This is a genomic window from Maridesulfovibrio sp. (assembly GCF_965230075.1).
GTDB lineage: Bacteria > Desulfobacterota > Desulfovibrionia > Desulfovibrionales > Desulfovibrionaceae > Maridesulfovibrio.
Window position 1 is genome coordinate 2014645 of sequence record NZ_OZ245945.1, and the last position, 461373, is coordinate 2476017.

At 46.9% G+C, this 461373-nt stretch carries 412 protein-coding genes, 13 tRNA genes, 1 other RNA gene, 2 pseudogenes and 1 riboswitch (2 of these 429 cut by a window edge); of the genes and pseudogenes, 197 read left to right on the top strand and 231 right to left on the bottom strand.

Features of this window, described 5'->3' with window-relative positions; translation table 11 throughout:
* Nucleotides 1–2190, top strand: the 3' portion of a protein-coding gene (locus ACO05Z_RS09120) for a DNA translocase FtsK (RefSeq protein ID WP_421904178.1). It extends 69 nt beyond the left edge of the window; the window shows 2190 of its 2259 coding nt (coding positions 70–2259); its start codon lies beyond the left edge, outside the window; it ends in the stop codon at nt 2188–2190.
* A gap of 158 nt (nt 2191–2348) precedes the next feature.
* On the opposite strand, the gene ACO05Z_RS09125 is transcribed toward ACO05Z_RS09120, so the two are convergent.
* Entirely contained in the window at nt 2349–2816 is a 468-nt protein-coding gene (locus tag ACO05Z_RS09125) for an L-2-amino-thiazoline-4-carboxylic acid hydrolase (protein ID WP_421901865.1), read from the bottom strand.
* Between the two features lie 60 nt (nt 2817–2876).
* Between ACO05Z_RS09125 and lolA the strand changes: the two genes are divergently transcribed.
* Nucleotides 2877–3518 (top strand): outer membrane lipoprotein chaperone LolA, encoded by a 642-nt coding sequence (gene lolA / locus ACO05Z_RS09130; RefSeq protein ID WP_421901866.1) that lies wholly within the window; start codon nt 2877–2879, stop codon nt 3516–3518.
* Between the two features lie 57 nt (nt 3519–3575).
* On the opposite strand, the gene ACO05Z_RS09135 is transcribed toward lolA, so the two are convergent.
* On the bottom strand, nt 3576–4331 hold the full coding sequence (locus ACO05Z_RS09135) for a pseudouridine synthase (protein WP_421901867.1): 756 nt from the start codon (nt 4329–4331) through the stop codon (nt 3576–3578).
* A gap of 10 nt (nt 4332–4341) precedes the next feature.
* Nucleotides 4342–4962, bottom strand: a complete 621-nt coding sequence (gene yedF, locus ACO05Z_RS09140) for a sulfurtransferase-like selenium metabolism protein YedF (RefSeq protein ID WP_421901868.1) — start codon at nt 4960–4962, stop codon at nt 4342–4344.
* A gap of 186 nt (nt 4963–5148) precedes the next feature.
* Here yedF and ACO05Z_RS09145 point away from each other — a divergent pair, with 186 nt between their 5' ends.
* Both ACO05Z_RS09145 and ACO05Z_RS09150 read left to right on the top strand, forming a co-directional pair.
* Nucleotides 5149–6912: an ABC transporter ATP-binding protein gene (locus tag ACO05Z_RS09145; protein WP_421901869.1), complete on the top strand. Its 1764-nt coding sequence runs from the start codon at nt 5149–5151 to the stop codon at nt 6910–6912.
* Between the two features lie 2 nt (nt 6913–6914).
* Nucleotides 6915–7559: a lysophospholipid acyltransferase family protein gene (locus ACO05Z_RS09150; protein WP_421901870.1), complete on the top strand. Its 645-nt coding sequence runs from the start codon at nt 6915–6917 to the stop codon at nt 7557–7559.
* An 81-nt stretch (nt 7560–7640) separates the two neighbouring features.
* On the opposite strand, the gene ACO05Z_RS09155 is transcribed toward ACO05Z_RS09150, so the two are convergent.
* The gene (locus tag ACO05Z_RS09155; protein ID WP_421901871.1) at nt 7641–10076 is read right to left on the bottom strand and encodes a methyl-accepting chemotaxis protein; all 2436 of its coding nucleotides are present in this window, start codon (nt 10074–10076) and stop codon (nt 7641–7643) included.
* A gap of 293 nt (nt 10077–10369) precedes the next feature.
* On the opposite strand from ACO05Z_RS09155, the gene ACO05Z_RS09160 reads away from it, so the two are divergent.
* Entirely contained in the window at nt 10370–11086 is a 717-nt protein-coding gene (locus tag ACO05Z_RS09160) for an HD-GYP domain-containing protein (protein ID WP_421901872.1), read from the top strand.
* On the opposite strand, the gene ACO05Z_RS09165 is transcribed toward ACO05Z_RS09160, so the two are convergent.
* From ACO05Z_RS09165 to ACO05Z_RS09180, 4 genes are all read right to left on the bottom strand, one after another.
* Nucleotides 11080–11793 carry an amino acid ABC transporter permease gene (locus ACO05Z_RS09165; protein ID WP_421901873.1) on the bottom strand — a complete coding sequence of 238 codons (714 nt, stop codon included), beginning with the start codon at nt 11791–11793 and terminating at the stop codon, nt 11080–11082. The genes ACO05Z_RS09160 and ACO05Z_RS09165 overlap by 7 nt on opposite strands.
* 188 nt (nt 11794–11981) lie before the next feature.
* Nucleotides 11982–12866 carry a transporter substrate-binding domain-containing protein gene (locus tag ACO05Z_RS09170; RefSeq protein ID WP_421901874.1) on the bottom strand — a complete coding sequence of 295 codons (885 nt, stop codon included), beginning with the start codon at nt 12864–12866 and terminating at the stop codon, nt 11982–11984.
* A gap of 251 nt (nt 12867–13117) precedes the next feature.
* Nucleotides 13118–13951 carry a transporter substrate-binding domain-containing protein gene (locus tag ACO05Z_RS09175; RefSeq protein WP_421901875.1) on the bottom strand — a complete coding sequence of 278 codons (834 nt, stop codon included), beginning with the start codon at nt 13949–13951 and terminating at the stop codon, nt 13118–13120.
* Nucleotides 13952–13980: 29 nt separating this feature from the next.
* Nucleotides 13981–14793: an amino acid ABC transporter permease gene (locus tag ACO05Z_RS09180; protein WP_421901876.1), complete on the bottom strand. Its 813-nt coding sequence runs from the start codon at nt 14791–14793 to the stop codon at nt 13981–13983.
* A gap of 225 nt (nt 14794–15018) precedes the next feature.
* Between ACO05Z_RS09180 and ACO05Z_RS09185 the strand changes: the two genes are divergently transcribed.
* Nucleotides 15019–15777, top strand: coding sequence for a peptidoglycan-binding domain-containing protein (locus tag ACO05Z_RS09185; RefSeq protein ID WP_421901877.1), 759 nt, complete (start codon nt 15019–15021; stop codon nt 15775–15777).
* Between the two features lie 63 nt (nt 15778–15840).
* Here ACO05Z_RS09185 and gap read toward each other — a convergent pair whose 3' ends face one another.
* From gap to surE, 3 genes are all read right to left on the bottom strand, one after another.
* Nucleotides 15841–16827, bottom strand: coding sequence for a type I glyceraldehyde-3-phosphate dehydrogenase (gene gap / locus ACO05Z_RS09190; protein WP_421901878.1), 987 nt, complete (start codon nt 16825–16827; stop codon nt 15841–15843).
* A gap of 233 nt (nt 16828–17060) precedes the next feature.
* Nucleotides 17061–17984, bottom strand: a complete 924-nt coding sequence (gene fba / locus ACO05Z_RS09195) for a class II fructose-1,6-bisphosphate aldolase (protein ID WP_421901879.1) — start codon at nt 17982–17984, stop codon at nt 17061–17063.
* 194 nt (nt 17985–18178) lie between these two features.
* Complete coding sequence (gene surE / locus ACO05Z_RS09200) at nt 18179–18934, bottom strand: 5'/3'-nucleotidase SurE (RefSeq protein ID WP_421901880.1); 756 nt, start codon at nt 18932–18934, stop codon at nt 18179–18181.
* Nucleotides 18935–19093: 159 nt separating this feature from the next.
* Between surE and ACO05Z_RS09205 the strand changes: the two genes are divergently transcribed.
* From ACO05Z_RS09205 to ACO05Z_RS09230, 6 genes are all read left to right on the top strand, one after another.
* Nucleotides 19094–20128, top strand: a complete 1035-nt coding sequence (locus ACO05Z_RS09205) for a 3'-5' exoribonuclease YhaM family protein (RefSeq protein ID WP_421901881.1) — start codon at nt 19094–19096, stop codon at nt 20126–20128.
* A complete protein-coding gene (gene tmk, locus ACO05Z_RS09210; protein ID WP_421901882.1) occupies nt 20104–20757 on the top strand; it encodes a dTMP kinase in 654 nt (217 codons plus the stop codon). Before ACO05Z_RS09205 ends, tmk begins: the two co-directional genes overlap by 25 nt.
* A gap of 484 nt (nt 20758–21241) precedes the next feature.
* Nucleotides 21242–22189: a hydrogenase small subunit gene (locus tag ACO05Z_RS09215; protein WP_421901883.1), complete on the top strand. Its 948-nt coding sequence runs from the start codon at nt 21242–21244 to the stop codon at nt 22187–22189.
* 57 nt (nt 22190–22246) lie between these two features.
* Nucleotides 22247–23956 carry a nickel-dependent hydrogenase large subunit gene (locus tag ACO05Z_RS09220; protein WP_421901884.1) on the top strand — a complete coding sequence of 570 codons (1710 nt, stop codon included), beginning with the start codon at nt 22247–22249 and terminating at the stop codon, nt 23954–23956.
* Nucleotides 23957–24090: 134 nt separating this feature from the next.
* Nucleotides 24091–24582 carry a HyaD/HybD family hydrogenase maturation endopeptidase gene (locus tag ACO05Z_RS09225; RefSeq protein WP_421904179.1) on the top strand — a complete coding sequence of 164 codons (492 nt, stop codon included), beginning with the start codon at nt 24091–24093 and terminating at the stop codon, nt 24580–24582.
* A 21-nt stretch (nt 24583–24603) separates the two neighbouring features.
* Nucleotides 24604–24861: a HypC/HybG/HupF family hydrogenase formation chaperone gene (locus tag ACO05Z_RS09230; protein ID WP_421901885.1), complete on the top strand. Its 258-nt coding sequence runs from the start codon at nt 24604–24606 to the stop codon at nt 24859–24861.
* Nucleotides 24862–24935: 74 nt separating this feature from the next.
* Here ACO05Z_RS09230 and ACO05Z_RS09235 read toward each other — a convergent pair whose 3' ends face one another.
* A complete protein-coding gene (locus ACO05Z_RS09235) occupies nt 24936–25469 on the bottom strand; it encodes a lectin-like protein (RefSeq protein ID WP_421901886.1) in 534 nt (177 codons plus the stop codon).
* Nucleotides 25470–25733: 264 nt separating this feature from the next.
* Between ACO05Z_RS09235 and ACO05Z_RS09240 the strand changes: the two genes are divergently transcribed.
* Entirely contained in the window at nt 25734–26840 is a 1107-nt protein-coding gene (locus tag ACO05Z_RS09240; protein WP_421901887.1) for a M20/M25/M40 family metallo-hydrolase, read from the top strand.
* Nucleotides 26841–26916: 76 nt separating this feature from the next.
* Nucleotides 26917–27420 carry a tRNA (N6-threonylcarbamoyladenosine(37)-N6)-methyltransferase TrmO gene (gene tsaA, locus ACO05Z_RS09245; RefSeq protein ID WP_421901888.1) on the top strand — a complete coding sequence of 168 codons (504 nt, stop codon included), beginning with the start codon at nt 26917–26919 and terminating at the stop codon, nt 27418–27420.
* A gap of 85 nt (nt 27421–27505) precedes the next feature.
* On the opposite strand, the gene ACO05Z_RS09250 is transcribed toward tsaA, so the two are convergent.
* The 7 genes from ACO05Z_RS09250 to ACO05Z_RS09280 form a co-directional block, all read right to left on the bottom strand.
* Nucleotides 27506–27925, bottom strand: a complete 420-nt coding sequence (locus ACO05Z_RS09250) for a cytochrome c3 family protein (protein ID WP_421901889.1) — start codon at nt 27923–27925, stop codon at nt 27506–27508.
* A 17-nt stretch (nt 27926–27942) separates the two neighbouring features.
* The gene (locus ACO05Z_RS09255) at nt 27943–28686 is read right to left on the bottom strand and encodes a 4Fe-4S dicluster domain-containing protein (protein WP_421901890.1); all 744 of its coding nucleotides are present in this window, start codon (nt 28684–28686) and stop codon (nt 27943–27945) included.
* Nucleotides 28686–31745: a formate dehydrogenase-N subunit alpha gene (gene fdnG, locus ACO05Z_RS09260; RefSeq protein ID WP_421901891.1), complete on the bottom strand. Its 3060-nt coding sequence runs from the start codon at nt 31743–31745 to the stop codon at nt 28686–28688. Before fdnG ends, ACO05Z_RS09255 begins: the two co-directional genes overlap by 1 nt.
* Before the next feature lie 411 nt (nt 31746–32156).
* On the bottom strand, nt 32157–32993 hold the full coding sequence (locus ACO05Z_RS09265) for a class I SAM-dependent methyltransferase (RefSeq protein WP_421901892.1): 837 nt from the start codon (nt 32991–32993) through the stop codon (nt 32157–32159).
* A gap of 160 nt (nt 32994–33153) precedes the next feature.
* Nucleotides 33154–33774, bottom strand: coding sequence for a BON domain-containing protein (locus ACO05Z_RS09270; RefSeq protein ID WP_421901893.1), 621 nt, complete (start codon nt 33772–33774; stop codon nt 33154–33156).
* Nucleotides 33775–33863: 89 nt separating this feature from the next.
* Nucleotides 33864–34925, bottom strand: a complete 1062-nt coding sequence (gene gcvT, locus ACO05Z_RS09275) for a glycine cleavage system aminomethyltransferase GcvT (protein ID WP_421901894.1) — start codon at nt 34923–34925, stop codon at nt 33864–33866.
* Between the two features lie 60 nt (nt 34926–34985).
* A complete protein-coding gene (locus ACO05Z_RS09280; protein ID WP_421901895.1) occupies nt 34986–36728 on the bottom strand; it encodes a hypothetical protein in 1743 nt (580 codons plus the stop codon).
* Nucleotides 36729–37098: 370 nt separating this feature from the next.
* Between ACO05Z_RS09280 and ACO05Z_RS09285 the strand changes: the two genes are divergently transcribed.
* From ACO05Z_RS09285 to ACO05Z_RS09300, 4 genes are read left to right on the top strand one after another with little or no spacing between them, the layout of a single operon-like run.
* Complete coding sequence (locus tag ACO05Z_RS09285) at nt 37099–37305, top strand: DUF6485 family protein (RefSeq protein ID WP_421901896.1); 207 nt, start codon at nt 37099–37101, stop codon at nt 37303–37305.
* A gap of 3 nt (nt 37306–37308) precedes the next feature.
* Nucleotides 37309–38334, top strand: a complete 1026-nt coding sequence (locus ACO05Z_RS09290; protein ID WP_421901897.1) for a GAF domain-containing protein — start codon at nt 37309–37311, stop codon at nt 38332–38334.
* 27 nt (nt 38335–38361) lie between these two features.
* The gene (locus ACO05Z_RS09295) at nt 38362–39387 is read left to right on the top strand and encodes a rod shape-determining protein (RefSeq protein ID WP_421901898.1); all 1026 of its coding nucleotides are present in this window, start codon (nt 38362–38364) and stop codon (nt 39385–39387) included.
* 1 nt (nt 39388) lies between these two features.
* Nucleotides 39389–40165: an inositol monophosphatase family protein gene (locus ACO05Z_RS09300; RefSeq protein WP_421901899.1), complete on the top strand. Its 777-nt coding sequence runs from the start codon at nt 39389–39391 to the stop codon at nt 40163–40165.
* A 1-nt stretch (nt 40166) separates the two neighbouring features.
* Here the strand turns inward: ACO05Z_RS09300 and ACO05Z_RS09305 are convergent, their stop codons facing one another.
* On the bottom strand, nt 40167–40682 hold the full coding sequence (locus ACO05Z_RS09305; protein WP_421901900.1) for an NUDIX hydrolase: 516 nt from the start codon (nt 40680–40682) through the stop codon (nt 40167–40169).
* A 131-nt stretch (nt 40683–40813) separates the two neighbouring features.
* Between ACO05Z_RS09305 and rimI the strand changes: the two genes are divergently transcribed.
* The 11 genes from rimI (at nt 40814) to ACO05Z_RS09360 (ending at nt 46379) form a co-directional block, all read left to right on the top strand.
* Nucleotides 40814–41278: a ribosomal protein S18-alanine N-acetyltransferase gene (gene rimI / locus ACO05Z_RS09310; protein ID WP_421901901.1), complete on the top strand. Its 465-nt coding sequence runs from the start codon at nt 40814–40816 to the stop codon at nt 41276–41278.
* Nucleotides 41279–41314: 36 nt separating this feature from the next.
* Nucleotides 41315–42505, top strand: a complete 1191-nt coding sequence (locus tag ACO05Z_RS09315) for a phosphoglycerate kinase (protein ID WP_421901902.1) — start codon at nt 41315–41317, stop codon at nt 42503–42505.
* Complete coding sequence (gene tpiA, locus ACO05Z_RS09320) at nt 42505–43260, top strand: triose-phosphate isomerase (RefSeq protein ID WP_421901903.1); 756 nt, start codon at nt 42505–42507, stop codon at nt 43258–43260. Before ACO05Z_RS09315 ends, tpiA begins: the two co-directional genes overlap by 1 nt.
* Before the next feature lie 43 nt (nt 43261–43303).
* Nucleotides 43304–43642, top strand: a complete 339-nt coding sequence (secG, locus tag ACO05Z_RS09325; protein ID WP_421901904.1) for a preprotein translocase subunit SecG — start codon at nt 43304–43306, stop codon at nt 43640–43642.
* 55 nt (nt 43643–43697) lie between these two features.
* Nucleotides 43698–43784: transfer RNA gene (locus ACO05Z_RS09330), tRNA-Leu, on the top strand.
* Between the two features lie 130 nt (nt 43785–43914).
* A tRNA-Leu gene (locus ACO05Z_RS09335) sits at nt 43915–44001 on the top strand.
* 99 nt (nt 44002–44100) lie between these two features.
* A complete protein-coding gene (locus tag ACO05Z_RS09340) occupies nt 44101–44568 on the top strand; it encodes a hypothetical protein (protein WP_421901905.1) in 468 nt (155 codons plus the stop codon).
* A 134-nt stretch (nt 44569–44702) separates the two neighbouring features.
* A tRNA-Leu gene (locus ACO05Z_RS09345) sits at nt 44703–44789 on the top strand.
* Nucleotides 44790–44848: 59 nt separating this feature from the next.
* Complete coding sequence (locus tag ACO05Z_RS09350; RefSeq protein ID WP_421901906.1) at nt 44849–45307, top strand: acetyltransferase; 459 nt, start codon at nt 44849–44851, stop codon at nt 45305–45307.
* A gap of 327 nt (nt 45308–45634) precedes the next feature.
* Nucleotides 45635–45721 (top strand) — tRNA-Leu (locus ACO05Z_RS09355).
* Nucleotides 45722–46292: 571 nt separating this feature from the next.
* Nucleotides 46293–46379 (top strand) — tRNA-Leu (locus ACO05Z_RS09360).
* Nucleotides 46380–46471: 92 nt separating this feature from the next.
* Here the strand turns inward: ACO05Z_RS09360 and ACO05Z_RS09365 are convergent.
* Both ACO05Z_RS09365 and ACO05Z_RS09370 read right to left on the bottom strand, forming a co-directional pair.
* The gene (locus tag ACO05Z_RS09365; RefSeq protein WP_421901907.1) at nt 46472–47161 is read right to left on the bottom strand and encodes a DNA alkylation repair protein; all 690 of its coding nucleotides are present in this window, start codon (nt 47159–47161) and stop codon (nt 46472–46474) included.
* Nucleotides 47162–48535, bottom strand: a complete 1374-nt coding sequence (locus ACO05Z_RS09370) for a bacteriohemerythrin (RefSeq protein WP_421901908.1) — start codon at nt 48533–48535, stop codon at nt 47162–47164.
* A 200-nt stretch (nt 48536–48735) separates the two neighbouring features.
* Here ACO05Z_RS09370 and ACO05Z_RS09375 point away from each other — a divergent pair, with 200 nt between their 5' ends.
* Both ACO05Z_RS09375 and ACO05Z_RS09380 read left to right on the top strand, forming a co-directional pair.
* Nucleotides 48736–48927, top strand: coding sequence for a hypothetical protein (locus tag ACO05Z_RS09375; RefSeq protein ID WP_421901910.1), 192 nt, complete (start codon nt 48736–48738; stop codon nt 48925–48927).
* A gap of 19 nt (nt 48928–48946) precedes the next feature.
* A complete protein-coding gene (locus ACO05Z_RS09380; RefSeq protein WP_421901911.1) occupies nt 48947–50200 on the top strand; it encodes a M20 metallopeptidase family protein in 1254 nt (417 codons plus the stop codon).
* Between the two features lie 225 nt (nt 50201–50425).
* Here the strand turns inward: ACO05Z_RS09380 and ACO05Z_RS09385 are convergent, their stop codons facing one another.
* From ACO05Z_RS09385 to ACO05Z_RS09405, 5 genes are all read right to left on the bottom strand, one after another.
* Nucleotides 50426–52513 (bottom strand): tetratricopeptide repeat protein, encoded by a 2088-nt coding sequence (locus ACO05Z_RS09385; RefSeq protein ID WP_421901912.1) that lies wholly within the window; start codon nt 52511–52513, stop codon nt 50426–50428.
* Nucleotides 52514–53105: 592 nt separating this feature from the next.
* Complete coding sequence (locus ACO05Z_RS09390) at nt 53106–53756, bottom strand: transaldolase family protein (protein ID WP_421901913.1); 651 nt, start codon at nt 53754–53756, stop codon at nt 53106–53108.
* Between the two features lie 28 nt (nt 53757–53784).
* Complete coding sequence (locus ACO05Z_RS09395) at nt 53785–54051, bottom strand: transcriptional regulator (RefSeq protein WP_421901914.1); 267 nt, start codon at nt 54049–54051, stop codon at nt 53785–53787.
* Nucleotides 54052–54104: 53 nt separating this feature from the next.
* Nucleotides 54105–54620 (bottom strand): 2-amino-4-hydroxy-6-hydroxymethyldihydropteridine diphosphokinase, encoded by a 516-nt coding sequence (gene folK / locus ACO05Z_RS09400; protein WP_421904180.1) that lies wholly within the window; start codon nt 54618–54620, stop codon nt 54105–54107.
* Complete coding sequence (locus ACO05Z_RS09405) at nt 54599–55765, bottom strand: LL-diaminopimelate aminotransferase (RefSeq protein ID WP_421901915.1); 1167 nt, start codon at nt 55763–55765, stop codon at nt 54599–54601. Before ACO05Z_RS09405 ends, folK begins: the two co-directional genes overlap by 22 nt.
* A gap of 115 nt (nt 55766–55880) precedes the next feature.
* On the opposite strand from ACO05Z_RS09405, the gene xerD reads away from it, so the two are divergent.
* From xerD to ACO05Z_RS09460, 11 genes are all read left to right on the top strand, one after another.
* Nucleotides 55881–56795 carry a site-specific tyrosine recombinase XerD gene (gene xerD, locus ACO05Z_RS09410; RefSeq protein WP_421901916.1) on the top strand — a complete coding sequence of 305 codons (915 nt, stop codon included), beginning with the start codon at nt 55881–55883 and terminating at the stop codon, nt 56793–56795.
* Nucleotides 56796–56805: 10 nt separating this feature from the next.
* A complete protein-coding gene (locus ACO05Z_RS09415; RefSeq protein ID WP_421901917.1) occupies nt 56806–59460 on the top strand; it encodes a CBS domain-containing protein in 2655 nt (884 codons plus the stop codon).
* A 330-nt stretch (nt 59461–59790) separates the two neighbouring features.
* Complete coding sequence (locus tag ACO05Z_RS09420; protein WP_421901918.1) at nt 59791–60279, top strand: HIT family protein; 489 nt, start codon at nt 59791–59793, stop codon at nt 60277–60279.
* Nucleotides 60280–60299: 20 nt separating this feature from the next.
* Nucleotides 60300–60656 (top strand): LapA family protein, encoded by a 357-nt coding sequence (locus ACO05Z_RS09425; RefSeq protein WP_015851832.1) that lies wholly within the window; start codon nt 60300–60302, stop codon nt 60654–60656.
* Nucleotides 60657–60748: 92 nt separating this feature from the next.
* Nucleotides 60749–61822, top strand: a complete 1074-nt coding sequence (locus ACO05Z_RS09430; RefSeq protein ID WP_421901920.1) for a tetratricopeptide repeat protein — start codon at nt 60749–60751, stop codon at nt 61820–61822.
* A 17-nt stretch (nt 61823–61839) separates the two neighbouring features.
* Nucleotides 61840–64500: a DNA mismatch repair protein MutS gene (gene mutS, locus ACO05Z_RS09435; protein WP_421901921.1), complete on the top strand. Its 2661-nt coding sequence runs from the start codon at nt 61840–61842 to the stop codon at nt 64498–64500.
* Complete coding sequence (locus ACO05Z_RS09440) at nt 64500–64952, top strand: hypothetical protein (protein ID WP_421901922.1); 453 nt, start codon at nt 64500–64502, stop codon at nt 64950–64952. The genes mutS and ACO05Z_RS09440 overlap by 1 nt, the downstream gene beginning before the upstream one ends.
* A gap of 25 nt (nt 64953–64977) precedes the next feature.
* Entirely contained in the window at nt 64978–66216 is a 1239-nt protein-coding gene (gene lysA, locus ACO05Z_RS09445) for a diaminopimelate decarboxylase (protein WP_421901923.1), read from the top strand.
* Nucleotides 66217–66383: 167 nt separating this feature from the next.
* The gene (locus ACO05Z_RS09450) at nt 66384–67103 is read left to right on the top strand and encodes a 16S rRNA (uracil(1498)-N(3))-methyltransferase (protein ID WP_421901924.1); all 720 of its coding nucleotides are present in this window, start codon (nt 66384–66386) and stop codon (nt 67101–67103) included.
* A gap of 86 nt (nt 67104–67189) precedes the next feature.
* Entirely contained in the window at nt 67190–68452 is a 1263-nt protein-coding gene (locus ACO05Z_RS09455) for a replication-associated recombination protein A (protein ID WP_421901926.1), read from the top strand.
* Nucleotides 68453–68639: 187 nt separating this feature from the next.
* Nucleotides 68640–69764, top strand: a complete 1125-nt coding sequence (locus tag ACO05Z_RS09460) for a two-component system sensor histidine kinase NtrB (RefSeq protein WP_421901928.1) — start codon at nt 68640–68642, stop codon at nt 69762–69764.
* On the opposite strand, the gene ACO05Z_RS09465 is transcribed toward ACO05Z_RS09460, so the two are convergent.
* From ACO05Z_RS09465 to ACO05Z_RS09480, 4 genes are all read right to left on the bottom strand, one after another.
* Complete coding sequence (locus ACO05Z_RS09465) at nt 69765–70982, bottom strand: HDOD domain-containing protein (protein WP_421901929.1); 1218 nt, start codon at nt 70980–70982, stop codon at nt 69765–69767.
* Nucleotides 70983–71012: 30 nt separating this feature from the next.
* Nucleotides 71013–71891 (bottom strand): CheR family methyltransferase, encoded by an 879-nt coding sequence (locus ACO05Z_RS09470; protein WP_421901930.1) that lies wholly within the window; start codon nt 71889–71891, stop codon nt 71013–71015.
* A gap of 100 nt (nt 71892–71991) precedes the next feature.
* A complete protein-coding gene (locus ACO05Z_RS09475) occupies nt 71992–73266 on the bottom strand; it encodes a CgeB family protein (protein ID WP_421901931.1) in 1275 nt (424 codons plus the stop codon).
* Nucleotides 73267–73282: 16 nt separating this feature from the next.
* Complete coding sequence (locus ACO05Z_RS09480) at nt 73283–74503, bottom strand: glycosyltransferase family 9 protein (protein WP_421901932.1); 1221 nt, start codon at nt 74501–74503, stop codon at nt 73283–73285.
* Nucleotides 74504–74607: 104 nt separating this feature from the next.
* Between ACO05Z_RS09480 and ACO05Z_RS09485 the strand changes: the two genes are divergently transcribed.
* The 6 genes from ACO05Z_RS09485 to ACO05Z_RS09510 all read left to right on the top strand — a co-directional run bounded on the left by ACO05Z_RS09485 (nt 74608) and on the right by ACO05Z_RS09510 (nt 79697).
* A complete protein-coding gene (locus ACO05Z_RS09485; protein WP_421901933.1) occupies nt 74608–75285 on the top strand; it encodes a precorrin-2 dehydrogenase/sirohydrochlorin ferrochelatase family protein in 678 nt (225 codons plus the stop codon).
* Nucleotides 75272–76099 carry a cytochrome C assembly family protein gene (locus ACO05Z_RS09490; RefSeq protein WP_421901934.1) on the top strand — a complete coding sequence of 276 codons (828 nt, stop codon included), beginning with the start codon at nt 75272–75274 and terminating at the stop codon, nt 76097–76099. The genes ACO05Z_RS09485 and ACO05Z_RS09490 overlap by 14 nt, the downstream gene beginning before the upstream one ends.
* A gap of 1 nt (nt 76100) precedes the next feature.
* On the top strand, nt 76101–77420 hold the full coding sequence (hemA, locus tag ACO05Z_RS09495) for a glutamyl-tRNA reductase (protein WP_421901935.1): 1320 nt from the start codon (nt 76101–76103) through the stop codon (nt 77418–77420).
* Nucleotides 77421–77432: 12 nt separating this feature from the next.
* On the top strand, nt 77433–77768 hold the full coding sequence (locus ACO05Z_RS09500) for a hypothetical protein (protein ID WP_421901936.1): 336 nt from the start codon (nt 77433–77435) through the stop codon (nt 77766–77768).
* Between the two features lie 159 nt (nt 77769–77927).
* Entirely contained in the window at nt 77928–78953 is a 1026-nt protein-coding gene (gene tilS / locus ACO05Z_RS09505; RefSeq protein ID WP_421901937.1) for a tRNA lysidine(34) synthetase TilS, read from the top strand.
* 72 nt (nt 78954–79025) lie between these two features.
* Nucleotides 79026–79697 carry an adenylate kinase gene (locus ACO05Z_RS09510; protein ID WP_421901938.1) on the top strand — a complete coding sequence of 224 codons (672 nt, stop codon included), beginning with the start codon at nt 79026–79028 and terminating at the stop codon, nt 79695–79697.
* 78 nt (nt 79698–79775) lie between these two features.
* On the opposite strand, the gene ACO05Z_RS09515 is transcribed toward ACO05Z_RS09510, so the two are convergent.
* Both ACO05Z_RS09515 and mgtE read right to left on the bottom strand, forming a co-directional pair.
* Entirely contained in the window at nt 79776–81200 is a 1425-nt protein-coding gene (locus tag ACO05Z_RS09515) for a transferase (RefSeq protein ID WP_421901939.1), read from the bottom strand.
* A gap of 233 nt (nt 81201–81433) precedes the next feature.
* The gene (gene mgtE, locus ACO05Z_RS09520) at nt 81434–82786 is read right to left on the bottom strand and encodes a magnesium transporter (protein WP_421901940.1); all 1353 of its coding nucleotides are present in this window, start codon (nt 82784–82786) and stop codon (nt 81434–81436) included.
* Between the two features lie 171 nt (nt 82787–82957).
* On the opposite strand from mgtE, the gene nadC reads away from it, so the two are divergent.
* The 3 genes from nadC (at nt 82958) to nadB (ending at nt 86523) form a co-directional block, all read left to right on the top strand.
* A complete protein-coding gene (gene nadC / locus ACO05Z_RS09525) occupies nt 82958–83833 on the top strand; it encodes a carboxylating nicotinate-nucleotide diphosphorylase (protein ID WP_421901941.1) in 876 nt (291 codons plus the stop codon).
* An 11-nt stretch (nt 83834–83844) separates the two neighbouring features.
* On the top strand, nt 83845–84867 hold the full coding sequence (gene nadA, locus ACO05Z_RS09530; RefSeq protein ID WP_421901942.1) for a quinolinate synthase NadA: 1023 nt from the start codon (nt 83845–83847) through the stop codon (nt 84865–84867).
* 75 nt (nt 84868–84942) lie between these two features.
* Nucleotides 84943–86523, top strand: a complete 1581-nt coding sequence (gene nadB / locus ACO05Z_RS09535) for an L-aspartate oxidase (protein WP_421901943.1) — start codon at nt 84943–84945, stop codon at nt 86521–86523.
* A gap of 36 nt (nt 86524–86559) precedes the next feature.
* Here nadB and ACO05Z_RS09540 read toward each other — a convergent pair whose 3' ends face one another.
* The 12 genes from ACO05Z_RS09540 to ACO05Z_RS09595 form a co-directional block, all read right to left on the bottom strand.
* Nucleotides 86560–87702: an FkbM family methyltransferase gene (locus ACO05Z_RS09540; RefSeq protein ID WP_421901944.1), complete on the bottom strand. Its 1143-nt coding sequence runs from the start codon at nt 87700–87702 to the stop codon at nt 86560–86562.
* Nucleotides 87703–87722: 20 nt separating this feature from the next.
* A complete protein-coding gene (locus ACO05Z_RS09545) occupies nt 87723–89177 on the bottom strand; it encodes a TrkH family potassium uptake protein (protein WP_421901945.1) in 1455 nt (484 codons plus the stop codon).
* On the bottom strand, nt 89177–90544 hold the full coding sequence (gene trkA, locus ACO05Z_RS09550) for a Trk system potassium transporter TrkA (protein ID WP_421901946.1): 1368 nt from the start codon (nt 90542–90544) through the stop codon (nt 89177–89179). Before trkA ends, ACO05Z_RS09545 begins: the two co-directional genes overlap by 1 nt.
* Nucleotides 90545–90730: 186 nt before the next feature.
* Nucleotides 90731–90994: a 30S ribosomal protein S20 gene (gene rpsT / locus ACO05Z_RS09555; RefSeq protein WP_421901947.1), complete on the bottom strand. Its 264-nt coding sequence runs from the start codon at nt 90992–90994 to the stop codon at nt 90731–90733.
* 179 nt (nt 90995–91173) lie between these two features.
* A complete protein-coding gene (glyS, locus tag ACO05Z_RS09560) occupies nt 91174–93267 on the bottom strand; it encodes a glycine--tRNA ligase subunit beta (protein WP_421901948.1) in 2094 nt (697 codons plus the stop codon).
* A gap of 16 nt (nt 93268–93283) precedes the next feature.
* Entirely contained in the window at nt 93284–94156 is an 873-nt protein-coding gene (gene glyQ, locus ACO05Z_RS09565; RefSeq protein WP_421901949.1) for a glycine--tRNA ligase subunit alpha, read from the bottom strand.
* Between the two features lie 151 nt (nt 94157–94307).
* The gene (gene recO / locus ACO05Z_RS09570; RefSeq protein ID WP_421901950.1) at nt 94308–95048 is read right to left on the bottom strand and encodes a DNA repair protein RecO; all 741 of its coding nucleotides are present in this window, start codon (nt 95046–95048) and stop codon (nt 94308–94310) included.
* 16 nt (nt 95049–95064) lie between these two features.
* Nucleotides 95065–95958, bottom strand: coding sequence for a RodZ domain-containing protein (locus ACO05Z_RS09575; RefSeq protein ID WP_421901951.1), 894 nt, complete (start codon nt 95956–95958; stop codon nt 95065–95067).
* A 105-nt stretch (nt 95959–96063) separates the two neighbouring features.
* Complete coding sequence (locus ACO05Z_RS09580; protein ID WP_421901952.1) at nt 96064–97002, bottom strand: SurA N-terminal domain-containing protein; 939 nt, start codon at nt 97000–97002, stop codon at nt 96064–96066.
* Nucleotides 97003–97132: 130 nt separating this feature from the next.
* Nucleotides 97133–98092, bottom strand: coding sequence for a SurA N-terminal domain-containing protein (locus tag ACO05Z_RS09585; RefSeq protein WP_421901953.1), 960 nt, complete (start codon nt 98090–98092; stop codon nt 97133–97135).
* A gap of 34 nt (nt 98093–98126) precedes the next feature.
* Nucleotides 98127–101576, bottom strand: coding sequence for a transcription-repair coupling factor (gene mfd / locus ACO05Z_RS09590; RefSeq protein WP_421901954.1), 3450 nt, complete (start codon nt 101574–101576; stop codon nt 98127–98129).
* 169 nt (nt 101577–101745) lie between these two features.
* Nucleotides 101746–102225 (bottom strand): chemotaxis protein CheW, encoded by a 480-nt coding sequence (locus ACO05Z_RS09595; RefSeq protein WP_419779619.1) that lies wholly within the window; start codon nt 102223–102225, stop codon nt 101746–101748.
* 246 nt (nt 102226–102471) lie between these two features.
* Between ACO05Z_RS09595 and ACO05Z_RS09600 the strand changes: the two genes are divergently transcribed.
* On the top strand, nt 102472–102687 hold the full coding sequence (locus ACO05Z_RS09600) for a hypothetical protein (protein ID WP_163295948.1): 216 nt from the start codon (nt 102472–102474) through the stop codon (nt 102685–102687).
* A 53-nt stretch (nt 102688–102740) separates the two neighbouring features.
* On the opposite strand, the gene ACO05Z_RS09605 is transcribed toward ACO05Z_RS09600, so the two are convergent.
* Complete coding sequence (locus ACO05Z_RS09605; protein WP_421901955.1) at nt 102741–104087, bottom strand: UDP-glucose dehydrogenase family protein; 1347 nt, start codon at nt 104085–104087, stop codon at nt 102741–102743.
* A 275-nt stretch (nt 104088–104362) separates the two neighbouring features.
* Between ACO05Z_RS09605 and ACO05Z_RS09610 the strand changes: the two genes are divergently transcribed.
* The 8 genes from ACO05Z_RS09610 to ACO05Z_RS09645 all read left to right on the top strand — a co-directional run bounded on the left by ACO05Z_RS09610 (nt 104363) and on the right by ACO05Z_RS09645 (nt 111740).
* Nucleotides 104363–105088 (top strand): pyridoxine 5'-phosphate synthase, encoded by a 726-nt coding sequence (locus ACO05Z_RS09610; RefSeq protein WP_421901957.1) that lies wholly within the window; start codon nt 104363–104365, stop codon nt 105086–105088.
* 3 nt (nt 105089–105091) lie between these two features.
* Entirely contained in the window at nt 105092–105466 is a 375-nt protein-coding gene (locus tag ACO05Z_RS09615) for a holo-[acyl-carrier-protein] synthase (protein WP_421901958.1), read from the top strand.
* A gap of 94 nt (nt 105467–105560) precedes the next feature.
* Nucleotides 105561–107096: an NAD(P)H-hydrate dehydratase gene (locus ACO05Z_RS09620; protein ID WP_421901959.1), complete on the top strand. Its 1536-nt coding sequence runs from the start codon at nt 105561–105563 to the stop codon at nt 107094–107096.
* Entirely contained in the window at nt 107090–107539 is a 450-nt protein-coding gene (locus tag ACO05Z_RS09625; protein ID WP_421901960.1) for a CBS domain-containing protein, read from the top strand. Before ACO05Z_RS09620 ends, ACO05Z_RS09625 begins: the two co-directional genes overlap by 7 nt.
* Nucleotides 107540–108034, top strand: a complete 495-nt coding sequence (gene tsaE, locus ACO05Z_RS09630) for a tRNA (adenosine(37)-N6)-threonylcarbamoyltransferase complex ATPase subunit type 1 TsaE (protein ID WP_421901961.1) — start codon at nt 107540–107542, stop codon at nt 108032–108034. It begins immediately after the preceding gene.
* Between the two features lie 38 nt (nt 108035–108072).
* Nucleotides 108073–109311, top strand: a complete 1239-nt coding sequence (locus tag ACO05Z_RS09635; RefSeq protein ID WP_421901963.1) for an aspartate kinase — start codon at nt 108073–108075, stop codon at nt 109309–109311.
* 3 nt (nt 109312–109314) lie between these two features.
* On the top strand, nt 109315–110916 hold the full coding sequence (gene cimA / locus ACO05Z_RS09640; protein WP_421901964.1) for a citramalate synthase: 1602 nt from the start codon (nt 109315–109317) through the stop codon (nt 110914–110916).
* Nucleotides 110901–111740, top strand: a complete 840-nt coding sequence (locus ACO05Z_RS09645) for an MBL fold metallo-hydrolase (RefSeq protein ID WP_421901965.1) — start codon at nt 110901–110903, stop codon at nt 111738–111740. The genes cimA and ACO05Z_RS09645 overlap by 16 nt, the downstream gene beginning before the upstream one ends.
* An 82-nt stretch (nt 111741–111822) precedes the next feature.
* Here ACO05Z_RS09645 and ACO05Z_RS09650 read toward each other — a convergent pair whose 3' ends face one another.
* From ACO05Z_RS09650 to ACO05Z_RS09660, 3 genes are all read right to left on the bottom strand, one after another.
* Nucleotides 111823–114054 carry a DUF3536 domain-containing protein gene (locus ACO05Z_RS09650; protein WP_421901966.1) on the bottom strand — a complete coding sequence of 744 codons (2232 nt, stop codon included), beginning with the start codon at nt 114052–114054 and terminating at the stop codon, nt 111823–111825.
* 156 nt (nt 114055–114210) lie between these two features.
* Complete coding sequence (locus tag ACO05Z_RS09655) at nt 114211–114756, bottom strand: hypothetical protein (protein ID WP_421901967.1); 546 nt, start codon at nt 114754–114756, stop codon at nt 114211–114213.
* A 210-nt stretch (nt 114757–114966) separates the two neighbouring features.
* Nucleotides 114967–115386: a hypothetical protein gene (locus tag ACO05Z_RS09660; RefSeq protein ID WP_421901968.1), complete on the bottom strand. Its 420-nt coding sequence runs from the start codon at nt 115384–115386 to the stop codon at nt 114967–114969.
* A 224-nt stretch (nt 115387–115610) separates the two neighbouring features.
* Here ACO05Z_RS09660 and ACO05Z_RS09665 point away from each other — a divergent pair, with 224 nt between their 5' ends.
* From ACO05Z_RS09665 to ACO05Z_RS09705, 9 genes are all read left to right on the top strand, one after another.
* Nucleotides 115611–115871 carry a DUF493 family protein gene (locus ACO05Z_RS09665; protein WP_421901969.1) on the top strand — a complete coding sequence of 87 codons (261 nt, stop codon included), beginning with the start codon at nt 115611–115613 and terminating at the stop codon, nt 115869–115871.
* Nucleotides 115872–116136: 265 nt separating this feature from the next.
* The gene (ileS, locus tag ACO05Z_RS09670) at nt 116137–118950 is read left to right on the top strand and encodes an isoleucine--tRNA ligase (protein WP_421901970.1); all 2814 of its coding nucleotides are present in this window, start codon (nt 116137–116139) and stop codon (nt 118948–118950) included.
* A 182-nt stretch (nt 118951–119132) separates the two neighbouring features.
* The gene (lspA, locus tag ACO05Z_RS09675) at nt 119133–119603 is read left to right on the top strand and encodes a signal peptidase II (RefSeq protein ID WP_421901971.1); all 471 of its coding nucleotides are present in this window, start codon (nt 119133–119135) and stop codon (nt 119601–119603) included.
* Nucleotides 119604–119605: 2 nt separating this feature from the next.
* Nucleotides 119606–120361: a prolipoprotein diacylglyceryl transferase gene (lgt, locus tag ACO05Z_RS09680; protein WP_421901972.1), complete on the top strand. Its 756-nt coding sequence runs from the start codon at nt 119606–119608 to the stop codon at nt 120359–120361.
* Nucleotides 120361–120597 (top strand): PLD nuclease N-terminal domain-containing protein, encoded by a 237-nt coding sequence (locus ACO05Z_RS09685; protein WP_421901973.1) that lies wholly within the window; start codon nt 120361–120363, stop codon nt 120595–120597. Before lgt ends, ACO05Z_RS09685 begins: the two co-directional genes overlap by 1 nt.
* The gene (gene ybgF, locus ACO05Z_RS09690; protein WP_421901974.1) at nt 120587–121510 is read left to right on the top strand and encodes a tol-pal system protein YbgF; all 924 of its coding nucleotides are present in this window, start codon (nt 120587–120589) and stop codon (nt 121508–121510) included. The genes ACO05Z_RS09685 and ybgF overlap by 11 nt, the downstream gene beginning before the upstream one ends.
* A 19-nt stretch (nt 121511–121529) precedes the next feature.
* Nucleotides 121530–121958 (top strand): NIL domain-containing protein, encoded by a 429-nt coding sequence (locus ACO05Z_RS09695; RefSeq protein WP_421901975.1) that lies wholly within the window; start codon nt 121530–121532, stop codon nt 121956–121958.
* A 27-nt stretch (nt 121959–121985) separates the two neighbouring features.
* On the top strand, nt 121986–122498 hold the full coding sequence (locus ACO05Z_RS09700; protein ID WP_421901976.1) for a hypothetical protein: 513 nt from the start codon (nt 121986–121988) through the stop codon (nt 122496–122498).
* Between the two features lie 42 nt (nt 122499–122540).
* A complete protein-coding gene (locus tag ACO05Z_RS09705; protein WP_421901977.1) occupies nt 122541–123281 on the top strand; it encodes a protein phosphatase CheZ in 741 nt (246 codons plus the stop codon).
* Nucleotides 123282–123367: 86 nt separating this feature from the next.
* Here ACO05Z_RS09705 and ACO05Z_RS09710 read toward each other — a convergent pair whose 3' ends face one another.
* The 3 genes from ACO05Z_RS09710 to purT all read right to left on the bottom strand — a co-directional run bounded on the left by ACO05Z_RS09710 (nt 123368) and on the right by purT (nt 127810).
* Complete coding sequence (locus ACO05Z_RS09710) at nt 123368–124843, bottom strand: tetratricopeptide repeat protein (protein WP_421901978.1); 1476 nt, start codon at nt 124841–124843, stop codon at nt 123368–123370.
* 176 nt (nt 124844–125019) lie between these two features.
* Nucleotides 125020–126324, bottom strand: a complete 1305-nt coding sequence (locus ACO05Z_RS09715) for a Na+/H+ antiporter NhaC family protein (RefSeq protein ID WP_421901979.1) — start codon at nt 126322–126324, stop codon at nt 125020–125022.
* A gap of 304 nt (nt 126325–126628) precedes the next feature.
* Nucleotides 126629–127810, bottom strand: coding sequence for a formate-dependent phosphoribosylglycinamide formyltransferase (gene purT, locus ACO05Z_RS09720; RefSeq protein WP_421901980.1), 1182 nt, complete (start codon nt 127808–127810; stop codon nt 126629–126631).
* A gap of 184 nt (nt 127811–127994) precedes the next feature.
* Here purT and ACO05Z_RS09725 point away from each other — a divergent pair, with 184 nt between their 5' ends.
* Entirely contained in the window at nt 127995–128573 is a 579-nt protein-coding gene (locus tag ACO05Z_RS09725; protein ID WP_421901981.1) for a UbiX family flavin prenyltransferase, read from the top strand.
* A 2-nt stretch (nt 128574–128575) separates the two neighbouring features.
* Nucleotides 128576–129259 carry a metal-dependent hydrolase gene (locus ACO05Z_RS09730; RefSeq protein ID WP_421901982.1) on the top strand — a complete coding sequence of 228 codons (684 nt, stop codon included), beginning with the start codon at nt 128576–128578 and terminating at the stop codon, nt 129257–129259.
* A 99-nt stretch (nt 129260–129358) separates the two neighbouring features.
* Here ACO05Z_RS09730 and uvrC read toward each other — a convergent pair whose 3' ends face one another.
* Nucleotides 129359–131167, bottom strand: a complete 1809-nt coding sequence (uvrC, locus tag ACO05Z_RS09735) for an excinuclease ABC subunit UvrC (RefSeq protein WP_421901983.1) — start codon at nt 131165–131167, stop codon at nt 129359–129361.
* A gap of 284 nt (nt 131168–131451) precedes the next feature.
* Here uvrC and ACO05Z_RS09740 point away from each other — a divergent pair, with 284 nt between their 5' ends.
* From ACO05Z_RS09740 to ACO05Z_RS09810, 15 genes are all read left to right on the top strand, one after another.
* Complete coding sequence (locus ACO05Z_RS09740; protein WP_421901984.1) at nt 131452–132828, top strand: outer membrane homotrimeric porin; 1377 nt, start codon at nt 131452–131454, stop codon at nt 132826–132828.
* Nucleotides 132829–133233: 405 nt separating this feature from the next.
* Complete coding sequence (locus ACO05Z_RS09745; RefSeq protein WP_421901985.1) at nt 133234–134637, top strand: outer membrane homotrimeric porin; 1404 nt, start codon at nt 133234–133236, stop codon at nt 134635–134637.
* A gap of 303 nt (nt 134638–134940) precedes the next feature.
* Nucleotides 134941–136317: an outer membrane homotrimeric porin gene (locus ACO05Z_RS09750; protein ID WP_421901987.1), complete on the top strand. Its 1377-nt coding sequence runs from the start codon at nt 134941–134943 to the stop codon at nt 136315–136317.
* A 192-nt stretch (nt 136318–136509) separates the two neighbouring features.
* A complete protein-coding gene (gene hisD / locus ACO05Z_RS09755; protein ID WP_421901988.1) occupies nt 136510–137814 on the top strand; it encodes a histidinol dehydrogenase in 1305 nt (434 codons plus the stop codon).
* 12 nt (nt 137815–137826) lie between these two features.
* Complete coding sequence (locus ACO05Z_RS09760) at nt 137827–138726, top strand: phosphoribosylaminoimidazolesuccinocarboxamide synthase (RefSeq protein WP_421901989.1); 900 nt, start codon at nt 137827–137829, stop codon at nt 138724–138726.
* A 37-nt stretch (nt 138727–138763) separates the two neighbouring features.
* On the top strand, nt 138764–139528 hold the full coding sequence (locus ACO05Z_RS09765; protein ID WP_421901990.1) for an enoyl-ACP reductase FabI: 765 nt from the start codon (nt 138764–138766) through the stop codon (nt 139526–139528).
* A 171-nt stretch (nt 139529–139699) separates the two neighbouring features.
* Nucleotides 139700–140011, top strand: a complete 312-nt coding sequence (gene rpsF, locus ACO05Z_RS09770) for a 30S ribosomal protein S6 (RefSeq protein ID WP_320175518.1) — start codon at nt 139700–139702, stop codon at nt 140009–140011.
* 2 nt (nt 140012–140013) lie between these two features.
* Complete coding sequence (gene rpsR, locus ACO05Z_RS09775; RefSeq protein ID WP_015851900.1) at nt 140014–140274, top strand: 30S ribosomal protein S18; 261 nt, start codon at nt 140014–140016, stop codon at nt 140272–140274.
* Nucleotides 140275–140283: 9 nt separating this feature from the next.
* Nucleotides 140284–140817, top strand: coding sequence for a 50S ribosomal protein L9 (rplI, locus tag ACO05Z_RS09780; RefSeq protein WP_421901991.1), 534 nt, complete (start codon nt 140284–140286; stop codon nt 140815–140817).
* Nucleotides 140792–142219 (top strand): replicative DNA helicase, encoded by a 1428-nt coding sequence (dnaB, locus tag ACO05Z_RS09785; RefSeq protein ID WP_421901992.1) that lies wholly within the window; start codon nt 140792–140794, stop codon nt 142217–142219. Before rplI ends, dnaB begins: the two co-directional genes overlap by 26 nt.
* A 53-nt stretch (nt 142220–142272) precedes the next feature.
* Nucleotides 142273–143568, top strand: a complete 1296-nt coding sequence (locus tag ACO05Z_RS09790; protein WP_421901993.1) for a phenylacetate--CoA ligase family protein — start codon at nt 142273–142275, stop codon at nt 143566–143568.
* A 3-nt stretch (nt 143569–143571) separates the two neighbouring features.
* Entirely contained in the window at nt 143572–144075 is a 504-nt protein-coding gene (locus tag ACO05Z_RS09795; protein WP_421901994.1) for a DUF456 domain-containing protein, read from the top strand.
* Between the two features lie 103 nt (nt 144076–144178).
* Nucleotides 144179–145630 carry a threonine synthase gene (gene thrC, locus ACO05Z_RS09800; RefSeq protein WP_421901995.1) on the top strand — a complete coding sequence of 484 codons (1452 nt, stop codon included), beginning with the start codon at nt 144179–144181 and terminating at the stop codon, nt 145628–145630.
* A complete protein-coding gene (locus ACO05Z_RS09805) occupies nt 145631–146374 on the top strand; it encodes a TlyA family RNA methyltransferase (RefSeq protein WP_421901996.1) in 744 nt (247 codons plus the stop codon).
* Nucleotides 146375–146837: 463 nt separating this feature from the next.
* The gene (locus tag ACO05Z_RS09810) at nt 146838–148133 is read left to right on the top strand and encodes an OmpP1/FadL family transporter (RefSeq protein ID WP_421901997.1); all 1296 of its coding nucleotides are present in this window, start codon (nt 146838–146840) and stop codon (nt 148131–148133) included.
* A gap of 78 nt (nt 148134–148211) precedes the next feature.
* Here the strand turns inward: ACO05Z_RS09810 and ACO05Z_RS09815 are convergent, their stop codons facing one another.
* Nucleotides 148212–149768, bottom strand: a complete 1557-nt coding sequence (locus ACO05Z_RS09815; RefSeq protein ID WP_421901998.1) for a DUF4139 domain-containing protein — start codon at nt 149766–149768, stop codon at nt 148212–148214.
* A gap of 214 nt (nt 149769–149982) precedes the next feature.
* Between ACO05Z_RS09815 and galE the strand changes: the two genes are divergently transcribed.
* Nucleotides 149983–150969, top strand: a complete 987-nt coding sequence (gene galE / locus ACO05Z_RS09820) for a UDP-glucose 4-epimerase GalE (RefSeq protein WP_421901999.1) — start codon at nt 149983–149985, stop codon at nt 150967–150969.
* An 84-nt stretch (nt 150970–151053) separates the two neighbouring features.
* Here galE and ACO05Z_RS09825 read toward each other — a convergent pair whose 3' ends face one another.
* The 8 genes from ACO05Z_RS09825 to ACO05Z_RS09860 form a co-directional block, all read right to left on the bottom strand.
* Nucleotides 151054–151701 (bottom strand): methyltransferase domain-containing protein, encoded by a 648-nt coding sequence (locus ACO05Z_RS09825; protein ID WP_421902001.1) that lies wholly within the window; start codon nt 151699–151701, stop codon nt 151054–151056.
* A gap of 97 nt (nt 151702–151798) precedes the next feature.
* Complete coding sequence (locus ACO05Z_RS09830; protein WP_421902002.1) at nt 151799–152623, bottom strand: DsbA family protein; 825 nt, start codon at nt 152621–152623, stop codon at nt 151799–151801.
* 93 nt (nt 152624–152716) lie between these two features.
* The gene (locus ACO05Z_RS09835; RefSeq protein ID WP_421902003.1) at nt 152717–153157 is read right to left on the bottom strand and encodes an exosortase system-associated protein, TIGR04073 family; all 441 of its coding nucleotides are present in this window, start codon (nt 153155–153157) and stop codon (nt 152717–152719) included.
* A gap of 154 nt (nt 153158–153311) precedes the next feature.
* Entirely contained in the window at nt 153312–156890 is a 3579-nt protein-coding gene (locus ACO05Z_RS09840) for a PEP/pyruvate-binding domain-containing protein (RefSeq protein WP_421902004.1), read from the bottom strand.
* A gap of 303 nt (nt 156891–157193) precedes the next feature.
* Nucleotides 157194–158117 carry a biotin--[acetyl-CoA-carboxylase] ligase gene (locus ACO05Z_RS09845; RefSeq protein ID WP_421902005.1) on the bottom strand — a complete coding sequence of 308 codons (924 nt, stop codon included), beginning with the start codon at nt 158115–158117 and terminating at the stop codon, nt 157194–157196.
* Nucleotides 158118–158222: 105 nt separating this feature from the next.
* On the bottom strand, nt 158223–159362 hold the full coding sequence (locus tag ACO05Z_RS09850; protein ID WP_421902006.1) for a cyclic nucleotide-binding domain-containing protein: 1140 nt from the start codon (nt 159360–159362) through the stop codon (nt 158223–158225).
* Between the two features lies 1 nt (nt 159363).
* Nucleotides 159364–160539 carry a Crp/Fnr family transcriptional regulator gene (locus ACO05Z_RS09855; protein ID WP_421902007.1) on the bottom strand — a complete coding sequence of 392 codons (1176 nt, stop codon included), beginning with the start codon at nt 160537–160539 and terminating at the stop codon, nt 159364–159366.
* Between the two features lie 39 nt (nt 160540–160578).
* A complete protein-coding gene (locus ACO05Z_RS09860) occupies nt 160579–161259 on the bottom strand; it encodes a TVP38/TMEM64 family protein (protein ID WP_421902008.1) in 681 nt (226 codons plus the stop codon).
* 89 nt (nt 161260–161348) lie between these two features.
* On the opposite strand from ACO05Z_RS09860, the gene ACO05Z_RS09865 reads away from it, so the two are divergent.
* A complete protein-coding gene (locus ACO05Z_RS09865; RefSeq protein ID WP_421902009.1) occupies nt 161349–162512 on the top strand; it encodes a polynucleotide adenylyltransferase in 1164 nt (387 codons plus the stop codon).
* Here the strand turns inward: ACO05Z_RS09865 and ACO05Z_RS09870 are convergent, their stop codons facing one another.
* Together ACO05Z_RS09870 and ACO05Z_RS09875 are read right to left on the bottom strand one after the other, a co-directional pair.
* Nucleotides 162513–163004: a hypothetical protein gene (locus tag ACO05Z_RS09870; protein WP_421902010.1), complete on the bottom strand. Its 492-nt coding sequence runs from the start codon at nt 163002–163004 to the stop codon at nt 162513–162515.
* A complete protein-coding gene (locus tag ACO05Z_RS09875; protein ID WP_421902011.1) occupies nt 163001–163786 on the bottom strand; it encodes a hypothetical protein in 786 nt (261 codons plus the stop codon). The genes ACO05Z_RS09870 and ACO05Z_RS09875 overlap by 4 nt, the downstream gene beginning before the upstream one ends.
* A gap of 264 nt (nt 163787–164050) precedes the next feature.
* Between ACO05Z_RS09875 and sucD the strand changes: the two genes are divergently transcribed.
* The 3 genes from sucD to ACO05Z_RS09890 all read left to right on the top strand — a co-directional run bounded on the left by sucD (nt 164051) and on the right by ACO05Z_RS09890 (nt 168095).
* Nucleotides 164051–166144, top strand: coding sequence for a succinate--CoA ligase subunit alpha (sucD, locus tag ACO05Z_RS09880; RefSeq protein ID WP_421902012.1), 2094 nt, complete (start codon nt 164051–164053; stop codon nt 166142–166144).
* Complete coding sequence (locus ACO05Z_RS09885) at nt 166137–167228, top strand: glycosyltransferase (protein WP_421902013.1); 1092 nt, start codon at nt 166137–166139, stop codon at nt 167226–167228. Before sucD ends, ACO05Z_RS09885 begins: the two co-directional genes overlap by 8 nt.
* Nucleotides 167229–167339: 111 nt before the next feature.
* Nucleotides 167340–168095, top strand: a complete 756-nt coding sequence (locus tag ACO05Z_RS09890) for a 4Fe-4S double cluster binding domain-containing protein (protein WP_421902014.1) — start codon at nt 167340–167342, stop codon at nt 168093–168095.
* On the opposite strand, the gene hysD is transcribed toward ACO05Z_RS09890, so the two are convergent.
* The 3 genes from hysD to hysB all read right to left on the bottom strand — a co-directional run bounded on the left by hysD (nt 168089) and on the right by hysB (nt 171295).
* Complete coding sequence (gene hysD, locus ACO05Z_RS09895) at nt 168089–168562, bottom strand: NiFeSe hydrogenase maturation protease (RefSeq protein WP_421902015.1); 474 nt, start codon at nt 168560–168562, stop codon at nt 168089–168091. The two genes, ACO05Z_RS09890 and hysD, sit on opposite strands and share 7 nt — an antisense overlap.
* 223 nt (nt 168563–168785) lie before the next feature.
* Nucleotides 168786–170324, bottom strand: a complete 1539-nt coding sequence (gene hysA, locus ACO05Z_RS09900) for a NiFeSe hydrogenase large subunit HysA (protein WP_421902016.1) — start codon at nt 170322–170324, stop codon at nt 168786–168788.
* Between the two features lie 23 nt (nt 170325–170347).
* Nucleotides 170348–171295 carry a NiFeSe hydrogenase small subunit gene (hysB, locus tag ACO05Z_RS09905; protein ID WP_421902017.1) on the bottom strand — a complete coding sequence of 316 codons (948 nt, stop codon included), beginning with the start codon at nt 171293–171295 and terminating at the stop codon, nt 170348–170350.
* 287 nt (nt 171296–171582) lie between these two features.
* Between hysB and ACO05Z_RS09910 the strand changes: the two genes are divergently transcribed.
* Nucleotides 171583–172899 (top strand): M23 family metallopeptidase, encoded by a 1317-nt coding sequence (locus ACO05Z_RS09910; protein WP_421902018.1) that lies wholly within the window; start codon nt 171583–171585, stop codon nt 172897–172899.
* An 81-nt stretch (nt 172900–172980) separates the two neighbouring features.
* Here the strand turns inward: ACO05Z_RS09910 and ACO05Z_RS09915 are convergent, their stop codons facing one another.
* From ACO05Z_RS09915 to ACO05Z_RS09940, 6 genes are all read right to left on the bottom strand, one after another.
* Nucleotides 172981–173391 (bottom strand): hypothetical protein, encoded by a 411-nt coding sequence (locus ACO05Z_RS09915; protein ID WP_421902019.1) that lies wholly within the window; start codon nt 173389–173391, stop codon nt 172981–172983.
* Between the two features lie 110 nt (nt 173392–173501).
* Entirely contained in the window at nt 173502–174638 is a 1137-nt protein-coding gene (locus ACO05Z_RS09920; protein WP_421902020.1) for a YibE/F family protein, read from the bottom strand.
* Between the two features lie 76 nt (nt 174639–174714).
* Nucleotides 174715–176268 carry an alkaline phosphatase gene (locus ACO05Z_RS09925; RefSeq protein ID WP_421902021.1) on the bottom strand — a complete coding sequence of 518 codons (1554 nt, stop codon included), beginning with the start codon at nt 176266–176268 and terminating at the stop codon, nt 174715–174717.
* 514 nt (nt 176269–176782) lie between these two features.
* Nucleotides 176783–177577: an ABC transporter ATP-binding protein gene (locus tag ACO05Z_RS09930; protein WP_421902022.1), complete on the bottom strand. Its 795-nt coding sequence runs from the start codon at nt 177575–177577 to the stop codon at nt 176783–176785.
* Nucleotides 177578–177582: 5 nt separating this feature from the next.
* Entirely contained in the window at nt 177583–178662 is a 1080-nt protein-coding gene (locus tag ACO05Z_RS09935) for a FecCD family ABC transporter permease (protein ID WP_421902023.1), read from the bottom strand.
* Between the two features lie 9 nt (nt 178663–178671).
* Nucleotides 178672–179838 carry an ABC transporter substrate-binding protein gene (locus tag ACO05Z_RS09940; RefSeq protein ID WP_421902024.1) on the bottom strand — a complete coding sequence of 389 codons (1167 nt, stop codon included), beginning with the start codon at nt 179836–179838 and terminating at the stop codon, nt 178672–178674.
* A 364-nt stretch (nt 179839–180202) separates the two neighbouring features.
* Here ACO05Z_RS09940 and ACO05Z_RS09945 point away from each other — a divergent pair, with 364 nt between their 5' ends.
* Nucleotides 180203–180493 (top strand): hypothetical protein, encoded by a 291-nt coding sequence (locus ACO05Z_RS09945; RefSeq protein WP_421902025.1) that lies wholly within the window; start codon nt 180203–180205, stop codon nt 180491–180493.
* Here ACO05Z_RS09945 and ACO05Z_RS09950 read toward each other — a convergent pair.
* From ACO05Z_RS09950 to ACO05Z_RS09985, 8 genes are all read right to left on the bottom strand, one after another.
* Nucleotides 180490–181572 carry a serine hydrolase domain-containing protein gene (locus ACO05Z_RS09950; protein ID WP_421902026.1) on the bottom strand — a complete coding sequence of 361 codons (1083 nt, stop codon included), beginning with the start codon at nt 181570–181572 and terminating at the stop codon, nt 180490–180492. The genes ACO05Z_RS09945 and ACO05Z_RS09950 overlap by 4 nt on opposite strands.
* A gap of 173 nt (nt 181573–181745) precedes the next feature.
* Complete coding sequence (gene lon / locus ACO05Z_RS09955; RefSeq protein WP_421902027.1) at nt 181746–184199, bottom strand: endopeptidase La; 2454 nt, start codon at nt 184197–184199, stop codon at nt 181746–181748.
* A 332-nt stretch (nt 184200–184531) separates the two neighbouring features.
* Entirely contained in the window at nt 184532–187210 is a 2679-nt protein-coding gene (locus ACO05Z_RS09960) for an ABC transporter substrate binding protein (RefSeq protein WP_421902028.1), read from the bottom strand.
* Between the two features lie 189 nt (nt 187211–187399).
* Nucleotides 187400–188653: an ATP-dependent Clp protease ATP-binding subunit ClpX gene (clpX, locus tag ACO05Z_RS09965; protein ID WP_421902029.1), complete on the bottom strand. Its 1254-nt coding sequence runs from the start codon at nt 188651–188653 to the stop codon at nt 187400–187402.
* Nucleotides 188654–188659: 6 nt separating this feature from the next.
* Nucleotides 188660–189268 (bottom strand): ATP-dependent Clp endopeptidase proteolytic subunit ClpP, encoded by a 609-nt coding sequence (gene clpP / locus ACO05Z_RS09970; RefSeq protein ID WP_421902030.1) that lies wholly within the window; start codon nt 189266–189268, stop codon nt 188660–188662.
* A gap of 254 nt (nt 189269–189522) precedes the next feature.
* Nucleotides 189523–190830: a trigger factor gene (gene tig, locus ACO05Z_RS09975; RefSeq protein WP_421902031.1), complete on the bottom strand. Its 1308-nt coding sequence runs from the start codon at nt 190828–190830 to the stop codon at nt 189523–189525.
* Nucleotides 190831–191134: 304 nt separating this feature from the next.
* Nucleotides 191135–191449: a tetratricopeptide repeat protein gene (locus ACO05Z_RS09980; RefSeq protein ID WP_421902032.1), complete on the bottom strand. Its 315-nt coding sequence runs from the start codon at nt 191447–191449 to the stop codon at nt 191135–191137.
* 182 nt (nt 191450–191631) lie between these two features.
* On the bottom strand, nt 191632–192648 hold the full coding sequence (locus tag ACO05Z_RS09985; RefSeq protein ID WP_421902033.1) for an arsenic resistance protein: 1017 nt from the start codon (nt 192646–192648) through the stop codon (nt 191632–191634).
* Between the two features lie 96 nt (nt 192649–192744).
* Here ACO05Z_RS09985 and ACO05Z_RS09990 point away from each other — a divergent pair, with 96 nt between their 5' ends.
* The 3 genes from ACO05Z_RS09990 (at nt 192745) to ACO05Z_RS10000 (ending at nt 194904) form a co-directional block, all read left to right on the top strand.
* Nucleotides 192745–193425 carry a Crp/Fnr family transcriptional regulator gene (locus ACO05Z_RS09990; RefSeq protein ID WP_421902035.1) on the top strand — a complete coding sequence of 227 codons (681 nt, stop codon included), beginning with the start codon at nt 192745–192747 and terminating at the stop codon, nt 193423–193425.
* A gap of 93 nt (nt 193426–193518) precedes the next feature.
* On the top strand, nt 193519–194106 hold the full coding sequence (locus tag ACO05Z_RS09995) for a LysE family translocator (RefSeq protein ID WP_421902036.1): 588 nt from the start codon (nt 193519–193521) through the stop codon (nt 194104–194106).
* A 12-nt stretch (nt 194107–194118) separates the two neighbouring features.
* The gene (locus tag ACO05Z_RS10000; protein ID WP_421902037.1) at nt 194119–194904 is read left to right on the top strand and encodes an AraC family ligand binding domain-containing protein; all 786 of its coding nucleotides are present in this window, start codon (nt 194119–194121) and stop codon (nt 194902–194904) included.
* Between the two features lies 1 nt (nt 194905).
* Here the strand turns inward: ACO05Z_RS10000 and ACO05Z_RS10005 are convergent, their stop codons facing one another.
* From ACO05Z_RS10005 to ACO05Z_RS10015, 3 genes are all read right to left on the bottom strand, one after another.
* Entirely contained in the window at nt 194906–195313 is a 408-nt protein-coding gene (locus ACO05Z_RS10005) for a hypothetical protein (protein ID WP_421902038.1), read from the bottom strand.
* Between the two features lie 135 nt (nt 195314–195448).
* Entirely contained in the window at nt 195449–195919 is a 471-nt protein-coding gene (locus ACO05Z_RS10010; RefSeq protein ID WP_421902039.1) for an Sbal_3080 family lipoprotein, read from the bottom strand.
* A gap of 134 nt (nt 195920–196053) precedes the next feature.
* Nucleotides 196054–197619 (bottom strand): methyl-accepting chemotaxis protein, encoded by a 1566-nt coding sequence (locus ACO05Z_RS10015; protein ID WP_421902040.1) that lies wholly within the window; start codon nt 197617–197619, stop codon nt 196054–196056.
* A 370-nt stretch (nt 197620–197989) separates the two neighbouring features.
* Between ACO05Z_RS10015 and ACO05Z_RS10020 the strand changes: the two genes are divergently transcribed.
* A tRNA-Arg gene (locus tag ACO05Z_RS10020) sits at nt 197990–198066 on the top strand.
* Between the two features lie 73 nt (nt 198067–198139).
* Here ACO05Z_RS10020 and ACO05Z_RS10025 read toward each other — a convergent pair.
* The gene (locus tag ACO05Z_RS10025) at nt 198140–199276 is read right to left on the bottom strand and encodes a tyrosine-type recombinase/integrase (protein ID WP_421902041.1); all 1137 of its coding nucleotides are present in this window, start codon (nt 199274–199276) and stop codon (nt 198140–198142) included.
* A 129-nt stretch (nt 199277–199405) separates the two neighbouring features.
* On the opposite strand from ACO05Z_RS10025, the gene ACO05Z_RS10030 reads away from it, so the two are divergent.
* From ACO05Z_RS10030 to ACO05Z_RS10040, 3 genes are read left to right on the top strand one after another with little or no spacing between them, the layout of a single operon-like run.
* The gene (locus ACO05Z_RS10030; RefSeq protein WP_421904181.1) at nt 199406–200638 is read left to right on the top strand and encodes a DNA topoisomerase; all 1233 of its coding nucleotides are present in this window, start codon (nt 199406–199408) and stop codon (nt 200636–200638) included.
* 22 nt (nt 200639–200660) lie between these two features.
* Nucleotides 200661–200870 carry a hypothetical protein gene (locus tag ACO05Z_RS10035; protein WP_421902042.1) on the top strand — a complete coding sequence of 70 codons (210 nt, stop codon included), beginning with the start codon at nt 200661–200663 and terminating at the stop codon, nt 200868–200870.
* A gap of 4 nt (nt 200871–200874) precedes the next feature.
* Nucleotides 200875–203175, top strand: a complete 2301-nt coding sequence (locus tag ACO05Z_RS10040) for a zincin-like metallopeptidase domain-containing protein (protein ID WP_421902043.1) — start codon at nt 200875–200877, stop codon at nt 203173–203175.
* 33 nt (nt 203176–203208) lie between these two features.
* Here the strand turns inward: ACO05Z_RS10040 and ACO05Z_RS10045 are convergent, their stop codons facing one another.
* The 4 genes from ACO05Z_RS10045 to ACO05Z_RS10060 form a co-directional block, all read right to left on the bottom strand.
* Nucleotides 203209–205053, bottom strand: coding sequence for a DUF4209 domain-containing protein (locus tag ACO05Z_RS10045; protein WP_421902044.1), 1845 nt, complete (start codon nt 205051–205053; stop codon nt 203209–203211).
* A gap of 266 nt (nt 205054–205319) precedes the next feature.
* A complete protein-coding gene (gene traI, locus ACO05Z_RS10050; RefSeq protein ID WP_421902045.1) occupies nt 205320–206945 on the bottom strand; it encodes a TraI/MobA(P) family conjugative relaxase in 1626 nt (541 codons plus the stop codon).
* Entirely contained in the window at nt 206942–207259 is a 318-nt protein-coding gene (locus ACO05Z_RS10055; protein WP_421902046.1) for a plasmid mobilization protein, read from the bottom strand. The genes traI and ACO05Z_RS10055 overlap by 4 nt, the downstream gene beginning before the upstream one ends.
* On the bottom strand, nt 207234–208049 hold the full coding sequence (locus ACO05Z_RS10060) for a Rha family transcriptional regulator (RefSeq protein ID WP_421902047.1): 816 nt from the start codon (nt 208047–208049) through the stop codon (nt 207234–207236). Before ACO05Z_RS10060 ends, ACO05Z_RS10055 begins: the two co-directional genes overlap by 26 nt.
* Before the next feature lie 515 nt (nt 208050–208564).
* On the opposite strand from ACO05Z_RS10060, the pseudogene ACO05Z_RS10065 reads away from it, so the two are divergent.
* A pseudogene (locus ACO05Z_RS10065) lies at nt 208565–209696 on the top strand (IS3 family transposase).
* Between the two features lie 188 nt (nt 209697–209884).
* Here the strand turns inward: ACO05Z_RS10065 and ACO05Z_RS10070 are convergent.
* The 6 genes from ACO05Z_RS10070 to ACO05Z_RS10095 all read right to left on the bottom strand — a co-directional run bounded on the left by ACO05Z_RS10070 (nt 209885) and on the right by ACO05Z_RS10095 (nt 216215).
* A complete protein-coding gene (locus ACO05Z_RS10070) occupies nt 209885–211831 on the bottom strand; it encodes a hypothetical protein (protein ID WP_421902048.1) in 1947 nt (648 codons plus the stop codon).
* A gap of 22 nt (nt 211832–211853) precedes the next feature.
* Nucleotides 211854–212666, bottom strand: coding sequence for a dienelactone hydrolase family protein (locus tag ACO05Z_RS10075; protein WP_421902049.1), 813 nt, complete (start codon nt 212664–212666; stop codon nt 211854–211856).
* A gap of 94 nt (nt 212667–212760) precedes the next feature.
* Entirely contained in the window at nt 212761–213135 is a 375-nt protein-coding gene (locus ACO05Z_RS10080) for a DUF2304 domain-containing protein (RefSeq protein ID WP_421902050.1), read from the bottom strand.
* Nucleotides 213122–213841, bottom strand: a complete 720-nt coding sequence (locus ACO05Z_RS10085; protein WP_421902051.1) for a glycosyltransferase family 2 protein — start codon at nt 213839–213841, stop codon at nt 213122–213124. The genes ACO05Z_RS10080 and ACO05Z_RS10085 overlap by 14 nt, the downstream gene beginning before the upstream one ends.
* A gap of 96 nt (nt 213842–213937) precedes the next feature.
* Complete coding sequence (locus ACO05Z_RS10090; protein ID WP_421902052.1) at nt 213938–214993, bottom strand: autotransporter outer membrane beta-barrel domain-containing protein; 1056 nt, start codon at nt 214991–214993, stop codon at nt 213938–213940.
* A 91-nt stretch (nt 214994–215084) separates the two neighbouring features.
* The gene (locus ACO05Z_RS10095) at nt 215085–216215 is read right to left on the bottom strand and encodes a glycosyltransferase family 4 protein (protein ID WP_421902053.1); all 1131 of its coding nucleotides are present in this window, start codon (nt 216213–216215) and stop codon (nt 215085–215087) included.
* A 71-nt stretch (nt 216216–216286) separates the two neighbouring features.
* On the opposite strand from ACO05Z_RS10095, the gene ACO05Z_RS10100 reads away from it, so the two are divergent.
* The 4 genes from ACO05Z_RS10100 (at nt 216287) to ACO05Z_RS10115 (ending at nt 224030) form a co-directional block, all read left to right on the top strand.
* Nucleotides 216287–217417, top strand: a complete 1131-nt coding sequence (locus ACO05Z_RS10100) for a glycosyltransferase (RefSeq protein ID WP_421902054.1) — start codon at nt 216287–216289, stop codon at nt 217415–217417.
* Nucleotides 217418–217640: 223 nt separating this feature from the next.
* Nucleotides 217641–219401: a hypothetical protein gene (locus ACO05Z_RS10105; RefSeq protein ID WP_421902055.1), complete on the top strand. Its 1761-nt coding sequence runs from the start codon at nt 217641–217643 to the stop codon at nt 219399–219401.
* A gap of 326 nt (nt 219402–219727) precedes the next feature.
* A complete protein-coding gene (locus ACO05Z_RS10110; RefSeq protein ID WP_421902056.1) occupies nt 219728–222304 on the top strand; it encodes a class I SAM-dependent methyltransferase in 2577 nt (858 codons plus the stop codon).
* Nucleotides 222297–224030, top strand: a complete 1734-nt coding sequence (locus tag ACO05Z_RS10115) for an ABC transporter ATP-binding protein (protein WP_421902057.1) — start codon at nt 222297–222299, stop codon at nt 224028–224030. The genes ACO05Z_RS10110 and ACO05Z_RS10115 overlap by 8 nt, the downstream gene beginning before the upstream one ends.
* A 75-nt stretch (nt 224031–224105) precedes the next feature.
* Here ACO05Z_RS10115 and ACO05Z_RS10120 read toward each other — a convergent pair whose 3' ends face one another.
* From ACO05Z_RS10120 to ACO05Z_RS10200, 17 genes are all read right to left on the bottom strand, one after another.
* Complete coding sequence (locus ACO05Z_RS10120; protein ID WP_421902058.1) at nt 224106–224963, bottom strand: glycosyltransferase family 2 protein; 858 nt, start codon at nt 224961–224963, stop codon at nt 224106–224108.
* A gap of 26 nt (nt 224964–224989) precedes the next feature.
* The gene (locus ACO05Z_RS10125) at nt 224990–226171 is read right to left on the bottom strand and encodes a glycosyltransferase family 4 protein (protein WP_421902059.1); all 1182 of its coding nucleotides are present in this window, start codon (nt 226169–226171) and stop codon (nt 224990–224992) included.
* A 2-nt stretch (nt 226172–226173) separates the two neighbouring features.
* Complete coding sequence (locus tag ACO05Z_RS10130; protein WP_421902060.1) at nt 226174–227370, bottom strand: class I SAM-dependent methyltransferase; 1197 nt, start codon at nt 227368–227370, stop codon at nt 226174–226176.
* Nucleotides 227367–229319, bottom strand: coding sequence for an asparagine synthetase B family protein (locus ACO05Z_RS10135; protein WP_421902061.1), 1953 nt, complete (start codon nt 229317–229319; stop codon nt 227367–227369). Before ACO05Z_RS10135 ends, ACO05Z_RS10130 begins: the two co-directional genes overlap by 4 nt.
* A gap of 11 nt (nt 229320–229330) precedes the next feature.
* Complete coding sequence (locus tag ACO05Z_RS10140) at nt 229331–230122, bottom strand: ABC transporter permease (protein ID WP_421902062.1); 792 nt, start codon at nt 230120–230122, stop codon at nt 229331–229333.
* Nucleotides 230123–230180: 58 nt separating this feature from the next.
* A complete protein-coding gene (locus tag ACO05Z_RS10145; protein WP_421902063.1) occupies nt 230181–232163 on the bottom strand; it encodes an SPASM domain-containing protein in 1983 nt (660 codons plus the stop codon).
* 17 nt (nt 232164–232180) lie between these two features.
* Nucleotides 232181–234031, bottom strand: coding sequence for a glycosyltransferase (locus ACO05Z_RS10150; RefSeq protein WP_421902064.1), 1851 nt, complete (start codon nt 234029–234031; stop codon nt 232181–232183).
* A complete protein-coding gene (locus tag ACO05Z_RS10155) occupies nt 234031–235020 on the bottom strand; it encodes a glycosyltransferase family 2 protein (protein WP_421902065.1) in 990 nt (329 codons plus the stop codon). The genes ACO05Z_RS10150 and ACO05Z_RS10155 overlap by 1 nt, the downstream gene beginning before the upstream one ends.
* Before the next feature lie 1222 nt (nt 235021–236242).
* Nucleotides 236243–237538: a (Fe-S)-binding protein gene (locus ACO05Z_RS10160; RefSeq protein ID WP_421902066.1), complete on the bottom strand. Its 1296-nt coding sequence runs from the start codon at nt 237536–237538 to the stop codon at nt 236243–236245.
* Between the two features lie 95 nt (nt 237539–237633).
* On the bottom strand, nt 237634–238536 hold the full coding sequence (locus tag ACO05Z_RS10165; protein WP_421902067.1) for a universal stress protein: 903 nt from the start codon (nt 238534–238536) through the stop codon (nt 237634–237636).
* Nucleotides 238529–239482, bottom strand: coding sequence for a CoB--CoM heterodisulfide reductase iron-sulfur subunit B family protein (locus ACO05Z_RS10170; protein WP_421902068.1), 954 nt, complete (start codon nt 239480–239482; stop codon nt 238529–238531). The genes ACO05Z_RS10165 and ACO05Z_RS10170 overlap by 8 nt, the downstream gene beginning before the upstream one ends.
* Nucleotides 239479–240045, bottom strand: coding sequence for a 4Fe-4S dicluster domain-containing protein (locus ACO05Z_RS10175; protein ID WP_421902069.1), 567 nt, complete (start codon nt 240043–240045; stop codon nt 239479–239481). The genes ACO05Z_RS10170 and ACO05Z_RS10175 overlap by 4 nt, the downstream gene beginning before the upstream one ends.
* A gap of 18 nt (nt 240046–240063) precedes the next feature.
* Nucleotides 240064–243501 (bottom strand): FAD-dependent oxidoreductase, encoded by a 3438-nt coding sequence (locus ACO05Z_RS10180; RefSeq protein ID WP_421902070.1) that lies wholly within the window; start codon nt 243499–243501, stop codon nt 240064–240066.
* A gap of 18 nt (nt 243502–243519) precedes the next feature.
* On the bottom strand, nt 243520–244653 hold the full coding sequence (locus ACO05Z_RS10185) for a Coenzyme F420 hydrogenase/dehydrogenase, beta subunit C-terminal domain (protein ID WP_421902071.1): 1134 nt from the start codon (nt 244651–244653) through the stop codon (nt 243520–243522).
* An 11-nt stretch (nt 244654–244664) separates the two neighbouring features.
* Nucleotides 244665–245090: a hydrogenase iron-sulfur subunit gene (locus ACO05Z_RS10190; RefSeq protein WP_421902073.1), complete on the bottom strand. Its 426-nt coding sequence runs from the start codon at nt 245088–245090 to the stop codon at nt 244665–244667.
* 23 nt (nt 245091–245113) lie between these two features.
* Nucleotides 245114–247123, bottom strand: coding sequence for an FAD-dependent oxidoreductase (locus ACO05Z_RS10195; protein WP_421902075.1), 2010 nt, complete (start codon nt 247121–247123; stop codon nt 245114–245116).
* Nucleotides 247124–247143: 20 nt separating this feature from the next.
* Nucleotides 247144–247413, bottom strand: coding sequence for a transposase (locus tag ACO05Z_RS10200; protein WP_421902077.1), 270 nt, complete (start codon nt 247411–247413; stop codon nt 247144–247146).
* A gap of 558 nt (nt 247414–247971) precedes the next feature.
* Between ACO05Z_RS10200 and ACO05Z_RS10205 the strand changes: the two genes are divergently transcribed.
* Entirely contained in the window at nt 247972–249387 is a 1416-nt protein-coding gene (locus tag ACO05Z_RS10205; protein ID WP_421902078.1) for a sigma-54-dependent transcriptional regulator, read from the top strand.
* A gap of 788 nt (nt 249388–250175) precedes the next feature.
* Here ACO05Z_RS10205 and ACO05Z_RS10210 read toward each other — a convergent pair.
* Nucleotides 250176–251204 (bottom strand): hypothetical protein, encoded by a 1029-nt coding sequence (locus tag ACO05Z_RS10210; RefSeq protein WP_421902080.1) that lies wholly within the window; start codon nt 251202–251204, stop codon nt 250176–250178.
* A gap of 343 nt (nt 251205–251547) precedes the next feature.
* Here ACO05Z_RS10210 and ACO05Z_RS10215 point away from each other — a divergent pair, with 343 nt between their 5' ends.
* A complete protein-coding gene (locus tag ACO05Z_RS10215; RefSeq protein ID WP_421902082.1) occupies nt 251548–252768 on the top strand; it encodes a tyrosine-type recombinase/integrase in 1221 nt (406 codons plus the stop codon).
* Between the two features lie 72 nt (nt 252769–252840).
* Here ACO05Z_RS10215 and ACO05Z_RS10220 read toward each other — a convergent pair whose 3' ends face one another.
* The gene (locus ACO05Z_RS10220) at nt 252841–253986 is read right to left on the bottom strand and encodes an IS4 family transposase (protein WP_421902083.1); all 1146 of its coding nucleotides are present in this window, start codon (nt 253984–253986) and stop codon (nt 252841–252843) included.
* Between the two features lie 155 nt (nt 253987–254141).
* Between ACO05Z_RS10220 and ACO05Z_RS10225 the strand changes: the two genes are divergently transcribed.
* From ACO05Z_RS10225 to ACO05Z_RS10245, 5 genes and pseudogenes are all read left to right on the top strand, one after another.
* A complete protein-coding gene (locus ACO05Z_RS10225) occupies nt 254142–254834 on the top strand; it encodes a hypothetical protein (RefSeq protein ID WP_421902084.1) in 693 nt (230 codons plus the stop codon).
* 675 nt (nt 254835–255509) lie between these two features.
* Complete coding sequence (locus ACO05Z_RS10230) at nt 255510–255725, top strand: helix-turn-helix transcriptional regulator (protein ID WP_421902085.1); 216 nt, start codon at nt 255510–255512, stop codon at nt 255723–255725.
* Nucleotides 255726–255836: 111 nt separating this feature from the next.
* On the top strand, nt 255837–257255 hold the full coding sequence (locus ACO05Z_RS10235; protein WP_421902086.1) for a DNA sulfur modification protein DndB: 1419 nt from the start codon (nt 255837–255839) through the stop codon (nt 257253–257255).
* Between the two features lie 438 nt (nt 257256–257693).
* Nucleotides 257694–257873, top strand: a pseudogene (locus tag ACO05Z_RS10240) (hypothetical protein); the annotation flags it as partial.
* A gap of 1002 nt (nt 257874–258875) precedes the next feature.
* The gene (locus tag ACO05Z_RS10245) at nt 258876–259433 is read left to right on the top strand and encodes a hypothetical protein (protein WP_421902087.1); all 558 of its coding nucleotides are present in this window, start codon (nt 258876–258878) and stop codon (nt 259431–259433) included.
* 1376 nt (nt 259434–260809) lie between these two features.
* Here the strand turns inward: ACO05Z_RS10245 and ACO05Z_RS10250 are convergent.
* A complete protein-coding gene (locus ACO05Z_RS10250; protein ID WP_421902088.1) occupies nt 260810–260947 on the bottom strand; it encodes a hypothetical protein in 138 nt (45 codons plus the stop codon).
* Between the two features lie 26 nt (nt 260948–260973).
* Nucleotides 260974–261165, bottom strand: a complete 192-nt coding sequence (locus ACO05Z_RS10255) for a hypothetical protein (RefSeq protein WP_421902089.1) — start codon at nt 261163–261165, stop codon at nt 260974–260976.
* A gap of 123 nt (nt 261166–261288) precedes the next feature.
* Between ACO05Z_RS10255 and ACO05Z_RS10260 the strand changes: the two genes are divergently transcribed.
* From ACO05Z_RS10260 to ACO05Z_RS10355, 20 genes are all read left to right on the top strand, one after another.
* The gene (locus ACO05Z_RS10260; RefSeq protein WP_421902090.1) at nt 261289–262833 is read left to right on the top strand and encodes a type I restriction-modification system subunit M; all 1545 of its coding nucleotides are present in this window, start codon (nt 261289–261291) and stop codon (nt 262831–262833) included.
* Nucleotides 262834–262946: 113 nt separating this feature from the next.
* Nucleotides 262947–263360, top strand: coding sequence for an HI0074 family nucleotidyltransferase substrate-binding subunit (locus tag ACO05Z_RS10265; RefSeq protein WP_421902091.1), 414 nt, complete (start codon nt 262947–262949; stop codon nt 263358–263360).
* Nucleotides 263360–264892 (top strand): restriction endonuclease subunit S, encoded by a 1533-nt coding sequence (locus tag ACO05Z_RS10270; RefSeq protein ID WP_421902092.1) that lies wholly within the window; start codon nt 263360–263362, stop codon nt 264890–264892. Before ACO05Z_RS10265 ends, ACO05Z_RS10270 begins: the two co-directional genes overlap by 1 nt.
* A complete protein-coding gene (locus tag ACO05Z_RS10275; RefSeq protein ID WP_421902093.1) occupies nt 264892–265569 on the top strand; it encodes an abortive infection family protein in 678 nt (225 codons plus the stop codon). The genes ACO05Z_RS10270 and ACO05Z_RS10275 overlap by 1 nt, the downstream gene beginning before the upstream one ends.
* A 1-nt stretch (nt 265570) precedes the next feature.
* The gene (locus ACO05Z_RS10280; protein ID WP_421902095.1) at nt 265571–266056 is read left to right on the top strand and encodes a hypothetical protein; all 486 of its coding nucleotides are present in this window, start codon (nt 265571–265573) and stop codon (nt 266054–266056) included.
* A 14-nt stretch (nt 266057–266070) separates the two neighbouring features.
* Nucleotides 266071–266226: a hypothetical protein gene (locus tag ACO05Z_RS10285; RefSeq protein WP_421902096.1), complete on the top strand. Its 156-nt coding sequence runs from the start codon at nt 266071–266073 to the stop codon at nt 266224–266226.
* 18 nt (nt 266227–266244) lie between these two features.
* Nucleotides 266245–269391 carry a type I restriction endonuclease subunit R gene (locus ACO05Z_RS10290; protein WP_421902097.1) on the top strand — a complete coding sequence of 1049 codons (3147 nt, stop codon included), beginning with the start codon at nt 266245–266247 and terminating at the stop codon, nt 269389–269391.
* Nucleotides 269392–269412: 21 nt separating this feature from the next.
* A complete protein-coding gene (locus ACO05Z_RS10295; protein ID WP_421902098.1) occupies nt 269413–270291 on the top strand; it encodes a GIY-YIG nuclease family protein in 879 nt (292 codons plus the stop codon).
* A gap of 475 nt (nt 270292–270766) precedes the next feature.
* Nucleotides 270767–271420, top strand: a complete 654-nt coding sequence (locus tag ACO05Z_RS10300; protein ID WP_421902099.1) for a hypothetical protein — start codon at nt 270767–270769, stop codon at nt 271418–271420.
* An 82-nt stretch (nt 271421–271502) separates the two neighbouring features.
* Complete coding sequence (locus tag ACO05Z_RS10305) at nt 271503–272978, top strand: oligosaccharide flippase family protein (RefSeq protein ID WP_421902100.1); 1476 nt, start codon at nt 271503–271505, stop codon at nt 272976–272978.
* Entirely contained in the window at nt 272978–274063 is a 1086-nt protein-coding gene (locus ACO05Z_RS10310) for a hypothetical protein (RefSeq protein WP_421902101.1), read from the top strand. Before ACO05Z_RS10305 ends, ACO05Z_RS10310 begins: the two co-directional genes overlap by 1 nt.
* 132 nt (nt 274064–274195) lie before the next feature.
* Nucleotides 274196–275128 (top strand): glycosyltransferase family 2 protein, encoded by a 933-nt coding sequence (locus ACO05Z_RS10315; RefSeq protein WP_421902102.1) that lies wholly within the window; start codon nt 274196–274198, stop codon nt 275126–275128.
* Nucleotides 275129–275143: 15 nt separating this feature from the next.
* The gene (locus ACO05Z_RS10320) at nt 275144–276322 is read left to right on the top strand and encodes a hypothetical protein (RefSeq protein ID WP_421902103.1); all 1179 of its coding nucleotides are present in this window, start codon (nt 275144–275146) and stop codon (nt 276320–276322) included.
* Nucleotides 276323–276499: 177 nt separating this feature from the next.
* Entirely contained in the window at nt 276500–278173 is a 1674-nt protein-coding gene (locus ACO05Z_RS10325; protein ID WP_421902104.1) for an AAA family ATPase, read from the top strand.
* Nucleotides 278160–279230, top strand: coding sequence for a polysaccharide biosynthesis/export family protein (locus ACO05Z_RS10330; RefSeq protein WP_421902105.1), 1071 nt, complete (start codon nt 278160–278162; stop codon nt 279228–279230). The genes ACO05Z_RS10325 and ACO05Z_RS10330 overlap by 14 nt, the downstream gene beginning before the upstream one ends.
* 12 nt (nt 279231–279242) lie before the next feature.
* Nucleotides 279243–280652 (top strand): GumC family protein, encoded by a 1410-nt coding sequence (locus ACO05Z_RS10335; protein WP_421902106.1) that lies wholly within the window; start codon nt 279243–279245, stop codon nt 280650–280652.
* Nucleotides 280649–281785 (top strand): sugar transferase, encoded by a 1137-nt coding sequence (locus ACO05Z_RS10340; RefSeq protein WP_421902107.1) that lies wholly within the window; start codon nt 280649–280651, stop codon nt 281783–281785. The genes ACO05Z_RS10335 and ACO05Z_RS10340 overlap by 4 nt, the downstream gene beginning before the upstream one ends.
* Before the next feature lie 15 nt (nt 281786–281800).
* Entirely contained in the window at nt 281801–283207 is a 1407-nt protein-coding gene (locus ACO05Z_RS10345) for an O-antigen ligase family protein (protein ID WP_421902108.1), read from the top strand.
* On the top strand, nt 283204–284364 hold the full coding sequence (locus ACO05Z_RS10350) for a glycosyltransferase (RefSeq protein ID WP_421902109.1): 1161 nt from the start codon (nt 283204–283206) through the stop codon (nt 284362–284364). The genes ACO05Z_RS10345 and ACO05Z_RS10350 overlap by 4 nt, the downstream gene beginning before the upstream one ends.
* Before the next feature lie 24 nt (nt 284365–284388).
* Nucleotides 284389–285642, top strand: a complete 1254-nt coding sequence (locus ACO05Z_RS10355; RefSeq protein ID WP_421902110.1) for a glycosyltransferase family 4 protein — start codon at nt 284389–284391, stop codon at nt 285640–285642.
* Nucleotides 285643–286221: 579 nt separating this feature from the next.
* Here ACO05Z_RS10355 and ACO05Z_RS10360 read toward each other — a convergent pair.
* The 4 genes from ACO05Z_RS10360 to ACO05Z_RS10375 are packed head-to-tail and all read right to left on the bottom strand — an operon-like array spanning nt 286222 to nt 291081.
* Entirely contained in the window at nt 286222–287778 is a 1557-nt protein-coding gene (locus tag ACO05Z_RS10360; protein ID WP_421902111.1) for an ABC transporter ATP-binding protein, read from the bottom strand.
* Nucleotides 287720–288553, bottom strand: coding sequence for an ABC transporter permease (locus tag ACO05Z_RS10365; protein WP_421902112.1), 834 nt, complete (start codon nt 288551–288553; stop codon nt 287720–287722). Before ACO05Z_RS10365 ends, ACO05Z_RS10360 begins: the two co-directional genes overlap by 59 nt.
* Nucleotides 288550–289518 (bottom strand): ABC transporter permease, encoded by a 969-nt coding sequence (locus ACO05Z_RS10370; RefSeq protein WP_421902113.1) that lies wholly within the window; start codon nt 289516–289518, stop codon nt 288550–288552. The genes ACO05Z_RS10365 and ACO05Z_RS10370 overlap by 4 nt, the downstream gene beginning before the upstream one ends.
* Nucleotides 289519–289530: 12 nt before the next feature.
* A complete protein-coding gene (locus ACO05Z_RS10375; protein ID WP_421902114.1) occupies nt 289531–291081 on the bottom strand; it encodes an ABC transporter substrate-binding protein in 1551 nt (516 codons plus the stop codon).
* A gap of 118 nt (nt 291082–291199) precedes the next feature.
* Between ACO05Z_RS10375 and ACO05Z_RS10380 the strand changes: the two genes are divergently transcribed.
* Complete coding sequence (locus ACO05Z_RS10380; RefSeq protein ID WP_421902115.1) at nt 291200–291865, top strand: ArsR/SmtB family transcription factor; 666 nt, start codon at nt 291200–291202, stop codon at nt 291863–291865.
* 41 nt (nt 291866–291906) lie between these two features.
* Here the strand turns inward: ACO05Z_RS10380 and ACO05Z_RS10385 are convergent, their stop codons facing one another.
* Nucleotides 291907–293259 (bottom strand): SLC13 family permease, encoded by a 1353-nt coding sequence (locus ACO05Z_RS10385; RefSeq protein ID WP_421902116.1) that lies wholly within the window; start codon nt 293257–293259, stop codon nt 291907–291909.
* Between the two features lie 342 nt (nt 293260–293601).
* On the opposite strand from ACO05Z_RS10385, the gene ACO05Z_RS10390 reads away from it, so the two are divergent.
* From ACO05Z_RS10390 to ACO05Z_RS10415, 6 genes are all read left to right on the top strand, one after another.
* Nucleotides 293602–294597 carry a helix-turn-helix transcriptional regulator gene (locus ACO05Z_RS10390; protein WP_421902117.1) on the top strand — a complete coding sequence of 332 codons (996 nt, stop codon included), beginning with the start codon at nt 293602–293604 and terminating at the stop codon, nt 294595–294597.
* A 64-nt stretch (nt 294598–294661) separates the two neighbouring features.
* Nucleotides 294662–296785, top strand: a complete 2124-nt coding sequence (locus ACO05Z_RS10395; protein ID WP_421902118.1) for a TonB-dependent receptor — start codon at nt 294662–294664, stop codon at nt 296783–296785.
* 1 nt (nt 296786) lies between these two features.
* The gene (locus ACO05Z_RS10400) at nt 296787–297824 is read left to right on the top strand and encodes a methyltransferase domain-containing protein (RefSeq protein ID WP_421902119.1); all 1038 of its coding nucleotides are present in this window, start codon (nt 296787–296789) and stop codon (nt 297822–297824) included.
* A gap of 4 nt (nt 297825–297828) precedes the next feature.
* Nucleotides 297829–298791, top strand: coding sequence for an ABC transporter substrate-binding protein (locus tag ACO05Z_RS10405; RefSeq protein ID WP_421902120.1), 963 nt, complete (start codon nt 297829–297831; stop codon nt 298789–298791).
* The gene (locus ACO05Z_RS10410; RefSeq protein ID WP_421902121.1) at nt 298788–299564 is read left to right on the top strand and encodes an ABC transporter permease; all 777 of its coding nucleotides are present in this window, start codon (nt 298788–298790) and stop codon (nt 299562–299564) included. Before ACO05Z_RS10405 ends, ACO05Z_RS10410 begins: the two co-directional genes overlap by 4 nt.
* Nucleotides 299552–300154, top strand: a complete 603-nt coding sequence (locus ACO05Z_RS10415; RefSeq protein ID WP_421902122.1) for an ABC transporter ATP-binding protein — start codon at nt 299552–299554, stop codon at nt 300152–300154. Before ACO05Z_RS10410 ends, ACO05Z_RS10415 begins: the two co-directional genes overlap by 13 nt.
* Nucleotides 300155–300423: 269 nt before the next feature.
* On the opposite strand, the gene ACO05Z_RS10420 is transcribed toward ACO05Z_RS10415, so the two are convergent.
* From ACO05Z_RS10420 to ACO05Z_RS10545, 26 genes are all read right to left on the bottom strand, one after another.
* Nucleotides 300424–300885 carry a hypothetical protein gene (locus ACO05Z_RS10420; protein ID WP_421902123.1) on the bottom strand — a complete coding sequence of 154 codons (462 nt, stop codon included), beginning with the start codon at nt 300883–300885 and terminating at the stop codon, nt 300424–300426.
* A 21-nt stretch (nt 300886–300906) separates the two neighbouring features.
* A complete protein-coding gene (locus ACO05Z_RS10425; protein WP_421902124.1) occupies nt 300907–301110 on the bottom strand; it encodes a hypothetical protein in 204 nt (67 codons plus the stop codon).
* An 11-nt stretch (nt 301111–301121) separates the two neighbouring features.
* On the bottom strand, nt 301122–302180 hold the full coding sequence (locus tag ACO05Z_RS10430) for an FAD:protein FMN transferase (RefSeq protein ID WP_421902125.1): 1059 nt from the start codon (nt 302178–302180) through the stop codon (nt 301122–301124).
* Complete coding sequence (gene nqrF / locus ACO05Z_RS10435) at nt 302161–303387, bottom strand: NADH:ubiquinone reductase (Na(+)-transporting) subunit F (protein WP_421902126.1); 1227 nt, start codon at nt 303385–303387, stop codon at nt 302161–302163. Before nqrF ends, ACO05Z_RS10430 begins: the two co-directional genes overlap by 20 nt.
* Before the next feature lie 60 nt (nt 303388–303447).
* Complete coding sequence (nqrE, locus tag ACO05Z_RS10440; RefSeq protein WP_419781156.1) at nt 303448–304056, bottom strand: NADH:ubiquinone reductase (Na(+)-transporting) subunit E; 609 nt, start codon at nt 304054–304056, stop codon at nt 303448–303450.
* A gap of 9 nt (nt 304057–304065) precedes the next feature.
* Nucleotides 304066–304683, bottom strand: a complete 618-nt coding sequence (locus ACO05Z_RS10445) for an NADH:ubiquinone reductase (Na(+)-transporting) subunit D (RefSeq protein ID WP_421902127.1) — start codon at nt 304681–304683, stop codon at nt 304066–304068.
* Nucleotides 304676–305455, bottom strand: a complete 780-nt coding sequence (locus tag ACO05Z_RS10450) for a Na(+)-translocating NADH-quinone reductase subunit C (protein ID WP_421902128.1) — start codon at nt 305453–305455, stop codon at nt 304676–304678. Before ACO05Z_RS10450 ends, ACO05Z_RS10445 begins: the two co-directional genes overlap by 8 nt.
* Nucleotides 305448–306647: an NADH:ubiquinone reductase (Na(+)-transporting) subunit B gene (locus tag ACO05Z_RS10455; protein WP_421902129.1), complete on the bottom strand. Its 1200-nt coding sequence runs from the start codon at nt 306645–306647 to the stop codon at nt 305448–305450. Before ACO05Z_RS10455 ends, ACO05Z_RS10450 begins: the two co-directional genes overlap by 8 nt.
* Nucleotides 306648–306651: 4 nt before the next feature.
* Nucleotides 306652–307995, bottom strand: a complete 1344-nt coding sequence (locus ACO05Z_RS10460; RefSeq protein ID WP_421902130.1) for a Na(+)-translocating NADH-quinone reductase subunit A — start codon at nt 307993–307995, stop codon at nt 306652–306654.
* Between the two features lie 281 nt (nt 307996–308276).
* Nucleotides 308277–309500 (bottom strand): MFS transporter, encoded by a 1224-nt coding sequence (locus ACO05Z_RS10465; RefSeq protein ID WP_421902131.1) that lies wholly within the window; start codon nt 309498–309500, stop codon nt 308277–308279.
* A 1003-nt stretch (nt 309501–310503) separates the two neighbouring features.
* Nucleotides 310504–312105 carry a PAS domain-containing sensor histidine kinase gene (locus ACO05Z_RS10470; RefSeq protein ID WP_421902132.1) on the bottom strand — a complete coding sequence of 534 codons (1602 nt, stop codon included), beginning with the start codon at nt 312103–312105 and terminating at the stop codon, nt 310504–310506.
* 10 nt (nt 312106–312115) lie between these two features.
* The gene (locus tag ACO05Z_RS10475; RefSeq protein ID WP_421902133.1) at nt 312116–313543 is read right to left on the bottom strand and encodes a sigma-54-dependent transcriptional regulator; all 1428 of its coding nucleotides are present in this window, start codon (nt 313541–313543) and stop codon (nt 312116–312118) included.
* 149 nt (nt 313544–313692) lie between these two features.
* On the bottom strand, nt 313693–314949 hold the full coding sequence (locus ACO05Z_RS10480; protein ID WP_421902134.1) for a phenylacetate--CoA ligase family protein: 1257 nt from the start codon (nt 314947–314949) through the stop codon (nt 313693–313695).
* A gap of 41 nt (nt 314950–314990) precedes the next feature.
* Nucleotides 314991–315788, bottom strand: a complete 798-nt coding sequence (locus ACO05Z_RS10485; protein ID WP_421902135.1) for an ABC transporter ATP-binding protein — start codon at nt 315786–315788, stop codon at nt 314991–314993.
* Between the two features lie 144 nt (nt 315789–315932).
* Nucleotides 315933–317096 (bottom strand): ABC transporter substrate-binding protein, encoded by a 1164-nt coding sequence (locus ACO05Z_RS10490; protein ID WP_421902136.1) that lies wholly within the window; start codon nt 317094–317096, stop codon nt 315933–315935.
* A 57-nt stretch (nt 317097–317153) separates the two neighbouring features.
* Entirely contained in the window at nt 317154–318197 is a 1044-nt protein-coding gene (locus ACO05Z_RS10495; protein ID WP_421902137.1) for a branched-chain amino acid ABC transporter permease, read from the bottom strand.
* Nucleotide 318198: 1 nt separating this feature from the next.
* Complete coding sequence (locus tag ACO05Z_RS10500) at nt 318199–319086, bottom strand: branched-chain amino acid ABC transporter permease (protein ID WP_163295739.1); 888 nt, start codon at nt 319084–319086, stop codon at nt 318199–318201.
* Complete coding sequence (locus ACO05Z_RS10505) at nt 319086–320987, bottom strand: AMP-binding protein (RefSeq protein ID WP_421902138.1); 1902 nt, start codon at nt 320985–320987, stop codon at nt 319086–319088. Before ACO05Z_RS10505 ends, ACO05Z_RS10500 begins: the two co-directional genes overlap by 1 nt.
* A 1-nt stretch (nt 320988) precedes the next feature.
* Nucleotides 320989–321825 (bottom strand): ABC transporter ATP-binding protein, encoded by an 837-nt coding sequence (locus ACO05Z_RS10510; protein ID WP_421902139.1) that lies wholly within the window; start codon nt 321823–321825, stop codon nt 320989–320991.
* Nucleotides 321812–322465, bottom strand: coding sequence for a CBS domain-containing protein (locus ACO05Z_RS10515; RefSeq protein WP_421902140.1), 654 nt, complete (start codon nt 322463–322465; stop codon nt 321812–321814). The genes ACO05Z_RS10510 and ACO05Z_RS10515 overlap by 14 nt, the downstream gene beginning before the upstream one ends.
* Nucleotides 322466–323117: 652 nt before the next feature.
* A complete protein-coding gene (locus tag ACO05Z_RS10520; RefSeq protein WP_421902141.1) occupies nt 323118–324068 on the bottom strand; it encodes a sirohydrochlorin cobaltochelatase in 951 nt (316 codons plus the stop codon).
* 57 nt (nt 324069–324125) lie between these two features.
* Nucleotides 324126–325070: an ABC transporter ATP-binding protein gene (locus tag ACO05Z_RS10525; protein WP_421902142.1), complete on the bottom strand. Its 945-nt coding sequence runs from the start codon at nt 325068–325070 to the stop codon at nt 324126–324128.
* Entirely contained in the window at nt 325052–326002 is a 951-nt protein-coding gene (locus ACO05Z_RS10530; RefSeq protein ID WP_421902143.1) for an ABC transporter ATP-binding protein, read from the bottom strand. The genes ACO05Z_RS10525 and ACO05Z_RS10530 overlap by 19 nt, the downstream gene beginning before the upstream one ends.
* A gap of 11 nt (nt 326003–326013) precedes the next feature.
* On the bottom strand, nt 326014–326859 hold the full coding sequence (locus tag ACO05Z_RS10535; protein ID WP_421902144.1) for an ABC transporter permease: 846 nt from the start codon (nt 326857–326859) through the stop codon (nt 326014–326016).
* Nucleotides 326849–327793, bottom strand: coding sequence for an ABC transporter permease (locus ACO05Z_RS10540; RefSeq protein ID WP_421902145.1), 945 nt, complete (start codon nt 327791–327793; stop codon nt 326849–326851). Before ACO05Z_RS10540 ends, ACO05Z_RS10535 begins: the two co-directional genes overlap by 11 nt.
* Before the next feature lie 8 nt (nt 327794–327801).
* Nucleotides 327802–329352 (bottom strand): ABC transporter substrate-binding protein, encoded by a 1551-nt coding sequence (locus ACO05Z_RS10545; protein ID WP_421902146.1) that lies wholly within the window; start codon nt 329350–329352, stop codon nt 327802–327804.
* Between the two features lie 126 nt (nt 329353–329478).
* Between ACO05Z_RS10545 and ACO05Z_RS10550 the strand changes: the two genes are divergently transcribed.
* Nucleotides 329479–330291, top strand: coding sequence for a class I SAM-dependent methyltransferase (locus tag ACO05Z_RS10550; RefSeq protein ID WP_421902147.1), 813 nt, complete (start codon nt 329479–329481; stop codon nt 330289–330291).
* A 17-nt stretch (nt 330292–330308) separates the two neighbouring features.
* On the top strand, nt 330309–331157 hold the full coding sequence (locus tag ACO05Z_RS10555) for a class I SAM-dependent methyltransferase (RefSeq protein WP_421902148.1): 849 nt from the start codon (nt 330309–330311) through the stop codon (nt 331155–331157).
* Between the two features lie 84 nt (nt 331158–331241).
* Here ACO05Z_RS10555 and ACO05Z_RS10560 read toward each other — a convergent pair whose 3' ends face one another.
* Both ACO05Z_RS10560 and ACO05Z_RS10565 read right to left on the bottom strand, forming a co-directional pair.
* Nucleotides 331242–332657, bottom strand: coding sequence for a sigma-54-dependent transcriptional regulator (locus tag ACO05Z_RS10560; protein ID WP_421902149.1), 1416 nt, complete (start codon nt 332655–332657; stop codon nt 331242–331244).
* The gene (locus tag ACO05Z_RS10565; RefSeq protein ID WP_421902150.1) at nt 332650–334614 is read right to left on the bottom strand and encodes a PocR ligand-binding domain-containing protein; all 1965 of its coding nucleotides are present in this window, start codon (nt 334612–334614) and stop codon (nt 332650–332652) included. The genes ACO05Z_RS10560 and ACO05Z_RS10565 overlap by 8 nt, the downstream gene beginning before the upstream one ends.
* Nucleotides 334615–334943: 329 nt before the next feature.
* Between ACO05Z_RS10565 and ACO05Z_RS10570 the strand changes: the two genes are divergently transcribed.
* The 4 genes from ACO05Z_RS10570 to ACO05Z_RS10585 all read left to right on the top strand — a co-directional run bounded on the left by ACO05Z_RS10570 (nt 334944) and on the right by ACO05Z_RS10585 (nt 340319).
* A complete protein-coding gene (locus ACO05Z_RS10570) occupies nt 334944–335342 on the top strand; it encodes a GlcG/HbpS family heme-binding protein (protein ID WP_421902151.1) in 399 nt (132 codons plus the stop codon).
* Nucleotides 335343–335369: 27 nt separating this feature from the next.
* Nucleotides 335370–337760 carry a glycyl radical protein gene (locus tag ACO05Z_RS10575; RefSeq protein ID WP_421902152.1) on the top strand — a complete coding sequence of 797 codons (2391 nt, stop codon included), beginning with the start codon at nt 335370–335372 and terminating at the stop codon, nt 337758–337760.
* A gap of 234 nt (nt 337761–337994) precedes the next feature.
* Nucleotides 337995–338957 (top strand): glycyl-radical enzyme activating protein, encoded by a 963-nt coding sequence (locus ACO05Z_RS10580; RefSeq protein ID WP_421902153.1) that lies wholly within the window; start codon nt 337995–337997, stop codon nt 338955–338957.
* Nucleotides 338958–339158: 201 nt separating this feature from the next.
* Complete coding sequence (locus ACO05Z_RS10585; protein ID WP_421902154.1) at nt 339159–340319, top strand: hypothetical protein; 1161 nt, start codon at nt 339159–339161, stop codon at nt 340317–340319.
* Nucleotides 340320–340459: 140 nt separating this feature from the next.
* On the opposite strand, the gene ACO05Z_RS10590 is transcribed toward ACO05Z_RS10585, so the two are convergent.
* From ACO05Z_RS10590 to ffs, 3 genes are all read right to left on the bottom strand, one after another.
* A complete protein-coding gene (locus ACO05Z_RS10590) occupies nt 340460–340873 on the bottom strand; it encodes a MauE/DoxX family redox-associated membrane protein (RefSeq protein ID WP_421902155.1) in 414 nt (137 codons plus the stop codon).
* Nucleotides 340873–341343 carry a rhodanese-like domain-containing protein gene (locus ACO05Z_RS10595; protein ID WP_421902156.1) on the bottom strand — a complete coding sequence of 157 codons (471 nt, stop codon included), beginning with the start codon at nt 341341–341343 and terminating at the stop codon, nt 340873–340875. Before ACO05Z_RS10595 ends, ACO05Z_RS10590 begins: the two co-directional genes overlap by 1 nt.
* A 146-nt stretch (nt 341344–341489) precedes the next feature.
* Nucleotides 341490–341585: signal recognition particle sRNA small type (gene ffs / locus ACO05Z_RS10600), an RNA gene on the bottom strand.
* A 231-nt stretch (nt 341586–341816) separates the two neighbouring features.
* On the opposite strand from ffs, the gene ACO05Z_RS10605 reads away from it, so the two are divergent.
* The gene (locus ACO05Z_RS10605) at nt 341817–342218 is read left to right on the top strand and encodes a cupin domain-containing protein (RefSeq protein WP_421902157.1); all 402 of its coding nucleotides are present in this window, start codon (nt 341817–341819) and stop codon (nt 342216–342218) included.
* Nucleotides 342219–342379: 161 nt separating this feature from the next.
* On the opposite strand, the gene ribB is transcribed toward ACO05Z_RS10605, so the two are convergent.
* The gene (ribB, locus tag ACO05Z_RS10610; protein ID WP_421902158.1) at nt 342380–343033 is read right to left on the bottom strand and encodes a 3,4-dihydroxy-2-butanone-4-phosphate synthase; all 654 of its coding nucleotides are present in this window, start codon (nt 343031–343033) and stop codon (nt 342380–342382) included.
* A gap of 105 nt (nt 343034–343138) precedes the next feature.
* Nucleotides 343139–343293, bottom strand: a riboswitch (FMN riboswitch).
* Between the two features lie 177 nt (nt 343294–343470).
* On the opposite strand from ribB, the gene ACO05Z_RS10615 reads away from it, so the two are divergent.
* Entirely contained in the window at nt 343471–345456 is a 1986-nt protein-coding gene (locus tag ACO05Z_RS10615) for a methyl-accepting chemotaxis protein (RefSeq protein ID WP_421902159.1), read from the top strand.
* A gap of 61 nt (nt 345457–345517) precedes the next feature.
* Here ACO05Z_RS10615 and ACO05Z_RS10620 read toward each other — a convergent pair whose 3' ends face one another.
* Nucleotides 345518–346069, bottom strand: a complete 552-nt coding sequence (locus tag ACO05Z_RS10620; protein WP_421902160.1) for a hypothetical protein — start codon at nt 346067–346069, stop codon at nt 345518–345520.
* 539 nt (nt 346070–346608) lie between these two features.
* Here ACO05Z_RS10620 and ACO05Z_RS10625 point away from each other — a divergent pair.
* On the top strand, nt 346609–346782 hold the full coding sequence (locus ACO05Z_RS10625) for a hypothetical protein (protein ID WP_421902161.1): 174 nt from the start codon (nt 346609–346611) through the stop codon (nt 346780–346782).
* 70 nt (nt 346783–346852) lie between these two features.
* Here the strand turns inward: ACO05Z_RS10625 and ACO05Z_RS10630 are convergent, their stop codons facing one another.
* Nucleotides 346853–348262 carry a hypothetical protein gene (locus tag ACO05Z_RS10630; protein ID WP_421902162.1) on the bottom strand — a complete coding sequence of 470 codons (1410 nt, stop codon included), beginning with the start codon at nt 348260–348262 and terminating at the stop codon, nt 346853–346855.
* Between the two features lie 201 nt (nt 348263–348463).
* Between ACO05Z_RS10630 and ACO05Z_RS10635 the strand changes: the two genes are divergently transcribed.
* Nucleotides 348464–348540: transfer RNA gene (locus ACO05Z_RS10635), tRNA-Pro, on the top strand.
* Nucleotides 348541–348653: 113 nt separating this feature from the next.
* Here the strand turns inward: ACO05Z_RS10635 and ACO05Z_RS10640 are convergent.
* Nucleotides 348654–348923, bottom strand: a complete 270-nt coding sequence (locus ACO05Z_RS10640) for a hypothetical protein (protein ID WP_420247341.1) — start codon at nt 348921–348923, stop codon at nt 348654–348656.
* A gap of 157 nt (nt 348924–349080) precedes the next feature.
* On the opposite strand from ACO05Z_RS10640, the gene ACO05Z_RS10645 reads away from it, so the two are divergent.
* Complete coding sequence (locus ACO05Z_RS10645) at nt 349081–349806, top strand: hypothetical protein (protein WP_421902163.1); 726 nt, start codon at nt 349081–349083, stop codon at nt 349804–349806.
* Between the two features lie 63 nt (nt 349807–349869).
* Here ACO05Z_RS10645 and ACO05Z_RS10650 read toward each other — a convergent pair.
* Nucleotides 349870–349959 (bottom strand) — tRNA-Ser (locus ACO05Z_RS10650).
* Nucleotides 349960–350143: 184 nt separating this feature from the next.
* Here ACO05Z_RS10650 and ACO05Z_RS10655 point away from each other — a divergent pair.
* On the top strand, nt 350144–350668 hold the full coding sequence (locus tag ACO05Z_RS10655; protein ID WP_421902164.1) for a hypothetical protein: 525 nt from the start codon (nt 350144–350146) through the stop codon (nt 350666–350668).
* A gap of 262 nt (nt 350669–350930) precedes the next feature.
* Here ACO05Z_RS10655 and mauJ read toward each other — a convergent pair whose 3' ends face one another.
* Nucleotides 350931–351623: a methylamine utilization protein MauJ gene (gene mauJ / locus ACO05Z_RS10660; RefSeq protein ID WP_421902165.1), complete on the bottom strand. Its 693-nt coding sequence runs from the start codon at nt 351621–351623 to the stop codon at nt 350931–350933.
* Between the two features lie 130 nt (nt 351624–351753).
* On the opposite strand from mauJ, the gene ACO05Z_RS10665 reads away from it, so the two are divergent.
* The 3 genes from ACO05Z_RS10665 to ACO05Z_RS10675 all read left to right on the top strand — a co-directional run bounded on the left by ACO05Z_RS10665 (nt 351754) and on the right by ACO05Z_RS10675 (nt 353146).
* Nucleotides 351754–351921, top strand: a complete 168-nt coding sequence (locus ACO05Z_RS10665; protein ID WP_421902166.1) for a ribbon-helix-helix protein — start codon at nt 351754–351756, stop codon at nt 351919–351921.
* A 78-nt stretch (nt 351922–351999) separates the two neighbouring features.
* Nucleotides 352000–352917, top strand: coding sequence for a Rha family transcriptional regulator (locus tag ACO05Z_RS10670; RefSeq protein ID WP_421902167.1), 918 nt, complete (start codon nt 352000–352002; stop codon nt 352915–352917).
* The gene (locus ACO05Z_RS10675) at nt 352910–353146 is read left to right on the top strand and encodes a hypothetical protein (RefSeq protein ID WP_421902168.1); all 237 of its coding nucleotides are present in this window, start codon (nt 352910–352912) and stop codon (nt 353144–353146) included. Before ACO05Z_RS10670 ends, ACO05Z_RS10675 begins: the two co-directional genes overlap by 8 nt.
* 57 nt (nt 353147–353203) lie before the next feature.
* Here the strand turns inward: ACO05Z_RS10675 and ACO05Z_RS10680 are convergent, their stop codons facing one another.
* The 25 genes from ACO05Z_RS10680 to ACO05Z_RS10800 all read right to left on the bottom strand — a co-directional run bounded on the left by ACO05Z_RS10680 (nt 353204) and on the right by ACO05Z_RS10800 (nt 371969).
* Nucleotides 353204–353407: a hypothetical protein gene (locus ACO05Z_RS10680; protein ID WP_421902169.1), complete on the bottom strand. Its 204-nt coding sequence runs from the start codon at nt 353405–353407 to the stop codon at nt 353204–353206.
* A gap of 266 nt (nt 353408–353673) precedes the next feature.
* Nucleotides 353674–354657, bottom strand: a complete 984-nt coding sequence (locus tag ACO05Z_RS10685; RefSeq protein WP_421902170.1) for a contractile injection system protein, VgrG/Pvc8 family — start codon at nt 354655–354657, stop codon at nt 353674–353676.
* Nucleotides 354648–354851, bottom strand: a complete 204-nt coding sequence (locus tag ACO05Z_RS10690) for a tail protein X (protein WP_421902171.1) — start codon at nt 354849–354851, stop codon at nt 354648–354650. Before ACO05Z_RS10690 ends, ACO05Z_RS10685 begins: the two co-directional genes overlap by 10 nt.
* A complete protein-coding gene (locus tag ACO05Z_RS10695; protein ID WP_015851989.1) occupies nt 354848–355228 on the bottom strand; it encodes a phage tail protein in 381 nt (126 codons plus the stop codon). Before ACO05Z_RS10695 ends, ACO05Z_RS10690 begins: the two co-directional genes overlap by 4 nt.
* An 11-nt stretch (nt 355229–355239) precedes the next feature.
* The gene (locus ACO05Z_RS10700; RefSeq protein WP_421902172.1) at nt 355240–357252 is read right to left on the bottom strand and encodes a phage tail tape measure protein; all 2013 of its coding nucleotides are present in this window, start codon (nt 357250–357252) and stop codon (nt 355240–355242) included.
* A 126-nt stretch (nt 357253–357378) separates the two neighbouring features.
* Nucleotides 357379–357618 (bottom strand): phage tail assembly protein, encoded by a 240-nt coding sequence (locus ACO05Z_RS10705; RefSeq protein ID WP_421902173.1) that lies wholly within the window; start codon nt 357616–357618, stop codon nt 357379–357381.
* Nucleotides 357619–357621: 3 nt separating this feature from the next.
* Nucleotides 357622–358131: a phage major tail tube protein gene (locus tag ACO05Z_RS10710; protein ID WP_421902174.1), complete on the bottom strand. Its 510-nt coding sequence runs from the start codon at nt 358129–358131 to the stop codon at nt 357622–357624.
* Nucleotides 358132–359322 (bottom strand): phage tail sheath C-terminal domain-containing protein, encoded by a 1191-nt coding sequence (locus ACO05Z_RS10715; protein ID WP_421902175.1) that lies wholly within the window; start codon nt 359320–359322, stop codon nt 358132–358134.
* Nucleotides 359323–359324: 2 nt separating this feature from the next.
* Nucleotides 359325–359603: a hypothetical protein gene (locus tag ACO05Z_RS10720; RefSeq protein ID WP_421902176.1), complete on the bottom strand. Its 279-nt coding sequence runs from the start codon at nt 359601–359603 to the stop codon at nt 359325–359327.
* 9 nt (nt 359604–359612) lie between these two features.
* Nucleotides 359613–362093 carry a hypothetical protein gene (locus ACO05Z_RS10725; protein ID WP_421902177.1) on the bottom strand — a complete coding sequence of 827 codons (2481 nt, stop codon included), beginning with the start codon at nt 362091–362093 and terminating at the stop codon, nt 359613–359615.
* Nucleotide 362094: 1 nt separating this feature from the next.
* Entirely contained in the window at nt 362095–362787 is a 693-nt protein-coding gene (locus ACO05Z_RS10730) for a phage tail protein I (protein WP_421902178.1), read from the bottom strand.
* On the bottom strand, nt 362787–363665 hold the full coding sequence (locus ACO05Z_RS10735; RefSeq protein WP_421902179.1) for a baseplate assembly protein: 879 nt from the start codon (nt 363663–363665) through the stop codon (nt 362787–362789). The genes ACO05Z_RS10730 and ACO05Z_RS10735 overlap by 1 nt, the downstream gene beginning before the upstream one ends.
* Nucleotides 363662–364003 carry a GPW/gp25 family protein gene (locus ACO05Z_RS10740; protein WP_015851998.1) on the bottom strand — a complete coding sequence of 114 codons (342 nt, stop codon included), beginning with the start codon at nt 364001–364003 and terminating at the stop codon, nt 363662–363664. Before ACO05Z_RS10740 ends, ACO05Z_RS10735 begins: the two co-directional genes overlap by 4 nt.
* Complete coding sequence (locus ACO05Z_RS10745) at nt 364000–364803, bottom strand: phage baseplate assembly protein V (RefSeq protein ID WP_421902180.1); 804 nt, start codon at nt 364801–364803, stop codon at nt 364000–364002. The genes ACO05Z_RS10740 and ACO05Z_RS10745 overlap by 4 nt, the downstream gene beginning before the upstream one ends.
* Nucleotides 364781–365350, bottom strand: a complete 570-nt coding sequence (locus tag ACO05Z_RS10750) for a hypothetical protein (RefSeq protein WP_421902181.1) — start codon at nt 365348–365350, stop codon at nt 364781–364783. Before ACO05Z_RS10750 ends, ACO05Z_RS10745 begins: the two co-directional genes overlap by 23 nt.
* Nucleotides 365332–365865 carry a hypothetical protein gene (locus tag ACO05Z_RS10755; protein WP_421902182.1) on the bottom strand — a complete coding sequence of 178 codons (534 nt, stop codon included), beginning with the start codon at nt 365863–365865 and terminating at the stop codon, nt 365332–365334. The genes ACO05Z_RS10750 and ACO05Z_RS10755 overlap by 19 nt, the downstream gene beginning before the upstream one ends.
* The gene (locus ACO05Z_RS10760) at nt 365866–366171 is read right to left on the bottom strand and encodes a head-tail joining protein (RefSeq protein WP_421902183.1); all 306 of its coding nucleotides are present in this window, start codon (nt 366169–366171) and stop codon (nt 365866–365868) included.
* On the bottom strand, nt 366168–366428 hold the full coding sequence (locus tag ACO05Z_RS10765; RefSeq protein ID WP_421902184.1) for a hypothetical protein: 261 nt from the start codon (nt 366426–366428) through the stop codon (nt 366168–366170). Before ACO05Z_RS10765 ends, ACO05Z_RS10760 begins: the two co-directional genes overlap by 4 nt.
* The gene (locus tag ACO05Z_RS10770; protein WP_421902185.1) at nt 366385–366870 is read right to left on the bottom strand and encodes a hypothetical protein; all 486 of its coding nucleotides are present in this window, start codon (nt 366868–366870) and stop codon (nt 366385–366387) included. Before ACO05Z_RS10770 ends, ACO05Z_RS10765 begins: the two co-directional genes overlap by 44 nt.
* A gap of 9 nt (nt 366871–366879) precedes the next feature.
* Complete coding sequence (locus ACO05Z_RS10775) at nt 366880–367257, bottom strand: D-Ala-D-Ala carboxypeptidase family metallohydrolase (RefSeq protein ID WP_421902186.1); 378 nt, start codon at nt 367255–367257, stop codon at nt 366880–366882.
* Nucleotides 367250–367816 carry a phage holin family protein gene (locus ACO05Z_RS10780; RefSeq protein ID WP_421902187.1) on the bottom strand — a complete coding sequence of 189 codons (567 nt, stop codon included), beginning with the start codon at nt 367814–367816 and terminating at the stop codon, nt 367250–367252. The genes ACO05Z_RS10775 and ACO05Z_RS10780 overlap by 8 nt, the downstream gene beginning before the upstream one ends.
* A 58-nt stretch (nt 367817–367874) precedes the next feature.
* Entirely contained in the window at nt 367875–368198 is a 324-nt protein-coding gene (locus tag ACO05Z_RS10785) for a DUF2190 family protein (RefSeq protein ID WP_421902188.1), read from the bottom strand.
* A gap of 12 nt (nt 368199–368210) precedes the next feature.
* The gene (locus tag ACO05Z_RS10790; RefSeq protein ID WP_421902189.1) at nt 368211–370313 is read right to left on the bottom strand and encodes a hypothetical protein; all 2103 of its coding nucleotides are present in this window, start codon (nt 370311–370313) and stop codon (nt 368211–368213) included.
* Entirely contained in the window at nt 370306–371769 is a 1464-nt protein-coding gene (locus ACO05Z_RS10795; protein WP_421902190.1) for a phage portal protein, read from the bottom strand. Before ACO05Z_RS10795 ends, ACO05Z_RS10790 begins: the two co-directional genes overlap by 8 nt.
* Nucleotides 371766–371969: a hypothetical protein gene (locus ACO05Z_RS10800; RefSeq protein WP_421902191.1), complete on the bottom strand. Its 204-nt coding sequence runs from the start codon at nt 371967–371969 to the stop codon at nt 371766–371768. The genes ACO05Z_RS10795 and ACO05Z_RS10800 overlap by 4 nt, the downstream gene beginning before the upstream one ends.
* A gap of 177 nt (nt 371970–372146) precedes the next feature.
* Here ACO05Z_RS10800 and ACO05Z_RS10805 point away from each other — a divergent pair, with 177 nt between their 5' ends.
* Nucleotides 372147–372665: a hypothetical protein gene (locus ACO05Z_RS10805; RefSeq protein WP_421902192.1), complete on the top strand. Its 519-nt coding sequence runs from the start codon at nt 372147–372149 to the stop codon at nt 372663–372665.
* 77 nt (nt 372666–372742) lie between these two features.
* On the opposite strand, the gene ACO05Z_RS10810 is transcribed toward ACO05Z_RS10805, so the two are convergent.
* The 13 genes from ACO05Z_RS10810 to ACO05Z_RS10870 form a co-directional block, all read right to left on the bottom strand.
* On the bottom strand, nt 372743–372982 hold the full coding sequence (locus ACO05Z_RS10810; protein ID WP_421902193.1) for a hypothetical protein: 240 nt from the start codon (nt 372980–372982) through the stop codon (nt 372743–372745).
* The gene (locus ACO05Z_RS10815) at nt 372975–373898 is read right to left on the bottom strand and encodes a BRO family protein (RefSeq protein WP_421902194.1); all 924 of its coding nucleotides are present in this window, start codon (nt 373896–373898) and stop codon (nt 372975–372977) included. The genes ACO05Z_RS10810 and ACO05Z_RS10815 overlap by 8 nt, the downstream gene beginning before the upstream one ends.
* 79 nt (nt 373899–373977) lie before the next feature.
* On the bottom strand, nt 373978–374142 hold the full coding sequence (locus ACO05Z_RS10820) for a hypothetical protein (protein ID WP_421902195.1): 165 nt from the start codon (nt 374140–374142) through the stop codon (nt 373978–373980).
* Nucleotides 374143–374263: 121 nt separating this feature from the next.
* Nucleotides 374264–375235, bottom strand: a complete 972-nt coding sequence (locus ACO05Z_RS10825) for a BsuBI/PstI family type II restriction endonuclease (protein WP_421902196.1) — start codon at nt 375233–375235, stop codon at nt 374264–374266.
* 17 nt (nt 375236–375252) lie between these two features.
* On the bottom strand, nt 375253–376731 hold the full coding sequence (locus ACO05Z_RS10830) for an Eco57I restriction-modification methylase domain-containing protein (RefSeq protein ID WP_421902197.1): 1479 nt from the start codon (nt 376729–376731) through the stop codon (nt 375253–375255).
* Between the two features lie 376 nt (nt 376732–377107).
* Nucleotides 377108–377380: a hypothetical protein gene (locus ACO05Z_RS10835; RefSeq protein ID WP_421902198.1), complete on the bottom strand. Its 273-nt coding sequence runs from the start codon at nt 377378–377380 to the stop codon at nt 377108–377110.
* Between the two features lie 103 nt (nt 377381–377483).
* The gene (locus tag ACO05Z_RS10840) at nt 377484–377708 is read right to left on the bottom strand and encodes a transcriptional regulator (protein ID WP_421902199.1); all 225 of its coding nucleotides are present in this window, start codon (nt 377706–377708) and stop codon (nt 377484–377486) included.
* Nucleotide 377709: 1 nt separating this feature from the next.
* Nucleotides 377710–379671, bottom strand: a complete 1962-nt coding sequence (locus tag ACO05Z_RS10845) for a terminase gpA endonuclease subunit (protein ID WP_421902200.1) — start codon at nt 379669–379671, stop codon at nt 377710–377712.
* Nucleotides 379661–380218 carry a hypothetical protein gene (locus ACO05Z_RS10850; RefSeq protein WP_421902201.1) on the bottom strand — a complete coding sequence of 186 codons (558 nt, stop codon included), beginning with the start codon at nt 380216–380218 and terminating at the stop codon, nt 379661–379663. Before ACO05Z_RS10850 ends, ACO05Z_RS10845 begins: the two co-directional genes overlap by 11 nt.
* A gap of 101 nt (nt 380219–380319) precedes the next feature.
* Nucleotides 380320–380754 (bottom strand): hypothetical protein, encoded by a 435-nt coding sequence (locus tag ACO05Z_RS10855; protein ID WP_421902202.1) that lies wholly within the window; start codon nt 380752–380754, stop codon nt 380320–380322.
* 414 nt (nt 380755–381168) lie between these two features.
* On the bottom strand, nt 381169–383535 hold the full coding sequence (locus ACO05Z_RS10860) for a phage/plasmid primase, P4 family (RefSeq protein ID WP_421902203.1): 2367 nt from the start codon (nt 383533–383535) through the stop codon (nt 381169–381171).
* Nucleotides 383536–383537: 2 nt separating this feature from the next.
* Nucleotides 383538–384005, bottom strand: a complete 468-nt coding sequence (locus ACO05Z_RS10865; RefSeq protein WP_421902204.1) for a phage regulatory CII family protein — start codon at nt 384003–384005, stop codon at nt 383538–383540.
* A gap of 343 nt (nt 384006–384348) precedes the next feature.
* Entirely contained in the window at nt 384349–384573 is a 225-nt protein-coding gene (locus ACO05Z_RS10870) for a hypothetical protein (protein ID WP_421902205.1), read from the bottom strand.
* Nucleotides 384574–385103: 530 nt separating this feature from the next.
* On the opposite strand from ACO05Z_RS10870, the gene ACO05Z_RS10875 reads away from it, so the two are divergent.
* From ACO05Z_RS10875 to ACO05Z_RS10885, 3 genes are all read left to right on the top strand, one after another.
* The gene (locus ACO05Z_RS10875; protein ID WP_421902206.1) at nt 385104–385409 is read left to right on the top strand and encodes a hypothetical protein; all 306 of its coding nucleotides are present in this window, start codon (nt 385104–385106) and stop codon (nt 385407–385409) included.
* Nucleotides 385410–385629: 220 nt separating this feature from the next.
* Complete coding sequence (gene tcmP, locus ACO05Z_RS10880; RefSeq protein WP_421902207.1) at nt 385630–386802, top strand: three-Cys-motif partner protein TcmP; 1173 nt, start codon at nt 385630–385632, stop codon at nt 386800–386802.
* A 3-nt stretch (nt 386803–386805) separates the two neighbouring features.
* Complete coding sequence (locus ACO05Z_RS10885; protein WP_421902208.1) at nt 386806–387525, top strand: DUF5131 family protein; 720 nt, start codon at nt 386806–386808, stop codon at nt 387523–387525.
* A gap of 398 nt (nt 387526–387923) precedes the next feature.
* Here the strand turns inward: ACO05Z_RS10885 and ACO05Z_RS10890 are convergent, their stop codons facing one another.
* Nucleotides 387924–388340 (bottom strand): hypothetical protein, encoded by a 417-nt coding sequence (locus ACO05Z_RS10890; protein ID WP_421902209.1) that lies wholly within the window; start codon nt 388338–388340, stop codon nt 387924–387926.
* Nucleotides 388341–388516: 176 nt separating this feature from the next.
* Between ACO05Z_RS10890 and ACO05Z_RS10895 the strand changes: the two genes are divergently transcribed.
* The 3 genes from ACO05Z_RS10895 (at nt 388517) to ACO05Z_RS10905 (ending at nt 390584) form a co-directional block, all read left to right on the top strand.
* Nucleotides 388517–389008, top strand: a complete 492-nt coding sequence (locus ACO05Z_RS10895) for a hypothetical protein (protein ID WP_421902210.1) — start codon at nt 388517–388519, stop codon at nt 389006–389008.
* Nucleotides 389009–389012: 4 nt separating this feature from the next.
* The gene (locus tag ACO05Z_RS10900) at nt 389013–389273 is read left to right on the top strand and encodes a hypothetical protein (protein ID WP_421902211.1); all 261 of its coding nucleotides are present in this window, start codon (nt 389013–389015) and stop codon (nt 389271–389273) included.
* Nucleotides 389274–389492: 219 nt separating this feature from the next.
* On the top strand, nt 389493–390584 hold the full coding sequence (locus tag ACO05Z_RS10905; RefSeq protein WP_421902212.1) for a tyrosine-type recombinase/integrase: 1092 nt from the start codon (nt 389493–389495) through the stop codon (nt 390582–390584).
* 418 nt (nt 390585–391002) lie between these two features.
* Here ACO05Z_RS10905 and ACO05Z_RS10910 read toward each other — a convergent pair.
* A tRNA-Ser gene (locus tag ACO05Z_RS10910) sits at nt 391003–391092 on the bottom strand.
* Between the two features lie 217 nt (nt 391093–391309).
* Between ACO05Z_RS10910 and ACO05Z_RS10915 the strand changes: the two genes are divergently transcribed.
* A complete protein-coding gene (locus tag ACO05Z_RS10915) occupies nt 391310–392668 on the top strand; it encodes a hypothetical protein (RefSeq protein WP_421902213.1) in 1359 nt (452 codons plus the stop codon).
* 50 nt (nt 392669–392718) lie between these two features.
* On the opposite strand, the gene ACO05Z_RS10920 is transcribed toward ACO05Z_RS10915, so the two are convergent.
* The 3 genes from ACO05Z_RS10920 to ACO05Z_RS10930 all read right to left on the bottom strand — a co-directional run bounded on the left by ACO05Z_RS10920 (nt 392719) and on the right by ACO05Z_RS10930 (nt 394619).
* A tRNA-Ser gene (locus tag ACO05Z_RS10920) sits at nt 392719–392808 on the bottom strand.
* Nucleotides 392809–392903: 95 nt separating this feature from the next.
* Entirely contained in the window at nt 392904–393821 is a 918-nt protein-coding gene (locus ACO05Z_RS10925) for a dihydroorotate dehydrogenase (RefSeq protein WP_421902214.1), read from the bottom strand.
* Between the two features lie 3 nt (nt 393822–393824).
* Nucleotides 393825–394619 (bottom strand): dihydroorotate dehydrogenase electron transfer subunit, encoded by a 795-nt coding sequence (locus ACO05Z_RS10930; RefSeq protein ID WP_421902215.1) that lies wholly within the window; start codon nt 394617–394619, stop codon nt 393825–393827.
* A 57-nt stretch (nt 394620–394676) separates the two neighbouring features.
* On the opposite strand from ACO05Z_RS10930, the gene ACO05Z_RS10935 reads away from it, so the two are divergent.
* Complete coding sequence (locus tag ACO05Z_RS10935) at nt 394677–396653, top strand: peptidase U32 family protein (protein ID WP_421902216.1); 1977 nt, start codon at nt 394677–394679, stop codon at nt 396651–396653.
* Nucleotides 396654–396691: 38 nt separating this feature from the next.
* On the opposite strand, the gene ACO05Z_RS10940 is transcribed toward ACO05Z_RS10935, so the two are convergent.
* On the bottom strand, nt 396692–397030 hold the full coding sequence (locus tag ACO05Z_RS10940) for a phenylpyruvate tautomerase MIF-related protein (protein WP_421902217.1): 339 nt from the start codon (nt 397028–397030) through the stop codon (nt 396692–396694).
* A 13-nt stretch (nt 397031–397043) separates the two neighbouring features.
* Nucleotides 397044–397928, bottom strand: coding sequence for a helix-turn-helix domain-containing protein (locus ACO05Z_RS10945; RefSeq protein WP_421902218.1), 885 nt, complete (start codon nt 397926–397928; stop codon nt 397044–397046).
* A 372-nt stretch (nt 397929–398300) separates the two neighbouring features.
* Between ACO05Z_RS10945 and ACO05Z_RS10950 the strand changes: the two genes are divergently transcribed.
* From ACO05Z_RS10950 to ACO05Z_RS10975, 6 genes are all read left to right on the top strand, one after another.
* Entirely contained in the window at nt 398301–399320 is a 1020-nt protein-coding gene (locus tag ACO05Z_RS10950; protein ID WP_421902219.1) for a TRAP transporter substrate-binding protein, read from the top strand.
* 134 nt (nt 399321–399454) lie between these two features.
* Nucleotides 399455–399973 (top strand): TRAP transporter small permease, encoded by a 519-nt coding sequence (locus ACO05Z_RS10955; RefSeq protein ID WP_421902220.1) that lies wholly within the window; start codon nt 399455–399457, stop codon nt 399971–399973.
* A 19-nt stretch (nt 399974–399992) separates the two neighbouring features.
* A complete protein-coding gene (locus tag ACO05Z_RS10960) occupies nt 399993–401270 on the top strand; it encodes a TRAP transporter large permease (RefSeq protein ID WP_421902221.1) in 1278 nt (425 codons plus the stop codon).
* Nucleotides 401271–401285: 15 nt separating this feature from the next.
* Nucleotides 401286–402620: a Zn-dependent hydrolase gene (locus ACO05Z_RS10965; protein ID WP_421902222.1), complete on the top strand. Its 1335-nt coding sequence runs from the start codon at nt 401286–401288 to the stop codon at nt 402618–402620.
* Nucleotides 402617–403660, top strand: a complete 1044-nt coding sequence (gene pyrC, locus ACO05Z_RS10970) for a dihydroorotase (protein WP_421902223.1) — start codon at nt 402617–402619, stop codon at nt 403658–403660. The genes ACO05Z_RS10965 and pyrC overlap by 4 nt, the downstream gene beginning before the upstream one ends.
* 67 nt (nt 403661–403727) lie before the next feature.
* Nucleotides 403728–404423 carry an orotate phosphoribosyltransferase gene (locus tag ACO05Z_RS10975; protein ID WP_421902224.1) on the top strand — a complete coding sequence of 232 codons (696 nt, stop codon included), beginning with the start codon at nt 403728–403730 and terminating at the stop codon, nt 404421–404423.
* A gap of 50 nt (nt 404424–404473) precedes the next feature.
* On the opposite strand, the gene ACO05Z_RS10980 is transcribed toward ACO05Z_RS10975, so the two are convergent.
* The 5 genes from ACO05Z_RS10980 to carB all read right to left on the bottom strand — a co-directional run bounded on the left by ACO05Z_RS10980 (nt 404474) and on the right by carB (nt 414596).
* Nucleotides 404474–406645 carry a methyl-accepting chemotaxis protein gene (locus ACO05Z_RS10980; protein ID WP_421902225.1) on the bottom strand — a complete coding sequence of 724 codons (2172 nt, stop codon included), beginning with the start codon at nt 406643–406645 and terminating at the stop codon, nt 404474–404476.
* A gap of 180 nt (nt 406646–406825) precedes the next feature.
* Nucleotides 406826–409237, bottom strand: coding sequence for a penicillin-binding protein 1A (locus ACO05Z_RS10985; protein ID WP_421902226.1), 2412 nt, complete (start codon nt 409235–409237; stop codon nt 406826–406828).
* Between the two features lie 12 nt (nt 409238–409249).
* Nucleotides 409250–409780, bottom strand: coding sequence for a YkgJ family cysteine cluster protein (locus tag ACO05Z_RS10990; RefSeq protein WP_421902227.1), 531 nt, complete (start codon nt 409778–409780; stop codon nt 409250–409252).
* Between the two features lie 24 nt (nt 409781–409804).
* The gene (purF, locus tag ACO05Z_RS10995; protein ID WP_421902228.1) at nt 409805–411196 is read right to left on the bottom strand and encodes an amidophosphoribosyltransferase; all 1392 of its coding nucleotides are present in this window, start codon (nt 411194–411196) and stop codon (nt 409805–409807) included.
* A gap of 166 nt (nt 411197–411362) precedes the next feature.
* Nucleotides 411363–414596 carry a carbamoyl-phosphate synthase large subunit gene (gene carB / locus ACO05Z_RS11000; RefSeq protein WP_421902229.1) on the bottom strand — a complete coding sequence of 1078 codons (3234 nt, stop codon included), beginning with the start codon at nt 414594–414596 and terminating at the stop codon, nt 411363–411365.
* Between the two features lie 180 nt (nt 414597–414776).
* On the opposite strand from carB, the gene ACO05Z_RS11005 reads away from it, so the two are divergent.
* Genes ACO05Z_RS11005 through ACO05Z_RS11020 form a run of 4 tightly spaced genes read left to right on the top strand, consistent with a single transcriptional unit; the run spans nt 414777 to nt 416636 of the window.
* Nucleotides 414777–415040 carry a FeoA family protein gene (locus tag ACO05Z_RS11005; protein ID WP_421902230.1) on the top strand — a complete coding sequence of 88 codons (264 nt, stop codon included), beginning with the start codon at nt 414777–414779 and terminating at the stop codon, nt 415038–415040.
* 48 nt (nt 415041–415088) lie between these two features.
* On the top strand, nt 415089–415355 hold the full coding sequence (locus ACO05Z_RS11010; protein ID WP_421902231.1) for a hypothetical protein: 267 nt from the start codon (nt 415089–415091) through the stop codon (nt 415353–415355).
* A gap of 56 nt (nt 415356–415411) precedes the next feature.
* Nucleotides 415412–415645 (top strand): SlyX family protein, encoded by a 234-nt coding sequence (locus ACO05Z_RS11015; RefSeq protein ID WP_421902232.1) that lies wholly within the window; start codon nt 415412–415414, stop codon nt 415643–415645.
* A 49-nt stretch (nt 415646–415694) separates the two neighbouring features.
* Complete coding sequence (locus tag ACO05Z_RS11020; protein ID WP_421902233.1) at nt 415695–416636, top strand: hypothetical protein; 942 nt, start codon at nt 415695–415697, stop codon at nt 416634–416636.
* A gap of 84 nt (nt 416637–416720) precedes the next feature.
* On the opposite strand, the gene metG is transcribed toward ACO05Z_RS11020, so the two are convergent.
* From metG to murA, 5 genes are all read right to left on the bottom strand, one after another.
* Nucleotides 416721–418661, bottom strand: coding sequence for a methionine--tRNA ligase (gene metG, locus ACO05Z_RS11025; protein ID WP_421902234.1), 1941 nt, complete (start codon nt 418659–418661; stop codon nt 416721–416723).
* 221 nt (nt 418662–418882) lie between these two features.
* Nucleotides 418883–420226 carry a regulatory iron-sulfur-containing complex subunit RicT gene (gene ricT, locus ACO05Z_RS11030; RefSeq protein ID WP_421902235.1) on the bottom strand — a complete coding sequence of 448 codons (1344 nt, stop codon included), beginning with the start codon at nt 420224–420226 and terminating at the stop codon, nt 418883–418885.
* 240 nt (nt 420227–420466) lie between these two features.
* Entirely contained in the window at nt 420467–420865 is a 399-nt protein-coding gene (locus ACO05Z_RS11035; RefSeq protein ID WP_015852052.1) for a response regulator, read from the bottom strand.
* Between the two features lie 124 nt (nt 420866–420989).
* On the bottom strand, nt 420990–423395 hold the full coding sequence (locus ACO05Z_RS11040; protein WP_421902236.1) for a DNA internalization-related competence protein ComEC/Rec2: 2406 nt from the start codon (nt 423393–423395) through the stop codon (nt 420990–420992).
* A 15-nt stretch (nt 423396–423410) separates the two neighbouring features.
* Complete coding sequence (gene murA / locus ACO05Z_RS11045) at nt 423411–424664, bottom strand: UDP-N-acetylglucosamine 1-carboxyvinyltransferase (RefSeq protein ID WP_421902237.1); 1254 nt, start codon at nt 424662–424664, stop codon at nt 423411–423413.
* Nucleotides 424665–424990: 326 nt separating this feature from the next.
* On the opposite strand from murA, the gene ACO05Z_RS11050 reads away from it, so the two are divergent.
* From ACO05Z_RS11050 to ACO05Z_RS11060, 3 genes are all read left to right on the top strand, one after another.
* A tRNA-His gene (locus ACO05Z_RS11050) sits at nt 424991–425066 on the top strand.
* Between the two features lie 44 nt (nt 425067–425110).
* Nucleotides 425111–425186: transfer RNA gene (locus tag ACO05Z_RS11055), tRNA-His, on the top strand.
* A 240-nt stretch (nt 425187–425426) separates the two neighbouring features.
* Nucleotides 425427–427151, top strand: coding sequence for a SulP family inorganic anion transporter (locus ACO05Z_RS11060; RefSeq protein WP_421902238.1), 1725 nt, complete (start codon nt 425427–425429; stop codon nt 427149–427151).
* A 37-nt stretch (nt 427152–427188) separates the two neighbouring features.
* Here ACO05Z_RS11060 and ACO05Z_RS11065 read toward each other — a convergent pair whose 3' ends face one another.
* From ACO05Z_RS11065 to ACO05Z_RS11085, 5 genes are all read right to left on the bottom strand, one after another.
* Nucleotides 427189–427725: a hypothetical protein gene (locus ACO05Z_RS11065; RefSeq protein ID WP_421902239.1), complete on the bottom strand. Its 537-nt coding sequence runs from the start codon at nt 427723–427725 to the stop codon at nt 427189–427191.
* Between the two features lie 137 nt (nt 427726–427862).
* Nucleotides 427863–429770: a selenocysteine-specific translation elongation factor gene (gene selB, locus ACO05Z_RS11070; protein WP_421904182.1), complete on the bottom strand. Its 1908-nt coding sequence runs from the start codon at nt 429768–429770 to the stop codon at nt 427863–427865.
* Between the two features lie 116 nt (nt 429771–429886).
* Nucleotides 429887–431275 carry an aminopeptidase gene (locus ACO05Z_RS11075; protein WP_421902240.1) on the bottom strand — a complete coding sequence of 463 codons (1389 nt, stop codon included), beginning with the start codon at nt 431273–431275 and terminating at the stop codon, nt 429887–429889.
* 70 nt (nt 431276–431345) lie between these two features.
* Complete coding sequence (selA, locus tag ACO05Z_RS11080; protein WP_421902241.1) at nt 431346–432743, bottom strand: L-seryl-tRNA(Sec) selenium transferase; 1398 nt, start codon at nt 432741–432743, stop codon at nt 431346–431348.
* A 33-nt stretch (nt 432744–432776) separates the two neighbouring features.
* Entirely contained in the window at nt 432777–433991 is a 1215-nt protein-coding gene (locus ACO05Z_RS11085) for a bifunctional folylpolyglutamate synthase/dihydrofolate synthase (protein WP_421902242.1), read from the bottom strand.
* A gap of 61 nt (nt 433992–434052) precedes the next feature.
* Between ACO05Z_RS11085 and ACO05Z_RS11090 the strand changes: the two genes are divergently transcribed.
* The 16 genes from ACO05Z_RS11090 to ACO05Z_RS11165 all read left to right on the top strand — a co-directional run bounded on the left by ACO05Z_RS11090 (nt 434053) and on the right by ACO05Z_RS11165 (nt 442491).
* A tRNA-Arg gene (locus tag ACO05Z_RS11090) sits at nt 434053–434129 on the top strand.
* A 183-nt stretch (nt 434130–434312) separates the two neighbouring features.
* A complete protein-coding gene (locus tag ACO05Z_RS11095) occupies nt 434313–435530 on the top strand; it encodes a tyrosine-type recombinase/integrase (RefSeq protein ID WP_421902243.1) in 1218 nt (405 codons plus the stop codon).
* 38 nt (nt 435531–435568) lie between these two features.
* Nucleotides 435569–435847: a type II toxin-antitoxin system RelE/ParE family toxin gene (locus ACO05Z_RS11100; protein WP_421902244.1), complete on the top strand. Its 279-nt coding sequence runs from the start codon at nt 435569–435571 to the stop codon at nt 435845–435847.
* A 13-nt stretch (nt 435848–435860) separates the two neighbouring features.
* On the top strand, nt 435861–436172 hold the full coding sequence (locus ACO05Z_RS11105) for a HigA family addiction module antitoxin (RefSeq protein ID WP_421902245.1): 312 nt from the start codon (nt 435861–435863) through the stop codon (nt 436170–436172).
* A gap of 361 nt (nt 436173–436533) precedes the next feature.
* Nucleotides 436534–436746 (top strand): helix-turn-helix transcriptional regulator, encoded by a 213-nt coding sequence (locus ACO05Z_RS11110; protein WP_421902246.1) that lies wholly within the window; start codon nt 436534–436536, stop codon nt 436744–436746.
* Nucleotides 436746–437723, top strand: a complete 978-nt coding sequence (locus ACO05Z_RS11115; RefSeq protein ID WP_421902247.1) for a hypothetical protein — start codon at nt 436746–436748, stop codon at nt 437721–437723. The genes ACO05Z_RS11110 and ACO05Z_RS11115 overlap by 1 nt, the downstream gene beginning before the upstream one ends.
* Nucleotides 437716–438219: a hypothetical protein gene (locus ACO05Z_RS11120; protein ID WP_421902248.1), complete on the top strand. Its 504-nt coding sequence runs from the start codon at nt 437716–437718 to the stop codon at nt 438217–438219. Before ACO05Z_RS11115 ends, ACO05Z_RS11120 begins: the two co-directional genes overlap by 8 nt.
* Before the next feature lie 39 nt (nt 438220–438258).
* The gene (locus ACO05Z_RS11125; protein ID WP_421902249.1) at nt 438259–438735 is read left to right on the top strand and encodes a hypothetical protein; all 477 of its coding nucleotides are present in this window, start codon (nt 438259–438261) and stop codon (nt 438733–438735) included.
* A gap of 91 nt (nt 438736–438826) precedes the next feature.
* On the top strand, nt 438827–439063 hold the full coding sequence (locus ACO05Z_RS11130) for a helix-turn-helix domain-containing protein (RefSeq protein ID WP_421902250.1): 237 nt from the start codon (nt 438827–438829) through the stop codon (nt 439061–439063).
* Nucleotides 439064–439687: 624 nt separating this feature from the next.
* A complete protein-coding gene (locus ACO05Z_RS11135) occupies nt 439688–440305 on the top strand; it encodes a hypothetical protein (RefSeq protein WP_421902251.1) in 618 nt (205 codons plus the stop codon).
* A gap of 29 nt (nt 440306–440334) precedes the next feature.
* Complete coding sequence (locus ACO05Z_RS11140; RefSeq protein ID WP_421902252.1) at nt 440335–440979, top strand: hypothetical protein; 645 nt, start codon at nt 440335–440337, stop codon at nt 440977–440979.
* A 280-nt stretch (nt 440980–441259) separates the two neighbouring features.
* On the top strand, nt 441260–441499 hold the full coding sequence (locus ACO05Z_RS11145; RefSeq protein ID WP_421902253.1) for a hypothetical protein: 240 nt from the start codon (nt 441260–441262) through the stop codon (nt 441497–441499).
* Nucleotides 441489–441698: a hypothetical protein gene (locus ACO05Z_RS11150; protein ID WP_421902254.1), complete on the top strand. Its 210-nt coding sequence runs from the start codon at nt 441489–441491 to the stop codon at nt 441696–441698. Before ACO05Z_RS11145 ends, ACO05Z_RS11150 begins: the two co-directional genes overlap by 11 nt.
* Nucleotides 441691–441891 (top strand): hypothetical protein, encoded by a 201-nt coding sequence (locus ACO05Z_RS11155; RefSeq protein ID WP_421902255.1) that lies wholly within the window; start codon nt 441691–441693, stop codon nt 441889–441891. The genes ACO05Z_RS11150 and ACO05Z_RS11155 overlap by 8 nt, the downstream gene beginning before the upstream one ends.
* Nucleotides 441888–442253 (top strand): hypothetical protein, encoded by a 366-nt coding sequence (locus ACO05Z_RS11160; RefSeq protein ID WP_421902256.1) that lies wholly within the window; start codon nt 441888–441890, stop codon nt 442251–442253. Before ACO05Z_RS11155 ends, ACO05Z_RS11160 begins: the two co-directional genes overlap by 4 nt.
* Nucleotides 442246–442491 carry a hypothetical protein gene (locus ACO05Z_RS11165; protein WP_421902257.1) on the top strand — a complete coding sequence of 82 codons (246 nt, stop codon included), beginning with the start codon at nt 442246–442248 and terminating at the stop codon, nt 442489–442491. Before ACO05Z_RS11160 ends, ACO05Z_RS11165 begins: the two co-directional genes overlap by 8 nt.
* A gap of 300 nt (nt 442492–442791) precedes the next feature.
* On the opposite strand, the gene ACO05Z_RS11170 is transcribed toward ACO05Z_RS11165, so the two are convergent.
* Nucleotides 442792–444351 (bottom strand): HAD-IC family P-type ATPase, encoded by a 1560-nt coding sequence (locus ACO05Z_RS11170; protein WP_421902258.1) that lies wholly within the window; start codon nt 444349–444351, stop codon nt 442792–442794.
* A complete protein-coding gene (locus ACO05Z_RS11175; protein WP_421902259.1) occupies nt 444303–445484 on the bottom strand; it encodes an HAD-IC family P-type ATPase in 1182 nt (393 codons plus the stop codon). The genes ACO05Z_RS11170 and ACO05Z_RS11175 overlap by 49 nt, the downstream gene beginning before the upstream one ends.
* 185 nt (nt 445485–445669) lie before the next feature.
* Between ACO05Z_RS11175 and ACO05Z_RS11180 the strand changes: the two genes are divergently transcribed.
* Nucleotides 445670–446806 (top strand): cobalamin B12-binding domain-containing protein, encoded by a 1137-nt coding sequence (locus tag ACO05Z_RS11180; RefSeq protein WP_421902260.1) that lies wholly within the window; start codon nt 445670–445672, stop codon nt 446804–446806.
* Between the two features lie 100 nt (nt 446807–446906).
* Nucleotides 446907–447881: a GGDEF domain-containing protein gene (locus tag ACO05Z_RS11185; RefSeq protein ID WP_421902261.1), complete on the top strand. Its 975-nt coding sequence runs from the start codon at nt 446907–446909 to the stop codon at nt 447879–447881.
* On the opposite strand, the gene ACO05Z_RS11190 is transcribed toward ACO05Z_RS11185, so the two are convergent.
* The 9 genes from ACO05Z_RS11190 to ACO05Z_RS11230 form a co-directional block, all read right to left on the bottom strand.
* Entirely contained in the window at nt 447878–450124 is a 2247-nt protein-coding gene (locus ACO05Z_RS11190) for a PAS domain S-box protein (protein ID WP_421902262.1), read from the bottom strand. The genes ACO05Z_RS11185 and ACO05Z_RS11190 overlap by 4 nt on opposite strands.
* A 392-nt stretch (nt 450125–450516) precedes the next feature.
* Nucleotides 450517–451593, bottom strand: coding sequence for an ACR3 family arsenite efflux transporter (arsB, locus tag ACO05Z_RS11195; protein ID WP_421902263.1), 1077 nt, complete (start codon nt 451591–451593; stop codon nt 450517–450519).
* A gap of 344 nt (nt 451594–451937) precedes the next feature.
* Nucleotides 451938–452282 carry an ArsR/SmtB family transcription factor gene (locus ACO05Z_RS11200; RefSeq protein WP_421902264.1) on the bottom strand — a complete coding sequence of 115 codons (345 nt, stop codon included), beginning with the start codon at nt 452280–452282 and terminating at the stop codon, nt 451938–451940.
* 69 nt (nt 452283–452351) lie between these two features.
* Entirely contained in the window at nt 452352–453050 is a 699-nt protein-coding gene (locus ACO05Z_RS11205) for a cytochrome c biogenesis CcdA family protein (RefSeq protein WP_421902265.1), read from the bottom strand.
* A 4-nt stretch (nt 453051–453054) separates the two neighbouring features.
* On the bottom strand, nt 453055–453480 hold the full coding sequence (locus ACO05Z_RS11210) for a thioredoxin family protein (protein WP_421902266.1): 426 nt from the start codon (nt 453478–453480) through the stop codon (nt 453055–453057).
* A gap of 19 nt (nt 453481–453499) precedes the next feature.
* A complete protein-coding gene (locus ACO05Z_RS11215) occupies nt 453500–453730 on the bottom strand; it encodes a thioredoxin family protein (protein WP_421902267.1) in 231 nt (76 codons plus the stop codon).
* Between the two features lie 349 nt (nt 453731–454079).
* A complete protein-coding gene (locus ACO05Z_RS11220; RefSeq protein WP_421904183.1) occupies nt 454080–454991 on the bottom strand; it encodes an L-dopachrome tautomerase-related protein in 912 nt (303 codons plus the stop codon).
* A gap of 402 nt (nt 454992–455393) precedes the next feature.
* Nucleotides 455394–455747 carry a hypothetical protein gene (locus ACO05Z_RS11225; RefSeq protein ID WP_421902268.1) on the bottom strand — a complete coding sequence of 118 codons (354 nt, stop codon included), beginning with the start codon at nt 455745–455747 and terminating at the stop codon, nt 455394–455396.
* A 118-nt stretch (nt 455748–455865) separates the two neighbouring features.
* Nucleotides 455866–456954 (bottom strand): NADH:flavin oxidoreductase, encoded by a 1089-nt coding sequence (locus tag ACO05Z_RS11230; protein ID WP_421902269.1) that lies wholly within the window; start codon nt 456952–456954, stop codon nt 455866–455868.
* A 140-nt stretch (nt 456955–457094) separates the two neighbouring features.
* Here ACO05Z_RS11230 and ACO05Z_RS11235 point away from each other — a divergent pair, with 140 nt between their 5' ends.
* Nucleotides 457095–458003 carry a LysR family transcriptional regulator gene (locus ACO05Z_RS11235; RefSeq protein ID WP_421902270.1) on the top strand — a complete coding sequence of 303 codons (909 nt, stop codon included), beginning with the start codon at nt 457095–457097 and terminating at the stop codon, nt 458001–458003.
* A 153-nt stretch (nt 458004–458156) separates the two neighbouring features.
* Nucleotides 458157–458483, top strand: coding sequence for a winged helix-turn-helix transcriptional regulator (locus ACO05Z_RS11240; RefSeq protein WP_421902271.1), 327 nt, complete (start codon nt 458157–458159; stop codon nt 458481–458483).
* A gap of 115 nt (nt 458484–458598) precedes the next feature.
* Here the strand turns inward: ACO05Z_RS11240 and ACO05Z_RS11245 are convergent, their stop codons facing one another.
* Both ACO05Z_RS11245 and ACO05Z_RS11250 read right to left on the bottom strand, forming a co-directional pair.
* On the bottom strand, nt 458599–459471 hold the full coding sequence (locus ACO05Z_RS11245) for a radical SAM protein (RefSeq protein ID WP_421902272.1): 873 nt from the start codon (nt 459469–459471) through the stop codon (nt 458599–458601).
* A gap of 15 nt (nt 459472–459486) precedes the next feature.
* On the bottom strand, nt 459487–460302 hold the full coding sequence (locus ACO05Z_RS11250) for an SDR family NAD(P)-dependent oxidoreductase (RefSeq protein ID WP_421902273.1): 816 nt from the start codon (nt 460300–460302) through the stop codon (nt 459487–459489).
* A gap of 312 nt (nt 460303–460614) precedes the next feature.
* Here ACO05Z_RS11250 and ACO05Z_RS11255 point away from each other — a divergent pair, with 312 nt between their 5' ends.
* Nucleotides 460615–461373 carry the 5' portion of a nitroreductase family protein gene (locus tag ACO05Z_RS11255; protein WP_421902274.1) on the top strand. Its footprint extends 78 nt past the window's final position, so only the first 759 of its 837 coding nucleotides appear in the window; the start codon lies at nt 460615–460617; its stop codon lies beyond the right edge, outside the window.

Consider the following 461373-nt stretch of genomic DNA (forward strand, 5'->3'; position numbering starts at 1 on the left):
TGGATTTTTTTAGCCGCATTTCTTTTTATAAGCATGTACTCGTACCATCCGGGGGACCCGACCCTCAATCAGGCTGTCAGCGGCAGCTGGAAGGTCAAAAACCTTATCGGCCCAGCCGGATCATATGCTGCCGGGATTCTGGTTGAAATGCTTGGTCTCGGCTCGTGGTTGATTCCATTTTATTTTCTTTTTCTCGGTATTACCTCATTTATTTCTGCTCTTCGTCAGCCTTGGTGGCGCTGGACCGGACTGGTCCTTCTTTATATTTGCCTGCTGGCATGGTCCTCCCATCCGTGGTTGGTTAAATTTCAGAAGACTCTCGTCATTCACGAGGGCGGATTCATTGGCGCACTTCTTTCCAAGTGGTCTTTCAAGTACCTCAAGCCTGTGGGGGCATTCCTTTTCTGGTTGTTCATGACCCTCGCCGGGATTCAGCTCACTCTGAACCTGAGCTGGGCTTCCATCTTTAAACGTATTCGTTCTTTGCTTACAGATTGCTGGCTCAAGAACAAAGAACGTGTGGGCCGTAAAGCCAAGCGTATGCAGGCTGAACAGAAGATTAAACGTGCTGAGCGCAAGAAGGCCAAGGCCGAAGCCAAAGCCCGTAAGGAAGCAGAGACTGAGCTTGCTGAAGATGTTGATGTGGAGGAAGAGGGTGATGTGCTCGTTCTCAAGCCTTTTAACGAAAAGCCTGCCAAGAAAGAAAAAGCCAAGGCCAAGCCCAAGAAGGCAAAGGCTAAGAAAATAGATACCAGCACGGATTTTCCGGCCCTTGATTTCCTCGCCGAACCTAAGGTTGCCGGGGTTCAATTTGATCCCAAAGATCTTGAAGAAAAGACCGAAGCTTTAAAGGTCTGCCTGAAGGATTTCAATATTGACGGTGAAGTTCAGAAAGTTATCCCCGGTCCGGTGGTAACCATGTTTGAATTTCGTCCCGCACCGGGCGTCAAGGTCAGCAAGATTGCCAACCTGACCGACGACCTAGCACTTGCTTTGAAAGCCACCGCAGTTCGTATTGAAGCCCCCATTCCGGGCAAAGATTCTGTTGGTATTGAAATTCCCAACGACAATCGTCAGACCGTTTATCTTCGTGAAATTTTCGAGCACAGCTGCTTTACCAAGTCCAAATCCCCGCTGACCATGGCTCTTGGTAAGGATATTCAGGGTGAGCCTGTTTCTGCAGACCTCGCCAAGATGCCGCACCTGCTGGTGGCCGGTGCTACCGGGGCTGGTAAAAGTGTCTGCTTGAACGGTTTGCTCATGTCCATGCTTTACAAGGCCGGACCTGAAGAACTCAAGCTGCTGCTCATTGACCCCAAACGCATTGAACTTGCTGTATATGCCAGTCTGCCGCATCTGGTGCATCCCGTGGTCACTGATATGGCTCTTGCCAAGTCCGCGCTTGAATGGGCTGTCTTTGAGATGGACAAGCGTTACGAGAACATGGCTCGACTCGGTGTGCGTAACATTGCCAGCTACAACGAAAAACTGGCCAAGTCCGGCGATGATCTGCCCGAAGAGTTTGAAGATCTCGAACCGATGCCGTATCTGGTCATCATTGTTGACGAGCTTGCAGACCTCATGCTCACCGCCGGTAAGGAAGTTGAGATCAGCATTGTGCGTCTGGCACAGTTGGCCCGAGCTGCCGGGATTCACATTATCCTCGCTACCCAGCGTCCGTCTGTCGATGTCGTAACCGGATTGATTAAGGCCAACTTCCCGACCCGTATTTCTTTTCAGGTGACCTCTAAGCACGATTCTCGCACCATTCTCGATATGGTCGGTGCAGAAAAACTGCTCGGACGCGGTGACATGCTTTTCAAACCCAGCGGCTCCAAGCTGCGCAGGTTGCATGGTGCTTTGGTAGAAGATGACGAGATCAAGGGCGTTGTAGATTTCTGGAAAAAGAAATATCCGCAGGATTTCGAACTCGATTTCAGTGACTGGAAAGATTCCGGTAATTCCGGACCCGGAGTAGGCTCCATGCCCGGAGAATCCGATGATCCGGTCTACAATGAGGCTGTAGAATTTGTAGTCGGGCAGGGTAAGGCTTCTATTTCACTGCTGCAGCGTCGATTCCGTATCGGCTTTAACAGAGCCGCACGTTTTATCGAACAGATGGAGCAGGACGGTATCCTCGGCCCACAGGACGGCAGCAAGCCTCGTATTGTGCTTGTTACTAAAGATTAGAATGCCTCCGGCGGCCCTTCGGGGACCAGAGAAACTTTTTGGAAAAAGTTTCTCTGGACTCTTCAAAAACTTTTGTTAGGGCTTCGCCGCTTCGCGAGATAATTTGTACGAAAGCAACAACCGCAATATCTTCCGGGATATTGCGGTTGTTTTATTGGTTAGCTCCAGATAAATTTGAAAGGGCAGCATTCTCCACCTTCAGCCAAAGTCGTTTCTCTAATCATGCTTAATTTATTGCTGTATCCTTTGGCGAAAGGCTTATCGCGGGAACAGGAGAGTACGGAGCATAGTTCGTCCGGTAAACCCATTTCGCGGTATGATTCCTGATAACGGCAGCGGGTTACTTTTACTGTCAATTCATTGCCGTTAATTGAGATGTCCGCTACTTCTATGGCGTTACCTTTTTTCCAGATTTCTACCACTGTGGAAAAATGTTTAAGATTAGGAGTGTTTACGGAAGCGGCGAAAGCCTGCCCGGCTTTGCGGGCTGATTTTTGCAAGTTTTTGGTTATGACTTGCAGAGCTTTTTTCTTGCCGAACTTCTCTATCATGGTTTCGTAAAGTTCGCCGTAAAGCTCGGCTTCGATCAAGCGGCGGGAAATTTGTGATACAGGTTGTACTTTCATAATCAATCCAAAAGGGTTAAAGACTGTTTTGTAGATGAACCCGAATTCACGAGGAGAATAATGCGATTCAGGATTTTTATATTTGTTGTCTCGGTTCTGCTTTCATTCAGCTCCATGGCTGTGGCTGATGAATTGACTACCGAGATTCAGAAAACATACGATTCTATTAAAACTTTCAGAGCTGATTTTACCCAGACTTTGACCAATGCTGCAAGTAAGGAACAAGACATCCGTTCCGGTAAGATTACATTCAAACAACCCTCATTGCTGCGTTGGGAATCTGTAAAGCCGGAACCTGAGCTGCTTATCGTCGGTGAGTCCATTGTTTGGGATTATTTTCCAGAAGATAAACTGGCTTTGAAATACCGCACCCAGCAGCTTTTTAATTCCAAGACCATGATTAAATTCATCTCAGGGCAGGCCAAGCTCGAAGAGGATTTCGTGGTTGAAAATCAGGGTGAAGATAACGGGCTGATCAAGCTTAAATTGCTGCCTCTTGAGCCAGAAACAGGAATGGTGCTAGCTTTTGCTTGGATTGATCCGGAAAAGAAAATGATGCGCAAGGTGCTGGTGGTCGATTTCTATGGCAACGGAAATGAAGTCTCCATGAGCAACATTGAAATCGATCCCAATGTGGATAACGCTCAGTTCCAATTCATTCCTCCGGAAGGAGTGGATGTGGAAGACAATACTCAGAATTAATAGTATAATTAGCGCAAAAAAAAGGCCCGGATTTGATTATCAAATCCGGGCCTTTTTTTACTTCATTTTCAAATCTTTTTTCAATAAACCCAGCTCCTTGCCACTCAGCTCGCGCCACTTACCGGGCTTGAGATTACCAAGCTCAATGCGGCCTTGGCGGACTCTTTTGAGGCGCAGGATGGTCTTTTCGAACTCACCGAACATACGCCTGATCTGGCGGTTGATGCCTTGGCGCAGTTCCATTTCATACTTGGTGGTTTCGCCCACTTCGGTAATTGCTTTGATTTTGACCGGGGCCAGTAGCTCACCTTTATCCTCAAGGTACATGCCGTTTTGCATGACGGATAGTTCTTTTTCAGAAAGCTTGCCGCGTATGGTCACATGGTAGATTTTTGGCAGATGCCACTTGGGGTGGGTCATGCGGTTGCAGAGTTCACCGTCAGTGGTCAGCAGGAGCATGCCTTCGGAATAGAAGTCCAGCCTGCCCACGGGAAAGACCCTGCGTTTGACGATTTCAGGCGGAAGCAGGTTAAGTACTGTTTTGCGTCCCTGAGGGTCTTTGGCAGTAGTTACGGTCTCGATGGTTTTGTGCAGCAGGATATAGAGATCCTTGGATTCCTTGTCGTGCTGTATCAGTTTGCCGTTGACTTCCACCTGGTCATTTTCAGGATCAACCTGAATACCGGGGGAGTCGGCAAGTTCACCATTGATTTTAACCTTGCCCTTCTGGACAAGTTCATCAGCCCCGCGCCGTGAGGCTATCCCGGCGGAGGCAATATATTTATTGAGTCTGATTGTTTGTTTATCGGTCATGGAGGCTTTCTTAAGCCTTAATGACCTTGCTGGCAAGCTGCATGCTGGTGACTACATCGAGCATGTTTGTGGTTTCGCCTACTTTCTTTTTATCGAGCAGGTCAAAATGATCGAGGCAGGTTCCGCAGACAAGGATGGATACGCCTGCTTTTTCAAGTTCCTGAAGCTTGTCAAGGCATTTGCTGCCTTCGGTGGCCAGCTTTACCGCACCGTTGACCATGATGATTCTCCAGAGTGAATCACCAAGCTCTGGCAGGGTGGAAATAAAGTTGAACATCAGGCCGGCACCCAGTTTATCGTCACCGCTGCCTAAAACTTCGCTGTTCAGGAAAACAAGTGTTTTGCTGCCGACATTTGAAAGTTCTTCGTCGCTCATAACTTCGCATACTTCGCATTCAGCGGAAGATTCAGCAGAAACGTCTTTTTTCCCTTTGACCACGAAGAAACCATCTTTATCTTTGATGCTTACTTCATAGCCTTTAGTCTTCATGAAGCGGGAGACATTTTCTTTTGCCGCTTCATTATCAACAATAATTTTGATTTTAGCGGGATTATCGGATTCAATGGCATTCTTACACTTAAGTACGGGCTGCGGACAGGGCAAACCCTTGCAATCTATTTTAACTGACATTTAAGTTCTCCTTCTATTTTTCTAAAGATAACAGCGACTATCTTGTGGTCAAATTGATTTATTAAATAGAAAGAGTGTAAAGCGATCAGCTAAATCTATCTTTGCGTAATAGACACTTGCGATTGCAGCCAATGAGAAGTAAGGAAAAAGCGCAATCGGCGTTTAGCCACAATAAAGGAGTTTAATTTGCCTAAAGGCGGAAAATACAGCTATCTGAAAAACAAACATCTCATCAAGAGATGTCTTTCATATTTCGGACCGTACAAGTTCAAGATTTTTGTTGCATTTGTTTCCATGGCAATCGTTGCAGCAGCAACTGCCGCAACCGCGTACCTGATCCAGCCCGCAATGGATGATATATTCATCAACAAGGACCGCGAGGCCTTGAAAATGGTGCCTATCGCTTTTGTTCTGGTTATGCTGATCAAGGGCATTTTCAGGTTCTTGCAGACCTATTTAATGAACAGCACCGGTCTGCTGGTGCTGGAGCGGCTCAGAAACGATCTTTTTAACAAGATCATCTGTCTGCCCATGGATTTCTTTGAAGAAAGTCAGGTGGGCATGCTTATGTCCCGTATCCTGAACGATGTTATTGAAATCCGGGCCAGCCTGCCTTCATTTATTATGATGATCCGCGAAGCCTGTACCATCATTTGTTTGATCGGTTTGGTCTTCTACCGTGATCCTTACCTAGCTGCTTTTGCGGTGCTTGTTCTGCCGCTGGCTATTTTCCCGTTTTTTTACTTTGGAAGAAAGCTGCGTAAGCTGGGCCGTAAGAACCAGAGCAAGATTTCTGACATCAATGCACTGTTGCAGGAAAGCTTTAGCGGAGTGAAGGTTATTAAGGCTTTTGCCAATGAAAAACGTGAGACCGGTAAATTTGAGCAGGAAAACGGGCGTCTGGTCAAAATTGCAATTAAAGAAGTCCTGAACAGTGAACTTTCTTCACGAATCATGGAGATTGTCGGGGCTGTCGGTATCGGTCTTGTTCTCTGGTACGGCGGTTCTCAGGTAATTGAAGGTCATTCCACTCCAGGTACTTTTTTCTCTTTCATCGCCGCATTGGTCATGCTTTATGAACCGATCAAGAAGATGAACACTTCCAACCACACCATCCAGCGCGCACTTGCGGGGGCGGAAAGGGTCTTTGAGATTCTTGATTCTCCCAAGATCAATGTTGAGCAGGGCGGTTCTGTTGAGTTGGAACAAGATTTTAAAAAGCTTGAAATCAAGGACCTTACCTTCAGCTATCCTTCTTCTGAACAGCCTGTACTGGACAATATCAACCTTGATGTTGAAGCAGGGCAGAAGATTGCCATTGTCGGTCCCAGCGGATCAGGCAAGACCACACTGGTTAACCTGATTCCTCGTTTCTACGATGCCACGGAAGGTTCTATTACAATTAATGACAGGGCTGTCAGTGATTATACTCTGAAATCTCTGCGTTTGAATATCGGTATGGTTTCGCAGGAAACTTTCCTTTTCAATGCAACGGTGCGTGATAACATTGCTTATGTAAGTCAGGATGCCTCTATTGAGAGTGTCCAGCAGAGCGCAAAGAATGCCTTTGCCCATGAGTTTGTTGAAAAGCTGCCCGAAGGTTATGAGACCATGGTCGGCGAACGTGGGGTAAGGCTTTCCGGCGGGCAGAAACAACGTCTGACCATTGCCCGTGCACTGCTCAAGAACCCGCCGCTGCTCATCCTCGATGAGGCCACCAGTGCCCTTGATACTGAGGCTGAGCGCATCGTACAGATGGCTCTTGAAAATCTCATGAGGGACAGGACCAGTATTGTTATCGCCCACAGGCTTTCAACAGTGCTTTCTGCTGATGTGATCGTGGTTATGGAAAAGGGCATGATTGTTTCTAAAGGCAGCCACAAGGAACTTCTGGAAAAATGTCCCTTGTACATCAAGCTTTACAACATGCAGTTTCAGGATAATGGCTAGCCATGAAAATCAAGATTGATCCGGTTCAATTTGCGCCGCAGGTTGCATTTCTTTATCGCTGGTGGGTGCGCTCCATGCGTTTTGATATCAGCGGATATGAAAATATCATTGAACCGCATAAGCAGGGTAAACCACTTATGCTGGCTTTGTGGCACAATGAATTGTTCAGCCTGATCGGTCTTGGCTTTCTGGAAAAACTGCCGTTAGTGACCATGGCCAGTGACAGTAAGGACGGCCAGATTATTACTGAGGTTCTTGAGCGTATCGGCTATGAGGTTGCGCGCGGATCTTCTACCCGTGGCGGATTAAAAGCCATGCTCGGAGTTGCCCGGGTTATGCGTAAGAAAGGTAAGATCGGTGCCATCACCATGGATGGTCCCAAGGGGCCGCGCCATGAAGTAAAGTCTGGTATTCTGGCAATTGCTCAGAAGACTGGGGCTTCCATCATTCCCATGCGGGCTTATCCTTCAAAGCCTATTGTGTTTGAAAAGTCATGGGACAGGTTTGAGCTACCCAAGCCATTTATGCCCTGCAAAGTTTTGCTGGGAGAACCTTTTGAGGTTACCGAACAAAAACTTGATGAAGATATCTTGGCTAGCGAAGCCCGACGCCTTGAAGCAATCATGGCAAGTATGACTCCGGATTAGAGTCAACAGTTATAGATAGTAAGAGCGGCCCTGTTCCTAAGTGGAGCAGGGCCGCTTTTGTTTGGAGTTCTGTTTGTGGATTTATATGCCGGCAGCATTGCTGAGCCGTTCAATGAGATTTTCCAATTCCTGTGCTGTTCTTGCCAGTGAGGTGATGGATGTGGCTGACTCCTGCATGTCGGATTTGGTGTCACCGGCCAGCATTTTGAGGTCTTCAACGCTCTTGTGAATCTGGTCGTGAGCTTCAGATTGCTGGTCTGTGGCTTGGGCGATTTTTTCGATTTCAGTAGCAGTATCAACAGACATCCCTGAAATTTCCTGAAATGCCTGCACTGATTTTTCTACCAGCCCGCTTGCATGCACAACCGCTTCAACTGTCTGGTCTGTGTTTTCGATGTTGGCTTGGGCGGAACCTTGAATGCCTTTAATTGCATCTTCAACTTCCCGTGTGGATTGCATGGTTTTCTCCGCCAGTTTACGGACCTCATCTGCGACAACAGCAAAACCTCTTCCGGCTTCACCTGCGCGGGCGGCCTCGATTGCTGCGTTCAAAGCCAACAGGTTGGTCTGGTCGGCAATATCGTTGATAACCCCAATGATTCCGCCAATGGACTGGCTCTGTTCGCCGAGGTGGTGCATATTTTCTTTTACTGTGTCGGACAGGGCCTGTAGCTGGTCGATTGCCACGCTGGTTTCGGTCATAGTCTGCATGCCGTCTTCAGCTCGTGCGCGGGTTTGCTTGGCTTGCTCTGCTGCATTCTCAGCGTTGGTGACTGAGTTGAGCAGGGTCTGGTTCATTTCAGTGATTGCCTGCGATGAATATTCAATACGGTCGAACTGTTTTTCTGTGTTTGAGGAAACCTGATCAACCTGTGTTTCAATTTCTGAGGCACCTTTTGTTAGGTACTGAGAAATTGACTGTGCCTTTTCGGTAATTTCCACCATGACTTTGTGTTGTTCGCTGATCTGTTCTTCTTTGGCTTTAATATCACTCAGGTCAACGATGACTGCGAATCCGCCGATAAGTTCATTATCCAGATCATAGAGCGGGGCCGCGTCGATACGGACATCTCGGTAGTTGTCTTTTTTGGTTTTCCAGCGTCGTTCAACATTAACGATCGGCTGTTTTTCATCAAGGCAGCGGGTCAGGATTCCTTTTTCTCCGGGAGGGGCCTGCAGAAGTTCTTTTACTGGACGCCCGATCCAGCTATCGCAGGATTTTCCGCTTTCCAGCAATTCGCAAAGCGGCTGGTTAAGATATGAAATTTTAGCATCAGTATCAGATATAAGGCAGGGTACCGTCATGCCGTCCAGCATACCCTGCGAAAAACCGAGCTTGTTCTTGAGCTCAGCGACCATGACCTGAATTCCATCGGCCAGATTCTTGATTTCACTTTTGAATTTACCCTCAAGTGTGGCTTTAAAGTCGCCACTGGCAATGGCGGTAACAAATTTCTCAATTCGCTCAAGCGGGCCAAGAATGGAACGGCGCAGGAATATAAGAGTTACCAGTACAACAATAACCGCAGTGATTCCTGAGATGATCAAAGCAAAAATCCTGAGGGTGCTTGCTGCTTCAAACGCTTCCTCTTTGTGAATCTCAGAGATAAGGGCCCAGCGGGTTTTACCGATATCAATGGGGGAGTATGCTATGAGCTGTTCGATGTTGTTAACACCAGTCATAAGGTCGGTGTCGCTTTTGCCTTCCAAGGCTAATTTGACTACTTCGGAGTCGATTCTACCCTTATGCTGGTTTCTGAATGAGTTATTTACACTGCGATCAGGATTGAGTTCAGAATCCGAGCGCATCAAAAAATCTGACCCGACAAGGTAGGACTCACCAGTTTCACCCATACCAGAGCGCAGGGTCATGATGGAATTGATCTCGTTGAGAGGAATCCGCAGGGCAACAACGCCTTGGATATCCCCGGCGTGTGAGTGCACAGGGGCACAGACAAAAGCAACCGGAGTTCCGCCCATGGGCGCATAGGGTTCGAAGTCTGCAAAGACTATTTCGCCTTTGACAGCCTTTTTGAAAGCCCGGGCAAGGTTGGTGTTATTATATTGGCCTTTTTTAAAGTCCGCACCGAGATCTTTTTCCTTTTTAATGGAAAAGAGAACCCGACCATAATCATTCATAAGAAGGGCATCATCGTAGCCGAGTGTTTTAACAAAAGGGATGAAGGGAGTGGCTGCGTATTGGTGTACTTCCTTATATTCTTCGGAAGTAACATCCATGGGTTTCCCCGGAATCTCATATTCTAATGCGTATTCACCTATCAAGCCTACAGCGTTGTATACTTCTTTGACGTTGGAGAAGAGCTTTACTTCTTGGAACCACTTGTTGACCAGGTCTTGCAGGTTCTTCTTCTTTGCGTCACGGACGGACTCAAGTTGTCCAAAAGCCTGTTCAGATAGAGCTTTTGAAGCCATATCGACACTTAAAGTTCCAACAACTATAAGTGGGATTAGGCCGATGACAACGCAAAATGTAATTAGCTTTAATTTCAGAGACATGTAGGACTCCTCCTCGACTTTGTTGAGGGCAACTTATGTCGTCAAAGAATATATTGCTATGTCCTGATAGTTACGGTTGTGTGAAAAAATGCATTATTCCATGTAGATGCCTGTATTCTCAGAGGAAGAGCGTAGGGATTTTCTCGATGCTTAACGAAATTTATAAATGAAATTTTTTCGATTATATTTTATTTTAAAAAGTTTAATTTGGATGCGATTGACAATCATTTTCGATTAAAATAGTCTGCTCTCAGTTCTGCAATTAATCATTTTGAATAAGTTAGTGGTGGTCCATGAGAAAGATAGTAAATTTTTTTAATAGAAAAAAAGAATACAATAATAATGTAGCAAGTATGACGGTTCATCAATTTGCAGAGTCTCTTGGTAATGCAATTGATGCCAAGGATCATTACACCTGTTCGCATTCAGAAGAAGTAGCTGTTGTAGCGCAAGCCTTGGGGGTTCAGCTTGGCTTGGATGACCGGGAATGTGAGTTGCTGCACATTGCAGGTCATTTGCATGATATAGGGAAAATTGGTCTTCCTGATTCAATTCTAAAAAAAGAAGGCCGATTAACTCTTGAAGAATATGAAACTGTAAAACAGCACCCATCCATAGGGGCTGAAATTGTAAAGCCGGTAGCCTCAGTTTCCGGATTAGACCGTATTACCGGGATAATTCTTCATCACCATGAAAGGTTTGATGGAGAAGGTTATCCTTACAGTCTAAAAGGAGAACGTATCCCCTTTGGCGCGCGAGTTATTGCTGTTGCAGACACTCTTTCAGCTATGGCCAGCAATCGCCCTTACCGTAAGGCTATAGAATTCAGCAAAATCATCAAGGAGATCAAAAGTTGTTCCGGGACTCAGTTTGATCCTGTTATAGTAGATGCATTCATGGGAATCACGGATAAGGTTGAAAAATATTTTCAGCAAGGGAATTCTTTTGGTGAAGAACATGATCCTCAAAAAATTCGCGTCCCTGAACATGCGGTTTTAGTTCATCAATGATGCGACCTTTTGTGGGGATTCATTCTTTTCTCAAGTTCACGGACGCCCAGTGAACAGGGGAAAGTCAGTATAAAATACATGATGATTACAAGAGACCAGATTTCGAAAGTCCTGTAGGTAGCTGACATAAGCTCTTGACCGGCAAAGGTAAGTTCCTGGATGGAAATTACCGAGACAATTGAAGAGTCTTTGATTGTTGAGATAAATTGCCCGGCCAGCGGCGGCAGAGAGCGCGAAAAAGCCTGTGGCAGGATGATATAAATCAACTGATTTCTTCGATTGAAGCCAAGTGCTGCTGAGGCTTCCCATTGTTCCTTATCAATTGATTCTATTCCAGACCGGACTATTTCAGTTATGTAAGCTCCTTCAAAAAGGGCCATGGTCAGTACACCGGACAGAAAGGCCGGAAGCTGTTCCACCGGGCCGAATAAAGTTGTGAGAATCGGAGAGGTGCTGTCATCAAGAGAATATGAAAGTTCGGTAATTCCGGTCGCCTGCATAATCTGATCGCCAAGGAAGAAATAAAAGATAAATATCAGTACCAAAGGCGGAATATTGCGAATCAGCCCAACATAGCTGCTGGAAATCATGCGAAGTAGAGGGCTTGGGCTGACCCGCCACATGCCCATGATTGTTCCGGCGAGAAGTGCCAGCAGGATGGACCAGAGCGAGAGCCGTAATGTTACCAGCAATCCCTGTGTGAGCATTCCAGCTCTCCAATTTCCTGAATTGCTGTCAAATCGAGCGATATAATCAGGAATTACGGACCAGTCCCAGTTATAGTTCAGCCCTTGCGCCAGATGGCGGAAAATTAAAATAACTCCTCCTATGATACATGCTAATAGCAGGATATCACGGGAGGAGATTTTGTTTTGTGAATCGAACATTTATATTGCTATTTTATCTGCGTCTTCCAAGGGTCGGTCTTGAACCAATGTTGGTAACGGGCTTTGAGCCAGCCATTGGAATTGCAGATCCTTATCCAGTTATTAAGGTAAGTTAAAAAGTCAGGATCGCCTTTCCGGACAGCAAATCCGCTCGGCTCACGGGCGAATCCGGATTTCATAGGCAGATACAGTTTCTTAGGATACTTTTGTGCAAGCATCCGCGGCAGAGGCTGAGACAACATGAGGCAGGAAACATCGCCGTTTAACAATGCTTCGATGGATTTTTCCTCATTTTCAAAAACAACAGCTTTTGCCTTGGGAGTATAATTTTTTACTGCATTCTCGGCAGTTGTGCCGAGGCGTACACCTATACGGATCTTGGGGCTATTAAAGTCTTCCAGAGCAAATAGATGCGCAGGGCCGCCAACTCTTGCGTTATTATAGTCTGCGCGGCTCATCTTGCCTGTTTCAACGTTTTTATTCGCGACAATGGACATTGAGTTGAATTCATATGGGTCGGAAAAATTAACCTTGAGAATTCGTTCAGGAGTCATATTCATGCCGCATATGATGATATCGAACTTGTGTGCCACCAGAGCGGGAATAATGGAATCCCAATCCGTGGGCACGAAGCTTAATTGCACCCCCATATCTAAAGCAAGCCTTTTGGCAACATCGACTTCAAAGCCAATATACTGACCATCTTGGTCTTTCATGACCCAGGGTTCAAAAATCGAGATTCCAACTTTGAGTGTTTTGCGTTGGAGAATTTTTTCAAGGGTACTGCCTTTAGAAAAATCTCGCCCAATGTCTTCAGCCATAACCGGGAAAGCCAGACTAATCGCTAGAATTGCAGCTGCAATACTTACACTGAGAGTTCTCCATAGTGTCATCGTAACCTCCGATGGTTTAAATACGCTTTGTCATTTTCGAGAGATATTGATGTCGACTTCGAAAAGAAAGCGTTATTTAGAATGGGTCATCTTCATTGTAAGCTATATTTAAAAATAGTGGAAGCAGGCTGTAAAAAAGACATAAGTGTCGCACTGAATCTAATGAAACAATGCAAAACACTTTAAAATAGCTCCTCTCACGACAGTTGTGTCATGAAAGGAGCTTGTCTTGGTTCTCTAAGAGATGTCTTTTATTCCACCTGAGACTTCCAGTCTTCTGTTTTAAACCAGTAGTTGTAGCGGGCTTCAAGCCAACCTTCAGAGTTGCAGACTCTGATCCAGTTGTTGAGGTAGTTCAAAAAGTCCGGATCGCCTTTACGGACTGCGAAACCAATGGGTTCGCTGGTGAAATCAGCCTGCAAGGGCAGGTAGAGCTTGCCGGGGTATTTATTTACAAGGGTTTCAGGCAGGGGATTGGAGGCTACAAGACAAGCGGCCTTGCCGTTGAGCAGTTCTTGAATAGATGCTGCCTCATCGTTGAATTTAAGGAGCTTAGCCTTGGGCAGGAAGTTTTTAGCTGCCTTTTCAGCTGTGGTGCCGAGGCGGACAGAAACACGGGTTTCAGCATTATTGAAATCAGCCAGTGACGATTTTCCGGCTGCCACATCTTTGTTCGCTACGATGGACATGCCGCTGAATTCATACGGATCGGAAAAATTGACCTTTAGGTTGCGTTTAGGGGTGATACCCATACCGCCGATAATGATGTCGAATTTACCGGTGAGCAGGGCAGGAATGATGCCGTCCCATTTGGTTGGGATAAAACGGATTTTCACACCCATATCTGATGCCAGACGTTTTGCTACATCGATTTCAAAACCGATAAATTCACCATTTTTGCCTTTCATGGCCCATGGCTTAAAGGTGGAAAAGCCTACTCTCAGGGTTTCTCGTTTAAGGACTTTTTCAAGTGTGCTGTCCTGGGAAAGATTCTGTCTTGCATCTCCAGCCCAAACGGCGGAAGAGAGGCCCATGATCAGAATCGCGGTAGTAATACCTACGCTGATAGTTCTCCATAAGGTCATTGTTTTCCTCCAGAGTGTTAGTACTTGATTTACCATTCGCTCTTGAACTTACGTGCTGCATTATCCAATACCCACGAGAGCAAAAGCGTGATTGAAAGATATATGGCTGCCACAGTAAACCATATCTCAAAAGTTAGAAAGGTTTCAGAGATAATTGATTGTCCCTGCATAGTAAGGTCGTAAATGGCGACAGTGCTGACCAATGCGGAATCCTTAACAAGAGCGATAGCCTGTCCTGCAAGGGGAGGGGCTATTCGTGGTACGGCCTGTGGAAGGATTACATTCATATATGCGAATTTTTTATCTCCACCCAAGCTGAAGGCAGCTTCCCATTGTCCTCTGTCGATAGAGGTTATTCCCGCTCTGAAAATTTCAGAAGCATAGGCACCTTCAAAAAGGCTGAGGGCAATGACTGATGCCCAGAATCCGTCGATGCCGACAATGGGGGCAACTACAAAGTAGATGAAGAAAAGCTGGATCAGTAAAGGGGTGTTGCGGATTATTTCCAGATAAATGCGGGCAAGAGCTTTCGCGGTAAATGAACCGGATAAACGCATGATTGCTGTTCCCAGCCCGATCACAAAGGTCAGCACAAAACTTAAACCTGTAATCTCAAGAGTCACTTTCAGCCCTTCAAGCAGGGGGCCGGGAATGAATTCCCCTTCATTAAAGCTGAAAAGGAAGCCCGGAACACGGAACCACTGCCAATTATAACCAAGCGATTCCGTACCCTTATATAAAAGGTAGCAGAAACAGGATACAATTATACTGAAGAGCAGGGAGTCAAAAAGGAATTTTTTTTTATTATCGGCCTTTAGGTGCTGGCCGTCAGAATCAAACATTCTACTTAAGTACTATGAAATTAAACACAAATCCAGAAAGTTGTTAAATCAGACTAGTCAATGACAATTTGGATGAAATGTTGGTACTTTTTTACTGTCATGCTGTGAATTTTCTTTGTGAATCTGTTTCCATTTATTTTTATTTTGTGTATAAGTGTGGTTCGTTTCCTGTTTTAATTCCAGCTGAAAACAACTTGCTTGGTTTATTAAAGTAATGGAGGAGAAATGAATAGGGAAATAGTCAGGTTTATACAAAACAGATTGAATGAAGAAGGATTCAACCTCGCCTGTGACGGTATTGCCGGCCCCAAGACCATGGAAGCTTTAAGGAGTTTGGCGGTAATTGGTGAACATTGGACAAGGCGTGAGTGTCTAGCCGGATATCTGCAGATGTTAATGGGCAAAATTTCGAATCCTGTAGTAATTAATGGACGCTGGACTGACGAAACCGATGCAATGTACCGCAAGTTAAAATTTCATTATGACTCCATTTCCGGCAATGCTTCAGGACCCCTTAAATGGCCTTCACAGAGCGAAGATGAATTGTATAAATTCTATGGCAAAGTTGGACAACATCAGGTCCGGCTTCATCTTCCGTATCCTCATGTTTTGGCTTGGAATCCCAAGAAAGTTGTGAATTCATACTCCTGCCATGAAAAAGTTCATGACAGCCTTGAACGTGTTTTGCACCGGGTGCTTGAACATTACGGATATGATAGAATTCAGGAATTGAATCTTGATAAGTGGGGCGGTTGCCTGAACGTACGTAGGGTTAGGCAGGGTAGCCGTTACTCAACACATAGCTGGGGGATTGCAGTGGATTACGATCCTTCACATAACCAACTCGATTGGGGCCGCGATAAGGCCGTATTTGCTCAGCCGGAGTATGATAAATGGTGGGAGATTTGGACTGATGAGGGTTGGACCAGTTTAGGTCTGGCCAAAAATTATGATTGGATGCACATACAAGCTGCTGCAATTTAGAAATAAAAAATCCCTCTCAATTCCTAAGAACTGAGAGGGATTTTTCATTGCGATGGGAATATCTTACATCATTCCGGATACTTTATCCATCAAACGCACGAGCTGGTTAGTGAAGCTGGCTTCGTTGTCGTACCAGATGATGAGTTTGAGCATTTTGCCGTCCATGACTTCGGTCAGCGGACCGTCAACAACACCGCCGTGGGTGTCGCCGAGATAGTCGGTGGAGACGAGGGGCTTTTCTGTGTAGCCCATGTGCTCATTCGCTGCCTTGGCAAGCACGGCGTTAACTTCTTCCTTGGTGGTTTCACGACCGAGATCGCAGGTAAGGTCCACAAGAGAGACGTTGGGTGTGGGAACACGGATAGACATACCGTCCAGCTTACCTTCCAGTTCCGGGATAACCATGGTTACAGCCTTGGCTGCGCCTGTGGTAGTGGGTACCATGTTCACTGCGCAGGCACGGGCACGGCGGATATCCTTGTGGGAACCGTCCAGAACCCTCTGGCTCATGGTGTAGGCATGAACAGTGGTCATCAGGCCGCGTTCAAGGCCGAATTCATCGTTAATGACTTTGGCAACGGGGGCAAGACAGTTAGTGGTGCAGGATGCGCCGGAAATAATGTTGTGCTCCGGTTTGATGTCTGCATCGTTAACACCCATTACGACAGTCAGGTCAGCATCAATTCCGGGGGAGCTGATGATAACTTTCTTCGCACCGCAGGCCATGTGCTTTTCACAGCTTGCACGGTCACGGAATTTACCTGTTGTTTCAACAACCATGTCGCAGCCGAGGTCTTTCCAAAGCCACTCGCCGGGAGCGCATCTGGTTACCTTGATCTGCTTGCCGTTGATGGTGAAGCCGTCATCGTTGGCTTCCACATCTGCATGGAAAGTTCCGTGTACGGAATCGTGCTTGAAAAGAAGAGCGAGGTCTTCATTTGATGCACGGGCGTTGATTGCAACAAGATCGAAATCCTTACTGTCGTGAATCAGGCGGACGAGGTAGCGCCCGATTCTGCCAAATCCATTAATACCTACTTTTACAGCCATTGCTTGTTTTCTCCTTATTCTGTCTAAGAAATCTCGAAAACCCGGGCAGCTTCCCTAGCTAATCCGGTTATATTCAAAATTTCAGGGGCTGAACACATCTGGGCCGCGATTTTCCCTGGTTGCGGCGCGTTCAATTGCCCTGAGACATTCTTCCCTTTGGCATCTATAAAGATGCGGGTCCCTGGTTTAGTAATACAGGCCGTTAATTCCCTAAAAAAACGGCCTGTAAAAAATTATGCGGTATTGGAGCAGCCCAGCACGTTGATAATCTTGTGGCGGACCATTTCCTTAACAGCCTTGCGGGATTCACCCAGATAGCCCCTCGGGTCGAAGACAGTGGGGTTCTCAGCCATGAATTTGCGGATGACTCCAGTCATTGCAAGGCGGATGTCAGTATCGATATTAATTTTGCAAACTGCTTTGGATGCAGCTTTGCGCAGGAGGTCTTCGGGGACGCCCTTTGCTCCGGCGATGTCACCGCCGAATTCATTTGCCATGGCAACGAATTCAGGAACAACGCTGGATGCACCGTGCAGAACGATGGGGTATTTGGGCAGCAAAGAAGCGATTTTATCAAGACGGTCAAAATCAAGTTTTGCTTCGCCGGTGAATTTGTATGCGCCGTGGCTGGTGCCGATGGCGATAGCGAGGGAGTCGCAGCCTGTGCGCTCTACGAATTCAACAGCTTCGTCAGGATCGGTGTAGATGGTCTTGTCGGAAACAACATCTTCTTCAACGCCTGCGAGACGTCCAAGCTCTGCTTCAACCCATACGCCTCTTTCGTGAGCGTATTCTACCACTTTCTTGGTTTCAGCGATGTTTTCCTCAAAAGGAAGATGTGAGCCGTCAATCATGACTGATGTGAATCCGCCGTCGATGACTTCTTTGCAGATCTCAAAGTTTGCGCCGTGGTCGAGATGAAGTACTACCGGCAGGTCAGTGTCGAGCAGTGCAGCTTCCATGAGTTTCATGATGTAGCCCAGACCGGCGTATTTTTTAGCACCGGCGGAAACCTGAAGAATGAGGGGAGCGTTCTCCTCGCTACCCGCTTCCATGATTCCCTGAATGATCTCCATGTTGTTCACGTTGAACGCGCCAATGGCATAGCCGCCGGCATAGGCTCCCTCGAACATTTCCTTGGGCGAAACTAGTGGCATGTAATCCTCCTTAGTGGATAACTATACTTAAATGATGACGCGGCATTTTCCCTGAAATTATTTCCTGGCAAACAATATATTTTGTTTGCCATACTTCCCTTATTCAGTTGCAGTTGCCGCAAATTAGTTCCAAATACACTCTATATATCCTATCAAGAAACAAAATGTCCATATACTCTTTAAAAAGACATGGACTATATACCGAAGCTTTGCTCCAGAGTTGCAATTGCCTCCCGATCGGTGAAATCAAAATGCAGTGGTGTCATGGTGATATGGCCCTTGGTCAGCAGATCCCTGTCTGTGCCGGGGCTGATTTTTTCTTTCGGCATAACACCGTTCAGCCAGTAATATTTATGTCCGCGCGGGTCTTCCCTTGCTTCATACCAGTCCTGCCATGAGACACGGGTATGGCGGCATATTTTAAGTTCTTCGGCATCCTTGACCGAAACAGCCGGGAAATTCAGGTTAACCACGGTTTTCTCACCTAGTTTATCCCAAGGGATTTTTCTGAGCAGCTCTGCGCAGTAATCCCCCTGATCTGTCAGTTCTTCCGGTTTGAAGCTGTCGTAAGAAACAGCCATGGCCGGGTAACCCATCAGCGCACCTTCGGTTGCAGCGGAAACTGTTCCCGAGTATAGAATATCAACGCCGACGTTGGCTCCGCTGTTAATGCCGGAAACCACGATGTCCGGTTTTGTCTCCAGCAGGGTGGTTAATCCGAGCTTGACGCAATCTACTGGAGTCCCGTAAACACCCAGCCCGGTAAAACCGTCTTCTTCAAATTTCTTGACTCGAAGGGGTGAAGAGAGCGATACGGCGTGTCCCACCGCGGATTGTTCCGCAACAGGGGCGACCACTTGAACATTCATTCCGGCCCGTTTCAGGCCGTGATAGAGGGCGCGCAGGCCCACTGCCTGAATGCCGTCATCGTTGGTCAGAAGTATATTCATCAGTTTTCTCCGGTGGACATTTCAAAAATAATTGGACAGTCTTCCCGTGGGTTGACTATGAATACAAATTCCGGGCAGTTATATAAAAACGCCGTTGACAAGTTTAAAAAAATCGTTGCCTGTTGGCGAGGTATCAAAGCAATTCAGGAATAGCAAGAAGTGTCACAAAAATATACATATATTAAAGATCTTATAAACGGGGAGAGAGTCAAGGATATCTTTCTCATCGGCGATGCCCAACTGCGTGAATCAAGGAATGGTCCGTTTTGGAATCTGCGTTTGCAGGACAATTCCGGAGCGGTTGAGGCGAAAATTTGGAGTCCGTTAAGTCAATCTTTTCCAGCACTTGAAGCCGGGATGTTTGTTGTTGCCGGGGGGATGGTCGGATCATTCAGGGATAAACCGCAATTGACTGTGGAAGTCCTTGATATTCTTAATCCTGAATATGCCGGACTGGATATCACTGATTTTCTTCCTTCGAGCAAAGAAAGGCCTGAAGATATGATGCAGGAACTGGACTATCTGATTGCAGAGCACATGGTCCATATCCCTTGGAAGAAATTTTGTCGTAAGGTGCTCAAAGATGAAACCGTGCATAACCGTCTTCTGACCGCCACCGGAGCCAAGGCCGTTCATCATGCATACGTAGGTGGTCTGTTGGAGCATACATTGGCTGTGGCCAAGCTGTGTATGTCCATTTGCGATAATTATCCTGAAGTTGACCGTCAGGTTGTTTTGGCAGCTGCTATATTCCATGATCTGGGTAAGGCGTGGGAACTTTCAGGCGGTTTGACCAATGATTACACCGATGAAGGGCGTCTGCTTGGACATATTCATATTGGGGTTGAAATCCTTGAACCTTTTTTACAGAAATCCAAGGACCTTGATCCAAAGTTAAAGCTTCACTTGAAGCATTTAATTCTTTCCCATCACGGTGAATATGAATTCGGCGCACCTAAACGCCCTAAAACGCCTGAAGCCTTTATTTTGCATTTTGCTGATAATATTGATGCAAAAATGAATACAATTTTCGCGGAATTAGGTAAGTTGGAAGGCTCAGAAAGTAACTGGACTCCGTATCAGCGGTTTCTGGACAGATATTTATACAAGGCGGAGAAATCTCCTGATAACCCGTCGAGCAAGTGTGAACTCAAAAAATCGGAGGCTCAATGTTCATTACCTTTGAAGGCATAGAAGGGACCGGCAAAACTACCCAGATCAAGATGCTTACAGCTTTTCTTGAAGAGTCCGGACATAGTGTTGAAGTTACCCTTGAGCCGGGAGGCAGCCGGATCGGTAAAGAGTTGCGTAAAATCCTGCTTAACATGGACAGTACTGATATTACCGGTGAGTGTGAGCTTTTTCTTTACCTTGCAGACCGCGCCCAGCACGTAGGGCAGGTGATTAAACCTGCCGTTGATGCCGGAAAGATTATTATTTCCGATCGGTTTGCGGATTCCACTATTGTTTACCAAGGATACGGACGGGGCCTTGACCCGAAGCTGCTGCGAGAATTGAATGATGTCGCAGTTTCAGGCAATTGGCCTGACCTGACCATTCTTTTGGATATTGACCCTGAGATAGGATTGAAACGAGCCATGACCCGCAACCTGCAGGAAAACAAGATGCAGGAAGAAGGACGTTTCGAAGCGGAGTCCCTTGAATTTCACAACCGGGTCCGGGAAGGGTATTTAACCTGGGCCGCACTTAACAATGAAAGGATCGTTGTAGTTAACGCTGACCAGACTCCGGATGAAATTTTTGCTGAAATTAAGGAAAAGGTAGTGGAGCGGATAAAAGGAAACTTCGTTACTAACGGTTAGCTTCCGGTTTTATACATTTTTTTGTAGAGCGCAGCCCATTGGGCTGCGCTTTTTTTTTGCAGTGTTATTATTTAGTAAAAGAGTGTGAAGTGCGTATTTGTTATTTTAAATCTCAGATTTTAGTTTTCAAGAACAACTAAATGCATAGTGATGTATCTTTGATGTATAACATTTTAAAATTGATATTACTTAGTGCAGTTTTTATCTATGAACCACCAAAATATGCATCAAAAACAATAATCTTCCATTTGGGGTTGACGCTATCATAGTTAAATGGTTTAAGAGTAATTAGATTTTTCAATACATTAGCATTCGTGTGAGAGTGGGTATCAAAGTGAGACTGATGCCGTATAGCCGGAGCTAATGGATAAAAGTTTAGTGTACATTGCGGCCTTTTTAGGCAGGAGCGTTTCCAGCCTTGAATTGAAGACTGCAATGTTAGGGGGTAAACCCTACTATCTTTAATTAGAGGATGGAGGTTTTTATGAAATTCTCTGTGGGACTCGGAAAAGATGGAGCGGAAGAACGCCTTGAGCAGAATGGCGTCTCCCGCCGCGATTTCATGAAGTTCTGCGCAACAACCGCCGCTGTTATGGGAATGGGACCCGCTTTTGCGCCAACCGTAGCGGAAGCCCTGACTCAGAAAAAGCGTCCTTCTGTTGTCTATCTGCATGCAGCTGAATGCACTGGCTGCTCAGAAGCTGTTCTTCGTACTGTTTCTCCTTACATCGATGCTCTTATTCTCGACACTATTTCCCTCGACTACCATGAAACCATCATGGCTGCCGCCGGTCATGCCGCGGAAGAAGCCCTGCATGAAGCAGTGCATTCTCCTGAAGGTTACATCTGTGTTGTTGAAGGTGGTATCCCCACTATCGAAGGTGGAGCATGGGGTAAAGTTGGTGGTAAAACCATGCTTGAAATCGTGCAGGAAATCGTTCCTCACGCAAAAGCAACTATCTGTATCGGTACCTGCGCCTGCTACGGCGGTGTGCAGGCTGCTGCACCCAACCCATCCCAAGCTAAAGGTGTTTCCGAAGCGCTTGGCGGCGTAACCACCGTAAACCTGCCCGGTTGCCCGACCAACCCGTTCAACTTCGTGGGTACTGTAGTTCATTATTTGACCAAGGGTATCCCCGAACTTGATGATGTTGGTCGTCCGACTCTCTTCTACGGTGAGTCCGTGCATGACAACTGCCCGAGACTCAAGCATTTTGATAATGATGAATTTGCACCTTCCTTTTCATCTGAAGAAGCTAAAAAAGGCTACTGCCTCTATGAGCTCGGATGTAAGGGGCCGGACACCTACAATAACTGTCCGAAAGTCAAGTTTAATCAGACCAACTGGCCTGTTGAGGCCGGTCACCCCTGCATCGGTTGCAGTGAGCCCGATTTCTGGGATGAAATGAGCCCGTTCTACGAGCAGGGCTAGTGCTGTCAACTACATAGAAGTTTAAAGCTAACTTTCTATTCATTTGGAGGATTGTATATGTCTGGTTGCAAGGCTAAATCGGGCCCCGCTGTAATGGCGACCCCTTTTGATAAGAATTACACCGGTCCGGTGATTGTCGACCCGCTTACCAGAATTGAGGGCCACCTCAAGATTGAAGTAGAGGTCGAAAACGGTAAAGTAAGTAATGTATGGAGTAGCTCCCAGCTCTTCCGCGGCCTGGAGATTATCCTGAAAGGCCGTGATCCCCGCGATGCTCAGCATTTCACCCAGCGTTCCTGCGGTGTATGTACTTATACTCACGCTCTGGCTTCTACACGTTGTGTAGATAATGCTGTTGGTGTTGATAAGAACCTGCCTGAAAATGCTCGTCTCATTCGTAACCTCGTACTGGGTGCTCAGTATCTGCATGACCACATCGTGCATTTCTATCATCTGCATGCCCTTGACTGGGTTGACGTAGTAAGCGCACTTCAGGCTGATCCTGTTAAGGCTGCCAAGATTGCAAACAGCCAGTCTACCCGCGTTACCAAGGCCGAAGACCTCAAGGCTGTTCAGGAAAAACTGAAGAAGTTTGTTGATTCCGGCCAGCTCGGTATCTTCACCAATGCATACTTTCTCGGTGGGCATGATGCCTACTACCTGCGTCCCGAAGAAAACCTCATTGCTACTGCCCACTATCTTGAAGGTCTGCATCTTCAGGTTAAGGCTGCACGTGCAATGGCTGTTTTCGGCGCAAAGAACCCGCACACCCAGTTCACCATCGTGGGCGGTGTAACATGCTACGATTCCTTGACTCCGAAACGTATTCAGGAATTCAAGGATCTTTATAATGAAACAATGGCATTTGTTAACGAATGCTACATTCCTGACCTGCTGATGGTCGCATCCTACTATAAAGATTGGGCCGGAATCGGTGGAACCACCAACTTCCTGACCTTCGGTGAATTCCCGGATGTTGAAGCAGACATCAACAGCCGCTTCCTCGAGCAGGGCGTAATCATGAACCGTGACCTCAGCAATGTCATGGATTTCAACCCTGACTCCATCAAGGAAGATATCAGCCATAGCTGGTATGACGGTGACTCTTCCCTGCATCCGTACGATGGCGAAACCGAACCCAAGTACACCAACTATGAAGACCGTGACCGTTACTCATGGATGAAAGCTCCCCGCTACAAAGGCGAATCCATGGAAGTTGGTCCGCTGGCACAGATGCTCGTATCCTATGCGCGCGGCAATAAGGACGTTGTTCCTGTTGTTAATCATGTTCTCAGCACCCTCGGTGTTGGTCCTGAAGCCCTGTTCTCTACTCTTGGTAGAACTGCAGCTCGTGGTATTGAGACTGTTGTTGCCGGTAACAAGATGACTGACTGGGTTAACAACCTCGAAGACAACGTTGCTTCCGGTAACACTGACCTCGCGGTTGAGTGGGAAATGCCTGATGAAGCAGAAGGCGTTGGCTTTGTTGGCGCACCTCGTGGTGGTCTGTCTCACTGGATCAAGATCAAGGGCGGCAAGATCGAAAACTTCCAGTTGGTTGTACCTTCCACCTGGAACCTCGGTCCCCGTTGTAACCAGAACAAGATGTCCGCAGTTGAAGAAGCTCTCATGGGAACACCTATTGCTGATCCCAAGCGCCCTGTTGAAATCCTGCGTACCGTTCACTCTTATGACCCCTGCATCGCTTGTGGCGTACACGTCATCGATGCTCACACCAACGAAGTTCACAAGTTCAAGATCCTCTAGTTGGGTCAAGCTTCATGTAAATATTGCGGGAGCCCGTACTGCGGGTTCCCGTTTTTTGATTTCAAGCGTAATATTTTGATTTTTTTATTGAATTTCTATTACGAATTAAGCTAAATATTTCTATAAGGATGGATATAGAAATGGATAAAAAAATTTTAGTTCTTGGTGTGGGAAACATACTTTTTACTGATGAAGGTATCGGCGTAAAGGTAGTAAATGAACTGATGAATCAGTACTCATTTTCCGACAACGTTGAAGTTATGGACGGTGGCACTCTTGGTACCAAGCTGATGGGCCCTATGATGGAATGCGATTTCCTGATCGTAGTGGATGCTGTTCTGGGGAATGACGAGCCCGGTTCGGTTTACCGCTTGACAGGAGAGGATTTGCGTAGGAGTCTGGCTTTTAAGGATTCAATGCATCAGACTGATCTGCTCGACACAATGGTCCTGTGTGATTTGTGTGACAGGCGTCCTGAATGTGTGGTTATCGGTGTGGAGCCGAAGGATTACCAGACCATGCATGACGAAGTTTCTGATGTAACGCTGGAGCGGCTTCCTTTCATGATGGAGAAGGTGCTTGAGGAAGTTTCTGCGGCCGGCGGCAGTTATGAAAAGATGGCCTAGTGCCGATAAGGGGTGTTTTCCATGTGTTTAGCTATTCCTGTTCAGATTGTGTCCATTGAAGATCAAGTTGCGAAATGTAAAGTGGGTGAAGGAGAGACCTACCTTGATGCTTCACTCATGCTCTTGGCCGATGAAGTTGAAATTGGTGACTACCTCATTGTCCATGCCGGATTTGCGCTGCGTAAGCTCGATCCTAAAGAAGCGGAAGAAACCCTGAAAATTTTACGCGACATGGTTGAATTGACTGAAGCTGAGAAGAATAAAGCGTGCAACGCTTAAAAGTTTTGTTTTTTCAATAAAAAATCCCGGCAACCTGAGGGGCTGCCGGGATTTTTTATTGTATATGAATTATTCTATTTTGCGAATTTTCTTTTAAGTCCCAAAAGTCCGACCAAGGATGCTCCGAGGAGCCATATTGCGCCGGGAATGGGGGTGGGGGCTGAAGGCTTTTCAACCACATATCCACTGATCATGGAGGAAACTGCTGATCCCTCGTCGTTCCATTGGTAGTTGAATCTTTGATCTGCACTCAAGTGAAACTCGTCAATTCGTGAGTTGTTGGGCTCTGCACTGTACCAGTCGGTATAATCCCATTCTTCACCAGTTACCCAGTGCCAATTGGAAGTAGGGTCTTGCCTGTTCTCATCTCCGGTCTGGTAGGCTCCAAGCCAATAAGCCTTATCCAATCCCTGAAAGACTGTGCTTTTAAGGAAATTGTTTTCGGCTTCGGAAGTAATTGTTACCAGATGTCCACCGGCAGCTTCTGCTGCAAGTTTAGCATCGTTCCAATTTATTCCACTTGATTGGACAACAGTATACTCTGAATTGCCAAAAGTAAAAGTCGAAGCAATTGCTGATCCGCCAGTAAATACAAAAAGTATTAACATTAGCGTTAATGCATTAAAATATTTCATCATGACCTCCCCCATAGTCCCCGTTATCCTTTTATTCGTAAAAAGAATATTAGGAAATCATGTATTGTGCAAGTATTACTTGGGGAAAGTGTGGCCTAAATCTGGGCTCTACATAAAAAATCAAGAAATAATAATATAGTACTGAGCAAAATTATTTGAAAGAAAATACCACTGTTCAAGCATGTGAATCAGTGATAATTATGCAAATCTAAATTTCAGCAACATTTTGGAGATATTATGATAAATCAAGAGCGAATTCTTGACCTTTTTTTTGACCTTGTTCAAATCGACAGCCCTTCATTGAAAGAGAAGGAAGTAGCTGCTTATCTACGTGAAAGAATGGACAAAAGAGGCTACACTGTTCAAGAAGATAAAGCAGGTGAGCTGAGTGGTGGAAACACCGGAAACCTCATCGTGCATGTGCCGGCTACCGGAAAAGGGGAGCCTGTTGCATTCTCAGCACACATGGACTGCGTTCAGCCCTGCATCGGTGTTGAGCCGATCATTGACGGAGATTTAGTCCGCAGTGCCGGGGAAACTGTTCTCGGTGGTGATGACAAGGCCGGGATTGCCATGGCTATTGAGGCTCTCAATCATCTGGAAGAGGAATCAATTCCTCATCCAGACATTTATTTTGTTTTCTCCATTTGTGAAGAGGCCGGTATGCACGGCGCAAAGAACCTGGACACAGATTTGCTTCCGGCCAAAGACATCGTCATTCTTGATTCAAGCGGAGATGTGGGAACCATAGTTGTTGCCGCACCAGCTAAGGCCGGAATTAATATTACTTTCACCGGTAAATCCGCTCATGCCGGAATCGCACCGGAAGAGGGCATTAGTGCAATCCAGATTGCAGCCGAAGCTGTTTCAAAGATGAATCTGCTGCGCATTGATGAAAGCACTACCGCAAACCTCGGCCGCATCGAGGGCGGTAGCGCGACTAATATTGTTTCTGAAACAGCAACTCTGACAGCTGAAGCTCGTTCCCTGCACGATGACTCACTTAACAAACAGCTTGAACACATGGAAGCTTGCTGTGTTGCAGCTGTTGAAAAAATCGGTGGCGAATATAAATTTGAATATGAAATTTCATATCCGGCCCTTAAAGTAGCTGATGACAGCAAGTTGCTGGCACGTGTTGAAGATGCCTGCAAAAATATCGGCGCTACTCCAAAAAGAGTTCCTACCGGTGGCGGCAGTGATGCTAATATCCTTTACGGTAAAGGTTTTAATGCTGTTACCTTGGGAATAGGCATGAGCAAGGTGCACACCACAGAAGAATTTATTAAAATCGAAAGTCTGACCAGTTGCGCGGAACTGGTGGCTGAGATTATGAAAAGCTAGATCGAATATTTTTCCCTGAAGTTGAAGTTTTACTTTAACTTCAGGGGAAGTAATTATCTGATTTCGGAGGATAAAAATGCCTTTACCCGAAAAAGACGCCATAATATTTCATCCCATTGGATACATCAGGTCTCCCCATAAAACCCTCGAAGGCATGCCTATACAGCCTTCTGGAGCCAAGGATGATGAAGGGACAATTGAGTTGCACGAAGCCTTGGAAGAGGGATTGCAGGACCTTGAAGGGTTTTCGCATATCATCCTGCTGTATCACTTCCATAAGAACGATGGTTACAAGCTCAAGGTAAAGCCGTTTATGGATACAGAGGAGAGGGGACTCTTTTCAACTCGTGCTCCGCGCAGGCCGAATATGATCGGAATGTCCACTGTTGAACTTCTTCGTATAGAAGGCAACATCCTTCATATCAAAGGTGTTGATGTACATGACGGAACTCCGTTGATTGACATCAAGCCTTATGTGAAAAAGTTTGATGCTGTTCCTGCGGACCGTTTCGGTTGGCTTGAGAAGAATGCTGAAAAGTCTGAGACTTTGAAGTCTGATGAGCGGTTTGTAGAAGATTAATATTTATTTCTTTTTCTGAAAAGCAAAAGCCCCTGTCTTTCGACAGGGGCTTTTTTTGAGGAATAGACTGTAGTTAATTAAGTTATTACCTGATTCCCTCAGGATGGCAGGCAGAGTTGACACAACCGGTCATTTCCTTGTCATTGCCGAATTCCTTTACGTGACAGCCGAGGCAGGAAGCGCGCTTAAGGTCTTTGCGCTTGTAGTGCATGGCTTTGAAGTAGGACTTGTAACCTTTCGCCGGAACAGGCTCAAAGTTGTCATGACAATCGGCACAACTGGTCGGTTCGCCTGTCTTTTTCATTTTGTGGTGGCAGTCAGCACATTCGTAGTTTTCATGGCTGGAATGGTTGAATACTACACCGTGATCTTTATCACTTTTGCCCTTGATGAAGTTGATGACCAGATCATCATCCGGTGCGGTCCAATCTTCCTGTGCGCCCGCGCCGATGGCGACGAACACAATGCCCATCAAACACAGGCATGCGATCAATAATTTTTTCATCTTATCTCTCCTGCCTGCTAGGCTTTATTTTTAAGAGCGGTGAGGAAGCCGCGTCTTGATGTTTTATTAGGACTTACCCCGGCCATGATTGTCTTGCGCTGGTCAGCGGAAGCAACGAGAGTTTCATGGTAGCTTTCCGGCTTGGTTTCGCAAAGGTAAATCACGCGCACATCTTCAGGGTCTGCAAGATATGCATTGGGGTTGGTCTTTTTAACTTCCGCAAGCCTTTCTTCTGCCAGTTTGAGCATGTCCGCACGGTCACCGAAGTTCATTGTTCCGGTGGGGCAGCTCTGCACACAGGCGGGGAGCATGCCCATTTCAACGCGGTCAATACACATGTCGCATTTGGAGAAAAGACCTGTTTTCGGGTCCTGACGGGGAACATTGTAAGGACACATTTCCCAGCCTTCCACTTTTCCCTTGGGCAGCACGGCCTTGTCGGTCATGATTACAGCACCTGTCTTTTCGTCCTGCACAACTGCTCCGGGTGCGTACATGTTTGCAATGTATTTGCAGGGAGGCTCGATGCAGTGACGACACTGTTCCGGGAAGAAGAGCCAGCGGAATTTACCGTCTTCGTCACGGGCTTCGCTGAAGCGCACCAGACGTATGGTTTTGGAAGACAGATCCTGCGGGTTCTGGTGGGAACCAACGTTGCGGGTATGTTCCGCAGGCAGGTCCTTCCACTGTTTACAGGCAACCTGACAACCACGGCAGGCGGTACAAAGGGAGAGATCTACAAAGAAGCTTTTACCGGACATTAGTTATCACCCTCCTTCCACTTGCGGATGTTGACCATGAAGGCCTTATATTCGGGGATACCGGTGTTCGGGTCACCCACGTTGGGGGTTACGATGTTTGCAGAATCACCGCCGTTGATGGGGGTTACCCAACCGTAATGCCAGGGCATACCGACCATATGTACGTCAGTTCCGTTGATGTTGTACGGCTGGATACGCTCAGTGACCATAGCGATGGCCCAGAGTGATCCACGGACACTTTCAACAGTTACTTTCTCGCCGTTTTCAATGCCACGCAGTTTAGCTAATTCGGGACTGATTTCCACGAACATCTGCGGCTCGGCTTCTACCAGCCATGACTGCCAGCGGGTCATGGAACCGGTCTGCCAGTGTTCGGTGATACGGTAGGTCGTACCAACGAAGGGGTAACGCGGATCGCAGACAGCCTTTTCCTCACCTGTGATCTGAACAGCCGTGGGGTTATGCAGGGTCTTGGAGAAAGGATGTGTTTTGACCGGACATTCCAGAGGTTCGTAGTATTCCGGCAGGGGACCGTCAGCACGGCCGGGGCCGAAGAGCTGTCCGAAACCGTTCTTACGCATGATGAACGGATGACGGGTGCCGGGTTTCCAGCCACCATCAGGCACGTCGCCGATCCACTTGGAACCGTTCCATTTAATAACCGCTTTCTTGGGTGCCCAAGGCTGTCCCTTTTCATCAACAGAAGCTCTGTTGTAGAGGATACGGCGGTTTACTGGCCAGCACCATGTCCAGTTGGGGAAGAGTCCGATATTGGCCTGTTCCTTGGTCTGGGTGGCATCGTGACGCATGGATTTGTTTTCAGTGTCAGAGACGGAATTACAGTACAGCCAGTTACCGGAGGTAGTGGAACCGTCTGCCTGCAGATAAGCAAAGCTGGGGACCTGCTGTCCTTTCTTGAACTTCTTGCCTTTTACTTCAACATCACGAGTGAACCAGCCGTTACAGAGTTTGGCGGTCTTACGGGCACTGAATTCCATGTGGCCGTGCTCGTTTTCCTCGCACATGTTATCGAAGCTTAGGTGGGTGATAGGTTCAGGGTATGCACCACCTTCTTTTTCGTAGAGGGCTTTGAGTTCTTCCCAGATTTCGTGGAAGTAGTGGCCGTCAGTCATTACCTCGTCGAAAGGTTCGGGACCTTTATAACGCCACTGCATCCAGCGTCCGGAGTTTGATACGGAACCTTCTTTTTCGATTGCAGAAGCACAGGGAATGAAGAAGGTTTCGGTTTTGATCTTCTTGGGATCCATATCCGGCCCCTTCCAAAAATCGCTTGTTTCGCACTGGAAGAGGTTGACGTTGACCATCCAGTCCAGTTTGCCGAGAGCCTTACGGGTCTTGACTGAGTCGGAGCTGGAACATGCCGGGTTCATACCCCAGATCAGACCGCCGCTGAACTTGCCTTCATACATGCGGTCGATGAGTGGAATCCAAGAGTAGACGCTGGCCTTGTGGTTATCAAGGCGGGGCAGGTACTGGTATCCCTGTTCCGGGGTGTCCTCGGAGTACATGGCCTTGATCAGGCTGGCCGAGTACTTGGGATAGTGCTGCCACCAGTTTGCGGACTCAGGATCGTTGCTCTTGGGAGTGTAAGTATTGTTGTACTGCTCAAGGGTGTCCTGTCCGGCCAGCGGAGTTTTCAGGTAGCCGGGGAGAATGTGGTAGAGCAGGGCATAGTCAGTGGACCCCTGTACGTTACATTCGCCGCGCAGAGCGTTAACACCACCGCCTGCAACACCGATGTTACCGAGCATGAGCTGAATCATGGCCATGGCACGGATGTTCTGCACACCTACAGTATGCTGGGTCCAGCCCATGGCGTACATGATGGTACCGGCTTTGTCTTTTTTACCGGTTGCGGTGTAGGTGCTGTAGAGCAGTTCAAGGTCTTTTGTGGATACACCGGAAATTGAGGATACTTTTTCCGGAGTATAACGCGCATAGTGTCTTTTCAGGATTTGGAAAACACAATTGGGGGCCTGCAGGGATTTGTCCTGCTTGGGGATACCCTTGTCGTCCAGCTCAAAAGCCCACTTGGATTTGTCGTAGGAATTGGTCTTGGAATCAAAGCCGGAGAACAGGCCGTCCTTGAAATCAAAGTCCTTGCCTACGATGAAAGAAGCGTTGGTGTAATCGACCATATATTTATGGAAGTAACGCTTGTTCTTGATGATGTAGTTGATCATCCCGCCCAGTACTGCGATATCAGTACCGGAACGCAGGGGGATGTATGCATCCGAGCGAGCGGAAGTTCTGGTGAAGCGCGGGTCCACATGAATAATCTTGGCACCGCGTTTCTGTGCTTTTACAGCCCATTTGAAAGAAATGGGATGGTTTTCGGCAGCGTTACTGCCCATTATCAAAATGCAATCACTGTTCTGAAGGTCATTCCAGTGGTTGGTCATCGCGCCGCGTCCGAACGACTCTACCAGAGCCGCAACAGTTGCGCTGTGTCAGATACGTGCCTGGTGCTCAACATAGACCAGGCCGAGTGCGCGCATGAAGCTGTGCATGGCATAACATTCTTCGTTATCCAGCGCAGCGGAACCGAGAGAGGCGATACCCATGGTGCGGTTAACCACCTGTCCCTTTGCATTTTTCTTTTCAAAGCTTTCGTCACGAGATTTCTTGATCAGCTGTGCGATGCGTTTTTTACAGAAATCCCAATCTTTTTCTTCCCATTCTCCGCTATAAGGAGCGCGGTAAAGGTATTTGCCGGGGCGCTTAGGGTTTTCGGTCATCTGGATGGATGCCGCACCCTTGGCGCAGAGGGCACCTTCGTTAATGGGGTGGTCGGGGTTACCTTCCACGTTAACCGCGCGTTTGGTCTCAAGGTCAGTATTGACCAGAAGTCCGCAACCCACGGAACAGAACGCACAGACAGATGTGGTCTGCTTGGTCCATTTGGGACTGAGCTGCTTTGCCCGTTCCTCGGCTGTATTGGCGAAAGCTTTGCCAAGCCCGCCGAACGCCGGAACAGCGGCAATACCCGCAGCTGCAGCAGTCGTCAGCTTTACAAAATCTCTACGATTAATGTTCATCATCGCTCCTGAAATTTGAGGGTGTTCCAATCATCTGGATAAGAACCTATCCGTCAATAGGATTGATGGAAAAAAAATGTTGCTTGGGGAGCGATTGACACAATTAGATATGTGTATTTTTTGATATAATTAGTTGTTCGTGAGTTAATGTGCTGAATTTTAAGAAATAATTTGAATATTAATTGAATGTTAAGAAATGGGATGAATTTAATTCAGCACTATTTGCAGAATAAAGAACATGAAAGGTTGGTAGTTCTCAATGTGCTTAAATAAAAGAACTTTGTATCATCGGGATAGTGCGTTTATAGGGCATGAAAGAAGTATTGTTACTAATCTGACATAATTGCCTCAAATTAGAAGAAAAATTGGGTCGTTTTATAAAAACAAAACGACCCAATGTAATATATTCAGCTACTTATGAGCGATGAGGGCAAATTCATTGCTCTCGTTTTGGTACTTAGATCCGGCTACATTACCAAGCAGTTCAACTTTATTGAACCCGCAAAGCGCGAATTCAGCTTCCAAATCTTCAGGACTGAAGTACTGCAGCCAGTTGTAGATTGTTCGGGTCCGGTCTTTTTCGATGATGGTATATTTGTCCAACATCACTTTTGGCTGCTCATATTTAAATGTGTTCATGAATCCGAAGTATTCTTCAGATGACCAGAAACCATTCATGAGCATAGGCTCAAATACATTCTTCTCACTAAGATTACTGAACGCACTCAGTGAATAAACATCCAGCAGAATTGAACCACCCAGTTTAAGCAGGGTATGGAACTTCTGGAGCATTACCTTGCGCTGTGCAGGGCTGAGCGCGCAGAAATCGCACATGATCATAGTGATGAGGTCAAAGCGTTTAGCTGTGCTGAAATCCAGATAGTTGGTGTTGATGTATTCAATATCGTGGCCATATAATTCAGCCTGTTTATGCGCATATGCAATGGAATTTGCGGAAAAATCGATTCCGGTTACATCTGCGCCTGATTGCGCAAAAGCAGTGGTGTACAGGCCGGGACCGCATCCAAAATCAGCTACTTTTTTATCATCGGCTAATCCAAAACGATCAATAATCCACTCAGATGATTCGGTTATGAATTTAGTATTACGAGAGGCAGCATCGATATCAGGATTCAAGTGATACTTGAGCATTTGCTTTGCAATGTGCTCATCGGCCCAGAGATCAGATGCAGTATAGAATTCAAAAGGCAGGGGACGTGAATTGATGTCCTTAAATTCTTTAAACATAACAAAACCTTAATATCCTTACATAGAATATTATTTAAACATGATGCCTTCTGCCTGAGAACGGGCAGGGCAACGCAAGAGCCAAAAGGTCTTTATATGATTAAAGTCTGGACATAATGATGAACACTTAGCTTGAGAAACTGAGAAAGTCCACTTCTAATTAGTCACTAAATAGATTCCGCAATGGACGAAATCTTCTTTCGATTCTTTTCTGCTGTTGAGGGGCTTGAATAAAATTTATGATTTTAGCTGTTCCAGATATATCCTGTACTGATTCACAAACAATTTGCTGTTCTTGAGGGCTTAGTACTCCCAGTATAACCACATTATCTTGCACCACTTTCACGGTAACTTTAGATGATGGATATTTAGGATCAATCATGCCCTTAAGTTTAATTTCAAGCTCTGATGAGGTGCTGTTATTAGAGTTCTTTTTTTGGGGCAGAAAATAGCTAATTCCATAGAGTCCTTTGACTTCTTTGGCTCTATTTATCAAGTCTTCTCGCTCGACTTCGTTCTCAACCTCTCCCACCAGAAAACCTTGACCTGCGAAGACATAACTTGAAACTTCAGTAATACTTGAGGGGCAATTAAGGATAATAGCTTTATGCAATTGCAGCTGAAGCCGGGTGTCTTGAGCCTGGGTTATATATGGTCGTTCGTCTTTAACTGCTTTAAAGATTCTCCCATACGGCATAAAACCAGCTTCGGCGTTAAGAGGGGGCAAGCTGATAATTGCCAGCACTAAGGACGTAAGATAAATTTTAGGGATATTGCGCATAGCTGAGTTGTAATGTGCCTTGAGCTAAAAAGAAACCCCGCCACTTTGATGTAAGTGGCGGGGTTAAATTAACTTTATAAAACTTAAGCTTAATCCAGCTTCTTACGGGCGGTACCTTCTTTGTAGAAGGGTAATTCGCTCTTCTTAGCTTCAAGCTCTTTGCGTGCAGTCTTGATGATGAAATCATCGGCTTCGGCAGCATCTGCGGCAACATATGCCAGAGCGATGGAGTAGCCGAGGGTGGGAGAGAAGGAACCGCTGGTTACCTTACCAACTTCCTTGCCGTCCAGCATTACGATGTCGTCATGACGGGCAGTACGGCGGCCTTCAATTGTCAGGGGGATGAGAAGTTCCTTAACGTCGGTGTAAGCATCTGCGGGGAGCAGGAAGCTGTAACCGCCTTCACGGGGATTGTGTTCGGTATCGAGATCCTGACCGTAGAGGGGGTATCCGCACTCAAGACGCAGGGTGTCGCGTGCGCCAAGTCCGATGGGTTCAACCCTTTCGTCAGCGACCAGTTTTTCCCACAGGGAAAGGGCCGTGTCGGCGGGCAGATAGAATTCGTAGCCCAGTTCACCTGTGTACCCGGTACGGCTGATGATCAGGTTGTAGCCGTCAAATTCGGTTTCTTCAAAGTTGAAGTACTTGAGATGTTTAAAATCACGTCCGAAAACAGATTCCAGTACGTCGAGAGCAAGAGGACCCTGCAAGTCGATTTTGGCGGTCTCGTAAGAAATATTTTCAAAGTTCAGACCTTCAGGAAGTCTGGAATCAATCCAGTTGAAGTCACCTTCTTCGCAAGCGCCGTTGACTACCAGCATGTAGGAATCTACAGCAAGGCAATAGATGATCAGGTCGTCAAGAACGCCGCCTTTATCGTTGGGCAGAAAACCGTAACGGCATTTCCCCGGTGCAAGGGTGTCCAGATTCTGGGTAACCAGCTTGTTCAGGCCGTCTTTTGCGCCTTTACCGCTGAGTTTGAATTCACCCATGTGGCTGATGTCAAAAATACCAACATTTTCACGGGTGTGTTTATGTTCAACGATAATGCCTTTGTACTGAACAGGCATTTCGAATCCGGCAAAGGGAACAAGTTTTGCGCCGTTTTCACGGTGCCACTCAGTCAGGGGGGTAGTGCGCAGTGCTGTCAATTTTTTACTCCGTATAAATTGAAAGCACCCGAATAATTCAAGGTGCTTTCAGAATTAAATTTAAACCAATCCGTTTACAGATCCTTCCTCGTATAGAGAACGGCTCTTACGGATCGACCTGAATTCATCAAGGACCATAACCATACGGCCATAATATTTTTTCACATCAAGGCCATAGGGTGTAAGTTCTTCTTCCGGACAGGAAATATATTTACGTATTAAATATGAATCATTAAGAACCCTGTCGCCGATCTTCAAAGCTGTCTCGACAAGCTTGTCAAAATAGTTGACGATTTCAAATTTGAGTTCATTCATGATTTCATGCATTACCTGCAGCATCTCAAGGTAGCTGATTTTTTTACCCCGATACTTTCTTTCTCTGAGGTCTTCAAGAACTTTGAGCTTGCGGGCCTGCTGGATGTAGCTGTATTTGGACCAGACCTCCTGATAAAGGTCAGTAAGCTCGTTGAACGGCTCATAGTTGTCCGGGGCCAGCAGGTAACTGTCTAGCACCTTTACTACGCCGGAATAGAATTCATCTGAATAGCCGATGATCCTGCGCTGGTGCTTTGAAAGCCATGCAAAAAGAAATTTCAAGCGCCGTTCATGGGTTTCTGTATCCTGAATCAGCTCATTGCGTTTGTAGACAATATTACCAGTATATTCACCGCGTACAATGTCGTTAAGCAGGATGGTCATGCTGGACGCATCCTTGATCACGTTAAAATGGGAAGCACATTCTCCGGTATAGGGGTGGATTACCTGCTGTTCATATACAGAAAGAGCACGGTCTTCACGGACGTTTTCCGGGTTGAATTTATGCTGACGGTATTTGACCTTCAGGATAACCACTCGTTTTTTTTCATCCACAAAGAACCCGCCTTTTTTCAATTCAGCAATGGTGTCTTTGTTGTCCTTGCTGACCTGAACCAAAGCAATTTTTTCCACTCGCGGGTAATGTTTGGCTTTTGGATGGGAAAAAAGCGAGGTAATGGTACGGTCGGACTGCCCCAGAACGCGGACCATGAATTTTTCACCCATCCTGTGCAAACGGCGGGCAAAAAGGGCGGATGAAGTGCGGCGTTCCGAAACAATGGGGAATCCGTGCAGCTCCATGAGAAAAGTGTACACGAACAAACGGTTGTACTCGTAGAGCAGGTTGTCGCCCGGTTTGAATTTGCCGATCCTGATGCCGAAACGCTTCAGTTCAGTATCAAGGTCAGATGGAAAAGAGCCAAACACCCCGGCAAGGTAGAACTTTCCGGTATTGTCCTGAGCCATAACCTGAGCTCTTTCAATCTCAAGTAGGTGAGGAAGGATCCGGTCATAATTTTCTATGGCAGAAATATCCGTATTGCCGAATTCGCTGAGAAATTCCTTGTGGGAACGCTTGGGCAGCCTGCTTTCGAAAGTTTCAATATTTGCTTTAAGAATTGATTCGAAGAGCGGACAGGCTTTTTCAGTGGTGGATTCATCTAAAAGCCGCGGGCTGTGCAGGATATCAAATTGAAAAATTTCCTGAAAAAAGTTCAGAGGACGCTCAAGGGCGACCATACTGAAACCGGGAAGTTTTTTGTACTCGTAGAGATCTACTTCGAAAGAAGGCAGCAATTCACGGTCGTCAACTAGTGGGTATTGATTGCGTTGTTCAAAGTAGGGACGGAGCAGGCAATTTTTGATGTGGACATGGTCCAGATGCAGACGCAAGCCATCCAAAGACTTCATATCGTAAACATCCTGAGATGTTACGTTGTCCGTGTCACAGGCTTCCCCTGTATATTTGGAAAAGGCTTCCTGCCACATATTAAAACCCTGCATGTTGCTGTAGGATTAAAATGGACTTGCCTGTTCGGGCGCTCATCAAGACAATCCTTATTTATATTAATGTATGAGTAGCCCGAACTGCAACTAATTACAACAGAATTTATCTAGAAAAATTGTAGAATTTAATATTTTTTTAAAAAGGGTGTCATTTTCTGTTTAATAGTGGCTTTTTGGGTGAAAAAATGACCTTTTTTGTAAAGTCCAGCCCCTTTGGGAGCCTCAAAAAGGGATGGTATTAAACCGGGTATCTGTTGACCGGGAAGGTTCTTTCAAATAAGAATGATACGGATTTGATTATATCATAAGATATCTGTCTTTTCTAATGACCATAATTTAAGGATGAAAATATATGAGTTTAGACGGTTGCTCCAATATCGAGAAGAATAAAATTGACTGTCCCTGTACCTACAGCGGCTGCCCCAGAGCCGGTGCCTGCTGCGAGTGTGTCAAATACCACCGCGCCAAGGATCAGCTGCCGGCCTGCTACTTTACACCGGAGCAGGAAAAAACTTATAATCGGAGCATTGATTATTTCATCGAGTGCAGGACCAAATAGAGCATGCCTAGAAACGAAATTTTAATTAATATTCTCAGCATCGTCTGTAATGTTTTTGAGGCACATAGTGTAGTGCTCTTTCTACCGGACGGGCAGCATGGGTTTTCTCTGTCCACATATTTCAGTCTCGGCGATGACATCTCGCCCAAGGGAACTCCTTTACAGAAGAAAAGCCTTGCCGGGATTGTAATCGGTAAGAATGAACCTCTTTTCATTAACAATATGGACCGCAAGGGTGCCACAACCCTCGGGTACTACGAGAACCGCGAGGATTCCAAGGTCAAAGCCTTTATGGGAACCCCTTTAGAGCAATCTCTCGGAGCCATATGCCTTGACAGCAAGCGTACTTATTCTTTCAGCACCAAGGATCTGAAGATTCTTTCCCAATTCGGAAAGATGATTACTTCCATGCTTTCCTGCATTCGCTCTGTTGATGCAGATGGCAGAAAAAATGAATATTTCATGACTCTTAAGCTGCTGCATGATTTGCGCAAAAGACAGCCTAAATGGAATTCTTTTTTGGATAACCTGCTGAATATGACTGCTGGAACAAGCGGATTTTCCCATTCATTCCTCACTGTTATCGATCAGAGAGGAACTTCTTTTTATATGGAAGGGGAAAACAAGCCTATCTTGCATAAGGGCGACCCAAAATCCATGGCTTTCCCTCTCGGAAGCGGTCTTGTGGGCTGGGTCTATAAAAATAATGAACCAATTTTCATAGAAGAGAATAATGCCGGACAGGCTGCTTCAAGTCTCCTTGGAGCAAGTGCAAGCACCGTGGATTTCATGAGTGTTATCTGCCTACCTCTTGTTTTTCAGCGTAAGACCCGGGGAGTTCTTGTGCTGGCAAATGAACAACCGAAACGAATTGATGAAGACTTGAAGGATTTCCTGTTTATGGTATCTGAATATCTTAACCAGTTCCTTGAAAATCTCTTTCTGAAAAGCAAGCTTGCGGAAGCTCGAACAGCCTTGCAGAAAGTAACCCCGTCCAAAACCGATCCGGTTTTGATCAACGACAATTAACCGCTTCATGCATGAGGCCTGATTTATATGTTGTGGGCTAAAATAATGAGTTTTTTCGGCAAGGACCTTGCCATGGACCTTGGAACGGCAAACACACTGCTTTACACCCCGAAGGATGGAATCATCCTTAATGAGCCGTCTGTCGTTGCCCTCGATGCCCGGGATGAATCTGTCATCGCCGTGGGAAAGGAAGCCAAGGAATATCTCGGGCGTACCCCGGATAAAATCAAAGCCATCCGTCCTATGAAAGACGGTGTTATCGCTGATTTTGAAGTGACAAAGAAAATGATCGCTTTCTTCATTAAAAAAGCGATCAAAGGCCGTAATCTGGTCAAACCCAAGATCATTATCTGCGTGCCCACCGGAATTACTCAGGTCGAGAAAAGGGCAGTTATTGAATCCGGCCAACAGGCCGGGGCGCGCGAGGTGCGACTCATTGAAGAACCTATGGCCGCAGCTATCGGTGCCGGACTGAACATCCATGAACCTGAAGGAAATATGGTTGTAGATATCGGCGGAGGTACTACCGAAGTTGCTGTTATCACCCTTTCTTCCGTGGCTCACAGTCAGTCCGTACGTGTTGCCGGTGATGAGATGAACCTCGCTATCATGCGCTACATGCAGGATGAATTTAAATTATTGGTCGGTGAAAATACTGCTGAGAGAGCCAAGATTCAGATTGGTTCTGCCATTGAACTGCCTGAGCCGTTGACCATGACTGTTTCCGGTCGAAATCTGTTGGACGGTAAACCCAAGTCTATTGAAATTACTGACGCTCAGATCAGGGAAGCCATTGCCGATCCTGTTGCCGCTATTGTCCATTCTGTAAGGGTTGCTCTTGAACGGACACAGGCGGAACTTGTGGCTGATATCGCAGATAACGGCTTGCTTCTGGCTGGTGGCGGGGCCCTTCTTAAGGGGTTGGATCAATTAATAAGCCGTGAGAGTTCCCTCAAGGTCATTATCGATGACGATCCGCTGACCACAGTTGTGCGCGGTACCGGACTAAGCTTCCAGAAAGATAAAGGCTTTGAAAAAGTTTATATCAATTAATATGCAATCACTACTTGAAAAAGCTACTGCGGCTGTCCTTGAAGCTGGTGAAATAATCAAGGAAAGCTACAATAAGCCTAAGAAAATTAAGCATAAAGGCCGCATTGATCTCGTCACTGAGACAGATTTGGCTGTTGAGAAATTTCTTAAAGCGAAGCTTGCAAAAATATTGCCGGAGTCGTCATTTCTGGCTGAAGAAACTTCCGGTGATGCCGAACTTGTGGACCGTACATGGATCATTGATCCTCTTGACGGGACTACTAATTTCGCCCATGGATTACCCATGGTTGCTACCTCTGTTGCCCTCTGGGAGAACGGACAGGTGGTACTCGGCATAGTTAATCTGCCTATTTTAAATGAAGTGTTCACTGCTGTGCGCGGCGGCGGGGCTTTTATGAACGGTGAACCGATTCATGTGTCGGATTGTGATTCCCTAGAAGAATCCCTAATTGCTACCGGATTTCCTTACGCCATCGAGGAACATGTTGATTTCATCACCGATGCGTTGAGCAGAGTACTGGTTAAAACGCAGGGTGTTCGCCGTCCCGGAGCGGCAGCCTTTGATCTGGCTTACACAGCTTGCGGCAGATATGAAGGGTACTATGAAAATTCCCTTAAACCATGGGATATGGCTGCCGGATGGTTGCTGGTGGAAGAAGCTGGTGGACGCGTTACCGAATACGGACTTGGCGAATTCAATTTATATTCACCCACGATTCTTGCTACTAACTCCCGGATTCACAAAAAGCTTGATGGGCTGATTCAGCCCAAAGAATAGCTTACTTGAATTTGAAGAGCAGCTCCCGGTCATTCAGAAAGACAAGGGATGGAACCAGCAGTTCGCGATATTCACGAATCAGCCAGTCAAGCTCGCTTTCAGAGTAAAAGTAGCCGGAATCAGCCTCTTCTTTCATTAACTCAGGATTTGTGTTCAGTTTATCCAATATGAAAAGGGAAATGAATTCGTAGCCTGTCTCTGACGATGCTTTGATTTCTTCGATCAACTTCAGGCTGGAGCTACGGATTCCAAGCGCGCTCTCAAGCTCTCGCAAGGCCGCTTTCTCATTGGATTCGCCGGTATACACATGCCCGCTTACTGAAACATCCCAGCGTCCTGCATACAATTTTTGTTGCGGGTTTCTTTTTTGAAGAAAAAGTTTTCCTTCATTGTCATAGACAAGTATAATCACCGAGCGATGCAGTAATGACTGCCGGTGGACTTCATTTATGTCCATACTTGTCAAAGGACGGTTGTTCTGGTCGACAACCTCGATCTGAACATGATTTTTTTTCACTTTTAAACAAATTCTTTTCGTTTTTGAACACAGACGTTCTTTCAATTCATAGAAATTGCGTGTATGAGGTTCATATTGACTTTGGTTGTGAACTCACACTTTCCACCAATGCACAGGTAGATAACCTATTTATGAAAAGCGCGGAAGTCATCTCTGGCACTCAAAAAATTTTCGATCTCGGTCCGGAACATCTCAGTCAACTCAGGGCTCTTGAGTCACTGTGTTTTGAATACTACTGGACCGAAGAACAGTTCCGCCTGGGGCTGGAAAAAAAGGCATTCTTTGTGCTCGGATACGAAGAGCAGGGGATGCTGGTAGGTTATCTGGCCTATTCAATAGTGCTGGATGAAATGGAAGTTCTCAATTTGGGAGTACACCCGGAGTTTAGAAGAAAGGGAATTGGCAAGGCACTTATGCTGGATCTTATGCAAAGGTGCCGGGAGATGAATGTGAAAAGAGGGCTTTTGGATGTTAAGGAATCCAATGCTCCCGCTATCGGGCTTTATGAAAGTCTCGGCTTTGTGCAGGTGGGAGTCAGGAAGAATTACTATCCGGATACAAGGGAAGATGCCCTCCTGTATGACTTGGATTTTTAGTCAGTAAACTCAAACCGATTTAACCACGGAGTGATCATGCGCTTCATTGACCAACTTGATATTGCAGGAAAAAAACTGCTGATGAGAGTTGATTTCAACGTCCCCCTGGATGGTGAAACCATCACTGACGACAACCGCATCAAAGCCGCTGTCCCTACATTTAAATATGCACTTGAAAAGGGCGCTTCGGTTATCGTCATGGCTCATTTGGGTAAGCCCAAAGGCAAAAAAGTCGATTCCCTGAGCCTTGCTCCCGCTGCCAAGCGTCTTGGCGAATACCTTGGAATGGAAGTTCCCCTTGCTCCTGATTGCATCGGTTCTGAGGTGGAAAAAATGGCTGCCGAGCTGAAACCAGGGCAGGTCATGATGCTCGAAAACCTGCGTTTTCACGCTGAAGAGCAGGCCAAGACTCCTGAAGAGCGCGGCGATTTCGGCAAACAGCTCGCCGCCCTTGCTGATATTTATGTAAACGACGCATTCGGCGTTGCCCACCGTGCCAACGCTTCCGTTGTTGATGTTCCTTATGCTGCAAAAGAGTGCTGCGCCGGTTTCCTGCTCAAGCTGGAATGGGAATACCTCGGAGAAGCACTCAAGAATGCCCGCAAGCCCTACATCGCTGTTTCCGGCGGTGCCAAGGTTTCCTCCAAGCTCGGCATCCTCAACAACCTGATCGGTAAAGTTGATGACTTCATCATCGGCGGCGCCATGGCCAACACCTTCCTGCTTGCACAGGGTAAGGCTGTCGGTAAATCCCTTGTTGAAGAATCCCTCGTGGATACCGCTAAGGAAATCATGGAAAAGGCTGCGTCCTCCGGCACAACCCTGCATCTGCCCACTGACTTTGTCTGGGGTAAAGACATCGATACCGCGCAGGGCGTTTGCGACGGCGATTCCGTTCCTGAGGACGGCATGCTGCTCGACATCGGTCCTGAATCTGCTAAGAAATTCTGCGAAGTAATCGAACGCTCCAAGACCATCGTTTGGAACGGTCCCATGGGCCTGTTTGAAAAAGAACCCTTTGCACATGGTTCCCTCAAGGTCTGTGAAGCTATGGCTAACCTTGAGGACGCAACCACCATTGTTGGCGGTGGTGATACCGACGCAGTAGTGCATCAGGCTAAACTTGAAGACAAGTTTACTTTCATTTCTACCGGAGGCGGCTCCTTCCTCGAGTTTCTCGAAGGTAAAGAACTTCCCGCATTCAAAGCACTTAAGGAGAACAGCTAATGAAAAAATTAATGGCAGCTAACTGGAAGATGTACAAGACCCGCGCAGAAGCAAAGGCAACTGCGGAAGGTCTTCTTGATAAAATTGAAGGTAAACTTCCCGCTGATCGTGAAGTTGTCATCGCTGCTCCTTATACCGCTCTGGAAACCGTAGGTTCCGTGCTGGCAGGAAACGCAGATTGCCATCTTTCCGCTGAAAACCTTTACCCCAAGGCTGAAGGTGCTTTTACCGGTGAGATTTCTCCTGCAATGCTCAAGGATGTTGGTTGCGTATACGCACTGGCAGGGCACTCCGAACGCCGTGCAATCATGGGAGAAACTGACGAGCTGGTAGGTGAGAAAGTTGCTTTCGGTCTCGAAAACGGCCTGTCCATGATCCTGTGCATCGGTGAAACTATCGATGAAAGAAAAGCCGGGGAAGTACAGAAGGTTATTGACGAACAGCTCGAAGCTGGTTTAAAGAATGTAGCTTCCGACTTCGCACCCGAAACCGTTGTTGTTGCCTATGAGCCTGTGTGGGCCATCGGTACCGGTGAAGTGGCCGGCGAAGGCGAAATCGTTGAAGCTCACGGTTTTGTCAGAGAAAAGCTGAAAAAACTTTTCCCTGAAAAAGCCAATGAAATCCGCATCTTGTACGGCGGAAGCGTTAAGCCTGCCAACTGCGCTCAGATCATTGCACTTGACAATGTGGACGGAGTCTTGGTAGGAGGCGCGAGCTTGGACGCGGAAAGTTTCAGCCAGATCGCACTGGCTTAAATATCTGCCTTATTCCAGGTGAAAAAATAAAGGAAAAAAAGCTTTGCAAACGCTCGTAATTACTGTACACATTATCGCCTGCGTCTTCCTGATCGTTTTCGTTCTTTTACAGAGCGGTAAAGAAGACATGGGCGTAATCTTCGGCGGAGGAAGTGGATCTGTTTTCGGTAGCACCGGAGCAGGTGGAGTTCTCGTAAAGATAACTGCATTTCTGGCAGCAATCTTTCTTGTAACCTCTCTCTCTTACAACTACCTCTCCGGCAACAGGATTGCTGATGAGTCTGTCATGCTTGAAGGTGACACCATCATCACTCCCGAAGTAGAAAAGCCTGCTGTCACTTTTGAAGAGCCCGCTAAGGCTCCTGCAGAAGAGACCAAATAGTAAGTTTTTAAAAACTTCACTGAAGTTCTTTAAAATATACAGCTCGTATTTCAGAGCCGAGGTGGTGGAATTGGTAGACACGCTGTCTTGAGGGGGCAGTGGAAGAGATTCCGTGGGGGTTCGAATCCCCCCCTCGGCACCATCTGAAAAGCAGGTGCTTCGAAAGAAAAAACCTAAATATTACGAGTAATTATTTGCAAAAACATCTTGCAAATATGTTTTGAGAGCGTTAAGTATTTCCTCAACAAGACGTTTTTAAAACGACACCTCATGCCGAGGTGGTGGAACTGGTAGACACGCTGTCTTGAGGGGGCAGTGGAAGAGATTCCGTGGGGGTTCGAATCCCCCCCTCGGCACCACGCAACTAAAAAGGGTTGAAGCAAAAGCTTCAATCCTTTTTTGCGTTTTGAAGACAGACAATGTAACGTGCTTATTTCATTCTAGCTTGGAGTTACATTATGCCTAACCACGACAAACCATTTCAGCGTAAAGGCTCTATTTCCAATTCACACGTCGGCAGGGAATTTGAGTTAGCAGCGCAGGCTTTTTGGCAATCTCAAGGTTTGAGACTCAAACATGGAATCAAGATGTCTATTGGTATTGATTTCAGAAAAACCAAAGAGCATGCATTTGATTTGGGATGTCGTGAGCAAAAAGTTATAGTTGAGTGTAAAACTCACAAATGGACTTCTGGTGGAAATGTTCCAAGTGCAAAGATGACTAAATGGAACGAAGCAATGTATTATTTTGTCGCAGCACCATCTGGACTGAGAAAGATAATGTTTGTGCTGCGAGATTTTTGTACGAAGCATAACTGCACCTTGGCTGAATATTATATTAAGACCAATTATCATCTTATCCCAGATGATGTTGAATTTTGGGAGTATGATGATGAAACGAAGACAGCACGCAAGCTTAAAACCTGATTCTTATGGTCTGATTTTATTGATAAAAGCCGAATTAAATTAATTTCAAATTATTGTTAAAAACATCTTGCCAAGGGTGCCAGATTTACGTAAACACTTCTTCACACGACGCGGTAACGCGTTGTACACCTCTTGCCGAGGTGGTGGAACTGGTAGACACGCTGTCTTGAGGGGGCAGTGGAAGAGATTCCGTGGGGGTTCGAATCCCCCCCTCGGCACCATGCAACAGAAGAAGGGTTGAAGCGAAAGCTTCAACCCTTTTTTCGTATCAGGAGCAAAAATGATTATTAGTGATGTAACCAAAAGTGACTATGCCGAGCTGATTGAACTCTGGGAAAGATCTGTTCGTGCAACTCATGACTTCCTTGTTGATAGCGACATTGAATATTTACGGCCGCTCATTCTGGAACAATACTTCGATGCTGTTTGCTTGAAGTGCGCTAAAGACTCCCAGGGAAAAATTCTCGGTTTTTCCGGCGTTGCTGAAGAAAACCTTGAAATGCTTTTTGTTGATCCGCAAAGCAGGGGGCAGGGCGTTGGTTCGGCTTTGTGTAAGCATGCTATCCAGGAATTGGGGGTCACCAAAGTTGATGTGAATGAACAGAATCCTCAGGCCTTGGGATTTTATGAGCACATCGGATTTTGTGTAGTCGGAAGGTCTGCTCTGGATGGGCAGGGGAAGCCATTTCCTCTCCTGCATATGGAACTGGCAGACAAAAACACTGCTGTTAAAGTATAATCGGCTCTTGAAAATATCACTTTCAGAATTAGCTCAGAATCGACTTTTAGACTATTTTGCATGTTCGTGTCTCGCTAAAAAGGTGGGTGCGGCAGAATTGAATTTTACGCCAAATCGGAATGGTGTAGAAAAGTAGATGTTTTTCGAGGTTAATTTGGCTTTTTTTTGCTATATTTGATTGACTAATCAAATGAATATATCTTGAATTTATTGATAAAAAGACAGTCTAAACTTTTTTTTGGAATTATTAAAAAAACATCTTGCCAAGGGTGCCGGATTTACGTAAACACTTCTTCACACGACGCGGCAACGCGTTGTACACCTCTTGCCGAGGTGGTGGAACTGGTAGACACGCTGTCTTGAGGGGGCAGTGGAAGAGATTCCGTGGGGGTTCGAATCCCCCCCTCGGCACCATGCAACAGAGAAAGGGTTGAAGCGAAAGCTTCAACCCTTTTTTCGTATCTGGACAAGTATGATTATTAGTGATGTAACCAAAGCCGATTATGAAGAGCAGGTATAATTCAGGAAAGATTTGTTCGTACATCTCATCACTTTTGTACTGAAAACGATATTGAAAATTTGAGACGCTTATTGTCCTGCAATAAATCGATGCAGTTAGCTTTAGAATTTTATGAACACATTGTTTTTTGTTGAAGGGGTGCTTTAGGCGGATCTGGTAACAATGACTCCGGCTTAAATGTATAATTGGTTGCTAAAAATATCACCTTCAGATTAGGCCCATAATCGTTTTTTGGGACCTTTTGTATGTATTGAGTTGCGCTGAAGGTCTGGGGGTAGCGAAATGGATTTTTGCGTTAAATTTGAGCTATGTGGAAAACTTGTAAATTTGATGTGATTTTGCAGCGTTTGCTTGAGACATTAAATGGTTTTATGTTGAAATTATTGATAAAAACATCTTGCCAAGGGTCTCGGATTTACGTAAACACTTCTTCACACGACGCGGTTAACGCGTTGTACACCTCTTGCCGAGGTGGTGGAACTGGTAGACACGCTGTCTTGAGGGGGCAGTGGAAGAGATTCCGTGGGGGTTCGAATCCCCCCCTCGGCACCATGCAACAGAGAAAGGGTTGAAGCGAAAGCTTCAACCCTTTTTTGCGTTTGTGCGGCAGCAATTCCTTCCAGCCAGATATATAGATAGAACGTCTACAAAAGCTTATGCATATTCTTCAAAGCCTCGCGCCTGCTCAAGCCCGAAAGCCTATCCGAATTTGCATCAACATAATCTTTCACAATCTGCGGATGAGTCCATGCATAATCCCGCAGGGCCCAGCCGATAGCTTTGCGCAGGAAGAATTCCTTAGATTCAATATTAGGCTCAATGCATTGCTGCAGAAAAGCGAAATCAAGTTCATCTTTGAAGTGAAGCTGACAGAGGATGGATGAACGCCGCTTCCACAGATGTTCATCTGTGGACCATTCAAGCATCAAAGCTTTCATACGTTTAGGTTCAGCACGCAGAATATTTCCCAACGGTCCGGTAAGGTCATCGCAATAGTCCCACCATGAGCCGGAAACAATCATCTCTTCCACCATGGGTAAAGTTTCCCAGGTATGGAATTTATGACAGGGCTTCCAATCGGCCAGCTCCAAAGCGGTATATCGCTCTTCACGGAATTCGGCTCCGCGCCAAAGATCAAGCACTGCCGCCTGCCATTTATCAAAATCCCAAGGCTCATTTTCTCTAAAAATCTGAATACATGGTTTGCGGCGCAAGGGAGCGCGGATGCCGTAGAAATCCATTTCGGATTTCATGTACTTCTTCATACCCGGTGCGCGTTCGGGATCAGCAAGGGCTTGCAGGGTTTTGCGGATGGTGGGGAGGAGGGTGGACATTTACCCATCCCCCTTCAAATACTTAACATACTTCCGGTCTGTGTTATTGATATGGTTGATAATCCAATCTTGCAGAAATGAATCAATGCTGTCCGGGAAGATGTATTTTTTGTCCCGGTTCAGGTCCATGACCTCACGGGTGATGCGGCGATGTTCTTCCATGTGCTTTTCAATTTCAGGGAAGCCGCGCTTTTGCATGAATGCTTCTTCGCGGGCAAAGTGACTGGAAGTGTATTCCAGCAGACGATCGAAAAGTCGAGCAATCGCTTCGTGATCCTGACCATCGCGAAGGGCGGTCTGGAAATCTTCAGCATAGCGGACCAATACCCGATGCTCGGCATCAATAGAAGGAATCCCGAGCAGCAGATCTTCGGACCATTTGATGTTGCTTTGCAATTCGCAACAGGCTCCATCTTTTTTGACCAGCTCTAATACGGAATCTCCGTAATTAAGTTCCATTTGATCGGCAGGATTTTCAATATCAGTTCCATCTGCCCGATGCAGAACCAACGCGTTGATGGCTCCAGTTTTTTCTTTTACTGCTGCTACTGTGATCGGGGTGCTGTCGTAATGAGGAAAAATGCGCAGGCTGTAACCCATTACTTCATGAGCAGCAGGTCCTTTAGTTTCCGGCTCGGCCACTCCTGCATGGCGGGCCAGGATATGTCCGATCTGTTCACCGCCGAGATCAAGCGGGTAGACCACAGTATTGGCTCCGGCGCGGAGCATGCGATATTCAATGGACGGATCAGTACCGCGCGCAACCACAAAAATGTCCGGATTAAGTTCCCGGGCGGCGAGTGATATATTAATGTTGCTGGCATCATCATTAATACAGAGCACGATAAAATCCGCTCGACGAATTCCGGCTGAAAGCAATACCCCGTCCACAGCTCCATCTCCGTGCAGAATTTTGTATCCGCGCTGTTCAGCCTCAGTTAATTGCTCCTCGTCATTATCCAGAACAACAAAATCCAAACCCAGTTCATAGAGCTTCAGGGAAATAGCCCGACCAATTTTGCCGTAACCACATACAATTGTGTGTTTTTTAAGTTTGTTAATTTTGTCGTTCATTTTCTTCTTCTCGTAAAGGTTTCTGATTCCTGACTGAACAATAACTTTAGCGACCTGAGCCACAAAAACAGCGGCAAGGCCAAGTCCTGCAAAGATCAGGACAATTGTGAAAATCCTTCCGGCAGGAGAAAGGTCATGTATTTCTCCGAACCCGATGGTGGTGATGGTAATCACAGTCATGTAGAGTGCATCGAGCACGGACCAGTTTTTCTCGAAGTATAGATAGCCCGCGGTCCCACCCAAAAGGACTGTGAAAAAAGCAACTAGTAGTTGAATATTTTGACGAATGTTAGATGACATCTTGCAGCTTATTTTCCAATGTGTTTATATGCGAAGTGATTGTTTTTAAATAAAATATGGGAACTTTACCGTTTTATCAACCAATTGGCTGCCAGTTAGCAACGGCAGATGCGATAATTTTCATAGACATCACAGATTACAGGCAATACAATTCAATCTGCCTGTAAATATAGAGAATTTCATTTAAAGGAGTTTCATAAATGAGTGATATCAAAAAAAGTGTAGATTACATCTTCCACGGTCTGGACGCTCTTGATGTTCTGCTCTGTTCAAAAGAAGCTGAAAATCTCAATGTCCGTAATATCGTTGGACTTCTTCATCCTATTCTCGATGATGCCAAACGCAGGGCACACACTGAAATGTCCGCTCGCAGCAGCAAAGACAAAGAATAATTGAGCGAAAGGAACTTAAATGGATTTGAATACACTGGTTCAAGCTGAACTGGATGATCTAGTTGGAATCTATAAGCATCTGCATGCCAACCCTGAACTTTCAAATGAGGAAGAAAAATCTTCCAAGTTGGTTGCTGATCAGTTGGAAGAATGCGGTATTTCCGTAACCCGTAATTTCGGCGGATACGGTGTAGTCGGTGTTCTGGAAAATGGAGATGGTCCGACCGTGATGGTCCGTGGTGACATGGATGCATTACCCATCACCGAAGAGACTGAGCTGGACTACGCCAGTTCTGTCAGGGGCAAAGACCCTTCCGGCAACGATACTGGTGTGATGCACGCCTGTGGTCACGATGTCCATATGACCACACTTATTGGGACTGCTCGAGTTCTTTCCAAATCCAAAGAAAGCTGGAACGGTAAAGTTCTTTTTGTCGGTCAGCCCGCAGAAGAATCCATGTCCGGTGCAAGGACAATGATTGAGCAGGGGCTTTTTACAAAATTCGGTGCTCCTGACTATTGCCTCGCTACCCACGTTATTCCCAAGCTTGAAGCCGGGAATATCATGGTCAAATCCGGTCCGATCATGGCCGGAACATACCAGCTGAAAATAACCGTTCGCGGAGTAGGGGGGCATGGTGCCATTCCTCAGGAATGTATTGACCCTGTGGTGCTGGCCGCTCGGATTGTGACTTCGTTACAGACCATTGTCAGCCGGGAATTCAGTCCGCTTGATCCGGCCGTTGTCACTGTAGGCTCCATTCATGGCGGAACTCGCGCCAACATTATTCCCGGCAAAGTGGTTATGGAAGTGACCGCACGATTCTGTAATGATGAAGGACATGACCGTATTTTTGAATCCGTGAAAAGAATTTGCAAATACGAAGCTCTGTCCATGGGATTGTCTGGAGATCTGCTGCCCATCGTTGAATTTGATAATGAAAGCGATCTGCCTGCCACAACCAATGACAGCAGGTTGGCTGACATTGTCCGCAAAGCTGCCGGGGAACATCTTGGGGCAGATAAAGTTCATGAAGCCGCAATGGTCATGGGCAGTGAGGATTTTTCCCTGTTTAGGACTGCTGGCAGCAAAGGAACTCCTTCATGTTTGTTCTTTACCGGGGCAACATCTGCTGAAGAAATGGCATTGTTCCATGAAAAAGGAATCAATCCGCCATCCATTCATAACAGTAAATTTTATCCACCGCCGGAACCGACTATCAAGACTGCCGTCACCACCATGGCGGGAAGTGTGTTAAGAATTTTGAGATAGTTTGCCTTCGGCGACCCTGCCGGGAGCCTTAAACCCTTTGTGTAAAAAGGGTTTAAAAATTCCAAAAACTTTTATTAAGCTTCGTTGTCACTTTTATTTAACAGCAAAGGCCCTGCTACAAATTTTAGCAGGGCCTTTGCGTTTTGTTGGCGAAGCACTATTGAAAGTTTTTGAAGAGTCCAGAGAAACTTTTTCCAAAATGTTTCTCTGGTCCCCGAAGTTTAATTAAAAAGGAAAACTAACCTCTTTTCCTGCTCCGACTTTGGCCAACTTGGTATCGATGGCATTGAGTCTTGCTTTTGCAGCTTCCTTCTGGGCTTTGCGGTCAGCGCGTTTGATGACTGTTTTCAAGAACCGTTTGGCAGTTTCGAACTGCCCCTTATGTTCATAAATCATGGAAGCACGATACATGGCGGTCACTGCCCAGATATTCTGTTCCGGGAATTCCCAAGCCAGTTCAAGATAATGCTTGAGAGCTTTTTCTTTTTTGCCGAGAGCGTGTTCACCTTCAGCAATCCAGAAAAGGACTTCCGCACGTAATTCATCATTTTCCAACTGATCACGGCCAGACCAGATTCTTTCAAGTATCGCTTGAGCTTTTTTTAGGTCGCCTTTTTGCTGAATCATCAGAGCCAACTTCAATTCTTTTTCTGCCGGGAGAGTTCCGCCGGACTGAAGAATTTCATTGTAGGCATTCATGGCCTTATCATCTTTCCCTGTCGCAAGATCGTAGGCCACTGCGGCGGTGAGCCATTTCAAACGAAGTTCCGGACCGAATTTGTCCTGATCAACCCGTTTCAAATAATAGGCGGAAAGTTTGAAATCCCTGGTCTGGGCTGCCAGATCAGCCAGATAAATAAAGCTTTCTGCTCCAAGCTTAGACTTGGGAAACAGAAATGCACAGCGGCGGGCAATCTTAGTGCTTTGCTTCTTATCAGCCTGTTTTGCCAAGTCTGCAAAGACGAGAAGTCTGTCCAAGGGGTTATTATTAATGAGCCCATTGAGCTTTTTGGATGAAGTGGCTTTCCAAAATGGTGTATTGATTTCTGAAAAATACTCGATCCCGGCAGCTTCACTGAGACCTGAAATTATGTAGAGGTGGTCATTTTTTCCGTAATCGGCAGTGCTAAGCACTCTGGCCAAAGGCAGTTTGAAAGCAATACCGCTGGCAATCCTGAGACTCATTGGCAGGGTGTCTTTATCCAGTCGCTTGAGAACATTCTCGGCAAGTTCCATATCTCCAGTCAAAAATGCAAAAGCTAAACGGTAATTTTGCAAAGCATTAACCAAATCACTGGAGAGCAGCAACGAACCGGTTTCGCGGTCAATGGTTTCCAGAGCTTCCTGCGGTTCCATTTCCATCAGTTTTTTGCGGAAGACATTCCATGCTGAAGATGTCGGAGCACCAAGCTGCCAAAGAGTAGGGGAGATTATTGCAGGTTCCAAAACCCCTGCCTTAATAAATGAAACCGGTCGGACCAGATTCTCTTCATTATATATAGAAACTGACTCGGGTATTTTTCCGGATTCAAGGTAATGGTTCACGGACTTCCAGAAAGTCTGGACAGTTGAATTGGATACCATATCCAGAGCGTGATTTGATTTTTCCCATTCGCCAATGCTTGCTGCGGCTAAAGACTGAGCGATATACATCCGGTTTTCACCACCTACAGCTGTTGAATTGCTCACAATCGGAAGGTTCTCTGAAGTGCTGTTCAAAGTACCAAGTTTGGATTTGCTGTTGATAACAAAATAGGTTGTGGGCCAGACTTTTTCAGCCTGCCCAAATGTTTGTTCGAGGAGCATTTTGCGAGATTCGCGAGCAGATTCAGGTGTAACCCGATAGCCCCAATAGAGGGAGCGCCAAACATCAAACCAGATGCTTTTGAGGTGTGAATCTTCTTTAAATTTAGCCACCATCACATTCTGATCCATCAAGCGAGCAGCCTGACTAAACCAGATCACTCCTTTAACAGGATCACCAAGGGCACGCTGACATTTACCGCCCAGCCAAAGACGGGTAATCTCCTGAGTTTTATCCGTGAAAGCCGGTGTGGATTGCAGAGCTTCCAGACAAGCTGAATAGCGGCCAAGATTAAATGCTGTTTCAGCTCTTTTCAAGATCAGCTCCGGAGTATCTCCAGTCTGAGAATAGTTTTGTTCCAGAATGTCCCATGCGCCATATTTTTCCAGCCAGGATTCAAATGAATCTTTTTTCACGGCTGAAGCGGCAAATACATTTCCTCCTGCGCCGAACAAAACAGACGCAGCCAGAAGGGAAGGTAATATCTTTTTCTTAAGTCTCGAATTCATGAAAACCTCATGGATTGAAATTTCAAATCAACGTGAATTGTTAGTTACCACTGAGATAAAGAAAAGCGTCCCAAGAGGCAAATTTAATCGGCAACAGAACCCAATTAATACGCAAGAAAGTGGCTTAGAGCTGCAATAGCGAATCAGCAACAGCAATCATGGTTATCAATAAGGATTAACTAGTTAGTTTTTAATATTTAATTGAATAAGAACTTATCGACTTGAATAAGGATAGGGTTGAAAACCATACACAGCATGTCGAGTTCACTTACTAAAGTTTACATAATTTACATTATGAGACTAGTGTATAAAGTATGTAATATCAGCAACTTACATGGCGCAGGACTCAAGTTGGTCCAATTGTGAGCCTAAAAATGTTTTTTGGGTTTTATGACCTGTCTTCTTGATTTGTTCTGGGGACTTGTTAGGTTTCAGCTTTGTATTATTGTCCCATGAAGCCTAGCTTAGAAAATTAATTTAAAATGCTTAGGAGCTAAATTTGGAGGTCAATTTTTTATCAATAAAAAAGCCTTGTTCGACACTCGGTCCAACAAAGCTTTCAAATAAAATTTATGCAATTGTCAACTTGACGCTAACTGTCGTTCTCCATAAATTTCATCAAAGTTTGAAAAGGAAGCTCAATGCCATTGATCCCCATTCGAGTCAGATCATTCAGGTCAATTGAGTCATCATAAACTTCAGCAAGAACCTTTGCTCGCAAACCATGGATTCCTACCAGACTTATTGTTTCACCAAGAATTGAATAGTCGCTACCTAATTGTTCCTGTACGGTATTCATATTGAAACTTACAAAATCAGCTCCGGACTTAGCTGCCATAATGGCCTTGGTGACGCTGCTCAGTCCGCCCATTTTTACAGAGACATCTTTTGACGCTAATAATTTACAGGCCTTAAAACCTTCAAGTGTAGCTTTAATGCTGATCACTGTGCTGGGACTAAGCCTCAATAACTGAAGTGATTCGTTAAGAATCTTCTCAGTACTATTACCACTAACCGGGACGAAGACAGGACCATTTATGCAACTGACTATTGATTTTGAATCATTGTCAGCAGCAACGCATTTCTCTTCTCCATCCTCAGGAAGCAAACTCAAACCATCGATGAGACTGTACTCAATTGCTTTTCTTACTTCATACAGAGAACAGGTTTTGAGGTAGATTTTCATGAAACTCCCCTGCCCTTTTTCAGGCGCAAAAAAAAGAACCCTTTCAACTATGGTCAAAAGGGTTCACCGAAATATTGCAAACTAGTTACTCGCCGCTGTCAGCCTCAATACGCTTGATGTACTTGTCGCGGCATTCGAATGAACAGAAACACTCGACCTTTTCACCGTTACGCACCCGGATGTCGCCATCTTTCGGCACATAAGCTCCGCAGATGGGATCTTTAACCATCTCGCCGGTCTTGACCTTCTTATTGAAGTCCTTGCTTTCTTTTTCCTGCTTTTTCTTCTGATCACCGCTGAAGAGCTTCCACATAATAAAAGCAGCAATAGCGATAACAATAAATTTCATCATAACTTCTATACCTCAATAAAAAGGCCGCACCTGTAGCAGATGCGGCCCAAGAATTAATCCTGATAAATCTTATTACCTTCGGTGCGGTAATCGATTTTCTTCAGAGCGTCGGCAACGGATGTTCCGTCGGGAAAGACGAGTTCCGAATCAATGTCGGTCATGGGCAAAAGCACGAATGCCCTGTCCAATGCCCGAGGATGGGGAACAGTAAGATAATTCCCGCTGTCAATAACCCGGTCTCCGAAAAGAATAATATCCAGATCTATAGTCCGGGGGCCGTTTTTAACTTCCCTAACCCGATCCATCTGCCCTTCTACTGCCTGAAGCGTAGAAAGGAAGCCTTCTGCGGACCAGAGTTCGGGGTCAACTTGAAAACGGACCACCTGATTTTTAAACCACGGCTGATCTTTCAATCCCTGAGGTTCGGTCTCATAAGTTTCAGACCAGACTTCAGGATCAATACCTTCATATTTTTCCAGCCTAGCAACAGCCTGATTCAAATTATCTTCAGAGTCTCCGAGATTTGAACCAAGACTGACGTAGACGTCTATAGTTTGGATATCCGTGATACTGCCTCCTTGAGCCTATCGGTATCAACAGTCAGCGAAATTCTGAAATACCCTTCACCGGATTCGCCGAAGCCGTTACCGGGAGTGACAACAACACCGGTTTCCTTCAGGAGCTTAGATACGAACTCGGAAGAAGTGTAGCCTTCGGGAGTTTTAGCCCATACGAAGATGGATGCATCAGGCACCTTGCAGGAAATATTGATCTTTTCTAGAGCTTCGATAACGCAGTCACGACGCTCTTTGTAGATCTTGCGGAATTCCTTAACGTAAGGTTCGCCTTCTTTAAGTGCAACAATTCCGGCTTCCTGTACAGCCTGAAAGATACCGGAGTCGACATTTTCTTTAATTTTTCCAAGTCCTGCCACGAGTGAGGCATTACCCACTGCCATACCGCAGCGCCAGCCGGTCATGTTGTAAGTTTTAGACAGGGAATGGAATTCGATGGCCACATCTTTAGCGCCGGGAGTTTCCAGAATGGAAATAGGCTTCTTGTCTTCATCGTAGTAAACTTCAGTGTAAGCCGCGTCAGCTGCGATGATAACGTTGTGCTTCTTGGCTTTAGCAACCAGCTCTGCGTAGAACTCGGGGGTTGCGGTGGCGGATGTGGGGTTGTTAGGGTAGTTTACGAAGAAAATCTTGCAGGCATCCCATTTTTCATCGCTAATTGCGTCAAGGTCAGGCAGGAAGTCGTTTTCTTCCAGAAGGGGAATCATTTCAACTTCACCACCGGCGAAACCGGAGGCTACCGGGTAAACCGGATAGTTGGGGGAAGCTACCAGTACGAGATCGCCGGGGTTAACAAAAGCCAGCGGGAAGTGAGCGATACCTTCTTTGGAACCGATCAGGGAAACAACTTCACTTGCTGCATCCAGTTCCACGTTAAATCTTTCTTTGTACCAGTCGGCAACTGCCTGACGGAAAGTCAGCAGACCTACATAAGAAGGATACTGATGGTTGACCGGATTTTTAGCCGCTTTATGCAGTGCTTCAATAATGAAATCGGGAGTCGGAAGGTCAGGATCGCCGATGCCGAGGCTGATGATATCTACTCCCTGAGCTGCTACTTCAGCTTTGAGTCTGTCAATTTCTGCAAAGAGATACGGGGGGAGTGTTGCGAGTCTGTCGGCAAGTTTAAATTCTGGCATTTCGATATGCTCCTGTCATTTTTGGTTAAATTATTATCAAAACGTATTAAATGTGCTTGTTTGCTCTGTCAATCATCTTGAGCAGTCGCGGTCATACGTGTAATGAGTATGGAATATGACCGAGAATCAAAACAATACATCCTGTAAACACCAATGGATCGACCGTTATCTGGAATACCTGCTCATTGAGCGTGGTCTTTCAGAGAATAGCCTTAATGGATATCTGAGTGATCTGGAGTCTTTTCAGTCTTTTCTGGAAAAAAGGTCCGCGAAAATTGAAGACGCCACAAGTCAGACATTGCTGCTCTACCTTACATATCTAAGGTCGAAAGCATTGAAATCAACCTCGCTGGCGAGGCATCTTTCGTCTTTGCGGGGATTTTTCGCGTTCTGCACGTCGCGGGGATTCATTAAAGAAGATCCTGCAACTCTGCTGGAAAACCCGAAGCTCCCCAGAAAAATTCCTGAGTTCCTTTCACCGGAAGAAATCGGTCGCATACTCGCCCTGCCCAAGCTGACCGAAAAACTAGGGTTTCGCGATCGTGCGATGCTTGAGCTGCTTTATGCAGCCGGAATGAGAGTCTCCGAACTGATCAACCTTAACATTGAAGACTTTGATCCTCAAACCGGAGTTCTCATTATTTTCGGCAAAGGTTCCAAGGAACGGCTGGTGCCGATTCACTATGTGGCGCAAAATTTCTTAAACCAATACATTAAGGATTGGCGTCCTGCTTTTAATCCTAAGGTCAAGAACATCTTCTTAAACAGATCAGGAAAAGGACTGACCAGACAGGGAGTCTGGAAACTGATCAAGAAGTTCGCACTGGAAGCAGGTATAAAACGTTCAATATCTCCACACACTTTTAGGCATTCGTTTGCCACCCACTTGCTGGATGGCGGTGCGGATCTGCGTACAGTCCAGTTGCTTCTCGGTCATTCAGACATTAATGCTACCGAAATATACACACATATTCAAGCCGGAAGATTGGTCCAGCTTCATAAACGCTTTCACCCCCGTTCTGTAATGTGAGATTTTAAGAATGTCAAAAAAATATGAATTAATAAAAGCTGAAACAATAATTACCGGCCACGTAAATGCGGATTTCGATTGTTTGGCCGCTATTGTAGCTGCTGGAAAATTGTATCCCGATGCCACCCTGATTTTTCCCGGAAGTCAGGAAAAGAACCTGCGTAATTTCTATATGGAGAGCGCAACTTATTTTTTTAATTTCAAGCACTTAAAAGAAATAGACAAAAGCGCGGTCAAACTTCTGGTTGTGGTCGACACTTCGCGTCGCAAAAGAATTATTCATGTTGATCCAATTCTCAAGAATCCGGGGTTACGAATTCATATATATGATCACCATATGAAATCCGAATGTGACCTTAATCCTGAATTCATCATTAAAAAGCCTTGGGGGTCGAGTGTTGCCATCCTTTCCCATGAGATTCGTGAACGAGGGATTGAAATCAATCAGGAAGAAGCAACCATCATGGGGCTCGGGCTTTATGAAGACACAGGCTCTTTCACATTCAACTCCACTACCGAGCATGATTTTGAGGCCGGAAAGTGGCTGCTTAAAAATGGTATGGAGCTGGATGTAATAACTGATCTGCTCAACCGTGATCTTTCTGCGCAGCAGATCACCCTACTTGGTCGACTACTCGAGGGCGCAACCACTCATACTATTAATGATCTGGATGTGGTCATTTCCGAGATTAGTACGTCTGAGTATGTGGTTGATTTTTCCGTGTTGGTTCACAAATTCATGGATGTTGAAAATATCAAGGTTCTTTTTGCGCTAGGACGCATGAACGATCGCATCCATCTCGTTGCCCGTTCACGGACACCGGATATAGATGTGGGTGCAATTTGTACTGCTTTCGGTGGCGGAGGCCATGTTTATGCCGCCTCGGCGACCATCAAAGATCGCACATTGGCGGAAGTTCGTGATGAACTTTTTGCCCTGCTTTATTCCAAGGTCACCCCGCGTATGAATGTTGAGTCCATCATGTCCAAACCCCCGGTGGCAATCCCTCGTGATATGACCATTTCCAAAGCTGTAGAACGGATGACTCAGTACAGCCTGAAAGGTGTTCCGGTTGTTGATACAATGGAAAATATGCGAGTTGTCGGACTTCTGGAACATAAAACCGCGGACAAAGCTCTTGCTCACGATCTGGGAGATGTTGAAGTTGAAATTTACATGCAGCACCCCTTCTCCTCCATCAAGATCGATTCCGGAATGCACCGGGTCATGGAAATCATCCTTGGCCAAAAACAAAGGCTGGTTCCGGTTGTGGAAAATGACCGGGTTGAGGCTGTGGTCACCCGGACCGACCTGATCAATATGCTGGTGCAGGACCCTGCGCGTATTCCTGAATCCCTTTTTCCGGACAAAAAACAGGAGCGCAACATCCGCAACATTATGCGCAACCGTCTGCCCAACAAGATTCTCGACATCCTTGAGACTGCCGGAGAAATGGCTGCGGAAATTGGTACCGAAGCATACGTAGTCGGTGGATTTGTACGTGACGTTTTGCTGACTAAAACCAATTTTGACCTTGATCTGGTTGTCGAAGGTGACGGGATCGCCTTTGCCAAGAAGTTGGCTCAAAAAATGGATGGCCGAGCAAAATACCATCGCAAATTCAAGACTGCGGTGGTTATCCTGCCCGACGGTCAGCGGGTGGATGTGGCAACTGCACGACTGGAATATTACGAATATCCAGCTGCCCTGCCAACTGTTGAACTCTCATCCATTAAGATGGATTTGTACCGCCGAGATTTCACCATCAACGCCTTGGCTGTGCACATTAATCCATCCAATTTCGGAAAACTGGTCGACTTCTTCGGTTCACAACGTGACTTGAAGGACAAAACTATTCGTGTATTGCACGCCCTAAGCTTTGTCGAAGACCCCACACGCATCATGCGGGCCATCAGGTTTGAACAGCGTTTTGATTTCAAAATAGGTGGCCAGACTCTTAACCTGATTAAGAACGCTCTCAAGTTGAATTTGATCAACAAGCTTTCCGGCTATCGCCTGACTCACGAAATGCGCATTATACTAAATGAAGCTAACGTGCTGCATAGCATCGAACGCATGAATGAGCTGGGTGTACTTGAGGCAATTCATCCCTTGATGGTGCTCAATTCAGCCCGATCACAGGTAATTGCTGAGCTTGAAAGACTTATGAGCTGGTACAGCTTGTTGTATCTGGAGCCGCCGCTTTCAATCTGGAAAACATATTTTCTAGCAATGTGTATGGGAATTTCCAAAGCCAAGATGGAGCAGATTTATGATCGGTTCAGCTTTTCCCCCAGTGAACGCAAGGAATTCGTCCATCTACGGGATACTGTGTTCTGGGCAGCCGGAAACATCATGAATATCAAAAAGGAAATGAAGCCTAGCGAAATTTATGAAACTCTCAAGCCTGTTCCGCTGGAAGGAGTACTTTTCATCATGGCCCGCACCAAACGGGAAATGATTAAAAAATACGTATCCCAGTATCTGACCAGCTTGAGGCTGAAAAGCATTGATGTAACGGGTGAGGATTTAAAAGAATTAGGTCTTGAACCAGGCCCTCTATATTCTGAATTCCTTAATCAGGTTAAACTTGCTTGTCTTGATGGAAAACTGAAGGGAAGGGATGAACAACTTCAATTCTTAAAGAATAAGATTAAAAATTGAAGCTTGGCAAATCACCAGTAAAACCTGCAACTGGCTGTTTATACATTATATCAATGTGATTTTTTTTTTGTTTCCCTTGCTCTTGCCGAGCAACATGTGTAGAACATGCGGACTTTTTCAATAAGCATGAAAAAAAGCCGCTCTTGAATGTTTTTTTGCGTTTAGGCTGTTTTTTCCATATTTATTGTTGATAATTAGCTGGTATTTAATTACTGGAAATTAATATTGTTTGATAAAAGACAATGCTAACAGTCCCTGCTTCCAGTTTAGCAGGAGAGTCGGACAATATCTTCACCGCCATGCGAAGGTATTGTAAAGGTTATTTTACAGATGGACGTATTATGGGCACCATGGCGGATGGACTATATTCTTGGTCCTAAGCCGGATGAATGTGTATTCTGTATTCCGGAACACACTGACGAGGATGAGGAAAGATTAATTCTGCACAGAGCTGAACACTGCTTTGTAATTATGAATAAATTTCCTTACAACAACTGTCATCTGATGGTTACGCCTTACCGTCATGTCAGTAAACTCACTGATCTTAAAGAAGCGGAAGCTTCGGAGATCATGAAATATATAACCATAAGCTGCGATATTCTGGAAAAGGCATGCAACCCTCAGGGGATAAATGTCGGCCTGAATATTGGGGAAGCAGCCGGAGCTGGGATCGCCGCCCATCTCCATTTTCAATTGGTGCCCCGTTGGAACGGGGACGCATCGTTTATGGCAGTGTTCGGAGAAACAAATGTAATTCCCGATCACTTGTCTTCAACTTATAAAAGGCTCAAGCCGTTATTTGACAGCTGCTGTCGTTAAGTAACACTAAGGAGGGTTTCATGCGTTACTTGAAGGTTTTGGCTCTGGTAGTTCTCTTTTTCCTTTCCATGGTATTTTTCATTCAGAATACCCCCGAACTTTCCAAGGAAGTTACTCTGTCCATCGAACTGTTCAATTACAAGTTCATGAGCCAGCCTCTTCCGTACTACCTGTTGATCCTGATTGCTTTTGCTGCAGGTTCCGTTCTTTGCCTGCTCTACTTCATGGCTGATAAGATTCGTCTTTCCGGACAGCTTCGTACCTGTCGTACCAGAATGGCTAACCTTGAGCAGGAAGTAAACTCTCTCCGCAACCTGCCCCTCGACGAGGGCAACTATCCCTCCGCTGAAGCAAGCGAAGAGAAGCCTGCTGAATAAAGTAAGCGCATAATTACGGAGTATACGTGTCCTTTTTAAGCGTATTTAAAAAGAAAAAAATGACGGCGTCCGATAATCGGGCGCCGTCATATTTGTCTGGAACCGGAAAAGGTAAGTCCGGACTTGCCGACACCCGTGCAGCCATTGATGAACTCAGCAAGGTTGTAAAGGATACTCCGGAAGCTGTTGAAATTTATCTCGCCCTCGGTAACCTCTACCGTTCTCAAGGGGAAATTGAACGTGCCGCCCAGATCAGGAACAGCCTGATTGTTCGCCCCGGTCTGGACCCGGCCATTAAAGCCCGCGCTCTCTATGAACTGGGACGCGATTTCAGCCGCGGCGGTTTTCTGGACCGCGCAGTGAGTGCCTTTGAAAAAGCCCGTGAGATTGCAGGAGACTCCCCTGAAATTCTCACCGAATTGGCCGAACTTGCTGCAGGCGGACGGGAATTTGAAAAAGCGGCCGCTTTTTATTCCATGCTTAACCAGCCTGTGCAGGAAGCCCATTATCTTGCCCGGTTGGCAGAAGATTACAATTCCGAAGGCGAATACGCTCTCGTTAACCGTACCCTGCGAAAAGCCATCGATATTTCACCAAGTTCAGTAGAGTCATGGCTACTGGTATTGACCAGAATGAAGCAGGAAGGCGCGCTGGATAAATTCAAAGCAAAATTTCATATCGCCCTTTCGCAGATTCCCAATAATCTACGATTTGTTCTTGTAGAAGGTATTCTGGCAGAGTCCCTTGTTTTCGGGGAAACTCCCATCAAGAAGAATGAGCTGGAGAACGATCGCAACTATCCATTTTATGAAGTGATGGTTGAAGAAATTTCCAAGTCCGACCCGGATGTGATCATGCACTATTACGGAGCGCGGCTTCTGCAACTCTGCGGCAAACAGGAAGAAGCCGGAGTATGGCTGGAAAAAACCCTAATGCTTAACCAGAGTTTCTGGCTGGCAAGACTGGAACTCTTCAACCTTGCGCAGGACCAGCAGGAACTTACTTCTTCTTTCAAAAACCAGCTCGACTTCTTTGTAAATATTGCGAGAAAAGTGCAAAGATTCACCTGTTCCAGTTGCGGTCTCAAGCGGGATAGAATATTTTTCAATTGCCCCAGATGCCGCAGTTGGCATTCAATTTCGTTCCGTAAAGAACTGAACCAGTAAGCCCCAGATATATTATTGTGAGCAAAAAGAAACTCACTCCCATGTTCGAGCAGTACATGCAGATCAAGGCCGAACACCCTGATTCTCTGCTGTTTTTCCGCATGGGAGACTTTTACGAACTTTTCTTTGAGGACGCTGAAATAGCAGCGCGCGAACTGCAGATTGCCCTGACCTGCCGTAATCCCAATTCAGAAGATAAAATTCCCATGTGCGGGGTTCCGCACCATGCCTCAAGGGCCTACCTCTCCCAACTGATTGAAAAGGGCTACACTGTCGCGCTTTGTGATCAGCTTGAAGATCCCAAGCAGACCAAGGGGCTGGTTAAACGCGGAGTTACAAGAGTTTATACTCCCGGTACCGTAGTCGAGGATGACACCCTTTCAGCCAAGGACAGTAACTATCTTGCAGCTCTGCTTTGGGATGATGCCAAGTCTGCAGGAGGTCTGGCCTGGATGGATTTTTCCACCGGCCAATGGTCCGGTATCCAGAGCAAAAATGAAAATGACCTCTGGCAATGGACCCTCAAGGTTAATCCCCGGGAGCTGATCCTTCCGCAGGGCAAGACTATCCCCGGACAATACGGTGACATGGATGCCCGCATCGCCCCTGCTCCTTCTGCCGGATATTTCAGTTACAAATCCGCCAAGGACAACGTGCTTGAAGCGCAGAACGTTGCAGACCTTGATTCGCTGGACCTTGAAGACAAGCCTCAGCTGACTCAGGCCTGCGGTGCTCTTATTTCCTACCTGCGCCAAACCCAGATGCAGGACTTTGATCATCTCGGGGAATTCAAGCCCCTGAATCTTACCAAATTCATGATTCTGGATGAGGTTACCGAGCGCAACCTTGAGCTATTCAAAAGACTGGATGGCAAAAAGGGCAAAGGCACCCTACTGAATGTACTGGATAAAACCATCACTCCCATGGGCGGGCGTCTCCTTGCTGTGCGTTTGAAACAGCCGTGGCGGGAGATTTCACCTATTGAGCACAACCAACGTGCGGTTACTTTTTTCCATGATTATGATTCCCTGCGCGCAAAAGTTCGTGAATTGCTTGATACGGTTTACGACCTTGAACGTCTTTCCACTCGTGTTGTGCTTGGGCGGGCTACACCCAAAGATTTTATTAGCCTGCGTCAGAGCTTGAAGACCCTGCCTCCGGTTCATTTCCTTTTACATGAGGCGGTCTCCGGTGCGGACGAAGAAAATCCGGTCACCCCGGCCTTAAAGGCTATCGTCAAAAAATGGGATTCCATGACCGATGTAGCCGAGCTTCTGGAGCACGCCCTTGTAGACTCTCCTCCCCCGGTGATCACCGAAGGCGGGCTGTTCAAGAGCGGATTCAACGATGAGTTGGATGAGCTTATCCAGCTGACCGAGCACGGGGAGTCCACTCTTGCCGAATTGCTGGAAAAGGAAAAGAGTGCCAATGAGCTGCCTAAACTCAAGCTGGGATTCAACAAGGTCTTCGGCTATTATTTTGAGATTTCCAAAGCCTTTAAGGGACAGATTCCGGACTATTTTGAACGGCGTCAGACCCTTGTAAATAGCGAACGCTACATCACTCCGGACCTAAAGGAGCTGGAAGAAAAACTCATTTCAGCCTCCGAGAAACGCAAGACACTGGAATACAATCTGTTCCAGAAGATACGCGAAAATGTCGCCGGAAACCGCAGTCGTTTCGTATTCATGGCAGATGCCATTGCCGCCATTGATTTCTGGCAGGGACTTGCTGAAGCCGCCCGGGCCAACCGCTGGTCCTGTCCGGAAATACATCCCGGCATGGAAGTGGTCATTGACGAAGGGCGTCACCCGGTAGTTGAAGCGGTTCAGGGAGCTGCGAACTATATCCCCAACAGCCTGACCATCGATGAAAAACGACGTATCCTACTCATTACCGGACCGAACATGGCCGGTAAATCAACCGTGCTCCGTCAGGTTGCGCTCATGGGTATCATGGCTCAGATCGGTTCTTACATCCCCGCAAGCAGCGGACGTATCGGACTGATGGATCGTGTTTTTTCCCGTGTCGGAGCCTCGGACAACCTCGCACAAGGCCAGTCCACCTTCATGGTTGAGATGATGGAGACAGCCCGCATCCTGCGTCAGGCTTCCAAGCGCAGTCTGGTCATCCTTGATGAAATCGGACGCGGAACCTCCACCTTTGACGGCCTTGCGCTGGCATGGGCGGTTGTTGAAGAGCTTTCCAAGCGTGCACGGGGCGGTATCCGCACCCTTTTTGCCACCCACTACCATGAGTTAACCTCCCTCGAGGGTGTGATTGACGGCTTGCGCAATTTCAACATTGCCGTGCGAGAATGGAAAGGAGATATTCTTTTCCTGCGTAGGTTGGTTCCCGGTCCGGCAGACAAAAGTTATGGTATCGAGGTGGCCAAGCTTGCAGGGGTACCCAAACCTGTAGTAGTCAGGGCAAGGGAAATCCTTGCGAATCTTGAAGAAAAATCGCAGGATGTGGACGGTCAGGCTGCACACCAGGCCCCGTCTGTGCAATCAATCCTGCCTGGAATGATCTGCACCGGAAATGAAAAGAAAAATGAAGCTCCGCCGGAAGATCACGCACTCATCAAAGAGTTGCGTAATCTTGATGTAAATGGACTTTCACCCATAGAAGCCCTTACCCTTCTGAATCAGTGGAAAAACTCGCTGGGAGAAAAATAATGAAATTTCATATCCTTAAAAAACAAATGCTGCTGGCCGTCCTTGCTTTTATGCTTCTGGCAACTGCCGGATGCGGCGTTAAAATGTGGCCTGCCCCTACGCAGAGCGAAGATCTTTACACCTTTGCTTCCGTGGAAGGCCGCCGCGTAGGTGGATGCCTTAAAGTTGTAGTAAAGGTTGACGGCGCATTTAAAAATGTGGACAATTTGAGTCTTCAATTTCAAGCCGATGGTTCCGGACCGGGCGAAGGCTGTCCTACATGTCCTTTCTTCCCGGCTATCAGGAAAGATTTTACCCCCGGTTCCGAAGGTATTCAATCTGACGGCTCCACTTTCGTGTTCAGCGAATGTGGACTTGATCCCGCTAAAAGCTATCGTTGGAGAGTCGTAGGACGCAATGTCTATGACGCACTTGGAGTAGTAATTTCCGACGTATACACTGCTTTACCCTAATCTTTATTAATGGAGTCCTTCCACAATGCATCATTTTGAAATCAAGAATAATGAACTGCATGCTGAAAACATCAGCATCACCGAACTTGCCAAAGAATACGGCACCCCGCTCTATATTTACTCCGCAGCAACTCTGCGCAGACATTTTGAAGCTTTCGATTCCGCTTTTACCGGTCTCGATCACATGACCTGCTACTCCGTTAAAGCAAACTCCAACCTGAGCGTGCTCAAGCTTTTGGCTGAAATGGGCGCAGGTATGGATATTGTCTCCGGCGGCGAACTTTACCGTGCTCTCAAGGCAGGTGTACCAGCCAACAAGATCGTATTTTCCGGCGTTGGTAAAAAAGCTTACGAAATTGCCGAAGCCCTCAAGGCTGACATTCTCATGTTCAACGTTGAGTCCGTGGGCGAAATGCACCGCATCAACGAAGTTGCCGAGTCCATGAACAAGACCGCGCGCATCAGCTTCCGTATCAACCCGGATGTTGATCCCAAGACCCATCCGTACATTTCCACCGGGATGAAAAAGAACAAGTTCGGTCTGGACATGGAAACCGCCAAGGAAGCTTACAAGACCGCAAAAGAACTTTCCAATATTTCTCCCATCGGAATGGACTGCCACATAGGTTCCCAGCTGACCACCATCGAGCCGTTCCTCGAAGCTCTCGACAAGCTCCTCGCCTTCCGCGACGAATTGGGCGAAATGGGTATTGAAATCGAACATCTCGACCTCGGCGGCGGACTCGGAATCACCTACGATGAAGAAGAACCGCCTCATCCCAAAGAATTTGGCGAAGCACTGAGCAAGGCTCTGGCAGGTAAAGGACTTAAAGTAGTACTTGAACCCGGTCGTGTAATTGCCGGTAACGCAGGTATTCTCGTCGGAGAAGTTATCTACACCAAGAAAACCCCGACCAAGGATTTTCTTATCGTTGATGCGGCAATGAACGATCTGGTACGCCCTTCCCTGTACCAGTCATATCACCGTATTTCTGAAGTGACCCAGAACAACCGTCCTGAAATCGATTACGATATCGTAGGTCCCATCTGCGAATCCGGTGACTTCCTTGCCAAGGATCGCCTTCTGCCCGAAATGAAACAGGGCGAGCTTATCGCAGTATACTCTGCTGGAGCATACGGTTTCACCATGTCTTCCAACTACAACTCCCGCCTGCGTGCAGCTGAAATCATCGTTGATGGCGATGACGTCATCATGGCCCGCCGTCGTGAGACTTACGAAGACCTGCTTAAACTGGAATCTTAATACAATTAGCCTCCGGCAGCCTTTCGGGGCCCCTGCCGGGGGCTAATTTTGATGCGCTACGCGCTTTTGGTTAATCTGATTTCGCCTCCGGCGGCCAAAGGAGCTAAGCCCCTTTGGAATCCCTATTAAGGGATTTTTTCTTTTTATGGGTATAAGGTCATAAAATTATGGCAAGACTTAATTCGTTTTATCTTTCTCCTGAAAATTGGAAGAAACCTTTCGTTCTCGAGAGTAGTGAAGCTAAACACCTTGGCAAAGTGCTGCGCACCCGCGTCGGCGATACTGTGCGGCTTTTCAACGGCTGCGGTAAAGAAGGACTCTTCACTGTCACTGAAATCACCAAGAGTAAGGTACAGCTTGAACTTAGCGAAGAAAAAACCTGCCCTGATCCGCGCAATATCACCCTTGCCATCGGTTGGAATAAAAGTTCCCGCCGAAACTGGATTCTGGAAAAATCCGTTGAACTGCAGACCCGCGGGCTGATCTTTTTTCAAAGTGAATTTAGCCAGGGCAAAGTTCCTGCTGAAATTAAAGAAAGCTGGAATGAAAAACTGGTCGCCGCAGCCAAACAGTGCGGCAATGCATGGCTGCCCGAACTTCAAACCGTACCCGGCTCAATTGAAAAATTGATCGAAATATCCACGTCCTACCACAACAAACTTTTCTTGTATGAAAAAGCGGATAACGATACGGTGCCGGATAATTCTGTCTTTGCCGCTGAATCGACACTGGCCGTGATTGGACCTGAAGGCGGATTCAGCCCGCGCGAAGCAGAATCATTAATTGAAAACGGATTCAAGCCCGTCAGCCTCGGCAGTTCAATCCTTCGCTGGGAAACAGCTGCCCTGCTCTGCATGGGAACAGCATATCTGGAAAAACAGAAGTAATTATATTTGAAACGGCGAAGCCTTATTAATAGGTTTTGGGATTCTTAAACCCTTTTGCAAAAGGGTTTAAGCCGCCGGAGGCAAACTTGAAATTAGAATTAACAGATAATCAGCCATTGGCTGACCGTATCCGGCCCAAGAAGATCGACGAATTTTTCGGGCAGAATCATATCCGCGAACGCGTTGAGGCATTCGAACGCTCTAAGCGACTTCCGAGCCTTTTACTTTTTGGTCCCCCGGGCTGTGGTAAATCAACCCTTGCCATGTTGCTGGCAAAATCAACTGGCAGACACTTCATGCGCATCAGTGCCCCGGAATCGGGCATTGCTGCTTTGCGCAAAAAACTGGCCGGTATGGATATCCTTATCCTTGACGAGCTGCACCGTTTTTCCAAGGCACAACAGGATTTCTTTCTGCCCATCTTGGAATCCGGTGAAATTACCCTGCTGGCAACCACTACCGAGAACCCTTCTTTCAGTGTCACCCGCCAACTGCTTTCAAGATTGCATGTCCTGCGACTCAGAGCACTGGGTAAGACCGATTTATTGGCAATTTGTAAAAGGGCCTGCGAAGAACTTGAATTTGAGCTTAGTGAAGACAGTTTGAATCTGATTACTTCCATGGCTGGCGGTGACGGTCGTAGCTTACTCAACCTGCTTGAGTATACTTCGCAACTTCCGGCTGAAAAACGCGAGGCTGAAAACCTGCGCAAAATCCTGCCTGAAACTGTCATTCGCGGCGACCGGGACGGAGATTCCCATTACGAACTAGCCTCGGCATTGATCAAATCCATTCGCGGCAGTGACCCGGATGCTGCTCTTTACTATCTGGGCTGCTTGATCGAAAGCGGTGAAGATCCCAAATTTATCACCCGTAGACTGATCATTTCCGCGGGTGAAGATATCGGCCTTGCTGATCCATATGCAATGACCATGGCCGTATCCTGTCAGCAGGCTGTTGAATTTATCGGCATGCCGGAAGGATTTATCCCTCTTTCTGAATGTGTGGTTTATCTGGCCCTTGCACCAAAGAGCAACAGCACTTACGCGGCCTACCATACCGTTAAGCAGGAGATTCGCCAGAACGGCATGCTTCCGGTTCCGTTGCATCTGCGCAATGCGACCACCAATCTGCAAAAAGAATGGGGCTATGGCCGTAATTACCTTTATCCACATTCTTATCCTAATTCTTATGTTGAGCAGGATTACCTGCCCCCGGAAATTGCGGACCGTATGTTCTACGATCCCAAAGATCAAGGTGAAGAACCGCGTCTTAATGCATGGCTGAAGGGACAGCGCCGACCGCGCCCGCAACGAAAGCGTCCTGAACCCAAAAAATGGGGCAAGTAATTTACTAGTAACTACCCGATGCAAAAGATTAAAAAGGTTGAAACGAAGCGTAGATATATATACGTACCGTTTCAGCCTTTTTTATATTCATGTTGTTGATGATGCATTATCAACAATCTAAAGCTATTTTGTTGCCTGCGTTCTTGTGGGAGTGTATGATAGTAAGCAAACCCATAAGGATACAAACATGCCCTCCTTTAATTCTATAATAGTAGAAAATATTATCGAAAGCCTTGATGTTGGAATAATGGTAATTTCCCACGAGGGAAAGATAGTTTTTCTGAATTCGGCTGCATGCTCTATCTTGAATTTGGACATGCAAAAACATCTTGGATTCGGTTGGGGAGAGCTTTTCATCACCGATGCTACCTCAAACGCCGAATTCAATCAGGTTATCCTTGATGTCATAAATGAGCGAAAGACCGGGCTTAAACACATCGTACCTTATCAGTTAAAAGATCAGGAATGCCCCAAAAAATTATCTATAACATCTTCATATTTAACTGAAAATGAAGAAGTAGTTGGACTTGTTTTTCTTTTTGAAGATGTCACGGAAATATATAATGCCGAAGAACGAGAAAGAAAAATTCTTTCCCGCAATGCTGAATTGCAAAATGAAAGGATAGAAGGGTTGGATTCTCTATCCCAGGCTGTAGCTCATCAGGTACTTAACCCCACAACTGTCATCGGCGGAATGACAAACCTTATTTCACGTAAATTACCGCAAGAAGATCCACTGCAGCGCGAGCTGAAAATAATTTCTGAAGAAGCCATGAAACTTGAAGGCTTGGTGGCTGCTGTTAAAACATATTCTAATATTCCAAAGCCCTACCCTTCAGAGATTAATCCCAAAGAATTATTTGAAGAGGCATTGCACAATGCGAATCTGATACTTGAACGTATCGGTGAGCGAATTGAGATGAAGCTGGATTGTTCTGTAGAAAAGATAACTGTCGGAAAAAAGTTATTCGAGGTTGCTGTTGTCGAATTACTGCTCAATGCCAGTAATTTTACGCCTGAAAAAATTACTGACGTCAGGATAGAGATTGAGAGAGTAAAACAGACCATCCAGATTAGAATAATTGATCATGGGATGGGCATTGAACCACATGTGATGAACCATGTGCTCGATCCTTTTTTCTCCACCAAGGCCAAGGGGGTGGGGATGGGACTCTCCAGGGTCAAAAAAATAATCTTCGAGCATCAGGGCAAACTGAATATCGAAAGCGAGGGATCAGGCAAAGGGACCACAGTAAGCATAGAACTTCCCTGCCCGGATGCTGATTGCTGTTCATCAAAAAAGAATCACTAATTAAAAGAAATTATTAAATAATTCTTTAATCTGATAATCGTAATTTTCTACGATTTCCTTTAAAATTTCAGTATCAATTCCTAAAATATCCCAGATCTCTTCGTCCACTCCGGGAAGCACGTACATTCCGCCATCAGCGATACCAACGGCTAGGGCAAGGTTGTCTGCAACTTGTAAAATCCCTGCCTCTTTCTGCTTTTTACTTTTACCCGGTGCGTGGTGGGAACTAATAATCTCAGTCAAGACAGGGGGAAAATTCCATTTTTTAAGCATGCAACGCGCCACTTCAGAATGATTAAATCCCAGAATCATGTCTTCTGCTTCAACCAGAGGGATAAAATTTTCACGGGCGAAAAGCATAGTCTGAACGGCACTGTAGGGCATCTTTTTGAAAAGAACCAACCTGCCTACATCATGCAAAAGTCCGGCAGTAAACATCATTTCCGGCACAACACCTTCAACTTTTTCCGCAATGACTTTACAAAAAACGCCGCAGGTCAATGAATGCATCCAAAATGAACGCATGTCGATGAGTTCTGGAGGAATGTCTTTGAAATAACCAATGGTGGAAAGACCCAGAGCTAGAGTGCAAAGCTCTTTCCCTCCAATTAAGGCCACTGCCCGGACGAGATTGTTGATCTCTGAAGGAAAACCGTAAAGGGGGCTGTTGACCAGTTTTAATAGCTGGGTTGAAAGTCCAACATCCAATCCGACAACTTCTGCAATATGTTCAGCTGTGCTATTGGAATCTTCAACCACTCCTTTAACTTTGAAGAAAATATCCGGAAATGATGCGACTTTAATTTCCGCTTCAACAATGTCTTCGATTGTTCCTTCGTCACGGAAAAACAAATCCCGCATCTCATCAAGGGCGGTTACGTGCTGTTCATCTTTGGTTGGAATCCGCCAACCTTCCATAATTCGAACTGCGGTCTTATAAACCGCTACATCAAAGAGCTGCATCACGACAGGATCATCATGATTGATGAACATGAAATAATCACGCGCATAGATAAATGCCTTATCAATGCTCTCTTCATCCGGCTCAGCAGCTTCTGATGCCACTATCTTCAATTCTTCAATTCCCTGATTTTTAAAAACAGAAATATTTTTGTTCGTGAGAACAGACCCGGAAGGCAAAAGCATTCTTCCTCCCTGCATCAGGTCTGCTGCTAACACCATACCCGGCTGGACGTCGTCAATGCTTACTGTCTGCATACCTCTCCTCGCATGTGTTGATTGGCAAAATCAAATCTTATGATACGTAATTGTTCCAGCGTGCTGCCTCGGTTTGAACATGTCATTCACTATATGTAATGATTCGGAGTGTCCCACATATAAGTGACCGTTATCAAGTAAATTATTATGAAAACCGCTGAGAACTTTCCTTTTCATCTCCTTATCAAAATAAATGATCACATTACGGCAGAAAACGATATTCGATCTTGGAATCATTTTTACTGAATGATTCTGGTTCAGATTAATTTTTCCAAATTTAATTAAACGCTTAACTTCCGGTTTAATTTGGTAAATATCATTCTCTTTTTCGGTAAAGTAATTGGAAACCACATGGGCAGGAGTGGTGCGCAAAGAATATCTTGTATAAATACCCTTCTCAGCCATTTTTAAAACATTTGTTGAAATATCATTGGCTGTTATACGTATTCGCCATTTTCGGATGTCATCCTTCAAGGCTTCATGCAGTATAATTGCAAGAGTATACGGTTCCTCACCTGAAGAACAACCGGCTGACCATATTTTGATCTCCCTGCGCCCACTCTTATTTCCGGCATCAATTAATTCTTTAAGTGTAAAATTCCTAAAAACTTTAAGCTGCGGATTGTCCCTGAAAAAACTTGTTTCATTAGTTGTTATCAGCTCAGTGAGCATATTCAACTCTTCAGACTTTCCTTTAGGATGTTTTTGTAGATACTCAATATAAGCAGAATAGCTCTTTAACTCTAATTCAGAAAGACGAGGAGCAAATCTATTTTCAACAAGAAAGCGTCTATTATCCTGCAAATAAATACCTGACAACTCATAGATGATATCCCTGAGCTGTAAAAATTCATTTTGGGTAATTTTTATATTACCGCTGAACCCCTTTCCCGAGAACAATTTACTCATACAATTCTACCATGATATAAATATAATTAAATTCAATTCACAACGAACCTAGTAATATTTACTTTCTTATTAGCAGAAATAAGCAGGAAATTCAAAAAAATTATCTGTTATATATTTTCTTCCACTCATCCAGAAAAAGAACGGCTGTATCTAAAGGACTCAACTGCCCCTGCTGCGCGCGAACTGCAGTTACTAAATCATCAAATCCCACATTCGCTGGCAGCCCGAGCTTTTCTATTAGCTTGACTATATCATTTTTCAATTCTTCAGGAAAATCATCATTGAAAAATGTTTCTGTCTTTCTTTCCACAGGCCAATCATTGAATCTCTCTGCAGTGAAATCAATCAAAGACTGCATCCTGACTTCATAAGTGTGATCTCTAAGAACCCTTGCCCGGGCTCTTTCTACGTAGCTATCACGTTCTTCAGGGTGAGCTAGAAAATGTCCGATCTTATGATCAAGGTCTTCAAGATTCTCAAAATGTGCCAATTCACCATCATCAAATGCTTCAGGCATAAGCGAACGCCTGTCCACAAGCTGAAAAGCTCCACAAGCAGCCAGCTCGAAAGTACGCGGATTGATAAAATCCCCGCCACTTACCAGCTCATCGGCATTGATTGAAGAATGAAGGTTGAGATTTATTTTGGTGCCGTTAAAAATTTTAACGCATTCATCAGAGGAAACTCGTCTCCCATCAAACTGTACATACGGCTCAAGTACGTGGTCCCCATCCCATTCGGTTCCCCAGATTTTCAAACCATGATGAATGAGTTTACGAAAGGCCAAGCGCCTGTTGGGATACCCTGCTCCCATGAACGAGACATCACCACCATATTTACGGGCATCAATGGAACTCAACTCTTCCGGCTTATGAAAATCAGGATGGGCAGCCAAAGGAAGGTAAAGAGCATTTTCCACCCCGATCTGCTTCAACTCACTGAAAAAAGGTTCCTTCTGAATAACTGCAAAAACATCATAAAAAGGGGCAAAAGACTGCCAGTAAGTGAACAGGCGGAAGTCTTCCACAAACCACATGGCGGTTTTCACATTATCCTTGCGCAACCTTTTTAGGGCTTGGTGGGTCAGCGGAGCCTGAGCCATGGCCAACACCATGTCCGGCTCAAAAGTTTCAACTTTGGCCAGCACAGCCTGCGAGAGCATATTCAAGTAACTATTGCGCAGATATTGGTGCCTGTCAGAGGTAACCTTCAAATCATCAAGAGCATTGTACGCTCCATAAAAATCCGGGGCTTCAAAAGTCTCAACCAAATGCCCCATCTTTTCCAACGCTGAAACGCAGAATCTGCCCACAGGCAAAGAACCACCATAGAGAGGAAGTACAACCAGAATTCTCAGCACCTTATTATTGTCCATGACTTTACCTTTATATTTAAGCTGTTATCCAGTCTTTATCTTTATAAAATTTTTCAGCCAGATCAGGGAACGGGCCATGCTCACCAATATCAAGCACTCCCAGATGGCAACCTATAAATTTACGTAATCTTTGCCTGCGTTCTCCGCTGGGATCGTTCCCGGCTTTAAGAGTGAATTGAGTACCTAGAAAATCACACCCGGATTCAAATACGGAAATCCCGGCAGGCAGATGTTCCGGCTTGCGCGTGGCAATGTAGCGTGCAGTTAATGGATCTTTAAACGGAGCCAGACATTTCATATCATGGTAACAAGGCTGGGCTTCCATGCATGGCGAACAATCTGTGTTAGCTTGAAGAATAGTGTGCCCCGCACCATAAGGACCGGTTTCAGTGCACCAAGCAGAAGACAAGAAAAATCCTAGAACAGGCACTCCCAAATGAGCAGCCAGATGCATAGTTCCGGTATCGGGGGTAATCAGCAAATCCAACCCTGCAACAGCATCTACCAGTCCCTGCCAGTCGGTTTCCCCGGCAAGGTTAGCTGTGCTTTGCGCGACAGCAGCCGGTAATTTGGAGAGAAGTTTGCGTCCGGCATCGCGTTCAGCCTTGCTGCCAAGCAGAAAAATCTCTTTATTCTTTATTTTTGAACGTGCTGACATAACCAGAGGAGCCAAAACCTCATAAGGCAAAGAGCGCCTGCTTTCACGTCCGGCCAGCACCACCCCGATTCCTTTACCTCCGGGTTCGGCAACGGGATTCACATCTTTAGCCGGAATCATATTCGGGCTGAGCGCGGCCCAGTAATCAACCAGATTTATATTGTTGCGCCGCTCTGAGGCTAAACGAAATCCCAACTCAAACCATGAATCTTTCATGGTTTGGCCTTTCACCCGTTTATGCCCCTTGACCTTTTTGGGATCAAACATTGCTGAAAGGGCATAGTTCATGGATGAAAAGTTAAGATTGTATATTTCGCTGAAATTTATTTCAGATAATTGTCTGAATCTTTCGTAGTTAACCGGTAGTACTGTATCTGTACCCTGCCCTTTTATCCCGCTGCCATGGGCAATGAGGGGATGGATTTCGCAGTCCGGGTATAATATCCGGGCCAGTTCTGCGAGAGATCGATCCAGGCAGAGATGAACTTTAAATCCGCGCCGTTGCAGCGTAAGTACAAGACGCTTGGTCTGGACCAGATCGCCAAATCTTGTCAATTGTATAACCAGAGCCCGTTTCATTAAATATCCGTATCCTTGCAAGGGTTTGATTTTTTGAATTATATCTTTTTATCAGCACTTTGTCATTTTACAATGCACCTACTCATTTGATATGCAGGACTTCTATGACTTACTACCCTATTTTTCTTAAAGTGAAAAACCGCAAGTGTTTGCTGGTCGGAGCCGGCTCTGTGGGGATGCGCAAACTCAAGTCCATACTTGTATGCGACCCTGAACAGGTTACTGTTCTCGATACAGCTGAACCAAGTTCGGAAATGCTTGAAATCAGCCGTGATCACCGCGTGATTTTCGAGCAACGTCCGTTTAAGGATGAAGATCTTGATGATATTTTTATCGCCTTTGCCTGTACCAACAACACAGAGCTCAATCGCCGAATGGCTGATCTTTGTACTGAAAAAAATATTCTCTGCAATATCGCTGACTTTCCCGAAGGAAGCAACTTTATTGTTCCCTCGGTGATCAGGCAGGGAGATTTAACATTGGCGGTATCTTCCGGGGGATGCACCCCGGCATTAACCAAGAAAATTCGCCGAGAATTACAGGATATTTTCGGACCGCACTACGCAGCTTTTATTACTTTAATGGGAAGAATAAGACCGCTGGTCCTTGACCTCGGCAAGGAAACAAGCCACAACACCGCTTTGTTCAGGCAGCTTGTTGCTTCTCCAATTTTAGATGAGCTGGAGGCTGGAGACATGGCTCGGGTGAAGGAAATTCTTACCCGAACCCTGCCCCAAGAACTTGTTCCCCGTATACCGGAGTTAATTGATGACCTTATTTGAATTATTCCAGTACGTGATTATCGCCCTTTATCTTACGGGCACTGTTTGCTTTTTCATCGGAAGTCTCAAAAACAATAAGGTATTGGGAAAACTGGGTAACCTTTCCGCTGTCGGCGGGTTTGCCCTGCACACCCTCGACCTGCTTCTCGCTGTCACCCTCTACCGAGGCACTGTTCTGAGCGGCGGGTATTTTTATTTCAGTCTGCTGGGCTGGAGTTGTATCTTCGTTTATTTCGGACTGTGGTGGAAACTGCGCTCCACATTTTTTGCGCTTACAGCCTCCCCGTTGGCACTGCTCCTTTTTCTTGTTTCCCTTGCTTCCCAGAGCCTGAAGGTTACCCTTCCTGCACATCTGGCCGGACTCTTCATCGGTCTCCACATCGGGACTATCTTTGTCAGCATCGCGCTCATGGCCATGGCTGCCGGGGCCGGGGTCGCTTTTATCTACCTGAACAACAAAATTAAAACCAAGGCAAACCTGACCGGTATAGAAAAGGAAATGCCTTCGCTTAATACTTTCGACAATGTAAACCATTGGTCGATTATCATCGGGTTCCCTCTTTACACTTTGAGTCTTGCTTCCGGTTTCCTCTGGGCACGGGCAGCTTTCTCCAAAATGTTCTCCTGGGACCCCAAAGAGATCGTTACTTTAGTAGTCTGGTTTCTTTTTGCATTCGTCTTTCATCAGCGCATCATGGTGGGCTGGAGAGGCAAGAAACCGGCAATTCTGGTGATCATCGTTTTTGTTATCACCATGATTTCCTTGTGGGGCATCAACTTTTTTGTTCCCACTCACCATAGCTTTAAAGTCTGATATGGACCATAATATTTACCTTATCGGCCTCAACCACCGCTCCGCCGGAGTGGATGTGCGTGAGCGTTACGCCCTGACCAACGTAGAGGAGTTCGAATCCGGACTGCTTGAAATTGGTGTGCGTGAAGTAATGGCCTTATCCACCTGCAACAGGGTTGAAATCCTTGTTGTCTGTGCTCCGGAAATCACCCAGACCAATATCCTTGAATATTGGGCAAAAAGATGCTGTGGTTCTGTTTACGAACTTGAACCCAATACCTATTGCCACGACGGGTTGAACGCGGTGAAACACCTCTTCCGGGTGGCATGCAGTCTTGATTCAATGATTGTCGGTGAGCCTCAGATTCTGGGTCAGCTCAAAGATTCATACCGAAAGGCCGTTGAAGCCGGGGCTGCAAGAGTCATCATCAACCGTATGCTGCACAAATCATTTTTTGTGGCTAAAAGGGTCCGCACTGAGACTTCCATCGCATCCAGCGCGGTTTCCATCAGTTATGCTGCGGTTGAGCTTGCCAAAAAGATTTTCGGTGAACTGGAAGGCCAGCGGGCCATGTTAATCGGAGCCGGGGAAATGGCAGAACTTGCCGCAACCCATCTCCTGAACAGTGGCGTAGAACAGATTTCCATCGCCAACCGCACCTATTCCCGTGCTGAAGATCTTGCAAAATGCATGGGAGGAAGCGCTGTTTCCTTTGAAAATCTTTACGACCATCTCGTGGAAACCGATATCATCATCAGTTCCACAGGAGCACCGCATGCGGTCATCTCTGCTAAAGAGATGAAAAAGGTCATTAAAAAACGCAAATACCGCCCCATGTTCTTCATCGATATTGCCGTACCCCGCGATATCGACCCGGATGTTAACGGTCTGGATAACGTCTATCTCTACGATATCGATGATCTCAAGGACGTTGTAGAGGAAAACAAATCCCAGCGCGAAGATGAGGCGGTAAAAGCCAACTCCATCGTTGAGTTCGAGACCCTTTCCTTTGGTAACTGGATCAACTCTCTTGACCTGCAGCCGACCATTGTGGATCTGTTCAACCGTAGTGAAAGCGTTGCCCAGCAAGAGCTTGCCAAGACTCTCAAGCGACTTGGTGATGTGGATGCCAAGACCCACAAGGCCCTCGAAACCATGGCTATGTCTATAGGTAAGAAACTTTTGCATGAGCCTGTTGCTTTCCTCAAACGCCGTACTGAGGAAGAAGGCAAGGCAGATGAATTTGTTGATCTTGCACGACGCATGTTCAATTTGGATAATGAGACTATTCCTGCGGATGCACATTGCGGCAGGAAGAAAAATCGGAACCTTGAGGACTAAAGGATTTCAGGAATGAGAAACTATCTGCTGGACGACATATACGAACAAGATATTAAAAAAATTTCCGATGCTCTGACTGAGCTTGAATTTCAAGGACCTATTGAAGGAATTTTCTATCTTCCGGTTCCTGAAGAGCTTCTCAATGACGAGCAGAAAGAACATATGGGCGAATGCGGACCGTTTTTCATGGCTCTTGAGGTTGAGGAAACATCCGTAAAGGTTGAGCTGCTTGTACGTGCACGCAACAAGATCCGCTGTTCCTGTGTGGCCTACGCTACTTCCGAGCAGCGTACTCACATGATGGAATACATCGACAAGTTCATCGCCGATTTAGAGATTTCTTATTAAGATGCCTCCGGCGGCGCTTTCAGCGGGACCAGCGCTGCTCTCTATATCCGTAAGACTCGAGCAAAAAGCTCTCGCCTAACGGCTATAGGTAAGAAACTTTTTAAAAAAAGTTGCTCTGGACTCTTCAAAAACTTTTATTAGGCTCCGCCGATTTAAATTATGAAATCTTTGCCAACTAAGATTCAGGAATTAAATCCAAAACAAGCAAAGCTTTGTTTAGATATTGAAAAGTTTGGCAAATTAAAATCCAGTGAGAACTTCGCCGCAAAAAACATGCTTGTCGGTGTTTCCGGCGGCATTGATTCTACAGCTTTATTGATCATTGCGACCCTGCTCGCCCATAAATCGGGGGGCAGGGTTTTTTGCGCCCATGTGGATCACGGTTTGCGTGATGAGTCAGCCGGGGACAGGGCTTTTGTTGAAGAATTGTGTGCGGAACTTGGTGTTCCGGTCGAGTCTCTCAAAGCTGATGTTGCAGGCTATGCCGAGCAAAATTCTATTGGTCTTGAAGAAGCCGGACGGATCATCCGTTATAATTTTTTCAAACAATGCTTGAAGAAATTTGAGGCGGATTATTTGTTACTGGCACATCATATTGGTGACTTGTCTGAAGATGTAATCATGCGGCTTATCCGGGGAACGGGCTGGCCAGCTCTTGCTGGAATGGATGCTTATGATCCGGCAAGAAAACTGCTGCGTCCCCTGCTCTCTACGAAAAAAGAAAAGCTTGAAGATTTTCTGCGATCCATCGACTGCTCATGGCGCGAAGACGAGACTAACAATAGTGATGACTACACTCGTAACCGGGTGCGGAACCGCATTATGCCTTTACTTTATCAAGAGAATCCCAGCCTTGGTGCGGGATTAGTCAGACTGAAAAGTCAGGCGGAGTTGGATGAATCCTTTTGGGATGAACAGGTAGCAGAAGCTCTTGAACATGCTCAAAAGACTATAGACGGCGGAATTTTACTACCTTGTTCAATTTTGAACAAATATCACTCCGCCTTAAGGTTGCGTATTTATAAAAAAATTTTGGATGATATTGGTCCGGGCCATGCCCTGTTTGATTCAATTTTACTATTGGATCAGAGCTTTTTAGCTCGAAAATCCGGTTCAACCTTCCAATTTCCCGGAAACAAGGTTGTGAAGGTTAATAAAGCAGGACTCTTATTCAATATTAATTAGGGCATTGACAGCGACGACAGCAAGGTTTAGAACTTTGTGAAATTTGTTACTAATTCTTTAGGAGGACAACAGATGAATATTCTTATTTTTGGACCCAACGGTAGTGGTAAAGGAACTCAGGGCGCTCTCGCTAAGAAAAAATACGACCTCGATCACATCGAATCCGGTGCTATTTTCCGTAAGCACATCGGTGGCGGTACCGAGCTCGGTATGAAAGCTAAAGAGTACATCGACAAAGGTGAACTCGTTCCCGATGATATCACCATTCCTATGGTTCTCGACGTTCTCCAGTCTTCCGGCGAAAACGGCTGGCTGCTCGACGGTTTCCCCCGCTCCATCGTACAGGCTGAAAAGCTCTGGGAAGCTCTCGAAAAAGACGGCGTAAAGCTCGACTTCGTTATCGAAATCCTGCTGCCCCGCGAAGTGGCTAAAAACCGCATCATGGGCCGTCGCCTCTGTGAAAACGATCCTAACCACCCCAACAACAAGTTCATCGACGCTATCAAACCCGACGGAGACAAATGTCGCGTATGCGGTGGTGCTCTCTCCGAGCGCGCTGATGACCAGGACGAAGATGCAATCAACAAGCGTCACGACATCTACTACGATGACAAGACCGGTACTGTTGCAGCTGCATACTTCTACAAAGATCTGGCTCCTAAAGCTGGCTTCAAATACATCGAACTCAATGGTGAAGGCACCATCGAAGAGATCAAAGATACCCTCATGGGTCAGCTCGTTTAGTTCGAAGTTTGCCGAATATAAAAGGCCCGCAGTCATTTTGACTGCGGGCCTTTTTTTGCGCGCTTGCGCATCAACTATTTAATCATCATCAACAGTAATGGTCGGAAACATCCCCTGCTTTTCTCCGCCCAGATAAGGCTGAAACAGGTTATAGGAAACATACTGTGTTCTCTGTGCATGTCCCCTGCTCTCTGCATTGCCATCGTAGCGAGCACCGTTTTCCACCAGAATATGTTCAATACGATTCTGGAAATCCCGGATAAATGCCGCTCCATCTCCATAAAATGACATATCGCCAATATTGAATGCCTTACCTTTAGAAAAGGCAGCTAAAGACATGGACTGTGTTTCAAGATCGCTCTGCTTGGTCACATAGCCCCAGATAATGGTTTCATCCGGAATTTCAATTGGCTCGGAAGCATGAATTATTGTGTGCGGCATAACAATTGAGCCAGCACCAACGGAAACCTGACTCTCCTCAGTTCCATGCAGGAAAGAGTTAAAGCCGATAAAGACCTTCTCTCCAATATTCGAATGAACCAGCTTACCGCCATGGGCCACAACAACCAGTCCGGCAAAACGGGTATCTACAATAAAACTGTTTTCCTGCGCATTGGACCCGGTTCCGAGTACTGAATTCTCAATATATGCCCGCTGGGCCACGAGGCAGTTCTCGCCGATCACGCAATCCCCTTTGACCACCGAATAGCGGCTTACGAAGGCGTTCTCAGGAACCCAGACCGGGAACTTATCTGCCAAAGAATCATATACAGGGAGGAAATCACTCCTGCGCCCTTTAAGAAAATCAGCGAATAAGCCAACTAACTCACCATCCTGATCCCATGAGATGTATCTTTCAAGGGTCGCCTGCGGATAGCGGTAATCAAATTCGTATTTACCTTCAGCCTTGATCCAGATACGGCCCGGATCAATGCAGGCCTTGGAAAGGTCTCCGGCCTGAACATAACAGTAGTTGCCGAGAATGCAGTTATGCAGCACGGAGAGGTCGGCAGTTGCAAATGCTCCAAGGTAGGCACCTTCAGTAGTGGTACCATGGATGTTTGCATAGTGCATGGAAACAGTGTTTTGGATACGGAAAAGTTCAGGAATTTCGGGATTACGGGAGTGGTTGTGGACGAGGGTTTTGAAGAGAAAGCTGTTTACAACAAGAATAATTTCATCACGGTAAAGCTCTGTTGTAACACCCCCGAAATCAACTTCTGTCCCAGCTGCCTTCAGCTCATCCCCGCGGATATCACTCCTAAGGACAATCGAACGGTCCACATCGCATTTACCAAGAAAATACGATCCACCGAGGTTACTTTCCCGGAAGCGGAAATAAATAGGATGGTCGATGGACAGTGCGTAATACGCATAGGCTTCAGTCAATTTCCCAATATCAATAGTAGAAGTAAGGGCCTGTTCAACATCCAGTCCCATAGGCCGGAGGTTTACATTCACCCTTGATATAATATGATTGATAAGCTTTTTGACTCTTTTCATGTCTACCTCTTATCTACCGGACACGCAGTCCGGCATAGCCGGGTAAGCCCCGGATTGTCTGCTTTGCAGTAAGATACAACTTGCAGTAATTGATTTTCAAGAAGATACCCTTTCCCCTGACGACCTTCAATAGAAAAAATGTCGTAATTTTATTAAGTTAAAATATAAAAAAGCCCCATCTGAGTATGTGTTTACTCAGATGGGGCAAATAATCATAATATCAACAATTGGCTCTAAAGCAGGAATATTCCGGCAAGGCCGAGAAGCGACAGAAATCCAAAACTGTCAGTTATTGTCGTCAGGAAAATTGAGGAAGCCTGTGCAGGATCACGTCCGAATTCCTTCAGAATAATCGGTATCGCTCCGCCGACCACAGCGCCAAGGACCATATCAATGAACAACGCTCCGGCCATAACCATCGCCAGTGCATAATTACTGGTCAGCATGAACACGGCCCCTAGGACCAGAAAGGAAACACAGATACCATTGGCAAGGCCAATTTTTAATTCACGAAAAACCGCTTCCCACGACTTCTTGCGATCAAACTTTTCCGTAGCAAACTGACGGATCATAACCGCAAGGGCCTGCTGCCCGGTATTACCGGCCTGGTTGGCCACAATAGGCATAAGTACTGCCAGCATGGCCATCTTGGCGATATTATCTTCAAAAAGATGGACCACCCAAGCGGAAACAGCAGAGTTAAGTACGTTGATAACCAGCCAAGGCAGACGTTTTTTTACCGAATACGCCCAAGGAGAATCAACGGTTTCGTCAGTACCCGCACCAACCATGGACTGCATATCCTCGCTGGCCTCTTCATTAATAATGTCAATGACATCATCAACAGTGACAACACCGAGGAAACGATGATCAAAGTCGGTAACGGGCATAGCCCCAAAGTTGTAGTGCGCGATAAGTCGGGCTACTTCCTCTTTATCCACGTTATAGTTGACGGAAATAAGGTGCTGGTTGCTGGTCAAGTCGGTAAGCATTTTGCCTGCACGGGAAATGAGTAGATCGCGCATGGAAACAACACCAACCAGCTGATTGCGGCGCCCGACCACATATGCATAGTAAGGGATACTCTTGTCTTCCGCTTCCTTGCGGATTTCAGCAATAGCTTGATCAACGGTCATATTGTCGCGGACAATGGCAACTTCGGTAGTCATAACACCACCGGCAGTATCAGGATCAAAGGTCAGCAGGGTTGAAATTTCTTCCCTGTCTTCAGCCTTGATCTGACGAAGTAAGGTTTCCCGAAGATCATCATCAAGTCCCTCGAGAATATCCGTCGCATCATCCGGAGACATAATCTCAAGGATACGGGCAGCCATGCCGACATTGAGTCGTTCAATAAGCTCCCGCTGATCGTATTCTTCCATCTCGGCAATGGAATTCGCGGCATCACGAATTGGCAACTGCTTGATGAACTTGACCTGTTCTTCAAGACCGAGTTCTTCAATATGATCAGCAGCATCCGCAGGGTGCATGGCATCAATAACACGCTGGTCGACTTCGCCAGCACGTCCTTTGCCGTGTTCCTGCCACCGCCTTAATGGTTCGGGTATACCTTTTGGATTAGCCATGGCGCATCAACTATACCAAATAGAGTCAAAGGTCAAAATTTATCACCCTGAAACTGCTGAAAAATAAGTTTGTGAAATCCTTCTCAGCCCTTGTGCTGCCTCATAAAACCGGATACCAAATTTCGTTACATGACCTCAAACACAATGTTACAAAATATTAACAGGAATCATATGACTGAAAACGCATTTAACGACTTCTTTCAGGCCGAAGCAAAAATGTTCCTTCTGGCCACTATAAGAATAGCTTTAAGCGAAGACGGCCCGGACCTGACCTCATTGGGCCTGTTTGAGCAGGAAGACATTGCCACTGCTCAGATCATCGCAAAAGAAGATACTGTAATTTCCGGATTGCCCCTTATCAACTTGATTCTTGAATTTGCAGATCAGGAAAACAAGTGCCAGGTGCACCTCAATGTGGATGAAGGCGATAAAATCTCCAAAGGAACCCTTATCGCTGCAATTCAGGGACCTGCCGGCCTGCTCCTCAAGGCTGAGCGTGTTATTCTGAACTTTATCTCCCACATGTCCGGAATCGCGACTGAAACCCGTAAATACGTGGACGCGCTGGATCATAGCGAGACTATCCTCCTCGATACCCGCAAGACCCTGCCCGGCCTGCGTTACCCTGAAAAGTACGCTGTCCTCTGCGGCGGAGCCAAAAACCATCGCCTTAATCTGGTGGAAATGCTCATGCTTAAGGACAACCACATTGACCGCGCCGGATCAATCACTGCCGCCGTGGAAAAACTGCGTACCAAATATGGTGAAGAATGCCCGCCCATTGAGGTGGAATGCCGCAATCAGGAAGAAGTGGACGAAGCCATAGCTACCAAAGTTGAGCGCATCATGCTCGACAACATGACCTTTGATGAAGCAAAGGCAGCTATCACCACTATTCCCGATGAAATTGAAACCGAGATCAGTGGAAACGTGACCCTTGAAACCATTGCCAAACTTGCAGAAGCAGGTCCGGATTACATATCCGTAGGCAGGATCACCCACTCCGCAAAATGCTCTGACATGAGCATGCAGATCATACCTATGTAGGTTCTACTTTGATGTATTCGGATATAATTGCTGAACAAAAGAAGAAATACGGCAAAAGACTGGCGATTCTGGGACACCATTACCAGTCCGATGAAATCATAAAACATACCGATCTCAAGGGCGATTCTCTGGAACTTGCCCGCCAGATCGAAAAGCTTGAAGCGGAATATATTGTATTCTGCGGTGTCCACTTCATGGCTGAATCCGCTGCAATCGTGCGCCGGGAAGAGCAGAAGGTTTACATTCCCGATGCAAATGCCGGCTGTGTCATGGCTAACATGGCCCCGGCATGGCTGGTGGATAAGGTGCTGACCAGACTGATCAATGAGACCGGAAGAAAGATTATTCCGCTCGCATACGTGAATACCCCTGCTGCGGTAAAAACAGTTTGCGGTAAACACGGAGGAACAGTCTGCACTTCCGCCAATGCTGAAAAAATGCTCCGCTGGGCACAGGAACAAGGTGACGCGGTTCTCTTTCTGCCGGACAGGAACCTCGCCCTCAACACTGCTGACACCCTCGGCATAGCTCCTGAAAAGCGCATGATCCTCAACATCCGTTCTTTAGGAACTCAGATTGATGTTGAAGAAACCATGGACAAGAAATTGCTGATCTGGCCCGGCCTCTGCGCCATCCACCAGCGCTTCAAACTGTCCCAGATTGAAGATTTTCGTGCGAAACATCCCGGCTGCAAGGTAATTGTACATCCCGAATGCCCCCCCGAACTGGTAAAGGCATCTGACGGTGCAGGATCGACTTCATATCTCATTAAATATGTTAATGAAGCTCCTGCGGGTACTACTATTGTAGTTGGTACGGAAACCAACCTCGTCAACAGGTTGAAGGATATGTTCCCGGAAAAGAAAATCCTTCCGCTGGGCATCAGCTTCTGCAGCAACATGGCTAAAATCACAGAAAAAAATCTTGCTGAACTTCTCCAGAATCTGGAAACAGCTCCTTATGAAGATGTTTCCGATAATATCCGGGAACCGGCAAGACTCGCTCTCGAAAGAATGCTCGACGTCTGCAAATAAAAACACTGACTCAACCTTTAGCCGGAACCTGAAAAGGCTGCCGTGAAATGAGATATAGGCATGCAGGAAAACCGAATGAAAACTGAGGTTTTGATTATCGGATCAGGTATCGCCGGATGTATATCAGCTCTGACGATAGCAGAAAAAGGTATAGAAGTTACACTATTAACCCCGGGAGATGATCTTTTTACCGGTAACACGAGACTGGCCCAAGGCGGTATCGTTTACACCGGTCCGGACGATTCTCCAAAAAAACTGGAAAAAGACATCTACACTGCCGGTTGGAATTACAACAACAGAAAGGCAGTACGGGCTATAGCCAAGCATGGCCCTGATGCCTTGAAAAAGTTGCTGCTGGAAAAATATCCTGTTGCTTTCCACAAAAATGATGACGGGGAATACAGCCTGACTAAAGAAGGTGGGCATGCTGTAAATCGTATTCTCTATTGTGCTGATCATACTGGAAAGTCGATTATGGATGTACTCATCCAGCATGTAATAGACCATCCCTACATTCAGGTCTGTACCAACAGAACCGCCATTGACCTGTTGACCAACCACCATCATGCCCGCGACAATGAGTTCAGATATTCACTGAGCAACAAATGTCTAGGTGCGTATGTTTATAATGAATCGCTGAATATGGTGGAGACTTTTCTGGCTGATTTCACCGTACTGGCAACAGGCGGACTCGGTCAGATTTATCTGCACACCACCAACACTCCCGGTTCCATCGGATCCGGCATTGCCATGGCAAACCGTGCCAAGGCAAGGGTGATCAACGCCGAGATGGTCCAGTTTCACCCCACTTCTTTCTTCCAACGGGTGCGCACAAGAGCCAGCCGCCGATTTCTGATTTCAGAAGCTGTCCGCGGTGAAGGTGCAAAGCTGATCAACTGCTACGGCGAGCCGTTCATGCACCGTTATGATCCCCGTGCTGATCTTGCCCCCCGTGACATAGTCACCCGCTCAATCCTCGAAGAAATGCTCAGGACGAAGGAAGAGTGTGTTTACCTTGATGCTGCCAATCATGTGAAGCAGGATCTACCAACAAGGTTCCCGACCATTTATGGCAAATGCCTTGATAATGGAATCGACATCAACAACCAGCCCATCCCCGTTGTCCCGGCTGCCCATTACTTCTGTGGCGGTGTGCTGGTGGATGAAAAAGGTAAGTCCACGCTGGATCGCCTCTATGCCATCGGCGAATGCTCCTGTACAGGAGTACACGGAGGAAACCGTTTGGCTAGCACGTCTTTACTGGAAGGTATGCTCTGGGGACACACTTCCGGGGAGGATATTGCCAGTCGTCTCGGGAAAAACTCAAGAATACCCAAAAAGCTGCTTAATGCTGTGCCGGACTGGGTAAATCCCGGTTCCAACGAGAATGAAGATCCGGCCCTCATTGCGCAGGACTGGGCTTTTATCCGTAACATTATGTGGAACTATGTGGGGATCACCCGCTCCACCGCACGCCTCAACCGAGCAATAGACGATCTGCAGAATCTGAATCGCAACCTGCATTCATTTTACAAGCGGACCCCGATCAGCAGGCCAATTATCGACCTGTTCCATGGGAGTCAGTCGGCCTTGATCGTTACGGTCGCTGCCCTACGCAACAAGAAAAGCGTGGGCTGCCACTATCGCATAGATTAGAATAAAGAAGGGGAAGCATTGAGCTTCCCCTTCTTTTTATCTATCATATTTTTCTTTTGGTATGGCGTAAAAAACAGTTTCGTCCAGCCCTTCAGAATAGTGCCCTATTTTAAACACATAATCTTTGAGTTGCTTCATCAGCATTAAAGGAACACCGATAAACTGTTCCTTTGAATGGTAAAAGCATATTGCCAATTGCGGACGGTCCCGCTTAATGAGTTTCATAGCCCCTTCCAACATAGGGATTTCTGAATTTTCAATGTCGGCAATTAGCAGGTCCAGTCGTGGCATGGCTAATCTTTCAGCTTCGTTATCCAAAGCATTGAGCTGAACAGTGTGTCCTTGCGCGTCAATCGAAACATTGCGCACAAAGCTGGCACTGCCGTCAAAAGCAAAGTCGGCTTTTGCTTCAGAATTCCAAAGCCCCTTTTCGATCAAATGAAATTTGCCTGACCCATTTAACTTCTGCAAAGTCTCTTTGCTGATTGCAGAACTGCCTTGTGGGTCAAATCCATAAATATTTTTAACATGTTGCTGCTCAACTAAAAAAAAAGCCTCGCTACCATCATAGACTCCGGCCTGCACAACATATTCAATTGCTGGAAAATTTATAAAATCAAAATAACTACAAGCAATGTGCTTAGGATAAGACTTAAGTTGTTGAGGTTCTTTAAAAACAAAATTTCCCATTGTTTCAGAGACATAAACAAGCTCAACTTTATCTGAACCAACAATCCGTGCTTCACATAGAAGTTTGAACAAGTTCCGATCACTGTCTGAATGCAGGTTGTCCAGAATAAAGCTTATGTCTTCCCCCATCTGGACAATATCTTCGGGCAGAAACTGGTAGCCATAAAACTTAGGCCATGAAAATCCTGCAACATTAGTGATTCCCAAAGAATCAAGGTTCGAGATAATTTCAGGATAGTAGCAGGAACAGACCAAAATCAGATCATATTCATTTTTACGCTCCACAAGAGTTTGCGGACTGAAAATTTCAAACCCTTTAAATGAACCAGACTGAAAAGTATCTGCAAAGCAGACAACTTCCACATCAGGACGTATCTGGCGCAGCAGTTTAAGTGATTCCACCCCGCCTTTTCCAATACCGTACAAACAAACTCTACTATTATCCGGTATGCCCGTATGGTCGATATATCTGATGTTGATCTCGCTCATAGCATTATGGACAAACTGTTCTATTTTCTCCAGAACTCGGGGACACAAAGTACAATCACAGTGTAAATTTCTAGACGGCCCAGCAACATACAAAAAATGAGTGCCCATTTACCAAGTTCAGGGATGTGGGCATAGTTCTCCGTAGGCCCTACACTGCCGATACCGGGACCAATGTTACCGATACAGGCCAGAGAAGCGGCAAAAGAGGAAACAACATCAACTCCGGTAGCAGCGACAATCAATCCGCAGATCACAAAAAGCAGCAGCCAGAGTACGAAAAATCCGAGGATGTCGTTCATGGTTTCAGGCTTGACCACAGTCTTGCCCAGCTTGACCCGGTTAACGGAACGGGGATGAATGATGCGAAAAACTTCCTGATAGGCCTGCTTCAGAAGCAGCATGATACGCAGATGTTTCATACCGCCACTGGTGGACCCGGCACAACCGCCGAGAAACATACAAAGTAGCAACAATCCCTGTGCAACAGCAGGCCAGATTTCATAATCTGCTGTTGCGTATCCGGTTGTACTGATAATGGAAGCTACCTGAAACGATGTATAGCGAAAGGATTCTTCAATAGATTCATAATTGGTGGCTGAGTATACCGAAATGGTAATGATAGCCATAATGACTAAGGTAATGACGCCGAAAAATCTGAACTCAGGATCTTTCCAGAGCAAAAGCGGACGTCCCTTGATCATCTGGTAATGGAGGCTGAAGTTCACCGCAGCAACGAGCATAAAAAATGTAATTACATAGTCAATGTAAGCGCTCTGAAAATAGGCCACAGAAGAGTTCTTGGTGGAAAATCCACCAGTAGCAAGGGTTCCGAAGGTATGACAAAGGGAGTCAAAAAGATCCATACCACCGAACATGAGCAGAGCCGCTTCAATAGCGGAAAAAAGAACGTAAACCTTCCAAAGAACCAGCGCAGTATCCTTGATACGCGGCTTAAGCTTATCCGGCACCGGACCGGGAACTTCCGCCTTGTAAAGCTGCATCCCCCCTACTCCGAGGAAAGGAAGAATAGCTAGCGAAAGCACGATGATTCCCATACCGCCCAGCCAGTGAGTCAGGCTGCGCCAGAAAAGAATGCCCTTGGCATTCTTCTCAATATCCATCATCACCGAGGCTCCGGTGGTGGTAAAACCGGAAAGGGATTCGAAAAAACAATCCACGTAACTGCTGAAGACATCACCGAAATAGAACGGTAGACTTCCAAAAAAGCCTGCGAAAACCCACCCCAGAGCAACAATAGCCATGCCTTCACGGTGACTTAAGCCCTTAGTTCCTTCACGATCCATGAAAATCAGGAACATGGCCAGACCACTGATGCAGGTCAGCCCGAAAGATTTAAGTAGCGGCAGGATTCCCGCATCCTGATAGTAAAGGGAAAATCCCAGCGGAAAAAGCATGGTCAGCCCAACGCAAAGCGTCAAGGCCCCAATTATATGCAGAACTATTTTCCAGCGCATTAATAAAGCTCCAGCTTGGTGGTGAGAGCCTTTTCAATCTTGGGAATATTATTGTGGGTGGAAATAATCAACAGGCGGTCATTAGGCTCGATCACAGTCAAACCTGTAGGAATGATAACATCATCGCCGCGCTGAAAGCAAAGGATCAAGGTTCCCTTGGGCAGATTCAATTCCATAATCGGCTTGCCCACAATATCAGACTTCTCCTGCGCAATGGCTTCAAGAGCTTCTGCCTCTTCACCCTTAATGGAGACAGCAGAAATAACCTTTCCCTGACGCACAAAATGAAGAATTGAGTTAATAGCAGAAAGTCGTGGACAAACCAGGTGATCAATGCCGATGGGCTGAATCAACGGAATATATGCAAATTTATTGATCCGGGTGATAGTCTTGCGCGCGCCGAGGTTCTTGGCCAGCAGACAGGAAAGGATGTTCATTTCCTCATCCCCGGTCACAGAAATAACCATATCCAGATCACCGACATTTTCCTCGTTAAGCAAATCCTGATCTGTGCCATCGCCATTAAGGACAATTACACGGTCAAGATTCTCAGACAGATCAGCGCAACGGTCCGCATCATTATCGATGAGGCGGGTATGATATTTTTTGTTGTCCAGAGCGCGAGCCAGCAGAGAGCCGACATTCCCGCCACCGACGATCAGAACTTTCTTGATGGGATCGGAAAGAATTCCGGCACGCTTGAGCAATTCATTCTGCTGATCACGCATGCAGGTAAAATAAACGATGTCACCCTTCTCAATGGTATCCAGGCCACCGGGAATAATAAGTTCATCATCCCTGACCAGAGCAGCGATAACAACATCAATATCTTCGCCAAGCTGCTCACGTACTTTCATAAGCTGGACGCCCTCAAGGGGGCTGTCATCAGGCAATTTGACTCCGATCAGACGCACCTTACCGCCCACGAAATCATTAATTTCCACTGATCCGGGTACACTCATAACCCTGAGGATGGATTCAACAACCTCTTCATCCGGGTTGATGATTGTGTCAATACGCAAATCACCTTCTGAAAACATGTCGGAATACTTGGTGTAATCCTCGTTCCTGATGCGGGCCAGCTTGATGATACCGGGCTTGAGCTTGTTGGCGAGAAAAGTTGCGATGAGGTTGATTTCATCCTTATCCGTCACAGCCAGAAAGATATCAGCTTCACGAACCCCGGCTTCTTCCAGAATTTCTGGACTGGAACCGGAACCTTGAATCGTCTGGACATCCAGCGAATCGGAAACCTTGCTAAGAGCTTTCGGATTCATGTCGATTACGACAACATCCTTGTTCTCGCCGGAAAGACGTCTGGCTACGTTAAAGCCGACTTCTCCGGCGCCTACTATGATAACTCTCAAAAGTTACTCCTTGCGCATTACATCTGGTATAGACAGAAAAGTACTGTTGAAATCAATAGTTGCTTATAACTTGATCGTTTAAATTCAGCAACAACAACTTTTTTCAAAGTGCAAAGAACGTAAAAAGCCCGTCGCACAAGGCGACGGGCTGAAATAGTCTTGTAAAGAATAGAATCTTTTAAGACACTAAGCCATTTTGTTAACGGCTGCGCTGAGGCGGGAAATCCTGCGTGCTGCTGCACGAGCGTGGATAACCTTTTTGGTAGCTGCCTTATCGAGGATAGAGGTAGCTTTGCGCAGTGCGGTTGCTGCGAGTTCGGTGTCGTTAGCTTCAACAGCAGAACGAACTTCTTTTACAACGTTTTTGATACGGGTACGTACCATGTTGTTACGCAGGTTACGCTTAATGGACTGACGGTGTCTTTTGAGTGCGGATTTATGGTTCGCCAAGGTATTTCTCCTTAAATTAAATTTCTATTTTTTAACCCGGCAAGCCGGGATTACGTTCAAACGAAGAGTGTCTTTAACCAATAACAGCAATAACTGTCAAGGCAGGAGAATATTTTTTTTAAAGAAAAAGTCTAGAAAAAAACATATTCACCCAAGCTATCTTCAAACCGGCCTGCAGATTAAACCTGCAATGCGCCGAAATCAGCCAGCCTGCTAAGCCTGTCAACCAAAGCTTTAAGCAGGTTGAGACGGTTCATCCTCAAACCCTTGTCTTCGCAGATAACCATTACGTTATCAAAGAAGTCGTCGACATAGGGACGCAGTTCGCCGAGGATTGCGAACAGCTTAGAGAACTCGTCATTTTCCCAGAGTTCCTCAAAACGGGCTGCGGTTTCATCAAGCTTGGCGGCAAGTTCTTTCTCCTGCGCTTCTTCCAACTTATCAGCTTCAAAGCCGCCGGTGAGCGACACACCCTGCTCACTGCCCTGCTTCTTGATGATGTTGGCTGCGCGTTTAAAAGTAAGCACGGCCTGCTCGAAACCTTCAGCCTTGGCGAATTCAGCCAACGCTTCGACTCTGGCCTTAAGAGCAGTAACGTCACGGTAGCCGGCGCCAAGTGCTGCATCAACAACCCTTGTTTCATAGCCTTTACCTGTGAAGTAGGCACGGAGTCTGTTGGAAATGAACTCACCAAGTTTCTCGAGGAGTTCAGACTTTTCAAGTTTCCACTTGATATCCTTGGAGTAACCTTCATAGGCCATATCCATGATTTCAAGGATGTCCACTCTCAAGTCATACTGTATAATCATGCGCACGATACCCAGAGCGGCGCGCCGCAGCGCGTAGGTATCGTTTGCGCCAGTGGGGATCTTATTAAGACCGAAGCAACCGACCAGAGTGTCGGCCTTATCGGACATGGAAACAATAACACCGCCGAGAGTGGAAGGCACGGGGCTTTCCGGCCCTGCAGGCAGGTATTGTTCGTACAGAGCTTTACATACTACGTCATCTTCGCCACATTTGGAAGCGTAGATGCCGCCCATTTTACCCTGAAGTTTATCAAACTCGTTAACCATCTCGGAAACGAGGTCGGCCTTGGCAAGACGTCCGGCGCGGGCCATCTCGGTCTGCAAAGAAGCATCGGTCTTGCCTGCGATCAGTGCGGCAAGGCGTTCCATCCTGCGAGACTTGTCACCCATGGAACCAAGGGGACCGAGGAATACGACGTTGTCCAGCTTGGCAAGCCAGGTATCGAAGTCAGTCTTGAGGTCATTCTTCCAGAAGAAACGTCCATCTTCCAGTCTGGCGCGCAGAACCTTTTCCCAGCCCTTGCGAACCAGTTCCACATCAGTGGGTACGAGGTTCAGGGTGCACAGGAAGTGCGGGAGCAACTCGCCATCTTCTTTCTGGATACCGAAACATTTCTGATGACTTTCCATGCTGGTCAACAGGACTTCCTTGGGAAGTTCGAGGAAAGACTCATCAAAGTTACCGATGATGGGCACGGGAAGTTCAACAAGGTTGCTGACTTCTTCCAGCAGGGAATCTTTCCAGACCACGGAGCCGTTCAGCTCGGAAGCAAGTCTGTCACCTTCGCTGCGAACCTGCTCTCCCCTTGCAATGGGGGAAATGATTACGGAAGATTTTTCCTTGATCACATCAAAGTAATCATCAGCAGAAGCTACTTCCCAAGGACCGGCACCCATTACGCGGTGACCGAAAGTCTGGCGACCGGAAGGCATGCCAGCCATTTCGAATTCAACCACGTCAGCACCGAACAGGCAAAGCAGCCAGCGCAGCGGACGTCCGAAAGCGAAATCAAGGTTGCCCCATTTCATTTTCTTGGGGAAGGAAAGTTTTTTAATCGCAGTTACGCAAAGCTCAGGCAGGATGGAGATGGTTTCGCCACCGCCGACAATCTTCTTGGCTGCAAGGTAATCACCTTTCTCAGTCTCGAGGGTGTAAACATCTTCAAGGGCGATTCCTTGAGATTTCACAAAGCCGGTCAGAGCTTTGGTGGGGTTACCGTCGGCATCGTAAGCAATGCGTGCCGGAGGACCGGAAACTTCTTCTTCAACCTTTTTCTGCACTGCTGCCATATCCTTAACAAATACGGTCAAACGGCGCGGAGTAGCAAAAGTTTCTACGCTTGCGTTATCAATCATGCTCTCTTCAAGAAGAGTGCTGAAAATATCTTTAATATCGATACCAAGCCGGGGAACAAAGCGGGCGGGCATCTCTTCAATTCCAATCTCGAGTATAAAATCGGCCATCTTAGCTTCCGTTTTTTTAATCGTTTTCAAGCATGGGGTAATTCAGATTCTCGCGTTCTTCAGCATACAGCTTGGCTGCTGCGGAGGCGAGATTACGAACTCTGCCGATGTAGGTTGCCCTTTCAGTAATGGAGATTGCTCCACGGGCATCAAGCATGTTGAAGGTATGGGAACACTTCAGACAGTATTCGTATGCCGGACGGGCCAGGCCTTCTGCACAGAGCTTTTTGCTTTCTGCTTCGTATTTATCGAAGAGATCCAGCAGCATGTTGGCATCGCTGAGCTCAAAGTTGTACTTGGACTGCTCCACTTCGTTCTGGTGGAAAATCTGTCCGTAGGTAACCTTGTCGTTCCATTTGAGATCGTAAACAGACTCTACGCCCTGCAGGTACATGCAGATACGCTCAAGGCCGTATGTGAGTTCAACGGAAACAGGCTTGAGGTCGATACCGCCAACCTGCTGGAAGTAAGTAAACTGGGTAACTTCCATGCCGTTGAGCCAAACTTCCCAGCCAAGGCCCCATGCGCCGAGTGTGGGAGACTCCCAGTCATCCTCGACAAAACGGATGTCATGCTCTTTAGCGTCAATGCCGAGAACTTCAAGACTCTTAAGGTAAAGGTCCTGAACATCGTCAGGAGAAGGTTTCAGAATAACCTGAAACTGGAAGTAATGCTGCAGTCTGTTGGGGTTTTCACCGTAACGTCCGTCAGTGGGACGGCGGGAAGGCTCAACATATGCTGTATTCCACGGCTCAGGTCCGATTACACGGAAAAAAGTTGAAGGGTTGAATGTGCCGGCGCCGACCTCAATATCAAGAGGCTGGACAATGCAGCATCCGTAATCAGACCAAAAGTCCTGAAGTTTGAGTATAACATCTTGAAAATTCATCAAATTCCTCTCATCTAGCAAACAAACATTTGTATTGATTCATTTCCGGCTCTGCGTTTTACGCAACCATGGAAATGTCCGGTTTACAAACAAAAAACACAGGATAGCTATAGAGCCATCCTGAACGACTGCCCAAATGGGCAGAGAAATATTATATCTTCCGGTAACCGTTGCCTTCCCAGATCACACCCATGTGGTAGGCCATGAAACGATCCATTACCGAAAAGCACTCCTGACGTATTTCCGCCGGAAGCTGCAGATTGATCCAGCTGGACGGTCCTGTATCCTGAATCCAAGCCAGTGTCCGTGCTGTTCCTGCGCTGATTGTCTCGCCCTGCCTGCCATCATTACAGTCCAGACAGCTGAGCTGGCCCTTTTCAATATTGAAGACCACAGGACGGGAACTGAACAAAGGTTTGCCGCATTGTGCGCAAATTGTAAAGTCTGGATTGTATCCTTGCTCAAATGCAACCTTTGCCCGGAAGAAAAGCGGAAAGAAATCGTCCGGCTCAGCCTCTTCGATAACATCCAATGTCTCGGTCAGCAGATCAAATACAGCCCGGTTTCCATCCCGCTCCAATACCGCAGATTCAATAAATTTAAAACAATTAGCTGCCAGCCCCATCTTGCGGAAATCAGAACGAATCCCGGGGTACCCTTTTACAAGGCTCCCCTCCTGCAGGACCTGATACGTTCCGGTCTTGTTGGTACCTGTTTTGAAAAGCACTTGTGAAAATGGCTCAAGGCATCCACCAAACCGTCTGCGGCTCCGGCTTCCTCCGAAGGCGAATGCATTCTGCACTCCCCGTGTGGCGGATAAAAAACGAACCCAAAGATCGTTTTCCTTAAATTTACCTGTTTTAAGAATTACTACTTTTTCAGTGAGTTCCATCTACGCTTTGCCGCAACTACTGAACAGCGGAAAATTCAAGTTTCTTGACCTTACCCTTAGGGGCATCAAATGAATACGGCTTGCCGTTGGAAGCAATCTCAACGCCACCACCGTTACCGAGCTTAATTTTCAGGCTGTCTTCATAAGGCAGTGAAAGAGTGTCACCTTCTTGAAGTACATATTCTTTTGCGTCACCGTCAACCACAGCTTCGAGCCAGCAGGCTTCACCGGGTTTGGCAGTAATAGCCACAATATTGCCTACAGGTTCAGCAACAACGGGTTTCTCTTCTGCTGCAGCCTGCTCCACAGGTTCAACAGCTTCCTCAACCTTAGTCTCAGCGGGGGCTTCGCTTACAGCAGACTGTTCAGCTTCTGCAGGAACAGTCTTAGCAGGCTCAGCCTTTTTTTCTTCAACGACCGGGGCTTCAGTTTGTGCTTCAGGAGCAGCAGGCTTTTCCTGAACCGCCTCCTCCGCAACAACTTCCGTCTGGGTTGTTTTCTGGGAACTGAAGAAAGAATTGTCATGCAGGTAATAAACCAATCCGCCAACAATACCGGCAAGAATCAAAACCAGAAAAATGGTTCCAACAGGACTTTTTTTAGTGCCCGCGCTGTAGTCAGGCTGGACAACCTCTACAATTTCTTCCGCAGATTCCGTTGCAGTTGTACCGGAACCCATGATCCGCGAAAATTCTTCACCTATTTCTTCAGCATCGAGTCCAAGAGCCTTGGCATAAGTTTTTATAAACCCTTTGGCATAGACTTCATGGGGAAATTCTTTACTGTTCCCGCTTTCAATAGCATTGATATTCACACGGCTGACTTTGGTAATCTCCATGATCTGCTCAATGGTCAGCCCCTGCCGTTCTCTTTCATCTTTTAACCGGGAACCAAGCTCTTTCAAATCCATACGACCCTCTCAATACAGTCTGGCAGTAATGTTTCAAAAACCAATTTGAAACTGTCGTTAAAGGCTGCCCAAAAAACAGCCAAGATCCGCTACAGTTCTCCCCGTTTATTTAAGCTCAATAACTGCTTTCTCCCTGAGCTTTTTAATAAAATCGGCAAATAACTCGTCTTGTTTCTGACGGTAAAGCCGTTGATAAATTTCCTGCTTGCTGTCTTCAAAAGAAGCTGCTTCGGTATTAACGTAAGAATCAAGCTTAAGTAGAGCCTTGAAACTCTGAACGTCAAAAGGCTTACTTACGCCACCGGGTTTCAAACCTTCAAGGGCTTCATGCCAAGTCTGGGCAAGATCATCCCATTCGAGGACGCCAAGATCCCCCCCACTTCCGGCACCAGGTCCAGTGGTATACTTGTCTGCAGCTTCTTCAAAAGTTGTTTCCCCTGCAATAATCTGCTCACGCACCTGATCTGCAGAAACATTTTCGGGAAAAAGAATCAATTTCAGATGTACGCTTTTGGCAACTTCACCCTGATCAGTACGGGTACTGTTCCATGCCGCCTTAATTTCATCATCAGTAACAACAACCTTGCTTTTTACCTTATAAGAAAGCAGACGATGTTTGCGGATATCTTTTCCGATTTTTTCTTTAAATTGAGTAAGATTTGTTTTCTGAAGTTCAAGCTGACGTTCAAATTCTTCGTCATTCAGGTTACTTTTTTCTTTAATTGCTTTTACTTCATTCTCAATATCCTGAGCAGAAACATCGACCTCAAGTCTTTTACTTTCCTGATCAATGATGATCTCGTTAATGAAACGGTCAAGAATCTGCTGACGGACTCTTTTTAATTGCTCCACTTCAACAGCGGAAAGTTCGTTTCCATCAAACTGTTTCATAATGGGAGCCATTTTTCTGTTCAGTTCATACATGGTCACGACTTCACCGTTCACAACGGCTACAATTCCATCAACAACTTTTTCATCAGCAGTGGCAAATGATACGGACCCTATAATCATGCTGGCCAGAAAACCGGCAATAATGCGTTTCAATTCAATTCTCCTGAATATGGATACCGGACCTCCGTCCGGTTTTATCGTCAAATTTATCGCGACCACCATAAAGTTGCCGCAACTTGGTTAATTCCTATGACTAACTAAACTCTTTCACTAAACTATGCAACTATTCAGCCTTTGTCGCTTTCTCGGAAACAATACCCTGCTCCATTTCCTCAACTTCAGGCATCAGTTCCTTGCTGATTTTAATCTTCGAGGTTGCCATTTTGTTTTTCAGCCAACCTTCAAATTTTTCCTTAAGCTTTCGTTCTAAGAGGACTTTTTCAACCATGGGATAAGCCTGCAAAGGGGTCAACAGGGTTGCATCCTTTTTCTCTTTGAGAATCAGGCAAAAAACTTCTTTTTTCTGGGTGATTACCGGTGTCGCTTTTCCGGGTTCCAGATCTTCTACAAAGGTCTTCCAGTTTGCAGGTATCTGTCCATTCCTGATCCAGATTTCGCGAACCGAAACCTTTCGGAGTTTTGCAGATATGGCAGCCGGGGTAAGTCCGTCACGATACAACTCCACACCCTTGAGAACCAAATCCTTGCTCATACCTTTAACCATTACGAATCGATATCCCGCAGGCATGTAAAAATCGGAAAGATGGGTTCGGTAATATTTTTCAGCTTCCTTGTAATCAATCTTGATTTCAGGACGCAGTATATCGTGAAAAAATTTATCCATAGCCAGCTGATATTTGAGCTGTGAACGCCATGCGTTGATATCTATATATTCTTCTATAAGAATCTGCTCAAAAGAATCATCAGGATAATCAGAACGAACTTCGTCTTCAGCTTCTTTCAACTCCTTATCAGAGACGGGAATTTCACGTTGTTCCAATTCTTGGGCAACCAACTCCTGAACAATCAAATCACCAAGAATCTGTCCATATTCAGCCCTGACCTGCTCAACAGAAGGGACAAATCCGCCTCCTGCTTCATGGGTAAGATCATATTTGTATTCTAGCTGGCTCAGATAAATAGGATTTCCATTTACCCTTGCAATAATGCCCGGTTCTTCACTTTTATTCTGACAGCCAAACAGGGAACAAGCCAGCAGAACACCGATCAATATTTTTTTCATACTCAGTTTCCGTATTAACCGTGTCACGGCAAAGTTAAAGTAACGGTTCAAGTTTTTTACAAATAGAATCAAGACCTTTGGAAATAGAAACACTTTGATCAAGGCGAACTTCAAGGGCTGCCGGAGGCTTGAGTTTTGCTTTATCACCCTGTTCTCCAATCCAGGCAATCAGTTTAGCCGGATCAACAGGGTTGTTGTTCTCTGCCCAAGTTAAGATAACCCTGGTCGGAAAAAGGTCTGCCCGGACAACTCCCAGACGAGCCAGGGTCCGCTTGAGGTAAAGCACGGAAAGGAAGTTTTCAACCTCTTCCGGAAAATGTCCGAAACGGTCTTTGATTTCAGCAGCAAGCTCTTCGATTCCAGCTTCACTGTCAGCAGATGAAAGAGCACGGTAGTAACGCAAACGTTCTCGCGCATCGGGAACAAAATCTTCCGGCAAATGAGCCTTGAACACAAAGTTCATTTCTGGATCACTTACTTGTGAGGAATCATCGCCCTTGATTCTGCGCACTTCTTCGTCCAGCATTTCAAGAAATAGATCAAGTCCGACCTTGGCCATCTGTCCGGACTGAACTTCGCCAAGAATATTACCGGCTCCGCGTAAGCGCAGGTCTTCCATGGCGACCTTGAATCCGGCACCAAGATAATCAAGCTGCAAAATAATCTGCATCCTGCGTTTAGCTTTCTCGGAAAGTGAATCCAGTGATGAAACAGCGAAATATGCATAGGCCTGCCGGGTGCTGCGTCCTACCCTGCCGCGAAGCTGGTAAAGCTGCCCAAGCCCGAACATCTGCGCCTGATCGACAATCAAGGTGTTTGCATTGGGGAAATCAAGCCCGGATTCAATAATTGCAGTAGCAACAAGGATATCCAGTTCCTTATGCCAGAATTTGTGAATTGTTTCTTCAAGATTCTTCTCAGTCATCTGGCCATGGGCCATGCCGATCTTGGCATCAGGGGCAAGCTTCTTAACGAACTCAACCACTCGTTCAAGCCCTTGAACACGGTTATGGACCCAGAAAACCTGTCCGCCACGTTCAAGCTCACGGGATACAACAGAGGCAAGCATGGCTTCATCACGTTCAATAAGTGCAGTCTCAACCGGCTTTCGGTCCACCGGAGGAGTTTCAATGGTACTCAGACTGCGCACACCGGAAAGAGAAAGCTGTAAAGTACGGGGGATAGGCGTTGCGGTCAGGGTCAGCGCATCGATGTTCTTACGCATTTCCTTGACCCGCTCCTTGTGGCGCACACCAAAACGCTGCTCTTCATCAAGGATAAGCAAGCCCAGGTTGGGTGCTTCCACGTCCTTGGAAAGTACGCGATGGGTCCCGATAAGAATATCAAGCTCCCCTGCCGCCATTTGCTCTAAAACACGCTTCTGGCGGGACTTGGGGACAAAACGGCTTAGCATACCAACGGTAACCGGAAATCCTTCCATACGCTGTACAAAGGTCTGATAATGCTGTTCTGCAAGCACTGTTGTGGGACAAAGCAAAACCACCTGCTTACCGTCCAGTACAGCTCTGAAAGCAGCACGCAAGGCAACCTCGGTCTTACCGAAGCCCACGTCACCGCAAACAAGGCGGTCCATGGGTTCCGGGCTTTCCATATCACGGAAAACATCCTGAATGGCTTTTTCCTGATCCGGGGTTTCCTCGAACCCGAAGGTGGATTCAAACTCCCAATACATTTCATCCAGTGGTCCGTAGGCATAACCTTTGGCAATCTTGCGGTAGGCATACATCTCTACAAGTTCACCGGCGATCTTCTCAATAGCCTTGCGAGCCTTTTCGCGAGTCTTGGCCCAGCGAGCACCGCCAAGCTTATCGAGAATCGGGCATGATCCTTCCGGACCTTTGTACTTCTGGACCAGATTCAGACGGTCGACCGGGACATAAAGCTTGTCTTCTGAATCAAAAAACAACAGCAGGTAATCATTAGCCACATCGCCAACATTCATGTGATGCAGCCCGCCAAAACGTGAAAGACCGTAATCTCGGTGGACCAGCAGGTCGTCAAGCAGCAGGTCTTCGTAACTGGTCATACCTTCGAAGGCTTTATCCCGGCTGCGGGTTCCCTTTGCTGCTTGAGGCTGGATTACATCTTCACCAAGGATTACAGTCTGGTTCCATTCCAGCTCCATCCCCTGCTTAAGCGGCGAAACAAGGGCATAAACACCTTTATTCAAAGGAGAATACTCTGTGGCAATGGTTAGTTGTTCCGGTTCAATAAGGGAAAGAAATTTCTTGCGTGAACGTTCGGTTCGAAAACTGAGCACTGTCTGAAAACGCTCGGTCTTCCACTCTTTCAAGGCAGCAACCAATGCCGCCCAAGGGCGCTTGATCTGCTCCGGCTTCCAAAAAATATCTGTGAATGCTGAGATGGATCGCTCGGAAAGGTCAATACCGTCCTTTTCCCTGCCGATAACAAGGTCTTCAAAGACTATTTGACGCTCATCACGCCACGTTCCACGGGCTTTTTCCTCATTCCAGCAGATTACATGCATAGGCCATTTGCAGCCATTGTGAACGGATTTATCCTGCAGAAATGACTTCCAACCATGCTCCTGATCCTGCAACTTAGTACGCAGGTTGGATGCAGAGGAAAGCACATAAACTGATTTTTGCGGAAAGAAAGCTTTGAGATCCACTGCTTCAGGATAAAAAAGCCCGGGCCAGATCATGCCGTCGGCATTTCCCGCTTTTTCAAGCAAACGGGTATATCCTTCTGATGAAATCTCTCCGGTCTTTTTGAGCTGAGTCCAGAGAGTTTCTGCTTCATCCACGTAATTCCCGGTCAACATGGCCGGAGCAACGGGCAAAAGAGTTACTTCGTCAAGGTCAGCCTTTGATCTCTGAGATGAAGGATCGAAAACACGGATTTCTTCGAGGGTGTCGCCGAAAAATTCAAGACGCACCGGCAAATCATATCCCGGTGCATAGATATCAAGAATGTCTCCGCGCATGGACATCTCACCATACCCGGAAACAAGCTTTGTTCTTGTATAGCCCCATGTAACCGCCTGCTCCATGAGCAGCTCGGGGTCCATCTCCTCACCCTTTGTGAGAACAATGTAGTTGCTCTCCAGAACATCCGGGGAAGGCCATTTGGGCAAAAGGTTATCAGCAGTCATGAGCACAGACTGCTTTCCGCCACGAGTCAATGCATGCAGTGCAGCCCAACGTTCAGCCCAGTCAGAGGCTGCTGGATTCTTACTAAGATGTGGTGGCAGAAAGACCCAATCCCGCTCCCACGAAGGAACAACCTTGCCCTTCTGGTCAAGCTCGTTGCGACTGAACAGAGTCAGCAAGGCCTTTAGTTCTGAATATTCGCGCGCACCCGGAGCAACAAGAACAACCGACTCACCCCGTGAATGAAGGTTGTGGGCTGTGAAGGCTTGTGTTCCGTGACCGCTTTTAAAAATACGTAAGTTATCACCACTTCCGGAAGCGAAAGCGGATAGTTGGGCTGGTAAGGACAAACTGACTCCAGAAATTTATCAAAATTAAAGTCGTCCCCTGCTCAAGCAGAGAACGACTTTTTTTTGCAGAGAAATGCTGCTGCTGTCCAGTTCTAAAACAATTATTAATAAACAATTGATCTAAAGAACTGCTGGAATGCAAAATTCTGCACTTATTTTTCAGCAGCGGCTAAACCTGTGCAAGCTGTTCCTGTTCTTCGTTGGACAGGAGCCTGTTCAGGTCAAGCAGGATAAGCAGTCTGTCTTCAAGCTTACCTACTCCACTGATGTATTCGGATTCGAGGCCGGAAACAACAGGCGGCGGCGGTTCAACGGTGGATGCGGGAATTCTCAAGACCTCGGAAACGGAGTCCACAACAAAACCTACGATCATGTCGTTGATTTCAATAACAATGATTCTGGTATGCTGATCGTGTTCACGAGTCTGCAGACCGAACTTGCTCCTGAGATCGATAATGGGAATAACTTTACCACGAAGGTTAATTACGCCCTCTACAAATTGCGGCGCTCTGGGAACCTTGGTAATCTCCATGGTTCTGATAATCTCTTGAACCTTGAGAATATCGACACCGAATTCTTCTTCACCGATACTGAAGGTAACCAGCTGAATCAATTCCGCGTCAAGCGTAATCTTCTTACCTTCTTCCATACTTGTCCCCCTGTTATATTTTTACAGTGGATGACCAAGGGATTTGATCAATTTTAATTTATAAGAAAACTCAAAAGTTCTAATTTAATACCATATTATTATTCATCTGGAACATTTGCAAGCTAATCCTGAAATTATAAAAGAATTACGCATTTTTTCTTAGCACAGAAATTGACTAGCTCCACTTTAATGACTATCAATAAAATCTGATAGCAAAAAGCGAAGCTCAGGAGGGTATGAACTCGCATGGCTCAGTTTTCCCCGACAGAAAATATTACTCTGGAAGATCAAATTAAATCATTAGCAAATGAAGAACTGCTCGACTTTTGGGAAGAAACACAATTTCTGGCCAAGATGCTTGAACAGGATAATCAAGAAGATATTCAATACAGCCCGGAGTACGAAAGGCTGATCCTGCAGGAACTGCAACTCAGGTCATCAATGAAGACTCTGGATCCTTAAAAAAGTAAGGCCCGCCGATGGCGGGCCTTTTTATTTGTCATTTCTATTAAGAGCTAATCTTCAGTTCCAACCGGACGACGGCCTACGCTGAAGTAAGCAAATCCGCTGCTTCCAAGATAAGCAGGATCATAAAGGTTCCTGCCGTCAAAGACCAAGGGGGCATGGAGAGACTCTTTCACTCTATCGAAATCGGGGTTCCTGAACTGGTTCCAGTCGGTAACAACAGCAAGAGCATCTGCGCCTTCAAGCACTTCATACTGGTTGTGGACAATCTCCACCAGATCATTATCACTCAAAATTTCTGCTGCTTTTTTATATGCAACAGGATCGAATGCTTTAATTTTCATTCCGGCGGAAGTCAGTTCTTCAATAATGGAAAGAGCGGAAGACTCACGCATATCATCAGTATTGGCTTTGAATGCAAGCCCCCACAATGCCAGGGTTTTACCCTTAACACCGCCCTGCGGCTCGAAGTAATCCAGAATCTTTCTGGAAAGCATTTTCTTCTGACGATTGTTGACGGAATCAACGGCCTCGATAAGTTCAGGCTGCGCTCCTACTTCTTTAGCGGTGTTGATCAGGGCTTTCACATCTTTAGGAAAGCAGGATCCGCCGTATCCTACACCGGGGTAGATAAAGTAGTAACCGATGCGGTGGTCAGAACCGATACCGAGGCGCACTTCACGTACGTTAGCACCTACCTTTTCGCAGATTCCGGCCATTTCGTTAATAAAGGATATTTTGGTTGCCAGCATGCAGTTTGCAGCATACTTGGTCATCTCCGCACTTCTGGTGCCCATGAAAATAAGTTTTTCACGGCTACGGGCATAAGGTGCGTAAAGGGTTTCGAACTGTTTGCGAGTTTCCTCATTTTCAGTACCCACAACAACCCGGTCAGGCTTCATGAAATCGCTGACAGCATCCCCTTCCTTAAGGAATTCAGGGTTAGAAGCCACATCAAATTCAATATCCAGACCGCGTTTATCCAGCTCTTCCTGAATAGTAGCGCGAACTTTATCGGCGGTTCCCACGGGAACGGTGGATTTATCGACAATAATTTTGGGTTCAGTCATGTTCTGACCGACCTGACGGGCTACAGTCTCAACATAACTAAGATCACAACTACCATCGGCACCGCAAGGAGTACCCACGCAGATGAAAACCATTTTTGCTTTTGCCAGCCCTTCTTGAAGGTCAGTGGTAAAGAAAAGTCTTTCGTCTTCGTAGTTACGCTTAACAAGGACATCAAGGCCGGGTTCAAAAATATGGATCTGACCCTGCTTGAGGGTTTCAACTACATCGGGGTTAACATCCACGCACCATACGTGGTTACCCATTTCAGCAAAACACGCCGCGCTGACCAGACCCACATATCCGGTCCCTACAATACAAATGTTCATTAGCTGTTCTCTCGTTTATTTATAGCGTTTGATTTTCTATAATTAGCTGGCAATATCTCAGGTGCCGGGCTGACGCTTAATTGATCCTAGTGCGGATAACGCCATTATGTTTTTAATGTCAACTCTAACCCGGTTACAAAGATATGACGGTTGCCATCAAAGTCCATTAACTATATTGTGCTGTTAGCAAGCCGGAAACCGCTTCCAGCTTCATTTTTAATATAATAAAAATTCGACTTTAAAATTAAGAAATAATTTTACCGGAGGATATAATCATGCCCTTCTTATGCGTCAATGTTGACCATGTTGCTACTATCAGGCAGGCACGCCTTGGAATCGAACCTGACCCCGTTACCGCAGCCGCCATGTGCGAGCTGGCCGGAGCAGTAGGCATCATTATGCACCTGCGCGAAGACCGTCGTCACGTTCAGGACCGAGATATTGATATGATCAGCAGAACCATCCAGACCGACTTTCATTTTGAAATGGCTGCTACCGAAGAAATGCAGCAGATTGCTCTGCGCATCGATCCTGCCACTGTTTGTCTCGTACCTGAAAAACGCGAAGAACTGACCACCGAAGGCGGACTGAACTGCATCGGACAGGAAAAGCGTCTTACCGAATATCTTGCCCCGCTGCACGAAAAAGGAATCGGCTCCAGCCTGTTCATCGATGCTGACGCTGACCAGATCAAAGCAGCCAAGGCAATCGGTGCTGAATACGTTGAAATCCACACCGGACATTTTGCCGATGCCCCCACTCGTTCAGAGCAGAAAGCGGAACTGGCCCGCATCATCGACGGCATCAAGATGTCTCAGGATCTTGGACTCAAGGTCAACCTTGGTCACGGCCTGAATTACGTGAATATTCTTGATTTCGCTGACGTTCCCGGAATCTGCGAATACTCCATCGGCCACTCCATCATGTCCCGTGCAATCTACGTGGGCATTGATCGCGCTGTCCGTGACATGGTTGAAATAATTAGAAACTTTGCTGATTAACCCATGATCATCGGACTTGGAATTGATATAACTGAACTTGACCGCATTAAGCGTTCGCTGGATAAATACGGCGAACGCTTTGCGGAAAAAATCCTCACTCCTGCGGAACAGGAACTGATTCCGGCTAAGAATCCAGTACCATACGTAGCAGCCCGCTTTGCCGCCAAAGAAGCAGCCGTAAAAGCACTGGGAACCGGATTTGCCGAGGGGATAACATTCCACACAATCGAAATAACCCGCATGGAATCAGGTGCGCCGCAGCTTAATTTTCTAGGCAAAGCCCTTGAAAGAAGCAAAATCATGGGCGTTGAAGGTGTCCATATTTCGATTACACATGGTCGAGATTCTGCCGCTGCTGTAGTTGTTTTAGAAAAATAGACGGCGAAGCCTTACTAAAAAGTTTGGGATTCTTAAACCCTTTCCAAAGGGTTTAAGGCCCCCGGCAGGGCCGCCGGAGGCAAAAGGAGTTCATATGCTCTCACCACTTCCTACTCCCGCAGAAATGTCCAACTGGGACAAAATCACCATCAATGAAATCGGCATTAGGGGCGAGATCCTAATGGAAAACGCTGGACGCGAGGCCGTATTCGCCCTGCTTAAGGGCTATGGAAATGTATCCGGTAAAAAGATCCTGATCATTGCCGGATCAGGCAATAACGGCGGTGACGGCTTTGTCATGGGCCGCATGCTGGCTGATCTGGGTGCGGAAGTTCTTATCCTGCACACGGCTTCCAAGAGTAAGTATAAAGGCGACGCAGCCTATATGCTTAAAGTTGCTGCACGGCTGGGCGTGAACATGAAATTTTTCCGGGCCACGGAAAAGGTCGTGCTGCCGGAAGCAGATATTATTATTGATGCCCTGCTGGGTACCGGATTTTCCGGGAAACTGCGTCCATTTGCCCGTGGAATTGTGAATGCGGTTAATTCAGCAAACAACAGCTTTATCTTTGCGGTCGATATTCCTTCAGGCTTGAACGGACTGACAGGACAACCCCAGCCTGTTGCTGTGCAGGCCCATCTGACCGTAACTTTTGAAGAAGCCAAAATTGGCCTTGCCTTGCCGCAGGCAGATGCCTACACTGGCACTTTAGTGGTCACTCACATAGGCATCCCCAACGGGGTTAAGTACAAATACCCGGTCGCCCATCAGCTGATCAGGGAAAATGCGCTTGAATTCATTCCTGCGCCCTCCCCGGCCATGCATAAGGGAAGTTCCGGACACGTATTGCTGGTAGGAGCTTCAAAAGGATTGACCGGAGCGCTGCATCTGGCAGGAATTTCCGCCCTGCGTGCCGGGGCCGGACTGGTCACCATGGCCTGCCCGGACGGCCTTGCTTCTGAAGTAAAAGCCGGCAAGCCGGAACTCATGACTAAAGGGCTTGGTTCCGGCGATCAATGGAATGATCAAATGATCGCCGAACTACTCCCGGAGCTTGAAAAATACGATGCCTTGGTCATTGGTCCAGGGCTGGGACGCGATAAGGGTGCGCTTGATCTAGTGGAAACTGTGGTCAGACACGGACATCCTCCGGCAATATTTGACGCAGATGCTCTATATGCATTTGCAGAACGGCCTGAACTGTTGGAACGGATAGCTGAAAATTCTATTCTCTCTCCGCATCCCGGTGAGATGGCCCGTATGGCAAACAGCACTATCCCCGAAGTTGAAGCGCAACGCATCAACACTGCTCGTGATTTTGCTCAAGCAAGCAAAACCCTGCTCGTACTAAAGGGAGCCGGGACAATTATCGGCTGCCCGGACGGACAGGTTATCGTGTCACCTCTTTCCGCACCCAACCTTGCTGCAGCAGGCTCCGGGGACATTCTGGCCGGAATGGTCGGAGCTTTGTTGGCAAAAGGAATTCCTGCTATGCAAAGCGCTTGTATCGCGGTATACTGGCATGGACTGGCCGGACAGTATCTGGCTGAAAATTTTCCGTATCGAGGAAACATAGCAACTGAAATCGCGGACGTGCTCCCCCAAGTGCTCAAGGAGGAATTATGCTGAAAGCCAAAGACATTATGACTTCCGGTGCTCTCACACTCGAACCTGATAATGACGTGGCAACTGCCGCCAAGCTGCTGCTTGAAAAACACCTTAACGGTCTGCCGGTTGTAGACCGCAGCGGAAAGCTGGTCGGGGTTATCTGCCAGAGTGACCTTGTGGCGCAGCAAAAAACCATTTCCATGCCTTCCCTGTTTACCATTCTGGATGGCTTCATCTCATTTTCTTCAAACGAAGAGCTTGAGCGTGAAGTGAATAAGATTGCGGCTACTAAGGTGGAACATGCCATGACCCCTGACCCCATAACCATCGAACCCGACACAAGTATTGAAAAAATAGCCGACCTCATGGTCGAAAGAAAGTTTTACACCCTGCCGGTTGTTGAAAACGGCAAGCTTGTCGGCGTTGTCGGTAAAGAAGACGTTTTAAAGGTTTTAGCTAAGTAAATGTGTAATGATAAACTGATAATCAATCTGCCGGATGTGGAGGCGACTTTAAAACTCGGCTCCACTCTGGCTTCTTTTTTTCTGGAAACTAAAAAACTGGTACCCATCTTCCTGAACGGGGATCTTGGAGCGGGAAAAACAACTTTTGTTCGCGCATTGGTAGAAAGTTTCCCCGGCGCGCAAAACGCAGAAGTAAGCAGCCCAAGTTTCAATATTCTTAATATTTACCCCACAAAACCTCAGGTTGCGCATTTTGACCTCTATAGACTTGAAGGTCAGACACCTGATGATGATTTCTTTGATCTGCTAAGTGATAAAAAAACTTTGACAGTTGTAGAGTGGATTCAGTATCTGAATATTGAATTCTGGCCTGAAAGCGCACTGCTCTTCACTTGGACCCCTGCCGCATCTGGCAGAACAATAGAATTGACCCTGCATGGTTCAGCGACCTCCCTCTATGAAGAGCTTGCCTCATTTCTCAAGTCATTCCAATAATATCCGTTGAACTCATGTGGTAAGGAGATAATGTTCAGATGAACATCGTAGTACAGAAATTCGGTGGAACCTCGGTCAGGAACCTCGAATGCATGAAGCAAGTACTGGAAAAAGTCATGGTGCCTTACGAAAAAGGCAACAAAGTTATCGTAGTCCTCTCCGCAATGTCCGGTGAAACAAACCGGTTGATTGATCTGGCCTATGAATGGTCCGATAACCCGGACCTCGCCGAAATGGACTCTTTGGTTTCCACCGGGGAACAGGTTTCCACAGCCCTGTTTTCCATGCTTCTCAAAGATCGCGGAATCAAAGCCCGCTCCCTGCTCGGGTTTCAGATCCCCATTAAAACAGACTCTGATTATTCCCGCGCACGTATCCTTGATATTGATCGCGATAAAATCGAAGAAATGTTGCAGGAAAATGATATACTGGTCATGGCCGGTTTTCAGGGCTGCGACGAAGGTAAACGAATTACCACCCTTGGCCGAGGCGGCTCCGACACATCCGCTGTAGCCATGGCCGCAGCTATTGAAGCTGATGTCTGTGAAATTTTTACTGATGTTCCGGGCGTATTCACTACGGACCCTAACATCTGTTCAATGGCCCGCAAGCTGGACCACGTCTCCTATGATGAGATGCTCGAAATGGCCAGCATGGGTGCGAAAGTACTACAGATTCGTTCAGTTGAATTTGCTAAAAAATATAATGTTAAAGTTCATGTCCGCTCTACTTTTAGCGATGAGATCGGAACATACGTCACTCAGGAGGATAAGAATATGGAATCAGTACTTGTTTCCGGAATTGCATATGACAAGGATCAGGCCCGTGTAACTCTATCCAAAGTTAAGGATGAACCGGGCGTATCCGCAGCACTGTTCACTCCTCTTGCTGAAGCAGGTATTCTGGTTGATATGATCGTCCAGAACCCCAGCCGTGACGGCCGCACTGACATGACTTTTACCATTCCCAGAGGTGATCTGAAAAAGACCCTTGAAATTATTGATGAGATTAAAGACCCCATGGGAGCTCAGGACGTTCTGTACGATCAGCATGTTTGCAAAGTTTCCGTTATCGGTGTCGGAATGCGTAACCATTCCGGTGTTGCATCCAAGGCATTTCAAGCACTGCGTGACGAGAACATCAACATTCTGATGATCAGCACATCCGAAATTAAAATTACCTGCCTAATTGAAGAAAAATACACTGAACTGGCCATAAGAACGCTCCACAACACGTTCGGGCTCGATAAATCGGGGTCCGATGAAAACTCACTTTAGCAAATGAAACAAATAAAAATATACGACACCACCCTGCGTGACGGCACACAATCCGAAGAAATAAACTTAAGCGTACAAGATAAAGTGCGCATCACCCGCAAGCTGGACGACCTCGGCGTACATTACGTCGAGGGCGGCTGGCCCGGGTCGAATGCCACAGATAAGGAATTCTTCCAGGAAATCCAAAACTACGCGCTCAAGAACTGCAAAATATCAGCCTTCGGTTCAACTCATATGAACCGCCTTACTCCCGAAAATGACCCTAACCTGAACGCCCTGATTGAATCAGGAGCCAAAGCTATGTCCATTTTCGGCAAAACATGGGACTTCCACGCCACCAGCGCGCTAGGTGTCACTCTCGAAAGAAATATCGAACTGATCAGCAACAGCATCGGCTACCTGCGTCCACATGTGGAAGAGCTGTTCTTTGATGCCGAGCACTTTTTTGACGGCTTCAAGGCCAACCCCGAATTCACCATCAGCTGCCTTAAAGCTGCACATGAAGCAGGTGCTGATGTGCTCGTACTTTGCGACACCAACGGTGGTTCAATGCCGGAAGAAGTCGCAGAAGCATGCAAGACCGTGCTGGAAAAAATCCCCGGTTGCAACATCGGCATCCATGCCCACAATGATTGCGACCTTGCGGTAGCCAACTCACTTGCAGCGGTCAAAAACGGCGCAATCCAGATTCAAGGAACTATGAACGGATATGGAGAGAGATGCGGTAACGCCAACCTTTGCTCCATCATCCCCAACCTTGAACTCAAGCTCGGTTATGAGACCATCGGCAAAGATAAACTGATCAAACTGAAGGAAACTTCCACCTACATCACTGAAATCGCCAACCTGCGCCCCTTTCTGCGCCAACCCTTTGTTGGACAGGCCGCATTCGCGCACAAAGGCGGTGTACATGTCAGTGCCGTGCTCAAAGATTCCACCAGCTACGAACACATTGATCCCCTGCTGGTCGGTAATGACCGCCGCGTGCTGCTCTCCGACCTTTCCGGTAAGAGTAACGTACTCTATAAAGCCAAGCAGTACGGTTACGACCTCGATAAAAATGATCCTGCAGTGCAGACCATTCTGGCCGACATCAAGGAACGTGAATCCATCGGATTTGAATATTCAGCAGCCGAGGCTTCCTTTGAACTGCTCTTCTTCAAAGCCATGGGCTGGTCCAAGCGCTACTTTGAGTTCATTAACTTCTTTGTAGTCGATGCCAAACGTAAAAACGATTCCGAGCCTTTTTCCGAGGCCACTGTTATCGTAAAAGTCCATGGACAGGAAAACCATACCGCAGCTTCAGGTGACGGTCCGGTTAACGCCCTTGACAAAGCACTGCGTAAGGCACTTGAGCCTTTCTATCCGTCATTAAAAGAAGTTCGTTTACAGGACTTTAAGGTAAGAGTATTGTCCGGAGCTGTACGTCAGGCAGCGGGAACGAGTTCCAACGTCCGTCTGCTTATTGAATCCACTGACGGCAAAAGCCAGTGGACCACCATGGGCGTCAGCCACAACATCATTGAAGCAAGCTGGCAGGCCCTTGTGGACTCCATCAACTATAAGCTCTTCAAGGATGATCCTCAAAAATGGCCATCAAGATAACAGGACAATACACCGAACCGTGCAGAATCTCCGTTCTTTGTGACAATGAATCCCTGAATGCAAACCTCGGTAAGGAATGGGGACTTTCCATGGCCCTTGAACTTCCGGGAAATGACCTCTGGCTCTGGGATTGCAGCGCAAGCGACCTTTTCCTAAAAAATGCCGACGCTATGAATATTGACGTCAGCAAGGCCAAGGGGCTGGCAATCAGCCATGGTCACTGGGATCATACCGGAGGCATGGACGCGCTCATGGAAGCTGATTTTATGGGACCTGTTTATGCCCATCCTGATTTTGCCAACAAGCGTTATTCAAAAGAAGATGACGGTTCCGCCAAGGATGCATCTTTCCATTGTGAGTATCCGGGAACAATCATTGTCCGCGATGATGTGGAGCTGGAAGACGGGCTGTTCATGATCACCGAAATTCCGCGTCGCGACGGTTTATTTGAAGCGACTAAGGATTTATTCATCGATCAGGAAATGACTCAGGTCGATCACGTCAATGATGACGCTTTTATGCTGCTCATGAGCAATTCCGGCCCGATCGTAGTGCTCGGCTGCTGTCACAGTGGTCTGGCTAACTCACTCTACCATATGCGGGACCTGACCGGGATTAATTCCGTACATGCCATTCTTGGCGGTCTTCACCTCTACTCTGCTGAGAAGGCAGAATACGAAAACACCGCCAAGGTCATTGAGGAGTTCAACCCCAAGATTGTCTCTCCCGGTCACTGTACTGGAAAAGACGGCTTCGAATTCCTGAAAAAAAGGCTTTCCTGCGAAGTGGTACCCATGGGTTCCGGTTCGATTTATGAATTCTGATTCTGCTAGCTAAATTAATCCATAAAAAAGGTCCGTTAAGTTAATCTCAACGGACCTTTTATTTTGTACTTTTCGAAAGAGCTTACAAATCAAACCCGATCATCTTTGCAAGTTCAGGATCATTTTCACCTATCAGGGCTTTATCCCAATAGCAGTTCTGGAGTTGCCAGAGATCAACCGGTAATTCAATCATACGAGCCCGTTCGATAACTCCACGAATGCTGTCCCATAAGGTAAGATCATTATGCAGCATCGTGCAGAGCTGCTTAGCCAACTGCTCAACAAAATAATCGAGATCAGGATGGTCCCGGCCGACTTTTTTAATAAAGTTCAGGGAATCTTCGCCGATATTATCACCGGAAAAGATATAATTCCATGCCAGCCCGGGCCATAACTTACGCCACTTTGGTGCCCAAGTCTGAGAAGTCTGGTAATCTTCAAAGTCATTGAATAAAACAGGTCCACACCCGGTGTTCAAAATCTGGCCTTCCCATGCCTTATGGGCAAATCTGTTAACCCATGTAAGCGCGAGGGACTGTTTTTTCTTCCATGAAATTTCCGTGAGCGGATAATGTTCAATCTGCCCTGCAGGCAGGGATATTTCAATTGATCCGGTAAGGACCCGCTCCCCTTTCTCCCATTTCCAGCTGTATTCTTTTACTTCCGACTCAAGTTGCCAACGGATTTCAGCCTCGCCACGAGCCACAACAAGGGAAGCATCGTTGACCCTGATAAGAACAGAAACACCGGGCCATTCAATGCGTCCTTCTTCTCCGGGCAAGGGGAAAACTCCTTCAACATATAGTCGAGCCAAGGCCTGCCCGATAAGGCTTCCCGGAGTTTCACTCTGAGGCTTGATCTTGCTGTTCCAGAGATCGATGGTTGAACCATAGCGCTCTTCATTGGATCTTGCTTCCCCGGCTATGGAAAGGAATTTCTCTTCCATGCCGATCAGTCCGGTTTCCTGAGCAATTTCGATAGCCCGTAAAGCAAATCCCATGTTATTAATTGGCTCTAAGCGCGCAAGATCATCAAAAAACCACCCACAACTTGCGAAAGAAGAAAGAGCCCATTTCTGCATGGACAGCAATTTCCAACCCATATCAGCTTCGGCACTTTCTTCAGAAACCTTAAAGTTCTGCTTGAAGAATTGTACTTCAGTAACCATACCGCTTAGAACAGTCCCATACTCCACCAAGGCCTTGCGGGAATTCTTGAAAATCTTATCACCATGGTTAAAATAGTGAGCGTTCATCAAAGTTTTGATTGCATCAAGCCCTTCCCGTAGAGGTCTTCTCCATTGCTGATTCCAGTCAGGATGCCCTCCGGTACAGCAGCCGCAGTCATTGCGCCAGCGCTCAATACCGTGATAGCAACTCCATGAAGAATCTTCACGAATCTTTACCTTACGGGTCGGTGGACGCTTTTCAAGATAAGCCCCGTAGTTTAGCAACGAAATTCCATCACGTTCTTCAATGGCTTGAGCCAATACATAAGCCAGCGCCATTTCGCCGAATTCCACATGATGTCCGTACGTCTCACCGTCAGTTCCGATAGAGAGGAGACCTTCTGCGGAAGCTCCTGAAAGCTTAGTCCAGAATTCATCTCCATTTTTGAGCAAACCTTCAAAAGCAATGGCCTGAGAAAGGCCGCCATCGTAAAAGAAGACAGAGATAGTCCGGCCTGAAGGCAATTCCACAAGATACGGTTCTTTTATGTTGAGAGAATATTCGTCCACTTCCTGCCAATCATCAGTCCCCAGTTCTGCAATTGCTTCCGCCTGCCGTGGGGCCAGCAATGTGAAGGCAATGCCATGATCTGCTAGGGTTTCAAGGGTATCGGTATTACAGGCGGTTTCAGAAAGCCACATACCTTCAGGTCTGCGTTTAAACCGGGATTCAAAATCCGCAATAGCCCATGCCACTTCGGCATCACGGTCAAGCTCTGAGGCAAGGGGCATGATTACGTGGTGGTAAATCTGAGCAATGGCATTACCATGCCCCCAGCGTTTGAGGCTTAAGGCATCACCTTCAAGGATCTTGGCGTAAAGGGCCGGTTCGGACCGTTCAATCCAGCGGAATAGGGTCGGTCCCACATTAAAACTCATCCATTCATAACAATTGATGATATCAAAAATGCCGTCACTGCCCATACGTCTGGCCCATGCAAGCGGTCCATAACTTTCACGGCAGATACGCTCATTCCAGTGTCGGAATGGAGCCGCACTTCCTTCAGGAAAAATCATATCCAGCCACGGATCTTCACGGGGAGGCTGATAAAAGTGACCATGAACGCACAAAAATTTACCCGACATATGTTCTCCTTACGGTTTGAGGCCAGTTTTGTGGATAGTAACTCAATGATTCTATTAAATCCAACAGAAAACATAATTGTGGCAACATATTAACAGCCAAAACCAAAAAGGCAGTGAGTTACCTCACTGCCTTGGAAAATCAAACCGTCAGAAAAACTATTTCACGTAACCAGCCTGTTTAAGCATACGCGAAGCCCGATCTGCCAGTACAAAGCCGCTCTCATATAATATTGCCGGACCTTTAAGAGAAATTTTATTAATGTACCCGACATCAAGCAAAACATTAAGAATATCGTCGGCAAAGGCTTCCAGCATGATACTTTTGGGAGCAATACCCCGAAAAAGTGAAATTCTTGAAAGATGGAAAATATCGATCAAAGCCCTAATATGAACCTTGTCCAAAATTTCATTGATTTCAACATCTATGCCGCAGAATGTCTCCCAATCTTTGTCCTTTACTTCCTCGCCGAGCCTGTCAAATTCCTTTTCAGCCTTGCGTGAAACCCTGTATCCCTCGAGATTATTCCCACAGGATGTACAGATACTGCCCTCATCTATTAAGCCGGACTCAAGAAGTTCATTAATTAGTTCCGGATCATATATATAGGCTTCCCGCTTAGGCAGAAGTCCGTGATACCTTTCAATTTTGGAATAACTCCTAATATGTTTCAAGAGTTGCATATGTCGTTCATTTAGAACCATGGGGCATAAATCTCCATTGTTTGCATGTATTATCCGAATACACTCGGCAAACACCCCTTAGTTGTTACTGAACAATTTTTCTACCACTTTTGTGTTACAGTTTTCCGCTAATGCCAATACTAAAGAAGGAAAATAGAAGCGGAGTTACTCACAAACTGAGCAACTCCGCTTCAAGGTGTATATTAAGGACTGAAAAATAAAGTGTTATTCTTAACTGAAAAGTCTCAGCAAAGGCTTTGACTTTTTTTTGGGCCTACTTTTGTGAATGAAACTGCCGGTAGGCATTTTAACGAACAGATTCTGGCAGGAATAACACTCCCAGTGCTTGGACCGTTCCTGAAGCCTGATCAGGACTCCATCTCGGTCGTAGCAAACCTGGCAATAAGGACCAGTTTTTTCATTATCCTCATCAATCCAATATTTTTGTCCGTCAAATTCCATGCACTCAGCAAGGTCAAGAATCTCGGCAACCTCTTTAATCTGAGATCGCAACTCTTTATTTTCCTCATACATGTTTAGATAGTCTTCCTGAATGATTCTCAAAAGACTTTCCGCATCGCGGTCACGCCCCTCATTGAATAATTCAAGAACTTTCCTGAAGTTGGTTGCGTGGAGATTTTTTTTACTCATTTTTCCGCCCTATCCTTACAGTATTTTTTGTGAACACCTGCTTACTGTATCGACAATGCAGTAATTTCCTTTAGGGACAAGGGAAAAAACTTTTTTTCATACCATTGACAGCACCATATCCGATCCATATATCAACATTGCCCGACAAGCGGTATAAACTTCATCCCGCTTGAGGATTATCAATATTAAAATAATATATTTCATTTAAATATAAGGAGATAAACATGGCACACTCCATAGAGCAATTCAAAGCAACTCTGGATGAACATCACGAATGGCCCTGCGACTACACCTTTAAGTTTATTGTACCCAGTAAATCTCTGGATGAACTCAAATCCATGATTGACGGATTCCCTTACACTGAAAAAGATTCCAAAACAGGCAAATACACCAGCGTAACCGTGATTATCCATGCCAACAGCTCTGATGTAATCCTGAACATCTATGAGAAAGCAGCAACCATTGAAGGCCTTATTTCACTGTAAATAATGAAGCAACTCCGGGTTGACTTCCATCACGCCTTGTTTAAAGATAATGCCGCTCATTTTTGAGCATTTTTTTATTTTCAAGTTTACGCCAAAATGGTTGTTTAATTTTCCACAGCGTACCGATTTTTGTTCATACCACTATTAATAAGCCGAAATATCTGCTTTTGTTTTGAACATAATCTCTGTCGTTAATGTGAGTGACTTAAACGGCTTTTAATCAAATATTATATCCTTAAGATAGTTCCGGAGGACTTTTCCAGTCATGAGCGATTATAAAAAGACCCTGTGTCTGCCCAAGACAAAATTTCCCATGAAGGCCAACCTCAAACAACGCGAGCCCGAAATGCTTAAGCGTTGGGAGGAAACCGGGGTGTACGAAAAAATGGTTGACGCCAACGCTGATGCCGAACAGTACGTCCTTCACGACGGCCCCCCGTATGCTAACGGTCACATTCACATGGGCACAGCCATGAACAAGGTCCTCAAGGACATTATCGTTAAGTCCCGCAACCTGCAGGGCATGAAAGCCGAATACGTTCCCGGTTGGGACTGCCACGGCCTGCCCATTGAGCATAAGGTTGAACAGGAACTCAAGAAAAAGAAAAAAGAACTGCCCACTACCGTTATCCGCCGTCTCTGCCGCGAATACGCAGAAAAATTCGTCGGCATCCAGCGCAAGGAATTCAAGCGCCTCGGCGTACTCGGTAACTGGGAAGATCCTTACCTGACCATGAAGCCCGAATACGAAGCAGCAACTGCCCGTGAACTTGGTCGTCTCATGGAAAAAGGCTCTGTTGTACGCGGTAAGAAGCCCATTCACTGGTGCTGCGACTGCCGTACCGCACTTGCTGAAGCGGAAGTTGAATACGAAGATCACACTTCTCCTTCCATCTACGTGCGCTTTCCCCTGAACGATGAAAAAGTTCTGAAAGCACTGCCCGAAGATGCTGCATCCAAAGTGGACCTTTCCCGCACCTACGTGTGCATCTGGACCACCACTCCCTGGACCATCCCCGACAACATGGCGGTAGCTGTTCATCCTGAATTTGAATACGTTGTTGCCGAAGTTAACGGCGACTACTACATCCTTGCTGAAAGACTGCTGCCCGTTTGTGCTGAGTCCTTCGGTTGGGAAAGCTGGAATGTACTGGCTACCGTTCCGGGCACCAAGCTCGAAGGCGCAGTTGCCAAGCATCCCATCTACAACCGCGAATCTCCCATCGTACTGGCAGATTACGTAACTCTTGATTCCGGTACCGGTTGTGTTCACACAGCTCCCGGTCACGGTCGTGAAGACTTTGAAACCGGTCTCAAGAACGGCCTTGAAATTTACTCCCCCATGAACAACAGTGGTGTGTTCCTCAATGAAGTGGAATTCTTTGCCGGTATGAATGTTTGGGAAGCCAACCCCAAAGTCATCGAAAAACTCGAAGAGCTGGGCAACCTTCTCGCACAGGAAAAAATCACCCACTCCTACCCTCACTGCTGGCGCTGTAAAGAGCCGGTCATCTTCCGCGCCACCACTCAGTGGTTCGTCGGTATGGACGAAAATGACCTGCGCGCCAAGGCACTCAAGGCCATTAAAGATGACGTTGAGTGGATTCCCGCATGGGGTGAAAACCGCATCTATAGCATGGTTGAAAACCGCCCTGACTGGTGTATCTCCCGTCAGCGTAACTGGGGTGTACCCATCATCGCACTGATCTGTGAAGACTGCGACGAAGTATACAACGATCCCGAATGGGTTTTCTCCGTAGTAGACGAATTCGAAAAACACGAACGCGGCTGTGACTACTGGTTTGAAAAATCCGTAGAAGAAATCGCTCCCGACGGTCTCAAATGCCCCAAATGCGGCGGCAACCACTGGGCCAAAGAAGACGATATCCTCGACGTATGGTTTGATTCCGGCACCAGTTACGCTGCTGTTGTTGAAAAACGCAAAGAACACCGCTTCCCCGCAGATCTGTACCTCGAAGGTTCCGACCAGCACCGCGGCTGGTTCCACAGCTCCCTACTCGCATCCGTTGGTACCCGCGACGTGCCTCCCTACAAAACCGTACTGACTCACGGCTATGTAGTTGATAAGAATGGTCGCAAGATGTCCAAGTCCATCGGTAACGTTATCGCACCTCAGGAAATCATCGACCAGCACGGTGCTGAAATCCTGCGTATGTGGGTTTCCGCAGTTAACTATCAGGAAGACGTTCGTATCTCCGACGAAATCCTGAGCCGCATGGTTGATACCTACCGCCGCGTACGTAACACCTGCCGCTACATTCTCGGTAACCTGAACGGTTTCAACCCCGAGACTGACGCTGTTGCACCTGCTGAAATGCTGCCCATCGACCATTTTGCACTTGATCTGGTCAACCGTCAGCACGAGGTCATCCAGAAGGCTTACGCAAACTTTGAATTCCACAAAGTTTACCATACCCTGCACAACCTCTGCACCACTGAGCTGTCTTCCTTCTACCTTGATATCATCAAGGACAGACTCTACGTGTCCGGCGAGAAGAGCCTTGAACGCCGCTCCGCCCAGACCGTACTCTGGCAGACCATGCTCATGCTGCTTAAAGATATGGCTCCGATCCTTTCCTTCACCGCTGAGGAAGCATACTCTCACATGCCTGAAGAAATGAAAGGTTCCGCTGAAACTGTCTTCGCTATCCGTCCCGAACTGCTCAAAGCAGAAATCGACGACGCTGAGCGCAAAAGATGGGAACTGCTCATGGAAGTTCGTACCGAAGCCACCAAGGCAATCGAACCCCTGCGCCGCGAAAAGGTCATCGGTCACTCTCTCGATACCAAGATCACCCTCTTCGCCAACGAAGACATTGCCAAGGCTCTGGAAGGCATTGAGCGCCGCGAATTCTTCATCGTATCCGGTGTCGAGATCAAACCGCAGGCCGAAGCTTCCGACGATGCAGTTAAGCCTGAAGAACTCGAAGGGCTCTCCATCAAGGTTGAAAAAGCACAGGGTGAGAAATGCAGCCGTTGCTGGAGATATGATACTCTCGGCACAAACGCTGAACACCCCGAGCTCTGCCCGCGCTGCGCAGCAGTTCTCGCCGGTTAATCTCTCGCTCTTTGTAAATTGAATATGAATGCCCCGCCCTTCCTTCGAAGGCCGGGGCATTTTTTAAAATGTCTCTGACGGCTAAGGAAGGAAAACTTTTGCAAAAGTTTTCCTTTCCTAGATCCCATCCTTTCAAAACCTTTTAGTATGCTTCGCAAATAACGCATTAAGGCGACCTTCGAATGAACAAGTATTTTTTAGCTGGGATCATTTCTGTTGTGACTTTGGTCTTGGATCAGGTCACTAAAATTGCGGTCCGCGAAAAGATGGTCCTTTGGACATCTGAAGTTGTCATTCCCGGATTCTTTAATCTGGTGCATGTGGTCAATAAAGGCGCGGCATTCGGATTCCTGAACCGTGCGGACATTACATGGCAACGCAACTTCTTTGTTGTGGTTACCATTATTGCACTTGGCGCAATCGCGATGTTGCTTAAATCTGTTGAGGAAAAAGACAAATTTCAAATTGTAGGACTTGGTCTTGTATTAGGCGGAGCCATCGGCAACCTGATTGATCGCATCCTTTACCACGAAGTGACCGACTTTCTGGACTTTTACTACGGATCACATCACTATCCAGCTTTCAACGTAGCGGACATAGCCATTTGCTTAGGCGCTTTTGCCATGATCATTTCATTCTATAAAAATAAATAACAATGAATCCGATCCTGTTCAGCATAGGTTCCATAAATATTTATGCCTACAGCGTATACCTGACTGCCGGGTGTCTGCTGGGGATGGGTTGGGCCATGCGCGCAGCAAGGCTTTGGGAGCTGGATTACAAACTTGCTCCGGTCACCGGAATAATCGCGGTAGTCAGCGGTATTATCGGCGCACGGGCACTTTATGTGGGCCTCTATCCGCAGGAATTTGCGGGGAGCCTGCTTAAAGTATTTTATATCTGGCAGGGCGGACTTGTTTTTTCCGGTGCAATTCTCTTCGGATCACTGGCTGGACTGCTCTACCTGCGCTCCAAACAACAGCCGATCATGGATTGGCTGGACTGCTTTGCACCGGGTATTGCATTGGGGCAGGCTGTTGGTCGTGTGGGCTGTTTCTTTGCCGGATGCTGTTATGGAAAACCGACAGACATGCCATGGGGTGTGACTTTCAGGAACACTGATTCTCTGGCACCGCTCTTTCAATCTCTACACCCGACCCAGCTTTACCATTCCCTTGCCGGATTAGTCACATTCCTGATTCTGGTCATAGCCGGAAACCATATCAAGACCGAAGGCCGCATTACCGGGCTATTCCTGATATTGTTTTCTGTGTTTAGATTTATTATTGAATTTTTCAGGGCGGATTACCGGGGCGAACTCGGTCCGCTGTCCATGACTCAGTTCATAACACTTGTCTTTTTCGCAATTGGTATATACCTGTTATCAATATACAAAAAAAGGAGCACCTAATGTTCTTCGGATCAATTCCCAATCTTCCCATGGAAACCTGGATCATCATCCTCGGCAGTGTCGGTCTTTTTGCAGCCTTGACACTTTTCGCTATATGGGATGCATTCAACAGGGAATTTCCGTCCAACATGGAAAAGGTCGGCTGGATACAGCTTTCTATCTTCATTCCATTTTTAGGCTGTCTGGCTTATTTTCTTCTCGGTAGAAAAAGGGGGAAAAAGTATAATGAAAAATAACATGAAGAATTCTCTTATTGCTGCCCTGATTGCCTTTCCTCTGGCTACCGGCGTAAGCGGCTGCGTAACCACATCCGATATGGATAAACTGCGCATGGAATTGCGCCAGACCAGATCCCAGCTCAACAAAAAAATCGACAACGTCGAGCAGCAGACAGCAGCCGACAACGTCACCCTGCGCGAAGAAATCAAAAAATCAAGTTCCCCGGTTCAGACCCAGCAGGCAAATATGTATGCTGAAGTAAACGCCCTGAAAATGCAGGTCGCCAAGCTTCAGGGTACAGTCATTACCATGTCCGAAGCCGTGAACAGACTTGATGCCGGAGACACCAACAGCACCGAATCTCTGGAAGAGCTTTCCCAGAAGGTCGAAAACATGCGTCTGGCCCTTGAAAGCCAGCTGGCTATCGATCTCGGACTGATCAAAGCACAGGCTCCCAAAGATAAAGCAACTCAGGCAGCCATTGCCAACGCCACTGAAGCCATGGGCGGAATTGCCGCTGTAGTAGCACCTGAGCCCCAAAAAGTTGAGCCCGCTGATCCCGCACAGGCCCTGTACGACAAGGGGCTTGCTCTGTTTAAGGAGCGTAAATACAAAGACGCTATCAGGGATATGGCTGAATTTACCAAGACTTTCCCTAAACATAAGCTTGTTCCCAACGCCATTTTCTGGGAAGGTGAATGTTACTACCAGCTCAAGGATTACGCCAATGCCGCCCTCAAATATCAGGTTGTCATTGCCAAGCACTCCAAGAGCAACAAATACAAATCCGCACTGCTTAAGCAGGGACTCTGCCTGATCAAACTGGGCAAAACCAAATCAGGACGCTATATTCTTGAAGACCTTATCAAGAAAGCCCCTGACTCCGCTGAAGCAAAGCGCGCCAAAAGCATCATCAAGAACTTAAAATAATCTAACCGGATATAATACGATGACCGAGAGCAAGAACTTTAACAAAATTATCCACCTGTCCTTCCCACCGAACACTTCCGGCCGTCCGGTCGTGTGCAATCTGGGCAAACTCTACAACCTCAGCTTCAACATTCTCAAAGCTGACATCAACCCCAGACTTGAAGGCAGCATGACCCTTGAGATCACCGGTCTTGAAGAAGATTACCACAAGGGAATTAACTACCTGAAAGAAAACGGCGTACGCCTAATTCCCGTTGCCCAGAAAATCGCAAGGGACGAAGAATCCTGTATGCATTGCGGCATGTGCCTCGCCATGTGCCCCACCGGAGCACTTTCTCTGGAACAAGAAACCCGTCTGGTAATCTTCGATCTGGAACAGTGTACTGCCTGCGGTCTGTGTACCAAGGTCTGTCCCGTACGGGCCATGGAAGTCGATCCGCAGGATTAGTTCAGCACAACAAACAAGGGAATCCAAATGGACCGGGACACTCCGCACTACGCAAGTGTAAAAACACGAATCAAAGGACACGGACGCATCTCTTCTTCTCTGGAGAGTCAACCCGTGTATCGGGGATTTACCGGGATGAAAAAACACCCGGCTGAAGAACTCGATGATTCAAAAGTTCCGGAGTGGCTTAGAGTCTATGTTACTGAACTCGACCGCAAGCTGGATCAGCTGCTGGGAATGCAGAGTAAGAAAGACCTTAAGCAGGATTTTCCCATAGATATTGAAATAATAAAAATTTCCGGCAACGGAATGACCTTTCGCTCAGATTCCGTCACAGCACCATGCATAATGGAGATTGTGGCGGAAATTGAGCAGATTCCTTTACGACTTGCCGGAGCAAAAGGTCGTGTTAAAGCTGGTAAAAAAGATAATTACTGGGTAATGAAATTTGAAAAAATCAGGGAACACGACCTTGAATCCATCATCCAGTTTGTTTTCAGCGAACAGCGTGAAATAATCAGGACTGAAAAGCTGGGTTAGCCCTGCAACGTTAATATAAAAGCCAACGCCAAGGAGAGCGCAGTGATTCATGATGATCAGATAGTGCGGGAGATGATGGAAAAGGTCTCCGAAGACCTGAGTAAAAGCCTCAAGGAAAGTATTGCCCAAGCAGTGCAGAAAGAAATTTCCAAGAGCATGTCTCAGACCCTTCTGGAAGGAGAATTTTACCGCCGCATCAACATTGACCTGCAGAACGGTCTCCGTGACATTTATCAGGAAGTAGCCAAGGCCAAGAAAGGCCCTGCCGGATCAGCAGAACCTGTTGTCTGTGTTGATTCCGATCCTGACCAGCTTTTCAACGAAGCATCCGACCAGCTCGACGCCATCATGCGCACCACCGAGAAAGCCACGCAGGACATCATGGATATTCTTGAGAAAACTCAGGAAACCCAATTCGCCCTTGCCAATATCATCAAGGCTTTTGAATCCGGCGGTGTAAAAAAAGAACAGCGCGTCGAATTGGCCAACATCAACGACACCTTAGGTCAGGATATCATGACCATCATGACCACCCTCTCCTTTCAGGACCTTACCGGACAGCGTATCAAGATCATCATCGAGACCATCAAGAGTGTTGAGAAGATCGTCCTTGATCTGTACATGTCCACCGGGCTGAAAATCAAAGCCCGTGAAGAAGCCCCGGAAAAATCCCTTGAGCAGCTCGATCAGGAAACTGAAAACAAAATGAGCGAACTCAAAGGCCCCACCGAAAAGGCCGATCAGGGTGATGTTGATGATTTGTTGGCGTCGCTTGGGTTGTAATTATTTTGGGACGCCTTTGGCGTAGTTTATTGATAGGAAAATTTAATAGCGGGAAGCCCCTTCTTTGGATGGGGCTTCCCGCTATTTTAGGTTAGAAAAAAAGGTAATTGGTCTTTAATATCTTTCAAATTGTCCAATAAGCCTTGCACCTTCTTAACACCTGAAACTATGCCAATTTCTTTATACAGAGCAAGTGATTCTCTCCAAATTTTCTCAGCACCTTCAAGATCAACCTGAGCTAGACGAACAACACCTATGTTGCTATATTGAATAGCAATAATTTCCTTACTTCCTAATTCTTGCCCAATCCTGAGTGCGTCATTATAAAATTTTTTAGCACCTTCAAGATCCTCCTGAGAAAAACGAAGGTTACCTAAATTGGCATATTGTACAGCCATCCTTTCCTTATTACCTAACTCCTCACCTATTTTGAGAGCCTTTATATAAAACTCTTCCGCACCTTCAAAGTCTCCCTGATCATATCGAATTAGGCCCAGATTACCATAATGAATAGCATTACGATCTTTCAAAGATAAGTATTTACCAATATATAAAGCTTCTTTAAGTAACTCTTCCGCTCCTTCAAGATCTCCCTTAATCTGACAAATTCTCCCCAGATTACCGTAGTTCGCTGAAATTCTTTCTAGAGAAGCTAATTTTTTATCAATCTTTAGAGCTTTATTATAAAACTGTTCCGCACTTTCAAGTTCCCCCTGAATTTCACGGATTAGACCAAGGTTGGAGTAAACAACAGCCATACCATCTTTACACCCCCGCTCTTCTTCAATAGTTAATGATTTCAAGTAATACTTCTCTGCACCACTAAGATCTCCCCGTATTTGACAAATGGTACCGAGATTAGAATAAGCTGCTGCAGCTGACTCTTTATCATTAATATTGATTTGCAATATTTTTTTATATGCTTTCTCTGCCTCTTCTAACTCACCAAGTGATTTGCGCAACAACCCCAGACTATTCCATCCCTCTGCACATTCTGGATCAAGTTCAACTGATTTTTGATATACCTTAACAGCCTCTCTAGGATTATCCATATAAGTCAAAGCCCCCATACGCCTATAGGCTTGAGCTGCCTTTATATATCTTTCTTTACCAGCCTCAACATTTTTCTTTGCTTCTTCAGCAAAAAATGCCTTAGCTAAGTCAGAATTACCTTTCGCAAGTTCGGCTTCTGCTTGTGCGGCATAATCATCATCTTCAGGACTATCCTGCGGCTCACGCAAACCATCAATAACATCCTTGAGCGCTTTAATTTCCTCGTCTTTAGACTGGAGGACTTGTTGAGTATCCTTCAAATCTTCATATAATTTTTCAGCCAAAATTTGTGATTCTTCACGAGCAGAAACTGTAACGTTTACCTCAACATTCTGGGCAGATATATCTTTCCCCTTGCGTTTAAATAGTCCAAAAAAATGAATACCTACAGGATAAGCAGCAAACCCAACACCTAAAACCGCAAGTTTTGTAGTAAGATTAAGGCCCCAAAACCAGGCAACACCCGGCATAGCCATAACAGCATCAACTATCTGAGTAGAATCAAACAAAAAAACTCCCCCTTATATCAAAAGCAAACCACCAATTATCACAATCCCATTTTCTAAAATGCTTAACGATACAAATACGATCCGTCAATACAGAATGACAATTTACACAACTCCATAAAAAATCCCCCGCAACCATCAGGCTGCGGGGGATTTCACAATTTATCAATCAGATATATTTATTTCTTAATCCGGGGAAATCCGGTCAGGATACTCAGCACTGCTACTACTGCAAGGATGAAACAGTAATGCATGTTGCCAATGATCTCGAGCGGGGAAAGTCCGGATATGGAGCCGGCCAGCAGGACCTGTGCGCCATAAGGAATGAGTCCCTGTACTACGCAGGAGAAGATATCCAGCAGACTTGCGCTGCGGCGGGGATCAACATTGTGGCTTTCGGCGATTTCCTTGGCCATGCCCCCGGTGAGGATGATGGCTACGGTGTTGTTCGCGGTGCAAAGGTCAGACATTACGGAAAGAGCACTGATGCTGAACTCACCGGCCTTGGTGGACTTGGTGCCCTTGGTCAGCTTGCCGATGAAGTTGATGATGTAGGTGATACCGCCGTGGAACTTGATCAGCTCACCAAGACCGCCCACCAGTAGGGAAAGCACGAGGATTTCCTGCATTCCGGTAAAACCTTTGTAGATGTCCTGAGAGAAAGTCAGCAGATTGAAGCTGTCTATGGAGGCAAAACCAACCAGCCCGGTGAAAACGATACCTGCGCCGAGAACGACGAATACGTTCACGCCAAGCACGGCCATAACCAGAATAGTGATGTAAGGCAGAACCTTAAGCAAGCTGTATCCGCCCTCGGCTACCACCTGACCGCCCTCACCCGCTACATAGAGAATCACGATGGTGACCAATGCGGCTGGTAAGGCTATGAGTAAGTTCATCTTGAACTTATCACTCATCTTACAGCCCTGAGTACGGGTTGCGGCGATGGTGGTATCGGAGATCATGGACAGGTTATCACCGAACATAGCTCCGCCAACAACAGCGCCCATTAGCACTGCAGAAGAAATATCAGTTTTTCCGGCAACCCCTACAGCGATAGGCGCGATAGCGGCGATGGTACCCATGGAAGTACCCATGGCAGTAGCAATGAAAGCAGCGATTACGAACAGTCCGGGCAAGACCATGGATGCAGGAACAATGGACAGACCGAGGTTAACAGTAGACTCAACACCGCCAATGGATTTTGCGACAGATGCAAATCCGCCCGCCAGCAGGTAGATCATACACATGGTAACAATACCCGGCTCACCTGCACCGCGCAGGAAGATATTGATCTTGTCGTTGAGCTTGTCCTTACCCATCCAGATTGCCCAAGCGATTGCAGGCAGAATGGCCACGGTGGCGGAGAGCTGGTAGAAAGCCATGCTGGTTCCGTTCATGGTCAGGAAAAATCCGGTTCCAATAAAAATCACCAAAAATAGAGCCAATGGCGCTAAGGCCAAACCGTTTGCTTCCTGTTTCATAGTACTATATTCCTATATAAAGAGTTAGACATATAGTTCGAGTAAAAAAGATCTCCGCATGGCGGAGCTATTGTTCGAACCACTTTAAGAAAATCAACGTAAGTAACTACTTATCTATTGAAAAAAGTAATTTTTGCGCTAAATTTTCATTATTTGCGCTACTGAGGAGCTATAAATGCTCACCTTTTGACGGTTATGTCAACAAAAACCCAACAGGTATCCTTAAAGCTTAACTTAAAGAAAAAGCTCCTTCCATACATATCCAATACGAAAGGAGCTTTTAAATCAGACTATATAAAATAAATTAGTACTCAATTTCTACTGCAGATGAAGCGCGGATAGCACGTTCTTTCGCGTCTTCGACATCATCACCGAGAGCAAGGGCAACGCCCAGACGGCGTACACCGTCACATTCGCCCTTTCCGAAGATGAGTACTTTAGTATCAGCTTCCTCGAGAGCCTTGTCCACATTGGCGAACGCCGGAGCTTCAGACTTGCCGTTGGAAAGGATTACGCTGGATGCAGCGGCCCCGTACTGGCGGATTGCCGGAATGGGCAGGCCGAGAATGGCGCGGACATGCAGTGCGAACTCGCTCAAATCCTGAGAAATCACGGTCACCAGTCCGGTATCGTGGGGACGGGGGGAAACTTCGCTGAAAATGACTTCCTCACCCTTGATGAACAGCTCCACGCCGAAAAGCCCTCTGCCGCCAAGGGCATCGGTGATTCTAAGTGCGTAGTCCTGAGCATTGGCAAGAGCTGCATCAGACATGGGCTGGGGCTGCCATGATTCACGGTAATCACCGTCATCCTGTCTGTGTCCTATGGGCGCGCAGTAGGAAGTACCACCTGCATGGCGTACAGTGAGCAAAGTAATCTCATAGTCGAAATCTACAAAGCTTTCTACGATGATGCGACCTTCACCTGTACGTCCTCCGGACTGGGAGTAATCCCAAGCGCGGTCGATATCTGCTTCGGATTTTACAGTGCTCTGCCCTTTACCGGAAGAACTCATAACCGGCTTGATTACACAAGGAATGCCGATTTCCTTTACTGCTTCAAGGTATTCTTCCTTGGTATCAGCAAATTTGTAGGGAGAAGTTTTCAAGCCCACTTCCTCTGCTGCCAAGCGGCGGATGCCTTCGCGGTCCATGGTCAGACGGGTGGCGCGGGCTGTGGGAACTACGTTGAAGCCTTCCTTTTCCAGCTCGAGAAGAGTCTCAGTGGCAATAGCTTCAATTTCCGGCACGATAAAATCAGGCTTTTCAGTTTCAACAACGCGGCGCAATTCTACTGCATCAAGCATGGAAATCACGTAGCTGCGGTGCGCGACCTGCATGGCCGGGGTATTTTCATACCTGTCCACGACAATGACCTCAACGCCGAGACGCTGAGCTTCAATGACAACCTCTTTACCAAGTTCACCACCGCCAAGCAGCATCATTTTGCGGGCGGAAGCAGTTCCGGCAGTTCCGAGAGTGACCATAGATTTTACTCCGTAAGATGTTTTGTCTTGTGGGAAATTTATTTCGTTTGGGTGTGCTTCTAGTCTCACAAGACAAGCAAAAATTCAAGGAATTAGATGCGCCCTTCTCCTTGTCATCGATATCCCCCTGTTGTATTTTGAGCATCTGAACTAAGCAGCCTTTAAAAGGAGTATCCTTATTAATATGGATAAGAAAAAAGCAATCCTCGCCGTAAGCGGTGCCAGCGGAACTATTTATGCGGTCAAGCTTGCTCAGCACCTCGGTTCAGCCGAGAACGTTGAGCTGCACCTGATCATTTCCGATGCCGCCCTGAAGGTGATGGAACTTGAAACTGAATTTAAACCAGAAGACCTGACCGGATGCGCAGATTTCGTATACCGACAGGAGAACATAGCCGCGCCTCCAGCCAGCGGATCATGGCAGCATGATGGAATGATCATCTGCCCCTGCTCCATGGCTACTCTTGCGGCAATTGCACAGGGGTTGGGTAACAACCTGCTCCACCGGGCCGCGGACGTCTGCCTCAAGGAACGACGCAAACTGGTTCTGGTTACACGCGAAACCCCGTTAAACCTGATCCATATCCGTAACATGGAAACCGCAACACTTGCCGGGGCAACGATTATGCCCGCATCACCGGGATTTTACCATGCTCCCAGAAGTCTGGAGGACATGGCCTCACATATGGCAGGACGAATTCTTGAACAAATGGGAATCCCCCATAACCTGTACCTCCGCTGGGGAGAGGAATCTTCGAGGTAAATATGAAACACGTATTCACATGGAACGGACATTCCAACTTCACAATCCAGTCTAACGACAAAACCGTAATCATCGATCCTTTCTTTGAAGGTAATCCTACAGCATCCGCAACATGGGAATCAATCAGCAAGGCAGATGCCGTGCTGGTAACCCACGACCATGGTGATCACATCGGGCAGGCAGTGGAAATATGCAAGGCCACCGGAGCCACACTGGTCTGTATTTTCGATCTGGTTGAAAAAATGGTCGGTCTGGGCATAGATCAGAACAATATAATCGGCATGAACATCGGCGGTACTGTTTCCGTAGCCGGAATCAAAATCAAAATGGTGCAGGCAATGCACTCCTCTGCCACCGGAGCACCTGCAGGATACATCCTCACTTACGAAGATGATTACTGCGTATACTTTGCCGGAGATACCGGGCTGTTCGCTTCGATGGAACTGTTCGGCAAGCTGCACGACATCGATGTAGCCCTGCTGCCCACCGGAGGCTGGTTCACAATGGACTCAAAAGACGCAGCCTACGCCTGCAAACTGCTGGGTTGCAAAACCGCAATTCCCATGCACTTCGGCACCTTCCCCATTCTGGAACAGGATGCCATTGACTTCAAAGAAGCATGTTCCGAACTGGCTCCAGAGTGTAAAGTGGTTGAACTGGAAATCGGAAAAGAACAAGAAGTTTAGTTGCCTCTTACCTAAATAAGTGAGAACGCGAAGCATATTAAAAGTTTTTGGGATTCTTAAACCCTTTTTACAAAAAGGGTTTAAGCCGCCGGAGGCATCTTAGACCTCCCTAAAAGCATCAAAAATCTGCTGGGCGCGCTTTTTGCCGATCCCCTGAACATTAGAGAGGTCTTCTACGGAGGCCTCTTTCATTTTCTGCACAGAACCGAACTCATCCCAAAGCAGACGTGCTGTCTTAGGACCGATACCGGGCAGGGAAAGGACCTCGCTCTGCAAAACCTTCTTCTTGCGCGACTTACGCTGCCTGCCGATGACAAAACGATGCGCTTCGTCACGAACGCGCTGCAAATATAAAAGTTCCGGACTCCCACCTTTAAGTGGCAGATGATTCTTACGCCCGGGCCTGAAAATACGGTCCTCAAGCTCGCCGGCCTTACGGGTCGGCCCTTTGGCAATGGAAGCCAAATGCGGGATAGGCTCGTCATACTTCCAGTTCTCAGCAAAAGCCTTTTCAACCGAAGCAAGCTGACCCTTACCACCATCTATTAATATAAGGTCCGCCCACGGCGGTCCGGAATCAATACGCTTGATCACCCAATGGAAAAGAGCCGCGTAGTCATCTGAGGAGTGCTCCAGTTCCGGAAAAGCATAGTTACGGTACTGCGATTTCTCCGGCTTGGCTTCTTCAAAAACGACCATACCTACACGCATGCCCTCCCCGCCAAGATGGGAGGCATCAATACATTCTATGCGCTGCGGCGGACCGGAAAGCTTTAACTTAGCGGCCAGAAGATCAAGAATATTATCGTTATTCTTTTCCTTCTCTTTCAGGCCAAGGGCTGCATTCTTACGAGCAATCTCCAGCAGCCTTTTCTCCTCAGTACTGTGCGGAGTTACAATGCGCACGGTGGACTTGCTACGCTCGCTGAGAAGCTCAGCAGTTCCTTGCATATCAAACTCATAAGGCACGAAAAGCTTGGGGGGAATAAATTTGGTTGAAGAATAGAACTGAGAAACAAAGCTGTTCAACACTTCCTCACCATCTTCAAGGCTAAGTCCCGGCCAAAAGAAATGCTTTTTATCAAGCAAACGCCCTTTCCTGATGAAAAGCAGTCCCAGCCCCACCCCCTGTGATGATTCCGCAAGCGCAATAACGTCGATATCCGAACGCTCACCGAGAACCACGGATTGTTTCTCCACGGTTTTCTGAATGGCTTTGATCTGATCACGATATTTGGCGGCATTTTCAAAATCCAATACTTCTGAAGCTTCCTCCATCTGCCGGCGCAAGGAACCGATCAGATCTCCAGCCTTGCCGGAAAGGAGCATCTCAACCTGATGAACCAATTCCATGTAGTCCTGCCGAGGCACCACGTTCACGCATGGCCCAAGACATTGCCCGATGTCATGATATAAACAAGGCCGCACGCGGTTGCGAAAAGCTGAGTCTGAACATTTACGCAGGGGAAAGACCTTACCCAGCACTTTCCAAGTTTCGCGGGCGAAATAACTGGAGGTGTAAGGACCAAAGTAGACAGAACCATCGCGAACAACCTTACGGGTCATGCGCAAACGAGGGTATTCAGATTTCTTATCCAGCTGAAAAAGGACATATTGCTTGTCATCACGGAGGACCACATTATAACGCGGCCTGTGTTTTTTGATCAGGCTGGCTTCAAGCAGCAGGGCTTCTTTCTCAGTCCCGGTAACAAGGGTATCAATAGAATTGATTTTGGATACCAGCACCCGGGTCTTGGGCGTATGCTTATGCATAGCCCGGAAATACGATGCCAATCTTTTGCGCAACTCCCGCGCCTTCCCTACATATATAATACGCCCTGATGAATCCTTCATCAGATATACACCGGGTAATGCCGGGAAATCCGCACTGTTAAACTCAAAAGCCATTAATCGTGCCACCTTTTTCATCTGCCATATGGTTAAAACCCAGACCTATATCCCTCCATACTCACTGTCAATAAAGGGACTTTAGCAATTTGACAGTTTGAATTAATTTTCATCCAAACTTTGATTTTGCCATATTTTTAATTTAATAGTCTTACAGCCCATTACTAAATGGATCAAATTATTTTGCTCTGCGGGTAGTTATGAAATCAAGCAGTAATTAAAACAGACCACAACAATATATGGCAGATGACTTTTAACATTTCATTCAGCAAAAGAAGGTTAACATGAAAAAAATTGCAATCCTTGCAGTCCTGACCACACTGGTTCTGGGCTTCGCAACAAGTTCATCAGCAGTTGACATTGAAGCCAAAGGCAAAATTCAATTTCAGATGAATGTTATCGACAATCAGAATTTCCTGTCTACAGAAGACGGTGGCACCAGCGAAGACGACCTAAACTTCTGGTTCCGTGCCCGTACTGAGTTTCGCTTTGTTGCCAACGAAAACCTCTGGGCAGTTCTGTACACAGAATACAAGAACCGCATAGGTAACGGTCATATTAACGAATCCGCCAGCGACAATGACGACGGCCTGTACGTTAAGCGTGCATACCTCCAGTACCGCTACCCCGGCACTGAAGTTTTAACCTCCGCCGGTATCCTCTCCGTCAACCTGCCCGGTGCAGCTGCAGGCAACATCGTTCTTGCTGACGCCGACCTCGGAACTTTCATGGTTGAAACTCCTATTACCGACCAAATCGCTATTGCCGGTGCTTTCATCCGTAACACTGACCGTTACGAAAACGATGGTGCTACCAACAAAAGAGACGAGCTGGACATCTTCTACGCAGCTCTGCCCATCACAATAGATGGTATGTCTGCCACCCCATACTTTGCATACTCCGTAATCGGCGACAAAGCAGTCAATGATGCAGGTGCAACCTTGCCGGGTCTTGCTGGTCCCGTTGGCTCCGCTCAAACCAAAAACGCTAATGCATGGTGGCTCGGTACTTCCTTCTCCATGGACATGTTCGACCCTATCGTCTTCGACGCTGACATCGTTTACGGTTCTGTAGATGCCGATGCTAAAGACAATGATCGCTCCGGTCTGTTTCTTGATGCATCTCTGGCCTACACAGCACTGGACTTCGTTCAGCCTAAAATTCTGTTCGCCTACTCCACTGGTGAAGATGACGATACCGCTAACGGTTCCGAACGTCTCCCCATTATCAGTAACGACTGGGCCTTCGGTACTACTTACTTCGGTGGCTCTGCTCTGACTGAAACAGACTTCGACAACGTAGAACAGCTCGGTTTCTGGACCGTAGGTGTCTCTCTCGAAAAAATTTCCTTCTTCGAGAAACTGAGCCACGACATTCATTTCCTGTACATTCAGGGTACTAACGATGCTGGTCTTATTAAAAATCACAGCGCAAACCTGGCCAACATCACCGATGACGGGAACTTCTTGACAGATGAAGACCACGCAATCGAAATCGACTTCAACACCAATTACCAGATCTATGACGAACTGGCAGCAATTGTTGAATTCGGTTACGTTGATGTCGATCTTGACAAAAACACTTGGGAAAACGTTTCCGCCCGTGGCGGTAAAACCGATCCCATGCTCAAATTAGCAGTTGGACTGGTTTACTCATTCTAAATAAATAGAAGTCAGCAACCATGATATTGTGGGCCGGAAGTATATGCTTCCGGCCCTTTTTGTTTCTAGTGCTGAAAAAATGACACCAGACCTGTCCCGTTTCGTACTGCTCATGAGTGTAAAATTTTTTGAACCACGCTTCAAAGAATACTATTTAATGCTCTGTAATGGAAAATTGGCTTAAATAAAGGATTTTGCCCTGAATTGAAAAAGTCTAGAAAATATCTATGCTTCAAAGGGGGCAACGCGAGTAAAATTTTTTATACGGTAAAATTTTTTTTACCCTTGTCAAAAAAATGTAATTTTTAGCTTGCCATGAAGTTCGTGAAGAGCTAGAACTGTCTCTGAAGGTAGGCGTCAGGCAATCGTGCTTAAACATTTATTTCAGCAAAAGGAATAATAAAAATGAAAAAACTTGCTATTCTTGCAGTACTGGCATGCATGGTCTTCGGCTTTGCTGCTTCTGCATCTGCAGTTGAACTGGACGCTAAAGGTCAGTTCCAGTTCCAGATGAACCTCATCGACAACGCTGACTTTCTCGGTGAGAAAGACGGTGGTAACAGCGACGACGACCTGAACTTCTGGTTCCGTGCTCGTACCGAATTCCGTTTCATCGCAAACGAAAACCTCTGGGCAGTTCTGTACACTGAGTACAAGAACCGCGTAGGTAACGGCCACACTAACGAATCCGCTTCCGATAACGACAGCGGTCTCTACGTTAAGCGTGCTTACCTCCAGTACCGTTTCCCCGGCACCGAAGTTCTGACTTCTGCTGGTATCCTCTCCGTTAACCTTCCCGGTGCTGTAACCGGTAACATGGTTCTCGGTGATGCTGACCTCGGTACTTTCATGGTTGAAACCCCCATCACTGACGAAATCGCTCTTGCTGGTGCTTTCATCCGCCACACCGACCGTCTCGAAGACGATGGTGCTAACAACCTCAGAGACGAACTGGACATCTTCTACGCAGCTGTTCCTGTTACCCTCGACGGTATCTCTGCAACTCCTTACTTTGCATACTCCGTAATCGGTGACCGCGCTGTTGCTACCGGTAGAACTGTACAGGGCTTCTCCGGTCCCGTAGGTTCCGTACAGACCAAAAATGCTAACGCATGGTGGCTCGGTACTTCCTTCTCCATGGACATGTTTGATCCCATCGTTTTCGCAGCTGACATCGTTTACGGTTCCGTAGACGCTGACGCTAAAGACAACGATCGTTCCGGTCTCCTCGTCGACGCTTCTGTTGCTTACACTGGCCTCGACTTCGTACAGCCTAAAGTTCTGTTCGCATACTCCACCGGTGAAGACGACAAAACCGACAACGGTTCTGAGCGTCTGCCCGTAGTATCCAACGACTGGGCTCTCGGTAACTCCTTCTACTTCGGTGGTACTGACCTGACCGGTACTGACGCTGACCTCGACAACGCTGAACAGCTCGGTTTCTGGGCTCTCGGCCTGTCTCTCGACGATATCTCCTTCTTCGAGAAACTTACCCACAGACTTACTTTCATGTACGTTCAGGGTACCAACGACAAAGACCTCATCAAAAACCAGGGTGCTGCTATTGCCGCAGGCAACAACTTCATCCAGGCTGATGGTAACTTCCTGACCACCGAAGACCACGTTTTCGCAATCGACTTCAACACCAACTACCAGATCTACGACGAACTGGCAGCTATCGCTGAATTCGGTTACGCTGACGTTGACCTCGACAAAGGCACCTGGGAAAACTCCGGTGTTAACGGCCGCCTGAAAACCAAGCAGGATCCCTGCCTGAAGTTCGCTGTTGGTCTCGTTTACAAGTTCTAAGAAATCTTAGAAATTTAGCATAGCCTTGACGCCGGGGGCCGGGAGTTTATACTCCCGGCCCCTTTTTTATTTGCTTACAAAAGCCGACACAAAGGCACACTCCACTCCCCATTTTCAAATTAGTCCTAATGCTAAACCATCAGCCCTTTATAAACGATATATATTTAAAATATTGGACAAAAGTACGAGAGTCTCCCAGACAAATGTCTAATGTTCTAACCCTGCAAGATCACTAGAGTCCCTGACGAGTGAAAAGGTAGGCGCCAGGCAATCGTGCTATTATTCAGCAATAGGATTAAATAAATGAAAAAACTTGTTATTCTTGCAGTACTCGCATGCATGGTCATGGGCTATGCAGCTTCTGCTTCCGCAGTTGATCTGGAAGCTAAAGGTCAAATCCAGTTCCAGATGAACCTCATCGACAACGCTGACTTTCTCGGTGAGAAAGACGGTGGTAACAGCGACGACGACCTGAACTTCTGGTTCCGTGCTCGTACTGAATTCCGTTTCGTCGCTAACGAAAATCTCTGGGCAGTTCTGTACACCGAGTACAAAAACCGCCTCGGTAATGGTCACATCAACGAATCCTCTTCCGACAACGATGATGGCCTCTACGTTAAGCGTGCATACCTGCAGTATCGTTTCCCCGGCACCGAAGTTCTAACGTCTGCCGGTATTCTTTCTGTCAACATGCCCGGCGCAGTTACCGGTTCTATGATCCTCGGTGACTCTGACCTCGGAACTTTCATGGTTGAAACTCCAATAACCGACCAGGTTGCTGTCGCTGGTGCTTTCATCCGTTACGCCGACGATCACATTCAGGATGGCGTCAACACCAACGAAAAGGACGAACTGGACATTTTCTATGCAGCAGCCCCCATCACCCTTGAGGGCATCTCTGCTACCCCTTACTTTATGTACTCCATCATAGGTAAAGACGTTGCAGCAATCCCTGCAGGTCTCCAGAGCGCAAAACAGGTGGGCATGGACAAGAACTCCTACGCTTGGTGGCTCGGTACTTCTTTTGAAATGGACATGTTCGATCCCATCGTTTTCGCCGCTGACATAGCTTACGGTTCCGTAGAAGCTGACGCTAAAGAAAATGATCGTTCCGGTCTCATGTTCGACGCTTCTCTCGCTTACACCGGCCTGAACTTCGTACAGCCCAAACTGAAATTCGCATACTCCACCGGTGAAGATGACAAAACCGATAACGGTTCTGAGCGCCTGCCCACCATCGCCAACGACTGGGATATGGGCAGCTATTACTTCGGCGCATCCGGATTGACCGGTACCGGAGTTGACCTCGACGATGCTCAGCAGGTTGGTCTGTGGACCGTCGGTCTTGCTTTTGAAAACATCTCCTTCTTCGAAAAACTGAGCCACACCATCAATATCATATACGCTCAGGGCACTAACGACGAAGACCTGATCAAGAACAACAACGCTCTCAACAATATCTCTGCTGACGGTAAGTTCCTGACCACCAAAGACCATGTTTTCGCTGTTGACTTCAACACCAACTACCAGATCTACGACGAACTGGCAGCTATCGTTGAATTCGGTTACGCAGTTGTAGATCTCGACGAAGACGTATGGCAGAACTACACCACTGGCAGCCTCCAGACCAAACAGGATCCCAACTTCAAGCTCGCTCTTGGTCTCGTTTACAAGTTCTAAGAAATCTTAGAGCTTCAGTATTGCCTTGACGCCGAGGGCCGGGAGTATGAACTCCCGGCCCTTTTTATTTTCCTACCTGCGGCAACCTATTCTTCTCGACTTTTGATGAGCATTACGTTAAGGGTCAACACATCTTAAAGACATCTCTTCGTAAGATACCATACTCACCAATCACATCCTAAGGACACTTCTATGCCTTGCAGAGATATTACCTATTCCGGACAGCAGGATTGGCCGGAAATCAAGAAATGGCTCGAACTCAGAGTCAACCCTGACAGCAAAGTAGACTCCATTGTCAAAGACATCCTCTCAAAAGTAAAAACCGAAGGTGACGCTGCCCTCGTTGATTACACCAAACAGTTCGACTGCCCGGATTTCACCCATTCCATGCTTAAGGTCAGCCGCGACCAGCGCGGCCTTGCCTATGCGGAGATTGAATCTCAAGATCTCGAAATCATCGAAGAAGCAATCCGCAATATCAGAAATTTCCACCGCAAACAGGTTGAAGAATCATGGTGGACCACCGGAGAAGACGGAACAATCCTCGGACAGCTGGTACGCCCGGTTGATCGCGTAGGCCTGTACGTTCCCGGCGGTCAGGGCGGGGAAACCCCGCTCATCTCCAGCATGATCATGAACGCTGTCCCCGCACAGGTTGCCGGGGTAAAAGAAATCGCGGTAATATCCCCTCCTCGTAAGGACGGGACCTTAAACCCCTACATCCTCGCCACCGCTCAGGAACTGGGAATCACCGAAATTTACGCTTCCGGTTCAGCATGGGCTATCGGAGCTCTTGCTTACGGAACCGATACTATTGCACCCTGTGATGTTATCGCAGGCCCGGGCAACATCTTTGTTGCCACTGCCAAGGGCCAGCTTGTCGGTGAAGTTGGTATCGACATGATTGCCGGCCCCAGTGAAGTTGCTATCCTTGCGGATGGTGATTCTGATCCGGCATGGATCGCCGCAGACCTGCTTTCTCAGGCTGAACACGACCCACTCGCTTCCTCCATCCTCGTCACCTGGGATGATGAGCTGGGCGTAAAAGTAAAATACGAACTCAAGAAACAGGCCGATCTTCTCCCCAGAGGCGAAATCGCCCTTAAATCCCTTGAAGACTGGGGCGCGATCGTCAAGGTTCCCGACCTCAAAACCGGTATTGATTTCGTCAACCGCATGGCTCCTGAACATTTGGAGCTTGCCTATGACGAACCATGGGCCACCCTCGGCCAGATCAAACATGCCGGAGCAATCTTCATGGGCCACTTCACCCCTGAACCCGTAGGCGACTATTTCGCCGGTCCCAACCACGTACTACCCACTGTTGGAACTGCAAGATTTTCTTCTGCACTTTCAGTGGAGACATTTACTAAGAAGACAAGTCTGATCTATACTGATCAGGATTATATCAACCGCCACGGCGGTAAAATTGCTAGGCTGGCAAGGCTCGAAGGACTCGAGGCGCACGCCCGTTCTGTTGAAACCAGATTAAAATAAGAGGATACGCGGATGTCCAAGCATGTTATTGAAACTGATATCAAGGAACTGAAACTTCTCTCCCGCGGAAAAGTCCGCGATATATACGAAGTGGATGATGACAAGCTTCTGCTGGTTACCACCGACAGAATTTCTGCTTACGACGTCATCATGCCCAACCCCATTGATGACAAGGGTAAGATCCTGAACCAGATCACCCTTTTCTGGATGGACATGTTCAAGGACATCGTTCCCAACCACCTGATCGCATCCAAAGTAGACGACTACCCTGAAGTTCTCCACAAATACCGAGACCAGCTGGAAGGACGTTCCGTACTGGTAAAAAAAGCCAAGCCCCTGCCCATCGAGTGCATTGTACGCGGTTACATCACCGGTTCCGGCTGGAAAGATTACCAGAACACCGGCGAAGTCTGCGGTCACAAGCTGCCCGAAGGACTCAAAGAATCCGAAATGCTGGAACAGCCTCTGTTCACCCCCTCCACCAAAGCGGAACTGGGTGAGCACGATGAAAACATTTCTGTAGAAAAAGCTACTGAAATGCTCGGCAAAGAACTCTTTGACAAGGTTCAGGAAGCAACCCTTTCCATCTACAAGCGCGGTCGTGACTACGCTCGTGAAAAGGGAATCATCATTGCTGACACCAAGTTTGAATTCGGTATCTATGACGGCGAACTGATCATCATTGATGAAGTCCTGACTCCGGACTCCTCCCGTTTCTGGCCTGTAGAAGGTTACGAAGCCGGAAAATCCCAGCCCAGCTTTGATAAGCAGTTCCTGCGCGACTGGCTTACTGAAATCAAATTCAACAAACAGCCTCCGGCTCCCGAAGTACCTGAAGAAATCGCAACAAAAACCCGCGATAAGTACATGGAAGCATTCAAGCTCTTGACTGAAAGCGAACTTGACGCTTAATAGCTTTTAAAAAGCAAGTATAAAAAAGGAGATATCAATGCTTCTGAAAGGTAAAAAAGCACTGATTTTCGGTGTTGCTAACAAAAAAAGCATTGCTTACGGCATCGCCAAGCAGTTTAAAGAACATGGTGCTGAACTGGCTTTCAGCTATGTTAACGATGCCATCAAAAAACGTGTTGAGCCCATCAGTGAAGAACTGGACGGCGCATTCACTTTCCAGTGTGATGTGCAGAGCGATGAAAGCATCGCCGCTTCTGTTGAAGAAGTAAAAAAACAGTGGGGAGACTTTGACATTCTCATCCACTCTGTAGCTTTCGCCAACCGTGACGATCTCAAAAACCGCTACATTGAAACTTCCCGCGACGGTTTCCACCTCGCCATGGATGTTTCCGCATACTCTCTGGTAAGCCTCTGCAACGCATACGAAGATATGATCAAGCCCGGCGGTTCCGTCATGGCCATGACCTATCTCGGATCAAGCAGAGTTATCACCAACTACAATGTAATGGGTGTTGCCAAAGCAACTCTCGAAGCTAGCGTCCGCTACCTTGCTGTTGACCTCGGCGAAAAAGATGTCCGCATCAATGCCATAAGCGCAGGTCCTATCAAGACCCTCGCTGCTTCCGGCATCTCCAGCTTCAAAGACATCTTCAGACACATTGAAGAGCGCGCTCCGCTCAAACGCAATGTAACCACTGAAGATGTAGGCAAGACTGCAGTTTACTATGCATCTGACCTTTCCGCCGGTGTTACCGGGGAAACCCACTTCGTGGATTGCGGTTACAACATTCTCGGAATTTAATTTCCGACCGGATCTCGAATCCCATGGCCGGAAGCTTTTTTAAGCTTCCGGCTTTTTTATTTTTAAGATATAGTCTCATTCCTGCTTGACAGGACTGAGTGAAGGGAATAAACATCCCTTTTGCCTTGCCCTTATATAGGAAAGGGCCATAGACCATAAGGAGGAGTTAATATGCTCAGAAAGTATGAAGTACTTTTGCTTTTGAGCCCCGAACTTGCGAGCGACAGCCGCAAAGAACTCGTTGAGGGACTCATCGCAATTATCGACCGCGAAGGCGGTAAAATGGATGAGATCGACGATTGGGGTTCCCGCCAGCTGGCTTACCCTGTCCAGAACCAGACCCGTGGATACTATGTCCGCCTCATTTTCGACGCACCCGGTCCGCTGGTTGCTGAACTCGAGCGCAACATCCGTATCACCGATGGTATCTTCAAGTTCGTAACTGTTAAACTTGATGAAACCGCTAAGGCAGAGGAGGCTTAATCATGGCATTCAAAAGAAAATTCACACCCAAAAGAAAGTTCTGCCGCTTCTGCGCGGATAAGAACCTTCCCCTCGATTATAAACGTCCTGACATTCTCAAGGACTTCGTAACCGAGCGCGGCAAAATTATTGCCCGCAGAATCACCGGTACCTGCGCTAAGCATCAGCGCCGTCTGACCACTGAAATCAAGCGTTCCAGACAGATGGCTCTCATGCACTACACTACTGTGCATAGCACCGATGTTAAGAAAAAGAGCATCTAGGGGGACGACATGAAACTTATTTTACGTGCCGATGTAGACGCTCTTGGTAGTCTTGGTGACATTGTTACCGTTAAAGCTGGTTATGGCCGCAACTACCTGATTCCTCAGGGACTGGCTATGCCCGCTTCCGAAGCTAACCTCAAGCAGTTCGAGCTTGAAAAAAGAAAGCTTCAGGAAATGGCTGACAATCTCCGCACTCAGGCAGAAGGTCTTCGTGACAAACTGGCTGAAGTTGAAGTTAACATTGAAGTTCGTGTCGGTGAAGGCGACAAACTGTACGGTTCCGTAACCGCAGTTAACATCGCTGACGCTCTCGCAGAAATGGATTTCGAAATCGACCGCAGAAAAATCCTGCTGTCCGATCCTATCCGTTCCCTCGGTGAGTACGACATCGAAATTAAACTCCACCCCGAAGTTCGTGGTGAAGTTAAACTGGTTGTAGCCAAAGTTGGCGGACCGGTTGAAGAAGAGCCCGCTGAAGAGGTTGAAGCTCCCGCTGAAACCGAAGTAGCTGAAGATGCAGAAGAAGCAACAGAAGCGTAAATCAGGCTCAGACTACAATTCGGGCGGAGCGTCTAACGACGCTTCGTCCGATCTTTTGCGTAAAGTCCCGCCGCACAACCTTGAAGCCGAACAGGCTGTTCTTGGCGGGGTTTTTCTTAGTAACACTATATTCAACGACCTCGTTGACATCGTCAAATCCGACGATTTCTACTCCCCTGCTCATCAGGAAATTTTTCGGGCCTTTGAGACCCTCTATACGCGCAACGCCCCCATCGACCTGATCACCGTCAGTGAATACCTCACTGCCGCAGACAAAATCGATTCCGTGGGCGGTCCTGTGTATCTTGCCGAGCTTGCAAACTCAGTTATCAGTTCTGCAAACGCTCTGCACCATGCTGAAATCGTAGCTGAAAAAAGCATCCAGCGCAGTCTGATCGATGCCGCCGCCAACATCATCAACGAAAGCTTCGATACTCAGAACGTCAAGGAATTGCTCGACCATTCCGAGCAGTCCATCTTCGACATTACTGACTCCAAGAAGAATACTACTATCAAGGGCAGTAAAGCGATCATTACTGAAGTTTTTCAGGACCTTGAACAAAGGGCTGACCAGACTTCGCTGATTACCGGTATCCCGACCACCTACCACAAATTTGATGAGATGACCGCGGGTCTGCAGAATTCTGACCTGATCATCATTGCAGGACGTCCAAGTATGGGTAAAACAGCGTTCGCCCTGAACGTTGCCATGCGCGCGGCCCTGCATTCCGGGGTTACCACTGCTGTATTCTCCCTTGAGATGGCTATGGGTCAGCTCATGACTCGTATGCTTGCTTGTCATGGTAAAGTAGATCTTTCCCGCCTCAGAACCGGTTCTCTTGACGACGAAGACTGGGCCAAGCTTTATGATGCTGCTCAGGACTTGACACAAGCGCCTATTTTTATTGATGATACACCTGCTATTTCCACCATGGAACTGCGCGCACGCTGTAGACGCCTAAAATCACAGCACAATCTCGGGCTGGTCATGATTGACTACCTGCAGTTGATGCGCTCCAGTGCGCGGACTGATTCCCGCGAACAGGAAATTTCTGACATTTCAAGAACCCTCAAAGCTCTGGCTAAAGAGTTAAACATACCTGTAATCGCCCTGTCACAGCTTAACCGTAAGGTTGAAGAACGTACCGACAAACGCCCCATGATGTCTGACTTGCGTGAATCCGGTGCTATTGAGCAGGATGCTGATATTATTCTCTTTCTCTATCGTGAAGACTTCTACAATAAGAAAGAAGATAAACCGCTGACAAACACTGCTGAAGTCATCATCGGTAAACAGCGTAACGGTCCGACAGGTATTTGCGAACTGGCCTTCCTGGGCCCGTATACCGCCTTTGAGAATCTTGCTGCCGAACCATATCCGTCTGAATACGACGATGAATAATCCGGTATTATTTATGACGTGATGCACTTAAAAACACCTACACGGAGAAAATTATGTATTTTCATGAAGCCGAGACCCTTGAAAGGGGTAAACTGGAAGAACTCCAAGTTCAAAGACTGAAGAAAACCATCGAGCTGGCTGCAAATTCTCCGTATTATAGTGAAGTTTTTAAGAAGAACAGCATCGATCCATCTATCGTCAAAACTGCTGATGATATAACAAAACTGCCTTTTACCACCAAAGATGACCTGCGTTCCCAGTATCCTTACGGACTGCTGACCCAATCGCTGGATAATTTTGTGCGTCTGCACGCTTCTTCCGGTACTACCGGAACACCTACCGCAGTTCTCTACACCCAAAAGGACCTCGATACATGGGCCGACCTTATGGCCCGTTCCATGTATGCAGTGGGTGTGCGCAAAAGTGATGTGCTCCAGAATATGTCCGGTTACGGTCTGTTCACCGGGGGCCTTGGTATCCATTACGGTTCTGAACGCCTCGGCTGCCTGACCGTTCCCGCAGGAGCAGGTAACACCAAACGTCAGATCAAGCTAATCCGTGACTTCAACGTCACTGCACTGCACATCATCCCATCTTTCGCTCTTTATTTCGCGCAAAAAGTACGTGACGAAGGTTACGATCCGGCAGAAATGCCTTGGAAAATTGCCCTTATCGGTGCGGAACCACATACCGAGCACACCCGTCGTAAGATTGAAGAACTCATGTGTATCAAAGCCTACAACTCCTACGGACTGTCCGAAATGAACGGTCCGGGTGTAGCCTTTGAATGTACCGAACAGGACGGCATGCACGTCTGGGAAGATTCCTATATCGCTGAGATCATCAATCCTGAGACAGGTGAACACGTTGCTGAAGGAGAAGTTGGTGAACTGGTCATGACTACCCTGACCCGTGAAGGCATGCCCATCATCCGCTACCGAACCCGTGACCTGACCCGCTTCATCCCCGGCCAGTGTAAGTGTGGCCGTACTTCACGCCGCATTGACCGCATTATGGGCCGTGCAGATGACATGCTCATCCTTAAGGGTGTAAATATCTATCCCATGCAGATCGAAAAGATTATCATGGGTATCCCCGAAGTGGGCCAGAACTACCTCATTGAACTGTTCAAGGAAGGTCTCATGGACCAGATCAGAGTCAAGGTAGAGATTAAAGAAGAATACTTCATTGAAGATATGCGCGCGCTGCAGGGCATCCAGAAGAAGATTGCCGGCATGCTGCGTGACGAAATCCTGATCACACCCAGAGTCGAGCTGGTACAGCACAACTCCATCCCTAAAGCGGAAGGAAAAGCCGTACGCGTTGTCGACCTCAGGGATGAGGAATAAAATATGATCACCGCATTGGCAGTTCTGGTTATTCTACTCATGCTGTGCTCGCTGGCACTGCATGTATTCGGGCTTCCGGCAAACTGGCTGGTACTGGCTCTTGTTGCCGGATGGAAATTTTACCAGCCCGAAACAATGACCTGGAACTTCATTATAATTCTCGGAGTCATCGCCCTTGTCGGCGAAATCCTTGAATTTGTAGCCCAGTATTTTGGCGGAAAAAAATACGGAGCAACCGGACGCGGCAACATCGGCGCGTTCATCGGCGCAATCGGCGGAGCAATCCTTGGAGCGCCCTTCTTTTTTGGGCTAGGTGCCCTGCCCGGAGCGCTGCTTGGCTCATTCGGCGGCTGTCTTGTACTTGAACTTACCCATGGCAGAAGCTTTGATGAAGCCAAACATTCCGCATGGGGCGCGTTCTGGGGTAAGGCATTCGGCATGGCTATCAAGATCAGCCTCGGCGTCTGGATGTTTGCCATGAGTATTCCCAAGATCTGGCCTGCTTAGAATTCTGATGCGCTTTGCGCTTGAATAAATTGATTTCGCCTCCGGCGGCCAAAGGGGATAATCCCTTTGGAATCCTTATTAGATTTTTTAGAGAGGACAAACGATGAGTCTTGCTAATAAGTTCCCTGAATATCGCGGTAAAATGGAATATCACTGTCTGGGATGTAATGCCCGCTATGACGTGAATGAATTGCACTACACCTGCCCTGAATGTGGTTCTGTATTCATCCTCGAAGACCTGAACTTCGAGGAACTGAAAAAGACCAGCGGCAAAGAGTGGCGCGAAATCTTTGATGCTCGCTGCGCAACTAAAAACGACAGCCTGCGTGGTATCTTCCGCTTCTACGAACTTTTTGCTCCGGTTATGGAAGAAGATGAGATTCTTTATCTCGGTGAAGGTAACACCCCTATTGTTGCTTCCAGCCCTGCTCTTAACGAAGTTACCGGAATCACGACTGCATACAAAAACGACGGCCAGAACCCCAGCGCATCTTTTAAAGACCGTGGCATGGCCTGCGCTTTCAGCTACATCAACGCCTTGATGAACAAAAACGATTGGGATGAAATCCTGACAGTTTGCGCATCTACCGGTGACACATCTGCAGCGGCAGCCCTCTACGCTTCCTACATGAAAGAAGGCGTAAAATCCGTAGTTATCCTGCCGCAGGGTAAAGTCACCCCGCAGCAGTTGGCCCAGCCTCTGGGTAGCGGCGCAAAGGTGCTGGAAGTTCCCGGCGTATTTGATGACTGCATGAAAGTTGTTGAAAACCTCGCGGACAACTACCGTGTTGCCCTGCTCAACTCCAAGAACTCCTGGCGTATTCTGGGACAGGAATCATACGCATTCGAAGTTGCCCAGTGGTACGATTGGGACCTCAAAGGCAAATGTATCTTTGTACCCATCGGAAACGCAGGTAACATCACCGCCATCATGGCCGGTTTCCTCAAGCTCTACGAGCTTGAAATCATTACCGAACTGCCCCGCGTATTTGGTGTACAGTCTGCTCATGCCGACCCGGTTTACCGCTACTACTCTGTTGAAGATACAAACGAACGCGAATACAAGCCTGTAAAAGTACAACCCTCTGTTGCTCAGGCTGCAATGATCGGAAACCCGGTTTCCTTCCCGCGCGTGAAACATTTTGCAGAAAAATTTGAAGCTATCGGCGGCAAAAAAGCATTTCAGGTTGTTCAGGTCAGCGAACAGATGATCATGGACTCCATGCTCCTTGCCAACTCCCACGGACACATTGCCTGTACTCAGGGCGGAGAATGCTTTGCCGGACTGATTCGGGCCAAAGAACTGGGGCTGATTAGCGAGAACGAAAGCGCAGTACTCGACTCTACTGCCCACCAGCTGAAATTTATTGGCTTTCAGGACATGTATTACCAGAACGACTTTCCTGCCGAATATAAAGTTACCCCGGACTCCACCCGCGCCAACAAGCCTGAGCTTGTAATCGAAGGCAGCGAGAAAGAAAAAATGTCTGAGGCTGACTACATTTCCAAGGCAGCAGAAAACGTTGTTTCCATGCTCGGTCTGGAGAAAAAATAAGTGGCAAAAAAGGAACGCGCAGATCAGATGCTTTTTGCTCAGGGACTCTCAGAAAGCCGCGAGCAGGCCAAGCGTATGATCATGGCCGGACAGGCTCACTACCTCAAGGACGGGCAGAAACTCCCGGTAACCAAACCGGGAATGCAGCTCGATCCTGACCTTGAAATCGTAGTTAAAGGCCGTGACCGCTTTGTTAGCCGCGGCGGTTATAAACTGCTAACCGCTATTGAAGAACTCGGCCTTAATCCTGAAGGTAAAGTCGCCCTAGATGCCGGAGCCTCCACCGGAGGATTTACCGACTGTATGCTCCAGTTCGGTGCTGTCCGTGTGTATGCTGCTGATGTAGGCTACGGACAGTTGCATTGGAAGCTGCAACAGGACGAGCGGGTCACCAACCTCGAACGCATCAACTTGCGTCATGCCGAGGAAGACCTGATACCGGAAAAAGTTGATCTGGTAGTTTGCGATGTATCCTTTATTTCTTTGACCAAGATACTTCCAGCACTAGTCCGATTCCTTAAAGAAAGTGGCGAAATTGTCTGTTTGATCAAACCGCAATTCGAAGTCGGCCCCGGCCAGACAGATAAAGGCATTGTCCGCGACAAAGAACTCAGGCAGCAAGCTGTAGATATGATTGTTAATTTTGCATCTACTGAGCTTGAACTCCATCTTAAGGGCTTAGTCCCTTCGAGTATTAAGGGACCGAAAGGGAATCAGGAATACTTAGCTTATTTTGTTCGTTGATCAATTAAATCTATAGAATAGCACAAAGGCAGTCACTGAAATGTGGCTGCTTTTTTTATGTTAATCAACATATTCCACATCTTCACAATCACAATTCAAGATACAAAAGACTCAAAACAATATTAAAAGCGTTTAAAACAACACTCATTCACTATTCTTTACAACGCTATTCAATTCAGCATCACTATTACTTGTGCGCAAAAGTCAGAGATTAGCATTGTAATTTTTAGTTCATACAAGAGCAGAAACTCAACAATACTCTTCACAACAAATAAACATACACACATGTATGCAAATTTATATCAATTTAACCCTGTATTATTTTCACAGTAATTTACAATCGCGTCAATTTTACTTTACTTAATTTAACATTCAAGATAGTCAGTATATGCATTTTCTTGAGGGGATGACTTTATCATAGCTAAGTCATTAAGCATTTTCAGCATTTTTTGAAGGAGTGTATATGAGGACCAGATTTACAGCATGTCTCAGCATGTTGATTATTTTAATGGGACTGGCAATAGTCCCCGGATTCAGCACTAAAGCTGAAGCAGCAGGCTTTGCCATCTACGAGTGGGGAGCTCGCGGCAACGCCCTTGGCGGTGCCATGGTAGCAAAAGCAGACGATCCGTCTGCTGTTGCATGGAACCCTGCCGGTATCACCCAGTTGAACGGAACTCACGTTCATGCAGGTGTGGCGATGATCTCTCCCATGATGGATCTGACCACCACCTACAATGGTGTTTCCACTAAATCCAGCATGACAAAGAACTCTTACTTCCCTCCCAACGCTTTCATTACCCATCAGATTAATGATAACGTATGGCTGGGAGTCGCTACTTTTACCCGCTTCGGCCTCGGTACTGAATTCGACGAGAATTGGGCTGGTAGATACGCTTCCTACAATACCGCAATTGAAAGTTACTCACTCAACACCAACCTTGCCTATAAATTCAACGAATTTTTCTCCATGGCGGTTGGTCTTGAATTCATGAAGGTCCGCGCCGACCTCAGAAAGAAACTTGATGCAACTCCCGGCAGCCCTAAAGACCCGACTACTTACGCCGCCGATATTGACCAGCGTATTATTGTAAACGGATTCACCCCCGGCATTAACGCAGGTATTCACATTACCCCTAACGATCAGTGGAAAGTTGGTCTGTCCTGGCGCAGCAAGATGAACCACAGAGCTTCCGGCTCCGCAAGCTACGAAGTTCCTACCGGGCTTGCAGTACCTGCTAACAGATTCAATGATACTGACATTTCCATGGACATGAACACCCCGCACATGATCTTCGGTGGTGTTGAATATAAGCCCATGAAAAACCTGAGCATCGAATTTGATGCGATTTTCTCCATGTGGAGCGATTACAGCGCCATTGATTACCACTTCGATAAAGACACCGCTATCGGTCTTAACGATGTCTCTGCCACCAAAAAATGGAATGACGTCTGGAGATTCGAAGTAGGTGTTGAATACCTGCCCATCGAAGACCTCGCTCTCAGAGTCGGTTACTTCTACGACCAGAGCCCCATCCCCGATAGCTACATCGACTACATGCTGCCTACCAGTGACCGCCAGAACGTTTCCCTGGGTCTCGGCTGGAAGTATGACAACTTCAAAATCGATGCAGCCTACAACTATCTTTGGATGAAGGACCGCACCATCGAAGCAAGGCCTGCTGAAGGCATTCTTGATACTGAAATCAGCAATTCCCGCACCCACATTGTCAGCCTTGACGTTGGATTCGAATTCTAATTTCAGAGATTACAAAGAATACAAAAAGGCCCGTTCCATTTGGAACGGGCCTTTTCTTTTTATACGGGCTAAAAAACTTTATCTGCCAATACCCAGATCAATATCCATATTATCCGGGGCCTTCATTTCAACACCGTAAGTTACAGTGTATTTACCGGCAGCAGGAACCTCTATCTTCCATTCAAAGTTATCATCCTTAATCTCAGCCTTTGGCTCGGTGACTATTTCCAACTTAATACGCTTATCTCCTGACACCGGAGAAGGCTCTTGTACCAATACCTTAACCGGAGTCTTGCGACTATTCTCAAGCTCAAGGCTATATTTCCAGCTATAGGTCTGCTTGGAGCTGAACATGCCCTGCTCACCGGATTTCTTCTCTACAGTCTTGCGCTCAGCCTTAAGCATTGGGTCAGAACCGAAAAACAACTTCTTTTCCTTACCGGAGAAAGAAAAACGTTTCTTACCAATCATGGTCCCTTCCATAAACATCAGGGCTATTCCGACGGGGTAATCCTTGGCTTCAGCCAGTAATGTTTTTGAAGAAACAAAAATATCAGAGGTCAGGGAAGGACGCGCAATAAATGAGAAGTCAGATTTCCATATCTCACTTTCAACTGCATACTTGCGGGTACCACCTGCCGGAATAGTTTTTTTGCCCATCTCCCACAAAGAATATGTTGCCTTGCTGACTCGCTTGGGAGCACGTTTGAGCCCCCTGCCCATGGCTGCGACCTTAGACATAGGGGCAGCCTCCATGGCCATATTCATCTGGTCCATGGCGTAACGTTCCATTTCCGGCTCAGATTCAGGTTTAGGCTCTATCACCCAGCGTCCAAGTTCAGGCGGTGAAATTCGGGAATGCTTCTTAACCGTTGCAAGTGCAACATCGCAATTCTTGAAGTCCATACCGCTGCCCTGACGAATTTCCGCTTCAAAGGTAAACGCGACCTTCCCGGCACCCGGAAATGCATCAAGCTTATACTTAGGAGTCCAACCGCAATTACGCAGCATATAGCCTATCTTAAAATCAGCACTTTTAGCTCCCTTGGCTACCACTGACACTTTAACATTCCAGACCAGCTTGCCGCCTCCGGACATTTCCTTCAACTGACGCTGCAAGTCATTGATAAGTTCCTGCAACTCATCAATCTTGACCGTTAGTTTTGCAGATTCGGTATAAAGCTTAGAAAGATTACTAACCACCTGTCCGGCAATATTTCCCAGATCGGATGGTTTGATCTGCTGCTCTTTCCCTCGTTCTTTCCAAAAGGCAATCCCGCCGTCCACTGCCTGCTTTTGGGAAATCACGGCATTCTTTTTAAATTTCAGCTGGTCGATTTTTTTACCCAGCTCAATTGCAGCAGGAGAACGAGAGAGGTCGCTCCGCACCCATGACACATCATTAATTGCCACCCCTTTGGTCAGGGATGCTATAGTGAATGTTTCCGGCACAGCCTGCCCGGAAAGGGTAAACATTACATAGTCACCGTTTACATCACGCTTCAAGTCAGCTTTAACTTTGCTGCTGAAATCAGCACCTGAGGGATAAAATACAACCCTCTCAGCAGAAGCAAAGGCCGAACCGCAAAGCAGAACAAACAAAACCAGAGCCATGCATATACATCTTTTACGCAAATCATTATCCTCGGTTAATAATCAAATTGAAACAGACCTTGATTACTCATCATAGCAGATATTAATAAGGTTCAACAACACTCAATAAGCACCTGCTCAAATAGATTGTTCACGTTTACCTCCTCAGTTCAGCATCCCCTCGACAAATGCTTGGTTTTGATAAATAGTCGGTACGTTTGATATTCAATTTATTCACTACAACCGGAGCAAAATAATGAGCAACAAACTCTCCCTGCTCGTCTGCGGCGGTGCAGGATATATCGGCTCCCACATGACCAGAATGATCGCCGAAGCCGGACATGATGTCACAGTCTTCGACAACCTCTCCACTGGGCATGCGGAAGCACTCAAATGGGGCAAATTCATAAAGGGCGACCTGCGCAACCCTGAAGACCTTGAAAAGCTTTTTGCTGAAAATTCTTTTGATGCTGTCTTCCACTTTTCCGGACTGATTGTGGTCAGTGAATCAGTGGAAAAACCTTTTGAATATTACGACAACAATGTAACTGGTACGCTCAATCTGTTGCAGGCTATGCGTAAGCACAATGTGAATAAGTTTGTATTCTCATCCACTGCTGCAGTTTACGGTGAACCGGTAATGGATATGATCACTGAAGAACATCCGCTAAAGCCTCTTAATCCCTACGGCAGGACAAAGCTTCAGGTTGAAGAGATTTTACAGGATTACGCAGTAGCCTACGGACTGGATTCAGTCTGTTTCAGATATTTTAATGCTGCCGGCGCACACCCGGACAGCACTATCGGCGAAGCACACTCCCCTGAAACCCACCTGATCCCCAACATCCTGCTCAGCTGCATTGACGAAGGGCGCAGACTGAAAATTTTTGGTAGCGACTACCCTACACCGGACGGAACTTGTGTACGCGACTACATCCACATTCTGGACCTCTGTGACGCACATCTCAAGGCTATCGGATTTATGTCCAACAACAAAGGCGCTAATTCCTTCAACCTTGGAAACGGCAAAGGATTCAGCATACTCGATGTAATCAAGTCTTCGAGTGAAGTAATCGGAAGAAATATTCAATTCGACTATGAACCTGCAAGGGCGGGAGACTCCCCACGACTGGTAGCAGACAGCTCAAAAGCTACTGAAATGCTCAAATGGACTCCGCAATACGCCGACCTGCGTGAGATCATTGAGACAGCCTACCGCTGGCATAAAAACCCGGCATTCTAAAATTCTGACTACACAAAAAAAGAAAAAGCTGGAGTTTGCGTTAACGCAGACTCCAGCTTTCTTTTTCAACATGAATAAAGGAACTTAACGGGTAACCAACAATATATCCTGATGATTATTTGCCTTACGCCCGCACCAGCCACCAAATAGAATTTCTTTAATCTTAAACCCTCGCTGCTCAAACATATTCAAAGCAAATTTTTCATCATAACCAACAGCGTCCATGGGATCTTTGGGATCTGCAGTATAAAAGATACCATACTTGAAAAAATCATGTGTGCTTTTACCTTGATTCATCAATGCATTGGATTCCTCATTAACCAGAAAGAAAGTCGCAAAGATACGCCCTTTATCAGTAAGAACTCTGTCCATCTCCTTGATGTAGTTCATGATGTCTTCCGGCATCATATGCGTAAACACGGAGTTGAGCATGATCAGATCAAAGCAGTCATCCTCATATGGAAAGACAAAATCAGCAGCTTTGGTCTGGGCGTAGGGGTTGTATGTTGAATTAAAAATATCAACAAGTTGAAACCTGAAATTAGGGAATTCCGGAGTAATATTCTCCGTGCACCATTTGATGCCTACAGGGAAAGTATCAAAACCTTCATAGCCCCCTTCTTCGGAAAGGTACTCAAGCAATGGGAAAGCGAGCCGCCCGATTCCGCAACCGATATCCAAAACATTTTCATCAGGTTGCAGGTTCAGCTTCTCCCGGCAAAAATCAATCATCTTATTCCCGACGGCACGAAAATCCCCACCGCCAAAACAAATGTGCAAATCAGCAGGCGGCTCAGCAATATTAGTAATATCCCTCATACAACACCATTTACATCTGGTTCAGGCAATCTTCGCAGACTTCACCTTCAGGTGTCTCCGCCGAAGCCATCTTGGCAGATTTTTCCATAATCATATCAACCATCTGCTCAAATCTATCCGCAGGAAGGTATCCACGAACAGAAACTCCGTTAACAAGGAATGTGGGGGTAGCATCAATTCTGAACTCACCGGCTTCTTTTTCATCAGCCAGCAAAAATTCCTGCAACTGAGGTGAATTAAGACTCTTCTGGAGCTGATCGGGGTTAACGCCTATTTCTTCCAGAATTTTACCTAAAACTACACCCTCTTTATCTTCATAAAGTTCCTTCTGGCGGTCAAAGGCAAGATCATGGAATTTATAGGCCTTACTCTTATTAAACTGTGCAATTGCCTCGAAGACAAGAGCAAGTTCACGGGAATTCTTATGCATAGGCAGATGTTTGAATACAAGCTTGTACTTCTCGGGCTGTTCATTCACGAGCCTGCTCACAACCTTGGCTCCCTTGCTGCAATACGGACAAAGAAAATCGGTGTATTCAACAATAGTTACCGGAGCGTCAGGGTTACCAAGCATAGGTCTTTCGGCCCAAATACGTGGCTGATACGGATTTTTAATCTCCGCTACCAGCATAGCTTCACGCTTAAGCTTTTCACGCTGGTCAATGCCCTGTTCCACGATTGCCAGCATATCCATGCTGTTCTCACGCATTGCATCAATTACAATCTGAGGGTTCTCACGTATAACTTCAGCAATCTGATCCTTAAGTATCTGCTTATTCACACAACCGGAAACCATCACAACAAAACAAAGCGCGAGTGCTATTCTCTTCAGCATAAAAATCCTCTTCAGCAGCAGTTCATTAAAAAACCTCCATGCGGCCTGACCGTGGAGGTTTTTGTAAAATTATAAGTTCAAACAGGTCTGGACCTACTCAGCTCCAAGCCCGGTGACATCCTTAAATGACTCATCCCTTTTTTCGACCTTTTCGCAATAATCAGAATGAATCAGGTCCGGATCCATGGTGGGGACAGCGGGGCCACCAAAGGGAGAAGTAATAATATCATAAACACCGGAGACAACACGTCCTCCAGCATATGCAAAACCTACAAACAAGCCTCCGACATATCCTGCGGCCTGTTCAGCAGGTTCGTCATTCTCAGCAGCAAGGTCGACAGCCTGATTGGGAATCTCTAACGGAGCACTCAGAATATTGGTCATGCCACGACCCAGTTTACGGGGCGCGCGCTCAGAATAACTTTCCTCATTTCCAACATAGTTTGCAGAATTGAGAGAGCAACCGCCGAGCAGCACTGAGGACAACGACACTGCTATGAGTAATATTTGTACAAATCTTTTGGATTTAATCATCTTATCTCCTGTTCTTAAATATATGCCCATGCTCCAGTTTCCTGTCAAGACTAGCCGCGTGTTTACTGGATTATTAAAGGGTTCTGAACAGAAGTATAACAAAAAAAAGCCGTTCCCGAAGGAACGGCTTTTCATGATTTGTTCTAAAGTGGGATTACCACTGTTTCTTGCGCTGCTCTTCAAGAGCTGCTTCCTGCTCTTCAAAAGTGGCAAAGCCAGCATGATGCATGGCATCTTCAACAGTCTGATTCCAATCCCATGCAGAGTAGATGACCGGCTTGTGAAAGGTACCGCGGAAGGTGTCCATTTCCTGCCTGATGAAGGACTCTCTGGGGGAATCCATGTTGTCACGGAGCTGTTCGTTAAGTCTTCTAATCTCACCTTCGTACCAATCCTCGAGATCTTCGGGGGTCTTGTACTTTTTGATGATGTGACTATAGCCGTTCTCTTCCATGAGCTTGGCAAGGCGTTCAAAGTGACGGGCCCTGATCCACTGTCCCAGCTCACTGACCTTGATGTTCTCGGCTTCAACAGCTGCCATATCAAGCTTGGTCTGGAGATAGGTATCGGGGACAACGGAAGCGGAAACGATCCCGGCAATGCAGACTACACCGCGCAGGATGACACTGTTGGAAACACCCTGACCGCAGAAACCGATCTTCTTACTAAACTTCTGTCCGGTGAAGATAGCAGAGAGAATTGCCCAGACAACGGCTGGATCTTCTTCATCATAGATATGCTGCAGGCTGGGGTTGTCACGGTCAGTACCGAGCACCAGCTGGGTCATATCGTTGGAACCGATGGAAAATCCGTCAACTTCCTTGATGAATTCCTTACTGAGAACAGCGTTACTGGGAATCTCAGCCATAAGGATCAGTTTCAAACCGTCCTTACCGGAATCAAGATTATGAACCTGTGAGAGATAACGCTTCATGCTGCGAGCTTCTTCGATGGTACGTACAAAGGGCAGCATGATGTGCAGATTCTTACCGCCAAATACACCACGTGCAAGCTTGAAGGCTTCCAGTTCCCAGTCATGGATATTTCTGGAAACACCGCGGTAACCAAGCATGGGGTTGTCTTCGTAATGTTCAAAGAGCAAACCGCCAAGCAGGTTGTGGTATTCGTTAGTCTTGAAGTCGGTGGTTCTGTAAACAATATCCTTGCCGTAGAAGGCCATGGCGAACAGAGCCAAGCCCTGAGACAGGGTCTGGATATAATTTTCCTTACCGGTTCTTAGACCGCGGGATTTAATAATATCAGTAATGCGCTGACGCAGGGTGGTGACTTCATCCATTTCGGACTTGAGTCCCATCTTGAGAGCCACTTCTTCACGCAGTGCTTTAATCTGTTCAATGTATTCGATAACCACAGGATTATCTTTAGCCTTAACGAGCATCTCCGGCAGTTCATCAAGAGATTCAGTTCGCTTGTAGATGAACTTGAAATCAGTATGCTCTGCGTCATGGATACCGAGAACGCCACGCAGATGTTCTTCAATATCAACGGAAGTCTTTAAGGTGTAGAGAGTTTCAGTGGCATGCTCGAGATAGTGGTCAAGCTTTTTGTCGAGCTCACGCAGCTTGCGGTGCATGGCCAGAACTTCTTCAGTACCGCGTGCGGTATTAGCGTTGGCCATGGAATCCATTTCTTCGGTCAGGCCGGTCAAAGCACCTACGTACTCCCTGAGATTAATATTCAGAGAAATAAGACCGGAATCAAGCTGGGTCTTCATAACTGTGGTAAGTTTTCCATCCAGCTCATCAAGCTTATCCTGAACCAGCTTATCAAGGGTTCCGTTATCATAAGCTTCAAGGGCCAGCGGATGCACACCCACGTTACCAAGCATAAACTCAGCACGCAGCAGACCGACTTCAAAATCAGGCACTTCTCTCAGACGGGAAAGGAACAGGGACTGTCCCACGTCAGCGAGAATCAGACCAACCTTGGTCTTGGTAGCCGGAAGTTCAGCCACATTGATGGTTCCGCCCACCTCAATGAGAGGCAGTGCGCCGCGGTAGACCTTACCACGGGAGCCGTCAACAGTGATTTCCTGCCCTTCAAGGGAACGCAGGACTTCAAGTCTCTGGATACCGATGATGGCCGGAATTCCCAGTTCACGAGAGGTAATAGCTGCATGACTGGTATCGCCGCCCACGTCAGCGAGGATACCGGAAGCAATACGCATACCCGGAACCATATCCGGGTCGGTACGTTCAGCCGCGAGGATGTCACCTTTGTGGATTTTGTTCAGCTCAAGAGCAGAACGGAGATACTTTACAGTACCCTGCCCTGCTCCGCGTGATGCGCCGTTACCTTCAAGCACGACTTCAGCTTCTTCAAGCTCCTTGGGGTCAACCTCGAGCCTGCGCATGAAGATGGAATCGGGATGCTGTTCGAATTCCTCGTTCCAGCGGGTTTCAGGACGGGCCTGAACAAACCAGAGACGGTCTGCCGCATCAAGGCAGAACTCGGTATCCATAATCATACCGCCGTATGCATCACTGATGGAACGGACGCCTTTGGCGACTTCTTCAGCCTGAGCAAGGGACAGAGCCCAGCGGTAGACTGCGCCAGGCTGAACCTTTTCAACCTTGGTGCCGCCCTTTTCACTGTAAACGATCTTCTTATCCTTGCTACCCATGTTACGGACAACAACTTCAGAGCCGTCATCACGCTGGAATACGTAAAATTTATCCGGGGTGACCATGCCGCCTACAACAGCCTCACCGAGACCATAACTGGCATCAATGGAAACAAGATCCTTACGATCTGTTCCCCGGCAACCGGTAGCGGTATCAGCACTGAATGCAGTACCGGAAATAACCGGGTTGATCATACGCATGATGCAGACGGAAAGGGAGGTATTCTCAATAGCCCACTCTTTCTTGGCATCTTCGGCAATGGATGCATCGCCGGTATTCTCAGCCAAGGTAACGGCATCAAGAATGGCCTCACGACGATAGGTCATACTGCGCAGGTTATAAGCGGATGCGCAGTCCCAATGATATGCTTCGGCGCACTGGTCTTCGCCGACAATATTAAGGTAGGTGTCCTGAAGTCCGGCAAAAGCCTTTTTACGGCTGTCTTCACCGGCTGCGGAGGAACGTACGGCCACAGGCTCATTCTCAAGCCCTGCATCCTTGCAGATTGAAAGATAAGCTTCCCTGACTGCGGCTTCAACATCCTTGGGCAGTACCACTGAAAGAATCGCACTCTGCACGAGTACGGATCTTTTGCGTAACTGGTCAATTCCTTCAGGAGAGGTTGCGAAACCTTCAACAACGTTATTAATAAAAGTACGCAGCTGAATCTGAGTTTCAGTATGCTTGCCCGCTTCTTCTTTAATTACAAGAGCTATAGAACGGACAAACTTCTGTAAAAATTCACTGTCACTGTTAACTTCTTCACTGCTCCAGTCCACTGCGTTGTATTCACTGTCAACTACAGCCCTGACAACACTCGCATTGACTTTGGTTTCATCCAGCAGTTTATGGAATGCAATAGATGAAACAGCCCTGAACTGGGGAGATCTGATGCCTTCAACCTGACTGATCAATGCGGTATTATAGTTCTTTCCGCCGACCAGAAGTTCTGCATCTTCACCGATTTTAACGATATCGGCACCGGTTAGAATCAGCTTCTTTTCAAGCTGTTTTTTAGCCTGGGACTTCTTGGGAGCTGCTGTTCCCGCACTTTTAGCGGAAACTGCTTCTTCCGTCTTACCAGCCATCACTTCCTCCTTACACATCTTTGAAGATATGCTCTTGGATTTTTTTCTTTAAAATCCGGGTAAATAAGATAATCAGTAATCGAAAAGAAATTAACAGAATATAAACAGATATAGCACCCTGCTTTGGCAAAAGACAAGGGCGCTGACAATAAATGATACTGATTCGGGCGCAGGCGGAAGAACTCCGCTGCATTCCGGGCATTGCCGTGATCGGGTGAAAAGCTTCCCTTCAGTTCACCCGGCAACAGAACACAAATTCCTCAGCAGAGCCCGTATGTCAAGCAAAAACAGTATCTATCTGCATTATAAAGGCATTACCGAGCCGGAATATATCTCGTGCTGCTCACCATTGTAATCAACCACGAGCCCACCATCAGAACGCAAACCGCAGATAACTCCGCGATCCACACCTTCAGGACCATCCACAATCTTGACTTCTTCACCGAACCAGACCAGACGGTCTTGAAGTTCATAAAGAAAATCATCAGTATTCTGCATGGAAATAATCTGCTCGAAATTACCTCTGAAATGCTTGATCAATTCAACCCATGTTTCCAGAGGTCCAAGCTGCATTGTATCGGTATTAAGCTTGCCGGCAGGAACAGCATGATCGGCACGGAGTAGCTCACGGGCCGGAGCATACGATAAATTCAAGCCGATACCGACCATGGTTGCATTTCCGCGCTCCTCAATGAGAATACCTCCAGCCTTCTTGCCATCGATCAGAATATCGTTAGGCCACTTAAGCTGGGCATCAACACCAAGATCACGCAAAGCATTACAAGTCAGATACCCGACAATAAGGGGGAGAATACGGTTCCAGACAGGACGAACTTCACCGGGCTTCGCTTCCGGCAGTGCAGGCCACTTGATGGTGCCGTACACATTTCCGGGAGGAGAAATCCATTCACGCCGAACCTGTCCACGTCCGGTGTTTTGTTCAACAGCCAGTACGCTTCCCCATTCCGAAAGGTCCTCAAGGGCATTCAAGCGCCAAGCAACATCGAGACTGGAGACACAGGAACCGCAAACCGCAACAGGCACCCCCGTCCGTGAACCGGATATCCATGTTGAGTAAGTCCTGTACTCAGCATCCTCGCTGTTCCAAGGGCCGAAGTTCTCAATGTCACGCGCCCATAATGGGTGGGCCTGAAAAAGATTTTCCGGGTTGGTCTTGGGGAGAGGACTGGGGTCCTTACCGCTGATAATAGTAATTCGAGTAATCATGCTGCACTATCCCATGTTCTAAGGCTGGTTGACAAGGTTAACCCTGTTTTTATTAATACTTTAGCTTAATTATATTATTAACCAAAGCCAGCGCGATGTGCAACATTATTCTTTTTTAGAAGACTTGATCTCCCTGATCATATCAATAAGTTCTTCTTCCACATCATCAGCTTCGCTCTGGTCAATAGCATCAGAAGACCTGGAATCGCGGGTAATGGCTGCAGCAATCTTGGTAGAAATGGCAGCCAGTATGCGCTTTTTGGCTTCATCTCCGGCAATTGCCAGCAGGATACCAAGCTTGTAGTAACCAAGTTGGCGAAAAACCAATTTTAAGGTTCCGATATCCACAAAGACGATATCTTCAACGCCCTCTAGCTCATCAATAGATTTACGCTTGCGTTTCACTTCCTTAAAGTATTGCGCGCCCTTCTTTTCAACCCATTTGGATGTTGCTTCCTTGTGCAACATGCAAATATCTTCCGGAAAATCTCCAACCCCGATCTTTTTGTAGATCATCTCCGGGTTGGAATCGACAATGGATGAAAAATCATAAATATCTACAAAGTCAGAAAGAAAAACCTTGCCGCTGAACTTATTGATATCTTCAGAAAGATTCTTGGCTATATCCAGAAAATCATCAGGATTGTTGATACTCAGGTAAGTCTGCGAAGCGATCCTATTGACTGAAATCATGTTAAAGCCGATTGCGGACTTAAGATGACGATCAATCTCATGCTGCGATCCATTTGTAATTTCAGAATATTCTCGAGACAAATCATCAAGGGTTATCCCGATGGGCGCTTCCTCACTTTTGGGAGCGGTCTCAAAAATACGGTGCTTCATATGCAGCAAGCGGCAAAAGGTAAGCCAGGAATTGTCGCTACGGCTTTCAGATACAGCTCGGTCAGCTCGGGCAAGGCGGGAAGCTAAGACTCTGGTCAAATGAAACACAGTGGGATGACTTCTCTTAAGCAACAAAAGAATCAGTCTAGCGGTCAGTTCCAACAGCACGCACTCTGAAGCAGCTTCAGCTCCTGCAACCCTTTCACATTTCGAAATGATGGCCATTTCGCCGAAAAGTTCACCCGGCCCCAAGGTAGCAAGGATTTGTCGTTTTCCTTTAATATTCTTAACAATATTAACGGAACCGGACTGGATCATGTATGCAACATGCCCCTTGTCCCCTTCCCGGAAAATCACATCACCCTTGAGGAAAGTTTTAGATTGCGGTCTGGCTGCTGCCATACTACTTTACTCCTTTCAGTTTCCGGACATTATCAAGGAGCTCATCACAACATTCAAGGACTTCCGGATCACTGGGATCACGATCGGTAGGAGGTTCTCGCAACAAAATCTGAGAAACCTTTTTGCCAACATTCCGCTTAAGCTTATCCCTACCCTGCTGATCCATTGCTGAATATAGGACCGAAATATTATAAAAATTAAATCCTTCAAGAGCCTTTTTAAGGGTCGGGTTATCAATAAAAATAATGTCTTCCACGGACTCAAGATCTTCAAGGGCTTTTCGTGGCCTGCGAAACTTCTTAAAGAAATTAGGATCCTTGCCCTTACCCCACTCAATTGCTTTTTCCCGGTTAAAAAAGAGTAGATTTTCAGGCATTTCTTCCTTGATGACTTTCTTGTAAATCAACTCCGGAGTACTACCGGTTCTTTGAGCTAAATCAGTAAAACTCATAAAAGTCATGCGCTGATCCACGTTAGCACCAAGTTCTCTCATCTGCTTATAAAGATTGCGCAAACTAGGCATGAACTGTTCAAAATTTTTAATGTTGATATACCGCTCAACAAATGCGCTCTTATCGCCCTTTTTGACACTTTTCATATCAATCAGCCGAAGCTTGAAAACGGTTTCCAGAAAAGATTCAATTTCAAGATTTGAAAAGGCGGCCAGACTTTTAACTGTATCAGTATAGGACTTCACCGAAAGTCCCATTTGATAATTTTCAATTTCACGCTGCTTATTACGTGGAATATAAGCAAACTCCCGGTAGGCAAGATCTAAAATAGTTGCCAGAGCAATGAAAGAATCGTTCTGGTCTGAGCTGGAAGCTTTCATGTCGGTAGCAGCAACCCTCTTAGCCAACAGCTCCAACATCTTACGCACGGTCTCGGGAGAAGCCCGAAGCAGCTTATTCATCATCTCTTCAGTCAGCACCACCAGTTCGCAAAAACTGGCGGCCTCTGCACTGGCCGTACGCTTCTGGTTAGCCAGCAAAGACATTTCACCAAAGATATCACCCCGGCGCAGGGTTCCCATGACCGTCTTTTTCTTATCGATAATTCTAAAAATATCGACAGTTCCGGACTTGATCATATAAGCAATCTTGCTTTCCTGTCCTTCGTTAAAAATAACCTTACCCTTGTGGTAGGTCCGAATACTTGGTGCTGTCCTGACAATCATCTTTAACCGTGCTTAATAAAAAATTAATTTCCCTAAATATTACACACTACGGCGCATTTTAACAAGCCCGACAACCTTCTTCACGACAAGTGGAAAGCCCCCCAGCAAGACAAAGGAAATCAATACTCCTGGCTGGACAATCCCAGACAGGGAATCAATCTGACCGAGTTCCTTTCCGGCATTCACATAAACCATAGTCCCGGGTAACATACCCAGCTGCGAAACCCAATAAAAGGTCCTTAACCTGATAGGTGTAAGCCCCATGACCAGATTGATAACCACAAAAGGAATAGCTGGAATGAGCCGCATGGTAAAAAGGTAAAACGCACCTTCTTCTTCAATCCCCTGATTCACTTTTTCCAGCCGATCCCCAAACTTGCGCTGCACGTAATCCCTGAACAGGTAACGCGAAAAGAAACAAGCCAATGTTGCTCCAATAGTACTGGCAAACGAAATAGTCAGCACGCCCACGGTAAAACCGAACAAAGCTCCACCGGCAAGTCCAAGCACCGTTGCCCCGGGAAGATTAACCCCCACAACCAGCACATAAACCAGAAAAAAAGAAAAAACAGTTAGAAATGGATTCTGATCATAAAAAAACTGAAATTCCTGTCGTGAATTTTTTAAATATTCAAGAGTCAGGAACCGATCTAAATCAAAGGCAAAAAAAAGCGCCACCACTGCAGCAAGAAACGTAATTATGAGTATTTTATTTTTCATTGATCATACGATACCATCAAACTTAAATTAATCAAGAATGCTGATCATTATAGATTTGTTATCGAGCATCGAAATAAAAAAAACTACAAATGACTGAAAATTACAATGAGTTAAAAATATTAATTGCCGGAGGGTCTGTACGTGACCTACTTCTCGGCAAAACTCCAAAAGATCTGGACTACCTTATTGCATCCGGTACAGCCGAAAAGTTTCGTGCTGTATTTCCAAAAGCTCGTCCGGTGGGCAAATCTTATGAAATTTTTTATCTGAAGGGTCTGGAATTTTCATTCCCAAGAGCTAGAGGCAACACAATAGAAGAAACCATCGACCTTGACCTCAAGGCACGCGACTTCACGGTAAACAGCTTCGCACTGGCCGAAGACGGAGAGCTATACGCCCACCCCAAGGGACTGGAAGACCTCCATAATCGAATTTTACGTCCTTCTTTTCCGGACAGCTTTAAAGAAGACCCTTTACGTATCTTCAGGGCAGCAACCTTCCTGGCCCGATTCCCAGAATTCAAGCCCCACCCGGAACTGATTGAAGAGATGAAACGCTGTTCATCAAGTGGTTGGCTTGCAGATATAGCCCCGGATAGGATCGGCGTAGAGCTACGTAAAGGCTTAAACGGCCCGAAGCCCGGAAACTTCCTGCGTCTGCTAATTCAGGGGGATTGCCTTGAACCATGGTTCACTGAATTTTCCGGAGCTGATGGGATTCCAGCCGGACCTCCTGAATATCACGACAAATCAGTTGTCGGACATACCGCTGAAATAATGGATAAAGTTGCGGGAGATCAACTAACCTGCTGGATGGCCATGTGCCATGATCTGGGCAAAATATTCACCCCGCCGGAGATGCTGCCTTCACATTACGGGCACGATAAAGCAGGGACAGCCCCGGCAAAAAATCTGGGCAGCAGACTTATGCTTCCGGTAAAATTCATTCGCGCCGGGGAAACCGCTGCAGAATTACACATGAAATCTGGTAATTATAATGAATTAAGGCCCGGAACCAAGGTAGACCTGCTGATGAAACTGCATGTTTCCGGACTACTGGAAAACATGATCAATCTTTGCCATGCAGACAGAGGGGAGGGAGTGCTTGAACATGCCCCCGCAGATCTGGCAGCAATACTTAAAGTTTCACTGCCAGCCCACGAAAGGAATCTTGGAAAAAAATCAGGAGAAAAACTGCGCAACATGCGGGCCATGAAAATTAAGACCTTCAGCGGCAGCAGAAAGAGAATTTAACTACTCAAACAAATATTTATATTCTCCGGCAACCTTGTCGGTCTTATTCATCAATCCAGCAGCGCTGTTCTCCACATTGCGGGAATTCACAAGCCCTAATTCCTGCTTGAGGTAAAACGGGACTACGTCTTCGCTTTCAGCAAAAGTCCAAACCACGGAATAAACCGAACCAATCTCGGGACGTTCATTAAATTCACTACGGGATTCAACAATCAGCCGCACGGATTTAGTGTCCTTCCCTGCCAAGGTGAAAAGAACCGACTTTCTAAAGTTCTCCTTTAACTTTAAAGCCAGAGTGCCACCCAACACATCATCTCCGTTGTGAATGACAGCCACGGGAATCCCTTGTTTTTCAGCAACCTGCTCGACCTTTTCAGCTGCAACAGGCTTGGCCTTGGAATCAGGCACAGCCTTTTTATCTTCAGCAAAGGCAGTTGTTCCCAAGCAGAGCACGAGCAGCAAAATCAGCACGGAACCGAACACTTTCTTCATGACAACTCCTTATTCACATTCTTTTTCAAATCTTCAATCAAAGCCCTGACCCGAACCTTATCGATGGTCCAGACTTGTGAACAGTACCCGGAAATATACGTTGCCACATCTTTACGGGCAGGCAGGTCCGGGAAGGCGGGAAAGTCAATATCCTTAATCGTTATCAGCCGGAAAGCCATTTCATCATCAATGACTTTACATTTAGGGCCGACGCATCCGGCAATACTTTCCTTCTTCACAGATTCGGGGTCAAGGGACTTGGTAAACTTAAGCACATCCGAAGCCGTGACATTCTTATTGACCTTTTCAATCTGGATATTGATTTCTTCAGCCATCTTGAAAAAATCCTCGCGATTCACGGTACGCATTTTACGTCCGTTCCCGTCATCCTTGATTGAACCGTGCATGTACTCATCAATACTTGCGGAAAGCATATCGTAAGCAATACCGAACCACTTGATATATTCCCCCCTGACAGTGAAAGCAAAAGGAGTTTTATCAATAATTGGAGCGCACTCCACCCCGGCGGGATAATAAAAACGGTTTCTGCTCATCCCGGACGAGACCCAAAAATCATTAAATCCCTCGGGACCAAGACAAATTTTTTCCATCAGCGCACAGGCCCGGAAAACCTGATAAAGTTTAACATGAAGCTTTTCCGAAACCTCATGAAACAACTCAATGGCATCGTCCACGTCCACACGGGCACCAAAGAACGAATCCGCCATATCACTGAGGACCTCATCCTTCAAAGCATCGGTTAAATCTTTAAAATCAGCCATAATATTTCCTTTAAGACTGCAGTTCAAAAACTTTATACGGATATTTTTTATTTCCGCCCTATCCTTTTGTTTTTAACGTTTCCCGGACTAAACAAGCATTCAAACCGCAAATGAAATCATTAATTAACCTTGAGAGTGCCATATAATTGAATTATACGCCATGGGTACGAGTATCATTCAAATGATGATTGTTCGATAAATCTCAACAGTTAAATTACCTGCTCAATTTAACTGAACATCTACATCAGACATACTGGAGGGAGTATGCTGCTCAACGAACATTTAAGTAAAATACTGCTCAAAGAGGCTGGACTTCCCGTACCAACCGGGGTGAAAATTTCCGAATCAGACCTTCCCGGTCTGCAACCCTACTTCCCCCTGCCGTGGATTTTGAAAGCACAGGTTCCGGTAGGCGGTCGCGGCAAGGCCGGAGGCATACAGAAGGTTGATTCTCAAGATGAATACGAAAAAACAGCCCGTCAGATCCTCAGCATGGAAATCAAGGGCAATAAGGTCCCCTTTCTGCGGGCCGAGCCTGCGGTGGACATCCGCAAGGAATTCTATCTTTCCCTGACCTTATCGCGCCAGCGCCGCAAGGTAATCATGACCGTAGGCCGCGAAGGTGGGGTAGAAATCGAAAACATGGGTCCTGAAAACCTGCTCATTCAGGAAATCAGCCTTCCCGGTGGATTGCAGCCTAACCAAATTCGCGCTGCATTCTTCCACATCGGCATTGCCAAAGAACTTTTCGCCGACTTCAGCAACATCGTTAAAAATCTCTATAATTCCATGATTGATAACGGCCTGCTACTGGCTGAGATCAACCCGCTGGCCCTGACCGGATACGGCAAGCTTCTCGCCCTCGACGGCAAAATCGAGATGGACGACAACATCGTCGACCTCAACCCCGCTTTTGAAAAGTTTTATCAGCCCGAACACTCCACTCCGGTCGAAAACATCGCCCGTGATGCCGGAATGAGCTTCGTCTCCCTCAAAGGCTGGGTAGGACTCATCGCCAACGGCGCAGGTCTGGCTATGGCCTCCATGGACGCGCTCAACTTCTCCGACCTCCCCGCAGCAAACTTCCTTGATCTCGGTGGCGCTGCGGATCAAAAACGTATTGAAACCGCCCTACGTCTGCTCTTTGATGATGATCAGGTCAAAGCTATCCTGATCAACCTCTTCGGCGGCATTCTTTCATGCGAACTGGTCGCCAAGGCCCTCGTGGCTGCGCTTGGCGGTAATGAGCCTGAAAAACCCATCGTGGTGCGTATGTCCGGTAACAGCGCGGAAGAAGGCCTTGAAGTTCTCAAACAGGTCAAAGGAGACAAGCTGCACCGAGCCAGAAACATGCAGGAAGCCCTCGACCTGCTGGCCAAGCTCAAGCCCGCTGACACACCCAAGATCGAATTCCCGGAACCTATTGCTGCCATGCCCGATTCCCGTCCACAGGACATCGGCTACAAGTCGCCGCACAATTTTGAAATCGACAAGGACACTCCCATCCTCGTGCAGGGTATCACCGGAGCTGAAGGCCGCTTGCATACCAAGCTCATGCTTGAATACGGCTCCAACATCGTTGCCGGGGTCACCCCCTTTAAAGGCGGTCAGGAAGTGCTCGGAGTTCCGGTTTACAACTCGATTAAGGAAGCACAGCGCCACCATGAAATCGGGGCCAGCATCATTTTTGTTCCGCCCAAGCTGGCAACTGATGCCATCCTTGAAGCAGCATCCTGCGAAATTCCATGGGTGGTCTGCATCACCGAAGGTATTGTTCAGTCAGCCATGCTCAACGTGCTGGAACAGGTTAAAGGCGGTAAATCAAGAATTGTCGGCCCCAACACCCCCGGCATGATCGTGCCCGGGCAGACCAAGATCGGTATCCTGCCCACAACCCCGTTCTCTCCCGGTCCGGTTGCGGTCCTTTCACGTTCCGGCACCCTGACTTACGAAGTAGCCGACCGCCTCAATCAGGTAGGCATCGGGCAGTCCCTGTCCATCGGTATCGGCGGTGACTCATACATCGGCACTACTTTTGCGGATGTTTTCGAGATGCTCAGAAACCACGATGAAACCAAGGCCGTAATGGTTCTCGGTGAGATCGGCGGTACTGCGGAACAGGATCTTGCAGACTACGTAATTGAAACAGGATTTGACAAACCCGTACTTTCCTTTATTGCTGGTCAGACCGCACCTCCGGGTAAACGTCTGGGCCACGCAGGTGCGATCCTTCAAGAAGGAACCGGGGTACAAGGCAAACTGGAAAAAATGCGCGAAGCAGGATTCACAGTCTGCCCCAGCCTTGAGTCGATCCCACAGCTGACAGCAGACGCACTTGGAATTAAGTTAAGTGAATAAAAACATATGCTTCTTTAATAGCAATAAAGCCTGGGGCGGCGGGGAAAAATGGAACCACCACTTTTCCCTGCTCCTCCGGGACCAAGGTTACAACGTCTTCGTGGTAACCAACCATAAATCCGAACTCAAAGCCCGCCTTGAAAACGAACCTGGCATCACCCTGCACAGCGAGCCGATCGGCAATCTTTCCTTCCTGAATCCCGTTTTAATGGGTCGCTTGAAATCTTTTTTCCAAGCCAACAATATCCAGACCTTGATAACCGCCCTACCTTCCGATCTCAAAAGCGGAGGCATAGCAGCCAAACGCGCCGGGGTTAACAGAGTAATTTACCGCCGAGGAATTGCCGTTCCGGTGAAGAATTCACTGCTCAACCGCTACATTTTCAAGAACGTTGTTGACCGCTTAATCGTCAATTCCCTTGAAACTAAACGCACCGTCTTAGCCAATAACTCTGAGTTGATTGATGAAAGCAAAATCCGCCAGATTTACAACGGCTTTGACGTAGCTGAATTCGATAAGCAAAAATTTTCCCCGCTCTATACTCCTGAAAACGGAGAGGTAGTGATCGGAAATGCAGCCCGCTTGACCGCTCAAAAAGGGCAAAAACACCTCATCGAGTGCGCAAAAATACTCAAAGATAAGGGCCTTAATTTCAAAATACTCATCGCCGGAAAAGGCGAAATGGAACAGGAATTAAAAGATTACGCCACAGCACTGGACGTAAACGATCGAGTTTCCTTCCTCGGCTTCATCAAAGACATGAAAAGCTTCCACGCTTCGCAGGATATTTTCTGCTTACCGTCACTCTGGGAAGGATTCGGCTATGCTCTAGTTGAAGCAATGACTTTGGAGAAACCTGTAGTAGGATTTAATATCAGCTCCAACCCTGAAGTTGTTGCTGACGGAGAAACTGGTATTCTTGTTCCGGTAGAAGATACCGAGAAGCTGGCAGTAGCTTTGGAAAAGATGATTCTGGATGTTGAATTACGCAAAAAGACGGGTGCTGCCGGACGTCAGCGGGTGTTGGAGAATTTTAATACTCCGCTAGTTTTGCGGAAGTTGGTTGAGGTAGTGGAGGAGTAAGGCGCCCGATTTGGAGCCATAATGTCAATTTCGTTCTATATTATATGATGCTTGAGCAAGCATAGTCAGCTATATTCATATCCACCATGTATAAGAAATGAAGGAATGAAAATGACTGACTTGAAAAACGAACTCTTTGCAAATGCCAAACAATGGGGCGCGGACCTGATCAAAGTTGCGGACACAGCCCGCATGAAATCCATGGAAACCCGTCCCGACGATCTGCTGAAGAATTTTCCGCGGGCAATATCAATTGCGATTCAGCTTGCTGACGGGATCATAGATACCATTGTAGATACTCCCACCGAAATATATTCTCAGCACTACCAACGCGTTAATGCCCTGCTCGACAACATCGCCTGCCGGGTGACCAGTTTCATACAAAACAATGGCGGCAAAGCCCTACCAATTCCGGCCAGTCAAATCCTCTGCGAAGAACGATTCGTTTCCTATATTTCCCACAAAGCAGTAGCCATAAATGCCGGACTCGGCTGGCAGGGCAAATCTTTACTGCTCGTCACCCCACAAGACGGACCGCGCATACGGCTGGTCACGATCCTCACCGATCTAGATATTCAGGCAGACAAACCGATCAAAAACCGTTGCGGTAAATGCACCCAATGCACCGACGCATGCCCTGCCGGAGCAATTAAAAACGTCAATACCGAGCTGCATTATTCATCACGAAATGAGGCGGTTGACTTGTCAGCCTGTGTGGATCATTTGAATAAGGTATCGGGGTACGGCAATTTGATGCCGTATATTTGTGGGGTTTGTGTGGCTAGTTGTCCGTGGGGAAAAAAAACGGCAGCCCCATCAAGGAACTGCCGTTTAACAAAATCTAAATCTAATCAACCGCCCTACTGACCAAACTCCTCAATAAAGCGCTTGATCTCCTGACGGGCACGGTCAACATAACCGGTAAATACCGCTTTGCAGGTATCGGTCATTTCCATGGACCAGTCAGTGTAGTTCTCAGGCTCCATGCCCAAGATGCGCATTTCCGGACGCTTGCCTACTGCTCCGGCCATATTCAGAGAATCAACCAGATCAATATCATGCAGGGACAAACGCTGCTTTTCGTTCTCTATGATATCTTTTTCTTCAAGATAATAGACTGTGCCTCCATCCTTCCCGCCATGAACGATGTCCAGCACTAGCAGGCCGTCGTAGCCTTCCAGAATATGAAAAATATCGTGGGTGAATGTTCCGCCGTCCACCAAGTGAACGTATTCGGGCCATTCTTCTTTCTTCAGTTCTTCTACAGCATGCACCCCGACGCCCTCATCGCCGAGGAGGATGTTACCAATCCCAAGTACCAACAGTTTCTTCATTATGAAATCCTTAGTTGATGCGCTTCGCGCCTTTGACGAAACATTTCGCCTCCGGCGGCCAAAGGGGATAATCCCCTTTGGAATCCTTAATAGTTTTAAATATAGCTATTAAAAATTCCGCCTCAAAATCATCATACGAATAAATCCTAATCGTATGAAAGGGAAACTCCCGGACACAGTAACCCTGCATCCGGGAGTTTATATACAGTGAAACGTCGTTACGCTAGCAACCTTCGCCTACGTGAACAACATGTTCTTCACCGGTCTCTGCGTGCAGCACGTGCACGGCACAACCCAGTCACGGGTCAAAGGATCGAATGATCCTTGAGATGTCAACAGGGTTTTTCGGATCAGGAACCGGGGTACCTACGAGGGCTTCCTCGATTGTACCACGATGACCTTTGTCATCACGAGGGGTGCTGTTCCAGAGGGTCGCGGGGATCATCTGGTAGTTCGCAGTTACGGAATCCTTGATGTTGATGTAGTGCAACAGGGAACCGCGGGGTGCTTCGGTAAGACCGAGACCTTCTGCGGACTCAGGAATTTCAGTCTTGACGTAAGTCTCTTCGCCGGGCTGAACTTCTTTGAGCCATGCATCCTGGATTGCGTTTGCAACCATGTAAGCTTCTTCTGCGCGTGCAACGTGCCGGCCCATAAGGGAGAATGCCATGTCTTCGCCCAGATCGCGGAACATCTTGGCTTCGATGCCGAAGAGATCCTTGAGCTGTTTTTTACCCATGGGGCTGAGCTCGGGGTTGTGAACCCACATACGTGCAAGGGGACCAACTTCAACAGCTTTGCCGTTGTAGCGGGAAGCCTTACAGAAGCTGTAAGCGTCCTTCTTGTGTACATCCGGGATGGTTTTACCTTCGCTGGGATGCAGGTCGGAACACTCATCGGTGTACCATGCGTACTTAGTGTATTCCTTGATGAGCTTCTGGTCGAAGCCTGCGTCTTTGCCGTCGATGTAAACACCGGGCTTGAGCAGGAATTCGGACTCAGCATCATCCATGGGGAATACGCCGTATGCCATAGCATTTTTGTAACCGCCACCGATCTTGAACAGATCTTTGTAAACGGAACCGATAAGGTAAACAGTAGGTACGTAGGTTTCTTCAATGAACTTCTGAACCTGCTTGAAACGGCTTGCGTACTCAGCGAGCTTTTCTTTGGTCGGAATTTCAGTTGCACCACCAACGACCTGACCGGAAACGTGAGGCATTTTACCACCGAACAGAGCTACCATTTCGTGGCAGATGCGGCGGATTTCAAGAGCCTTAACGTACTGGTCAACAGCTACCTTGTTGGTTTTTTCATCGAGACGCAGGTCAGGATGTTCGAAGCGGGGGACAAAGGGAGCTTTGCCGGGACCGCGTACGAAGTCCAGAGCTGCAAGATGATAGAAATGCAGAATGTGAGACTGCAGGTAGTTAGCACCGAAGATGAGGTTCTTGGTTACGCGACCGTTAGTGGTCAGCTTAACACCAAAAGCGTCATCAAGAGCGCGGGTAGAAGCAGTAGAGTGAGCTGTGGGGCAAACACCGCACAGACGCTGGGTCAGCTGAGCTGCATCGCGGGGATCACGTCCAACAAGGATGTTCTCGAAACCACGGTACATGCCGCCGGAGAGCCATGCATCAGTTACTTTACCGTCTTTAACTACGACCTCAGCCTTGAGGTGACCTTCGATTCGGGTTACCGGATCAATGGCAATCTTAATTTTCCCGTCTTTACCGGCGGGTGCATGAGATTTTGAAGACATAAGGATTTATACTCCTTTTCCGGTTAACCGGCTTCGTAGAAGGGAGACATTTCATCCGGGAATCCCGGTTCTACACAGCCAATACATACTGAGTTTTCAACACACCAGTTAACGCCGCCGTTCCACTTGCGTTTGAAGCAATCGGAGTTGGCATTGGGGCCTTTACAGCCCAGCTCGTAACGGCATTTAACAGGATCGGTGAAGATTTCAGCATATTCATCGTTGTCGAACGCCTCAAGATAGGGGCAGTTGTCATGGATGTTCTCACCGAAGAAAGGTGTGGGACGACCGTTTTCGTCAAGAATGGAGACGACATCGGCAAGACCGCCCTGCAGGCCTTTTTCTTCAATGGCATTGATAGCGACAACGAGGGTGCCAACCATCCAGTCAGGATGGGGAGGACAACCCGGAATGTTAACAACGGGAGTCTTCACGCCGTTTTCTGCGAGGAAATTGGTTACAGACATGGAGCCGGTAAGGTTTCCTTCAGCAGCGGGGATACCGCCGTATGCAGCGCAAGTACCAACGTTAACAACCACAGCAGCATTTTTAGCCATTTCGAGAGTGGCTTCAGTCATGGTGTATTCTTTGTGGTCTGCACCTGCACCAACGATACAGTAGTGGCCGTTCTCAGCTGTGGGAACGGAACCTTCAACAATAACGATGTACTTGCCCTTATTCTTTTCGGCCTGACTCATCATGAAATCCCAGGCTTCATGGCCTTCGGAACCCATAATGGTCGGGTGATAATCAAGGTTAATTACATCCAGAAGAACCTCTGCAATAGAGGGATGCACTGAGTTCAGAATGGAAACCGAACAACCGGTGCAGCCCTGTCCCTGCAGCCAGAAAACATTCGGTACAAACTTTTTCAGCGCATGCACGATACTGGGGTTGAACATCTGGGAAATCCCAAATCCAGCCACAGTTCCTGTGCACATTTTCACGAAATCTCGCCTGGTCAAACTCATCCCTACCTCCTTGGTGGTTGCCGGCGCAGTAAGGCACTGTCCTTACTAAGTAAAAAAAACCGCCACGGCGACGATATTTTTCAAATCCAAATACACGCTCCAACATTTTTCGTCAACAATATCTGATACAAAATTGATACATATATAGATATTTCCAATACCACATATAGACAGTTCCTTTTTTAACAATGTTGTCTGTTGAACCTTGCGCCCGTTTATGTTTATTGTCGTCCGGAGTACAAACGATGTACGACGCAAACGATTCAAACAAATTTTAAGGATATGTAATGGCTAAGAAAAAAAGTCGTATCGGACAAATTCTCCTACTGATTATTCTTGTTGCTGTGATCGGCACCGGGGCCTACCTGCTCTATAAAGATACCACTGCGCCTCAGGCGGCTTTGACACCGAATAAAGGATTCGTCACCTACAAGACTCCCATCAATGTAAATATCAGCGATACCCAATCCGGGCTTAAAGCAGTCAAAATCGTTCTTTCTCAAGGCGAGAAAAAAATTACTCTCACTGAAAAGAATCTTCCCAAGGGAAGCTTTGATTACAATGAAGATATTCTGATCAAGAAAAAACAGATCAAGGAAGGCCCGTTTGAACTGGCAGTATGGGCTGTGGATACTTCACTTGCCGGATTCGGAAGCGGTAATGCGGTCATCGCCAGAGGTAATTACACCCTCGATACCATCGCTCCCAAAATCACTGTCCAGACAACCACCCACAACTTTAATCAGGGCGGCTGCGGACTGCTGATCTACACGGTAAACGAAACTCCGGCCAAAACCGGCGTACAGGTAAACAAAGATTTCTTCCCCGGCCATAAACAGCCGGATGGCACCTATGCCTGCCTTTTCGCCATGCCCTACTACACCGCTAAAAAGGACTTTAACCCGGTGCTCGTTGCTGAAGACGCAGCCGGCAACGTGCGCAAAGGTTCATTCTGGTATCATGCCAATGGTAAAACCTACCGTCATGACCGAATCAACATTTCCGACCGTTTCCTGAACACCAAGATGCCTCAGTTTGAAGGCGATTTCCCCGGCCTGCCCAGTCAGGTTCAACTTTTCCTGAAAGTTAACCGCGAATTGCGTAAGAAGAACCGCGCAGAACTGCACCGTGTAGCGCAGGAAACCTCCCCGACTTTCCTTTTCGAAGGCAAGTTCAAGAGACTGCCCAATGCGGCTACCCGTGCCGGATTCGGTGATAAACGCAGCTATTACTATGCTGGCAAAGTCATCGACAAACAGACCCATCTGGGTATCGACCTTGCCAGCACCCGTCAGGCTCCAATTCCGGCAGCAAACAACGGACGGGTTATTCTTGCTGAATCTGATTTCGGTATCTACGGTAATGCTGTCATCATCGATCACGGCCTTGGTCTGCAGACCCTCTACTCTCACCTGAGCCAGATAGATGTTGAACCCGGCGATATGGTCGCAAAAGGACAAGTCATCGGTAAAACCGGAGCCACAGGCATGGCGGGCGGTGATCATCTGCACTACGGCGTCATCTGCGCCGGAATTCCGGTTAACCCAGTTGAATGGTGGGATGGACGCTGGATCAAAAACAATATTACCAGCAAATTAAAATAACTGGCAAAATTACAGAAATCAAAAGGCCCGCAATATCATTAACGATATTGCGGGCCTTTCTTAATTACCTGAAAGCTGAGACTAATTACCTAACCTGTTCTTCAAACAATTGGCATTCCATTCCCAATGACTACATGTATTAGAATATTTGAGGCAATAGTTTAAAACATTCAACTGAATAAAATCGCTTTTGCCAAAATGCTCCTGATAGTATGCATCCGCGTTATACCTGTTATCCCAAACATCATAACCAACTGACAAAGCCTGACTAACTTCCAGCTCGCAAAGGAATTGATAGATTCCGGAAGAATTCGTCCCCCCAGCAGCTTTAATTTTAGCTGCCAAGGCATCATTGGGCATTGCTCCTTGCAAAAAGTTTTCTACATATACCTTCAAGTCCCTGCCGGAAGGATCTACGTTGCCTGCCAATACTTGTGGCACACATATTACAGTCAACAAAAACACAACAGCAATTATCACAATTTTTTTCATATGATTCTCCCAAATATAAATATCTCTGACAAATAGACATTTCATCAAACTTAAAGTCAAAAATATTCACCGTGAAAGAACGTGAAAAATACAATCTATCGCAATTTAAGTCAGTTACTACAATCTTCTTTTTTAGATTTCTGAAAACCACACAGAATAAATCCTGCCAGTATCGCCGTAATGGGCGCCACCAGCACCAAACCGACACTTCCTACCAGAGTACGAAAAATCTCCGCAGCCACCAACTTGAAGTTAAGCATACGGGTAAAGGATGTTCCCTTGGTCACAAAAAGCATTAGCATGGTCAGATACCCGCCGGAATAAGCCAGCAACAAGGTTGTGGTCATGGTTCCGGTTACCATCCGCCCGACATTGAACCCGGACTTGATCAGCTCATTACGGGTGATATCCGGCTTTTTATCGAGCACTTCATTCATGGAAGCGGCAACATCCATGGCAATATCCATGGCCGCACCGGATGCCCCGAGAATGACAGACGCATAGAAAATATCCAACAGATCCAGAGTATAGTGGCCGGAGAAAATGAGCATGGTCGCAAATGGCGCTGTCATACCCGCCATCTTGAGCTTTTCACCGAAAAACAAGGTCAGGGTCAGGGCCAGCAACAAACCGCTCAGAGTTCCTAATGTAGCCACCACAGTCACCCGTGTTAATCCCGCAACGCAGGTAATGATCACCACAGTTAGCAAAGTTAGGGTAACTACAGTCAACAGGATCGGATTGCCGCCGCCAAGTAAACCAGGGATGAAAAATTTCCAGATGATGTAAAAACTAGTGATAAAGCTGAACAAAGCCTTAAGACCGATTGAACGGGCATAAATCAGCAGAATAACTACAAACAGGCCGAACAAGGCTAATTCCCAGCCCTGCCGGTACTGGTTGACGGCACGGGCTTCCACAGCTTTTCCGTCGTTAATCCTCACCGCCATGAGGATTGTGTCTCCGGGATGAAAAATTTCATCCATTTCCGGCTGACCGGTCAACTGATTGACCCCGGTAACAGTCTGGCCTTTGGCCTCCCCTTCCAACAAAATTGCAGTTACATGCTGGCCGCCGATACGGGCTGTTCCCATTTCCACCAAAGCGGCATTATCCACACTGGTTACAGTGGCGCGTAATTCATGCATCCCGGAATATGGATCAGGTCCGGCATGTTCATATTTCAAAAGTCCGATAATCCCGACGATCATCAGAATAAAAAATATCGGGGATATAAACCTTTTCATGGCTACCTCATAATATGGAAAAAGGCCCCCGCACAAGCGGGGACCTTATCAAAACAGATTCTATCAACTAATACGATTAGTTGTTGTAGGGAATCTTGGAGTACTTTTTCTGAGGACCGTAGGTATTACCCAGCAGAGCCTTGGAATCGGTGTGCTTGATGTCAGAAAGCTTAACTTCCATGACTTCAGCCATACGGTTGGGGATATCAGTGTTATCGATAAAGCCGTTGAATCTTTCAGCGCCTACACCAATAGCGGTTGCAGGAATGAATGTTCCGGTGTGAACAAAAGAGGTCCAGAACATACGTGCGCGCTGGGAGATCAGGTCGGTGACAGCACACATGGTCGGGGTGTAAGCGTAACCGTAGTTGGTCTGCTTATCCGCGGGCAGGTGCTGGTTCTTGTCCTGAACAACCATTGCGTCGGCAAGAATTTTATCTTCAGCAGGAGTACGATCGGTCAGGCCCCACTCTTTTTCAACGTAAGCGATGAAAGCAGCGTGACGCTTTTTAAGATCGGATTCTTTCTTACAGAGCTTGTTGTAGTATTTGTCAAGGTTGTCTTCTGCAGAAACTTGAACTTTTTCGAGTTCTTTAAGGTTGAGGAAGTAACCTTTGGAGTCCATGGAGATACCCAGAGCAACACCACCGGTTTCGTGGTCGGCAGCAGTTACGATAAGAGTGTCTTCAGGGTGCTTCTGGTAGAAGTCGTATGCGACTTTAACAGCTTCATCCATAGCGATGGTGTCAAGGATGGTGGACTTGGGATCATGAGCGTGAGCTGCATGGTCAATACGTCCGCCTTCAACCATCAGGAAGAAAGGCTTATCCTGAGCATCCAGAGACTTAACTGCTTTTTCGGTCAGTTCGCAAAGGGAAGGCAGTTTGTTTTCAGTCAGCTTGCTGTTACGACGCTCAACCTCGTAGGGAAGGTGGCTGTAAGTAAGAGCTGCGAAAACTTTTTCGCCTTTTTTAGGCTTGTAAGCACGAAAAGCATCACGGGTGGAATCACCAACGAAAGTCTTGTAGCCCTTGTCTGCAAACATTTTCACAACGTCTTTGTCGTCTTTACGCTTGGATTTCAGACCCTGAGCGTTGTCCTTTGCAACGAAGTGACGGTAGCCACCACCAGCGAAGAAATCAAAGCCGGAGTTAGCCTGATCAATAGCAATTTCGTTTGCTGCGTTACGATCAGGGTTGTGAGCGGAGAAAGAAGCAGGAGTTGCGTGGGTAAGACGGGTGGAGGTAACAATACCTACAGCGTAACCGTTATCCCTTGCTGCTTCAGCAATAGATTTTATGTCGGTACCATCGGGAAGTTTACCGATGTAACCGTTGGTGGTTTTGTAACCACATGCCAGCGCGGTTCCGCCAGCTGCGGAGTCGGTGATCAGGGTGTTGTCAGAATAGGTGGTAACCAGAGCAGACTGGGGAAAAGTGTTCATGACCAGCTTAGCTTCTGCATCATTCTTTTCCATTTTGTTGTACAGCTCGGCAGCCATACGCTGTGTGGGTCCAAGACCATCACCAATGAAGTAGAATACGTACTTAGGCGCACCTGCAAATGCGGTAGCCGCAACCATTGCCAAACAGACCGCCAGAACCAACGGGCGAACAATCCTTCTAAACATTTTCACATTCCTTACCGTTTAGAGTTATGCCTCATGCTGAAAAAACAGCACGAAGCTGCAATGCTCCCATCGCAACAATTCACCGCATCACTCCACGCAGCAAATCCACGAAGGTCACAACTCAACATTGCATATAGGTAATTGCGAAGTTTAGGCAGGATCAGCCCGCATTTTAATGATCCTCCGACTCCTATAAAGGAGACCTTCAAAACCCACAGCAACAACACAATATTTCTGCTTTTCGCAAGAAATTTAAGCCACTTTAGAGTGATTGAAGTTATTGTCAATAGGGGTTTCACGATAGAATAACGAGAAAAGATCGTAACACAACTGTAACAATGTGAAATCTCATTTTTATTTCCTGACAAAAAACTTTATAAAAATTCGAACTATTTTCTTGTTAATGCCAATTTAGACATCAAACGAGACTAATCTGTCCTTTTTCGAAAACTAATAGCAATCAAACTTATCCTTAAAATTCATTACCGAACCAAATTAGTTCGTATTTGAAAAACTAATTACTCACATACTCATCCGCTTTGCAGACATGCCGAGGTAAAACCATTCTGGTGGAACCAACTTCACGCACCCTGCACACATCTTCATAAATCTCATCAAGAATGCTGTCACAAAAGATTTCAGATGGCCTGCCCTGGGTGATAAGACGCTGCTTTCCCAAAACCACTACATTATCACAAAACCAAAGCACATGATTCGGATCATGTGTGCAGGCAACAATGGTTGTTCCATTGTCAGCTATCTGCCTGAGTATGTTTAAAATCTTCAACTGGTTGCTGAAATCCAAAGCAGAGGTAGGTTCATCAAGGAACAACAAAGGTGTTTCCTGCGCAACTGCCCGCGCTATCAACACCATCTGACGTTGCCCTCCGCTGAGTCTGCTGTATGGTTCATCAGCAAGGTCACTGACTCCGATCAGCTCCATTGCCTCTTGTGCCTTACGCTTATGGCTGTTTGAAACACCGAAAAAGCCGGAAATATGAGGAGTACGCCCCATAAGCACGACATCCTTAACCAGATATGGAAATGGCGGCTTATGTTCCTGAGGCACGTAAGAAACCATTTTAGCCATTGAACGTATGGACTCACGCGCGATATCTCGGCCATCAATGTGAATACTCCCGGAACCGCTTTTCAAAAATTTCAGGCAACACTTGAAAAGAGTTGTTTTTCCGCAGCCGTTTGGTCCGAAAAGGCCGCAAATCTGCCCTTTTGACACATTGAAATTAATGTCATCCAAAACCTTATAACCATTGCCATATTCAAAAGATAAATTCTCTACTTTCAGCATAATTATCATCCGAAGGCAGATTTGCCTTTACTTCTCAGCAAATAAATGAGGTATGGCGCTCCCAATATTGAAGCGATAATTCCAACCGGAATCTCTGAGGTAGTCAGGTTACGCGCCAAAGTATCACAGAAGACCAGATAAAGACTGCCCATGATCGCAGCAGCCGGGAGCATAAATCTATGATCCGGCCCAATCAGCATCCTTGCAGCATGGGGCATCATAAGTCCCACCCAGGCGATAATTCCAACTACGGAAACCGAAAGCGCGGTCATCAGCGTGGCAAGCAGGATGAAAATTGATTTGTACAATTCCGGATTGATCCCCAATGTACGGGCTTCTTCATCACCCATGGAGATAATGTTCAGCTTCCAGCTCATAGTTAACAGAATAAACGTTATGACCAGCACCACAGGCAGAACCAATTCAACATCCTTCCAGACAGCATAGTAAAAACCACCCATCAACCAGAAAACGATTTCCCGCAAAGCAGCATCAGCCGCGAGGTATTTTAAAATTGAAAGCATAGCCGAGAACAATGCCCCGACAATCACTCCGGCTAAAATCAAAGTTACGATGGGAGTTTCCCCACGCACCCGGGCCAGACCATATGCTCCGAAGACTGCGACTAATGAGAAGACAAAAGCCGAGAGTTGCAGTGAGAATAAAAAGGCAGGCAACACTATTGCCAAGGCTGCCCCGAAAGCTGCTCCCGAAGATGCCCCCAAAATATACGGCTCCACGAGTGGATTCTTAAAACAACCCTGAAAAACTCCCCCAGAAATAGCCAGAGCCGCCCCCACAGCAGTTGCGAGCAAAATCCGAGGCATTCGAATATCCCAGACCACGGTATTATGGAGCTTATTTATGGCTGATACATCACCACCGGGAATAAGATGCGCAGCAAGCACATCAAGGACATTTATGAATTTTAAACCAAACGGACCGACCACAGCTGAGCCTGCAATTGTCAACAACAAACAGCTAAAAAGCGCAATAAGAATAAGTCCCTTCCGCCCTTCCTTAAAATCACAGGCAGCGGGAGTTATCTCCGCGCTGCCTGCAACTGCTGAATACGAACTTGTCATACCGGCGACCTACCAATCCTCTTCCACGGTCCAGTCCAACCACTGGGTTGAACGTAATCCCCGGGCAGTGGCATCGTCGGCCCCATAAACATTCTTATAAAAATCAAGGACCCATTCGCTCATTTTGATATCCTTGAACAATTCAGGGTGACAGGCCTTTGCCATGATCATTATTTCAATCGGATACTCAATGCGTTTGGCACAATTGCAAGGAGTCCAAGGAAGGGCCACTACCCTGCGATTCTTCACTGCTTTCAAACCGGAAAGACGGGTATAATAAGGGGCCGTGTATAATTCCTTAGGCGGATGATAGCCCCATGCTGTGGGCAGGACGATAACATCAGGGTCCATAGCGAAAACCTGCTCGGTGTTGACGACAGAAAAACTGCCGCCACCTTCATAGGCATTTTTCGCTTTAACTATATTTTCAAGAAAATATGACTCGATTGTATCCTTGCCATGGGTGGTCCCTGCCCCGCCTTCACCACGGGCCTTGGGACTAAGTCCGAACAGGAGTACTGAAGGTCTTTGTTCATCAGTAACCGCAGCAGTCCTTTCGCACACCATATCAACAACACTTTCAAGATAACGAGATAATTTTAGCGCTTCTTTATTCTTATCAAAAACCTCACCTACAACACGGATCTCTTCACTAATATTCTTGATATCCTGGGAACAGAAGGCCGGAGGACCGTTAAGCACAACCAGCGGGATCCCAAGCGCTTCAATCATCTGAATATGCCTTTTCAAGGCCTCGCTCTTATTCTTGGACGTTTTTGAATAGCAGGAACCGACCCGCAAAAAAACCAAATCCGGCTGCAGCTTAGCCAACTCTTCAAAATTTATGGATTTGCCGTAAGTCGACATATAGGGAAGCTCCCGCAACCACGGGTTCAGGAAACTAACGGGATTGCTCCCGTTCATGTAGGTATATTTCTCACCGTCAACAGTGGGATACGAATACTTAAATATTTTCACCGGGCAGTGGGAGCCAAGCGCGACAATACGATCCTGAACCCCAAGAACCGTCATGACTCCGGCGCTGAATCCATCATCAAGAGTTATTACCCTTTGCGGTGATGCAGGAATTTCTACCAGCTTGCCACGCATGTCCGTGATCATTTTTGTTTTAGCCAAGCAGGTACTGGCAACGCCCGTGACCAGAACAAGACTCAAAAACAACCCTCGAAAACACTTCGTCATATACTTACTTTTATCAGCCCTCACAGCAAACCTCTTCATCTTTTGTTATCATTAAGTCTTATGAATCTGAAATATGTAACACTGCTAGCTTGCAGTAAATGAAGTGTCAATCTGTTTCGTCAAAATAAACGCTCACCCCGTACAATTATTGATTTCTGAATCAAGCCCTGTCCCATACAAGCCAAAAATCGATTATTTTTCCTAGTTGCCAGAAAAGGGCTTCACATTAGATTGCGGCATCCAGTTGAATTATTGAGTATACAACACAATGGTCCGTATTTTGTATAATTCCATACGACGAGGGGAGAAATTTCCGCAACTATAGGGAAGGTGGAAAATGTGGAAATCAATAGTAATCACGACAGCGCTGCTGCTCTTTGGTACTAACAATCTCTTTGCTGCTGATTTCGGGTATGTAGAGGAGACAAATACAAGCGAAAAAACAACCGTCTCAAGTATGGAAGAAGAATTCTCATTCACAGACTTTGTGACAGGATTAAATATAACTGATGACATGCAAACAGGATTGATCTTCGGCTTGGACAGCCACCCCACAGCTCCCCACGACGGTCCCGAAGCCCCTCCCAGTGCAATGGGTCTTGGGCTGGGATTCAGCTTCAGCTTCTAATTGAAAATTTTTGACCTCTCAACGATGCGCCAGAACACGGACTCTGCAGTTGCTTTACGATCTCCTCCCTCTGCCTGCCCATTGGTCAAGATAACGAAGTAATACCCTCTGTATTTGAAAGCCAGCGCTGTATATATCCCCGCAAAATTTCCATTGTGCCCCACGGCACTATACTTGTTCATGACCCCAAGGCCATAAGAAATGCCATCATAAGTTACCGGCCGGAAATCCATTTGTTCAGTCTTCAGCCCGGAATCAATGCCGAATCCGTTCAAATATGCCTTCAACCACTGCAACATATCCGAAGCAGTTGAAACACCGTTTCCAGAGCACCATGCCCATGAAGGATTAATCTTCAGGCTGAGATCCTTTATCTTTCCGGTTTGAGGATTGTAGTCATGACCTTTGGCAAAAGGCTCTGAAATATTAGCGCTTTTCACAGGGAATGTTGTAGACTTCAAGTTCAATGGCTTGAGTATGCGCTGATAAACCTGATGCTCAAAGCTGTCCCCGGTCACCTTCTCGACAATCAACCCCAGAAGCACATAATTGGAATTATTGTACTCAAACTCCAGACCGACCTTGCAACGATGTGTACTTCCAAATTGCAGCAAAAGCTCAGGAGTCCAATGCTTCCATGGTCTCTCCCTGAACAAAGTTAAGAACTCTTTATCAACAGTAAAATTCCCCAGACAACTGCGCATCTGTAATAAATTACGAATAGTAACGCGGTTAGTCTCAGGGATTACTTCCGGCAATATTTTATGGACGTGAGTATCAAGACTGATTTTACCCTCATGTACCAACATGAGTATTACGGAAGCTACAAAAGTCTTGGTGATGCTGCCGATACGGAATTTAAGATTATTCCCCATGGGCTTTCGGCTTCCAATTCTGCGCACCCCTGCCCTGTATGTCCAAACCTGCCCTTGCGGGGTCTCCACCATCATCACAGCACCGGGAATTTTCAATTCCTGAATAGATTCACGCAAAATCTTGTTGATATCATTATGACCGGAAGCTTCTGAACAGATGTAAATCGTCAACACAAAGATAGCTATAAATACAGCAGTTATCACGCGGCGAAACTTGCACGCGAACTCACATCCTTTATATATCCTGTACCGGTTTTCCATACTTAACCATAACATGAAATTCGGCTGATATGGAACCACCTCCCCCATCAAGCTGGCACAAAAAAAGGATGTCCCCGGAAGGGACATCCTTTCTGATATCGATTTCTATCTGAACTTTAATGCGGCTGAGCCTGATACTCTTCCTTGATCAAGTTAAGCGCAATGGGAGTGGCACTGTCACGCCCGCGGAACAACTCTTCAGCAGAAAGGTTATCCAAAGCGCAACTAAGCACTTCGTCCATATTCTCCACCGGAATAACTTCAAGGTCCTTAAGGATCGCATCAGGCACATCCTTGAGATCCTTCTTGTTATCAATGGGAATAAGCACAGTCTTGGAAAGTCCTCTGTGGGCAGCAAGCAGCTTTTCCCTCAAACCGCCAATGGGCAGGACACGGCCACGCAGTGTGATTTCCCCGGTCATTGCCAGATCGTGGCGCACCGGAACATTCAGGAACGCGGAAGCAATGGCTGTACACAGGGTAATACCGGCTGAAGGGCCATCCTTAGGAGTAGCGCCTTCAGGAACGTGCACGTGAATATCAATCTTCTCATGAAAATCCGGTTTCAGACCAAAAAGATCGGAACGGGACCGAATATATGAAAGTGCGGCCTGCGCAGATTCCTGCATGACTTCACCGAGCTTACCGGTGATGACCACTTTACCCTTACCGGGCATAAGCACGACTTCCACCATGAGCATTTCACCGCCTACCTGAGTGTAGGCCAGACCGGTGGCAACACCGACCAAAGATCTATCTTCACTGGCTCCGAAACGGAATTTATGGACCCCTAAAATCTTGTTCAGATTAGCGGTGGTCACATGAACACTCTTGCTCTTATCCTCGGATTCCACAATCTGCATGGCAGTCTTACGACAAACCTTGGCAAGCTCACGCTCAAGGTTACGCACTCCGGCCTCACGAGTGTAGGTACGGATGATGTCGATCATGGCGTTATCAGAAATAGCAAGGTTATCTTCCTTAAGACCATGTTCCTCAACCTGCTTGGGTAGCAGGAAGTCCTTGGCAATATGCATCTTCTCGGTTTCAAGGTAACCGGGGAGCTTAATTATCTCCATTCTGTCCTGCAGCGGCAGGGGAATGGAATGGAGATCGTTTGCAGTGGTGATGAAAAAGACCTTGGAGAGATCATAATCAAGATCAAGGTAATGATCGTTGAAAGTTCCGTTCTGCTCCGGATCAAGCACTTCCAGAAGCGCCGCAGAGGGGTCGCCCCTGAAATCGGTGCTCATCTTATCCACTTCATCAAGACAGATAACCGGGTTGCTGTATTCGCAACGTCTCATGGACTGGATAATCTTACCCGGAAGAGCACCAACGTAGGTACGACGGTGACCACGAATTTCAGCTTCGTCACGTACCCCACCAAGGGAGAGACGGACGAATTCACGGCCCATGGCCCGGGCAATTGAGCGGGCTATGGAGGTCTTACCTACACCGGGGGGACCGGCAAAACAGAGGATGGGGCCTTTGATGGTATCTACAAGAGACTGCACAGCCATGTACTCAAGGATGCGCTCTTTTGGCTTTTCCAGACCGTAATGGTCTTCATCCAGAATCTTACGTGCTTCAGCTATATCGAGCTTGGTCTTTTTATATTTGTTCCATGGAAGCTCCATAACCCAGTCCACATAGTTGCGGACAACGGTATACTCGGCTGAGGAAGGAGCCATCTGGCGCAATTTCTTAATTTCCTTGCGCACCCGCTCCCGGGACTCTTCTTCCATGTTCTTTTCATTAAGCTGCTCTTCAAGTTCATGGGCTTCTGCCTGAGGATCATCCTCACGCCCCATTTCCTTGTTGATAGCCTTGAGCTGCTCGTTGAGATAATACTCGCGCTGGTTCTTTTCCATCTGTCCTTTAACGCGGTTCTTGACCCGTTTTTCAATGGACACGATTTCAATTTCACCAAGCAGGAGTTCATAAACCGCTTCCAGCCTTTCAATGGGATCAACCATCTCAAGAATGCTCTGCTTCTTGAGAAACTCCACCTTGAGGTGGGGCATGATGGAATCTGCAAGTTTCCCGGCAGTACGGATGGTTGAAATGGCCAGAATGGTCTCAGGAGCAATCTTCTTGTTCACCTTGCCGAATTTTTCAAGGGCTTCGTGAACAGAACGCACCAGAGCCTCGGTTGTATGCTCTTCAGCCGGAAGATCATCAACCCGGTCAATATTTACCAGCGGGAAATTCTCACCAAAAACAACACTATCTGATTCAGGATTCCAGCTGGCGCGGTACATCCCTTCAAAGAGCACCTTAATGGTACCATCAGGAAGCCTGAGCATCTGCAGAATCTTACTGACAGTACCTACCCGGAAAAGATCTTCCGGTTCAGGCTTTTCTTTCTCAGGAAATTCCTGAGTGACCAGAAAAATCTTTTTATCATAATCGGAAATAGCTTCTTCAATTGCTTTGATTGAAGACTCCCGACCAACAAAAAGAGGCACAATGGAACGCGGGAACATTACTACTTCCCGCAGTGACATCATCGGAAGAATATTCTGTTCAGCGGATGTATTGCCACCTTCAAAAACTGTGGACGACATTTATCCTCCTGCTTTTAACCCGGAAACGTCTTTAAACCAAACGAGAACAAACACTACGTCCGTTCACAGGATGGACACCTTATCAGGTAAAAAAGTTATGTTGAAACGTCAGTTAAACAAATAACCGCAACGATTGATTTTCAAAAATTAAAACTTATAACCCTACAGAAACATGAAATAATACCTGCTCCCGTTTTGTCAAACCACAAACCGTTATTAATTACATTATACATAAAAATTAATAGCTGGCGACAAGGAAGAAAAAGCTTCATAGCCCAAAAGAGAACAGTGTATCCTCCCCAAATATAGCTTCAACCTTTATTTCCAAAAAATCAGGCAACTCCATTTTTGACTACAGGCAGGGAGACAACAAATTTTGTCCAGTTTCCCAGTGATGAATATACTTCCATCTTACCTTTATGCAGATCGGTTATAATAAAATATGAAATAGCCAGACCAAGACCGGTCCCCTCTCCTACTTTCTTGGTGGTGTAAAAAGGTTCAAAAATACGCTTACGAACGTTCTCATCCATACCTTGCCCGTTATCTTCAATTTCGATATTAACCCAGCCCTCGTTTTTATATGCCCGAAGTATAAACTTGGGGCCTCCATTTTCGTAGGCCTTAGAGGTCATGGATTGGGCACTGTTTTTCAAAAGATTCAAAAAGACCTGCTGAATCTCGCTGCCTTCGCAAAAAACAGTTGGAATACTACCTTCATACTCACGTACTATTTCGATTTTTTTGAAATCATATTTAGTCGAAAGGTTATATTCGTTGTCTGCAAGTTCAACTGTATTATTCAAAAGTTCAGACAGATCATGCTTTTTGAAATTATCCTGATTCTTACGGCTGAAGCTAAGCATATTCCTGACAATTTTCCCGGCCCGATCCACAGATGCTGTTATACCACTAATGATCTTGGGAATATCCCGGTCATGCATATACCCATGCAAATCATCAAGACTGATATTTCTGGCCTCGGCAACCCTCTTGTTTCCCGGCAGATCGCCTAATACACGTCTGGTGATATTCTGGGCCCCTTGTGCAATTACCCCAAGTGGATTGTTGATTTCGTGGGCCATGCCCGCAGCAAGACCTCCGACGGAAAGCATCTTCTCATTCTGGACCAGCATATCTTCGAGTCTGACCCGCTCACTAACATCTTCAATCTGAACGACAACACCATCCTGTTTACCAGCCGAAAGAGGATAAATCATGATATCATCGTAATAAATATCACCATCTTGCCTGCGTGCTACTCTTGGATCAGTCCAGACCTTTTTACTGCTCAGGGACTCCCTGACCTGTTCCATGTATGGTGAAAGCCGGGGAAAAACATCTTCAACATGTTTTCCCATTGCCTGCGCATCACTGATCCCAGAAACTTCCGCAGCTTTCCTGTTCCAGTGGGTGACCCGCCCTTCACTATTCATACCGACCAGAATGGCAGGCATAGAATCGATGATACTTTTCAATTGATTGCGTAAATACCTGTTCTCCTCAAGAGAATTTTTCAATTCAGTGATATCGGTATGGGTGCCAATCATACGAACGGCCTTCCCCGACTCTTCTCTTTCCACGGCATTACCGCGTCCGAGAATCCATAGCCATTTGCCATCTTTGGCCTGCATACGAAATTCGACTTCAAAATTTTCTATTTCATTATTGATACACTTACTATTCACACTGAAAGCACGCACACGATCTTCCTCATGAATAAGATCAATCCATGAATCAACATGTGAAGGCATCTCATTTTCGCCATATCCGAGCATAGCCTTGTATCCGGGGCTGTAATACACGTCATCTGTCTTGATATTCCAATCCCAGACGCCATCCTTGTTGGCAGCCATGGCAAGAGCAAAGCGTTCTCTACTTTGTCGAACCTGCTCTTTTGCATTGCGCAATTTCATATAAGCGATAGATAGAGCGATTGAAAAAACAAGCAACGCCGCAATAACAAAAAGCCCTGAAATAATCTCGAACTTATGGACTCCCCATACCGACTCTTTCTCATTCAAGATGAGGGAATCAGGGGGTAATATGGAATCTTTAACTTTAAACCGATCAAGCACAATACGGTCGAAAATATACCTGTTGGCATCCCCACCTTCCACAACAGGAATGTCTTTGACCGACTTGCCATTTAAAATATCAAGAGCGATACGTCCCGCGATAGCGCCCTGCTCATAGTGCGAAATGACCTTTCCACCAATAATCCCTTCCCCGATGCCATGCTCATAGAGATGAAAAACAGGGCGACTGCTGCTTGAAACAATCTCTTGCAATCCTTCCTCAAAAGATTTTGCAACCCCATCCTTATCCCTATATGCAGCGAGTAACAGGACAGCACTATTGGCAGAAAGTCTGCCAAGGACCTCTTTCATTTCCGCCCAGTTCATCCTGTTTAAGGGAATTTCAACAAGCTTGAAGTCGGAAAAGTCTTTACTCAAACTATTGGCTGAATGTAAATCGGCCTGCCCGCTTGGGGTTGCATCAACAATCAGATAAATAGTCTTAATTCCGGGAATTAAATCTACGATTGCCTGCAAATTTTCCCGCATGGAAACAGCCTCGATAACTCCGGTAACATTATCGTTATTATCCATGGAACGGGCCAGATCCTGATCATTCACGCCGCAAAAAACAATGGGGATCTGCGGGAAAAGTTCCTTTTTATTTTTCAATATAAAATTCAGAGCATTATCATCAGAAGTAACGACCACATTATACTTATCTAAAGAAGCGAGTTTCATCTTGAGCATGTTGCGAAAAGTGGAGAGACTCTTTTTATTCATGAATCGCTTGGAATCCATGAATTCAACATCAAGATGGACTCCTGCAGGGCCAAGCACCGACTTGAGACCATCAATCTGTTTAAAAAAAGTTGGAAATCCGGGGTGATAAGAGCTGACAAGTAAAACCTGAGGACTTACAGCTGAGGCAATTGGGCAAAAAGAGACAAGCGCAAAAAATGCGAATGCAACAATTAGTATGATCTTCTTCATGTACTCGCCGACCTGAAATAAAATTTGAGATTCACCAACTTCAATACTTCATTACTTAAATAAAGCCAATCCCCTAAAATTAAAAACATCCTTCCTCGTAATAATTCTTTGGCACTGAGCAAGTATAAAACAAAAAGCCCCCGATCCAGAAAGGATCGGGGGCTTCATAAAAGCTGATATAGATATTAGCTATGCACTTTTCACTTCATTATGGAAAAACAGAATGGGTTCCATTCCATTTTCAACAACACTCTTATTGATCACGCACTCTTTAACACCACTCATGGAGGGGAGTTTGTACATGATATCAAGCATGATGGATTCAAGCACATTGCGAAGACCGCGGGCACCGGTTTTACGCTCAACAGCTTTAGCTGCAATAGCTTTCAGCGCATTGGCAGTAAAAGTCAGGCGCACGCCGTCCAGTTCAAACATTTTCTTATACTGCTTTACCAGCGCGTTCTTGGGTTCCTGAAGAATTCGTACAAGATCTTCTTCGCTAAGCTCGGAAAGTGCTGTCTGAACCGGAATACGACCGACAAATTCGGGAATAAGACCGAATTTAACCAGATCCGCAGGTTCTGCCTTGGAGAAGAGCTCGCTGATGCCCTTATCGGACTTCTGCTCTACCTTGGCACCGAAACCGATACCGGAACCGGACATGCGCTGCTGCACGATGGTATCCAGACCGATAAATGCACCGCCGAGGATGAACAGGATATTGGAGGTATCGAGCCTGATGAACTCCTGCTGAGGATGCTTACGACCACCCTTGGGAGGAATGTTGGCTTCGGTTCCTTCAATGATCTTAAGCAGAGCCTGCTGCACACCTTCACCGGAAACATCACGGGTGATGGAAGGACTGTCACCCTTGCGGGAAATCTTGTCGATCTCATCAATGTAAATGATTCCACGGGATGCGGCGTCAATGTCATAGTCAGCGTTCTGCAGAAGCTGCACGAGAATGTTTTCAACATCCTCACCCACGTAACCTGCTTCGGTCAGTGTGGTGGCATCCGCAATGGCAAAGGGGACTTTAAGAACTCTTGCCAGAGTCTGAGCCAGCAGGGTCTTACCGGAACCGGTAGGTCCGATAAGCAGGATGTTGCTCTTATCGATTTCAACATCATCAGTGCCGCTGGACTGGGTGTAGTACACACGCTTATAGTGATTGTGAACAGCTACAGCCAGAATCTTCTTGGGATGTTCCTGACCGATTACATATTCATCAAGCAGTTCTTTGATTTCCTGTGGAGACAGGAGCTTACCTGCATCAAACTCCTCACCGACCGCTTCCTGAGCCATGATGTCGTTACAAAGCTGGACACACTCGTCGCAGATGTAAACATCAGGTCCGGCGATCAGACGCTGCACCTCATCCTGAGATTTGGAGCAAAAGGAGCAATGAAGGTCCTGTCCTGAACCTTGGTTTTCATTACTCATCAGGAATTAACCTTCCTTGGATTCAATATTTCCGCGATTCTCCAGAACCTTATCGATGAGGCCGTATTCAACAGCTTCCTCTGCGGACATGAAGTTATCGCGATCCGTATCCTTCTCAATCTCTTCTACAGTTCTGCCTGTGTTTTCGGCCATGATAGAGTTGAGGGATTTTCTAAGTCTTAAAATTTCACGGGCCTGAATATCAATGTCAGTAGCCTGACCCTGAGCACCGCCCAAAGGCTGGTGAATAAGGATGCGGCTGTGCGGCAGGGAGTAACGCTGCCCTTTCTCACCTGCGCTGAGCAGGAAAGCGCCCATGCTGGCAGCCTGACCCATACACAGGGTAGCCACCGGAGCGGAGATATACTGCATTGTATCGTAAATAGCCATACCGGCAGTAACTACACCGCCGGGAGAGTTGATATACATGTAGATTTCTTTGTCAGGATCTTCAGATTCCAGAAAAAGAAGCTGTGCGCATATAACACTGGCAACATGGTCATTAACTTCGCCGCTGAGCAGGATGATTCTATCCTTGAGAAGACGGGAATAAATATCGTAAGCGCGCTCTGTGCGCCCGGTAGTTTCAACAACAATAGGTATGGTTCCAGACATCTATATCTCCCGGAAATATTTATTTATAAAAGGGAATTGAAATTAATGAAAAACCGCCCGATCCGGTACGGATAATCACTTGATAATTCATCCTAATCATTTGAATGCTTGAGTACAAGCACAAATCCGGCGGGTCAAACTCTACAACTTGTTAACTGCATATAGAATTATTAACAACCCGTTTTCAAAAAAAATCAAAAGGCGGCGCGGTAAGAGAACCGCGCCGCCTTACATGCTTATTCAACCGGTCGAGATTACTCTTCATCCTTCTTAACAGGATCGATTTCAGTAACGTCGGCGTTTTCGTAGATGAACTCAGCTGCTTTGTCAGCAAGGAGACGGTCCTTGAGGGGAACAATGAGGTTGTTCTCTTCGTAGTAGGACTTAACGGAGCTGAGATCCTGCTGGGTCTGCTGTGCAATCTGGTAGAGAGCACCTTCAACTTCCTGAGGCTCTACAGTAAGCTCTTCACGCTTTGCAACGTTGAGCAGGAAGATTTCAGTACGTACAGACTCTTCAGCCATGGGGCGCTGCTCTTCAGTCAGTTCTTCCATGGATTTGCCGAGAGACTCAAAGCTCTTACCGGAGCGCTCTGCGCGGCCGATAACGTCAGCAACCATACGCTGCAGACGGTCTTCCATAAGAGAAGGAGGCAGCTCGAAGTTGAGTTCTTTAACGATGCCGCTGATCAGCTTGGTCTGGGCTGCAGACTTGTTGAGCTGCTTGCGGTTTGCAGTGTAAGACTGCTTAACGATTTCACGCATTTTTTCAACGGATTCAAAACCGCCGGCCTGCTTAACAACGTCGTCGGTCAGTTCAGGCATTTTGCGTTCTTTAACAGCATGAACAGTAACCTTCATGGTTGCGGTCTTGCCTGCGAGATCGGAGTTGATGAAATCTTCGGGGAAGGTGATGTCGGTTTCACCGGACTCACCAGCTTTCAGGGTCTTAACGAACTCTTCGAACTCTTCGAGGGAGTGACCTTCACCGATAGGCAGGTCGAAGTTGTCAGCCTGTACGCCGGGGATGGGCTCGCCGTCCATTTCTGCGGAGAAAGTTACGGAAGCGAGTTCGCCGTCCTTAGCGGGGCGGTCTTCTTCGATGGGAGCGATTTTAGCCATGGACTGCAGGAGTCTGGTTTCAACGTCTTTCAGTTCGTCGTCGGAAACTTCTGCGCGCTCTTCTTCAACGGGAAGACCAAGGTAACCGGGAGTATCGAATTCGGGAACGATTTCGAACTTGATTACGTAGTTGAAATCTTCACCGCGAACGAGTTCTTTGGCGTCAACGTCAATCTTGGAAACGGGAACGAAGGACTGGCCGTTGAGGATATCGTTGATCTGGTAGTTGATCAGGTCGGTGGTAGCTTCGCTGATGATCTGTTTTTTGTACTTGGACTGGATAACAGAAGCAGGAACTTTACCCTTTCTGAAACCTTTAACCGGGGTCTGTACTTTGTACAGGGCAACGGTTGCATCCAGAGCTGCACCAACTTCCTCAGCAGGTACGGAAACTTTAATCTCTCTTTCTACCGCTGAAACTTCTTCAATATTAAAATCCATCTTAGGCATCCTCCTAGAAAATATATCCGCCATGCGCAAACCGCTTTGGCAGTTGTGTACTTTGGCTTGTGTCGGCCAACGTGAAGTCTTTCACATTATTCCAACAAAAGAACTGGGATTATTTAGGCAGTTTCCCCACAAAGTCAACCCCCTGAAAGGAGTTGATTCACAAATAATGAGGATAAATTGAACTTTTATCCCAAAATTACCGCCAGATGCCCTCTTACACCTATCATTAATAAATAAGGCGGAACCCCGGATCGGAATTCCGCCAAGCAAGGAGGAGATGCGTATTGATTAAAATTTATGCTGCAAGCTTCTGCTTGAGAGCATCACGTTTGGATTCAATACGTTCAATCAGGGCCGCCTGCCCTTTGTGGCCCGGATTGAGAAAACCTATGGCAAGATCATATGCATGTACTGCTTCTTCTACTTTACCGGACATCTGCAAGACAACAGCAAGGTTATTATGCAGGGTTGCTCGATGAATTTTCTTGGACTTGCACTGGGACATCAGGATGGCGGATTTCAAGTTGTTTTCCGCCTTTTTAAAATCACCTTTGTTACAAGCCTGCATACCTTCCCTATTCAACTGCCATGCTTTTCCGAGTTTGCACATGTTGCTCTCCTAAATATATTTAAATTTGTTTAAAAACTTTATTTTCCCTCTTGGCTGACTCGAAGATATTGAAAACGATTTTCAATGTCAAACATTAATTTGAAAAAATAAGCCACATCAGATTCGATGCGACTTATTTCCTGCTTTGCCTGCACTTACCCGGTGCACTCTTCAGAAGATTATCAGCCCTGACAGGCAAACCGGGAAGGCTGATTAGCCCCAAAAATCCTATCTGTAAAACGCACATACCATGCCGCAGACTGAACCTGAATAATGTAGGCCAAGGCTATAACGAGCGCCGCATCAGAACCTTGCGAACCAAAGGCATTTATGGCAATTGCCAGCGCAATAGAGAGGTTACGCATTACCGAACCATAGACAAGAGCAATAGCGTCACCTCGCGGCAGAAAAATCTTACCGATTATAGTGCTCAGGGTAAAATTGAACAGATAGAGAACCAACAGCGGGACAAGGATACTCAGCAACACTTCTGGAGCTGATGCAATTGTCCGCGCCTTTAAAGCAAGGGCCACAAATACGATCCCCAGTACACCAAGCGTAGATAACGGAGGGAATCTCGGACCTACTGACTTCTGAAATTCAGCCTGACCATACCTGTTAACCAGAAAACGCTGGGTCAGAAAGCCGAGAACCATGGGCAGAAACACAATGAACACAATCTGCTTGAAGACAGCCATCAAGTTGATCTCGATAGAAGCCCCCATAAGCATCTTTACAAAAAAAGGTGTCAGTAATGACCCAGCAATCAACCCGACCACAGTCATCTTCACTGCAGCGGACATATTCCCTTTGGCAAACCCAGTCCACGAAATGGTCATTCCGCTGGTAGGAACCAACCCCGCCAGCAGTAATCCGAGAGCCATGTAGGGCTTATCCGCAAAAAAATACATACCGAATCCAAAGGCAACAAAGGGAACTATCCCGAAATTGATCAACTGGGTAAGCAACTGGGCCTTGCCGTCACCGCCTTCAAAAACCTTTTTAACTTTAAGGGTAACCATCATGGGATAGACCATCAAAAAGGTAAATGGAATGATCATGGATTTCAGCCATGCGGGATCAAAACTCAAGCCGTAGATAAATCCGGCAATCATCATCACCGGAATGGCCAGGATTAAATTCTTTGTAATTTTCTGCAAAATAGTCCACATATCTTTCTCCAATTCATTAAAGTTCATTTCATTGCCCTACCCCGCTCTCATGAGTTAAAAACTAGCTCATACGATTCATTCGAACATTGACCTCGATCAACAGAACCTATTTTTGGATAAACTATGAATAGAAAAGACATCGAACAGGAAATCAGCGAATTAACCCTTTTTGCCAAATTAAAGAAAGAGCAGCTGGAAAGGCTTTCCAGCCACGCAGTAATAAATGAAATCCCCAAGAAATCTGTTTTCTTCAGCGAGGACAAAACATCTAAAGGGCTGCATGTGCTGCTGAGCGGAAAAGTTAAGCTCTTCAAGATATCCGACGAAGGCAAGGAACAGACAATCTTCGTATTCGGCCCCGGGGAACCATTCTGCTTGTGTTCGGTATTTTCTGATGGCGTGCTTCCGGCCAATATGAGTGCACTGGAAGACAGTCGGGTTCTTTTCATTAATACTGATGAATATGAAAAACTGGTTCAGGAAGATCCCACCATCCTGATGCAGATGATGCGGGTTATGTCCAGACGGCTCAAGGACGCCATGGAGATGATCGACTCCCTATCACTCAAGCAAGTCCCTTCAAGGCTCGCCGCCTACTTTCTTAGCCGCGAGAAGGATGGCTTAGTAAGCATGGACATATCCTACCGCGAACTATCCAAGATCATCGGTATCACCCCGGAAGCGCTTTCCCGGACCATAAAAAAAATGAGTGCAAACGGTTTAATAAATGTAGATGGAACTGAAGTCAGAATCATCAACCATGAAGAACTCAGCCGTTGCCGGGAAGGAGGATGCTTGCGCTAAGGCAAATATAAGCGACTTGAGCAACTTTGTACTATCCGGAAAAAGCCGGCCTATGTCAGTTTCTACTCATACTGAAAATGAGGAGAAAATCTTATGAACATACTGGCATTTCTGGCCTACAGCATAGTGGTGACATTCACCCCCGGCCCCTCGAACATTGTAATCTTTTCCACGGCGCAGAACCACGGCTACAAAAAAGCACTTGAATTCGTGGCCGGAGCAACCATAGCTTTCGGCATATTGCTGACCCTTTCCGCTGCCCTGAACAGCTACCTGTTTGCCCTGATGCCGCAGGTCCAAACTGTCATGGCGATTATCGGGACAGCTTACATGCTCTATCTCGCATGGAAAATCCTGCACATGGATGACGGCGGTAATACCGACCAAAGCGGAGGATTCATGAGCGGGTTCACCATGCAGTTCATCAACCCCAAAGTAGTGCTCTTCACCCTGACTGTCATCGGCAGCTTTGTGATACCTGCCTTTTCCGATCCACTGGACATTGGCCTGTACGTACTTATACTTACTTTCATCGGCTTCTGCGCCTACAGCTCATGGGTTGTACTGGGAGCACTCTTCCGACGTTACCTGCGTCCTTATCAGAAACAGGCAAACATCATTCTCTCACTGACCATGATCTACTGCGCCTGGTCCATTTCCGGACTGCAAAACCTGCTCTAAAAAACACTAGCTATGCGGGAATTCAACTACACACATCACGAAGACCTGACCGTCCTTTCTGCCAGATTTGATGAGTTCAAATATAGGAAACACTCCCATGAAGAATACGCCATCGGGGTGACTCTGAAAGGAATTCAAAAATACTGGCTGGAAGGAGAAATGCTCTATTCAAAACCGGGAGGAATCATGCTTTTCAGCCCGGAACAATTGCATGACGGATGTTCCGGTGGGGAAACAGGCCTTGAGTATGTAATGACCTACATCCCCCGGAAACTGTTTGAGAAAGTGTCCGGCAAAAAGGATGTAATGAAATTCTCCGCCCCAATAATCAATGATCCAAAGCTGGCAGCAAACATAGTCAACCTGACCCGCTCCATTGAGTCAGGCAAAGGCGACCTGCTGACCAGCGAACTGATCATGGGCGTAATAGACCGGGCAGCAAACACAGAGGAAGAAAGGCGCACGCCCCGCAATTACAAAGCCGTACACCGTGCTGTAGAAATGATACATGACAATTTTGAAGCACCGCTGAAGCTGGATGAAATCTGCAAGGAAGTGCAGATGTCCAAATTCCATTTCATCCGCCAGTTCAAGGCCGTAAAGGGACTTTCGCCCTACCAGTTCTTCTTAAGTTGTAGAACCGAGCAAGCTAAAAAGCTCCTTGATAATGGCGAAGAATTATACTCAGTGATGGTCAATTGCGGTTTTTACGACCTCTCGCACTTCAACCGCCAATTCAAAAGCGTCTACGGGCTTACCGCAAACGCTTATGCTCAACTGCTTAACAAATCCGGCTAGATCAATCACTTATATCGAAATCACCGCCGGAATCGAAATCACCGGAATCAAAATCCGCATCAACATCCCCTGAATCCATGTCGTTGTCATCAGAGTCATGCATGGTGGATGCAATGTAATGTGCTTGGGCAAGCCCCATTCCCATAGCAACATCTTCGTCATCTTCCCGACGGCGCATATAAGCCGCCATACGCTTGCCCCGGCGATACATTTTGCGCATAGCCCACCAAATCAGCAACCCGCAGAATGTTAGTAACCCGCCCATAAAAAACATAGCCAGCGCATCATCCGAGCCCATATCCGGCTCCAGAAAACCCGCAACAATTAATAAGGCTCCCGGGAAAAACAAGATTGAACCGAGAAGAAAAAGAATAACAACCCTGATCCTTATTCCCCAACTGACTGCCATACGCACTCTCCTTGCTGAGATTATTAGGTCTCATTGCAAGGATAACACATTTCGGCTCCCAGCTCACGGATTATGGAAACAAAAAAACCGCTCCCTTGCTGAAGGAGCGGTTTTGTCTTGCAATCTTTTGCAGGTCTATTTCTTCATATCGCCCTGTTTCTTAGGCAGCTCGTAATGGTCAACCTTGCCGGAAAGCATATCCAGCAATTTATAAATACGTACTTTGCCCTTTTCCCATTTGTAGCCATCCCACTTTCCGATATCCAGCCAAGCCCGGCCAGCTTCAGAGCCGTCATGGTACGCGGTGAGCTTTGCATCAGCCAGGTACAAACCGACCATCCACGACCAGCGCCCCTCGTACTCAAGGGTCCATTCACAAATATCCACGGAAGTACCCTGTGGATAAACGTCCGGGGTAATCCCTTGTTCGCGCAGCCATTCCTTGATGGTTGTTTTAAAAGCTTCGCGGGTATCATCATGTTCAATGATGCAAACCTTCTCCGCCTGCAAAATTTCCGGGACAGGCTCATTCACAACATCAATTGAAGAGCACCCCGCCATAACAACAAGAAAAACAAGAACAAAATAAAACTTTAAATACTGCAAAATACCCCTCACTCATTTTTTAAGCCGGAATATAATGGTTACACTTTACGGTCAAGAGTATCTCCCAAAAAGTGAAACAGGTCGCACTGTATAAACAATGCGACCTGCTTCGGACAATGGAGTACGGGACTGTACTAGGAAGAAAGCTGTTTAATTAAAGTATTAAGTTCATCACTCATCCTGACAAGCTCGGAGCTGGCATCATTGGCGGCATGCATGCCTTCCGCTGTCTGGGCGGCGATAGAGTTAATGTCATCAACTGCCCGGTTAATCTCTTCACTGGTAGCTGACTGTTGCTCCGCCGCAGTTGCGATTGACTGGACCTGATCAGAAGTACCATTGACAATTTCCGCAATCCTTTCAAGCGTCTGTCCGGAGCTGTGCGCTATTTCAGTAGACTGATCCACGGCATCGCTTGCCAGCCGCACTCCTTCAATGGAACGCTGCGCACCATCCTGAATGGCCTTAATGGCAGTGCCCACCTCATCGGTAGCGGTCATGGTTTTTTCCGCAAGCTTGCGGACTTCATCAGCAACAACCGCAAATCCACGTCCGGCTTCACCGGCCCGGGCGGCCTCAATTGCTGCGTTCAGGGCCAACAGGTTTGTCTGATCGGCAATATCCTGAATAACTGTTATAACACTTCCCACGGAATCTGTCTGCTTTCCAAGATCACTCATGAATGTGCCCAGATTCGTGGCATGTGTGTTCATGGTTTCAATGGATTCAACCAGCTTGCGGCCTTCATTCTGGCCTTCATGGGCATTGTCAGCAGCGGCAGTAGCATTGTCCGCCGCATCAACAGCATTGCGGGCAACTTCAAGAGTTGTGCTGTTCATCTCTTCCATGGCCGAAGCGGTTTCAGTGATACGCTCAGACTGCAAAGCTGCCCCCTTGGCCGCTTCTTCAATCTGGGAAGCGATCACCCCGGCAGCGGAATTAACCTGCCCGGTGATATCAACCAACTCGGCTGCAACATTAGCAACCCTTTCGGAGTTTTCCTGAATTTCACGCTGTTGCTGCTTTACTTCTGTAAGATCAAAGTAAATGGTCAACGCACCGCATAAATTATCATCAAGGTCGTAAAAAGGCTCACCGGAAAACTGCAATTCGTGGAGTCCACCGTCCCCCTCAAAAGAAGTCTCACCTTCAATCCTGATGCCCTCGCTTACAACACGATCAGTCCTTGTTTTACGGGAGTTATCTCCATAAACATAACCTCCAGTGGTCAGGCCGTAATAGTCCTCAGGTTTGCCCTTTTTACCGGAAATTTTAAAAAGCCTGTTACCAACAAAATTAACTTTGGCCTCGGCATCACAGGTCATGAAAGGATACGCCTCGGCAATGGCATTAAGCACCCCTTCTGAAAAACCGATCCTTTTTTTCAATGCATCAATAGTAATACAGACCTGTTCGCCAAGCTGGCCGAGATCCCCTTCACAGGATTCAGGTCTATTAGAGTTGAAGTCTCCTTCTACAACTCCCTTCAAATACTTGGCAATGGCATCTGATTTTTTTGCAGCCCCTTTACTCACCATCTGGACAGTAAATATTCCTCCCAGCATGACAATCGCAAAAACAGATACAGCCGCAATCAGTAAAATTGATTTCAAATCAGTTCCGAATTCCGCAGCAGCATAAACTGACAACGCCCCCAGAACAGCACACACACCAACCCCAATCAGCAATTTGATCTTCATAACACCCTCTGCCTCAAAAGGTTCAAAAGAAAATAACCACCCCAATGGAATATATTTTTCAGATGAGCATTAATGAACAGCACCACCCGCTCAACACGCGATTCCGAAAAAGTTATTTTCGAAATTACTCAATCAAACCACTTGAGTCAATAAATTGTAACATTTTAACTGCACAAAATGTCACATTCAGAAAATTATTGAAGATTTCATAACGCTAAATACTACAACCATGCCCATGGAAAGGGGTCCACTAAATCGCAACTAACGCAAAACAATATAATTCTTCCCAAATTTCATAAAACATATCATGAAATAAAGGAGTTTTTCCTTGACAGATCAGCACAGTGATGGATAGTAAAACGTTCTGCGCGGGCAATTAGCTCAGTTGGATAGAGTGTCAGCCTCCGGAGCTGAAGGCCACAGGTTCGAATCCTGTATTGCCCGCCAATTATTTCAATAGGTTACAGTAAAAAAGTAATAGTTTGCTAAACTTTACTCACCTTTTTACTCACCTTTTTTTTCAAGCCTGCTCACCTGAGCAGGCTTTTTTCATGTCCTTTAACTGAATCACCTTGCCCGTTCCGAACACCTTATCCAGCTCCACCCGCGCGCCGCGAATTGAATGAACATAGTTCGCTGTCACGATTGGTGACTTATGGCGAAGGATGGCCTGAATATCTGCCATGGGAACCATTTTGCTATCTAATATAGATGCGGTCAGATGGCGGATGGCGTGGAAACCAAACGGCTTTACCCCTGCCCTTTCACACATTCTGTCCATCATCTTGTTGACGCTGGAATAAGGTTTCCCGGTCTTCGGGTTAACAAAGACATGTTCAGCGAACGGAAAGGATTGCTTTTGCCTCTCCAAGTGCGCTTGTAGCTCTTCACATAGAATCCCGGTCATTGGTATCCAATCATACTCTACCCCGCCCTCACGCTTTGCAGTCCATAAACGAATTTTACGCGCGCTGAAGTCAAGGTCTTCTTTCTTCAGGTTCAACACTTCGGATTTGCGGGCCGCAGTATGCAGGTAGGCTAGCAGGAGGGTCTTTCGATGCGGCTCGTACTGATAAACTCCGGTGACGTGCGTGGAACCATCCGGCACCTGATCCGCTATATCGTAGACTTCCCAAAAGTCGTCTTCTGGCGGAACGTACCGGGGCTTTCTGGTTTCCTTGTATCGCTCAACATCCCAAGGGCAGTCTCCGAAAACTAAGCCGGCCTTTTTACCCCACGCCCACATTCTTTTAATGTGACGAAGGTAGCGGTTAGCTCTTGCTCCGGTTTTCGTTTTCGAAATGCGATCAAGGAATTTTCGGACCGTTTCATGGTCCAGATTTGAGGCAGGTTTTAACGGCTGCACGCCGGGCGCGTTAAGCAGTTCTTTAAGCACCAGCTTTTTATCCTGAAACCAGCGTTTGCTGATTCCTTTAGCTTCCTGTGCTTCAAGGTGACGGATTGCTAGACTGTGCAATGAGATCGTAAGGGTCGGGGTCTTGCAGCACTCTTTCAGCTTCTGCCGCATCAAAGCTTCCCAATCCAAAGCTTCCTTCTTGTTCTTGCACTTCCGTTCTTTGCGCTTCCCGGTAGGCGTAGTGATCCGTCCGAACCACACCTGCTTCCCGGTCTTCTTGTTCTTTCGCTGTATTGGCATTGTCGTTTCCTCGGTTCTTGAGGCAGGCGACCATGTTATTTTCAAAGAACACCCATTCTTTTCCCATTTTGACGCCCCCAAGGGCTTCAGCGTTTCTATATGCCCAGTTTTTAGATTTATCAAACTCGGCTGCGTGACCAGCATAAAGCGGTCACCTATAACCGCAGTGATTGCCGTTACCTTAATGACGAGCGGCACGCTGAAGCTCCGGAGCTGTTGCAGGCTCTGACTCCGGCCTTCGGAGACATGGCCGAATACGCAGCTCCAAACCTCAAGTCCAAGGCTTTCAACTCCAAAAAAGTCACCGCGCACCATGCCATCATCCCGACCATGAATGTTCCGGAGCTGGGCAAGCTGACCGAAGACGAGCGGCGCATTTATGAGCTAATCGTGAAGCTTTATATTGCTCAGTTTTATCCTCCAGCAGAATTTGTGGCCACAAAAGTGGAACTGGAAATAGCCGGCCACAAATTCAAGGCTGAAGGCAGACTGAACAGCTCACCGGGCTGGCGGCTGCTGGATGAGCAATATCTCAAAGATTACGAAAAATCTGAGAAACAACCAGAGCTGCACAAACTCCAGCAGAATGATTCCGGCACCGTTGAATCCGCCGAATCAATGAAGTCTTTCACCAAGCCCCCGGCACGCTACACCATGAAAAGTCTGCTCAAGGATCTCACCTCGGTCGCTAAATATGTGACCGACCCGGAAATCAAGAAGCTGTTTATGGACAAGGACAGCGACAAGCAAGACGAATCCGGCGGAATTGGAACTCCGGCCACACGCGACTCGCATATTGAAACGCTCTTCAGGCGTGGCTTTGTGGCTGAAAAAAGCAAGAAGGTCATCAGCACCGAGCTGGGCCGTGAATTCCATGATGCCCTGCCGGAATTCGCAGTTAAACCGGACATGACCGCTCTATGGCACGAGAAGCAAAAGCAGATCGAAGCCGGCGAATTGAATTACCTCCAGCTCATCGAGGAGGTGGACGGTTCCGTTGCTCAGGAAATCGCGCGCGTCAAACGCGAAGGCATAAATATCAAGAGCAATGCTGTCCAATGCCCCAAATGCAAAACCGGATTCCTGAAGCCCCGCAAAGGACCGAAAGGTAAATTCTGGGGCTGCTCCGCATATCCCGATTGCAACGCAACCTTTCCCAATAAAGGCGGCAAGCCGGATCTCAAGACCAAGCCTGCCAATAAGCTGAAAGTATCCGAAGAACACAAATGCCCAGATTGCGGCAAAGGTCTGATCCGCAGGCCAGCCAAGCGCAAAGGCTTGTTCTGGTGGAGTTGCAGCGGCTTTCCTGAGTGTAGGTTCCGCTGCTTTGATGAGAAAGGGAAACCTAAACTAGAGAGCTAACCCTCAAACCCAAGGAGAACAAATGAGCCAAGACGAAATCAAAAAACACCTAAACGAACAGGCCGATCAGCTCGACCGGGAAATGACTGAAAATCCCGGCGCAGCCATCGAGGTTGATCCGGAACTGGCCGACCACATGGGAGCCTTCGAAGAAGATGCGATTACGCTTGAAGAAGCGGAAGACGCTTCTTTTGATCCCTTCGACTCTGAAGAAATTGAAACGGAGGAATGACAGCATGGCAAAAGCTAAGATACCATATTATCAGAAGTTTGCCGACGACATCATCGATAAACTGGAAAAAGGAACTGCGCCCTGGCAAAGGCCATGGAAAGCTGGTGAATTCCAGCCGGCTTTCAACCCTGTATCCGGAGCAATCTATCGGGGAATCAATCAGGTCATGCTCAGTTCAGACGGACTAAATGATCCTAGATTCATGACCTACAAGCAGGCTGAATCAAAAGGCTGGCAGGTTCGTAAGGGCTCAAAGTCTCAGACCATAGTCTTTTGGCAGATGTCTCAAGTCAGCGTTGTGAAGGACGAAGACGGCAAGCCGGAACGGGACGAAGATGGCAACGTAAAGGCCGAACGCATCCAACTTGAAAAACCGATCCTGCGTTTCTCCAATGTCTTCCACGCCAGCCAGATTGACGGAGTCCCTGAATGGGATGGCCGGGAAATATCGTGGAATCCCGACGAACGGGCTGAAGCTCTTCTGGAGAACTCCGGCGCAAGCATCACCCATGATCAACGCGACCGGGCATTCTACAGACCTTCGTCTGATGAAATCCACCTTCCCCCGCACGCGGCCTTTGATAGTCCCGACAAATACTACAGTACCGCTCTGCACGAGCTGGGACATTGGACCGGCCATGAATCACGGCTGGATCGTGAATTCGGTCCTTTCGGCTCGGAGATTTACGCCAAGGAAGAACTGCGTGCGGAAATAGCAAGCTGGATGACCAGTTCAGAACTCGGCATCAGCCATAATCCGGAACAACACGCCAGTTACGTGAAAAGCTGGGTCAAGGTTCTGAAGGAAGATCCTTATGAGATCGTCCGGGCCTGCCAGAGTGCTGAAAAGATCAAAGATTACACTTTAGGATTTGAGAAGGAACGCGGCAAGGAAGCAACCAAGGAGCAAGGCATGTCAGTTTCTGCCCCGGACAAGGCAAAGCTGGAACAACGCGAATCAAAATATGGAGTTCCGGAGAACGGCAAGACCTGGCTCAAAGTCCCCTTCTCTGAAAAAAATCAGGCAAAGCAACTCGGAGCCAAGTGGGATCAGACTCAAAAGATGTGGTTTGCCCCTGAAGGAGAAGACGTGCAAAAATTCGCTGCATGGCTACCGGAAAACAAAGCCGCAGCGCAGCAGAAAGAAAAACCGCAGGACCCCCGTCTTGCCACAGAAAAGACCTATCTCAATGCTCCCTATCGGGAAAAAGGACAGGCCAAGAAGCTCGGCGCACGCTGGGATAAATCCGAGAAGCTGTGGTTTGCTCCAACCGGAACAGACCTCAACCCCTTAGCCAATTGGCTGCCTAAGGAAAAGATCAACGCTCCGCAGACAAACGCCATGCAAGAATTTGCCAAAGCCCTGCAAGAAGCCGGACTTGATCTTCAGGGCCTGCAGCCGATCATGGACGGAACACTCCAGCGCATGCCGGTCATCGACGGCAAGCCCAATTCAAGGGACGGCGCATACAAGGGATTCCTTGATGCCCGCCCTGCAGGATTCATTCAGAATCACAAGACCGGCCTGAAAATGAATTGGAAAGCTGACGGCCTTGAACTTACCGCTGAAGAGAAATCCCAAATCAAGGCACAAGCTGCCCAGAAAAGGATTGAGCGTAAGAAAACCCTCGCCGAGCAGCGAGAAAAGGCTTCAAAGCGTTCCTTTGCCAAGTGGACCAACGCCAAGTGGGCCACCCAGCAGCAGGAAGACCTCACTAAAAAAGGTGTTTCGGGCTACGGGGTCAAGGTCAACGAGCGCGGGGATCTGCTTGTACCCGGTCGCGATGTGAACGGCCATATCCACACCCTGCAAACCATCACCCCGGAAGGCAAGCTCTTTGAAAAAGGCGGCCTGAAGGCGGGAATGTTCCACACAATTGATCCCGGCGAAAACATAGCCAAAGGCGGTCCAATCCTCGTTGCCGAGGGTTATGCCACTGCGGCCAGCGCGCACATGGCAAGCAACATGCCCACAGTTGTGGCTTTTGATGCTTCCAATCTTGAACCGGTCGCCAAGGCTCTAAAGGCCAAATATCCTAAAAGCTCAATAGTGCTGGTCAGTGACAACGACCATCACCTTGAAAAGAATGTCGGGGTTGAAAAAGCCGAAGCAGCAGCCAAAGCTGTAGGCGGTCTGATGGCAACCCCCAAGTTCAATGAAGCCGAAAAAGAGCAAGGCCTCTCCGACTTTAATGATCTGCACAAATCGCGCGGAATCGGCGAAGTGCAGAAACAAATGTCCCAGAGCATCAAAATGGCAAAATCCATGAAGGCAGGAGCACTGCCGCTGGCTATGGCAATGTAAATTAACAAGCGGGTCTGAGGGGGGCCGCTTAAATCACTTCTCCTGAGGTATGCTATGCATTTTATTCCAAAAAGGATTTAATACGAGCTTAAAGACAAGCCACCAAGCATAAATCCCATATTGTGAATTACAAAGCCTATGATCTAATAGGCCGTGCGCTACTTCATTTCTAAGATTTGCCCCTAGTGAACTACAAAAAAGAGCTTTTACTTCAAAAGCTAAATCATCCCCAAACACCTCACTCATTTCAGGCAACTCAACAAGGGTGCTTAATCCATTTTCATGTTCAATTCCTTGAGAATTCAAAGTGGTAGTCTTAGCCCCTGCATTCTTCAAATGAAAACGGACAATATTTTCAAGTTGAGGGCTTAACAGGTGAAGTGCAGTTGCAAAGTCATAATTATAACCTGCATTAAGTCCCTTAGCGACGAAATGTTCACGAAAAGGAGGTACAGCTGGAGATTGCTTTGCTAAACTAATAAAATCAGCTTCTTTAATTAGATGTTCAACATGTAATATACGAAGAGCAGGTACTAGATACCCACTAACAATCACCCCAACATTAATCCCATACTGCTGCATCATCGTCGAAAAAACAATTTCATCATCTACAGTTAAAGGAGTATCAATACTAGAGCTAGGAGTTCTAGCAATAACACGCCCTTCACGACTTACATGAGTCAAACCAAAGAATGAACTGAGTGGGTTATCCTCAATTTGTTTAATGGCAATATGAGAAATAGCAGAGAAACTCATCCACTCAGATAAGTTTGCGTAACATAAAAGAGCTTCGATAGCCTCTTTTCCTGAAACATGTTCTTCAGCACGCCTAGCTAAATCCGTAGCATTATAGCTAGGCCCTTGAAATGTTGTCATTTCACTTTCAACTTTTGATCCCGCTTCAGTCATTAGGGTATGAATTTCAGAGATCCTTTGGTCAACATTATACAAATCTCTTGATACACTCGGAATCATTCGCAGCGTATGGATTGCATTTTCATAAAAACCTGCAGCAACCAAATGACTCGGAGATTTACCTGCTTTGCGGGCATCAGCTTCATTAACCCATGTTTCAGCAATCATACAGATAAGCCGGTGTTTACCCTCTTTATCATCAAGACATTCATAACACCTTACAGCTGCTTCAAAAAAAGAACGTATTTTATGAAATTGTTGTGCTATGTAAGGAACTTGAGAAATTTCCTGAAGATGATCAACAATATCGCTATACTTACTGTTTCCTAATCTATTATCAAGCAACAAGTTTGTAAGCCATACGCCCAAAAAACCATCTTCAGCTGTAGAACTCAAAAGAGCAGTAATAATATCTTGTTCCACAAGCTCTAATCGATCTCCTGCTCCAGCTCTAAGCATTAAAATCAAATCAAGCATTCGATTCCAACACTCCTTTCCATCACGAACCCACTGTTCTTGAGTTAATGGTACGAGCTTGTATGCATCTATCGCCTTCAAAGCAAATTCAATCTTTCGCAGCCTTAGCCACGCGAGATCTGCAAGTCTCGCTTTAAGTAAATAAGATCCAACCTCATCAACTAAATCGGCAAAAAATAAAATCTCGTTTTGGGAAAAATCTTCTGGAATAGCAGAACGACGATCTCCAACAGAGATTAAGGGCTTGAATGGTTCAGCCCGATTTTCAGAATCTAACATCATTGAGCAAGCATCTGACAGCAACCAATATATCTTACCAAGCTTCTTGTTCCCTCTTTCAAGGGCCTCACTACTTGCCTCTGAAAATAACCGATACATAGCAGCATAGTTATTTTCTTGACATTTGCTGAGAATGGCCTCGCACTCATTTTTATCAAAATCTTGGCTTCTTAACTCAAGATCATCTAAAAACCTCTGAGTATCCATTACCCCCCCACACAGCAATACTGTTAATCAAAATAAGACATTGATACAGCCTATATATGGCAATGTAAATATCTTCAAATGAATTATAGAGTGTATCTGAGTCGTTGGATACTTTTCTGTTACAATCAGAAAAATTCGGTTGAGCTGGTCAAGAATAGATTGAGGACTGCTACGAGAGAAAGCTTACACTCTAAGAAACACCATACCGCAGTCTATACAGCTGCCGCAACACACCAGACGACACTATTGGAATTGAAAAACTTCATCTATCGACCAAGCCCCTTCACCACCTTGTTTTGCATCCGACAAACCTCATTGCCTTCCATCAAAACATTTCGCCCAAACATCATTCGCGCAAACCCTTGCGCTACCTGAGCCGCCCCAGGATCATTCACGCTGAAGAAAATCTTATCGCCATTATCTTTAACCATGGCTCCATTCTTCAGTGTGTAGAGCACATTTCCGGACGAATCGACGCGCCAGGTCATTTGATCCAGATTACGCTTTCTAGGATCATCAGTACGCTTGGCCTCCTCGGCCTGCAACTGGAGCATCTTGGAAATAGATAACAACCTGCGCTTATCCTTCCACGCCAAACTTGCGTCGGTTCTAAACTGACTCTGCTTAAGCTTCAGTTCAGAGACTTTTGATGCCGGGGAATCAAAAGCAGGAAAAGGATTGCTTTGGATCGGTTCCTTCTTCGACCGCAGAACCTTCAGGGCTATTTCATCACCGCTTTCAGCCTTCCATTTCAAAAAGTCATTCCAGCGGTTGAACGGAGTCTGCTCACGCAGCTCCGCACGCTTTCCGGACATTTCCTTTTTGAGGGCTTCGATAGCCTCTGTCTTTCTGCCGGCAGCGAGAGCAATTAGCCGGCTACGATCTTTGATTCTGAGTTTTTTGTCATTCTTAAGGGCCTTGATCTTGCCATCCCAATAGGAACTGGTCTGCTTCCAGCGACCATCCTGCTCTTCACGCAGATCCTCATAAGCCTTTTTCCTGCCAGCTACAGCAGCCCGATATTCGGCATACAGTTCACCGCGGTGCTTATGCAGCGGTCGGGCGACATACCTATCCTTCTCATTAACCACGATCCCCTTGGTCAGCAGATAGCGACCGAGCTGGGCCTCAAGTTTGGACTTGGTAAAATTTCGGTCAAGCCGACTTGCCTTAATAGCCGTCTTGGAATGGCGGTCTTTAATGCTGCAACCGTTTCCGCGCAATCGGACTTCGATCCCGATCTCAGCTAGAGACATATGGAATTGATGCCAGTCCTGCGCCTTATCCAACGACTTCAAGATAAAGTCCTTGCGTTCCTTCACATACGAATCAAAGGACTGCTGGCCGGAGTGAGCTTCATAAGTAGCTGCGCGGTCATTACTGCGATTAGGTTCCTGATCCTTTTGCCTGCCATTATCGAACTTCAGGCCGAACTTCTGCTCCAGCTCACGGTGTAGCCGGTCGCGCTTATAAAAATCCCGGTAAGGCTCATAACGTGACAGCTTCTCCGGATGGATCATATTATATGCGATGTGCATATGAATGTTGTTGGTATTCTTGTGAACGCCACAATGCCGCTGGTGCTCCTCAAAGCCCAAGGCCTTGGAAAACTCCTGCTCGATCTCTTTGAAATCCTTCTCCGTAAGAACGGATTCATCCTCCGGCCTGAAGGAAACTATTAAGTGATAGGTCTTTTCCTTGCGGGTTCGCTGATTCAGATCCTGAGTATCGAGGACCTCCTGAATCGCCAGTTCGTAATCCTCGCCAGCCCAGCAACCAGCGCACCAAGACATCAAGGTCTTTTCACCCTTGTGCTTGGCGTCGGCAATGTAATCGGCCAACCGCCGATAATTATCATTCTGAGGCTTGCAAGAAATCCTGCGACTAATCATATGGTTCGGACCTTCTGAACTATTTCTTTCTGAAGCTGGCGGAGATCTTCCAGCAAAGCTTCAACATCCGTGCGGTGCTTATCATCATCAAGAATCCACATCTTGAGCAGACCGCCAAGACGGCCCTGATCGGCATTGAGCTTCAGCAACTCCCGGCGAGCCTGCTGGTCAGTACGACTCTTGATTTCATGTCCCAGACAAACGGCTTTGGCAAAGGCAGACAGCGAAAGACTGCACTGCTGTGCAGTCCTGCTGATCTGCGCGTACTCCTCTCTGGAAACATAGGTTTTAATGACTTGCTTCTTTGAGGGCATTAGCTCTACCGGATTCGTTGTTAATACCTTCCCAAACAAGACTTACAGCATGGGGAAGATAGGATTTTGGCAGATCTTCCAGCGATTCAATGCACATTTTTCCGCATGTATCAGCAAGCAACTCTTCACGAGAGTACTGGCCGCAATAAGCCCAGTAATCAAGCAACCCATTAACCGGTGTCAGCTCCTCCGCCGAGCAGACATCCACGCCACGCATTTTTGGAGGAACGACACTTATGCAGGTGTTGAGATATGTCCATGCACTCTTCAAAGCCAGCCTATCCATTTCATAGATATCCGAGACTCTGATTGCCCCCTCGATCTGCCGTTTGCCCTGCTCCCAGCTAAAACCCTCAAGATAGCACCAGTAACGGGCCATACCCTCAAAGGACTTTACGGCTTCCGGTGTCGCCTTTTTATACTGAATCTTGCCCTCTACCGGCGGGACCGTCAGCTTGGCCTCCATGGCGTTGAACGCCTCAAGAAATTTGATTTTCCACTCCATAGCCTTCTTGCCGGTAAATCCCATGGCAAGCAGGGAAAACCCGTCACGAGTCATGTTGAAGGCAGGACGCTTTTCACCTTTAGCATCCGTATATTTAACGCCCTGAAAATTGAGGGCGTTAAAATCATTTGGAATTTCCAACTCATTTATGGATTGAAGAACGTTGTCGTGCCGCTTTTCAAACAATTCAGCCACAACCAAAGATGAGACCATTGACTGGTTATTCTCCATCACCAATTCAACAACACTTGATACTTGTCCGTTTTTATTAATTTTTTTATTCATCTCATATACTCCACTTAGTTTGCAGTTAATGTCAGTCCAAAATTGAGCCGTCCTCAATTTTGTCAGCAACTTGCGTTGAGTCGAAGGCGAATAAGCCAACCTCAGCCCTATGGCTGAGCAGGACGTAAGGTCGACCACTTTGAAAAAGTGGGCCTACCTTACCTGTCCTGCCTTCGGACTCCGGGAGATTATATGAGATTTTCGGTTATTTCGGAACCCATTTTGAAAAATATCCTATAATAACAGATAGTAACCAATAATAACCAAAAGTAACCTGTGAGAGACTAAAAACCGCTTTCAAACATCATAATGGAAGGAATGCAAGACACGAAAGCAGGCTCCAAAATTTAGGCAAAACCCTTACGTCAGCTGAAGATAAAATGTCAGTTAAGTTGATTACAGAATAAATCAATAAACAATGAATTCAGCGATAGTGACGTCTTCCCAATAAGCTGGACCAATTAAAAATAGAGATTTTTGGCAAACCAACCTATTGTCACAGTAAGGAGTTTGCCGTGAAGAAAAGTAAATTTACCGATGAACAAATAGCGTTTGCACTGCGTCAGGCCGAAACAGGCACAAAGGTCAGCGAAGTATGCCGTAAGATGGGGATATCCGAAGCGACTTTCTACAACTGGAAAAAGAAATACGGTGGTCTTGGCGTAAGTGAGTTGCGCCGCTTAAAACAGCTTGAAGAAGAAAACCGCCAATTAAAGAAACTGGTTGCCGATCTGAGTTTGGACAAGCAAATGCTTCAGGATGTTTTGACAAAAAAGCTTTGAAGCCTGCCCAGTTGATTAAATTTGCTGAATATTTGGAGCAGGATTACCGAGTCAGCATTCGCAGAAGATGTTCAGTTCTATGTCTTGGAAGATCGAGCTACTATTATAAGTCGGTACGGAAGGATGATACCCCCTTACGACTTCGTATCAGGGATATTGCTGAAAGCCGTGTTCGCTATGGTTGCCATAGAATTTATATCCTGTTGAGAAGAGAAGGCTGGTATGTGAACCACAAGAAGGTTCACCGAATATATTGCGAGGAAGGCTTGAACCTGCGCTCTAAACGGCCAAGACGACATATATCTGCAGCACGCCGAATGGATCGTCCAGAACTCTCCACTATTGATCAGTGCTGGTCGATGGATTTTGTGGCTGATAATCTATACAATGGCCGAAGAGTCAGAGCATTAACTGTGGTCGATAATTTTAGTCGTGAATGCTTGGATATTCACGTAGATTCCTCGATAAAAGGGGATAAAGTCGTTGCCAGATTGGAATGGCTACGTGTCATCTCAGGTAGGAAGCCAATACGCATCCAAGTGGATAATGGCAGTGAATTCATCTCTAAAGCACTTGATAAATGAGCTTATGAAAATGAAGTTGTTTTAGATTTTTCTAGGCCAGGAAAACCAACGGATAATCCGTTTATTGAATCTTTTAACGGAAGTTTTCGGGACGAGTGTTTGAATACCCACTGGTTTTTATCTGTTTCAGACGCTCGACCAAAATTGAAGCATGGCGCAAGGAGTATAATGAATTTCGTCCGCACTCCTCTTTGGGAGATCAGACGCCAAACGATTTTGCCCTCGCCCATAAAACACCGTCAGAAGGCCGAATTTCTCTATATTTGACCGGTACAGAATAAGGGAAGACGTCACTCCCCCCACTCTGGATGTAAACCTCTATTTCAACCCAATTTCAAAACTGCCGAAAACTACTTAAAACTACCAAGTTTTGTACGCAGATTTGCGTACACTTTGCGGACAAAATTCTATCGCCCCTCACAACAACTCAGCTTTGTGAAGATCACTATAAGAAACTTCAATTCATCACTTAACGCACCAGCCATAGCCCGCCAAAATTATAGTCGAAAAAAATCCTTGGAAAACGACCAGTATCATTTTCAAAAAATCCTAAAAGACGAAAAAGGACTGATTCAACCAGTAGTTTATCTGTCACGGCAATGAAATCAGTTTTATCTGAGTAGACCAGATAAGGATCGGCTAGCTTATCGAGCCATAAATCATCCAAACTTATATCCGAGGTATCAATCACAGCCCCAAAGCTGTCATAGCCTTTGGAAATCATTTCTTCAGGGATCTGTACAGTCTGTTTACCAGCATCATAAGCGAATCCTTTCTTGGGGAACAGATCAAGATGATTAAGGACTGGCGGGACTTTTTCGTCATAAATGTGCGCAAAAGAGTATAGATATCCAACAGTAGTGAACACTCTTTCTGGAAGGCACAATACAACTGGCCTTGATACTGTATTATCTTCAGTTGAACCAGCTTTCACAATATCACTTAAAATTTTCTCTAAATCATTACCTCTGACATACGCCTCTTTTTCCCAAATAGAGCCAGTTGAAAAAGATTTCATCCAACTGGAAGCAATATCCATATCCGTCTGAATCAATGGATACGCAGCTATAAAACACGTCGCCTCTGATTGTGACCCGCCGTCAAAAAGGACTTCCCGGTCAGTCAGAAACTTAAAGAAATACCCATAATCCCACCATGTCCAAATTAAACAATCCGAGGAAGTCTTTTCCCTGATCAGTTTTGCAAGAACAAAATCTTGCGGACTAAAGTAAGACTCAGGCTCACGGTCATAAGCTGTAAAGAGACTCAGCAGCAAAACACAAGTCCCACATAGAGCCAAAAAAGCATTACGCCCTTTCAATAAGGAAGGAAAATATGGATCAAGCCGTTCGCTGGCAGCAGAACAGAGAGCAACACCCCCGTAAGCCGCAAAAAAGGATGCTGCCGGGATAAAAAGAGGAATGAACCGTTGCGAAACACATGCGGCCCCACCAAAAAGAAAAGCGAACCCTAGAAAAAGGGCCCTAAACTTGAAGCTTCGCACGTATATGAGCAGACCGTATAAGGCCGGCAATATCAAAACAGGAAAACAATATGCTTTGCTAAGCATTTCCCATGGGCTTATCCTTTTCAACTCAACAATGGAGTCACTTATAAGTGAACCATCCAATCCACCAAAAGCCAATTTTGCATGCGCCGAGACATATGCCGCATATTTCGCAAACGGACTGACTCCTGCAAACGCCAGTCCCCCAATGACTAACAACGTTACCAGCAGCATATATTTTATACATGCATCAACACGATTCCGTCTGGGAGAAAGGATATACAGGGAAAGGAAACCAGTTGAAAGCATCGCGCCTGGCCGCCACCAAAACCAAAGAAAAAGAACGGTAACCCAATAAGCAAACACCCAACCCGTAATTCTTGATTTCAACGATGAAAACTTAAAAACGCAAAACAAGGCAAAATAACAAAGTCCGGGCACGAGAATGTCAGTATCGAGAAACCCCACCTGAGTTCGAGTTATCCAGTATGGTGCACATAGAGCAAGGAAGGATGAAATGACCATGATAGCAGGAGAGCGGCTTTGGATACCCCAAGGGAGAACAGCCATCAGCATGGATAATCCTAAAACCGGCCCGGCATAGCTCCCGATATTCATCATCAACAGTTTATCAGAGCCAGCTATAAACGAAAGCAGGTACGGCAGCATAATTGACTGCCTTGAGTCTGCAAAAAAATCCCTAAGCCCGGCCCCGTTTTCAACCAGCGAATAGGCCTGATCCAAAAAGTAGTAACTGTCATTGTTACATGGCAACGGAACTCCATCGAGGTGTAACCCTTTATCGATCAGGAACTGCAGATTGTACTTTGCCAGCATAAAACTCAAGGCAGCGGCACAGATGACAATCAGAATGGCAACAGGCCACAGATTTTTTTTCTCACTATCCATCAATACTAGCCCACAAGTTCAATTACGGAAGAAACCTTTTGACCACCGAACGCCAATCACCAGAATGCTCAATATCTTCAACTCTGATTACCTTAGCTCTGCTCCGGTCAGTCATTCGTGACAGATAGCTTTCACACACAGCCTCCGGGATTACTTCATCATCGGCACTGACTATGTGTATCTGTCTTATATGCTCAACTTTACCAGCCACATCAGCTGGATTCAGAGAATGACGCAAGGGAGAAACCTTATGAAAATCAGTCCAAAAGGAGTGATCAAGATTCCCGGCAACAGTCACTATTAAATCAACATCATCTCTGCGAGCCGCAAGCAGCACAGCCAAAGCCCCTCCTCCAGAGTACCCGACAAGCTCAAGTCTTTCAGTTCCTGAAGCAGATTTGGCCTCATCCAATGCTTTATTTAAATCATTAACTACGTATTCTGAAAATCGGGCAGAAGTCCAGAATGGGACAACACAATTCCGCCTGTTCTCATTTTCAACATATTGGCATGGACGGGCAAGATAGAGCACAGCAGGACTGCTGTCTTCTGCGGCCAGGTAGAAGGCCACAGGATTTTTCGGAGTGGGATCACTGGAGGGCCTGCGTCTTGAAAGCCAAGCCTTGCCGTCTCCTTCAATGTAGACACGCAAACGCTGGGACTTTCCACGCTGATACCCTTGAATACTAAAATTTTCTTCAGAAAAAACATGCCCTGAGAAACCGTGTATCTCAGCAAATGAGCGATGATCAAAAGAAGCGCAACCGGTAATAAAAACACACAATAAAAACACAAAAGCGAGTGAACTAAGGGGCTTTAAACGAACTTGTTTCATTGGTATCCCTGCACCAGAACTTTAAAAGAGTGAAAAGTTATGAATCACTTGAATCGGCTGCCCCCTTCTTGCACAGGCAGGGCAAAACGCGCTGCTAATTGGAATCGCCCCCTCTTTCTTCCAATGCTTCTTTTAAGCGTTGCAATTCCGTTTCCTGAACACCGATCTTCTGGATAAGTACCCGTATTTTTATTTCCTGTCGGGTTCGTTCAATATCCATTGTCAGCACCTTAACAAAGAGCATGCATATCGCCAAAATTACAGGCAATATTGGAGGATAATGAATTCCAAAGAAAAAACCAATTTTATCGGCGAGTGAAGGGAAAAGACCTAAGGCAAGAATGCTTAACGCGGAAAAAAGCCACCACGAAGTCTGAAATATCCCAAGACGCTGTCTCCTAATAAGAAAAAAAATGGTCAAAACAAATAAGACAGACAGTGCGGAGGGTATAAATTTAAATAGAGTCATAACCGCTCCTGCTCTTGGTACTATCTTCCGGTTTAGATAACCAGTCTGACAATACCCAGATAAACGTTTTGAACAGATATACAAAAACCGAAAGCCATGAATTAAAAATTCTAGAACGCCCGTTTTGTCTAGGCGGCATATGCATGGAAGTCTCGTAAAATTTACAGCCATGCCTTCTCAAAAGCAGCAGAGGGCCTAGATCTTGATAATCGAAAAGAACTGCTTTCGGGGATAAAAGGATCTCTACTGCCTGTCTGTCGTATAATTTAAACCCTGAAGTCATGTCACGTATTTTCAGACGTGTAAGTAAGTAAAAGACATGCCAGACAAGCCTTCTAGCTAGGCTTCCGCGTTGTATACAACTGCCGATTATAACATTAACTCCTAAACGATCATAATTTTCTAGCAACAAAGAAATAAATTGGGGCTGATGTTGGCCGTCAGCATCCATGGTCACGAACAGATCATATTTTTTTTTTCTGTACGCATAAAGCATTCCTGCTTGAATAGCAGCCCATGCACCTGATCTGCATGGAAGCTGTATGACCTCTGCTCCAGCCTCTCTAGCAACAACGAATGTAGAGTCCGTGCTACAATCATCAACTACCACTGTAGAATACCCAAAAGCAACGTTTTCCCTGACTATTGATCCAATACTTTCCGCCTCATTAAAAGCAGGAATTATAACTACTACAGAATCTAACATAGCACTCATTCTTTTATCAGTTCAAACGATAAAAAAAAGAAGTGGCCTCTATTAAATAAAGAGCCACTTCTTTTTATGACGGTATTAAAATCAATATTAGAATTCGAAACGGATAGTAGCCTGCCCCCTGTAGGATTCGTAATCGGCACGACCAACAGTTGCTCCACCTTCAAATCCAAGAATCCACTGGTCAGTTGCATACATGGTCAGACCGAGGATACTTTCGAATTCATCATAGTCAGATTTGACAGGACGGGTGGATACACCAAGGTCATAGTAATATCTGAGAGTTGCATACGGTTCGATCCAGCCCATCATTAAGTAGGCAGCTTTTGCTTCCAGACTCATCTGGCTCAAATAGCTATCCGGATTGGCAATATCCGTTGCTCCCCGTGAATATGAAGCAAGATCACCACTTACATACATGTATCCGAGTCGCCCACTAAAGGTCCAGTCATCCATCATAAAGTATTGGGAAACACCAAGGCTGGTAAGGTACCTGTCTGAGTCATACTTACCTGTATTAGTTCCATCGCTATCCTTGTAGCGAGAATTAGTATAAGCAAATGCGCCGTCAAAGATCGTTGTATCAGTAATATTATATGCCAGATATGGCATTACAGTCCATTCATAGTCAGTTTTCAGTGTGCCGGTATCTGCTCCGTTATCCCAATCTTTTTTATCCAGATCCAGAACACCATATCCACCTGCAACACCAAACAGAAAATCAGGAGTAATTTTATAGTCCGCACCTACAAGGAAATTATAGGTATCCGCGTCATATTTACCACCGGAAGCGGAACTTGCGAAGTAAGTGTAGGACCCCATTGCCCAAACTCCAAAATTATTTGCCTCGTCACCAGAAGCAAGACCAAGATCTTCCGCATTAAAGGAAAGGTTTACATTTCCGTTTCCATCAATAACATTATTGGAATCCAACTGAAGCTTAGCAGGAGCAGTCCCCCCCGGTTTAAGCCCGGAAGGCTTAGGGGCTGCAATTGTAGCAACACGTCCTTGGACCATGGTAGTCAAGGCCTGACTTGTTGTACGAACAACGTCGCTACTAGCCTGACTTTGACCATTAGTTTCAGCAAAAGCAAACGAACAGGAAAACAACACGAACATCAGGGAGAGAAAGATATTTTTTTTCATAAATTCTGCTCAGTAAATATTTATTTTATAACCCCAGTACTTCACATAGATATTTATCTAATACCCTAGTAAATAGACATGTCAAGACTTTTTATAAATTTTGTCCATATTTATCGTCAAGATACACTTTAGCTGTTCCGCGCGCGGTATCACACCAACTAAAGGAAGCTGCGCGCTTAAGCCCCAATCCGGATAATCGTATTTGCATACTGAGCGAACCCGCCAGATCATCGATGGCACAAGATAACAAGTTAGAATCATGAACATTTTCTACTTTAATAACAGCGTCTCCGCCCACTTCGACAAGGGCTGCGGCGCTCGAAATAACAACAGGACATCCGCAGGCCATAGCCTCCACCACCGGCAAACCGAACCCTTCATATTCACTGGGCATAACCAGCATTGTCGCCATACGGTATAACTGGGCTAACATCCGGTCAGAAACATACCCCATATTGATGATTGTTTTTTCGTGGCCGGAGCTCCATCCGCTCCACCCCACAGACACCAGAGGCAGCTGGCATTGAGTTTTCTCCACTGCATTAACCAGTGCATCAAAATTTTTACGGGGATCACCACTACCTACGAATAATATAAATTCCTCTGGAATGCCGGAAGACTCAAGGACTGCTTGTGCTTCTTCATCGTGCTCCGGATTAAAAACATCGGTATCGACCCCAAGGGGGGTCACTCTGATCAGTTCAGGGTTAATATCCAAATATTCAACCATTTCCCGCTTTGTGAACTCAGAAACAGCGCAAAAGGAATCAGCAAGACCAAGCCTGCGTTTAAAAAAAGTTCTCCAATATAAAACCCTTTCGCGCGGATGCCACTGCGGATATCTCAATAAGGACAGATCATGTATTGTGAATACAGTCGGCATTCGGGCAGCAGCCTTGAAAGGGAAATAAGCGGCCTCATGGTATATATGGTAATCCCGGCTTAAACTACGAAACCTTCTTTCGATAGGCAAATGACTTAGAAGTCTTGCCCCGAAGGCTACGGGATATGGCATGCGCCACAGCATGCGCCCCAGTGCTTCTTTCCATCCCGGTCCTTCTGAGTTAGGAATATTCCTGACAATGCTTTTCCCTGTAAAATAGCTGATCTCAAGCCGATCTGAAAACTCTTTTTCGAGAGTGACGTATAGACCGCGCAGATATCTTCCGACACCAGTGCCGACCACCGTCATGGGGATTGCATTAACCAATATTTTTTTCATAAATAGAAACAGGCAGCCGGACAGTACAGGCTTTATAATTAATTTGACCTAAACCAGAACACGCGGAACAGATGAAGATTCTTCATATCAGTAAATACGCTCACCCCGAAAGAGGGGGAATAGAAACTTTTGTAAGAGACCTTTCCTCTGCCCAAACTAAAAAAGGACATGATGTACGTATATTATGCCATAACCGAAAGTCTTCCAGTAAAACATCTGTTACCCGAACCAAAGATATTACAATTACCCGAGTCAAGGTTAATTGCAACATGGCATTCGCCCCTGTTTCGTTTTCCTTCGCCGACCACTTGAAAAAAGAGATCTCCACCTGCCCTCCTCAACTGATCCACCTGCACCTGCCCAACCCCGCAGTTCTTTTCTACAAGAGTATTCCAGATGACATCCCCTGTGTTATCCACTGGCATGCCGATGTTCAGGGAGCCCCAAATCCATACATCAGCTTACTCTACCCTTTCTACAGATTTTTCGAGCAGAGATGCCTTGCAAAGGCAAATCACATTATCGCGACCTCTCCTCCGTATCTTGAAGCAAGCCAATCTCTTGCCTCGTGGCGTCAAAAAAGTTCAATAGTTCCCCTAGGACTGGACATAGGAAGGTACCCTTCGGGGGCACAGAAAAAAAAGGACCCGCCCCTTGTACTTAGCGTCGGCAGGTTCGCATATTACAAAGGATTTGAATATCTAGTCAGGGCTGCAGCTATGCTCCCGGAAGTCGAGTTCGTGATCGCAGGCAACGGTCCGGAGCGTAAAAGAATAGAGGAGGAGGTCAAACAGCAAGGATTATCAGGACGCGTAATGCTGCCCGGTCAGATTATAGATCAGGAGCTACATTCATTGATGCAAGAGGCTTCTGTTTTTTGCCTTCCATCTATTGATCGAGGTGAAGCTTTCGGAATGGTATTGCTGGAAGCAATGAGATACGGGGTTCCGATTGTAAGTACGAACATTCCCGGATCTGGGACAGGCTGGGTAAATGAGCACGGCAGTACCGGCTTAGTTGTCCCACCTGCGGATCATCGGGCACTTGCTAATGCGATAAAAGCAGTCATTTCAGACCCGCAGAAAGCACAACAATATGGTCAGGCTAGCAGAACCAGACTCGAAGAGAACTTTAAAATTGATCAGGCAGCATCAAGAATCGACGATATATATCTATCGATTCTTGCAGGCGAGCATAGCTAATTACCAGTTCAGGGCAGTCTGTTGTCTCTACTCATAATATCATTCACGATAACCCCAGAATTAGGCCTTTTGGTTGAATTCGTGCTTTCAGATTTGGTTTTTGAATGGGCTGAACACCCTGCCATAATTAATATTAAAAATATTGGCATCAAGATTTTTCGCATACCATCTCCATCTATAGTTAATATTTAATGTAATTTTACCTTTATTGGGACCGAACTTTATGAAGTCGCTTAAAAATATCATAAAAAGCACCTACATTCACACTATTTCCAGCTTCTTTTTTTTCACAGGAAGCGCAATTCTTCTCTGCTGTATTCTTTGTACGCACTACGCCTTTCACTTTGATCTTAATCTTAAGCAATTTCATCATGTTAAAGACAATATGTACTCTGCTCCAGTTCCATTTCCTTTAAGCCTCATGTCTCACCCTGATGATCTTTCCTCTAGTACAAGCAAGACAATCCTGTTTGTAAATGGGATACGCCTCGACAGGCCACATTCATTGCATAAAGACATCATCACACTTGGGGGAGGACGATACTCTTATTGGGGGAACTCAGTCTTATTCTCCCTGCCTTCAAATGGAGATTTTTCAGATACCAGTGTTGTTTTGCTCCGTGCCTTTTTTAACCCGCCAAAAGTTGCATACTGGGCTCTCGGCTGTATTATGCTACTTAGCCTTTTATCTATGCTTTCATTTGGCATCTCGTTGAAAACATTAATTCACTCTGGCATGCTCCTTTGCTTGGCATTTATTGTTTTTAGTCTTTGCGGAACGCTAGGACTTATCCAAAAAACTGTCGTGATTAACAAATCCAATGCCTCACCGGGAATCGGGCATGAAATAATTGTTAACCCCTATTTTCGCGAACATGGAATCTTTTTTGACTCACCCAAATCAAAATGGCTGCTCTATGAAGAGGACGTTCCTCTGGGGCCTCGCACAACGGACACAAGGGTCGTTAAAAAATTTGGGAATGGCGCATATGAATTGGGACCTCTCCTCAAATTTTCCACTACCGCAAACAATGACTTTTTTAATAACAACAAAGAGTACACTCTCCGGATGCCAATTATCGCTAAATCCCGTACCTTAGTTATCTTTTCCCTTTTGTTCACGGGACTACTGTTCCTATCGGTATCTGTTCCCAAAGAAACACAGATCACGTTAAGAGATGGAATATTATATACATCTGGGCTAGCATTTGTTTTAGGCCTTTTGTTGCTTTTTGTTTCGAGTGTAGGCTTTTTATTATCGACCAAAGATGACGCACTGAGCTTGGTCAAATCCTATTCTCAATATGATGTAACACTATCACTTGAACATTTTACAGAGGACGTTGAACGGACGAAAAAAGAAACCGACAGCAAATATGCCACCCGTTTAACAAAAGAGTTGGAACAGGTGATGTCTGTCACTCCTCTGGTGAGGGTTCCTATTTGGGAAAATTACTTATTGTACGCAATGAGTTATATTGATGAGGCAAACTACTCACATTACCAATACTTTGATTATCAGCGAGGCTTGCGTCGAGGAGCAGGTGATTGTGGGCAGCATGTGATCATATTACTTGGCCTGCTTCAGGAAAACGGTATACAGGGAGATAGAGTGGGGCTTAACGGTCACATTGTGGCTCAAATCACAACAGAATCAGGGAACAAGCTATTGCTTGCCCCGCAGTTCGGTGTCATTCTGCCATTTGGCATTGACGAAGCGCCAAGTGAGAGGGAGACTATTGTTAAAGTATATCTAAAACGTCTCAAGCAACTCTTTCCGGACTCCAGTAGTATAGCCGAGAGTTTATTGAATGAAATTGTCGATTGGTATCTAACAGGAGATAACACCGTATATCCCATAGGGGATGATGAGTATATATCAGTTGGAAAAAAATTTGAAGACAGGCTCTACATAATCAAGTTCATCCTGCCAGTTTTGTTAATAGTACAATTTTTCTTTGTTAGACGGCTCTTGTCCCGCTAGAAGAGTTATCTGCCCTATTCTATATCCAATCACCACGGATCTTTCAGTCGCAACCAACCGCTAACTAATATCTTTACGAATTAAAATCGCGGACATTCGTCGTTGGACAAAAGAACTGCCGCTGAGGTATAGAAAGGCCGCTTGATTGCTCATTGATTTATGATTTTTGAAAGCACTACGTCGCGACACAAGGCTAATAATTATAGGTATTTATGATAAATAAAGACAGCAAAAAAAGTTACCTGAGACAGTATCAGTCAATCCTTGCCAGTCCCATAAAAATCTCTCCACGTTTTAACAGAACAATGGATGTGAAGGATTGTTTGATGCAATCAATTGCTAACAGTTTTTGGAGACTGTTGGACGCTAACATATTGATCTTAGGAACTCGAGATGACCTTGCAGTCGCAATGTTCTTTCTCTGTAATGGCGCTGGCTCCGTTACCTTAGTAGCCGATGACATCAAAGATTGGGATGACTCGGACGGCCCGCTTTACCAAACAATGCTGGTATGCACAGCTGACCCCATTGATCCTCTTCCGATAGTTACCGCACTTAATAATAAATCTCACAAGGGTCTGTTACAGACTATTGAGTCCACGATGTCAGATTTGAAGTCAATTGCACATAATCAATATAATTTTGTGTTCTCGACAGCAGAATTTGTCATGGATTCAGATCTAATTCCTCAGCTAGTTCAAATAACCAAGTTGGGTGGAGAACACCATCATTATGCCTCCAATGGCAATGACGAAATACCCTTGTCTGATAATCTATTCAGGTCTGCCGGAATGGCTCCACAGGCAGGAATTTTTAGCGAAAATCAAAAGTCCGGTCTTCATTTGGTTCGTCCGGACAACGAATATACCGAATGGCTGGACGAAAAGACTGCGGACATGACTAGCGTTAGCCATGTCAAGACTCGCTACAGCTCCATTTTGCCTTTTATAACGGACAAATCCGTAATTGATATTGGGTGCGGTTCTGGCATTGGCAGCAGGATGATGATTAAAGCCGGGGCCAAGGATTTGACTGGCATCGACTACTCCACTGCAGGTATTAAGTATGCCCGTAGCTCTACTCAGAACAAACAGGCCGCTTTTACTTATCATGATCTGGAGACGCCTTTACCGTATGCAGATGGCTCATTTGACGTGGCGGTATGCTTTGAGGTTCTTGAACATATTGTGAACCAACAGCAACTCGTTTCTGAAATTTTCCGAGTTCTCAAGGATGATGGGATATTCGTTATTTCTGTCCCGTCTCAGTCTCTAGAAGATTGGACTTCCCGCATTGACGGCTATGAGAACAGGTTCCACCTTCACGTCCCGACTTTTGAAGAGTTGAAGGCTCTTCTTGACGTTTTTCCCTTCGTCCAATGGTACGGGCAGCATGACATTGTCATGAGCGGCATTTATCCCATGTCTAACAAGATGACCCTTAAGGACAGTGTGCACATTGGGGAAACGCTACAAGCAACCGATACTTATGCAAATGCTCATATCGCCGTCTGCGGAAAATTCGAAAAACCGCCTTGTCTGGATACAACAAATCATTTTGCTCACTCCTCTTTCGCTAGAATATTAAACAGCTACAAAGAGGAAGCTGCCAATCACAAACTTGAATTCCAGATGACCAAGTATGCCAACTGGCAAGAAAGGACGAAAAACAGACTTTGGGGTATAGATCAATTGCTTGGAGAGGACGTTCCCGTTCATACCGCAGCCACGCTTGCCCTGAACCTTCCGTCAAAAAGCGTTGCGGCAAAACTGGAAACTTTTTTGCAAGCAACGTCTGGAATTGATCTCGATGTAATCTCCAGACTTATTGAAAACATGAAATGTACCGGAGGAGTGGAAAAATGGGCAAGCTTGCTCGACAACTCAACTAATATCTCCCCGGCTGTTGTAATGGATATGGTCGAACGTCTTCAGCATTCTTCTTTACATTTCGCTGACAGCGAGGATCTTCTTGGATGTATTGAAACGATCGGCAGAAGCCAAGACAAGCCAATTTGTGAAAGGGGGTTATTTTTCGAGGCACTTTCGACACTGATAGACCTGCACCAGAATGATACAACCAGACAGGGAGTGCTTAATCTACTGGACTTCTTGAAAAATAATGAAACTCTTACTGAAAAGTGGCAAACCATAGTGGAGCCCATCAGCAAAAGTGGAAGAGTTTTGGACTGGGTCATAATAGTCGAAGCCCTTTCCAAGATGGACATGGATGCTCTCCTGGCAATGACAGAAGGAGATGTAGACTCTTTGGCTGTCATCCTGCGATGCGTCGGACTCGGACTTGATCATCAGGAACTGCGGGCAATTGCAGAAAAGACCCCCCCCGATCCGAGACAACAGAAGTTTTTCAAACTTGCAAATAACGCCTTAGACATTTTTTGCGATAAAGAAGGAGAAAATAGCTTTCGGAAATTTGCCGATGTCATGGACGTTGCAAGGGGGGATCTCGAAGTCTGGCACGGCATTACCGAAGAAGTGAAACGTACAGGCAGAGCTGGTGATTGGGAAAAAATCATCAAGGCAATCGCCGGAATGGACATGGATGCTCTTCTGCGATTGATCGAAGGAGACATGGATCATTTGGCCGTTATCCTGAGGTGTGTCGGACTCGGACTTGATCCGTACACACTTTCCGACTTTGCAGAAAGCACCCCGTTGGACAAACAGAATATTATAAAGCAGGGAGTTGAACACCTTTCGACGGCACTATGCGAGGGAGATAGCAATGACAACGAAGCCGTACTGGAACTAATTAAAATTATGCGAAACAACCCTCAATTTTGGCATCAGATCGTCCTTTCAATTCTTGATGAGAGTCCCAGCAGTGTCGTCAAGGTGTATAGGTTACTACAACTCATAAAAGCTCAAAAAAATAATGCATAATGAAGTCATCAAAATAAATAAGTTATCAAAATGGTATGACATCTACGCCTCACCTAAAGATATACTGATTGAATTTATATCCAGAAAGAGTCGTCATACCAAATTTTGGGCGCTCAAGGACATATCCCTGTCTATTACAGAAGGCGAGATAGTCGGTATTATAGGAAAAAATGGAGCTGGCAAAAGTACACTGCTCAAGATTATCGCAGGTCTTCTGAGTCCAAGCGATGGGGAGTTGTCCATCAATCGTTCCTGCCGGGCAATAATGGAACTTGGCACCGGCTTTAATGATGAACAGACAGGAGTTGAAAACATTTATTTGGGTGGTATTTCTATAGGGCTTACGAAACGCCAGATAAAAGAAAGACTCCCTTGGATAATTGAGTTCTCCGGGTTGGACGATTTCCTTGAACGTCCGGTGAAAACGTATTCCTCGGGCATGCGTTCCCGCTTGGCATTTGCGGTCGCCTTTTGCGTCAGGCCCGAACTCCTGATTATAGACGAGGCGCTTTCTGTCGGAGACCAAGCCTTCGTAGCCAAGTGTACAAAGCATATATCAGATATGTGTCGCGAGGGGGGGACAGCCATAATTGTTTCACACAACATGTATTTCCTTCAAGAAAAATGCAGCAGGGTTATTTATATCAACAACGGGGTAATCGTTGCCGATGGAGCCCCACATGAAGTATGTAAGCAGCATGAGCTTGATATGGCTAGAGAATTCGTGAAGGAGAATAACAAAGCTGCCTCTACTACCGTAGAGCAACACCATCCCAATGACTATAATGAGCTTCCCGATTCCGCCGATCTATTATCACGGGAACATGGATGGGTATCGCTGGCTACTGAAAGTATTGGTGATGTTAAACTAACTCTGGATCAACCATTTTCCCACTACTCAGATAAGGCTTACAGCATCGAGTTGCCAGATCTTGCCAATTTTTCCGATAGCGAATTGAATCCCGAGGCATCTCCTCTTTTGTTATTTGAAGATGACAAACTGCTAGGTCCTGCACACTGTGAGCATGCGAACATTTCTCAGGTTGGAACTGGTAGCTACTCTCATTGGAAATCAAGCTTGTTATTTTCTGCCAGTGATAACAGTAACCCTAACACCAACAAGCGCCGATATCGCATAGAGCTTCATGACAAGCAGCTTGCGCTGCGCATGGAGGCTGAAGCCAATCTTCCCAGCAGATTGCGTAAAGCGCTCAAGAGCGGCTCAAATCTAAACAAAGATGATTTTGAGGGTATCAACTTTTTGCGCCCGCTTCAGCTTGCAACTCTGACTGGAGTAAGGGTCATTAATGCATACGGGGAACTAGTGGAAACCATTTCATGTGGTCAGTCTGTCACCATTCAAGCAATGGTGAACAGCCGTGTGCACTGGCCAAACACAATTTCTGGATTTCAGTTGTTTGATTCTGCAGGCAATATGATAGTTTCAAGCAACACGGCAGCTTTTATCGATGCTCAGTGTCAGCCATCGTCACTAGAATTCGACTTACTTCCAGGGAACACTGTTTTTTCTATGGATATACCCGCCATGATGCTTGGGGCAGGCATGTACACCCTTGCATTCGGTATGTCCGATATTACTCGCATCAACCACAATGACGAAAAGCTTATCTATGAAAGGCCTTGCCTGTATATGAGTGTAACAAGAGAGGACTTCATCCAAAACGTATCATATGAGCCTGCAGTGACCTGGAGTATCGAACACTGAGCGTTTGGAAGCAACTAGTTAGCCATGACTCAGGCTGTGCTGAGCATATAAGGCACTCATTGTTGAATAGAGCGGTTATAGCAACCGGTGCTTACAACACCCTCTGATGCCATCCCACAGCCCCCACAAGGAATAGCCCAGCTTCCGGAAACGATCCTTTTCGCAAAGCATGGTGACACCACCAAGCAATTCCTTAATAAACATCTGGAGGCACCATATGGACTCAGTTCTCCAGTATTCCTTGAGGAGGAATAGGAAATTACGTCTTTGATAGTACCGTCGCTCGGCGGAATGATTAGTCAACAATATATTCCACCTCCCGATCGGGATTAGTTCTACCCTTCCAATCATATGGCTGATGAGGCAAGCCTCAACAACAAGAACTTCATAGCCATGCGCCCTTGCCCGAAGGCAGAATTCATGGTCAACATGGTCTATAAAAAACTCATCCCTAAATGGGCCAATATTTTCATATGCTTCACAGTTGATAATGCTCCCCGAAGTAATCGCTGTCTGGTTTGCGAACAATAATTTTCCTGTCTGAGCATACCCGGTCAATTTGTTGTCGCCTATCTCTGTGGTATAATTGACCCCAAGAACGGCAACTGGCTTGAGACCGTGCCAAGTTGCATAGGCCATCTTTATATGCTCAAGGTAATCCTTTACAGGGATCGAATCCTGATCAAATAGAGCTACGTGTTTCAAACCAGCAGAGATGGCTTTATCCATTCCGAGATTGAGAGCTGTTGCTACTCCAGTGTTTTCCCGAAGATATTTGATTTGCACCCCTGGGATGTTCTCGCACAAGTCCAAAATTTTTGTATTGGATGATCCGTTGTCCACGATCAAGATGAATTGGGCAAAAAGAAGAACTCGCTCTATTAGCTTCAAAAGCGATTTGCGGGGGTTATAGGTTACAATAACGACCCCCAAATCTTCACGTAAGGGAAACAAGGAACTCATCGCAACCAAGACCAAAGTGGGGAAATTGCACGATATATTTTCGGATTTTGATCAAAGAATTTCGCTATGCGCTTCAGGGAAAGCCCACAAACATTCCATTGAAATGTTTCAGCTGCCTGTTGCATCTCCAGAAAATGACGACAGGAAGCAGCCAATTGCGCATAGGGGGCGGCCGCATGATCTGACAACTGTGTTACTACTTCAGCGAATTTTGACGATGATTCAGCCCAGCTGGGCCACTCGGAAGCTGTAATTATGGCTTCTTCTTTCATTCTTGCCAGAAGTGCGGAATCAGCGATCAGCATATTAAGGGAATTGAGCGCCCCAACCTTGTCGTTGGTATCTATAACAATTCCATTTTTCCCATTTACGATATATTCTTCAGCTCCTTCAACTTTGTATACGACAGCCGTACCGCCGCAACCGAACATTTCGAGTGGAGGGCCAAACATCCCTTCGACGAGTGATGTTTTGAGCAGGATATCACACGCACTATAGATTGAGGCTACCTCTTTGGCAGAAACATTAGAGAACACCCTGTCCGCGATCGAATGATCCGAAATATCGGCCAGAGTCAAAAGCCAAACTTCTTGGGCATTTGACTGCCGCGCTATGTCCAGAGCTTCCTGCACATTTTTATGCTGAGCATATATATCCCCCTCGATTAAAACTCTTACTCCGGAAACAGGAGGAGCAATCGGAGAGACTTCGGGGTAAAAAATATCATTGTCGAGACCGTTTAAAACAAGCGAGGCATCCCTTCCGTACTGCTGCTTTAAGTGCCGCTGAATCCAAGTTGCCTCTACTATCATGTGTACGGGTAGACAATAGGAGGCGTCGGCCATCAGTTTTTTGAGGATCTGGCTTTCCGGGTATAGCAAGGATTCGACGAGTTGTGAAAAATATGCGTACGTTCTGGCTTTGACCTTGGGCAAGTTGAAGGCGGTCTCCCACCAAGTGGCTATGGCTATATCGAATTCTTCACCTTCGCAGCTTTTGGTTGAAAGGACTTCAAGACTTTCAGCTTTGGGGAACCAATTATAGAAGTCCTTGGAGGGAGATGTGTCACATATTAGGACCACATAATTTCCCAATTCTTGCAAATACACTGCATGGCGCAAGACAACAAGGAGCCCTCCTGACTTTTGAAAAGAATCAATAAGAAACGCACATTTCATTTTTATCCAAATAGCCTCTTTATTTTTCCCAAGAAGCTTTTGTGCTCTGGCTTCAGTGCATTTTTTTTCTTGAGATACAAACGACCGGAGATAGAAGAGAGATCATTCTTATCCCAATCAGTATACCGAGAACGGCTTTTCCTCAAACGAGGCATGAACTCTTCAAGGTATTCATTCTCAGTATACATATTTGTCGAATAATTCAAAACAGTGAATCCGCATTCTTGAGCAATTTTCACCATTTCTTTCGGGCGAGTCCTGTTGCCACATTCTCCGCAACACCTGTTGAACAATCTCTTAAAGTCCTTATCGTTGAATAGCAAAAATTCCAAAGGACGATCAAAATCCTTGTGATCCCGGAAGTCAACCTGATGAAATCCTAGCCCACCTACCCGACTGGCTCGGTTGAGTTGTCTGAATGCCGTAACGGGATCAACAAGATGTTCAAAAACCGCGTTCGAAAAAATGATATCTATCGTATCGTCAGGAATGCCATCGAGTTGTTCAAGCTGTGTTTCGATCGGAGCTATCCGAGAAGATTTATATCCTCCCGTTTTTAATATCTGATCCAACGGCGTAAGATCAAACGACTCGGTGCAAGCCTGCATTTTATCCTTGAGTAAGTGGTAGAATGCAGGGTGGTACCCAGGGTTCCACTTGCTTAGAAATCGATCTGTAACGTAGATTAAATCTGCTCCAAGGCATGCCAGGATGGCCGCTGACCCGAAATTTATGCCAGGCCCGATCTCCATAAGAGTTTTCCCTTTAAGAGATGTAATGCCGGCCTCCTTCACGAGATCCCAATAGCCCAAACCTACAGATAGAGCATACTCGACATCTCCATCCAGATCTTCATGGCTGACTCTCTGCTGGCGGTAGTTAACGGGCTCAGCAGATATGCCGGTATTCCTAAGCGAATATTCCCGTCCATTCATACGGGGGTCTGAATTGTCAGAAGATGAAAATAATAGAGACCCGCACCAATGGGAATGTGCACCATTTCCAACGTTTCTGATAAGCTCATGCAGAGCGTTGACAGGCTGCAAGCCCTGATCTCCTTCGAAAAGTTGATAGGGCGATTCGGGGTTGGAGACGGAGCAGGCTACATCTTCAAGTTCCGGAAGATTTATAATGTAGCAATGCCCATTTTCCTTAGCTATCTTTTTGGGAGGGATTATTATCAATTCTGGGAAACTCATACATGAATTGCGGAAGATGCTCCGGCTTTGTTTGACGTCCACAGCGCAAGAATCAGCAGTGTCCACATCTGATACACCGAACACAGTGCCGGATCTTCCTGTTGTTTGAGATATTGATCCAAGGCGGTTCTATCCATCCAATCCAAGACAGGAGAATTAGGAGCCATGGTTACTTCGCGTGCAAATGCTACCAACTCTTTCGGTTTCCAGAAAGTCATCGGTAATCCGAACCCCATTTTTCTTCTCTCAAGCCACTCGTATGGAATATACTTGGCGGCTACAGCCTTAAGCAGATTTTTCCCAGATCCGTTCGAGTAGCATTCCTCAGGAGAAAGGGATTCCGCAAAATGAGCCAAGTCATAATCCAGTAAAGGGCTTCTTACTTCAAGTGAATGCTGCATAGACATTCTGTCGACTTTTGCCAGCACTGCCCCCGGCAAGTACGTAGCCGCGTCCAACGCTCTCATGCGATGCATTAAGGGCAAGGAGTTATTGTCAAGCCACGGGCTCCATGTTGAAAAATAATCCGAGGTCTCTTGTGGCAACCCTCCCATGAGCTTGGCAACCATTTCAGGAAGATATACAAAAATACGAAACGACATGTACGCCCGAGAAGGACTCCATGGAGCCAGTCCTTTCAGAACCGAAGTATGTTCTTCTTCCAATGTCTGGAAGTAGCGCGAGTAACCTCCGAACAGTTCGTCTCCACCATCTCCAGACAATGCAACTGTAACGTGATTTCTTGCAAATTCGGAAAGCAGCAGGGTTGGAAGGCAACTGGAATCTCCGTTGGGCTCATCCAATGCTTCTGCCACTTGCCTGACAGTAGAGAGGACATCTGGTTTCAGTATTTTTTCTCGGTGCCTAGTGCCAAGATGCTCTGCAACCATCTTGGCATACTGATGCTCCGTTTCATCTGTCCCGTCGAAGCCTATGGCAAAGGTTTCCGGTTTTAGGCCAAGTTCCTTTGTCATAATAGCCACAACAAGCGATGAATCCACACCACCGGAGAGAAAGGCGCCTAACGGGACATCACTCATCAAACGCTGCTCGGTTGCTTTAATAATTAGCTTCCTTAATTGCTCAACTCTCGCAGGGAGAAGGTTTGTCGCATTTTTTTCAGAATAGCGGCCTCTGATTCTTCGAAATTTATTCAGTAGTACTGCTGCAAGCCGAGATTGTGATGGAGTCTGGCGGCTATACATGGGCGGACCAAAGCCCAAAGCAGGGTCGCCACAAAAAAATTCAAAATCAGCATGACGTTCAATGAACGGCTCGATCCTGACTTTTTTGGAGTAGTCTAGCGTGAGGCTTGTTCCTGGGGGCAATTTTTTAGCCCCGTCATAAATAGAGTTTGGTGCTGGAATATATTGAAGTATCAGATACTTAGCGACATTATCGCGAGAAATTGTTGAGTCGAATCCCGGCAAAATAGTAAGCGGGGTTAACTCGGAGGAAAAGGCAAACCATCCTGGGCCTTGCGCATAATAAAGTGGTTTTTTCCCAAAATGATCTCGAGCGAGTAACAGTTTCCTTTCCTTTGTATCCCACGCAGCAAAGGCAAACATGCCTTTAAGGCTATTCACTCCCTCTGCATCCATTTTTTCTTCCATTAAATGGGCAATGCATTCTGAATCTGTACGGGTTTTGAAAATATGTCCTCGTGACTCCAGTTCCTTTCTGAGTTTCAAATGATTATATATTTCACCATTAAATGTAATAATTAGTTCTTCTGTTTCATTCCACATGGGCTGTCTGCCATCTGAACTCAAATCCATAACAGACAATCGCCTGTGAACAAGAACGCACTCTCCTGAGGGATCACACCAAACACCGGCGTCATCGGGACCCCGGTATTTCATCATGTCTCTCATGTTCAAAGCCAAACGTTTCAAGTCTTCAGCAGAAAGAGATCCATCTGTTCCTACTATCCCTGCAATTCCACACACAAAAACCTCACCTACAAAACATTAGCAAATAAATGCTCCATTCGAGCATAGACTGAATAACCGATAAGAAAAATGAATACAGAGCCACAGCCATAAATAACCCACGACCAAGGGTGCATGAAGGCTCCAAAAAAGAATACATCCTGATTGCACCAGATAACATGGCTAAATGGATTGAAAAGAAGAAGTTTTTCGGCAAATCCGGGAAGGGCTGTGGGTACGTATATCATGGGCATAGCAAAAAAATTAGCAGTACAGAAAACCTGAACGATATCCTTTAAGTCTCGAAAAAAAACACCCAATGCAGCGAGCAGGAAGGAAGTGCCGATCATTGCCATCGTCTGAAATAGCAGAACAACTGGGATAAGGCAGTAAGTCCACATAAGAAACTTAAATCTAATAAGTACATATGCCATTAAAAACAAAGTAGAAATCACCTGGCTAAATAGACATGCAAGAGCGGATTTAATAGGTAGCACAGATAGCGGAAATATAACCTGCTTAACTAATCCTGCGCTTGAAGTAACGGCGGTCGGTGCTTTATTTAAGGCTTCACTGAAAGTCAGCCAAGGGATGAGGCCGCATAAAAGAAACACAGAATAATCATAGGGTTCTTCTGCGGTGCCCCCGAGTTGACTGTTAAATACCAGTCCAAAAACAATCATGTACACCAGCATGAGAAAAATTGGATGGCCGACGGCCCAGAAGACTCCCAGGATTTGCCCGGCATACCGATCTGTTATCTCCCTTCGTGCCATCTCTATAAGGAGGTGGCGGTGAGTATACATTTTACTAATTAGCATAATTAAAATCTGTTGTACGGAACCTGATCAAGAAGACAAAGGGAAGAATTGCCCTTTGCTATAGCTTGACAAAATCTCGATAACGCAAATGCGATTGTTGAGAGTTTATATTCTGGACCACAGTCGAACGATCACCTTCCCCCTGAAGGCCGAATCCATGGGAGCGTTCATTTTCCATATAATCAATTACGCCCTGTGTTATCTGATTCTTATCGGTTACCCTCATAGAGATCCCATGAGAAATGGCTGATTTCAGGTTACTCTTTCTTTGAACAGCTTTAAACGGAGGCAATTCAAAACGGTAAAGCTTGGGCACACTTGTCCAACCTGTTTCGTAAAGTGCCCTGTTGTTGGAATCCACGACACAGTCACTGAGAATATGCTGCACATCCTCACAAATGTCGTGAAATATATACCATTCAAGATGATTGTTTCCTGTCAGTTCCTTTCGTGGAAGAGACAGGCTGTAACAAGAAACTCCTTCTTCAAGTAATGCATAGGACAAAGGCTTTCCCCAGTTTCCTTGAATCGAAAAGACTATGGCAGGCCTATTCATTTCTTTAAGGGAATCATGAGGGTCTTGAATTTCAACAGTAATATCAAAAGTGTCACTATAGCGTTCGGCTGCTTGATTATATAACTGCTCCAGTTCGATCAACATGCCTTCTGGGTCAATCCTTTCGAACGCCTTGCATTTGCAGGACTTACCCTTTGCAATAATGTCCTTGGTCTTTTCAAGTGCAACCTTCCATCCCTGAGTTTGTTCTTCAAAATTCTGAAATACGTCCAATCTTTGATGAATGGGATAAACGACAACTGGCGAAAGGTTAACGCCGATGTCATGAGCTACGGCATATTCCATATTTTCAGCTAATTCTGTAAAATTTTTTTTCAGCACAATCATTCCGACACTAAAAATCTTGTCTGGAGCCGAATAGACTTTCAACGCTTCATGGAGATTGGCAAGGCATTTTTCGAAGTTCGCCCCAGTTCGTATTAATTTGAAAGTAGACTCAAAAAAACTGTCAAAGGAGATACTCGCATTAATACGGGGAAAGGCTTCTAATTTTTTTAGGATATCTTTATTCAACATTGTTCCGTTGGTTGTAAAACCAAAGGTAAGATTCGGGTTATCTTTCTTTTTGAACTCCCTTATGAATTTTTGGAAATTCTTGATAACAAACGGTTCACCGCCATGCCAAATGAACTGGTGGAGGTATGGAACTAAGTTAAGAACATCGCCCTCTGTCTCTGGTCCATGTCCCAAACCCAAAAGTCTGACCTGATTCTGGCTGCATGAGGGGCAATCGATATTACAATCGGAAGTTGATATGAAAGTAAGCATCGTGGGCTTGCTCTTAAGCAGAGCGGCCTTTGACCTGAACTCCTGATAGGCGTTGAGTATATTCCTCCCCGATATGCTGTTCCTTACAATGCTGGGGAAAATATATGAGATGTTACCGCAAACGAGTTTGTATTCCCTAAAATTCAACATGGGGTCTGAATTGTCGCTGCTTGAAAAATACAACACACGTCCCCATGGGCAATACAATCCATTTCCAACTTCTCTGATTTTACCGTGCACAACTTCATCATGGAGTTCGATACCATCCTCCCAAAGAGTAATCGGTTCTCCAGTGTCATTCGCTTCATCTAAAATTGATTCAGGAATTTGTGCAGTATAACAAAACCCTTCTTCTTTCTTGTAGGCCAACGGCCACTCGAACGGGGGATAATTATTATTTGCCCACACGTACGCCAGACAATTAGCGCAGGGATGAGTCGCAGGGATATTACCTGAAGCTATGACTCTTCTCAGTTCTACATAGTTAGCGTTATTCCATATCTCCTCAATTGATTGCGTATTGATATTCCCCATAGGCTCGCCACTGTTACCATAGCCACTCCAGTAGCAACATGGGACAACTTCCCCCGTCAAATCGATAATAAGCTGCTGCCAAGGATATGCACAAGGAATACCCTGCAGAGCTTGTTTTCTTGCCCTCAATTTATTTACGGCACGACCTATAAAGGATATCATGATTCGCTTTTTCGTTATTATAACGACTGTTTACTTTTCTCGATCAATTCTTCGTATAGCGATTTTATACTTTTTAACATTCCATCCAAAGAATACTGTTCACTGACAAATGTATGGCCCGCGTGCCCCATAGACTTAGCAAGCTGATCATTTTTCAAGATGGTGACAACTGATTGAGCCATAGTATCTATGTCTCCAATATCACAAACAAAACCTGTTTTTTCATGAATCATCGCTTCCGGTGAACCTCCTGCCTTGGTAGCAACGACAGGCACCTTCAAATATTGCGCCTCCAAAAGGACATTAGGCGTTCCTTCAAACTTCGAAGTTAGTAAAAGCACATTCGAAGACATCATGATTCTATAGATATCTACCCTTCGTCCCAGCAACCGGACAGTGTCTCCCAACCCCATTCGGTCAACCTTTTTGGCAACTTCAGCGTCCATTTCCCCAACTCCGGCAATGCATGCCACTACGTCAGGAATTTCTTGTTTCACCTTGCGGATTGTTTCAAGGAAATCTAGCGGTCTTTTTTCATCGTCTAGACGAAAAGCACCAAGAACCATTGGAGCATCAACGGAAATACCTTCTTCGCTCCGAAACAATTCGGCAGCTTGCGTGTCTGCATGAATATGTTCGAAATCAACCCCATTTCGGATTACTCGGAATAATCCAGGGTCCACGTTGAGCCATTTTGCATAATCTAAAGCCCCGGCATTGGAATTAGCAAGCCATACAAATCGCTCACTTTGTGAAAAAACATTATACCACTCTTTAAAATAAGGTTCGTTAAACCTTGGAAACCATGATGGATTCAAATTTCTAGTGCTTAGTAATATGACAGGGACTTCAGCAAGGTAGCCAGCCAAGCCTCCCATAATATTGGGCTGGTCAAGCCAACAATGCAGAATCTGAGGCCTCCTCTCAATTAATTCGCCATACAGGGAATACACTTGAGAGGCTATTCGAGTCGGGACATGTGGAAGAAATATTGTTTTACCTACATTCCTATGAATAGACATCGACTCGGCTAGCCTTTTAAACGAACTATCTCCCGCCATACTTGAAGAGACGCCGCAACTGCTTAATAAATCGCAATAGTGAGCTGACCGACCATTCAATTCGTAAGTACAAAGAACATCAAGAGCAAGGCCCGTTTTTATGAGAGAGCGAGACACATTACATAGCTGGCGTTCAGCCCCTCCAGGCCCAAGGCCTCCTATATATTGAACTATTTTAATGTCCTTAAATTTGACATCCTCTCTGGCTACAGATTTATCATTGCTGGAAGCAATATCCTGAGCCAACGAAAGAGTTCCGTTTTTTTCTTTAGAAATTAAATCATCGTCAGGCAGCATTCTGCATGCATAGTTATATAGGGGCTTACCTATTTTGTTGTAGCAAAAGGAGTGTATGGGATACGGCAAGTTCTTAGTCAGAAAATGGAGTCCCAACGGAAGCTTTCTAATGAGTTCCTTAGCAACGTTGACTCTTTGCATCGTTTCAAAGTTTACGACAAAATATTGTCTGATTCCCTTGCGAAACCATGAAAGTAACGCTAGCCAATCTGGTTTTCCGGCATCTGGAAGGATATATATTTCACGTATTTTTTTTTCGTTTAGATATGCAGCAGCTCCCTGTGGGAGTAAGAAATTATGCTTTCTCAAACCAGTAGGGAACATCTGAATTTTTTGATCAGGAACTGTCGACACGTTTCCACAACAGGCGACACCTGCGCTGGAAAAATTATTAACGTGTTTATATAACCATTCCAGCGTGTCATCCCCCGTGTAAATGAATATATTTTTGCCCTTTAGATTGTGGGAGGTTGACAACTTCGAAAAAATAATCTGACTTGCCTTATTCATTAAACTTTTCTCACTTCATCACAAAAATAGTCGTAGCACGACCTAAAAAGAGGGCCAATCATAGAAGCTTTGCCCCTTGCTATAAATAAAAACGATTTTACAACTAGGCGGAGGGGGACAACAAAGAGAAAACAAAATGGATTATACTTCCCGGTAATAGTCAGGACTCCCCACATTTCATAGTATTCCCTTTGCGCCTCACTTATCTTTGATACTGTATGACCATGCCGATGATGGATCACGGCTTCTTGGCTCCATTTCAAATTGAATCCTTTACGGCGAGCCCGCAAACAAAAATCTATTTCCTCAAAATATAAGAATAAGTCTTCGTTGAAAAAACCGCACTTCCTGAAAACTTCAGCGCGGACCAGCATGCAGGCCCCATATATGTAGTCCATCCGTGGATCGACTCCAGAGCCAACCTCGTTAATATTTCTCCCCCCAAAACAAGGTTTCACGCGACTCAAAATAGGATTATATCTCCATCCCCCGGCACATTGAATCGTGTCCGGCGAATCAGCAAATACTATAGTCCCCCCAAAAATGCTATAGTCTGATTTTTCTGTAGCATCTTTTAATAAATAATAAAGGCTGTCCTGCTCCACGACAACGTCACTATTGAGAACGAGATAGTAATCAAAATCGGCGTGTTCCGACATTAACCTAAGGGCCACATTGTTCCCGGCGGCATATCCCTTATTACTACCATTTATCACAAGGACGAATCGTTTGGCGGCTATTGACTGTGGTTGTATCTGTTCTCCTTCTGCGACACTCAGCCATTCTTCAGATGCATAATTTTGATTAGCCCAACTCATAAAGTGGTGAATCGAATCATCTTCAGATCCGTTATCGCAAACACAAAGACATATATCGTGTCCTTTTTGTAAAAAACGAGAGTCTTTAGCCGCTGTATGCACTGACTCTAGACAGTCTAATGTTGCTGAATAAGTACAGTAATTCAAAACGATAACGCAAATTTTAGCCACGAACAATCCCAATAGAATGAAGACAAGTTATACGGTCTCTACAACATGACCATAGTTTTAAACATCCACCTACTCCAAAAGTTGAGTGTACACAACAAAGCACCCAAGCCATCCATACCCCCGCAAAGCCGGAGGCTCATCGGATTAAGCTTTTATCAAAAAATAGGCTTTATCCTTCAGAGTAGCTAAAATATCAAAGACTTACGTCCGTACAGACGTAAGCCTTTGATATTTATGGAGCCAATGAGGCGAATTAAACACCCAACCTGCTGGTTACGAATTATCTGACGCGAACTATTCTTAAATAGTATTACGCTCTATCTTAGCATCAATCCAAAATTATTTACTCTAAATATAGAGTATACATTGATTCACCAACTGTATAGCCACCTCCCCTACTCACCTTATACTCACCTTTCTACCCAAGAAAACCGTAGTAAAAGAGAAAAGAACGGGTGTTAACTACCTAAAATAACAGTAACCGAATACGATTCCGTAGCCTCCGGAGCTGAAGGCCACAGGTTCGAATCCTGTATTGCCCGCCAATTATTTCAATAGGTTACAGCAAAAAGGTGAGTAAAATTAACAAATTTTACTCACCTTTTTGCTTTCCTTATATTTCAAGCCTATTCGTGTGAACAGGCTTTTTTTATAATCTTTTAAGGATGTTAGTTTTTCTGCAGGAAATGAGAATGACGCAAAATAATAGACTTCTAGACTCTGCCGATGCTGAGGGTCATAGCTAAAGACCTCGGAAGATTTCAGCCTGAATATAACCGTATCCGTAGAACAAAACTCTCTCCCCCATGAAACATCCCAGCCCATAGACGTTTTCTGTTGAAGCAGCACCTAAATTTGCTATCGCCCACGTCTAAATGGAAGTTTTTTGTGGGGGGAATAACGAAGAAAATGGATAACTCAAAAAAGCCTCACAATGCACTAACGCACTGCGAAACTTGACTTTTTCATGGAGCCAACGATCGGAATTGAACCAACGGCCTGCTGGTTACGAATTGTCTAGCGGGAGATCAAATTTTCCGCCGGGGGTGCCCGTTATCCCTTGATTCATAAGAACCTCTCCCTATTTAAGTCCATTTCCAGAACTGCCGAAAACTAACTATTTCAGTATGCAGATTTGTGTACAGGAAATAAAAAGGAGTGCTCATGTGAAATTGTAGCCTGATTTTACATGAACACTCCCATTTAGTCCTAAATTTCCGGATCACAATCCCACATTCTTCAAATCATCTCCCAGGTATTCCCGTTCGTTTTCACCGAGAATGCCCAGTGAGAGACAAATCAAAGTCCAAAGGTGAACTACCGGAAATCCTGCTCCTGAATGTTCACTGAGATCATGGATCTGCGAATGACAATTATGGCAGGGGGCAATGCAGTAATCCGCCTTGGTGCGCAGAATCTGGTCCAACTTGCGCTTTCCGTAGGCCCTGCGCTGATCGGCAAAACCGGATTGCAGGAATCCGCCACCACCTCCGCAGCAGTAGTTGTTGGATTTGTTCGGCCACATGTCGATGAAATTTTCCTCACCCACAATCGAACGAACCACAAAGCGCAGGTCCTCGGCCACCGGATCACCCAGCGACTTACGCACCAGCTGGCAGGGATCCTGTACCGTGAAAGTTACTCCAAGGTCTTTATTCCAGTCGGAATTAACCGGGAGTTTGCCTTCCCGTATCCAACGGGCATAGAGCCTGATGATGCTTTCCATTTCAAAACTGTGCTCGACATTAAATTTTTCCAGTCCGGCCCGGACTGCGTAAAATTCGTGTCCTCACTCGGTGTTGAGCCAGATTTTGCAGCCCAGCTCCTCCACTGCCGTGGCCTTGTTGCGGACCACGTTTTCCCAGTCTTTATCCTCGGCCAGAAACATACAATAATTTTCAGCGGCCCAGCCTTTTGTGCTGTAGGTCCAATCCGCACCGACTAAATTAAGAATCTTCCACAGCGGGACCATTTCATCCGGTTCGGTGACCGGTTCGCGGGAATTCTGGTTCAGGAAATAGTAGGCACCCTTCTTGTCGATGGGCACTTTAATATCTTCAAATCCGGGCTGGGCTTCGCGGACTTCTTCGGCCACATCCTCGACCACGAACTTGAAATCTTCGCTGGAAGCACCCATGGCGCTGTTGCCCGGAGTCTTCAGGGCCTGTTCACATGAGCCGAGAATGCCTTTGGGGCGCTCCTCCCTTGGCCATGACTGGCGGCAATAATAGACCAGCTGCGGGATATCCACTTCCATGGGACAGGCATAGATACAACGTTTGCACATGGTACATAGCCAGACCCAATTTGTGGATCTAAGCTCCTCTTCCATTCCCATGAGGGCCATGCGCAGGAATTTACGGGGGTCCATGCCTTCCATTCCGGTTGCCGGACACCCGGCGGAACAGGCCCCGCAGGAAAGACACATATTCAGGTTGCCGCCCTCGGGCAGCAGTTCCCTGACCTTATCCACCAGTCCCGACTTTTTCGGTTCAATAAGAAGTGCTGCTTCACCCATGGCGAACTCCTTTTGTGAACTATTTCTATGCAGCTCCGGGAGGATTTCCTCCCGGAGCCATGTTTTAGCTGATACTTATTCAACTGCCTGAGCGGCTATGCATTGGCGGCAACCTTGGTCACCCCACCGCTCTGGTCGTACATCAGGCCGCAGCGCAAATCGAAGTGACGGTTCACACTCATGGCCGGACAAGGTGCATTCAGGGCCACCTGAGTCACAGTGGAACCGAGGAATGCCTTTTCAGGATCCCTTTCCTTGGAGTGGTGGGCCATAATGATCAGGTCTGCCCCTGATTCCTGACTCATGCGCAGGATTTCCATGGGTGCCTTTCCGCTACATACTTCAAAGCCGCTTTCGCCGATACCGTCGATGCGCTTTCCGTATGCCTCTTCCATGCGTGCAAGGGCTTCTTCCCGGCTACCCCCGTTTTCCAGCACATGCATGACCTTCAGGTTGGCCTTGTACTGGCGAGCCATCTGACCGCCGTAGGCAACGGCGCATTCAGCCTGTTCGGAGAAGTCGGTAGCTACAAGGATGTTGCTGAAGAGCGGCTCCGTGCAGACCACTTCCTTATGTACAATCATGACCGGGCAACGGGCCTTCTGGCTGACCCGCTCAAGGGTGCTTCCGGCCATGCCCCACATCTTGGAACGGGTTTCCTCGTATTCCTTGGTGTGCGGTCCCATGACCACGAGGTCGGTATTCTTCTTACGGGCCAAACGCAACAGTTCATTGTGCGGGATACCCGGCACAACCATGATCTGGGATTCAGGAATATCCTTCAGCATTTCACCATAGGCAGAAGTGATCTTTTCCTTGAGTTGGCCGGTTTCACCGGAAGGTTCAAGAGTTTCAATGGAACCCCAGCCCTGAGCCATGCCCGCAACGTGGACAAGGTAGAGATTGGATTCGAACTTACGGGCAAACTCGGCAGCAGCCTTAACTGCATAATCGTCAATTCCGGTCGGGGTTACGCCGACGATGATGTCCTTAAACATGACTCTCTCCCTTGTTGATGTTTTCCCTCGTTGCCTTTGACTCTTTTTCGCCTCCTAAAGCCTTTGCCAGTTTGGTCCAGGCCTTGTCGGCTATCTTCTTTCTGACCTTTGTCGTCACGGTCAGATTCTTTCCCAGTTGCACAGCCCTGTCCTCCAGACCGAAGGCCAGCCCCATAAGCTGGGTCAAATAAAGGACAGGGACAGGTTTGGCTCCCATTTTCTGTGCCTGTGACTGATATGCTTCAAGATTCATCTGGCACAGAGGGCAGACGGTCACGATGGCATCCGCGCCTTCGGCATCCGCAAGAATTTCCGCCACCGCAGGCAGGGCCACTTCCCGGTGTCCCATCATCAAGGATGCTCCGCAGCACTTGTTTCCGTGATCCCATTCATGGATTTCAGCCCCCAACTTATCCAGAATTCCGTTCATGGACGTAGGATTGCGCGGGTCATCAAAGACGGGGTAGGGACGCAGAATCTGGCAGCCGTAATAAGGAGCGACCTTCATCCCCTGAAGCCCATTGAAAACCCTTTGTCCGATTTTCTTTTTTCCAACATCGTTAATGAGCACATCCAATATATGGCGCACTGCAACTCCGCCCGCGTATGTCAATCCTGAAGCGGCCAGCACTTCATTGACTTTTCTGTGCAGACTGCGGTTGCCGATGACCTCCTTGTTGACCTTGAGCAAATTTAAATAGCAGGCCGAACAGGGGGCCAGTACATCAATTCCGCCCATTTCCTTTTCGGCAATAGCCAGATTGCGAGCCGGCAGGGCGTAATTCATCAGTTCGCTGACCGGTTCGGCGGCACTGGCTCCGCAGCAGGTCCAGTCCGGAATTTCCACCAGTTCAACATCCAGAACTTCCATAACCGCACGGGTGGAGATATCGAATTCAACCGCACTTTCAGTTAAAGAGCAGCCGGGATAATATGCGTATCTCATGATAATCCCTCCAATTCACGGGCCTTCTCGAACATGGGCCTTAGTATTGCGCCCTGCCCTCCTCCGGGCATATGCATTTTGCCCTTGCCCATCATCTTCATACCCAACGGAATGAACTGAAACGGCAGGGCCGGGTTGTCCATGCGCTTAAAGAAATAGTTACTCATCATGCCTACTTCCTGTACCCGGCCATGGGCTTCCACATTTTCCATGAAAGCCTTGTAGAAAGCCCCATCCTTCTTTCCCTTGCCGCTCAGCATGGCCAGACGCTTGAGGGAAGCCATGGACGAGGTCAGCGGCAGACCGCGCGGACAACGCAGGGTGCAGGTGTAACAGGCTGAGCACATCCAGTAGGTATGGCTGGCATAAATTTCATCCAGCATGCCGAACTGGACCATCCGCCACATGACCCGGGGGGTAACGTCCATGGCGAACCCGTTGGGGCAAGAGGCGGTACAGGTGCCGCACTGCATGCAGGCCCCCACCATTTCCTTCAAGCGGCCCAATTCAGCCGTGTATTCATGGCCTACCGGACTCCATGTTTCCTTTACAGCTTCGCTCATGACCTTATCTCCTTGTTTCTAGACAGGTTCCTCAAGTGCCGCATCAATCACCGAAAGCATGGGCCCGTCATGAAATCCTGTGAGCACTGTGGCGCTGTTGGGGCAAACCGCCGCGCAGGAACCGCAACCCTGACAAAGGATTTCATCAACCTTGATCTGTCCGAGTTCCAGATCAACCACCCGCGCTCCGTAAGGACAGGCCGCAACACAGGCCTGACAAAGTGAGCACAGGGAATGACGAACAGAGGCGACTATGGTTTCGCGGGCAATGGTTTCAGCGCTCAGTATGCGCAATGCCCGCTGGGCTGCAGCCTTGGACGAGGCCACGGTTTCACCCATACGCCGGGGACCCAGTCCGCATCCGCAGGCGTAGATTCCCTGCTTGAGGAAATCCAGCGGACGCCACTTGAAATCCGCTTCCTGATAAAAACCGTCTTCATTGACTTCCACGCCGAAAACTTCGAGCAGATCTTCCACATCGTTGGGTTCCATACCGCTGGACAGGGACAGAACATCGGCCCTGACAACTATCTTTTCACGAAGAACCGGATCATAAGCGGTGAGAACCGGCCTACCGTCCTCAAATTCCACCTGCGGAGGATCCTCGCGTTCATAGCGGATGAATATGGCTCCGGCCTTGCGGGCCTTGGTGTAGTAAGTCTCAAGGAATCCGGGCATCATGATGTCGCGGTAAAAGACATAGACCGGAAGGTCGGGATTGCGTTCCTTTAAGGCCAGCACATTCTTGACCATTTCCGGGCAGCAGACCTTGCTGCAATAGGTGCGGTCCTTACCCCGGTTGCGCCAGCATTGGATCATGGCAACTGCGGAAAGGGCTCCGGCATCGAGCTTACCCGTGGCAAGCTGTTCCTCAAGGGCCATATGGGTCACAACCGACTTGTGCACGCACATGCCGCTTTCATAGACCTTTCTTTCCTGTGCCCCGGTGGCGAGGATGGTCACCCCGTGCTCAAGAGGGAATACCCCTTGCGGGCTGGCAATGGCCGAGCGGAACCGTCCGGCACTGCCGCGCGAAAGAACAACCCGTGAATCCTTAAGCACCCTGATATTGGGATGCTTTTCCACCTGTTCAATCAACTTTTCCATGTAGTCGCGGGGATTGGAACCGTCGAGCTGGGTATGCAGCCGCATGGCCGTGCCGCCCAGTTCCTCTTCGCTTTCAACCATGCAGACCCCGTAGCCCTGATCGGCAATGGACATGGATGCGGTCATACCCGCCAGTCCGCCGCCCACCACAAGGGCGGAACGGACCACGTCCACCATGACCGGGGGTGAAGTCGGATCCACGCCCTGCAGCCTCGCCACAGCGGTCGCCATGGAAGCGTAAATTTCCTTTTCAGCGTTGGCGCTGTTGTTCTCCTGCACATTGAAAGTCGGGGTATAAATATCCACCACGTCCATAAGCGCGGGATTAAGCCCGATGGTCCGGCCCAGTTCCTTGAGCCGGGGGATGTAGACATAAGGCATGCAGGCACCGATAATGATCCGGTTGGGCTTGAATTCCCCGGCTTCTTTTTCAATGTCCTGCCAGCCCTGTGCGGTGCAGGCTCCGCCCACATTGACGACTTTGCAAACAGAATGGACCCGTTGCATGCGTTCGCTGACCTTTCCAATATCCACACCCTGTTCAAGGGTCGGACAGGAAGTGCACAGGGCAACCAGAGTACGCGGGGGTTCGCGTGAGACATCCGGGTATTCCGGTTCATCGCTGACTTCAATCCCGGCCAGCACATCGTAGGCCTTGATAATCCGGGCGGCGGACTGAGCGGCTGCCCCGGCATGGATAACCGATTCGGCAATATCCTTGGGTTCACCGCAGGCCCCGGCAGCAAAGATACCCACTGCGCTGGTCCGTTCCGGTGAATAGGGCTTGGTATCCACAAAGCCCCATTGGTTCAATTCCAGATCCATGGTCGAGGCCAGCTGCTCTGTACCTCTGGGAGGACGGGCGCCTACAGCCAGCACGACCATGTCGTATTCTTCGCTAAGCAGGTTGCCGTCATCGGCCAGATATTCCACGATGAGTCCCAAACCGTCTTCAGTGGGACAGAGGGTGTGCGGGCGGCTGCGCACAAAACGCACGCCCTTTTCGGCTTCCGCCTTAATGCGGTAACGCTGGTATTCCTTTCCTGAAGTGCGCATATCCATATAAAATATGCTGGTTTCCACTGCACCGCCGGTGACCTTCTTGGCCAGCAAAGCTTCTTTGATGGAGAACATGCAGCAGATTCCGGTACAGAAGTCTGCATTCTTTTTCACATCGCGGGACCCCACGCACTGGACCCAAGCGATCTTTTCAACAGCTTTGTTGTCTCCGGGCCGGAGCAGCCTGCCTCCGGTTGGGCCGGTGCCGCTTAAAAGTCTTTCAAATTCAACAGCGGTGAGCACGCCGGGATGGTCCAGATTCCAGATATCCCCGGATCCCTGTGGATCGTTCTTGGGATCGTAGCAGTCAAAGCCCCCGGCCAGCACCACGGCTCCCACTTGAATTTCTTCACTACTGTCGGACATAATGCGCATAAACAACTTATCCAGCCAGGGAATGAAGCTATTCGACTCAAGAGGAGTGCTAAAATATTCCCGTGCACCTTCCCGGACCAGTGCGTCAGCTTCTTCGCTTCGTTCCTCATCAGTAAGGATAACCACATCCATATCGGGCCGCAGTTCCCGACAACGGGTCAGCACGCGGTCGGCATCCATTTCATCCACATCCAGCCCCAGCAGCACCAGCCGAAATCTGTCCGATTCGGTGATCAGGTCCACAGCTTCGCGTCCGCTGGTGGTGAAAGTAAGGGAAAAATTCTCTTCGCCGAGGCTTTCCTGAATGGTCTGCATCACGCTTTCATCACGGTCCACCACGAGAATATGGAAGTCCTTACGTTCCTCGAACTTGAAATCAATGGCCCCGGTGGGACAGGCTTCATGGCACTTCCAGCAGCGCTGGCAGCTATCAAGGTCCAGCACATAATGGTTGGGAATAGCGTGCGGTACGGGCAGATAGATGGCCGCCCGCTTGGTCAGCCCGGCGTTGAATTCACTGTCCACCCGCACCGGGCAGACCTCGGAACACAGCCCGCAACTCACACACTTGTGCGGATCCACCAGCGGGGAGCGGCGCTTCAGGGTGGCAAAAAACTTACCGGGTTCGCCTTCCAGAGCTTCCACTTCGGTAGAAAGCATGATGTCGATATTATCATGAAAAAGTCCCTTGCGCAGGCAGTACTGGCTGGACGAATCACGGGACATGAGCGGAAGCATCCGGCACATGCCGCAGTGGTCGGTGGGGAACTGGTGATCCAACTGGGCCAGAATCCCGCCGTGATTCGGGCGGCGGTCAATAAGTGCGACCTTGTGACCGGTGACCGCGAGATCAAGCGCAGCCCGGATTCCGCCGATACCGGCTCCAACCACCATTGCTCCGTATTGCTTTCTCATCTTGTCCTCCGCATATATTTAAGCCATATGTGAAACCGTGTCCTGAAACTCGTTTTCCTTGAAGACCGAGAGTGGCGGTGATTCGTCCAGACTCCGGCCCGGCAGGTATTCAAAACTCTGCTGGGTTCGCGCAGCCACGGTGCGGAATAGTTTCATGACCGGAATATCATTGGGACAGGCGTTGGAACACTGGCCGCACCCCACGCAGGCTGTGGACATATGAACCATACGGGTCAGGTGAAAAAAGACCGTGTCCGTGGGCATCTTCAATCCGCCCTTGCTCTTGGCCCAGCCAAGGTACTGCCAGGGCTTGTGCTCGAAAACATCGGTATTGAACACGCATTCCTTGCAGTAGCAGACCGGACAGGCCACCCGGCAGTTGTAGCAGTTCACACAGCCTGAAAAATATCCGGCGAGGTCGGTGAGATTTCCGGTCTGGGCGGTGGTCTTTTCAAACATGGCATCGCGGTACTGAATGCGTTCAGCTATCAATTTTTCAAGAACCTGATTTCGTTCACCGAGAATCATGTCCGGCAAGCCCATGGTGTTCAGCAGGGCTTCGCCGCGCGCGCTGTCGGCCATTACCGGAATAGCCTGCTTCAGATCCGCCCCGGCAAGGGCTAGAATGATATCCGCGTTTTCAGGAGCCGGAAATTCGCAGGACTTGCAGGCGGAGGTCAGGTCCACACCGTTGACCGAGCCGTTTTCCTGTGCGTGGAAATCCATACTGGCTTCCATGGAATCCCGCTCACCCACAAAAGTTTTGTAATCGGTGTTGGAGTACGCTCCCTTGCAGTCCACGCCGACGATGATCACATCATCAAGGCTGCCCTGATTGAGCTTGACCAGCTCTACAAAAGCCCGGATTTCACAGGGCCGCAGCACCGCGACAATGCGTTCGCCCGGCCTGCCGCGGGTCAACCGCGAAAGCAGCTTGGCACTGTTCATGGCATAAGCCGGAGCCAACGGATCAGCACCGGAAAGCATATCCGGGGCAGTAACCAGCGTGGGCATGGGCAGCCCATTGCCGAATAAGTGGACCGGAACCAGAACCCCGCCCACGGATTCATCCTTCAGCAGTCCGCGCAAAAATTCCTGTACCGCCAGAACCGGATTATTATTTTCCACCTGTATCTTTGCGATGGTAGCCATTTTCAGACCTCCTAAACCACAGCCATAGACCGGGTTTCCATGGGACCGAGTTCTCTGATCTCGTTGATAAAATTATTCACCGTGGCCGCAAATTCATTACCTTCACTGGCTCCGACCCAGGTCAGTTTGACCCGTTCCTTTTCAATTCCGAACTGAGGCAGAATTTCATTGATTAGCCTGATCCTCCGCCGGGCCTTATAGTTGCCGCTTATGTAGTGGCAGTCGCCCGGATGGCAGCCGCTGACCAGCACCCCGTCCGCCCCGGCAAGCAGGGCCTTGACCACATATTTGGGGTCGACCATGCCGGTACACATGACCCGCACCAGCCGTAGATTGGGCTGCTGCACCATCCGGGAAGTCCCGGCCAGATCGGCAGCAGTGTAGGTGCACCAGTTACAGACAAAGGCCAGAATGGTCGGTTCAAATTCATTACTCATATTCATCTCCTGAATGTTGCCGGTTAAACTTCACTCTTTGCCTCAGCCTGTTCTCCACCTGCTTCAGGGGGCGGGGGATTAAGCAGCATGCCAAGCATGCCGTCAATTTCATTGAATACCTGTAGCTGCTTGAAATGTTTGATCTGGGCCGCTCCGCTGGGGCAGTATCCGGCGCAGCTTCCGCAACCCTTGCACATGGCCTCGTTGATAACCGAGATATTGCGGCGCTCATCGAACTCAATGGCTGAGTAAGGACAAAGATCAATGCAGACCTTGCAGCCGATACAAATATCCGGGTCAATGAAGGATGTGGTCGGTGAAATGGAAACCTTGCCCTTGGCCGCAAGGGCCAAAGCCTGCGCCGCGCCGCCCGAAGCATGGGAAACAGCATCGGGAATATCCTTGGGTCCCTGACAGGTCCCGGCGAGGAAGACCCCGTCCGTTGCCGTTGAAACCGGACCGAGCTTGGGATGTTCTTCAAGGAAGAAACCGTCCTGCCCCTGCGCAATTCCAAAGATGCGGGCCACTTCGGTTACATCCGGGCGCGGTTCCATGGCCGTGCAGAGGATGACCATGTCCACGGGAACACGCACGTTCACGCCGAGCAGGGTATCTTCACCCACGATGACCAGATTGCCGTCTTCCTCAACCACTTCAGCCGGACGCCCGCGAATGAAGTTCACGCCTTCTTCCTGAACGCGCTTGAAGAATTCTTCGTAACCCTTACCGAAGCAACGCATGTCGATGTAAAAATTATAGACCTTGGTATCGTGCCCGACCTTGTCCTTGATCAGATGGTCAAACTTGAGGGCGTACATGCAGCAGGTCCGCGAGCAGTACTCGTGGTAATTCTTGTCCCTGCTGCCGACACAATGGATGATACCCACGCTCTTGGGTGTTTCGCCGTTCTTGAGTACAATCTTACCTTCAGTGGGGCCGACCGCATTGTTGAGCCTTTCGAACTGAAGGGCGGTGTAGACATTGTCGAATCGTCCGAATCCGTATTCGCGCATGGGGGTCGGGTCCATGGCATCATACCCGGTGGCCAAAATGATGGACCCCACATGAAAGACCTCACGCCGTTCCTTCATGGTGTAATCAATGGCCCCGGTGGGACAGATCTTCTGGCAGATGCCGCACTTGTCCTTGGTGATCTTCTTGCAGACTGTGGCGTCGATAACCGGGGTGTTGGGAACTGCCTGCGGTGAATTGCGGTAAATGGCCTTACGCATGGAAAGGCCTTCGTTAAATTCGCTGATGGCCTTGGTGGGGCACTTCTCAAGGCAGGCTCCGCAGCCGGTACAAACATTTTCATTTATGTAGCGGGGCTTGCGCAGCACGGTGACTGTGTAGTTGCCCACAAAGCCGGACACCTCCTCGACCTCGCTCCAGGTCATGAGATTGATATTCGGCTCCTGGGAAACAGCCACCATCTTGGGGGTGGAAATACAGGCCGCACAATCCAGAGTGGGAAAAGTCTTGTCGAACTGAGCCATGTGCCCGCCGATGGAGGGACTCTTTTCAACCAGATGAACCTTGTGCCCGGACTTGGCAACGTCAAGGGCAGCCTGAATTCCGGCGATCCCCGCGCCAACGACCATGACATCGGGCAACACGTCCACTTCACGGGAAAAAAGCTCCTGATGCTCACCCACCCGGTCCACGGCGGCTTCAACTATATGCATGGCCTTCAAGGTCGCCGAACCCTTGTCCTCGGTAACCCAGGAACAATGCTCGCGGATGCAGGCATGCTGCATGAGATAGGGGTTAAGTCCGGCCCGTTCACAGGCCTTCTGAAAAGTCTTTTCATGCAGTCGGGGAGAACAGGAGGCAACCACTACCCGATTCAGTCCGAATTCACGGATATCCCGGATAACCATTTCCTGTCCCGGGTCGGAACACATGAACTGGTAATCACGCGCAACGACCACGTCCTTTAATTTCCCGGCATAACTGGCTACTTCCGCACAATCGACCTTGCCCGCGATATTCGATCCGCAATGACAGACATATACTCCGATCTTGTTGGCCATGGTGCATCCCTCCTTTGGGATCAAAGAATGCTGTTGCCGTTATTGAGCTTTAAAGTCAGCTCCCCCACCAGTTGCTTGAGCTTTTCGTTTTCCGCCGCCAGTTCCGGGTCGGCAGGAGGGCAAAGCGGTTTTTCAAAAGCCATGTGGCAATTCCTTAAAAATTGTTCCCGCCATTTGTAATACTGTCCGGGCCGAAGGTCGTGGGAGCGGCAGAGTTGGGTGACGCATCCGCCCATTAGTCCTTCCAGAACTATTTTGGCTTTTGTCTTCGGGTCCCATTTGCGTCTCATCCGCCAATACCTCCTTAGTCTCTTTCCCTGTCTCCAACCGGCCCGTTTTTTCCTTGGAGAGTAAGAGAGTGTTGACCCGGGCGAGTCGCTGTTCTTCCATCTTCTGCTGCCAGCAATTCCCCTGTTTCCGGGCACAAACGCGTTCTTAATTCTTTCTTGCTGTGAATGACCTCGTCACTTGCTTCCCTAACAAGATGCGTTCCGCCATGGAGAAACACTGATATTTCTGATTGATGATGTTTTTATCCTTTTTAATTTTCTATAAATTGAGTCCAAAACACCCTTAAAACTGTCTTGCGAGACAAGACAAATCCAACCCCGCAAGACACGGAGCCGGACACAGCGACAAGGTGCCATAGGTATCTATGTTCATTTACAGGAGAATTAATCTGCAAAACGAGCAGGCAAAAGAATCGGCCATGCAGTGGCAACGGTGGCTGTAAAGTTTAAACCGTGATATGATATCAGCGCTAAACCGAAAGTGGCGGCGGGTTGGCGGTCAGCGGCAGGTCTTTGAGTGACTAGGCGTAACCTATGTGATGAAAAGGAGATATTCACATGTCCGACATTCTCATCATTGACGGAAATAAAAATTTTACCCGCGGTCTTGAGAGGGCGTTAACTGCTCATGACCTGCCTTCCAACAGCTGCAACCAATTGTCTCAAGCCATGGGACTTTTGCATACCGGAGATTATAAAGCTGTTCTGCTTGGCGATGATCTGGCGGACAGACCCAGCTTTGAATACCTTTCAACCATCAGAGCCATCCCTTCATTCCCGGAAGTGATCATGGTCTCAAAAGACAGGGACCCGGATACTGGGGAAAAAGCCATTCAGAGCGGGGCATGGCATTACATTACCAAACCGCCGAATATCCAGCGGCTGGTGGTGCTCGTCAAAAGGGTTATTGAATACCATCGGAAGCGCTATGAGTGCGGGATGAGCTGTTCACTGGACCGGACCGGGATAATCGGCAGCAGTCGCCCGATGATGGCCTGCATGGACAGGCTGGCGCAGGCCGCCGGATCTGAAGCCAATGTGCTCATCACCGGGGAAACCGGAACCGGCAAAGAGCTTTTTGCACGGGCGATCCATAAGAACAGCGTACGGGCAAAGAAAAATTTTGTGGTTGTTGACTGTGCGGCGCTCCCGGATACATTGGCGGAAAACCTGCTTTTCGGTCATGAGCGGGGAGCTTTTACCAGCGCGGATGCCACTTCAATCGGAATGATTAAACAGGCTGATGGGGGCACCCTTTTTCTTGACGAAGTCGGGGAAATGCCCCTGAGCTTGCAAAAAGTTTTTTTGCGGGTTCTGGAAGGTCATAGTTTCCGTCCTGTGGGGAGTGGCAAGGAAAAGTTTAGTGATTTCAGATTGCTGTCAGCCACAAACCGAGATCTGGAAACCATGATTAAGCAAGATGAATTTCGCCGGGACCTTTTTTTCAGGCTACGCGGCATACGTTTGCAGCTTCCCCCGCTGCGTTTGATTACCGAAGATATTAATGAACTGGCCGAGTATTTCCTGGAGCAAAAAATCAAGAAGCTCGGAGTAGAATCCAAAACATTTTCCCCAGATTTTCTGGATGCCCTAATGACCTACAGCTGGCCCGGCAACATCCGCGAGCTTCAGCACGCCATTAAGCAGGCGGTGACCCGTTCCGACCGGGAAAATGTGCTTTACCCCCGCCACCTGTCCAGAGGGATTCGGGCGCAACTGACCCGGCTGTCACTGGAAGAAAGACAGCAGAAAGAATCACAGTATACGACAAGTGAACCAGCCTCGATCGAAGAATTTCCCACACTTAAAGAGTACCGGGCACTACAGATGGAGGTACTCGAAAAAAAATATCTCCACGACATGTTGGATATTAGCGGTGGAGATATAAAGGAATCCTGCAGGATTTCCGGGCTCTCACGGGCACGGCTGTATGCTCTGCTCAAGCAGTATAGGATTAGTAGGAATAGAGATTAAGGTCGGTATTTAGAGCTGGTTACCAGAATAGACAGCCCTGCTAGAACTCTGACCAATACCTTTTCCAGCCTGATGACAACAAACCAACAGCTCAACTTAACCAATACAGGTTGTATGAAATTATACCACTTCCCCCTACTCACCTTTTACTCACCTTTCCAGATGAGTTGAATAGGCTTCAATGAGTAAGAATGGGTGTTAACCACCTGAAATAACATACACCGGATATGATTCCGTAGCCTCCGGAGCTGAAGGCCACAGGTTCGAATCCTGTATTGCCCGCCAGAATATGAAATCATACAGTCCGATACTGTTTATTAAGCCCCTGAATTTCAGGGGCTTTTTTTGTTTTCATGGGTATTACTGTACGATGTAATCCAGCCCAATCCGGGACCACTTGTGTGTACTCTGGTGTGTACCGGGGATTTGGGTACACTTCGGTACACACTTGGTACACACGTTGGGTGATGGGATGCTTGGAGCTTGGGATGATGTGGGCAGAATACACACTGTGTATTTGGACTTGGTACACACAGCTGAGTTTATGGCAGCTCGAAAAAACAATGGTCATGTCGCTGCACTTCCTAACACACTTGATACACACATCGATACACACCGTGGGGGTAATGCGCTTGAGATTGGGATAATGGCGGTGAGTGTTGAGTCGCACAGGAGATTTTACGGAATATAATCCGAACAGCACAATGAGTAATAAAAATCATAAAAGGACAGCTAGTTACAAATAATCCAAACGCAATGTAAAATGCGTATCATAATTGATTGAAATGCTACAGATTATGGAAAAGTGCTAGCTTGTTTTTGTTGTAATATACCGATTGGGCTTTATGAGATGCGATTGGGGCTAATGCCATACCTGCACCAAGAGACACAAGAAGAGGGGTGTCGGCGACACAACCGAGCATAAATGAAGCAGGAGGAGTAATAATGTTGAGTATATTTGATAAGCTATTTAGTCTACTGGAAATTTTTTGGCACTTTTTACGTTTTTGCTCTAGTTTAGAATAAATCGCATCTCTATCTAAGTCCAACACTTCAAGTTGACTTTTAATCTTGCCTACTTCTTCTCTGAGTTCAGCAAACTCATCGCCACATCTTATTTTCCATCCTTCCATGTATATTTTTTTCTTCTCCCATGCCTCTCCACAATTTTTACACGAAACTATTCTTTTGCAAGCGAAGCATTGCAACTCTCCTATTGAAATAGTAGGAAAAAGTTGCGGAATATGCATTTTAAAATAAGCCGCAAAAGCATCATTTACTGCATTACTATTTATGTATTTTGGCTTATTAAGAAGTTCAAAATATCTATAAAAATCATTGTCAGCAGATAGAGTACAATTTAGATCATTACATACTTTTATAGCAGAGTAATATGATGCAATTTTTATATGACACCAGTTGCTATTATTGTAAGCAAAACCATTTGGGACGTTTTCTTCTTTTTTGATAGGCTTTTTAATTGATCTTAAGTCTTGATCTATCCTTTTTGAAATTTTTTCTGTAAATGGTTTTGTCTTTTCAGTATGTATGGTTAATTTTTTTAAATTATTATTACTTTCAACAATTTCCAACAGTGCCATTGCTGCACGTGCGTATGTAGTTAGTTTAGAATCGTCCTTTTTTTCGATCTCATTTAATGCTTTGCTAAACCCTTTGGAGACAATAAGATCTTCAGCCCAAGTTAAATTGAAAAAACTTTTGAAGAGTTCGGGATAATCATAGTTATTTAATTTGATTTCATGATCAGCAAGTTCATAAAAAAGATTAAGGCCACCTATGAATAATTGTACAGACATAATTTTTACTGGCTAGAGTTAATATAACATTATTGTCTATAAGATTTATAAGCACCGTAGTCAATATACATCTGAATACTATGAAATTAACGCAATTGCCACTGTTCCCCTTGTATTACTCCCCCACAAGTTCGAATCCCACACCTCAAATATTCTCCCCAAATAATACCGTCCAATACAATCCAGAACGGACCTGACCATCAGGTCCGTTTCGTCCATCTGCATCCAAATAGGTCCAAGCAAATCTCCTTGGACTCTCGTTGCTCCGTCTCCAGAATTGTGTGTACTGTTGGCTCATGCACCCAGCTCGGTACACACATTAATTTTGTTAAAGGAGACAGTTATGCTACTTACAGCAAGAAAGATTCAGACAGCGGCACCCAAGGACAAAAAGTACGACATGAAGGACGGAAACGCCCTTTTCCTCCGGGTAAGACCAAGCGGTGTAAAATCGTTTATATACCGCTACCGCCACCCTCAGACAGGCAAACCCAACATCTATACATATGGAGTGTTCCCGGACATTTCCTTGAAAGAAGCACGGGAAATGCACCGGGAAGCAAAAGGACTGGTGGCAAAAGGCATTGACCCAAATGAAAATAAAAAGCAGAATCGTATTCAGGATTCCGGTGAGAACTCATTTAAAAAAATTGCCGAGCAATGGCTTGAGAGAAACAAAGCTGACTGGAGTCAAAAAACTTACCAAACCAACGCAGGACGGCTGACAAACCATATTTTCCCGTACATCGGGCCAAAGGACATTACAGACATATCTGCCCAGAACATCCTCAACCTTATACATAGGATAGAAACCAAAGGTACCATTGAAACTGCGCGGCGGGTAACATCCCTCTGTTCACAGGTGTTCAGGTATGCAGTGTTTCTGGATAAGATCGAATATGATCCCGTGCAGAGGGTGAAAAACGCCCTCCCCCCGACCAGCAAGACCAAGAAGCACAGAGCGCACCTTAACAGCCCGAAGGAGATCGGATCCTTGGTACGAGCAATCGAAGGTTACACCGGACATTACACCGTAAAACAAGCCCTGCGCGTTGGCCTGTACACATTTACCCGCTCCATTGAGGTACGGGGCATGGAATGGGACGAAATTGATTTTGAAAACAAGGAATGGCGCATCCCCGCAGAACGTATGAAAATGAAGGAACCGCACATCGTGCCGCTCTCAAGGCAGGTTATGGACATCCTCACCGAAGTAAAAGCCCTGAATCACCCTTCAAAATACGTTTTCCCAAGCGTGATCAGCAAAGGCAATATCCTTTCCGAAAACACCTTGAATGTTGCCCTTCGCCGCTCTGGGTATACGAAGGAGCAGCTTTGCTTCCACGGATTCAGGGCAACATGCGCCACACGCCTTTATGAACAAGGCTGGGCTGGTGATGTAATCGAAAGGCAACTGGCCCACGTAGAGCGCAACGGGGTTAAGGCTTCCTACAACCACGCAGCCTACTTGGACGATCGCCGCAGAATGATGCAATGGCTCGCTGACGACTTCGACAGCCTGCGGGATAACCGGAAAGTGATTCCCTTCAAACAAAGTGCGTAGCAACGTGTTGAAATTGCATGGAAGAATGTTTATAAATTTCTCACATTTTCAAACCAAACCAATGCTGTCCGGTTAACACGCCATCTCCAATAATGGATAACCCACGTTAATCGTGGTCTTTTTTAATGGTGGATCAAACAGTTCTTCCAGGTTGGAACGCCTAAAAACGTTTAACTGAACAAGCTGGATCATCTGCTGCAAACTCCGTCCTATCTTGGAACGAAACTTCAGATAAGCCAGCAGCAAATGGACTATCATTGCCGTATAAATCTGGCTCAGGACGGCATTTTCGGATTTGCCGACAAAGGACTTAACCTTCAAGGTTTGCTTGATCAGCCGGAAAAAGATCTCGACTTGCCAACGCTCTTTATAAATTTCAGCAATTGTTTTTGCTGAAAGCGAGAAGTTGCTGGTTAAAAAACTGTAATGTTTGCCTGTTTCGCGGTCACGATATCCGATTCGTCGTAAATCCAATTTGCCCTTGCGCATTTTGACTCGGATAATTTGGTCAGAGGTGACTCCCTGTTTCCTCTTAACAGGATTACGTTTAACCACTTTAAATTTTGCGTTTTTCTTAAGGCGAGTGACGAAATGGACTCCAGATTCGATGAGAGCCGAGAACCATTGGTAATTGTTGTAGCCTTTGTCGAAAACAACGATTGATCCTTTGGGAAGCTTGAGTGTCTTGGCTACCTTGGATTCATGTTGCCGCGCATCGGTTACAACCGTCAGAGCAGGAATATATCCGTCATGGTCAAGCAAGGTGTGAAGTTTGATTCCTCCACGGTTCTTGCGAAAGGAAGCCCATGGAAATGCCTCCAGACAAAGCTTGATTGTGCTGGCATCAAGGCTGAACAGCTTGTGCTTGAAGCGAAATTTATGAACTGGCGAGATGGCTTCGCACCGCTTGTACATCTCTGCGAGTAAGGTCTGGAAGAAATCGGCAGAGCGTTTGTTGTTGGCATCAGAAAAGGTTGAGCGGGATACTGGCTTGATCCCGAGATGGTAGAATTGCTGGGAATTCGCATCCAGATTACGGATCCCGTCACGCATGGAAGGTCGCGCAGCCAAATGGATAAATGCAAGAGAAACAAACTGAGCCCAGCGGGTAAAAACACGAGCCTTTCTTGCACTCGGATGCTGCCGCTCCACGGCATCAAAAACATGTCTCGGTATCAGCTGTAGCAGTTGGGAAAGAATTGTGTTACTATGAGCCACGTCCAAATTCTCCTTTGTTATGTGTTGCTTAGACACCAATTACATAACATTTTTTGAGGAGATTTTGGACGTTTTTATTTCAGCTTAACCGGACAGGAATGAAACCAAACAGAAAAATACAACTAGACAATTTGTCATTAAAATTTGGGGACTAGATGATGAATAGCAAGGATAGCCAAAAAAACAATTCTACAATGATAAGCACACGCGACATATGGATTAATGCTGAGATTATTATAGATCAGCATGACATATCGAGAGGCGATTTTTTAGAGTTACTAAAGGAAAATACTTTTGTATTCGGTCACATAGAAACACAACACAATCGCTACGAACAGTATAAGGAAGACGATAATATCTGCTGGTCACTTCTGTTCGGCGACATGTATATTGAAGAAAAAAGCTACCACAAGTATTGTAAAGAAAAAAACTTTAACCCAATAAAAGATTCCAGCCTCGAAAAAAAAATTAAAAGGCTTGAAGCTGAAATAGTAAAACGCGATAAAATAATAAAAAAACTTAAATCTAAGTCCTCTATAGAAAAAACACCTGAAAGTCATACGCCAACAAATAAGACAGAGAAAGAAATGCAATATTTTGAGGATGTAAAAACAATTATATCTGGAGCCTTGAAGCTCATAAAACATTGGGAAGAGCTAAAAATGAAAAAGGATCATCAAAGCAAGCTCAAGGTTATAAATGGATTAAAGAAGAAAGAGATTATCGAGTATTCTGAGATTGAAAAACCAAGAAAAATGTACCGTGCAGTTAAGACAGCACTCGATAGTATGGGACTTATCAAGGCACATAAACGTGGTACTTCCTCTCAAACTTTGGAAACAGACTAAATAAAACAACTCAACTCGCACGCTTACAATTTAGTTGAAGTGTAAAATGCCGCACTGGGAACATTGTATTTCTCAAATGCAATGTTTCCCTTTTTAGCCGAAAATCACACTACATTCGCCTTCCCTCCTGCATTACACCCCACCAGCTCTCTACTGGTATTTATTCATCATTTTTAATGTTGATACTAAGAAAATTAGACATGCAGTGCTAGCGAGTAAGCTTAAGCTACCGATAAATGCTTTCTAAAGCAGATAGACTCATCACTGGGCAACCTAGTCTTTTACCTTTCGCCCCAGTCAAATAGATTATATATCAATAGTCACCTGTGCTATTTTCAACATCACACATTGTCCGCACATTAAATCGCCGCCAATCTATTAAATCGCCACGCTGAATTAATTCATTTTTTTTGAAAAAAAGAAAATCCGCTGCCCGGTGCAGCATATTGCCTCGCTCAGACCAAAACACTCACACAAAAAGCACAATTCAGGAAATCGCCGCCCTAGAATCATTCGTTTTTTTTGCAAAACCATATTTCAACACGGCGATTTAATTTCAAAAAAACGAACGGCGAATTTGAAATTTTGTCATTTTTTTCTAGGATGTTGTCTTACCCCAAAGCATGCATGCAGTTAAACAGGCTCAGGTAAAACTAACAAAAAAAAGAGAAAAATATGAACCAACACAAAAATACCCCGGACTACGGTTTTTACCGCCTTGATGATGTACTTCGCATAATCCCAGTATCCCGATCTACTTGGTGGGCAAATGTAAAAAAAGGCATTTACCCGCAACCATACAAGATTAGTGAAAGGGCTACAGCTTGGAAAGTCGGCGACATACGCAAATTCGCGGAAGAAATCGGACGCGATGAACAAAGCCCCAGCTAACCTTCAAGACAATGCTCACTGGAATAAAAATTGAGCATGACAAATGGGGTCTGAGACAGGCCCCATTTCAACCATCACAAACAAATAAACTACAGATAAAAAGGACTTATCATGAATAAAGAAATTGAAAACACTGACCACGGCAATATCCCTGCTACCGCAAATGAAAACGGCTTCCAGCTATCGGTACTTGCAGGCAACAACTTTGGGGCTTTGACCTATACCGCTACCATGCCGATGTATGACTTTATGCTCCACTCAGAAGTGCCAAACAAAGAAAGGCGCAACGAAGAAAACATCGCGCAACGCGAGTTGGACAGCAAACATGCTCGGCTTCTTGCCCAGTACGTACTAAAAGGGGTGGTGCGTGCAGCAGTGGCCCGACTTGAAGCTCAAGAGGAAGAAGTACCGCAAGAACTGCTTGAGGTGCAAAACAAGCTGGGAAATCAGCCATACATGGCTCTACAACCGTTTGTCGTTAATATACAAAGTACTGACATGGAGAACATAGAGAAAACCACTATTCCTACCGGAGGAAGCACTGAGCCAGTACTGTACAACATAACGCTGCCAGAGAATTGTTCTCTGTGGGTATCAGACGGCCAGCATCGGAGAAAAGCTATCGGCATGGTCTTTGAGTTTCTGGACAACGCTTGTGAAAACCAAAAATATTATAAAGGCAACAGGAGTCTTTACCCCCATGAAGGCAGTACCGAAGTATCGAACACTATGCAGGATGTGTGGGAAATCTGCCTCACTGCTGCAAAAGAAGTTTGTGATGTACAGGTTGAAATCCATGTTGGACTTGACGTTGAGCAGGAAAAGCAACTTTTCACAGATTTAAATATGTACTCCAAAAAGGTCAAAAAAGACCGTGCCTTAAGTTTTGATAATTCAAACCCGATCAACTTGTTCATGAAAAAGGAACTGTTCGAAAAGATCGAATTGAAGGTTTGTGAAGACAGCGAAGAAACTTGGGACAACGACACAGGCGCAATATCCCGTAAAAATATTGCCACTATCTGCGGTTTGCTCTTTATGAACAAACCCAACATTAATGGAGCCTTACCTTCAAAAGTAGCCTCGCAGGTAGCAGAGGCACGGCGTTTCTGGGAAGCAGTTTCCGCTGTTAATGGTTTCGGTGATGAAGAGGCCAAAAGCAAAACTGTAATCGCGCAACCCGTAGTTCTCAAAGCCCTTGCTAAACTGTTTTATCAATTTGCTTTCGGCAAAAAAAGGAACCTTGATATGCTCGACAAACTCTTGTCAGGTATCGATGAAATCGACTTTTCACATCAGAACCCCATCTGGAGTTTTTACGAACTCACTGATGCTGAAAAAGCTGAACATCAGGATGCCATTGGAGAACTGACCGAGTACCTGCCCAACGACCCAGAAGGAAAAGTTCGCAATATCGGGACATACAACCGCACTGAACAGATTATGAAGTTTGGTGGTCGTCATAACGATATTGCCCCCATCGTCAGCGACATGATTCGCTACCAGTGCGGCCTTCCTTCCCGTAACTAAAAAGCCTATTCCAGTGGTCCTTTCATCCATGGGAGGACCACTGAGATAAAAGCTTCTGCTTTGCCGTAAACTCTAGAGCAGACGACACTGGACAGTATTGTATGATGTCGGACAACATCGGACAAGCGACTAAAATAATTGAACTTTACTGTTGACCAGAAGCTAAAATCTGGTATTGTAACAGGCAAGTCACAAAAGCTGTTTCCGGGGCATTGCACTGAAAACAAAGCTTACGCGACTTCTTGGTATTGCTCCTTGAAGCAAGCCAGTATGCCTGAAAACGGCAATTTATCGGCATATGCACCGCAAAACTGCGGCTTAACCAACGGTATCTTTGGATACCATCCAACCTTTAACCTTCTGTAAAGGAGACCAAAATTGAAAGAATATACATGTACCATTGCTGGCAGCCAGTGAAATAACTTCGCTGGCTATGGGGCAATTATCGAATCAAGCTCAGACTCGGAACGTAAGCAACTTACAAATGTGGACAAAGCCACGAACAATCACATGGAATTGCAAGCGTTAATTGCCTGCTTAAATTCAACCCCCATGAACTTTGATTTAACGGTTTACTCTTCATCTCGATGGATCACTGACGCTTTTAACAAAGGCTGAATTCACGGTTGAAAACAACGAAACTTCAAGGGTGTAAAGAACCGTAAGCTTTGGATCGAAATCACAAAGCTAATTGAAGGTCGCAAAATATACTGGGAAGAGGCTACAGCCAAAGATATAGCAGATGCAAAAACTTTGGCTCGGAGAATAGCTAGGTGGGGTGACAAATCAAAGCTGATGGAGTCTTAGTATCCCAGCAGTTACGTAGACAAGAAGCGGGTTCCATATGCTCTACCCAACAATCGGTAGGCATATGGCCCGCTCTTAACAGCAACCTATAACACAGGGGAAAATCAGCCCCCCGTCAAAACAGGAAAAAGACATGGAAATGGAAGACGTATTCTTGAAAATATCCTCGCATATGTGAAACGAGCGCAATGGCGGCTACGGCATAGTATTTGAGTATCATAATCAAAAATATGAAATGGCAAAAGCATTCTCCAATACGGACGAACGGCGTTTGCTGCTTCGAGCGGCAATCGATGGTTTGAAAATGCTGCCTTCAAATACCTGTATCGCTGTTTGTAGCTCAGGGAAAGAATCAATAACTTTGCCAGACACGATTACCAAGGATAATTGGCGACCACATATGCCTGATGTTCACAAAAACTCTGAGCTTTGGGCTGAAATCTGAAAGCTTATTAAAGGCCGTGACATCTTCTGGCGCATAGTTCGTCGCGAGGAACTCAAAGACGCAAGGAAGTTAGCCCAAGGGGTTTCTGGAAGTATATTCCGTTACGATGATTATGATCAGATTGATCCCTTGATGATGGAGCTTCAATGTAAAAGTGCTGGCCCACGATTCGAAAACAACACATTAACCTATAACGACTTTAAAAGGGATTTATAATGAACTGAATGTATTCAAAGCCGATTAGTTTCGGCAAATGAACAACTGATGAAATCTTCGAACTCACTGTCAACGAACTTTATGAAGAACTGTTCAGCAACTGCCGTTTGGCACAACGGGAACGGAAAATTATAACCTCGACCAAGACCCATTTGAAGGTCTTCCTGCTGAACCTGTATGCCTGCTATGCGGAAGACCCTGCCCTGTGCATTGGTGTGTCTTTATCTAAAAACACTTACACTGGTTCCAGAATTAAATTCGACCACATCATAGCCAGATACACTCCGACGAAGCGAGTTTTTGATGCCTTAATTGCTGCTGGCTATGTCCATTTCAAAGCAGGATTTTGCAACCCCAAAACGGGTGCTGCACACACATCCAAGATTTGCTGGTCCTCAAAACTGGAAGACATCTTTGCCAGCTTAGATATGGACTTGTACACGGCATACACCCAACGCCCAGCAGTAATCCTTCGAGATACCGACAAAAAAGAAATTCCTTTTGCCGAAACACCTTCCACGGAAGCAATGAAAAAGCAGGTTGAAGAAATTAATGAAATGGTGGGTGCTTTGAGCTTGGATTTTCCACTTACTGCCGAGCAGAAAGAAAATCTTATCAGCCGTAAATGCTATCCCGATTTTTCACAGAACCGTTTGACCAGAATTTTCAATGTTGACTTTGACTCTGGTGGAAGATTCTATGGTCATTGAATAATCGGAATACCTAAGGAATATCGATCATTGCTGAAAATGAACGGAAATACCGTGGTAGAACTTGATTATTCAAATCTGCATCCACGTATGCTGTACGCCTTGAAGGGAATTGCTTTCAAAGGTGACTGCTACGACCTTGAAGGTTGAACGGGGAATTTTCGCCCTATTGTCAAGAAAACCATTAACACGCTCATCAACGCAAGGGATGATGATAAAGCACTACAATCTCTGCTGGATGGACGTAAAATGTCATCAGAAACGCGAGAACTGTTTCTGAGGGCAGGCATCCTCTATGTGAAGGATAAAAAGGTCAAACAGAATCGAGATTTGGTTCGAGAACTTTTCGCAAAAGTCAAAGCCAAGCATGCCCCAATCTCAGAGTATTTTGGAACAGGCGAAGGTGTAAAACTTCAAAAAATCGACTCTGACATGGCTGCTTGCATTGTACTTCGGTTATGACGGAAAGGAATCGGCTGCCTTTCTTTGCATGACAGCTTCATCGTAGAGGAGCAAAATGAACATGAGCTACTTTCCCAGATGGAACTAGCATATTACGAAAACTTCTCGTTACCACCAATGATCGATAAGAAGTATTAATGCAATGAAACCTCCATCAGTACAAATCTACTAGATTACAGTATAGCACTTGAATGGTATTAGGCATAGAGAGTGTATTGAATAATTATTCAATAATACTACAATAAATTAAATATTCATCTACAATTAACTAATAAGAGGACAAATAAGCTTCATTAGAGGTCTTTAACCAGAAAGCGAAGCTATATCTGGTTATGTCACTTAACAATAAGGGTGTAATCTCATTGGTTACACCTTTATTGTTTAACTTACCGTCATATGCCACACAGCCACCCAACCATCCCGTTCATGCTCGACTCTGCCTTCATCAGTAAACGCCAGACACAAGCAAACCTCGGCGCAATTCAAAGCCATTTAAGACAACACTACCGACACAAACAACATATGGAGCCAAAAAAGCCGTCCCATATCCCAGATACAGAACGGCTTTCTCAGCAGCTACCCTATTAAAATTTAAAACTATTGCCTTCCGGTTGTTTATCACACGCCACAAGTTTGTAATGGAAGTTATTATCTATCACAGGGTCTTTGGTTCCGGCGGCAACCTCTGCCTCTCACAGCTTGACCACAAGGGCTATATATCCAGATAACGAGTAATCAGACTCAATACTCCACTTGCGGATATTGGTATATGACCGCTTATCCAGATATACCATTAAGGATTTATCCCGTTTCATAAGCCTACCCTACTTGAGGTTTCTGTCTGCAAGGTTCTTGGTTAGTTTGATAATTTCCTGCCTGTGGACACTGCTTTTCACAGCTCCTAATGCAAAATATCAGGCAGCAACTGCTGCATATGCTGCTCTTACATCCTTATCCTGTTCATTAAGAACCTGCATGAACACATCCTTAGGGCTTAGGTGTTCACTTCCTTCGTTGGTAATCAGGTACTTTTCGCATAATGTCATGTCCATAATATTCTCCTATTAACTTATTGTATTTATTTATAATAAAAGTCTTTTTTCAAACACAATGAATGTGCTTTTTCTTCGGAAAAATTCATGCCGGAAGTAAAACACTTTCCATATAGGTTAATATTATAGTTCATATTGCCAGACCAGATAACGCGCATACCTGCACATAGCACCCAAGCCGTGATAATCCTTATGCCTATTGCCAATGCATCTGCCATGATGTAAACCGGATACCGGACTTTGATTATTTTTTTAACGAATGTCCCATCATATGAAATGGCGGGATGTTTTTTGCCTATCCCTGTGGATTCAGGGTATATTTTAAAGGAATGTTTACATAGATGTCAGCAGCTAAAGCGAATGAACCGTTAGGAATGGAAAAGGATTTGTGGGCCGCCGCCGATGCCATGCGTGGTGGTATGGATGCCTCAGAATACAAGCACGTAGCCCTTGGTCTTATTTTCCTGAAATATATTTCCGATGCCTTTGAAGCCAAACATACCGAGCTTAATGCTGATGAATACAGCGATGCGGAAGACCCGGAAGAATACCTTGCAGAAAACATCTTCTGGGTACCCAAAGAAGCCCGCTGGGAATCCCTGAAAGATAACGCCAAGCAGCCTACAATCGGTAAAATCATAGACGATGCGATGATTGCTATCGAAAAATCCAACGCACGACTGAAAGGTGTTCTGCCCAAGGACTACGCCCGCCCCTCTCTTAACAAACAGGTGCTGGGCAAGCTCATCGACCTGTTCAGTAACGTAGGCATGGGTGATGCCAAGTCCAAGTCGAAAGACGTACTCGGCAGGGTTTACGAATATTTCCTCGGACGTTTTGCCAGTGCCGAAGGTCGCGCTGGTGGTGAATTTTATACCCCCCGCTCGGTGGTTAACCTGCTGGTCAATATGATCGAACCCTTTAAAGGCCGTGTATATGACCCCTGTTGCGGGTCCGGCGGTATGTTCGTGCAGTCTGAAAAGTTCGTACAGCAGCATGGTGGACGCATTGGCGACATTGCCATTTACGGGCAGGAGATGAACCACACCACTTGGCGGCTGGCGAAAATGAATATGGCTGTGCGCGGCATTGATGCCGACATCAAGTGGAATGCCGAAGGAACTTTTTATAATGACGAACACAAGGGCATCAAGGTTGATTACGTACTTGCCAACCCGCCCTTCAACGTCAGTGATTGGGGTGGTGACAAGCTGGCTGAGGATGTGCGCTGGCAGTTCGGTACTCCCCCGGCAAGCAATGCCAACTATGCTTGGCTGTCCCACATCGTCCATCACCTGAAGCCTACAGGCACCGCAGGCGTTGTACTTGCCAACGGTTCCATGTCCACCAACCAGACAGCGGAAAAGGCTATCCGCAAGAACCTTGTCGATAAAGACCTGATCGATTGCATGGTAGCCATGCCCGGACAGCTGTTCTATTCCACCCAGATTCCCGTTTGCCTATGGTTTATGACCCGGAGCAAGAAGCCGAACGGTTTCCGTGGCAGACAAGGCGAAATCCTGTTCATTGATGCCCGTAAAATGGGATTCCTGGTCGACCGTGTACGCCGGGAGCTTACCGAGGACGACATTAAAAAGATTTCCGACACCTACCATGCATGGCGTGGCGAGAAGGAAGCCGGGGAATACGAAGACGTAGCCGGATTCTGCAAGGCCGTATCGCTCAATGAAGTGCAGGACAACGACTACGTGCTTACGCCGGGTCGCTACGTGGGAGCCGAGGAAATCAAGGATGACGGCATCCCCTTTGAAGAAAAAATGGCGGGATTGACCAAGACCCTTTACGCCCAGATGGAAGAAGGCCGCAAGCTGGATAAAGCGATTTGCGAGAACCTGAAAGGGTTGGGTTTTGGTGATGAAAAGTAATTTGGCAACAGGCTGTTGCCAAATTGCAGAAAGAATTCTCAGACGCATAAAAGTGGCACAGGCTGTGCCACAATTAAATTTTGCCACAGCTTGTGGCACTTTTGAGAGGTAGCATGGATTACAGCAAATTTAAAAAGGCACTGCAGCTTTTAGAAGAGCAAAATAATCGTTTAAATTCTATCTCAAATGATTATGAAGAGTGGGTAAATATTGCTTTAAAAGAATCAATAATACAACGGTTTGAAACATGCTGGGATTGTTTATGGAAGATTTTAAAGCGATATTTGGAACATGAAATTGGATTGGCAGAAGTGCCGAATGGACCTAAGCCGCTTTTACGTCTCGCTGATGAAAACTATCTGTTACCTAGCCCTATATCAAAATGGATAGAATACAATAGAGTTCGCATTTCAACATCGCATGACTATAGCGGAGAAAAAGCCGCAGATGCATTAGAGATAATAGATGATTTTGTACAAGATAGTATTGATTTATACAAAACTCTAAGCAAAGAAAATTGGGAATAATGGCTAAAGAATTGAAGCATATAGATATTAGCAGTGCAGAGAGAAAAATAATTCTTTCGCTTATTGAAACCCATCTGCCGAACACCACTGTCTGGGCATATGGTTCCCGCGCCACATGGTCTGCCCGTCCGAAGTCTGACTTGGACCTTGTGGCCTTTGCTTCTGCGGATCAGAAAAACGCTGTCTATGATCTTAAAGAAGCCTTTGAGGAAAGTGATTTACCTTTTCGGGTGGACTTTTTTGTTTGGGATAATGTGCCTGATGAGTTTCGGGGGAATATTGAGCGGGATCGGGTTGTTTTGGTGGAAGGAAAAACTGATTGGCCCGAAACTGCACTTGCTGATTTGGCTGAATACGTAACAGTTGGTTTTGTTGGATCAATGGCATCTGAGTATACCGAATCCGGCATCACATTTTTACGCTCCCAAAATGTTGTTCCATTCAATATTAAATTTGAAGATGTTAAATATATCTCCCCTGAATTTCATAAGAAAATCAGCAAATCATCTTTGCAACACGGGGATGTTGTAATTGTTAGAACCGGAAAACCGGGTGCATGTGCGGTTATCCCTGAGAACATTGGCGAATGCAACTGCTCAGACCTAGTAATTGTTCGGCCCAGTGATAGGCTGGATTCTAGATTTCTTTGTTACTATGTAAACTCTGTTACTGGTCAATACGTTAATGCACATCTTGTCGGCGCGGTTCAGCAGCATTTTAATGTTGGTTCAGCTAAAAAGATGAAGATTCCTCTTCCTCCCCTTAAAACCCAAAAAGCCATAGCACACATCCTCGGCACCCTTGACGACAAAATCGATCTCAACCGCCGCATGAATGAAACACTGGAAGCCATGGCACAGGCCATTTTCAAATCGTGGTTTGTGGATTTTGATGGGTGTACCGAGTTTGAGGATAGCGAGCTTGGGCGGGTGCCAAAGGGGTGGCGAGTAGCTAAAATTGGAGATGAAATTTCTGTCGTGGGTGGAGGAACTCCAGCAACGAAAAATAAAGATTTTTGGGAAGGTGGAACCATCCACTGGACTACACCTAAAGATTTATCCCAGTCCAAGGAGAAATTGCTCCTTACCACTGGCAGGAGAATTACCAGTAAAGGATTAGCAAAAATAAGCTCTGGTCTTTTGCCTGTAAACACAGTGTTGCTTTCTTCAAGGGCTCCGGTTGGATATTTGGCTCTGGCTAAAGTTCCCGTAGCTGTGAATCAGGGCTATATTGCCATGAAATGTGACAAAGATATTTCTCCCGAATACGTTATCCAATGGTGCAACTCTATCATGGGGGAAATCAAAAATAGAGCAAGCGGAACAACATTTGCGGAAATCAGCAAAAAGAATTTCCGCAACATTTCTGTTCTGGTTCCTGAGCCGAATATTTTAAAAAAATATTCTGACATTGTAGCAGGATACTATGATAAAATTTATGCTAACTGCAAGGAATCTCAAAACCTAGAGTTAATACGTGATTCATTACTACCTAAATTGATAAGCGGTTCACTTGACCTTGGTGGTAAATGATGACTGACGGAAGTTTCACTCTCAATACAGGGACAATCATAGAAGACGAGTCACTTGTCCATCTTAGTGAACAGGTGAAACGACTTGAGATTGCGGTTAATGCGGAAGATTCTCCTTTAATATTAGATACATCCAAAGCTTTACTTGAAAGTGTACTGAAAACAATTCTTAATGACCATGGTGTTGAATTTGAGTCAAAGAGAAAAAACAACCGCAAAAATTTAACCATAATAAAACTATGTACTCTAATTCGTAATAATTTGAGATTGGCTAACAGTGAAGAATTGGGAACTGAAATAGGCGTCCTGTTAGGAAACATAGTTCGAACGACAGCTGAGCTTAGAAATAACTACGGAGAAGCATCACATGGGAAAGATGCTCTTTTTGATAACCCTTTAGGATTTCCTGAAGCAAAAATGATCGCCTCACTCGCTGACAATGTCAGCTGTTTTTTACTTTCACGAAATGCTCAACTCCGCGACCCTGCAAATGGACAGAGAATATATTATTTAGACAACGAAGAGTTTAATGATTTTCTTGACCTTGAAAATGACCCCATAAACTTAAAGATAAGCGACTCAGGACCAATACCTTACAGTAAAGCCTTATTTGGGTTGGACCCTGAAGCGTACAAGGAAAGTCTATTACAATTTTTAGATAACAAAGAAGACATTTAATATGAATGACGGACAAGACGAAAGCATCCAAATTGAATGCGGCTATACCCACGAACAATATCTTGAAGACCGTAAAACGTATCTGACCGGCTATCAGGACCAACAGACCCTTTTTGACAAAACCCTGATTACTTTATCCGCAGGTGCTGTCGGTTTGATCTTTACGGTTACGAAAGGCCGCATTGACCATTGGTCTTTAAAAGTTTCGGTGATTGCTTTCATCTTAGCTCTTATTTCATCTACAACCTCTTTTCTTTTTGCGGCAATGGCTTTTAAATCATTTTATAAACAATTTGAAAGAAAATATGCCGCTCAAAAAAAACAAAAAATTAAAAGAAGTCCCCGAAATATAAAATCCATTTTTTCAACATTGGGGGCGAGAACTACTGACTTAAGCTTTCTTTGCGCTGTCGTAGGAGTTATTAGCTTGCTCATTTATTTTCTAGATATACCAATCAGGACTTACATTCCTATTTACGAATTATAACAAGGATAAATATCATGTGTGATGATGAAAGAATGGAAAAATCGTATGTGCCACCTCAACCAAGCCAAGATGCTTATTACGATGAAGAAGACCCTGTTGATTATGATGATTTTGGCCCTACAGATTCTTTTGAATCCGAAGATGATTTCTACGACGAAGACAATGATTAATTATTAGCGAGGCCACCAGTGACCAAAACCAAAGAAGACCACATCGAGCAACTGACCCTAGAAATCCTGTCAGAACTGGGATTTCAAACCCTGCACGGTCCCGACATAGCACCCGACAGTGCGGATGCGGAAAGGATGAACTACGGCGATGTCTTCTTAATGGACCGCTTTAAGGAATCCCTTGAACGCATCAATCCGCACCTTGATGAAGATGTTCTCGATGATGTTTCGCGTAAGCTGTCACTGGTGGAAACTCCCTCCCTTGAAGAAGAGAACCGCCGCCTGCACCATTTTATTACTGATGGTGTGGACGTAGAATTTACCCGCACAGACGGCACCATCGGCGGGGATAAGGCGTGGCTGGTCGACTTTGAAAATCCCGTCAATAATGATTGGCTGGCTGTAAACCAGTTCACAATTATTGAAGACTCACGGGAACGCCGCCCTGATGTGGTGCTATTCGTTAACGGGCTGCCCTTGGGCGTTATTGAGCTGAAAAACCCCGGCGATGAAAACGCTACCCTGAACGGTGCCTTTAATCAGCTGCAAACCTACAAGGAACAGATACCCTCACTTTTCAGGACCAATGCCGTGTTGGTCACATCGGACGGTATTGCTGCCCGTGTGGGATCATTAACGGCGGGGGTTGAACGGTTTATGCCTTGGCGTACAGTGGACGGACACGAAATCCTGCGTAAAGGCATGCCGGAACTCCCCACCCTGCTTGAGGGTGTTTTTGAAAAACGGCGGTTCCTTGATTACCTGCGCGGTTTTGTTGTCTTTGAAAACAATGGCTCCAAGATCATCAAGAAAATTGCGGGCTATCATCAGTTCCACGCCGTGCGCCATGCCGTGGATTGTACGGTGAATGCTTCCCGACCGGGTGGAGACAAACGCATCGGGGTTATCTGGCATACACAGGGATCAGGAAAAAGCCTGCTCATGGCTTTTTATGCCGGACGGATCATTGTTCACCCTGAAATGGCGAACCCCACTATAGTGGTCATTACTGACCGTAATGATCTGGACGAACAGCTTTACAGCACCTTTGCTGGCTGTACGGACCTTATTCGACAGCCACCCGTCAAAGCAGACAACAGGGAACACCTGAAAGAACTGCTGGCTGTGGCATCCGGCGGAATTATCTTTACCACCATCCAAAAATTTTCACCGGAAAAAGGCGAGAAATACCCCCTGCTGACTGACCGCCGAAACGTGGTCGTAGTGGCAGATGAAGCGCATCGCAGCCAGTACGGTTTTAAAGCCAAGGTATCAGCGGAAACAGGGGAAATATCATACGGCTTTGCAAAGCACCTGCGCGATGCCTTGCCGGAAGCGTCTTTTATCGGCTTTACCGGAACGCCCATCGAGGAAACGGACGTTAACACCCCTGCTGTGTTTGGCGAGTACATTGATATTTACGACATCCAGCGCGGCGTTGAGGATGAGGCCACCGTACCTATCTATTATGAAAGCAGGCTCGCCCGTATAGAACTGGATGAAAATGAACGCCCGATACTTGATTCCCAAGTGGATGAACTGCTTGAAGACAGCGAAGAAGTGGACGGCGAACGTCAGAAGGCCAAGTGGTCACGCATTGAGGCTCTTGTCGGTGCGGACAAGCGTTTAAAGATGGTGGCGAGGGATATTGTCGATCATTTTGAAAAACGTGTGGATGCCATGCAGGGAAAGGCCATGGTTGTTTGCATGAGCCGCCGCATCTGCGTGAACCTGTACAATGAAATTGTGGCCCTGCGCCCTGATTGGCACAGTGATGATGACGACAAAGGCACCATTAAAGTAGTCATGACCGGCAGTGCTGCGGACCCCAAAGAATGGCAGCAACACATTGGTGCTAAATCCCGCCGTGACGCACTCGCCAAAAGAGCCAAGAAACCTGACGATGATTTAAAGCTGGTGCTGGTACGCGATATGTGGCTTACGGGCTTTGACGCACCGTGCATGCATACCATGTACATGGACAAACCCATGAAAGGTCACGGACTGATGCAGGCCATTGCCCGTGTAAACCGAGTTTTCAAGGACAAGCCCGGTGGTTTGATTGTTGACTACATCGGCCTTGCCCAGAATTTGAAATCTGCCCTGACCCAGTATTCAGATGGAGACAGGGACCAGACAGGCATTGATGAAGACGAAGCTGTAGCCTTGATGCTTGAAAAATATGAAGTCGTCCGCGAAATGTTCCACGGCCTTGATTACAGCAAAGCCGTTGCCGGAACAGCACGGGAAAGGCTCTACGCCATTGCCGAAGCCATGGAATGGGTTCAGGAAATGCAGCGCAAGGAAGCCGCCAAGCACGAGGACGAAAAGGATAAAAAGAAGGCATGGCGCATTTATGCAGATGCTGTGCTGGCCTTATCAAAAGCTTTCGCGCTGGCATCCGCAAGTGATCAGGCCGCAAAAATTCGTGATGAAGTCGGCTTCTTCCAGACTGTACGCGCAGCCTTGGCAAAATCCACCGCTGTATCAGGAGGAGGCAGCAAGCAGAATCTTGATTTTGCAGTACAGCAAATAGTCAGCCGTGCGGTCCATTCAACTGAAATCGTAGATATTTTAGCGGCAGCAGGCATTGAAACCCCTGATTTGTCCATCCTTTCAGATGAGTTCCTCGCCGAGCTAAAAGGCATGAAGCAGCAGAACCTTGCACTTGATGCCCTGCGCAAGCTGCTGAACGGACAGATCAAATCCCAAAGCAGAACCAACGTGGTCATGCAGAAAGCCTTTTCGGACAGATTAAAGGATGCCATTCAGCGTTACCACAACAACGCAATCACCGCCGCCGAAGTAATCACCGAACTCATCAAACTTGCCAAAGACATACGCGAGGCAAGACAACGAGGCGAAGAGGAAGGACTCAGCAGCGAAGAGGTCGCCTTCTATGATGCCCTTGCCCAAAATGACAGCGCAGTCGAAGCCATGGGAGACCAACAACTAAAGGTTATTGCCCATGAACTACTTATCAAGATTAAATCGAACGTTGGTGTTGATTGGACACGCAGCGAGAACGCCCGCGCAAGGATACGGGTACTGGTTAAGAAAATTTTGCGTAAATTTGGCTACCCGCCGGATTTGGCATCCGAAGCCGTTAAAACGGTTCTGATGCAGGCTGAAAGAATTGCAGATAAATGGGCGGAACTGAACTAGATAACGATAAAGGTTGTATCCATGTCAGCACAAAAAGCATCACCATATTCAATTAAAATGTTCCTTCCCGATGGTGACCCAGACGGTTTACGAATCATCGAAAAATCAAACTGGACAGGTGTTGGGGTCGTGTTCACCCGCTCAGGCTACAAATCCGCTCTGAAACGGGACGAATTCCAAAGAACCGGAGTTTATGTGCTGGTCGGAACATCAGAGGATAGCAGCCTGCCGACAGTATACATAGGCGAAGGTGATCCCGTTAAACCACGCATAGACAGCCACTATGCAAAAAAGGACTTTTGGGATTGGGGTGTATTCTTTGTCACCAGCAACCAAAGCCTGAACAAAGCCCACGTAAAATACCTCGAAAGCCGTTTAATCCAGATGGGCAAAGAAGCACGGCTCTGCAATCTCGACAATGCTAACGATTCCACACCGCCGAACCTTGCTGAGGCTGATGTGGCAGACATGGAAAGTTTCATTGTTGATATGCTCCGTGTGTTTCCGCTGGTTGGTCTATCTGTTTTTGAAAAACCTGAAGAGTCCACAACTAAAGAACTGCACATTTTTAAAATCAGTTCAAAAGGGATCACGGCAAAAGGATACGAATCGAGCAAGGGCTTTGTTGTCCTGAAAAATTCAGAAGCTGTTAGCAAAGCTGTTCCGTCAATCCATCCGTATATTGAAACCCTGAGAAAAGATTTACAGAATCAAGGGGTACTGACTAACGCTGACGGCAAATTCATCTTCACCTCCGACTACGTGTTCACTTCACCCAGCACTGCAGCAGGAGTTGTAATGGGCATGAGTGCCAACGGTCGCATCTGCTGGAAGGACGGAAAAGGCAAAACCCTGAAACAGGTTCAGACCGACAGCATGAAGGATTCTGAAGACAACTAACAAACGTCTTCGAACCAGATCGGACAACCTCGGACAGCCATTGTTTTCGAGAACAAAAAGAGTAACTTAAGGGCAATCCCGGAACGTGTAGCAAATGCACATGTGTGTACCGTAGTGTGTACCGAGTAAAAACGGATTCTTCAAAGCTAGAGAAGACAGGCTCTTACACCACAGGTTCGAATCCTGTATTGCCCGCCAATTATTTCATAGAAACCGGCCCTGTCGAAAGACAGGGCCGGTTTCTTTTATATAATATTTATACAATCAATTCATCAATTCAGTATATTCATAGTGCTTTCCTCCTTACCCATTCAACAATATGAAGAATTAATTTAAAACGTCCGCACATGAATGAAAGAGGTTAACTCCATCAGTCTCTTGCCGCAAAAAAACTGTCATGCTAAAAACTATTACTAGGGTTTATAGAAAATTTTGATTTCCACCATACAAAATAAATTTATTATGGGGAGGAGTGATGAAAAACAGTAAATGGAAATGCTTACTTGGTTCGGCCTTTTTTCTGATTATGACTTTCATCTTTGTAGCACCATCGGCTGCAATCATCGTAACTACAACAAAAGTCACATTCACTGAGGAAGAACCTGTGGTTGTCGAGTATTCCGGTCTCCCCGGAAACAATCAGGATTGGATTACCATTGTCCCTAAGGGAACTGCAGCCGACAAATGGGGCGAGTGGTTTTATACCAAAGGCAAGCAATCCGGACGACGGAATTTCGGTGCCTTGAGTCCTGGGGACTACGAAGTTCGAGCCTATGTAAACTGGCCAAAGGGAGGATTTGTCATTCAGGCACGCAGCTCCTTCAGTGTAGTCTTGCAACACTCAACTCCTTCAGACGTCCTAACTACGGACAAACAAACCTATGCTGTAGGCGAAGATATAGTGCTGATCTATGAAAACATGCCTGGCAACGCTCAGGACTGGATTACCGTTGTTAAAGCTGGTTCTTCCGCCGAAGAATGGGGAGAATGGTTTTATACCAAAGGCAAGCGTACTGGAAAGAAAATTTATTCCAATATGAAAGCAGGTGACTACGAAGCTAGGGCATACTTTAACTGGCCTGCCGGAGGATACAAAATCATGCATCGGCATCGTTTCGCGGTACGATAAACAGCCATCACTAATTAGTAACATTTAAAAAGTGTTTTTTTCATGTATATTAATTTAGGAATGTTATGATAATAGAGGAGGTATGGCGAACGAAGAACAACATTCATTAAAAGCAACTATTGTCCGTTATTTCAGTAGTATGCTGATAAAGCAATTGTTCGGGATTATAGTTGCGATCTTACGACCGAAATTGCTGACCCCAGAACAATTCGGGTTATTCAGCCTGCTTAAAGTAATTCCCGGTTATGCTTCTTATGCACAACTAGGAGCGAATTCTGCTGCTCGTTATTCCATCCCACGCATGATAGCTGAAGGACGGACTTCAGAGATATTACTCCTTGAAGGTTCACTTCTTGGCGGGACCCTTTGTGCCAATATCCTCTTTGTAATAATCTTCCTTTTTACCTCGTGGCCGGCAGCAGCTTCACCGGAAGAAAAGGCCGGAATATTTGCCATAGCATTGGTCATCCTTATCACTTGGCATAACGATTTCTATGTATCCCTGCTCAAAGCCCGCCAACAGTTTGATATGGTGGGACGCACAAATTATATTGCAGCCACATCCTCTTTTGCACTGTTGCCACTGGTCTACTTCTATGAAGTATACGGTTTATTTATTTCCATGGTCCTCAGCTTGCTGCTGGTGGCCTACTTTCTACGATCTCCAGAACTTATTTCGTCAGGAATCAAATTTCAATGGCGTACGTATGTAAGCCTAGCACGCAAAGGATTCCCCATAATGTCCATGGGATTGGTAATCATGGCCATCCGTACCACCGACCGCTTTATTATTTCCGGTTTTCTCGGAAATGAACAACTGGGATTTTACGGGGTCGGGGCAATGATATTCAACATGCTGATGCAATTGCCTGCAGTAAGCCGGGAAGTCATTGAACCAAGATTGATGCAGTCCCTGTCAACAAAGTCGAATAAAGAAAATCTACATGCATTTCTGGTCAGCCCGCTGATAAACACCGCCTATTTGATGCCTTTTTTAGTGGGGGGAGCCTTCTTTAGTGCTCCTGTAGCCATAAATTGGCTGCTGCCTCAGTACAAGGCTGGAATCCCGGCAACACAAATCTTGATGATCGGCTCTTTTTTTCTAGGGCTCTGCTACATCACGCGGGGTATAATTGTTGCCCGCAACTGGCAGCTGGCTGCCTTAGTCCCGGCCCTATGCATAATGGCTGGCAACGTGCTGCTATGCTTCTTTGCCATTCATGCTGGCTTCGGCATTGAAGGAGTCGCAGCAGCCTCCACGTTTTCATTAATATTACTCTTCTGTTCATTAATCATGTTTATCCGCTTAAAAACCGGAGCAGACCTTGTAAATTGGAAGCGCCTTTCAATACTCGTGCTTATTCCGACATTATCAATGTTCAGCCTGCTCATTCTGTATAGAATGGTTGCTGGAGACGGTTGGATTACTTTCAGCGCAAACCTAACCGGATTTGCCGTTTACATGCCGGCAACAAGTCTGGTCACCTTTGGCGCTATAAAATGTTTTCCAGAACTGAAGAATCTACTGTTCTGGGGCAAACGCTCTCGAGGGAACTAATGAAAGCTAATTGGGTTGATTTCAAAATCTATGATCTGCTTCGCATCAGCGGAAATGACTTGCCTACCGAACTAGTCGCGGCCCTGAAAGCAGATTACGGCCATTTTGCACAAAGCGAAGTATCCACCCAAGCAGCATTACAAATCAAAAACATTAATAAACTTGAAATCCCGGCTGAACATTTCACAAAACGCAAAAGTTTTATGGAACGTAATTACACCATGCAGTTTGAGGGTAAAGAGTACGCGGTATCATTATACAAAGGAATTCCGGACTGTGTAATCAGTTTACAGGCACCTTACGTCCTGTATTTTACCAAACGTAAGGGCTGCTCCAACGCGGTACTGGATATGCTGTTCACCGGGGTTGATATTGCCCTGCGTGACACATCTGGAGCCCTGCTTTGCAAGGGAGCGGTAGTTGTTCGTGAAAATCAGGGAATAGTCCTGACAGGAGGCAGTGGCGCAGGCAAAACCAGTATTCTAATACCTCTACTTAATGACGGCTGGAGCTACTTAAGCGACAACACGTTCATATTGCATAAAGGAAAAGCCTTATGCTTTCGAAGACATCTGGTTATCCATAGATATCATTTAACAACTTATCACAAAATTCTCGGCGACATTGCCCCCGAAAAACCAATGCAATCGATGATCAAGAAAGGGCTTGCCCTGCTACTCCCCTATCTACCAGCTCTTTTGCAAAACAGCCGAAAGATAAACAGGCTGTCCGACCCATACATAAGAATCATGCCTGAGGATTTAAATTTCACATGCACAGAAATACAGGAACCATCCATAGCCGTATGGATCTGCCTAAGCTCAGCTGATGAATTTTCCATTAAGGAACTGCGGACAAATGAGTTTGTTCGGCGACTGCAAGCAATCCTTGAACTTATTCACATTGATTATTTTCTCTACCGCAGACTCTGCGCGATTTCAGGAAGTTACCTGCCGGAACAGGAAATTACGGTATTGGATGATAACATTGGCAATGGTAAGTTTTACGCGGTAACACTCTCGCCTTTAATCGGTTTCCAAGAGCAATACATAAAGCTGAAGGAATTATTCGAATCAACTTCATAAGTCTTCAAGTTATACACAAACTGTTCCTTGAGTATAAATTCAATTAACAATTCTTATTGTTAATTATTTCTGATAACATACGACAAGAGTAAGAATTTAAGTTGCACGAACATATAATCACAGGACCTTGTTTTGAGTAGCTCAAGCCTGATTATACCGACCTATAACCGGGAATACGACCTTAGCAATTGTTTGCATTCCGTGCTTGCGCAAACCCGGTTACCTGATCAACTTATTATCGTTGACGACGGTAGACTTATGGCTGTTCCTTTGTGGAAAGAACTGCAACAAGCCGGAATCAGTTGCCACTATGTACGCAAGGATAAACCCGGCCTAACCGAATCACGCAATCTTGGTGTTTCTCTTGCCAAAAATGAAATCCTTTTCTTCCTTGATGATGATGTTATCCTCGAACCGAACTATCTGGCTGAAATAATGCGGGTGTATGAAGGCGACCCTGAACGAACCGTAGGAGGAGTAGGTGGCGCTATTACCAACAAACCAAAATTGACTTTACTGCACAAGATGCGCCGCATCTGGAACATCCCCTTCTTTGTCTGCGGCATCCATGAAGGCAGAGTTCTACCTTCGGGATTCGGAACAGACTTCGGAACCACACCCTTTCCACTTACTAAATTAAGTGAAGTAGACTTCCTTGACGGAGGTGTAAGTTCTTTTCGACGGGATGTTTTCGATCAATTTGTATTCACAGATGCATACAGGCGATACGGTTTTGGAGAAGACAAAGACTTCAGCTACCGCATTTCACGCAACTACCGACTGCTCTACACCCCTAAAGCCCAACTAGTTCACCTTGAGTCTTCAACCATGCGCCCGGACATGCGTACATGGGGCAGAAAATTCATCATCGGACGCTGGCTGTTCTTCCGTGACTACCTGCAAAAAGGAAAAATGAGCCGCATGTATTACTGCTGGGCAGTGTTCGGGTATTTGCTGGACCGGGTGATAATAGCCGGAATCAAACGATCCGGCAATGAATGGCAACGAGTTCTTGGCATACTCGATGCCGTAAAAATACTACTTAGCGGCAGGCTTGAACCGTAAAAAAAGGAAATCGTTATGAATAGACGTTTTTATCCTCTACTGACGATACTTCTGTTTGGCATGCTCATACTGGGGGCTTCTGCCCACGCAAACAAAAAGAAAGGTGAGATTCGGCCCTATTCTGACGAGAGCCCATGGAACATGCCTATTGGATCAAACCCTGCTTACGATACACACAGCAGCGGGTATACAAATGCCATGAAAGGGGTTTTCGGTTCTAACGCCCACCGTTACACAATGCCCGTCTATATTGTGGACAGCAAAACACCTACGGCCAGAATTGATTATTCCGGAAGATTCTCCGAGGTTACACACAAGGGAAAGCGTGTAAGAGTACACAAAAAAGGAACAATATACGCTCCCATTCCAGTTAATGCCATGCCTGCAGCAGGCCGAGATGCCCAGATTATAATCTGGAATCCCGAAACAGGTGAAGAATGGGGATTCTGGCGCATCAGCCGAATTAAAGATGGGTGGACCTGCACGAACTTATACAAGTACAATACCCAGTGGAACGGCATCCCCCCTTACGGATTCCTCAGCCGAGGAGCTGGCGTACCTTACCTTACCGGACTGATCCGTCCTTGGGAGATCAAGCAAGGCAGGATTGAACACGCCATTGCATTTGGCATGGATTACCCCAGTCGTCTTAATGTCCCACCATCGACACGAAGTGACGGTAGAGAGCTTTTTCCAAATCCGCCTATGGGTGCACGGTTCCAGCTTGACCCCACCCTAACAGAGAAAGATCTTAGAAAGATGGGACTCGACGACACAGGTGTGATCATAGCTCGTGCTCTGCAGGAATACGGCATGATTCTCATTGATAGCAGCGGACACCCCAAAATCTATGCAGAATATGAAGGAACAGCCAAGTGGGGTGAACTGTTAAGTAAAAACACCATCAAGGCCATTCCGTACTCGGCCTTTCGATTACTCGATCTGCGCACCCCCTCATCTTTACCGCCTACGACCCTTAAACGAACCGACAAAGGACTAAGTTGGACAGAAGTACGTTTTGCAAACCGCTATCGGATTGAAAGACGCTGCTCCGACAAAAAATATGAAATTGTTGCCCAAAATATTGTGGGGACAAGCTGGGAAGGTGAACTCCAGAAAGGTTGCGAGTACGTTGTGAGGGCCGTTAATTATAATGGGGTGGGGCGAGCCTCTTCCCGCATACGGGTGAAGTAACGGAAGATTTTAAGCTTCATTATTCTTTCTTGCATTCATTTTTTATATTTGAGCTTTCAAATTTAGTATATTGGTAATGTATTTTGGCTTACCCTCCTTGATTTGTTATTGATTATGAACTAAATAAAGAAATACTAAAGTTTTTCTAAAAAACATACCGGAGTGAGGTCGCACATAATGCAGCTTATTTATGATGCAAGTAATATTATCTATGGGAGACAAAATGCCTGCTATGCAGCCCGAAGTGCTCCATCTATAGATACGCTCGGAAGTTACGCACGCCGATCATTCCTGTATTCTCTCATTCTTTCAGTCATATGCCTATTCTCCGTACTCCTGTGTTTGCCTGAGAATGCACGGGCTGTGGACTCCGGGGACAAACCGTCATGGTATACAGTTCAGTTGGGAACATACTCTACTGCCGACATAGCCCAAGAGAACTATAACGATTTCATCAAAAAATTTCCTGCACTCACTGATAACCTGAGGATCGAAAAGATTTCTGATCTATACCCTCTCCGAGTCGGAGCTTTCAGCAAAAAGGCTAAAGCCGACGAAGTGTTCGCAAAGGTTAAAAATTTTAATAGCGGCGTCTTTATCCTCCGAGCCAATATACCTAAAAACCGGCTTGTCTACCCTCTTGCCTCAAGCCCAATACCCCAAAAGAGTGCCGCCCAAAAGGAAACAACAGAAAAGCCAAATACCCTCGCCTCTGTTCCAGCGCAGGACAAAATTTTTTTTTCTTCTGCGATACATACAGAAACAATTGCACCTGACGACTCTGCGCCTATGCAAAGAATTCCGGTATCACAGAAACAAACTGCTAATCACGAAGCATCAGCAGGCTTGGCAGATAACGCTGAAAATGGACAGGCTTATGCCTCCCCATCTGCCGAAGAAGCGAAACCAAGGCCTATTCCTGTTCGAGTGACAAACCGTAATGAAGATAATCCCGAAGACAGTAACACGGCACACGATACTATCTCCACTAACGAAGCTGACGGGAACGTGATTGGCAGAACCATAACGGAGGCCACAAGCAGTGGTACTAGTTTTTCCACAATTTTTAAAAAGGCCTTTCTTTCCCTTATTGTTGCTGGGAGTATTGCTATCCTGCTCTATGGCCGATTCTGGGGAAAAGAGACTAAGACCCAGATCAATATCAATGACTTCAAGCACGACACTGTGCTGGAGACTCCCCGCCTGATGCCCAAGCTTGAATTGCTGCTGCACCAGAATATGAATCAGACAATTCTCGCAGAAGAAAGCTTTCTTGCGGCAGAAAATAAAATCTATTCTATCTATATCACCAGTCCAGCAAAGAGGGAGGGAAAGACCACAGTTGCTCTCAATCTTGCTTACACTATGGCTAAAGGAAGCAACAACAGCGTACTTCTTATTGACGGCTGTGTAGAAAAACCAGAACTGCACCAACTTCTGGGTGTCGGAAAAGTTCCCGGACTGGTTGATGTGATGGAAGGAACAGCCAAGCTCAAGAACACCATCCTAAAGACCAGCTACCAGAATTTGGACTTCCTGCCTTTAGGAGGACATGACTGCTGTGGAGGCAAACTGAATAATCTGGAAAAGTTTGGACGCTTACTTACAGTGCTTAAAAAGCATTACAGATATATAATAATAGATGGAGCATCAATGTGGGGAACAACACGCACGGCAATAATTGTAAGCTGTTTTGACGGTGTCCTCATATCTGTTGAGGCGGAGCGAACTCGCTGGGAGATTGTTCAATTTTGCAGAGAAAAAATTCAACGCGTCAATGGAAATGTTCTTGGAGTGGTACTTACAAAAAGAAACTTTTATATTCCCAGATTCCTATATGGTAAGTTATAGAAAAATGATGATCGATTCGATGAATATATACAGGCTGGTCTTCCTGCTTCTATTTGCAACTCTACTTGCAATAGCTTCCTGCGCTCCACAAGCAGAACTTCCTGTCGGCGAGGAAAAAATAGTCAAGTATAATACATTCAAAGATGATAAAGCTGTCTATCCCCCTAAAACCGGACTTTTCCCTGAATACACACTTCTCCCCGGAGACATTCTGGACGTTCTTTTCCAGATTAAAACCATTCAGGGTGCTGAGAAGTATTCGATTACAGCCAACGATACAATTTCCATAAAATTCGTACAGCTGCCGGAACTCAACGAAACCCAACGAGTGCGCCCTGATGGGAAAGTGTCGCTCGCTTATGTGGGAGACGTTAATGTTGTAGGCATGACCCCGGGCCAACTTCAAAAAGTATTACAAAAAAAATATTCTGAATTTCTACGCCATCCCCAACTCTACATTACTGTTGATGAGTTCAGGGAAAGGATCAAGGAACTAAAGAAAGACCTGCATACAGCTTCGCGCGGTCTCAGTAGGCTGGTTACCATCCGCCCTGATGGATACGCTACTTTTCCGCTTATGGGCGACCTGTTGGTGGCCAACAAGTCACTGCCGGCAGTAAAAGAAGAGCTGGATAAATTTTATCAGTCCTACCTTGACGGTTTGCATGTCGACCTTTTTCTGGAGGAACATGCTGGAAGCAGGGTCTATGTACTTGGCCAGGTCCACAAACCAGGGGCCTACAAAATCAATAAACCCATTACAGTTATTGAGGCCCTTTCAATGGCAGAAGGCCAGACACCTGAAGCGGCTCTCGATGACATCATGATATTCAGGCGCAAGGGAGATCATTTCAAGTCTACGGTTATTAATCTTGCCGAGACTATCCGCTCTCCAAAAGGTGGAGACTTATTTTTTCTTATGCCTGATGATATCATCTACGTAAGTGAAGCCGGTGTCTATGAGGCCGGACGTATGGCAAGTGCAATCAGCGATATCATAATGTTTAGAGGCTGGGGAATTTCATTTGGTGGAGAAACCTTTGGCCTGTCCAATTAGTCAGGATTGATCATGGTAAGAACTGAAAACCATCTCCGTGAGATCATAACCATCTTTTTTGCTCAGAAGATGCTTATCATGCAGACGACAGTTATTTTTGTTCTGTTTGCTGCTCTGGTCGGCCTTTTCTGGCCCCCTCAGTACTCGGCCTCTGCAGAGATTCTGGTCAAGGGTAAGAAGGTTGAAAAAAGCCCTGAAGCACTTGAAGAAACACAGATCAGGAATTTTGAACTCAGCAAAGAGGATCTTGCTTCGGAAGTTCAGATTCTCATGTCTCCTGACGTGCTCGAAAAGACAATACGAACCATGGCTGAGGAAGGAGAGTATTATTCCGGACGGGATTTAAACCCTGAAAAGCTTGCCCAGACAGTCGATAAGCTACAGAAAAAATTAGATATTGATGTTGTTTCCAACTCAAACATCATAGAAGTCGCGATTTCTGGAAACCACGCAGAGAAGGCCCGTAAAACCCTTGATCACATCCTTAGCGCATATATGACTTACAGAGGGGGAATTTATAACCCCGGCGAAGTCAAAGCCTTTTTTGCTGATCAGGTTAACCGCTTCAAAGGAGAGCTGGAGGAAAAAGAAAATAAGCTAATGGATCTGGTCAGCAGGACAGGTGCTCCCAACCCGAATATTGAAATCGAGCACAATCTTGCCCGTAAAAGAGACATGGAACAGCAATTAGGAGTTCTTGAAAACAAAGTCATTGAACGGGAGCGCCTGATTGCCCATTTAGAGGAAGCGCTAGATGAGCGCAACATCAACTTTTTTTCATTCATAGACAATATGAGCATCAACCAGCTCAGTGAAAAATTACAGGGACTGGTTATTGAGGAAGGCAATCTGCTGCGTATTTATACGGCAACCCACCCCAAAGTCTTGGGAGTTCACGAGCAGATAGAGAAACTATACAAGCGCTTGCGCAATGAACTCAGCGAGTATGCAGAAAACCAGAACAATATTCTAGACAGTGATATTGAACGGATGAGCGCTATTAATCAGCGCTTAAATGACATTTCCATCCGAAATGTGGAGCTGCACACTCAGCTTATCGAGCAGCAGCGCATTCAACGTGAGATTGACCTGCTTAAACATTCATACACAACCTTTGCCAAACGTCTTGAAGAGGCACGCATTGGGGCCAGTAATGATGTTGGCGCGCTTTTCCGGGTTTCAGTTCTCAGTTCACCAATGACTACTGGGAAACCTATTTTTCCCAATATTAAGGTTCTATTACCTATTGCTCTTCTAGCCGGGTTCATCACCGGAGTCAGCCTGGGATTCATTAATGAATTTTTTGACCACACCTTCAAAGCTCCTGATGATTCTGAAAAGTATGCCGGCCTTGAAACCATTTTCACCATTCCCACATGGCATGACCCTGAAAAGGTGAACCGCAAAGGCAAACGCAAGTGAGCTTGTTTGAAAAGCCTAAGGCAGTGGGCAAGGTAGACTGTCCCGGACGCACAAGAGATTCATTTAGAATCGACTTTGAGAACATTCCCGATAGAGATGATCTTGGTTGGAAATGCAGGATGCTGCTGGGAAAAATTGTTGCGCTCATCCTTATAATTCTCATGCTGCCTATCTTTGTCTTTGTAGGGCTACTGATCAAATTGCATGACCCCGGCCCTATTTTTTATTTCGGGGAACGTCTTGGCTACAAGATGAATATTTTTCACATCTATAAGTTCAGGACCCTGCCCGTAGGATCACAAAAAAAAATTGGTGGAGAGGTTTTTACTTCCAAGCATGAGGAAATTTCAAACTTCGGCAAGTTTTTGCGTGATACCAGAATTGATGAACTTCCCCAACTCATAAACGTACTGCAAGGAGATATGGTTCTAGTCGGTCCAAGACCGGTCCGCCCTGAAATGTATCAAAAACTATGCTTGAATATCCCGAAATACGAAATGCGTTTTATGATGTATCCGGGCTTGGTGGGTTATGCACAATTGTTTACTCCTCATGGAACCCCCAAACATATCCGGGCCTACATTAATAACAATCTCTATCTGCATAATGCAGGAATCTTGAAGAATTTCAGGATAATTTTATATGGGGCCTGGGTTCTGAGCTACAATTTAACAAGAAAAATTCTTAAAATATTTACTGAAGAACTTATCAACAAGACATTAGCTAAATTATACGATGAAAAACGTGATCTAGTTCGTATGTCCTCCACAAATTTTAATGTTGAAATAGCCGATCTCAGACAATGCCATGCTATGGAAGTTCAGAAGAACTCATTCAGAAGCATGAATTTCACTTCTTCAGGTATACTGAGGGACATTAACGATACGCATTTCCGGTTATGCACAAACGCCGAACTTAACACCCAAAAGTATATGTTCCGACTTGCAACACCGATCTGCGGATTAGATAGTTGTCGTTTACGTCGTGCTTATTGCCGAGGGAAGGTAATTTTAATGCGAAACGCTCCTGCCGGAAGCGGCTGCAAAAATGAGTATCTAGTTATTTATAAAGGCGAAACTGCGCTCCAGAGCTACTTTATCGAAAAATATTTTCTCGAATTAAGCATAGCGTAATGCTGCTATAGTATTATGAAATACGCGAATAAAGGCACTAAACTCAATCCCATTTACGCAATTGTTGCTGGCATAACCATTTGTATTTCTCTTTTTATACTGACAACAAGCAAGCCCTATCTGGCAATGGCTCCCGGATTAGGGTTAATATTTTTCTTTCTTATTTCCCGCAATCTCGAGCTCGGATACTTTGCCATCATATTTCTTTTGCCTTTTGCAGCTTACAGGAACTTAGGTGGTATTGAATACTTACGAATGCATTGGATACTTGCATTCAGTATTGTTTTTGTCATCGCTTTACAGATGATTTCTAATAAGCACAGAAAACTTGATCTGAAGTCACGGCTCTGGTTATGGCTGCTGCCTTATTTTTCCGTATCGCTTGTAGTCTCCATGTATTCCGAATATCCGCAGGAAGCACTCAAAAATGTTGTGTTGCAGGCCGTGGCCTATCTGTTCATTGCTCTGGGGATGATTCTGGTTACTGAAAAAGGTTATTCCCGAACCTTGCCAAAAGTTCTGATCACCAGCATTTCAGCAGGTTCACTTTCTGCTGCTATCGGCTTTTTTTTCAATGTCACGTGGTTTGCTGAAAAAGTGGATGGAGGGTTCAAGCGCGGCCTTGGCGTCACAACCGACCCAAACTCCCTTTCCATGATGGTCCTCTTCGTAATGCCTTTTCTGGCCTATATGTTTATATCCCAAAAGCATCCGGGCAAACGATTGCTGGCATTGCTTCTTGTGCTCATAAATCTACTGGGGCTGGTTACAACCTATTCACGTGGCGGAGTATTGCTGCTCATCATGCTTGTCGCTGCCATCGGTTTTACCTACATGCATCTCATGTCCGCCCGTTATGTAGGACTGATTATGGCACTGATAGGGTTCATTGTTGTAGGAGCCATTTCTGTTATTCCACCCTCTTACTGGGAACGGCAGGTCAGTCTGGTATCTATCGGAAAAAAAGATATTTCCCTTAAACGCAGGGCCTCATATCTGATCGTTGGTTGGGAGCGATTCGTTGATAATCCAGTCTTTGGTTCCGGGACAGGTGTTTTCAAAAAGTACTATGCCGAAAGCAAAATAGCAGACAAAATGGTTCGGCCCGGTCGTAACCGGGAAAGACCGGCTCATAACACCTACCTTGAAGTGCTGGTTGGTGGTGGCTTGCTAAGCCTATTCCTGTTTCTCGGAGCCCTTGGACAGGCTCTGCTCAATTTTAACCACGCAATACGGAAATTTATTGCCGCGGGAAAGAATGACATGGTTATGATAACAAGAACTTACCGTATGTCATTTGTTGTGCTTTCATTATTCTTGTTTCTTTTTAGCGATCTTTTCCAAAAATATCTGCTTGTTTCATTTGCCATGTCGCAGGTGGCACTTAGACTTTCTCAAAATTCAGATGAGGCGGAAATATGATCTGTCTTGCATGGCTCCTATTTATTTTTTCGGTTACTATTCCGGCGACTTTTTTTCTTTACCCTGTCCTACTGGCTCTCTTTTCCAAACGCTTGGACTTACAGGCTGAAGCCTGCGGAACCGAACCTTACAAGCTGCCAACAGCCACCCTGCTGATTATTGTACGCAACGGAGAAAAGCTGCTTCCGGCAAAAATCAAAAACAATCTGGGCCTTAATTATCCTAGCGACCGTCTGGATATCCTTTTTGTTTCTGACGGATCAACAGACGATACCGCTAAAATACTAAGCACCGCAGGGCCGCGCACCAGCAGTATCGTGCTTAATGAACATCACGGTAAAAACCATTGTTTAAATCTGGCTGTTGCAAGCATACGCACTGAACTTATTTTTCTCACCGATACCGATGCCATCCTTGATTGTGATGCACTGGAGTTAATGGCCAGAAGGTTTTGCTCCTGCAATATAGGAGGGGTCTGTGGCCGGCGGGAAGTAATTTCCAGTGGCGATAAACTTGGGACAGCTCAACAAATATACATTACCTTCGACAGTCACATTAAAGTGCAGGAGAGTATAAGCTGTTCCATTTCATCAAATGACGGCAAGCTCTATTGCGTAAAGAGGGATCTTTTCCCAGTTCTTCCTTCTGGAGTTACCGATGATTTCTATGTAGCTCTGTCCGTAGTCGAGAGCGGAAACTGCTTTGTTTATGAACCTGATGCCCGAGCCCAAATCCCCTCCCCCTCAAAAGACAGGGATCATGAAATTATAAGACGCCGACGCATTGTAACCGGAAGTCTGCGCGCTATAAAAATGAAGAAGCATCTGCTTAATCCATTTAAATACGGTTTATTTGCCATCGCTCTTTTTATCAACAAAGTATTGCGCCGTTTGCTGCCGCTGGCCCTTTTTGGCCTTTTTGCTTCCTGCCTTTTCCTTACTCCGCACTCACAGCTAGGCGTATCCCTTCTAGCCGCACAACTTCTTTTTTATATGCTTGGAGCACTGCACACCATGGTAAAAGGACAGGGGCCGGCACTATTACGCAAAACCAGCTATGCAGGATACTATTTCATACTCGGAAACTGGGGTGGTTTACTGGCTCTCTGGGATCTCCTCTGCGGCAGGCAGGTTTCTAAATGGGACCCGACTAAATGATGAGTCTATAACAGGAGCGTGAAAATGTCCGAGCGTAAGGCCGTAGCTTATACAACCTCCCGATTTCCAAAAATAACCGAGACTTTTGTACTCTACGAATTGCTTGAAGTAGAAAAAGAAGGGCTTACGGTGGAGATATACCCTCTTATTGATCACCATGACTCGGTTGAACATCCCGAAGCGTTAAGGATGAGGAAGAAAGCCCATTACCTTCCTTTTATTTCTTTTGATATTCTCAAATCCAATTTTTCATCATTTTGCTCCCAGCCGCTGAACTATCTGAAAACTCTCGGAGAACTACTGCTCAGTGCATTTCCTAATCCCAAATTCATGGCAGGGACCTTGGCAATATGGCCTAAATCTGTCCATTTTGCCCATGACATGCAGGAGCGGGAAGTAGGTCACATCCATGCCCATTTTGCCACCCATGGGGCCACTTCTGCGCTCATAGTACACCGACTGACCGGAATTCCATTCAGCTTTACCGCCCATGCACATGATATTTTCATGGACTTGGAAATGCTGGACCTTAAATTGGCTGACGCAAAATTTGTGGTCGTTATTTCCGAATTTAATAGACGCTGGCTCTGCAAACATTTCGGACAGGAAATAGATGCAAAACTCCACACTATCCACTGCGGGGTTAATCCCACTATTTTTCACACCCGCCCTGCCGAACGAAGCCCCGGTCCATTGCGATTACTTAGTGTTGCTTCCTTCAAGGACATGAAAGGTCACACCTACCTACTCAAAGCAATGAGAACCCTGCTGGACGGTCTTGCGCACGATGGCAAAAAAACGGACTTACGTCTGGATCTGGTGGGCGATGGCCCGTTAAGAAAACAAATCGAAGAAGAAATAAAAGCACTTGACCTTGGCAACCACGTATTTATCAACGGATCATTGCTGCGCAATCAAGTTTCAGAAATGACCCGTAATGCTGATCTGGCTGTCATGGCCAGTGTATGGGGAGCAAGGGGCGATATGGAAGGTATCCCTGTTTCACTTATGGAAGCCATGTGTGTCGGGCTTCCGGTCATTTCCACCGGCATTTCAGGTATACCGGAATTAATTGAGGATAGAGTCAACGGTTACCTTGTTCCACCTGAACAGCCGGAACCACTGGCGACTGCTCTACGCGCAATAATAGATAAGGACGATTTGGGACGCAGCATGGGGCAGGCTGGCCGAGAAAAAGTGCTACAAGAGTTCAACTTAAGAGACAACGCCCGAAAACTAGCTGTTCTTTTTCGGAAAAGTTTAAAAGATAATCAGTAGCTTAATTAATTAAAATATATTGCTTAGCTCATGCATTTATATGTACAGCAATCTGCAAGTCGCTTTAATAAATTCATCAAAGCGTTTCCGGCAAGCCATAACTACGGCAGAAATTAGCTTGAATCTATTCGAAAAAATGGGCCTTGATATAATATTCTTGTGCCACTCATAAATGGTTGACTGGTGGGTATATGCCCAGTGTTGAAAGCGAGCAAATCTACCAACTTTTTCTACTCACTTTTTACTCCTCTTTTTTTCAAGCCTGTTCGGATGAACAGGCTTTTTTATGTCCTATAGTTGGATCAACTTGCCCGTTCATACATACGATCCATCATCCAAAAAACAAAAACCTCACAACATGATCACACATTGTGAGGTTTTATCATTTCTGGCACCGACGATCAGGATTGAAAGTATGGCCTGCTGTCAGGATTGGGTCAAAAACACCGTTCTTATACTTCCCAAAAGAACACTTCGGAAAGGTACAGGAATGATTTCCGTACACTCCTTTCATCTTCATTCAAAGCCGCTCCGGAAATTATAGCCATAAATGCAAATAATATCTTGATTCATATAACATCAACTCACCTTGAATTCATCCAAATTCAATATCCTGTCTGAAACCTTGCGGGCCATGAGCAGATCATGGGTAATGAGCAGCATGGACATTCCAGTCTTCTCCTGAATATCCAGCAATAGCCTTAAAATCTTGGCTTGAGTACTGATATCCAGTGCGGAGGTAGGTTCATCGAGAATCATAACCCTTGGTTTACGCACCAAAGCACGGGCAAGAGTTACCCGTTGCAATTCCCCTCCACTTAAACTGTGGGCCTGCTTTTCCGCAACGGCTGGGGAAAGTTGGACCATTTCCAACATGTTATGCACTACTTCCTTTCTCTCTATTTCACTGTAATCGGTCTCTAGAACAAGGGGCTCCTCAACCGTCTCCCGAACCGTAAAATGCGGGGCCACAGATGCTCTTGGGTGCTGTGCCAGATAAGAGACTTTTGATCGAAACTCTTTGCTTTTGGCAGAGACAGATTCTCCTTCGAAATGAATATCTCCACCTCTTAATTTTTCAACCCCCATAAGGGTATGGGCCAGTGTGGTTTTACCGCAACCGCTTCTCCCCACAAGAGCAAGGGTTTCACCTTCCAACAGGTTAAAACTTAGTTCATCCAAAAGCGAAATTTCCTGCCTTTGGATGCGCAAGGCTTTGCACTCAATAACCCGGATAATCCCGCCACGATGACAGGCAACTGAATGCTCCTCAGTTCCGGCAAGACTGGGCGGGGTTACTTTGCACCTTGCGGTTCGCTGGGTGCAGCGGCAATAAAACGAGCACCCCCGATCTTCCAGAGAGGTCTTGTCCGGTATCCCTTGCAAATCCTTAACCCGGTCCGCAGTTATTGCCGTGCGTAGCAACCCCCTGCCGTATGGATGGCGTGGCTCTTCAAGAACCTTTTCTGTTCTCCCAAGCTCCACTATGCGCCCACCGTAAAGTATTGCTGTCCAAGGACATATCTGCAAAGCCACTTCACGGTCATGTGTAATTATCATTATGTACTTGGTTGGAGCAATACGCTTAACAAGCTCAAGAAATACATCCCTTGAATTACCGTCAAGTGCGGCGGTAGGTTCATCCAAGATAAGGCAGTCCGGATCATTGACCAACACAGAAGACAGCAGAGCCCGCTTAAGTTGCCCCCCACTGAGTTTTCGGGGGTAAGCGTCTTCCAAGTCAGGATCAAGTCCGACAGATTCAAGCATTTTTCTGGCTTGATTATACCTTTCGATTCCGTACCGCCCTTTTGAACCGGGTGTCTCCGTTATCTGGCAACCGATAGTGCAGAACGGATTAAATGCGTCATCTACATCCTGATGAAGCATCGCACATTTCCTGCCCCTGTAACCGGAATATTCAGAAATGCTACCGAGGTCATAGGTGGTTCCATCAAGAATGGCCTCCCCGGAAGTAACTCCGGGAGTCATGCCCAGTACAGCCAGTCCAAAAGAGGTTTTACCTGCACCTGATTCACCGAGAACAGCCAGTGGTTCACCTTTTTTCAGGGTAAGATTAATTCCCCTCAACGCACTCTTGCCGTTGTAGGAAACGTTCAGATTTTTTATTTTCATGATTATTTATCTTTGGTTTCGCGAGATATTCCCCAATATTAAATATTATCAGCAGATACACTGAGAGACTGACTATTGGCGGCAACATCAGCCAATACCACGCATTAGTATGTATATATTCAAAACCTTCCTGCATAATTCCGCCCCAAGACGGAGTGAGTGGATTTACAAATCCCAGAAAGGCTAAACCTGCATGCTTAAGAGTTGCACGACGTGTCGAGGCTACTGTGCGAGCTGAAGCAAGCCGAAGTATAGCCGGAGTGATGTGCTTAAAGAAAACATGCATATGTCCGCCATTAAAAAGTCGAGCTGCGTGCACAGAATCTCTGACCAGTTCACTGCGTATTGCTACTGCAAAAATACGGATTTCTCCTGCCCACGAAGTGACCACAAGGATAAAAACCAACTCCAACGGACCGGGCCTTAAAAAAGTTGCCAGCAAAAGCAGAAGCGCTGTCTCAGGCAAGGCGATCAGGATATCCACCAGCAACATAATAGAATACTGCACTCTGGCTGAAGTTACCTCTATCAGGTAAGCAGTCACAATCCCCAAAACCACCGTAATAATCCCGGCACTCAACCCCACCCCGATTGTTGCTACTGCACCTAACGCAAGCAGACTCAGGGTATCCATGCCTGTTGCCGTGGTTCCGAGCCAGTGAGCTGCTGACGGCTGCGCAAGTATATCCGTAGACACATGCACATTAGGCAAGGGTATGAACAGAATAGATAATGTCACGCCTAATATGGAAAAAAGACACATTAGTTGTTTCATGAACTTATCCTATGCAGCAGACTGTCATTGATGAGATCAGCCATGAAATTAAATAAAAGAGTGCTACTCCCAATGGTCAACATCACTCCTTGAACGGTCGGGTAATCGTGGGCTTGCAGACTTTCAAAAACCAAAAGTCCCAACCCAGGATAGGTAAAAACAATTTCCACAAACATAGCCCCGCCCATAAGCGCAGCCACACTTTTACCGACTCTGGCAAAGATTGCCGGGGTAATGCAGAGCATAAGGTGCTTATATTTGATAGTCCGGGGATGATAACCTTTAGCCAGAAAAACGCTGACAAACGGCTTCCCCTTCCAGCGCAAAGCTTCGGCGCGCAGCAATAAAAACTGATTCGGAACCTCATGAAGCATCAGGCTGGCTACAGGCAAAGCTGCATGCCAAGCTAGGTCGACCAGCCAACCGGAAACAGTAAGGGGCGGAATAATTGCCCCTCCACCGGAAAGAGGGAATAAATTAAAGGTTATGGCGAATATTCTCAAAAGCAGCATGGCCAGAATAAACGGGGGGATGCAATTCAGAATCATAAAAAAATTGATCGTTCCCCGGTCAAACCTTCCACCTTCATCCCAGGCTCCCCGCAAACTCACAAAAACGGCCAACAAAGTGGAAAAAATCAGGGTCAGCCCAGTCAGAGCCATGGTCCACGGAGCGAAATCCAAGATCAAATCAAGAACCTGCCGACCCTGATGGTACGAGTACCCGAAATCAAGGCGAACTATTCCAACCAAATATCTGGTAAACTGTTCCATGAGAGGAGCGTTCAAATGCATCTTGGCAATCAATGCCTCTTTCGCTGATGGAGCAAAATCCGTGACCGCTTCTTCCCCGTAAAAGACCAGTAAAGGGTCCCCGGGCAACAGGCGCGGCAGTATAAAATTCACCAGCAAGAGGATAATAAAGGCAGCGACAAACTTAAGAGTCTGCCGCCATATGGAATTCATAAACATAAAAAACTACTCTAGGAAAATAAGCTTGTTGAGTGGCAGCGGGACGCCATGGCCTATACCGCCCTCGGTAAACCAGACCCTTGCCCGCACGTTAGCTGCTGCATACCACACCGGTGTATAAAGCTGGTAAGCTGGGAGTTCACTGGCATAAATTTTCTGGGCTTCTTTAACCATAGCTAAGCGATCATCATCAGAAACAGTCTCAGCTTGAACTTCAAGAATTCTGGCCAGCTCGGCATTGGAGTTAAAACGATCACCGTATGGACTGTTGCCGATGACAACATTGGCGTAATTCTGAGGATCCCCCAGAGCTGAACGCGAAGCCAGCGCCATATCAAAATCCATATCTTTAAGTCTGGTCTTAAAAATATTGGGAGCTGTAGAAGTCACATCCACAACAATTCCGACCTCAGCAAGCTGGCTTGCGATGACCTTGGCTGCCCCCATGTATTTTTTCTCAGTCAACAAACGCAGATGAACTGCTTTACCATCTTGAGTTACTTTACCGTCAAAATCTGTCTTCCAGCCTGTTTTGTTGAACTGTTCCAAAGCCTTGGCCTGTGAATAGGGATATCTTGGAACATTACTTTCTTTCCAATTGCTCGAATACGGCATGCCACCCGGCTCATTGGGCAGAGCCGCCCCTTGAGCTGCAATAACGGCCAATTTTTCCGCATCTAAAGCAAAAGCCACACCTTTGCGGGCATGAAGACTTTTGAACTGTGATTTCCGGTGATTGAAAAGAAGTCTGACCGGATGTCCGGAATCAGCCTCGAGTATCTGGAGCCCCGTTCCGTCCAGCGATACAAGCTGAGACTTCGCAACCTTGCGCATCATGTCGATCTTCCCTTTAGTGATGGACTTCACTGCCGCTCCGGGAGACATCTTAAGGAAAATTATTGAAGAAAAGCGCGCCCTTCCGACATAGTATTCAGGATTGGCCGTAAATACATATCTCTTGTGGGTCTTGCTATATGACCCAAATTTGTACGGGCCTGAGCCGATGGCAGCCTTAGGAGAAGAGAATTCTGTCTCATCAAGATTCTTATAAATATGTTCCGGGAGAACAGGCATGCTCCCGGCAACGAAAGTAAGGAAAGGTGCAAAAGGATGTTTGAGCTGAATCCTGACCGTGCTTTCGTCCACGGCTTTTGCTGACTCAATGACATCAAGCTTGGCAAAAGGGTATGACTTTTCATGCAGAAAATTAATAGAAAACACCACATCTTCAGCAGTAACGTTCCGGCCATCATGCCATTTTGCCTTTTTATTAAGTCCGAACGTCCATATTTTCCCGCCCCCTTCCTGCTGCCATTTTTGCGCAAGGGCAGGGATAATTTCTCCAGCTTCGTTTTTCCAGACAAGAGTATCAAAAAGAAGACTGGTTAAAGCATAACCGGGGCCTTTCTTGATATGTGCCAATGGAGCCGGGAATCCCCAATCTCCACGAGGTCCGGCAATTATGTATGGCTTTTGATTTGAAGAGAAGGCAGGTAACGCTGTCACCTGAATCAAAACCAAAGCCAAGGCTAACGATACGAGCGATATTCGACTCATGTTTTCTCCTAATTTAATATTCAAAAGAATGTTTGATTAATATTGAAAACAATTTTCATTGTCAAGAGGACAACAGTCTTAGTTGCGGCTGTCCTCCATGCCGTGTATGTAGCTTTACATGTCACGGCTTAATGAAAAAAAAAGACTTAATGATGTATTTGCCTTGGTTGCCAAGGGCCTTGCCAACGCCAACCGTCTGGCACTCCTCGAGCTTCTGGCTCAAGGTGAGCGCGACGTGGAGTCACTGGCAAAACACAGCAGCCTTTCCGTTTCCAACACCTCACACCACCTTAAACTACTGCGCCAATGCGGTCTAATTAGCAGACGCCGTGAGGGCCAATATGCATTTTACAGTCTGGTCGATGACAGCGTAGTTACAATGATCGACATCCTGCACCGCGTCGCTGTGGACAATCTACCGGAACTGGACCGAATTCTTGCAGACCGCTTCCCCCCAGATGAACAGGTTGAAGAGATCACTCCCGATGAAGCAGAGGAACTTTGTGCTCAGGAAAAATGTCTGATCCTCGATATGAGGCCGGTCTCTGAGTACAATGCAGGCCATGTTCCCGGGGCCGTTCATATGGAAAAGGAAGACCTTGATGATTTTCCCTCAGCCGATAGCAACACCAGATGCATTGTTTACTGCCGCGGACGCTACTGTCTTATCCCGCTCATGGCTGCACGTATTCTCGGTCCCAAAGGATATCAGGTAAAACGTCTGGCCGGCGGGTTTCCCGCTTGGCGTATTGCTGGCAAGCAGGTAGAATCCTGCAAACCCTAAACACAGTCGCTTAATCCCCCTTCCCTGCTACTTACGCCAAGTTAAAAACCGATCAATTTCCACCAAAGCAAATCAAGTGGAAATAGAATCACAATGGTCAACAGAGCCATTCCTATGCAGGCAACAGCCAACTTGCGGTAGGCCATGCCGCTGTAGTGCATGGCCACAATGAGAGGTGGAGCCTGATAGGGCAGGATAATGGTTGAAAAGGCTGGAACTAACAACATAAGCATTGTCTTGAGCGGAATAGCAGCCGCCTTGGACAACTCCCCTGCAAGTGGGACAAACATGGATGGAATGCCGGGCAGAGATGTGATCAATCCGGTTCCAGAGGTAATACCCAGCAAAGCCGGAATCCCATACTTTTGCAAAGGAATTTGAGCAACAATATTAGTCGTAAGATATTCACCAAGACCGGAAACACGCATGATATCCCCAACACTGATGGCGCAAGCTATAAAGAGCAAAGTCTCAATCTTAATATCCGCCAGCAGTTTTTGACCAAAATATTTAGGTTCAACCAGCAGCATCAAGGCTGCCCCCAGCCCGACCCACCCCGGTGAGACTCCATGCAGGGAATCCAGCATCCAGCAAGCCAGGGCCGCCCCCAAAACTGACAAAGCTATTTTCTGCTCTGTTGTCCACGGAATCCGTTGCTTTTCATATTGAAATAAGCCTATTTGCGCCGGAAACATCCAAATCAAAAAACACCAAAGCAAGAATCCCTTTGCCAATCCCAACACAGGAAAATGCAGCAACAGGTATTCCATGTATCCGATATGAATCCCGTATACAGATTCTGCCGCTCCGGAAAGAATGATATTCGGAAGGTTGGCAGGGAGAATAGCAAACGCAGGCAAATAAGTGCCAAACACACCTGCCAGCACAATACCAGCATAACCATTCTTCTCCTTGCTGAATCTGTATCTCTCAGCAAGACCGGTCAAAATAGGAAGTAGAATCATGATTCGTCCCAAGGCTGAAGGAACCAGAAATGCAAAAATAGTCGAAGCGACAATAATCCGGCCCAAAACGGCAGGATAACTTGCTTCTCTATTTTGACTTAACAAGGAAGCCATATGATTACTAAGTCCTGAACTTGCGATCGCTTTACCAATAACAAGTCCAGAAAACACCAACCAGAATGCCGGACTGGCAAAGCCTGTAAAAACATACTTTGCCGAAACAGCCCCGCTTCCCGCCAAAATCAAGAAAAACAAAACTGCTGCAACACCTTCTGAAACTATCCGAAATCCCCAACAACAGACAAGCATAGTAACTGCAGCTGCGGTTACCCTCAGCCCATACCCCTGCCCTTCAGTAATCATGATTGCCACGTAAATACATATACCAGCCGCTACTGCCGGGATTAATCTTCTTGAAATAGTCGGCATCAACAAATCCCCTTAGATATCAAAACACACTAAATTCAAACATTCAAAAGAATGTTTGAATAACTAAAAGACCAAACCTACTTTTGTCAATAATTTTGGCAAATAACCTTAGGTTATATTTCTGAAAATAAAGGCGTAATGTGCCAGCGCATTACGAGGTTATACTTTTTCATATAGTTAATGACTGGAGTTGCGTCGCCGACTGCTCTCAGAAATGTTTTTTTAATATTTGACGGGTTGTTGTTAATTCGCAATTCTTCCTCAACACAAATGATATTGACACTCATTCTCTAGTAGCCTATTTGGAGAGAAATCCAACTAAACAACAGTGGAGGCTCTTCTGTGGAATCAGCTTTAACCACAACCGAAATCTCTCAGCAACACAAAACGCTTAAAATTTCAGCCGAAAGTGGAATTTTAGGTTCAAGATGTTTTCAAAACACTTTGCTCCGCCCCGGTTTGACTCTGACCATTTCCAAAACCACTCCGCAGTTAAATTTGAAAGCCAGCTTTGACCGAGATGAAGCCCCGATACAATTTGGCTTTACCTATTCTGGAACGAACAGATGCTCATTTTCCAGCGGAGCGCTACGTAACCACGTAGACGAGATGCAGTCCGGGTCGAACGGTATATTCTATCTGCCAAAAACTTGTGGGGTTATAGAACGCCCTGTAGATAAAACAACTTGTGTAATAGGCATTATTGTCTCACAGCAATTTCTTCGTGAGTACTTTGCGGAAAATATGGACGATTTGCCCCGAGACTTTCAGCAAACTCTTGAAAATTGCAAAACAAACCCAATTCATTGGTTTGGACCCTGTGATCCTACAAAACAGCATCTTTTAACCCAAATTATCAAATGCCAATATTACGGAGGGTTACGCAAGCTGTTCATGGAAAGCAGGGTCATGGATCTCCTATCTATACAGCTTCATGATTATATTAGGACCGCAACAAACACACATCCTTCATCGCAGCCCTTACGCCCAGATGATGTTGACCGAATTCATGCAGCAAGCAAATTTCTGATCAGCGACTTGGAAAATCCGCCCAGCCTGCGTGAACTTGCACTCCATGTCGGCATTAATGAAAAAAAATTAAAAAACGGCTTTAGGCAAATCTACAACACCTCTGTTTTTGGTTATTTCAGAGAAGTCAGAATGCAAAAAGCATATGAACTTCTGCAACAAGGAGATCAAAATGTTACTGAAGTTGCATATGCTATAGGATACCTAAATTTAAGTCATTTCAGTAGTGCCTTCAAAAAAAGATTTGGTCTGCTGCCAAAACATTTTCTGACAAATCAAAGACTTTTACTGACTCCCAAAAACAAATAGTCCTTCCAGCGTTATTTTTTACCCTTGCACGATTAGTCACACTTATTACGCAAGTGTATTGACCATGAATATCAAATTCAACCAATTGAAATTCAAAGGGTCAAACACAATGAAACAAACTAAACTTGCTCTTTTAATATTTACAACCATTGTACTCTGCCATTCAATTGCTTTAGCTGAAGAAACAGCCTCTAAAGGCAATCAGACGGCTTTCACCATGGAACCTGTAACGATATACGCGGCAAAACGCGAAAGTACTGCGAAAGAATTTGCGGGCAATATTTCTGTCCTTGATGATTTATTTATTGAAACACGTGGCGTAGACAAACTCGAAGATCTGACCCGTTACACACCCAACATCTATATTAAAAACACAAGTTCCGGCGGATCAATAATATGCCGTGGTATTTCCACCATTGATACATCCTTGTTCAGCCCCATGGGGTTATATATCGACGATGTGCCCTATCCTCTCGGCTACATGAGTAATCAAAACTTATTCGATGTTGAACGTGTTGAAGCTCTCCGTGGTCCCCAAGGAACACTATATGGAAAGAATAGTGAGTCTGGAGTTATAAATATTGTCCTGAAACAGCCGGACAATGAACAGCGCAACAGACTGATGCTGGAAGTCGGCAACTATTATACCGCTAGACTGGGAATCAGCTCCAGCGGCCCTATTACTGAAGACAAACTCTTCTACGGCATTACAATCCAAGGGGTGACGACTGACGGATACAACACAAATATATTAACAAATGACGATGATGTAACAGGTAGAGAAACCTTTGATGGTCGTGGAACCATTCGCTGGACCCCCGATGACAACTGGGACATTTCCTTTAGTTTAGATGGCGCAAAACGGGACCTCGGCATTAGCTCTTTGCGCTACATGACAGGACAAAGTGCAACAGACCGTTACAAAGTTACAAGCAATGAAAACGATAAAGCGACAGAGGAAGAAATAGGCCAGTCAATTAAGGCAAAACATACATGGCCGACGATGGAGCTAACTTCTATAACCAGTCATCGCACCTTCGACCGTGAACACCACCTCGACTCAGACAGAACCGCCATGCCCATCTCATATTCGGACCTGAGTATGGATATGGACAGTTGGAATCAGGAATTTCGCCTTGCTTCAAAAGGAAAAAGCGATCTCACATGGTTGGTAGGCCTTAACGGAAACTACGAAAATATAAATGCCGGAATTGATTTTACCAATATAAAACCTGCATTAAGTTCTTCACGTTCCGGCAACAGTGAATTGACGTCTGGTGCTTTATTCGGACAGGCCACTTACGAGATGCTGGATGGACTGCACCTTACTGGTGGCACAAGAGTGGAGATTTCCCATAACGCAGGTAAACAGACCTACACGCCCAATACTGGAGCCACTTCCTATAAAAAAACTATCGACAATACAGAATTTCTCCCAATGGGATCTTTAGCATATGACTTCAATCCCAACATTACGGCCTACACTACAATTTCTACAGGATTCTTATCTGGTGGATTCAACTTTTATTCAGCCACAAATGCTGACAGCTTTGCTTATGATGCCGAACACACCTTAAACTACGAAGCAGGAATCAAAACCAACTGGTTCGACAACTCACTTACTTTCAATCTTACCGCCTTCTATACAGACATTACCGACAAGCAAGTTAGAGAAGCCATAGCTGGCGGAGGCGTAGGAGCTTGGAAATTCAGCAATGCAGCTTCTGCGCACACCCAAGGGATAGAATTGGAAAGTAGCTACAGCCCAATTCCCGAGCTGCAATTTATTGCCGGCTTTGGGTACGCAGACTCTGAAATTGATAATTGGACGACAACAACAGGCGGCACAGCAGTTGATTACAGCGGCAAAAAGCTCCCGTGGGCTCCTGAATACACATATAATCTGGGAGTCCAGTACAACCATGATAGCGGTTTTTTCATCATTGCGGACCTCTTAGGTACCGGAGAGCAGTATTATGACGCAGCCAACGAACTTAAGGGCGATGCATATGAAACCGTAAACCTCCGCCTTGGATATACAACCGGCGACTTAGAGTTCTCCATATGGTCTGAAAATATTTTTGACACGGCCTATTCGGTTAAAAAAGTCGCTACCGCAAGCGGTGCAACGCTAGTTGAAGACGGAGCCCCCATGACCTACGGATTCACCCTGAACTGGAATTTCTAAAATGACACAGCAATTGAACACACTGCCCCTCTCACAGGATTTGGACTTCCTTTTTGAATTGATGGTCGGCCCGACACGTATGGCTGTACTTGAAACTGCCATAATAATGAAACTTCCGGACATTTTGGAAACCACACAAGAACCTAAAAAAATTGCTAAAATTCTTAAACTAAAAGCAAATGAGTCCAATCTCATATACTTTCTCGATGCCATGACTGCCTTGGGTTTTGTTGGCAAGGAAAACGGAACTTATACGAACACTCCTTTTTCAAAATCCTACCTGCTGACCACAAGTCCTACCTATCTTGGCGGTATGGTAAACAATATATCTCAGATGCAACATCGCAATCTTTTTCGTATTCCAGAATTAATCGTCCAGGGTCCCCCTAAGTTGGAAATAAAGGACAAACTGGACAGAGAAGAAAAATGGAAAGAATCAGCGCGACATTTAGCCAACTACCAAAAGGCAGGTATGGCAAAACGAGTGGCTTCACTCATTTCATCTTTACCGGAATACCCCAGCATACAGCGCATGCTGGATCTGGGATGCGGCCCCGGGATCATGTGCATGGAAGTGGTTTCCAATCATCCAACCATGGAAGGATATTTATGCGATATGCCTCCTCTTATGGAGGTGGCGCAAAAAGAGATTGCTGCCGCAGGACTCGAAACCCGTATGCACACAATTGCCGGAGACTATAACAAAGTCGACTTCGGGCATAATTACGACCTGATCTGGACCAGCCAGACTCTTTATTATGTTAAGGATTTTAGCTCCATGTTCTCCCGCATATACAACGCTCTTAACCCCGGAGGACTATTTCTCAGCCTACATGAAGGGCTTGCCTGCGAACGGACTCAGCCTTCAGACATGGTTTTGTCCCGCCTCTCTCTGGCTCTGGAAGGACAGGATGTTTCCTTTGAGCAGGGAGAAATAGCCTCTTATCTTCATGAATCAGGTTTCTACGCAATAGAAATCAGAATCATGGATTTACCTTTTGGTCCAGCAGAACTGACCATTGCCCGCAAAAGTAGATAAGATCATGAAAAAAATATTCTTAATCGCATTATTACTAGCCCTTGCATGCCCAGCGCAGTGCATAGCAAACCAAGTTATTGTTGTTTCAGGTCCTCCCATTGCTGAAAGTGTTCCCCTTATCGCTATGTCGCAAAAGACGCAGAGTTGGGACCAACCTTTCGATCTAAAATTCCTTCCATGGCATTCACCGGACATGCTCCGGGCCATGATCGTCGGAGGACAAATTGATGCAGCGATCATTACAACAGCTGCTGCTTCCACATTGCATAATAAAGGAATAAATGTACGTATCGCCCAACTCTATGAATCCCCGATCTGGATCGTATCCAACAGACCGGGACCAGATACACTGGAGTCGCTTAAGGGTACACTTCTTTTCCCGTTTGGACCGGGAGAAATGCCGGAACTGTTATTTAAAGCGACCTTGAAGGATAACCCCACCGAAATATCCATCAGGCATACAAGTGGAGCTTTGGAAGCGGTTAATCTTTTACTGGCAGGAAAAGGAGAACACGCAATGCTAAGTGAACCGACTGTATCTGTCGCCATACTGCGCTCTCAGGAAAAGCACTCCCAGGGCTCCCCCCTGCTGGTCAGGAGGATAAGCATGGGCAAGGTCTGGACAAGAACTTTTCCCGGTCACCGTCTTGCTTCAACAAGTATGACTTTCTTCAGATCGAAAGCAGAGAACCCGGATATGATACAGCATTTTCGCAAAGCCCACACACAGGCATGTGAATGGGTAAAGCAAAACCCTTCCAAAGCCCTAACTCTTACACGACAAAAATTCCCTGCTCTGGCAGCGCAACTTGATTCAGGAGCAATAAAAAAAATCGATATTCACACTTTAAACAATCAAAGGGCACGGAAAAATGCCATCTTTTTCTTATCTAAAATCAAAGAGCTCTCCCCTGATGCCATTGGTGGTCCCATACCGAAAAATGATTTGTTTGAGGTGGGACAATGATTGCCTTCCGGTCATTGAAATTGCCTCCAGCCTTTTATAATGCTCTAGGTTTTATGCTGCTGATTATAGGATGGGAATCTTTAGCCCAAAATTATTCAGGATTGGTCATAGCAACCCCAGCTGAAACAATGTCCGCTTTATTTCGCCTTCTCGGAGATAAGGTTTTTCTGACGACACATCTGGTCCCGACCTTGAGGCGTATTGCTTTGTCTTTATGCATCGGAATCGGTAGCGGTGCGATGCTTGGCGTCTTAGCCGGATTAATAGCCCCCTTACGCCTTATGCTTGCTCCAACCCGTTGGATCCTCACAAGCATCCCTGGCATAATAGTTGTGGTTGTATTTATGCTCTGGTTCGGTATGGGTACTGTTATGGTCGTAAGTATTACCTCCACCATGATCGCTCCCATCATATACGTAAATGTGGCTGAAAGCATGATGAACGTAGACCGTAACCTCACAGAAATGGCCAAAGTTTACCGATTGCCACTGCACATGCGCTTAACAAGAATATACGCAATGGCTCTTGCAAGACCTTTGCTATCTGCAGTGGTTATAGCCACCGGCAACTGTATTCGACTGGTTGTATTGGCGGAAATGCTCGGGACCAACAAGGGGCTTGGACATGCATTGGCCATATCCAGAACAAATCTTCAAACAGATAATCTCTATGCTCTTACAGTGCTAGCGATGATTATCATAGGCGGTGTGGAAATTCTCATGCTGCGCCCCGCTCGCAAAGCCATAGAAAGGAAGCAAACATGCCCATCATAAGATTGAAGAATATCAATAAAAAATTCGGTAAAAACCCAATTCTATCCGGATTTAATCTAGAGGTTAACCATGGTGAAATTTTAGCACTGCTTGGTCCCAGCGGCATCGGAAAATCAACAGCACTACGCATAATAGCAGGTTTGGAAAAACCTGATTCGGGGAGCATGGAAATCGGAACGACTCACATTGGATACGTATTTCAAGAAGCACGTCTGCTTCCTTGGGATACGGCCTTGAATAATGTTGCCCTGCCACTTCGTGCCATGGGAATTAAGAAACATGAAGCCATTGACAGATCTCGTTATTTTTTAAGTCGCATGGAGCTTTCCAAATTCGAAAAAATGCTCCCCCACCAACTTTCAGGAGGCATGCGCCAACGAGTCTCAATTGCCAGAGCCCTTGCGGTTAATCCCAAAATACTACTGTTGGACGAGCCGTTCACAGGTTTAGACAAAAGACTGAAAGATAGAATGAAATCTCTTTTGGAATCATCCTTAGACATCAACAAGACAGCTTTAATACAAGTTACTCACGATCACTCTGAACTGTTAGACAGGACAGATCGAACTGTTTATTTAGGCAATCTTTAAAAAATCGCTCCCCCAAGAAAATTCTCAATTTGCACGCAAATTACACACACGATCTTGCCATTCCCTGCACCACGAGCAAAGGTCCCGCAATGTGCGAACACATTGCAGGACCTTTTTTCAATAGAACAATGATCAGAATTGAACCGACGGCCTGCTAGTTCTGTATCTGAGCCGACCATCAGGTAAATCTACGGACAGATACGTTCATTCCCCCAAAAAAGGGGCTAAATTGGTCGTTATTTATAAATTTCTGGAGCACAGAACGAATGCTATAAAGTTTCAATCTTCAAAGCACTTTTAGCCATTTTAATCTTTTCCCGCTTTTCCATATCAAGGAGTCCTTGAAAAACTTCACTGACATCATCAGGAATATCATTCTGAAGCATGGCTTCATATGTTTCCAGCAAGCATTTATCCAGATCAATGGCAACCTTCATTACCTGCTGTGCAGTCATATCCGGCCCCAAGTCAGCGCTGAAAAACGGAGACAGGTCGCACTCTTTGTGGACGTACATGAACCAGGTATTCAGCACATGTTCTGAAACACCGGCCCCATATTCATCCATGATTTCAACCAGATTCTCATGGTGGCGGCTCATGTATTCCAACAGTATTTTGACCCGCTCTTTATCGACCTGATAGGATAAATCCTTATAAAACGACACCAGTCTGTTATGGAAAGCGCGAGTCTGCTCAATTACATCCTTTGCGGTCTGAATTGTTGTCATCATAGCAATTTCTCCTGGTCGCTTTTACAGCGGCTTCAATGACGAGTTATTTTTATCAATAAGCTTCTTATCAAAATCATATTTACCGCAACGGCACCCGGAACCGTCTCCGGCCTGAATGGAACCCTGACATGAACCGCGAATGCAGTTGCGTTTAAAAATTACCCCGATAGCCAGAGCCAGAAAGACCAGCCCGAAAACAACAGCAGCCAAAATTATATTTTCCATGAGCTAAATCCTCACTTCATTGCTTTATGTTGCGGGAAATCGCCTGTGGCGGTTTCTGCAAATCCGTCCTCTGTTCTCACGATGAAAAAGGCGGACAGCTTATGCTTCTCAGCCAGATTTATGCCCTGCTCCGGCCCAAGCACCATCAGCCCGGTGACGAGGGCATCAGCCATGGTGCAGGAGTCCTCCACCACGCTAACCGAAACAAGGTTGTGGCTGATGGGTTTACCAATGACCGGATCGATGATGTGGGAATAACGTTTCCCGTCCGCCTCAAAATAGTTGCGGTAATCACCGGAGGTAGCCATGGCCTTACCATTCAATTCAATAACGGCCTGTACGGAACGTCCCCCGGCAACCGGCTTTTCAACACCGATCAACCATGGAGCGTCACCCGGTTTAGTCCCGGCAGTCCTGATTTCACCTCCGATTTCAACCATAAAATCAGAGACTCCTTTATCCTTCAGCCAGCCGGATACGGCATCCACACAATAGCCCTTGGCAATGGCTGCCAAATCAATGGAAATCCCCTGTTTGAGCTTTCTTAGCGCGGGAGGATCAATGCGCACTTCTACGAAATCCGCACCAATTTCTGCCTGTGCATTTTTAATCTGCCCAGCAGTGGGAATTTTATTCGGCCTCTTTTCCGGTCCGAATCCCCAGAGATTAACCAATGGAGCCACAGTGATGTCAAAAGCTCCCCCGGTCAGCAGGCTAATGGTCTTGGCAGTCCTGACCACCCCGGCAAGTTCTTTTGAAACCGGAAACCAGTCTGCCCCATCATATTTATTAAAACGGGACAACTCGGAGTCTGGTTTAAACAAGGACATGACCACATTGACATCAGCCACCACCTGCTCCACACCCTGATGCATTTTTTGAGCATCAAGCCCATCCGGTAAACCGTAGGCAACTATCGAGTATGTCGTACCAATGGCTTTACCCTGTAATCTAACAGGAGCAGAATCATTGCCGCACCCGACTAAAATAAGCAGGGCCAACAGACACATAAATCCCCGGACCGGGCTTAAAGGCCCGGTCCGGACACGATTATCCACCGAAGTCATCATACATTATATTCTCTTTTTCCACACCCTGATCCATGAGCATTTTCTCCACAGCGGAAGCCATCATCGGCGGTCCGCACATGTAGAATTCGCAATCTTCGGGGGCAGGATGATCCTTGATGTAATTGTCATAAAGCACCTGATGAATGAACCCGGTGTACCCGGTCCAGTTATCCTCAGGCAGCGGATCAGACAGGGCCACATGCCAGGTAAAGTTCGGGCAATCCTCGGCCAGCTTGTCGAACTCTTCCACGTAAAACATTTCGCGCAGGCTTCGGGCACCGTACCAGTAGCTGACCTTGCGGTCAGTAGCCAGACGGCGCAGCTGATCGAAGATGTGCGAACGCATGGGAGCCATACCTGCACCACCACCGATGAAGATCATCTCGGCTTGGGTATCGCGGGCGAAGAACTCACCGTAAGGGCCGGAAATGGTGACCTTGTCGCCGGGTTTAAGACTGTAAATGAAAGAAGACATCTGTCCCGGAGGCGCCTCAGGCTCGAATGGAGGCGGCGGGCAAACACGGACGTTAAGCATGATAATGCCCTTTTCCTCAGGATAGTTGGCCATGGAATAAGCTCTTACAATAGGCTCTTTGACTACAGAGGTGTAGCGCCAGAGATCAAACTTGTCCCAGTCCTCCCGGAATTTGTCGCCCACTTCAAAATCCTTGTAGTGGACAGTATGCGCCGGGGCTTCGATCTGGATATATCCACCGGCCCGAAAATCAACACTCTCACCCGCAGGCAATTCAAGAGTAAGTTCCTTGATAAAGGTAGCCCGGGGGATGTTGGATTTGACCGTGCATTCCCATTTTTTGATATCAAAAATTTCAGCCGGAACCTCAATCTTCATGTCCTGTTTAACATTGACCTGACAAGCCAGACGCATGCCTTCGCGGGCTTCACGTTTGTTAATGAATGAGGTTTCCGTGGGCAGAATATCTCCACCGCCCTCATGAACGTGGCATTTGCACTGACCGCAGGAACCACCGCCCCCGCAGGCTGAAGGAACATAGATTTCCTTTTCCGCCAAAGCGCCGAGAAGTTTGGTGCCGGGACGAACCACAACAGTCTTTTCCGGATCACCGTTAATTTCAATGTTCACCTCTCCGCTGGGGACCAGCTTGGCCCGGGCCAGAAGGATGAACACGCACAGCGCTAGGACCACGCCGGTAAACATCACCACACCGAGTATTATTTCAACCATGGTTCTTCCCCATAGTTTAGCTGTTCATAGATCTGCAGGCGTTATTAACGCCTACCCCGCCTACATCTGAATCCCTGAAAAAGACAGGAATCCGAAGGACATGAGTCCAACCACAATAAATGTGATCCCCAGTCCTTCCAGTTCTTCAGGCACATCAGAATACTTCATCTTCTCGCGGATACCGGCCAGAAGCACGATAGCCAGAGCCCAGCCCACGCCGGAACCGAAACCGAAGGTCACGGATTCCACAAAGTTATAATCACGCTCAACCATAAACAGGGAAGCCCCGAGAATGGCGCAGTTAACCGTGATCAGCGGCAGGAAGATACCCAGCGCGTTGTAAAGCGAGGGAACGTATTTATCGAGAGCCATTTCCAGAATCTGGACGATAGCCGCGATAACACCGATGTAGGAGATCAGGCCCACAAAGGTCAGGTCGGTATTCCCGAACCCGGCCCATGCCAAGGCCCCTTCACGCAGGAAGTAGTTGTAGAGCAGGTTATTGACCGGGACGGTGATGGTCATGACCACAATAACGGCCACGCCAAGTCCCATGGATGTCTGGACCTTCTTGGACACCGCAAGATAGGTGCACATGCCTAAGAAGAAAGCCAGAGCAAGGTTTTCTATAAAGATCGATCTTACAAATATATTGATTAAGTTTTCCACTGCTTCCTCCTAGCGTTTGGCCTTGCGCTTTTCGTAGACGTTCACACCCCAGATAAGCAGGCCGATGATGAAGAAGGCACTGGGCGGCAGGAGCATCAAACCGTTAGGCTCGTACCAGCCGCCTGCAGACTCCAGTTTGAAGATGGTCAGCCCGAACAGCTTTCCGGAACCGAAAAGCTCGCGCAGGAAAGCCACCGCCAGCAGGACCAGGCCGTATCCCAGACCGTTACCTATACCGTCAGCCAGACTCATCTTGGGAGTGTTCTGCATGGCGAAAGCCTCAGCACGGCCCATGACGATGCAGTTGGTGATGATCAACCCGACAAAGACCGAGAGCTGCTTGCTGATTCCGTAGGCAAAGGCCTTGAGGAACTGGTCCACGATAATTACCAGCGTGGCAATAATGGTCATCATGACAATGATGCGAATGCTCGAAGGGATATGCTTACGGATGGAACTGACCGAAACGTTGGAGGCTGCGGTAACAAAGATAACCGCCAGACTCATGACAAAAGCGGTCTCAAGCTTGGTGGTAACCGCAAGGGCGGAGCAGATACCTAAGATCTGAACCGCGATAGGGTTGTCTTCCACCAGCGGCTTTAAGAGAACTTCTCTGAATTTAGCCATTCTGTTCGCCTCCTTCTGCTGCCAGACGCTTCAGGTAGGGACCGAAACCGCCCTTACCAAGCCAGTAGCGCACCAGATTTTCAACACCGTTGGCAGTCAAAGTGGCCCCGGCAATGCCGTCCACCTTGTACTGGGCCACCGGATCAGAGGGACTTACATTGCCCTTGATCACATCGATGACCGGTTCGTGCTTTTCGTTGTAGACTTTCTTGTCCACCCAGAGGATTTTCCAGTTAGGGTTGTCCACTTCGCCGCCCAGACCGGGAGTCTCGGCATGCTCATAGAAACCGAAGTTCTTGACTGTGTTGAAGTCCGGAGCAAGGGCTATAAAACCGTACATGGTCGACCATAATCCCTTACCGTGCAGAGGCAGGACCACGCGCTTCAATTTATCACCGTCTTTGAGCAGATAGACGCTGGCATATTTTGCCCGCTGCCCGATTCCGGCAAGATCGTTCTCGGAAGCAATGGCAATGCTAGAGCCCGGGTCTTTGGCAGCCTTGCGCTGGTCGTAAGCTGCGGCGTCCAGATCAACATATTTGCCGGTAGCCAGATCAACCACCTTGGGCACGATCTGTTTATAAAGTTCATCCACAGACTCATCTTCGTTGTAGATGCCTGCGGCTTTGAGAATATTTTCCTTACGTTCCTTGACCTTGTTGTCTTCCTGAATGGATTTCAATCCCACCGCAGCGGTGGACACCAGCAAAGAGCAGACAAGGCACAGGGAAAAGGCCACAGTGAATATTTTTTTAGTGGAATCGTTAGACACTGCGCACCATCCTTCGCTTGATGTTGGCCCGCATTACAAAGTTATCGATGAGCGGGGCAAACACATTACCGAAAAGAATCGCCAGCATTACGCCCTCCGGGTAGGCCGGGTTGACTGTACGGATCAGGATAATCATGACCCCGATAAGCGCACCGTAGTAGAACTGACCTTTAGGAGTCATGGACGATGACACCGGGTCGGTAGCCATGTAGACCATACCGAATGCGAGTCCACCCATGACCAGATGCCAGAGCGGGCTGACGGTCATCATGGGGTTGGTGGCGCTGCCCACTCCGTTAAAGATAATTGCGGTGGCAAAGGCTCCGGCAAGCAGAGAAACCATGATCCGCCACGAAGCTATTCCGGTTATTATCAGCACCGCCCCGCCGATGAGGCAGGCCAGTGTGGAAGTTTCACCCAGAGATCCCGGAATGGTGCCTATGAAGCAGTCCCACCATGAATACTTGGCGGTGACCGCGTTGATGCCGCCCTCGGAAGCAAGGGCCAGCGGGGTGGCTCCAGAGAAACCGTCCACCGGGACCCAGACATTGTTTCCTGAAATCTGGGCCGGATAGGCGAAGAAGAGAAAAGCGCGGGCCAGCAGAGCCGGGTTGAGGATGTTCTTCCCGGTTCCGCCAAATATTTCCTTGCCGATGACCACGCCGAAACTGGTAGCCAGTGCCACCTGCCAGAGCGGGATGTGCGGAGGAACGATGAGCGGAATCAGCGATCCGGTAACCAGAAAGCCTTCGTTGATCTCATGTTTGCGAATGACTGCGAAGAGTGTTTCCCAGAAACCACCGGCAATGTTGCAGACAATGTAGATGGGAAAGAAGTAAAGCGCGCCAAGCAGAATGTTGGCACCGAAGCACTCGGGATCAGCGGAAAGGCCCAATCCGGTCATAACCGACCAGCGCCAGCCTGTTCCTGCTTCAAGTCCCATAGAAGCCAGAGCCGCGTTGGCCTGATATCCGGTATTCCACATAGCCATATAAAAGCAGGGAATCAGTGCGAAGACCACGGTAATCATGACCCGTTTGAGATCAATAGCATCGCGCACATGCGGAGAACCGGAACTGGTCTCGGTGGGCGAATACAAAAAGGTGTCGATCATCTCATAAACGGGATAATACTTAGTGTACTTTCCGTCTCCGGTGACCGCACCGTGCATTTTATCAAGTAGTTTTCTCATATCCTTACCCTTCCTTCTCGATCTGAGTGAGGACTTCGCGCAGCATGAGCCCGAAATCGTTCTTGCCGCAGTCCACGAAGGACAGCAGGGCGAGGTCTTCCTCATCCAATTCGAGGCAGCCCAATGCCTGAGCTTCATCAGTATCCATCACCGCCATAGCCCGCACCAGATAGGTGGGCAGGATATCCAACGGCATAACCTGATCAAAAGCCCCGGTGGGGAAAATAGCCCTATGACTGCCGCCCAGCAGGGTGTTCAGTGCAAAACTTTTTTTCTTCCTGCTGAATGCTGCAGCAAACACGGATTTGACAGAGAATTTGTCCCGTCCCGGAGCCAGCCAGCCCATAAATTCCTGCTTGCCGCCCTCTTCCACAGCTGAGACCTGATTGTGGAAACGTCCGAGATAAGCGAGCGGTCCTTCGGCCTTCGTACCGGAAAGCACCGAACCGGAAATGGGCCGCACCGGGCCGGAAGCCAGTTCACCGGCTAAAAGATCATCAAGGCATGCACCCAAGCGGGTCTTGATAATCCGCGGACGGCTGACCATAGGACCGCCGAGAGCAACATAACGCTCGGTTGCGAGGCGTCCGCTGGTAAATAGCTTACCCACGGCAATCACATCCTGATAACCGATGTGCCAATTTGTTTTTTCCGGGCCGACCGGATCAATAAAATGAATGTGGGTACCGGGAAGTCCGGCAGGATGCGGTCCAGAGAACATATGCACACTGACGTCCTGAATAAGCGGAAGTGTTGCTCCGCCTGCAGCGCAGACATTGACAGCACCTTCACATAAACAAGTCAGCACGCGCAGACCGTCCAGCCATGCATCCGACTCTTTCCAAAGGAGGGGGATAGGGTCAGCAGCAAGAGGATTGGTATCCATTGCTGTGACAAAGATAGAACGGGGTTGTGAGTCCGGGGCCGGAGTCTTGCTGAATGGTCGCGTTCGAAACGCGGTCCACATCCCCGACGTCACGAGATTCTCGACAACCGCATCCCGGGCGAGAGAGGTTAGGTTATCTGAATCATATGCCGGGAACTCCACTTCACCGGCCGTTTCATCGAGTTCAATGACCACAGACTGTAAAGCCCTGCGCTCACCGCGGTTAACAGCAATGACCTTGCCGGCTCCCGGAGCGGTAAAGACGACTCCGTCGATCTTTTTATCGGTAAAAATCGGCTGGCCCAACTTAACCATATCTCCCTCCGCAACGGCCATGGTCGGCTTCATACCGACATAGTCGCCACCGAGAACGGCCACGCTTCCCGGATATTTTTCTTCGATAATATCCATTGCGGGCTCACCTGAGATAGGGACATCGAGTCCTTTTTTGAGCTTAATCATGGAGAATACACCTTGTCCTTAAAAGGTTAACGGACTTAAAAACGGGTGCAACAATACAATTCGCCACAGCGCACGCGCCAAGACGTCTCCTTAATTGGGTGGGATATGGAATGAATCTAAACTTTCCGCTGCGTTCCGAATATGAGATTCGGAAGGTGTGGGGTAATACGCGCGGATGTTTTTTGCGTTGGACTTATTTCCTATCTAGAACAAGACAAAAGGTCAACCGGTTGTCATTTTTTTCTCTCTTCGTTCGTATATTTAACCGTATTCATCTTAAATCACTGGGTATAAAGTCTTTTAGACATAACCAGAAAGGTGGGTAAAATACAAAAGCCGCTAAATAATGCTACAAGCTCGAATGCATCGGCCATGCCCCCTGCTTCTGCAGCAAATCCGGCCAGCGCAGGGCCGAGGATAAATCCCAAATTGGAAACTCCCAAAAATACTCCCATAACCCTTCCCCTGCCCATATCAGCAGCCAAAGACATGGAAGCAGGAAGCGATATGGATGATCCGAATCCCATCCCGGCAACCAGCAGGACGAACCACCAAAGAGAATCAGCCTGTCCATAACCGAACAGACAGGCAGCGCAAATTCCCATGCCCAGAAAAGTCAGTCCGGCACGGTCACGCAGGTCAGCCCACTTTCCGGTAACAGGCATCAGCGCGATAAGAATCAAGCTGGGCAGGGCGAAAAGAAACCCCGCACTAATTCCATCCAATCCGAAATGCTCATTTATCATCCGGGGCAGAAAAGTAATTACAACGGAAGCACCGGCAGTGCGGCCCAGAACAGCCAACAGCAAAGCCGGGAAAAAAGGATTACGCCAGGGCAACCCCTTGTCCTCCCTCCTTTTCCGGGCTGCTGGGAATAAGCTTTCGGTACGCCCCCGGAAGAAAAAAAGAAAAGACAATCCCATACCTACAGCAGGCCAAATGAGACTCAACTCTCCCATCTTTTCCTGAATGCCGATAGTGTACCCGCCGGCCAGAGGGCCAAGCACAAGAGCGCTGTACATGTAGGTATTGTAAACGCCGAACAAACGCCCGCGGCTACTTTCAGGGGCACAATCGCCAAGCAGGGACAGACTAACGGGTTTGATTATACCGGAACAGAACCCAAGACAGATCTGGATAATGCCGAGGGTCTCCATAGTGGGATAAAAATAATAAAGAAATGGAACTACTCCCCCAATTCCCGTAGCGGTAACCAGCAGAGGGCGGGCACCTAAAGAATCCGCAGCATATCCCGCCACAGGAGCTAAGACCAGACGAGCGAAAAAATAACCAGAAAAAGCGAGCCCCAACCACGATGCAGACATTCCCGAAGACTGGGCACTCAAAGACATAGCGAACGTAAAGGCTCCAACTCCGAAAGTTGAAAAGAATGCTGCAACCAATACGCCAGCAGCTGCGCTTTTTTTATCCGCAAAACATTCGCCCAGAGCAGCCCTTCCGAATATAGCTGTAAGATTTCTTCCTGATAATCGCAAAGTTAGCATACGCTAATTGAGCCAGTATTTTTGATTTAAAGCCAGCAATTTTTATGATATGCAATTGAAAATCAATCTCGGACAATCTTTATTCCAGATTAAAAGAGAGGTTCTAGCTTACTGTAATCATGAATAAATATGTCAGGAGAAATCAGCATTTTTTTAATTGCTTTTTCCGGTGTCACTTTGACTCACTAAGCTAAAAAAAGTGTGTTAATAATTCATTTACCCTCGTCAGCAGCCTGAAATACAGGGCCGGGGGCAATTTTGAAAACCTGAAAGTATGGCCTGATCCGTACGCCAGCTACACTCAGGTAGCAATAAGGAACCAGTTTCAATTAAGCATTAAAACGGTAAAATATTGATTTTAAAACCAAATAATTTTGGTTCATATTTTGCTGTAATGTTACAATCCTGCGTTGGGTGGGGTGCATTATAAAGACACTGTGGGGGTGTCTTCCTGATAATTACAAAACAATTGGAGATAGAGTATAAGCTGTTTCAGTCAACCAACAATCTATATTCCCTGCCCAAACCGACAGGGTTCATAATGAAGTAAAAGTCTAATTGAGGACTGCTGTATAAAGGCCTAAACCTACTCACAGCAATATACCCACCCATGGGATGGCATCCACCTGTTTTTAAAACAGGTGCCTACAATTTCATTCTCTTTTGAAAACAACTGATGGAATTGATCCCGATAGACTTTGATAGACAAAATTAAAAATACAGCCGGGGCCTATGCTTACGTTAAAATAAGCAGGGTTCCGGCTTTTTTCATACCGCTACAGCCCTCCTCTGACGGAATTGAACCAGACAGCCTACTGGTTACGAATTGTCTGGCGGAAAATATTTTTAAAAGTAATTCGCTCCATCTCCATATGCAAGTACAGTCACGTGAACGCACTCACCGTGGATAAAGATTCTTCCAAGCTAGCGCAGGTAACAGCCTTATCAGGAATGAATGATCGCTCCAACTTGGGTAGATCTAATACCTAAGGGATGACAATATTCATCTATAAAGCGGCAGAGAAATCACCGCAACAGTGCCGCCCTCGGGGGGGGATGAAAATTCAAGTTTGCCGTTATTCATTTTGATGATGTTTGAAGAGATGGAAAGCCCAAGCCCGGTTCCGCCACTGTCACGTTTAGTGGTAAAAAAAGGATCTTCAATATGGCGCAGGTTTTCTTCGGGGATGCCATGACCGTTGTCTTTTACAATAATCATGGCCTGCGCTTTCTGATTTTCATCCAGCCTCGTATTGACAGAGACAGCTAAATAACTGTCCTCCTCGGACATTGCCTCACAGCTGTTTACAATGAGATTCATGAGCACCTGAATAAGCCGTTGCGGATTCCCCTCCACCACCGGACTCTTTTCAGGTAGTGTAAGTTCGAAATGACGAACGGATTTTTTGATCTTATGGCGCACAAAAGTCAAAGCTCCGCGCACGACGTTATTAAGTTCCAAAAACTCTCGGACATCTTCACTGCCCTGCCTTGAATAGTCCTTAAGTTGAGAAACTATGTCCTTAATACGTCCCGCTCCTTCAATCATTTCACCAAGCAGGTAGGGAAACTGCTCGCGCAATTCAGAATATTCCAATCCGCCAAGAACAAAATCACCATGTTCATCGCTATATTCGTCAAGGATCTCCTGTGCATCGTTCCACACATCGCGCAATGTGGGAAGATTCAAAGTCAGATAGCTGTTGGGATTGTTAATTTCATGAGCCACCCCGGCCACAAGAACGCCAAGCGATGCCATTTTCTCAGCCTGTACCATCTGCTGGCGACGGCGGTCATTTTCCTTTCGTGTTGAAATATCGGTGAGCTTACCTTCCACGTAAAGAGTATGCCCGTCCTCGTCCCTTTCGCAACGGGCATTGAATTCAACCCAGATGGATGTGCCGTCCTTACGAAACATGCGGGTCTCGAAGTCTTTGACCACCTCCTGATCACGCAGGATAGCCATGACCGTATCTCGTTCAACCGGATCGCAATAAAGTTGTGTACTGATGTCGGTAATAGACTCCATAAGTTCTTCCGGGCTGTTGTAGCCCAGAATGCGCGCCATCTCTTGGTTGGCCTCTATGAATCTTCCCTTTGCCGTGGAGCGGAAAATGCCCTCAAGCGCTTTATCAAAGATTGCCCGATACTTACGGCCCTCCTCTTCAATCTCACTCCATTCGGTAATGTCATGTGCACTAACTGATCCGGCAACGATCAGCCCATTTTCAAAGACTGGGACATAGGTATTTTCATAGAAGCGGGTATCTCCTTTGCGACGCTTGTATTCCCTTTTCAAAATGTACGACTCACCGCTTAAAACGCGATCAAAATGCCCCCTTGCGGATTCGCGATCCTGATCGCTTGAAAATATATCCAGAATATTCATTCCGGGCCGGATAATCACACCCCAGTTATGCCTGATGAATTCAAAATGGGCCTGATTATAGGCTATGTAGCGATAGTCCGGGTCAAAAGAAAACTGCATCAAATTGCGGGGAGCATCAATTAGTGCCCGCAATTGTTTGATCTCGTTGCGCAAACGGTTGTTCTGTTCCGCAAGAACGCTGATTCGTTTGTTTAATCTCTTTGTTTCAAAACCCATGCTGAATCCGTCAGTTGTCGCTGTTATCCCGCTTCATATTGTTGAGTCTCTTGTTCAAAGCCTGCCGAGATATCCCCAGACTCCGGGCCGCAGCCACCTGATTGTTATCCGCACGATGCATGGCCTCCAAGGTCAGTTCTTCACATACTTCCTTCAGGGTCGGAAGCTCTGCACCGAAGGCCACCTTTTGTCCGCCCGAAACAACAGATTCTGTTTCCAAATATACCGGTGCAACCTTTCCTATATGATTCTGCAACCGCTCACTGTTCAGGGCTGTACCATCGGTACAACTGACTGCATCCATAATCAGGAATTGAAGTTCACGCACATTTCCGGGAAAATCGTAGCCCATTAATAGATTGTTGAGTTCACTGGGAACTTCAGGCTTGGCCCGGCTCTCATTTTCACAGGCCAGCGTCAGGAAATAATCCACCAGCAGGGGCAGATCTTCCTTACGATCACGCAATGGCGGTATGTGCACGTGATGGGCCTTGAGTCGGTAATAAAGATCACTGCGGAACTTACCGCTTTTATTCAGTTCTTCAGGGTCGATATTGGTGGCGGCAATAATCCGGGCATCTGTCTTACGGGTCAGGTCCGAGCCGATAGCCATGTATTCGCGTTCCTGAACCAACCGCAGCAGTTTTAACTGCGAACCATGAGCCAGATCCCCTATTTCATCAAGAAAAAGGGTTCCCCCGGCGGCATTGACAACCAGCCCCGGGCGGGCCTTATCAGCTCCGGTAAAGGCACCCTTCTTGTGCCCAAAAAGGGTGTCCGCAAAAATATTGTCATCAAGTCCGGCCACGTTGACCGGAACAAACTCACCGGACCGCCCGCTGGCTCGATGAATGGCTCCGGCAATGAGTTCCTTGCCAACTCCCGATTCCCCGGTAATCAGCACTGGTTGGGATGATTCGGCAATGGCTTCGATATATTGAAAGATGGAGCGCATAGCCGAATTTGCAGTGATGATATTCTCAAAATTCTCAGGATGTTCGAGCCGGTCATCAAAGAAACGGGAACGCAGGGTGGTGTTTTCCCGCTTAAGTTCGCGGATCTGGATGGCGTGCCGGATACCGGAGACCAGCGAGCTTTTATCATAAGTTTTGACAAAGAAATCAAAGGCCCCCAGCTTTACACACTGCACCGCTGTTTCCACCTGACTCATGCCGGTGATGACCAGAATGGGGATGTCAGCATGTTTTGAGGTTACCAGCCGGATCAAATCTTCACCGCTGACATGGGGCATGGCAAGATCAGCGGCAATGACTTCCACCTCAGTGTTCTGGAGGATGGACTCTACTTCGCGGCTGTCATTACAGCACAAAATATTGTTTATGCCCGCAGACTTGAGGGCAAGAGAAAAGGAGCGGGTCCATGTTTCCTCATCATCAACAAGGAGCACTGGATTCTTGGGGAATGCGGTTTTGTTCATACTGCGACTTCACCAGCTGTTTTCCGGTTAAAAGCAATGACCGAAATTTTTAAATTTCAGGATTTGTCAGACCAGCCGAGAAACAGAGGAGTTCAAGTAAACTGTTTCCCGACCGGCCCGACAAAAGGTTGCTACAATTTTATCGGAAGTTACTCGTAAGTTCGCTCATCCACAAGGGGGGCGGAACCATCTTTGATGGCATCCTTGTCTGCGAGGATTTCCATGACCGGACGCAGCTTGATCTTGTCTTGAAAAGCGGGAATGAAAGTTTTCTCATCCAATTCCCCATCCAGAACCATCTTGAGAGTCAACTTATCCTTGCCGCCTTCATTGCTGACCACAATCTGGTGCTTGGCAATGGCCGGAAATTCCCGGACAACCTCGGCAACCTGTGACGGATACACAAACTGCCCTTTGACCTTTGCGGTATCATCAGCGCGGCCGAGAATCCCTGCCAGCTTCGGCGCGGTACGTCCGCACGCACAAGGCTCATCCACCATGCGTGAAAGGTCTCCGGTAGCAAATCTGACCAGCGGATAAGAAAGAGTGTACGGGGTGACAACCACTTCACCGATTTCGCCCATAGGCAGCGGTTCCCCGGTATTGGGATCGCAGATTTCAACATAACAGCGACTGGAAATATGCATGCCTCCCAACTCAAGGCATTCGTAGGATATACAACCCAGATCAGCGGTTCCGTATCCCTGACGGACTTTCATACCGAAGGCTTCCTCCACTTCGCTACGCAGGGATTCGGGCAGTATTTCCGCAGCCACAAAAGCCACATCCAGATTAAAATCCTTCTTCAGATCAAGGCCATCGGCCTGAGCTTTTTCGGCAATAACCTTCAGATAGCTGGTCATGCCCACAAATCCGGTTACAGGCAGGCTGGTCATCAGTTCCATCTGCACCGGGGTATTGCCCGGACCGGCAGGAATCACCCCGCAACCGATTTCACGCAAGGGTTGCTCAAGCATCAGCCCTGCCGGAGTCAGATGGTAGCTGAAAGTCATCTGCACCAGATCACCTTCGCGGAACCCGGCGGCATAAAACCCTTCTGTCCAACCCCAATAATCAGCTTCTCGTCCTTCGGGATCAAAGATAGGCCCCGGAGACTGGTATATTCTGCTCAGTTCACCGGGCTTGGCTGTAAGCAGCCAGTCGAGACCTTTCTCCTGCTGCAAGGAAATCAGATCTTTTTTGCGCAGGACCGGAATTTTACTGAAGGATTCAAGGTCGGTAATATCAGCTGCAGAAATCCCAGCCGCATCCATGCGCGATTTAAATTCACTGGAAGACTCTGCCCCCTTCTCAATCACAGCACGAAGTTTGGTCAGCTGCCTTTCTGCACGAGCTTCAGGAGTATCTTTTTCATAATCATTAAAAAGTCCGTTCGATCTATCCATATCTGATCACCTCATATCTAAAAATATCAAAATAAATTTTGTTACCCCAACCAGCGTTTACGGCGGCGGTAGTGTTTTACGTCACGGTAGCTTCGCTTTTCCCCGCCATGCGAGAGGCCGAGATAGAATTCCTGTACATCCGGATTATGAAGCAGTTCCGCGCCCTTGCCGTCCATGACAATACGTCCATTTTCCATGATGTATCCATAATCCGCCAAAGACAGGGCCATGCGGGCATTCTGTTCGACCAACAACACGGTTACCCCTTCCTGCTTGTTGATCTTCTTGACGATATCAAAGATTTCTTCCACCAACAGCGGCGCAAGGCCCAGTGACGGTTCATCGAGCAAAAGCAGCTTCGGGTTGGCCATAACCGCACGGCCGATGGCCAGCATCTGTTGCTCACCGCCGGACATATAGCCCGCCAACTGAGAACGACGCTCTTTTAGCCTTGGAAAGTATGTGTACACCTTTTCAAGGTTCTTGGAAAAAGACTTGCTCGGTTGGGTATACGCTCCGCAGCGCAGATTTTCTTCCACGTTGAGATCTTCAAAAATTCTACGGCCTTCCATGACCTGAAATATACCTTTACGAACCATCTTTTCCGGACTCTGGATGTTTACCGGTTTGTCGTTGTAAAGAATGGTACCGGAAGTGGCTTTACCATCTTCGCCCTCCAGCAAACCGGAAATGGCTTTGAGGGTTGTGGATTTCCCGGCACCGTTTGCGCCCAGCAAGGTGGTGATGGACCCTTTCTCCACATTAAGGCTCAAACCTTTGAGCACAAGCACCACATCGTTGTAAACGACTTCGAGGTTTTGAACGTTCAGCAGACTCATAAATCAATCCTTTTAGAGTGAATAGATGCCTTCGGCGAGCCTACCGGCGGTCCCTCCGGGAGCTTAAACCCTTTTGCAAAAGGGTTTAAGAATCCCAAAACCTTTCAGTAGGCTTCGCTATCTGAAGTGTCGAATTGTAGAAACCTATTTACCCAGCCACTTGGCGTCGCGGGGCAAAGCCACTGTTTCGACGAATTCGAGCTTACCGTCTTTAACAGTACATACGTTAATAGCCATGCTCGGGCGATGATCATCCGGGAAGTAACTGATCGCCGGAGCCAGTCCCATGGGATCGTAATCACGCATGGTTTCCAGTGCTTCCTTGATGGATTTACCCGTAACCTTGCCGTTAGCGGCGGCCTTCTTCATGCCTTCCACCATCACCAGTGTGGAGACGAAACCGCGCAGGTAATGGGTCATCCGGGGCTGGCCCTTGGTCTGCTTCACAATAACTTCCATGCCCGGAACATCCTGTCCGTAAACCGCCGCGGCCTGCATGCCAAAATTGCCTTCGCAAGCGGTTCCGGCCATCTTGGCGAGGTTTTCATCATTACCCCAGATGTTGACCAGAAATTTGCCGTTAAAACCAAGCTTCTTGGCGTCTTTCATCAGCACTGCGGTGGAAGGAGTGGTGCCACCAACCCAGACGAAATCGGGATTTTGCTTTTTGAGTGCCAGCAGCTGCGGAGTGGCATCCATGGCTTTCAGGCCAAGAACTTCGTCGCCGGTGATCTCAAAGCCGATCTCTTTTGCGTATTCCTTCATGGCCTTAAGGGGCACGAGACCATAAGGCTTGTCCGGGTATACAAAAGCCAGTTTCGGGGCACGGACTTCCTTCCAGTTGTCTTTAATGTATTTCAGTCCGGCGCGGCCCTGAGTTGAGTAATCGGGCGCGATGGTAAAGTTGTAAGGAGCCTTTTTCGGGTCCATAAAATGGGCGGAATAGGAAGCGGAAAATACGGGGATACGGTCACGGGAAACAAAGCGCACCAACGCTTCAGTGTCACCAGTTCCCCAGCCCTGAAGAGCTACGATGCCCTGAGATTTAAACCGCTTGTATGCGGCAAGGGCCTGCTGAACATTGTAGGCGTAATCCACCTGAATAAGCTTAATGTCTTCTCCGTTAACACCGCCGTTGGCATTGACGTAAGCAATGCAGTCCGTAACGCCCTGAGCATAAGGAACGCCTACACTCGAAGTCGGGCCGGTAAGATCGGACAGTACGCCGACTTTCAGGGTCGCAAAGGCTGTTGAACCTATCAGCAGAGTTGCCATGAGGACCGTTATGGTCAAAATTCTCTTAATCATTGTTCTCTCTCCTCTAAGAATGACGGATTATTTTAAAGTGCTGCCTGCACGTTTTGTTTAATAAGCGAATGGATACAGTTTCCAGTAGGACTTGATCAGCTTCCACTTACGCACCAGCCCTTCCGGTTCAAAGATCAGGAACAGCACCAGGGTCAGCCCGAAGACACCTTCCTTGAGCGGTGCTGCCATGGCACTTGCTTCCGGTGCAATGCTTGCCAGCATAGTGGTGGCGGTATTGAGCACTTCGGGAAGCAGGGTAATGAATATTGCCCCGAAGATGGAACCGAGCACCGAGCCCATGCCGCCGATAATGATCATGGCCAGATAGCTGATGGACAGGCCGATGGAGAACTGCTCCGGGGTGATGTACATGGTGTAATAGGCCCAAAGCCCCCCGGCGATACCGGCCATAAACGAGCTGGTGGCAAAAGCCTGCAACTTGTATCGAAACAGGTTCACGCCGACATTTTCCGCTGACTGGTAGAAATCGCGGATAGCGACAAAGGCACGCCCGGAGCGGGAACGCACAATATTTGATACGCCGAGCACACACAGGGTGGTGATAGCAAAGATAAGGTAAAACATCTTCTCATCGGTATCGAACATGAAGCCGAAGATTTCCGGGGAATCAACAGGCATGCCGTTGGCTCCCCCGGTGAAAGAAGTCCAGTGCAGGAACACGTATTCAAGGATCAGCTGCGCGGCGAGGGTCGAGATGGCAAGATAGATACCCTTCAGCCGCAGCGACGGAATACCGAAAATCATCCCGGCAACAGCAGCCATGGCCCCGCCCCCGAGCAGGCAAAGCAGGAATGGAAATCCCTTGGAAGCCAAAACGGCACAGCCGTAGGCCCCTACTCCCACAAAGGCTCCATGGCCCAGTGACATCTGCCCGCAGACCCCGGTAAGCAGGTTCAGGGACACTGCGCCGATAACCGCGATCATGATCAGGTTCATTACCGATATGTAATAGAAATCCAGCACGTAGGGTGCAGCCAGCATGGCCGCCATGAACAGACCGAGACACGTTTTCTGGAACGTGGACGGAAAAAGCTGGTCTTCACTATTGTATGTTGTAAAAAACAGTCCGCATTTCTGCATGTTACACTCTCTCGATTTCTTTGGTGCCGAACAGCCCGTAAGGCTTGACCATAAGGATGATGACCAGCACCACAAAGGATGCCACTTCCTTGAAGCCGCCGAGATTCAGCAGGTCACGGGCAAGCCCTTCGCTGATATTCTCCAGCACACCGATGATGAGGCCGCCCAGTGCCGCCCCGAGCAGGGAATCGAGTCCGCCGAGGATAACAGCCGGAAAGACCTTAAGCCCCAGATGTCCGAGCTGGGAGTTGATGCCGTTGATGTTGCCGAGAATGATCCCGCCGATGGATGAAACCACCGCCGCAATGCACCATGACAGAGCGAAGATGTTCTTGATGCCGATGCCCATGGACTGCGCGGCCTGCTGGTCGAAAGCGGTTGCGCGCATGGCAATACCCAGAGACGAGTATTTGAAGAACAGTGAGAAGACCGCAAAGAGCAGCAGGCAAAGCACAAAGGCCGCGATGTAGACCGGGGCAATGGGCAAGCCGAAGACCATGATCGGTTCCTGCGGCAGGATGGGCGGGAAAACCCTGATCTGGGTTCCCCAAAAGACCTGTACCAGCGACTTCAGTATGGACGAAAGGCCGATAGTGACCATGACCACCGAAATGATGGGTTCGCCGATGAGTGGCCGCAGGACCATCCTTTCCACCAGTATTCCCAGAATGAGCGAGAAGACCAGCGTGATCAGGAACGAGAGCAGAAAAGGCAGCTGGTACTGCACGGTAAGCGCGAAACAGATGTAGGCACCGGCCATGACCATTTCACCCTGTGCGAAGTTGACCACCTTGGTGGCCTTGAAGATGATTACGAAACCAAGGGCCACCAGGCTGTAGATGGAACCTACCACGAGGCCGTTGATTATGAGTTGGAGATAATATTCCATTAGCGGGCCTCTCTGCTGATTTCGCGGATGGCAATGGGGCCGGACATGGTCCGTTCTGAGCCGTCCTGATATTTGATACGCGCGGTGAGATCGATCTCCTTTGCACCGTTGTAGAGAGCGTGGATGAGATCGCCGTAACGCTCGTTGATGATCTTGCGGCGGATTTTGCGGGTACGGGTCAATTCGCCGTCGTCTGCGTCCAACTCTTTGAAAAGCAGTGCGAAACGCTTAACCGAAGTGCCGTCCTGCAAGGATTCATTGATACCCGCGACTTCTTCGCTGATAAGGTCGTAGAGATTAGGGTTGGAGGCCAGATCCTGATACGTGGTGTAGGTCAGCTGCTGCTGTTCGGCCCAACGTCCGGCAATGTCGCTATCCAGACAGATAATGGCGGTGATGTAGTCGCGATCCTGCCCGATGACCACCGCTTCCTGCACGTAGGTGGAGAACTTGATCTTGTTCTCGATGAACTGCGGGGAGAAACGGGTGCCGGATTTAAGGGTCATGACATCGGAAAGGCGGTCGATGATGACCAGCTGTCCGTTGTCCTTGAAATATCCGGCATCACCGGATTTCAGCCAGCCGCTTTCGATGGTTTCAGCGGTGGCTTCTTCGTTTTTCAGATAGCCCCGGAATACAGCAGGACTTTTGGTCAAGACCTCGCCCTCTTCTGAAATTTTAATCTCAGTTTCCGGGATCGGTTCGCCCACAGTGTCAAAGCTGACGCAGCCGTCCTTGTGGATACAGGAAATCCCCGCAACCTCGGTCTGGCCGTAGATTTGCTTCAGGTTAATGCCCAGCGCATGAAAAAAAGTGAACGTGTCCGGACCGAGAGGTGCGCCACCGGTGGAGGCACTACGGATGCGGGAGAATCCCAAACGGTCACGCAAGGCCCGGAAAAGGCTGATTTCAGCCAGCCGATAGCCGAGCTTGTCCATGACTGATGGTGTTTTTCCATGCAATACCTTGTCGGCGTAATTAATGCCCAGCGGCAGGAACATATTGAACAGCCAGCGTTTGAACGGAGTTGTTTCCATGATCCGCACCCGGACCTTGGCAGCCATATTTTCCCACACACGGGGTGGTGAAAAGATAAGATGCGGCCCGATCTCGCGGATATTTTCCTGTACGGTGTCCGGTTCCTCCGGGAAGTTTACACAGAATCCGAAAAGCAACGCCGAAGCCACAGCCATCATCTGCTCACCCATCCATGCCAGCGGCAGGAAGGAAACAAATTCATCGGACTCCTTCTTGGGATCGGAATCACCAAGGTTCCAAGCCATGGAAAGCAGGTTCTCATGGGTCAGCATTGCCAGCTTGGGACGTCCGGTTGAACCGGAAGTGGTGGCGATGAGAGCCACGTCTTCAGGTTCAACTTCAGCGGTCCATGCTTCGAAGGAAGCGGCCTGCGCTTCGTTCATTTCACGGATTTCATCGAAGGACATCAGCCCTTCTTCATCGTAATCCACCAGCCCTTTGGGATCATGGTAGATGATGTATTTGAGGTCGGGCAGCTGATCGCGGATGGACAGGATCTTATCCACCTGTTCCTGATCCTCAGCCACCACGAGCCGCGCTTCGGAAAGGGTAAAAATATAGCCGATCTCATCCGCCGGGGAATCCTGATAAAGCCCCACAGAATAACCGCCGAGCCCCTGAATGGCCAGTTGCGCCCAGAGCCATTCAGGGCGGTTGTCACCGATAATGACAATGGCATCGCCCTTGCCAAAGCCCAAGGACTTAAGCCCGGCAGCGAATTCCGATGTTATTTCAAGGTACTGCCTGTAGGTAAACGACTGCCAGATGCCGAGATATTTCTCACGCATGGCTGTACGGGTCGCACGTTCGCGACCATTTTTGATCAGCAGTGCCGGAAGTGTTGTTTTATATGGACGGCTCATTTTACCTTCCTTGATAAAGCCCGCCCTCGTCTCCAAGGTAGGCACTGATAACTTTCTTGTTCTGCTGCACTTCATCGGGAGTTCCGCAAGCGAGGATACGTCCAAAATCAAGCACCACCACGTGATCGGAAATATCCATGACCACTCCCATATCGTGTTCCACCAGAAATACGGAGATGCCCCACTCCTCATTAATATCGAGAATGTAGCGGGCCATGTCTTCGGTCTCTTCCAAATTCATACCCGCCATGGGTTCATCAAGGAGCAGGAGTTCCGGTTCGGCGGCCAACGCGCGGCCCAGCTCCACCTTTTTCTGCACTCCGTAGGGCAGGTGTCCGGCGGCCTGATGACGGTAAGGGGAAAGTCCGAGAAAATCGATAATCTCCTCCACCCGCTGCCTGTGTGCGGACTCTTCCCGGCGGGCCTTGCCGAAGTAGAGAAGTGAGGACAAAATTCCGTAGTTGATACGCGAATGACGTCCCACCATCAGGTTGTCCAATACGGAAAGTCCCCTAAACAGGGCTATATTTTGAAAGGTGCGGGCCATACCGAAGTGGGTACGCTTGTTGGCCGGAGTTCCAAGCATCTCATCCCCTTTGAGGGTAATGGAACCGGTATCGGGAAAGTAGCGCCCGGAAATACAATTGAGCATGCTGGTCTTGCCCGCACCGTTAGGACCGATAAGCGAAGTGATGCTGCCCTTGCTCACGCCGCAGTTAACCCTTGAAAGTGCGGCAACGCCCTTGAAGGTCAGGGTTACATCCTTGACCTCAAGCAACGGTTCTCCCATAGGGACCGGGTCACAATCCGGTTTGAAAAAGGGGCTACTGCCATTCATCCCTGAAATCCTCCGGTCCAACTACATCGTATCCGTTCTTCTGCAGGGCAGCGGCAACGGATGAGGGATTATCGGCACTTACCCGAATGACGACCATTCTGCGGTCATCGTGATTGAATGTGCCTGTGGAAATAATGGAATAGCCAAGGTCGTCGATAAGGCTGGAAACATGCTTGAGCACGCCGGGGCGGTCCTCAACTTCGAAAACAATACGGGAACCGCCTTCGGCAAATCCCATCTCCTCGGCCAGTACGTCGAGAATGACATTGCGGTTGATATAGCCGCGAAGATTGCTTTCAGCGTCCAGCACCGCGAGTCCTGCCAGGTTCTTGCGGCGCATGATCACTGCTGCTTCCTCGATTTCAGTTTCGGGACTCACCGTAGTGATGTCTGTGCGCATGATCTTTTTTAAGGTCAGCTTGGAAAGCAGATAATTTATCTCGTGTTTGTCCAGCCCGGTCATGGAAGAAGGCATTGCAGCACTGATGTCTTCCTTGCGCACATAACCGACCAGCTTGCCACCATCCACGATGAGCAGCATCCAAAGCATATTGTCATCCATAAGAATGGAAGCATCTTCAGCCAGCGTATCCGGTGATTGCGGCATGAAGTCCTTCAGCATTTTAAGCCCGACGTACATTATATGAAAACCTCCTGAAGCAAATAAGTTCAGTCCCTTATTGAAAAGAACGTGCCAAAGGATGGCCACAAGTTTGTTCCGTGGATCTGCAATAAAATTATCATTTTATTTAAACAACTTACGGCAATAAAATATAATGAAAAGACTTAAAAGAATACTGTCAGCAAGAATCTGCACAGGCTCGATAAAATATTATTTTTGCAACTTTTGTTGACAGATTTTTATCAAGACGGGGGGAGAGCTACTTTTGTTGCACAAAAAACACTTTTGCAACTTTTGTTGCAGGAGCAACTTTGGTTGCAGTAGATTTCAAGCAATTCCTGATTCAGTCGAGCGTTTCGACTGATTCTTCCAACGTGTTCGACTATAAACTGATGCTATGGATGAAATTTCCAACTCTGTACGCAGATTTGCGGCACTATTCTTGCTGTTACCTGCTCCAAAACAAAAAGCCTCACAATGCGCTAACACACTGTGGGGCCTTACTTTTTTCTGGAGCCAACGATCATAATTGAACCGATGGCCTGCTGGTTAAGAAAAAGCTGACGCGAACTACTCTTAAAAAGAATTCGCGCCATATTGGCATCAAGCCTAAATTATTTACTGTAAATATAGAATAAGCACTGATCACCCAGCGGACAGGCAAAAACGATCAATCCTCTTTCAATTCCGCAACAGCCTCAACAAGGTGTTCATGCCAAATGTCGCGGAAATCCTCATACTCCAGAGAGCCTTTAAACACAGGCAAGACCTCACAACCCATGCCGGAAAGTATACTTTTCCATGACTTCTTGCCTTCACCGAACAGGTCTACATGAACATGATGTCCGGGAATACACATGAAAGGAACAAGATGGATCTTGCTGATTCCCCGGTCCAAAAAGTGGGAGCCAAGTTCCGCAGGCCCTGACTTGTCCATAAGTGTACCCACAAGCACATTGGGCAGGGAGCGTGAAAGCAAACCCTCAAGCGCCATATAGGCGGTATGCCCTTTATGATATGTTCCGTGTCCGATAAGGATAACCCCTTCATCTTCCTTTCGATCCGACGGCAGATAGCCGGACACAGCCTGTACGGTCCGGTCAAGGTCCTCCATCTTGTAAAGCATAGGAACACCCAAGGTTACCCGGCTAAGTCCCTTGCGGGGATGGCACATGGAGCGGGCCTGCTGCTCCACCCAGTCATATTCAACTCCGGGCAGGGTATGCAGGGACTGCACCGCCACATGACTGAACCCGTCATCGATCATTCGCGAAAGCGCTTCTGCAACGGAAAAGGCAGGGATACCGCGACTGCTCAATTTCCTGCGGATGCGGTTTGCAGTGAAAGCCCAACGGACATCCATATCCGGGAATCTTTCCCGGACTTCATCCTCAAATCTCTCATAAAGATAATGGGTCTCGGGCAGAGCGCAGCCAAAAGCTGTCAGCAGAATTCCGGTTTTACCCTCCAACGGTCCGGGAGAATAATCATAGGAATGGCTATGATCCCCGTGATGGTGATCACAATGATCGTGACCGTGGCATCCGTGCGCGCATTCTCCGCCGGAAGCAGGGTCATGAGCATGAGGGTTGCCAGTGTTCTTTTCTGTATCAAGATGCATAAATACTCTCTCCTATTTAATCTGATATTCGGACAGGGAAATCTATCAAAAACAACTTCAGGTCTCCCTGTGCACCATAGTGCAACGCACCGATCTCCCCGGTTCAATCTCAATTAGTCTACTGACACCCTTTGTGCATTGAGGTGCGGAGTGCTTACAGTAAACAGCAAAGGGGCATCCATTTTCCGTACCTTGCCTGCTTTCAAGATCCATGAAATCATTCACGAACTGTGATTCTGCGTGATTTTCGTCGGCAAGGAGCAGCTTCGTGTACGGATGCAGAGGTTTCTCAAAGACTTCTTCCGCCGGTCCGGTCTCCACAAACAGCCCTCCGAGCATAACAGCCACTTCATGAGCCATGGCCCTCACCGAACCCAGATCATGGGATATATAAAGATATGAGACTCCATTGTTCTCTTGAAAGGATTGCAGCAGGCTAAGAATCTGGGCCTGAATAGAACGATCCAGCGATGAGACTGGTTCATCGGCAATAACCAATGCCGGGGAAAGAGACATAGCCCTTGCGATCCCTATGCGTTGACGCTGCCCGCCGGACATCTCGTGCGGATGGCGCTGTAGCAGGTCCGGCACCAGCCCGACCATGGAAAGCAATTCGGGCAGTCGCTCTTCGGCTTCACTACGAGGCAGGCCATGGAGCAATAGAGGTTCCAGCAGCAGGTCACGGGCGTTGAAATTCGGGTTAAGCGAACCATCCGCATCCTGAAAAACCACCTGTATATTTTTGCGCAAGGCCTTTCTATCCCAGCGGGCAAAATTTTTGCCCCCGAATATTATGGAACCGGAATCCGGCTTGAGCAGCCCCGCTGCCATACGAGCCAAGGTGGTCTTTCCACATCCTGATTCTCCGATAACGGCAAGAGTCCTTCCCGGCGCAATATTCAGAGAGATCTCTCTTACCGCCGTATTGACCTGCCTGAAAAAGAACCCTGACCCGTAGCTCTTGCGCAACCCCTTAATCTCAATCACTGATGGTTGTGACAACGCACCCCTCCATTGAATTCCGGAACAACTGAAGCACACTGTGCACAGGAGCAGTTACATCTGGGCTGAAACCTGCATCCGCAGGGCAGATCGGTCAGAGCCGGAGGATTTCCCGGTATCGGTTCAGGCTTCTCCCCACCCATGGAACGACGCAATGCCGATGCGTAGGGATGCTTCGGACTATCCAGTACTTGCCCGGCTGGACCAACCTCAAGAATCTGTCCGGCATACATAACTGCAGCGGTCTCACAAAGCCTGCGGGCGGCTTCCCAATCATGGGTAATACACAAAAGAGCGGCCCCGGTCTCATCAAGGCAATCCCGCAACAACGTTAGGATACTGCGCCGTACAGTTGGGTCGAGGGCGGTGGTCGGTTCATCAGCCACAAGCAGAGCAGGATCTTTGGCCAGAGCCATGGAAATCATAACCCGCTGCCTCATGCCGCCTGACAATTGATGCGGAAACTGCCTGTATCTTTTTCGGGCTTCGGGTATGCGGGCCAGATCAAGAAGACGCAACGCCCTGCTCTTTGCATCCCGCCTACTGCAACCACGGCTTAGCCTGACCACCTCAGCGACCTGCCACCCCACAGGAAAAAGCGGGTTTAGGTAAGCCGAGGGCTGTTCAAAAATCATCCCAATGCCCTGACGCCTGACCATCCGCATTTCTTTTTCCGGGATCTGCAACAGATCTACGCCCTGAAACAGAACCTCGCCGGCCAATTTAGCCCCGGGAGGGAGCAAGCGCAGCAACGACAAAGCCAGAATAGTTTTTCCGCATCCGGATTCACCGACAAGGCATGCCTTCTCTCCGCGCCTAAGGCTGAAGCTCACCTCATCCACGGCCCGGACAATGCCGTCCACAGATTGAAAATGAACTTTCAAGTTCCTGATTTCAAGCAACGATCCGGTTTCCAAGCACATTTTATTCATGCAATTAATCCTCAGGACACAGTTTGCATTTTGCGCCAGTCTGAAAGGTTGCTGCGCGGATCAAGCATGTTCCGCAATCCTTCCCCCAGCAGGGTAAAACCAAGAACACTGACTGAAATCGCCGCCATTGCTGAAAGGGAAATGTGAGGGGCAGCTTCAAGCACTGGTATTCCTTTAATGAGCATAGTTCCCCACTCCGGAGTCGGTGGCTGCACCCCCAACCCCAGAAAACCCAGTCCGGCGATGTGAATGACCTTGCTGCCTATACCCAGTGTGGAAATAGTTACCACAGAGGGCAAAACTCCGGGCAGGATGCAATATCGAAGAATGTAAAGAGGCCCCGCCCCGATAGCCCGACTGGCTTCAACATATCCGCATTCACGCAGGGCTAAAGCTTTAGATCGGACAACTCTGGCATATTTGGGCCATCCCGGCAGTCCTAAAGCTATAACCAGACTGGTCGTGCTCGGCCCCATGATACTGATGGTAATAAGGGCCATGACAAAACCCGGAAAAGCAAAGAAACAATCGGTGATCCGCATAAGCAAAGCATCGAGGGGGCGGAAATAAGCGGCGCACACACCAAAGAGAGTTCCCACCAAAGCAGCCATGGCTGTGATGGAAACAGCCAGACCAAGCGACGGGCGCAATCCGTGAATAATGCGGCTGGCAACACAACGCCCCAGCTTGTCCGCCCCAAGAGGAAACTCCTCACTCGGTCCCTCCAGCCTATGGGCGAGATGCTGCCGATCCGGATCATGCGGAGCTATTTCAGAAGCAAAGATCGCGCAAAACATAAGGCCAAGACATAGAACCAGCCCGATCAGCATACCGGGGGTGAATCGGCTATCCTGCATGACTAAGCCCCTCCCGGATTCTCGAATCAAGCCCTGCCTGAATTATATCCACGGCAAGATTGATTAGGACATAGATGCAGGCAATGACCAACACACATCCCTGAACAACATAAATATCGCGGGCCTTGACCGCCTCAACCAACAGACTGCCCAGACCGGGCCAGAGAAAAATTGATTCAACAACCACAGCTCCGCCGAACAGATACCCCATCTGCGCTCCCAGATAGGTCAGTACCGGAGGAAGCGCATTCTTCATAGCGTGGCGTCCGGTTACACGGCACTCCCCCATGCCCTTTGAGCGTGCGGTGATTACATACTTTTCCTCAAGAGCCTGAACCATACATGTACGCATCAACCGCGTGGTTATCCCGGAACTGGAAATAGCCAGAGTCAGTGCCGGAAGAATCAGGTTTGCTATTGATCCGTATCCAGCAACAGGCAGCAAATCCATTTGCACGGAAAAGATCAGGAAAAGTATGATTGCAATGCAAAAATCCGGAATAGAAACGACCGCCAGCGACCCGGCCATTGTGGCTTTATCCACCCACGTTCCGGACATAGAGGCGGAAAGGGAACCGAGAGGAAGAACGATAAACAAGGCCAGCAGAATTGCTGTTCCCGCCAGCAGCGCGGATGGCCCCAAAGCCTGCTTTATCTCGGAAACCACGGTCTGTCCGGTTTGGTAGGAGCGGCCAAGATCCCCTCCAACAGTTCTCTTGAGCCAACGCCAGTACTGGACATGTATAGGCCGATCCAGCCCCATTTCCTTCTCAAGCTCCAGCACAGCAGCCTTCGGAGGTGTTTCCGATTCGGTTAATGAACGCAGAGCTATTTCAGCCGGATTCCCCGGACTGAGTACCAATGACAGAAAAGCCGCAACGCTGACCCCGAACATAACCGGAGCCAGCGATGCGATTCTTTTTATTATAAACAAAAACACTGTTACTTTTTCAGGATAACGGTTTCCAGATGATAGCTGCTTTCAGTAGGATGCATTGTGTACCCTTCAACACCTTTGGCCACAGCATCCACATTCACATAGTAGTTGAGGAATATCATGGGAACTTCCTCCATGAGTATTGCCTGAACCTGATCATAAATGGACTTGCGTTCAGCCTGTTTGAAAACTTTTCTGCCTTCCAGCAGCAGTTCATCAACTTTGGGGTTACTGAAATGGTAAGCACCCCAGCCCTTTTTAACAGTGTTGGCAGAATAGTAGTCCTTCATAAGATTGTAATCCGGGTCAGGAACAAACAGCAGCCCACGTCCGACGAGGAACATATCGAAATCGCCTCTGTTGCGAATTGACTGTGCTGCGTCAACCTGAGTCACAACCAGTTCGACATCAAAACCGACATCATTCAACTGAGCCTGCATAACTTCAGCTGTGGGCGGCAGTGCTGCACGCTCAGGATAAGTAACCAGCTTGACCTTAAGCTTCTTACCGTCTTTCTCTCTTACGCCATCGCCGTCAGCATCCTTCCATCCGGCCTGATCGAGAAGCTTCTTTGCTCCTGCCTGATCAAAAGAAAAACCTTTCAACTTATCATTCGCCCAATAAACCATGGGAGGATATAAAGTAGTTGCGGATTCCCCCATTCCCTCAAGTACATACTTAACAAGGTCATCACGGTTTACGGCCATACTGGCTGCCTTGCGCACGAGGACATCAGTAAAAGGCCCTTCAGCCATATTCAATGCCACAATACGGCAACGACCGACTGCTGTTCTGAAAACTTCAAATTTATCAGACTTCTCCATTGATGCGACAGAGTCAGGAGGCAGGATCATAGCGATATCCAGATCTCCGGCGCGGAGCATGCCCATCCGGGTAATGGCATTGGGAACGCCTCGATAAACCACCTTGGCGATCTTTGCCTTTTCCCCCCAGTAATCGGGGTTGCGCTTGGTGATAACGTGATCCTTCACTTTCCAGCTTTCAAAGATAAAGGGGCCGGTTCCCACAGGATTAACAATTTCACCGGCAGAATCAAAAGAAGACATTGCCAGAGGAGAAGTTTCCCCCATGGACAGATATGCTCCCAGCGGAGCGAAAGGCTCGGAGGTCTTCAGCACGAGAGTGTGATCATCGGGTGCTTCAATGTTTTCGAGAGGTACGGCTTTGAGCAGGGAACCTTTTTTCTGCAAACGCTCCAGACAGAATTTAACAACTCCGGCACTGAGAGGTGTTCCATCGTGAAAAGCGATTCCCTCACGAAGTTTGAAAGTCCAGGTGGTCTTGTCCGGAGAAACTACCCATGACTCTGCCAGTCCAGGCTTCAGCTCCAGATCTTGACCCACTTCGATTAAATTTTCAGTAACTCCCAGACGCTTAAACACATACCCGGCTTTTTGAATGTCCAAGGTTTTGGGTCCCCATGGACCAGCAACATTCAAAACATTTTCAGCGGCAAACACAGCCGAACCCAGCACAACAACCATACACAGGCTCAGCATAAATATTTTAAGGGACAGGCGACAGCTCAGTAACATGAATCCTCCATCTTGATTAATTTGTTGACACGCTAATAAAAAAAGTGACATGAATCAAGCATTAAAAATCATATCAACATCAATAAAGACATCATAGATAACCACAATCAATAACAGGAGCTGATGATGAATCTGCAAAAAACTACATCATGGAAAGAAATCTGGAGTGACCAGATGGAGGACATGGCTGCCCGGAGTGACACGGGCTATTGGAACCGAAGAGCCGAAGATTACAATGATTTTATCACATCAAGCAGATTCGGATATGGCAAGAAGATGTGCGAAACCCTAACTGAAGAGGGTGTTATAGATACAAATTCATCAGTTCTTGAAATCGCATCAGGAGTGGGAGCAGTAACACTCCCCCTTGCCCGCCACTCAAAAGAAGTGATTGCAGTAGAACCGGCCCAGTCCATGGCGGACCTACTAGAAGCCAATTCCGACTCCGCCGGGGTCAAAAATATAAGAATTGAAGTTACGGATTTTGCTTCATTTGCCGCTCAAGCTCAGGACAACAGCTACGACCTAGTCTTTCTCTGCCATGCAGCATGGCAATTCCCTGACATTGAGGAGCTGATCAATGAAATGAGCAGAATTTCGCGCGGCTTCTGCTGTCTGGCGGACACTATGGGAATGGGGGATGCCGAGAATCATCAGATGCAACGCAAACTGGGGATCAATGCACCGGAACTGGACCGATCCCTGTATCTTTACAATATATTGAATGAACTGGGCAGACCTGCAGACCTGTCCAACGTCAGTTACATCATGCGCCGCTCCACGGATTCAGCAAGATCCATGTGGACAAATCTCGTTTCTAAGTATCGTACGGTTTCAGCCGAAGACAGCGAACTCATTGAACAGCACGTGAACACCCAAAGCAATTCCGGATTTTACGAAGTCCCGGCAGTCATGTCGTTGATGTGGTGGAGGGCATAGTGAATAAGGAGGTAAGCATGACAGAGAAAACAATGGATGAGAAGCAAAGTGTAAAGTATTGGGATACCCTTTGGGCCGAACGCTGGGATACCCGCGAAACAATGTATGTGGGCAATGCCCATCTAAACTACTGGCAGGCCAGAGCTGAAGATTTCTCTGTAGGACGCAAAGCCTGCGACTATGACTTCGGACGCAGTATCCTTTCCGCCCTCGGCTCAAGACTGCCGGAGCAGGCCGAAGTGCTGGATGTCGGCTGCGGCCCGGGCAGCATACTAGTGCCCATGGGACAAGCCGGACACCGGGTAACAGCAGTAGAACCCGCTGAAAAAATGATCGGGCAACTGCGGGCCAACGCGGACTCTGCCGGAGTAGATCAATATGAAGTAATCCCCAAAATCTGGCAGGACGTAAACACCAACGGCCTTAAAGATTGTTTTGACCTCGCTCTTTCCGCCATCACCATGTGGATGTTCCGCGATTTGCGGGTGCAGCTGGAACGTCTGGAATCGGTATCACGCAACCTCTGCTGTGTTGTGGGCGGTGCCGGAGGGGAAACAAGCGGACACAGCGACGGCATGTGGAATTCCATCATGGGTGATGTTCCGCAGCCCGGATATTCCGAGTTCCCCCTGGCCTACAACCTTCTCTACGCCATGGGCCGACAACCGGAAGTCCGTATTGTGAACTACTCCACCCAAAGATCTGCTGAAAGCAAAATACATCAACAGAAACTCTTCTATGCAAAATACACAAAAATTACCCCGCAAACGAAAGAACTGATTGAGCAGAACGTTATGTCCTCCGCACAGGACGGTATTGTCCATGAAAACTGCAAAGCATCCGTGATTTTCTGGAAAAGCAGATAAAGGTTAGACTTGGTAGTTGCCAAAACACCCTCAAAAACACAGCGTTTTGTACACTTATTTGTGGACAATTTGCGTGCAGAGCAATTACCCATTCTTCTTCAAATATTTGCTCACCGCCTGCCGGGTAACCCCGATAAGCTGGGCTGCTGAGGACTGATTGCCCTTAGTGCGGCGCAGGGCTTCATCAATAAGTCTGGCTCGGACTTCTTGCAAAGTAGGTAGGCGGATACCGAAAGTAACGCTTTCTTCAGAATCAGAAACCGGAGCAACTGTTTCAAAGGATTCTCCCGGCACTACCAGCAGTTTTTTGAAGTGCTCAGGCTTAACTTCTTTGTAACCGCAGATGCTTGCGGCATCATGAACCAGATGCTGTAATTCGCGCACATTTCCCGGAAAAGGATAGTTATCCAGAAAAGCAGAAAGCTCATGAACATCCGCTTCAACTTCGCTGGATGTTTCAGCTTGAACGTCATTAAGAAAATGGGAAATTAGCAACGGCAGATCTCCTCTGCGTTCCCTTAGCGGCGGGATATTCAACATGTGCCCGCGCAACCGGAAGAACAAATCCTTACGAAATTTGCCCTGCTCCTGCATAGCGATAACCGACTGGTGGGTGGCGGTAATGATCCGGGCGCTGGAACGCTTAGCCATATCCGACCCCAGCGGCATAAACTCGTGTTCCTGCAACAAACGCAACAGCTTGGTCTGGGAAGCCGGACTGAGGTCCCCGATTTCATCAAGGAACAGAGTGCCATTCTTGGCTTTTTCCACCAAACCGATACGTGCTTCAGTAGCTCCGGTAAATGCTCCTTTCTTGTGCCCGAAGAGGGTATCCGAAAAAACATTGTCATCCAGCCCGGCAACATTAACCGCTACGAAATCGCCCTTGCGTCCGCTGGCATTATGCACCGCTCTCGCAATAAGTTCCTTTCCAACCCCGGACTCCCCGGTAACCAATACCGGACGGGAGGTCTCAGCAATTGCTTCAATATATTTGAAGATGGAGATCATATCCTTATGCGCAGTGACAATCTCAGAGAAGACTTCCGGACGATCCGGTAAATCCTTGAAAAAACGCTGTTGCAGGGAATTGTTCTCCTGTCGTAGCTCGAAAATCTCAATGGCGTGGCGGATTCCGGCGATAAGCGTATTACGGTCCTCGGTCTTGACGATAAAGTCGAAAGCACCCTTGCGGATACAATTGACCACGGCTTTGATCTCGTTCAGCCCGGAAATAACCAGCACCGGAAGTTCTGGATGCTCCTCAACAATCTGCGGGATAAGTTCTTCTCCGGAAACTCCGGGCATCATCAGGTCCACCGCCACGGCGCAGAACTGACGCTGGGCAAGCGTTTCCATGGTCTTGGTGCCGTCATTAAGCAAAACGACATTATCAATTCCCTGAGAACGCAGGGTGGCCCGAAAACTTTGCAGCCACGAATCTTCATCATCAATCAGTAATAGTGGGTATCTGGGTGTCAGTCCTGTACTTTTATTCATCATTTTCCCCGTCAGTGATTACCGGAATTGAAAATTTGGCAATGGTCCCGCCGTCTGGATTAGCGAAGAATTCCAAGCTGCCGCCATGTTCCTGCACAATGGTCGAAGATACGGACAACCCCAGCCCGGTACCCCCGCTGGTCCGCTTGGTGGTAAAAAACGGGTCGGTGATCTTCTTCAAATGCTCTTCAGCAATGCCGACCCCTTCGTCACAAACTACAATCTCAACAAGCTTTTCACGTTCAACATACTTGGAAGAAAGAAAAATCCCCTGATTGCGGTCAGTGAGGGCTTCGCAGGAATTGACCAGCAAGTTGATCAACACCTGCGAAAGACGCTGTGAATTACCACGAACCTGCGGCAAATCATCCACAAGATCCAGCTCAAAACGAACAGTTTTATGGCTGATCAGATTTTCCAATAGGCGCAAGGAATTATTGATAACATCCACAAGATCAACTTCCCACATCAGCTCACCGGGTTCCAACCGCGAGTAATCCTTCAGGCTGTTCACTATCCCGCTGATACGGCTGGCACCTTCCTGCATACGGGCCAGCAAATCAGGCATGAAGCTGCGCAACTCGTTATATTCCAGCCCGCCAGCAAGGAAATCTCCATTCTCATGGTAATAATCTTCAAGAACAGGGGTGATATCACGCCAGATTTCATCCAGCAGAGGCAAGTTCAAGGTCATGAAGCTGTTCGGATTATTGATTTCATGAGCCATGCCGGAAACCAAGACTCCCAGTGAAACCATTTTGTCGGCTTGGATTAGCTGCTGCTCTTTTTCCTTGGCCTGCCGCTCCGACTCCACCCGTTCGGTAATGTCGCGTATCGCGCAGACCCCGACTCTCTCGCCCTGAAAAATAATCTCCCGCTGCTGAATTTCACAAATAAGCATGCGCCCGTCGCGGCTGCGAAAACTGGCCTCAAAACGGGATTTACGGTTCTTCGCCGTATGAAAACGGACTGTATCGCGGCTGTCAGGATCAGCAAGATCATCAATATTCAGTCCGGCAAATTCCTCCTGAGAGTAACCGAACAGTCGCTGCCCGGCCCGGTTGGTGGTCAGGATTTCACCTTCATGATGGATAAAAATAGCCTCAAAAGTTGACTGGGCAAGCTGGCGGAAACGCTCTTCACTTTCGCGCAGAGCCGCCTCAGCCACCCGACGGCGCGCAATGGCTTGGGCCTGTAAAAAGTTCTTTCGGGCCAGAATGGAAATCTGGTTGGCAATAAGGCAAAGAGCATTGCAGACACTCAAGAACTGTTCCCGGGACATAACGGGGACTTCTTCCAGTGCCTCCATGAATTCATCTTCATCTGCACCTATTTCATGAGCATACTTTTTAATTCTGTCGTCGTTGATCGGCGGACAACGAACCTGCCCGATGATCCAGTTGGCAATATGGCGGTCACCGACATAGAAACTGGTTCCACCGTCCCAGAGCCCACCACTCAAACATGGACGCATGATCGGTTCCAGCGGGCTTTTGGTCCCAAAAGAGGCATCGGAACGCATGCAGTTCTTTAAACCCTTTTCAGTCTTGCGGATAACATCATTGCAAAGGCGGCAGAAACGGCTGGGGCGGGTAATAGGTCTACCATCAAGGTCAGTAATAATTGAAGCTACGTTGGTGGCTTCAGAAAAGGCATCCTGAATACGCTGAATGGCTTCAACATCAAAATAATCCTCGAACCTGTACTCCCTGCCGTTCTTTTCAAGATCAGTAAAACGGGAATTAAGATTACAATCCTTCCCGAAATCACCGCAAAGGGTACGGGTTGCCTCAAGCTCAGCCACCCTGCCACGCAAGGTGTTCAGCTCTTCAATGAAGTCCTCATGAACATCGGTCTTTTTATCTTTATCTAATTCCATTTCGACTAAACCTTCTTCTACATCCCACAGCATTTTCAATGCCAGCCATGAAATCGCCTGCAAACAAGGTAAACACATCCCTCTCTTCTGCGCAAATCATCCCTTCTGCTCTCAAAACAGCCTTAAATGACAACCTTGGTCAACCAAATGTCAACCAAACGAACATTAACAACATAACCAACTATAAATATTTAACTATTCTGACACAAAATCTATTTACGACCATACCCGTGTCAACCTGCGCTGACATCCCATTTTCAGCTCAATTATGCCCAAAAAGTCACCAAAGAGAGCTAACCTACTGCAATTCAAAATAGAACCACTCATGGCACGTTTTTCTCTTTAAGGAAGTCCGTAACGCGATGGAAGGTGAATAGAATTTTCAAATTTTAACTAAAGGAAAACCGATGCCGGTAACAACAGAAATTGCGCTGCGCATGGTCGCTGCCGCACAAAAAAAAGCGGATGAAATCGGTGTCCCCATGGTCATCGCCGTGGTTGATCAGGGTGGTAATCTTCTTGCTCAGGTCCGCATGGATGATGCCCTTCTAGTGAGTATCGACCTATCCCTGAACAAGGCCTACACCGCCGTAGCCGCAAAAATGAGTACCGAAACCCTATGCTCGGTAAGTCAACCCGGCGGAGAACTCTACGGCATCCACAACGCAGACAATGGACGCATTGTCATTTTCGGCGGGGGACTGCCCATTGAAGAAAACGGAAAAGTAATCGGTGGAATAGGTGTCAGCGGCGGAAGTGTGGCTCAAGACACAGCTTGTGCGGAAGCAGGTCTCGCAGCTTATTAATAAATTTTAAATTTAAGGAATAGAATCATGACCAAGAACAAACCCAGCGTTGAAATCCCCAAAACCGTCGGCGCATCCGGCAGAGTAACCAAAACCCTTGACCGTTTCCTGAATACCGCCCCGGCAGTCTGCGCCGAACGTGCGGTGCTGATCACTGAATCCTACAAGGAAACCGAAGGCCAGCCCATGGCCATCCGCCGCGCCAAGGCTCTGGAAAAAATTCTTTCCGGCATGTCAATCTTCATTCAGGACGATGAGCTCATCGTCGGTAACCAGTGCTCCATGCCCCGCTCCGCGCCCATCTTTCCTGAATTTTCCTGCAAATGGGTTGAAGAAGAACTGGACCGCCTTGAAAAAAGAACCGCTGACGTATTCCTCATTTCCGAAGACGTAAAAGCCAAACTGCGCGAAGCTTTCACCTACTGGGACGGCAAGACTGTTAACGAAATCGCATCCCAGCTTATGCCTGCCGAATCCCTCGAAGCGCACAACGATGTTGTCTACACCGTTGGTAACTACTTCTATAACGGCGTAGGACACATCTCCGCCAACTACGAGAAAGTGCTCAACGTCGGTATCAACGCCATCATCAAGCAGGCTGAAGACAAACTGGCTACCCTTGATTTCGCAGACGGTGAACAGCTCAACCAGATGCATTTCCTCAATTCAGTCATCACTGCTAATAAAGCAGTTGTCGCTTTTGCCGAACGCTTTGCCGATCTGGCTGAAAAAATGGCTTCCGCCTGTGAAGAGCCGACCCGCAAAATCGAACTCAATGAAATCGCCCGCATCTGCCGCAAAGTTCCGGCCCAGCCCGCAGAGAACTTCCAGGAAGCATTGCAGGCCTTCTGGTTCGTACATCTGGTCATCCAGATCGAATCCAACGGCCATTCCATTTCTCCCATGCGTTTTGACCAGTACATGAATCCCTTCCTGCAGAAAGACGATATCTCCATCGAACAGGCTCAGGAAATGCTGGACATGCTCTGGATCAAATTTGCTGAACTGAACAAGGTCCGCGATGAAAACTCCACCATGGCCTTCGCTGGATACCCCATGTTCATGAACCTGATCGTAGGTGGACAGAAGCGCGACGGTTCCGATGCAACCAACGCCATGTCCTACCTCGTTCTGCAGGCCGGAGCTAACACCAAACTGTACGCTCCTTCCCTGTCCATCCGCATCCATGAAGGCACCCCCGATCCGCTTTACAAAAAGGCAGCAGAACTAAGCCGCATGGGTATGGGGTACCCCGCATACTACAACGATAGAGTTATCGTACCCGCACTGCTGGCCCGTGGTCTTGAGCGTGAAGATGCCCGGGATTACGGTATCATCGGTTGTGTTGAGCCTCAGGTGGGCGGCAAGACCGAAGGCTGGCATGATGCAGCTTTCTACAACATGTCCAAAATCATCGAGCTGGCCCTCAATGATGGTGTTGACCAGCGTACCGGAAAGCAGATCGGACCCAAATCCGGCAAGATGGAAGAGTTCAAATCCTTTGAAGACGTCATGGAAGCATACACCCAGCAGACTTCCTACTTCGTCAAGCTCATGGCTGCCGCTGACAACGCAGTAGACATGACTCACGGCAAGCATTGCCCGCTGCCCTTCCTTTCTTCACTCGTTGATGATTGCATTGCCGAAGCCAAATCCTTGCAGGAAGGCGGAGCGCACTACAACTTCACCGGACCTCAGGGCGTAGGTGTTGCCAACGCAGGTGACTCCCTGACCGCTATCAAGAAAATGGTTTTCGATGAAGAAGCCATCACTCTCAAAGACCTGCATGCAGCACTGGCCAACGACTTCGAAGGTCAGGAAGACCTGCGCATGATGCTGATCAACCGTGCACCCAAATACGGCAACGATGACGATTACGCTGATGAAATCGCCAAGGAAGCCGCGCTGATCTACTGCGAGGAAGTTAACAAGTACACCAACCCCCGTGGCGGTAAATTCCAGCCCGGTCTGTACCCCGCTTCCGCAAACGTGCCCCTCGGTTCCGTGGTTATGGCAACCCCTGACGGACGTAAAGCATGGTCACCGCTGGCAGACGGCGTATCGCCCATCTCCGGTTACGATTCCTGCGGTCCCACTGCATCCGTACTTTCGGTTGCCAAGCTGGACCACGAAATCGCTTCCAACGGAACCCTGCTGAACCAGAAGTTCCACCCCTCCGCCATCGAAGGCGAAAAGGGTCTGGAAAACCTCAAGGCCGTTACCGAAGCATACTTCCAGAACGGCGGGTTCCACGTGCAGTACAACGTCATCAGCCGAGACACCTTACTCGATGCTCAGGCCAACCCTGAAAAACACAAAGGACTCGTTGTCCGCGTAGCTGGATACAGCGCATTCTTCACCGCGCTCGATAAATCCCTGCAGGACGACATTCTCGCACGTACTGAACAGAACTTCTAAAGAAGATGCCTCCGGCGGCTGGGGAAGGGGAAACTCTTGCAAGAGTTTCCCCTTCCCCAGACCCTATCCCCTTCAGAACCTTTTATTAGGCTTCGCCGATGGGGATGGCATTTTCTGCGTAGAAATTAAGAACGAATATTCCCTATTAAAACGTTTTGGGATTCTTAAACCCTTTTGGAAAAGGGTTTAAGGCCCCCGGCAGGGCGCCCCGCGAGGTCGCCGAAGGCAAATTTTATGAGATGGAAAGAACGGCAGCATAAATTCAGTTTAGACGACAAGGACAAGGCTAATCTTACGGGACTGGTCTTTGATATTCAGCGTTTTGCTGTGCATGACGGTAACGGTATTCGCACACTGGTCTTTTTGAAGGGCTGCCCGTTGCGCTGTAAATGGTGCCAGAACCCGGAATCCATGAGCAGTAAACCTGAAATTATGCGCATCCCGCACCACTGTATCAGCTGTGTGAAGTGCGCTACCCTCTGCCCGGAACAGGCCATTGAATACCGAGAAGACGGAGTATTCATTGACCGCGACAAATGTACCTATTGCGGTGAATGTGTTGAAAAATGCTACGCTGGATCCATGACCATTGTCGGGCGCTATCTGACTGTGGATGAGGTCATGGAAGAAGTGGAACGGGACCGCCCGTTTTACAATACTTCAGAAGGTGGAGTCACTTTTTCCGGCGGCGAACCGACCATGCAACCCGCATTTTTAATTGCAGCACTGAAAGATGCAAAAGAGCGGGGATTACATACCGCAATTGAATCCTGCTGTTTGTGCTCCCCTAAAACCTTTACCAAAGTTTTGGAATACACAGACCTAGTGCTCACCGACATCAAGCATATGGATTCAAACCGCCATAAGGAACTAACCGGAATGCCCAACGAGCAGATTCTGGAAAACATCCGCATGGCTGCAAAGATGGGTAAGAAACTGCGCATCCGCATCCCGCTCATTCCTGGCTGTAATGATTCGGAAGAAAACATCGAAGCAACTGCTAAGTTTGTGGAGTCGCTCGGCGAAAGTGTCGAAGGGCTGGACATCCTGCCCTACCATCGTCTTGGCGAACCCAAATGGGAACAGCTTAACCGTGAATACGCTCTCAGCGGAGTTAAGCCCCCGGAACGGGAGCATGTCTTAAATTTGAAAGCAATCGTTCTGCCGCACTGTCCTAATGTTTCAGTGGGAGGTTAGGCGAAAAGCCTCACTGCTTACACACTGTGAGGTTAATTTGCATTAAGATGGTATATCTAAAACAAAATGAATTCAGGTATCTTTAAAAAGTGAGAAAGGTCCTGTCGAAAGACAGGGCCTTTCTGAGTTTGTTTACCAATTCACAAAAAAAATTTATTCACCGCTTAAAACAAAACAGACCAAAAGGATTTAGCGATAGATATGAATGAATTAATGAACTGCACCAGACACCTGAAGGGATACAAAAAAAACATCGTTGCCTCAGCTACAGGACTTGGTTTTATCAGTGATTTTTTACAGCCGCTGGCATCTTTTTCAAAATGGATATTAATCATCTGCGTAGTAATTTGTGCTTTATGTGCACCTTTTTTGGCATTCAGTAAGCACCGTAAACGCGCAATCAGTGTTTATGTTTATGCACTGCTCATGTGTTTAATTTGTGGTCCACTCTATTCTGTCCAGATATCAGGATATTCAGACTACGGAATCTTCGCCTACATCTTCCCTAAAGTGCATACTCTTCAAGATGAACTCGGCATAAGCAAAAAACTCGACAACATTTCAGCTGATGTAAAAATTATAAAAGAAGATGTTTCAGACATAAAAACTGAAGTAACAAAATCATTTCGCGGAAATGAGCTGTTAACACTGGTTAAGAAAAGAGATAAAGCCGGGCGGATAGATTTATTAGGTGAAATGAAAAGATACAGAGTGACGGGAGAGATAAGCTCAAACGACTTTATGAAAATTTATTCTTTATACCCCGTTAATTATAGAAAACAATTAGCAAGCTTTCTTTACGCAAACATTGAGCCCAATTTAACTGCAGAACAATTTTTCACCGGTTTTAAGCTAAGCAAACCTGCCTCACACTGGGCAACATTAATGCAACCCAAAGTAGGGAAAAAATTCAGCAGTACAGAGCTAAAAAAATATATGCCCTACATTCCTGTTGAGATTCGTAAATCTGTTTTAAGCAGCATCCTTGCTCAAACAAAAATTACAACAGTGCAGGAAGGGATATATTTCTCCAAAATGTTCGGGGAGGACTCTCTTATACCTTTGTTTATAAGCAAGAACTACCTGACCCTGAGCCCTTCAGAGTTAATTAATCTTTTTGTTAAGCACCCAAGGATATGCAATAAAAATGCACATTCTCTCATTCATCACACTAAATACATAGATGCAGCCACTGCTAAGAAACTAATACAGCAGTGTAAAGTTGATCCAATTATGATACTTACACTTATCCGTTCTGCCAACAACGGCAAGTCTTCTCCCCCTGAAGATATCAACTCGCTGAAAGCAGTTATCAACAGTGAATTCGTATGGAAAACCGGTTTTAATACATTATTTAAGTAAAGAAGCAACAAACACACGAAACAATAAAAAAGCTCCGATTCAATATGAACCGGAGCTTTTTAACTTTGACTTAAGTGCCCCTGCCAAAAGACCGGGTTTTTTAATCATTCCAAAACAACGGGACACCGTCCCGGCGACGGCTAAACCAGCTCAGACTTCCTGAACTTCAAAGCCAAGCCAGCAATCACCAACAGGACCACATCCCGGATGATAGTCATCTGCATGTCAGAGGCACTAGAGGCGTCGGTAGAGAAACAACCACAAGCCACGTCTATGCCCCGGTAGAGGTTGGCTGAAAGAGCTGCGATGAAGACGAGCAGCATGGCTACCAGAATCGCTACGGCTGCATCTACAAACAAACCGCAAACCAGCATAGCTCCGCAAACAAATTCCAGCCACGGCAGGAAGAATGCCACCGGGCCGATCATTATTTCAGGCAGAATCTGATAATTCTTAATGATCTCAGCGAAAGCCAATGGATCAACAATCTTATCCAGACTGGCGACAATAAATACAATCCCGAGAATGATGCGGGGTAATGATCTGAACTCCATTAGTTTGCCTCCAAATCCATTCCGGCTCCGATCCAGCCGTCTATGCCTTCAGTGTATACGGTCACGTCCCTGAAGCCCTGCTCCACCAACTTCTTGGCTACAATAAGACTCTTACCACAGGAAAGACCATCACAATAAACAATCACCGGAAGGGCACGATCGATCCGGGCTACCTGAGCCGCGAATGCATCCCCTTCCAGATCGACAGGGATATTTAATGCACCGGGGATATGCCCCATGGCAAATTCCATATCGCTACGGGCATCCACGAAATAATATTTCCCGGGCACATAGTCCTGCAACAAGTCAGTAGAGCTGGCTTCCCCTATTTCTGGAGGCTGCGGATGACTAAGCTCCGCAAGTGTATACGATTTGGAACGGGCCGTATTAAACGCTACAGCCAATCCGCCGGAGATGACACAGATTAATACTACTTTGACCAGAAACCCGGTTACTTTACCAAACTTCATTAGATTCGCCTGAGTTCGAATTAATAATTATCCCGCAGGATTTCTTAATAACAATTTGAAAAGATTGCACCGATTCATGCAGGAATGCAAGCGCAGCGCAAGAATAGGGCAATAAAAAAGGGTGTGTTCATGAAGAACACACCCTTCTTTCAGCGAGACCGGACACCCGGGATAAACCGTTACCGCTGCTTCCTTTCGGACCTGACGGGGTTCACAGCGCACCCGCCATCCGGCCTCTCTGTCAAAAAACTTTTCGTCGTTGCGACGAGATGAAATACCTATTGATTCCGGCTGAAACTGTCAAGCCTTATTACTGAAAATTCTAACTTATTTTTAAAATTACTTTAAAAATGGATTGTTACAGATTCTGCAAAATTCGAAAACTGAACGACAACTCTTTATCTCAGCCCTTGTTTCTGCTTAACTATACCGACTCAACCGCAAAAAACAAATCCTAATCCCGGAGAATTAATATGGACGCGAAAAACGTTAAAGATGTTGAAGGCATCAAAGTTCAGCAGATCGGCTACAAAGGTGAAAACCACGAAGTGAAAGGAGTAACCATCCGCTGGCTCTCCAAATCCGGTCAGGACGAAAACGGCCAGCCTGAATACGGCCTGCGTCACTTTACCGTTGAACCGGGCGGAGAAATCCCGGCCCATAATCACTTCTATCTCCAGACTGTCTATGTTGAGAAAGGACAGTTCGAATGTTTTGCTTACGACCCGGAAACCGATGAAGTAGTCGAGAGCAAAATCTGCGGCCCCGGAGACTTCGTATTTTCCGAATGCATGGAGCCGCACGGCATGCGCAACATCAGCGACACCGAAGAAGCAACCTTCCTCTGCTGCATCGGCTGTGTTTATGAGAAGTAATATATAAACTGATAAGAAAGTGCCAGATGCAAGGCACAAGAAAAGGCCCGCTCAGTATCATGACGGGCCTTTCTTTTTAAATGTCGGTGTTGATCCAAATTGCCGGTTTGAATCAGGAGTTAGAGTGTCAATTCTGGAAAACTGCTTACCTTAATAATACATTATGATGCTTTTTTAGCAAGCTGAATTCTATAATTAATTATGTCGTCTACGGTCAGCACGGGCATATCGTGCTTCTGGCCGAATTCAACAATCTCCGGCAGCCTTGCCATGGTTCCGTCAGGGTTGGTCAACTCACAGAGAACACCACAAGGATTGAGACCAGCGAGAGTCATCATATCAACAGTAGCTTCTGTGTGCCCTTCTCGTTCCAGAACACCGCCAGCACGTGCACGCAAGGGGAACACATGTCCGGGCCTGTGCAGGTCATCAGCCTGAGCACCATCGGCAATAGCGGCTTTTACGGTAGTTACACGGTCAGCTGCGGAAACACCGGTGGTCACACCCTCGGCAGCTTCGATAGTGACGGTAAATCCAGTCTGATAGCGACTGGAGTTAGACTCGACCATCATGGGCAAACCAAGCTGCTGGGTCTTTTCCTCGGTCAGGCACAGGCAGACAATACCGCTGCATTCGCGGATCATCATAGCCATCTGCTCGTCACTCAACTTTTCCGCAGAAAAGATAAGGTCGCCTTCATTCTCGCGACTCTCATTATCAGTGACAAGAATTCCACGACCTTCACGCAAAGCCTGAAGACCTTTTTCTACCCTCTCAACAGGGGTACCATACTGGGATAACAGATTCTGATTCATGGTAAATCTCCATATTTCAGTTACCAGAATCAGGGCGATAGAATAGACAGCTGCTCACTAGGGAACAGCGCGCAAGTGTAGGGAAGACCACGTGCGGTAAGACTGTCTCATTCTCTTTCATCCGGACTTTAACCGTCGGCTCCGGAGTCTCACCGGATCTGCTGACCCTTTTCACCGATTGAAAAGGCGCTCGCGGGCTGTCTTTAAATCTTTAAAGAATCACCGCCGGTGGGGAATTTCACCCCGCCCTGAGAATTAAGATGACTTTTTCTACTTAGAAACCCACCCCTTAGTCAAGGAGTTATGACAATAATTTATCCGAGCATAAGTTCTGAAGAATATCCTACTAACCATGTACACAATTTTTTTTTTAATATATTATTGCTATTGAAACGCATTTTTCAGGGTCATTCATACAGCATCTGAAGGGGACAATTATGAAACTTAAGAGCAAGCTCACTATTTTCCAAATAGCAACAATGATTATCTCTATTGCGTCACTCTGTTTCATCTTCATTTATCAACTAAACAAGTATTCTGACCGTGAAATGAAGGCATACCGAGATAAAATCTTCTCCCAGAAACTGGGAGAACTCACGGAACTGGTTAATATGGCGGACAAGACTGTTACTGCATATTTCAATAAGTCAAAGAACATTGAACTACTAAAAAAAGAAAAAGCAGACTCTCTAAAAAAAATCATCGATTCTGTTGCAAGCCAATTGAAAGCCTACAATGAAACCCACTCACAAAAACTTGCCAAGACTGAACTTGCCGAAGAACTCAAAAGACTTGTAAAATCTATCCGCTACGACGGCAGTAACTATATATGGATCAACGATATGGATGCTGCAATAGTGATGCACCCCGTATCAACACATCTCGACGGTAAAAATTTATCCAACATGCAGGATAGCAAGGGCAAATACCTATTCAGGGAAATGGTCAATATCTGCCGTAAAGATGGAGAAGGCATGGTCGACTATTGGTGGAAGAAACCAGACACTCAAAAAGACACTCAGAAAGTATCATATGTAAAGCTCATCCCGGAGTTGGGCTGGGTCATAGGCACAGGGGCATGGGTTGATGACATCACCTCCGAAATGCAAAGAAACGCCCTCACCCAGCTGTCAGAAATGCGCATGCAGGACGGCAACTACTTCTGGGTTAATGATTTGGATGCCAAGATGGTCATGCACCCGATAAAACCTGCTCTCAACGGGAAGGACCTATCCGGATTCAAGGACAAAAAAGGAAAAAACCTTTTCAGGGAAATGGTCGAAGTAGCCAAAAGCAAAGGCGAAGGTACTGTGGATTACTGGTGGGGAAAACCGGGCAAAACCGGAGTATACCCCAAGCTTTCCTTTGTAAAACTTTTCGAGCCTTGGGGCTGGATCATCGGCATGGGCGTATATACTGATGACATTGACCAGGCCCTGGCGCTCAAAAAAGAGGAATTACGCCAGACCATACGCTCCATGATCTTCATGGTTTTCATAGCAGCAGTCATTATTGGGTTGTTGTTAACCGCAGCAGCGACAGCATTTGCCAACAGGATAACCGCCTTGATAGGTGCGGAACCGGCTGAGCTTTCCGATATTGCAGAACAGATGTCACAAGGCAACCTGAACCTCGGGCTGAATGCAGACAATGCCCGAGGCGCCTTCAGGTCTATCGTAAACATGATTTTCGGCATTAAAAAAGTTGTTAACGATGTCCAGCGATCCACTGAAAATGTATCGGCCGGCAGCGAACAGCTTTCAGCCTCAGCACAAGCCCTGTCCCAAGGAGCCAACGAACAGTCCAAGGCGGTTGAGGACCTAACCTCCGCCATCACCCATATGAGCGGCAGCATTCGCGAAACAGCTGAGAATGCGCGTAAGACCGAAAAGATTACCACCATTGCCGCCAAGACCACCCATAATGGCAGTCAGGCTGTTCAGAAGAACCTGATAGCGATGACTGAGATTGCCGATAAGATCAGCATTGTCGAAGAAATCGCAAGACAAACCAACCTGCTAGCTCTCAACGCAGCCATCGAAGCAGCAAGGGCCGGAGAGCACGGCAAGGGATTCGCAGTTGTTGCAGCAGAAGTTCGTAAGCTAGCTGAAAGAAGCAGAATTGCGGCCACGGAAATCAGCGATCTTTCATCAAACAGCCTTAGTATTGCAAAAGAGACTGAACACAACCTAAAAGAGCTTATGCCTGAAATTGAAGAAACGACTAAGCTCATCAGGGGAATAACCGAATCCTGCGACAGACAGGATAGTGAGATAAAAAGTGTACAGCAATCAGCCAATCAACTGGAGATGGTGATTCAACAAAATGCTTCATCCTCAGAGCAAGTGGCGGCTACCTCGGAAGAGCTCTCGGCACAGGCGGAACATCTTCATTCAGCCATACTTTTCTTCAAGCTGGATTAAAAAACAAAAACCCCGTTCCATCTGGAACGGGGTTTTAAATTTTCTATATCCGAAGACTATTCTATTTAAAGCTGTCTTCAAAAAGCTTTTCAATAGCCTTTCTACCGTTATCCTCAAGAAAGCGGGTTCCGGTAGCAGTGAAATGACGATGAGTGATTTTAGGATCGGAACACTCAACCCATTTCTCTTTTTCCCAGCAGAACCACTGATTTTTGTCCTGAGAAAATACAAACAGGGGCTTGTTGCAGATCTTTGCGAACTCAGCGCCCCAGCCGGTTCCACCTTTTACGGTACCGTCTTCGAGGATATTACCAATGATAAAAATCTCGTGGCCGCTATTTACCTGCCAGCAGATGGACTGCAGGACTTTGCGAAAAATAGGAGCGCGGGTAAAGCTGCGGTTCATCAGCTTGGAAACATAAGTCAGGCTGACATCCTTGCTTTCCAGTTCTTTTTCAGTGAGTACACGCAGGCCGCGCTGACGGGCGTTCTGGTGACCTTCAAAACTGTAGTTAACTTCCTGCAGGCCGTACTTTTCAGCATTCACTCCGAACTCGCTTTCTGTGCCGGAAGCACCGCCACTATATAAAATGAACTCTTTAGGATTACTCATTTCTTCCTCCAGTGTTGGCTTGTCTAGATTCGTGAAAACGACTGATACATAAAAATGTTCAAGTCCACAATCAGGATTTTCGGTTGAACTACAATTTGCACCTGACTTGTTGCATACGATAAAATTTAGAACTTATCTACATAAAACAATGATTTTCACGGATTAAGAAATTCTAACCTTCCCCCAAAAGCAATAATTATTCTAAAAAAAGGTGTAGAGAAATATATTTCCTTCGAAGTTATGTTCAAACAATATAATTCAGCCTTTTTCCATTATGTAATGAAGTAAATGCATTAAATCTTAATGTATAAACACAAAAGACAACCTTGTTACAAAAATCACACACTCAAGACAGACGATTATACATCTACAAAAACAGGACAAACCTGTCAGGCACCACATAGACGCTATGACGTGATTTTTTTTCTCAGCAATGCGGTCTGGACAAAGAGCAAAAATAGTGTATTATGTCTTTGTTGATTCGGGCTGGAAAATCTCAAGACGAAAGTAGCTACGGCCAAACCGTATAGGAGGTTTTTATGAACAAACACAGCACTATAGAAGAGACTCCAGAAGCTTTGAAAAAATTGGAAAAGAACAACCCTCAAAAGTATCGTTCTGTAAGCAAGCATATTGCAGCCATGGTCAAGTCTCTGGATGAACAGGAAAAAAGTAGCTCTTCCGATTCAAAAGCGGAAGACGATCAGGACTAAGTCCTGCACCTCAATCTCTGACTCTATCTCACAAGTTGTCAACAAATCCGCAAATCACTAACGCGTCTGACTAGTTTGAATCAAGCCAGGCGGAAATGCTGTTGACAAAATCGCCGGATAAGCAATCGATCCACTCTTGGTCTGTCCCCATCCTTTCCGTGCCGGAAGGGGTATCATCAATCATGACGATTTGATGGGGGGCAGACTGGAATCCGGTCAACATAACCGGCACCACCCTCTTCCAGTCTCCGCTGACACCCCGGAAGCCGATAAAAGTCGGCAAACCGTCAGCAAGAACAGACGCGAGTCTTTCTGGGTATAGACATTCGTCAGGATGATCTATGGTCAGAATAACAAATTTAAAAAGCCCCGCAGGCAAGTCCATGCGGGGCATTTTTTTTGCCCCGTACCCTCTGGCCCAGACGCCTATGCGAGCTGCGTCAACTTTTGGAAGCCTCCGCAATTGCGCACAAGCCTTCTGCAAAATCGCATCATTAAGACTATCTACGCGCATAACAACTACGTCACGTCCGCAGAGATGACGGGCAACTTCATTAAACTGCCCATATGGGATATCGACCCCAAATCCACCTAGCACCACAGCAGGGAAAAGCCCTTTGGCCGCAGGAACAAACAAATCAAACTCGTCAACTTCGTCCTCAACTGAAAAAGCATCCACACGCCCTTTTACCGGATATTCAGCAGTTTCCCCCTCGGGCATCCACATAAAACGGTGAATCCAATGTTCATCCCCGGGCAGAAATACCACCGATCCTTTAACAGGCTCATCTTCATTAAATGACGGGCCGTAAGTGTATATGAAGTCACCATGCTCATATTTTTTAAGCTTACGAATTAAGCCGCTCTTGCGATCATGCAAAATCAACCGCCCATGCTCTGCGCGCGCATCAATGATGACGACCTGTCGCCCAGTTGAAGTCTCGTAATGTCCACGAAAGTCGTCTTCATTAAATGAATAGCCAGCCAAAGCGGAAAGTGAGCGGGCCTCCGAACCGCGCTTAAGAACCATAGTTGAGTTACCCACAGTAATGCCCTTGCCCTGCCGCAGGACCACAGCATTAGGGTTATCGGATGAACCGGTTTCAATATGCGGATATGATTTATGAATTTTGCGAACGGGCTTCGGCTCTGCATCTGCTTTTAATGCGGGTTGCTTATCAGCAGGAGCTGCTTTGCGCTCTGACTGCATGACCTTTATTTCTGAAACACGCTTATGCGAAGCACGGGAGAGAACGCCCTCCTTGAACTGCTTTGGCTTAGCCAGAACCTTTTCCTTAGGCACAGGCATTATCTTCTGCGCCTGCTGCTTCACTGCAACCGCATCCTTCTCAGCAAGTGAAACAAGCTCAATGCCAAGCCCATCGCGAACCTGATCGTGAGCCAAGTCCACAAAATCCAGTACAAAAAACACAATTAAAAAGTGCATCAAAATGGAAAGCAAAGCGGCAAGGTATCGCAATTATCCTCCAGAGGCTTAATACCAAGACTATTCCTGAATAAATATTTTTTCAACCTTTGAACCATTTTTTTATTTCATTCCAAGATGATAGAATTTGATTCCCCCTACAACTGAACAGGCAACCAAACAATATAAAAATAATAATTTGAATTAATGATTGACACTTACGAGGATTCCACATAAATCCTTCTTCACTTGAGTCGGGATGTAGCGCAGCCTGGGAGCGCACTTGAATGGGGTTCAAGGGGTCGGAGGTTCAAATCCTCTCATCCCGACCACAAGAAGGAACCCCGAAAGGCCACTGAGAAATCAGTGGCTTTTTTCTTTTCCAGCAACAAAAAAAAGCCGTGGACGAATCCACGGCTTTTTTGCGTTTAAATATCTGCCCACCCTATTCAGGCACAGCTACCTTACGCACGGTAATCTGATAGTTCTCAGGGATTCCATCCCCTGCATGATTAAACATAGGATCAAGCACAAGATAAGCTTCCTGCTCACCGTCCGCACACTGCTTGATCATCATATCTTTAGGCTCAATTTCAACTTCAGTATGAAAAGTCACAATCCTACGCATGGAGACAACAGCCTTTAAACCTTCAATGCGTTTGCCGTCTGCCTTAACGAGAACCACATCATCTTTAGCCATTCCGGGTAAAATCATTATATTTTCCTCATTTTTTATAGGTATAAGAACCGCGCTATCATAGGCTTGTGCGTTGGAATGTCAAATAGCTCCAAAAATAAGCAAAAAGTTGACACAATTAAAATCAATCTTATCAATTGATTCCATATCAAAAATTAAACGCAGGACAAACGAAATGATTTACCCCCTAATCAACCCTTACCCACTTAAGGACTGCCATAGTGATTTTGAGAAAAAACAAGCTGAACAAGGAATCCGAAAACTCCGCCCCCTGCAAGCTGCAGATACTCCTCACGACATTGCTGAGTTAGTAGAGCTCAATCCGTACAACAATTTATCGTCTGTACTTAATGACAAACTAGAAGAATCCACAGCCTATCAAGAAGCAAAAAAAATTGCCCCGCCACCCAAAAATGCTCCCCAAATAACCAAATATCAAAAAGACCACAAAAAAGTAAATCTCACTGCTGTTGACAAAGAGATTCACCACCTTGGGCATCAACTTGCCGAAGGTCAACATATTTTCCACGGAGGCATATGGCCACCTGATAACGGGATTCCTACAATCGGTTCGCACATTATTTTAGATCGTCCACTGTCAACTTCCTTTCATCCATCAGTAGCATCTAACCACTCAGCAAAACATTCTAAAAAAATTACAGAAAAATGTTACCAATACGATGAAATGACACAGGGCGACTTTAAAGAAAACAATGACCAGCTAGGTCAGGAAAGTATCTGGATAATACAAACCAAAGCACCCATCCCGGCCATAATATATGGCGATCACAGCGAACCTAAGCAGGAAAAGGAAGCCCTCATTGCATCAGGCTACAAGCTTACATGTAAAGACGTAAAAAAAGTTGGGGACATACTACTAATCAGCGTGGACATGGAATAACATTTAATCAAACACGAAAAAGCCCCTCGCAACATCGTTACAAGGGGCTTTGTAAATTCAAGCTGGCGGAGAGGAGAGGATTCGAACCTCCGATAGCGTTAACTATACACGCTTTCCAGGCGTGCTCCTTAAGCCGGACTCGGACACCTCTCCGCTTGGGTGAAAAAGGATTTAGCTAAATCGAACTTACTTGGCAAGCACTTTTTTCACTTATTTTGAATTAAACTTAAATTTTGCTGAGTTAGGAATTTCAACCATAGCGGAGCACAACGGATCGATATAATCATATTGAACAAATAATGCATTCCATAATCAATCTCAAGACATTGGAGAAATTATGAAAAAAGCACTTATCACAACCCTCTCGTTTTTAATCTTCACTCTACTTTTCTGTGGCGTAGCCTTCGCTGAAACCGCAACCTTTAATGCTCAAGGAAGAACGGTCGTTCCGGTTTTTTATACGCACTTTAGCAAAAGCGACAGCTTTACTTATAGCTTCATTTCAATCTCAAATATCACAAGTGAAGCCGTACAATGCAAAGTAACCATACTTGACCATGATGGAAATGACCAAACTCATCGCGGCTACATCGCGAGCGGACAGTATGGAGGCAACTCTGTTCCTAAGACCTACCCTGGGAATGGTGAATTTGAAATCCCTGCTTATGGCACCAGACTATTTTGTATCGCAGATACATCTCAGAAATATAGTATATATGGCCAAGCAATTATTGAATGGAAGTCCACTGACCCAAGAACAAGCAAAGCCCTCATGGGAACAATGAGATACTACGGTCAATCAGGAAGCACAGATAGAACAAGATCAGGCTCAATTGCCATCAACAACGGCCTGCCTTTCTAAACCTACGCTCTCAACCAAACAAGAAAAACCCCTCGCAACATCGTTGCAAGAGGCTTTATAAATTCAAGCTGGCGGAGAGGAGAGGATTCGAACCTCCGATAGCGTTAACTATACACGCTTTCCAGACGGGTAAGACAACAAGTTCAGCTAAGTAAATTCAAGCATTTTAGATACTTAAACTTTCTCAAATATGGTCAAATGTACCTGTTTTACCCCATATTTATTAAGTTTTGGTGCAAATTTGGTGCATGAATCCTAACAACTACAAGGTAAAAATTTTTAAATCTTTCTCCATATACATCCGAATCGCTGGCTTTAGAATAAAATAAAAATTTTCAATTTTATGATAGTCATGAAAAGTATGAACATCAATGCTATCCTTACCATGTGCGACTGCACATCTTCCCTGCCTCCACATATCAATAGATAGCTGCTTTGCATCTTCATATTGTTGTTTTTCTAAGTACTCATGTAACCACTTTGCCCTTTTTTTACCTTCCATCCCTATTTCTAAAATTTTAAACAATCCTAGATATTTAAAAAATATACTATTACTACTCACAGCCTCTTTATATAGCCCTAATGCTAAAAGCTGATCGTCAGATTTGGCCGAATACAAATATTTATCAAGATTAACTGCTTTGCGGAACTTGTTATGCCCCACAAAATCCGTAATCCCTTCGACCGGAACTGATCCCCCGGTATGCATAATGTCGTATATTGGAACATCAAAAAGCCACGAAAATTCACTTAAAAACATCCTACCAGCAATATGCGCCTGATGCTCCTTATCTGACTCTATGATAATTTGATTAGACAATGCTCTTGGATTTCGACTTTCATCTTTAGACTCAACCCTTTCTCTAACTATTTTTAAACTAAATTCACCATAGCGAACAACTGTCTCTTCTTGCTCTAAGTAAGCCGCAGAATCAAACGAAATAACTGAAAACAATACCAACTCCAAATTTTATGATGCGTTATAATAATTCAATTCTTTTCAATTAATTATTTTGACATCCTGTTTCAATATATTTCTTAAACTTGAAGTTGACAAGCAATCTTTACAGCTTTACAACTTACACATGTCAAAAGAACAAACTGTTTTTTCAATGCGCATGGATAAAGACTTCCATAAGCGTCTGAAAATTTTTGCCGCAGAACAGGAAGTGACCATCAAAGCAATGTTCATTGAATGTATGGAAAAGCGGATGGCAGAGGCCGAAAGGAAAAAGAAAGAAGAAAAAAAGTAATTAAAATTAAAGCGGCCCGGAAAGGTGTTGGAGCACCAGACCGAGCCTAACCACAAACAACCTAACACGGAGGTTGTCATGGCTGAAAAGAACTTAGCCAATTCACGCACTTCTGACAACAGTTCAGTTGTCGGTTATCCTACGCTTGCTGTCGAAGACGGCAAGCCTGTTGTTTCAACTCTTACTCTTGCCGAGCATTTTGGTAAGCAGCATAAGAATGTGTTGCAGGCAGTTGAAAAGCTCGAAATACCAGACAATTTTAGACAGCTGAATTTTCAGCCGTCCTCCTACCTCAACTCTCAGAACAAGCAAATGCCCTGCTTCAACCTAACCCGTGACGGCTTCGCCTATCTGGTTATGGGCTTCACTGGAAAGAAAGCTTCAGAGTGGAAAATTCGCTACCTTGAAGCCTTCAATGCTATGGAGCAAGAGCTTATCCGCAGACAGTGCAACACCCCCATGCAGACACCAGCAGAGCTACCGGAAGAATCGGAGCACCCGCGCTGGTATAATTTCGTCTACGCATTCGTTCAGGCAGAATGCCGCCCTGATCCGGGCAGCAGGATTTCAAAAGAAGCCATTTACGAGCATTATTGTAACTTCTGCATACGGAACAACGCCAGCCCGGTACACCGTATTCGCTTCTTCACCACCCTGTATTGCCACGCTACCTATATAAAGGAGACGCGCCCGCAGATTGATGGCAAACGTCCTCGCCTGCTGGCAAACATAGCCGTTACCCCGTGGCAATCAGCACCCAAAGAAGCCTTAAAATTGTGCGCACCATCAACCAGATCAGGACCACCGCAACCACGGACGGTCACCCCGGAAGTGCAGCCCGCGCGCATTGGCCATAATTACATGACCACAGCAAAAGAGGTAATGCTCCGGGACATTGAGAGCCGCCCACGCGAAGAGCGACAGGCACTGCTTATGGCATATGATGCTCTTATTGAAGCTGAACAGGTTTTGAACGGGGAGGTGCGTAATGGCTGAGAAAGATTTAGGATGCTGCGTTTCGGATATGTTGTCGGCTGCATGCTCCCTCGAATATCTGCGGGACAAAATGGAAGAAGAACACCGCTACGGCGAAGCATACATTATAGACTTGATTACCAAGACGATATCAGAAGGGGCAGAAGCTTTTAGTACTTATGAGATGAAGGAACAGCAAAAGAAAGAGCGGAAAGGGAAGCCTGCGGCGGTATTGAGGTTGATTCGGTAGATTAATAAACTAAAAAGAATGCCCCAGCAAAGAGCTGAGGCATTCTTTTTACTATTCCTATTCTTTAGAGAATCTACCTACTCCCATAAAGTAACACCACGCCCCTACGAATGGGATAGCAAAAACAGATGCACACGCTCCTCCAATAGCGGCTGCGGCTAAGCCTTTTACTTTAAAGCCTGAGCAACTCATCTCAGATTCTTTAATGCCAGACTCCGCCATTATTTTTTGTGTAAGTTCAAGACATTTTTCTTCGTTCATTAAAACTCCGTCTAATTGAAATAGTTACATGGTTACAAAAAAAGCGGTGTACTCTGTATGAGTACACCGCCTAAAAACGCCAAAAAGTCATCGGACGCACCTATCTTGTTGTAGGCTTGTCGGACTTCTCCACCGCTACAGACACATTGTCATCATTTTATAGACTCAAATTATCCACTAATTTAAAGAACAGCTTTTGAACTGGCGGTGATTCAGCTCAACTGGCGCAACCTTAGTTAATCACAAAATAAAAGTCAAGCAACAATTTACACTCTCTCCCCCTCAACCGAAGTCACATACCCCCCACTCCCCAACTTATGAGTAGCGCGGGTAATAGACCAAAGCCCATTCTTCTCAGCCCGAAAACCAGAAAGCAAAAGCCTACACTCTGCCCTTAATTCCGGCCTTCCCGGAAGGCTTCCCGAAAGAATATGCTTGCTCCGGTAAAATGAATCTAACTTGCCACGTGCAGCCTTTAATGCTGCCTCTGAATTAGGATAGATATTTCTAATTCGGTGGATAGGCTCACCAACCCCGGCCACCTCTTCTATGTCTTTAGCTGCTTCCACATCACGCCAGTGAGCAATGACTGTTTTAAAATCAGCATTCCATGAAATATCAAGATTGAAATTTGTTACCTGATCCGGGACTAAATTAAATACAGGCATCTTCATTCCTGATACGGTTTTACCTTGTCCTTTTCGGGCAAATATTAGCTTACCTGCATTGGCTTTTGCTATCGCATCATAGTTCATGGAGATACGGGTAAGCAGGTGAATATCCGATTCATCTATCTGGTCGATATGAGGCAATACAATTTTGAATAAATCTTGAGAAATTGCAGGAATAAGCCCATGATCAGCGGCAACAGTAGTAACCAACTGGCCTATTGTCTGTGGCCTCCATGAACGAACCTTTTGTGTTTGAAGCTGGGAAAACTCTTTGCTCTTTTCCTGCGGTGCACCAGCGGCCTTAATAATCATTTTATCCGGTGGCCCGGGCAGGCGCACGGAGTTCAGGACATATAGCCCCATAAAGGTTGCAGCCTTGCCATAGCCGAGCCAGACTTTAAACTGACTCCCGGCTGGCGGCACTGCATAGCCCTTATCATTAATGGATATGTCTAACGAATCAGATTTTACCCCGGCTTCATCGGTGATAGTCAGGGAAATTAAATCGTTCTGAATGGCGGCGGTAATGTCCTTACCGTTACATTCCACGCGGTAAACTGGCTTGTGAGTTAATCCCATAAGCTGGTTCCCTGATCCGGTTCCGGTGTTGCGATTTTCGGCAAAATGATTTCAACCCCGGCTTCCAGTACCGCACCCAGATCAACAAGGCCGGGATTAGCTTCAAGCACTTCCGGCACAGCAGATTCAGTGCCGTAATGCTTCCAGCATATGCGGTCCAGCATGTCGCCGTCTTTGGTGGTATAAATGATCATTCTTCGAACCGCTCTATTTTGATGGAAAAGTCTTGCTGCTGTGCAACGCCATCTTGAAAAAATACGCTGTCATTTCCAGTTACAGAAAGGATAATCCACTTGTCGTGAACATTGCCCTGCCCGTCCACCATCATAAGCGGTTCGCCCGCGTTCATCATTTTGCGCATTTCATCAATCTGGGTAAGCCCGCCTTTATAGGTCGGATAAATTACGCCGGGCAAAGTGATAGCATCATCCCCCGGCCCTAAATCTTGATGGGCAACTCGCTTGCCGATCCGTTGTATTTTTGCCCAACGTCTAGCCGTTGAACGCTGCAAAGCCTGATACGCGGCAGTATCAACGCTGAAGATAAAATCACCTAATTTGAGCATTCCCATAACTTCACCTTTTAATCATGCAGGGCCAGCCGTGCATCGTTCCGGCCTTCTTCTTCAAGTCTACGCATAACCGCTTCCGCGATTTCTTCAGGGTCTTGCCCCGGCGAGGCATGGACTTGAATATCGTATTTATTGGAAATGGATTGCTGAGACTGACTTGAACGGAGTTCCACGGGTAGGGCCTGTGTTATGGTTTCGGTTCTGGCCTCGGCAACGGGCATCGACTTCTTCACGGCATCACCGACTTTCGGCAATGGTTCTTCCTCTTCTTCATCGTCACCGAAACCGAAAAAACTCCCAACACTGGAAACAACGCTTCCTACCGTATCAATCAGCCCGGAAAAGAATTCTTTGATAGGCTCCCAGTACTTCCAGATAAGCATAGCCCCGCCGACCACGGCCCCGACAATCAAACCGATAGGGTTAGCAGCAATAGCGGCACCTATGGCCTTAATTCCGGTTGCAACAAAGGGCAGGCTTTGCCCAACAGTTACCAACGAGCTTGCAAAGCTGACCATGCCGATAGTGGCCTTACCAGCCATAACCGCGCCGACCATTATTGCTACGTTTTCAATACCTCCTACAGCGGAGACAAAACCCGCGACCATGGAGCCTACCTTATATAAACCCTTGCCGAAATTCATAACCGCCGGGATCATCTCGCGCACGGCATCGCCTACGCCCATAAGATCGTCTTTGTGGGAACGGACGTAGTCGGCAAGCTTGGGTGCATATTCGGAAATGAGCGGAGCCAGTGCGCCACCGATCAGGCCAGAAATTTCAGCGGCAACCGAACCGACCACCGTGGACATTTGAGAAAAAGCGGTATTGTAATCAGCCGCGCCCTTGCGCCCTTCTTCAGATAGAACATTAAGCCGCTTTTGCTGGGCTATGATTTCGTCCACGCCTTCCTTACGCGTCCGCAGATAGCCGAAAAATTTGTTAGCTTCACCGCCCATGAGAATATCAGCGGCGGCTGAAGCCTGTTGACCATCCGGCATAGCTTTGATTGCCTCGGCTATGCGCTTGAACTGTTCTTCCGGGGCAATGCCTTGAAGCTCTTCAAAGGATAAGCCGAGCATTTCAAGAGATTCTTTAACCGGGGTAATCTCTTCAAGCCCGGCACTTTCGCCCAGCTTGTTATTCATTTCTTCAATGAGGTCGCCCACGGTATCCACTTCGAATCCGGCTTCCTTGGCAATGCCTCCCCATGCCTGAAATTCTTCAGCGGATACGCCCAAGGCCCGTGCAAGCTTGACCTGTTCGCCTGTGGCCTGATTCGCCATAGTAACCGCAGTCCCAACAGCAGCGGCCCCGGCAACAACAGTAGCCCCGATCATGCCCCCGGTGCGCGCCAGACTACCCACCTGTGCTTTCATCTTGCCGCCAGCTTCTACAGCGGCGGACATTTTCTTATAAGCCTTGCGTGATTTATCAAGCTGGCGGGAAAGCTTGCGGTGCGCTCCGGTGAGGTTCTTAGTATCAACCCCGGCCTTTTCCAGTTCTGAACCCAAGGAAGCAAGTTTATTCTGATTGGCCTTGTACGCCTTGGCCGCTTTGTCGGCGGCGGCTTCAGCGCGTTTAACCTCATTCAGCATCTTTTTTGTGGGCTTGAGGTGTTTTTCGTATTCCTTGCGGAGCATGGAGGCATCGCGTTTTAATTCCCGGTAGGCTTTGCCGGATTCGCGCACGGCGGCGGGGTCATACTGATTAAGCAAATCCATCTTGGCGCGGGCTTCCTTAAGTTCATCAGCATAAAGTGAAACATCACCGGACAACAGCTTCAGAGAATCCCCTACCCTGCCTTGCCGGGCTTCTACTTCCTGAAGCGCGGAGCCGATCTTATCAAATACGGTTTCAGTTTCAGCCATACCGGAACTGAAGTCGCCGAACCGGGAATCAGTATCTTTGACAGCATCCCCCACGGAAACAAGTCCACTTTGGACACTGCCCATAGAGCTACCAAAGGTGGACTTAACCACGCCGCCTACTTCAACGACTGCTGAATATTTCTTACTTGCCATTTTGAAGCCGCCTTACTTCCCGTACATCATGCAAAAAATCTACAGAATCCATGTCCATAATCTCGGCCCGGCTCCAGCCCGTAAAATGGGCCAGAGCCAGAACCGCGCGCCTTACTTCCTTCGGGTCTAGGACAAAAAAGACTTGTATTCCTTCTGAAGGGATTTGTAGTCTTTCATATCCAAGTCCATGATGATTTCAGGCGAGACTTCGCAAAGGTTAGCAAAGAGGTTTACTTCTATATCTTCGTCAGACTTACTTGATTTCTTAGAGGCCACCTGATCCCGCACTTTAGGACGGCGCATTTCAAGGGTTTTGATTTCAGTTCCTTTGGACTCAACCGGATATTCAAGTGTTATAGTAGTCATTGCTTACAATCCTAATGCGTTGCGGCGTGCTTCAAGCTGATCCACGCCATTAATCTTACGAATCATGTTGGGAACATCAATTTCATGGAGAACTACGCCGCCCTGTTCACGTTTGTAGTATTCGGGCTTAATAGTGAACGTCTGTGTATTATCCTCTCCGGGCTTCCAGTCTCCGTCTTCAATATCAGTGATCAAGCCACGCATATTGATTACAACCGGGGTTGCGTTACCATTACCAGATTCAACGGAGCCACGAGCGGTAATTTGGGGCTTTTCACCGACAACCACTCCCCAGAGCGTCAACACTTCAGGGAAATGTCCGGTCAGAACAAATGAAGCTTCAAGAGCTTCCATACCCATTTCAACGGGCACAGAAGAATCCATGCCTCCTGCACGGTGGTCACTGGTCTTAAGGGACAGCTTAGGAGGCTTGAAGGATTCGATATTCCCCGCAAATCCATAGCCGTCTACGGATAAATTCAGATTCTTCAGTTTATTGTCAGCAAGGCCCATTTAAAATACCTCCTCAAAGTAATCGTTAACCCTGCGGCTCTGAAAGGTGATCCGTTCAGCAGGAGCAGGCGCGGTGAAAGCAAAGTCAAAATAGACATGGCCCGCTGCAAGCTGATCCGGGCTATTGAGTTCGGGATCGGCCCAGCATTCACCGCCGAGAATCGCACCCTTGTTTTTCAGGTTTCGCAGGTAATTGTTTACGCCTTCAACCACGTCTTCAAAGTAAGTCTTAGTTATATTGCGATCCACGGCCCAGAGGTGAGCCTGAAGCAGAGATTCGTTGATCATGTCCGCAGTACGGCGCACGGAAATGAAAGCCCACTTGGGATCACTGCCGCAAAGACGGTTACCCCAAAGCCGGAAACCATCTTCATTGATGATTGTGGCCACATTCTTTTCGTTAAGCAGGTTAGCCCGGCAATTGGCATCACCAAGGGCAAAATCAACCGGGCGACCTGTACCGGAAATGCCCATAATTTCCTGATTTGAAGGCGACCACCAAAAGCCCTTGTCGTCATCCATTTTGGCAATCAGGCCAGCGACACGCGCGGAAGGAGGTTCATTTTCATAAACACCATTGCGGAATACCTTCACCCACGGGTCAACCATGTAACAGCGTCCGCCAAGCTGGTTTTCCATGGCGATTGCATCCGCGTCATTGGTATTGGGACCATCCACCAGCACGATTGCCCGCAAGCGGTTTGCAATCCCTTCGAGTTCTGCGACAACGGGATTTTTAAGAAATGTGCCGGGGTTCTCGCTGTCTTCGTCCTGCTGGTGCGTGAAGCCCGGAGCCAGCAACAAACGCGGAGTAAAACCAACGGCAGACTTGCAACCGAGCAACGCTTGAACACCTTCATATTCTCCGGTGTTTTCATCTACGCCGCCGAGAACGTTGGTCATGGTGGCGGCAATGTCCGCACCTTCTTCAACGCGGATCACGATTACCACCGCGCCAATCTGGTCAAAGATTGCATCAATGGCATTAGGCAGGGTTCCGCTAGCACCAAGCTTTGCAGCTTCGCGGCGGTTGCCCGCGATCATGGTCGGCTTGTTAATGGGAAATGCGGCATTATCAGCATCCGGCGCGGTGCCGATAATGCCGATAACCGAAGAGCGCACCGTGCGAATAGTGCGCGGGCCATCGTCAATTTCGATTACTTCAGGGCCATGAAGGAAATTTTCACCCATGGTTAGTCCTCCTTGCGGCCTATAATGATAGTCCGCAAAACGTTAATCATCTGACCCTGTGCGGTCAGTTCATCCTCTGTTGTATTGGCACTTGCCAAGGCGGTTTCAGCGGCGACTAATTCAGCATTGGTCGGATCGCCTATCTGGTTAGGGTCAACCAGCCGCACATGAATTTTGTATGATTTACCTTCGTGGTAAACAGTCATGTCCGGGTTGCGCCGGGCATAATCAAAAATCCAACCCGCCAGAGTGGGAATATGTTTTTTTAATGCTTCAAGCATGGGGCCTCCTTATCCCTGTTTATCCAGATTGAATGTGACTTCATCTATCCGCGTTTCATCGCCTTTGGTCGGTTTGACCTCAATGGCGATTTTGCGGAATGTATTCGTAGGCGTAGTCTTGACCGTGTCGATAACTACAGCTTTCGGGTTGGTGGGATCATCGTCAGTGACAAGAGTTGCGGACTCAATGTCCACGGCGGTATAATCAGCATTAGCAAATGCAGCGTCTGCCGCACCTGTAGCGATGCCAATGGAGGGTTTGCGATGGACGAGAGTAGGCGGCTCGGTGAGTCCTGCGGCTGATATATCAGCTGTATAAACTTTCATGGCATCAAACCCTGATGATGCCATTATGAACTCTCTGATTTTGCAGGTGATAGAATCTCCCTGAGCACTACCCAGCAAGGAGCCTCGTTTGGGGGTAATGTTTTTAAGAAAATCAAAATTAATATTATCGACCTGTGCGTGTTGCTCCAGATCATCAAATGACTGAGGTTTGTTAGCACCATACGACCAGCCGATATGTGCGGAACCATTGCTGTACGAGGCCATAATCCATACATCGGCATTATCAGCCGGTGCCGGACAGCTGACATTAACCCGGCCTATTTCACCGTCCCGCAAATATAATTTTCCAGAGTATGAATAGACCCAAATCCCCGGCTCATCGCCGCCACTGGGCATGGGTTCCTCGCTGGGATATCCATCAACAAATGTCATCTCCAGAAAACGGGTGCGAGAAAAATCAATGTCCTTAAATCTGTACAAAAATGTCCAGCCGTCAGATTTCCAAATGGTGTTGGCAATAGACAACGTACCGGGGATATTGAGGACGCCGTACTCCGCCCAGCCCTCAGCATCCACAGACAGTAACGATGCGGATGTAGACCATGTAGCCTCCGCTGCATCCCAGAGGTCTCCCTCATGCTCCACCGGAACTAATGGGTTATTCGCAGTCAGCCCCGTCCAAACGTATCGACTGATTGCACCAGCAGCTTCCTCCGTGACATTTTTAGCTGTGACAATCCCTTTATCTGTCAAAAACTCATCATTATCAGCTATCGGATCGAGTGAAACAAATGATGTCTCTGTCGTGCGTGCATCTACATCGTGTCCAGAGCCACGTATTACAATACGAGCACTGACGCGCATCCAATCAGACTCACCGTCACCCTGCAAAACAGGGTTTGACCGCAGCACGGCTCCATAATCCAGAGCAACACCAGCAGCCGAGGCATTCACGTATTCAATCCATGTTTGAGGTTTTGCAGCTTCATCAGTAATGAGAAAAACAGGAGCGGTGCTAATCCGGGTAACAGTGGACCATTCAGACCAGCCAAGGACCGTACCTTTGTGGCGACCTTCAATGGAATAGTCGCGGTCTACCTTGAGCAACCCGGCAAGCAACTTGTACGCTTCCCCGGCGGTCAGTTCCGGTGAGGTCCAGATAACTTCGCCTCCAGCATTGAGCACCCGGTACTGATCAGCAGCATGAGTATCTTCTCCGCCGATAACAGCAAAAGCGGACATGGAAAGCATGGGCTGTTCAAGAACGTTGGTTGCACCGTTGGCAGGAGTAAGGACAATGGGCCGTTTGACGTATGTGAAAACTTCACGGGTCTCAAATACAACAACTTCCGACCATTCAGAAATCAAACCGCTTTTTAATTTACGGCGGCAACGTACTTTGTATTTTGTCTTCCCGGCCTGAAGCATTCCGGCGGGCTGTTCATAGCCGCTGGAAATAGTAGACAGAAAACCGGAATCATGAACGGGATTTGAAAAATTGCCCGTGTTCAAATCAATCTGAACCTGAATAGCTTCTTCGGTATCACGGGCGAAATACGGCACAAATTCACGGAACCGATAAATAGGGGTTTCACCTACATTTTCATCACCATTGGCAGGGCTAAGAATTTCCGGGGTTCCGGTTGCCCGGCGATCCAACATGTCTTGATGTGCTTCAGGGTTAGTGTTGTGGTCGCCTATGTCGTCATGGGTAGCGAGAAGCACCGGGGATTGATTGACGGTGATTTCCTTTGCAAGGCCCGTTAAAACAGCCATTTTGAAAATTTTTTCCAACGGAGCCGCATTTGCTGGAAGGGCCGGAATGTAATCTGACCGATCACCCGCATAATCAACTGCGAAAAGGATTTCGCCTCTTGTGGGATGATCCGCAAAAATTCCAATTTCCCTTAAAGCAAAGCCGTCTTGAAGCCCTGCATTAGTCAGGAAAACACTTACTTCATACATCCCCACAGGTTCATCACTTTTTGGGATAGATACGGGCTTCACTGATTCTGGACTGATAGCAAGGGACATTGCTTCATTCACCAATGCTTCCATTTCTGCCGGGGAATCTACTTGTTCTTGATTCCATACGCCGGACCCGACCGCCGCGCGGGTAAAATTGAGAGTTACACCAGTTCCCAATAGTCCAAGCAGTTCTAACCCGTAGCGAGTGGGTACTGTTCCGATAAAATCTGCCATACTAAACCTCCCGAACGGGGATAGCTGTTATATCAACTTGCTGCATGGTTATGCCCATGCCCAATTCAATAGGTGCGATGTTTATTTTTGAATCCCTTATGCCAACCTTGATTATGTCCGCCTGAGTTATGGCAACCCCGGCATAGGTTTGAATGGGATTAACCTTGATTCCAAAACGGTGGGGAATATGCTGCACATCACCAGTGCGGACATTGCCCCCTGCAAACATGTTGTTTGTAAGGACTGAATGAAATTGAATTGATTCAAGGTGTGACCGGGTATTCTTGGAAACCATGACCGCTTCAATCATTTCCAGATAAACGGCCTCAGTAATCCCGGTTTCAGTGCTGACCTTAAACTTGTATTCGTCACCGTCATATTCAAACCATTCCAGCACCCGCGCTTTATAGCCGAGAGCGGCAAGGTAATTTTCAACGGCAACCGGAGTTCCCTTTTTACGGTGTATGGCAATGCTGGCCTTGATAACAGCGCGTTTTTGAGCTTCGGACCATTCATCTTTCCAGAGATCAACGGACAAGGCCCAAGCCAGCCACGGCAGGAAAACAACCGGGCATTTATCCGGGTTCCAGAGATCACGGATAGGCACGGGAATAGATTCAATTCGCTTGCCTGTAGCCTTGGATAAGGCGCGTTCTTGCGGGGTTGCGTTGATGGGCAAAAGGTCTTGTGTCATTAGCCCACCTCGACTGTTATTGCTGTGCAATATGCGGCCTGCTGTTTCTGCATAGCCAGATCAGCAACCGGGGAAATGAGTTCTACCCGTGCAACACCTTCAACATGCAGGGCGGCATAAATTCCGGAAAGCGGCACAGAGCCGCCTAGAACGTGCCGGACGTTGACGAAATCGGATACAGCCTTTCGTGCGGTTTCAACCACAGCACCCGGAGCCGGACCGGACTGAATGTAAAGTTTTGCATTAACAGCATAGTCTACGATTTCAGCAGGTTTGACCGTGACATGATCGGTTAAGGGCCTGATTTCACGGTCATTGACCACGCTATCAACTGCGGTCAGAATTTCGGAATCAGGAATGCCGTTACCGTCACGGCTCAACACATAGACATCTACATGTCCCGGTGTAGGAGTAAGAGCCTTTGCGCCACGGACCGCCGGAACAGTCAGGGCATAAAATTCATAAGCTCCATCAGGCCCGGCAACAGAAAAGGATTCCGGGGCCAATTGGACGCGGGCGCGGAATTCTTCGTCATTCTCATAGGTAGGTGCAACTGGCGGGCTTGCATCGGGATCACCGGGATCAAGTACTTTGCGTGTGACCGGAGCCAGCGCGCCGAGGTTATCAAGATCAGCCTTAAGCGCAGTAGCAACCATACAAGCACGCACACCTTCATTCACCCGCTGACGAAGGTTGATTTCTCGGTAAGCTACGACCTGCAAAAGAGCCTGAATAGGATCAGATTCAAGAACTGCCGTATATTGAGGATATTCAGCGGTGAAATCTGCAACGGTTTCTTTGATGATAGCTTCAACGTCCAACACTTCAACAGCATCAGGAAGCGGAACTTTTGACATATCAATGGGGGTATTGCTCATGCCGCGCGTACCCCCTCAAGCTTGATTTCCTCACCGTTGGGCAAATATTTGCCTTCAAGGTCAATGACTATATTGCCGTCAGCATTTGCGCTGACGATTGCTATCTTCGTGAGCTTGTAGCGGGGTTCCCATTTATCAAGGGCTTCAGCTACGGCACTGAAAACTTCAATGGCAAAGTTCTTATCCTGCGGACGGTCCACCAGCTTGAACAACCGGGAACCAAAATCCCGGCGCACAACACGCGAACCAATAGGAGTGGTCAGAATCCGGGAAATGGATTGCTTCAGGTGCGCAATACCGCCGAGAGCTTCGCCAGTAACGGCATTTACACCATTCATGATGCACCCCCGACAGGTTCTTCAGTGTTGGGGTGAACATGGTGTTGCAGGGAAATACCTTCGGAAATGGTGTCGCCGTCTTCCTGAATGAAATCCCCTTCACGATGGATGATTTCACCGTAGAATTCAGCCCCGCCGCCGTGGGTAGAATTGCCGTGGGTAATGGGGCCGTCAAAGACCAACTGCGGAGCAGAAAGGGTAACGCGGGTTGCGCTGTTGATTACAACTTCGCCTTCAACATCAAGAACGACTTTACCGCCCACGGTGCGCTGAACATCCCCGCCAACATCAACATAAACATTGCCGCCGATTGTATCGATACGGTTGCCGTCAATATTGGTGAATACGTCCCGGTCAATATTCCAAAATACATCCCGGTGAACCTGCACGGACATATCCTTGTTGATTTCGCGCTGTTCAAAACCGGGGATATAGGCGTGTAAAATATGATTTTCGCGGTCATACTCAATAACCGCGCCGTCTTCGTAGATAGTACGATGAATGGTAGGCCGATCAGCCGGGGCAGGATTATTAGTTGAAAACATAGCACCCAGCACCACGCCGCCGGAAGTTTCGCCGGAAGGCGAAAGAACTACAACCTGCTCCCCTACTTCCGGTGCCCACCAAGTGTGGTCGCCACCAGCGCGAGTTGTAATCCAAGGAAGCCAATCAGACACGGCAGTACCAAAGGCCACGCGAACGCGGGCTTTATGGTAGTCGGCCTCGACAACGGTTCCTATGCGGATAACATTTGCTAGGCGGCGGTCTGTTTCGGAATTACGGAAGTTCGAATTCTGCATCTTCCAGCCCTCCCACCATAGGAACGTCTTTTACTTCTTCATAATCCTCTTCGTGAGCGGCACCGATCAAAGGCGAATAGCTGAGATATACGGTCTGCGGGGTAACGCCTTCGTTATCCCAAACGGATTCACCGAGGTAAGCTTCAAATTCAAATTCAACCCGCCATTCTTCATAGCCATCCTTTGCTGGCTTGAAGTCTTCAGGATAACCGCCGATGAATTTTGCAGCAGATACCGGAAGTCCAAAGCGGTTACCGTGGACGAATTTAGCAACAGCGCATACAAGGGCGGCAACTTCACGGGCCGCGTTCTTCGTTTTGAAATGAGTCAGCGGGTAAACCTCCCAGCGGAGAACAACTTCAAGCTGGCCTGTACCGGGATCACGTTCACCGGGTTCAATATGGGAAAGTTCAAGAGCCAGTGCCGGGGCTTTTACTTTGCCTTCTTCCCGGCGATAATCGCCGACAGTGCAACGGGGAAAAGCAGCTTTCAGCTTTGCAACTATGGCTTCATGAGCTTCAGCTATGTTTATTTCTTTGATTCCCATTTCATTTCCCGTTCAAAAAATGCGTAAAATTTGTTTTCAAAAACCTTGAGTATGTCGGCCTCAATTACGTGATTCACTGCCTGATCTATTTTTGCTGTCTGTATGGCGATGGGCAGGCGGTTGTCTGTTCCGGTCTTTTGAACCTTGACGCGTCTGTAAACTTCCTGTTTCCCGTTCCTCGTTCCGATGAATGCGTGTTGGCGTTCAATCTTCCCGGCTTTCACCCCGGCTCTTGTCTGCTTAGGGTTCATTTCTCTTAAGGGAATGGCATACAGGCCGAACCAGAGTCGCGCGGTTTTGCGTCCACCGCCAAAGGAAACGAAGAGCCGCTTACGTAATACGGATTGTTTTATTCCGGTTAGCTGACTTACTCCGCGCAAGGTGACGGTCTTCAGGTGCCGGGACAGCTTGGAAACAGCCCGGCGGCAGGCTGCATCAATCTGCTTTTCGGTCCCGGCGAAATCGGCGGCAATCATTTCCAGCCGGTCACCGTCTATGTTCAGATAGGTAGCCACTTATTCCTCTTCTTGAGCCAGCATCAATTCAAGCTCGCCAAGCCCTGTGCCATCTGCGGTGAAGTCCAAAACATCATAAGTCTTGCCTTCCATGACGACTTGGCTTTCTTGATCCAACCCGGTACCGTCAACGTCCTTGCAAGTCATAGTTGGCTGATCCGGGTTAAGGGTCATGGCGCGGCCTAAAGACACGGAATCCATGTCCGTATTCTTGTATGCTATGAAGGTGCGATCCTCGCCGCAGACGGTGATTTCCACGGCATCAAGGCCAATGAAGAAAATGTCCAGATCATCATGAATGTTCATTTTGTGACCTTCTTTTCAGCCTGTTTCTCGTAACAATTAATAGTGGCATTCATGGCTTTAAGACCGCCTTTTAATTCCACTATGTTGAACATCAAGCGGTCCACATTTTCGCTTGAACCTATGTGTTTTTCTTCAAGCACAGCTTTAAGAATTGGATTAGCCGAGCGCGGGCATTCTTCGTAGGTGGAAACAAAGACAACTTCCCGGACTTCATCAATTTTGCTGTGCTGTTTCTGGACGCACGCCGAGAACACCATTAATAAACTCAGCAGCAAGACGGCTCTTTTCATTGCTTATGACTCCCGTTGAATTCGTTACCGGATAGTTCCGGGCTTCCTGTAGTAGCCGGGCGGCTTTGTCGTGTTTTTGGCGATACCAGCGAGCATTATCCTTAGATTCTTCAAGCTGGCCTTTCAGCCCGGAGATAACGCGCGCGGTCTGGTTTCCGCTTTCCTTGAGCTTGCCTATTTCCGTGTCCCGGTTACGCACCTGAAGCTTGTATCCGGCAATGTCTGATTCAAGGCTGGCTATGTCGCTATCCCGGTCAGACACAACGCCCTGAAGCTGGGCAATGTCGAACTTGAGGACTGAAACCCAGATCAGGAACACGGCGACAACCACCAGCCCGGCGGCAAGCCCAAGAACGAGCTTGCCTTTACCGGAGCCGATGAAGGTAAGGATGGTGCCGATGGGGATCATGATTACCTCTTAGGAATAGACCCAAGTTACAGGCCCCATGCTTTCCAGCTTTTCGGGGTCAATATCCACATGGATAAAAGACTTTGCGATGCCGATACGCTCAAAACCAGCCATGATAAGGCCCTTGAGGATTGCGGAACGTTCAGGGCCGCTTGTGGCTGCAATATCCACGGCATAACCGCGCACATGTGAAGATGTCGGTTTGCTACCGATAGCGGCGTTGTGTTCTGCACACCTGAAACCGCTGGTGATTGCGAACGGAACACCAGCCAGAGAGCGGGCCACGTCCAACTGTTCAAGCAGGCCGGGGGCAAGGTCGCAGACTCCGCAGCATTCACAAGCAAGGTGGGGGTCTGTTTCCTGAGAAAAGAATTTTGACTTAACCATAAATATCTTCCTCGTTTACATTTTGATTGATGGATGTTCCCGGCGTAGTCCTATTGCCGCCCACGGGACGATGAACGCCGGGATAATTGTGGTGGGTGCTGAATCCATGCCCGTAATCCATACGTCCGGTTAACGGGTCGTATCCGTCCCGGAAGTTTTCAAGACGTTCAATCAAACGCTTCGGAACAAATGATATTCCGAATTTTTTAAGGTGATTGGAAATGGATATGAATTCGGTAGCAGCCAGAAAGAAGACCGCGAATTCGCGGAATTTTGCCAAGACTGAAGGAAAATCACCTTCAACAATGGTCACATCCACCATGTTAGAAATGGCTATAACCACGGCATAAATGAAGAATTTGGCACAGCCGTAAAGAAACTTGTTGCGGCGGTAGGTTCCGACACACAAGGCTATGGACAGTCCCAAAATAAAATCCGCACACATGAGAACCAGAACAGCCGCAAGAGCCATGTCATAGCCGCCTATCAGCCATGAAACGCAGGTGCAAAGCACTGAGCAAATGGTCTTGATTGTGATGTTGTCAAAAAGCTGAAACATGCTTTCTTGATTCCCATGCTGGCCCGGAACCGGATCACCGATGCCGGACCAGTTTGTGTTATGCGTTGATTTTCACCCGGACGGATTCATCAGAAGCCGCAGCAGCGAAGGCAAAACCAGCCTGAAGGTTGTTTTCCGCAACGGTGGTGATTTCTTTGTTTCCATCAAGGTAAACGGTGGCACCCTGAAGGATTTCAACACCAGCGTTAGGGAGTTCCCAAACTTCACCCATTGCGAGTTCACCTGTTTCGCCATTGGGAATATCAACGAGGGCAACGCCGATTCTGGCACCAACGGGAACAGCGGAACCGGATTCAACATCGGCCCCGGTGTTGTTGGTCCACGTCATGTGGTTGCCTTTCTGAATGTGATTAAGTGCCATGCTTAATGCTCCTTATTTGCCGGGGTTCTTCTGGAAAGCGCGATGATCCATTACGCCAGCACCAGCTTCAAGACGGACCTTGATTTTCAGGCCGTCAGAATCGAAGTCGGGTTCTTCATCCACGAAAGGCTCTTCAATGCCGTCAAGGAAAGCCACTTCAATACCGTCCACCTGTTTGGGGTCTGCAATCAGGTAATGGGCATCGGAGTCTTTATCATCAAGGCGAGGTTCGGCGATGGGAATAAGCTTTCCAGCCCACGGGTTGTGGACACCGGAAGACTTGTTTTCATCAGGAAGAGCTGTAGAGCGGATCAGTACTTCAGCATCGGTTTCCTGTTCGACAGGAACGAGCAGGAAGCGCGGACGTAAGTCGAGCTTTGCACCCTTGGGGCCTTTCTGAAGGCGCATTCTTTTGCGACCAGACTTCAAGGTATCGCTGCAAACATGCTTCTTAAAATCAGCTTCAGTTTCGATATTCTTGTGTCTGGTATCAAAAAGCGGAATGCCATCGCTCATCTTGGGATTGGAAAGCAGCAGATCATAAACAATGTCTGCAACCTTACGGGCCGAAGCATTACCGAAAAGCTGGGGGATACGCAGGAAGGCACGCAGATCATCGTTGATCATCATTTCACGGGTAAGCTTCACATTTTTGCCGTAACGGGCAATGCGGTAGCTTTCCATGGAATCGCCGAATGATCCGGTTTTGTATTCGCCGTGTTCATCCAACAATTCCAGATCAGGAGCTTCGGAAAGACTGATACCGTGGATTTCCCTGAAATCAGATACAGGAACGATATTTACCCACGGCTTCCATGTAGCCGGGGCTTCTGCGTATGCCTTCTGCAAAACCTTATTGGTGATAGCAGCGAAGATGGAAGGGAAGTCACTGGTGGACGCAGAAAGGGACATGGGCCGCAGAATTTTCTTAGAAAGCTGGTTGTGCGACATGCCACGGGTGCTTACCCCTCCCCTTTCCAGAATATCGCGGGCCAGATCGGTCAGACGCATTACGCGGAAATCTTCATAGCCCGGTGCGGGCTTATCTTCTTTCACGCCAGCGCGGAAAAGCATGCCGGAAACCATAGCATCATGAAGCTTTTGGCCTTCGGTAAGTCCACCTACTATATATCCGGTGCCTTTAAGGGGCTGGTGTTCAGGCTGAACGCTGAGTTCTTCAAGGATAAGGCCATTCAGTTTTTCCACGGGCAAGCCCCCATTAATCAAGCCCTGTTTGAAGTCATCGGACAAGCCGAACATTACGGCCTGCTGGTCAATGAACTGCATGCGTTCACGTTCAGCAAGAGCGACCTTTTGCGGGTCTACCTGTTCCGGCTGTTTGGGTTCGGTTCCTGCGGTAGCCTGAACCGGGGCCTGCTGTGCGGGCTGCTGGGCAGGTGTAGGAGTGGAACCGCCGCTACTCATCCATGCCGGGGCATTTTCATGAGCGTTCAGGGCTTCATAATCAAGCCCCATCTGTTTCAGGTGGGTGCGGGCTGAGTCCTCAGTAATATCTTCAAGGCCATTAGCCCGCAGGAAAGCTTTCAACCATGTTTTCATGACTGAGTCCTCCGGTTTAGGTTCAGGCTGTTCTGTCATTGCTACAGCCCCGGTTTTTCCATCCGCGCCAAGGACGCAGAAGGAAGTCTCGCGCACAAAGGATTTGCGCCACACATATAAAGGTCCGGTCAGCTCCATGCCGTTAACGGTTACAGTCGCGCCGGATTTCACTTCTTCAATTGCTTCAGGCCAGACACCTATGGAAGCCTGATAGGGCCAGCCCTGATCCGAAAGACGGATAATCTCGTTGGCTTCGTCCGTATCTACAAAGGAGCCTTCAAGGACAAAGCCTTCCTTTTCGAGCTTGCTGGAATCCGCAAGCCCTACTTTCTTTTTGACTTCATGCTCTTCAAGAATGGGCATGACTTCTTCAGAACGGATTCCGGTAAGATCAATGACAAAGCGGAAATACCGCTGAATAACTGCTCCGGTGTATCCGACAATGCGAAAGCGGCGGGCTTTACCTTCTTCGGCTTCGCTGAGTTTCAAATCGGCTGTAAGCTGAAGCGGTTCCTGTGCTTTCGCGGAAAGATTGGCAGGAAATTGTTTAAGCATTGTTTGCTCCCAGTATTCCCCGTTTCTTGAGGTCCGCGTTTTCGCGGGTGAGTTGATCCACTACTTCATCGTAATCTTCGCCACGTTCCGCGCAGATTTTGCGGCGGGTGGTGCAGCCCATGCCGAGCATCTTTTCCGCTGCATTTGCGTCTTTAGTGGGATCAACCCAAGGCCAGCCGGGGTACTGACAACCAACCGGGACACGCGGGCCGGTCATGGATGGTTCAAGACGGCTTAACCAGAGCATGCGGGCGAACATGTGCCATGTGGGTATTATGGCTTTGCGGCCCATAAGCATCTGCTGCACACGGTAGCCGCGCCGTTCCTCAAGGGTTGCGGATCGGGCGGACGCGAAAGAAGCGTCTGAATAGTCATTGGAAAAGGCTTCGTAAGACATGCCGAAGCCAGTGGAAGAACCGCGTAGGCTGGTTTTCACATACGGTTCATAGGTTGCGCCGGGGTGGTTGAACTGGGCTTCATTGACCTTGGAGCCGGAAGGCAGGGTTACGACCTGTCCCGGTTCCACGTAATCGGGAATGAAGGCTTCCGGTCTTTCCGGCATGTCGGAATCATCAAGACCCAGCGGGTTTTGAAGTTCGGGATAAGGAGTTTCCACGAAGAAGCCGAAAGCAGCCATGAGCCGGGCAACAATGCGGTGCGAATCCTGAAATTCGCTGAAGTCCCTCATTTCCATAATGACCGGGGCCATCCAAGATATACCCCTGTGCTGGCTGGCGCGTTTCGGCAAGAAAATATGACGCACCCACATAGCCGGAACCCGCACGGATTCACGACTCATTAAACGGCGCATATCACCGGGATGTTCACTGAATAGATGATAGGCTACTGCGTGACCTTTGCGGTTGAACTCAACGCCACGGATAGCGAAGTTTCCATTTTCGCGCAGGCCATCGACCGAAGAATCAAGGTGGTCACATTCCAGAAGTTCCACACCCAAAGGTGCAAGGCCCTGTTTCATCAAGTCGGGGTCAGGATAGAAGCGGAGAAGGCATTCTCCATCCTGCCAGAGGTGATTCAGGATAAGCCGCTGAATATCATCAAAGCCGACTTCATCAGCTTCGGCCCAATCCTTAAAATGTTGTTCCAGCTTACGGTTGAAACCGTGATCCAGATCACCGGAATCGGTCAGGCGCGCGGCCTGCGGCTTGATTCCGGTATAGATAACGTTATTCGCTATGCGCTCAAGCGCGCCGGAAACATGGGTGGAGTTGCGAACCAGATCACGCGCACGGGAAACAATTAAGGCATGTTCGTGCCGGGAAAGGTTATCAGCACTGCGGTTAGTGGGCCGCCAGCCCGCATTAGGGCCACGATTAGTAGCCGCAGTGTATGCGGAAAGCTGCATACGGCTTTTAACCCAGTTGGTAGCCATCTGCGGAGAAATAGCCCCGACACACTGGGCAACAAAAGAAGTCCAGCCTTCATACAGGTTCATGAACGGCCCCTGTACTTGGCTTTAAAGCCCCTACCGCCATTTTTTACAATGGCGATACGCATTTCCAACTTATCGCGCTGGTCATAAAGCCTGCCTAAAGAAGCACGGGTGAGAGTCCGACCATTCAAGGTATAGGACTGTGCGCCGTCTTCAATATCGGCAATCACCTTATTTACAGAGTCCAGTTGTTTCTGGAGCATGAAAAAACCTCAATTATTACTGTTTACCTACAGGGCGAACAATAACAATTGAGGTGGTTTGTTTGGAATGGGGTTGTTTACTGGGGAGTAAAATTTACTGGACAATAAACGGGTAGATAAATAGTCTTCACGTTAATATAGTGCTGTCAGTTTATTTAGAAGAGAGAGGATGCAGGAATGGCTAAGAAAAGAGTTTTCTTTCATATTATTTTTTTCCCCATGAGTATATACGGTGTTTTGCTGGGGTGTTGTTTGTTTTTAAATCAACCCATATCTAATTCATTTGTACTGCTTAAAGAGATATTTGTAGATTTATTTTATAGTGATAGTGCTCGAAATTCGATCGAACATGTATTGAATAGTTATGTCATGAAATTTAATTCGGCATATGTTAATGCAAATTCATTTTATTATGTTTTGGTGACCCCCGTTGTGTTTATGTGTATTAGCGTAGCTTTAAGTTTTGGCTTTGACAAAATATTAATTAAAAGAGTTGGAGTGGAAAAGTTTAACTCTATCTCAGAAACGACAGAGATGGCTGTAGAAATTATCCAAACCCTAGTTTTTGGTATTGGTTCTGCAATATTTTTTGTGGCAGTAGTGTCAAAGTTTACCAGTTCTATTTTTCTAAAGATTGTTGCAGGTATTTTTGGATTATATTCAGGAATTAGTACAGTGATGATGAAGAATACGTAAGACAAACAGTTAACGCGAAATAGAATTAATAAAGTAAAAGCCCCGCTAAAGCGGGGCTTTTACTTTCCAAAACTCCATCACTCCCGCACTAACTCCAAAACCGCCGCAGGCTTCCCCTTCCGGGCTTTCTTAACCTGCAATTGCGTTTCATACATGCTGAAAGCTTCGGCCCCTTCTGAAACGGTTTTCTTTATTAGACCAATTATGAAAGCTTCGCCATAGCGTTGTTCGTCTTCAAACTTTTCCTGCAAATATTCAAGGGAACACGCCGCCGACATCATATCCGAAACATGGTGGCAAAGTTCATCGCTACTCATGGCCCACCTCCCCATTCAAACCCTGTTCAGCCTCAATCAAGGCATCATACGCCATTAACATTGCCTGCCGTTCTGCCCTTGGCATGTGATCCAAGTTTTTGATCATTAGTTCTTTTGCCGTGGCTATGTGCTGTTTCGGTGAGCTATGACCATACACTTCCGGCACCATTGCTTGCGCCGGATCAGCCGAAACTTTTTGTGCTGGCTGTGGTGAAGCGGCACGGGGCGTTAGCCGCTTGGGTACTTCGGATGTTTGCGGTGCTACGGAGATATTAGCCAGCAACCGGGGCCGCTTCTCCCCTACCCTTGGGCGGGTTTCGCGGATGTAGGTTACTAGGCAGTATAGCGCAGTGAAGAACCGGGCGCGGTGGACCGGGGAAATCTTATTGCGCGTGCAAAAATTGCAATAGTGGGTGTAAATTTCATCCTTGGAGATTACGCCGTTAGGATCATTGCTGCACTCGCTATCTACGAATATGGTAATGTGGCTATACCAGAGCGGGTGTTCTGATTCGATTTTGCCGATGTAGATGTTTGATTCTTCCTGCCGTTGCAATTCATAGCTACCGTGCTGGCGGATCGCGGGGAGGACTTCTTCAAATACCCATTTTTCGAATCGTTCGGCTGCTGGGAGTTTGGATTTTATGATTAGGCGGTAGAGGTCTGGTTCGGGGATGATTTTGACCGTCTGCATGCCGCCCTTCGTAGGGGTCGATATTTTGTCGACCCCTTTGCAATGCATGCGGATAGCATCAGCGGGATATTTATACCCCAGGGTGACAGCAACATCGTTGGCAACAAACCAAGTATTGCCATTCTGGTCATGAATGGTTCTGATTTCGTTTGAATCAAATACGAAAGAAACAACTGAACTGTTGTCAGAAGTGGGTGAATTGGCTACGTTCTTTCCAGCCATGGCAACCTCCTCGAAAGGTTGTTTATGGTTAGGCTCGGTTCTGGTGTTGGCGCACCGTTCCGGGCCGTTTTAATTTGGTCTACTTTTCTTCTTTTTTCTGCTTTTTAGCTTCGGCTATTCTTCGCTCCATCTCTCCATTAAAAATATCTTTGAAGGTTAATCCGGTTTCAGCCAAGTACACCTTGTACTTCCTGTGCGTTTCCTCATCCACTTTGATTGTGATTGACTTTAGTTTACCTTCCATAACTTCATACGTACAAACCTACAGAGTGATAGTCAAGCGCAAAGCTATATTTGTGGGTTGAAAATTTAAAACCCCAGCCTTTCCGGGGAAGGGCTGGGGTAATCTCAAAAAATGTTTAAAACTATGGGTTATGTGGCCCTAAAAAACGATCTCCATTGAAATGGATCATATGGTCAGGCTTATCTGCAATCCAAACCTCTGTTTCCCATGCAATATCAGCTGCATTTCTTCTAAATTCAACAACATCAGGAAAAGCAGTTACATACACACGTCCGACTCTACATCCGACTAAAGCTTGCTCTAACTCATACCAACGCTTCGGAGAAACAGGACCGTGACTAGTTACTGCCTCAATTAAAAATAACCACTGTCTTTGTTGATCATATACTACCACATCGGGCAGTTTTTCATGAGACATAGGAGGAACGCCCAACTGCTGCAGGTATTCCCCCTGCAAATACATTAGTTTCCCCCCTTCATTTCTGCTACTGGCTGTATCCCCAACATACAAGACAACACCGCCAGCACCTATAAAGCGAGGACAAAATTGATGAATTATATCAGCATGTAATTGATTGTGTCTTCCTGGAGACAAGCTAATTTGATCACCATTTGGTAGCAACACAGGAATTTTATTTAATTCTAGTTTTCGCTGATACATTTCCTGTAAATTGTTCAATTGATTTTTGTACTGATTAATCTTATTTAACCACCTACCATTTGGAAAATCTTTCAAAATGTTAACAATCGGAGCATTCAGAGAATAATTGTTGTATGCACTATTCGTTGCTCGCGACGGATCATCTCTATTTCGATCCACTATACGAGCCTGCTCGAATTGATGAAGAGTTTGACGTCTTATCGTCTCTCTGGAATTAGGTTTATAGTCCATTCCGTATTCATCACGAATGAATTCCATGATTTCAACAGTTCTTAATAATGGGGCTTGAACATTGCTCCAGTTGTCATTAGGCCGTATGTTGGCAAGAGCAAGAAATACCCATGCAGATCTATCATTGAATTGTGCAGGTGGCATTCCAAGGGCCATCAATATTTCTTTTGCCTGAACAAGCTTTTCTTCTCTTTTGCTCATAAAAAACACCTAAAAAATTATTGCAGATATTCTTCGACAACCTCATCAACATCATCTTGTGTTTCAACACAACCCTTAATATACGCTTGCCCCATTAATTTAAGAATATCTACAGATGGAATTTTGAGCATACGAATTTCAGTTGCGTTAACTTGAGTATTGCCGGATATACACCTAAAATATCGATCTATCAATGTAGAATTAAAAAACAAAGCCAAACCATATGCCTCAGTTAGGGACAAGCTACCATCATTGCAAGAAATATAATTCAAATGGTTTTCTATAGCAATTCGCCCACCCTTTACTTTCTTAGGATCGTGCACACCTGCAACTAAACGCCTTTTTTCATCTTTTGAACTAAACCGCTTCAAAATAACATAAGGACTATTAGGCAATGTGTGTTTGTTGTGGTTTTCTGTAAGTAGAAAACGTGCATCTTTCTTTTTTAAACCTGTCCATTCTGTCTTAAAAGACTTAACGTTATGCATTCTTAGTAAAGGAACTGAATCTTCTGTGTTTTCTGGCCCTGTAATAAATTCTCTCGTCCGAAATTCCACAACTGGACCTGTCGATATGAAATAACAACTATCACTAAACCTTTGAGTCCAGCTTTCAACACGTCTTAATATTTCGGCATCTTCTAGTGATTCAGGAATTCGTATAAATTCATGGTCATTTGAAAAATCAATTATTTGTCTTGATAAATAAGTCTGAATTTCAGAATTATCAATGTCAGCATGTCCATTTGATGTAAAAATTTGTATATTTTTGCTTTGTTCTCTTTTATAATATGAACAAATAATATGCTCTTGCAATACTGCAAGTTCTTTGAAAACCTTGTTGCGAGATCTAAAGATGTGTATTTTTTCAAGGCTCATTTTCATGTTCATATATTGTCTAAAGCCTTTAAAGTATAATCCATTGGTAAAGCTTCTTGGAACAATAGCTATCATCTGACCATCTTGATGAAGACAGCCAGAAACAACTGCCATAAAAGATGCATAAATATTTGGATTCCCTTTATACAGATCATCTGTTGCATTTGCATATGGAGAAGTCTTAGAGTTATATTTAAAATACGGAGGATTAATTGATGCTACGTGATATTTTTCATCTTTTTTATCCGGTCTTGCTAAAATAAAATCTTCATTCCGTATTTCATATGTAAATGTTGCTTCTGCGTTAACAAATTCACACACAGTTTTTTTCATATTATTATTGAGTAACGGCAATGTCTCTTTATCAATATCGTATAATACTGCATGAACGGACTTACACCCCATACTCAAACAGTGAAGAGCTGCGGCAACAGTTAAAATCCCTGCTCCTGCCCCCGCATCAAGTAGCCGAACAGAGCTACTAGATTGGATTTGGATCATAGAGGCCATGTAGTCAGCAATAATACTTCCGGTGAAAAATTGGCCTAATTCTTTACGTCTAGTTTCAGGTTTACTTAATAAATATTCATTTTGTATCGCTGCAATTTCATCTATCATTTTGGTACCTCAAATTAGTATAGTCAGTGCTGAGATATGATTTCGCGGGAACAAAATCAACATTATTATGTCCTCATTCCACTTGTTCTTATTCTGCTTATATCCTACTTAATTTTTACCCGTCCCCCTGAATACTCTTAACCCCCTGCCCCATCTTAGCCAGCAAACACCCCTCAGCCTTACACTTATGATACCGAACCTTTATCCCCCCATCCCACTTGGGCGATGAAGTAACCGGAACAGGATAGTAGTAAAAAGGCAAAAGAAAAGCCCGCCGTGAGGCGGGCTTAAAACACGAGGAAGTACTCTATTTCTGTATGCAAATATATACTATATAGTTTGGTTAAGGCAAAGCATGCTATTTATGCCATTGAAGCTATTTCATGGTTCCCTGCATCATGTGTTCAGTCTGTCTCCTAGTGGCATCATTCCTATCTTTTCTTAGCTGATCCTGCATATCTTTAGGGGCTTGGTTAATTTGTTTGTCAGTAATATTCATTGTGTCTCTGTCGATTTGCTGATTTTGGCGATCAATAGCCGGATTATATGTTCCTCCCGGATCTTTCGTGTTACCCATTTGGCTTAACGCAGCTGAAGCAGAACCAATTAATATACAACAAGTTAAGATTACAATCGCTCTTTTAAACATTATAAACAACCTCCAAATTGTTAAATAGAACTTCCTCACAGAGGACAGGTTATATCACAAATAATTCGATGAAACCATTGTGTTAACAAGTAATACAAGTTTTTTATTCCCCCTGAATACTCTTAACCCCCTGCCTCATCTTAGCCAGCAAGCACCCCTCAGCCTTACACTTATGATACCGAACCTTTATCCCCCCATCCCACTTGGGCGATGAAGTAACCGGAATCCGCACGGCCCCGCACCACGGGCATACCGCGCCATCCTTGGGGCTGTATGTTACGCCCTGCTTCGCTTTAGCCAGTGCCGCAGCAATTAACTTAGCTGACATCTTATCTCCCGTTGGTGTAAGGGTTGGTGGTTCTTTTCGGGGCTTGCTTTTTAGGCTTGGCACTGCCCTTCTTCTTAATGGACTTCACGTTCAGCAGGTCCGCGGCTGCTAAGTTGTATCCGGCAATATCCCATGCATGGTTCGGTCTTCCTTTGGGGCATTCCCAAAAGCCTTTTTCATTCACGAATTCGGCGGTCATTTCCCGCGCCCATGCATTTGAAACTTCACTATGCAGATGATACGCGCCCGGATCAGCCGGGTTGATTTCCAGACGGTTGGAAAGCGAATTCTTGTAATGGGTCACATTCAGACGCAACAGCTTCAGCCCGCCGGGAATCGGCTTGTTTGATCCGGGGTAGGTATCAAGCTGGGTATAGGCAAACGGGCGCGCCATAGTCTGTTCACCCTTGATGGGTAGAATGCGGCCCCGATTCATGCGGCAGAAATCATAAACTTCGTCGGTGCGATGCCCCATTGCATCTATCAGGGCCAGCCGGACAAGATAGGGGTTGCCCTGCGAATCCTTGTACTCACGCTCCCAAAGGACTTCGGCGAGAGCTTCAAAGCTATCCACCTCACCATCAGCAACCAACCACGATTCATTGATCATGCCGTAGCCCCATGCCCGGATTTCATAGGGGAAATATCCACCGCGCCCGGACTGCGTATCAATGGCGGCAGTCATGCAAGAAACCACATCCCCGCCGGGAACCAACAGGCGCGGACGATCATCTTTCAATGCCAGAATTTTTGCTTCACTGCGTTCCTGCTGATAGTTCACCCACGGTTCCGCTTTGTGGGAGTTCATGAAATCCTTTAACTTTTCCTTCCAATCCGGGTTCAAGCTGGACTTCTGACCACGCAGGAAAGCGGCGGCAACTTCGGACAGCGACACGAAACGCGACAGCCAGCTAGGAATATGGAACCCGATTTTCTTAGGTCGATAGGTTTTAAGGTAGGTTTTAATGTCGATGCCCGTTACCCGGTCGAACCAGCCGCCAAGCCCTACGGCTTTATCACGGATTCCATCATCCCACTTGCAGCCCATATTGGGGCATTCATATGCCGCCAGCTTTTCGGATTCGACAGTTTCAGCGTACAAGGACGGGTCCATGCCTTCACGATCCGGGTACTTGATTTGGTCGAAATCAATTTCATGCTCATGCCCGCAGATAGGACAGCGCACCTTGTAGCCGAATACCACTTGAGCTTCATTATTCAGGGCCACCCAGATCGGGCCGCTTTCCGTGGTGGGTGATGAAATTTTCAGAAACTTGCGGTTGCGATAAGTACGCCCGCGCTTTTCACCGAGGCTTTGCGGATCGGCTTCTTTTTTGTTGGATGTGGTCGGGTATTTGTCCACTTCATCATACAAAATATACTTGGCAGGTTTGGAAGCCAGCCGGGAAGCTGAATGCGCCCAGCCCATGTAAATAGGCATATGCCGCAAATTGATGCGGAGCGAGCCTTCATCATCGGTGGAACCCGTAAGGTATTGTGAAAGCTGGGATGAAGCTTTAAATAGAGGCTGAATACGGTCACGGCTTGCATCTTGAGCAGCGAGTTTATCAGGGTAAATAATCATCGCTGGCCCCGGCTCCCTGTCCACGGCATAGCCCAGCGCATTGAGCAGCACTTCGGTTTTACCTACCTGCGGAGCGGCGCAGACTATGACGGTCTGAACGCTGCTGAAAAACAGGCTATCCATTACATCCACCAGATACGGCGTTACGTCATTGCGCCACGGTCCCGGCAAAGAGCTTGATTCCGGCACAAGCATGCGGTGGGCTTCGGCCCATTTGCTGACGGCAGTCTTTTTGCGCTTCCGCAGAATCTGCTTTTCGCCCTTGCTGAATTCGAAGGTGTATTTCGTGCCGGTCATTTCCTGCGGCAGTGAAAAACGATCCACCGAAACCGGGACAGGATTAGCAACCAGCTTTCTAACTATCGCCCTAGCTTCCACTTGAGAACTCCACGGTTATTTCATCAGTCCGGGCAAATTCGCTGAAGAGCGCGTCCAGTTCATCGTTAACCATCTGAATAAATGCGTCTTCACGCTCCACCTTGCCATCTACAGCAAAGATCAGGTCGCGGGCTTTCATCAAAAACAATTGGCGAAGCCCGGTATCAAGCACGGCGGTTTTCCCGGCCATGATCATTTCCACGTTTTCCCGGTCAATGAGCTTGCCTAATTCTTTATTTAATTTCAGTCGTTTAAGTTCGGCTTCAAATTCCTTATCTTTGGCCTTGGCTTCCTGAAATCGTTTTGCGGAATCCCCGGTCAAACCTTCATCGTCCGGCTGATCCGCGTCCGCAACTTGCCCAACGGGAACCCAGCCAAGTTGCAAGGCAAGCTCTGAAATATCGTCTTCGTAGTATTTGCCGTGCAGCGGCGGTACTTGCTTGCCCTTGCCCACGTAATTGAAGAAGGTCCGGCGCGAAATCTGCCAGCGGACTTTACCGAATTGCTCCCAAGCCTGATTTATGGATTTGTAAAATTTATCAACCATTTAAGTAGCACCTGAATTAAATTGAGTGACACGATTGATGCAGCTTGTGCAGTGTGCATATTTTTCAAAACTTTCCGTGTGCAAAAGACTCGGACCTCACGTTACCCGTGATTCATGGATCGCTGGGGAGGACCCAAAGGCAACCGCCCTTCAACCAACCGCTTCGGCGGTTCATCTTCCACCAGCGGTAGCCGATCCATGTGGAGCAAGGCGATAAGCGGCGCGGCTTTTTCATACAAGCCCCACATTTCCCAAAGGGTTTCGAAGTTTGCCTTGCCCCATGCTTCGTCAATGATGACAACCAGTTCACCTACCATGTTCCGCTTAAGCTTGAAGCCCGTGGGGTGTTCCCGCAGAAGATTACCGAGGGTCTTCATTGCCTCATGCCCGGCTTCATAGGTCTGCCAATCCTGATTGAATTCATCCTCGGATACCGGGATTACACCTTCCTTCAAGCATAACCGCCTGAATTTACTGTAAGGAGTTTCCGGTTCTAACTTCCTGTACTTGTCTTTTAGTTTTGCTAATGCGTTCATACTGGTTCCGGTTCCAAGGTTTGTCCCGTGTTAGCCAACGCTAAAAACCACCGAGAAGATTAGTCTTTTTTCTTTCTGTCCAACTGTCCCATGTACCAAGCTTAAAAACCAAATACTGGAAGCCTCGCGTGTACGCACGCACCCACACACGCATATGAACCTCTTTTGCCCTGCACCGTGGACCGCTGGTACCATCGTGGACCGAGCCAGTATTCACGGGCTTTGCCAAGCTCTGACACGCGGGACGGGTGGTACCAATACGCTGGAACCACTTCACCGGGGGAAGTAGAAATTCCGAATAAGTATTGATTTGCCCAGCGGGTAAGGCGTGGCTACGCCGCAGGTCATTAGAAGGGGGTGCGGGGGAAACAGAACAGACCGCCCCACTCCCGATTATGCCAGTGAAGAAGGTCATTAAGCTTTCAACTCGAATCTGGTTTTGATGCCTGCAACCATGCGGCAACGCTTGCCGTCAATGCGCGGGCGGGTTTCCTTCAAGGTCTTCACTGCCGCGTAAAGCTCACGGAAGAAGTTTTCCTTATGCATGGCCTGATAGCCGTTTTCGGAACTGTATTCGCGGTAGGACTTATACAGCGAGTCCTTAGACTGCTTCGCGCCGTCCTCAAGCTCACACTTATCTTCCACGAAAGCCTGAACAGGGTTGTTAAGCCGCCTGTAGTCCATGAGCAGTTCCCTTGTTTCGTCACAACTGGTGAACTTGCCTTGCTCATAAAGACGGTGCAGACCGACCAAAGCCCAATGGAAGATTTCGGAAAGCTCATGCTCAACGAGTTCTTCAAAAAGGTGCGGGTTGCGGTCAGGATCGTCTTCAAGAAACTGCTTCTTGAACTCAATGGGCAGCATGCGCCGGAAAAAGCCCTCCGTGTTATCCAGAACGCGGGGCAGCTTGTTAGCGGCAAAGGCCAGCTTGCAGAACGGTGTAAATTCAAAGCTGTCCTTATGCTTGAATGCGCCCTGAATGGCATCACCAGAAACAACGGCCTTAAAAATGGGTGTTTCCATTGCCGCCGATCCGATTTCCGTGGAAATGTTCAGCAACTTGTTATAGAGGCTGGCCCGGCGGAACTGGTCTTCCAAATCCTGAAAGGCCACCGCCGAGCAGTTAGCAGCGGACACAAGTTCACGCAGAACTTTAAGGAGTGTCGATTTACCATCCGAACCGGGGCCAAGCAGCAACAGGCACTTTTCAAAGCGCGTATCGCGGGTAAGGCATAAGCCTGCGAATTCCTGAAGCTGGGCAATAGGTTCCGGGGTCTGGACGGTCTGTTCTAGAAACTTCTCCCAACGCTCACAGCGGGCTTCAGAATCCGGGTTAAAAGACACGTTCAGACATATGGTGGAAAAGTAATCGTGTTCGTGTGGTTTTAGCTCGAGCGTCTTAAGGTTGAGCATGCTGTTTTGCAGGCATACCCATTCATCACGGTCATTGACCGCACGCCCGTGCGGAAGATTGGAAAGATTGATAGCCAAAGACGTTGCATCGTTCACACGCGCGGTTGTGGCCTCAATGCCGAGGTAATGCGTAGCTGACTGCTGAAGCGTACCGCGTGAAATCTGTTCCCAGTATTTGGCGTTCCAGCGATACAGCAACCCGGTCATATCATCAGCAAGCAAAGGCTGATCACGTAGAAGCTGATCCGCAAGCAAGCGGGGCTTGAATTTGCCGTCATAAAAGAAAGCCCATTCGCTACCCACTTCAAACTCTTTGGGCGGTTCAATCCTGCGCGCAGTGGCGATAAGGTCTTGAAAGTCCTTTGCAGTCTTGCCGAACTTCATAAAGAAGTCGGTGAGGTCGTGACCGTCCTTTTCGGGCCAGCTTCCATCCGGCTCCCGGCCCATGAAGTCGGGCCACTCAATGATGCGCAGAGAACGCACCACAGGAAGCAAGGCGCGGATAGCTTTTTCCGCATGGGCTTGCCCCGGCTGGTCGGCATCATATGCAAGGATAACGTCACGGCCCACAAACGGCTCTAAATGCTCTTGTGACCATTTAACCGTCTTAGATGTTTGCGTGGCAGTCGCGAAACCGAAGGATTCACCGCACAGCGTGTCCGGTTCGCCTTCACACAGGACTATCGGCCCAGACTTGGCAATCATTGACGGAGCAGGAAACAACCGGGCGTTACCGTATCCCCTACCCCATGAAATGATCTTACTCTTAAGATTGGTGCCGGGCTTGCGGTAGAGCCGAATATTACGAAGCTGGCCTTGTGCGTCCCGGATCGGGATAGCAACGCGCATAGGCGCGCCGTTAATGGGCCTGATATTTTCATCCCGATCTCGGTAGCACATCTGCATGCGCAGGTCGTGCCGCTTAATAACTTCCGGCGACCAGCCGCGCACCTTCCTGAACACTTCAAACCAATCTTCAGGCAACAGAGCCATCCGGCCCCACACGCTTTCAGGGATTACCGGAGTACTACCGCCCTTCCCTTCCTTACGCTTCTGCTGGACGGTCTTTCGGGGCTTGGGGGCATCCTTTACGCCTTGCCCGTATTTATCCTTGAAACTCTTGAAGGCTTCATCATTCGGCAGACCGTTTACCAGCCCATAAAGCTTGATCAGGTCGCCGCAATCGGTACACCCGGCAAGGCAATTGAAATAGTCTTCTTCGAAATTGTAGCCAAAGGATGGGTTATCATCAGCATGAAACGGGCATTTGCCGTTCAGCCATTTCCCTTCTTCCTTTGCGTCCTCAAACAATGAACGCGCAATGATCTTACGTTCATCTTCGGAAAGATGTGTTCCGGCCCAGCCCATCGTTATCCCTTCACAAGGTATTTAATACGGTTGCGCCAGAACAGAGCCGATGAAATCAGTTCCATGATTTCTTTATCGAACTCCGCGAACTCTTGAGCCGTTACGTTGCCGTCTTCCATAATGGCGGCGAATTTGACCACCGCGTCACTGAATTCTTTAGTGGTGCGGTTCATGTCGTCTTCCAGCGAGTCCGAAAAAATGCCTGCTTCAGGAAGCGGGACAACAACCATATTCATCTGCTGGGCAATGGCTTCAAGCGGGGCCACTGATCCGCATGTTTTCATAAGCGGCACGAGGTCCAGAACACCCATTTTCGCGGTGGAATCTTCGGGGTTCAGTTCCTTGTATAAGGTCCAGTGGCTTTTGGTGGAACCGAAGGTCTGTTCGGTTATGACTTCCACCGACATATTATGGTGTCGCAGCACCATATTTTGGATTTCTACGGCTACGCTTTTGCGTTCGTCTTTCATGTGGTTCCTCCGGTTCCAAAGAGGGCTGCTATCTGTAGTAGATAGGCTATCTTTGTGGTGCTACTGTTCAGTTAATGGGTTCTAATTTATCTTTGTCATTGCTCTTCAGAAGCTCCTTCTGATATTTAGTCAAACCACCACAGAATGACTTATAAATCAGAAGGAGAACCGTAGATGCTAACTCATAAGTATTGCCCAATTGCAAAGCGTAAAATTAGTGAGGCTGGAGCCGATAACGCTGCAAGTTGTGACAATCTTGAATGTAAATTTTTGTACAAGAATCACTGTATATTAATTCAGGGGCATTTAGCTGAAGAAACTGATCGAATGCTATTGCTCGAAATCAGAGAACTTCTGCGATCAAAGAAGTAGGAATATCAGCAGAAACAGGCTTAAATTTAATCGAATGGTCAGCCTTGTTTCTGCTGTCCTCAAGAACTTCTTTGACGACTTCAACTGCGTAGCTCGATTCGGCAAAGGTTAAGCCTGAAAGGTTTTCAAGCATCTTTTCAACAACCTTTCTTGCCTTTTTCCTCTCCGTGTCATTGAGCTTCGTATATGGGTACATATTCCACTCCTTTTAGCTGCGAGACACGCGCCCCGCTGTCAGCATGCTTAAATTTCCGGCTACTATCCATTGTAGCCAATTAACGGACATGAATTAGATGATTCAGGTCCGGGGTCTGTGCTATCTTCCTTCCCTCTCTCCCTACATTCACACTCACTGCACGTTAGCGGCGGGCTATGGGTGTGTTTGAATTGGTAGAGGGGGCAGGTTTCGTTGCAGGGGGTTGGAGACATTTAGTGGGCCTCCAGTGGTGGCAAAGGGAACTTCTCAGGATAGGCGATGTGTTGAGCCAGCCGGACAACAGTAGAATCAGCCCGCAGTGTCGATTTGATACGGCGGTAGGATGCTGGGTGGATTGATAGCGCGCTGGCTACGTTTGCTTTGCCTAGTTTTTGCTCTAGTTCGGTGACTAAGTCTTTTGAGAATGGTTCGCTTCGTTTCATGCGAACACACTAGCGCAAATTGCACCAGAAAGACAAGAGCAATTTTCAAACTTACGGCGTAGGTTAATATGATCTAATTAAATACTTATGAGCGCAGAACTTTTTGAACAAACGGTTGTCGAAGAAATTTGCATAATTGCAGAAGAAAAAGACATGAACCACAGTCAGCTTGCCAAGGCTGCTTTTGGTGATGCCGAAAAATCAATCACAAGGTGGAGACAGATCAGGCTTCCGAGGAAGAATACAGGAAAGCCTCAGTCTCTTACTGTGGCTGATACTTATAGTTTATGTCAGGGGCTGGGGATTGAATTTGGGGCTTTGATGTTTAGGGCTGGAGAACGGTTTAAAATAAATCAAGCCAAGATCGCGAGTGAACGGAAAAAGTTGGCTTAAGCATTGTTTTTTCTAATGGTCATGAACTACGTCCAGTAGTGACAGCGTTACTGAAAAACACTTTTCGACTTATCTGAGTTCATTTTTTTTACCCTTAATTAAAGCATAATGGATGATATATAGCATAAAAAATACACAACGTTAAAATATATTCTTAATTAGACGCAGTAATCTACGAACTATAAACAGAATATTAAAGGTGACTTTACGGGGAGGCAAGATGCAGAAACAAGGGTCATTGTTGGACATTTGTAATCATAATGGAGCCAAGAAAAAGACTGCTAAAAGAAACAAGAAGGATTTTTTTGACAAATTCGATCAGGGAACATGTTTAAAGCTCGATCTTCTTGAGAGAAGTGTAAAATCTTGGTTGCCTGTTTTCATTACACAGAATTTTATAGAAGAAATTAATCTTGTAGATTTTTTTGCTGGCGAAGGAAAAGATGCATCTGGCAAGAAAGGAAGTCCTTTAAAGATCATAGATACAATTCAACTTTTCAGTAATTTAATTACAAAACGGGAAAAAGGACTAACAATAAATTTGCACTTCAATGACGACAATCAAGGTGCAACTGAAAGGCTTAAAGTTCACTTGAAAAAAATTAAAGATAAGGTTCCTGTTTATGTAGACATAAAAATAACCAACAAAACATATGAAGATCTTTTTGAAGAGATTTTACCTTCACTGGACAAAAACAATGTTGCCAATTTCTTATTTATTGATCCTTTTGGATTGGCTTTAACTCGTGATCATTTCCAAACAATATCTTCATTAAGAAGAACTGATTTTATTTTATTTACGCCAGTTACCAATGTACAACGTTTTTGTGAGCAAAATGGATTTAAACAGCATTTTCCAGGCCTTAAGAGGTCTTATTTTGAAGATCCTAAAACCGCACATCGTAAGTTGTGCGAGTATATAAAAAAGAATTGGGTAATAGATGAATATTATTTGCATTCTTTTGCTATTCAAAAAGCAAAAGGTCATAGGCATTGCTTAATATTTGGGAGTCGTAACAAATTAGGTGTGTATAAATTCATTGAATCGTGCTGGAAAGAAGACCCTGAAAATGGCGAGTCCAATTTTTCCTTTGAAGGAGATCTTAGAACTGAAGATTGTCCTATGATCCCTGAATTGGCAGGTTCTCAAAAGATTAAAAATTTTCAAGCCTCATTAGACAAATTGATAAGGCAAAAAGCTATTTTGAGCAATCAAGACATTTTCGATTTTGCATTAGATGCTGGCTTTCATCCTCCGTCATCTCATGTAAAAGATGTTTTAAAAAAACTTAAAAAAGACAAGGTTATAAAGAACAATTTATCTCGATTTGGACTTTCATATAATAGTGTAGACAAGGGTCTTGTAGACCTAGAATTTATCACCTATAGATAGCGCATGGCTATAACGAAAATTGAATGGACTGAAGCTAGCTGGAACCCGATGACTGGCTGTACGAAAATTAGTGCAGGCTGTAAGCACTGCTACGCTGAGCGTATGGCAATGCGGTTGCAAGCCATGAATAGCGAGAATTATTCAAATGGGTTTAAGTTGACTACACATCAACATGCTTTAACTAAACCATTTGAATGGAAAAAACCTCAAATGATTTTTGTGAATTCTATGAGCGACATTTTTCATGAAGAAGCTCCTTTTGAGTTTATAAAAAAAATTTTTGGTACAATGCATATGGCTAATTGGCATACGTATCAACTTCTTACTAAGCGTTCTGGGAGGCTTAAAGAATTGGCACCGCGATTATCGTGGGCAAACAATATTTGGATGGGTGTAACTGTTGAGTCTGCCGATTATAAGCATCGAATAGATAATTTAAAATCAACTTCTGCTAAGACTAAATTTCTTTCTTTGGAACCATTATTAGGGCCAATTGGGAAATTGGATTTAGAAGGAATTGATTGGGTTATAGTAGGAGGTGAGTCTGGCCCTAATTCACGTCCTATGGAAGAAGACTGGGTTATTGATATTAAAAAACAGTGTTTAGCTCAGAATACCCATTTCTTTTTCAAGCAGTGGGGGGGCAAAAACAAGAAAAAAGCTGGACGTTTGTTGCAAGGGACGACTTGGGATCAAATGCCTACTCCTGTAGCCGCTATTTAGCCTTTTGATTAATCAAGCCCTGCTTTTGTAGGGCTTTTTTGTTACTTTCTCATATTTCAGACTTAAAAGAGATAGCGCAATTTGCGCTATTTTTTTATTTACAACTAGTGCAATTTGCACTACTACTAATTTTACCACAGCAACCCACCACGCCGAAAGCTCCGCGACAAAGGGCCGGACAGTAAACGGGTGAGAAGCGGTGTTAAATCAAACTAGGAGTGTTGGAGATGAGTGAAGAATTCCCACCTGCACCGAATAGCAAGACCTGTGAAGTAGCTTTAGAAATGGTCAAAGTCTTGAATGAATCAGGCGTAAAAGGAGCGATAGCACGAGAAAACGTGTGTTTCCTCGTGCTTATGATGGCTTGTGGTCACCACGGATTTGGAAGTGTTCGAGACTCACTGTGTTGCAAATGACTTAAATAATTCAGTCATAGCAACTCGGACTAATGCTTTGCTTGCTTCCCCTGCACCGCTTTTGGATAAGGCAAGCAATTTGTCTCCAACTGAAGTTTCAGATTCAAGAGATGAAGGCATTAACTTCATTAGTTCAAGCCCCTTGGGTGAGAGAACAGCACTGTGGAGCATGTATCTAGAATACCCTGAGGCAGAAACGTACCCAGCCTGCCAAAGCCATTCAAGAGTTGCGCTGGCAACGTAGGCTTCATCAGGAAAGACTCCACTATCGTTACAATCTTCGTTAGTGAACCCAGCGATTCTTGAGCCAATCATGGTCCTAGGAACAGGAAAGTATTCATAGAGTTCAGCAAAAATTTCGGCAGTGTACTGGTTAAAAAGATCAATATTTGTAGACATGTCACTATCTCCTTTATTGATCTTCTAACCAAAATAGTAGGCAGAGTGTCAAGAACACCACCCTACTCCCACAAACAGCGGTCCTTTTCGTTCTCCACGACCCCACAGCGAGAAGGACCGCTAAAAACTCAAATCATAAGCGCAGAATCTGAAACACGGAATTAGGAGCTTTCCTTATGAAACGACCAGCCAGACATAGAATTGAAGGATTCGATTACGAAATTGATGAATTAGGCCAGCTATTCAGCACTAACGACACACCGGGCTACGGCATCGGCTACCAGATCATGCCGAGCAGGACTAATTCAAAGACAAAGCCCACCTATAAGCTCACCAAGAATGGTGGATCAATTACTTGCCGTGTGGATGTGCTGGTGGAGCAGTATTGCACCTGCTGTGAAACTTTCGATTCTAAATGGTACTGGCGCACCCGTTTGGGTGCAACGGATCAGAATAAAGAGCTTCGCGCAGCCTTCCTTGAGCGCAAAGCAAAAGGGCTTCCTCACCCTAAAGCGAAGAAAGCAAAGGCTGAAAAAGAGGTGGCTGCATATGTCTTTATCCCGTGGTCAAATCCAAACGAGCTAGACAAAAGTATGCAGATTGAAGCGGAGTATTCAGCAGCTATCGGCGGCGATTCCCGCGATGCATCCATGTGTCCTATCCGGTGATGTTATGAAAAACACAATCCATGTCGTCTTCACCCACCATGGCAAACATGTTGGAATATTGAAATCCGTCACAGGCTCCAACTATTCAGATTGCCTTGCTCAAGCCCGCGGACATGCCGAGCGGACAGCAAGGCGGCTCTTGTGTGATGCAAAGTCTGACGGTGCGGTGAATGTCTGTGAAGCCGGAAATAAACAAGGCCCGCTGCTTTGGTCTAGTCGGATTCTTCCGGTCTATGATGATCCTTACAAGCCTTGGAGGGATTAATGGAACTCCAACCACCAGAAATAGACCTCACCTGCCTAAACTATAAGGAACTGGCAGAGAAGCTAAAGCTGGATTTTAAGACCCTCCGCTCACGGTGGAAGAACTACCCCCATTTTTTTGTGACACCTAATGGCTGGCAAAAGCCCCGACTTGAATCAGCCAGATTCGATTACCACGAAGTACTGAACCACTGCAAAGCGCAAAGCAAAGGCTTGACCCATGACAACGACACTGAACGTATACTTTCGCCCCTACAAAGGGAAAAACGGGAAATACCGGGCGTACTTCAAGTATCGCGGGAAACAGCCGTCCAAAGTGGTCGAAACTCAAAAGGAAGGCAGACAGTGGGCGCAAACAAAGAAAAAGGAGATAGACAGGGAACTAGCAAGGCTCAACGCTTTGATGTTTTCCGCCGCGTCATATGATTATCTTCTGGACTGTGAAGACAGGAACATGACCACCGGAACCGTACAGGAAAAGCTCAACCACTTAACTGAATTCGCAGAATGGACCCTTGCCTACATACAAAGAATCAACCCTGAAGCTGTTGATTTCCTGCTTGATGATGTCAGCCTTGAAATTGCCCGTAAATACTACCGCCACACTTGCAAGGCCCGTACGGTCAAAACTGCAAACAACCACGTTAAAAACCTAAAGGCATGCTGGAATTTCCATATCAAGGAAGAACGGATATTATCTAACCCGTGGCCCAAGCTTGAAAAGTCAGAAGGCGATGAAGCCACCGTTTATATTCCCCCTGCTGAAGACGTGGTCGCGGCATACAATGCTGCTAAACCATGGCAGCAGGATTATATTCAAATTTTACTAAAAACAGGAGGCCGAGCAGGAGACCCACGGAAACTTAAATGGGAAAGTGTAGATTTCGCTAACGGTACCCTCAGTTTTTGGACCAAAAAGAGAAAAGGCGGAAAAAAAGAATACCGTATAATCTCAATGCCGGAAGGCTCCACCCTGCACACCCTTCTGCTGAAGATTTGGAAAGATAGAGAAATTGATTCAGAATACGTTTTCAACAACCCTCGCACCGGAACCGGATATACACGGCAGGCAGACGGCATTAAGTATATGCTCCATTACGCTTGCGCAATTGCAGGAGTCCGCCGATTCACCCTAAAGGATTTGCGCGACTTCGTAGCCCTTCGCCTTGATGATTCGAAAGAAGCCAGCCTTACCGATATTCAAAACATCCTCGGACACAAAAGGCCGACCACAACAGATATTTACCTGAAAGCCAAACGCGGCAACACCGAAACAGCCGCCCGAATATTGGATAATGACGACCTAGTTTAACCCCCTCCTCTACCCCGGCAAAACGGCCCTGCTGAACTATCAGCAGGGCCGTTTTGTTATTTTGGTGCATACAAAATGACGATTAGTCCAAGCGTACCGGGGCTTCCCGACCTTACGTAGGTGCAAAAAATAAATTGCACCAAACGGATATTCAGTAGTCTTGCCATAGAAAACAAATCACGCAGAACAACCGTTAGCCCAATAACACCAACGGTTCCCAGCCTTCCGTAGGTGCAAAAATATTTTTGCACCAAATAGCCATTCAGTCCCGACTACAAGCCCTTGGAAATTTTGGAATCCAAAGGATAAAAACAGAATAAAAATCAAAACGCGGGCAAAAAGGTGCATTTCGTGGTGCACAAAATCGGCCCCAAACAGAAAAAGGCTTACGTCTGTTGACGTAAGCCTTTGAATTTACTGGCGGAGAGGAGAGGATTCGAACCTCCGATAGCGTTAACTATACACGCTTTCCAGGCGTGCTCCTTAAGCCGGACTCGGACACCTCTCCGCTTGGGAGAAATGTGTTTAGCTAAATCAGAACTCCTTGGCAAGCACTTTTTTCAATTATTCGAACTTAAACTTAGATTTTATTTGGTTATAAAAAATCCAGCCTAATTCCAGACTATTTCACACCCCGATGAAGCCAACAACCAGCAAACAATATATCATTATAGCATTATCCTAAATAATCAGTTAATGTTCTCCCAAACCCCAAGGAGAATATAATGAACCGTCACAGTAGGACTTCACTACTCTTCATCGTCCTTTTCTTGTTATCAGCATCCCCATTATTCGCAACAGACATATCCCAAGGCCTGCAGTGTCCACCGGGATGGAATGACAACTATTCAGCACGCGGCAACGACCTAATAAAACAATGCATCTCCCCGGCTCAGGATGCTGCCATCGAGCTATACGCCGCTCCCGGACAGGAAGTTCCTCTCGGCAGCCTGCTCGATATGTGGGCGCGGGAAATGACCCAACGCGGTCTACCCTTCCAGAACAAAGTTTCTGAAGTTCCCGGACAGGTTTCGGGCTACCCGGCCGTGACCCGGACATATTCCGGTCAGACTCGTGACGGCAATCAATTCGATTCACACCTCGTCGCTTCCAGATACAATGGCGTAAACTACGTTTTCCAAGGCTTTGCCCTGAAAGGCCGCAGTCAGGCATGGCATCAGCTAAGACATGCCATGAACAGCTGGTACTATCCGGGTGCGGGACAGCATAGCTACAATAATCAGCAGGGCGGCCTGCCACTGGGAACCGGAAGTTCAGGCAACGCACCTTATGGGAGTGACCCTTATGGCAATCAGCAGGCTAACTCCGGCAATAATCCATATGGAAATACTCCCTATAACACCCAACAGACCGCAGCAGTAAATTCCGGCAATTCACTACCCACAATCTCCGGGACCTTCTTAGCTGACAAAAAAGACTACTGGAACGGAAAATACCACTACCGAATTTACCTCTTTAATGGTGACGGAACCTATACCTCCGGCAGCAAAAATGCTGCAACCGGAAAAGTCAAAATGGGTAGCAGCAAAAAAAGGTTCAAAATTTCAAAATCAGGTAATCTTTTTGTCGTAAGCAGCGGCGGTTCCTGCACCGAAGGTTTTGTAACCGACACTGAAAACAATGAAATCAGACGTTTTAAAAGCGGATGCTACAGCCCCGGCGGAAGAGCCATGTACTTTAAAAAAGTGTCGGGTAATTTTGCCAGCACAAACAATAACGCCAACTCAGGCAGCACAAGGCCTCAAATTGTCGGCACATTCATTTCCCACAAAACTGACTTTTGGAACGGAAAAAACCAATACAGAATTTATAAGTATTACTCCGATGGAACATATGTAGGGGGCTCCCAAAACGCCAGAACAGGCAAAGTGGTAATGGGAAAAAACAGATTCAAATATAAAATCAATAAATCTGGCAACTCCTACACTATTAAGGGATCAAAAAATTATTGTACCCAAGGATTTGTAAAACAAATCCAGAACAACATGATCACCAGCTTCCAAAGCGGATGCTATACCCACAAGGGCAAGGAAAGGCTTATCTTTAATAGAGTAAGACAATAAAATAAAAAGCCCCTCGCAACATCGTTGCAAGGGGCTTTGTGAATTCAAGCTGGCGGAGAGGAGAGGATTCGAACCTCCGATAGCGTTAACTATACACGCTTTCCAGGCGTGCTCCTTAAGCCGGACTCGGACACCTCTCCGCTTGGGTGAAAAAGGATTTAGCTAAATCAGACTTGCTTGGCAAGCACTTTTTTCAACTTTTCCCAATTATTTTAAATTAAATGAAAAACCAAGTCTATTTAGGCAACTGAAGGCTTCCGATAAACTCGTCCAAAGACTCAGCTTTTACCATTTCCAGAACCTTGGGCAACTCTTCAGCCACCTTGAAGGCGAGGTCCGGGCTGATGAAGTTTCCGGTACCGATCTGCACAGCCTTGGCCCCTACGAGCAGGAATTCCGCTGCATCTTCAGCAGAGGTAATACCACCAAGTCCCATGACCGGAATTTTAACTGCATTCACAGCCTGATACACACATCTAAGAGCAACAGGCTTCACTGCCGGACCGGACAGCCCACCAATCACGTTGGCAAGACGCGGAGTTCTACGCTCAATATCAACAGCCATGCCGGACAGGGTGTTAATCAGCGAAAGCGCATCCGCCCCGCCGTCTTCGGCTGCTTTTGCACAAACGGTAATGTCGGTGACATTGGGGGAAAGCTTGATAATTACCGGTTTGTTACCAGCATTCTTCTTTACCGCCTCGGCAACCCTGGTGATCTGCTTGGGGTCCTGACCGAAGGCGATGCCGCCCTCTTTTACGTTGGGGCAGGAAACATTAACCTCAAGGGCTGCAACGCCCTCTTCACCGGCAAGAACATTAGCCAATTCACCGAATTCCTCGGCATCAGTGGCATAGAGGTTCGCCAGCACGGGCAGGGTCTTCCAAGGCAGCTTGGGCAATTTCTTTTCAAGAAAAACTTCCACGCCCGGATTCTGAATGCCGATGGCATTGAGCATGCCACAAGGAGTTTCCGCAATTCTGGGCATGGGGTTCCCTTCCCTCGGCTTAAGGGAAAGTCCTTTAACCACGATACCGCCCAGAGATTCAAGATCACCGAAGCGCTTGAACTCAAGACCAAAACCGAAAGTCCCGGAAGCGGTAAGGATAGGGTTCTTAAGCTTCAGTCCGGCAAAATCAATTGACACATCCATTTCTTAATCCTCCAGACTGAGATTATTAGCTTTGAAAACAGGACCGGTGGTACAGACCTGAGTATGATGGTCATCGCCATCCTTGCAGACACAGCCAAGGCAAGCACCAACGCCGCAAGCCATACGGTTTTCAAGGGAAAGCTCCGCATCTGCACCGTATTTATTTGCAGCATTCCAGATGGTTTTCAGGAACGGATGGGGTCCGCAGGCCACGATAAGGCCATCTTTTTCCGCGTACTCCTTAACCAGCTCTTCCACCCTCGCAATGATGGTAGGAATGTCTTCAGGCTTGGTTTCGCGGATATCTTCCACATCAACCTTGCCTGCCAAACCCTTATAAGGATAGTTTTCCAGCGGAGGACGGTGCGCGAAAAACAATTTCAAATTTTCGGGCTGCGGATGGGTATCGACATATCCGCAAAAGGGGGCTAAACCCATCCCTCCGGCGAGCATGAGTACGGGGCGGTTCTGCGGTTTGCTGAAGAAGTTACCCAGCGGTCCCCAGATATTTACTTCATCGCCCTCTTTCAGTTCCAGCAGACGGGCAGTTCCACGGCCGACAACCTGAAAAAGGATGGTCAGACTGGTCTCATCTGCGTTACAAATAGAGAAAGGACGTCCCCAAACGAGGTCCAAAGGCCATGAAACGGGCCTGATCATGACGAACTGTCCGGCCCGCCAACCCGGCTTCCATTCCGGATATTCGAGTTTGAGTTCGACTATTTCCTCACCGGGTGAGGATAATCCGAGGGGCTTATTGCTGATGACTTTAACAGCCCTGCAATTGTTTGCACTCATGATTTAATCCTGTAGATTTTTGCTGACCGCACTTTTGCGGCGTAAGCGTGATACATTATGAATGAACATAAACCAGAAATTCTTGCTCCGGCAGGCGATAAATCCTCTTTCCTTGCAGCCATAGCCGCAGGTGCGGACGCCGTATATGCCGGACTTAAACATTTTTCCGCTCGCATGGAAGCTTATAATTTCGCTACTAGTGAGCTTGCAGCCCTTGCTGAGCTGGGCCGGGAAAACGGGGTCCGCACCCATATTCCCATGAATACCCTCATCAAGCCTGATGATATCAACTCCGCAGCCCGCCTCGTGGAGCGCATCTCCCGTACAGTTAAACCGGATGCCCTGATCATTCAGGATATCGCCATGGTCGAGATCGCACGTCAAGCCGGATTTGAAGGTGAACTCCATCTTTCCACCCTCGCCAACGTCAGCCACCCAGCAGCACTCAAGACTGCGGAAGAACTGGGCGTGGACCGCGTGGTTGTTCCCCGCGAGCTGAACCTTGATGAAATCAGGATGATGGCTGATGCCTGCCCTGATTCCATGACCCTTGAGATGTTCGTCCACGGTGCGCTCTGCTATTCCGTTTCCGGCCGCTGCTACTGGAGCTCCTTTTTCGGCGGCAAGAGCAGCCTGCGCGGCCGCTGCGTACAGCCCTGCCGCAGACTCTACGGCGGAGCCAAACGCAAGGATCAGCCCAAGCGCCTTTTCTCCTGCCTCGACCTCAGCCTCGACGTGCTGACCAAGCCGACCCTTGCTATTCCCAAAGTCAGCTCATGGAAAATCGAAGGCCGTAAAAAAGGCCCCCACTACGTCTACTACACAGTAGCGGCTTACAAAATGCTGCGCGACAATCCCAATGACGCAAAAGTCAAAAAGGATGCTGTGGAGCTACTCGAACTCGCACTGGGCAGACCGTCTTCACATTCCGTATTCCTGCCGCAGCGCCCGTTCACCCCGCTTGATCCGTCCAACGAAACCGGTTCCGGTTTCCTGATCGGCATCACCAAACAGGAGAAGAACGGCAAGCCCTACTTTAACTGTAGACAGGAACTCCTCGCCGGAGATTTCCTGCGCATCGGTTATCAGGACCAGCCCGGACACCAGACCATGAAGATCCGCAAATTCATCCCCAAACGGGGCAAGGTCTCAATTCCGGTCAAGGGCAAAATGCGCCTCAAGTCCGGCACTCGCGTGTTCCTTATTGACCGTCGCGAAGAAGGTCTGACCAAGGCGCTCAAAAAACTTGATTCAAAACTTTCAAAGATCAAAGTTACGGAAAACGTGGCCAGCGACATGATCATCGATCTGCCGCAGCCCTGCCCGCTGCCGGAACGCACCGCGCGTCATACTCTGCACCGCAATCCGCCCAAGGGTAAAACCAAATTTGGTACCGATGTATGGCTTTCCATGAACGCTCTTAAGCGCACCCCGCGTCCGGCTGTTTCCAAGATATTCTGGCACCTGCCCCCGGTGGTCTGGCCCGACGAGGAAAAGGATGTTCAGAAGATCATCGACATCTGCCTTAGCGGCGGCGGACGTGATTTCGTGCTCAATGCGCCGTGGCAGAAAGCGTTCTTCCCGAACGATGCCAACGTCCGCTTTCATGCCGGTCCGTTCTGCAACGTATCCAACCCGCTAACCATCGAAATGTTAGCCGATATGGGCTTTTCATCCGCTTACGTCAGCCCGGAACTGGCCCGCGATGACTTCCTTGCCCTGCCGCAGAACAGCCCGCTTCCGCTGGGCGTAATCCTTTCCGGCATGTGGCCGCTCGCCCTTTCAAGGATCATTTCCGACGAGACCGAGCTAATGAGCCCCATCTACAGCCAGAAGAAAGAAATCTGCTGGGCGCGCAAGTACGGACAGACCTATTGGATCTACCCCGGCTGGCCCATTGATTTCAACGCGGAACGCAAGGTGCTGGAGAATTCCGGCTACACCATGTTCCTGAATATTGAAGAGCCATGGCCCCGCGCAGTGCCGGAACCGCACCGAACCAGTAATTTCAACTGGGATTTAAGCTTGTTATAGTAAAAAAATGGGTAGGAAATTTCTCCTACCCATTTTTTTTAACCAAAAGTACTGCCATTCCAACCGAACATTTCTCGTTCGTGGGAATCCATTTCTATGTAAATTCTATCCGGTGAAATATCTAATTTTTCACCCATAAACTTACATAAAACCGCGGACAATCCCTTACACTGGGAAGCCTGCAAACCAAGACTCTTCAAAGTCAACAATGCGCATGGATCAGCCTTACCGCCAAAGCTCATCTTAAGGTCGGCATGTATAGCAATCATGACATATGCTTCAGGCTTGCCCACATTCTCAGCAGTCAGCTTTGAAAGTTCGACCACAAAATTTTCATCTGCAATATCAACATTGGTTTCAACTCTTAGGTACGGCACTATCTTCTCCTGACTATTTGCAATCTTCTATCATCTTGCGCAGGTAATCAGCGGCCCTGCGTCCTTTTAGCGCGGGACCCCAAAGCTCGGTAATCATCTGCTGGTGAAGCTCAAGCGCTTCGGGTGCCGATGTTAACATGCCCACGCCTAACCGTACATTGGGGAAATGACATAATTTATAAGGGCTCAAGCAAAGAGTTGAACGTTCGGATTGGCGAAAAATCTGAAAATGGGTGCTGGGAACCGAATCAACAAGCAGACCGATCTGAACACCGATAGGCTGTTCTTCAAGCAGGTTGATAAAATTCTCTACTTCACGTCGGGCAACCTCGCGACGCTTCTGCAGTTCATCTTCGGGCAGATCAAAAGTTCCGACAAAGCCGCTACGCAAAAACTGCTCAAGATTAGTGGCAGAAGCAAGGTTAACCATCCCCGGCCTGCGCTGGTAGTAACCTTTTTTGCGTTCGCGCAGCACAGTCATAATTTCAGCAATATGGTTTAAAATATCCGGGTCACCCTGCAGCTCTTCCGGCAAACCTTCTTTAATGGAAATCTCAAGATACTCATCAAATTCATCTGTGGTCAGCAGGTAGGAAACCAGCCCGAACATGACCGAAAGCTGCTCCGATTCTGCTTCGTTCTGGCGCATGCGCTCAAAAAAACTGATCGCTGAAGAAATATACTCAACGCCGACCCCCATCAATGACGGCAACGACACTCCAAGCAAATCGGCTATGGATTCGAGAGTTTCCAGCTTAGGCGGATCACCTTTTTCATATCGGTACAGTGCAGCCCGGGATATACCTATCTTAGCGGCAATCTCCTCGGTGCTGTATTTACTGCCCAGCCTGAACGCCTTCAAACGCTGGCCTATTTCCTTGGGACTAAGTTCATTCATTCGCCCGTCTCCATCGAAAGCTTAAATTCAACTGCCATATTCATATAAGATGTAGAACTTCACTAACAGACAGTCTCTTTACCATTATTGTTATCAATTATGACTCAAAATCTCATTTTTGTGAACATTTTTTTGAATTGTTTCAAAAATGAGATTTTTCTTGACAAAATTCTATTTTTTGATTGAAATCCAGCAAATCAAATCATAACTGCAAGCAAATATGAATTTCCTTTTAATTCATCATGCAGGCTGTTAAATTTGCAATCAAACCCGACAGCCAGTCGGGAAATACCGGATGCACGGTTCCGGTTCGACTTGATCTTGTGACTCTGCTCGGCAGTTTCACGCACACACTTTCAGGAGGCTTCCAGAATGAAATTTTTCGGACGAATTGTTACAGTAGCTCTGGCTTTGTGCATGGTCATGGGTGGAGTCATTTCCGCCAATGCCGCCAAATACGAAGCCCGCATCGGTCACCTTGAATCTCCTCTGCAGCCCCGCCATCAGGGTCTGGAAAAAGTCGCCAAGCTCGTTAAAGAACGCACCAACGGCGAAGTTGAATTTAAAATTTTCCCTTCTTCCCAGCTCGGCAACCAGCGCCAGATGAACGAAGGCGTACAGTTCGGAACCATTGAAGGTACTGTTTCTGCCGCAGCTTTCCTCGGCGGATTCAACCCTGCAGTTTCCATCATGGATATCCCCTTCCTGCTTCCTGTTGACCGCGCAAAAGCACAGGAACTGCGTCAGGGCAAGTTCGGTAAGGCACTGCTCAAATCCTTTGAGTCCAGAGGCTTCAAAGCAATCGCTACCTGGCCCAACGGTCGCAAAAACTTCACCTCCAACAAGCCCATCTCCACCATCGCGGACTACAAAGGCCAGTCCTTCCGCGTAATGGATTCCAAAATCCTCATCGAACAGTTCGCAGCAATCGGCGCTTCCGCAATCGCTCTGCCTTTCGGTGAACTCTACACCGCTCTCCAGAACGGTGTTGTAGACGGCGAAGAAAACCCCCTCGACACCATCCAGCGTATGAAGTTCTACGAAGTACAGAAGTACCTCGTAACTTCTGAGCACGGTGCAATGGAAGACTATGTTCTCTTCAACCCTTCCTACTGGGAATCCCTTCCTGAAAAATACCAGAAAATCATCGTGGATACTTTCATTGAAGTAATGCCCGGTGTTGAAGCACACAAAGAACAGGCTCAGAAAGACGCTCTTGAAGTTATCAAGAAAGCAGGCGTTCAGGTCTCCCCCCTGCAGCCTGCAGACCGCGCTGCAATGCGTGAACTCATGTACCCCAGAACCAAAGCGGCTTACCTTGCCCGCGCAGGCGCTCAGGGTCAGAAGCTGATCAAGCTTTACGAAGAAGAATACGCACGTATCATGAAATAAGTTGGACGTTTATTCACGGCAGGAGAGGACATCCTCTCCTGCCTTTTGTTGAGAACATTCACGAGATTAGAATTTGGTGAAAAATTTACCTGAAATTAATATCTTTCAGGTAGTTACACCCGGAGTTTTTTAGAATGCGTAAGTTGCTGGGTTCCCTGCTGAACGGGATACGGATAATCGAAAGAGTGCTGATCATTTCCATCAACCTGATCATGGTCGGCCTGTACACATTCAATGTTCTGGTAAGGGAAATCATGCCCCAATACGCCAGCACTTTCGCATGGATTGATGAAGCTACACGCTTGCTCATGGTCTGGGCAGTTTTCCTCGCCCTCGGACTTGCCCTTGAAAGGGGCCGTCAGGTGGCTGTAACCACACTTTTCGAAAAGATGCCCGACCTGCCGCGCAAGACTGTCAGCATCCTGATTAACCTGACCGGAACTGTCTTCAGCTGCTATCTGGTCTGGCTGGGTATTGCTCTTGTTAAATTCGTTATGCGCACCGGACAGCTCAGCCCCACTTTGGGACTGCCCATGTACTGGCTCTATATTGCGCCTACCGTTGGATTCGGACTGCTGGCCCTGCGCTATCTGCTCGAACTCTTAAATATCAATGATCGCCACACCCGGCCCATCCTTACCCAGACCAAATAATTAAGGCAGGTAGCAGAAAATGACTCCCGTAATTATCCTCATCGCCCTTTTGATGCTCGTCTGCGGTTTTGAAATGCTGCTGGTGCTCGGCGTGCCCGCATTCCTGACCAAGACCTTCATGTTTCCCCGTATTCCCGATCCGGTACTGATTCAGAAACTGGTCGGCGGAATCAACTTTTCCACCCTGCTGGCAATTCCCTTCTTCATCTTTGCCGCAGAGCTCATGGCTTCAGGCCAGATTGCAAAGCGTCTAACCGACCTGATCAAATTTTTCACCGGGCACCGTCTCGGCGGCATCGGCCACACCACAATTTTCGGTTCCATGGCTTTCGGTTCCGTATCCGGTTCTGCACCGGCAACCGTTGCCGCCATGGGCAAGCTCATGTACCCAGAACTGCGCAAGACCGGATTCAGCGAAAAATTCAGCCTCGGCCTGATTGTTTCCAGCGCTGAAACCGCACTCCTTATTCCGCCCAGTATCACCCTGATCATTTACGGTTGGATGACCGGAACCTCCATCACCGGACTGTTCATCGGAGGTCTGGGAGTAGGCTTGGCGCTTGGTCTGGCCTTTGCCGGACTGGTTATTTTCGAATCCCTGCGCAAGGGCGTAGGCCGTGGCGAAAAGACCACCGTTCCCTTTTTCTCCGTATTCAAATCCGCTTCATGGGCACTGGGTCTGCCGATCATCATTCTCGGCGGTATCTATTCCGGCCTGTTCACCCCCACAGAAGCAGCAGCGGTTTCCGTTGTCTACGCTATTCTTATTGAAGCATTTGTGTACAAGAACCTGTCCTTTTCCCGCTTGATCAGCATCACCGAGCGGGCAGCTATCTCCACCACAATTATTTTCATCCTGCTGGCCATGGGTAGCGTTCTTTCCTACTTTGTGACACTGGCCCAGGTTCCGGTCCTGATCACCAATTTCCTGAACGATATTCAGGCCGGACCGATCACCTTCCTGATGATCGTAAACGTGGCATTTTTCCTTGCCGGAATGTTCATTGATCCCAACTCAGCCCTGCTGATCCTCGTACCGCCCCTGTATCCGGTTGCACTTTCCATGGGCATCGATCCCATTCATTTCGGTGAAATCGTCTGCCTGAACATCTGCATCGGCATGATCACTCCGCCCTTCGGTCTGGACATCTTCGTGGCTTCCTCCACTCTGGAAAAGCCGGTCATGTCCATCATCAATGGAGTCTGGCCTTTCCTGTTCATTAATATTCTGGTCCTTATTCTGGTAACCTATGTTCCCGGCGTGGCAACTTTCCTGCCCAGCCTTGTTGCCCCTTAAGGAAGGATATCTAAAATGATGAACGCAATGACCAGCAATATGGGTGGAACGGGCAGCAGCACCAGCCCACATCCTGTTCCCCAGAATCAGGCATCCTTAGAGCATATCACAGCAGAAGCGGATAAACTCTTTGCCGATCTGGAAGAACTCTCCCGTGATGTGGCCGGGGTATCCCGTCCTTCATATGGAGAAGCGGAAACACGGGCCTTTGAGCTAATTGAAAATTTCGCACACAAGGAAGGCTTGATCACTCATCGCGACAATGCCGCAAACCTTGTCATCGAACTGGAAGAAATTCCCGAAGATGAAGAATACATCCTCATTGGGTCGCACCTTGATTCAGTGCCCCAAGGCGGGAACTATGACGGAGCCGCCGGAGTCATTGCCGGACTGCTTTGCCTTGCAGAAATCAAACGCAGCGGCAAAAATCCTGAAGTTCCGGTCAAGGTAATCGCCCTTCGCGGTGAGGAAAGCGCATGGTTTGGAGCCTGTTACCTAGGTTCCAAGGCCCTGCTCGGTAAACTGGAAGAATCCGAACAGGAACTTCTCCAGCGAGACGACAGCCGCCCACTAAAAGATCATATGATTGATTGCGGTGCTGATGTGAAGCGCATTGCCAAAGGCGAAATGCTCATCGACACCTCAAAAATAAAGGCATTCCTTGAGATGCATATTGAGCAGGGTCCGGTCATGATCGCCCGCAATCTGCCTGTTGCCGCTGTAACAGGAATCCGAGGCAATATCCGCCACCGAAAGATCAAATGCATCGGTGAGGCCGGACATTCCGGGGCTGTTCCCCGCTGGCTGCGCAAGGATGCGGTATTCGCGACCTCAGAGTTGATCACCCGTATTGATGATCACTGGACAACCATCCTTCAACATGGTGGCGATCTGGTGGCAACCTGTGGTATCCTCTGCACTGATCCACAACACCATGCCATGTCGCGCATTCCCGGTGAAGTGACTTTCAGCTTTGAGGCACGCAGCCAGTATGAACATACCCTTGCGGCTATTGAAGCACTGCTCCACTCGGAGTGCGCAACTATTACCCATGAACGCAGGGTGAATTTTGAATTCGACAAGCCGGTCAAGACTCCGCCTGCTGTGCTGGATCAGGATCTTCTGGATCGTATAAACAATGCTTGCATTGCGGAAGGCTTACCTGTAGAAGCTATTCCCAGTGGAGCTGGGCACGATGCCTCGCTCTTCGCCAACGCGGGTGTTCCCACAGGCATGATATTCGTGCGCAACCGCAACGGCTCACACAACCCGGAAGAGGAAATGGACATGGAAGACTTCATCCGGGGCCTTTCAGTACTGCACCGCACAATTACGGAGTTCAAAATATGAACAACGAAATAACCATCATTAGACCTGATGATTGGCATCTTCACCTGCGCGATGGAGATATGCTTGCGGCAGTGCTTCCTTCCAGTGCAAATATTTATGGTCGGGCCATCATCATGCCCAACCTTATGCCTCCGGTAACTACGGCAGGACTCGCCGAAGAATACCGCAGACGCATCATTAGTGTCCGCCCTGAAAGTTCACATTTTGAGCCGCTCATGACCTGTTATCTGACAGATTCAACTTCCGCGGACGACATCCATACAGCTTACGCAGTAAAAGCATTTCATGCAGTAAAACTCTTCCCGGCCGGAGCAACCACCAATTCCGACAACGGCGTTACTGACATCAAAAATGTCTACTCCGTACTGGAAGCCATGCAGGAAATCGGCATGCCCCTTTCCGTACATGGAGAAGTTACCGACCCGGAAGTGGATGTCTTTGACCGTGAAGCAGTCTTCATCGAACGGGTGCTTGAACCTGTTCGCAAGGACTTCCCTGAACTCAAAGTCGTATTCGAACATCTGACCAGTAAGGCCGGTGTTGACTATGTACTTGAGCAAGAGAAGAATACGGTTGCCACCATCACCCCGCACCACTTGTTGCTTACCCGTAACGATCTCTTCAAAGGCGGCATGAATCCTTACATGTACTGTCTGCCCGTAGCCAAGACCTTCGAAGACCGCGAAGCTGTGCGTAGGGCCGCTGTTTCCGGTGATGAACGATTTTTCCTCGGCACTGATTCTGCCCCCCATCCAGCCCGGGCCAAAGAAAAGGCCGGAGCTGCGGCGGGTATTTTCAATGCTCCCACTTCTATAGGATATGTAACTCAGGTGTTTGACGAGCTGAATGCTCTGGACAAACTCGAAGGGTTTACTTCTATATACGGTGCCAGATTCTACGGATTTTCTCCCAATGGCAGCACTATTACTTTAGCCAAACGAGAAACCCCCGTTGAAATGGACTGGCAGATTAAAGTCGGAGGAGATATCGTAAAGATATTCAAACCCGACACTCCCTTATTTTGGGATTTGGTTGATTGATACCAGCTGAACCGATATATTTCGGTTCAGCTTTTTTTTCGCGATACAAATAACACAAGGAGAAAAAATGGTTCCTACCAGCTTTCCTGACAAAGAAACCATCGCTGAAATCACAGCGAAAATGCTCATCGAAGTAGAAGCAGTTCACTTCCGTGCAGATGAACCTTTCAAGTTCACCTCCGGCTGGGCCAGCCCGGTCTACATTGACTGCCGCAAGCTCATTTCCTTCCCCCGCGTCCGTCAGACCCTGATGGATTTCGGTGCTTCCGTAATCCTGCGCGAAGTCGGCTTCGAATCCATCGACTGCGTTGCCGGTGGCGAAACCGCTGGTATTCCCTTCGCCGCATGGCTCTCCGACCGCCTCATGCTGCCCATGCAGTACGTACGCAAAAAACCCAAAGGATTCGGCCGTGACGCTCAGATCGAAGGTGATTTCGCTGAAGGCTCCAAAGTCCTGCTCGTAGAAGACCTGACCACCGACGGTCGCAGCAAAATCAACTTTGCTCAGGCTCTGCGCAAAGCCGGTGCTGAAGTAACTCACACCTTCGTACTCTTCCACTACGGCATCTTCCCCAAAGCAAAGGAAACCCTTGCCGAAGCCGGACTCGAAATGCTTTCCCTCGCAAACTGGTGGGATATTCTCAACGTTGCCAAGAAAGAAAAGTACTTCGACAACAAGTCCCTCGAAGAAGTAGAAAAATTCCTCAACAACCCCGTTGAGTGGTCTGCCGCCCACGGTGGTATTTCCACTTACCCTGAGTAAGCAATTTAATAAAAGAGGGGGATATCATATGATATCCCCCTCTTTTATATTTAGAACCTTTCCATTCCATCATAGTTTTCGGCAGATTCGAGAGCCTTCGGCTCTTCAAGGCCAGCTACTTCGCAATTCCCTGTGGAATCACACTTAAAATACCCCATCATTCTGCGCAAACCTTCAGCCTGTCCTGCCAGTTCCTGCGAAGTTGCCGAGACCTCTTCTGCTGCTGAAGCTGAGGACTGGGTAGCAACCTCTACTTGAGATACAGCAGAACCGATCTGCCTGATAGATTCACCCTGTTCTTCACAGGTAGCGCTGATTTCCTCCACCAGATCAGAAGTCTTTCCTATTTCCGGCACCAGTTCATTCAGCATACGGACAGCCTTATCAGCCACGTTTAAGGTATTGGTGGAAAGCTCGCTGATCTCCCCGGCTGCAATTCCGCTGCGCTCGGCCAGCTTCCTGACCTCTGCGGCAACAACAGCAAATCCCTTACCATGCTCCCCAGCCCTAGCAGCTTCAATGGCTGCATTTAGAGCCAGCAAATTGGTCTGGCGCGCTATATCCTCGATGATGGTAATTTTCTCGGCAATATCCTTCATGGCACCAACTGCTCCGGAGACAACCTCACCGCTCTCCCCTGCCTTGGAGGCTGCTTTGGAGGCAATTCGAGATGTTTCCTGAGAATTGCTGACATTCTTCTCAATAGATGCTGTGACGGAGTTGATCGAAGCAGAAAGTTCTTCCACACTGGCTGCCTGCTCGGATGAGCCCTGAGACATGGATTCGGATGTGGCAGCCAGTTCTTCACTACCTGCCGCAATATTGGAGACTGCCTCATTCACCCCGGTCACAACATCACGCAACCTGTAGATCATATTTCCCATGGCATTGAGCATCACTCCTGTCTCATCACGACTGGCGGACTGCACATTCTGATTAAGATCACCATCAGCCATCTTCATTACCGTACTCTCAGCAGTTCGCAGCGGACGGGCAATGGCATTTGTGACTAATAAAGATATGACAATACCGATAAACAACGCTGCACCGCCGATACCCAGTGCTGTCTTTGAGAATATTCCAGCCTCAGCTTTAAGAGACACGGTGCGTAGCCCCATACGCTCTTCCGCTAAATCATGAATTTTAACCAGTTCAGGTTCAATGGCATGAACTGCTGCACGCATTTCACTATTTTGCTCGGCAATATGTTTATTCTCATTAACAAGTAATAAAAATGCTGTCCGATACGTCTTAATGAACTTTTCAATCTCAATTCTTTGCTTTTCCGGCACAGAAGATTCAACAAAAGCAACGTTCAATTTTTCAAGACCTGCGAGGGTTCTCTTTACATACTTTTCACTTCCGCGAAGCAAATAATCCTTTTCATACCTGCGTACAGCAAGAATCAAGGACTGCACTCGGGGAACAAATACAGTTTTTAAAGCCTTCTCCATCTTTGCGGCTGAAGTTCGCGCTTGAAGATACAGTGAATCCTGTTCGTCCGCCGGCACTCCTTGCATAATACGCTTCATGGCCGGAGTGTATATTGCCAAAGCCTTAAGTTGTAATTCCTTAGCACTTTCTGCACATCCACTTTTATCCAATCCATCCTTGTACGCATTTACTGCAGCAAAAAATCTTGAACGATACTTAGCACTCCCGGTCCTTATAAAATCTTTCTCATACCTGCGCATCTGCAACCATTGCAGGTATAAATCGTCTACGGCAAATGCCGGGACACGGTCCATTATCACATGGGCGGCTTCCCTGAACTCGCCCTGCAAACCCTCTTTAGGAGTCAAACCTTTTACCAAATAACTTTGAACTATCCCTTTGAATACCTGCAAATATTGTTGGGCATCATCCCGGATTTCTGAAGCCAACTGGCCGATTTCGACCAATCCTGTTTTATGGGCTGTCTTGGAGACATTCTCCATAGTAGAAATTATTCTGGATACTCTTTTTTCAACTCTGGGGGGATATTTCATATCCCTTCGGAGCATGAAATCCTTTTCTGACCTGCGAGCTTCGAGCATGGCAATCTCCGCCTGCTGGACCAGCTGTGAAATGTATACTTCTTCATTTAAAACATCAGTATACCCTTCCCCGGTTTCCATCAGCGCGAACTGATACATCCCCAGTGCAGAAGCACACAAACTTAAAACAATAATGATGTTACCCAAGAACTTGGTCTTAATTTTAAAACTATCCAATAAGCTCATGTTCCCTCCATCTCGACTGACTTTCCATTAATTAGTCCAGTTGTATGAGTGCCGCCATTACACTCGATACAATTTCGTAACAAGAATGTAACATAAGAATACTTCTTTCGGCTAATCAAAAAAAATCCCCCTCATACTTCTCAGTACGAGGGGGATTAATATTCAATGATTAGAGATCAGTTAGAAAGTCTGCTTGAACAGATCCTCACTGGAACCAGATCCGCCGGACTCACCATCCTCACCGGAACCGGATGCGGTCCGGGTCGGCTGAGTGCCTTCTTTAAAAGGAAGGAAGTAAGTTTCCTTGGAATTGGGTCCCGCAAGCAGACCGGAGGCAGCATCGATCTTGGCCATAACCACACCGTCAGGCTGCGGGAAATCCTCATAAGGATAATCCTTCTCCACCTTCTTGCGGTAAGCAACCCAGAGCGGACTTGCGGCACGAGAACCGGTCTCCCACTTACCCATGGGGGTCAGCTGGTCAAAACCAACAAATACGCCGGTTACAAGGTAGGGTGAAAAACCCATATACCAGGCATCCTGCTCGTTGTTGGTGGTTCCGGTCTTACCAGCTACCGGTCGACGCAGGACTTTAGCTCTCCACCCAGTTCCGTGCTGGACAACCTCTTTCATCAGGTCGCACATAATATAAGCAGTCTGCGGACTGATAGCATCAGTAATTTCAGGCTTGGAATCATAAAGCAATTCACCCCAAGCACTATTCACAGAAAGAACCAAACGGGCTTTCACGCGTGATCCGCCCCTTGCAAAAGTAGAATAAGCTTCAACCATATTCAGCAGGGTTACGGAACCGGAACCAAGCGCCACAGAAAGATCTCTGGGAAAATCAGCTTCAAGACCCAAATCTTTGGCGCGCTGAATGATCTTATCAATGCTCATCTTGCGGGCAAGCCTGATGGTCACGAGGTTTCTGGATTTAACCAGAGCGGTGCGCAACAAAGTCGGACCGTAGAATACACCTTCAAAGTTCTGGGGTTTCCAAAGCTTTCCGGCTTCCATATCGGTATACACAAAAGGTGCATCCATCATGATTGAGGCCGTAGTAAAACCGTTATCCATTGCTGTTGAATAAACAATGGGCTTGAACGCTGAACCGGGCTGGCGTTTAGCCTGAGTAGCACGGTTAAACTGACTGCCATGACTTCCGCCAAAGGAATATCCGCCGACCATAGCCAGCACATCCCCAGTCTTGGGGTCCATGGAAACAAGGGCACCCTGCACAACAGGCTTCTGCATGAGGGAAACCAGCCAGCTTACATCACCCAAAGTATCGGTTTCAGGATCAACCTGATTGAAATTAACTTCACTGCCATCTTTGAAAAAAGCCTTGTCCAGTCTTGCCCAGACAACATCACCCTTTTTAAGGATCTTGGTAGCATCCTTCTGGGGACGAACATCTTCAGGTGCTTTTTTCACATCAGGAGTACGGCACCACTTCATGCTGGTAACAGGCATGGTTGCGGCATACTTGCCGAACTTAACCGCAGCTTCTTTCTTGGAAACCTTGGTCACCAGAACTTTTACCCATTTTCCGGGACGCAAGTTCGGTTCCGGAATAATTTCAGAAGCAAGGAACCCGGCATACTCAGCGGGCTTAAGCTCCAACAAAGGGCCTCTCCAACCACGACGTCTGGTAGAAGCCTCAAGCCCCTGCTTAACTGCAACGTCAGCTGCATCCTGATGCTTGATATCACAAGTGGTGTAGATATTAAGCCCACCCTTGTAGACAGTCTCTTCACCATATTTATCAATCAACCAACGGCGTACTTCCTCAAGAAAATACGGGCCGTGCTTCCATGAAGGATCTTCCATGCTTTTGTACACAAGAGGCTGCTCAACAGCCTTATTGTACTCATCGCGGGAAATCCAATGATGCTCATACATCTGACCGAGCACGTAAAGCTGGCGGGCTTTTGCCCTTTCAGGGTGCCGCAGGGGATCGTAACGACTGGGAGCCTGCGGCAATCCGGCTAGCAAAGCACATTCTGCAATGGTAAGTTCATTTACATGCTTACCGAAATAAGTACGCGCTGCGGCTTCAACACCGTAAGCACCTGCACCAAGATAAATCTGGTTCAGGTAAATGGTCAGGATTTCATCTTTTTCAAGATAGTGTTCCAAACGGAAAGCAAGGATAGCTTCCTTAAGTTTACGCTTGTAGCTTTTCTCAGGGGTCAGCAGCAACCGCTTGATGATCTGCTGGGTGATAGTACTTCCGCCCTGAGTCTTAGCACCGCTTTTCATGTTGGCCACAAAGGCACGGGAAATTGCGGTGAAGTCAACACCGTCATGCTGATAAAAAGAAGCATCTTCCGCAGCCAGAAAAGCCTTGGGCAGCAACGGAGTCATCTCATCCATGCGGACCAGAAAACGCTTTTCCTTGTAAAAATATCCGAGAACCTTGTGGTTGCGGGAATAAACAGTTGTAACCAGAGGAGGATTGTAGTCGGTAATATTCTTAAATCCGGGCAGATCGCTGGCAGCCCAGAAATAAAGTCCGGCCATGGACCCTACGCCGAGGATTCCCATCACCAACGTTACTATCAATAGGATTTTATATACTTTTTTCATCTGTGATTCTCATCAGTCATCTGCATGGGGAGCAAATCCCCACGCGATTCTCAGCCTGCTATGCAACTCGCGCACTTCGGCCTGCGTAACTCCAAGTACTTTGAAAAGCTTGCCCGGAGTCTTGTTTTCATGCTGTGCAAGACAGTTTTCAACTTCAAGGAGCGTAATCCTGCCACTTTCATCTGTCCAAAAAGGAAAAAGCCGGCAATACAAGGGCCGGACTTCCTTGGGGATAACACAGCCTTCGCTGCCAAGAAACAAACATTTTCCAGCGGAATCAACTTCCAGCCGGTAATGCATTCCCCCCGGAGGGAAAAGTTCTTTTACTCTTCTGCGTTGCCCCGGAAAAAGTCTAAGTAAATTTTCTATAAAAACCGGCGTATTAACCTGCAAAGCAAAGCCACCGGAATCGGGAACGCATTCCATGATGCGTTCCCGTTCATATTCTGAGACAGGGAAGCAGACTTCCTCTGTTCCCGGAGTCAGTTCACAACATGTCGGCCCCTTGGCGGCACATCTGGCGCATACAAAAGGATCGCTCATTGTTATTCAAGACTCCCGGTTCTTTTAATCTTCGTTTTCAAAACACATTTTCCCGTATCCCTTGCAAGGGGGAATGGGATAGTCGCCGTTAAAACAAGCAAGGCAGTATGAATCCTTGTCTTCCACTGAACTGAGCAGCCCATCAATGGACAGATAGTGCAGGGAATCAAGGCCTAAGAAACGTGCGATTTCCTCTTCGGTACTGTTCGCGGCAATGAGTTCACCCTTGGAAGAAAAATCAATACCGTAGTAGCAAGGGAAGCGAATCGGCGGGCAGCTGACCCGCATGTGAATCTCGCGTGCACCGAGCTCACGAAGCTTCTTGATTCTGGTCCGGGTAGTGGTTCCACGCACAATGGAATCTTCCACGATCATAATCTTCTTGCCCTTGATCATGGACTTAACCGGGTTGAGCTTCACCCTTACGCTGAAGTCACGCATATCCTGAGAAGGCTGAATAAAAGTACGACCAACATAGTGGTTACGAATCATAGCCAGCTCAAGAGGCAGGCCGGACTGCTGAGAGTAACCGACAGCGGCGTAGTTACCGGAATCAGGAAACGGCATAACAAAATCAACATCAACCGGATGTTCTTCAGCCAGAACCGCACCCATTTTCTTACGTCTCTCATAAACGACTTCACCGAAAACAGTGGAGTCCGGACGGGCAAAATAAATAAGTTCAAAAATACACTGACGCTTGGGAGCACTTTCGCAATAGGTGTAGGAAGTAAGTTTACCACCTTCCACAACAACCATTTCACCAGCATTGAGAGGACGAATTTCTTCGGCATCAATCAGGTCAAATGCACAGGTCTCGGAAGCAAAAGCATAGTTATCACCCACACGACCGATAGCCAGCGGACGGAAACCGTTGGGGTCTTTGACAGCAATCAGCTTATCATTTGCCATGATCAGCAGGGAGAAAGCCCCTTTACACTTGCGGCAAGCCTTCATAACAGCATCTTCAATGGTGTTACCATTAAGATTCTTGGCAATCAGGTGGACAAATACCTCGGAGTCCATGGTGGTCTGGAAAATAGATCCCTGAGCCTCAAGCTCCTGACGCAGCTCAAGTGTGTTTACGAGGTTACCGTTGTGGGCGATAGCCAGATGCAAATCGCCGAACTTGACGAGAAAAGGCTGCGCGTTCCTGATCAAGGAAGCCCCGGTTGTGGAATAACGGATATGCCCGACACCAATGTCACCTTTAAGTTCTTTACCCAGATGACGCTCATTGAACACATCAGCAACAAGGCCCATGCCCTTCTGTTCGCGGATGCTAGTACCATCCCAGGTAACAATCCCGGCAGATTCCTGTCCGCGATGCTGCATAGCGTAAAGGCCAAAGTATGTCATTCTTGCTGCTTCAGGATGTCCATAAATCCCGAACAGTCCGCAATATTCTTTTTTCATCTTTCCTGCTCTTGCAATGTAAGCTTTAAAATTACGGCTACGTTTTTTGCAAAACAACCCTAAACAAAAACGGGAGAAAAAAGGGGCCGTGAGCGACCACTTAATCACCCTAAAAAGGAAAAGGACCGCGCGTTAAGCCCGGTCCGTTTTCCTGTTTATAAACTTTTTACATGTCGTGATAGTGCTGTAAGCACTGTACATCAAGCCCTTTGCCGCGTTGTTCCTCAATTGCCAGACTCATGGCGTGAGCACCCGCGACAGTGGTTGTGTATGCCAGTCCGTAAAGCAATGTTGTCTGCCTGATCTCCTTTGAGTCAGAGACAGTCTGCTTACCGGACGGGGTGTTGATCAAAAGGTCGATGTCACCGTTCTTGATGTAGTCAACAACATGTGGACGACCTTCGTTAACCTTAAGAATTTTCTTGGTAGCGATTCCATTTTCAAACAGGAATCGCGCTGTTCCACCGGTAGCCAGAATCTTGAATCCAAGTTTTTCAAAGTTTCTGGCAGTAGGCAGAATCGCTTCTTTATCCCGGTCTTTCACAGAAATAAAGACTGTTCCTTCCATGGGCAGTTTGATTCCTGCTCCGAGCTGGGCTTTCATGAAAGCAAGGCCGGGAGTGTAGTCCATACCCATAACTTCACCAGTTGAACGCATCTCAGGTCCGAGCATTACGTCAACATTGGGAAATCTGTTGAAGGGGAATACCGCTTCTTTAACAGAGTAGAACCCTTCTTTGCGCATGGACCAAGGATCGAGATCTTTGAGCTTTTCACCGAGCATTACCTTGGTTGCCATCTTGGCAAGCTGTATACCGGTAGCCTTACTTACGAAAGGTACGGTTCTGGATGCACGGGGGTTAACCTCGATGATGTAGATATCACCATCTTTAACCGCGAACTGGATGTTCATCAGACCGACAACCTCAAGCTCTTCAGCAAGGGCTACAGTCTGACGCTCAATCTCTTTAACGATCTCATCGCTGAGGGTGTGCGGAGGCAGAACACAGGCAGAGTCACCGGAGTGAATTCCAGCTTCCTCAATGTGTTCCATAACACCGGCAACGTAAGTCTGCTCGCCGTCCGCCAGAGCATCAACATCGACTTCAACAGCGTTCTCAAGGAACTTGTCGATGAGAATGGGGTGCTCAGGGGAGACAACCGCAGCTTCACGGAAATAGGAATCAAATTCCTCATCGCTGTAAACAATATCCATTCCTCGTCCGCCAAGAACGTAGGAAGGGCGCAGTACCAGCGGATATCCGAGACGCTCGGCAATTGCCTTGGCATCATCAAGGGACATAGCAGTACCGTTCGGCGGCTGCTTAAGATCGAGCTTCTTGAGCAAAGCCTGAAACCTTTCCCTGTCTTCAGCACGGTCAATTGCATCCGGGGATGTTCCCAGAATATTTACACCTGCTTTGAGCAGCGGAATTGCAAGGTTCAGCGGGGTCTGACCACCAAACTGAACAATTACGCCTTCAGGCTTTTCAAACTCAATGATGTTGAGCACATCTTCATAAGTAAGCGGCTCGAAATAGAGTCTGTCGGAAGTATCGTAGTCAGTGGAGACTGTTTCCGGGTTGGAGTTGACCATGATGGACTTCACGCCCATGTCTTCCAGCGCGAACGCGGAGTGACAGCAGCAGTAGTCAAACTCAATCCCCTGTCCGATCCTGTTGGGTCCTCCGCCGAGAATCATAACCTTGCGTTCGGGCATAGATTCGGCTTCCTGACCGGACTCATAAGTGGAATAAAAATAAGGGGTGTAAGCCTCAAATTCCGCTGCACAGGTATCAACCAAGTAATATGTGGGAATCAGGCCGAGATTCTTCCTGAATTCGCGGACATTCTTCTCAGACTCCCGCCACATGGTTGCCAGCTGCGGATCGGAATAACCGTATTCCTTGGCTTTCTTGAACATGGCCGGGACCCGATCGTCACCGGAGTACAAACCGATTTCAAGGGAAAATTCCCTGAGTTCCTTTTCAAAAGTGACCAGATCTTCAAACTGGTGCAGATACCAGGGGTCAATCTTGGTTACATCAAAAATTTCCTCAAGGGTCATGCCGGCGAGGAAAGCTTCACGCAGATAGAACATGCGCTTGGAGTTCGGCTTGCGAATCAGGCTGACCAGTTCATCACGGTCGATATCGCTAGGCTCGAAAACCTTACCGAATCCGGGCATACCAACTTCAAGAGAGCGCAGACCTTTCTGCAGGCACTCTTTAAAAGTCCTACCGATTGCCATGGTCTCACCGACACTTTTCATGGCAGTGGTCAGGTAATCTTCGGAACCGGGGAATTTTTCAAAAGTAAATCTGGGAATCTTAATAACGCAGTAGTCAATGGTCGGCTCGAAAGAGGCCATTGTCTCGCGAGTAATGTCGTTAGGAATCTCATCAAGAGTGTAGCCCACTGCCAGCTTCGCAGCGATCTTGGCGATGGGGAATCCGGTTGCCTTGGAAGCAAGTGCGGAGGAACGGGAAACACGCGGGTTCATCTCAATGATGGCCAGTTCGCCGTTTTCCGGGTTGATTGCAAACTGTACGTTTGAACCACCGGTTTCAACACCGATCTCACGCATGATGGCGAGGGAGGCATCCCTGAGCATCTGGTATTCAACATCGGTCAGGGTCTGGGCCGGGGCAACAGTGATGGAGTCTCCGGTGTGCACGCCCATGGGGTCAATATTTTCAATAGAGCAAATGATTACGCAGTTGTCCTTGCGGTCACGCATAACCTCAAGCTCATATTCCTTCCAGCCGAGGATGGATTCCTCAAGCATAACCTCGTTCTGGAGGCTGGCGGAAATCCCCTGCATGGCGATATCTTCGAGATCTTCCATGTTGTAGGCAACACCACCGCCTGTTCCACCAAGGGTGAATGCAGGACGAATGATGATGGGGAAATCAATTTCCTTACCACAACGGCGTACATCATCGATGTTGCGGGCAATACGGCTGGTGGGAACCTTAAGGCCGATTTTTTCCATGGCTGCACGGAAAAGTTCACGGCTTTCGGCTTTTTCAATAACGTCAACAGAAGCACCGATCAGCTCAACACCAAATTTATCAAGCACGCCCATTTCGGCAACAGCAAGGGCGGTATTCAGTGCAGTCTGCCCGCCCAATGTGGGCAGCAGTGCGTCCGGTCGTTCTTTTTCAATGATTTTGGCAATGGTGCCGGGTTCGATGGGTTCAATGTATGTTCGATCCGCTAAAACGGGATCGGTCATGATGGTTGCGGGGTTAGAGTTAACGAGAATAACTTCGTACCCCTCTTCTTTAAGGGCTTTGAGAGCCTGAGTACCGGAATAGTCAAACTCGCAGGCCTGACCAATGACGATCGGCCCGGAGCCGATGAGCATAATTTTCTTGATATCAGTGCGTTTAGGCATGAACTCCATCCAATAATGGTTTTGAAATATTGGCGTTAGGACTTGTGGTGAGACAGAAAGACATAAATCATTACTCGCAGATGGGCAAGCAGAGAGTTGCCTACCTTATTTGTATGATAATCCTCTCGCACCATTGACAAAGCACATAACTGACTTTAAATATCAATTGCAATGAACGTAATGGCAAACACAGCAAACGCAAGACCGCTAACCAGTTATAAGAGTGGCATGTCGGTCAGGGTAACCGGATTTGATGCCGGAAAGTGCTGCCGTGGCAGACTTCTTTCCATGGGCATTATTCCCGGAACAATCGTTGACATCATTAGCAGCAATGGCCGTATGAATATACGGGTGCGCAGCTCGCAGTATGCCATCGGTTGTGAAATGGCCAACAAGATCATGGCAATCCCAGTCTGTGATTGCAACAAGTGCAGTGCGTTCTAATATACACGCAACAACTATTTTCGCCAAATCAATCAAGAGGATTTAGTCATGGGTTCAGATGCAAAATGGCAATCTCTTGAACTTCTCGCCAATGACCGATCATGGTGGTCACTCACCATTCTGGAAATGAAAAAAATACATGACCAGAATAAGGCTACATACGGAGTCTGGTCCAACACAGAAGACATTGTAGCAACCATGAATTCCCTCAAAAGCTACAAAGATTTCGTTGAACGCACCGAAGGACGGGTTGTAGACCTGGTCATTAATGGTGCTGATATTCCTTACGACCTGCCTAAAAAGACCAAAGCTTAGCCGTTCCCCTGTTCCTTTCATTTGCCTTCCCCCTGCTCTTCTGGCATTTTCCAGCTATGAGCAATACAAAATCTACCGAAGAAAGAATAGAAAGCCTTGAAACCGCTCTCGCGCTTCAAGACCAGAATGTCGAAGAACTGAATAAGTTCATCATTGCCCAGCAGAAACAGATCAGTGAGCTTGAGAAAAAAATTAAACTCATGGTCATGCAAATGAAAGATCTGAAGGATGCCGTTGCCCATGCATCACCGCAGGACGACGTCCCCCCGCCGCATTACGGCCAGCTTTAAATTTCCAAAATCAGCATAATCCACAAACCAGACAGCTTAGGACTCCGATATGAAAAAAATCGACGTTCTCATTAATGCTTACGGAAAACCGTTTCAAACCGCTCTTTGCCTGCTTTCATTAATGAAACAAAGCGGGCAATGGATTGACCGCATTTGGTTTGTACAGGATCGGCCGGAGGAGACTAAGGTTTTAGGCAGGCAATTTATACTGGACCTGTTGAACAATATTACCGTTTATAAACCCACAGACTGGCGCTGGATAAACCATATTGAAGAAGATCAGCTCACTGACGATGAGTACCGCTATTCCGTCCGCTACCAGTACGGATGGGAGCATACTGACAAGGATTATGTGCTGACCGTCCACAATGATGTCTATTTTACATCTGACCCGGTGAAACTTCTTTTGGACGCAATCGGTGACAAAATCGCAGCCGGAGAAATCGGCTTATGCTGCCAATGTCCGGCATTCCATCACAAGCTATGCTCACCGGAAACATATCAGAACTATCGTCCGACACTGAAAGAGTTCATAGCCATAGCCAGTGATCCTAAAGGGTATATGGCTACAGATGTATCGAACTACATGGTCTGCCCTTCCCTGCGCAAGAAACCGTGGCCGCTGCCTTCATGCAGGGTCAACGAATGGTGCGCGCTAATCAATATGCAGAAAGCCCGCCCTGCAACTGTTCCGTTAGGTCCGGCCCGACCTTTTGGTGCGCACGTGTTTGAGGGAGTTAAGCGCGAATTAAGAGAAGGGGAAGAATGGAGCGAATTCGAAAATAATCTGGGAATCGTATATGACACTGCAATGGCATGGTTTCGAGATGTCCATCATCAGGGACACACCTGCGCCCATCAGGACCTGTCAAAAGTCGCTCAACACTGGAGCGGACATCAGGCGCTGTTCGATACAGATCTTTATGCGGAAAATGAAAATCGGGCCAAGAAAATTCTGGAGCAGGAATTCAAACTTCAATTCTCAGACTGATCTCACCCCACAAACCCAAGCCACAAAAAATGCCCCGTTCTCATCAGAGAACGGGGCATTTTCATTTTATTATATTAGCTGTGCTTAGGAAACCTTACATCCATTCGCAACAGGTGCGCTTACGCTCAGAAGCTGCATTTCGTCACCGTTACGCACAGCGAGAATCATGCCCTGAGACACTTCACCGCGCAGCTTACGGGGCTTGAGGTTCACAACCACTACAACCTGACGGCCTTCCAGCTCTTCAGGCTTGAAAAATTCAGCCAGCCCAGCCACAACCTGACGAGGCTCATCGTCACCGGTATCGATCTTAACCAGCAACAGCTTATCAGCATCAGGGTGTTTGGTTACGGAAAGCACGGTTCCAACACGCATATCCACTTTCTGGAAATCGGGGAACTCGATGACACCGGGAATTTCTTCCTTGGCCTGCTTGGACTGCTTCTTGGATTTCTTCGCTTCCTTTTTCTTGGGAGCAGGCTCTTCCTTGGGAAGTTCAACTCTGGGGAAAAGGTTGGATTTCTTGGCAACTTCGGTGCCCGGATCGAGCAGACCCCAGACATCGATTTCGCCCTGGAGGTTAACCTTCTCAGGAGCAAATTTGATACCCAGCTGTTCCAGCATTTTTTCACTGGCTTCAGGCATTACAGGCCAGAGATGGACAGCAATCTTACGCATATTCTCAAGCAGAACATACATAACAGTACCGAGACGATCCATTTTCTCTTCTTTGTACAGAGTCCAAGGCTGGGTAACATCAATGTATTTGTTCAGGCCGCGTACAAGTTCCCAAAGACCTTCAAGGCCGCGGGAGAACTTAGCGTCCATAAAATTATTCTGGAATTCAGCCATGGCTTTGCGGCCAAGGCTTTTAATTTCACAACACTCTTCAGCTTCTTCTCCCTGCGCAGGAACTTTCCCATCAAAGTATTTGTGGGTCATGGACAGGGTACGGCTGAACAGGTTGCCGAGGTCGTTGGCAAGGTCAGCATTGAGACGGCCCACAAGAGCTTCCTCAGAAAAGCTGGAGTCATTACCGAAAACCATTTCACGCAGCAGGAAATAACGGAATGCGTTAACACCGTATTTCTCAGCCATTTCCAGCGGAGAGACAACGTTACCAAGAGATTTGGACATCTTGGTATCCTTGATCAGCCAGTAACCATGCACGTTCAGGTGCTGATAAGGCTCAATCTCCGCTGCTTTCAGCATTGTAGGCCAGAAAATTGCATGAGGCTTGAGGATGTCCTTTGCAACAAGATGATTGGCTTTGGGCCAGAACTTCTTGAAGTTGTCACCTTCAGGATACTCAAGGGCAGTGATGTAGTTGATGAGTGCATCAGACCACACGTAAGTAACGAAATCTTTATCGAATGGCAGTTCAACACCCCACTCCAGACGACTCTTCGGACGGGAGATGCAAAGGTCTTCCAGTTCACCGGACTTGAGCAGGCTCAGAACTTCGTTACGGTACCTTTCGGGACGGATAAAATCAGGATTTTCATTGATGTGCTCTACGAGCCAATCCTGATATTTGGACATCTTGAAGAAATAGTTCTTCTCCGCAATGTATTTAGGAACTGTTTCGTGCTGTGGGCACTTTCCGTCAACAAGTTCCTTCTCGGTGTAAAATCTTTCGCAGCCGAAACAGTAATGACCGCCGTATTCACCGAAATAAATGTCACCCTTATCATAAATTTTCTGCAGAACTCCCTGAACGCACTTGATGTGACGATCTTCGGTAGTTCTGATGAAATCGTCGTTTTCAATCTGCAGACCGGGCCACAGGCCACTGAACAGAGAGCTTATCTCATCGACGTATTCACGGGGTGTCTGACCGCCTTTTTCTGCGGCCTGTACAATCTTGTCACCGTGCTCGTCTGTTCCGGTGAGAAAGAAAGTTTCATCTCCCAGCAGCTTGTGAAACCTGTTCATGGAATCAGCAAGAATTGTTGTGTAGGCATGGCCGAGGTGCGGCTTTGCATTAACATAATAGATGGGAGTTGTAATAAAAAACGAATCCAAAATCAGTCACTCCTGTTAAGGTGATAACAATCGGATTTAATAAAGGTTATATAAAACGGCCACTGCCGCATGAAAATCCGAAATGAATACAGCGTAAAAAATCTTAACAGCCGGGTGAGAATTCTGTCATTTTCAACCGGCCGCAAGATTGCTTACTGCTTACGGGCAGAACGCATATAGCGAAGAACCCGAAGATAAGCAAATATTTCTATTCTTACAAATTAATTGCTTTTATTCTTCCGCTGTCCGGAAGGCTTGCGCTTACGCCTGCGTCTTGAAGGACGGCGACGCGAAGACTTCTTTGGTTGAGCGGATTCATCCTTCTCACCGGACTTAGCTGGCGTCGCAGGTTGCTTATCCTGCTCCGGTCTTTTTTGATCCGACTTCTGCTGGGGACGATCCTTTCTGGGAGGACGTCTACGACGATCCTGTTGCTGGGAATCATCCTTGCGGCGTTCCTGTCTCGCTTCAGGTTTATCAGCTGAAGTTTTTGTCTCATCAGCTTTTTCCCGCTCAACATTTACCCGACCCGGCTTACGCTCCGGTCTGGGGCGCTCGGATTTCGGCCGATCACTTCTCGAACGATCAGGACGGCCCTGATCAGATTTTGAACGATCTGAACGTCCGCGATCGGAACGAGATCTTTGCGGCCTTGAGCTACCGCCATCACGGTCTCCCCAGCCTTTTCCCCTGCTCTCAGAACGTCCCCTGCGAGGTTCTTCGGAACGGGAGTCTGATTCGCCTCCACGATCAGCTCCGGAAGACTTAATCATATCCGGCCAATCATCCAAGGGAATCTCAATTTCATCACCCTGCTCCGGCAAAACGGTCAGGGTGTTTCTGAAAAAATTAGTCCGTGTAACCCGGACAGTACCATGAACGGTATTGTACTTCTTCCCGGTCTTGGGGCTTTTGCGATGGAAATCTTCGTAGTTTTCCTGCTCAAAAGACAGACAGCAGAGCAACCTGCCGCAAATACCGGAAATCTTAGTCGGGTTAAGGAAGAGGTTCTGCTCTTTCGCCATGCGGATGGTTACCGGCATGAACTTACGCATAAAACGACGGCAACAGCAGATTTGACCGCAGTTACCAATAGCGCCCAGCATCTGGGTTTCATGGCGAACGCCGATCTGACGCAGTTCAATGCGGGTTCTGTATTCCTTAACCAGATCCTTGACCAGCTCACGGAAATCAATCCTGCCCGGAGCGGTGAAGTAAAAAATCATCTTGCTACGATCGAAAAAGACCTCAACATCCACAAGTTTCATTTCGAGCTTCTGACGCTCAATACAATCCTTGCAGAACCTGTATGCTGTGCGGGAAAGGTCCTTGTTCTCAGCTTCAGCTTCAAGGTCTTCCTCGCCGGCAAGGCGGTAGATGGTTTTAATAGAGTCCTCGGTTACATCCTCGGGCAAATCCTGTTGCACGACAAAAACCTTGCCGAGCCCCATGCCCTGCTCGGTCTTCACTATGACCGAATGTCCTTCCCGGACAACGAAAGGACCGGATGAAAAATAATATATCTGTCCGAAATCGTTAAACTTAACGCCTAAAATTTGTGACATGTAAAAAAACCTTATATAAAACCGCAACTCATGGCGGATAAAACTTGATATGAAGGAGCCACAATAGACCACTTCCAAAGGAACTTCAATTCTGTTTTCTATCCCTAATTGCCCTGAATAAAACAATTTTTAATATTTAGCAAAAAAAATCCGCAGCAAAAGCTGCGGATTCTTCCCTGATTTCAGGGCAAAAATATTAAAACAGGACTCAATTTACATCCTGAAATTTGCTAAAACTAATTAAACTGAAAACCCAAGATTTTTGAGCTCCTTCACAAGCTTGCTCTCTTCAATGGGCTTAACGAGATATGAGGTAGCTCCGCCAAGAAAGAATGCATCATGCGTTTCCTTACGGTCATCGAGCATGGTTGTAACGATAACCTTAACCGCACCATCTTCCTCGACCTTGAAATCTTTCTCAATGGATCTGATCTCACGCAAAGCCTGCTGCCCGTCCATTTCCGGCATCACAAGATCCAGACAGACCAGATCATAGGCATTTCCAGATTCAAGGCCCTTCTTAAACGCAAAAACAGCCTCTTCACCGTTAACGGCAATATCGCACTGTGCATATGGCTTCATGATCTCATGCAACATATTGCGGCAATAAAAATCATCATCAACTATCAGCACCCGCATGCAGACAAACCTCCATTCATCATAGGCTTTACATATAGACTTCGGTCAATGGGTAGACATTGGCACTTTTGCACATGAAAATCAAGTTTCCAGCGCAACAATAATCAGAAAAATGTATTTTAAATCAAGGGGCAGTTATCACCGCCCCATCACTATTCCACTCCACGGTAATCATCCCGTATGCAGAAGTCGTATACATACATATGCGTCTTTTATCCAGTTCTCGTATTATTTTTTGAGCAACAAAATTATAACGATTCAAAAAACCGCAGGCAGCTATGGCCATTTCAGGACCTACACATTCATATAATTCTGGCGAATACGACCCAGCACTACCATGATGCGGCAACAACAAGACTTTCGATTCAAGCTCATGCCCGCTATTCAAAACAGCCCGCACACCTTTACGGTCCAAGTCTCCGGAAATTGAAAGTAATGGATGACCATTCCACACCAAACGAAGATAGAGCGAGCGATCATTGCGACTGCCCTCAAAACCTAAAGAAGGATGCAACACCTCCACGATCAGGCCCGGCTCAATAATGATATTATCACCGCTCAAAAGAGTCTGTGGAACGATTCCTCTATCTTTGAATGCCGCTTCAAACCGTTCGCCAACCCGGCCACTGGGAATGTCTCCATTGGAATAAAAACTACCCACAGAGAACTTTTCCAGCAAAAAGGCCAATCCCCCGGCATGATCCCGATCCCCATGGGTCATGAAAATATTATCCACATGCGGTAGATATCCGTGAGCCAACCACGGACCGACGATGGAACGGCCCATATCAAAGGTCCTACCGAATCCACCTCCCCCGTCCACAACCGTGCGTGTTCCCTGAGGACCGGTGATCACCACGCACTGTGATTGTCCGGTATCAAGGACATCCATACGCACCCTTTGCGGACCGAATTCTCCTGAAATTCGCAGCCCAAGCAGCAGAAGAATTGGAACCAGCATTACTTGCGCCCGTTTTGCTTTCCCATACATGAATAGAAGAACTGCACCCAGCATAAGATAATAAATCAGCAGCCCTTCCCAGTGCGGACGGTAAAAAGCATATTCAGGCAACAATCCAAGATTGATCGCGTCGCGCACCAGCTGCAACAACCAATCAAACACTCTGCCCCCGGCTACAAATAATGCATGCGAAAGATCAAAGCTTATATTTGAAACTACAAGCCCGCCGACTCCACAAATCGGCAAAACAAGCGAACCGATCAAAGGAACGAAAATTATATTGAAAAGGATATTAGGCGTGAACACCCCGAAATTCCAGATTACCACAGGAAGCAAGGCCAAGTTGGCTGACAAGCTGACATAAAAAACAGCCAACACAAAACGGATCGCTTTAAATAATAAATTGTGTCCGGAAGGCAACAGCCGGAAGAACAGAGGACACAGCAAGGCAATACCAGCCACAGCCAATACCGAAAGCTGAAAACCAAGGTCAAAGGCACTAAGCGGTGCGAAGGCTAAGATCACTACAACCGCCATAAATAAACCGTCTAAAAGAACCCTGCCACGGTTAAAAAACATGAGCAGGCCCCAAAACCCAAACATGCATACAGCACGCATGAGCGACGGACTAAACTGTCCCAGCCAGAGATAGAGCAAAACCGGGAGAACAGAAAACAGCACACCCAAGCGCATGCGGGGGACCCGCAAATAAATGCGGGGACAAATCAGGCCAACCACCCAAGATACCCCGAATCCCATGGCTACGATGAACCCGACATGCAGCCCGGACAAAGCCAGAATATGCGAAACCCCGGCCCTGCGGATTAACTCAACACTGTCGCCGGAAAGAGAAAAGCGGTCCCCGATCAGCAATGCCGGGAAAATGGCCCCGCCGTCAGTGGGCGGAGCATTTTTAAGGATATGTTCACGCAGGGAAGCCCGTAATTTTTGCAGACCCTGAGGGGCATACGGCTTTAAACCGCCATCTTTAATCGGCCCCCGGGAGTACGTCCGGTAACGGATATTCTTGGTACGGCAATAAAAATCGTAATCCCAAAGTCCACTATTGCGGAATCCATGGACAGGCTTAACACGCGCGACAAAAGACACCTGCTGTCCGACAAAAGGGAATCGGTCCGGCTTATCCCAAGTCCAATTCAGAAATCCAGCGAGGTCAGTAATCCCAGCCTCGCTTTGACAGCTGACATCCTCGAGCAGAATCTTGAGACGATTACCCGGTGCTCCTTTAATGCTGTGAATTATAGCGCTAAGCTTGACTTTTTCGCGCCCAGCCATCCACTCCGGCATAGGCCCGGGACCGGGGTGAAGTACGAAATTACCATACCAATGGCCAATGCCGAACAGCACCAGCATCAAAAAAGCCGCACCTTTTTCAGGACGGAATGTGAAAACGAGAAATAGATAGACCAGCAGAGCGGTCAAGGAAGGGAGCATCCATTTAATGGACAGAATGCCAAAAACAAAGGCAGGGACAAGAACCTGCCATAAAAACAGGCCCGGAAGACCGGGCCTGTCATCATTGATAATATGATCCGCAACCTGATTCATGATGCGGAAAAGCTCTTACTCTTTCTCGCGCCAGACCCTTGCGCCAACCGCGGAAAGCTTGTCTTCCAGTTTTTCATATCCACGATCGAGATGGTAGATACGCTGGACATCAGTACGACCTTCAGCAGCCAGACCGGCAACAACAAGAGAAGCACTGGCCCGCAAATCGGAAGCCATAACCGGAGCACCGGTCATCTTCTCAACCCCTCGAATCATGGCTGTACGGCCTTTGAGCTTGATATTCGCTCCCATGCGCACCAGTTCCTGCACATGCATGAAACGGTTTTCAAAAATCTTTTCTTCGATAGTTCCGGCACCATTAGACAGACACATCAGGGTCATAAGCTGGGCCTGCATATCAGTGGGAAATCCGGGATACGGCTGGGTGGTGATATCCACACCGGAAATAAGACCGTTAGCCCGACGCACACGGACACCGCCTTCTTCTTCCTCAAGGGAAACACCCATTTTACGGAGTTTGTAAACAACAGACTCAAGTTCCTGAAAGGGGCAATCCTCAATCAGGAGTTCACCGTCAGTCATTGCTGCTGCAACCATGTAGGTTCCGGCCTCAATGCGGTCAGGCATAATTTTGTAGTCACACCCTTTAAGGGAAGGTACGCCCTGAACAGTAATAATACTTGTTCCGTGACCGGAAATTTTTGCTCCGCAAGCGATGAGGAATTCAGCAAGGTCAACAACCTCTGGCTCACGGGCTGCGTTTTCGATGATGGTCTCCCCTTCAGCAATTGCTGCAGCCATGAGCACGTTCTCAGTACCGCCTACAGTGGGGAAATCAAAATGAATGTGGGCTCCTTTGAGCTTATCGCATTTACCATGGATGTAACCGGAATCAAGATCAAAGGTAGCGCCCATCTGCTCAAATGCGGTCAGGTGCAGGTCCACAGGACGTGCACCGATGGCACAACCGCCGGGAAGCGCAACCTTGGCTTCACCCTTAAGAGCCAGCAGAGGACCGAGGCAGAGCACAGAAGCACGCATAGTCTTAACCAGATCATATGGAGCTTCTATTTTAAGATCCTTAACCTCGCTGCATACGGTATTACCTTCAAAGGAAGTTTCACAGCCCAGAATATCAAGCAGCTTCAAAGTGGTATGAATATCCCTCAAACGGGGAACATTGTTCAGACAGACCGGACCTTCCGGCAGGATGCAAGCCAGTAGAATGGGCAGGGCTGCGTTTTTGGAACCACTGACCCTGATCGGGCCGTTAAGAGAAACTCCACCTTCAATAACTAATTTATCCATCTAAAAATCCTTATATTTATCAGGTAATAAGCTTCCGCCGTTAATAACGTAAATTAACTTGCGGCAGCCGGGTGAAAAGACACTGCCTTTCCGCGACCCCTGATTGCTTTCAGTATCAAAAGAACAAATTGTTTGTGGCACAAAATAACTCTTTAGTGAAGACCGTGCGCTACCTATTTTCCTATTAAGATCAAAACGCCGTCTTATAAACAAGTTAATCATCCCTTTTACTTGCAAGATTTAATGATTACAAAAAAAATGATCTTTTTTTCAAAAACTTCTTGACCATCACCCCCAGCTTAGTTAAACACCTCCTCACAGACGCGGTGGGTGTAGCTCAGTTGGTAGAGCACTTGGTTGTGGCCCAAGTGGCCGGGGGTTCAAGTCCCCTCACTCACCCCATTTGACATCTCTAGGGATCAGGAATCCCTGACCCCTTTTTTAAGGTGGGTGTAGCTCAGTTGGTAGAGCACTTGGTTGTGGCCCAAGTGGCCGGGGGTTCAAGTCCCCTCACTCACCCCATATTTTCAGGACCGGATTTATCCGGTCCTTTTTTTTTGGTCTTTAGCCAGAGGCCCTACCTCGCAACACTTGGGAATAAAAGCACAAAGTTTTATTTCAAAACCCCATTGACATGAAATAACAGCGGCATTATCAGAATCTTTTTTCCGCGCGAGTTCCAGCCTCTGGCCAATTCATTTCAAAAAATATGACCACCGACTGAGCCCCACGGAGACACCACCAGAACAAGGAGGTTTCTCAATGGACACTTACGTCTGTTCAAAACTAAACCGTTTCATCCCGACCAGCTTCAAATTCATTAAATCAGGCTGTTCCCCAACCACAATAAGACAGGACGTTGCCGCCGGAATTACCGTCGGTATTGTTGCCCTGCCGCTGGCCATGGCTTTTGCCATTGCTTCCGGTGCCAGTCCGGCAACGGGACTTTTCACCGCCATCATTGCCGGGTTCATCATCTCGGCCTTTGGCGGAACTCGTTTTCAAATAGGCGGCCCTACCGGGGCATTTGTCATCATCATATCCGGTATCATCGCCCGCCACGGCTATGACGGCCTCATTCTAGCCACCCTCATGGCCGGAATCATTCTATTGATCATGGGCAGCCTCGGACTTGGCAAGTTGCTGCAATACATCCCATACCCGGTAACTACAGGATTTACCTCCGGCATCGGAATCCTGATCTTCTCCACTCAGATCAAAGATTTCCTTGGTCTGCAAATTGATCAGGTACCGGCGGATTTCCTGCCCCGTCTTAAAGCCTGCGCCGGGGCGCTACCAAGCACCGACCCAATCACTTTAGGCTTGGGCATGCTGACCGTAATATCAATGCTACTGATTCGAAAATTTATCCCCCGCATTCCTGCCCCGTTTGTAGGCATTGCCCTCGCAAGCATCATCACTTGGGCCATGGAATTGCAGACTGAAACCATCGGCAGCAGATTTGGCGGCATTCCCACCATCCTGCCCGATGCAGTTTCCTTCTCTGGACTTGATCTGATGCAGCTCAAAACCCTGATTCCGGAAGCCCTGACCATTGCCATCCTTGCCGGAATCGAATCCTTGCTCAGTGCCACGGTTGCAGACGGCATGAGCGGTGACCGCCACAACTCATCCAACGAACTCATTGCCCAAGGTCTGGCAAACATCGGCTCAGCACTTTTCGGAGGACTGCCTGCCACCGGAGCTATTGCCCGCACTGCCACCAACATCCGCGCCGGGGCACATTCACCAGTAGCAGGTATAATCCACGCCCTGACATTAATCATGTTCATCAAGGTCTGCGCCCCGCTTGCTTCCATGATTCCCCTTGCCAGCCTCGCCGGGGTGCTCATGCTGGTTGCTTGGGACATGAGTGAAGTTCACCGCATCAAGCGCTTGCTCTTCGCCCCTAAATCGGACTCGCTGGTCATGCTTATCGCCCTGCTACTGACTGTATTTGTTGACCTGACCGTAGCCGTAGAAGTGGGTGTGGTTATGGCTGCCATGCTGTTCATGAAACGCATGAGCCAGCTGACAGACGTGCACAGCCTCGACACCGGATTGCCTGAGGAAGAAATCCTTGACCGCAAGAATGGACATGAAAAAGTCGTGGTTTATGAGATCAACGGTCCCATGTTTTTCGGCATGGCCCAAAGATTTGTGGATGTCATGAGCTTTACCCGCAAGAAGCCGGAAGTAATTGTATTCTGCATGCGCCTTGTTCCAACCATGGACGCAACAGGCATCGAAGCCCTTGAAACCGTAATTCGCAGGGCACATGCGCAAAACGTAAAAATACTACTCTCAGGGGTAAATCCGCGCATCAGCAAAATAATGGCCCGTTTAGGCACTGATAAACTGGTCGGAGCTGAAAATATCTTCCCTGATTTTTCAACTGCGGTCGCAAAGACAATCCTTCACGTGGATGAAGATTCCAGCCTGCCCCGCTGCACCTCACCGAAACAATTAACCGCAACAACTGCTTAAATAAAAAAGTCCGGGACCGTATTGGCCCCGGACTTTTTTATTCCACAATTTCGAAATCAATCCCTTGCTTGAACTCCTGGCCGCTGATCATATCATGTAAGACAATTATATAATGATACCTTCCGGCTGGCAGACTGCCCAGATTAAAATCATTAGTCATATAAATATCCAGAATCGGCTTGCCGGTATTGTAATGCATACTTAACAACCCCTTACGGTCGAAGAGAACCTCTCCGGCAGCGGATTCAAGTGTCACATCTTGTGTCAGAAAAAACTCATACCTTCCCATCTGAGCAGATGTGAACCAATTAATAGGCTCGTAATACAAAAGTAAATTTGTACCACGCCGGACCTTATTTTCAGAAAGAGGATAATAGGATGAGTAGTTAAGAACCTTCGAACACAAAGAAAATGCCTGTACGCCAAGCTTTCCCTTATTCTGCTTTTCAATAATTTCATTTTTCAATTTCAGAATAGCTTCCGCGTCTCCAGAGCGCGCTGGAGAAACAAAAATCATACTCAAAAGAAAAACGCAAAACACCGCGACCAACAACGGATAAAGCTTCCTGACCATCCCATGCTCCTCAGGTTGAAATAGGTTCTTCACAGATCAAACCACTATAACACCCTGAGCTGATCCCAGCCAGAAAAAGACGCAAAAAACCCGGACTCACACGAATCCGGGCTTTAAAACTTATACTCAATTCTCAATTAACTCTGCTTACGCAGCCTGCGCTTATCACCGACTCGAATGGTGACCTTTTCCTTATCCATATATTCAAGCAATGGAATGGAGAACTTACGCGACAGACCGACCAAAGCTTTAAAATCCTGCGGCCCTAGTTCTTCGTTTTCCGCAAAATACCCTTCAAGGGTCTTCTGCAAACCGTCTACTGCGGACTTGGCGAAATACATATCGTCCTTAATCCTAACCAGCAGCCCTTCATCCTGCAACAACTTATACACTGGTGCGGCTTCCTTGAAAACAAGGTCCAAAGGATCAAGCACGTCTTTCAGGTTCGGCGGAGTAAGGCCACCCTTCTCGTAGGTACTCATCAGAGTATCACGCAGCTTCTGCTGATCCGAAGCAAGTGAAACCTTATGTCCGGGCAGATGCAGAATTTCCTGCGCAGCCACGATTTCATTCTTCTTGAGCAGACGTTCCACAATGGAATGGAAAAGCTTGTCCGGCAGTCCTTTCCCGTAAGTTGAACCGATTTCGCCGCGCGATACGCCCGGTTTCATAGGTTCATTTTTATGAAATTCGGCAAGATGGGCCAACAGTCCCTGAACAAGCCCTTCATAGTGGCTGCCGGAAACATAGCTACGGGTTTCCTTGTCATAGAGGAAAACCTTCTGCTGTCCGCCCATGGTCTGGAGCATTTTCTCAAGCGGCTTGGAGGCCACATTGCTCAGAATAGAAAGTTCCTGAAAAGTCAGTCCGGCCCTGCCAGCCAGATCAAGCTGGGTCAGGACCAGTTCTTCCGGCTCGGCACTAATCAAAGATTCCAAACGCTTCACATCATCGGAAAAACGCTTAACCTTGCGGCCCAGCGGGTTGATGATGCTCCCCCCCGCAATAGTACGTAGCGGCGAGAATGAACGCAGTACAACGCGGTCGCCATAAACCCCGGTCATGGGCTTATCAAAACGAATCTGACAAACGGCACGCTCGCCCTTATCCAACTTCTCGCGATCAAGGAAATAGACCTTAGCCATCACTTCCTTGGAGCCGTGATGAAAATGGATTTCCTTACGGTGTTTCAAGCTTTTGGGTGACGAAGGCAAACAGGTCAGTTCAACATCCCAGACCTTGGACGGGAAAAGAGTTCCCGGACGGCCCAGCACTTCACCGCGCTCAATTTCCTCAACTTCCACGCCATGCAGGTTAATGGCGGTCCTGCGGCCAGCCGGAGCAGTCTCCACGGATGAACCGTGCGATTGCAGGCTGCGCACCTTAGTCTCGGTCATTTTCGGGTAAAGAACCACATCATCGCCCACGGAAAGCTGACCGGAAATCAAGGTTCCGGTTACAACCGTACCATGGCCCTTCATGGTAAACACACGGTCCACGGGCAGGCGGGCCAGATCAGTCCTGCGTTTCGGAGCAAAATCTTTCATGAAATTCGCGATTTCGCCACGCAGTTCATCCAAACCCTGTCCGGTATGCGAGGAAACAGCATGGATCGGAGCCTCAGCCAAAAAACTCGGCGCGAGGAATTCCCGCACATCTTCCTGCACCATCTCCATCCAATCTTCATCAACCATGTCCGCCTTGGTCAGGACCACAAAGCCCTTCTCAATGCCCAGCAAGGTACAAATTTCCAGATGCTCACGGGTCTGGGGCATTACACCTTCATCTGCAGCAATAACCAGCAGAACAAAATCAATTCCCGCTGCCCCGGCAACCATGTTTTTCACAAACTTCTCATGGCCCGGAACATCAATGATGCTCAAATGTTCATCGCCGCCAAGGTCTAGGCTGGCAAAACCAAGCTCAATGGTGATGCCGCGTTTCTTTTCTTCGGCCAGACGGTCGCAGTCAGTTCCGGTCAAGGCTTTAATCAAACTGGTCTTACCATGGTCAATATGACCAGCAGTACCCATAACAACAGGCATAGTTCTCCTTTTGCCTCCGGCGGCCAGAGGGGAAAACTTTTGCAAAAGTTTTTCCCCCTGGACTCCCTTTTCAAAACCTTTTATCGAGCTTCGCGTCGTAGCTCGTTAATTTCTATTTAGTTCTTCAAAAAAGTACGAAATGCCAGTTCAGTAGCGTACAAATCAGCCTTGCTGGTCAGTTCGAACGGGCTGTGCATGGAGAGCACCGGAGGTCCGAAATCGATAACATCCATGCCGTAAAGGGCGAGGAATTTGGCAACAGTTCCGCCCCCGCCGAGATCGACCTTGCCCAGCTCAGCCATCTGCCAAGGGGCTCCGGCTTCGTTGAGGATATTGCGCAGCCAAGCCACGAATTCGGGGTGAGCATCGTTAGCGCCGACCTTACCGCGATGTCCGGTAAATTTGCAGAAGCAGGGACCGTAACCGAGATAGGCGGAGTTGAGTTTCTCGTGAACATCCTGATAATCGGGGTCGATTGCCGCATGCACATCGGTGGAAAGAGCCTTACCGGCCATCATCACCCGAGACATCTTAGCATTGGGTTCCCATGCTTCAATCAGGTCTTCAAGGCAATATTCGAAAAAGAGTGACTTAGCACCAGTAGATCCTTCGGAACCGATCTCTTCCTTGTCGTAGAAAAGCACGATCTGAGCATGCTCGGGCTCAGGAGCATTCAGGAATGCTTCCAGTGCGAGGAATACGCAGGAACGGTCATCCTGTCCGTATCCACCCACGACGGACTTATCGAGTCCTACGTAGCGGGCAGGTCCTGCGGGGACGATGTGCATTTCCGCGCTGAACAGGTCTTCCTCAACTATATCATATTTCTCGTTGAGCAATTCCAGCACCTTGCGCTTTACAGAAGGTTTGCCGTTATCCTTTTCCTCGTCTTCTTCATCATTAGAAAAAGACAGGGAATGGCCCATGAGAATATTCAGCTTTTCAGCTTCAAAAGCATCACTGACCTTTTTAGTCACCTGCTTGTAGGCAAGGTGGGGCAGCAGATCGAGAATGGAAAGGACCGGATCATCAGCGTCCTCGCCGATCACAACATCAACCTTGGTACCGTCAGCTTTGACCACCACACCGTGCAGGGAAAGAGGCCTTGCCAGCCACTGGTATTTGCGGATGCCACCATAGTAATGAGTCTTAGCCATGGACATGCCGAGATCTTCATACAGGGGGTGCTGTTTGAGGTCGATACGCGGGGTATCGGCGTGTGCACCTACCAGACGGAAGCCCTGAGAGAGAGGCTTTTTACCCTTACGGGCAATAAAAATTGTCTTATCGCGGAAGGAACGGAAGCACTGGTCTGCGCCGAGGTAATCTTCGAAACCGGCTTCCTTGAGCTTTTCTTCCACATATTTGATTGTTTCGCGCTCAGTCTTGCAGCGGGTCAGGAAATCGATGTAACGAGCTGCGAGGTCGTCCATGCCCTGCTGGTGCTCTTCGTCTTTAAAAATTTCCCAGCAGCTTTTCGGTTCATGTTCAAGTTGTTTATTCATATATGATTATCCTTTTTGCCTTCGGCGGCTTGAAACCTTTTAATAGGGCTTCGCCGCTGTTAGCAGTAACTTATTCTAAAATTTGATTAATCGCTTCAGCGCAAAGTTTGTACTCTTCTTTGCTCAGTGTTCTAGGATCGAGACAGAAAGCGTCTTCTTCGATCCGACCCACCAGCGGCGGTTCGGTTGACAGGAGCTGCTCCTTTAGTTCTTCAACCGTCACTTTAGTGTTTGGAACCACGGTTACCAGAAAAGTCTTTAAATCCTGCTCCGGAAACGCCCCACCACCTACGCGGGAAACACCCTCACGTACGCCGATCTTTGCAATTTTACCCAGATCGCGACGCAGTGTGCGAGCGAGGGCTTGAGCCTGCTTTTTAAGGTTCTCAGGCTTCTCGGTAATCATGCGTACTGTGGGTACTTCGCGCTTGGCTGTCTCGGGGTCAAGATAGAGACGCAGAGTAGCTTCAAGGGCAGCAAGAGTCATCTTATCAATACGTACTGCACGGTTAAGCGGGTTCTTCTTGATCGCATCGATATATTTCTTCTTACCGACAATGATCCCCGCCTGCGGTCCGCCAAGCACTTTGTCGCCGGAGAATGAAACTACGTCTACATCTTCAGCAACTACTTCCTGTACTGTAGGCTCGCGCATCAGGCCGAGGCCCGAAAAATTGGTCAGATTACCGCTGCCGAGGTCTTCGTAAACCGGAAGATCGTGCTTGCGGCCCAGTTCAGCCAGTTCGCCGCCGGATACTTCCTTGGTAAATCCGATGACCCGGAAATTGGAGGTATGCACCTTCATCAGCAGTGCGGTTTCCTCGTTAATGGCGTTTTCGTAATCGTGCAGATGGGTGCGATTGGTGGCCCCAACTTCACGCAGAAACGCCCCGCTCTTGGTCATGACATCCGGAATACGAAACGATCCGCCGATCTCAACCAGCTGCCCGCGAGAGACAATAGCCTCGCGCCCTTTGGCAAGGGTTTCAAGAGTAATCAGCACAGCCGAAGCGTTATTGTTAACGACTATAGCAGCCTCAGCCCCGGTAATCTCGCAGATCAGCTTTTCCACATGGCTGTAGCGGCTCCCACGCTCTCCGGTCTTAAGGTCGAATTCAAGGTTGGAGTAGCAGGCACAAGCTTCAGTCACCGCCTTCACTGCGGATTCAGCCAGCAGGGAACGTCCGAGGTTGGTATGCACCACCACCCCGGTTCCATTAAGCACCCGCCTAAAATGCGGTTTGGCCCCGGCCCGCACATGACAGGTCAAACGCGGGAAAAGCACATCCGGGGAAAGCTGTTTTTCTTCGGTAATGATACCGCCCTTGATTTCCTCACGGCAGACATCAAGAAAGCCGTTAACCAGATCGCGGGAAAGGGTCCTCGGCAATCCATCAATTACCCCCTCATCTTCCAGTCTGGTAAGAACTGAATCGACAGAGGGCAGATATTTAAAAAGATTGGACAATTTTTTCTCCGTAAAGTTCATCCAATTAAAAAATCATTTTTCCAGAAATTCTGGGTATCTTGTATAAAAAGCTGCCAGCAAATACAAGGACCCGCAGATTAGAACTGTTTTATCACCGGAATTAAGCATTGAAAGGGCTTCGTCAATAGTTTTAGCAGGTTTTGCCCGCTCTCCAAGGACCGCAGCCAAATCTTCATATGGATACGCCCGTTCATTACCTTCAATACCGCTGGCGATAACCGGGCCGTCGGTTAGTCGGAAAAGGGTTTCCTTAACCGGATCAAGATTCTTATCCTTCATGCAGGAAAAAATGATCGCGTCCGGTTTAATTTCAGACCGTGCCAGCTCGGCTTCCAGTGCCTCAAAAGCATGAGTATTGTGAGCACCATCAAGAATGTAAGTCCTGTCCGACTTGATAATCTGCAGCCTTCCGGCAATGAATGCCTTTTCTACCCCGCTGCGGACCTTATCTGCGTTAAACTCAACATCTGACTTCCCGCAGAACAAACGCCATGCACAAGACGCAAGACCTGCATTCTCTCTTTGATGTTCCCCAGCCAGAGAGGGATTAAGGTCCGCAACAAGAACCTGTTCATTAATCTGATAAAGCTCGCAACCTAATTCCTCAGCGCGTGCTTCAAGTACCGACTTAGCTTCGGGAACCTGTACAGCAGTTATGGCCGTTCCGTTTTCACGCATGGCATCGGCCTTGTCTGCGGCAATCAGATCAATTGTCGAGCCGAGAACCTTTTCATGGTCCAGACCAATGGGAGTAAATACAGTCAGATCGGGATCAACCGTGTTAGTCGCATCATAGCGCCCCCCCAACCCGGCTTCCATCACCGCCAGTTCAACTCCGTTGTTTTTGAAGGCAACCAGAGCCATACAAGTCAGCAATTCAAAATAAGTTAGACCGACATCCGGCGCTATCTCCATTACCTGATTGGCAATAGCACACCACTCTTCTTCCGAAAGCATGGAGCCATTAATAGTCATCCGTTCACGAGGAGTGACAAAATGGGGAGAGGTGAAAGTTCCGACCTTAAGTCCATGTTCACATCCAATAGATGTAAGATAGGAAGAAGTAGACCCCTTTCCATTGGTTCCCACAACATGGATAACCGGAAAGCTGGACTTCCCACCCCAGTTCTTTACAAATTCTTCCATTCTGCCGAGACTCAAATCCATATGAAAAAGTCCCAGTTTGTCCAGATAAGTGCTAAATTCTAGAAAATTTTTAAATTTCAAAACTTTTTTCCATTTTTTACTTGACCGCCAAATGCGATTTGTATACTTAAGCATCTCTCGCGGGGCAGTAGCTCAGTTGGATAGAGCAACGGCCTTCTAAGCCGTTGGCCGAGGGTTCGAATCCTTCCTGCCCCGCCACTTCAAAAATCATAACAGTTCATAGCTGTCTACGAAGCCCCGTTTTTACGGGGCTTTTTCTTTTTCTAGCATTCATCTCTGTTCACCTCTGTTCATAGACATCTACAAAATTTGTGAGTACATTTGTGAGTATATAAGTTATGATTCCAACAAATCATACTCACTATTTCGGGAGGTCCGAACATGACACTCACGGCAACACAAGTTAAAAATACTAAGCCAAAAGTCAAGCTGTACCGTATTGCAGACCAAGGTGGATTATGCCTTGAAATAAAGCCCACTGGTAAAAAATTCTGGCGTTATCGTTATCGCTGGCAAGGCAAAGCCACAATGCTAACCCTTGGGACATATCCAGAGGTAAGCCTAGCTGACGCCCGTACAGCGCATATGGAAGCTTCCAGAACTCTTAAAAGCGGGATTAACCCGAAACAGTCAAAAGCAAACAAACAAGCTGAAACCCAAGCCAAAAATGACACATTTGAATTAGTTGCGCGTGAATGGCTAAAAAAAAGCAGCGAGTCATGGACACAAAAAACATACCGCACCAATAAAGGCCGTCTGGTTAATCACGTTTTTCCTTATCTAGGCTTCCGGCCCATTTCAGAAATTTACCCTAAAGATATACTCGGAATACTCCAAAGAATTGAAGCCAAAGGCACAATTGAAACAGCCCGCCGGGTTTCTTCTCTTTGTTCTCAGGTTTTCCGTTATGCCGTTTTCATCGGTAAGGCCGAAACTGATCCGGCCCACACTATGAAAAACGCCCTCCCGCCAATCACAAAAACCCAAAAACACCGGGCCGCACTTACTGACCCCAAAGAAGTAGGTACACTTTTATGCGCCATTGAAAGCTACACCGGGCACTATGTTGTTAAACAGGCATTACGTGTGGGCCTGTACACTTTTACCCGGTCTAAAGAAGTTCGCGGCATGGAATGGAAGGAAGTTGATTTTGAACGCCGGGAATGGCGCATACCAGCCGACCGCATGAAAATGCGTAAGCCGCATATCGTCCCACTTTCTGATCAAGTATTATCCATTCTTAAGGAACTAAAATCCCTTAACAACCCTTCAAAATATGTCTTTCCAAGTGTTGTAAGCAACGTAAAGATGCTGTCTGAAAACACCCTAAATATGGCTGTACGACGTTTAGGGTATTCGAAAGAACAACTTTGTTTTCATGGGTTCCGGGGAACTTGCACAACCCTGCTTTATGAAACCGGATGGCAAAAAGATATGGTTGAACGCCAGCTTGCCCATACACAAACCAACCAAGTCCGGGCCGCATATGACCATGCTCAGTATATCGAAGAGCGAACCCGGATGATGCAAAGCTTCGCAGATTACCTTGACAACCTTCGGGATGGCGGAAGCGTGATCCCGTTCAAGAAAAGAGCTTAACACAGCCTATTGACCAGTGTTACCTGAGAGGTTACATTATGATTAAAGGATTTGCCCACAAGGGTCTTGAAGCCTTTTTTAAGACAGGCACCACAAAGGGAATTCAAACCAAGCACGCGCCCAAATTGGGCAGGATGCTTGATAGGCTTGATTCAGCCTCAGACGTTCAAGATATGAATGCACCGGGCTTTGGTCTACATCCTTTGAAAGGAAATCTTGTAAACCATTATTCAGTCAAGGTTTCCGGCAACTGGCGACTAACTTTCAAATTTGAAAATGGAAATGCCTACGTTGTTAACTATCAAGACTACCATTAAGCAAGGAGGCCCTATGCACGCCACTACCCGCAAGCCGACACACCCCGGCGAAATTATAAAGTATGATTACATGGAACCATTGGGACTGACTGTAACAGCCCTAGCTGCCCACCTTGGGGTAAGCCGCAAACATTTGTCCCAAGTCCTTCATGAAAAGACCAATGTAAGCCCTGTAATGGCCTTACGGCTTTCACGGGCATTCAATACCACTCCCGATTTATGGCTCAACCTTCAGCGCAAGCGTGATCTATGGGAAGCGGAACAGAGTACACCGGGAGTTTTCGATGTAACGCCATTACCGGGAGCTTCTGAAGTCAGCACATAGTTTAAGTTTCTTTTGGACAAGTAAATAGTCGGTAACGCCGCCTAATTTTCCTTTTTTTAAGGATAAATTAGGCGGCTTTTTTATTTTTTACGCGGTTACAAATCGCAGTGGGAAATAACTGAAACACATGTAGCCTTGTATGAATTCATATGAACTCATAACGGTTACAAAGTGCGATCAACAAATTTCACCGTCTCAATATGATTACGAAGCTGAGTCATTCAAAGTGCGGTGGAAAGGAAACTTGAGTACCTGTAACTGCATATGAACGCAGGTAAATTCATGAGTGTTTCAAACCGCAGTGGGAAAAAGTTTTTAGCCTGTTAAAATTCAACAAATTTTTAAATCATAGGAGTAAAAAATGGCTGAGATTAAAACAATCACCCTTCCTGAAACTGGTTTTATGCGCATTGATCAAATCCTTCAATTTATCCCGGTAAGTCGTTCTGGTTGGTGGAAAGGAATAAGAGACGGAGTTTACCCCAAAGGCATAAAAATGGGCATTAACGTTACTGCATGGAGAGTCGAAGATATTCGCAAGCTCATTGAGGAACTTGGTAGCGAGGCCGCATAATGAAGCCCCAGAGGAAACGACACAAAGTACATTGCTTTGATACTGATATTGCTGATCAGTTCGGGGTAAACGTCGCGGTACTGATTCACCATTTTCAGTTCTGGTTGGAAAAGAATGCTTCAAACAACCACAATTTCCATAAAGGACGGTTCTGGACTCATAACACACTGGAGGCATTCACAAAAATCTTTACTTATTTGAGCAAATCACAACTTAAACGACTTTTAAAAAAAATGGTTGATGAAGGCATTATATTGAAAGATTCGTTTAACAAAAGCGGGTTTGATCGCACTAACTGGTATGCGTTTACCGATGAATGGGCAGAGCTATTAAACATCCCTCAAACAAAAAGGACTACACGAGAAGCCGAAAACGTCCCAGAGAGAGTTCATAACCGCCCCAGCACCGAATCGTTAACGTCCCATCCCACGGACGAATCCGCCCCTTCTCTATCATATATATACCCAAGTAGTGACCCAAATAATAACCCAGATAAAACACCTACTGCACCTGACGATGCAGAGAACATGAAAACGGCTGGTGGTGATGTTTATGTGAGCAAGAAAGGCCGAAAGCTAACCGGGAAAAGATTAACATCCTTTCTGATGTTCTGGGAAGCCTTTGATTACAAGAAAGGAAAAGCGGAAGCGGCGGATGCATGGATTGACATTCCCAGCTTGACCGACTCGCTTGTCACCCAAGTATGCGAGGCAGCAAAACATGAAGCTGTACGCCGAACTGGAATTGTAGAACGTGGCAACACACCCAAAATGGCCCAAGGCTGGCTTTCTGGTCGTCGGTGGGAAGACGAAGATGTTGCAGCAAACCAAGCGACTGATCCGAGCCTACCCCATTTCAAAAAAATACATGACTACGTAATTAAGTTTGGTTGGGAGTATTTCGAAACAGCATGCGAACATTACGAAATTCAAGACCCGGATAATTACCGGGCAGCTTTGGAGAAAATCAATGCTTAAAGCTGAATTCTACCTTGTCATTAATGAACTGTACGACTTTTTCCAAGCATCAAAACCGGATGATTCAACATTAGACCGCTACTACAACAAGCTGAAGGATTGCAGCCTTGCCGGGATAAAATATGCCGCCGATAAAATCATTGATGAGCAGACACGCTTAAATCGCGGCACAAACGTCTATAAGCTGTTCCGGCAAGCCTATTCCTCTTGGACAACCAAAAACCCAAGAGAGGCCACAAAGAATGGCTGTACCCACTGCGATTATCCCGGCTTCCTCGTCTACTGGACTCAAAACATCGAATCGGGATTATGGGAAATGCAATGCTGTCCATGCGCTCACTGTCACCCACATGAAACAGGCGCAATGAACAGATACGCACTTGAGCAGCGTGGATACGAGCATAGCAACGGATCAGATTGGACAATGAAGAACTTGGAAATGAAACAGTTAAACCGCGAAATTAGGGAAACAATAAATTTTGAATATGCAGCCTAAGAAGCAGCAACACACAGTTTGAATAAATCAGGATAAATCATGGAAATCAGACTCATACGCGAAAAATCAAAACTAGAATGGCTGGAAGAAATAAAAAATCAAGTAGTCCAGAATGAAGCAATTGATACTCATACCTTCATTGATGATGCACTGGTTGCAAAGTATGGGGTAAATGCCGCTATGTTGCTGTGCAAATTCAGACTGTTCATGCTTAATCGCCGGGCAATATATCAAGGGCGATACTGGATATATTTCACCAAAGATGAACTGATAAAAATTTTATCCTTTTGGGGCTACGTGAAGATCAAGAACCAGCTTAATAAGCTCATAGAAGACGGCCTGCTGTACGAGGGCACGTTTATCAAAACCGGATTTGAGCCTAACTACTGGTATTCCTTTACTGACGACTTACTCAAAGATTTTCCTGAACTAATAATACCGTCGAAAAATGATGGGGGCCATCCACCGACAACTAATTCTGGTGAAGAATCACCAAACACTTCAACAAAGCCTTAAAGAAAGGCTTTCGGGAAGCCTTACTGAAAGACTTCCTTGAACTCTTTCATAACATCTAAACAATTCATCAAAACCTATGGAGGTAAAACAAATGAACGACATGGAAACTCTATCAGTGACTGAGGCAGCGGAAAATCTGAAAGTTCACCAGAGCTATATCAGAGGCAAAATTCATTCTGGAGAAATTAAAGCACATAATGTCGGCAGTGAAATACAACCGCTCTACCGCATCCGCATAGTTGATTTGGATGCTTTCCTTGAGTCTCGGTCAGTAGAAGTTCTTGAAGGTAACGAAGGAAGCGAGCAGCACACCAGACATAACAATTAGTATTGTATTCACAGCCACTTAAAGAGGCGACTTGCATTCTAGTGTTCAAACCGGAAACTTTCCCGAAAACACTGCTGTTTAGACCCTAGAATCATAGTAAACAACAGAGGAGTTAAGCAAACTAAACACGGGTCCTTCCTACGGGGGGTATACTTGCGGGGGGGACTTACCCGCAGATTTCGACTTCTGCGTGCCCCTCAAAAATCATTTTCTGTTCTTTCTGTTTAAAATCGTCGCAACTTTAACTAAACACCTAGTTTAATGAAATAAACCAAATAGAAGAAACAGCAAATTTTAAAAGTCTGATTGTCAACAAACGCGCCCGACATAGCCGGAACCCTTGAAATGGCTATGTTGGGCCGTTTTCTGTTTGCCGGGACCGATCCGGCAGGAAGATTTTCATTCTGTCAAAATTGAGGCGGGGGTGTGCGCTGGCGGCTTGGAGAAATCATGCTGGTTATTTGGTCAGACTGTCAGATTTAGCTCGTGCGGGCCTTTAATGAGTAAGAACCTAAATGGGGCTGGTTAGATTTGCTTTGCCATTCTGAGTGCTATTTCCAGCCATTGACAGTGTGACAATTATTTCTGACTGTGCAGTAATTAAAATACAAATTGGGGGCGAATGTGATTGGAAAGATCAAAAAAGCTGTAGAGCAAGACGACAAGGCTTTATCGCTAATGATTCTATTTTTAGCAGTTGGTGAAATCATTTTAATATTCGTTGACCTTCAGGCGGCAGTAACGCTTCTTGGGACAGGACTAGCGACTCTTGCTGGTGCTTCTGCTGCATTTACATACCAGAAAAAAGAAAACACAAAGAAGGAAAAGCAACTTCTACAATTAACTCTATTCTATCTTGCGAAAATATACGAAAGAAATCCTGATCATTCTGAAATAATGAATAACATGATTAGTTATGAAGAGTTTGTTTTCTTACCTACGGAATCAACTTCTATTGAATTTAAATTAGATGATATTTCTTTTATGATTGAAAAAAACTTGCAGCTGTATAAATCAATATATAACTTTAATAAACAGGTTTTAGACTATGAGGATAAAGTAAACTATTATAATAAAAGCCTAGAACAAACTATTATAAGTAACGCTTTGAACAGCAAGCAGAAACAAACATACACTAAAATGTTACATTCTTTTAGAAATCAAAAGATTTTGTTCTTTGAAGCGTACACATGTGTAAGCAATCTTCTGGCTAAATACATAAGAGATAATTACCCTGATTAAATTTAGACTTTTTTAATAGAGAGGTCGTGATGAACAAAAAAATAAGTTTTAATATTTCAACTCAATTTATTGTCTTTGGAACTATACTCATTAGCCTTTGCCTTTTATATTTATATTGTTCTGCAACTCCTATTAATAAGAACACAGTTATAACTATTGTTGGGTCAGGTCTTGCAGCGTATATTGGTGCTTTTTCTGCATTTAATTTTGAAAAAAACAACAAAGAAGAGACACAAAGAAGAAAAGAGCTAACCACTCTTAAGTATGTAAATGTGTTTTTAAAAATAATGATAAGCAAATACCACAACCACGCCCAAATAGCTAAACAACAACTAGAGATACAAAGAGTACCTGTTTTTGTAATATATGAAACACCATTGCAAAATCCTATAGATAAAATCTCATTTTTAGCGGACAAAGATTTTGATTTACTAGAAAATACAATGAGAGCAATAGGACGCCTTTATTCTTATGAAGAGGTACTAATCAGCTACAACAGCGTAATAGAAGAATCATATGACAAACTCAAAACCCATTACAATGTGTATGTCGATCAAAGGATAAATGCTGAAAAAATAATAAAGAAAAGAGAGCATATTGAAAAAGAGGCATCTAATATTATTAAAAAGATAGAAACACATATCAACAACAACTATAAAGATATAAACCAATAAAGACCTTACTAGCTTGACTTCCCCCGCCAGCTAGTGCAACAAAATCAGCGGTGCTTCAAAACACCTAACAATAGGCGGCTTATCCGCTCCCGTCAGCAGTGGTATTTTTATGCCCATCTTTTGGCATGCCCTTTTTCCGAGGGCGTGTTGCTCTCATATTTGCCGGGAGTCTGTAAGCTATACAAAACCCGCAAGGGGAAGGTTTACAGGGCGCACCTATTGGCGTTTTTGAAGCTCCCGGCTACTAAAGACTTCAAAATCTTTAACAATAGGAGCAATCATGCCTAATTCTGTAGACGATCCGGCCTCTAAAAAAATCCTCTCGCAACTGTGCAATAATGAATCATGCAAAGCATGCTGTATTGCCTCTGCTTTAAAAGCGTTGGTCAAACCATTGGAACACGAAAACCTTAATGGATTGGCACATATCGTTGATTTGCTTACCAATGAAGCCACAGCCCTTGCTAGTAATATAGCTGGCATCCCTTCAAAAATTCAGGCGGTGACGCATGAGCAGTAAAATTATGCTTACCGTTTCCGAAGAAGACTTGAGACAACACCTCAGGCGTACCCTTGATCCTTTCATTCATCTTGCCGAGGTAACAGAGTGCGGACAAGAGCATTCCCCTTTTGCAAGCATGCTTTCCTACCTCACAGACCAACAGGAAAAGAGCAACAATACTTTTATCGAGCAATTGGAGGAAAAACGCGATGCCTAAAATCGACCATGGGAAAAACGCCTCCCGACTTTATTCCGCCGCTGATGCTTTGGCTGTCCTAGTAAATAAATTTGAAGAAATGGAAGGGCACGGCGGAGAAATATACATACTTGAAAGGGTTATTGAAACGATCCACGACGGGGCATGTTCTATTGATGAACTGACAGCCCCAATCAAAGGGGAAAAGGCATGAGCGATTCATACAACCTTGACTCTGAAGAAATAGCTATCTTCAATAAACTTGAATCTCTCCAAAAAGAAGCATTTGAACTGTGCATGTCTTTGCGTAAGAAGGCCACAAACAAATTTAGCGACATAAACACCATTGAAGAACGTTCAGCAGCACTTGCAATGCTCCCAAACGCCGGAGTTTTGCTCAGTGTCATTGATGGCTATAAATGGCGATACATTGCCGCAAATATGATTTTAGAACAATCGGCACAACCAGCACCGCCAACGACACCAAATAGCAATCCTGCACCAGTTTTGAAGCTGGTAGACCATGTCGGACATTCCTTCATCAATAAAACAAATAACGGAGCAAGTAATGAATAAAACTAATGCCGACCACGTTGCCGACCTCATGAGTGCGGCTTGCGCTCTTAGAACACTGGTTGAACTCGCGAAAAACAAAGACAGATACGGCGAAGCATTCTTACTTGAATCTATCAGAAAAACCGTTGAAGAAGGGGCTGAGGCGTTTGACGAGCTTGAATCAAGAATAAATTCTCATAATGAAAATCCCGTTTTGCAAATTGTTTCAAATTCAGGAACAAATCAGGACCATGAATAATCGAAAAAAACGGGGTGACTTTTAAAATTGTGAGTATGTTTGTGAGTATGAATAAATACTACAAACAAAATTACAATTAAAAATAGACATTTATAATGCTACTTTGTCTCCTTCCTGCCCCGCCACTTAGAAATCACAGGGTTACAAACGAAAGTTTGTAACCCTTTTTCTTTTGTTTTTTGCTTCGCCCACATTAGAGATGAGATTTGATAAAAGTCCATAAAAAAGCCCTCGTTGTTTCGAGGGCTGGGAATACACCTCTACTCAATTTTGCTCAAGGCAAAAGGCTGGCTTCTTATCTTAATCAGAAGATGATCTTTTCTTATCAAATTCAATTATGAAGTAAACCACAATTCCGCAAACTATGACCTTTACCCAATCCAGTAGATTCACGGGAGCTGTGGCAAAAAGTCTATTCATCACCGGTGCGTAGGTAAAAAACAGCTGCAGGACCATCATCGTTGCGAAACCGAAGAGAACCCAGCTATTCGTTGTTAAACCCAGCTCAAATGGTGAGCGGGTGAATGAACGTGCATTGAACAGATAAAAAGCTTCAATCACAACAAAAACATTTACCGCCATTGTCCGTGCTTTCTCTACACTTGCCCCGTTCATTAATTCCCACTTAAACAGCCCGAAAGCGCATACAAGTAAAAGTCCACTGACGATACCGACCCTGCGCAAAATCACCTTATCCAAAATGGGTTTAGTCGGATCACGGGGAGGCCGTTCCATAATACCGCTTTCTTTGGGTTCAAAAGCAAGCATCATCCCAAGACAAGCTGCAGTTGTCATATTAATCCACAAGATCTGGACCGGGATAATCGGTAAAGTCACACCGAAAAGTATAGCCGCAAGAATGACCAGCCCTTCCCCGGCATTGGTAGGCAGTGTCCAGGCAATAAACTTAACCAGATTTGCAAAAACACCGCGTCCTTCTTCAACAGCAGCCTCAATGGTCGCGAAGTTATCATCGGTCAGCACCATATCAGCGGCATCCTTAGCCACTTCGGTACCTGTTATACCCATTGCGACACCGATATCTGCCTGCTTAAGTGCCGGAGCATCATTCACTCCGTCTCCGGTCATTGCGCAGACTTCACCATTTTTCTGCAAAGCCATGACCAGACGAAGTTTCTGTTCCGGGGAAACCCTTGCAAATACGGGAATGCCTCGAACCTTATCTATAAGCTCCCTATCACTCAGTTCACCTATTTCGCTGCCAGTCATAACAGGACAATCATCCCCGATTACACAATCCCCGCCGCGCAAACCAAGCCGAAAACCAATTGCTTCAGCAGTCAGGGCATGGTCACCGGTAATCATCTTAACCTTCACTCCGGCATGCTGGCATGCAGCTATCGCAGCCTTGGCCTCTTCTCTGGGGGGATCAATCATTCCCTGCAAACCTACAAAGGTCATCCCCATACATGCATTATGCCTAATCAACTCCCCGTCCGCAGGTAACTCCTTATGAGCGAAAGCCAAAACGCGCAGACCATTGGAAGCCATTTTATGCTGCGAATCAACTATACGCTCCATATCCAGTGCTTCTATTTCACCGGAAGCATTCATGGAATCCCGGCAGCAATCCAAAATCTTCTCAACCGCCCCTTTCAAATAGACGACCCGTGAACCATCTAATTCATGGAGTGTCGCCATATACTGCCATTCCGACTCAAAGGGCAGTTCATCGATACGTTTAAAAGTCCCATGCTCATTCTCACCGTTGAAGCCGAACTTAACCGCAGACACGATAAGAGCTCCCTCGGTGGGATCACCTTCGACTCCGGGACGACCTTCAATTTGTTTTATCTTTGCGTCATTACAAAGCAGCCCTGCACGCATACATTCCCGCAATGCTTTATTTTCCTGAGCTTTCCATCGCCTCCGCTGAGCTGACCTTCAACCCCATAACCTGTTCCCGTAAGTTGATACTCAATTCCACCGCTATAGACTTCCTGAACTGTCATCTGATTCTCGGTCAGGGTTCCGGTCTTGTCAGAGCAGATAACCGTTGTCCCTCCCAACGTCTCAACAGCTGGGAGCTTGCGGATAATAGCCTTTCTCTCTGCCATCCTTGATACGCCAAGAGCCAGTATAATTGTTACCGCAGCAGGCAGTCCTTCCGGGATAGCACCAACGGCAAGGGCAACAGCTGCCATAAAAATATCATTAATGGGTTCATTACGAACTAAACCCAGCACAAATGAAGCTGTAGCAAGTACGAGGATTGCTATGAGCAACATATGGCTGAAGCGGGTAATTTTTCGAGTCAGCGGGGTTTCCAATTCATCGGCGGAATCAATCAGGTTGGAAATCCTGCCTATTTCAGTTTTATTTCCGGTCGCAACGACAATGCCTTTGCCCTGCCCGAAACTCACAAGTGTGCCGGCATAGGCCATACACTTCCGTTCTGCCAGAACAGTTTCCAGAGCAAGACTTCCCTCACTTTTATCAACCGGAACAGACTCCCCGGTAAGCGTGGATTCGTCTATCCGTAACTCCTTGGATGAATAAACACGCAGATCCGCCGGGACCTTATCACCAGACCGCAACAGTACAACATCACCGGGCACAACCTCTGAAGCCAAGACCCTTAAGTTATCTCCTGCCCGAACAACCACCGCCTCTGTGCTCATACTCGCGGAGAGAGAATCCAGCGCCTTTACCGCTTTTGCCTCCTGAATGTAGCCCACCACCGCATTAACCAGAACAACTGCCAGAATAACAACAGAATCCACCCACTCTCCCAGATAGGCAGTAACAAGGCCTGCTGCTAGAAGGATATAAACAAGCGGCTGATGAAACTGCAGCAAAAAACGCTCAAGTCCTGTCTTGGCCTTTTTGCCGGAAATGACATTCTCACCGAAATGCTTAAGACGTTGCTCAGCTTCAAACTGATCTAGTCCTTTACCATCCCTTGCACCTAAAAGCTGGGAAACCTCTTTGCCCGATATATGATGCCAGTGTTTATCAAGTAATGTTTCCACGTGAATCCCTCACAGTTAGTGATAAAACTTATTTTTATTAAAATACAGATTTCGGTTCATATTGCAAAGAGTATAATTAAATCCCACACCAGATACTCATCAATTGACACTTCGCATGATTTATGTTCTATACTTAAGTAATTACCTAAAAATTTAAGAACTTTTTCGTATACATGGAGTGAAAATTGAAACATTCACAACTTGTTGAATCATTACAAGATCTTTATCCCGTCAACAGCAAAACAGCGAAGTCGTTAAACGGAAAATGTGACTACCTAGCACATGCTTTGCTCGCAAAAATCAACAATACACATGCCGTAAGCAATATCCACCAACAATCATCCGTACTGCTGGAAACAAATGCCATACGCCATTTTCAGTATATGAAATCTTTTATGGAAATCTTTGATCCATTTTCATTTCTTGAGATATTCAAATGGATGCTGAGGACATATGAGAACCACGGTTTTCCCTATGAATACTGGAAAGTTATGCTACCGGAATCTCGAAAAATACTTAAAAATGAACTTTCGGCAAAAGACTTCAGACAAATCGCGCAAATCTATGACTGGCTGTTGTCGTACTTAGATCAAGTTAACGAACTCAGCTTAGCTGAAGAATCCTATTTCGAACATATTACAGCCACCCCGCAAGAATGTGAGGAGAAGCACCAACCAGAGAATCTAAACGAGTTATCCAGCAATTACGTCAATCTTCTTCTACAAGGGAAAAGATCCGAAGCCATTGACTTGATTATTACAAATGCCAATTCAGACATTACGCTTGAGGATATCTATCTAAAAGTACTTCAACCGGCCATGTATTCCATAGGAAAGAAATGGCAGACAAATGAAATCAATATTGCTGTGGAGCACTACTGTACTGCAGCAACCCAAATGCTTTTGGCTATGCTATTTCCGCTTTGCCTTGAATCAGACAAGAAAAACGACAAGAAAATGATTGGCTGCTGTCTGGGGAGTGAACTCCACGAATTGGGTATGCGTATGGTCAGTGATTTCTTTGAATTCGCAGGCTGGAACACATATTTCCTCGGAGCAGTAATGCCATCCGATAGCTTAATTGAAACCATAAAAAAAGAACAACCAGACATAGTCTGCCTCTCTGCTTCAATGTACTTTGGAGTTCCTCAATCCAGAGAAGTCATTAAAATGATAAAAAGCATAAACAGTTATACACCTCCAAAAGTCTTGGTCGGTGGTCTTGCTTTCAATCTCAACCCGGAACTCAGCAAAGCGGTTGGAGCAGATGGTTTCTCTAAAAACGCCAGCGAAGCAATTACGATAGCTGATAAACTTATTTGAATTGCAGATGCTTAAAAACCAACAACTTAATAATTATTTCAGATTCAAATGCTCAAGGGAAGCTTTGCTCATTGAAGTTATTAATGATCCGGAAGGATTCATGGACGGAATTCAAGTGGGCGACAGCTTCAAGGACCTGATCCCACAAACTGAGATGAAAAAATTTCATGCTTTCATCCGCAAGGTCGGGGCGAAAGGGTTCGACTTTGCCCCACAAATCAATATTACCCGCGACAACACCTCTTACTCACTTTCCCTAATGGGAATGCTTCAAGAAGACGCAGTCTATGCCTCAGCCATACAAGTTCCGAGCTACCTGACGTTTATATACGAAGACCTAATGAAAATTATCAACGAACTGGGAAGACAGCTGCGGAATTCGCAAAGAAAATCCGCCACCAAAACCGAGTTCAATCACGACACTCAAAAAATACTGAACGATTACTCTCAGCTGAACAATGAATTGGTATCCATGCAACGGGAATTGGCCATAAAAAACCACGAACTTACAAAAGCATACAAGAACATTGAAAAACTCAGTTTAACAGACCCCTTGACCGGAGCAGGCAACCGTCGGCATTTTATGGAAACTATTGCCGGCGAAATAGACCGAAGCGTCCGCTACGGACACCCCTTAAGCTTGATCATGCTGGACATAGACTTCTTTAAAAAAGTAAACGACACCTATGGTCATTCCGCAGGAGATAAAGTTTTACAGAATTTCACAGCCTGCTGCGAAACCACCCTGCGGAACAGCGACTGTTTCTTTCGTATTGGAGGAGAAGAATTTGCAATCTTATTAATAAACGCCGACATCGAATCAGCTAAAATTTCAGCTGAACGAATCCGTAAAATGATAGCTGAAATTGAAATAGAATTTGAAAATAAAATTATTCAAATCACTACAAGTTCCGGCGTTGCAGAGCTGAACAAAAATGAAAACATAGATACATTCATGAAGAGAGCGGATCTTGCATTGTATAAGGCAAAAAATTCAGGTCGTAACAGGGTTATATGTGCCACCGCAACACCTTCACAAAACAAGGCCTGTAACTTCGACATCACTACCACCTAGAAATTACCAATTATCCCTCCTACAGCATCAGGATAGGCTATACCTATTTCTATAGTTGTCTCATCCTCTTCATCAGAGGTAGACATTGTGAGGCTATACCCCATTGTATCGGCAATGAGTTTACTGGAATAAGTCCCGATTCCTGTGCCGCCTTTTTTGCCATGAGTTTTGTACTTTTCAAAAAAATCCTGCCGCACCTCCTGCGGAACGGCTCCTTTATTAACAACCCTGACAATTCTGTCTGGGCTAGAAGGAATCTCAATTACAAGCTGTTTATCTTCAGGAGAAGCTTCTATCGCATTAACAACGATATTCGAGAGCATCACATAAAGCAGATCATGCTCAGCCAAAACCATTAAAGACTTTGCAGGATTTCCTTCCATGACAATATCAATGCCTTTAGAAGAATACTTCGATTCCATATCCTTAAAAAGAGTCTCCAAAACATCTATCAGATCAACAACCTGCGGGTGATAATCATATGTTTTGTTTTCCATTTTAAAAAGATTAAGCGAGGAATCAATCATACGAAGCATGCGGTAGCCAGAGCTCTTAATCATCCCAAGAATATCATTATACTCGTCACTTAATTCACCATCCATGAGTAAAATATCAGGCAAACCGATAATGCCGTTCAACGGATTTTTCAGGTCATGATGCATTATCCGCTCAACGTCTTCTTTGAGTCTTTCAAGCTCCTTACGTTCCGTAATATCATCCTTAACAGCAACGTAATTCGTCAAACGCCCGTTTTTATCAGTAACAGGAGAAATCGTAGCCTGCTCCCAAAATAGAGTTCCATCTTTCTTACGGTTGCAGATTTCGCCTTTCCATGTTTTGCCACGAACAAGCACCCGCCACATCTCTTCATAAAATTCAGATGGATGAACCCCGGATTTTAACACTCTGGTATTCTTCCCTATGGCCTCATCAAGTGTATACCCAGTGATTTTGGAAAAAGCGGGATTAACATATACTATATTTCCACCTCTATCGGTGATGACAACAGAAGCAAAACTATTATCAACCGACCTGCGCAACCGCAAAAGTTCGAGCTCTGTCTTTTTACGCTCTGTCACATCTAGAATACTTGAATGGATTATTTTTCGCCCATCAATCATTATTGGGCCACTATGGATCTCCACATCATGCACTTCTCCGTAAGCATCTTGATGCTGAAAATGAAATGTGTTTTTGTCTAGCCTCAAATTCCGCAAAATTTCTACTTCAAGTTCTTCGCGAGGCATAATATTAATGTCGTAAACCGACATATTCTGCATTTCAGTACGGGACCATCCGTAAAACCGTTCAGCAGCCTTGTTTACATCAATCAATTTCCCGTCCACTGGATTAACCAAAAACATCATAACCGAGTTATTATTAAACAAAGAGCGATACCTGAACTCACTTTGCTTCAGATGCAATTCAGTTTTCTTATCTTTGGAAATATCTGTAACACTCTCAAGAACTCGAATAACTTTCCCATTCGCATCACGAATGGGAACGGTATAAACAGAAAACCATTTTTTCTGCGTGGGATGAAAGTGCTCCGTTGTTGATGAACACCCGTGATCAAAACTACGTCTGGTTGCGCAATCCTCACAAAAGCCCTCGTCCCCACCAAAGACTTTATGGCACTTCTGCCCAATTATTTCAGACGCAGGAAACATCTCTCTGGTCTTGGAATTTACCCAGCCGATAGTCATATCCGGCTCAATAATCCTCAGACCGGTATCCAAGGCAGAAAGGATCTCATCAAAACGATCCCGCTCTTCACTGATTGTGACCTGCGAACTCTTGACCTCACTTATATCATCAAATGTAACAACAATCTTTTGCCCTTCTTTGCACAGATAACGTCCGGCTCGCATGTGAAACCAATGTTTCTGGCCTTTCACATAAAACGGGCATTCAAACTCAAAGGAATCATTAGGGCCATCAAGAACATCATACAACTCAGCCAAGGCATTCTTATTCTTCACAAGCTCCTTGGCAAAACTCAACTTACAAAAATCATACAGGTCGTACCCGACACCATGATTTTTAATTTTCGGATAATTTTCAAAAATAAAGCTGCGCCATGAGTTGTTGACCAGTTCAATAATCCCATCTTTATTAACAATACCAACAATAGAAGGAATATTGTCCAAAATCATTTGTACCGAAGAAGAGGACTTAATTTTTTCCTCAAGGATCTCGATTCTCTCAATCAACTCTTCCTTACTAAGATCTGCATACTTCATTATTGATAAACCCTGAAAAACATTAAAAATAAAATTGAAACATGAGCATAAGACCTATTAAAGCTTACATACGTTCATGGATTGAATGCAATTAAAATTAATTCCAAATAACAGAACACTTCCACTCTCCCTCTCCTTAAAATACTATTTTGCACACAATATATTATTTGTAACAAACACAAAACTACACCATGTTAATTTTCGGTAAAAATAAGACGCTGCCCGTAATATACGAGCAGCGTCTTTCATGAGATCTCTGGATACAACTTTGTTTGCGGATTAAAGGTGGGAGTGTTTACGGTATAGGAAATGGAAACACGGTGTAGAAAGATCCTATCCGCAATGTGTAACCTTAGTCTCCATTGAACCTGAGTAAGGGACAGGAACAAATTTTATTCATATGCGGGCTGATCACCATGTGCTGCGCCGGAAAAGTATTTCCGTTTGAAATGCAGGGCGACATTAACCAAAGCAATCAGCACAGGTACTTCCACCAACGGACCGATAACAGCGGCAAACGCTTCCCCGGAATTTATGCCGAAGACCGCAATTGCAACAGCAATGGCAAGCTCGAAATTGTTGGAAGCAGCGGTAAAACTCAAAGTAGTTGCCTGCTCATAGGTGGCATCCGCCTTGTAGGAAAGGTAAAAGGAAACCAGAAACATAACCAGAAAGTAAATAGTCAAGGGAATAGCGATACGGATCACGTCAAAGGGAAGCTCAATGACTTTGTCCCCCTTGAGAGAAAACATGACCAGAATAGTGAAGAGCAGGAATACAAGGGTCAACGGGCTGATGCGGGGAATGAACTCATTTTCATACCACTCCCTACCCTTTGCCCTGATACCGATAAAGCGGGTCAGCATTCCGGCAATAAACGGAATTCCCAGATAAATGAAAACACTCTCAGCAAGCTGGCTGATAGAAATATCCACAACAGCACCTTCAAGTCCAAACCAACCGGGCAGGACTGTCAGGAATATGTATGCGTATACGGAGAAAAAAATCACCTGAAAGATTGAGTTGAAAGCAACCAGTCCGGCGCAATACTCAGTGTCCCCCTTGGCAAGATCGTTCCAGACGATAACCATGGCAATACAGCGGGCAAGACCGATCATGATCAATCCCATCATGTACTCGTGGTATCCGGAAAGAAAGGTGATCGCCAACGCGAACATAAGCACAGGACCGATAAGCCAGTTCTGCGCTAAAGAAAGCAGGAGCACTTTGTAATTCTTAAAAACCTTGCCCAGCTCTTCATATTTAACTTTCGCCAGAGGCGGATACATCATCAGGATAAGCCCGATAGCGATGGGTATATTGGTGGTTCCCACCTGAAAAGAATTGATGACATCCTTCATGGCAGGGTAAAAATAGCCGCTGCCGACTCCGATAAACATTGCCAGAAATATCCATAAGGTCAGATAGCGATCCAGAAAGGATAATTTTTTGATTGTTGATTCAGACATACTAACTCCGATTAATAACGTTTTATTTAATACGTTGACATAAAAAGACATTCGCTATTGCGAACGAATGCCGATACCTTTCGTCACCTCGCGTCAACACAACATATCCGCATATGCGGATATGTCAACACATAGAAAATAAATCATCCAAAAGTATGAGTACAGAAGAATCAACCGTTACCAATGACGGTTGATTACTGTTTTCATCTAAACGACAGCAATAGATTAAGATATAAGCGTTAGATATCTGATCAGAAAAGACTTTGCCGTCCCCATAGAGCGGCAAAAGAATTAAACAGCGGAGAGAGGGGAAAAAGCGTTTCAAATAGAAGCGGCCACTTTAATCAGCAACTTTCAGTTTCTTTAGTTTCGAGGTAGCTGCAAAGACGCTGAAAATCCTCTTCGGCTTGCGGGACCTTCTGAAGCTCTTCACGCAGTACTTCCAAAACACGAAACTGGATAGAATCTTCCGGTTCGGCCAGACTGTAATAGACCCATTTCCCTTTTCTTGTTCCGATTACCCAACCGGAATTCTTCAAAAAGGACATATGACGGGAAACCTTGGACTGCGGAAGGTCCAACCCTTCCATCAGGTCACATACGCATAATTCGCCATGCTCAAGTAAACGGATAACCCGTAAACGCGTCGGATCAGAGAGGGCTTTTAAACATTCAGCTAATTTTTCCATAGGGAAATCTTATGCGCTTATCCGGATATGTCAACAAACATGTCGGTAACTCTGATGTAGCAATGATGCTTACAAAACAGGACGAATTACAAAATACAACCCCATCAAACCAATAATACCCCCAGCCAGTTTGCGGAAAACGCTACCGCCCTGCTGCCAACTGCTACTTTCCAGCATACGCCGAACCAGCGCAGTAGAACTTCCCGCCACAGCGATAGGCAGACAATGGCCGATACCGAATAAGATGATCAGCAGCACTCCGACTGCAATCTCCCCTTGCACGGTGATAATCGCCAGAATAGGGGCAATAAATCCGAAAGTGCATGAACCGGACAGAATGCCGTAAGCCAAACCAAGCAGAAACGCCCCACTATACCCTTTCAGCTTTAAACGACCCATCAAGCTGCCGGACATAGAACATTGGACAATACCGAGCATATCCAAGGCCACCCAGAGCAGGACACCGCCTACCAGCACTGTCCACCACGGACTTACATCGCCCATCATACGCCCCAAAATGGCGCAGACAGTACCGATCAAAGCGATAGTGATAAATAAACCAAGGGTAAACAGGCCGGCATAAACAGAGGCCTTACGGCCCTCAACCAGTTCATTCTGCCCGCCCACATAACCGACAATAAGCGGAATGGAAGCAAGGTGACATGGTGAGAACAAAACACTCACCATGCCCCAAAGCAGACAGCCGAGTCCCGCCCATGCAGTACCGCTTACAATCCAATTGTTAATATCAATCAAAAACTGATCCATACGCTTACCGCACACCCAGTTCTTTCAGCTTCGCCACTATGCTCTTCTTATCCAGAAATCCAACATGCCTGTACTGTTCCTTGCCCTGCGCATCATAGAATATCTGGGTAGGGATGGAGCGAATATTGTATTTGGCCCCTTCCTCGCGATATTCCCAGACGTCTATGAAAGCGATGGCGGCCCGTCCCTCATATTCCTTGGACAGCTCTGCAATGACCGGGGTCATCATCTTGCAGGGAATACAAGCGTGGGCGCCGATATCGACCATGGTTACCATGCCAGAAATGGGCAGTTTATGCGGTTTACCTGAAATAAGCTCAGAAGCTGCAACAGGAGCCTTTCCGGCTTCCTCTGCATCAGCTGTACAAGCGCTGAGACACATCCCTAAAACCAGCAGACATCCCACCAAGGCAATAATTCGATTAGACATATATACTCCTCAAGCCTGATTACTTCAGCCACTTGAGCACGTCATTCTTGCTGGGAACCTTGCCCACAACCTTTACTTCTCCATCAATTGCAACCGCTGGAGTGGAAAATACACCCATCATTGCAATTTCCTGAAAATCACTGACTTTGACCACTTCGGCTTGAATGCCGCTTTCAGCAACAGCTTCCTGTACAATCTTTTCCGCCTTGGCACACTTGGGACAACCGGGGCCGAGAACTTGAATTTTCATTGTTTACTCCTTGCTAATTACAATTAAGATTATCGTTTGGCGATAAAACCAAACCTATCCCTATAAAATTTCCAACACCAAAAACTTAAACAGCATGAACTGTCTGCGCCTATATTTTCGACAACATTAAACATTGATACTTGGCAAATCAGCCAAGTTGTTGCCAAATTTTTTTTAGTTTTTGTTAGCTTTGACACTGATCTCGTCTTTCACCACGAGCCCCTACTTGTTTATTTGGCAATATAGCCAAATAAAGCCATATGTCAATGGAATTAAAAACTTATAATGTACTGAACGTCATTAAAACTACCCACAAAAAAAGGAGGCCGCAGCCCCCTTTAAATTACCGTTACTTATCAATCCTGATCCTATAAATACCATACTTTTCTTTCGGCTCTCCGCCTTCATGGATACGGGATGTGGTAAAATACAGTTTCCCGTCTGGTCCCATGCTGAAGGAATCCGGCCAGCTGATCTTTTCATTGCTGATCACGGTTTCAACCCTGCCCTCAGGAGTGGTGCGTAAAATTGCATCCTTTTCCAGAGCGGAGATGTAGATCTTACCATCCGGCCCGAAGAACAGGCCATCTGCTGCACCTGTTTTCCCCACTACGCGGACATGTTTTTCCACCACATAATCTGAAAGTGAAAAATCACGCAGCAAGGATGCGGGAATACTGTACATGGTCCTCCCAGTCAGGGCCTGATAATAAAGCCTGTCACCTTTAGGATCGTAAGCGATACCATCGGAATGGACTTGCGGTTTCTTATCCCCGAACATCCAAGGCTTGCCGCCGATGGTCAGCACTATATCTTCCGCAGCAGTAGAAGGATGCTCATCTAGAAAACGGCGGGCCTTGCCTGTCTTGAGATTCAGCACAACCAGTGCACTGCCTTCGGAGTCGGTCATGTAAGCATAGTCTCGCTCAACATCGATGCGTACATCGTTGAGATAACTCTTGCGCGGCGCAATCTTCTTATCGAACAAGAAGATACGCTCAACATGACCTGTTGCCGGATCAACCTGCAGCAGTTTGGGACCGCCGGGAACAGTACCCTGAAACTGAGGGTTGGCAGGATCCAAGATCCAAAGTCTATTCATGCCATCCACATAAACCGCCTGCACGCAAATCAGATGTCTCGCAGGATCAAGCCCGGGTTTCCAGCTATTCATTTCAACGTTTGGAAAGGGGATTACTTTTCCATCCTTGATTTCTGCAACTGAAACCGGGACATTCTCAGACCAGCGCGGGTAGTTCACGAACAACTGCCCTTCCTTTGTGACAGCCAGCCCAGTCCAATGGTGATCAGAAAACGCAACCGGTTCCAACTTCGGCCCTGTATTGCTTACCAGAGTTTTTTTGCACATCCGCCCAGTATAACACTGAAAGCGAGGACACCCATAATGATAATATTACTTACTTTTCCAGTCATAAAAACTCCTATCTACTCAAAGGCTAAAATAAAAAAAGCCATCCATAATCGAGAGAGGGTTGTATCTTTACACATTTTTAGGTCCGCAACCAGCGCAATATCTACGTTGCTCACCAATGCCCCAATATCTGTTATCGGGCATGGTCAACACAAAAGGATTGACCTTTCTTCACACCACGTACCTACAATCTCACCAATAAAATCAGTCTGTTCAACTCAGTTGGAATACTCATTTGGTATGCGTGCCATAAGCAAAGTGATTATGCATGGCGAAATGTTCAAAGGACCCTTTCAAGGTTTCGGTCACCCTGACAGCCTTGATTCCCAATTCATAAGCCGATTTAATGTCATCGTTAACCGGACACTTCCTGCCTTCCTGACAGCTGAAGCAACCAATACAAGGGTTAAGCTCAAGTCCGGTAACCGAAACTAATTCAATTTCCGACCCTGCACTTTCGCAACCTTTGAGTACTTCATCCAATCCGGATTCCAACCTCACATTATGCCCGCTGATGCGCAGGCGGCTCAACTCTTCAAGCTCTTCATCGCTCTTGTTGATGATGTTCTTGATGGAAGCATACATACCGATGGAACGCACTTCCGGCAGATATTCGATGATCTTTTCTGCAATGGCTTTTAGCCGCTTTCCACTTAGACAAAAAGGATCGGCATTAACCAGATAGACCCGCTAAAATCTACTTCTACCCCAAAACACAGCTGTTAGGTTCGCTCAGCCAACATTTATTACAGGATACGCAACGGGGCTTGTAAGTTGCATCAGCCAGCCATTTGTTAATCAAGTCCGGCTCTGAAAGCAGCGGGCGGGCAATGGAAACGAATTCAATATCAGTTGATCCAAGGATTTCATTCATCATTTCAATAGACCGGTTACCGCCCATGAGAGTTACCGGGGCTTTTACCTCTGCTGCAATGGCAGCTGTGGCCTCACGGAAATATGATTGTTTGTCGCGGGAGTTGATTTTAGTGCGCGCAGGCATAAGCCCTTTGCCGGAACTTTCGTTGGTGGCACTGACTTCAAACATGTCCATACCCATTTCATCGAGACGCATAAAAACTTCCATAGCATCTTCAAGAATCAGCCCTTCCCCTTCATCCATAAAATCACTGAAGTTAAGCTTAATCATGACCGGGAATTCATTACCGACGCGGGAACGTATTTCAGAATAAACCTCATAGATAATCCGGGCGCGGTCATGGATACCGCCATTGTACTCATCGGTGCGGCGGTTGTAATAGGGAGTCAGGAACATGGACAGGAAATAGCCATGGGCCGCGTGGATCTGCACCCCGTCAAAACCGGATTTTTTGACGCGTTCGGCTGCATCACCGAATAGTTTTATGATCCGTGCAATATCTTCTTTTGACGCTTCATTGGGCATAAGTTTAGTAACCCGGTTCTCCACTGCGGAGGGGGCGAGAATGTTCATCTTTGCAGCATCAGGATGATGGGACTGGGAACCGCCGAAAACGATCTGCATGGCGATCTTGCTGCCTTCGGCATGTACTGCGTCGGTCATTTCGCGGTATCCATCAATGAAAGAATCCTCATATATTCCGGTCATGCGCGGGTTGGGCTGCTCTTCATTTGAAATATGGGAATATCCGGTCAGGATCAGCCCTACTCCGCCTTTAGCGAGATCGGTATAGGTCTGCATTATTTCGGGGGTCATGTGCCCGTCTGCCTTGGCGGCCTTCATCCAGACTGCGGAACGGATGAAGCGGTTTTTCAATTCCATGGAATTTATATGGGCTCTATCAAAAACGTTCATTGCAATTCTCCTTGCTACATTTGATTCATTGTCTGATCAGGGTTCTCACTGATTGATGTCTTGACATTAAGGAGAAGCTATCTACTTTGGAAATAATACAAATAGTGGAATGTATCAGAATTATTATAGGACAATAAAATATGATTAACCTCGAATGGCTCCGAACCTTCAAGACCATCTATGAAAAAGGCAGCATGACTGCCGCAGCCGAAGCTCTCTTTGTGTCCCAGCCGGGGGTCAGCCTTCATCTCAGCTCCCTTGAAGGACATGTAGGATATAAACTTTTCGAACGCGCCCCCCGCAAACTCATCCCCACCGAACGCGGCAAGCTGCTTTACAACGGCATAATTGATCCCATCCTCAAGCTGGAAGACATTGAGCAGAACATCCAGCAAACCACCAGCAAAGACAGACCGACTGTAACTGTGGGCATGTGCTTTGAAACATTTCAGGAGACTCTGGAAAAGTACGTCCACGAATTCGACTTCGACCTTATCCTTGAGTTTGCAAATTATGGGGAATTGCTGGACAAACTCGCGAAGGGCCTCATCGACATTGTGGTAAGTCCCCACAAGGGCAATACCAAGGGTATCAAATATACTCCGGTTTCACAGGAAAACATTGTGCTTGCAGCCGGTAAGGATCAGGACAGCGGACCGTTTGATTCAGCAAAAAAAATGAAAAAGGATGAATTGCTCAGCTGGCTCAAATCCCAGAAATGGTACGGCATCACCGGAGACAACGAGCACCTGAAACGGTTCTGGAAACTCAATTTTAAGACCCACCCGGATTTCCGGCCCAATTACATCGTGCCAAATATTCATTCTGTCGTGCGGGGCCTGTCCTCCGGATCAGGGCTGGCAGTCCTTCCCGACTTCCTCTGCCGGGAAGCAATTAAACAAGGCAATCTACGCATTATCTGGAGCGGTAAACAACCATTGACCAACACCCTCTTCCTTGCCAGCCGAACCCGTGCGGTAAATGAAGAGCAGATCCAAAAGATTGAGCTAATTTTAAAAAAGGAATTGCCGGAGCTTGAAAGTAATTAGCGCCAAGCAGAACAAATGTAATCCTGCTAAAATTTCAACCAATAATCCATTGACCATCATTCCTAGATCAGTCAAAATATAACTACTTACATAAAACACAAGTAAACTACTATTTTCTTGTAGTATCAAAAAATAGACTATTAAGGAATATCAATGGCTCACAAAACATATGACTGCAATAAAGGCTGCCCAGTAGAGGCCACTTTGGAAGTAATCGGCGGAAAATGGAAAGGTGCCATCCTCTATCACCTGCTGGACCGCCCCTACCGTTTCGGTGAACTGAAACGAACCATGCAGAACATCACCCAGCACATGCTCACCAAACAGCTCCGGGAACTGGAAAAAGAAGGAATTGTGCACCGCAAGGTATATGCACAGGTTCCCCCGAGAGTTGAATATTCCGTAACCGAATACGGTGAAACCCTGCGCCCCCTGATCATGATGATGAAGGATTGGGGCAAGAAGCATTTCGGACTTTAATTCAGATCACCGGATAGAGACACCATTTCTATCCGGGGTTAGTTTAAACAACAAAACGCCTGCTGCATTCGCGCAACAGGAGTTTTCTAATTCTTCAGATTAATTTTCCCAGCAACTACCATGCGTAGTTGTGCAGCACGTCCATTTTCGTAACCGGATTACCGATCATGGCACTCTCTATCTTCCTGAGGGAGGCCTCTTTGATGTCAGGAAACATGCCTTTGGAGGAGACTATGTTGTTGCCATGATCTCCCCAGTAAAAGGTCGGGAACTCCATATTCTCCAACAGATACTTCTCTTCCTCCAACATCTGAAGAGGCGTGGCCTGAATGAACTTACCAGCCCTGATTTCCTCTTCCAATTCGGTTCCCGGCTGCACAGTCAGAGCCATGGGGGCGATTTCTTCCGGCTTAAGGATATTAAGCAGTTCAACTGTCTTTTCAATATGCTCCCTTGAACGCTCCTTTCCACCCATGCCGAAGATAAAGGATGCCAGAACTTCAATCCCAGCTTCCTTGGCCTTGGCCATACCTTCGATGGCCTGTTGCGGGGTAAGGCCCTTCTTGACCCGTTCAAGGATTACCGGATCACCGGATTCCAACCCTGTATACGCCTTAGTCAAACCTGCTGCTTTCAGTGCCTTAAGGTCCTCAACGGACTTGCGCCTGAAATCATTCAACCCGGCATAAAGGGCGATCTTTTCGCACTCCGGAAAGGTCTCCTTGACCTTATTGATAATCTTTAAGAGCAGCTCGGTCTTCAAAGCCAACACGTTTCCATCCACAAGAAAAACTGATTTCACATTACGATAGAATCGTCTTGAATCCTCAATATCCTGAAAGATGTCTTCAAGAATCCTGATGCTGAACCGCTTATCGCGGAACATATTGCAGAAGGTGCATTTATTGTGGGTACACCCAAGGGTGGTCTGGATCAGCAGACTGTCCCACTCTATCCACGGACGATAGACTTTTCCTTCGAAACGCATATTCCTAACCTCAACCTAGTTTGAAAACCTATCCAATACAGACTCAATTACACTCACCACTTCCGCGCACTTTTGCGCATTCATTGCATTGGGATGGGGTGAGCTAAATCTTCCTGAATCATTGTCAAAATACTTACCTGAAGCATCGGCAAACTCTTCAGAAAGCGCTGCACGGCAAAGGATATCCGCACCAATACGCAAGTCCGCACCATCAACACCATAGGCTTCCTTAACCATCTTGCTGCCGAGCATGGATGCGGGGTTAACCGCCACAACCATCGGGCCTTCGTAACCAAGGGATTCCGCCATGGCTGCGGTCCACATGGTCAGGGCCAGTTTGGATTGGGCATAAGCCATACCGTCACTCTGTCCGCTCACCCCCTTTAAATCCTGCGGATTCAACGGAGCCTGAGCTGCGGAAGAAAGGTTGACCACCCTGCCGGAATTTCCAAGCAGCGGCAGAAGTTTCTTGGTCAGCAGATAAGGAGCAATGGTATTGACCGCAAAACGTAAGTCGAGATTATCCGGAGTCGATGTCGTAGACACCCGAAACACTCCGGCATTATTGATCAACACATCCAAACTATTGTGCTTTGCAGCCACTTCGGATGCCAGTTTATCCACCTCTGCCATGATTGAAAGATCCGCAACATAGCTTTCTATGAGAGAGCTATCTGCAATCGATGAGAGTTCATTAACAACCTTCTCCAGTTTTGCTGGATTACGTCCATGCACCAAAACTTTATGTCCCTGCGACAGGAGAATCTTTGCGGTTTCAAAACCGATACCGTCAGTTGAACCGGTGATTAAAATTGTCTTCTGCATCTTCATAACTACCTGCCTTGCTTTCTTAATATCAATTGTGAGCGGCTTAACCGCTGTACGTAGAAAGTATGATGTACATATCGAATATACAAGTAGGCAAAAAAAGATTACGTAGTATCAGAAAACTGAGAATTACGATAATTTAAGGACTTAAGCGCAAAAAAATATTCACCCTAGGGGTTATGCAGACTAGATAATGATCAGCAAGCAAATCTCTGATATTTATATGAGGACGCTAATCGAAAATTTCTCTATCAAAATAGAGGAAAACTTGCGCCCGGACTTCCATTAATTCAACGAACCATAAGGAAAATCAGTATGCTCAATTTCAAGATAAACGAGGACCGCTGCATCAGGTGCGGCAAATGTATCACTGACTGTCCGCCCATGTGCATTTCCATTCAGGAAGGTGATTTCCCGGTAATTCAGGACGAGAGCAAATGTTTGCGTTGCCAGCACTGTCTGGCGATCTGCCCTACGGCAGCAATCTCCATCATGGACATAGATCCGGACAACAGCATTGAGCTGCAATACGAACTGCCAACCGCGCACTCTATGGAAACCCTTATCAAAGGCCGCCGCTCCGTTCGCAAATACAAAAAGAAAGCTCTAGAAGAGAAGACCATCGCAAAGCTGCTGGAGACTTCCTTTCACGCACCAACAGGAGTAAATGCACAGGGAGTCTTCTTCACCGCCACAACCACAGCTGAAGCAACTGAAGAGCTACGCAAAGAAATTTACACCAAGGTAGGCAAACTGCTGAGCAATTCAGATTTTGACGAAAACGATATGCGCTTCCAGTACCTGCAAATGGCCTACGGGGCGTACACCAAACATGATGTAGATATAATTCTTCGCGGCGCACCCCATATCCTCATTGCCAGTGCATCCAAAAATGTCCCCCTGCCTAAGGAAGACTGTATCATCGCCCTGACAACATTCGATCTGCTGGCCCAATCCATGGGAGTAGGAACCCTCTGGGACGGCATGCTCAAGTGGTGCGTAGATGATTTCTTTCCCGAACTTGCCCGCAAGCTCGGAGTGCCTGAGGATCACCAAATCGGATACACAATGATC

Excerpts from the sequence above, each read along its gene's own strand:
- ACO05Z_RS09125 (WP_421901865.1), bottom strand. The coding sequence starts at position 2,816 with ATGAAAGTACAACCTGTATCACAAATTTCCCGCCGCTTGATCGAAGCC.
- lolA (WP_421901866.1), top strand. The coding sequence starts at position 2,877 with ATGCGATTCAGGATTTTTATATTTGTTGTCTCGGTTCTGCTTTCATTC.
- ACO05Z_RS09135 (WP_421901867.1), bottom strand. The coding sequence starts at position 4,331 with ATGACCGATAAACAAACAATCAGACTCAATAAATATATTGCCTCCGCC.
- yedF (WP_421901868.1), bottom strand. The coding sequence starts at position 4,962 with ATGTCAGTTAAAATAGATTGCAAGGGTTTGCCCTGTCCGCAGCCCGTA.
- ACO05Z_RS09150 (WP_421901870.1), top strand. The coding sequence starts at position 6,915 with ATGAAAATCAAGATTGATCCGGTTCAATTTGCGCCGCAGGTTGCATTT.
- ACO05Z_RS09155 (WP_421901871.1), bottom strand. The coding sequence starts at position 10,076 with ATGTCTCTGAAATTAAAGCTAATTACATTTTGCGTTGTCATCGGCCTA.
- ACO05Z_RS09160 (WP_421901872.1), top strand. The coding sequence starts at position 10,370 with ATGAGAAAGATAGTAAATTTTTTTAATAGAAAAAAAGAATACAATAAT.
- ACO05Z_RS09165 (WP_421901873.1), bottom strand. The coding sequence starts at position 11,793 with ATGCTCACACAGGGATTGCTGGTAACATTACGGCTCTCGCTCTGGTCC.
- ACO05Z_RS09170 (WP_421901874.1), bottom strand. The coding sequence starts at position 12,866 with ATGACACTATGGAGAACTCTCAGTGTAAGTATTGCAGCTGCAATTCTA.
- ACO05Z_RS09175 (WP_421901875.1), bottom strand. The coding sequence starts at position 13,951 with ATGACCTTATGGAGAACTATCAGCGTAGGTATTACTACCGCGATTCTG.
- ACO05Z_RS09180 (WP_421901876.1), bottom strand. The coding sequence starts at position 14,793 with ATGTTTGATTCTGACGGCCAGCACCTAAAGGCCGATAATAAAAAAAAA.
- ACO05Z_RS09185 (WP_421901877.1), top strand. The coding sequence starts at position 15,019 with ATGAATAGGGAAATAGTCAGGTTTATACAAAACAGATTGAATGAAGAA.
- gap (WP_421901878.1), bottom strand. The coding sequence starts at position 16,827 with ATGGCTGTAAAAGTAGGTATTAATGGATTTGGCAGAATCGGGCGCTAC.
- fba (WP_421901879.1), bottom strand. The coding sequence starts at position 17,984 with ATGCCACTAGTTTCGCCCAAGGAAATGTTCGAGGGAGCCTATGCCGGC.
- surE (WP_421901880.1), bottom strand. The coding sequence starts at position 18,934 with ATGAATATACTTCTGACCAACGATGACGGCATTCAGGCAGTGGGCCTG.
- tmk (WP_421901882.1), top strand. The coding sequence starts at position 20,104 with ATGTTCATTACCTTTGAAGGCATAGAAGGGACCGGCAAAACTACCCAG.
- ACO05Z_RS09215 (WP_421901883.1), top strand. The coding sequence starts at position 21,242 with ATGAAATTCTCTGTGGGACTCGGAAAAGATGGAGCGGAAGAACGCCTT.
- ACO05Z_RS09220 (WP_421901884.1), top strand. The coding sequence starts at position 22,247 with ATGTCTGGTTGCAAGGCTAAATCGGGCCCCGCTGTAATGGCGACCCCT.
- ACO05Z_RS09230 (WP_421901885.1), top strand. The coding sequence starts at position 24,604 with ATGTGTTTAGCTATTCCTGTTCAGATTGTGTCCATTGAAGATCAAGTT.
- ACO05Z_RS09235 (WP_421901886.1), bottom strand. The coding sequence starts at position 25,469 with ATGTTAATACTTTTTGTATTTACTGGCGGATCAGCAATTGCTTCGACT.
- ACO05Z_RS09240 (WP_421901887.1), top strand. The coding sequence starts at position 25,734 with ATGATAAATCAAGAGCGAATTCTTGACCTTTTTTTTGACCTTGTTCAA.
- tsaA (WP_421901888.1), top strand. The coding sequence starts at position 26,917 with ATGCCTTTACCCGAAAAAGACGCCATAATATTTCATCCCATTGGATAC.
- ACO05Z_RS09250 (WP_421901889.1), bottom strand. The coding sequence starts at position 27,925 with ATGAAAAAATTATTGATCGCATGCCTGTGTTTGATGGGCATTGTGTTC.
- ACO05Z_RS09255 (WP_421901890.1), bottom strand. The coding sequence starts at position 28,686 with ATGTCCGGTAAAAGCTTCTTTGTAGATCTCTCCCTTTGTACCGCCTGC.
- ACO05Z_RS09265 (WP_421901892.1), bottom strand. The coding sequence starts at position 32,993 with ATGTTTAAAGAATTTAAGGACATCAATTCACGTCCCCTGCCTTTTGAA.
- ACO05Z_RS09270 (WP_421901893.1), bottom strand. The coding sequence starts at position 33,774 with ATGCGCAATATCCCTAAAATTTATCTTACGTCCTTAGTGCTGGCAATT.
- ACO05Z_RS09280 (WP_421901895.1), bottom strand. The coding sequence starts at position 36,728 with ATGTGGCAGGAAGCCTTTTCCAAATATACAGGGGAAGCCTGTGACACG.
- ACO05Z_RS09285 (WP_421901896.1), top strand. The coding sequence starts at position 37,099 with ATGAGTTTAGACGGTTGCTCCAATATCGAGAAGAATAAAATTGACTGT.
- ACO05Z_RS09290 (WP_421901897.1), top strand. The coding sequence starts at position 37,309 with ATGCCTAGAAACGAAATTTTAATTAATATTCTCAGCATCGTCTGTAAT.
- ACO05Z_RS09295 (WP_421901898.1), top strand. The coding sequence starts at position 38,362 with ATGTTGTGGGCTAAAATAATGAGTTTTTTCGGCAAGGACCTTGCCATG.
- ACO05Z_RS09300 (WP_421901899.1), top strand. The coding sequence starts at position 39,389 with ATGCAATCACTACTTGAAAAAGCTACTGCGGCTGTCCTTGAAGCTGGT.
- rimI (WP_421901901.1), top strand. The coding sequence starts at position 40,814 with ATGAAAAGCGCGGAAGTCATCTCTGGCACTCAAAAAATTTTCGATCTC.
- ACO05Z_RS09315 (WP_421901902.1), top strand. The coding sequence starts at position 41,315 with ATGCGCTTCATTGACCAACTTGATATTGCAGGAAAAAAACTGCTGATG.
- tpiA (WP_421901903.1), top strand. The coding sequence starts at position 42,505 with ATGAAAAAATTAATGGCAGCTAACTGGAAGATGTACAAGACCCGCGCA.
- ACO05Z_RS09340 (WP_421901905.1), top strand. The coding sequence starts at position 44,101 with ATGCCTAACCACGACAAACCATTTCAGCGTAAAGGCTCTATTTCCAAT.
- ACO05Z_RS09350 (WP_421901906.1), top strand. The coding sequence starts at position 44,849 with ATGATTATTAGTGATGTAACCAAAAGTGACTATGCCGAGCTGATTGAA.
- ACO05Z_RS09365 (WP_421901907.1), bottom strand. The coding sequence starts at position 47,161 with ATGTCCACCCTCCTCCCCACCATCCGCAAAACCCTGCAAGCCCTTGCT.
- ACO05Z_RS09370 (WP_421901908.1), bottom strand. The coding sequence starts at position 48,535 with ATGTCATCTAACATTCGTCAAAATATTCAACTACTAGTTGCTTTTTTC.
- ACO05Z_RS09375 (WP_421901910.1), top strand. The coding sequence starts at position 48,736 with ATGAGTGATATCAAAAAAAGTGTAGATTACATCTTCCACGGTCTGGAC.
- ACO05Z_RS09380 (WP_421901911.1), top strand. The coding sequence starts at position 48,947 with ATGGATTTGAATACACTGGTTCAAGCTGAACTGGATGATCTAGTTGGA.
- ACO05Z_RS09385 (WP_421901912.1), bottom strand. The coding sequence starts at position 52,513 with ATGAATTCGAGACTTAAGAAAAAGATATTACCTTCCCTTCTGGCTGCG.
- ACO05Z_RS09395 (WP_421901914.1), bottom strand. The coding sequence starts at position 54,051 with ATGATGAAATTTATTGTTATCGCTATTGCTGCTTTTATTATGTGGAAG.
- ACO05Z_RS09405 (WP_421901915.1), bottom strand. The coding sequence starts at position 55,765 with ATGCCAGAATTTAAACTTGCCGACAGACTCGCAACACTCCCCCCGTAT.
- xerD (WP_421901916.1), top strand. The coding sequence starts at position 55,881 with ATGACCGAGAATCAAAACAATACATCCTGTAAACACCAATGGATCGAC.
- ACO05Z_RS09415 (WP_421901917.1), top strand. The coding sequence starts at position 56,806 with ATGTCAAAAAAATATGAATTAATAAAAGCTGAAACAATAATTACCGGC.
- ACO05Z_RS09420 (WP_421901918.1), top strand. The coding sequence starts at position 59,791 with ATGGACGTATTATGGGCACCATGGCGGATGGACTATATTCTTGGTCCT.
- ACO05Z_RS09425 (WP_015851832.1), top strand. The coding sequence starts at position 60,300 with ATGCGTTACTTGAAGGTTTTGGCTCTGGTAGTTCTCTTTTTCCTTTCC.
- ACO05Z_RS09440 (WP_421901922.1), top strand. The coding sequence starts at position 64,500 with ATGAAATTTCATATCCTTAAAAAACAAATGCTGCTGGCCGTCCTTGCT.
- lysA (WP_421901923.1), top strand. The coding sequence starts at position 64,978 with ATGCATCATTTTGAAATCAAGAATAATGAACTGCATGCTGAAAACATC.
- ACO05Z_RS09450 (WP_421901924.1), top strand. The coding sequence starts at position 66,384 with ATGGCAAGACTTAATTCGTTTTATCTTTCTCCTGAAAATTGGAAGAAA.
- ACO05Z_RS09460 (WP_421901928.1), top strand. The coding sequence starts at position 68,640 with ATGCCCTCCTTTAATTCTATAATAGTAGAAAATATTATCGAAAGCCTT.
- ACO05Z_RS09465 (WP_421901929.1), bottom strand. The coding sequence starts at position 70,982 with ATGCAGACAGTAAGCATTGACGACGTCCAGCCGGGTATGGTGTTAGCA.
- ACO05Z_RS09470 (WP_421901930.1), bottom strand. The coding sequence starts at position 71,891 with ATGAGTAAATTGTTCTCGGGAAAGGGGTTCAGCGGTAATATAAAAATT.
- ACO05Z_RS09475 (WP_421901931.1), bottom strand. The coding sequence starts at position 73,266 with ATGGACAATAATAAGGTGCTGAGAATTCTGGTTGTACTTCCTCTCTAT.
- ACO05Z_RS09480 (WP_421901932.1), bottom strand. The coding sequence starts at position 74,503 with ATGAAACGGGCTCTGGTTATACAATTGACAAGATTTGGCGATCTGGTC.
- ACO05Z_RS09485 (WP_421901933.1), top strand. The coding sequence starts at position 74,608 with ATGACTTACTACCCTATTTTTCTTAAAGTGAAAAACCGCAAGTGTTTG.
- ACO05Z_RS09490 (WP_421901934.1), top strand. The coding sequence starts at position 75,272 with ATGACCTTATTTGAATTATTCCAGTACGTGATTATCGCCCTTTATCTT.
- hemA (WP_421901935.1), top strand. The coding sequence starts at position 76,101 with ATGGACCATAATATTTACCTTATCGGCCTCAACCACCGCTCCGCCGGA.
- ACO05Z_RS09500 (WP_421901936.1), top strand. The coding sequence starts at position 77,433 with ATGAGAAACTATCTGCTGGACGACATATACGAACAAGATATTAAAAAA.
- tilS (WP_421901937.1), top strand. The coding sequence starts at position 77,928 with ATGAAATCTTTGCCAACTAAGATTCAGGAATTAAATCCAAAACAAGCA.
- ACO05Z_RS09510 (WP_421901938.1), top strand. The coding sequence starts at position 79,026 with ATGAATATTCTTATTTTTGGACCCAACGGTAGTGGTAAAGGAACTCAG.
- ACO05Z_RS09515 (WP_421901939.1), bottom strand. The coding sequence starts at position 81,200 with ATGAAAAGAGTCAAAAAGCTTATCAATCATATTATATCAAGGGTGAAT.
- mgtE (WP_421901940.1), bottom strand. The coding sequence starts at position 82,786 with ATGGCTAATCCAAAAGGTATACCCGAACCATTAAGGCGGTGGCAGGAA.
- nadC (WP_421901941.1), top strand. The coding sequence starts at position 82,958 with ATGACTGAAAACGCATTTAACGACTTCTTTCAGGCCGAAGCAAAAATG.
- nadA (WP_421901942.1), top strand. The coding sequence starts at position 83,845 with ATGTATTCGGATATAATTGCTGAACAAAAGAAGAAATACGGCAAAAGA.
- nadB (WP_421901943.1), top strand. The coding sequence starts at position 84,943 with ATGAAAACTGAGGTTTTGATTATCGGATCAGGTATCGCCGGATGTATA.
- ACO05Z_RS09540 (WP_421901944.1), bottom strand. The coding sequence starts at position 87,702 with ATGAGCGAGATCAACATCAGATATATCGACCATACGGGCATACCGGAT.
- ACO05Z_RS09545 (WP_421901945.1), bottom strand. The coding sequence starts at position 89,177 with ATGCGCTGGAAAATAGTTCTGCATATAATTGGGGCCTTGACGCTTTGC.
- glyS (WP_421901948.1), bottom strand. The coding sequence starts at position 93,267 with ATGGCCGATTTTATACTCGAGATTGGAATTGAAGAGATGCCCGCCCGC.
- glyQ (WP_421901949.1), bottom strand. The coding sequence starts at position 94,156 with ATGAATTTTCAAGATGTTATACTCAAACTTCAGGACTTTTGGTCTGAT.
- recO (WP_421901950.1), bottom strand. The coding sequence starts at position 95,048 with ATGGAACTCACTGAAAAAGTAGTAATTCTTAAAACAGGTAAATTTAAG.
- ACO05Z_RS09575 (WP_421901951.1), bottom strand. The coding sequence starts at position 95,958 with ATGGATTTGAAAGAGCTTGGTTCCCGGTTAAAAGATGAAAGAGAACGG.
- ACO05Z_RS09585 (WP_421901953.1), bottom strand. The coding sequence starts at position 98,092 with ATGAAAAAAATATTGATCGGTGTTCTGCTGGCTTGTTCCCTGTTTGGC.
- ACO05Z_RS09595 (WP_419779619.1), bottom strand. The coding sequence starts at position 102,225 with ATGGAAGAAGGTAAGAAGATTACGCTTGACGCGGAATTGATTCAGCTG.
- ACO05Z_RS09600 (WP_163295948.1), top strand. The coding sequence starts at position 102,472 with ATGGCTCAGTTTTCCCCGACAGAAAATATTACTCTGGAAGATCAAATT.
- ACO05Z_RS09605 (WP_421901955.1), bottom strand. The coding sequence starts at position 104,087 with ATGAACATTTGTATTGTAGGGACCGGATATGTGGGTCTGGTCAGCGCG.
- ACO05Z_RS09610 (WP_421901957.1), top strand. The coding sequence starts at position 104,363 with ATGCCCTTCTTATGCGTCAATGTTGACCATGTTGCTACTATCAGGCAG.
- ACO05Z_RS09615 (WP_421901958.1), top strand. The coding sequence starts at position 105,092 with ATGATCATCGGACTTGGAATTGATATAACTGAACTTGACCGCATTAAG.
- ACO05Z_RS09620 (WP_421901959.1), top strand. The coding sequence starts at position 105,561 with ATGCTCTCACCACTTCCTACTCCCGCAGAAATGTCCAACTGGGACAAA.
- ACO05Z_RS09625 (WP_421901960.1), top strand. The coding sequence starts at position 107,090 with ATGCTGAAAGCCAAAGACATTATGACTTCCGGTGCTCTCACACTCGAA.
- tsaE (WP_421901961.1), top strand. The coding sequence starts at position 107,540 with ATGTGTAATGATAAACTGATAATCAATCTGCCGGATGTGGAGGCGACT.
- ACO05Z_RS09635 (WP_421901963.1), top strand. The coding sequence starts at position 108,073 with ATGAACATCGTAGTACAGAAATTCGGTGGAACCTCGGTCAGGAACCTC.
- cimA (WP_421901964.1), top strand. The coding sequence starts at position 109,315 with ATGAAACAAATAAAAATATACGACACCACCCTGCGTGACGGCACACAA.
- ACO05Z_RS09645 (WP_421901965.1), top strand. The coding sequence starts at position 110,901 with ATGGCCATCAAGATAACAGGACAATACACCGAACCGTGCAGAATCTCC.
- ACO05Z_RS09650 (WP_421901966.1), bottom strand. The coding sequence starts at position 114,054 with ATGTCGGGTAAATTTTTGTGCGTTCATGGTCACTTTTATCAGCCTCCC.
- ACO05Z_RS09655 (WP_421901967.1), bottom strand. The coding sequence starts at position 114,756 with ATGGTTCTAAATGAACGACATATGCAACTCTTGAAACATATTAGGAGT.
- ACO05Z_RS09660 (WP_421901968.1), bottom strand. The coding sequence starts at position 115,386 with ATGAGTAAAAAAAATCTCCACGCAACCAACTTCAGGAAAGTTCTTGAA.
- ACO05Z_RS09665 (WP_421901969.1), top strand. The coding sequence starts at position 115,611 with ATGGCACACTCCATAGAGCAATTCAAAGCAACTCTGGATGAACATCAC.
- ileS (WP_421901970.1), top strand. The coding sequence starts at position 116,137 with ATGAGCGATTATAAAAAGACCCTGTGTCTGCCCAAGACAAAATTTCCC.
- lspA (WP_421901971.1), top strand. The coding sequence starts at position 119,133 with ATGAACAAGTATTTTTTAGCTGGGATCATTTCTGTTGTGACTTTGGTC.
- lgt (WP_421901972.1), top strand. The coding sequence starts at position 119,606 with ATGAATCCGATCCTGTTCAGCATAGGTTCCATAAATATTTATGCCTAC.
- ACO05Z_RS09685 (WP_421901973.1), top strand. The coding sequence starts at position 120,361 with ATGTTCTTCGGATCAATTCCCAATCTTCCCATGGAAACCTGGATCATC.
- ybgF (WP_421901974.1), top strand. The coding sequence starts at position 120,587 with ATGAAAAATAACATGAAGAATTCTCTTATTGCTGCCCTGATTGCCTTT.
- ACO05Z_RS09695 (WP_421901975.1), top strand. The coding sequence starts at position 121,530 with ATGACCGAGAGCAAGAACTTTAACAAAATTATCCACCTGTCCTTCCCA.
- ACO05Z_RS09700 (WP_421901976.1), top strand. The coding sequence starts at position 121,986 with ATGGACCGGGACACTCCGCACTACGCAAGTGTAAAAACACGAATCAAA.
- ACO05Z_RS09715 (WP_421901979.1), bottom strand. The coding sequence starts at position 126,324 with ATGAAACAGGAAGCAAACGGTTTGGCCTTAGCGCCATTGGCTCTATTT.
- purT (WP_421901980.1), bottom strand. The coding sequence starts at position 127,810 with ATGGTCACTCTCGGAACTGCCGGAACTGCTTCCGCCCGCAAAATGATG.
- ACO05Z_RS09725 (WP_421901981.1), top strand. The coding sequence starts at position 127,995 with ATGGATAAGAAAAAAGCAATCCTCGCCGTAAGCGGTGCCAGCGGAACT.
- ACO05Z_RS09730 (WP_421901982.1), top strand. The coding sequence starts at position 128,576 with ATGAAACACGTATTCACATGGAACGGACATTCCAACTTCACAATCCAG.
- uvrC (WP_421901983.1), bottom strand. The coding sequence starts at position 131,167 with ATGGCTTTTGAGTTTAACAGTGCGGATTTCCCGGCATTACCCGGTGTA.
- ACO05Z_RS09740 (WP_421901984.1), top strand. The coding sequence starts at position 131,452 with ATGAAAAAAATTGCAATCCTTGCAGTCCTGACCACACTGGTTCTGGGC.
- ACO05Z_RS09745 (WP_421901985.1), top strand. The coding sequence starts at position 133,234 with ATGAAAAAACTTGCTATTCTTGCAGTACTGGCATGCATGGTCTTCGGC.
- ACO05Z_RS09750 (WP_421901987.1), top strand. The coding sequence starts at position 134,941 with ATGAAAAAACTTGTTATTCTTGCAGTACTCGCATGCATGGTCATGGGC.
- hisD (WP_421901988.1), top strand. The coding sequence starts at position 136,510 with ATGCCTTGCAGAGATATTACCTATTCCGGACAGCAGGATTGGCCGGAA.
- ACO05Z_RS09760 (WP_421901989.1), top strand. The coding sequence starts at position 137,827 with ATGTCCAAGCATGTTATTGAAACTGATATCAAGGAACTGAAACTTCTC.
- ACO05Z_RS09765 (WP_421901990.1), top strand. The coding sequence starts at position 138,764 with ATGCTTCTGAAAGGTAAAAAAGCACTGATTTTCGGTGTTGCTAACAAA.
- rpsF (WP_320175518.1), top strand. The coding sequence starts at position 139,700 with ATGCTCAGAAAGTATGAAGTACTTTTGCTTTTGAGCCCCGAACTTGCG.
- rpsR (WP_015851900.1), top strand. The coding sequence starts at position 140,014 with ATGGCATTCAAAAGAAAATTCACACCCAAAAGAAAGTTCTGCCGCTTC.
- rplI (WP_421901991.1), top strand. The coding sequence starts at position 140,284 with ATGAAACTTATTTTACGTGCCGATGTAGACGCTCTTGGTAGTCTTGGT.
- dnaB (WP_421901992.1), top strand. The coding sequence starts at position 140,792 with ATGCAGAAGAAGCAACAGAAGCGTAAATCAGGCTCAGACTACAATTCG.
- ACO05Z_RS09790 (WP_421901993.1), top strand. The coding sequence starts at position 142,273 with ATGTATTTTCATGAAGCCGAGACCCTTGAAAGGGGTAAACTGGAAGAA.
- ACO05Z_RS09795 (WP_421901994.1), top strand. The coding sequence starts at position 143,572 with ATGATCACCGCATTGGCAGTTCTGGTTATTCTACTCATGCTGTGCTCG.
- thrC (WP_421901995.1), top strand. The coding sequence starts at position 144,179 with ATGAGTCTTGCTAATAAGTTCCCTGAATATCGCGGTAAAATGGAATAT.
- ACO05Z_RS09810 (WP_421901997.1), top strand. The coding sequence starts at position 146,838 with ATGAGGACCAGATTTACAGCATGTCTCAGCATGTTGATTATTTTAATG.
- galE (WP_421901999.1), top strand. The coding sequence starts at position 149,983 with ATGAGCAACAAACTCTCCCTGCTCGTCTGCGGCGGTGCAGGATATATC.
- ACO05Z_RS09825 (WP_421902001.1), bottom strand. The coding sequence starts at position 151,701 with ATGATTGATTTTTGCCGGGAGAAGCTGAACCTGCAACCTGATGAAAAT.
- ACO05Z_RS09830 (WP_421902002.1), bottom strand. The coding sequence starts at position 152,623 with ATGCTGAAGAGAATAGCACTCGCGCTTTGTTTTGTTGTGATGGTTTCC.
- ACO05Z_RS09835 (WP_421902003.1), bottom strand. The coding sequence starts at position 153,157 with ATGATTAAATCCAAAAGATTTGTACAAATATTACTCATAGCAGTGTCG.
- ACO05Z_RS09840 (WP_421902004.1), bottom strand. The coding sequence starts at position 156,890 with ATGGCTGGTAAGACGGAAGAAGCAGTTTCCGCTAAAAGTGCGGGAACA.
- ACO05Z_RS09845 (WP_421902005.1), bottom strand. The coding sequence starts at position 158,117 with ATGATTACTCGAATTACTATTATCAGCGGTAAGGACCCCAGTCCTCTC.
- ACO05Z_RS09850 (WP_421902006.1), bottom strand. The coding sequence starts at position 159,362 with ATGGCAGCAGCCAGACCGCAATCTAAAACTTTCCTCAAGGGTGATGTG.
- ACO05Z_RS09855 (WP_421902007.1), bottom strand. The coding sequence starts at position 160,539 with ATGATTGTCAGGACAGCACCAAGTATTCGGACCTACCACAAGGGTAAG.
- ACO05Z_RS09860 (WP_421902008.1), bottom strand. The coding sequence starts at position 161,259 with ATGAAAAATAAAATACTCATAATTACGTTTCTTGCTGCAGTGGTGGCG.
- ACO05Z_RS09865 (WP_421902009.1), top strand. The coding sequence starts at position 161,349 with ATGACTGAAAATTACAATGAGTTAAAAATATTAATTGCCGGAGGGTCT.
- ACO05Z_RS09870 (WP_421902010.1), bottom strand. The coding sequence starts at position 163,004 with ATGAAGAAAGTGTTCGGTTCCGTGCTGATTTTGCTGCTCGTGCTCTGC.
- ACO05Z_RS09875 (WP_421902011.1), bottom strand. The coding sequence starts at position 163,786 with ATGGCTGATTTTAAAGATTTAACCGATGCTTTGAAGGATGAGGTCCTC.
- sucD (WP_421902012.1), top strand. The coding sequence starts at position 164,051 with ATGCTGCTCAACGAACATTTAAGTAAAATACTGCTCAAAGAGGCTGGA.
- ACO05Z_RS09890 (WP_421902014.1), top strand. The coding sequence starts at position 167,340 with ATGACTGACTTGAAAAACGAACTCTTTGCAAATGCCAAACAATGGGGC.
- hysD (WP_421902015.1), bottom strand. The coding sequence starts at position 168,562 with ATGAAGAAACTGTTGGTACTTGGGATTGGTAACATCCTCCTCGGCGAT.
- hysB (WP_421902017.1), bottom strand. The coding sequence starts at position 171,295 with ATGAGTTTGACCAGGCGAGATTTCGTGAAAATGTGCACAGGAACTGTG.
- ACO05Z_RS09910 (WP_421902018.1), top strand. The coding sequence starts at position 171,583 with ATGGCTAAGAAAAAAAGTCGTATCGGACAAATTCTCCTACTGATTATT.
- ACO05Z_RS09915 (WP_421902019.1), bottom strand. The coding sequence starts at position 173,391 with ATGAAAAAAATTGTGATAATTGCTGTTGTGTTTTTGTTGACTGTAATA.
- ACO05Z_RS09920 (WP_421902020.1), bottom strand. The coding sequence starts at position 174,638 with ATGAAAAGGTTTATATCCCCGATATTTTTTATTCTGATGATCGTCGGG.
- ACO05Z_RS09925 (WP_421902021.1), bottom strand. The coding sequence starts at position 176,268 with ATGTTTAGAAGGATTGTTCGCCCGTTGGTTCTGGCGGTCTGTTTGGCA.
- ACO05Z_RS09930 (WP_421902022.1), bottom strand. The coding sequence starts at position 177,577 with ATGCTGAAAGTAGAGAATTTATCTTTTGAATATGGCAATGGTTATAAG.
- ACO05Z_RS09935 (WP_421902023.1), bottom strand. The coding sequence starts at position 178,662 with ATGACAAGTTCGTATTCAGCAGTTGCAGGCAGCGCGGAGATAACTCCC.
- ACO05Z_RS09945 (WP_421902025.1), top strand. The coding sequence starts at position 180,203 with ATGTGGAAATCAATAGTAATCACGACAGCGCTGCTGCTCTTTGGTACT.
- lon (WP_421902027.1), bottom strand. The coding sequence starts at position 184,199 with ATGTCGTCCACAGTTTTTGAAGGTGGCAATACATCCGCTGAACAGAAT.
- ACO05Z_RS09960 (WP_421902028.1), bottom strand. The coding sequence starts at position 187,210 with ATGAAGAAGATCATACTAATTGTTGCATTCGCATTTTTTGCGCTTGTC.
- clpX (WP_421902029.1), bottom strand. The coding sequence starts at position 188,653 with ATGAGTAATGAAAACCAAGGTTCAGGACAGGACCTTCATTGCTCCTTT.
- clpP (WP_421902030.1), bottom strand. The coding sequence starts at position 189,268 with ATGTCTGGAACCATACCTATTGTTGTTGAAACTACCGGGCGCACAGAG.
- tig (WP_421902031.1), bottom strand. The coding sequence starts at position 190,830 with ATGGATTTTAATATTGAAGAAGTTTCAGCGGTAGAAAGAGAGATTAAA.
- ACO05Z_RS09980 (WP_421902032.1), bottom strand. The coding sequence starts at position 191,449 with ATGTGCAAACTCGGAAAAGCATGGCAGTTGAATAGGGAAGGTATGCAG.
- ACO05Z_RS09985 (WP_421902033.1), bottom strand. The coding sequence starts at position 192,648 with ATGAACTTTAATGAATTGGAGAAAGATATGTGGACTATTTTGCAGAAA.
- ACO05Z_RS09990 (WP_421902035.1), top strand. The coding sequence starts at position 192,745 with ATGAATAGAAAAGACATCGAACAGGAAATCAGCGAATTAACCCTTTTT.
- ACO05Z_RS09995 (WP_421902036.1), top strand. The coding sequence starts at position 193,519 with ATGAACATACTGGCATTTCTGGCCTACAGCATAGTGGTGACATTCACC.
- ACO05Z_RS10000 (WP_421902037.1), top strand. The coding sequence starts at position 194,119 with ATGCGGGAATTCAACTACACACATCACGAAGACCTGACCGTCCTTTCT.
- ACO05Z_RS10005 (WP_421902038.1), bottom strand. The coding sequence starts at position 195,313 with ATGGCAGTCAGTTGGGGAATAAGGATCAGGGTTGTTATTCTTTTTCTT.
- ACO05Z_RS10015 (WP_421902040.1), bottom strand. The coding sequence starts at position 197,619 with ATGAAGATCAAATTGCTGATTGGGGTTGGTGTGTGTGCTGTTCTGGGG.
- ACO05Z_RS10025 (WP_421902041.1), bottom strand. The coding sequence starts at position 199,276 with ATGCCAATACAGCGAAAGAACAAGAAGACCGGGAAGCAGGTGTGGTTC.
- ACO05Z_RS10035 (WP_421902042.1), top strand. The coding sequence starts at position 200,661 with ATGAGCCAAGACGAAATCAAAAAACACCTAAACGAACAGGCCGATCAG.
- ACO05Z_RS10040 (WP_421902043.1), top strand. The coding sequence starts at position 200,875 with ATGGCAAAAGCTAAGATACCATATTATCAGAAGTTTGCCGACGACATC.
- ACO05Z_RS10045 (WP_421902044.1), bottom strand. The coding sequence starts at position 205,053 with ATGGATACTCAGAGGTTTTTAGATGATCTTGAGTTAAGAAGCCAAGAT.
- traI (WP_421902045.1), bottom strand. The coding sequence starts at position 206,945 with ATGATTAGTCGCAGGATTTCTTGCAAGCCTCAGAATGATAATTATCGG.
- ACO05Z_RS10055 (WP_421902046.1), bottom strand. The coding sequence starts at position 207,259 with ATGCCCTCAAAGAAGCAAGTCATTAAAACCTATGTTTCCAGAGAGGAG.
- ACO05Z_RS10060 (WP_421902047.1), bottom strand. The coding sequence starts at position 208,049 with ATGAATAAAAAAATTAATAAAAACGGACAAGTATCAAGTGTTGTTGAA.
- ACO05Z_RS10070 (WP_421902048.1), bottom strand. The coding sequence starts at position 211,831 with ATGGATAGTGAGAAAAAAAATCTGTGGCCTGTTGCCATTCTGATTGTC.
- ACO05Z_RS10075 (WP_421902049.1), bottom strand. The coding sequence starts at position 212,666 with ATGAAACAAGTTCGTTTAAAGCCCCTTAGTTCACTCGCTTTTGTGTTT.
- ACO05Z_RS10080 (WP_421902050.1), bottom strand. The coding sequence starts at position 213,135 with ATGACTCTATTTAAATTTATACCCTCCGCACTGTCTGTCTTATTTGTT.
- ACO05Z_RS10085 (WP_421902051.1), bottom strand. The coding sequence starts at position 213,841 with ATGTTAGATTCTGTAGTAGTTATAATTCCTGCTTTTAATGAGGCGGAA.
- ACO05Z_RS10090 (WP_421902052.1), bottom strand. The coding sequence starts at position 214,993 with ATGAAAAAAAATATCTTTCTCTCCCTGATGTTCGTGTTGTTTTCCTGT.
- ACO05Z_RS10095 (WP_421902053.1), bottom strand. The coding sequence starts at position 216,215 with ATGAAAAAAATATTGGTTAATGCAATCCCCATGACGGTGGTCGGCACT.
- ACO05Z_RS10100 (WP_421902054.1), top strand. The coding sequence starts at position 216,287 with ATGAAGATTCTTCATATCAGTAAATACGCTCACCCCGAAAGAGGGGGA.
- ACO05Z_RS10105 (WP_421902055.1), top strand. The coding sequence starts at position 217,641 with ATGAAGTCGCTTAAAAATATCATAAAAAGCACCTACATTCACACTATT.
- ACO05Z_RS10110 (WP_421902056.1), top strand. The coding sequence starts at position 219,728 with ATGCAATCAATTGCTAACAGTTTTTGGAGACTGTTGGACGCTAACATA.
- ACO05Z_RS10115 (WP_421902057.1), top strand. The coding sequence starts at position 222,297 with ATGCATAATGAAGTCATCAAAATAAATAAGTTATCAAAATGGTATGAC.
- ACO05Z_RS10125 (WP_421902059.1), bottom strand. The coding sequence starts at position 226,171 with ATGAAATGTGCGTTTCTTATTGATTCTTTTCAAAAGTCAGGAGGGCTC.
- ACO05Z_RS10130 (WP_421902060.1), bottom strand. The coding sequence starts at position 227,370 with ATGAGTTTCCCAGAATTGATAATAATCCCTCCCAAAAAGATAGCTAAG.
- ACO05Z_RS10140 (WP_421902062.1), bottom strand. The coding sequence starts at position 230,122 with ATGCTAATTAGTAAAATGTATACTCACCGCCACCTCCTTATAGAGATG.
- ACO05Z_RS10145 (WP_421902063.1), bottom strand. The coding sequence starts at position 232,163 with ATGATATCCTTTATAGGTCGTGCCGTAAATAAATTGAGGGCAAGAAAA.
- ACO05Z_RS10150 (WP_421902064.1), bottom strand. The coding sequence starts at position 234,031 with ATGAATAAGGCAAGTCAGATTATTTTTTCGAAGTTGTCAACCTCCCAC.
- ACO05Z_RS10165 (WP_421902067.1), bottom strand. The coding sequence starts at position 238,536 with ATGTTTAAGGACATCATCGTCGGCGTAACCCCGACCGGAATTGACGAT.
- ACO05Z_RS10170 (WP_421902068.1), bottom strand. The coding sequence starts at position 239,482 with ATGAGATACGCATATTATCCCGGCTGCTCTTTAACTGAAAGTGCGGTT.
- ACO05Z_RS10175 (WP_421902069.1), bottom strand. The coding sequence starts at position 240,045 with ATGAGCGAAGCTGTAAAGGAAACATGGAGTCCGGTAGGCCATGAATAC.
- ACO05Z_RS10180 (WP_421902070.1), bottom strand. The coding sequence starts at position 243,501 with ATGAGAAAGCAATACGGAGCAATGGTGGTTGGAGCCGGTATCGGCGGA.
- ACO05Z_RS10185 (WP_421902071.1), bottom strand. The coding sequence starts at position 244,653 with ATGGCTACCATCGCAAAGATACAGGTGGAAAATAATAATCCGGTTCTG.
- ACO05Z_RS10190 (WP_421902073.1), bottom strand. The coding sequence starts at position 245,090 with ATGAGTAATGAATTTGAACCGACCATTCTGGCCTTTGTCTGTAACTGG.
- ACO05Z_RS10195 (WP_421902075.1), bottom strand. The coding sequence starts at position 247,123 with ATGGCCAACAAGATCGGAGTATATGTCTGTCATTGCGGATCGAATATC.
- ACO05Z_RS10200 (WP_421902077.1), bottom strand. The coding sequence starts at position 247,413 with ATGAGACGCAAATGGGACCCGAAGACAAAAGCCAAAATAGTTCTGGAA.
- ACO05Z_RS10205 (WP_421902078.1), top strand. The coding sequence starts at position 247,972 with ATGTCCGACATTCTCATCATTGACGGAAATAAAAATTTTACCCGCGGT.
- ACO05Z_RS10210 (WP_421902080.1), bottom strand. The coding sequence starts at position 251,204 with ATGTCTGTACAATTATTCATAGGTGGCCTTAATCTTTTTTATGAACTT.
- ACO05Z_RS10215 (WP_421902082.1), top strand. The coding sequence starts at position 251,548 with ATGCTACTTACAGCAAGAAAGATTCAGACAGCGGCACCCAAGGACAAA.
- ACO05Z_RS10225 (WP_421902084.1), top strand. The coding sequence starts at position 254,142 with ATGATGAATAGCAAGGATAGCCAAAAAAACAATTCTACAATGATAAGC.
- ACO05Z_RS10230 (WP_421902085.1), top strand. The coding sequence starts at position 255,510 with ATGAACCAACACAAAAATACCCCGGACTACGGTTTTTACCGCCTTGAT.
- ACO05Z_RS10235 (WP_421902086.1), top strand. The coding sequence starts at position 255,837 with ATGAATAAAGAAATTGAAAACACTGACCACGGCAATATCCCTGCTACC.
- ACO05Z_RS10250 (WP_421902088.1), bottom strand. The coding sequence starts at position 260,947 with ATGGACATGACATTATGCGAAAAGTACCTGATTACCAACGAAGGAAGT.
- ACO05Z_RS10255 (WP_421902089.1), bottom strand. The coding sequence starts at position 261,165 with ATGGCAGATGCATTGGCAATAGGCATAAGGATTATCACGGCTTGGGTG.
- ACO05Z_RS10260 (WP_421902090.1), top strand. The coding sequence starts at position 261,289 with ATGTCAGCAGCTAAAGCGAATGAACCGTTAGGAATGGAAAAGGATTTG.
- ACO05Z_RS10265 (WP_421902091.1), top strand. The coding sequence starts at position 262,947 with ATGGATTACAGCAAATTTAAAAAGGCACTGCAGCTTTTAGAAGAGCAA.
- ACO05Z_RS10270 (WP_421902092.1), top strand. The coding sequence starts at position 263,360 with ATGGCTAAAGAATTGAAGCATATAGATATTAGCAGTGCAGAGAGAAAA.
- ACO05Z_RS10275 (WP_421902093.1), top strand. The coding sequence starts at position 264,892 with ATGACTGACGGAAGTTTCACTCTCAATACAGGGACAATCATAGAAGAC.
- ACO05Z_RS10280 (WP_421902095.1), top strand. The coding sequence starts at position 265,571 with ATGAATGACGGACAAGACGAAAGCATCCAAATTGAATGCGGCTATACC.
- ACO05Z_RS10285 (WP_421902096.1), top strand. The coding sequence starts at position 266,071 with ATGTGTGATGATGAAAGAATGGAAAAATCGTATGTGCCACCTCAACCA.
- ACO05Z_RS10295 (WP_421902098.1), top strand. The coding sequence starts at position 269,413 with ATGTCAGCACAAAAAGCATCACCATATTCAATTAAAATGTTCCTTCCC.
- ACO05Z_RS10300 (WP_421902099.1), top strand. The coding sequence starts at position 270,767 with ATGAAAAACAGTAAATGGAAATGCTTACTTGGTTCGGCCTTTTTTCTG.
- ACO05Z_RS10305 (WP_421902100.1), top strand. The coding sequence starts at position 271,503 with ATGGCGAACGAAGAACAACATTCATTAAAAGCAACTATTGTCCGTTAT.
- ACO05Z_RS10310 (WP_421902101.1), top strand. The coding sequence starts at position 272,978 with ATGAAAGCTAATTGGGTTGATTTCAAAATCTATGATCTGCTTCGCATC.
- ACO05Z_RS10320 (WP_421902103.1), top strand. The coding sequence starts at position 275,144 with ATGAATAGACGTTTTTATCCTCTACTGACGATACTTCTGTTTGGCATG.
- ACO05Z_RS10325 (WP_421902104.1), top strand. The coding sequence starts at position 276,500 with ATGCAGCTTATTTATGATGCAAGTAATATTATCTATGGGAGACAAAAT.
- ACO05Z_RS10330 (WP_421902105.1), top strand. The coding sequence starts at position 278,160 with ATGGTAAGTTATAGAAAAATGATGATCGATTCGATGAATATATACAGG.
- ACO05Z_RS10335 (WP_421902106.1), top strand. The coding sequence starts at position 279,243 with ATGGTAAGAACTGAAAACCATCTCCGTGAGATCATAACCATCTTTTTT.
- ACO05Z_RS10345 (WP_421902108.1), top strand. The coding sequence starts at position 281,801 with ATGAAATACGCGAATAAAGGCACTAAACTCAATCCCATTTACGCAATT.
- ACO05Z_RS10350 (WP_421902109.1), top strand. The coding sequence starts at position 283,204 with ATGATCTGTCTTGCATGGCTCCTATTTATTTTTTCGGTTACTATTCCG.
- ACO05Z_RS10355 (WP_421902110.1), top strand. The coding sequence starts at position 284,389 with ATGTCCGAGCGTAAGGCCGTAGCTTATACAACCTCCCGATTTCCAAAA.
- ACO05Z_RS10360 (WP_421902111.1), bottom strand. The coding sequence starts at position 287,778 with ATGAAAATAAAAAATCTGAACGTTTCCTACAACGGCAAGAGTGCGTTG.
- ACO05Z_RS10365 (WP_421902112.1), bottom strand. The coding sequence starts at position 288,553 with ATGAAACAACTAATGTGTCTTTTTTCCATATTAGGCGTGACATTATCT.
- ACO05Z_RS10370 (WP_421902113.1), bottom strand. The coding sequence starts at position 289,518 with ATGAATTCCATATGGCGGCAGACTCTTAAGTTTGTCGCTGCCTTTATT.
- ACO05Z_RS10375 (WP_421902114.1), bottom strand. The coding sequence starts at position 291,081 with ATGAGTCGAATATCGCTCGTATCGTTAGCCTTGGCTTTGGTTTTGATT.
- ACO05Z_RS10380 (WP_421902115.1), top strand. The coding sequence starts at position 291,200 with ATGTCACGGCTTAATGAAAAAAAAAGACTTAATGATGTATTTGCCTTG.
- ACO05Z_RS10385 (WP_421902116.1), bottom strand. The coding sequence starts at position 293,259 with ATGCCGACTATTTCAAGAAGATTAATCCCGGCAGTAGCGGCTGGTATA.
- ACO05Z_RS10395 (WP_421902118.1), top strand. The coding sequence starts at position 294,662 with ATGAATATCAAATTCAACCAATTGAAATTCAAAGGGTCAAACACAATG.
- ACO05Z_RS10400 (WP_421902119.1), top strand. The coding sequence starts at position 296,787 with ATGACACAGCAATTGAACACACTGCCCCTCTCACAGGATTTGGACTTC.
- ACO05Z_RS10405 (WP_421902120.1), top strand. The coding sequence starts at position 297,829 with ATGAAAAAAATATTCTTAATCGCATTATTACTAGCCCTTGCATGCCCA.
- ACO05Z_RS10410 (WP_421902121.1), top strand. The coding sequence starts at position 298,788 with ATGATTGCCTTCCGGTCATTGAAATTGCCTCCAGCCTTTTATAATGCT.
- ACO05Z_RS10415 (WP_421902122.1), top strand. The coding sequence starts at position 299,552 with ATGCCCATCATAAGATTGAAGAATATCAATAAAAAATTCGGTAAAAAC.
- ACO05Z_RS10420 (WP_421902123.1), bottom strand. The coding sequence starts at position 300,885 with ATGATGACAACAATTCAGACCGCAAAGGATGTAATTGAGCAGACTCGC.
- ACO05Z_RS10425 (WP_421902124.1), bottom strand. The coding sequence starts at position 301,110 with ATGGAAAATATAATTTTGGCTGCTGTTGTTTTCGGGCTGGTCTTTCTG.
- ACO05Z_RS10430 (WP_421902125.1), bottom strand. The coding sequence starts at position 302,180 with ATGATGACTTCGGTGGATAATCGTGTCCGGACCGGGCCTTTAAGCCCG.
- nqrF (WP_421902126.1), bottom strand. The coding sequence starts at position 303,387 with ATGGTTGAAATAATACTCGGTGTGGTGATGTTTACCGGCGTGGTCCTA.
- ACO05Z_RS10445 (WP_421902127.1), bottom strand. The coding sequence starts at position 304,683 with ATGGCTAAATTCAGAGAAGTTCTCTTAAAGCCGCTGGTGGAAGACAAC.
- ACO05Z_RS10455 (WP_421902129.1), bottom strand. The coding sequence starts at position 306,647 with ATGAGAAAACTACTTGATAAAATGCACGGTGCGGTCACCGGAGACGGA.
- ACO05Z_RS10460 (WP_421902130.1), bottom strand. The coding sequence starts at position 307,995 with ATGATTAAGCTCAAAAAAGGACTCGATGTCCCTATCTCAGGTGAGCCC.
- ACO05Z_RS10465 (WP_421902131.1), bottom strand. The coding sequence starts at position 309,500 with ATGCTAACTTTGCGATTATCAGGAAGAAATCTTACAGCTATATTCGGA.
- ACO05Z_RS10470 (WP_421902132.1), bottom strand. The coding sequence starts at position 312,105 with ATGGGTTTTGAAACAAAGAGATTAAACAAACGAATCAGCGTTCTTGCG.
- ACO05Z_RS10475 (WP_421902133.1), bottom strand. The coding sequence starts at position 313,543 with ATGAACAAAACCGCATTCCCCAAGAATCCAGTGCTCCTTGTTGATGAT.
- ACO05Z_RS10480 (WP_421902134.1), bottom strand. The coding sequence starts at position 314,949 with ATGGATAGATCGAACGGACTTTTTAATGATTATGAAAAAGATACTCCT.
- ACO05Z_RS10485 (WP_421902135.1), bottom strand. The coding sequence starts at position 315,788 with ATGAGTCTGCTGAACGTTCAAAACCTCGAAGTCGTTTACAACGATGTG.
- ACO05Z_RS10490 (WP_421902136.1), bottom strand. The coding sequence starts at position 317,096 with ATGATTAAGAGAATTTTGACCATAACGGTCCTCATGGCAACTCTGCTG.
- ACO05Z_RS10495 (WP_421902137.1), bottom strand. The coding sequence starts at position 318,197 with ATGCAGAAATGCGGACTGTTTTTTACAACATACAATAGTGAAGACCAG.
- ACO05Z_RS10500 (WP_163295739.1), bottom strand. The coding sequence starts at position 319,086 with ATGGAATATTATCTCCAACTCATAATCAACGGCCTCGTGGTAGGTTCC.
- ACO05Z_RS10505 (WP_421902138.1), bottom strand. The coding sequence starts at position 320,987 with ATGAGCCGTCCATATAAAACAACACTTCCGGCACTGCTGATCAAAAAT.
- ACO05Z_RS10510 (WP_421902139.1), bottom strand. The coding sequence starts at position 321,825 with ATGAATGGCAGTAGCCCCTTTTTCAAACCGGATTGTGACCCGGTCCCT.
- ACO05Z_RS10515 (WP_421902140.1), bottom strand. The coding sequence starts at position 322,465 with ATGTACGTCGGGCTTAAAATGCTGAAGGACTTCATGCCGCAATCACCG.
- ACO05Z_RS10520 (WP_421902141.1), bottom strand. The coding sequence starts at position 324,068 with ATGCATCTTGATACAGAAAAGAACACTGGCAACCCTCATGCTCATGAC.
- ACO05Z_RS10530 (WP_421902143.1), bottom strand. The coding sequence starts at position 326,002 with ATGAATAAAATGTGCTTGGAAACCGGATCGTTGCTTGAAATCAGGAAC.
- ACO05Z_RS10535 (WP_421902144.1), bottom strand. The coding sequence starts at position 326,859 with ATGCAGGATAGCCGATTCACCCCCGGTATGCTGATCGGGCTGGTTCTA.
- ACO05Z_RS10545 (WP_421902146.1), bottom strand. The coding sequence starts at position 329,352 with ATGTTACTGAGCTGTCGCCTGTCCCTTAAAATATTTATGCTGAGCCTG.
- ACO05Z_RS10550 (WP_421902147.1), top strand. The coding sequence starts at position 329,479 with ATGAATCTGCAAAAAACTACATCATGGAAAGAAATCTGGAGTGACCAG.
- ACO05Z_RS10555 (WP_421902148.1), top strand. The coding sequence starts at position 330,309 with ATGACAGAGAAAACAATGGATGAGAAGCAAAGTGTAAAGTATTGGGAT.
- ACO05Z_RS10560 (WP_421902149.1), bottom strand. The coding sequence starts at position 332,657 with ATGAATAAAAGTACAGGACTGACACCCAGATACCCACTATTACTGATT.
- ACO05Z_RS10565 (WP_421902150.1), bottom strand. The coding sequence starts at position 334,614 with ATGTGTTTACCTTGTTTGCAGGCGATTTCATGGCTGGCATTGAAAATG.
- ACO05Z_RS10570 (WP_421902151.1), top strand. The coding sequence starts at position 334,944 with ATGCCGGTAACAACAGAAATTGCGCTGCGCATGGTCGCTGCCGCACAA.
- ACO05Z_RS10575 (WP_421902152.1), top strand. The coding sequence starts at position 335,370 with ATGACCAAGAACAAACCCAGCGTTGAAATCCCCAAAACCGTCGGCGCA.
- ACO05Z_RS10580 (WP_421902153.1), top strand. The coding sequence starts at position 337,995 with ATGAGATGGAAAGAACGGCAGCATAAATTCAGTTTAGACGACAAGGAC.
- ACO05Z_RS10585 (WP_421902154.1), top strand. The coding sequence starts at position 339,159 with ATGAATGAATTAATGAACTGCACCAGACACCTGAAGGGATACAAAAAA.
- ACO05Z_RS10590 (WP_421902155.1), bottom strand. The coding sequence starts at position 340,873 with ATGGAGTTCAGATCATTACCCCGCATCATTCTCGGGATTGTATTTATT.
- ACO05Z_RS10595 (WP_421902156.1), bottom strand. The coding sequence starts at position 341,343 with ATGAAGTTTGGTAAAGTAACCGGGTTTCTGGTCAAAGTAGTATTAATC.
- ACO05Z_RS10605 (WP_421902157.1), top strand. The coding sequence starts at position 341,817 with ATGGACGCGAAAAACGTTAAAGATGTTGAAGGCATCAAAGTTCAGCAG.
- ribB (WP_421902158.1), bottom strand. The coding sequence starts at position 343,033 with ATGAATCAGAATCTGTTATCCCAGTATGGTACCCCTGTTGAGAGGGTA.
- ACO05Z_RS10615 (WP_421902159.1), top strand. The coding sequence starts at position 343,471 with ATGAAACTTAAGAGCAAGCTCACTATTTTCCAAATAGCAACAATGATT.
- ACO05Z_RS10620 (WP_421902160.1), bottom strand. The coding sequence starts at position 346,069 with ATGAGTAATCCTAAAGAGTTCATTTTATATAGTGGCGGTGCTTCCGGC.
- ACO05Z_RS10625 (WP_421902161.1), top strand. The coding sequence starts at position 346,609 with ATGAACAAACACAGCACTATAGAAGAGACTCCAGAAGCTTTGAAAAAA.
- ACO05Z_RS10640 (WP_420247341.1), bottom strand. The coding sequence starts at position 348,923 with ATGATTTTACCCGGAATGGCTAAAGATGATGTGGTTCTCGTTAAGGCA.
- ACO05Z_RS10645 (WP_421902163.1), top strand. The coding sequence starts at position 349,081 with ATGATTTACCCCCTAATCAACCCTTACCCACTTAAGGACTGCCATAGT.
- ACO05Z_RS10655 (WP_421902164.1), top strand. The coding sequence starts at position 350,144 with ATGAAAAAAGCACTTATCACAACCCTCTCGTTTTTAATCTTCACTCTA.
- ACO05Z_RS10665 (WP_421902166.1), top strand. The coding sequence starts at position 351,754 with ATGTCAAAAGAACAAACTGTTTTTTCAATGCGCATGGATAAAGACTTC.
- ACO05Z_RS10670 (WP_421902167.1), top strand. The coding sequence starts at position 352,000 with ATGGCTGAAAAGAACTTAGCCAATTCACGCACTTCTGACAACAGTTCA.
- ACO05Z_RS10675 (WP_421902168.1), top strand. The coding sequence starts at position 352,910 with ATGGCTGAGAAAGATTTAGGATGCTGCGTTTCGGATATGTTGTCGGCT.
- ACO05Z_RS10680 (WP_421902169.1), bottom strand. The coding sequence starts at position 353,407 with ATGAACGAAGAAAAATGTCTTGAACTTACACAAAAAATAATGGCGGAG.
- ACO05Z_RS10685 (WP_421902170.1), bottom strand. The coding sequence starts at position 354,657 with ATGGGATTAACTCACAAGCCAGTTTACCGCGTGGAATGTAACGGTAAG.
- ACO05Z_RS10690 (WP_421902171.1), bottom strand. The coding sequence starts at position 354,851 with ATGATCATTTATACCACCAAAGACGGCGACATGCTGGACCGCATATGC.
- ACO05Z_RS10695 (WP_015851989.1), bottom strand. The coding sequence starts at position 355,228 with ATGGGAATGCTCAAATTAGGTGATTTTATCTTCAGCGTTGATACTGCC.
- ACO05Z_RS10700 (WP_421902172.1), bottom strand. The coding sequence starts at position 357,252 with ATGGCAAGTAAGAAATATTCAGCAGTCGTTGAAGTAGGCGGCGTGGTT.
- ACO05Z_RS10705 (WP_421902173.1), bottom strand. The coding sequence starts at position 357,618 with ATGACTACTATAACACTTGAATATCCGGTTGAGTCCAAAGGAACTGAA.
- ACO05Z_RS10710 (WP_421902174.1), bottom strand. The coding sequence starts at position 358,131 with ATGGGCCTTGCTGACAATAAACTGAAGAATCTGAATTTATCCGTAGAC.
- ACO05Z_RS10715 (WP_421902175.1), bottom strand. The coding sequence starts at position 359,322 with ATGGGTGAAAATTTCCTTCATGGCCCTGAAGTAATCGAAATTGACGAT.
- ACO05Z_RS10720 (WP_421902176.1), bottom strand. The coding sequence starts at position 359,603 with ATGCTTGAAGCATTAAAAAAACATATTCCCACTCTGGCGGGTTGGATT.
- ACO05Z_RS10725 (WP_421902177.1), bottom strand. The coding sequence starts at position 362,093 with ATGGCAGATTTTATCGGAACAGTACCCACTCGCTACGGGTTAGAACTG.
- ACO05Z_RS10730 (WP_421902178.1), bottom strand. The coding sequence starts at position 362,787 with ATGACACAAGACCTTTTGCCCATCAACGCAACCCCGCAAGAACGCGCC.
- ACO05Z_RS10735 (WP_421902179.1), bottom strand. The coding sequence starts at position 363,665 with ATGAGCAATACCCCCATTGATATGTCAAAAGTTCCGCTTCCTGATGCT.
- ACO05Z_RS10740 (WP_015851998.1), bottom strand. The coding sequence starts at position 364,003 with ATGAATGGTGTAAATGCCGTTACTGGCGAAGCTCTCGGCGGTATTGCG.
- ACO05Z_RS10745 (WP_421902180.1), bottom strand. The coding sequence starts at position 364,803 with ATGCAGAATTCGAACTTCCGTAATTCCGAAACAGACCGCCGCCTAGCA.
- ACO05Z_RS10750 (WP_421902181.1), bottom strand. The coding sequence starts at position 365,350 with ATGGGAATCAAAGAAATAAACATAGCTGAAGCTCATGAAGCCATAGTT.
- ACO05Z_RS10760 (WP_421902183.1), bottom strand. The coding sequence starts at position 366,171 with ATGAACATTCATGATGATCTGGACATTTTCTTCATTGGCCTTGATGCC.
- ACO05Z_RS10765 (WP_421902184.1), bottom strand. The coding sequence starts at position 366,428 with ATGGTGTTCTCGGCGTGCGTCCAGAAACAGCACAGCAAAATTGATGAA.
- ACO05Z_RS10770 (WP_421902185.1), bottom strand. The coding sequence starts at position 366,870 with ATGATCCCCATCGGCACCATCCTTACCTTCATCGGCTCCGGTAAAGGC.
- ACO05Z_RS10775 (WP_421902186.1), bottom strand. The coding sequence starts at position 367,257 with ATGGTTAAGTCAAAATTCTTTTCTCAGGAAACAGACCCCCACCTTGCT.
- ACO05Z_RS10780 (WP_421902187.1), bottom strand. The coding sequence starts at position 367,816 with ATGTTTCAGCTTTTTGACAACATCACAATCAAGACCATTTGCTCAGTG.
- ACO05Z_RS10785 (WP_421902188.1), bottom strand. The coding sequence starts at position 368,198 with ATGGCACTTAATCACATTCAGAAAGGCAACCACATGACGTGGACCAAC.
- ACO05Z_RS10790 (WP_421902189.1), bottom strand. The coding sequence starts at position 370,313 with ATGCTTAAACAATTTCCTGCCAATCTTTCCGCGAAAGCACAGGAACCG.
- ACO05Z_RS10795 (WP_421902190.1), bottom strand. The coding sequence starts at position 371,769 with ATGAACCTGTATGAAGGCTGGACTTCTTTTGTTGCCCAGTGTGTCGGG.
- ACO05Z_RS10800 (WP_421902191.1), bottom strand. The coding sequence starts at position 371,969 with ATGCTCCAGAAACAACTGGACTCTGTAAATAAGGTGATTGCCGATATT.
- ACO05Z_RS10805 (WP_421902192.1), top strand. The coding sequence starts at position 372,147 with ATGGCTAAGAAAAGAGTTTTCTTTCATATTATTTTTTTCCCCATGAGT.
- ACO05Z_RS10810 (WP_421902193.1), bottom strand. The coding sequence starts at position 372,982 with ATGAGTAGCGATGAACTTTGCCACCATGTTTCGGATATGATGTCGGCG.
- ACO05Z_RS10815 (WP_421902194.1), bottom strand. The coding sequence starts at position 373,898 with ATGGCTGGAAAGAACGTAGCCAATTCACCCACTTCTGACAACAGTTCA.
- ACO05Z_RS10820 (WP_421902195.1), bottom strand. The coding sequence starts at position 374,142 with ATGGAAGGTAAACTAAAGTCAATCACAATCAAAGTGGATGAGGAAACG.
- ACO05Z_RS10825 (WP_421902196.1), bottom strand. The coding sequence starts at position 375,235 with ATGAGCAAAAGAGAAGAAAAGCTTGTTCAGGCAAAAGAAATATTGATG.
- ACO05Z_RS10830 (WP_421902197.1), bottom strand. The coding sequence starts at position 376,731 with ATGATAGATGAAATTGCAGCGATACAAAATGAATATTTATTAAGTAAA.
- ACO05Z_RS10835 (WP_421902198.1), bottom strand. The coding sequence starts at position 377,380 with ATGTTTAAAAGAGCGATTGTAATCTTAACTTGTTGTATATTAATTGGT.
- ACO05Z_RS10840 (WP_421902199.1), bottom strand. The coding sequence starts at position 377,708 with ATGTCAGCTAAGTTAATTGCTGCGGCACTGGCTAAAGCGAAGCAGGGC.
- ACO05Z_RS10850 (WP_421902201.1), bottom strand. The coding sequence starts at position 380,218 with ATGGTTGATAAATTTTACAAATCCATAAATCAGGCTTGGGAGCAATTC.
- ACO05Z_RS10855 (WP_421902202.1), bottom strand. The coding sequence starts at position 380,754 with ATGAACGCATTAGCAAAACTAAAAGACAAGTACAGGAAGTTAGAACCG.
- ACO05Z_RS10860 (WP_421902203.1), bottom strand. The coding sequence starts at position 383,535 with ATGGGCTGGGCCGGAACACATCTTTCCGAAGATGAACGTAAGATCATT.
- ACO05Z_RS10865 (WP_421902204.1), bottom strand. The coding sequence starts at position 384,005 with ATGAAAGACGAACGCAAAAGCGTAGCCGTAGAAATCCAAAATATGGTG.
- ACO05Z_RS10870 (WP_421902205.1), bottom strand. The coding sequence starts at position 384,573 with ATGTACCCATATACGAAGCTCAATGACACGGAGAGGAAAAAGGCAAGA.
- ACO05Z_RS10875 (WP_421902206.1), top strand. The coding sequence starts at position 385,104 with ATGAGCGCAGAACTTTTTGAACAAACGGTTGTCGAAGAAATTTGCATA.
- tcmP (WP_421902207.1), top strand. The coding sequence starts at position 385,630 with ATGCAGAAACAAGGGTCATTGTTGGACATTTGTAATCATAATGGAGCC.
- ACO05Z_RS10885 (WP_421902208.1), top strand. The coding sequence starts at position 386,806 with ATGGCTATAACGAAAATTGAATGGACTGAAGCTAGCTGGAACCCGATG.
- ACO05Z_RS10890 (WP_421902209.1), bottom strand. The coding sequence starts at position 388,340 with ATGTCTACAAATATTGATCTTTTTAACCAGTACACTGCCGAAATTTTT.
- ACO05Z_RS10895 (WP_421902210.1), top strand. The coding sequence starts at position 388,517 with ATGAAACGACCAGCCAGACATAGAATTGAAGGATTCGATTACGAAATT.
- ACO05Z_RS10900 (WP_421902211.1), top strand. The coding sequence starts at position 389,013 with ATGAAAAACACAATCCATGTCGTCTTCACCCACCATGGCAAACATGTT.
- ACO05Z_RS10905 (WP_421902212.1), top strand. The coding sequence starts at position 389,493 with ATGACAACGACACTGAACGTATACTTTCGCCCCTACAAAGGGAAAAAC.
- ACO05Z_RS10915 (WP_421902213.1), top strand. The coding sequence starts at position 391,310 with ATGAACCGTCACAGTAGGACTTCACTACTCTTCATCGTCCTTTTCTTG.
- ACO05Z_RS10925 (WP_421902214.1), bottom strand. The coding sequence starts at position 393,821 with ATGGATGTGTCAATTGATTTTGCCGGACTGAAGCTTAAGAACCCTATC.
- ACO05Z_RS10930 (WP_421902215.1), bottom strand. The coding sequence starts at position 394,619 with ATGAGTGCAAACAATTGCAGGGCTGTTAAAGTCATCAGCAATAAGCCC.
- ACO05Z_RS10935 (WP_421902216.1), top strand. The coding sequence starts at position 394,677 with ATGAATGAACATAAACCAGAAATTCTTGCTCCGGCAGGCGATAAATCC.
- ACO05Z_RS10945 (WP_421902218.1), bottom strand. The coding sequence starts at position 397,928 with ATGAATGAACTTAGTCCCAAGGAAATAGGCCAGCGTTTGAAGGCGTTC.
- ACO05Z_RS10950 (WP_421902219.1), top strand. The coding sequence starts at position 398,301 with ATGAAATTTTTCGGACGAATTGTTACAGTAGCTCTGGCTTTGTGCATG.
- ACO05Z_RS10955 (WP_421902220.1), top strand. The coding sequence starts at position 399,455 with ATGCGTAAGTTGCTGGGTTCCCTGCTGAACGGGATACGGATAATCGAA.
- ACO05Z_RS10960 (WP_421902221.1), top strand. The coding sequence starts at position 399,993 with ATGACTCCCGTAATTATCCTCATCGCCCTTTTGATGCTCGTCTGCGGT.
- ACO05Z_RS10965 (WP_421902222.1), top strand. The coding sequence starts at position 401,286 with ATGATGAACGCAATGACCAGCAATATGGGTGGAACGGGCAGCAGCACC.
- pyrC (WP_421902223.1), top strand. The coding sequence starts at position 402,617 with ATGAACAACGAAATAACCATCATTAGACCTGATGATTGGCATCTTCAC.
- ACO05Z_RS10975 (WP_421902224.1), top strand. The coding sequence starts at position 403,728 with ATGGTTCCTACCAGCTTTCCTGACAAAGAAACCATCGCTGAAATCACA.
- ACO05Z_RS10980 (WP_421902225.1), bottom strand. The coding sequence starts at position 406,645 with ATGAGCTTATTGGATAGTTTTAAAATTAAGACCAAGTTCTTGGGTAAC.
- ACO05Z_RS10985 (WP_421902226.1), bottom strand. The coding sequence starts at position 409,237 with ATGAAAAAAGTATATAAAATCCTATTGATAGTAACGTTGGTGATGGGA.
- ACO05Z_RS10990 (WP_421902227.1), bottom strand. The coding sequence starts at position 409,780 with ATGAGCGATCCTTTTGTATGCGCCAGATGTGCCGCCAAGGGGCCGACA.
- purF (WP_421902228.1), bottom strand. The coding sequence starts at position 411,196 with ATGAAAAAAGAATATTGCGGACTGTTCGGGATTTATGGACATCCTGAA.
- carB (WP_421902229.1), bottom strand. The coding sequence starts at position 414,596 with ATGCCTAAACGCACTGATATCAAGAAAATTATGCTCATCGGCTCCGGG.
- ACO05Z_RS11005 (WP_421902230.1), top strand. The coding sequence starts at position 414,777 with ATGGCAAACACAGCAAACGCAAGACCGCTAACCAGTTATAAGAGTGGC.
- ACO05Z_RS11010 (WP_421902231.1), top strand. The coding sequence starts at position 415,089 with ATGGGTTCAGATGCAAAATGGCAATCTCTTGAACTTCTCGCCAATGAC.
- ACO05Z_RS11015 (WP_421902232.1), top strand. The coding sequence starts at position 415,412 with ATGAGCAATACAAAATCTACCGAAGAAAGAATAGAAAGCCTTGAAACC.
- ACO05Z_RS11020 (WP_421902233.1), top strand. The coding sequence starts at position 415,695 with ATGAAAAAAATCGACGTTCTCATTAATGCTTACGGAAAACCGTTTCAA.
- ricT (WP_421902235.1), bottom strand. The coding sequence starts at position 420,226 with ATGTCACAAATTTTAGGCGTTAAGTTTAACGATTTCGGACAGATATAT.
- ACO05Z_RS11035 (WP_015852052.1), bottom strand. The coding sequence starts at position 420,865 with ATGCGGGTGCTGATAGTTGATGATGATTTTTATTGCCGCAATATGTTG.
- ACO05Z_RS11040 (WP_421902236.1), bottom strand. The coding sequence starts at position 423,395 with ATGAATCAGGTTGCGGATCATATTATCAATGATGACAGGCCCGGTCTT.
- murA (WP_421902237.1), bottom strand. The coding sequence starts at position 424,664 with ATGGATAAATTAGTTATTGAAGGTGGAGTTTCTCTTAACGGCCCGATC.
- ACO05Z_RS11060 (WP_421902238.1), top strand. The coding sequence starts at position 425,427 with ATGGACACTTACGTCTGTTCAAAACTAAACCGTTTCATCCCGACCAGC.
- ACO05Z_RS11065 (WP_421902239.1), bottom strand. The coding sequence starts at position 427,725 with ATGGTCAGGAAGCTTTATCCGTTGTTGGTCGCGGTGTTTTGCGTTTTT.
- selB (WP_421904182.1), bottom strand. The coding sequence starts at position 429,770 with ATGCCTGTTGTTATGGGTACTGCTGGTCATATTGACCATGGTAAGACC.
- ACO05Z_RS11075 (WP_421902240.1), bottom strand. The coding sequence starts at position 431,275 with ATGAATAAACAACTTGAACATGAACCGAAAAGCTGCTGGGAAATTTTT.
- ACO05Z_RS11095 (WP_421902243.1), top strand. The coding sequence starts at position 434,313 with ATGACACTCACGGCAACACAAGTTAAAAATACTAAGCCAAAAGTCAAG.
- ACO05Z_RS11100 (WP_421902244.1), top strand. The coding sequence starts at position 435,569 with ATGATTAAAGGATTTGCCCACAAGGGTCTTGAAGCCTTTTTTAAGACA.
- ACO05Z_RS11105 (WP_421902245.1), top strand. The coding sequence starts at position 435,861 with ATGCACGCCACTACCCGCAAGCCGACACACCCCGGCGAAATTATAAAG.
- ACO05Z_RS11110 (WP_421902246.1), top strand. The coding sequence starts at position 436,534 with ATGGCTGAGATTAAAACAATCACCCTTCCTGAAACTGGTTTTATGCGC.
- ACO05Z_RS11115 (WP_421902247.1), top strand. The coding sequence starts at position 436,746 with ATGAAGCCCCAGAGGAAACGACACAAAGTACATTGCTTTGATACTGAT.
- ACO05Z_RS11120 (WP_421902248.1), top strand. The coding sequence starts at position 437,716 with ATGCTTAAAGCTGAATTCTACCTTGTCATTAATGAACTGTACGACTTT.
- ACO05Z_RS11125 (WP_421902249.1), top strand. The coding sequence starts at position 438,259 with ATGGAAATCAGACTCATACGCGAAAAATCAAAACTAGAATGGCTGGAA.
- ACO05Z_RS11130 (WP_421902250.1), top strand. The coding sequence starts at position 438,827 with ATGAACGACATGGAAACTCTATCAGTGACTGAGGCAGCGGAAAATCTG.
- ACO05Z_RS11140 (WP_421902252.1), top strand. The coding sequence starts at position 440,335 with ATGAACAAAAAAATAAGTTTTAATATTTCAACTCAATTTATTGTCTTT.
- ACO05Z_RS11145 (WP_421902253.1), top strand. The coding sequence starts at position 441,260 with ATGCCTAATTCTGTAGACGATCCGGCCTCTAAAAAAATCCTCTCGCAA.
- ACO05Z_RS11150 (WP_421902254.1), top strand. The coding sequence starts at position 441,489 with ATGAGCAGTAAAATTATGCTTACCGTTTCCGAAGAAGACTTGAGACAA.
- ACO05Z_RS11155 (WP_421902255.1), top strand. The coding sequence starts at position 441,691 with ATGCCTAAAATCGACCATGGGAAAAACGCCTCCCGACTTTATTCCGCC.
- ACO05Z_RS11160 (WP_421902256.1), top strand. The coding sequence starts at position 441,888 with ATGAGCGATTCATACAACCTTGACTCTGAAGAAATAGCTATCTTCAAT.
- ACO05Z_RS11165 (WP_421902257.1), top strand. The coding sequence starts at position 442,246 with ATGAATAAAACTAATGCCGACCACGTTGCCGACCTCATGAGTGCGGCT.
- ACO05Z_RS11185 (WP_421902261.1), top strand. The coding sequence starts at position 446,907 with ATGGACGGAATTCAAGTGGGCGACAGCTTCAAGGACCTGATCCCACAA.
- ACO05Z_RS11190 (WP_421902262.1), bottom strand. The coding sequence starts at position 450,124 with ATGAAGTATGCAGATCTTAGTAAGGAAGAGTTGATTGAGAGAATCGAG.
- arsB (WP_421902263.1), bottom strand. The coding sequence starts at position 451,593 with ATGTCTGAATCAACAATCAAAAAATTATCCTTTCTGGATCGCTATCTG.
- ACO05Z_RS11200 (WP_421902264.1), bottom strand. The coding sequence starts at position 452,282 with ATGGAAAAATTAGCTGAATGTTTAAAAGCCCTCTCTGATCCGACGCGT.
- ACO05Z_RS11205 (WP_421902265.1), bottom strand. The coding sequence starts at position 453,050 with ATGGATCAGTTTTTGATTGATATTAACAATTGGATTGTAAGCGGTACT.
- ACO05Z_RS11210 (WP_421902266.1), bottom strand. The coding sequence starts at position 453,480 with ATGTCTAATCGAATTATTGCCTTGGTGGGATGTCTGCTGGTTTTAGGG.
- ACO05Z_RS11215 (WP_421902267.1), bottom strand. The coding sequence starts at position 453,730 with ATGAAAATTCAAGTTCTCGGCCCCGGTTGTCCCAAGTGTGCCAAGGCG.
- ACO05Z_RS11225 (WP_421902268.1), bottom strand. The coding sequence starts at position 455,747 with ATGTATGCTTCCATCAAGAACATCATCAACAAGAGCGATGAAGAGCTT.
- ACO05Z_RS11230 (WP_421902269.1), bottom strand. The coding sequence starts at position 456,954 with ATGAACGTTTTTGATAGAGCCCATATAAATTCCATGGAATTGAAAAAC.
- ACO05Z_RS11235 (WP_421902270.1), top strand. The coding sequence starts at position 457,095 with ATGATTAACCTCGAATGGCTCCGAACCTTCAAGACCATCTATGAAAAA.
- ACO05Z_RS11240 (WP_421902271.1), top strand. The coding sequence starts at position 458,157 with ATGGCTCACAAAACATATGACTGCAATAAAGGCTGCCCAGTAGAGGCC.
- ACO05Z_RS11245 (WP_421902272.1), bottom strand. The coding sequence starts at position 459,471 with ATGCGTTTCGAAGGAAAAGTCTATCGTCCGTGGATAGAGTGGGACAGT.
- ACO05Z_RS11250 (WP_421902273.1), bottom strand. The coding sequence starts at position 460,302 with ATGAAGATGCAGAAGACAATTTTAATCACCGGTTCAACTGACGGTATC.